Genomic DNA, 461,373 nt, shown 5'->3' with positions numbered 1-461,373 from the left:
TTGCTATTATGTTGTTGTTTGGCTGGCCTACTTTGGTCGGCTTGGTTCGTGCAGAGTTTTTAAGGGCTCGTAATTTTGATTATGTCTGTGCTGCACGGAGTCTTGGCGTTACAGATAGCACTATTATGTTTCGGCATATCTTACCAAATGCGATGAGTTCCAGTCTGTCACAGCTACCTTTCATGCTTACGGCAAATATTACTGCACTGACAGCCTTGGATTTCTTAGGTTATGGCTTACCGCCTGATGCAGCGTCATTAGGTGAGTTATTACTTCAAGGGAAAAACAATCTGAATGCACCATGGCTAGCCTTATCGGGGTTTTTTACCTTAGCGATCGTGCTGTCTTTATTGATTTACATTGGGGAAGCGACACGTGATGCATTCGATCCTAGACGTCAATAATCATCAAGTTAATGTACCTCCCATCGTGTTAGCGGTGGAACATTTACATATTTCACATGCAGCACAGGTCTTGGTTGAAGACCTAAATTTTAAATTGCATGCAGGTGAAACGATAGCCATTGTTGGAGAAAGCGGTTCAGGTAAATCGATTAGCAGCCTAGCTATACTCGGTTTGTTGTCGAGTGATTTACAGGTCACAGGCAGCGTCAGCCTGAATGGACAGAATATTCTTGGACTGAGTCCTGAACAGCACCGACATATTCGTGGACAGAAAATTGCCATGATTTTTCAAGAGCCGATGACGGCCTTAAATCCCTTACATCGGGTTGAAAAGATAGTTGGTGAGTCACTGTTGTTACAGGGATGGTCTAAGGCAAAAACTCGGCAGCGGGTTATAGAATTATTAAATGATGTCGGAATTCCTGATGCTGAAGATAAGTTAAGGCGCTATCCACATGAGTTATCAGGCGGGCAGCGTCAACGTGTCATGATTGCCATGGCATTGGCCTTAGATCCTGATATTTTAATCGCTGATGAGCCAACCACGGCTTTAGATGTCACCTTGCAAGCGCAAATCTTGAATTTATTAAAGTCGCTACAACAGCAGCGTAATATGGCGATGATATTAATTAGCCATGACCTGAATTTGGTCAAGCGCTATGCAGAACATGTGATTGTGATGAATCGTGGGCAAGTGGTGGAGCAAGGTAATGTTCAGGAAATTTTTGAGCAACCGAAGCAGGCGTATACCAAAAATTTATTAGACCATGATTTTGGTGTAGCAATAGATGTTTCGCAAACGCAGACACTTATAGAATTACGCCAGTTAGGAGTGAAGTTCCCAGTCAAACAAGGCTTATTGAACCGCATCAAAAATTATGTCGTTGCGGTAGAAGCTTTGGATTTAACAGTAGCTGAAGGTGAGTCGATCGGTATTGTTGGAGAGAGTGGTTCAGGGAAAAGCTCTTTAGCACTGGCTATTGCTCGGCTCATAGAAAGTGATGGCGAAATTATGTTAAATCAACACGCCATCAATCAACTTTCAGAAAAACAGCTCAGACCTTTACGTCGTGAATTTCAAATCGTCTTTCAAGATCCATTCAGTAGTTTAAATCCGCGGCTAAATGTAGAGCAAACCATTGGGGAAGGTCTGGCCTTACAGCATTTATCTGCAAATGAAATTGCACAGCGTATAGATGAAGCATTGCAGAAAGTCGAATTAGCCAGCTCATTTAAGCAGCGTTATCCACATGAGTTATCGGGTGGGCAACGGCAGAGAGTCGCCTTAGCACGTGCGTTGGTATTACGCCCTAAATTGCTGATACTTGATGAACCCACATCAGCACTTGATCGGACGACACAAAAAGCCATCGTGAAGCTACTACGGCGCTTGCAGCAAGAATTTAATATGAGTTATTTATTTATCAGTCACGATTTACACGTGGTCAAAGCCTTGTGTCAAAAAGTGTTGGTACTGCGCCATGCCAAAGTCATGGAATTTCAAGACACCGCAGATCTATTTGTGCGACCAAAAACGGACTATACCCGTAAATTAATTGAAGCCAGCCAATACTAAAATCAAACTTATGGATATTTTGACAAGTGTCATTGTCAAAATATCCTTGACCTTTAGAAAATAATAATTAGAGTAAATACTCAGGACTTGTTATTTCATTTTGGACATTGCCATGAGCCATTTAGCTGAAAGCTTTAAAATTCGTAATACCACGTTTAAAAATCGCATCATCAAAGGTGCAATGAGTGAAGCATTGGCCAATACCGCAGGCCAACCCAATCACCTACATTTTGGGTTATATGAAGCTTGGGCGAAGGGTGGTTTAGGCTGTGCCATTACGGGTAATGTCATGGTGGATTTCCGTGCTAAAAATGAGCCGGGGGTAGTTGTCGCTGAAACTGAGCGAGATTTAGCGCAATTAACACAGTGGGCTGAGCTAGGGAAAAAGCACGGCATGGTGCAATTGGTTCAACTTTCACATCCGGGTCGTCAATGTCCTAAAGGTTTAAATAAAGAAACGGTTGCACCGTCTGCTGTGCCATTTAGTCCGATGTTAGCTACAACTTTTGGAACACCGCGCGAACTTCGTGAAGATGAAATTTTAGATATCATTCAGCGTTTTGCACGTGCCGCACACATTTGTGAAAAGGCAGGCTTCGAAGGCGTGCAATTGCATGGTGCGCATGGTTATTTAATTAGTCAGTTCTTGTCGCCACTGACCAATAAACGTCAAGATCAGTGGGGCGGCTCAAATGAAAATCGCATGCGCTTTTTGCTTGAAATCTATAAGGCAGTTCGTGCCGCGACGACAGATGATTTTATCATTTCGGTCAAACTGAATTCTGCTGATTTCCAACGGGGCGGAATTAGCGAAACAGATGTGATTGAGGTCTTTAAGGCAATCGATGCCGCAGGGATTGATATGATTGAAATCTCGGGCGGTTCCTATGAAGCGCCAGCGATGGCGGGTGCTAAAGAAGAAAAACGTAAAGCCAGTACCATTGCTCGTGAAGCTTATTTCCTCGATTTTGCTGATAATATCCGTAAAGAGGTAAAGTGTGCGTTGATGGTTACTGGTGGGTTTAGAACCGTGCAAGGCATGAATGCTGCACTAGACAGTGGAGCTTGTGATTTTATTGGTATTGCACGTCCATTTGCTGTTGAAGTCGATTTGGCTGATCGTTTATTGGCGGGTCAGGATGTTCGTTATGGTGTGGACAAAATTAAAACTGGCATACCGATGATAGATAAAATGGCGATTATGGAAATTATTTGGTATGCCGCTCAGTTTAAATCGATTGGTGAGGGTAAACAGCCAAATCCTAAACTTTCGCCGTTAAAAGTGTTTTTTAAATATCTCAAAGGAAATTTAACCGCGGTCATTAAAGGGCAAGTCAATTCACGTAAGTCGGCTTAGTGGCACTTTGAGTGACGAGAATGAGGGCAATCAGCGTACATCCATGTTATGGTTGCCTTCATTCATATCAATATTACTTACAATAAAAATGTCTAAAATTTTAATATTAACGGTCATTCTTTCGGGGCTCAGTTCTGCCCTCTATGCTCAGTCTACATTTCAGACAGGAGATATTATTTTTCATATCTCAAAGTCACAGCAAAGTTTAAGCATTCAAAAGGCCACACATTCGCCCTATAGTCATATGGGCATGATCGTAAATAAAAATAACCAAACGTGGGTGCTTGAAGCCATTCAACCTGTGCAATATACCGCTTTAAATCAATGGATCGCACGTGGGGAAAATGCTCACTATGTGGTGAAAAGGCTCAAACAACCCTTAAATGTGACGCAGAAAACGAAGCTGGTACAAAATGCAGAAAAGTACTTGGGCAAACCCTATGATATTTATTTTGAATGGGATGATCGTGCAATTTACTGTTCGGAAATTGTTTGGAAAGCTTATCAGCATGCTTTAGGAATCGAACTTTCTCCATTACAACAACTGAAACAATTTGATTTAAAACAAAATGAAGTACAGCGTCTAATGCGGCAGCGCTATGGTCAAAAAATTCCGCTAGATGAGCAAGTGATTGCCCCTAAGGCCATTTATGATTCAAAACTTTTAAAAGAAATATTTAGAAATTAAGGCAATAAAAAAGCCCAAGTCACAATGCTTGAGCTTTTTAATGAGTGGTTAAAACCAACTCGAATATGGCGTCCCTACGGGGATTCGAACCCCGGTTACCGCCGTGAAAGGGCGATGTCCTAGGCCTCTAGACGATAGGGACAGTACAGAAAGTAAATTTTAAAACCGTTTATTTCAGTCTAAGTTTTTAGACTAAATAATGGCGTCCCTACGGGGATTCGAACCCCGGTTACCGCCGTGAAAGGGCGATGTCCTAGGCCTCTAGACGATAGGGACTTAATAAAATGTACTTCTGAAAATTGGCGTCCCTACGGGGATTCGAACCCCGGTTACCGCCGTGAAAGGGCGATGTCCTAGGCCTCTAGACGATAGGGACGTTTCAGAGGTGGGCGTATATTAGGGTGAAAATCGGGGGGTGTCAAACGCTTTTCTATAAATAAATTCAGTTTTTGATGTTGAGTGCATAAAATTAAAACAATTTGCTAAAAATGTTTGAAAAATACATTATTTATGTCGATTTTTTCAACACTTGTAAGATTGTAGCAATAACTTCTGGATGTGTTAAATATCCTGCAATATCGTGTGGGTGTTCAATCGATGTCTGAATTTGCTGGTTAATAATGGCGGGTTGAAAATCAAATGGTGCATGACTCAGCGGAAAAGCGCTGAGAAAATCATCATGTGAATAAAAGTTTAACCAATCGCCTGAAATTGCATCAGGCCGCTGTAAAGGCTGAGGTAAGTGGGCTTGGATGACGCGAAAAGCCAAAGGTGAGCCCAAGGTGATAAAGCGCTGTATATTGAGTTCAGGATGTAACAGTAAAAAATGATACGCAATCACGCTACCTAATGAATGTGCAATCAACAGGGTAGGTTTCGTTTGATGTAATTGCTCATGCAGACGGGTGTGAACTGCTTGAATAAAGTGTGGATTGGATAAATAGAGATAAGTTTCGACCAAAAATTTATGCAAAAGTGTGGCATGTAATTTTGGAAAATAATTCATTAAAACTGCAAAATCGCGTAGCGCAAGATCTTTGCCGAGTGCGGTGATCGATTTGAATGACTGGCTCAATCCCATGGCATCATTGAGGGTGATGTCAGGTAGATTGTTTTGTACTGCGTGATGCTCAAGCACTTTAGGTGATTTTTCAGGGTGTTCAGTGCGATGGATAAACGGAAAATGTGGCCACGTTTGAGGCGTCAAGGTGCTGGCTTGAAGCATATTCTGCAAATGATAACGCGTGAGTAAGTCCCCATAAAAAGGCATGCGCATATGGTGCTGTATATACGATAAAAAAGTCTCTTGATGGCTTTGCTTTAAGCCTTGAGACAACAGTGCAAGCCAATGCTGTTCGAGTGAACGTGCAGTTTGTTGCTGTTGATTCATGCCATGGATAAAGATGATCTGCATATTGCACCTCATCGACGGACCAGTTTTTATTCTACTTTTATTAAAATATAGCCATAAAAAAAGAGCAACCGAAGTTACTCTTTTATCGTGTTTGGCATGACAACACAGATCAATCTTTGTTGTGATACAAGGTGTAGTAGCTGATATAACACGCCACAATGAAGATCATACAGCAGATAAAGCCAGTTAACATTTCTGGGTCAAATACCATACTAATACAGGTAATCAGACAGAATACAAAACCGAGTATCGGCACGATTGGGAAGAGTGGTGCAGCAAAAGCTAAATCTTTTGCAGTTTTGCCTTCTTTATACCACTGACGGCGGAAGTTGAATTGGCTTAAACAAATACTCATCCACACCACCACCATGGTAAATGCCGCAACACCTAACAAGTTTTTGAAGATGGTTTCTGGTGCAAATTGCTCAGAAAGTAAGCCTGGCATACCACCGATCATGGTCACAATCACCGCAACATAAGGAATACCACGTGAGTTCACTTTAGAGAACACCGCAGGTAATTGCTTACTATAGGACAATGACCACATCATTCGAGATGCAGCAAATAAACCTGAGTTTGCAGCAGAAAGTAGGGCTGTGATAATCACAAAGCGGATGATGTCTTCTGCATAAGGAATACCAATGTGCTGGAATACCGTTACGAAAGGTGAACTACTTACACCTTCGGCAGATAAGCCAGCTTCTTGATGGGGCAATAATGCAGTAATAACAACAATGGTACCTACAAAGAAAATCAACAAGCGGAAAATCGCCGTGTTAATGGCTTTAGGTACATTTTTCGCTGGATCTTTGGTTTCACCCGCAGCAACACCAATCAGTTCAGTACCTGAGAATGCAAAGTTAACAATCAACATTGTAGCGAAGATTGGGAATAAGCCTTCAGGGAACCAACCTTGTGCAGTGAGGTTGCTAAACAGTGGTGCAGCTTCATAGCCTCGATAGCCTAAAACACCAAAAATGGCCAATAGACCTAAAATAATAAAGGCTACAACGGTAATCACTTTGACTAAGGCTAGCCAAAATTCAGATTCAGCAAACCATTTGGTTGAAATCATATTCAAGCAGAATACAAAAGCACCAAAGATTAAGGTCCACATCCACATAGAGCTGTCTGGGAACCATTCCTGCATTAAAAGTGCAGCAGCGGTAAATTCAGTTCCTAGCGTTACTGACCATGTCAGCCAATACAGCCAAGTGATGGTATAACCCGTACCCGGTCCGATATAGCGTTTAGCATAAGCGCCAAATGAACCAGATTCAGGCATATGTACAGCGAGCTCGCCTAAGCAAAGCATCACCATATAGGCGATAATACCGCCTAAAAAATACGAAATAATGGCACCTACAGGCCCCGTTTGTGCAATGACTTCACCCGAACCAAGAAATAAACCAGTACCGATTGCGCCGCCAAGCGAAATCATCACCAGATGTCGAGTACTCATAGCGCGTTTTAACGGCGCAGAATTGCCCTGATGCGAAGCATCATTCGGAGAATGAGATGACTGCATAGAGAAAAAGGAGAATCAAATAATGAAGCGAGTAATTGTAGAGAAGAATGCAATGATGATGCAATCAATTAATATAAATTATAGATAAATAAACTTTAAGTTTGTCAGAACTGACAGAAGAATTGGCGTCCCTACGGGGATTCGAACCCCGGTTACCGCCGTGAAAGGGCGATGTCCTAGGCCTCTAGACGATAGGGACGTTTTGAGGTGCTGTCATAGTATGAATAAACATGATGTGAGTCAAAGAAAAAATTTAAATTTCAGCTCATTTGTCTGTTATTTATACATAAAAATCAACGATTAATAAATTATAAAAAAGAAAAGCTGTGAAAATAAAAAAGCGAACCCAATGGCTTTGGATTCGCTTTAAAGATTAATCATTAAATCAGCTTAATCTTGATTATGATATAACCAATAATAACCTGCATAACATGCCGCCATAAAGATCAGGCAGCCAATAAAGCCTGAAAGCATTTCAGGATCTGCAGCCATACTTAAACCTGTTGCGGTACAGCAGACAAAGCCAAGGATTGGAACCAGTGGGAACCATGGTGTACGGAATTTAAGTTCTGACACGCTATGACCTTGTTTCAGCCATTGGCGACGGAAGTTAAATTGACTCCAACAAATACTCATCCAGACGATCACCATGGTGAAAGCGGCAATCCCCATCAAGTTCTTGAAGATGACATCTGCGCCAAATTGTTCTGACAATAGACCCGGTAAACCACCGATCATAGTGACCAATACAGCAATATAAGGCACACCAGTTTTGCTTAATTTGCCGAAAGCACGTGGTAATTGTTTTTGTGCGGACAGCGCCCACATCATACGTGATGCAGCATATAAACCAGAGTTAGCTGTAGACAGTAAAGCCGTAATAATGACGAAACGAATTAAGTCTTCTGCATAGGGAATACCCATCAGGTTAAATACGGATACGAATGGACTGCTACTTAAGCCGCCATGTCCACCGACATTTAAACCTGCATCGGTATAGGTCAACAGGGAACTGATAACGATAATAGTGCCGACAAAGAAAATGATTAAGCGCCATACCGCAGCATGAATGGCTTTAGGCACATTTTTTTCAGGGTTTTCAGTTTCACCTGCAGCGATACCAATCATCTCCGTACCATTAAAGGCAAAGTTCACGATCAATAGCGTGGCAAACAGTGGGAACAAACCATTTGGCAGCCAACCATGTTCAGTCAGATTGTGGAACATTGGAGCTGATTCATAGCCTTGGAAAGGCACGAAACCAAAGATGCAGGCAAAACCAAGGATGATGAAAATCAACACTGTTGCAACTTTCACCATTGATAACCAAAATTCTGACTCTGCGAATGCGCGTGTAGAACTTAGATTAGAAATCAGTACACCAGCAGCAAAGATCAGTGTCCATAACCAAATAGAGGTTTGTGGAAACCATTCCTGCATCAAAATAGCCGCCGCAGTAAATTCTGTACCTAAGGTGGCAGACCAGCCCAACCAGTACATCCAAGACACCATATAGCCGGTACCCGGGCCAATATAATTTGTCGCAAAAGCACCAAAAGAGCCAGAAACAGGTAAATGTACGGCAAGCTCACCCAAACAGAGCATGACCATGTAGGCAATCAGACCGCCAATAATATAGGCAAGTACAGCGCCCAAAGGCCCAGCTTGTGAAATAACTTCACCTGAACCCATAAACAAACCAGTACCAATTGCACCACCAAGTGAGAGCATCACAAGGTGTCGAGTCGTCATCGCACGTTTAAGCGATGGACTTTTACCTTCAGCAGACGAGTGTTGCGAAGGTTCAGAGGGAGAATGCATAGTGAAAAGAAAATTGAACGAAAGGTATATTTTATGATTGAATGCAGTGAAATTATTGATAAATCGAATTTTTCTTATAATGTGATAATACTGATCTAAAATTTAAATCTTTAGCACTGACCATTGGATTAATGGTCAGGAGTTTGATACTCAGCTTCAGAAGTTGCAGGTACTTGAGTTTGTTCTGCTACAGGGGCTTTGTTGTCATCGCGGCTCACAATATACAGATAGAGTGCAGATGGAAATAAGATGGCTAAAACCAAGAGCAACTTTTTAAACATAGGATGTTCTTACTTCAAATTAGATCAAGTCGAAGTATAAACAAAACAAGTCAGGCTGTAATTAATTAAAGTTTACGGTTTTTCTGTTCTAGATTAGACAGGATGACTTGGTAAATGTCAGGGTAGTGTTGTTTAAAGTTCCGTTGTTGCATGATTGTGATGGTTGAGGCATTTGGCTCGACACCCAGTTTTAAAATTTTTTGGGTTAACGCGAGTTGTGGAGAGCGACCATCAAAATGTGTATTCAGTAAGTTACCATCGGTATATTTAACTGTGAGTCCAATATTAAGTAGATAATCAAAAATATCAGGCAAACCAAAACCGGCAGCTTTATAGAGTAAATTATATGTTTCTGCACGATAGCCACGGCCGTATGTTTGATGTGTTTTTAATAATCCTAATGCATTATAAAATTCTAATTTGGCAATAATTTCTTGTTCATTAATAGAACCATCGCCATTTTTTAAAGTCCTATTGATGGTATTAAAAGTGACATCGTTTGAGCTAGGTTTGCAATCAGCAGCAATCAGTCGCTTGATATCTTGAAGTGGAAGTATAAGATGTGCTGTGTCACACATTTTTTTAACTTCTTTATTTTTCATTTTACTGCTTTGAATATTTTTATTTTCAAATTCCTGCACTATGGCTGACCAACCATATATGCTTATAAATTTATAATAACGAGATGCATCATTTGTCATCCCTTTGATCTTTTTAAAGTCGTGAATGTTTTTCAGTGATGGTGCATTGGTAGAGAAATTTTGTGGTAATGGAGCATTTGCAAAGCAATGCATACTCATTAGCAGGCAGCTGGTAATAACGATGTTTTTCATGGTTTGTGTGCTTTTAATAAATTGTAAACGTTAGGATGTTTGGTGGAAAAGTCATTCTGTTCCATTTGCTTATAGACGCTACTATTGGGCTCGATTCCTGCATTCAGTAGTTTTTGAACCAAACTCACAGAAGGGTTACGGCCTTTGATATTGTCTAAAATTAAATTACCATCCACGCCTGTGTAATCGACACCGATACTCAGCAAATAATCAGAAACCTCTTCAAGCCCCCAACCAATTGCTTTGGATTGCAAAGAGCTTTTTTCTTCATACGGGCCAAATTTATACGTAACGTGTGTTTGTAAAACGTTTTCCGACTTATAGAGCTTTAATTTTTCAATGATTTCGTTTTGATCTATTTTGCCTTCTGCATTGGTTAATGCGCCATTAATAATCATAGAGGATGAACGGCCATTGAGTGGTTTGCAATTTGCTTTAAATAAGCGTTTGGTTTGATCTGCAGTGCTTTGACTCAGTGCAATTTCGCAAAGTTTTTCTTTTTCCCCTTTAGGCATTTTGTTTTTAAGGATGGTTCCATTTTCAAAATCACGAACGATTGACTCCCAACCGTATTTGCTTGCTGTTCGGTAATACTGTATTGCTTCTTCGCTCAATTTTTTTGGTTTTTTCGCTTGTATTTGAGAGTCATGATCGTTGGTTTCGGGAATATAAGATTCTTGATCATCATTCAATGTTGTTTGATTTGTCTGATTGGCATCGTGCTCAACAGTATTTGAAGGATTTGTCGGTAGGCTGGCTTCGGGTCTAAAAATGTAGATGAAGATACCGAGAGATACAATGCACAGGCCAAAGAGTAAGATTATTTTTTTCATTACATGATTCTATAAAAAAAAGAGCGCATATAGCGCTCTTGATAGGGAAGATTAAAATTTATAGCTCACGTCAGCAATAAAACGACGTCCTTCTTCAGAATAAAGCGTCCCATCATCTTTAACGTTCTTATTTTGTTTATTTAAAACATTTGAAACCGTTAAGCCGAAGGTCATGCTTTGCTGTGGTGTAATTTTCCAGTCATAGGTTGCGCGGGCATCCCAAGTAAATTTGCTGGAAAAATCTTCTTCTTCCATGACCGAAATATCTGAGCCATCCCACGATACTTTATCGCCCGTTGCGACGTAGTTTGTTGAAGCAGAACGGAAGTTTAAGAAGTTATGCAGGGTAAACGGCAGCGCTGTCCCTTTCATTTCCCAGTTTAAACGCGCTGTAAATGGCGCATCTTTCACTGGAAGCTGGCTTTTAGGAATAATAGAACCGTTTAAAGACACATAGGCGTTACGCGAGTCAGTATCCATATCTTTATATGAGCCGCGGGTGGTTTCATTTTCAATATAGCTTAAGCCGAGCGCAAGTTTGTGCTGTGTCTGGCCAATGTCCCACGGGTTAATGTTGCTGATTGTAAATGTATAGGTATCTGCTTGACCGCCATCAACATTGGCATAAGTACGGTAGTCTAATGCTTGCGTGCCGGCTGCTGTGGTTTTGTAAATACGGGTTTCTTCAATTCGGTCTTCAAATTGGCGGTTCACCCATTTTAAATTTAAATCTAAATTTTTGATTTGGCTGCTTATCGCAAACACTTTTTCATCGCTATACGGTGTTTTGACATCCGTTGCACGAACTGCGGCCGCTTGTGAGCTAGGATAAGTGGCAACCCAGCCGTAATTATTGCTTTCATCCCAACTTGAGTCATAAGTTGCAGAACGGGATAAAGTTGCATATGTGGTATAGGCTTTTTCATCCAGCTCAGTCATGAGGAAGACATTGCCATAGTAACGGTTAAAGCCCGCTGTGAATTTAAGTGACTCATTTGAAAATGGCAGATATTCAAATGTTGAACGTGGTGCAACATTGAGGTTTGAGGCTAAAGAGTCATAATCGGCACGTAAACCTAGGCGCGCACGGAAATTATCCCAACTGATATCATCTTCAGCAAACACATGCCACTGATCTTGGCGAGCTGTGAATTTGCCTGCGTTATAAAATGTGCCTGAGCGAGAATACTGACCTGTCCATGATTCCCAAGGTTTGGTTGAGCTTGCACGGTATTGTAAATCTGCTTCATCACATTGAGCATCGCCAACCGCACAAGATGCCGTTCCTAAATTTGCACGTGTGGTGTATAAAGACATCGAGTCAGGGCGTTCCCATGAGCCTTCATTGTGCTGATAGCCTGTACCCGCTTTAAAACGGTGTGTGGTATTGGCAAATGTAACCGGATCGAAAATGGCTTTTAAGTCATAAGACAGGGTCGATTGTTGGTTGATAATATTGCCGCCGAAACCGCCTTCAGTCAGAGTATCGCCATCTTTTGAACCTGGTATCCAATCTTTTGAACCCGCTGCATAGTTCCAGACGGTTGAACTGTTGCTTTTTAAGTGCCGGTCAAGCTCAGTCGTGCGGTAGTTCAGGTTTTGTTCCAGCTGGAAACCATTGAACTTATTTTTAGCATTGAAAAATAAAGTGTCGGTAATGGTGTCAATGCTGTAGTCAGAATTGATCTTATTTTTATAATAGCCTTCTTTGTCGTATTCATAGTGCTCAACACCGAATTGATACGCTTGCTGATCATTTGGATTAAAGTAAGCCGTGAAACCGGCATTATTATTCACTTCTTCGGTTTTAATCTTATCATTTTCACCCAAACCACTCATAACTGGGATACGCGAACCGCGTGTCGCTCCAAAGGCGTTAAATCCCCAGGCTTCATTTAAGCGTCCGTAGACATTGGCGCTGATGCCTTGCGTGGTGTATTCCTTGTGGTGATCGGTATCTTGGTCTTCAAAATCCGCTTCTTCAGCATCATCCACATAATTAAAGCGGGACCAAGCGGAATTGGTGTAGTCATAGCTGATTGAGCCATGCAATTTTCCAATTTCAGATTTTGGCGCACAAGTTTTGGCCGCAATCACACCACCCTGAAAGTCGCCGTGTTCAGCGCTGGCATTACTGTCAATAACTTCAAGTTCACAAATTAAGTCTGTATTAATGTTGGCGGTTTGAGAGTTGCTTGGAGCGCCGTAATAGTTGGAATCTGCACTTTCACCAACGGGGTCAAAGGTGTTTGATGTATTGACGCCATTTACCGTAAATTTATTGGCAAAGTTTGGTGCGCCATTAATCGAGATTTTTTCTGGGGCGAGGGATGCTTGATTGCCACTGCTATAAGCCTCACGGTCAAACTGAACGTTGGTGTGAGTTTTTAAAAAATCACTGATACTTTTTTTGCCATTCGGCGTTTTTTCTAAATCTTCTTTGGTGTAGACGGTTTTACCTACTTCTTGCTTGGCTTTGACTTCAACTTCAATCGGCGTCATTTTGAGGTTATTACTTTGAATAACTTGAGTTGAATCAATTTCATTGGCATAAGCTTGTGATGCTAAAGCAGTCAAAATTGCGATATTGAGGGGAGAATAGGCAAAGCGCATGGCTGTCAACAATTATGCAGATAAAAACGATAGCGATTATCATTAACTTTACAAAAATAATCAATAGAAATGAGAATTATTTGCAATAGGTGTTTTTTTAATACACAGCAATTTCAATGAATGAAAATTCTAACTAATCAGTAGAGGCGGTGATGTGTATTCAATAGACTTGAATAATCAGCTTGGAGAAAGTCTGAATAAGAATTGGCGTCCCTACGGGGATTCGAACCCCGGTTACCGCCGTGAAAGGGCGATGTCCTAGGCCTCTAGACGATAGGGACGTTTAGAAGATGGCGGTATCTTATTGATCCGCCATCATAGTGTCAAGTAGGTGAGGGCCGAGTTTGTTCAAAATATAACAGAACAGTTCAGCGGTCTTCTGAGTATCGTAAAGCGCAGAGTGTGCTTCTTTACCATCAAACTCAATACCTGCTTGAATACATGATTTTGCCAGCACAGTTTGTCCAAACATTACAGCGCTCAAAGTCACTGTATCGAATACGGAAAAACTATGGAAAGGATTTTGATTTTTTGTCCCAGTACGTGCAATGGCTGCCTGTACAAAACCTAAGTCAAAATGGGCATTATGACCAACTAAAACCGCGTGTGTGCAGTTCTGTTGGCGACGTACTTCATTTACTGCTTTGAAGATACGTTTTAATGCTGATTTTTCATCTTCAGCCATGGCCATACGCATTGGATTAAATGGATCTACACCAATAAAATCCAGCGAACGACGGTCAAGGTTGGCACCTTCAAACGGATTGATATGTGCATGGTGGGCTTCACCTGGTACAAAATTACCTTCTGCATCATACACAATAGGAATAGCTGCAATTTCCAGTAAGGCATCGGTCTGTGAATTAAAACCTGCTGTTTCGACATCGACAACAACAGGTAGGAATCCACGGAAACGTTGACCAATGACTGGTCGAGTTTCATCTGTCACACTTTTCTCCATTGGATGGTCTTACCCGCATACAACGGAATAATTTTTTCGCCATCCAAATAGTCTAAACTTTCAGGGATCACTTGATCTTCATTTACCAAAGTAATGGTATTGGTATTTCGAGGGAGTCCGTAGAAGTCTGCACCAAAGTGGCTTGCAAAACCTTCTAAACGGTCGATTTTACCGACTTGATCAAATGCTTGAGCGTAAAGCTCAATTGCTGTTGGTGCACTATAACATCCTGCACAGCCACATGCATTTTCTTTAGCATTTTTTGAGTGCGGCGCACTGTCTGTACCTAAGAAAAATTTAGGGTTTGCACTGGTCGCGACTTCAAGCAAAGTTTGCTGATGGGTTTGGCGTTTTAAAATCGGTAAGCAATAGAAATGCGGTTTAATGCCACCCACCAACATGTCATTACGGTTAAATAATAAATGTTGCGGTGTGATTGTCGCAGCGACATTACGGTCTTGTTCTAATACAAAATGCGCAGCTTCACTAGTAGTGATGTGTTCTAGCACCAATTTTAATTTAGGGAACTGTTTTAACAGTGGAGAAAGCACTTCATCAAGGAAACGTTTTTCACGGTCAAAAATATCGACATGGTTATGTGTCACTTCACCATGTAACAGTAATGGCACTTGATGTTCTTCAAGTTGTTCAATCACACCATAGACTTTACTAATGTCGCTGACACCACTGTCTGAGTTCGTAGTTGCACCTGCTGGATAGAGCTTGATGGCATTAACATGCTCAGATTCTTTAATTTTTTTAACTTCACTCGCCGGGGTATTATCTGTGAAATAGAGCACCATACGCGGGTCAAAGTGAACGCCTTCAGGCACATGTGCCATGATACGTTCACGGTATGCATTTGCTTCTTCAACGGTTTTTACCGGTGGTACGGTGTTTGGCATACAAATCGCGCGAGAGAATTGTTGTGCTAAATCAGGAACTGTACGCTTTAGGGCTAGACCGTCACGTAAATGTGCATGCCAATCATCTGGCTGAAGAAGAGTAATCGTGTTCACAGCGATTCCAAGCTTGGAAATAAAACAAATGATAATGCAAATAATGTGAAAATGGTAACGAGATTTCTGTACAAATGACTGAACAGATATAAATAAAGAATAAAACTGTGGTATTTTTAAATGACTAAAAGAATTAGATAAATGCTTGGAAATGGAATACAAGTATAACCTTGCAAAGTTGCAATACGATAAAGAAAAAATAGAGGAACTGATTACACGGCAAACTCGTCGTGTAGGGGAAATGTTTCCTAAAAAACTGGAAACACAATTTTGGACTTTAAACCTTGATCGTGCGCAAACCAACATACGTCATTTTTTCTGGATGGGGGTGTTGATTTACTTTGTGCTTACCATGCTGATCATTCCCGGCGATTACTGGATTATTGATCAACAGCATTTTGTGCATGATTTTATTCATTGTTTGCTTGGACAGCTCAATGGAGCGCTGTGTCTTTTGACTTTATATGCCTTTGCCCGTTACGAGCGTCTGAAGCCTTATTTTTCACATGCCAGTATGTTTGTGGTGTTTTGGGCAGTTATTTCAATGTCTTGGCTCACCATGACCGTGTATACCGAAGCACTTAAACATCAGGCCATGATGATCCTTTGTATGATTTACATCTTGAGCTATATTTTGACGGGGGTGAAACCAGTCCAAATGTTGATGTCTGGCTTGTTGGCTGCTGTGGTCACCATGTTGATGCTTTTTTCATTAGAAGTGAAATTTGATGTAATGGTGTTGGGGCGTGTGCTGATTGGAAGCTGTGTATTGGGTTTTGCAATCAGTAAGATGCTCTGTGCGCGTGAACGGATGATTTTTTTGAATATGCTGCGCGCGGATATTAGTGAAAAAATCCATCGGATTCATACCACTGAGCTTTTGCATTTAAGTCAGCATGATGAATTAACCAAGATTTCAAACCGACGTACTTTTGACGAAATGCTCGATACCTTTTATGAGCAATCTCGACGTAATAACACCTCGCTTGCTGTGCTGTTTATCGATGTCGATCATTTTAAAAACTATAACGATTTCTACGGTCATCAAAAAGGCGATGATGTAATTTCAACCATTGCCAAAACCATTAAAAATGCCATTCGACATATGGATTTTGTAGCGCGATATGGTGGTGAAGAGTTTGTGGTTTTATTGCCAGAAACCGATGCACATGGTGCTTATGCAGTTGCCTCGAATATTTATAAAGCAATTGATCGTTTAGAGATTCCACACGCAAAATCGTTGGTATCCAACCATGTCACCATCAGTTTGGGAATAACCGTATATCGTGCGGAGATGCTGACCAAGGAAGAATTATTGACGATCGCTGATCAGGCTTTGTATCGTGCAAAACAACTCGGGCGGAATCAAATTTACTATCAATCGATTCGTTCAGCACATGTGGCTTAATGTTTAATTTGTCAGTGTAATTTTCTGAAATCGGCAATAAAAAACCGCGCTAGCTGCGCGGTTTTTTTATGACTCAACAAATCTTATTTGTTTTTGTCTTTTAATTGAGGCACTGCAGAACCTGTACCTACTGCAAGTAAGCCAGAGTTTGTGTAGATGCCTAATTTAGCGCGAGTATCTGTGATATCAAGGTTACGCATAGTCAATTGACCGATACGGTCAGCAGGGCTAAACATAGAGTCACCTTTCTCCATAGTTAAACGCTCAGCTTCATAAGTGAGGTTAGGAGATTCAGTGTTTAGAATAGTGTAGTCATTACCACGACGAAGTTCTAAAGTCACAGTACCAGTGATGGCTTTAGCAACCCAACGCTGCGCAGTTTCACGAAGCATTAATGATTGAGAATCGAACCAACGACCTTGGTACAGAAGACGACCTAAACGCAGACCGTTAATACGGTATTGTTCGATGGTGTCTTCGTTATGAATACCAGTCACTAAACGTTCATAAGCAATATGAAGAAGTGCCATACCCGGAGCTTCGTAGATACCACGAGATTTTGCTTCAATGATACGGTTTTCGATTTGGTCAGACATACCTAGACCATGACGACCACCGATACGGTTGGCTTCAAGAATGAACTCAACTGGGTTTTCGATGCGTTTGCCATTTAATGCAACAGGGAAGCCTTCTTCGAAAGTTACAGAAACTTCTTCAGCTTTTACTTCTACGTCATCTTTCCAGAACGCAACGCCCATGATTGGGTCTACGATTTTGATACCCGCATTAAGGTATTCAAGATCTTTTGCTTCGTGAGTCGCACCTAACATGTTTGAGTCAGTTGAGTACGCTTTCTCTTTTGACATTTTGTAGTCAAAACCATTGTCGATCAGGAACTGTGACATTTCTGCACGGCCGCCTAGCTCGTCAATGAAAGTTTGGTCTAACCAAGGTTTGTAAATTTTTAGCGATGGGTTAGTCAATAGACCATAGCGGTAGAAACGTTCAATGTCGTTACCTTTATAAGTCGAACCGTCACCCCAGATGTTTACGTCATCTTCTTTCATTGCGGTTACAAGCATTGTACCTGTAACTGCACGACCAAGAGGAGTCGTGTTGAAGTAAGGCATACCACCAGTTGAAATGTGGAAAGCGCCGCATTGAATAGCCGCAATACCTTCTAATGCAAGTTGTAAACGACAATCAACTAAGCGAGCTTTAACTGCGCCATACGCTTCCGCTTTTTTTGGAATCGCATCGTAGTCGTCTTCATCAGGTTGACCTAAGTTTGCTGTGTAAGCGTAAGGTTCTGCACCTTTTTGTTTCATCCACAAAAGCGCAGCTGAAGTATCTAGACCACCAGAGAAGGCAATACCAACTTTTTTGCCAACTGGGACATTCTGCAAGATAGTTGCATTATCAGTCATTGTTAATCCTAACGATATAAATATAGGCACCGAGAATGGGTGGCCTGAAAGAATACATATATGTGCGCGATTGTAGCACTTTTCTGCACGGTTTTTCTAAAAAATCATGAGATACAAGCGATGAGGTGGAAAAAAATGATCGTTGAAATCTATTGTTGAATACTTCATCCAGTTTTTGCAGGCGGAAAATACATTTTCTGAAAGAAATAGGTTGCAAATATAAAGAAATTTATTTGATTTAAATAATTGGTCATACCAATAATAGGTTTATTTGGTTTTTATATTTTTCTTTGAAATGAGACTGAGGTCAAACAAAGCTTTATTGTTAGACTAAAGTATATTTTATAAAGTTTAGTTATAAATAATAAATACAAAACAGATATTTAAAAGTTGATATGGAAGTTTTTAAACGGAAAAATAATGTTTTTGCATTTTATATTGGTCATACCAAAAACAAGAAAAGCTTGAATGATTGAGTTGAAATAATTAAAAATTGCGGAGTATTTCAGCAATAGTATGAGTTTTTATGTGTTTAATATTTATAATGGTCATACCATTATAAAAGACCACATGCTTATATTGCTCAATAATTAAATCTTAGTAAGCATTTCAAGGAGATGACAATGCTTCAATGGCAGCAAATATATGACCCAATGGGGAATATATGGATATCAAGTTTAATTGCGCTCATTCCGATTATCTTTTTTTTCTTAGCGCTTGCTGTATTTCGTTTAAAAGGCAGTGTGGCAGGTACGATCACCGTTGTACTGGCACTGTTGGTGTCTTTATTTGCCTATGACATGCCTGTGCTCATGGCATTGGCTTCGATGGTCTACGGTTTCTTCTACGGTTTATGGCCGATTGCATGGATCATTATTGGTGCGGTGTTCCTGTATAAAATCTCAGTCAAAACAGGACAGTTTGACATCATCCGTTCTTCGATTCTTTCCATTACTGAAGATCAACGTTTACAGATGCTGTTAGTTGGCTTTGCTTTCGGTACTTTCCTCGAAGGTGCAGCGGGCTTTGGTGCCCCTGTAGCGATTACCGCAGCACTATTGGTAGGTTTAGGCTTTAAACCTTTATATGCGGCAGGTCTTTGTCTGATCGTAAATACAGCGCCAGTGGCTTTCGGTGCGATGGGTATTCCAATTATCGTTGCTGGACAAGTGTCTGGTGTTGATACGATGGAAATCAGTCAGATGGTTGGTCGACAGTTGCCATTTATGGTACCGATTGTACTGTTTTGGATTATGGCGATTATGGATGGTTGGCGCGGTGTGAAGGAAACTTGGCCTGCAGTTGTGGTTGGCGCGAGTAGCTTTGCGATTGCACAGTATCTAACGTCGAACTTTGTCGGTCCTGAATTACCCGATATTACCGCGGCGATTGCCTCTTTAGTGTCATTAACGATTTTATTTAAATATTGGCAGCCTAAACATATTTTCCGCTTTGCAGATCAAGATGCGACGATGAGTGAAGATGTTGCTGCGCAAAAACAGCAAAAATATAGCTTTGGTCAAATTGCAAAAGCGTGGTCGCCATTTGCGATCTTAACGGTGATGGTCACGATCTGGAGTATTAAACCGTTTAAGGATTTATTTACTAAAGACGGTGCCTTACATGATTTAGTTATTTCGATCAAAGTGCCATTTTTACATCAATTGGTTCAAAAGATGCCGCCAGTCGTACCTGAAATGAAGGACTACGATGCCATCTATAAATTTGACTGGTTTTCGGCAACAGGTACGGCAATTGTCATTGCTGCGATCATTACCATTATTTTCTTAAAAATGAAGCCGAAAGACGCGATTGTGACCTTTGGTGAAACCATTAATGAATTAAAAATTCCAATTTATTCGATTGGGATGGTCTTGGCTTTTGCATTTATCGCCAACTATTCAGGGATGTCAGCAACATTGGCATTAGCACTTGCGCATACAGGTCAAGCCTTTACCTTCTTCTCACCATTTTTAGGATGGCTTGGTGTCTTCCTCACGGGTTCAGATACGTCAGCCAATGCGCTATTTGCTGCATTACAGGCAACTACTGCACAGCAAATTGGTGTACCAGAAGTATTACTCGTTGCTGCCAATACCAGTGGTGGTGTGACTGGAAAAATGATTTCACCCCAGTCCATTGCAATTGCATGTGCGGCAGTTGGCTTGGTAGGTAAAGAGTCTGATTTATTCCGTTTTACCGTAAAACACAGTATAACGTTCACAATCATGATGGGGATTTTAATCACCCTACAAGCTTATGTGTTCCCTTGGATGATTCCATAACACGCATTGTGTAACAACGTTAAGGAAAGCAGATGAAAGTCTCTGATAAAACTGTTCAAAGTCTTCGTGTATTGATTGAAGAAAGCAATATGCAAGTTGGAGATCGTCTGCCTGCAGAACGGAAACTGTGTGAACAACTTGGCGTCTCACGCACTTCTTTACGCGAAGCGATTTCTCAATTGACCAGCATGGGCGTGTTGGTCAGTAAAGTCGGTGCGGGGACTTTTTTAAAGCAATTACCAGCGACTTGGTCGAGTTATCAAATTGTGCAGCCCATCAGCAGTTTGATTAGTGAAGACCCTGCCTACCGTTTTGATGTGCAAGAGGCGCGCATTATTTTGGAAGGTGGTACTGCATGGTATGCGGCACAACGTGCTACAGCAGAGGACTTGGCACATATCCGACATTATTATGATCAGATCAATCATTTTCAGGCTTTAGGCAATGACGATGAAGCAGCGCGTGCAGATGCCAAATTTCATTTGGCGATTGCTGAAGCTTCACATAATTTAGTGTTGATTCAGATGATGCGTGGTCTATTTGATCTGTTGCAATTTAATGTCGTTTTAGGTCGTCGAAAAGTTTATAGCGAAGCACACCGATTTGATCAATTGCATGATCAGCATTTTCAAGTCATGAATGCAATTGAACGCCGTGATCCAGAAGCTGCACGTAAAGCAGTCTGTGGGCACATTGAGTTTGTAGTACAACAGGTGCGCATGATTGATGAAGAAGAAGCTCGTCGTCAGCGTGCCAGTCGATTAAACAGGATATAAGCATGATTATTTCTTCTGCCAATGACTACCGTGAAGCGGCACGTCGTCGTTTACCGCCATTTTTATTTCATTACATCGATGGCGGGGCGTATGCCGAATATACCTTAAAGCGTAATGTAGAAGATTTATCAAAAATAGCGTTGCGTCAACGTGTGCTGAATGACATGTCACAGTTGAGTCTAGAAACCCAACTGTTTAATGAAACCTTATCAATGCCTGTGGCTTTATCACCTGTGGGTTTAACAGGGATGTATGCACGCCGCGGCGAAGTTCAAGCAGCCGTTGCCGCAGATAAAAAGGGCATTCCATTTACGCTGTCTACAGTTTCAGTATGTCCAATTGAGGAAGTGGCGCCAGCGATTCAGCGTCCTATGTGGTTTCAGTTATATGTGCTACGTGACCGTGGCTTTATGAAAAATGCCTTAGAACGTGCCAAAGCAGCAGGCTGTTCAACTCTGGTGTTTACCGTGGATATGCCTGTTCCGGGCGCACGTTACCGTGATGCACACTCGGGGATGAGTGGTCCAAATGCAGCTATGCGTCGTTATATGCAGTCGTGTTTCCACCCACACTGGGCGTGGAATGTGGGTTTGTTAGGTCGTCCACATGACTTGGGGAATATTTCTAAATACTTGGGTAAACCAACAGGTTTGGAAGATTATATCGGCTGGTTGGGCAATAACTTTGACCCATCAATTTCATGGAAAGACCTTGAGTGGATTCGTGAATTTTGGGATGGCCCGATGGTCATTAAAGGCATACTTGACCCTGAAGATGCCAAAGATGCTGTGCGCTTTGGTGCAGATGGCATCGTGGTGTCAAACCATGGTGGCCGTCAGCTCGATGGTGTTTTATCTTCAGCGCGTGCATTGCCGCCAATTGCTGATGCCGTAAAAGGCGATATTAAAATTCTTGCTGACTCAGGTATTCGAAATGGTTTAGATGTGGTGCGAATGCTGGCTTTGGGTGCTGATACCTGTATGCTCGGTCGCGCCTTTGTTTATGCGCTCGGTGCAGCAGGTGGTGAAGGTGTTTCCAATCTTTTAGAACTGATTGATAAAGAAATGCGTGTAGCGATGACCTTAACAGGTGCAAAAACCATTGCGGATATTACATCTGATTGTTTGGTGAAGTTAGAGAAAGAGTTGGTCGGTTAAACACGGCCTTTAAAAATATTGGAGTCCCTTCTCCCTCAGGGAGAAGGTTAGGATGAGGGGGGAGTTTATTCCTTCATTTAATTGAAAAGAACCTCTCCCTAACCCTCACTTGTGCTGAGTTTTAAAGCAGTGCTTTAAAACACGCTTAGGAGAGGGAACTTCAAAGCAATACTCCCTGCATAGCAGTGCAGTTTATCTCCTGAAAAGGAGAGAAAACTATCCAATTAAAGTATTGAAAAAAAGAAGATATACGACCATGACTACCCACTCACCACAACAAACCATTCAAAACCTCATCAACATCGTCGGTAAGCAACACGTTTTAACTGAAGATAAAGACACACGTTTATACCGCCAAGGTCGCCGTTACGGTGCAGGAAAAGTATTGGCTGTGGTTACACCTGGCTCTTTACTTGAGCAATGGCAAGTGCTGCAAGCGGCTGTGGATGCAAATTGTATTGTGATTATGCAAGCCGCCAATACCGGTTTGACAGGTGGTTCAACGCCTTTTGGTGAGGACTATGACCGTCCTGTGGTGCTGATAAGTACTCGCCGTTTGGTTGGCATCCAAGTGATTAATGACGGTCAACAAGTCATTTGCCTACCGGGGGCGACATTAGACAAGCTTGAAAAAGATTTAGTAGCATTTAATCGTGAACCTCATTCGGTGATTGGTTCTTCGTGTATTGGGGCATCGGTTTTGGGCGGCGTGTGCAATAACTCAGGGGGTGCTTTGGTGCGCCGCGGTCCTGCTTATACAGAGCTTGCACTGTATGCACAAGTAAATGACTCAGGTGAATTGGAGCTGGTCAATCATCTAGGTGTCCATCTTGGCAATACGCCAGAAGAAATCCTCACAGCGTTGGAAAATAAAAACTATCAAATCAATGATATTGTGAATAATTCAAGCTGCTGTGCGTCAGATCAACGCTATTCACATGACGTAAAGCAAGTTGATGAAAATACGCCTGCACGTTTTAATGCAGATCCGAGTCGACTATTTGAAGCATCGGGTTCAGCAGGTAAGGTCTGCGTCTTTGCAGTACGTTTAGATACCTTTGAAAAAATCCCTAGTCAGGTGTTTTATGTAGGGACCAATTCACAAGATGATTTAACGGAAATTCGTCGTTTTCTATTAAAAGATCTTGCACGCCTCCCGATTGCAGGTGAGTACATTCATCGCGTGGCATACGATATTGGGGCTGAATATGGTAAAGATTCTTTTGTATTTATTGAAAAATTCGGTACGGCAAAGGTGCCGGCTGCATTTGCTATGAAAGATAAAGTCGATGGCTATTTAGAAAAACTGGGCTTGCGAGGTTTGACGGATAAAGTCTTGCAGCTGGTGACTAAATTTATGCCGAATCATCTGCCAAAACGTATGAATGAATTTCGTGATTTATATGAACATCATTTGATGATTCGTATTGAAAATCAGGATCTTGATCAAGTCGATGAGTATTTGAAAACGTATTTTTTAGATAAAACGTCAGGTCATTATTTTAAATGTACGGATGAAGAAGGACGCAAGGCATTTTTACATCGCTTTGCGGTGGCAGGTGCCGCCATTCGTTATCGCGATACGCATCGTTCAGAAGTTGAAGATATAGTGGCTTTAGATATTGCATTACGTCGCAATGATCGTGAATGGGTCGAAACTTTGCCGAAAGCCATGGATGAGCAAATTATCCATAAACTCTATTATGGACATTTTCTCTGTCATGTTTTTCATCAAGATTATATTGTGAAAAAAGGTGTAGATCCTTTGGCAATGGAACATGCAATGTGGCATTTACTCGATGATCGTGGTGCTGAATATCCTGCGGAACACAATGTTGGGCATTTATATGTGGCGAAGCCTGCATTAAAAAATCATTATCAAAAACTGGATCCGACTAATAGTTTTAACGTGGGAATTGGGCAGACCAGCAAGCTGAAACATTGGAAATAATACTTTTAAAAACAACATGCCGTGATGTGAAAGTTCACGGCTTTTTTTATGGTTAAAGGATTGATATATCCGGAGGTATTGACCATAAAGGAGAAGAATATTTTCTAAATTGTCATCCCAAAATATAAAAAAACCGCTAAAGTGTTATGCAACAAGTTGCAAAGCCAAAATAAGGATTCAGCATGACAACGACTAGCTATGCAAATATTTTAAAACCTTTACATTTGGGTTTTACCACGATTAAAAACCGTGTCGTGATGGGGTCCATGCATAGTGGGCTGGAAGATCGTTTTTATAATTATCCTAAGCTTGCAGCTTATTTTGGTGAGCGTGCGAAAGGTGGTGTCGGCCTGATTATTACAGGCGGTATTTCGCCAAACCGTCAAGGTTGGCTGTTACCTGCTGGCGGTACCATGAATACGTTAGGTGATATCGCTCCACATCGCTTGGTGACCCATGCAGTACATAAGCATGGTGCCAAAATTTTAATGCAAATCTTGCATGCTGGGCGTTATGGCTATCAGCCTTTTGCAGTGTCAGCAAGTCCGATTAAATCTCCGATTTCACCTTTTAAACCACGTCAATTAACGGACAAACAAATTCTTTCAACCATTGATGATTATGTCAAAACGGCAAGCCTTGCACATAAGGCCGGCTATGATGGTGTAGAAATTATGGGTTCAGAAGGCTACTTGCTGAATCAGTTTTTAAGCCGTCATGTCAACCAACGGACAGACCGTTGGGGCGGTGAAATTGAAAATCGTATGCGCCTTGCGGTTGATATTGTGAAATCGATACGTGCTGAAGTGGGTGAGAAATTTATTATCTGCTTCCGTTTGTCATTGCTCGATTTGGTCCATGATGGGAACACCATGGCAGAAGTCATTACTGTTGCTAAAGCATTGGAAGCAGCAGGTGTGACGTTATTGAACACGGGGATTGGCTGGCATGAAGCACGTATTCCGACAATTGTGACCTCAGTGCCTCGCGCAGCGTTTGTGGACTATACCGCTGAAGTCAAAAAACATGTTGCGATCCCTGTCATTGCGTCCAACCGTATCAATATGCCAGATACAGCTGAAGAAATTTTAGCTTCAGGCAAGGCGGATATGGTGCAGATGGCACGTCCATTCTTGGCAGATCCGTTTTGGGTAAATAAAACAGCGACCAATCGTGTCGATGAAATCAATACCTGTATTGCCTGTAACCAAGCTTGTTTAGATCATACTTTTAAAAATCAGCGTGCGACGTGTTTGGTCAACCCACGAGCGGCATATGAAACTGAATTGGTTTATTTAAAGACCAAAAAACCGAAGCGTATTGCAGTCGTCGGTGGTGGCGTGGCAGGCATGTCTGCTGCAACGGTAGCGGCAAGCCGAGGCCATGCGGTGACACTATTTGAAGCGGGTACAGAAGTGGGTGGCCAATTTAATTTGGCGAAAGTCGTTCCCGGTAAAGAAGAATTTCACGAAACGATTCGCTACTTTAAAGTTCAAATCGAAAAAACAGGGGTTGATTTGCGTTTAAATACACGCGTTAACCGTGAACAACTTGAACGTGAAGGGTTTGAGGAAGTGGTTATTGCAACAGGTGTAGTTCCTCGCAGCTTGAAAATCGAAGGTAGTGATGCACCGAATGTCTTGTCTTATGCAGAAGTGCTGAAAGGCGCAGCTGTGGGGAATAAAGTTGCTGTGATTGGTGCAGGCGGCATTGGCTTTGATGTATCTGAATTTTTACTCAAACCGCCACATCAGCCACAACCAATGCCTTTAGCGGATTGGCAGCGAGAGTGGGGTGTCGATCCGAATCCGAACTATGTAACAGAAGGCGGTATGCAGGCTGCTGAGATCGAACCTCCTGTTAGAGAAATTTATTTATTACAACGTAAAACAACTGCACTTGGTGCAGGGTTAGGTAAAACATCAGGTTGGGTACACCGTACACAATTAAAGAAAAATGCGGTTCGTATGCTGCGTGGTGTTCAATACAAAGCCATTACTGATGAAGGGCTTTGGGTTGAACATGCAGGGCATGATCAATTATTACGTGTAGATACGATTGTTGTCTGTGCTGGTCAGGAATCGGTAAAGCATTTGATGCCAGAACAGGGTGAGAAAACCCTTGCCAATTACCATATTATTGGTGGCGCAAAACTAGCAGCAGAGTTAGATGCAAAACGCGCAATACGTGAAGGTGCGGAGCTCGCGGCTAAACTTTAAGGATTTGGCGAAACAATATTCATTTGAAAGGTTTAGTTGTAATTTTTACTTGTCAGATGAATAAAACCTCCGTATTATGGCGCACATGGAAGCGTGGCAGAGCGGTTTAATGCACCGGTCTTGAAAACCGACGAGGGCGCGAGTCCTCCGTGAGTTCGAATCTCACCGCTTCCGCCAAATTCAAAAAAGCCCCTGTAGTGATACAGGGGCTTTTTTTTGTGGAAATTTTTTGAATAAAAGCTATTTATATATAAAAGTTGTCAAAGAATATAAAGGGAGCTGTAAATACTCGATATAGGAATACTTGGGGTAAAACCAAGCAGGCGATAAAAAATTATTAAAACGAAATGAATTTAGTTAAGTTTATAAAAGATGAGTTAGATTCAAGGTCGATTTCTTTATTTTAAAGATGAATTAAAACACTTGTATATACAAGTTGGTTTTGGCTTATACTGTTTATTATTCTAATGATTAAGTATTGTTATCTTAGAAACCATATTAGGTCTACATTTGCTAGATTGTTGATCTATATAAATGAATAAACAAACAATGAATAATCAAACATTGTGATCGAAGAGAAGCAGATGTTATCAAATTCAGTTTTAGACGCAACAAAAGGGATAGAAGTGCCATCACCGCTTTATGCTCAGGTGAAGCAGTACATTCAAAGCAAAATTTATAGCGGCGAATGGAAAGTGAATGACAAAATTCCCTCTGAAAGCGAATTGGTCAAATTACTCAATTGCAGCCGTATGACGGTTAATCGTGCCTTGCGTGAGTTGACTGCTGATAAAGTTTTGGTACGCGTACAAGGCGTCGGCTCATTTGTTGCAGAAGGCCAAGGTCATTCGGCCTTATTTCAAATTCATAATATTGCAGATGAAATTGTGGCGCGTAACCATATTCATCGGGCGGAAGTTCTAAAGCTAGAAAAAGTACAGGCGGATGTCCAGCAAGCCTTGTTTATGCAAACCAAAGAAGGCGAGACACTTTTTCATTCCATCATTATTCATTATGAAAATGAAGTACCTGTACAAATTGAAGATCGTTTGGTCAATGCTGCACTGATCCCTGACTATTTACAGCAGGACTTTAGCAAACTTACCCCCAATGCCTATTTGATGGCGCAGGCACCCGTCAGTGAGGGTGAACATATAGTAGAAGCCGTTTTAGCCAATGCGCAGGAATGCAAATGGCTGAAAATTACCAAACAAGAGCCGTGTCTGCTTATTCGTCGCCGTACTTGGTCCAATAAACAATTAATTTCTAGTGCGCGCTTAACGTATCCGGGCAGCCGTTATTATTTGGAAGGAAAATTCGTGCAATGATTCAAGTATTGAAGCTGCATGATTATCAAAAAATGCCATGGAAAAATGGTCTAGGTTTTACCTTTGAAATTGCACGTCAATCTAGCTTAGTTAATGATGATTTTGATTGGCGTTTGTCTATGGCAGATGTCGAAAATGATGGTGATTTTTCTTATTTTGAAGGGAAAAAGCGCATTATTTGTACGCTATCTGGTGCTGGAATGCAGCTGCAAATTGCCAAGCAAGCATATGTCGATGTTTATTCACGTGACCTATTTGCTTTTGATGGTGAATTGCCTGTGTTTTGCCAATTGATTGATGGCTCAATTCGAGATTTAAACCTGATTTACAATGCACAACAAGTAAGGCCGCGCATGCAGTTGATGGTAGGGTGTGAAAATCAGACGGTTTTATCTGCTGCACAAGACATCCTGATCTTTAATATGGCAGATCAGTTACAGATTTCCATTCATGAAAAAATGTATCATTTGGCAGCATTTGAATGTCTAAAAATTGCCAATCAAGATGAAACATTAAAGATCGAATTACCACAAAATACAGCGAAGGATTGCTGTTTCATTGAGTTGTTTTCTTGAGTTAAAGTCTTTAAAAATGCCAAATAAATCGCATAAATTTTCACACTACAACTAAAGTCATCAAACTTTAAAATCAATTAAAACATCTGCTTATTTATTAATTTCACTTTTTTCAATAGTGAGGTCTTTTCAAAGATCGGTAGACATGCATATTATATGTACATGTATATACAAGTAAGCACATGTTTGTATTGGTGCTGAAGGGATGTCATTAGAAACACAGATTGTTGAATGGAAGGAGTCCAACGGTGACAACAACTACAAAATTTCGTGATGTAGAAATTCGCGCCCCTCGCGGTACAACGTTAAATGCAAAAAGCTGGTTAACAGAAGCGCCGCTACGCATGTTGATGAATAACCTAGATCCAGATGTCGCAGAGAACCCAAAAGAATTGGTGGTGTATGGCGGGATTGGCCGTGCAGCACGTAACTGGGAATGCTATGACAAAATTGTTGAAACTTTAAAAGATTTAGAAGATCACGAAACTTTGCTGGTTCAGTCTGGCAAGCCAGTCGGCGTGTTCAAAACCCATAAAGACGCACCGCGTGTGTTAATTGCCAACTCGAACTTAGTTCCGCATTGGGCAAACTGGAAGCATTTTAATGAAATGGATGCAAAAGGTTTGGCAATGTACGGTCAAATGACTGCAGGCTCATGGATTTATATTGGCAGCCAAGGCATTGTGCAGGGTACTTATGAAACTTTTGTAGAAGCAGGTCGTCAACATTACAACGGTGACTTAACAGGGCGTTGGGTATTAACAGCAGGCTTAGGCGGTATGGGCGGCGCTCAGCCATTGGCTGCAACTTTGGCAGGCGCGTGTTCTTTGAACATTGAATGCCAGCAAGCCAGCATCGATTTCCGTTTACGCACCCGTTATGTAGATGAGCAAGCAACAGATTTGGACGACGCTTTAGCACGTATTAAGCGCTATACCCAAGAAGGGAAAGCGATTTCAATTGCGCTGCACGGCAATGCTGCAGAAATTTTACCTGAGCTGGTACGCCGCGGTGTACATCCAGATATGGTAACGGATCAAACCAGTGCGCATGACCCATTAAATGGTTACTTGCCAATTGGCTGGACATGGGAAGAATACCGTGAACGTGCGCAAACTGAACCAGATGCCGTGGTAAAAGCCGCGAAGCAATCTATGGCTGTTCATGTTCAAGCCATGCTGGACTTCCAAAAAATGGGCGTTCCAACATTTGACTATGGCAACAATATCCGTCAAATGGCGCAAGAAGAAGGCGTAGAAAACGCTTTCGATTTCCCAGGTTTTGTACCTGCTTATATTCGTCCGTTGTTCTGCCGCGGTATTGGTCCTTTCCGTTGGGCTGCACTTTCTGGTGACCCAGAAGACATCTACAAAACTGATGCAAAAGTGAAAGAGCTGATTCCAGATGATGAGCATTTGCATCATTGGTTAGATATGGCGCGTGAACGAATTGCATTCCAAGGTTTGCCAGCGCGTATTTGCTGGGTAGGTCTAGGCCTGCGTGCAAAACTTGGCTTGGCATTCAATGAAATGGTGCGTTCAGGCGAATTATCTGCACCTGTAGTGATTGGCCGTGACCACTTAGACTCAGGTTCTGTGTCTAGTCCAAACCGTGAAACTGAATCGATGCAAGATGGATCAGATGCAGTATCAGATTGGCCATTACTGAATGCTTTACTTAATACTGCAGGCGGTGCAACTTGGGTGTCATTGCATCATGGCGGTGGCGTAGGCATGGGCTTTTCACAGCATTCAGGTGTGGTGATTGTGTGTGATGGTACAGACGAAGCTGCAGAACGTATTGCGAGAGTGCTGACCAATGACCCTGCGACTGGTGTAATGCGTCACGCAGACGCTGGTTATGATATTGCAATTGACTGTGCAAAAGAACAGGGCTTAAATCTGCCGATGATTACTGGCTAAGCCGTAAAAAGGACAACTGCTGATTCATCTCAACTCTCTCCTGATGAGTCAGCAGCGTATAAAAAATAGGAAACAGGGCTGCATACATGGAACTTTTAATTCAACCAGGCAAACTTAATTTAGCAGAATTACGTGAAGCATTTTTAAAGCCGATCAAAGTTAAGCTAGATCAGCAGGCCATTCCAGCCATTCAAGCCAGTGTCGATTGTGTTGAGCAAATTATTCGTGAAGGCCGCACGGCTTACGGCATTAATACAGGTTTTGGATTATTGGCATCGACCAAAATTGCGCAAGAAGATTTAGAACAGCTTCAACGTTCATTGGTATTGTCACATGCGGCAGGTGTAGGCGAAGCACTCAATGATTCAATGGTGCGTTTGATTATGCTGCTCAAAGCCAACAGCTTGGCACGCGGTTTTTCAGGCATTCGTTTAAAAGTCATTGAAGCGCTTTTGGCTCTCATTAATGCTGAAGTTTATCCGCATATTCCTTTAAAAGGCTCTGTGGGAGCGTCAGGTGATTTGGCGCCGCTTGCGCATATGTCGTTGGTGCTGCTGGGTGAAAGCAAAGCGCGTTACAAAGGCGAATGGCTGCCAGCGGTTGAAGCACTAAAAATTGCAGGTTTAGAACCAATTGCATTGGCAGCTAAAGAAGGTTTGGCATTACTCAACGGTACACAAGTGTCTACAGCTTATGCACTTCGTGGTTTATTCGAAGCTGAAGATCTATTTGCGGCGGCAACAGTTTGTGGCGGTTTAAGTGTAGAAGCAATGTTGGGCTCACGTTCACCATTCGATGCGCGTGTACATGAAGTACGCGGTCAGCGTGGTCAAATTGATGTCGCAGCAGCGTACCGTGATTTATTGACTGAAGAAAGTGAAATTGGTCATTCACATGAAGATTGCGAAAAAGTACAAGATCCTTATTCACTGCGCTGTCAGCCGCAGGTCATGGGCGCTTGCTTAACACAAATCCGCCAAGCGGCTGAAGTGCTTGAAATTGAAGCCAATGCTGTATCTGACAATCCATTGGTATTTGCCAAAGAAGGCGATGTGATTTCTGGCGGTAACTTCCATGCGGAACCTGTAGCGATGGCAGCGGACAACTTAGCTTTAGCGATTGCAGAAGTAGGTTCACTATCTGAGCGTCGTATTTCTATGATGATGGACCGCCACATGTCACAGCTTCCACCATTCTTGGTGGAAAATGGCGGTGTGAACTCAGGTTTTATGATTGCACAAGTGACTGCGGCTGCTTTAGCAAGTGATAACAAAGCATTGGCACATCCAGCGAGTATAGACAGCCTGCCAACTTCTGCAAACCAAGAAGACCATGTATCTATGGCGCCAAATGCGGGCAAACGTTTATGGTCTATGGCGGACAATGTACGCGGCATTTTAGCTATTGAATGGCTGGGCGCATGCCAAGGTTTAGATTTCCGTAAAGGCTTAAAAAGCTCGGTGAAATTGGAACGTGCGCGTAAAGTATTACGTGATCAAGTGCCGTACTACAGTGAAGACCGTTTCTTCGCGCCAGATATTGAACAAGCGAGCGAATTATTGGCAAGCGGCTGCTTAAATGAATTGATCATTGATGGTTTATTGCCAAGCCTAAAATAAGTTTGTGATTGAGAAAAGGGTCGCATGATGCGGCCCGATCAAATAAAAATTTCCTCATGGATTGGAGATCAAAATGTCACAAGAAGCATCACAGGGTTCTACCTTACAGCGGGGATTAAACACCCGCCATATCCGATTTTTAGCTTTAGGTTCTGCCATTGGTACAGGACTGTTTTATGGTTCAGCAAGTGCGATTCAAATGGCAGGCCCGTCGGTATTAATCGCCTATATCGTTGCGGGTATTGCCATTTATATCGTGATGCGCGCTCTAGGCGAAATGTCTGTACATAATCCTGTTTCGGGTTCATTTAGCCATTATGCCAGTAAGTACATCAGCCCATTTGCAGGCTTTACTACAGGCTGGACCTATGTCTTTGAAATGATCATCGTGGCTTTGGCGGATGTCACTGCTTTTGGTATTTACATGGGCTTTTGGTATCCCGATGTACCGCGATGGATCTGGATTCTTTCGCTGATTATGTTCTTAGGCGCAATTAACTTAATTCATGTCAAAGTCTTTGGTGAGTTAGAGTTTTGGTTATCGATTATCAAGGTCACCGCCATTATTGCCATGATTGTCGGCGGCTTCGGTCTGATGTTGTATGGCTTCCATTCAGATCATGGTACAGCAGTTTCTGGCTTACAAAACCTGTGGATTCATGACGGATTTATGCCAAATGGCATTGGCGGCTTGATTGCCTGCTTGTCTGTAGTGGTGTTTGCCTTTGGTGGTATCGAAATTATTGGTATTACTGCAGGCGAAACGGCAGAACCGAAAAAATCCATTCCGAAAGCCATTAATGCCGTTCCTGTTCGTATTTTACTGTTCTATGTACTGACTATTTTTGTGCTCATGGCGATTTTCCCATGGAATCAAATTGGTACCCAAGGCAGTCCATTTGTACAAATCTTTGAAAACCTAGGCATTGGATCAGCTGCAACCATTTTAAATATTGTGGTGATTTCAGCTGCCGTATCTGCCATTAACAGTGATGTGTTTGGTGCAGGGCGCATGCTGTACGGCATGGCGCAAGATGGTCAAGCGCCTAAAGTCTTTACCAAGCTATCAAAAAACGGTGTGCCTTGGATGACTGTTGTGGTGATGGCTGGTGTGCTGTTGGTTGGTGTGGTGCTGAACTATCTGATTCCTAAAAATGTATTCATGATTATTGCTTCAATTGCAACTTTTGCGACGGTTTGGGTGTGGCTAATGATTCTGCTGTCACAAATGGGTATGCGCCGCAAATTATCTACAGCGGAAATTAAAGCTTTAGATTTCCCTATTGTGGGCTGGCCGTATGCGCCTGCATTTGCAGTGGTCTTCATGTTGTTTGTATTAGGCATCATTGCGTATTTCCCAGACTCTCGTCCGGCAATTTATGTGGGTGCAGCATGGCTAGTGATTTTATGGATTGCCTACATTGTCAAAGTACGTCCAAAAATGAACTTGAATCAGACGAATTCTGCTGCGCAGCAATTTGAATCTAACTCTTAATACAACACTTCTTAATTTATACATGTTTCCGCCAAGGCAAATGCTGCGGCGGAACAGGAAATACAACAATGAAGCTTTGGTTGAATTGTCATATTGCGACCATGCAGCATGGTCAATACAGCATCATTGAAGATGCAGCACTCATTACAGATGCTGAGCTGATTCATTGGATTGGTAAACGCAGTGATGTTCTTCAAGCATCTTTTAGTGAACAGATTGATTTGCAAGGCGCTTGGCTGACGCCGGGTTTAATAGACTGTCATACCCATAGCGTTTTTGGCGGCAACCGCAGCATTGAATTTGAACAGCGCCTGCAGGGTGTGAGTTATGCCGAAATTGCGAAAAATGGCGGCGGCATTGCCAGTACGGTGCGCGCAACACGCGAGGCGACAGAAGCTGAACTGTTTCAATCTGCTTATAAGCGGATTCAAAACTTGCAGCGTGAAGGCGTCACAGCGATTGAAATTAAATCGGGCTATGGGCTGGATTTAGCCAATGAGCGCAAAATGCTGAAAGTGATTCGTCAGTTAGGTGAAGCTTTACCAATGACGGTACGAAGCACCTGTTTGGCTGCACATGCTTTACCGCCAGAATTTAAAAATGCCAGCGATGACTATATTGATTACATCTGCAGTGAAATGTTGCCGCAGCTGCATGCTGAAAACTTAGTCGATGCGGTGGATGCTTTTTGTGAACATTTGGCTTTTAGCCCCCAACAAGTCGAACGTGTTTTTCAAACCGCACAAGCATTGAATCTCCCCGTTAAATTGCATGCGGAACAGTTGTCTGCCTTAGGCGGCTCAAGTTTAGCGGCTAAGTATCACGCGTTATCTGCAGACCATCTGGAGTATATGACCGAAGATGATGTCAAAGCGATGGCAGCCTCCGATACGGTGGCAGTCTTATTGCCGGGGGCATTTTATTTGCTGCGCGAAACACAATATCCGCCTGTAGAAAGTTTGATTCAACATAGGGTGAAAATTGCCTTATCGACGGATTTAAATCCGGGCACATCGCCAGCGCAGTCCTTACGGTTGATGATGAATATGGGCAGTACCTTGTTCCGTTTGACACCAGAACAAACATTGGCGGCAGTGACGATTCATGCGGCTCAAGCACTGGGCTTGCAACAGATGCATGGCAGTTTAGAAGCTGGAAAGTTCGCCAATTTTGTGGCGTGGGATATTCAGCATCCTTCTGAAATTACCTATTGGCTAGGCGGAGATCTTAATCAAAAAGTCATCTACAAAGGCCAGCAGGTACAGATCTAGGGTTTGAGTGGAATAGTGTCATTCAATTTTTAAACCCAAGGCTTAAGCCTAAGTTTTTTATTTAAAAGCGTTGAAGATTTAAAGACGGTATTCATTATGGATCATTCTTTTCAATGGCAAGGGCGGCAGGATGGAGAAGGCGCAGAACATCGGCGAATTTTCCACACCGTCAATCAATCCGATTCAGCTGAATTTGCGATTCTTGGTTTTAGCTCAGATGAAGGTGTACGCCGCAATCGTGGACGTATCGGTGCAGCAGAAGCGCCAGATTTAATCCGTAAACAATTGGCAAACTTGCCTGTGCATTCACAAGTTTCAATTCGTGACTTGGGCACCGTGGTGTGTGCCAACGGTGAATTGGAAAAAGCCCAAACTGCTTTGGCCGAACAAGTCGAAATGTCTTTACAGCAAGGCTTAAAACCAATTGTATTTGGCGGTGGGCACGAGATTGCATTTGGCAGTTTTAGCGGTATTTTCCAATATGCACAAAATACGCATCCAGAAAAAAACATCGGCATTATCAATTTTGATGCGCATTTAGATTTACGTGAAGACGAGCATGCAACTTCAGGCACACCGTTTTTACAGTCGGCTAAGCTCAGCGAACAGCACGGTAAATCGTTTCACTATCTTTGCATTGGCGCGGCGAAACATTCCAATACTAAAAAGTTGTTTGATACAGCGGCGCGTTTAGGCAGTCAGTGTATTTTTGATCATGAGCTTGAAGCTGCTCAGTTGGAACAGGTGTTTTCTAAAATTGATCAATTTATACAAGAGGTCGATTGGCTATATGTCACGGTCGATCTAGATGTTTTTGCCGCATCGATTGCGCCTGGAGTCAGTGCGCCGGCGGTCAGAGGCATTGATTTAAAAATGTTTGAACAGCTGATGTGGCATATTCAGGGTAGTGGAAAAATCAAGCTGCTGGACATTGCAGAATGCAATCCAAAATACGATCAGGATGCAATGACAGCAAGGCTTGCAGCGTTCATTGCTTATAGTTATATATTTAACCCACAATAATTTAAAAATACAGGAACAATAATGTCTAATCTCTCATACGCCAATGGCGGCAACGGTGCATGGCAAACCTTTTTGGCACAAGTCGATCGTGTTGCGCCTTATTTAAGTCAAGATCTGGCCGATTATGTTGATACTTTAAAACGCCCAAAACGCGCTTTAATTGTCGATGTGCCAATCATCATGGACGACGGAACAATTCAGCATTTTGAAGGTTACCGTGTTCAGCACAATTTATCGCGCGGGCCGGGCAAAGGTGGTATCCGTTTTCATCCAGAAGTTGAATTAAACGAAGTAATGGCGCTCTCTGCGTGGATGACCATTAAAACTGCGGTTTTAAATTTGCCTTTTGGCGGTGCAAAGGGCGGTGTACGTGTCGATCCGCGTAAGCTTTCAGCACGTGAGCTTGAGCGTTTAACCCGCCGTTATACCAGTGAAATCGCACATATTATTGGCCCACAAAAAGATATTCCTGCACCAGATGTAGGAACCAATCCAAATGTCATGGGCTGGATGATGGATACCTATTCATCGGGTCAAGGCTATACCGTGACAGGTGTGGTTACGGGTAAGCCAGTGCATTTAGGCGGATCTTTAGGCCGTGTAAAAGCAACAGGTCGTGGTGTGTATATCACAGGCTGTCAGGCAGCAGAAAAAATTGGTTTGAATATTGAAAATGCCAAAGTGAGCATTCAAGGTTTTGGTAATGTCGGTAGTGAAGCAGCCAATTTATTTTATTTATCGAATGCGAAAATTGTCTGTATTCAAGATCATACCGGAACGATTTATAACGCAAGTGGACTAGATTTAAATGCTCTACACACTTATGTGCAGGAAACCCAAGGCGTTGCAGGCTTTAGCGGCGCAGACAAAATTGACAATGAAGCATTTTGGGATGTTGAGACCGACATTATCATTCCTGCTGCTTTAGAAGGTCAGATCACTGTACAACGTGCACAGCGTTTAAAGGCTAAGATGATTTTGGAAGGTGCAAACGGCCCAACGTATCCTGAAGCGGATGACATCTTAACTGAACGTCAAATCACCATTGTCCCAGATGTGATTTGTAATGCCGGCGGTGTAACGGTCAGTTACTTTGAATGGGTGCAAGATATGGCGAGTTATTTCTGGAGCGAAGCTGAAATTAATGACCGTTTAGACAAACTGATGGTACAAGCGGTAGAAGATGTATGGTTATGCGCTACAGAGAATAGCTGTACCTTACGTACAGCAGCTTATATTTTGGCCTGTGAGCGTATTTTGAAAGCGCGTAAAGAGCGTGGAATTTTCCCAGGCTAAACATTTGGCATTTTTGAAAATGATTTATGTTTTACAAAACAAATGGTTGTGTAAATATCAGTTAAGCCGTCCAGTTGCGAACATATTATCTGCTTACAAGATGAGATATTCAATTGCATTTTATTTGATCAAATGTTTAGAAGTGTCACGCCCCCTTGGCAAGGGGTAAAAAAGTGCTATATTGAAATCACAGTAGGTCATAACCAAGACGCTACTAATAGGTTGGACGGATCAATGACAGCTCGTTGAGTTTAGTAATTTTTAAGATGTTTTTGAATATTACAGACAAGAAATCAGCACTAGCCTTCCAACATAGAGCCCGCAGCAATGCGGGCTTTTTAATGTCTTTCAAAATGTGAAAATATAGTGTTTTTGTCAAACAATAATTAAATAGTCAATCTATGTTATTGATATATATTTACTAAAGTAAAATAAGTTTACATTGCCATGAAATCTAACATTTACAAAGCAGGTTGTTGCGTAAAGGTGTGATATAAAAAATTCAATTATTAAAACAAGTAGAGACGTCACTATGACACAGATGATCGATATTAAAGTGAAGGACCAATTTAGTCAGGTTTATGAAGCACAAGCTTTGGTGCGTAATCCTTCAGAAGAAGATTCAAGAGCATTGTTTCATCGCATTGAACATATCATTATTGCAGGTGAAATCATCCTACCCAGTATTGAATTACTTTTTGAAAGTCAAAAATCGGACAGTATTTACAAACTTTTAGAAGCTTAAATTGAATGAATAAAAAAACTCACCTTAATGGTGAGTTTTTTTATTTTTAGAGATAGATCTTTAAGCTGTTTGATCTGCTTTAAATTGATTCAAGATATAAGACAGTAACTGATAGCGTGTCATCGGGTTGCTAGAAGACAGTTCAATGTCTTGTTTACGTACTTGGATCTCTTGAGTTAAAACCCCAGCTTGAAAACGTTGCACGATCATATGATCTTTCGATACATCATGGTCGGTCAGCACCAGTTTTGGTCCAAGGTGTAGATGTCCAATCGCATCTAGACATTGTTCTAGGCTGCTATATAGGTTGAAAAGGATGAGTGCCTGATCATTAGAATAATTGGCTAAGTTCATTTTTATTATCCATGGTCAAAAAATTATTGAGCAGGAATAGTGTATACGAATTGAGCAATAATAATCTGTATGGATTATTTTTCATTTAATGGCTGTCTAGCTTACTTTGGTTAAATCATTGAGACAGCTTAAATCTTTATGAAAAATAAGTTGAAAGTCGCTTTAAATTATAGGGGCTTGAATACCAATGGGACATCATAGCGGGCAAATTCTTCAATGATACTGTTTAAAACCAATTGAGCTTGTGGCTCAGCTGCTGTAAATGTGAGTTCTTGGTTCGTTTGGCTGTTAAAGCATTCGACTTGTTCTATACGCCAAATCGTTTCAATGGCTGTATTTTGAATGACCACACGTCGAGGTTGTAATTCATCACTAATTTTTCGAGGCATGACATAGGTAATGGCCAATTGAACATCGGGCAATTCGTCTGGTGAGGTTAAGAATGTAAACACCCAATTGCCAATTTTGCTGAGTTGCATTGGATTATCGAAAGAATCAAATTCTAAACAAAATTGTTGTGACATTGACATGCTCAAACGCTGGGAGGTCGGTTTAATTCTTGCGATTTTTTACTGTTGATTGACATTAGGGGAAGGTCGTATAAAACAGTGGTTAAAACCATAAAAGAAATAAGTGAATATATAAAATTAATGAAATTCAATTTATTATGTTGATATGTGTGAAAAATAACTCACCTCATTAAGTTGTTTTTTGAATGAGAAGTGAGGAAAAGTCTCTAAGTTAAACCAGTTGTTGCAGATTTTTTAGACTGTAATTGATTTGCTGTAATGCATGTTGTAAGAGTTTAGGTTGAATATTGGATTCATTTAGACAGGTGATCCATTGCATCTGACAGGCTTTTAAGTCTGCAATGTCCGTGGCCTGTTGAATATTAATAATTAATTTTTTTGCCATCAGCCCACAATAGCGCTGTAAGTAACTGCACATAAAATTCTGTAACTCATCAAAATCATGCTCGATGAAATCAACGATTTTTTCTGGTAATACAAGGTCGTTCGTTGTCGTTGTTTCAGGTGTGGCTTGTGGGAGTTGATGGGGTGTGGAGCTGATCGGATCTATTGGAAGGGTGTTCGTCAGTGCGTGCTGTGACTGAGTCTGAGGAACTTCCATTGTAGGCATTGAAAGTTCATTAAAAGTCACATGTTCTTGCGCTGTGAGATCGGATGCAGGGCTAAAGGTATTGAGATCGGACGTATTGCTAGACGCTTTTTTAGGAGTATTAAAAGCAGAAAAATCGGAGCTTTGAAGGCGTTGATGATCATGTGCTGTAATTGGCTGAATCAGCCCGAGATCCATCAGTTGCTTGAGCAATGTCGCTTCAGCAATGCGCTGCTGATAATGCACAGGCATTTGGTTAAAGTCATCAGTACCAATCAAGAGTAGCAGGCGACGTTGTCTTGCATTTAATGTGAGCTGTCGGTCTTTTAATGTTTGAAAACCCAGCTCAGTTTTTTGATAGTTGAACATGCCTTAATTCCATAGCTCAAAAGAATTAAGGCAATCCTATGCAGTGATAATGACAGTAATATTAAGAAAATATTAAATAATCAATGATTTATAATGTAATAACAGCAGAATTTTCTAAAGCTTTGCGTAAATACGGGTCTAAGTCATCTTGACGTAATAGCCATTGCACATAGTCCGCAGGTAATTCTGTAATTGCGGTACCACGGTGTTTACCAAAATTAATACTGCGTGGAATGCGAGCATCTTCCGAAGCTTCAAATAATTCTTCGATGCTGTTGATTTTTAAGTGATGGACGATATGCATCAAAATATTGGCAGTTAAAATAATATCCATATCTGCGCGGTGAGCTTTACGGATCATTTCACGGGCTTTTTCACTGCCTTTGGTGATCATATAAATCAAGGCAGAAATATTATGCGCTTCTGCATCAGGCCAAACTCGACGAGCAAGGGCAAGGGTACAAATGGCTTTAATTTTTGAACCATCTATACCGCATTTTTCGAGCGCGCGAATATCATAGTCAATATTATGCCCAATGATATATGTCGTCTCAGTTGGAAGTTCAAAACTGCTGTAGTGGGGCTGACCTTCAAGATCTGATTCTAAAATATGATGTACAGCCATTGCTGCAAAAGAAATCGCTTCATCACAACGATAAAGTTGATCAAAGATTTTAGATTTATCTAGGGTAATTTTGGCATCTGCCACCTGAATTGGAGCATAGGCAATCTCGATGGGTTGTCCATTTAGTGTATGGGTTTCTGTGTCGAGAATGATGGCTTGCATGTCCAGTTCCAGCATGTTGAATAATGTTTATGAATGTACATGATCACATCCACACTGACAAACCCATGCTGTGATTATTTGTAGGAATATTATGAAGATGGCTGCGCAATGTTTAAATAATCTGCTTTTATCGCATCTGCCGAAATAAAACCTTTATAGCGGGATAAAGCTAACCCATCTTCTAAACCGACTCATTTGAAAGGCTTTTGTCCATCACGATATTCAAAAATAGTACAAGGCACATGATCACGACCTCTAGCATGGCGGCTTTTCGGTTTTAGTTCTGTGTATATGTCTGTGTAGCAGGCAAGGGCTGATACAGCAGAATTGTTGGTTGTGCATTTTTCTTTAACCTACTAAAAAAATAGCCCAATCTGTACAATAATCAGAAATATAAGTTCAGCCATTTTTCTGAGATCGGGGTGGCTGATGTATTAGGATGATGTTGATTAATATCAAGTTAAAAAAAAGTGTTAATTCAAGATTATTTCAATAAATTAAAATAAGAGTAATTGCTTAAAAATTAGGCTTGAACAAAAGTTTGTTCCATGTATTTAATGATTCATATTCAATGAAAAATTGACTTTAAAACAACAAACAAAAGGATCATGGAATGAAAATGCTGCGTTTAACGGTTTTAGTCAGCAGTGCGCTATTTTTAGCAGCCTGCGGTAATGATAGTAATGATCAACAATTTAGTAATCCTGAAACAAACGCTGATCTCAATCAGATCAAAAATCCAGTGGTAACTACAACTGCCTATAGTCAAGACAATATGCCTGCTGTGAGTGCAGACAGCCGGTTGATGACCTATAAGATGCTGGGCGTGGATGGCAAAGTTGTTCAAGCCACAGCCTTAGTCTTTACCCCCAAAACAGTTGCTCCCGCAGGAGGTTGGAAAATTGTGGCTTGGGCACATGGGACGACTGGTGTGGCTGATAAATGCGCTCCGAGCCGACAAGGTTTGCAAGGCACTGAATATTTATTGCAAATGTTATTGGCAAAAGGTTATGTCGTTGTGGCACCTGATTATGAAGGATTGGGTGAACCAAGTGGACGTGAAAACCATCCTTATCTGAATTTAAAAAGTGAAGCCTTTTCGATTACGGATGCTGTTGTCGCTGCTCGAAGTTATTTAACCAGCCAAGGTAAAACGGTTTCAAAGGATTGGGTGTCAATCGGGCATTCTCAAGGTGGTCAAGCCGTGTTAGGTGCAGCTGAATTCGCATCCCGTGCTGACTTAAATTATAAGGGAACGATTGCCATAGCACCTGCAAATAATCTTGAGCTCATTCTTAAAGCAGGCGAACAGTTAGCCAAAGACAAACCTGCAACTGTGCAAAGTATGATTTATGCACCTTTAGACAGTTTTACTGCGCAGATCATTGCAGGTATGCAAGGGCATAAGGACAGTGTGGATTATTCAAAAGTATTTAGTGGGCATTTGGCTGCGATTGCACCTCAAGCTGAAACAGTGTGTTCAGGTGAGTTAACCAAGTTAATTCAAGATGATATGCTCAGTTATGCGAGTCAGAATACGACATTGGATAACTATGGACGCACTCAGTCTGATTTCTTAACTTTAAAGCCAATCCAAAACTTTATGAGTGAAGGTTCACAGCCTTTAACGACAGCGGTGAAAACGCCAATCATCATTTATCAAGGTAAAGCGGATCAGACCATTCCAGCAGATGCGACTAAATTTATGATTAGCCTTGCTAAGCCGGGAACATCGATTGACTATCGTGAGCAAGCGACAGCAGATCATATTAGTATTTATACCGATAATCTGGCAAATTTTGTGCAAGATGTAGAGACTCTCATGCCAAATCAATAAGTTGATTTGACTTAAATAGTGCTCGTGTACATTCAACACGGGCATTATTTATTTAAAAACAGCACAAACTTCCCTCTCTTATTTCTAAAACTTCATGCTACAATACGCGCCAATCTTAGCACGGCTTAAAAGCCCTAATTTAATAGGACCTCGCTAATGTTTGCCAACACCTCTATTGCTCAATTTGACCCTGAATTAGCTCAAGCGATCTCGAATGAAGATGCTCGCCAAGAAGCGCACATTGAGTTAATCGCTTCAGAAAACTACTGTTCACCTGCAGTAATGGAAGCTCAAGGTTCAAAACTTACTAACAAATATGCAGAAGGCTACCCTGGCAAACGCTACTACGGCGGTTGCGAGTATGTAGACGTGATCGAACAATTGGCCATTGACCGTGCTAAAGAATTGTTTGGTGCTGATTATGCAAACGTTCAACCACACGCTGGTTCACAAGCAAACTCTGCAGTTTACCTTGCGCTTCTTAACCCAGGCGATACAGTTTTAGGTATGAGCTTGGCTCACGGTGGTCACTTGACTCACGGTGCTAAAGTTAGCTTCTCTGGTAAAACTTACAACGCTATTCAATACGGTTTGAACCCAGAAACTGGCGAAATCGACTACGAAGAAGTTGAACGTCTAGCTGAAGAGCACAAGCCAAAAATGATCGTTGCTGGTTTCTCTGCGTATAGCCAAGTTGTTGATTGGCAGCGTTTCCGTGATATCGCGGACAAAGTTGGCGCTTACTTATTCGTAGATATGGCTCACGTAGCTGGTCTAGTTGCTGCTGGCGTTTACCCAAGCCCAGTACAAATTGCTGACGTAACAACAACGACTACTCATAAAACACTTCGTGGTCCACGTTCTGGTTTAATCCTTGCGAAAGCAAACGAAGAAATCGAGAAAAAATTACAATCAGCTGTATTCCCAGGTAACCAAGGTGGTCCTTTAGTTCACGCTGTAGCGGCTAAAGCGATCTGCTTCAAAGAAGCAATGGCTCCTGAATACAAAGAATACCAAAAGCAAGTTGTTGTAAATGCTAAAGCGATGGCTGAAGTATTAATCGCTCGTGGTTATGACGTTGTTTCTGGTGGTACTGAAAACCACTTGTTCTTATTGTCTTTAATCAAACAAGGCGATATCACTGGTAAAGAAGCAGATGCTTGGTTAGGTGCTGCTCATATTACTGTGAACAAAAACTCAGTACCAAACGACCCACGTTCTCCATTCGTGACTTCAGGTATCCGTATCGGTACACCTGCTGTAACAACACGTGGTTTTGGCGAAGCTGAAGTACGTGACCTTGCAGGCTGGATCGCTGACGTTCTAGACAGCAAAGGTGACGAAGCTGTAATTGCTGCAGTGAAAGAAAAAGTTGCTGCTGTATGCGCTAAATTCCCAGTTTACGCAAAATAAAACAGACTTGAGAAAAGCCCCCTCAAGGGGGCTTTTTTTATGTCATCAGAAAAATTCAAAAGTTATCTAAACATTTATATTTCTGATATAACAGAAGAAGAGATAACAAGAAAATTTGCCCATCGCTATAGATCTGCTGGCAAGGTCGCAAAGGAACTTTATATGAATAAACCCAATATTATTCTTTCAGAACAAGATTTACATCGCTTAGAAACCATGTTGGAGCATCAGTCAAAGCTGACACCGACGATGGAGCATTTGGAAGATGAGATGGCGCGTGCTGAAGTGGTTGCTCCACAAGATGTGCCTGCCAATGTGGTGAGTATGAACGCCAAAGTTCTCATTAATATTGCACCTGCGACAGAAGCTACAGAAATTACATTGGTTTATCCGCATGATTTTCGTGGCGATAAAGGCCAAGTCAATGTTTTGGCTCCAGTGGGCGCTGCCATTTTAGGTTTGGCTGAAGGGCAGGAAATAGAATGGCCACAGCCTGATGGTCACACCATGAAAGTCAAAATCATTAAAGTGCTCTATCAACCAGAGCGTGAAGGGGATTATTTATAATTCCGCTGCGTTCTACTGATAAAATCTACACACAAAGCCATCGATATCGATGGCTTTTTTATTTTTTGATATCGCATTTTTAGATATGAAATCGGCAAAAGTTGTTAAGCAGATTTCATCACAACCATAGCAGTTTAACTTGGGAAAACTGTCAAAGAATTGACAGAGTCATGGGCACGAAGTCGGCACACTGTATTTCAACAACACCATCGTTGCTTAATAATTTGAAGAATAAGGTAGAGCCCTATGACACAATTAGAATCGAATCATTACAATCCGGACTATCAATATCAGCATATTGAAGTAAAACCCGTAACCGGTCGTATTGGTGCCGAAATTTCTGGCATTCAGTTGTCTGGAAATTTAGACAAAAGCGTGGTCGATGAATTTAATCATGCACTATTAAAATATAAAGTTGTATTTGTACGTGGACAGCAAGATCTCACCGATTTAGAACAAGAAGCCTTTGCACGACTGTTAGGAAATCCGTTGAATCACCCAAGTGTGCCACTCAAAGATGGTACAGCACATACGTTGTCAATTGACTCACGTGGTGGGCGCGCAGATTCGTGGCATACCGATATTACGTTTTTGCCCAATTATCCCAAAGCCACAATTTTAAGAAATGTAGTTGCACCTGAACATGGTGGTGATACGGTTTGGGCCAATACCGTGACCGCTTATGAGGATTTAAGTCCGGAGCTGCAAAAGTTGGCGGAACAATTACGCGCGGTGCATAGCAACAGTTATGACTATGCGACTCCCAAAGGTCAGTACAATGAAGAAGGTCGCCATTTATTCCGTACCGCGGTAGAAGTGGAAACCGAGCATCCTTTGGTGCGTGTACATCCTGAAACAGGTGAAAAAAGTTTGGTGTTGGGTCACTTCTTTAAACGCTTCAGTGGATATAGTCCGGCACAGTCACGTCGTTTATTTGAACTGTTTCAAGAGCAAATCGTGCAATGGGAAAATGTTGTGCGTTGGCGCTGGGCGGTAGGTGATGTTGCGATTTGGGACAATCGTGCGACGCAGCACCGTGCCATCAATGACTATGGTGATGCGCTACGTATTGCATCACGTGTCACCATTGAGGGTGATGTACCTGTCGATGTAAATGGTCAGCCGAGTACGGTGTTGAAAAACATTCAAAACACCGACATTTCAAACTTGCGTTCTGAAGCAGGCCGTATTTATGAGAAAGCATCTTAAGTATGAGAGCGTCATTTAAAACAGCATAAAAACAGATAAATAATGCGAAAAACAATGTTTTTACATTTTTCAGCACTTGCCTAAGATCGATGAGATCTTAGGCATTTTTTTATAGACGTGAGCGATCAAAAGAACACCGCCCAACAGCATTTGTTGCAAATATTGCGTAATGAAGACATCTTTCAGGGCTTTAGCGATCAGACTTTAGAACAGCTTGTACAACAGGTGAAATATTCACGTTTTCATGCACAGCAGCACATCTTAAAACAACAACAAATCGTGCAAGATATTTATATTTTGCTTTCAGGTACGCTACAAATTGGTTGGTTGCAAAATAATGGTGAATTGATTGTAAATGACTATATTCGTCGCCAGTCGGTATTTAATTTTGTCGCAGTCTTACAACAAAAGCCTTTGAATTATGATTATTTTGCTGCGACACATGTCGAGGTCGCGATCATTTCTGGAGCAACGTTTTTAGCGGTTTTACAGCGTGATTCGCAGGCGCTTTGGAATGTGGTGCAATCTCTCAGCCGACGCATGTATTTGATGTTTGAGCATAATCGTTATTTGAGAACGGCAACGCTAGAGCAGCGTATCGCAAGACATTTGGTTCGACTCTATGAACAATATGGCTGTCGGCAGGAAATTCCCCTGAAACTCAGTCAGCAGGAATTTGCAGAGTCTTTTAATATTTCACGCCAAACGTTGAATAAACATTTACAGCAATTTGTTCAAACACAGGTGATCGCGTGGAATTATGGACAAATCGTGATCTTGGATCTTGAGCGTTTAAGGCGAATGAGTGAACTTGATGAATAACTAGATTTAAAATTTGACGAGAAGCCATGATCGCAAATGGCTTCATTGACCTTACTTAGATTAGTGCTTACTGATTTTATCCAAATAACCCATCATAAAAGCAGAAAAAACAAAGGTTAAATGCATGATGATGTACCACATGATTTTGTCATTGGGGATGTTTTTCGCATCCATAAAAATACGCAATAAATGAATCGAAGAAATTGCCACGATTGACGCTGCAACTTTGAGTTTTAATGAATTGGCATCCATGGTGCCGAGCCAGTTTAAGCGATTGGTCGATTCATTAATTTTTAATTGCGAAACAAAGTTTTCATAGCCTGAAAACATCACCATTACAATCAGTCCGCCCACCATAGTCATATCGACCAAAGAGAGAATGACTAAAATCAGGTCGGCTTCTGAATATTCTAAAATATGCGGAAGGACATGAATGACTTCTTGGAAAAATTTAATCGCGAGCAGTAGCAGTGCAAAGGATAAACCAAAGTACACGGGAGCCAGAATCCAACGTGCAGCATACATTGTGTTATGGAAAAAACGTTCCATTTAAGCCTCTAAAATTATTGATCTAATATTTGGTTCTAAAGTATATGGATTAAATTTTACGATAATTTTGATAATAATTCATGTAGAGTCAGTTGTTTAATTTAAATCTAGATTGAATATTTGGGTATCTTAAGCTTGAATTCATCTGTGTAGGTCATCATATCCATTGAAATGATGCTGTATGGCTGCTTTGGCGGATCTATAGGCAACGGTTGAATTTAATGACGAAATTTGACTGATGAAATAGATGTATTTTTTGCAAAATACTACAAGACTTTTATGGCAAAACTTGTAGTATAAAAATGATTTTATTGAGTTTAATTGGCTATGTCACAAATTGATGTATTGGTGCCGTTAAAGGATATTACGGTAGATCGGGCGGAAGTGCTTTCGATTAAGCGGAATGACCTTGTGCCATTACTGACCGATCAATATCGTCTAAATCATTATGCCGATCAATTAATTCAAGCACAGTCGGTGCTGCTAGACGGTGTTGACCCTCAGTTGACGAAACAACTTAGTCAAACCATTGAGCAGTTGATTCAAGCCTTAGCCAATTCAAAAAAATATTTAAAAACACGCAAATTTAATGCCCTGCAAAAATGGTTAGGCATTGATTTGGAGTATGGTTCAGGACAAGTTGAATATTATAAAAATCTGGATCAATTACTTGATCGGGCAAATCATCTAAGCCAAAAACTACAGTTAGAAATTCAAAAGTCCCAAGCACGTTTTAATCAACTACAGGGTTTACGTGAGCAAATGGCGCGCTATATCGTCGCGGCTGAAGAGTTTTTGTTGGAATACCCACAGTTTGTGAAAAATCAGCATCCACTCGATAACTTTGCAGAACGCTTATCCAAAAAGGTGAATACCTTGCAAACCTTACAAGCCAGTAATGATATTGCAATTACACAAATGCAGCTTTCTCAGCAGCTTTCTTTTGGATTATTAGATCGATATAAGGAAGCTCAGCAGGTGTTGATTCCAGCATGGCAATATCATGTGAAACAAAGTCGTCAAAGTAACTCGACAAGTTCATTGGAAAAGCTTGATAATAGCCGTGAAAATTTGATTAAAACTTTAAAAAAATCATTAGAGAATTCCTCTAAGTCTTAGAAATATAAGGTGAGTTATGACCGATTTAGATGCCAAAAATTTACCCGTTGAAGTTAGCAAAGAATTGACTGAAGAAAAGTTTCAGCAACTCAATTTACAGGAAATTGGCTTACAAACTTCCGATTTTCACGAAGTCGAAGCTGCACGTAAGGAATTGGCAGATTTAAGTCATAATAGTGTTGCTGAATATGGTAAAAATATTGCCACCAAGACGTCGACCTATACCGATGAATTATTAAATTTGGTGCAAAATAAAGATCTAGATGCGACAGGTCAAAAGCTCAATCAGGTGGTACAAGTCGCACAGCAATTGAATACCACGAGCATTTTAAATAAATCTAAAAGCTCAGGATTTTTTGGTGGTTTACTGAGTAAATTTAAAGGTGCCAAGCAAAGTTTTGATCAGCACTTTAATACCACTAAAGAGCAAATTGATGCTTTGGTTAAAGAAATTGAAACTTCGCAAAATGGCTTAAAAGCGCGTGTAAATACCTTAGATAAAATGTTTGAAGGCGTGCAAGACGAATATAAACAATTAGGGGTGTATATCGCCGCAGGTAAGTTGAAAGAGCAGGAAATCCAACAGGAAATTGCAAGTTTAACAACCCAAGTTCAAGATCAAACAACTACGCAAAAAGTCTATGACCTCAACCATTTGGCCAATAATCTTGAAAAACGTGTGAGTGATCTACAGATCTTGCAACAATCTGCCATGCAGACCTTGCCGATGATTCGCATAATTCAATCCAACAATTTGATGTTGGTCGATAAATTTTATGCAATTAAAAACATCACTTTACCAGCATGGAAAAACCAAATTAGTTTGGCGATTTCATTGCAGGAACAAAAGAACAGCGTGCAATTGGCAAATAGCATTGATGATGCGACCAATGACCTGTTAAAACGCAATGCAGATTTGTTGCATCAAAATTCTGTCGATACAGCAAAAGCCAATCAGCGTTCAGTGATTGATATCGAAACACTTGAACATGTGCAAAATACCCTCATTAAAACCGTTAATGATGTGATTCAAATTCAGAAAGAAGGTGTACAAAAGCGTGAAGAAGCGACGACACGTATTCGTGCCTTACAAAACAATTTGAATCATTTGGTGATTGAATCGAGTGGTTCAAACCCTTCTTCATAAACGGTGAGGGAGGTGAAAATATAATCTGAAGGAGTATGTCTTTGCCTCCCATTGATGAATATGCGCTAAATCCGCAGCAACTGAAAACAGGGCTTCAAACCATTAAGAAGCGTCAACGCAATTTGACGTTATTGACCTTAACCAGTGTTTCTGTGCTGATCGTTTCGGCTGTGATGCTGTTTATTCAGCATGATATGGTCTATAGTTTTTTTGGCCTAAGTTCTAGCGTACAGCAATTGCATATCCCTGTTAGTGCAGGTGATCTGGCATATCAACTCGGTGAGTCCTCCGACTATTTTTCAAATTTTTTATCCTTTATTGGTTGGTTATTTCTCAAACTCATCGTTTCATTTATTGGCGCATTTTTTTTGGTTGGATTTCTAAAGAAATTTCAATTTTTTAGAATTCGCTTCCAATCTTTTGTATTGAAATTTGTCGGCTGGATTTTATCGTTTATTGTGCTTTGGTCAGGCTTAACTTATGTGCAATATGACCTTGATCATGATGACCGTGCAGCAGATCAAAAATTGGTACATTATGAAAAAAATATTCAGGAAAGTCAGTTGGCTTTCGAGATGGAAGATGCACAATTGGCAAAACCCGTGCAAGTCTATTTACTTGCGCAGGCTGCTTTGATGCATAAGCCTGTAGATCGTGCGACAGCCATTCCCTTGGTGCAATCCTTAATCAATGCCGAGCAACAAAATCCAGCAAAATTCCGTGAATATGGTTTTCAGCCTGAACAGCTCTGGGCGATGCAAAATCAGCTATTGGATAAAACCATGACACCGATGGCGCAAAGCGTGGAAAAACAAGTTCAGCAAGCCAATGTGGTTGAAGTTGTTGTACGCTGGGTGTTGATCGCCGTGATGGTACTCACGCTGGTTTTGAGCTTAATTTTGTATCTACTATCTCAGCAGTTTAAATCACGGATAAATCGAATAGAGCAGGGACTTCATTAACAGGCCTATTTTCTTTTTTAGAGAATTGCATTGCTCAGAATAAAAATCCCCATCACATTGTATGGGGATTTTTGCTATTGGGTAGATTAACTTGCGCGATGAAACAGTTGTCGAAGTTCCTGTGTAGAAAAGGTCTGATCATTCACTTCGCCATCCACAAGGTAAAAAGGAATGGGGTGCTGTCCCTTTGATTTTACATACTGTGTAATTTCATGCTGACGGTCTGCAATATCTTTATGTTGAATTGAGCGCAGTACTTTCGAGCCATCTAAACCAATGCCTTCAATGATGCTTTTTAAAACGTGAATATCAGCAATATCTTGACCGTGTGCAAATAATGCATGGAATAGGGCTTGAGTCAGGGCATATTGGTCCAGAATATTGTCCAAGGCCAAAATAGCTTGATGAGCCAGTTGACTGTTTGGCATACGTTTCATGTGCTCAATATTGACAATCACATCTTCGCTATAAGCGGCAAATTTTGTCATTTCAAGTTTTCGATTTGCTGCACTCGCGCCATACTTATCGGTTAAATACTGCAGCACATCTAAGCCTTGTTCAGGAATTTCAGGAACACGCTGAATCGGCAATAGCTCTACACGGGTTGCTGTATGTTCATTCCAATTTTGCTTTAACTTTTGAAACGCTACATAACTCATGGGATAAACAATATCAAAGACAAATTCAATTTTCATTATTCTGCTCACTGTTGATTTTATACATGTAGATCGATGGCTGATTGATGCAAGGGACTGATTGCGGCTTTATTGATGAGTCTCAAAAGCGGTCAAATCACCTGATATTTCATTTGATTTAATGCCGACTTGCTGAAATGAAACTTAAAGCTTTATAAAGATTTTGTAATTGATCAGGTCTTGCATAGGGTTGGTGTAATTTCAATAAAAAAGAAAAAAATGAGGGATTTATCACGATATATGTGTACGAAATAAATCATTTTAATGTTAATATACGTCCATATATTTATGATTTAGAAAGAAATTTAATCATTTGATTTGTAAAACCGATTAATTTTATAAAAACAAACCGTTTCACCTATTTAATGGTTTGTTCTATCATTCTCTCATCAAATAAATTTACTCCTCTGGAGACGTTAGCAATGTTAGATCAAAATACTTCTGCTCAATTAAAAACCTTACTTGAACGCCTTGAAGGCCCGATTGAAATCGTCGCGACTTTAAACGGCACAGACAAATCAGACAAAATTAAAGAATTGGTAACTGAAGTTGCTGCTTTATCTGATTTAGTGACTGCACGTTTTGACGGTAACAACAGCCGTGCGCCAAGCTTTGGTATTGCAAAAGCAGGTGAAACACCACGTGTATTCTTTGCAGGTCTGCCGATGGGCCACGAGTTCACGTCTTTGATCTTGGCATTGTTACAAACCTCTGGTTATGCACCGAAAGTCTCTGACGAAGTACTGAATACCATTAAAGGTCTAGGTCTTAAAACTGACTTTGATGTGTTTGTATCTTTAAGCTGCCATAACTGTCCTGACGTGGTTCAAGCCTTGAACCTAATTGCGATCTATAACCCAGGTACAACTGCAACCATGATTGATGGTGCATTCTTCCAAGACGAAGTGGAAGAACGCAAAATCATGGCTGTACCGATGGTATTCCAAGACGGCAATCACATTGGTCAAGGTCGTATGACCTTGGAAGAAATCATTGCCAAATTAGACACCAACTCTGCCGCAAAAGATGCTGAAAAGCTAAATGCTAAAGAAGCATTTGATGTCCTTGTGATTGGTGGTGGCCCTGCGGGTAATACCTCTGCAATCTATGCTGCACGTAAAGGCATTAAAACCGGTATCGTGGCTGAACGCATGGGCGGTCAGGTCATGGATACCATGGACATTGAAAACTTCACGTCGATTCAAAAGACACAAGGTCCTAAGTTTGCTGCTGAAATGGAAGCACATGTACGTGAGTACGGTGTGGACATCATGAACTTGCAACGGGTATCTGACATCAAAGGTGCAGATCAAACAGCCAATGGTCTAGTTGAAGTAACTTTAGAGAATGGTGCAAAACTTGAATCTAAAACAGTAATTCTTTCAACAGGTGCACGTTGGAGAGAAATGAACGTTCCGGGCGAACAAGAATACCGTACACGTGGTGTTGCATACTGCCCACACTGTGACGGTCCATTGTTTAAAGGTAAACGTGTTGCAGTGATCGGTGGCGGTAACTCAGGTGTAGAAGCAGCGATTGACCTTGCTGGTATTGTGGAACATGTAACACTTGTTGAGTTTGATACTAAGCTTCGTGCTGACCAAGTCCTTCAAGACAAGTTAAACAGCTTACCGAATACCACTGTGATCATGAATGCATTGTCTACAGAAGTGGTGGGTGATGGTTCTCAAGTGACTGCATTGAACTACAAAGACCGTGCAACAGATGAAATCAAAACAATTGAATTGGCAGGTATCTTTGTACAAATTGGTTTGTTACCAAATACTGATTTCTTAAAAGAAACAGCGGTTGAACTTTCAAACCGTGGTGAGATCGTAATTAACGACCGTAACGAAACCAATGTAAAAGGTGTATTTGCTGCCGGTGACTGTACAACAGTACCGTACAAACAAATCATCATTGCGACAGGTGAAGGCGCGAAAGCATCATTGTCTGCTTTTGATTACATCATCCGTTCTGGTCAATAAAAGAAAGGCCAGTGGGTTTCGAGAAACACACTGGCCGCGCTGAATGTTGTCATTTGAATATTATTTTTCTTAATATTCTCGTTTTACAGGAACTTTGGACGCTAACACCGGAGTTCCTTTTTTTTGTCTGCAAAATTAGGATTCAAAAATGTCCCCACACATTTTGAACCCTATTCGTTGCCCAGCTATTTTTGTTTTACAACCTTATTTTTATACTTTCCCCAAGGTTGTTTCTCTATATAAAGTGGATTAAGCAAGTCTTACGCCAATCTCACCATGCATTTAAGATTTAAATAAATTCAAACCTTTAAACTTCTCCAATAAATCAGTTGGGCTCTCTATATGCTCCGGATGCGGAATAATGCACTCAATCGGACAAACTGAAACACAAGTTTGGTGCTCATAGAAACCGACACATTCAGTACAACGTGAGACATCGATTTCATAAATCTTTGAGCCTTCATAAATGGCATCATTGGGACATTCAGGTAGACACATGTCACAATTGATGCATTTATCTGTAATCAACAAAGCCATAAAGCGAACTCAAGCCTGATACGCTAAAGATGAAGCCGAAATATCTACGGTCGAATTGGGTAAATTACGAATCAGTAAGGCGTATCGCATATCTACATCGGCAGGTACAGGAATATCCACGATATGACCTGAACCTTTGGCATCGTCAATTAGATTACCTTTTTTATCTTTCATTTCAGTTAAAACGAAGGTGATGTTGCCTGAAGTGGTCATCAGTTCTAAAGAATCACCCACAACAAAACGGTTTTTCACTTCGATTTTAAGAGAGTCACCATCGCGCTCTAAAACCTCACCTACAAACTGTTGATGATCAAAACGTGATGAGCCGGTTTCGTAGTTTTGATATTCACTATGAACGTGGCGGCGTAGAAAACCTTCGGTATAACCACGGTTCGCAAGACCTTCAAGTTGTGACATGAGAGCTGGGTCAAATGGTTTGCCAGCAAGGGCATCATCGATGGCTTTACGATAAATTTGAGCGGTACGCGCACAGTAGAAGTAAGACTTGGTACGGCCTTCAATTTTTAAAGAATGAATGCCCATTTTGGTTAAACGGTCAACATGCTGTACAGCACGCAAGTCTTTCGAGTTCATGAAATAAGTGCCATGTTCATCTTCTTCGGCAGCAAACATGTCTTCTTCATTGCGTTGTAATAAAACCGGCTCGCCGAATTGGTGTTGTTCTAGGGCGTGTTGCTCATCGGCATTTTTATTATTGCAGCATGATGATTCTTCAATTTGTGTGACTGGAATAACATCACCAGTTTCATCTTCAACTGCATCGTGAATTTTATAATCCCAACGGCATGCATTGGTACATGCACCTTGGTTTGCATCACGTTTATTCATATAGCCAGAAAGTAAGCAACGACCGGAGTAAGCCATACATAATGCACCGTGTACGAAAACTTCAATTTCCATATCAGGTACATTGTGTTTAATTTCTTCAATTTCTTCGATTGATAATTCACGTGACAAAATGACACGTGTCAGTCCCATATTTTTCCAAAATTTAACCGTTGCCCAGTTCACCGCATTGGCTTGTACAGACAAATGAATGGACACTTCTGGAAAATGTTCACGCACCATCATGATTAGACCAGGGTCAGACATGATTAGCGCATCAGGATTCATGGCAACCACAGGTTCAAGGTCACGGATGAAATTTTTCAGTTTTGAGTTATGCGGTTGGATGTTTACCACCACATAAAACTTTTTACCTAAAGCATGGGCTTCTTCAATGCCAATTTTTAAATTGTCATGGTCGAAAGCATTATTGCGCACACGTAAGCTATATCGCGGCTGACCTGCATACACGGCATCTGCGCCATAAGCAAAAGCGTAGCGCATATTTTTTAATGAGCCAGCAGGTGAGAGGAGTTCGGTTACGTGTTGAATCGTCATGTCAATAAAGGCATAAAAAATTTATGGCTTTATTGTAGTGATCTAAAAAAAGGATTCAACCAAGTATTTTAGTTGGGTTTTCAAGATATTCCGTTTTCCAAATGTTTTAAAATTTGGCAATCATTGATTTGGCTGGTTTCATTACAACTGGCACGGAGCGTACTTAACTGTATTTTAAAATTTTCTAATTCTTTAATTTTTTCAGAAACTTGACGAATATGATTATCAATTAATTCATTCACGGCATGACAGCTTTGTGTAGGTGATTGCTCAAGTTCAAGCAGGGTTTGAATCTCGGTGAGAGAAATATCGAGGTTTCGACAGCGCTTAATAAAAACCAAACGTTTGTACATTTCTTCATCATAATAGCGATAATTGTTGTCTGCGCGGAAGCTAGGTTTCAGCAGTTTTTTCTTTTCATAAAAGCGAATACTGTCAACGCTTACCCCAGATTTGGTGGACAATTCTTTAATCAAATAATGTTTTTGTATGTTCATGCTTGACCTTGGAGTGAGTCCATAGTTTTGAATAAGAATAATACAAATCCATTGATTTTTAAATTGGAGCACATTTATGGCATGTACATGTAGTCATGAGCCAGCACCAAGCAAACCCAACAGTAAATTTCGTATTGCGCTTTGGATTGCCTTAATCATTAACGCCATAATGTTTTTGGTGGAGCTGATTGGTGGGGCTTATGCACATTCTTCTGCGCTTTGGGCGGACTCGTTAGATTTCTTTGGTGATGCTGTTAATTATGGAGTTTCATTAGCCGTGCTAGGCGCCAGTTTATATTGGCGTGCAACAGTTGCCTTAGTTAAAGGTTTTGTCATGGCAGCGTTTGGGATCTTGGTGATTGCCAAAGTGCTCTATGCCTATGCCAATGGGATCGCACCTGAACCGATCACCATGGGGGTGATTGGTATTTTGGCCTTAGTCGCTAATGTCATTTGTGCATATGTTTTATATGCCTTCCGAGAAGGTGACTCCAATATGCAATCCGTTTGGCTATGTAGCCGTAATGATGCCATTGGTAATGTCGCAGTGATCTTGGCTGCAGTCGGAGTATTTGGTACAGGCAGTCTATGGCCAGATTTGATCGTGGCCGCAATCATGGCGATCTTAGGTTTAACGGGCGGTTATCAGGTGATTCGAAAAGCACTGCAAGAGCGTAAGCAAAAAAATATTCTGAGTACTCCTTGCTCTTAAATACTTACTCTTAAATCCACCGTTAATAGCTTTCATTTTATCCATGTTTTTAACGCAGATGAATAGTCGTTAAATCGCTAGTTGAAATTAAAATAGCAGTCAGTTTTATACGAAATTTTCCTGACTGCTATATCGATAAATCTTCTGAAATCAGACTGTATTTAATGGGGGGTGAGGTTTTATCTACAGACTCCAGTTAAGTTATGCTTTACAATAGCGCGCGAAAATCATGTTTAAAAATTAGGTTTTCTACCTTAAAAGCTTTATGTTTAGGCCCCATTGGTGCATCAGGTAAATTAAATGTCGAAAAAGCAAGACATCATTAACGTTGCGCTCCAACTCTTCAATTCTTATAGCTATAACTCGATTGGTATAGATCGAATTATTGGGGAATCGGGCGTTGCTAAAATGACGTTTTATAAATATTTCCCCTCTAAAGCCAAATTAATTGAAGAATGTCTCGTGATTCGAAATCTTAATTTACAGGAATCACTTGAAGCTGCTATTGCAGAATGTGATCCAGAAGACCATCTTTCGCATATTAAAACCATTTTTGCTTGGTACGATGCTTGGTTTCATACTGCAGATTTTAATGGTTGTATGTTTCAAAAAGCAGTAGAAGAAATATCTAAAGTTTATCCGTCTTCATTGCAACCTGCGATTGACTATAAAGAGTGGCTCAAGTCAAAATTAAGTACTGCCTTACAAAATCTGGGCATTCAGCAAACTGAACAACTAGCTGCATTTCTGAGTAGTATTTTGGATGGCATGACCATCCAAGCCCAAATTGACCCCAACCAAGTGCAATTAGCAGATTATTGGAAGCGAGTTGAAACCTTAATTCGTTTGGAATTGACCGCTTAAAATTTGTTTGTAGGTATCTAGGTTTTAAATCTAGCGACGACTTATTTGTATTGAATAACAATCATTTTTTTTCACATGCTTTAAGATTCTAAGAAAATAAAAAGCGCGATTATTTGGGGTAATCGCGCTTTGCTGACAAGTGTGCGTTCAAATCATTCACTTTGTTAGCTTAAGTCAATGATTTGATTTTCGAACGTTTTATACGTTTTCTCTCATTTATATTTTTACCCTCTGAATGCTAAATTCATTCGGTTTTTGCAGCAAAATAGACAGACTTGTCTGTTTTTTTTGAATTATAGGGAATCTTAGGTGAATTACAAGACAGGAAAGAAAGGTTTGTGTGTTTTTTAATCTAGCTTAAGTTTAAATTAATCCACTATTTTTAAAGATAATATTAAAAATTTGATCATTAAGCTCGATGCTAATTAGACGATAAAACTATTTTTACACTTGTGTGCATGACGTTTCTTGTTGGATGCAAGTGCATAGTCTAAGACCATTTGGTGAGTATTTTATATGCAAGAAGTATTTAGTGAGTGGGTTCTCAGCTTTTTATTTTTAAGTGAATTTTTGAATCGTGGATTTTACATAACGAAACATCTTCTATGGTTTTAAGCATTAAGTTTATTGATGAATTTGACTAAACTAGCAGCAAAATTATTTCCATGATTACAATTTAGAATTTTTATTATGTTAGGCAAAATATTTGCTGTATTAGAACAATTGGGTCTATCCGCCCAAAAACGTGCCATTCATGTGCAATTTTCCAACCCTGCGTTGAATGACGAGCTTTTTATTCAACGTATTGATGGGGAGCATGTCTTAAACCAAGGCGTGCAAGCGACTTTGATTTGCCTATCTACCAATGCCCTTATTCCACTAAAACAATTTATTGGCGCACAAGTTGCCGTTGATCAAGTGACCGATCAGGGCGAACTCTTCCGTACCACGGGTATTATTACAGAGGCGACCCAAGGCCAGAGTGACGGTTCACTCACCCTATATAAACTCACTTTAGAAGACGTAACGTCGCTATGGCATAAACGCCGCAACAGCCGTGTGTTTATGAATAAATCTGTTCGCGATGTCAGTGAAACTCTCTTTAAAGAATGGCAAAGCAAAAGTCCGCTCTTTGCTGCCAGTCTAACGCTAGATCTAAGCGGTTTAAGCCAAAACTATGATGTCCGACCTTTCATCATGCAGTCGAATGAAAGCGATTATGACTTTTTAACCCGACTTTGGCGCAGTGAAGGCATCAATTGGCTCATCGATGAAGCACAGCTGAAAGTGCCGCATTCTTCAGCGCCAATTGAAAAACAAAAACTCCGCCTGATTGATGACAATAGCCAATATCAAGCACTCAGCCGTCGTAGTATCCGCTTTCATCGCTCTAGCGCCACAGAAAAACAAGACAGCATCACTAGCTTGATTGGTGAACGTAGCATTCAACCGACTGCGGTCCATGTGCAGCGCTGGCAAGCCGATGGACTCAGCCAAGAAGAAGGCGCAGGTTCAGTTCAAAGCAAACATCAGCATAGCCAAAGCCAAGACAATGCCAGCTTAAGTTTGGAACAAGCATGGCATATCAGCCCTGCATGGATGCAAGACTTAAAAGGTGAAGACCAAGCTACGGCTTCATCCAACAGTCAGATTGAAAAACTGAATCAAAACCTAACGCGCTATCACGAGCTGCAATCGAAAAAATTCAATGCACAATCGACCGTGCGTGATACCCAAGTGGGCTATTGGTTTGAACTGAACGAACACCCAGAAATCGATCAACACAGTGGTGCAGACAAACAATTTTTAATCACAGAAAAGAAATTCTATAACCAAAATAACTTACCTAAAGACCTCACCGAACAAGTTAATCAACTGATTGAACAAAGTCAGTGGAACATTAAACCGATCCATGAACAGGCCGAGCGTCAGGCTAATCAGCTCACATTACAACGCCGCAATATTACGACTGTTCCTGAATATAACCCACTCGAACACCGTCCAAGCACCCATCCGCAACGCGCCAAAGTCGTTGGGCCAAGTGGTGAAGAAATTCATGTCGATGAATGGGGGCGAATCAAAGTCCGCTTCTTATTTACCCGTGGTGATGACCACAGCCATGATGGCGGTGCAGGCAGCAATGACAATGATACGGACTCTGCATGGGTTGATGTACTGACTCCATGGGCAGGTGAAGGCTATGGCGCACGATTCTTACCACGTATTAATGAAATCGTAGTCATCGATTTCTTTGACGGTAATATCGACCGACCATTTGTGGTGGGGCGTATACATGAAGCACAGCGCAGCCCAACCCAATTTGATGGTAAAGGCAAACTGCCAGACACCAAAAAATTGGCTGGAATAAAAAGTAAGGAAGTCCAAGGTGAAGGCTTTGGACAACTGCGCTTTGATGACACGACTGGACAAATCTCAACACAATTACAAAGTACCCATGGTGCCACCCAGCTCAACCTAGGGAACCTCAGTCATCCCAAAGAAACCGCAGAAAGTGAGGGTCGAGGCGAAGGCTTTGAACTGAGAACAGACCAATGGGGCGCAGTACGAGCAGGACAAGGGCTACTTGTCAGCACACACCCACAACAACAAGCAGCGGCAATGCACCTCGACGCACAAGCGGCGAAAGAACAAATCGAAGCCAATTTAAACAGCAGTAAAGCCTTAAGTGAAGTGGCGAAAAATCAACAAACTGACCCACTTGAAGTCTTAGATAACCTGAAAAACTTCCTTGGCCAAATCGAAAAAGGGAGTAAAGAAAAAGCCGACGCTTTTAAACAAGCCTTAATGATTTTATCTGCACCGAACTCAATTGCTGTGAGTAGTCAGGAAGATATTCATCTTTCAGCAGATGGACAAATCAGCCAAAGTGCAGGCGATAGTATCAACCTCAGCAGTCAAAAATCCTTAATTGCCCATGCACAAAGTAAGATCAGTCTATTTGCGGCACAAGAAGGTTTACGCGCGTATGCAGGCAAAGGCAAAGTTGAAATCCAAGCCCAAGGAGATGGGGCTGATTTGATTGCCCGAAAAGGTATTCAAATTATTTCCACGGAAGAAACTGTTGATATAAAAAGTCCAAAGGAAATTATTCTTACCGCTGGTGGATCACAACTTAAAATTACCAGTGCAGGGATATTTCCAACAACTGCGGCAAAGTTTGAGGTAAAGGCGGGACAGCATAAGTTTGTAGGTGGTGTTCAAGTCAGTCCAGTAATTCCACCGTTACCAATTTTGAATATTAAGCCTGCATGGATTGAGCTGGCATTGCATACTGAAAATTTAGAACCAGTTTCTAATGCACCTTTTACAATCAATTTTGAAGATGGGTCAACACTCAAAGGAACTCTGGATAAAAATGGATTTAAACGGATTGAAAATGCACCCAATATGAAATATGAAGTTTTCTTTGGTGATACGGATCATATAGAACCATTACGGCCTGCAACAGAATTAGTTGTAACAGAAGAAAATATTTTAGATGATTTAAAAAGTATTGGAATTGATGTAGAAACACCAGATTTTGATTTAGAAGGCTTCTTAAGAGAGTGTTCGGGAAGAGATTTAGACCCATTTAATGCTTTAAATGATTTGATTGCACAACAAGAACTAAATGAGGGCGAAAATAATGGCTAATACACAAGCCCCAAAGACTTTAACAAATGATCCTAAAGCAGATGCTATTGTTGCGATTGGTACTGCTATCACTTTAGGCGCAGTGCCATTCGCAGGTCAAGCAATAGATATCTATGATACAGTTGAAGGGATATGGGGAGTATATAGTAAAAGAAATAGTACCCAAAAAGAGAAAGATGAAGTTACTGTAGATCTAATTTTAGCTTTAATTGGGTGGATGCCTGGACCAGGTGATGGAATAAAAAAAATATTTAGATTGGTCAATCGTGAACCTAAGAAATATGCTCCAGTGATGATGGATTTAGTTCGTTATGTTGCACAAAAGAGCGGTATAAATACAAATATAGAACAGCTTATTTTAGATGCTACAGACAGTTCTAAATTAAAACCCTATCTTAATAGTGCTAAAAAAGTCATAGAGGATTCAAGCCTTTATGAAAGTCTTCCTAAAGATAAGCAAAAAATAGTTGGTGATGTATTCAAGATATTGACTCAAGTATTTATGGCTTCAGTAGCATTATTGGAGAGACGTGTTATTGATTGGCTGAGTTTTGCTCCAAACAATGTTGCCTTTTCGAATAAGATGAAAAAACGAGGAGGACATAAGGAAAAAGTTCCTGAGCCGAAGAAAGAAAACACGAGTAATAGAGGATCAAATGCTCCCAAATATGGGAAACCAAGCAAGCAGCTATTAGCTACAATTGCTTCGCAAAGCCTAGATAAGATTACGACAGGTTTAGTAGGTGATATGGGTGAGCATATTGCTGATTATTATTGTGCAGAAAAATTAGGATGGGGGAAATCTTGGAAAGGTCATGATCTAGGACCAAATGGAAATTGGGGCAAAAGCAATCCCTCAAATACTGTTGCAGGTAAATTAAGCAATTCACATAAACTTTTTCTATTGAAAACAGGAAAATCGAATGGTCAAGGATTGGATGCGGTTTGGAAAGTCAGTTCGAATGCGCAAAATGGTGGTAAGCCATTTGCTATTGTAGAAGCTAAAAGCCATTTACCTATCACAAAAAAACCACATGGTTATTTCAAAGGGAAAAACCCGAATAAGCCATCTATGGCAAGTCGTTTAGATGTGAATGGGATGGAGGCTGTAAAAAGGGAATTAAAAACACTAGGTGCGTTATTACTTGATGGTGAAAAATCAGGTACAGCTGATGCAAAATCTTATGCCAATGATGGAGGCTCGGGGAAACCTAGTGGTGGGGGAGCAGGTAAACCAGGCGGGAAACCAAATACTACTGGAAGTGGAAAACCTAGTATGGGTAATTCTGCAAATCCTCCTAAGCCTGCTGGAAAGCAGAATAAAACTCAATTAATTGTGCAAATGAGTGAGGAATGGATTTCAAAAAATATATCAAAGTCCGTACATAGAAACATTTTTTCGATATTTAAAGAAGATGGTAGAAAAGTATATTCTAGGTATATTATTTATAGCCCCCTATATTCAGATTCGTCAATTGAAGCATTAAAAGTTTCACAAATTCCTGCTGCGATAAAGGATGCAATAAATCATGCAAAAGTTCTTATGGCTGGGCAAGATGATAATGAGCAGTTGCATAGGGAGCATGCAGCTGTTTTATATAATGAAAATGAGGTGAAGGCGATAGTTAACAAAATAAAAGCTAAATTAAAAGCTAAATACTCTAAGAGTCTAAATGTAGATATTTCAAATTTGAATCAGGAAAAATAAGATGATACAGCAACATAAAAGACGACAAATTTTTTTAACTGAGGATACTTATATTGAAACCACGAAGTATTTATTAAACTCTTATCAAAGATTGGTTCAAAAAAAAATTGAGTATAATGGATCCATAAATGATTTAAGACGGTTAAATTATTATATCGCTGAAGAAGCTTATCAATTATTTAGTTTACATTATACAATTGGTAAGTCGATTCAACCTCTCAGAATAGAATTAGAAAATATAATTACGAAATATGAAGAATATACAATAGCATTACGCAAAGACGAAGATGATGAAGATTGGGCACCATTTTATTTCACCGCAATAGATGAGTACGAAAGATGTATGCAGTTGATAGGACTGTGTTATCTATTACACAGAAGAGACTTATTACCACGTATTGCAGCGATGCAAGACAAAATTTACCATGAGCAAACAGAACAATTAGATACGCTGTATGAGGACTTTTTATCATTTGAGTTGACGGATAGATATGATGTAGATCAATGGTTTTTTGATAATCCATATCGCCCATTAATTTTTAGTAAATATAGAGATACTAAACAAGAGAGTATTCAAGATATACAGGAATATTTGAAATTATGGTATCCCGCATTTGAAAGTGCAGCTTGGCATGATACCCATAAAATGGATGAAGGTTTGTACTTTGGATATTGGGCTATAGAAGCTGCTGCTTACGTTTATCTGTTAGATTTAGATGATAGCGAAATAACACATATGATTTATCCAAAAGATTTGGTTAAATTTGCCCGAGAATTTGTACCATCCGAGAAGGATATAAGTAATCCTAGTACAAAAACATTAAAATGCGAAGCAGGCCAAACTTGCCCTAAAACAGGTGAATGGTATAGTCCTGCGAATAACATGGAAAAACGTCATTTTAATCAAGGAGAAGATATGCCTGAGATTAAAGACAACCCTTGGGGGCTAACGATTTGGTATCTGACTGAATAAGTAGATGCCCTTCGGGGTATTTTGAAATGGATGCGAATATATATTGGCAGTTTGCTGGTGATAAATAGGATAAATTTTCCTTTTGGTTATTCGTTTCTAATGGATAATATTTTTAATTTTCTTTGATTATTATTTTTAATTAAATAAATTAAAACCCAATATTTTTTAAAGGATAATGATGAAAGTTTTAAAAACGAATTTAATGCTTATTATGCTTTCAGCAATGAGTTTAATAGGGTGTAATACACATTCAACAAAAACTTATGTATTGACGACAACATCTTATGGTTATGATGCAAGTTATATTCCTTATATTGTTGAATTAAATGGAGAGGAGTTAGGTGGAGGGCTAGGTAGTGGAACGAAAAGATCAGCAGTGATAACAGGAGCTCAATATATTAAATGGGGAGAAGGTATAGCTCTAAAAAGCATATTGCAACCAATGTCCCCACATTGACGAATGAAAATTTAAAAGATAAAAAATATTTAGCTGTACATATATATCCAGATGACAGTGTGGAAATTAATTTATCGAATGAATTACCTGATGCTACTGAGAAAGGTTTAGAGTGGAGAGCAAAAATTATTGATGAATTGAAGGTAAAAGAAGAAAAATAGCTGTATCAGTCATTAGTGGCATATAGATAAAAAAAAAGCGCATGATGACATGCGCTTTTTAATTTACAGCTAATTATTTTTCAACGAATGCACGTTCAATCACGTAGTCGCCTAGAACGCCCATCTTAGGAGATTCTTTCAGGCCGTGCTGGTCAAGTAGTGCAGCAACGTCGTCTAGGAATGCAGGTGAACCGCAAAGCATTGCGCGGTCAGTTTCAGGGTTGAAACGAGGAAGACCAATTTTTTCGAAAAGTTGACCAGATTCAATGGCAGTAGTTACACGGCCTTGAGTATGGAATTCTTCACGAGTTACCGTAGGGTAGTAAACCAATTTTTCTTTCGCGCCTAATTCACCAAAGAATTCGTGGTTAGGAATTTCATCTAAGATTAAATCTTGATAAGCCAATTCCGAAATGAAACGAGTACCATGTACAACGATGATTTTTTCAAAACGTTCGTAAGTTTCAGGGTCACGAATCACTGAAAGGAACGGTGCAAGACCTGTACCTGAAGAAAGTAGGTATAAGTTTTTACCAGGGTTTAAGTCATCTAGAACCAAAGTACCTGTAGGTTTTTTAGACACTAAAATTTCATCGCCAACTTTTACTTTTTGTAAAATAGACGTTAAAGGACCATCTGGAACTTTAATAGAGAAAAACTCTAATTCTTCTTCATAGTTTGCGCTTGCAATAGAATAAGCGCGCATTAAAGGCTTACCATTTACTTCAAGGCCGATCATCACAAATTGACCGTTTTTAAAACGTAACGCTGTATCGCGAGTGGTTTTAAAAGAGAATAAAGTGTCATTCCAATGGTGGACGTGAGTAATCTTTTCGACGTTAAAAGCAGCCATTAAAGGTCTCAATAAAATTATCAAATTAGAACAGCTTACTATTCTAATCTAAAATCATTCTCGATAAACTGAATATATTTAATTGAACTTATCAGAAAAAGTGATTATGTCTGAGCTTAAAATGCCAATTATCGGGTATATGAAATCTCCCTACCGAGAAAAATTTGGTATTCCACGTCAGCCAAATTTGGTGCAGGTCGAATCTTATATTGAAATGGTGGAACCTTATAACGATTTATTGGCTTTTGAGGGGATTGAGGATTTTAGTCATCTTTGGCTGATTTGGCAGTTTCATGAAAATAAAAATGCAAATTCGACAAAATTTCGTCCGCAAGTTCGTCCACCTCGTTTAGGTGGTAATCAAAAAATCGGAGTATTTGCGACACGGAGTATGTACCGGCCGTCACCTATGGGATTGTCGGTTGTGCAGCTCAAAGCGGTGAAAAAAGTCGGTAAATCGGTACGAGTCTATGTGGTCGGCAGTGATTTGTTAGATGGAACACCGATTTTAGATATCAAACCGTATATTCAATATTCAGATGCAGTGATGGATGCGCAAAGCGGTTATGCGCAGGATGAGCCAGAACGAAAATCTGTGATTTGGTCTGAGCACGCTGAGCAACAAAAACAGGCATTTTTAACCAAAGGAAGCCTAACCGAGCAATTAAGGGCTGAACTTGAGCAGGTATTGAGTTTAGACCCACGTCCTGCCTATCAGCATGATGATGAACGTGTGTATGGCATGTTGTTTGGTGGATTGAATGTAAAATTTCAGGTCAGTAAACAACATGTTTTGATTGTTGAAATATCTCAATGAAAAAAGGAGCTTTCAGCTCCTTTTTTTGTCTTTGGTATTCTTTAGTGCTTCATATTGGATTTCATTAGCCAAGCGATATTCCAAGTCTTTAAGTTAGCAATCAACTTCTTAATACTTTCCTTTTTATTCAGCATAGCCGACAGTTGTATCCTATTTACGTTCTAGGCAATTACACACCTGCTGCGCCCAATTTATCTAATGTGATGTCAAAAACTTGCTATAGTAGTTCTATGTTTGGGGAACATAGAACAATGACTTTTAATTTTGAAATTGACACTTCTTGGTGTTTAGACCAATTACAAAAAGATGGACGTATCACTGAACGGGACAAAATGCTGATTCAAACCACGCACCGTCAGCGTGAGCAGTTAAAATGGCATCCTTTACAATGGATTGCCAATTTTAATTTAGTCGATCAGAGTCATCCGCAGTCTACCTTAACACTCAATAGACTCTGTCAATGGTTGGCAGAAAAGTCTGGTGTACCGTTTTATATTATCGATCCTTTAAAAGCTGATGTGCCTGCTTTGACAGCCATTATGTCGCAGGAATTTGCAGTACGAAATCGCATTTTAGCGGTGGAATTACAAAATGAGCATGTGTTGATTGCAACGGATCAACCTTATAAAAATGAATGGATTGCCAATTTAGAAAGAACAGTTTTACCACGCAAGATTCAACGTGTATTACTCAGTCCAGATCAACTACAGCGCTACTTGGTTGAATATTACCAAGTAAGTCGTGCGGTCAGTAATTCGCAAAAATCATCGAGTTATGACCGTGAAAATAAAGGCGTTGAAGCGCTTTTACAATTAGGTGATACACAAAATCCAGATGCCAATGATCAGCATATTGTGAAGCTTGTGGATTGGGTTTTACAGTTTGCCTTCGAACAAGGTGCAAGTGATATTCACCTCGAGCCGCGTAAAGATACAGGAAAGGTGCGTTTTCGTATCGATGGGGTATTGCATACCATCTACAACATGCCTGCAAATACCCTGACAGCCGTGGTCTCACGAATTAAGATCTTAGGTCGGATGAATGTGGCTGAAAAACGTAAGCCGCAAGATGGACGTTTAAAAACCCGTACACCCAAAGGCCAAGAAACTGAGCTGCGTTTATCGACGTTGCCAACAGCCTTTGGTGAAAAGTTGGTTATGCGTATTTTTGACCCTGAAGTCTTGGTACGTAGCTTCCAACAGCTCGGTTTTGAAGGGCGTCTGTTAGATGATTGGAAGGCCTTAACCAGTCATAGTCACGGTATTATTTTAGTGACTGGTCCGACGGGTTCAGGTAAAACCACCACGCTTTATTCATCACTCAAACAATTGGCAACTGAAGAAGTGAATGTCTGCACGATTGAAGATCCGATTGAGATGTTAGAGCCGAGCTTTAACCAAATGCAGGTGAATACAGGGATTGATCTGGGCTTTGCCGATGGTGTACGGGCTTTAATGCGTCAAGACCCTGACATTATCATGGTCGGGGAGATCCGAGATCATGATACGGCAAATATGGCGATCCAGGCTGCATTAACAGGTCATTTGGTGCTTTCAACTTTACATACCAATGATGCGCCATCCAGTTTGACGCGATTACATGATCTGGGTATTCAACCTTTTTTAACTGCAGCGACTATTTTGGGTGTTTTGGCACAACGCCTAGTTCGTCAACTGTGTCCGCATTGTAAGCGTGAGACTTTTATCAATGAACAAGAGTGGAAACATTTGACCTTTGATTATACGATTCAAATGCCTGATTTCGTCTACGAGGCGGTGGGCTGTGATGAATGCCGTCAAACGGGTTATAAAGGCCGTGTGGGGATTTATGAATTTATGCCGCTCAGCATTGAAACCAAGCAATTGATTGGTGCTAATGCAGATTTAACCCAATTACGTACACAGGCACGTAAAGAGCATGTCGAACCATTACGAATTGCAGGTGCGCGTAAAGTACTTGCAGGGGTGACGACTTTAGAAGAAGTCCTGCGTGTCGTACCGCTCAACTAATGGTTTGATCAAATAAATAAAAACGTCTTTGCAGCTTAAGATTCGACTCATCTTGCTTTGTTTAAATAGCGCTATCGAAATAGACACAGTAAGAGAGACCGAAGATGAAAATATTAACTCAATTGGTATGTGGTTTAGCATTTGCAGGTGTGGCATCGGTTGCAGTCGCGAATACAGCAGTTAATCAAACAGCTGTTGCACCGATGAAAACCACATCGGTGAAACATGCCTTAGGCTTAAAAGATGATAGTAAAGTTCAATTGAAAGGTTATGTAGTAAAATCGATGGGCGATGAAAAATATCAGTTCCGCGATAGCACAGGCAGCATTACAGTGGATATTGATGATGAACTTTGGCAAGGCAAAGCGATTTCAGCTAAAACACCAGTAACGCTCATTGGTGAAATCGACATTGATTACAAACCAACAAAACGTGTTGAAGTGGATGTCGATCAAGTAAAATTTTAATTTAGCCTGTTATTCATTACAGTGCTGCTCCATAAAAAAACCACGGCTTGCTGTGGTTTTTTTATGGTATGAGTAGATATGAGCAAAAGTTCGATACACTGAAGTCGGAACCATAGAAATAGGGTAGGTAAGATGCGAATTTTATTGGCAGAAGATGATGCATCCCAAGCCGACAGTATAAAAACATGGCTTGAAATGGATGGCTACAGTGTCGATTGGGTTGATCGCGGCGATCACGCTATTTTGGCTTTAGAACAACATCAATATGATTGCATACTTTTAGATCGTGGCTTACCAAAAGTAACTGGTGATGAAATTTTAAAACGTATCGTACAGTTGCATCCGCTTACACCAGTTTTATTTATTACTGCTCGGGACAGTATTGCAGATCGTGTTGAAGGTTTAGATCTGGGAGCCCATGATTATCTGGTGAAACCTTTTAGCTTGGAGGAGTTGTCAGCAAGGGTACGTGCCCAATTACGCTTGCATCATCAACAGCGTGATAATTCTCTGACTTTCGGGGATTTAAGTTTAGACGTGCAAGCCAAAACCCTGCGTAAAAACGCTGAACTGATTACGCTAACATCGCGTGAATATCAAATTTTGCATAAGATGATGTTGAATCCTGAGCATATTATGACACGTAGCCAACTCGAAGAATCACTCTATGCTTGGGGCGATGAAGTTGAAAGTAATGCGATCGAAGTTTTTATTTACCAATTACGTAAGAAGATTGGCAGTGATTACATCAAAACCTTAAGGGGCTTGGGTTATCGCATGAATCTTCCGCAAAAAAGTTAAGTTTATGAGTGATAAAAAAAGCATTTCCTTACAGTCGCAGCTGATTAAAACTTCACTGCTCAGTGCAATTTGGGCGGGAGCAATCTCTCTGTGTCTGATGTTGGGATTTGGTCTTTATCACATCATGAATGTACACGATGCCCTGATGGACGAAGTGGCAGATATGCTTACTGCTACTGATCTCACGCTGAAGCAAGACGAACAAATAGATGAGCTGAGTGAAGAGTTTGATATGCAATATCAACTCATACAAGGGTCGCAAGTCTTAACCACATCGGAACAACACACAGCATTTGAACATCAGCCCAATTTAAAACAGGGGCTACATTATCAATGGAGAGACGGAGCGCTTTGGCGTAGCTATGCACTTCAGGACGATGGATTAACCGTACAAATCTTTCAACCGATGAAAACACGGCTGAGAGAAACGCTGCAAAGCGTTTTAGGCTACGCAGGGATTCTGTTGATTGTCTGGTTGATCCAATGGTTATTACTGCATATTTTGATTAAACGTCAATTGAAAGTTTTACAGCTATTTTCCAAACAAATCGCTGAAAAAAATGTAGATGACTTACAAGCCATCGTCTTACCTGAACCTGTATTACAGGAACTAGAGCCGATCCAAACACAGCTGAACTTTTTATTAAGCCGATTAGATCAAGCGCTACAGGCAGAACAACGCTTTACCTCCGATGCCTCACATGAATTACGCTCACCGCTTTCTGCAATACAAATGCGACTTCAGGTATTAAAACGAAAATATCCCAACATTCAGCAGGATTTATTGAGCATACAGCACGATGTTAATCGAGGAACACGTGTGCTGGAAAATCTACTGATTTTGGCGCGGCTCGACCCGACGCAATCGGAGCAATTAGATAAAAAACAGAACGACTTAGAACAGATGAGTTTACAAGTCATTGATGCGTTACAGCCGTTTATTGAAGAAAAACAGATCGAATTGAAGCTACAGACCCAGCCTGTATGGTTTGCGATGAACGCAGAATTGATGTTTAGTTGTCTGCGAAACTTAGTCGATAACGCCATCCGTTATAGTCCTGTGCAAGGACAGGTCAAGATTGATTTAACGGTTTCAGCACAGCAGGCGGTTTGGACGATTGAAAATCAAGGTGCAGGACTGACAGCCGCAGAATTGCAACGTATTGGCGAGCGGTTTTACCGCGTATTGGGAACGAAGACGCAAGGTTCAGGTTTAGGTATTTCAATTGCCCAAAAAATTGTACAGTTACATCGAGGTCAATTAAGTGTGAAAGCCTCTGAACTGGGCGGCTTAAAGGTACAACTCACTTTTCCAATCCGCTAAACACATGATTTGCCCTATGGAATTTGAGCGAAAGAGTATTGTGAGAGGAAGGTGAGTGTTGTGATTTAAATTAAGTTTAAGTAGCTATAAAGCTTAATTTGACTAGGTACAAAGCACAAAGCACAAAACTTAAAAAGCAGTAAGCGGATGGCTTACTGCTTGTGTCCACGATTATTTTTATTGCGCTGATAATTATTATTTTTATCAGAAATTATTTGGTCAAAATAAGGCGATTATTTCGTGTTAAACGTAGTCGATATTCTTCACCTGCATGCATAATGCGAATTTCACGTCCTAAGGCAAAAAGGTTGTTTGAATGTAGCATAGGCAGTGAGTGGTGTGCTTCATTGCTACGAGTAAAAAGGCTAAATGGTGCGTTCATTCCGTCAACTCCGTGGTGTATTTCTGAATGGTTTAAATGATAATCATTATCGAATAGCCCTGTCAACGGTAATTTTAGGATTTTATAAAAAAGATAAATTTGCTTACACTTGGATATCAATTGGAACAGAGCAGAGAGCAGGGAACTATGTCGAAACCGCAAATCGATGTCGCCATTGCGATTTTATTGCATCAAGACAAAGTACTGGTGGGTTGGCGTGAAGCAAAACAACATCAGGGCAATAAACATGAGTTTCCGGGTGGTAAAGTCGAGCAGGGGGAAAGTCCTGAGCAAGCTTGTCGTCGTGAAATTTTTGAAGAAGTTGGCATCGGTTTACACGACTGGCATGCTTTTGATTTTATTCAACATGAATATGATGATGTCATTGTGAAATTACATTTATTTCATGCCACCGTCCCGCATGCGTTGCTGAATGAAATCCAAAAGCCATGGGCCTGGTATTCACGTCAACAGCTCATGAGTTTGAATTTTCCAAAGGCCAATCAAGCTATTTTGCAGCGTTTATATTGGCAGCAACAGATCAAAATCACTGCTGATCTACCGACACTTGAAACGCTTCAAGAGACGCTGTTGTATTATTGGCGAGTCGATGCCAGCGCAGAAAATGCAGCGGCATTAAATCAATTACCTACCGTGATTTTAAAACAATTGATAATTAATGAAGATCTATGGTTGTTGCTGTCTACAGAGGTGCAAGCACATATTTCAGCTTTACATCTTAAACAGCACCAATTGCTGCAAAAAAATAAAGGTGATTTACAGCTTGGGAAGCGCTATATCGCAGCTTGTCATGATCACGTTTCTGCGTTGCATGCGCAAAAAATTGGCTGTGATGCTATTTTTATGAGCCCAGTTCTAGCGACACAAAGTCATCCAGAGGCGCAAAGTATGGGATGGGCGCATTTTTCTGAGATTGCACGAAGCATTGAAATCCCAGTTTTTGCTTTAGGTGGAATGCGTCCTGAATTGCTAACTATTGCACAGCAACATCATGCTTATGGGGTGGCTGGTATTCGCAATTTTTAAATTAATAACTGATGTTACGCAGTAACATCAGACGCACAGTTTGCTTCAGATAAAAGAATGATACACGGTAAGGTCACCCGCAAGTGTTTGAGACAGGACTCCTTCTAATCAAAAATGGTTTTGCGATACTTTGAATAATTTGACGCTAGTGAACGAGTTTTGTCGGTGAGGTGCATTGCACCGCAAGATGGTTTCCTTGCGAAGCACGCTTCTCATTTTGCTGAATGAGAAACAACGTTTCGTAAGAGTACATCCAGCCGAAGGCTAATCCCTTTATTCAAACCCTAGATGTAAGACTCCGTTGAATAGGCTTAAAATTCATTTTTAATATGCGAAATTACTTTTAGGTGCGTAACATCAGTTAAAAATACGTGCATTGAATTAAATTTGTATTTGAAAGTCGATATTTTAGACTTAAAGTAATTATTGGAAATAAACTTACTTTTAGTATGTGATGAATAAAAACAAGTCTGATCTCAATTAAGATCAGGCTTTTTTATGGGTGCTTAAAGGGCTTTAATGGCTTGTTGTGCTTTTTGAATGGTGCTGCTTTTCTTTTGCATTTGACCGGCTTTTAAAACAACATTCCAAAGCTGTTGTTTCATCGGCTTGGTTTGCGCATAGCTTAATCCGCGCAGTGCCAACGATTCTGCATTCGCAGGCTGATTTTTTCGATTGGCGATCATTGCCAAATATAAAAAAGTTTCCGCAGATTGTGGTGCTAAACGCTGTGCATGAGTTGCAGCACTTTCAGCTTCATTCCATTTTCCATTGGCATAAGCGGTTTGCGTAGTTTGCATCAATTTTTTGAATGCAGGTAAGTCGCGGCCATCATCAAACTTTTGAATTTGGGTTTTCTGCTCAGGAATAACGATGCGTTGACGTTTAATTTCTGGATGGTCATAAGGTGTAATGATGACCCCAGAAGGGTCATGGATATCTGCCTTTTTTTCAGGCGCAGCAGGCGGCTTTTGCTCAGGTTCGTTCATGGTTTGGCAACCTGCCAAAATGATCGTCAAAACGCTCAGAATACTGAACGTTTTTAAAACTTTAATCTTTTGCAGTTTAATTTGAATACTCTCCACTTGAGATGATGCGAGGTTGATCAGATGAACCCTGATCATTATCGGCATCACTTTCACGAATGTAGTCACCTAAACTATCATTTTGTTCCTGAGTTGGCTGCGTCTCTTCAGTATCAACTGTGTAAGGTTCTACTTCATATTGTGTCGAACCACATGCTGTCGCCTGATTTGGAATAGAGTTACGCGACAGAGGAATATACATTGCACCTGTACAATGCTGCGCAGATAAATTACCTGAATAACGGTCTAACCAATGCCACTGTACGCTGTCTGGTTGACGTAAATTAACTGGTTTTTGACGTAACTGCTTCATCACATTGGTCCAAACAGGAAGTGCTCCTGACGAACCAGTTAAGCCTGTAACTTTGTTGTTGTCTAAACCTAACCAAACCACACTTAAGTAATTGCCTGAATAACCTGCAAACCATGAGTCACGCGTATCATTGGTTGTCCCTGATTTACCTGCAAGTTTGAGTGAAGCTGGTAATGATGCATAAGCAGAACGGCCTGTCCCTGAACTCATCACTTGTTGTAAACCATAGTTCAAGATAAAGGCTGCATCTGGTGCAATAGTCGGTTGTACCGTTAAGCTATAACGATCTAATAAACGACCATTGGCATCAACCACTGAACGAATAGCTTTCACTGGATATTTGAAGCCACCGGTTGCAAAGTTGCCATACACACTCATGACTTCCATCGGTGACATATCGATAGCACCGAGGTAAATCGAAGGGTAGTTTGGAATATTAGAAGTCACACCAAACTTTTTAAGGTGGTTAATAAAAGTCGACATACCGAACTCTTGACCTAAGCGTACCGCAGAGAGGTTATACGAGTTTGATAGGGCATCGACCATTGGTACGACACCATGTGCGCCACCACTATAGTTTTTTGGTGTCCAAGCTTTGCCATCACTTTGAATGCTGATCGGACTGTCTTCGATTTGACTCGCCCAGTTATAACGGTTTGATTCTATCGCACTGAGGTAAATCACAGGTTTTAGCAATGAACCAACTTGACGTTTAGCATCCATCGTACGGTTAAAGCCAGTAAAGTCCTGCGTTGAACCCACTGCTGAAACCAATTCACCATTTTCAGGATGAGACACCAGTACCGCGCCTTGTAATTCTTTCAAGCGTGCTGGATTGGCATTGCTTAAACGTGCCACAGATTCTTTAAATGCAGTTTGTACACGAGTTTGAGCAATAGGATCCATCGCGGTGAAAATACGCAGACCTTGATTGGTCAAATCGCTTTCTTGATATTCAGTACGCAGTTGACGACGCACGATATCCATATAGTCAGGGAAGCGAGAAGGGCCCAATGTTGGTTTTGTAATGACATTTAATGGACGCGCTGACTCAGTTTCATATTGTTCCTGAGTTAAATAGCCCATCACCACCATATTGTTCAACACAATATTACGACGTTTAATCGCACCTTCAGGGTTTTTCCACGGATTAAACAGGGTCGGACCTTGAACCAAACCGACTAAATACGCCTGCTGAGCAATATTTAGTTCACGCAGCGGTAAACCAAAATAGAATTGTGAGGCTAAACCATAACCATTGATTGAATAGTTACCATTTTGACCTAAGTTCACTTCGTTTAAATAAGCTTCAAGAATTTCATCTTTGTCATAGTGAAGTTCAATCAGCATGGCCATTAAGGCTTCATTGGCCTTACGCTTAATGGTTTTTTCAGGTGATAAATAGAAATTTTTCACCAATTGCTGAGTGAGGGTCGAACCACCTTGACGTTTACCACCAGTGACATTACTTACGATGGCACGTGCTGTACCACGAATGGAAATACCATGATGCTGATAGAAATTACGGTCTTCTGTAGCAATTAAAGCTTGGATTAAAGGCTTTGGCACTTTATCAAGTTTGATCAGCACACGGTCTTCATTGTGCTGAGGATAAATACCACCAATTAACATCGGCTCTAAGCGGGCAATACCACTGCTTGAAGGCTTGGTTGCACTCACTTCAGTGATTTGATCTTCACCAAAGGTCACTTTAAGGACTTGTTCAGGGTCGACACTATCACCAAAGTCAAAACCACGCGTATGGATATAGGTCACATTGCCAGAAGTAACGTAACTCCCCGTTTTCGCATAGCTGTCCTGAGCGTTATAGCCCAAAAGTTTCAGTTCTTGGTTGAGGTCTGCTTGGCTTACAGGCGCATTGGTGTAAATTTCTAAAGGACGAGCAAATACCTTGGCTGGAATATCCCAACGTTGACCTTCGAATTTGTCACGTACAATATTATCTAGACGAATAAGATAAATGCTGAACACGAGAAATCCGCCGATGATCAACAGCGAAAAAATCAGTGCAATTATGCCTATGCCACGTTCAGACTTCATAAATAGTGATAAAACCCTGAGAAATTTTGCTAATCATGCGAAGCTTTTCAGTATTTTGCAATATTTAAACTGTTATATGTATGCAAAATATTGGAAGCTACTTCACTAAAGTCGAAACTTTAAAGTTTTTTTAAATCATTTCTGTTAGTGATATGATACCAATGAGGCGAAGCGGAGCAAAAGCGCAGGTGCAAATTTCACATAAATCATTTCGAAACATTGGGTTGATTGGTCGTCCAGACAAATCATCAGTGATCGAAACCCTATGTTTGATCCACGATCATATTTTGAGTTTGGGATTACATCCTGTATTTGATACGCAAACAGCGCAGCTGGTTCCCTACAATAATACTCAGACAGTCAGCCGTAATTTATTGGGTGAAGTTGTCGATTTGGTGATCGTTGTCGGCGGTGATGGTTCATTGCTTCATGCCGCACGTGCCTTGGTGAAATACAATACCCCTGTGATTGGGGTGAACCGTGGTCGTTTGGGCTTCCTGACCGATATCAAACCGACAGAAGTGATTTTCAAGTTAGATCAAGTGCTCAAAGGTGAGTTTCAGCTAGACCGACGTTTCTTGCTGGAAATGGAAATTCGCTCGAAAGGTGAGTCGATTTATGATGCTGTGGCTTTAAATGATATTGTGCTGCATTCAGGTAAATCGGTACATATGATCGACTTTGAACTGAATATCGATGGCCAATATGTGTACCGCCAACACAGTGATGGTTTAATTGTTTCGACACCAACCGGCTCTACAGCTTATGCATTATCTGGTGGTGGTCCGATTGTCCACCCAAGTATGGATGCGATTGCCTTAGTACCAATGCATCCACATACTTTGTCGTCACGGCCGATTGTCGTGGGCGGACAAAGTGAAATTAAAATTTTGATTCGTGAAAATCGTGTTCTACCAATGGTCAGTGCCGATGGTCAACACAGTGTATCATTGGGTGTAGGCGATAGTTTACATATCCGCAAACATCCATTTAAGCTCAACTTATTACATCCACCTGGTTATGACTTCTATATGGCTTGTCGTACCAAGCTAGGCTGGAACCAAGATTTTGACTCATTAAAGCAGGATTAATTATGAATATTGAACAGATGCTTGCCGTACTCGATCCTGAAATTGTTGGTCGGTTAAAAACGGCAATTGAAATTGGTAAATGGCCAAATGGTGTAGCGCTGACTCAAGAACAACGTCAAATTTGTATGCAAGCGGTGTATGCATGGGAAATTAAACATTTGCCAGAAGATGAGCGTAGCGGTTATATCGACCGAGGGACCAAAGAAGAAGATGAGCATTGCGACTCACATGTGGAAGAACCTGAGTTCAAGCCGATTCGTTTTGTTTAATCCGTTTTCTTTCTGATTGAAAAAGCCAGCTTAATGCTGGCTTTTTTTATTGGCTGATGCATGCCTAAATTTGTTGCTTCATATCTGCTTATTTAAGCGTGACGATTTGCCCACATGGTTTTGGCAGTTTGCATTGCTTCATCAAAACTTGCGACGGCGCCCATGGTATACAGTGCGATTCCCATGGTTTCAGTCACCGCGATTTCACCATATTCATGTGTCTGGTGACCGTCCCAAACGGCTTTAAAAACGGCCAAATCAAGTTCTTCTTCAACGGGACTGCGGTTGTCCGTCAGTTTAGGCAGTTCATGCTCATACATTTCACCATCCTTGATGCCACAAATTAAGGTTTTTGCATCGGGGTTACGTTCGAATTCACCACCTTCACCCTTAATGACAGCACTATTTTGATAACCCAATTGGAATGCCGCACGTTGATGTGATCCACGATAGGCTGGGTGGAAAATCGCTTGCATGGTGGCTTTGGCATTAAATGGATTTATCAGACGCGCAAGGGTGTGAATTGGGGAACGTAAACCCATCACATTGCGCAGTGAAATTAAATCACTAAGTATTGGTGAAATGACGTCGAGCGGAATATAAGCAAAATGACGTTGTATGAGTTGCTGTTCCACATCTGTATCATTTTGGCAAATAGGAAAACCCAAATACTCTAATACTTGTTCTGTATAAAGGCGGTTAATGGTATGACCTGAAGCGCCATGCATTACGACATTGTAGCCGTGTTTTGCCAGCGTTAATGCGGCCAATAAAAACCAAGGATAATGTTTACGTTTACCTGCATAAGATGACCAATCTAAATCAACATCAAGCTTTTTAAACTTGAGTTGATCACGGGTGGCTTGGACAAAGCCAGTGAGTTCATCAACAGATTCTTCTTTTACACGCAATAACATCAAGAAAGCGCCCAATTGAACGTCCAAAACCTCATCTTTTAAGATCATGCTGAACGCTTGGTAGGCTTCATCATAAGTGAGCGAACGTGCGCCATTTTTACCTTTACCCACGATACGGACAAATTGCGCAAAAGGATGTTCAAAATCTTTGTAAATATTTCGTTTATTGTTCATGCAAATACTGGGCTTAAAATTAGGACTTAAGGATAGTTTACTTCTATAGTTGGTATTTTTCAGCCTGATAATGGGCTTAAAAAACGCGGTCTTTAGACTATAGTCTAATGAACTCGGTCTATTATTTAACCGAAATTAACATTTGTGGCAGAACAAGCCATTAAAAAACAGGTAAAATTTAACCTACTTTAGTATGTGTTTCATCTCCTGATCAATGCGCTGATTTTATATCAGGTCCTGATGTGATTATTTAATCACCATACATATTTCGTTTTTCTGTATTTGGCTAAGTCAAATACCTTTGGTGCTCTTTTGTCGAAGACAAAGGGGTTTTGGGCTGTTTATTTTTTGAAAATAGACAAAAACTGAATATTTCTTTGAAGCAGAAATATATCGTGAAGTAATGTCATGGCTAAAAAACCAATTTATAAGTCACTATATTTTCAAGTGATCGTTGCCATTATTGCGGGTGTATTGGTGGGGCATTTCTCACCAAGTGGCACGCAAATTATCAATGGTACCGAGCAATACGTAAAAGGCTGGGGTGAATTGTTCTATCCACTAGGACAAGGTTTCATCAAGCTGATTAAAATGATTATTGCACCTGTGATCTTCTGTACCGTGGTGAGTGGTATTGCAGGTATGGAAAGCATGAAATCTGTGGGTAAAACAGGTGGTGTCGCTTTACTATACTTCGAAATTGTTTCGACCATCGCACTCATTATTGGTCTTGCAGTGATTAATATTGCAAAACCAGGTGTAGGCATGAACGTAGATCCAGCATCTTTAGATACTTCAGGTATTTCTAAATATGTTGAATCTGGTGCAGCACAATCTACCCAAGATTTCTTTATGAATATCATCCCAAACACCGTTGTTGGTGCGTTTGCTGAGGGTGAGATTCTTCAAGTTCTATTATTTGCCTTATTATTTGGTTTTGCGTTGCATAAACTTGGAGATGCAGGTAAGCCTGTATTGAAGTTTATTGATCAAATTGCACATGTATTCTTTAACATTGTAAATATGATCATGAAGCTTGCGCCAATTGGTGCCTTCGGTGCGATGGCTTATACCATTGGTAAATATGGTATCGGTAGTTTGGCGCAATTGGGTCAGTTGATCATCTGCTTCTATATTACCTGTTTGCTGTTTATTTTCCTTGTACTTGGCACGATTGCACGTATTTGCGGTTTCAGTATCCTCAAAATGATTCGTATGATTCGCGAAGAACTTTTGATCGTACTGGGTACGTCATCTTCAGAATCTGTACTGCCACGTATGTTGAAAAAACTCGAACTTGCTGGTGCAGAAAAATCTGTAGTGGGTCTGGTTATTCCAACAGGTTATTCATTTAACTTAGATGGTACGTCTATTTACCTGACCATGGCGGCGATCTTTATTGCACAAGCGACCAATACACCACTTGATATTTCGCATCAGATCACGTTGTTGTTGGTTCTACTCATCTCATCTAAGGGTGCTGCGGGTGTGACAGGTTCAGGCTTTATTGTCATGGCTGCAACACTGTCTGCTGTGGGTCATATTCCTGTTGCCGGTTTGGCATTGATTCTTGGTATTGACCGTTTCATGTCAGAAGCACGTGCATTAACGAACCTTGTAGGTAACTCATTGGCAACGATTGTGGTTGCGAAATGGGTGGGTCAATTAGACAAAGAAAAACTGGATTTTGCTTTGGCAAACCCTGAAGAAATTGACCGTCAGATGCAAGAAGAAGGTAATGCACATCATGCCTAAGGCTAATGCTGTGATGTATAAGATGTAATTTAAAAAGGAGGCTTCGGCTTCCTTTTTTTATGCAAGGCCAAAGCCAAATTTGAACGCTTTAGTTTTTGGGCATGACGGCCGTTCTAAACTGCAATAGGATGGAGCTCAACAAAACAACAAACTCAACCAAGGAAGAAACACATGCTGGCTTATGATGCAGACTTAGAATTATTTCGAGATAACTTTCGCCGTTTTATGGCAGAGCATGTCGCACCACATTATGAGCAATGGGAACGTGAAGGCATTATGCCGCGTTCAGTATGGAATGCCTTGGGTGAAAATGGCTTTTTATGTGTCGATGTGCCTGAAGAATATGGCGGCTATGGCGTCCCAACGCATTATTCACTGATGCTAGTTGAAGAATCTGCGCGCGCAGGTTTTAGTGCATTATCGACAGGTATTTCATGCCATTCTGAAATTGCAGCACCGTATATTTTGCACATTGGTTCAGAAGAACAAAAACAACATTGGTTACCGAAAATGGTCACAGGTGAAGTGGTCGGTGCCATTGGTATGACAGAGCCTGGTGCAGGTTCGGACTTACAGTCTATGCGCAGTAGTGCGATTTTGCAGGGTGATCATTATCTGCTCAATGGTTCGAAAACTTTTATTTCAAATGGTCAACATGCAGACCTAGTGGTATTGGCTGCGAAAACCGATCCACAAGCACGTGCTAAAGGCGTGTCATTACTTTTAGTCGACACACATTTGGATGGATTTAAGAAGGGCACTAACCTCGACAAAATTGGACTGCATGCGCAAGACACTTCAGAGTTGTTTTATGACAATGTCAAAGTACCGAAAGAGCAACTTTTGGGTCAAGCTGGACAAGGCTTTGCTTACTTGATGCAAGAGTTACCGCGTGAACGTACCGCAATTGCCTCGACTGCAATTGGTGCGATTCGTGGTTCCATTGATGTGGCAACGCAGTATGTCAAAGAGCGTCAAGCGTTCGGACAGGCGATTGGACAGTTCCAAAATACACGTTTTGTATTGGCGCAGGCTAAGATTGACGAATTGGCTACAGCGGCGTTTTATAATCAAAATGTTGAGCTTTATATGCAAGGCAAACTTGATGTTGAAACTGCAGCAGCACTCAAGAGCTTCTCTACCGATATGCAAATGAAAGTGGCTCATAATCTACTTCAATTATTTGGTGGCTATGGTTATATGACGGAATATCCAATTTCACGTTTCTTTGTCGATGCACGTATTCAGCAAATCTACGGTGGCACCAATGAAATTATGAAAGAAATCGTGGCACGAAGTATTTTAGGTCGATAAACAAATTATCAGGCTGAAAATTAAAATAGCGAAGTGATGACTTCGCTATTTTTTTGAGGATGTATTTCTACAGATTTGCGTGTTTGAATTAGATTATGCAGTTGAGTTTGAGTGAATATATTGAGACCTATGATAATGACGGTTGCCCTAAAACTTGCAGACAGACTTCAATAAATTCAGGCGTATCTAAAGTACTACGCGACGATATATACAGGTTATTATCATTTACAACCGATTGATCCGACACCACCACACCTGCGTTTAACAAAGCAGATTTCAGCGTTTCAGATTGGGCGAAATGGCGACCTTGTATGACGCCAGCTTCTAATAACAACTGTGGACCGTGGCAACTGCTCAAGATCGGCTTTTGGCTATCTGCAAAATTACGAACAAAATAGATAAAACGGTCATCTAAAGCGAGTTTCTCTGGGGAATAACCGCCGGGGATAAACAAGGCATCAAAATCATGCACAGAGGCATCGTCGATACTCTGGTCAATGGTGATCTGGGAACGGCGTTTAATGCCGTAAACGATTTTTCCAACCTGATCTTCGATATTGATAATGCTGTGCCGAGCGGCTCGAAAGGCCTCCACAGGCTCAAGGTACTCAATATCTTCAAAATCGTAGGTCACTAACACTGCAATTTTCTTGTGCATACTTGTACCTATGGGTCTGTTATTTTTTTTCTGATATTTAGACTACAAAGCAATGAAAAAAATTACCTGTGTCTTTTGTAATAAATGCGTCAATGACTGTAAACACTAGATGAAAGTGCCTATTAAGTCACTGAAAAAACGATCAATGACCAAGTGTTTATACAGATCATCTTTAAGTTTCAAATTATTTCTATGCCATGAAAGCCAAGTTTTGAATTTTTTTATTTTGCTTCAAGTATTGAGAGCAAAATTTAAAACTGAAATGACCAATGAAACAGATGAATTGGTGAGCTTATATAAGGGGATGGATCTGATGCAAATTTAGATGAAAAGAGAAGGTCTATTTATTGTGCTGCTTAAGTTGAATGATCAATAAAGCTGTCAAAAGGTAAGATTTGTCTCAATTATAGCTTGACCTATCAGTTTGGCTGTTTTGGCTCTTAAGTTAAGCTGATGAAGCTTTAATCAACTGTATGTTTTTAAGGCTGAAACCATCAAAGTCGTATTGCGCAACATTTGAAAGCTAACTATTGTTATACTGTTTGCAAAATTTTTTTGAAGGGCGACATAACAATGATCAACGATGATCAAAACACTCCGACTTCTCTGGACTTAGCTCAAATTCGTGAAGATATCGACTCTGTTGATATGCAGATTCAACAACTTATCAACCGTCGTGCGAAACTAGCTGAAGCTGTGGCAAAAGCAAAATTTGCTGCAGAAGAGAATCCATTGTTTTATCGTCCTGAACGTGAGGCGCAAGTTTTACGTAAAGTTATGGATCGTAACGAAGGCCCATTGTCTGATGTGACGATGGCACGTTTATTCCGTGAGATCATGTCAGCTTGTTTAGCCCTTGAAGCACCGCAAAGTATTGCGTTCTTAGGTCCAGTTGGGACATATACACATTCGGCGGTGTTGAAGCACTTTGGTCAAGACGCTGTGGTGCGCCCATTACCAACAATTGATGAAGTGTTCCGTGAAGTTGAAGCAAGCAGCGCACACTATGGTTTAGTGCCTGTTGAAAACTCATCTGAAGGGGTGGTGAACCATACTTTAGATTGCTTTAAATCTTCACATCTCAATGTTATTGGTGAAGTTGAACTGCGCATTCATCACCAGTTCCTAGTGTCTGAAAACACACGTAAAGACAGTATTAAACAAATTTATGCCCATCAACAAACTTTGGCGCAATGCCGTGGTTGGTTAGATGCTCATTATCCGGGTGTAGAACGCGTTGCACTCAGTTCAAATGCAGAAGCGGCACGCCGTATTCGTAATGAATGGCACTCTGCGGCGATTGCTTCTGAAGTTGCTGCGAACATCTATAACCTTGAAATTTTGCATAGCAATATTGAAGACAATCCTGAAAACACCACACGTTTCTTGGTGATTGGTCGTGAGAAAGTGCCACCATCTGGCAATGATAAAACATCATTGTTGATTTCAGCGCATGACCGTGCAGGGGCGTTGCTTGAAATTCTTGCACCATTTGCAAAACACAATATCAGTTTGACCAGTATTGAAACACGTCCTGCATTGCCTGAAAAATGGGCCTATGTCTTCTTTGTTGACTTAGAGGGTCATGTAGAACAAGACAATGTCAAAGCAGCGATTGAAGAAATTCGTCCATTGGTTAAAGAAATTCGTGTATTGGGTTCATATCCGATTGCTGTTCTTTAAGATCACAACTGTGATCAATTCCATCAGGAGTTGATCACCTTCATCATTTGAAAAAACTGGAAGTGTAAAATGACGTTTGTCCCAGCCAATGAAGGCATTGCAAAGCTAAAGCCTTACCAACCAGGTAAACCAATTAGTGAACTTGAGCGTGAGTTGGGTATTACAGATATCGTAAAACTCGCATCAAATGAAAACCCATTGGGTTGTTCTGACAAAGTGAAAGAAGCGGTTGCTGCTGAACTTGCTGAAATTGGTCGATATCCGGATGGTGGCGGTTTTATTTTGAAAGACCAAGTTGAAAAACAATTTGGTATTGCACATGACCGCATTACGTTGGGTAATGGTTCAAACGATCTTCTAGAAATTTTTGCTCGTGCTTTTGTTTCAGAGCAAGACTCTGTGGTGTATAGCCAACACGCATTTGCTGTGTATGGTCTGGTGACTCAAGCGATTAATGCTGAAGCGATTGAAGTGCCTGCAAAAGGTTTTTCACATGACCTAGATGCAATGGCTGCGGCAATTAAAGACAATACTAAATTGATTTTTATTGCGAACCCAAATAATCCAACAGGTACATGGTTTGAAGAAGCTGAATTTGAAGCGTTCATGCAAAAAGTACCTGCAAATGTGATCGTGGTTTTAGATGAAGCTTATGTGGAATATTTCCCTGAAAACTTCAATAGCTTAAAATTCTTAGATCAATACGCAAACTTAATCGTTAGCCGTACCATGTCAAAATGCTATGGTTTGGCTGCGCTACGTGTTGGTTTTGCTTTGGCTTCAGTTGAAGTGACGGATTTCCTTAATCGTATTCGTCAACCATTTAACGTGAACCATCTTGCGATGGTGGCTGCTGTTGCTGCACTTAAAGATGAAGCATTTATTGAAAAATCACGTGTAGTGAATAAAGCGGGTATGGCGCAACTTGAGTCAGGCTTTGATGCGCTAGGTTTAGCGTATGTACCTTCACGTGCGAACTTCATTTTAGTAAATGTAAAAGCAGATCCTGCACAGACCTTTAATGCTTTATTAAAAGAAGGTGTGATTGTTCGTCCAGTTGGTATCCCTGAGCATTTACGTGTATCAATTGGGACTGAAGCTGAAAATGCTAAATTCTTAGCTGCCTTGGCTAAAGTGTTGGGCTTAGAGGCTAAAGCTTAAGTCATGTCTGTGCCACTATTTGAAAAAGTTGCTTTTATTGGGCTTGGGCTGATTGGCTCAAGCCTAGCTCGCGTCATGATTGCTGAAGGTTTGGCTAAGGAAATTGTGGCGTCTACGCGTTCACAAAAAACCTTAGAAGATGCAAAAGCTTTAGGACTTATTCAGCAGGGTTATAGCGATCCTGCCGAAGCGGTCAAAGCTGCAGATCTCGTTGTTTTGGCTTTACCTGTACGTGCGACACAAAAAGTCCTTGAAGCGATCAAGCCTTATCTATCCGAACAGACGATTATTACCGATGTTGGGAGTACCAAAGGCAATGTCGTTGATGCAGCGAAAGCAGTCTATGGTGAGCAATTACCTGCTGGTTTTGTACCGGGGCATCCGATTGCGGGGGCTGAACTGACAGGTGTGCATGCAGGTAAGGTGGATTTATTTGCTAATCACAAGGTGATTTTGACACCTTTACCAAGCAGTGCAGATTGGGCTGTAGAGAAACTGATTCAATTGTGGCAAGCTGCCAAAGCGGAAGTAATTTGCATGGATGTGGAAAAACACGACGAAGTGTTGGCCCATACCAGTCATCTTCCGCATTTGATGGCATTTAACTTGGTTGAGCAACTTGCGAACCGAGAAGACAATTTAGATATTTTCCGTTATGCCGCTGGCGGTTTTCGTGATTTCTCACGCATTGCTGCAAGCGACCCACATATGTGGCATGACATCTTTTTTGCCAATAAAAAGGCAATTTTAAATGCGGTAGATGGCTTTGAAAAACAATTGGCTATTCTTCGCAAACTGATTGAAGATGAAAACTCACAAGCGTTGATGGGACTGTTGGGACATGCACAAGCGGCACGTCAACATTTCAATCACATGCTCGCAAAGAAACCACTGATGGAGAAAAATAAAGTGACGACACAGCAATTCAAAATTTTACCGGGTCCAAAGCAATTCCAAGGTAAATTTACTGTGCCAGGTGATAAATCTGTGTCACATCGCTCTATCATGTTTGGTGCTATTGCAGAAGGCACAACGCATGTCACTGGTTTTCTAGAAGGTGAAGATGCCTTGGCAACTCTCCAAGCATTCCGCGATATGGGTGTGAGTATTGAAGGCCCTAAAAATGGCGAAGTTACCATTCATGGTGTAGGTATGCATGGTTTAAAAGCACCTGCAGGCGCTTTGTATATGGGGAACTCAGGCACTTCAATGCGTTTGCTTTCAGGCATGTTGTCGGCACAAAAATTTGATTCGGTGATGACGGGTGATGCGTCATTATCAAAACGTCCAATGGAACGTATTGCCAAACCATTACGTGAAATGGGTGCGCAAATTCAAACTACAGGTGAGCGTGGTACGCCGCCCGTGTCTATTTCCGGAAGTCAAAACCTGAAAGGTATTCACTACGACTTACCAATGGCATCTGCACAAGTAAAATCAGGTATTTTGTTGGCTGGTCTTTGGGCGGAAGGTGAGACGGTTGTCACTGAACCAGAACCGACACGTGACCATTCAGAACGTATGCTTCGTGCATTTGGTTATGACGTGAAAACAGAAGGCAACCGCATTTCACTTCAAGGTGGCGGCAAGTTAGTCGGTACGGATATCCAAGTACCCTCTGACATTTCATCTGCAGCATTCTTTATGGTGGGTGCAGCGATTACCGAAGGTTCAGATGTCACCCTTGAAGCGGTCGGTATTAATCCAACCCGTACAGGTGTGATTGAAATTTTAAAACAGATGGGTGCTGATCTAACTGTTGAAAATGAACGTATCGCTGGCGGTGAGCCGATTGCAGATATTCGTATTCGTGGTTCACGGACACTCAAAGGCATTCATATGCCAGAGGATCAAGTGCCATTGGCGATTGATGAATTTCCAGCACTGTTTATTGCAGCGGCATGCGCTGAAGGTCAAACCATTTTGACTGGTGCAGCTGAACTTCGAGTGAAAGAATCAGACCGTATTCAAGTGATGGCAGATGGCCTAAAAATTATGGGTATCGACTGTACGCCAACCGATGACGGCATCATCATTGAAGGTCAAGGTAAAACGGGCGAGTGGGGTGCAATCTTCACAGGTGGTCAAATCGAATCACATCATGACCACCGTATTGCAATGAGCTTCTCAATGGCAGGTTTACGTACTTCGGGTGAAATTAATATCGTGGGTACAGAAACTGTTGCGACTAGCTTCCCGACATTTACAGAGCTAGCGACTCAAGCTGGTTTAACGATTGCAGTAAGTGAATAAATAATTCACTAAAATTGTATATTTATTCAACAACAGCCAAGCAAATGCTTGGCTGTTTGGTTTTAATTGCTTATGCTAAAACCATACAACAAGAATGTCTTTGGATAGATACATGAGAAAACTACAATTCACCGCGCATAGCGAATCAAATCGAGTTGAAAGCAGTGCTGATACGCAAACTCAGGTTGCTGAATTATTGGCAAATAAATTAGAGCGTTATGGCTTTCAAACGTTATCGCAAAGTGGTGATCAGATTGCAGTCAGTGTCGATCAGCATGAATTGCCACTTTCAGTGACATGTCAGGGGCAGGATGAATCAGGTCGTCTAGTCTGTGAAATTACCTCTTATCCAGATGAAGACCAAGATTGGTTAGATCGTATTACTGAGCAAAGTCTATTGAACCAATTGGCTCAAGCGGTCGAAAACAGTTTAAAAGAAGAAGAGTCATATAGTGAGTTTCAATGGAAACAAATGACAAAATGATTTGAAAATTGAAGTAAAAATCATCCATAAAAAAAGCAGCATAGCGCTGCTTTTTTGTTTTTTTAACGGAATGTATTTACAACGTTATAGACATTCAATATTGATAGGATTAATGGTTCGATTGCTCTTTTTCACATAGTCACACATTTTTTCTGACTCTTGTTCATTGAGTCCCCAAAACACAATCACACCACGTTGATCAGTCAATTTGCTATCGCTTAAATAAATATAATGGGTGTCATGATAGTTTTTATCGAGCATATCTTTATATTTTTGATCGGTAAAAGATGAACAAGACGAAATATCTGCTTCTTTACATACCGAGTCACTCGAACAGCGTTGCTTAAAGGTTGAAATCATATTCATGGTGTCAGTGCTGTTGAGTTGGGCTTCACACACTTGGCTGTTGGGAAAGTCATAGACCATCTTTAAGCTAAAATCACGACCATCGACATTCATCTTGTATGACGCAGTCAAATAGGCTTTGGGACCATCGTTCGCAGCAACCGTAGACGCTGGCAAATTTGTCGTTGTGGATGGGGTTGAATTAAAATAATAGACCAAAGCTGCAATGCCTAGACTTAAAATCACAGCAACAATAAATTTCATTTTTCCCTCTAAATTTTATCTTAATTTTTCTGGGTATTATTTCTGTAGTTGTTTATTTAAACAAGTAAATAATTGGTTTTTAGATAAAAAATTGAGGCGTAATCAAAATTAAACGAGCATCGGCTTAAGTCATTACATGTTGAACGAATTATGATCACTAATGCAAAAAAATTGGATAAATCGAAAAGCGAGTAGTTCAGTTTATCTGGAATATTGGGTTGGTAGAGCGGTCACTAGGCAAAAAAAATGAGCCAGTTAAGCTGACTCATTTTTTTGGTATTTTTTAAACTAAAAAGCGTGAAATCGCGATACGAAGCTGTTTTAGATAACCCGTAAAAAAGTGGTTTGCACCGGGTAATACAGTGATTAAATGGCGCTGTGGTTTGGCCCACTGAATCAAGTCAGATAACAGTGTGACATTATCTTCTTCACCATGAATAAATAAAATATCACCCTTAATATGTGGTGTCACATAATGACGTACACCTGCAACTGTTGTGGTTGGTAGGCCACATAAAATAGTTTGTACAGGCTGCAATTCTACTGGCAATAGGGCATAGCATTTAGTCATGACATTTGCACCAAAACTAAAACCGCCTGCATAAAATGGCAGGTTCGGATGTTGGTTACGAGCAAATTCAATGACTTGCATAGTATCTTTGGTTTCACCATTGCCTTCGTCATGTATTCCTGCACTTTGGCCAGAACCACGGAAACTTGGGCGATAGACAACATAGCCACGTTCTAAGAACATTTGCGCTAAAAGCACAGGGACTTTGTGCTGTGGTGTACCACCTTGCAATGGGTGAGGGTGTGTAACTACCGCGAATCCTTTCACTTCACCCTGTGGATAATCAACAAAAATTTCAAGTTGACCCATCGGCCCTTGAATGAACATTTGTTCTGACATAATTACTAAAATGTGAAAGCGGGAGAGTCTATAGTTTACAGATTAATATTATCTAAAACACAGATTGGATTTGAAAATACTCTACTGTTATAGTTTGTTTAATTAAAAATTAATCAGGATGTTTATGCTCGCTTTAATTTCTCCAGCAAAAACTTTAGATTACGAAACCGCTTTACCGACTGAAAAATTCACTCAACCACGGCTATTAGATCATTCTGAAGAATTGATCTCAGTTGCACGTAAATTGTCGGCAAGTGAAATTTCAAGCTTGATGAGTGTCAGTGAGAAAATTGCGACTTTAAATGTTGAGCGCTTCCGAGATTGGCAGCCTGATTTTGATTTTGCCAATGCACGTCAAGCAATCTTTGCCTTTAAAGGTGATGTGTATACGGGTTTAGATGCTTATCAACTTGCAAACACAGACCTTCAATATGCACAAACCCATTTGCGTATGCTCTCAGGTCTATACGGTTTATTGCGTCCACTGGATTTAATGATGCCATATCGTTTAGAGATGGGGACCAAGTTGCAAAACCCACGTGGACATAACCTATACGAGTTTTGGGATAATACCATCACGAATCTCATCAATGACGATTTGGAAAAAGCTGGCTCTGAACTTTTGGTCAACATCGCTTCAGATGAATACTATAAGTCGGTCAAAGAATCAAAAATCAAAGCCGAAATCATCAAGCCAGTTTTTCTCGATCAAAAGAACGGCAAATATAAAGTCATCAGCTTCTATGCCAAAAAAGCACGTGGCCTAATGGCGCGTTATTTGTTGGAAAATAAAATTGAACGTATTGAAGATATCAAGTCGTTCAATACCGATGGTTATTATTTCGATGCTGAGAGTAGCTTAAAGGGCGAATTGGTCTTTAAGCGAGATGAGCAACAAGCCGCTTAAGTTCAAGATTGAAATTTTGAATCTGTAAAAAATATGAATAGCCGCTGTTTTTAAGTCAGCGGCTTTTTTATCTTCTTCACTCGAGATGTAATGGTGGGGCTGTGAAATTGATCGTGCTTTAAATTTCGTAGGTGAAATGATCTATGATTTGAAGCTTTTAGGGGAAAAGGTTTCGAAAAAACATTCAGCGATTATCTTGTCTAGCAGTCTAAAATATATTACAAAGTTAACATTGATCGAACAAATAGCTTATTAAATGACTTAATAAGATATGAAATTGTGAAATATGTCACTTTTTTGTTTAAGTTTTTTGTTATTATAGCCAAATATTTAAACATGAATAAAATTTTGTTATGAAAAAAATACTGATACCAATTTTTATACTCAGCATTGTATTTTTAGGGTTTAGTGTTTATAAAAATGCAGAGTTAAAGCGACAGCAAGAAATTAATCAAGTGTTCAATGATGATTTGAACGCATCACCTTATATGCGCTAAAAAAAAGTCAATCTAGCAGCTTTTGCATTGAGCTCAAGCATGGTCTTGAAGTATTCGTCTAAATCTTGATATTTTATTTTTATATATAATAATTTGAAACTTTATAAAGAAAACAATGCCTTAAATTTACTAAATTGAAAAGCGATGAAAATGTGGAAACATTAAAAAATCAATGTGTTATAATTTGCCGAAATTAATTTGATCAGTATTTATTGATATTAAATACGAATTAAATGACATAAATAGAGGAGCTGCATAGGTTTATGCAGCTTTTTTGTTTGCAAATTTCAACATTTGTACTGTGTTGTATGCTGTTGAAAATAGGATTTTTTAAAGCCTACAATCTGCCGAATTGGCATATTCGTTGCTTAGGCATACACAAAATTAATGATGAATACATCACATGATTAATTTTGTGGAATGCTTATATGCATAAAGTTTACTTCATAGGGGCTAGGTCATGACGACTCCTAATCCATCTTCCGAGAACATGCTTGAACGTCTGTTTAAACTGAGCGAAAACAAAACCAGTTTCAAAACAGAAGTCATTGCAGGTGTAACTACTTTCTTGACAATGTGTTACATCATTATTGTCAATCCAATGATTTTGTCCGAAACGGGTATGGATCATGGCGCTGTTTTTGTCGCAACCTGTCTAGCAGCAGCCATTGGCTGTTTGGTGATGGGTCTTGTTGCTAACTATCCAATTGCCTTAGCACCCGGTATGGGCTTAAACGCTTACTTTACCTATTCTGTATGTTTGGGTATGGGCGTGGAATGGCAAACTGCTTTAGCAGCTGTTTTTGTCTCTGGCCTTGTTTTTATCGCTATCAGCATGTTCAAAATCCGTGAAGCGATTGTCAATGCGATTCCAATGTCGCTTAAACTGGCGATTGGCGGCGGTATTGGTTTATTCCTTGCGCTGGTTTCTTTGAAAAATGCCGGCATTATTGTTGATAACCCTGCAACATTGGTCAGTCTGGGTGATTTAAAACAGCCGTCTGTCTTGTTGGCTTTACTTGGCTTCTTGATGGTTGTGGTTATGCATCACTTCAAAGTACGTGGTGCAATCATCATCAGTATTTTGGTGATTACTGCAATTTCAACCCTGCTGGGCTTCAACGAATTTAAAGGTGTTGTAGGTGCTATTCCTTCAATCGCTCCAACATTCATGCAAATGAACTTCGAAGGTCTATTCACCGCAAGTTTGATTGGCGTGATCTTTGTATTCTTCTTGGTCGATTTATTTGACTCTACAGGTACATTGGTCGGTGTATCACACCGTGCAGGCTTATTAAAAGACGGTAAATTACCACGTTTGAAGAAAGCATTATTTGCTGACTCATCTGCAATTGTTGCGGGTGCGGCATTGGGTACGTCTTCGACTACGCCTTATATCGAATCATCAGCAGGTGTTGCTGCCGGTGGTCGTACAGGTTTAACTGCAGTTGTAGTTGCTGTATTGTTTATTTTGGCATTGTTCTTAGCACCACTTGCTCAGTCTGTACCAGGTTTTGCAACTGCGCCAGCATTGTTGTTTGTTGGTGTGTTGATGATTCAAGGTATCGTTCATATTGAGTGGGATGATATTACTGAAGCAGTCCCAGCATTCTTAACAATTGTATTTATGCCGTTTACGTATTCAATTGCAGACGGTATTGCAATGGGCTTCATTAGCTATGCATTAGTTAAATTGCTTACAGGTAAGGCGAAAACTGTACCGTATATGGTCTGGATTATTGCTGTACTTTGGGCATTAAAATTTGCTGCATTTGGCGGTTAATACTGTCAAATAGCGAAAGGGTGTAAACTCAGTTTGCACCCTTTTTTATTTTTATGAGGATAAGAGATGGATCAACTAGAGCTGATTCGCGCTTTGCCAAAAGCAGAGCTACATGTGCATATTGAAGGGACATTTGAACCTGAACTCATGTTTGCAATTGCCCAACGAAACAATATTGCAATCCCTTATCAATCAGTCGAAGAATTAAAAGAAGCGTATAACTTTCATAATTTACAGTCTTTTTTAGACATTTATTATGCAGGTGCAAATGTACTGATTCATGAGCAAGATTTTTATGATTTGGCATGGGCATACTTTGAAAAATGTGCAGAAGATCATGTGGTTCATACCGAAATGTTCTTCGACCCACAAACTCATACAGACCGTGGTGTTGCTTTTGAAACTGTTTTGAATGGCTTACAACGCGCTTGTGATGATGCTAAAACGAAACTGGGCATTAGCTCACATCTGATTATGTGCTTCTTGCGTCATTTATCTGAAGACGCAGCATTTGCAACATTAGAACAAGCTTTACCATATAAAGATCAAATTATTGGTGTTGGTTTAGATTCGAGTGAAGTGGGTCATCCACCATCAAAATTCGAACGTGTTTTTGCAAAAGCCCGTGAAGCAGGTTTTCTTATCGTTGCGCATGCAGGGGAAGAAGGTCCAGCAGAATACGTATGGGAAGCCTTGGATTTACTGAAAGTGAATCGTGTTGACCATGGTGTTCGTTCAGAAGAAGATCCTGCTTTGATGCAGCGTTTAATTGCAGAGAAAATGCCATTAACCGTTTGCCCACTGAGCAATTTAAAGCTCTGTGTGGTCAAAGATATGGCTGAGCATAATATTCGCCGTCTCTTGCAACAAGGTGTGCATGTAACTGTCAATTCAGATGATCCATCGTACTTTGGTGGTTATATGAATGATAACTTTGTTGCGATCACCAAAGCGCTTGATTTAAGCAATGCAGAGTTAAAGCAACTGGCAATTAACTCTTTTGAAGCATCATTTATTTCAGATGCTGAAAAACAAGCTTGGATTAAAAAGATTGAAGCGTTGAATTAATAATCAGCGTATAATCTCAGGCAGTGAATATTCACTGCCTTTTTTATGTTTAAATCATGCTTTTCTCTCATTCAAATCGCTCTATATTTGCCCCATCGATTACATTTTTAGCCTCAGTATTGATTTCATCCGCTGCTATTGCAGATAAATCAAGTTTAAGTCAGCGTATGCTAAAGCCTGTGATTGAATATCAATGCTCGCAAGAATTAAATACTTCTAAAATTTGGAAAGGCGCTGCGTTGTTTATGAGTGCTCAACAGAAAAAAGACAATCAAGCTGCGATTTGTCAGTGCGTGAGTGAGCATGCCATGGATGATATCGGTGCGAAAGATCTGATGACTGCTGCAGTGAATGAAACTGAAAAGAATAAACTGATTTCTAAAGCGGTTTTAAATAGTATGCGCGGTTGTGCTCAGCAAGTACTGAATTAAAAGATAATGCTTAAAATAAAAGCCACATGATGTGGCTTTTATTTTGTCTTTATTAAGGTTTTGGTTGTCGTGTCATGCTTTTGAGCACATGGTCTTTATCAATAAAATGATGTTTCAGTGCTGCCAAAATATGACCCACTAAGAGCAAGCCTGCTGCCCAAGAAATCCAAATATGTAGCGGTTTCACGATGGCTAATAATTCAGGATTATCTTGGACCAAACGTGGTATTTCAAACAAATACAAGACAGGGGCCGGGTGACCTGCGCTCCAACTAAATAAGCAACCTGTAATCGGTAAAGCCAGTAGTACAAAATAAAGTGCTAAATGACCCAAATGTGCCAAGGTTTTCATGCCGGATGACATGTTGTCAGGTAAATCTGGAGCGGGGTGGGTATAGCGCCAAAAGATTCGTATCACCACCAAAAAAATAATCGTAGTAGCAATATTTTTATGGAGGGTAATGACTTGTCCTTTAAAGCTGCCATCGACGTCATAACTGAGAAAATTGCCACTATAAAAGCCAATTAACCATGCCACGATGAATATGATTGCCATCAGCCAATGTAGGACCTGAGCTGTTCGAGTGTAGTATTGTGTGTTATTGCTCATGTTGATTATTTAAGCGTCCAATCTTATGCAGATTCTAATACAGACCACAAAAATATGCGTCGTTTAAAATCGGGACACAGTGTTGTGAATATGCAACACAGGCTTTGATGATTAACTACACAGTTACCGAATTTATTTTAAATAGTCATATCGGATGGTGTGTGATTTGGGGCACAATATGCGCGTTAATTAACAGAACAAAGGAAATATTCGTGAAAAAATTAGTTGCTGTTCTAGCGCCATTAGCGCTTGTTCTTTCTGCATGTGCTGCGACTGGTACAACTGGTACAAGTACATCTACAGGTACAACTTCAGCAAATAGCTTGGCAATGATGGCTGTTAAAGTGGGTGTTCAAGCGAAATGCGTGACTGAGCTAAATAACAACAGCTACTGGAAAACAGGTTCAAAACTATTAACAGAAACTCAAAAATCTGAACTACAAACTGAAGTGTGTTCATGTGTAGGCGAGAAAGCGACAACTAGCGTGACTGCAACGGATTTGGTTGTAGCAGCAATGGATAAAACTTCACAAGCAAATCTTGCGGCTAAAATCGTGACAAATACTTTAAATGCTTGCGTGATCGAAACATTTAAAAACTAAGATTTAGAACATTTAATACGACCCAAACATTGGTATTGCTGAGTATCAGCAAATTCAAATTAAGGGTCGTATTTTATTTTGAGTGAGAGATATATGAAAATTGCTGGTGCAGATGAAGCGGGTCGCGGTCCATTGGTGGGTTCGGTTGTTGCGGCAGCTGTCATTTTAGATCCAAATAACCCGATTGAAGGTTTAAACGATTCTAAAAAACTCACTGAAAAAAAACGTGAAAAGTTATTTATTGAGATTCAAGAAAAAGCCTTGGCTTGGGCGATTGCTGAAAGTTCTGCACAAGAAATTGATGAGATCAATATTTTGCAAGCATCATTACTTGCAATGCGTCGTGCAGTGGAAAAACTCAATGTACAGCCAGAACACGTGTTGGTCGATGGTAATAAAGTCCCAACCGGTTTAGCGATGAGCTGTGATGCAGTCGTGGGCGGAGATGCGATTCATCCGGAGATTTCGGCTGCGAGTATTTTGGCAAAAGTGACTCGAGACCACGAAATGGTTGAGCTAGATGCAAAATATCCACAGTATGGTTTTGCGAAACACAAGGGCTATCCAACCAAAGCGCACTTCGAAGCGATTGCGCAGTATGGGGTGATTGATGAACATCGCCGTAGTTTTGGCCCCGTACGTAAAGTTCTAGAAGGGCAGTAATAAAGCTTAGTTGAACGTCTATAGTAAAAGCATGTTCTAGATAAATTTAAAGCGGCCTAATGAGCCGCTTTATCATTTAAACAACTTAAATCTTAGCGATTATAGTTGTTTTGTGAATAATCAGTTTCTTCAAAAGATGGCTGATATTCTTGATCAATGTTTTGGAGATGTTCGTGCATTGCGCGTTCATGTTGAATTCGTTGGTAAATTTCTTCACGATGAACAGATACTTCTTTTGGAGCATTCACGCCAATACGAACCTGATTACCTTTAACACCAAGTACAGTCACGCTAACTTGGTCTCCAATCATTAATGTTTCTCCGACACGACGAGTCAGAATCAGCATGTTTCTCTCCTTGCAAAATGCAAAACCTGCAAATGATCTGTTATGTAAAATTCATAACTTGTAAAAGCAAAAAAATTTAGCAGTGCATCTGAAACAATCATTGTGACAGTCGCAAACTGAGTAAATTTTAAAATCCTCAGGTTTAATATAACAGAGCCACTATAAAAAAAACTATAGTGGCTCTGAATTTTTACGATGTTTTTCAAAATCTGTCTAACAATGACAAATTTTGACACACAGCAAGGTTAATTAAGCACGTGCGCTTGATTCACCTGTTTCACGGTCTAGACCGAATGCAGTGTGTAGAGCACGTACAGCAAGCTCTAAGTATTTCTCATCGATAATCACTGAAATTTTGATTTCAGAAGTCGAGATCATCAAAATGTTAATGCCTTCTTTTGCAAGAGCAGTAAACATTTTGCTTGCTACGCCAGCGTGTGAACGCATACCAACACCAACAATCGATACTTTAACGATGTCTGCGCGAGTTGCAACTTCACGTGCACCAATTTCTTGAGCAGTCGCTTCAAGAATGGCTTTCGCTTTTGGTAATTCACCGCGGTTAACTGTAAATGTGAAATCAGTTGTACCGTCTTCTTCAACGTTTTGGATAATCATATCCACTTCAACATTGGCATCACCAATTGGTGAAAGGATGTTTGAAGCGATACCCGGTTTATCCGGTACACCAAGAATAGTTAATTTAGCTTCATCACGGTTGAACGCGATACCTGAGATGATTGGTTGTTCCATGTTGTCTTCCGCTTCAGTGGTGATTAGTGTCCCGACGTTTTGTTTAAAGTTTTCGTCGAATGCGCCATCATCGTCATTATCAAAACTTGATAATACGCGTAAAGGCACTTGGTATTTACCTGCAAATTCTACAGAGCGAATTTGAAGGACTTTAGAGCCAAGTGATGCCATTTCAAGCATTTCTTCAAAAGAAATACGATCAACTTTTTTCGCTTTTGGAGCGACACGAGGGTCAGTGGTATAAACACCATCAACGTCTGTGTAAATCTGGCATTCGTCAGCTTTAAGTGCAGCAGCCAATGCAACACCTGAAGTGTCAGAACCACCACGACCTAGAGTCGTTGTGTTACCTTCAGCATCAAAGCCTTGGAAACCTGCCACAACAATGACACGTCCAGCGTCAAGGTTTGAAGTCAATACATCCGTATCAATCGCTTCAATACGCGCCTTGGTAAATGCGCTGTCGGTTTTAATACCAACTTGACGACCTGTAAGTGATTTAGCTTCAACACCAATAGAGTTAAGTGCCATTGCTAACATAGAAATCGTTACCTGTTCACCCGTAGACACCATTTGGTCTAATTCGCGTGGATCAGGTGTTTCGGTAATGGCTTTCGCTAAAGCAAGTAGACGATTGGTTTCGCCACTCATTGCAGATACAACAACCACAACTTTGTGACCGTGATCATGCCAACGCTTTACACGACGAGCAACATTTAAAATGCGCTCTGGAGTACCCATTGAGGTACCGCCATATTTTTGAACGATTAATGCCATAACTATCCTTACCAAGTAAATAAGTCTAAAGACTTAAAGCACTTACACATATTTTAAGACCGCACTTGAGCGCGATTTTAATATACCACGTAGCTCATGAACTCCAAGGTAGGAGGAGTTCAAATAGATACTTTGTGTCTGCAGGGGATTCACATGAACCCAGCCTTTTAGACTCCATTTTCATCATTTAGTCAGAGGTTGAATATTGGTTTCAACATGATGATTGAGTTTGCGCTTTCACGCATCAACAGTGTTTAAGCAGGATCCAGCATTAAAAAACACACTGCTTAAACCTGTTGATTTGCTCAAAGGAGGTGAATCACTTTGAGCTATAGGACTTTTGGTCTTATTTTGCAGCTAACCATGCAACGAGGTCAGTCATTACTGCTTCAAGTTTGTCGCTATACGGCGCACCACCTTGAGCCATATCAGGTTTACCACCACCTTTGCCGCCAAGTTCTTGACCAAGGTGTTTGATGATGTCACCTGCTTTTACAGCAGCAGTGTATTCTTTAGCAACCGAAGCAATCAGGCTCACTTTGTCGGCATCAACCGCTGCGATCACGATCACAGCATTGTCTAACTTAGATTTCACACCGTCGTGCAAGTTGCGAAGTGATTTCGCATCTACACCTTGAACCGTGGTGATTAAGGTTTTGCGGCCAGCAATCTCTTGAACTTGACTCAATAACTCAGCGGCTTGGAAGCTCGCGAGTTTTTGGTTTAATTGTTCAATTTGCTTTTGCAAGCTAGATGCTGTGTGAGATAAAGCTTCTACTTTTTCTAAAGTTTGATCTTTTTGCGCTTTCAGCAAGTCGTTAATTGCATGAATGTCACGATCAGCTTTTTGCGCAGCTTCAAATGCCTTAGTACCAGTAACGGCTTCAATACGACGTACGCCAGCAGCAACACCACCTTCAGAAGTGATCTTGAATAGGCCGATGTCACCTGTGCGTTTTACGTGAATACCACCACAAAGCTCGATAGAGAAGTTTTTCTCATCTTTGGTTGTACCCATTGAAAGTACACGTACTTCGTCACCGTATTTCTCGCCGAACAGCATCATTGCGCCTTTTTCTTTGGCAGCATCGATGTCTAAAAGTTCAGTTGAAACAGCCGTATTGGCAATCACTTCGGCATTGACAATGCGTTCAATTTCTTGAAGCTGTTCAAATGAAACAGGTTGGTCATTGGCAAAGTCAAAACGAAGCAATTCGCTGGCAACCAATGAACCTTTTTGCTGTACGTGCGTACCTAAAACTTGGCGCAGTGCTGCATGCAACAGGTGAGTTGCAGAGTGGTTGCGTGAAGTTGCTTCACGGATATCCGCTTTCACAATCGCTTCAACTGCTTGAGCCGCTTTTAAGTTGCCCATGGTCACAATGCCTTGGTGTACAAAAGCGCCGCCTGATTTTTTGGTGTCTTGAACTTCAAAAATACCAGTTTCGTTTTTGAAGATACCTGTATCACCAACTTGACCGCCACTTTCTGCATAGAACGGAGTTTGGTTCAGAACGATCAGCGCTTCATCGCCTTCAAAAACTTCATCAACTTGTTCGCCGTCTTTGTAGATTGCAACAATTTGACCTTGGCCTTGAGTTGCGTCATAGCCGTCAAATTGAGTCTCGCCTTCAACTTTCACAATTGAGTTGTAGTCGACAGCAAATTTACCAGCATCACGCGCACGTTGACGCTGAGCTGCCATTTCAACTTCGAAACCAGCTTCGTCAATGGTTAAATCACGTTCACGTGCAATGTCTGCTGTAAGGTCAGTCGGGAAGCCGTAAGTATCGTAAAGTTTAAATACTGTTTCGCCCGGAATCACTGAACCTTTAAGTTGAGCCAATTCACCTTCAAGCAATTTCAAACCTTGCTCTAAAGTTTTTGCAAATTGTTCTTCTTCTTTTAAAAGCTGAGCTTCAATACGTGCTTGCTGTGCAGCAAGTTCAGGATAAGCGGCGCCCATCACATTGATTAACGGTTGAAGCATTTTGTGGAAGAATGAGCCAGTTGCACCCAATTTGTTACCGTGACGTACTGCACGGCGGATAATACGGCGAAGTACATAGCCACGGCCTTCGTTTGAAGGATTCACACCGTCTGCAATCAAGAAGCAGCAAGAACGTGCATGGTCAGCCACAACTTTAAGTGAAGCAGGGTATTCAACTGGTTTGTTTTCTGCTTGCGCTTTTTCTTCAAGTTCAGCGGTATCTAAACCAATGATTTCTGCAGCAGCTTTAAGTAAGTTTTGGAATAGGTCGATTTCGTAGTTTGAGTTTACATGCTGTAAAACTGCAGAAATACGCTCAAGGCCCATACCTGTATCTACAGAAGGTGCAGGAAGGGCATGCAGAACACCATCAGCAGTACGGTTGAACTGCATGAATACGTTGTTCCAAATTTCGATGAAACGGTCACCATCTTCTTCAGGCGTGCCCGGCAAGCCGCCCCAAATGTGGTCGCCATGGTCAAAGAAGATTTCAGAACATGGACCGCAAGGACCTGTATCACCCATTGCCCAGAAGTTATCTGAAGCGTATTTTTCGCCTTTGTTGTCGCCAATACGGATAATACGTGAAGCGTCTAGACCAATTTCTTTGTTCCAGATATCAAATGCTTCGTCATCTGTATGGTAAACAGTGGCATATAGTTTATCTTTTGGCAGACCTAACCATTTTTCATTGGTTAAGAAATCCCAAGCAAATGTGATGGCATCACGTTTGAAGTAGTCACCAAATGAGAAGTTACCCAACATTTCAAAGAACGTGTGGTGACGCGCTGTATAACCAACGTTGTCTAAGTCGTTGTGTTTACCGCCAGCACGGACACATTTTTGTGAAGAAGTTGCACGAACGTAGTCACGTTTTTCAAGACCAAGGAAGCAGTCTTTAAACTGGTTCATACCAGCATTTGTGAACAATAGTGTTGGGTCGTTGGCAGGTACCAGAGAACTCGACGCGACACGTGTATGCCCTTGCGATTCAAAGTAGCTTAAAAAAGCTTCGCGAATTTCAGCTGATGTCATAAAACGAGTACTCACAACCAAGTCTCTCCTAATTTCGATTTGGTAATAGCATATCAAGCAAGTCTTACAAAATTTTAAAGCTGGCTTGAGATGCTGACATAAAATTTAAAAACGCTAAATTATAACGGAAAAAGGTGTAGTCACCAATGATTTTCGGCTATCTCTATGACTTTTTATACAATTCATCTGAATTAATGCATTTCTCTGAATCAAGTGAGTTTTTTGCTTAATTTTTATTCAGTGCTGACAGGTTTTTTTGAATAAGATGAACAGCTGTTTTTTGCTGATGTTTAACAGCAAATTCATATCAAGTTTGATTTTAAATACCCTTGGTATTTTAAAGGTCGGGATCATTTAATTGAACGTGCTGAATCGAATAGTGCGCGCCATTAAATTGGATTTGATGATTATTTTGTTCTCTAACGGTTTCTGCACGGCATGATTGGCGGTTGAAATCGGTTTCTTTGATTTGTTCTTTGATGTTGAAAATTGGAAATTTATTCTTCATTTTTCCAGTGAAATGAATGGTGCGTTTCATTTCTAAGGTATGCCATTCTCCGCATGCTGTGTTTTGTGTGCTGCTTTGATAATGGGTCGTGAGGCCATTGAGTACTTGCTGAATATGCTTTTGCTGTTTGATCGAATACAGATTAAGCACACGTCTAGATGAATTGATCCCGCCTATATGGGATTGATACATGGCGATCCCGACTAAATCTTGTTGGAGTGAAAAAGCGGTTCGATCAAATTTAATAGCATCTAAGCGGGTTTTCGGGATGATGTGTTTAACGGGCTGAAATTGATTTAATACCTTGAGCGTTGCTGGCTGAAGCAGTGTGAGCGTTAAATTATAGTTGCCGGCGTTATCTTGATTTGTTCCGGTAGAATGGCTGCTTAAGCTAAGAATGAATTTATTGTTTTGCACATAGATGCAGTCAAAAAATGCGGGTTCTTCTGTCGGCGCCGAATTTTTTGCTGATGGTCTCGCAGCTGATTTTATTTTGATTTTCTGAATGTCGCTTGCAGTACAGGGCTGAAACACAGCTGCTGAACTAAAGTTAGAGTAGGCCGCTATGCACATGATGAAGGGTACTGACTGCGGGAGCTTCAATGCCGTGAGCAATTTGTGCAGGCCAATTCTTAGGCTGAAGTTTCTTTTTATCATTGCGGTTCTCTTTTTTTATTAAAAATAAATTATAGCCAATAAGCATTAAACAAATTAATGATAACGTTTTCGTGTTGAAATCCATTAACATATAGATGCTTTATTTTTGTTTCAAAACGAAGGATTGGTCATGCAGCGAGTGGCAATTAATGGATTTGGTCGAATCGGACGCAATGTATTACGCGCTTGGTTTGAAAATCCAAAAGAATTTCATTATGAAATTGTTGCCATAAATGATGTCGCTGACGTGGAAACCATGGTGCATTTGTTTAAATACGACACCACGCATGGTCGTTTTGCAGGCCAAGTCGAAATTCTTGAACAAGATGGCGCGATTTTTCTAGACATCTCTTGTGCTCAAGCACATCTCAAAGTGCAAGTGTTGAATGAGCCACAGCCAAGTCTTTTACCTTGGCAACGACTGAATGTCGATGTGGTACTCGAATGCACAGGTTTATTTCGATCGAGAGAGGCAGCCACACAGCATATTGGTGCAGGTGCTAAACGTGTGATTATTGGTGCGGCCCCGTTTGACAGTGTTGATGCTGCGATTGTGTATGGTGTTAATCATCATGAAGTCAAAGCGACGGATCAAATTATTTCGAGTGTGTCGTGTACCACGCAGGCTTTGGTGCCTTTAGTCAAAATTATTGATGATGCCTTTGGTATAGACACCGCACTCATGACAGAAATTCATGCTGTGACTGCGGATCAGTCTGTATTGGATCATGCACATCGTGACTTACGTCGTGCCCGAGCTTCTGGTCAAAATATTATTCCAACGACGTCTTCAGCTCTAGGGGCATTGAAACGGGTGATGCCGAAAATGGAAGATCGAATCGATGGCTATTCGATTCGTGTACCGACTATTAATGTTGCTGCAATCGATTTAAGTTTTGTGTCCCAATCGGTCATCACCAAACATGAGTTAAATGCAGTGTTAAGCAAAGCTGCACGTTTTGATTATCATGAAATTATGTCAGTAACCGATGAACCTTTGGTCTCGAGCGATTTTAATCATTCACCTTATTCATTGATTGTCGATTTGAATCAAACCATGGTTGTAGGAAAACAAGCAAAAGTTTTTGCATGGTATGACAATGAATGGGGCTATGCGAACCGCTTACTCGATTTATGTGAAAGTTTTCATTCTCTATAAAAATTCAAACTTATCCGATATAGAAAACATCTATTAGCTTATAGGTGTTTTTTTATTTTCTAAAATTAGATGAAAAATCATGCGTAATGACGTTGATGTATCTCGAAAATATTGAAAAACTTTAAAAAATATTCAAGCACAGCCGATTTATTGTTTAAGATGAAAGTCAAAGAAAGATATAAAGAGTATTGAGCATGATGTTGATGTTACTTTGGGGATTTATTTTATTATTGGCGCTAGCGGTTATATTTTTAATTTGGCTACAGTTTAATCGCGACGTATCGCAATCTACCGCGCATGAAACCTTGCCACTTGAAGAAAAAGTGGTGCATCTTGAAGCCAACCTGAAAAAGACTTTGGAAATTATGCAAGACCTTGCAAAGAAAATGCATATCCAGCAAGAAGTTTTAGATCAAACCACTCACAAATTACAGCAAGTTGAATTGCAAAATGCAGAGTTGGTGAACCTTTTGGCAAAAGTGGTCAAGACAGACCAAAGCTAATCAAAAAATACAAAAGACTGCCCATACCTCGATATTTGCTGAAGGCATGTGATCTCAAGGTATGGGTATTTTTTTATCCAATATAATGATTCCAAATATTCATCATCATTGGGTTCAAATCGTAGTTCACTCGTTTTTCAACGCATGATCGTATGGGACTAAATCAAAATTTGTCTTAACACGGCTGCTGAAAGCATGCTAATCACAACGGTAGGCAATAATGAAAAACGTGATGCTGCAAATAGGGTAATGGCCATCGCGATCAGATCGGCAGGATTATCTTTGACAAAATAAGGCGCGATCACTGAGATCAACACACAGCCGGGAACAACTTCCATAATTTGACGTTGTTTGTTGGTGAGGCTACGGTTTTTCAGTAATACATAACCCAAGATTCGGGTCAGGTAAGTGGTTAAGGCAATAAATAAGATGGCGATCAGGGTGCTAGAGTGGATCATACATCATCTCCAATTAGGAAAAATGCAGAAGCAATACCCGTAACTGCGCCAATCGGAACATACCAGCCCGCAGGGAAATACAAATACGCCAGAGATGCGGCAATCAAACTGACCAACCAAGGGCGCGCTGCTTTAAAGCCTTTCCACATGCCACGCAGTAAAACAAGAAATACAGCAGGGAAGGCCATATCAAAACCAAGTCGACTAATATCGCCAAGTATCGGTCCGATCATTGCCCCTAGCGTGGTAAAGCCAACCCACATCAAATATAGAGCACAGCATAAGCCTGCATAGAACATTAAACTAAAGGCGCGCTGAATTCCCAAAGCATTAGATTTTTTTTGCGCATCAGCCAAACCTACGGCCCAACTTTCATCGCACATAAAAAATAAAGCGGTATAAACCGTACGATTTGGTAGATGTCTTAAATACGGGACAAGGCTCGCCCCCATTAATAGGTGCCGACTATTCACTAAAAACGTAATAAACATCAGCATGAGAATATTAGGGGGATTGGTCCAAACTTCTAAAATGGCAAATTCAGAACCACCGGCAAAGTTAAGGCCAGTCAAAAGCGGAACTTCTAAACTAGAAAAGCCTTTATGGGTTGCCTGAGCACCCAAAACTAATGCAAAAGGAATAATGCCCAGCAGCATGGGAATAGATGTTTTTAGACCTCGTTTAAACTCAATAGAATGCTCTGAATGGGTGTGATGGAGTGTACTTTGTCTAAACATCAACATGACGTTTTCCATGAAGCGAGATCGAAAGCAATATTTTATGGATATCTGAGCAGCATTTGGCAGCTATTTTATGAAAGATTGCTTTTATTGTGCAATGAAATTGCTAAAATAAAGATTATTGTGAAATTTAGTGCCTTTATTGATGGATCAGATAGATAAACGCATTTTGCAAGCATTACAGCAAAATGGAAAACTACAAAATAATGAATTGGCCCAACTTGTTGGTTTATCGCCTTCGCCGTGTTTGAGACGGGTTAAGCAACTAGAAGATGAAGGCTATATTGAGAAATATGTGGCTTTACTGAACCAGTCAAAATTGAATTTAAGTTTAACAGTGTTTGCTCGGATTTGGCTAAAAGGTCAAGATGCAAAAACCGTGAATGATTTTGTCGCAGCAATTCAAACGATGCCTGAAGTGGTTGAATGTCAACTCATGGCAGGGGATTGTGACTTTTTCTTACGTATCGTCGTGGCAGATTTAGAAGCCTATCGAAAGTTTCAGATTCATCATTTAACGCAGATCGCCAGTGTGCAAAATGTAAAAACAGAGATACCGTTACAGGCTGTTAAACAAACCACAGCACTTCCATTGGATTGATGTTCGAGTCTTAAATTAAGTAATTGAGCCTGATCATATTTATAACTTTGTTTAAAACTTCATCTATAGAAAGTAGGATGCTTATTATTTTTTATCAAATGGTTAAAAAAATAACGTTCACAGGATTTTAAAATATAAGCATAAACATCAATTTAGTTGTAAAAGCTAAAGCTGTTGATGAAGTAATGAATGCTGAAGCATCTTTTATGAAAAAGTCGTGTGCAAGCGTAAAACTATCGTGCTAAACTAGGAGAAATCGGGTGTGCTCCCGATTTTTTTATGCGGATTTGTTCCGCGCTGACAAGAATTTAGGTTTACAACATGCCCATTTCAGAGACATGGTTATTACCTGATGGTGTAGCTGATGTACTGCCAGAACAGGCGCAAGTGATTGAATCTTTGCGTCGTGAAGCATTAGATTTCCTCGCATCTCGAGGTTATCAGTTGGTGTACACGCCATTCATTGAATACATCGAATCTCTATCTTCTCTTTCAGAATCGAATCAAGATTTAGACTTAGCCACTTTTAAAGTGATCGACCAACTTTCAGGTCGTTTGCTTGGTGTGCGTGCCGATATGACACCACAAGTGGCTCGTATTGATGCGCATGTACATCCTGTCGAAGGTGTAGCTCGTTATTGCTACGCTGGTACAGTACTACATACTAAGCCACAGGGTTTTAATACCACACGTGCACCTTTACAGTTGGGTGCAGAATTATTTGGTTCAGACAGCATTGATGCTGACGTTGAACTGATTGATGTCATGATCAACTTGCTTGCTAAAGCAGGTCATGCAGATGGTATCCATCTTGATTTAGGGCATGTCGGTTTATTCCGCAGCATGGTAAAACAAGCTGGCTTGAGCAAAGCGGTTGAACGTCAGTTATCTGACTTGTATCAACGTAAAGCGCTACCTGAACTTGCTGAATTCACACAAAGCATTCCAAATGGTGCTGACTTCTATACTTTAGGTCGTTTTGCAAGTGACTTAGATGCATTGCAAGCCAATTTAACGGCTGATGTATTGGCAAATGAAGCATTTAAACTGGCTTTTGATGCAGTGAAATCGACTCAAGCGGCAATCCAAGCCCGTTGGCCAGACTTACACATTGGTATCGATGTGGTTGAACTTCGTTCATATCACTATCACACTGGTTTAATGTATGCCGTATATGCGCCAAACCGCGCTGCGCCATTGGCTCAAGGCGGCCGTTATGACGGTATTGGTGAACACTTCGGTCGTGCGCGTCCAGCAACAGGTTTCTCTTGTGACTTATATGCATTAACTGCAGGTCAAGTTCAGAAAAGCCAAGTTTTGGTTGCACCAAAAGGCATCGAAGCAGATTTATTAAAGGCAATTGAGGCAGCACGTACCGAAGGGTTCAGTGTGGTTCAATTGTTAGGTAATGATGATTTAAGCTCAGCACCATATGCAACGCACCAGTTGGTGAATGCAAATGGCGAGTGGACAATCAAACAAATTTAATCGCGGATGTGCCTGCGGGCACACACGTTTTTTCCAATTTTAACAGCATGATGCAATGAGGCTATTATGGGCAAGAATGTTGTGGTACTTGGTACCCAATGGGGCGACGAAGGTAAAGGTAAGATCGTCGACCTGCTCACAGATCAAGCGGCTGCGGTAGTTCGCTATCAAGGCGGACACAACGCAGGTCATACACTTGTGGTTGGTGGTAAGAAAACTGTATTACACCTCATTCCATCTGGTATTTTACGTGACAACGTATTGTGCTTAATTGGTAATGGTGTTGTTTTATCACCTGAAGCTTTAATCCACGAAATGGAAGTTTTAGAAAAAGAAGGCGTGCCTGTACGTGAACGTCTACGTATTTCTCCAAACTGTCCGTTGATCCTTCCACACCATATCGCACTTGACCAAGCACGTGAGAAAAAACGTGGCAATGCGAAAATTGGTACTACAGGTCGTGGTATCGGTCCTGCATACGAAGACAAAGTGGCTCGTCGTGCAATCCGTGTTGCTGACTTGGTTCGTGGTGGTGCTCATCTTAAAGCTCAACTTGAAGAGCTTCTTGAATACCATAACTTCCAATTGACTCAATTTTTCGGTGTTGAAGCCGTTAAAGTTGAAGATGTGATCGCTCTATGTGACGAATGGCGTAAAGTCATCGAACCTATGGTGATGGACGTTACTGGCGAACTTCATGCTTACCGTAAAGCAGGTAAGAAAATCATGTTTGAAGGCGCGCAAGGTTCACTTCTTGACGTTGACCACGGTACATATCCGTATGTTACTTCTTCAAATACAACTGCTGGTGGCGTAAGCTCAGGTTCAGGTCTTGGTCCATTACACCTTGACTATGTATTGGGTATTACTAAAGCGTACACAACTCGTGTAGGTGCTGGTCCGTTCCCAACTGAACTTGTTTATGATGCTGCTAACGATGTTGGTGATGCGATCGGTAAACACTTGGGTACAGTAGGTTCTGAATTTGGTGCGTCTACTGGTCGTCAACGTCGTTGTGGTTGGTTCGATGCTGAAATTCTACGTCGCTCAGTAGAAGTAAACTCACTTTCTGGTATTTGCTTAACTAAACTAGACGTTCTAGATGGTTTAGAAGAAGTGAAAATCTGTGTAGGTTACGAAGCAGCTGATTCTGGTTGTGTAGGTTCTTCTGATGCGCTTGCATTTGAAACTTTAAAACCAATCTACGAAACTATGCCAGGTTGGTCTGAGTCTACTTTCGGTGCGAAATCACTAGATCAATTGCCACAAAATGCAATTAACTACGTGAAACGTTTAGAGCAATTGATTGAATGTCCAATCGACATCATTTCAACTGGTCCAGACCGTGATGAAACAATCGTATTACGTCATCCATTCGACGCATAATGTGCTGTTGAATTAAGATGTCAAAAGCCTCGCGAAAGCGGGGCTTTTTTTATAGAGCGAAGAATAAAACTTCAAAAAACGACAGGTATTATTAGCTGATAATACGCAGTAACATCCGAAGTGCCATTTGATTCAAATAAAAGAATGATACGCGGTAAGGTCATCCGCAAGTGTTTGAGACAGGATAACTTTTAATTAAAAATGTTTTTGCAATACTATGAATAATTTGACACTAGTGAACGAGTTTTGTCGGTGAGGTGCATTGCACCGCAAGATGGTTTCCTTGCGAAGCACGCTTCTCATTTTGCCTAATGAGAAACATTGTTTCATAAGTGTACCTCCAGCCGAAGGCTAATCCCTTTATTTAAACCCCAGATGTAAGACTCCGTCGAATATACTTAAAAGTATTTAAAAAATGTGAAATTATTTTTACCGGATAACATCAGATATTAAATTTAAATAATGGAAAAATAAAGATTTTGAAAAAAATAAGCATAAAAATATTGAGTCAGTCAATTTTTTGTATATATTTGACACTCTTTATAAATAACTAGAGATCATGATGAATTATAAAAAATCTTTGGCATGCTTTGCCGTAGCAGCTTCTTTGTCAGGTTGTACCACAATTGCTGATCTTGCAGGTGCCGATTCTGCATCTTTGAACTTACAAGCAACTCAGTCTTATAACGCAATGCTGAAAGACGCACAGAGCAAACAAGTGCTCGATACCAAGTCTGCGACCTATCAAAAAGTAAACCGTGTTTTCTGGAAAATGAAACCATTTGCAGATCAGATGAATCAAACGGGTCAGGCTTTTGAGTGGAAAGTTGCTGTGATTAAGTCTAAAGAAATCAATGCCTATGTTGCACCCGGCGGCAAAGTTGTTTTCTATACAGGAATTGTTGAAACGCTCAAACTCACGGATGATGAAGTCGCAGCAATCATGGGCCACGAAATGGTGCATGCCTTAGAAGAACATGCAAAAAATAAAATTGGCGCTTCAGCACTGACCAATCTTGCGGTGAGTATCGGTTCACAATATGTAGGCAATGCTGCAGGTGGCTATGGTGCAACCTTGCTTGATTTGGGTAGTCAGTTCGGTGTGGGCTTGCCGTATTCGCGTAATTTGGAAAGCCGCGCGGATAAAGGTGGCCTAGTGATGATGGCAAAAGCTGGATATAACCCAGAAGCAGCGATCTCGTTGTGGAAAAAAATGAATGCGAATGACAACAGTGGCAATGATGCACTGAGCAAATTTATGTCTACACACCCAAGTAATAATGATCGTATTGCTGCTATGCAAAAAATGATGCCAGAAGCACAGCAATATTATAAAAATGCGACACCTTCGAGTGTACGTCGTTAATATCGGCTGTTTTCAAGACTAAAGTTGCATTTTAGTACGCTATACACTTTGTGGTGAGTTGCTAAAATGCAATTTGAATTAGGAAGAGAAGTGCAGGATGCAAAAGAATATTTCGACGACCATTTTTTATTCTTTATTATTTGCGATGGGGGGAGCACCCACTATTGCTATGATGATCATTCGTGCCCAAACTCAAGATCCACAATTGATTTATCAAGCCCTGATTGGGTTGTCGGTGATTATTGCCTGTATCCTTGTACCTATAGTTTTGATACAAAATGCTGTCTTATTTTTTAAACGAAAAAATGTGCAGTTGGAAGAAAAAATAAAGCCATTAATGCATGTGTATTTGGGGTTGAATGTGGTTTGTTTAGTTTATTGGTTAGTTCTTCAATTTTCGGCTTAAAAAAATTACATAAATACTATTATAAGTCGCTATAACTTCGTTTTAAGCTCCAAACCATAAGAATATAATATCCATAAATTTACTTATATTTTAATGGTCTGGAGTAGCCTAAATGAAAAAAATAATTCTAACGAGCCTGTGTATGGCCGGTGTAATGACGATTTCGGGCTGTGCGACAGTAGCAGATATGGCAGGAGCGGATACTGCTACATTGAACGCGCAAGCAACACAAAGTTATAACCAGATGGTGACGGATGCGCGTTCTAAAAATCAGTTAGATACCTCATCAAGCACGTATAAACGAATTAATTCAGTATTCCTCAAACTTCGACCATTTGCAGACCAAATGAACCAAACGGGTCAAGCGTTCCAATGGCAATTGGCAGTCATGAAATCAGACCAAGTCAATGCCTTTGTGGCTCCGGGCGGTAAAGTTGTATTCTATACAGGTATCGTCAATAAACTAAATTTAACCGATGCAGAAATTGCAGCAGTTATGGGACATGAAATGGTCCATGCTCTTGAAGAACATGCAAAAAGTAAATTGGGTGCTCAAGCCTTAACGGATCTTGCGCTGAATATTGGTTTAAGTGCCGCAGGCAATAATGTCGGTCAATTGGGCACTGCAGCTGCGCAGTTAGGTAGCCAAATTGGTGTAGGTTTGCCTTATTCACGTTCTTTGGAAAGCCGTGCTGACCAAGGTGGCTTAATGTTAATGGCACGTGCAGGTTATAACCCTCAATCGGCAATTACGCTTTGGGAAAAAATGAATAAGCTTGAAGGTGCGGGTGGTTCATCATTCCTGTCTACGCATCCATCAAACTCACAACGTATTGAAGCGATGCGTAAAAATCTGCCTGCAGCGCAGCAGATTTATAACCAACGTCGTTAATATTATGAATTAATTATCCATTTAAAAAAAGCAGGCTATGGTCTGCTTTTTTGTATTCAATAGTTTGAAAAGTTTTAATATGGCGTACCCATTTTAAGCGCAATAAAAAAGGCAAAGTAAAAACTTTGCCTTTTTGCACTAGAGATCAGAAGATCTTAGTGGTGGTGACCGCCTGCACCGTGTACGTGACCGTGTTCAAGTTCTTCAGCAGAAGCTTCACGGATTTCTACGATTTCAACTTCGAAAGTTAAATCTTGACCAGCAAGTGGGAAGTTTGCATCAACAAGAACGTTGTCGCCTTCAACCGCTTTAACTGTCACAATTTGAACGCCGTCATCAGTTTGAGCTTGGAATTGCATACCAGGTTGGATGTTGTCCACGCCTTGGAACATTTGAGCAGGAACTTCTTGAACTAGGTCAGGGTTGTATTCGCCATAACCTTCAGCAGCAGGAACAGTTACAGTGAATTTTTCACCAACAGTTTTGCCTAAAAGTGCTTTTTCAAGACCTGGAATGATGTTACCAGCGCCGTGCAAATATGCTAGTGGCTCACCTTGAGATTGGTCGAGAGTTTCACCCTCTGCATTAGTCAATGTGTAGTGGAAAGAAACCACAGAGTTATTTGCAATAGCAGTCATGTTATTGATCCATTCAATTTTTTAAGGGTTACATCATAAAGTGAAATTGCATTTTTGTAGACTAAATTTATCAAAAAAATGCAATTTTTAAATGTTTATGATGCTTTTTTCATTAATCGGGGCAGATCTGTAAATTTCAATGCAATTTAATTTTAGGCGCGATTTTTCGTGTAACAAAATCTTTAGCCGTTAATAGTCCTGCATGTGCGTAGCCGTAAATTGTGGCTTGATGCATTCGATACAATGAAACATACATTGATTTGGCAACAAAGCCTTGAACATTGACCTGACCTAAAAGTTCACCAACTGCTTTATGCTTGCTTAATGAGACTAAGGAGCCTTTGTCTGAAAATACGAACATAGGGAGTTGCTGACCACGGATACGTGCTTTTAAGCATTCAACGAGAAAAGACGCTTGTTGGCTTGCCACTTGAGCGCGTGGGCCGAGGACGGGTTCATCTGCACGCGGTTGACAATGTGCACAATCACCAAACGCGAAAATGTCAGGGTGTGCTTTGGTTTGTAGTGTTGCATATACACTCAAACGCCCCATACGGTCTTTTTCAAAGCCTTCAAGCTTCGATATCACTTCTGGTGTTTTAATACCTGCAGCCCATACTTTCAGTTCAGCTTTAATTTTACTGCCATCATTAAAATAAACATGTTCAGCATCGACTTTTTCCACACGTTTAGAGGTTAAGACTTCAATTTTCATGCGTTTTAATTGCTGCTGTGCATGCTCGGCCATTTTTTCAGGGAGTGCAGGCAGAATCCGATCAGCACCTTCAATTAAATTGATCTGTACGCTTTGCGGATGTATTTTATTTAAACCATATTTATAAAAATTATGTTTGGCTTCGACCAATTCTGCGGAGAGTTCAACGCCAGTCGCACCTGCACCAATAATGGCAATTTTTAACTCACGTGCTGTATTGCTATTTTGCGCATCCAAATATAACTGTAAGAGATCTTGTTGGAAGATTTCAGCTTGTTGTAGGCTGTCCAAATAGTGGCAATGTTCATACACGCCCGGTGTATTGAAATCGTTAGAAACTGAGCCTAAAGCAAGAACAAGGGTGTCATAACTCAGTTGCAGTTGTTCTTGAGTAGATTCATATTTTCCTTGTTGAACTTTGCTGAGCTGAATGGTTTTTTCAGCAGGATGAACATTTTCAAACTTAGCCAAGACAAATTCATAATGATGCTTCGCAGCATGTGCATAGTAGTTAATTTCTTCTTCGCTGACTGACATCGTCCCTGCGGCAATTTCATGCAAGAGGGGTTTCCAGACATGCGTGAGTTTCATTTCAACAAGGGTAATGCGCGCTTTCTTTTTTTTACCGAGTAAATCACCGAGTTGGGTGACCAGTTCTAAACCACCGGCACCACCACCGACAATGACAATATGGTGTAACTTGGAGTCATCAGCGTTATTCATTGAATTACCTATTTTATTATTGTTGAAAAAAAGAAGATGGCACGAGTATGCCATCTTCTTTTTTGCACGAATAACGAATTGTCTTACAAGTTACATAATCACATCATTGACCTAAAGGGTAGGTTTTAACTTCTGCTGCATCCGTATTAAAGATGCTAAAAAGGCCTTTAATCCACATCATAAAACGCTCAAAAATATTGGCTTCTTCAATTTGCACGTCATCTTCGATATCAAAGGTATTGATCAGCTGATTATTTTGATAAACCGTAACGGTGGCTAATTTCATCACTTCAGCCAATGGCGCAGTGAGTTCTTTTTCATTCACTTCAACACTCAGTTTAGTCTGTGTTTCGTGAAGTGGTTCAATGGCTTGAATTTGGCCATTGCCTGTATTTAAAAGAATACGTTGCTGTGTAGGGTCAAAAGCTTTTAAATCGATGGCATAAGCTTGATCATAAAGTGAAGTTGTAATCAGTTTAGGTTGTTGAGTTTCCACCTTAAACATTTTCAAGGTTGATTTAACCACAGGTAATTCTGCAATTAATTGCTTATCTTTGATTGCAACTTCATTACGGGTATAGGTATAAGCCAAGTTCATGAGGCTGTGAGCTACTTCAGCACGTTTTAAGCCACTTTTCGCCCCTAATACCACAACAATCAAACGACGTTCTGGCGCGTCAGGATTCGCGATCAAACGGTTGGCTGTTAAGGCTAAGTTATAACCTGCAGCTTTGGTAAAACCTGTTTTTAAGCCATCCACGGTGGGATCTTGTTTTAATAAGATATTGGTTGCACGGTGGAAGCGTTGGTTATAACTAAAACTTTGTTGTTTTGAATAATATAAATAGTCAGGTGTTTCGGTCACTAGCGCTTGCCCTAAACGTGCAAGGTCAGCCGCCGAAGAGTAATGTTCTGGCATGGTAATGCCGGCTGGATTTTGAAAATTGGTGTCATTCATGCCCAAAGCTTTGGCTTCTTTGTTCATGCGTTCAATAAATTTTGGAATATCACCAGAAATGCGTTCAGCTAAGGTTACTGCGGCATCATTGGCAGACATGACCACAAGGCCTGCCAAAAGCTGATCAACTGAAATTTGTTCACCAGCTTTGAGATACATTTGTGATTCATCCCATTGAACCACTTGCACGACTGGGGTGGCGGTCAGGATTTCATTTTTCTTTAAATGACCTGCTTTAATCTCCTTTAAAGCAATATAAGCCACCATCATTTTGGTAAGCGAAGCAGGGGCACGCTGAACATGGCTATTATGTTCTGCAATCACCTGACCCGACTGAGGGTCTAAAATGGTCCAAGCTTCAGCTTCAACAGTTTCAGGGACAATATTTAAAAGGGCAGCATTTGCTATCGTGGAGCATAGAAAACTAAGCAGCGCGATGAAGTAGATCACGTGTTTCAATGAGGTTCCTTAACCAACCATTCCGTTGGTGGTAAAACGAAAAAATTTTTAGGCATGCTATGCCTTTTTTTTTCTGCTGACTAGTCATAATTGTAGACAATTGCGACAGTTCCGCATTCAGTTGTAAAAAATGTTAATCTAATTGATAAGTTATCTTTTATTTATTTTATATCGCCCATTATGTTGCATTATCAAATCGAATTTGACGATTATCGTCAACATCTAGTCCATGTCACTGCACGTTTCTTAGCAAATCCTACACAGGTGCTTTCTCTGCCTACTTGGATTCCCGGAAGTTACTTAATCCGTGAATTTTCGAAGCATATCGAAGCTGTTCGAGCATATGATGAAGATGGGCGTTTGTTACAAATTGAAAAATTTGAAAAAAATAAATGGCGCTTATTCAATACAGATCATGAGTTGATCACGGTTGAATATGATGTATATGCCTTCGATTTGTCGGTCCGTGGGGCTTATGTTGATCAAAGCCGTTTATATGTCAATCCAGCTTGCGCATGTTTAGGTTTAGTTGACCAAGAAGATACAGCCATTGAGGTTGAAGTTTTCTTACCACCAAAGTTAAAACATTTCCAACTTGCGACAGGATTAAAGTCAAAAAGTTTAGTGAAAGGTCGTTATACCTTATATGCAGATAACTATGCTCAGTTAATTGATGCACCATTTGAACTGGCGGAACAAACCCGTTTTAGTTTTGAAGCCAACGGCATTCCACACGAATTTGTGGTGTCGGGCAAACATGCCATGAACGCGCAGCGTATGCAGCAAGATATCGAAAAAATATGTTCGACTGAAATTTCGATGTTTGGTTCGGCACCTTTTAAAGACTATACCTTTATGACCATGGCAACGGCCAATAGCTATGGTGGTTTAGAGCATCCAAACAGTACAAGTTTAATTAGTCCGCGTGATGATTTGCCAAAAGCCAGTGAACCTGTAGAGCCATCGGCAGATTATCAGCGTTTCTTAGGGTTATGCAGTCATGAATATTTCCACTCATGGTTGGTAAAATTTATCCGTCCAGAAAACTTTGTGAATTATGATTTGAACAAAGAAGGCTATACCTCTTTGCTTTGGATTTTTGAAGGTTTCACATCGTATTATGATGATTTGATCTTGCTGCGTAGCGGTGTGATTAATCAGGATTCTTATATCAAGCTTTTAAAAGCACAAATTGATCGCTATTTGCAAAATCCGGGTCGTGAAATTCAAACTGTTGCTGAATCAAGCTTTGATGCATGGGTGAAATTCTACCGTAAGGATGAAAACTCAAATAACGCAGGTACCAGTTACTACAACAAAGGCTGCCTCGTGGCGCTGTGTTTAGATCTTGGCTTACGCCTACGTGGTTCGAGTCTTGATGCCTTAATGCGTAAGCTATATGAAAATGCGCAAAATGGAATTCAAGTCAATGAACGGACAATTTTCAATTTATGTAATGAATTAACAGGTGATGATTGGTTAGAACAAATCAATCACTTGATTAATACTACAGATGAATTGCCGCTAGATCAGTTGTTCCCAGAGTTTGGCTTAAGCTATACGCTAAAAAATGACAAATCCTTGCCATTTGGTTTAAAACTGGCTGATAAGCCTGAAGGTATGTTGGTTCAGTCTGCTCGCCGTGATGGTGCAGCGGCAAAAGCTGGCTTGTCTGCAAATGATGTGATTATTGCAATTGATGGTTTAAAAGCGACGGTTAAATTGGCAGAAAAATATGCCAAGCAAGACGGAACTTATACCGTACTAGCATTCCGCCGCGATGAACTGATGAGCTTTGAAGTGAAAGCTGCAGGCTCAGAATTGTCGGAAGTGGAACTTAAAGTGGAAGATCAGGCTAAAGCTGAGAAGTGGTTGAAGGCTTAATTTGATAAGTATTTAATTTTCATGTAAAACCCATACTTAGGTATGGGTTTTTTATTAGAAAATGAATAGTAAAAATTTAATAATTGGAATTTCGATAACTGTAATTTGGTTCTTAGTTATAGGACTGTTTTGCGTTCAAAACAATTTTGTATTTACCAATAGAGAGCTGAATTCACTAGGGGACTTCCTTGCAGGTATCTTTGCTCCAGTTGCTTTTCTTTGGTTAATACTCGGTTATCTCCAGCAGGGTAAACAATTAGATCAAAATACTAAAGCGTTGGAACAGCAAGAAAAAGCGCTACAGTTGCAAATTGAAGTAATGAAAAATGGAATTGAGCAGCAAAAACAGTTGGTTCAAACACAAAAAGAACAACAGTTGGAACAGCGAAAACTGTTATCTCCAAAAATTTTTATTTCAGATTTTCACGCAAGAGCTGCTTTTGGCAATGATCTGTCTGCTGATAATAGCTCGGGTGAGTATATTTACAATAATGTTATATTTATTACTATATATTTAAATTTAGAAAACTTAGGTGAAGAAGCCTATCACTTTAAAATTATTGAAAAAATAGTCTAGAGTGTTTGGAGAAAATAGATGTTTTGAAAAGATCAGAAACCTATAAAATTAAATTACATCTATCAACAAAATTGGTTGATCAATTGAATTTAAACAAAATATTAGATGAATTCTTCAATCTTTCTTATGAGTGTAAAAATGGGGTGAAAATTCAAAGAGATTTATTCATGCAATTGTATCCAAGAAATGTAAATTCCCCTTTTTTCATGTAAACATGTATTTAGATGATTAGTTAAAGTAAATAGTAAAAAAGCCCGCCTAAGTGAGCTTTAATTTCTACCGAATAAAATCTTTAATTAATAAATAACAGCTTTTTTTGCATGACATTTATAAAAACTGAGTTCTTGGGATTTTGCCCTCAAGTCTTCTGCAAGTTGTTGAGTCACGATTTGTTCAATATGCTGAGCATTTAATTTTGGCTTGATATAAGCAGCTTCAGTAATCTGCCCAATAGTTTTACGTTGTATTAATTCAAGATCTAAATAATTTTGAATAATTTCATCTTTTTTAGAATCTTCACGACAAACTGAAATCACAATACGACCGGTTTGGATCGATTCTGATAACATCGTTGCACTATCTTCAGTCACAAAAATATATTCACTTCGCTTTAAAACATCGCAAATAGAAGTTTTGGAACAGGTATTTACAAGCTCTATATTTTTATCTTTTAACATTTGAATTACATGTTCTGATAACGCAGGCGTTCTACGAGAACATACGACCGAAGCCTGAATTTGATGTTGATCTGCGAATTGAACAAATTGCTGAATCATCTCTTCAAAGTCTTGATGGGTAAAAGGGTACTCTTTTGTCGGTCCACCTATTAACAGACATGCTTCATGATTCGACGGAATATGCGCTAAGCGAGTAATTTTAGAAGGTACAGCACCTGTAGGAATAATGATTTGTCGACCTGAATGATCTTCGGGAATCGTTGTAATCGTCCAATCAATAAGTCGCCAATTAAATTTACGTGTCCCACCTGCATAAATAAGCGGGATATTGAAACGTTGAGATAAATAAGCGGCATAAATTAAATTTGGCATACCTGAACAGACAATAACGTCGGTATGCTCTAAATTTCGTGGCAAGAATTTAAAGTATAAGCGCCCGAGTGTGCGAAACAAATTTGGGAAATGAGACAATTTCTTAAAAATACTCACTGTACGTTTAGGTAAAGTGGGGATTGCAAACTGCTCAGATTGTAGATAAAAGCGCTTCTCAATCATTTCACTGACTGCGATAGCTGGATTTAAATGTCCAATTCGGTTGTCATGAATAATTAATACTTTGCTTCTATTGTGTGTAGATGTGCTGCTCATTTTTGATGTTCAAATAATCAACGTTTATATTGTTATAGCTTATTTTAGAGATGAAATATGAAATTAATCTTAAATAATTGTTAAATTTATAAAAAAATGTAAAGGCCTACATCAAATGTAGGCCTTTTTTGAAGCTTTTTATCAACGTCCGTTACGACCGCGGCCACGTGGGGCTTTGGTATTCGGACGAGTTGTACCATTGGTACGGCGTTTTGGTTTTTCGCTCTCATCCATTTGCCAAATACGTTTTGTACCAGACTTTTTCACTGAGCCATCTTTATTCTTACGAACCATTGGCTTACCACCTGTACCGCCTGGTTTTTTCACATAAGAGCGCGAACGGTAAGGTTCTTCTGCAGGTACATTTTGAAAGTCCGGGTAAAGTAAAGGTTCAATTTCTTTGGTTTCACCTGGCTCTAAAGCCAATTGAACTAAATCGATTGCACCAATACGTGTACGAATTAAACGTAAAGTTGGGAAACCCACTGCTGAAGTCATACGACGAACTTGGCGGTTACGGCCTTCACAAATTTGGATTTCAACCCAAGAGGTTGGAATGTTTGCACGGAAACGTACAGGAGGATCACGTTCCCATAACCATTCTGGTTGTTGTACTTTGATGGCTTTGGCTGGCAACGTCATACCGTCTTTCAGCTCAACGCCTTTACGTAATTGCTCAAGTGCTTCTTCTGTGATGTCGCCATCGACTTGCACTAAGTAGGTTTTGAACTTTTTATTTTCAGGGTTGGTAATGTACTGATTTAAACCACCATGATCAGTTAAAAATACCAAACCTTCAGAGTCCATATCTAAACGACCTGCAATACGTAGACTAGGATCGTCCACGAAGTCAGATATGGTCATATGCGCTTCGTCTTTACGGAATTGGGAGAGCACGTCATATGGCTTGTTTAAGATGACGATTTTCATAGGAAATAACTTCTATTAAATACAATAATTCAAATTGGTTAAGATTTATTCAATAGGGAAATGCAGCTATTTCCCATCTAAATCTCAAAAAAGGTAGATTTGCTTTAGAGTATTATGCGTGAAGCGCAATTAAAAGTCTTATCAAACAGCAATTATTTTTTCACTCGCTTCTCAGGGAGGATCATAAAAATGGGTTATCAGAAGATCGTCGTTCCAGTGGATGGGACAAAAATTACAGTAAATTCAGACTTATCATTCAATGTTCCCAATAATCCAATTATTCCATTTATTGAAGGCGATGGTATTGGCGTCGATATCACGCCCGTGATGAAAACCGTGGTGAATGCCGCAGTACAAAAAGCGTATGGTGGAAAACGTGCCATAGAATGGATGGAAGTTTATTGTGGTGAAAAAGCCAATAAAATTTATGGCACCTATATGCCCGAAGAAACCTTTGAGGCTTTACGCGAATTTGTAGTTTCAATTAAAGGGCCGTTAACGACGCCTGTCGGTGGCGGCATTCGTTCGCTAAATGTTGCGTTACGTCAAGAATTAGACCTCTACGTCTGTGTGCGTCCAGTACGTTGGTTTAAGGGCGTTCCTTCACCTGTTCAGCATCCTGAACGTACAGACATGGTGATCTTCCGAGAGAACTCAGAAGATATCTACGCAGGGATTGAATGGAAAGCAGATTCGCCTGAAGCCAAGAAAATGATCAAATTTCTCAAAGAGGAAATGGGCGTCACCAAGATTCGCTTTGAGGAAAATTGTGGTATTGGTATTAAGCCTGTATCTAAAGAAGGTTCTCAGCGTTTGGTACGTAAAGCTATTCAATTCGCTATTGATAACGATAAGCCGAATGTCACTTTGGTGCATAAAGGTAATATCATGAAATATACCGAAGGGGCATTTAAAGAGTGGGGCTATGAAGTCGCAGTTGAGCGCTTTGGTGGTGAATTACTAGATGGCGGTCCTTGGGTCAAAATAAAAAATCCGAAAACGGGCAAAGAGATCGTGATTAAAGATGCGATCGCGGACGCTTTTTTACAGCAGATTCTGATGCGTCCGACCGATTATTCAGTCATTGCTACCCTAAATTTAAATGGTGACTATATTTCAGATGCTTTGGCGGCAGAAGTTGGCGGCATTGGTATTGCACCGGGTGCCAATATTGGTGGCGCTGTGCAAGTATATGAAGCGACACATGGCACTGCGCCTAAATATGCAGGTCAAGACAAAGTAAACCCAGGGTCTATTATTCTGTCTGCAGAAATGATGCTGCGAAATATGGGCTGGACAGAAGCGGCAGATCTAATTATTAAAGGTATTGCGGGGGCGATTGAAGCCAAAACGGTAACCTATGATTTTGAACGACTCATGCAAGGTGCAAAACTTTTGCGTTGTTCGGAGTTTGGACAAGCCATCATTGAGCATATGGACTAAGTTTATTTGCTAATCTAGGTGTAAAAAAGCTAGATGTATAAAAAGGCTAGGTAAAAAGGACTGAATGATTCAGTCCTTTTTTATGGGAATTAATTAAACACACAGAAAAAGGGTTACTCAATGCCATTAAAAAAGACGAGATAAAAAAATGACTTCACGCTGTTATTCTAATGGTCTGGCATGCTTGTCATGTTACTAAAAGTTTAAAACCACACTATTCGAGTGAACTTAAGTAATGCAGAAAATAGAGGGGGATTGATTTCAAATTAATTATTCTCCAGTGATTTTACAATGACGTAATTCGAAACATTTATCGGCTTGGATCCTTAAAAATTAGCGGTACATTGGTTGTTGTCCTTTAGTAGAAGTACACCTAGCAGCAGTACATTGCGATATTTGTGATGAAAAGGAGAAATGAAATGTCTCGTAAACAGCATCAACAAAACCAACAATCTGATCAACAACAGCAGCAAAATGATCAGCAACAGCAACAGCAACAGCAACAGCAACAGCAACAGCAACAGCAACAGCAACAGCAACAGCAACAAGACCAAAAGAAACAGAAACAACAGCCACATCAACGAAATCAGCGTCAACAACATCATTAATAGGCTAAAGACTTTGTGATTCAAAGTTCATTTGGTCAAACGATTTACTCATTGAACTAAATTTAAGATTTATACGTAGACGAGAAGGAGATGAATTTGTCTAAGAAAACCAAATCACTTAAAAAGGAAATTAAAGCGAGGTTGAACAAAATTTCAAAGCATAATTCTGCTCTGAAAAAATTAAAGAAAAAGCTGAAAAAAGCTTAGCCCATTCACTCTTTATCAAAAAGAAAAGACCTATTTATATAGGTCTTTTCTTTGTATGCATGATTTTTGTATGCATGACTTTTGTATGTGTGATTGATGATGCAGTTGAATGTCATATGATCGGCCTAGACGAGATTTTTGCTCAATTTTGCTGTGCGAGTAAACCAAAAGAGCTGTAGTGTTCCAATGCAGAGGACGCATGCGGCTATAATAAATTGCTGTGAAAAATCAATACCAATTCGCTGTAAAAAACTAAAGCTTAAACCACCGATCAATTGAATAGATGCAAAGCACAGAGTTGCAATGCTCCAGAGCTTTTTATAGGCGCTACCATAGATTTGCAAAATGGTATAAGAGGTGAGAAAAACCACTGCCGGATTGAGCAAGCCTGTCGCAAAAGAAGATAAAAAAGTAAAAAGTGGATGGATATTAATAATCGCTATAAAAATCGCCAAGACATAGTTGCTATATAAAATTTTAAGAGCGCTAATATTTCCCAGTTTTTGTGCTAAGCAGTAAGCGGCAAAGGCCCCTAAAGCACTACCTAAACCATATAAAATCCAATTGAAATTGATCCCGATCGGGCTGAGGTGTAGGGTGTGAGTTAAATAGTCAATCCAAAATAATGAATGAGGCACGTAAGCAAAAGCACTGGTGCTATACACAATTAAGAGACAATAGAAAATTCCATCGACTTTATGTTCTACTGCTGGAACCTCGGTGAGTGTTGTGAGCTGTGTTTTAAACCCCTTCAAAAGCACGCTGAGTAACATACAAATCAGGGCTGAAAAAGAAAACAAAATCAACCAAGCCCACATCGTGGAAATATCTTGGATGTAAGGCAAAAATAGCGTTGCCATTAGGACCCCCAAGCCAATACCACTAAAACCAATAAAGTTGATTTTAAAGCGGTCTTGAAGCTGTGAACATTGGGCCACGACACTTGGGGAGAGGATCATCAATAATCCACCACTGATCCCTGAAATTACGCGCCAAGTGCTGTACCAAATTTCTGAAAAACCTGAAAATGCACAACTGAGTAAACTGAGTGTCCCTGCAATAGCCGCGAGTTGGATGTAGCTCACCATGCTTTTATTTTGGGGTAATTTCATGGCCCAAAATGCGCCGATTAAGTAGCCGAGCAAATTGGCACTGCCTAAGATGCTGGCAAAACTTGGGCTCCAACCAAAGGCTTCACGGGTTGAAGGGAGTAGTGCGGTATAGGAAAAACGTAAGATCCCGATGCCGAGGCACATGCTTAGACAGAGAAATAGGCTCAGTTTAATTTTGTTTGAGAACATCCTGTACTCATGTATTTTTTTGATTGGTTAAAAAATAACATGAATATGCTGTAGAAAAATCAACAGATCTTAAAGTTTTGACTAAGGTCTAAGCTCAAAATAAATTATTAAAAACTTAACGATTCAAAAAGATAGCTGTGGTGTGAGTACAGTAAGAAATCAAATTTAAAGATACAGTAATAAAAAAACCGTACATGGCGTACGGTTTTCTTATTTTTAAATCAATTATGAATTAACGCATTTTCGCCAAGAAACGACCTAAACGAGTGAGTGCTTCACGTAGTTCATTTTCAGCAGGCAAGAACACCACACGGAAGTGATCAGGTGTTGGCCAGTTAAAGCCAGTACCTTGAACCAAAAGCACTTTTTCAGCACGGAGGAAATCTAGCATGAATTTCTCATCGTCTTGAATTGGGTAAATTTCAGGATCTAGTTTAGGGAAGCAGTACATAGCACCCTCTGGTTTCACACAAGACACACCCGGTATATCATTCAGCATTTCCCAAGCAATGTTGCGTTGTTCATATAAACGACCGCCCGGACGGATGAGATCATTAATTGATTGATAACCGCCTAAAGCTGTTTGAATCGCATATTGCGCTTGGTGGTTGGCACAGAGACGCATCGACGCCAACATGTCTAAACCTTCAATGTAGTCTAGCGCGCGTGATTTATCACCTGTAATTGCCATCCAGCCTGAACGGTAACCTGCAATTCGATACGCTTTAGATAAGCCATTGAAAGAAATACACAGCTGATCGCCCGCCAATGAAGCAACAGAGACATGCTCAATACCGTCATAAACGATCTTGTCGTAAATTTCATCAGCAAACAAAATTAAGTCGTATTTCTTCGCAAGAGCTACAATTTGCTCAAGCACATGACGTGGGTAAACCGCACCTGTTGGGTTGTTCGGGTTAATCACCACGATACCGCGGGTATTCGGGGTGATTTTACTTTCCATGTCGGCAATATCTGGATACCAGAAATTTTCTTCATCACATTTATAGTGAATAGCTGTACCGCCAGAAAGGTTAACTGCTGCTGTCCAAAGCGGATAATCTGGCATAGGCACTAGCATTTCGTCACCATCGTCGAGCAAGCCTTGCATTGCCATCACGATCAGTTCAGATACGCCATTACCAACATACACGTCATTCACGTGCATGTTTAAGATACCTTTTTGTTGATAATACTGACAAATCGCTTTACGCGCAGGGAAGATGCCTTTTGAGTCGGTATAACCAATTGCATTTGGCAGGTTGAGTGCCACGTCGTTAATAATTTCTTGAGGCGCTTCAAAACCAAAAGGAGCAGGGTTACCAATATTTAATTTAATAATTTTATGGCCAGCCTCTTCCATCTCATTGGCCGCTCGCAACACTGGTCCGCGAATGTCGTAGCAAACATGCTCGAGCTTAGACGATTTCTTAATTTCGCGTGGTGTGTTAAACGTATTCGGCATTTTTATATTCTCGGAAAGAGTGGAGGTCACTTTTGCATAACGGTATAAATAGCTTTTAAATGTCTCGGTCGTTACTAAATCGAGATGATGTTCATCTCTGAGTAAAGCAACTATTTTTTCATGCGTAAACCCTGCCTGTTGATATTGTTTGATCACGGGCAGCAGATTTTTAAAAATTACGCTCTTTTTCTGCGACATTTTTTAATCCTGAGCAAGAGTAGCGCTAAGATTATCACTAAAGTTGCTCACAAAAAAGCATTTAATTTGGTGTTTTGCTCACCATGATTTTATATTTGCTTACCTTTTGCTTTTTTGGTCATTATATAGATTTTGTAAATTGTTGAATAAAGACTAGAAATTTAAGATTGAATGACGTAAATATAGGATTATCCTATTTTAAATACCACGATATAAAGGGACGTCATCATGGGAAAACTCAATAAAACAGAAAGAGAATGGCAAAGAGAATTGTCGCCAGAAGAGTTTCGCATAACGCGTCAGAAAGGCACGGAGCAAGCTTTCACTGGAAAATATTGGAATACTAAACAAGCTGGGACGTATGTATGTCGTTGTTGCGGGGAGCCGCTTTTTTCTTCTGAAACAAAATACGATAGCGGTTGTGGTTGGCCAAGCTTTTATAAGCCGATTGAACCTGCTGCGGTAGAAGAAAATGTAGATACGACGCACGGTATGGTCAGAACAGAAATTGTTTGTCATCATTGTGACGCTCACTTAGGGCATGTTTTTGCTGATGGCCCACAGCCGACTGGATTACGTTATTGTATTAATTCGGCATCCTTAGAATTAGAAACAAAAGAAAAAAATGATGAGGAAACTTATCCATGACCACCATTCACCAGTTTGAAGCAGAATTACTGGACGGAAGTAATAAATCCTTTGCAGATTATGAAGGTAAGGTTTTATTAATTGTAAATACCGCCAGCAAATGTGGGTTCACTCCTCAATTTGCAGGTTTGGAAAAAATTTACGAACAATATAAAGATCAAGGTTTGGAGGTTTTAGGCTTTCCATGCAACCAATTTGGCGGGCAAGATCCGGGCTCGAATGATCAAATTGGCGCGTTTTGTCAAAAAAATTATGGCGTATCTTTCCCGATGTTTGCCAAAGTGAATGTAAAAGGCCCTGAAGCGCATGTGATTTTCCGTTATTTAACCAATAACTCGAAAGGCGTATTGGGAAATGGTATTAAGTGGAATTTTACGAAGTTTTTAATTGGGAAAAATGGTCAGGTCTTGAACCGCTATGCACCCACGACCAAGCCTGAAACCTTGAATGAAGATATTGAAAAAGCATTGGCTCAGTCAAAATAAAGTGAGTTATTGGTGGCACTGAGGTTGATATAAAGGCGCGAAAGCGTCTTTATTTTTTTTGGATGTTTTATACTGACGGCTCTTTATTTGAAGGTCATCACATTGTTTAAGCAGATGGTTAAACGTCGAATTTGTGTTTTAACGGTTTTTTTACCCGTATGTTTGAGTACAGCGTGGGCAGATAGCAATTTGAACGCTTCTGAATCTGCAGAAACTTCTGTTGATGCCAGCAATCTAGACTACACGACAGATGCTCAGGTCAACGCATTATTGCAATTATTAAAAACACCTGTAGAAGAATACCAACCTACGCGTGTTGCCGATGTAATTGATCCACATGTCAAACTGAAAATGTATGAAGTCTCTTGGGTAAATGCACCACAATATGTGCTGTCTGCGTCTGAAATGAAAACATATAAGCATCCTGTCAAACTACAGCTCACCGTGATTGCTGCAACTGGCTATATTGGTAGCTCAAAACTCATTGCAAGTTCAGGCTCTAAAAGCTTTGATCAAAAAGTACAAAAATCCCTATTGGTTGCGCGACTTGAACCCATTCCAATGGTCGATAAAAATCTCAGTTATACTGTTGAACATGAATTTGCTATTCATCCACCTCAATAAGCCTATAGCAGAAGGCATATGTTAATCATTGTCTATGCTCCGTGAATGATTTGTCATTGCTTGGGTTTTCATCTGATGGATAAAGAGTGGATATTGATTTTGTGACTAGTTATAAACCGCTTGATGTCTGTGTTTTGATGGAATAAAACGCTATTCACCAATCAGGTGAGTATAATTCGTTAAGTTGAGCTTAATAAAAAATTACAATTAAAAAATAAAAAGTAATAAATAAAAAGCATCGTAAAACATGAAATGAAAGAATAAACGCTAATCATTATCATTTATTATGTGGGCGTATTTTCTAGGATTACTCTCCCAATGTTAAAAATGAAGCAGCTCTGTGTGATGATGGCGTGTGCTACACAAGGGTTCACATATGTTTATGCGAATGAAGTCGCTGAAACGGAACATCCCGCTGCCAATATCGATAGTACAGAAGTTCAAACGCTAGAAGCCATTAATGTGGTCGTGAGTGCGGATGCTTCTGCAAATGGCTTGATGAAGCCTTATGCAGGGGGGCAAGTCGCGACAGGCGGTAAAGTAGGTATTTTTGGTAATCAGAAAAATTTAGAAACACCATTTAATATCACCAGTTATACCCAGCAATATATCCAAGACCGCCAAGCGAAAAGTGTTGGTGACGTGCTACAAGCAGATGCGGGTGTGCGTACGGCCAAAGGTTATGGGAACTTTCAAGAAGCCTATTTTATTCGTGGTTTTGCACTGGCATCAGATGATACGGCATATAACGGCCTGTATGGCATATTGCCACGCCAATATATTCCAACAGAACTGTTTGAGCGGGTAGAAGTCTTCAAAGGCGCTTCGGCATTTTTAAATGGTGCAATCCCGGGTGGAACAGGAATTGGTGGTTCAATTAACTTACTTCCGAAACGTGCCAGTAATGATCCATTAACACGTGTGACGGTGGGTACAAACTTCAATGGTGCCTATGTGGCATCGGATGTATCACGTCGCTTTGGGACAGATGATCAATTTGGAATGCGGGTCAATACAGCTTACCATGATGGTGGAACCGAGATTGACCAAGAAAAGAAAACACTTGGATTGGCTTTGATTGCTGCGGACTACAAAGGGGAGCGTCTCCGTCTATCTGGTGATTTTGGATATAACAATAACCGCCTTTCAGAAAATCGACCGAGTTTACGTTTAACCAATGCAGTTACACAGCTTCCGAGTGCTGCTCAGTATGCTAATTATCATGGTCAAGCTTGGACTTATTCAAATGAAGAAGATTTATTCGGAAGTGTACGTGCTGAATATGACTTAACCGATGCAACGACAGCCTATGCCGCATATGGATTTCGCAAATCAGAAGAAGCTGGTGTTTACTCAAGCCAGCAATTAAGTGATACCGCAGCAGGAACGGCAAAACTTTCTGCATCGATGATTCCACGTAAAGATCGTAATCACTCAGCAGAACTCGGTGTGAAAACTAAATTTGAAACAGGTGCTTTAAAACATCAAGTGGTCGCTTCTGGTTCTTTATATCGTGCAGATAAACGCTATAGCTATGGATATGCCACCAGTTTGAATGATAATTTTTATGATCCGATTTACACCGAAGATTCTAACATTGACAAATGGTTGGGGGTAGAAGGGACTTATCCAAAAGCAGGTGTCAGTACCTTGAAAAGTTTTGCCTTGGGCGACAATATTTCGATGTTAGATGATCGTTTGACCCTCATGCTTGGTGCGCGTTATCAGGAAGTTGATCAAGACGTATATTCTTACGGAACCTATAAATACAATATTAATAAAAATCAGCTGACTCCGGCATTGGGCGTGAGTTATAAATTAACGCCTGAATGGTCTATGTATGCCAATTACATCGAAGCTTTGGTTCAAGGCGAAGCGATTTTGGATAGTGAAGGTAATAACTTTATTGCCGATCCATTTGTCTCGAAACAAAAAGAACTGGGCGTGAAATATGAAAATGGCTTGATTGGCGGAACATTGAATTATTTCTATACAGATCGCCAAAAAGCCTCAGTGAATAGCTCAGGGACAGCACAAATCAGTCAAGCGACGAATATTCACCAAGGGCTTGAATTTAATGCCTATGGTCAATTAACAGATTCAATCAAAATATTGGGCGGCGCAACGTGGATTGATACCGAACAAAAAGACACATACCAAGGTTTATTTGATGGGCATCGTGTGATTGGTGTGCCGGAGTTCCAAGCCAATGTCGAAGCGGACTGGAAACTACCGATTGAGCAAGATGTTAGTGTAAATGGGCGTGTTGTCTATACGGGTTCAACTTATGCAAACAATGCCAACACATTGAAACTTAAAGATTGGACACGTGTAGATTTGGGTGCAAACTATAAAACCCAAATCAAGAGTGTACCTACCAGTTTGATTTTTAGTGTGACCAATGTTTTAGATAAAGACTATTGGGCTTCGGCATCGGTGAACGATTATACGTATTTGTCACTCAGCGAACCTCGAACATTTAAATTGAGTGCTACATTTGATTTCTAATGGTTTTCAGTGATTTCTTAATAATTGTTTCTAAGTGAATACCCTTAAATGATTTTCTCTGAATGATGGTTAAGAAATAACTCAAATAAAAATGCCCCAAATTTGGGGCATTTTTTGTTTTAAGCAAAACGCTTTAAATCAATTAAAGCACTGCTTTTAAGCGACGAATCACTTCTTCACATTGGGCAATATCGGCAACAAGGGCTAAACGGACATGGTTTTCACCCGGATTACCTTGTGCTGTATCGCGTGATAAATAACGGCCTGGAAGCACTTTAACGTGTGCTTTTTCCATGAGCATTTTGGCAAAAGTTTCATCATTATCGACTTTTAACCAGTAGTAAAACCCAGCATCAGGTTTTTGTAATGGTAGTAGGTGACTCAGTTCGCGTTGGAATAATTCAAATTTTGCACGGTACTGGACGCGGTTTTCTTCGACGTGTGCTTCGTCATCCCAAGCTGCAATTGAAGCCAACTGGTGTTGAACAGGCATCGCAGCGCCATGATAAGTACGGTATTGTAAATAAGGTTTTAAAAGTGCCGCGTCACCTGCAACAAAGCCAGAACGCATACCCGGTAAATTAGAGCGTTTAGACAATGAGTGGAATACCACGCAGTTTTTATAGTCATCACGGCCCATTTCAGCACAGACTTCAAGCAGACCAACAGGTGCTTCATCAAACCAAAGCTCTGAGTAACATTCATCAGATGCAATCACAAAATTATATTGGTCAGACAGAGCAATCAGTTTTTTAAACTGTTCTTTAGAAAGTACCGCACCTGTAGGATTACCCGGTGTGCAGACAAACAGTAAAGCTGTTTTTTCCCAAACTTCAGCTGGTACAGCGTCAAAGTCGCCAAGGTAGTTATTTTCTTCTGTACAGTTAATGAAGTAAGGTTCTGCACCCGCAAGTAAAGTTGCGCCTTCATAGATTTGGTAGAACGGATTTGGCATCACCACATAAGGGGCATCTTCACGTTTAATCAAAGCTTGTACAAACGAGAAGATCGCTTCACGCGTACCTGACACAGGCAGTACGTTGGTATCTGCACTGATGCTATTGAGTTTAAAGCGACGGGTTAACCAATTTGCAATACTCGTGCGAAGCTCAGGTAAACCTTTACTGTTTGGGTAAGTGGATAAATGCTGAAAATTATCAATAATGGCCTGTTTCACAAACTCCGGTGCAGGATGCTTTGGTTCACCAATCGATAGGGGAATCAAAGGCAAATCTGCGGGTTTCACATCCTGAAATAGCTTATTTAGCTTTTCAAATGGATAAGGGTGCAATAATGACAAACTGGAGTTCATGGAATGGATACCGATCAATTTAAGTTAATGATGACTACAAACCTGATTCGAAGCTTCATCGAGTGCTGACTTTAATTGTGCAGCAAACGTTTCCGCTTCTGAATCGCTCATAGGTGAGCCATCTTTTTTAGTGACATAGAAAATATCTTCTGCACGTTCACCGAGCGTTGCAATTTTCGCAGAGTGAATATCTAGGCCTTGCATCATAAATAAACCACCGACTTTAGCAAGTAAGCCCGGATGGTCAAGTGTCGCAATTTCAACCATATTTTGTTGAAGCGCTTCATTAAAAGAAATACTCACGGTATTTTCAATATCAAAATGACGCAGTTGACGTGGAATACGACGTTGCATCAGGCCTGGGTACTTGTCAGATTGGCTCAAGGCTTTTTTGAGCGCTTCAATAACGGTTTGTTCACGTTCAGGATCTGTTAATAAGGTGCCAAAACGGTCAAGTACAACATAAGTGTCCAAACTAAATGCAGTGGATGCAGTAATAATCCGAGCATCCTGAACGTCTAGATTCATTCTGTCCAAAATAGCCACTGTGGTTGCAAACAAGTTAGGCTGATCTTGGGTGTAAATAAAGATCTGTACCGCATCTTGTGCAAATTTGCGATGTGCTCGCATCATCACCAATGGCTCAGCATTATTGCCATGTTTTAAAATGGCGCGCGTATGCCATGCGATTTCATCGGCAGATTCTTTCAGGAAATATTCATCACCAAGTTCTTGCCAAACAGTTTCTACATCGTAGAGTGCAAAATCATTGACTAACAGTTCACTGGCTGCAAATTTGGTGTCTTCAATCAGCATTGGGTAGTCTACAGGACGACCCAGACCTGAACGAATCACATCACGCGCTTGTGTATACAGTTGACGCATGAGTGATGCACGCCATGTATTCCAAAGCGTCGGATTGGTTGCGTTGATATCAGCAACTGTTAAGGTATAAAGATAGTCGAGATGCTCCATGTCGCCCATTTTTTCAGCAAATTCTTTCACCACATCTGGATCGGAAATGTCTTTTTTCTGAGAAGTAACGGACATCAGGAGATGGTTTTGAATCAACCATGCGACAAGGTTGCATTCACGTTCAGTAAACCCATGGGTACGGCAGAAATCAATTGCATCCGCTGCACCAAGTTCACTGTGGTCACCACCACGACCTTTGGCGATATCATGGAAAATTGCCGCTAAATAAACAATGTCACGGCGCGCCAGTCGTTGGAATACGGAGCTAACGACAGGGAAGTCCTTAGCAAATTCAGGCTCTTTAAAACGGTTTAAATTACGCAGTAATAACAGGGTGTGGGCATCGACAGTATAAATATGGAACAAGTCGTATTGCATGAGTCCCATGATTTGCCCAAAGGCAGGAATATAGTTGCCGAGCACACCATAACGTTTCATCGCCACCATGGTGTCATATAAACGGTAGGGTGAGCGAATGATTGCCATAAATAAGGCTTGATGTGCAGGATTGTCACGGAAGTTTTGATCAATACGTTTTGCCGCAAGAGACAATAGACGTAAAGTTCGGGCACGAATCCCTTCAATTTCTGGACGATTCGCCAAGAGGTAGAAAATTTCTAAAATAGCACTTGGATTTTCAGAGAAAATTTTATGATGCTGCACCGCCAATTTGCCATCGACTAATTTGAAGTTGGCATTGATCTCTTCAATCTTACGTTCATAGTCAGGCAAGCGTGGCGTGATGACCGATTCATTAAAATAAGCCAAGAGCATTTCATTTAAGGTCGTCACTTGCTGAGCGCTACGGTAGTAACGTTTCATGAACTGTTCGATTGGATAATTCGGTGATTTACCTTCTTCACGCTGATAGCCAAATTTAGCGGCAATGTCACGTTGATAATCAAACAGTAAACGGTTTTCGTCGCGCTTGGTTAAGCGATGTAAATGATGACGAATTTCCCAAAGAAAGCTTTCTGTTTCTTCAAGAACGCTAAGTTCAAACTCTGAAATAAAGCCCAAATGTACAAGGTCATAGATGCGATTGACACGGAAATGACGCTTTGCAATCCAACCGATTTGGTTGATGTCGCGGATACCACCGGGCGCATTTTTAATATCGGGTTCTAAGTTGCTTTCGGTATTGTTATGTTGAGCATAGCGTTTGGCTTGCTCTTGCATTTTGGCATCATAGAAGGTTTTATCCGTCCATGTCTGCGACACGATACGGCGTGGCCATTTGGCTAGGTGTTCATTGCCCACAATCAAGCGTGCTTCGATTAGCGCTGTTGCCACGGTTAAATCATTGGTGGCTTGAGCAACACAATCATTAATAGTACGTACACTGATGCCCGGCTTGAAATTACCAACATCCCAAAGAGTTGAAATAAAGCTGGAGATGAGTTTTTCTTGTTCTGGGCTGATTTCATCTTCAGATAAAATCATGATATCGACGTCGGAGTATGGCAGCATTTCACGGCGACCATAGCCGCCGACAGCAAACAAACCGAGATCGGTTTGGTCGAGTTCAGCATGTGTCCATAAGAACTTTAAGGCTTCATCGATTAGATTCGATCGAGCCAAAATCACATCACGAATCGACTGTCCATTTTCAAAGCATTCCTGTAGCTGATTTTCAACATCTGAGCGCCATTGGTTAATCGCCTGAATGTCGTGGTTACTTTTAATGTAATTCAGCAGAGGAAGCGTATTGATCATGAACAGTGGTCCGTTAAGGTGTTACAAACTTAGTTTTGTTGAACACTGACTTGTTGTGCAGCATGTTGAGCAAGTTCACGCGCGTGATCTGTGGTTTCAGCGCGTGCTGTTGCTACGCCCATACGGCGACGTTTAAAGCCTTCTGGTTTACCAAAGAGGCGTAAATCGGTGTCTGGATTAGCCAAAGCAAGATTTAAGCCAGTAAATGATAAATTGGTATCATCCACGCCTGCATAGATGACTGCGCTCGCAGCAGTACTGTGTCGAGCAGTATTCACAGGGAGACCAAGAATGGCACGTGCATGCAGTTCGAATTCACTTTGGAATTGCGATGCAAGAGTGACAAGGCCTGTATCGTGTGGACGAGGTGATACCTCACTAAACCATACTTTATCGCCTTTGACAAACAGTTCCACCCCAAAAATGCCACATCCACCTAATGCAATGGTTACTTTATTGGCAATACGCTTGGCTTCTTCTAAAGCAAGAGCAGTCATGAGTTGTGGCTGCCAACTTTCAACATAGTCGCCAGCGTCTTGGCGGTGGCCAATCGGGTCGCAGAATGATGTTTCAATTTCACCTGTTTCTGCATTTTTTGCACGAACAGTCAGCAGGGTGATTTCAAAGTCAAAGTCAATTTGTGATTCTACGATCACTGTACCTTGATTTACACGCCCACCTGTTTGTGCATATTCCCAAGCAGCATCAACTTCATCAAAGCTTTTTACACGTGACTGTCCTTTACCCGAAGACGACATGACAGGCTTAACAAAGTTTGGATAGCCAATGTCATCGCATGCAGCACGGAACGCTTCAAGTGTGTTGGCAAATCGGTAGGCTGAAGTCGGGAGTCCAAGCTCTTCGGCAGCTAGACGGCGAATCCCTTCACGATTCATTGTCAGGTTTACAGCTTTTGCAGAAGGAATGACAGTGGCAATACTTTGTTCTTCAATTTCGACCAAAACTTGAGTCGCAATGGCTTCAATTTCAGGGACAATCAAATGAGGCTTAACTTGAGAAATTAAGGCTTTAAGTGCCTCAGGATCTGCCATATTTAAAGTATGAGAAAAATGTGCAACTTGCATGGCAGGAGCATGGTCATAACGATCGGCAGCATGAACTTCTACACCCAAACGTTGTAATGAAATCACAACTTCTTTACCGAGTTCACCAGAACCTAACAGTAAGACTTTATACGCTGAAGACTGAAGTGGAGTACCAATAGTGACGCTCATGTAATCATCCATGCTTGATTTTATGGGAATTTAAGCATAGCAGAACTTGTTCGAGAGATAAGCGAGTGTTCACATAAATAAATGATATTGTCCAACAATTTTTTTTATATCTTTATGGGTAAGCTTTCGTGTAATTATTTATCTGTGAGAATCTTTAAAAAGTGGTATTTAGTTGTTTTTATTTAAATTCACTTTAAATATGCTTGCATTTTTTACAGATGCAGGGAATGGCTTAAAATTCAAATTTGCACATTGAAGCGCACGGAGCTGTATAGATGTTTGGCGGAAATTGGGCCAGTACAGTAATCCGAGCAGTGGTACGGTGCATATACATAAAATCAATATTAAGCCAATTAAAACGGCAGTGAAATAGAATGCGTCCGCAGCTACCGATAGAAGGTGAAATGATGAATTGAGCCATGCACTGAGGCTGAAAATGCACAATAGAAAAAATCAATAAAAAACCGGACAGCTGCAGAAAATTGCTGAACAGACGGGGCATCGAGATGTGTGAAAACATCAGGCGACGCGGATGTAAGTGCAGAATCTGCTGTGTGCAGTTACATAAGCCCACAATCGTCTTTTGCTGATTTTTCTCGATATAAATGGCGCGGATCTGATCTGCAGGTTGGCAATGTACAGCACAGAAATTACCACTGAACAGTTGGCTTTGAATGAAGCATTGAAAATATACGCTTTCGATGGGCTTTTGCAGTCCCCAACTCAATTTAGATGGTTGTCTAGAATGAATATAAATTTTGCCTTGAATAAAATGGTACTTTGCCATCTATTGGTTTTCGCTAGATTTTTTATGTTATGCGTTGACTATCTCATAAATATTGCTAATTAAAAAGCACAGGCTGAAGAAGCTTGTACTTGAGGGGGATTTGGATTGTCGCTGACTCAGCTTTAGAGATGAAAAGGTATATAGGTATAGACTAAGCCATAAGTCAGTGCCGCAGTCAGCGTAGCAGGTACAATTTTCTTAAACTTGAAATACAAACCTGCAAGCACAGCAAAACCAACCAACATGGCAAAGCTTTTATTTGGGGTTTCAAGTAAAGGCGGTAAGGTTGCAACCACCAACATCGAACTAATTGCAGCGATACCAATCGAGCCCAAAGCGATTTTGAGCCATAAAGAACCACGCTGTTGTGAACCTTGCTGAAATTTCTGAATTACAAAAAATGGCCCAAACCGTGATGCAAAATTCGCAATTCCGACCAAGATCCCGACCAAGATAATTTCTAGATTCATGATGCTTCACCCATATGTTCTGGATCAGGTTTTTTTAAGACATAATGTTTGAATAAACCGGCAAGAATACCAGAAGAAATACCGATAAAAATCGCGGCAGACAAGTCGATAAAGTAGCAGGCAATCGCAGAAACAATAATTGTAACCGTGACCACAAATGTATGTTTTTTCTCAAATGCTGCAAGTAAAAAGCTTAAAAACAATGCAGGCAGTAGGAAGTCGAGTGCAGCTTGTAAAAATTGTGGAAGGTTGCTGACTTGATCGGCAAATAAACCGCCTAAAAATGAGCCTGTTGCCCAAGACAGCCAACTAAATAAGCTGAGTCCTAACATCCAAGATTCTGACCATTCTTGACGACGTTGCGACAGTTTGATCATACCTGATGCGAAAACTTCGTCGGTTAAACCCCAAGCCCAAACTGCCGTTTTCTTTAAATTGAGTCGGTCTTGAATCAGGTTTTGTAAGGCAGGGCCATAGAGTAAATGGCGGATATCGAGAGCAATCACAGTGAGTGCAGTCATCCAAATGGATGTACCACTTCCCAGTAACGCAACGACGAGAAACTGACTGGCACCTGCATACATAGAGCATGATAAGAATAAGGCTTCCCACGCAGTGAAACCAAATTGAGTCGCAGAAACCCCAAATGCAAAAGAAACAGGAAGATAGGTAAAGATAATGGCTTGGCTATCTTTAGCACCTTGCCAAAAACCCGCAGGCTGAACTGTAGGAAGTTTGTGCTCAGACACGACACACCTTTGAAAGAGTTGAACAACAGGTCAAATGATGATTGAGTATTGTACTCGAATTCACTAGCATATTGCCGAATATGTTTGCTGAAATGAGCCGGATATGCAGAGGTTAAAGATGCGTGGGATACTGATTGTTTCATTATTGAGCAGCACGGTGTTGTTGCAGGCCTGTGGTAATGATGGAGCTGAACAAGCTCAAGTCGAAATTAAAGCAGCACCCAAATTAACCAATGATGCAACGGAGTATGCTGCCAAAGCTTGGGCGTTTATCAATGAAGTCGATCCGATTGTTTATGCAAAGCAAGTCGATCAGATGGAAGAGAAAGTCCGTGTTCCAGCGCGTAAATTAAGTACGGAATGGCGTATTAATGTAAAAATGACCGATTCTGTGACTGAAGGAAAATATGCACTGTGTCGTAAGGCTTTGACAAGTTTGGAAATTTGGGCACGTGAAAGTATTGATCAGAGTTCGACTGTTGCACAAAAGCAAGCAGATTATGAGCGTGATAAAAATCAATGCAAAGGTGCGATTGAAAACCCTGAACTCGGAAATACCGATCCGAAAAAAGTAGGCGTTTAACCCGATCAAAGCAGTGAAGTTTCACTGCTTTTTTTGGAAAATATCAAAAAACAAGAATAAATCTATAAGAGAGGATTGGAAAATCCTCCTAAAAGCATCGCTATTTCTTATAAAAATTAAATCAGACTGCTGTCTTGGTATTGAGCTAAATTCCAAGTTGTATGGTTGTTTTCTGAAGTTAAATAGATAAAAAACATTGATTATTAAGTACATAATTATTTTTTTAGAAAGATTTATTGATAAAAAACACTCCATTTTAGAACGCTAGTCGTCTGTCTTTTTCTTTAATTAATATCTTTAAAATATTAATAATACAAAGTATGGATAATGTTATAAAAAATTAAAATTATCATTATTTGATAAAGTGTGTAAAAATAACTGCGTAAAAGATGAAGTATGTACATTATATTAAAGACGTTGAATAGGTGATTAAGATGAAAAAAACATTAATGATATTATCGGTTTTGGCTGTTTTGACTGCAGAAGTCAATGTACAAGCAGCGACTGAAGACAAATCAGAAGCATCAACTCAAGAAGTTGCAGCATGTACAAATGGTTTTGACAGTGTAAATGTTTGCCAATTATTGTCTTGATCAAAACTCGATAAAGTGAAGTGCCACAAATAAAAGCAAAATAACTATAAAGAATCATTCTGGTGCAATTAAATGCACTTATTTAAATCACAAATGTCAGACATCATGCACAGGAAGTGCATGAGCAATCTGATGTAACTGCGCTAGATCTAAAATTTCAATTTGTTTAAACGCAACACGAAGCACCTGCATTTTTTCCAATTGCTGAAGCTCATGATTGACTGATTGTCGTGAGCAATTCATCAGTTGTGCAAGTTGTTCCTGCGAGATGTATATGGTGTGTTGCTCAATTTCCAAATGATTTCCATATCCATTTAAAATAAACAGCAGACGCTGTGCGAGACGTTGACTTAAACTTTGCGTTTGTAAGGCAATGAGTTCCATAAAGGCATAGCGAAGTTTTTGACTGGTGAGCTGGGCAATATGAAACCAAAACTCAGGGTGTTGTTGTAATAATTGCTGAATTGCTTGAGCTGGTAAGTGTAATAAGGTGGACTTTTTGGTACAGATGGCATCGTGAGAGCGTGGTAATTGGTCAACCAAGGATATTTCGCCAAACCACATAATCGGCTCAGCAATGGCGGCAATCGCTTCTTTGCCATGAATATCGATATAGCCTAAGCGAACTGCGCCTTCTAAGACTGCATACATACCATTAAAACGCTGTCCTGATAAAAAAACACGTGCGTCTTTTTCGAAAGTTAAGGTCAGGGCATGGCGGCAGATAAAGTCTTGGAAGGAAATATTTAAGCCTGAATACCACACATTTTTATTGAGTTGATGCACATATTGAGCGTCCAGCACAGCATATCCTTATTTTATGGTCCAACTTGTCTATTAGCTGACAACTTTATTGATGCATTTTTTATATAGTGAAATGAGTGAATGAACAAGGAGTAAGTTGATGAGCAAACTTGAAAGGCTGCTAAGCCAATATGCAGCATATCATTTGGATCGAAAAAATGTGCTGACGCATTTTGTAGGTATTCCGCTTATTGTGTTTTCGATTATGTGTCTAACAGCACGAGCAGGGCTGATGATTTCAGGTTTTGAACTGACCCTTGCATTGTTGTTGATTATTGCCAGTGTCATTTATTACCTGAGTTTAGATAAAATTTTCGGTTTGATCATGCTTTTGGTGTTTGCCGTCACATATCCCTTAGCCTTAATGATCGCAAAAATGAGCCTTATGTCATGGCTGATTTGGAGTGTGGGGATCTTTGTTGTGGGTTGGATCATCCAATTTATCGGTCATTATTATGAAAAGAAAAAGCCTGCGTTTATGGATGATGTCATTGGCTTGGCAATAGGGCCTTTATTTGTCCTAGCTGAGTTTGTGTTTCTACTAGGCTTTCGTAAAGAGCTTGAACAACGCATGCTGACAGAAGCAAGAAGACAGCGCGCAGAGATGGATGCAAAAGCATTACATACCGCTCACCCATAAATGATTTGAATAAAAAAGCCGGAGAATTCCGGCTTTTTTTTGCGATGTGTTAATTCTCAACTGTTTAGGATTTAACAGCTGCTTTATGTTGTTCCGCTGCGACCTTTTGTGCAGCGATTTTTGCTTTTGCGTCAGTATTTGCAGCTTTGGCAGCATGGGCTGAAGTTTTAGCTTCTGATTTTGCTTGTGTTTCAAGATGCTGTGCTTGAGCTGCATCATGTTTTGCTAATTTTTGATTATGTTTCACTTTACTCTGAGCCAATTGGCTGGCTTGTTTTGCATCGTGTCGAGCGACTTTTGCATCATGCTGGGCAACTTGAGCTGCATGTGTAGCAGTACGTTCCTGATGTTTTGCATCTTTAGCAATGGAAACACAAGTACCACCTTTATGGTTTGCACCTGTACCACCTGTAAGTGTGGTGCCTTGTGGACATGCAAACGCAGTTGCACTAAGCATTGTAAAGATACCTGCTGTTAGAATTGTGCTGATTTTTTTCATTGCTATTGTTCTATGAAAATAGGCATTAGTGCCTATGAGTAAATTTATAGCAGAAGGGTAGAGATTTAAGTCGTTGGAATGTGGTGACTCAGCAACCAAATCATGTATTCGTGTCGATATAATTTTGTTTTTAAGCAGGTTTTAAGTTTTTAAATATGCTTATTTTTGGCTTGGGCTTTTGCCTGAAATTAAAAAAGCCAGCAAATTGCTGGCTTCTTATGAGTACTGTCTTATACGTTAAAACGGAAGTGTAAAACATCGCCATCTTGAACGATGTATGTTTTACCTTCTAAACGCCATTTACCTGCTTCTTTAGCGCCAGCTTCACCGTTGTATTGAACGAAGTCGTTGTAGGCAACACATTCAGCACGAATAAAGCCTTTTTCGAAGTCAGTGTGAATCACACCTGCAGCTTGAGGTGCAGTTGCACCAATTTTTACTGTCCAAGCACGAACTTCTTGTACACCAGCTGTGAAGTATGTTTGAAGACCAAGTAAGCCATAACCTGCACGAATAACTACGTTTAGACCAGGTTCTTCCATGCCTAAAGCTTCAAGGAATTCAGCACGGTCTTCATCTTCAAGTAATGAAATTTCTGCTTCGATTTGGTTGCAAAGTGGAACCACAATTGCATTTTCTTCAGCAGCTAATTTTTGCACTGCTTCTAAGTGAGGGTTATTTTCGAAACCATCTTCTGCAACGTTGGCAATATACATGGTTGGTTTAAGGGTTAAGAAACCGTAACCACGTACCAATTTACGTTCATCTTCATCAAGGTCTGCTGCACGCGCAGGTTTACCTTCATCCAGTAAAGGTAAAATTTTGTCTAAAACAGCTTTAGTCGCAATCGCTTCTTTATCGCCACCTTTTGCAGATTTTGCTAGACGTGTAATTGCTTTAGAAACAGCTTCTAAGTCAGCAAGTGCAAGTTCAGTGTTGATCGTTGCGATATCGTCAAGTGGGTCAATTTTGCCATTTACGTGAATGACATTTTCGTCTTCAAAACAACGTACAACGTGTGCAATAGCATCAGTTTCACGAATGTTAGCTAAGAATTGGTTACCAAGGCCTTCACCTTTAGATGCACCAGCAACGAGACCTGCGATATCCACAAATTCCATAGTGGTTGGGACAACACGTTGTGGGTTTACAATTTCAGCAAGTTTATCCATACGTGGGTCAGGTACAGGTACGATCCCAGTATTTGGCTCAATTGTACAGAATGGGAAGTTTTCAGCAGCAATCGCAGCTTTGGTTAATGCGTTGAAAAGCGTTGATTTACCAACGTTCGGCAGGCCGACAATACCACAGTTAAAACCCATGAAATAACTCACAAAGTATTATAAAAAAATTGTGGATGATTTTACATGAAAGCCATAATAAAGTCAGGTGATATGGGAAGGAGAATGTATAACTTATTGAATCGCGCAGAGATCGAGATGAATTCACGTCTGAATAAAGCTTGAGTTGCACTACGGATGCAGAATAGGTGCAAAAATGACATTGTGTTTCAATAACACAGTGACTAAAGTATCCCTATAAAATTACTGGGTTTTATAAACTGCAGTTACAACAAAAATTTGGAGCATTTATGCGAACTCTCTACCAGTTTCCACTCTCACACTTTTGTGAAAAGGCGCGCTGGTTACTCGATCATAAAGAGTTGGATTATGTGGCTCATAATTTAATGCCAGGTGTGCATCGTGCATTTGCACAGCTTAAAACAGGGCAAAACAAATTGCCGATTTTACGTGATCAAGATCATTGGGTGGCAGATTCAACTCAAATTGCCTTTTACTTGGATGCGACCTACCCCGAACATAGTCTGATCCGTCCAGATGTCAAACTGCGTGAAGATGCTTTGGAAATTAATGAACTTTCCATTGAGTTAGGGCAACATGTGCGCCGTTGGGGTTTGGCACATGCACTAAATGAAAGTGAAGAATCGCTTGATATTTTAATTGGTGAAAAGGGTTATTTACGTCAGTTTGAGAAATATTCCAAGCCCATAATAAAGGCACTGGTTTCTAAAGGTTATCAATTAGATACAGATAAAGTTGCGGCATCTCGTGAACGATTGGATGAAATTGTGATTGATTTAAATCAACGTCTGATCGAACAAGGTGGGCGTTATTTTGTAGGCGACCGATTAGGTTTGGCTGATATTGCAGTGTGTTCAATGTTGGCGCCGATATTAGAGATTGTCGGAACGCCGTGGGAAAAAGAGCATGGCGAAAGCTTGTCTGAAGAATTTAAAGCTTACAAAGCCTATTTGAGCGATTTGCCTTTAGGTCAATATGTGCAACGTATATACCAAACAGAACGGAATGCGCGGGTAGATTGGCGTGGTGTATAAACCCTTTATATGAAAACTTTGCGTCATACTGCTTTAAAAAAGCGCGCCCAACGGCGCGCTTTTTTTATAAGACTTTCAATCCTTAAATATAGTTTTGTTGTTGGATATCCATAATATTCAACACTGGACTGATACTATCGGTTTGTAAAGTATTGAGCGGCATAACCGGGTAGAAGATATTTTCTATCGCATCTTTAATACTTGGGATGATGGTGGAGATATCAAAATCACCTTGAGCAGAACCTAAATTTTCCAATAGGTCATTAATATTCGGTAATTGGCCTGTGAGGTTTTCAGTCAATTGGTTGAACTGATCCGAAATAGAATCCAGATCAATTTTTTCAGGAGCAAGATTGCCAAGTAAATCGCCAAGATTTGGAATGGTCAGTTGATCGAGGAACTGAGTCGCTTCACCATTACTGTCCATCAGAGCAATGACTGGTTTCAACGAGTCAATTACTTGATTTAAATCAGTTGAAAGCGTTAGTAAGGATGGATTGTTGACCACATCCAAAATGGTGCTCACGCTATTTAATACATCATAAATCGCTTTGACGGTTTGAGCCTGATCCGTATCGATGACATCGCTTTTTGCCAGTAAATCTAGAAGCGGATTAAGTCCTTTGATCACCCCTGAAATAGTCTCAGGGATATTCCCTTGGTTGGCTGAAGAAATGGCAGTCACTAGATTGGTCACACTTCCAATCACAGTCGGTAAAGCATGGCTCAACTGTTCCATATCAATAGTTGAGTTATCTTTATTGATTGAGGCTAATAAAGGTAGGAGGGCAGTCGTTGCACCTTGTGCAATTTGCCCAAAGTCAATGTTTCCATAAGACGAGCTCCCAATCATCTGAATAATGGGTTGCGCATATTCTAAAACTTGACTGAGTGTATTGATAATTTGCGTTGAATCTGTTGACCCAGTTGCGCTTCCAAGCATAGCAAGCAGTGGTTTTATGGCATTTACAGCGCTGCTGATATTGTCAGGAAGATTGCCTTGATTATTGGTGCTACTCAGTAAACTTTGCAAGCTGTTGACAATGGTAGGTAGTGATTGAACCAACTGATTCATCTCTGTTGAGCCAGCGTTGCTACCTAAGTTTTGTAGGAGTGGTTGCAGAGTTGTCATCAATGTCTTGAGTGCATCCGAATTTGAACCGTTATTGGATGTTAGACTTTGAATCGTGCTAATCACTTGGGGAAGCGATTTAGTCAGTGCGCTAAAATCAAAAGACTTTGTGCCACCTAAATTACCTAATAATCCTGTCAGCGTATCCGTGATATTGGTTGTAGGTTTAAGCGGGCTAAGTAGGTTACTGACCGTGCTGCTAATTGTACTGAGCTGTAGGGAAGGACTTAGTACAGAACTTAATTTTGAGCTGAGTGAACTTAGTGATTTAATTGCCATGTTTATTCTTCCGTTTTTGTTTTTTTGTATATTTATGAACCGCCGCTATTTTTTAATGTAATTACCAAACCTAGTAAATAAGTGAAAAAAAGCAAAATGTGAAATAGAGCGCACATTGAAAAATATAGTAAAAATAAAAAATTGAAAAATATAAATAAAATATATTTTCCTTTTATCTGAAATTGATTTATTCAGATCAATGGAATGCATCGAGAAGCTTTCTTGGTAGGTTGTCTAAAGACGTCATTTAGAATATAAAAACTAAACTTTGATGAAAAAACATTCATTTAATCGTCGAATTAATGCAAATTATTATGTTCATAATGCGTATGAGCTTTATTATTTTTAATAAATCATGCTATACATGAGAAAACTTGCACATTAATGCTGATTTTAAAATTTAAAATAACATTGAAAATGACAACAGACGTTTGATGAATCAGGATCATCAACACTGTTTTCAAAAATGGCTGGAGTAGACTGATGGAACTAGACCGTTTTGATAAACAAATTTTAGAAATTTTGACCCATGAAGATGTTAATTTAAATGAACTGTCAGAGCGGGTGAATTTATCGGTCAGTTCAGTTCATCGTCGGATCAAACAATTGATTGATCACAATATTATCAGTGGTCTAAAACGTGAAATTAATTATCAAAAATTGGGCTTTAGTTTGCATGTGCTGCTGCAGGTGTCCTTAAGCAAACATGATACAGATACTTTTGCTAAATTTTTAGAAGAATTAGAAAGTATTCCAGAAGTCATTAATGCATTTTTGGTGACAGGGCAGTCTGCCGATTTTATTGTGGAAGTCGTTGCACGAGATATGGAAAACTATAGTGAAATTTTACTCAAACGCATTGGTAAAATTGAACATGTGGTCGCATTACATTCGAGCTTTGTAATTAAACAATATAATGTCTTTAACTGTAATGGTTTGTTAAATAAGGTTTAAATGCAGCCCTCATCTATAAACTCAAACAGTTGAAAGTTTGGCAATAAAAAACGCACCGATGGGTGCGTTTTATACATCACTCGATTGAATTATAGAGCTTCTAACTCAGCCATTACTTCATCGGTGAATTCAACGTTGGTATATACGTTTTGAACGTCGTCAAGATCTTCAAACATATCAATCATTTTGATGATTTTTTTCGCTTGTTCGATATCTGAAATTAACGCTTTAGTTGAAGGGTTCATGACTACTTCGGCGTTATCAGATTTTAAACCTGCTGCTGCAAGTGCATCTTGAACTTCACCGAAAGTTTCTGGTGTGGTGATAACTAGAATTTCTTCTTCGTCCACTTCGATGTCTTCAGCACCCGCTTCTAAAGCGATATCCATGATTTGATCTTCTAAAGAAACATCTTCAAAAGTAATCTCACCACGTTTGGTAAACATATAAGCCACTGAACCTGCAGTACCTAAATTACCATCAGTTTTAGAGAAGCAGTGACGAACGTCAGGAACAGTACGGTTCAAGTTGTCAGTCATTGTTTCAATGATGACAGCAACACCACCAACGCCATAACCTTCGTAAGTGACTTCTTTTAGATCAGCATTTTCTTCACCGCCGACACCACGTTGGATTGCACGGTTAATGGTGTCACGTGTCATGTTTGCAACTAATGCTTTTTCAACAACAGCACGTAAACGTGGGTTAGACGCTACATCACCGCCGCCTAAACGTGCAGCTGTCACGATTTCACGGATAAATTTTGTGAATACTTTAGCGCGGCTCGCATCTTGTTTTGCTTTACGATGCTTAGTATTAGCCCACTTGGAATGACCCGCCATGCGAAATATGCTCCTTGTAGATTGGCCTTATGCCTATCAAATTGAGCAAATTCTACCATAATGGCTTTTTTGTGTGAAAGTACTGGATTTCATGAATTGAGTAGTTGAAAAAAAAATATCCAAATTTGAGAAATTAATGCGAAATGTCAAAACGCTCGTACTGTAATTTTTCTTATGATGAGAATCGGGCTGAAAGGGGGAGCCTGATCTTGTTATAAAAGGAAGATATAAATGTACAATGCGTGGAGCACGATACATTTATACCTTTAAATACGTATATCTTAAAAAACGTGAATGGCACTTAGTCTTTATTTTTAGGTTCTGGGATCACGATGTCTAAACCTACTTTATCTTTATAGAGCTGCTTGATTAAAGCTAAATCGTGATCGAGGTCAGTCGGGTAAATCTTACCGAAAATACCGCCTTGTTTGGTTTTTGAGTTGGCATACATTAATACAATTGGCACACCTGCTGCTTTAGCGATATACCAAAAGCCTGTACGAATCGGTTTTCGTGCTTCACCACGTTCTGCACGGGTCGCTTCTGGAGCAATGACTAAATTAAATTTTTCATTGGCTTCAAAATGCTCAACCATTTGAGTCACGATGTCTTTATTGGCTTTACGGTCTACAGGAATACCGCCAATCGCTTCAAGGACAGGTTTAAATGGACCTTTAAAGAGTTCTTTTTTAATCAGCGTGTGAATTTTAATGTCGTAAATTTGGCAAAGGGCCAGTGAAAGAACAGCATCCATCATTGAGGTGTGTTCAAAGCCGACGATCACTTGTTTATTTTCTAAAACATCAGGTTCTACGTGGTATTTCCAGCCTGCCAATTTAAATGCAGATTCGCCAATAAACTTTTTCAACATAGTCGGTGATACGGTGATTTTAAAAAGGTGTAATTTCTGCTTGTTTGTCGTATGAGTCAAGAGGATTTAAGTGAGCTTTGATCTGAATTGTGCATATATTTCAAATCGGAATAAGAAGGGCGGATTGAAGAATTATACTTTTTAGCAATAAATCGGTTAAATTTTATATAGCAAAGCTATCATCATAGATAAAAATACTCTTAAAAATTTGCTAAATATGGCTAGGCACCGTCAGAAATTCTTATTAGACTTTTGTCGTAGGTTAAAACTTTTAACCTGTTGGTCTTAACTCGTTTTCTAACGGAGAACTCAAGCATGATTTATTTAACTGCTGTGTTATTCGCTGTTGCTATGTTTGCTTTGATTGTTATTTGGTCAATTGTTGAGTTTTATTTGGACTTAAGAAAGTCTGAACAGGTTGAGTCTTAATTTTTGTGCATTTAAAGTGTGAAATATATAGTATTTCTAAAAGTCATGAATCAAAAAACATTTGCTTATAATGAATAAAATAATATCTTTTAAGTATAACAAATCATGACTTTATTTAAGGGTATCTAGAACTTAAGCTTTTAAATTTTTCTTGAATGTATTTCTTTTAAATCTACTTCTCTTATTAACCAATTGTGGCTTACTCAAGCTGACTTGAAGTTTTGTACGTATCTATATGTTATCTGCCACATCTTTTAAAAGCTTATACAAACTTTACTTAACTTTTAACATTAAAAAACCCCTTACGATTAATGCACGTAAGGGGTTGTTTTATATGGTGGGCCCACACAGACTTGAACTGTGGACCAACGGATTATGAGTCCGCTGCTCTAACCAACTGAGCTATAGGCCCTATATTCTGAATGTGTTATTTATCAACAAGTTCAGACGCAAAGCATACTAGCGAAGATTTTTTTAAAAGACAAGCCTTTTTCTTCACGGCTGCACACTAACACAACAAAATGTCTGTAGTTGCGGCGGTTAAGCTTTGATTCGACAAAAATGGTAAAGCACTGAATTCTAGCTTGATGTAAATCACGACAAAAGTTATCAAATAGGCAAAATAACCTTATAATAATGCCCATTCTTGTCAGTACCGTGCTCAACAGCGCATAGATTGGTACTGGCCTCACATTTTTAAGTCAATGTCCTACAGTTATTCGGCTTATGTTTTCATTTTTATGTGTTGCACTGACACATAAGAATATTTAGGTGCCCACATGGAAATTAAGGTTAATTATCTCGATAACCTTCGACAAGAAGCCAAATTTGATGACTTCACGGTAATTGCCGACCAACCTATTCGCTATAAAGGCGATGGCTCTGCTCCCGGACCATTCGACTACTTTTTAGCGTCATCAGCATTATGTGCAGCGTATTTTGTAAAAGTGTATTGTGCAGCGCGAGACATTCCGACAGACAATATTCGCCTATCTCAAAACAATATTGTTGATCCTGAAAACCGCTACAAGCAAATTTTCAAAATCCAAGTTGAACTGCCTGCGGATATTTCAGAAAAAGACCGTCAAGGCATTTTGCGTTCAATTGACCGCTGTACGGTTAAAAAAGTGATTCAAACTGGTCCTGAGTTTGTCATTGAAGAAGTAGAAAGCATTGATGCAGATGCACAAGCTTTACTTATGCCAAATTTAGCGTCAGAAAGTACCACATTTATTCCGGGTAAAGATCTGCCATTAGAAGAAACCATTGCCAATATGTCAGGTATTTTGGCTGGTTTAGGCATGAAGATTGAAATCGCATCATGGCGTAACATCGTACCGAATGTTTGGTCACTACATATTCGTGATGCACAGTCGCCAATGTGTTTTACCAATGGTAAGGGTTCAACCAAAGAAAGTGCCTTAGCCTCGGCTTTGGGTGAATTTATTGAACGTCTCAATTGCAACTTCTTCTATAACGACCAGTTCTGGGGTGAAGAGATTGCCAATGCTGACTTTGTGCACTATCCAGATGAAAAATGGTTCCAACCCGGCCCAGAAGGCGAGTTACCTGTCGAAATCTTAGATGACTATACGCGTGAAATTTATAACCCAGAAGATGAGTTATTAGGCACACATCTATATGACACCAATTCTGGAAATACAGCACGCGGTATTTGCTCTCTTCCGTTTGTCCGTCAGTCCGACGGTGAAACAGTGTATTTCCCATCAAACTTGATTGAAAATTTATACTTGTCAAACGGCATGAGTGCAGGGAATACCTTGGCAGAAGCGCAGGTTCAATGCTTATCTGAAATCTTTGAACGCGCAGTAAAACGTGAAATTTTGGAAGGTGAATTGGCTCTACCAGATGTACCAGAAGAGGTTTTAGCCAAATATCCAAGTATTGTTGCAGGTATTCAAGGCTTAGAAGAACAAGGTTTTCCTGTATTGGTAAAAGATGCTTCACTTGGTGGTCAGTACCCTGTGATGTGTGTAACCTTAATGAACCCACGAACAGGTGGGGTTTTTGCATCTTTTGGTGCGCACCCTAAACTGGAAGTGGCTTTAGAGCGTAGCTTAACCGAGCTTCTACAAGGCCGTAGCTTTGAAGGTCTAAACGATCTACCAAAACCAACTTTTAGCTCAAATGCAGTCACTGAACCAAATAACTTTGTAGAACACTTTATTGACTCAAGTGGTTTGGTGTCTTGGAAGTTCTTCAGCGCACAATCAGACTATGATTTTGTAGAGTGGGATTTCACAGCAGAAGGTGAAAATGCCAATGCGGAAGAAGCTGCAGCGATGTTTGCAATTCTAGAAGACATGGGCAAAGAAGCGTATATGGCAGTCTATCAGCATCTTGGTGCTACGGCATGTCGTATTTTGGTTCCGGGTTATTCTGAAGTGTATTTGGTTGAAGACTTGGTTTGGGATAACACCAACAAAGCTTTGGACTTCCGTGAAGATATGTTAAATATTCATCGTTTAGATGAAGACGAGTTGGTATCACTGGTTGAGCGCTTAGAAGAGCTTGAAGTGGATGACTACACGGATATTGTGACGCTCATCGGGATTGAGTTTGATGACAACACCGTATGGGGCCAATTAACAGTTCTTGAGCTCAAACTACTGATCTATATTGCTCTACAAGAGTTTGAAGAAGCAAAAGAGTTGGTCGAAACCTTCCTTCAATACAACACCAATACGGTCGAACGTGGTTTGTTCTATCAATGTATGAATGTGGTTTTAGAAGTTGAATTGGACGATGACTTAGATCTCAATGACTATGAACATAATTTCCGTCGTATGTTTGGTGACGAACGTATGGATGCGGTGATTGGTTCAATGGATGGAAGTATCACTTTCTACGGTTTAACTGAAACCAATATGCAACTTGAAGGTTTAGATCGTCATTTACGTTTGATTGATAGCTATAAAAAATTGCATGCTGCACGTGCGAAGTTTGCCAGTCAGAACGTTTAAATCTGGGCTTGTGAATAACGTTACTCACGTGATCATCTATTTGAAAAAACTCTCCTAAGGGGGAGTTTTTTTTGTGCAAAATTTGCTGAAAATTAATCTATATCTGTGATGTTGATATTAATAAAAAACCTTAGAACTCAGATGAATATAAGGCAGGCTTTAAAGTAACCGATTATCCGAAATTGTGTCATTTTAAAGTAAAGATATTTGACTCATTGGAAAAATATGATAATAAATTAGCTATGGCGTGTTTAGGCATGATCATAATATTTCAGGACGAAATATTCAGAAGCACATTAATAAATAAACGGGAGTTTTAACAACATGCTTCAATTATTCAGAAAACTATTTTGCATGCATATTTACGAATACGAGCAAATGGAAGAAATCGGTTCGCACAAGGAATGTCGTAAGTGCGGTGTGACAAAGTAATGCAGAGTCTCAGCCGAAAAAAAAGTGAGCGAAAGCTCACTTTTTTAATGTCGGTCAATATTGAAATCATTAAAATAGAATCACATTCACAGTTTTCATGCAGATATGAGTAAAGATTTTCAAGCCGAGCGTTATACCGTCGATGCCAATATGGCAGATACCATTGCATGGTTATTACACCATCAAGATTGCTATGAATCTTTTCAGTATGATGCGATTCAGCAGCAATTGGTGGTTCAACATGCCAATGGCCAGGACATCATTCGTGAAGGGGATTATTTAAATGCAGGCTATGGAATTTTAATAACAGCACATAACTTTGCGAAGTAATCGATATATTTTCCCTGCTCATCGTGATTTAACCATTTCATTGATTCACCCCATCTCTTGCATTGCACATTGAAACCTATCACTGATCATTCAATTGAACTAAGCCCCGATGTTCGGGGCTTGGGTTTTAAGCCATTTGCATGGCATTAGTTGAAAGCTGTGCAGCAGTTGGTTTTGGCTGTTCAGCCACTAAACCGAGTTTGCTAAATAAAAGCTGATCTTTGCCTTCGCCTGCATTTGGCGTGGTCAGTAGTTTTTCACCAGAAAAGAGCGAATTTGCACCTGCCATAAATGCCAAAGCTTGTTCTGAATCACTCAGGGATTCACGACCTGCAGAGAGTCGAATATAGCTTTTTGGCATAATGATCCGTGCAACTGCAATGGTGCGAATCCATTCGATGACATCGAGTTTCTCAACCTCTGCAAGTGGGGTACCTTGTATAGGCACAAGGAGATTGATCGGCACAGATTCAGGATGAATCGGCAGCGTTGCCAACTCCATCAAAAAGGCAATACGGTCATCACGGCTTTCACCTAAGCCCACAATTCCGCCGCTACAGATTTTCATTCCAGATTGGCGGACATAGTCCAGCGTCGTTAAACGGTCATCATAGCTACGTGTGCTAATGACATTGGGATAATACTCACGAGAAGTATCGAGGTTATGGTTGTAATAATCTAAGCCTGCCTCGTGTAGGCGCTCTGCTTGAGACTGATTTAGCATGCCAAGGGTCATACAGGTTTCAAGTCCAAGCGCTTTGACTTCACGCACCATTTCTAGCACATAGGGCATGTCACGTTCATGTGGATTACGCCATGCAGCGCCCATACAAAAACGCGAAGAACCTGAGGCAAGTGCAGCTTTCGCTTCATTAATGACTTTTTCCACAGCCAGACGTTTTTCGGCTTCTAATCCAGAGTCATAATGTGCGGACTGAGAGCAATATTTACAGTCTTCAGGGCACTTACCGGTTTTAATCGAAAGTAAGGTGCTAACCTGAATATGATTGGCTTGGAAATATTCACGGTGAATGGTCTGTGCTTGGAATAATAAATCCATTAATGGTTGTTGATACAACTCTTGTATTTCTGGATGTGTCCAGTCATTTCGGTAGCTCATAAATGATCCATATTTTCTGCCTAATGCATATCATCATACGTAAAATTTGCAGACTTCCAAGACTATTTTGTAACATTGAAATTTAGCTAAAATGCATTGAAATGACTTTTTTAAAGAACTTTTGATATTTAAGATGCTTACAAAGTTGTGTTAAATGACAGCACAATCGCTGCAATGTTTATTTTAAGCTGAAAAATTAATTTTCTTTGATTGCGTCACTAAGTTTTAGCTTAAAAGAAAACTTTGTAAGGATCTGGAAAATATAGAATGAAAACCCTTAAATCATTTTTGAGTTTTGTTCTTTAATTGCCCAATCAATATGAACTTGCACAATCGCGTCATGTTTTTCGCGAGAATTTTTTAATGATTGAACAATATTTGAACTGTATGGTGCATTGCCTAAGCCAATGGCGATATTTCGCATAAAGCTTTGATAGCCTGTTCGTCGGATAGGACTGCCTTCAGTACAGCTTAAAAAGGTGGCTTCATCCCATTGCCAAAGATCTAATAAACTCACTTGGTCGAGGCCATGGCGTGGATAAAAGTCCTCAATTTGAGTTTTATGTGCAAAACTATTCCATGGACAGATGAGCTGACAGTCATCACAACCAAACACACGGTTGCCAATGCCACGACGTAATTCTTCAGGAATGATGCCTTTGTATTCGATGGTTAAGTAGGCAATGCATTTACGTGCATCTAACATATAGGGCTCAACGATGGCCTGTGTCGGACAGATATCAATACAGGCTGTGCATGAACCACAATGTTTGGTTGCGGGTGAGTCAATGGGTAATTCGAGTGATGTAAACAGCTCACCTAATACAAAAAATGAGCCTGATTTTTTATGAATCAGTAAGGTGTGTTTGCCTGTCCAGCCCATACCTGCATTTTCAGCTAAGGATTTTTCAAACACTGGGGCAGAGTCGGCAAAGGGTCTAGATTCAAAATCTCCGATTTTTTCACGGATAATATTCGACAAGGTTTTTAAACGACCACGCATGACTTTGTGGTAGTCACGACCACGTGCATAGCGTGCAATGATGGCTGCATTTGGCTCATTAGGAACATAACGTGGTTTTGGGGTTTCGACCAAATAATCCATGCGGACACAAATGATACTGCGGGTGCCGGGGACTAAAAGTGCTGGATTGGCACGTTTTTCAAGGTTTTCCTCTAGGAATTTCATATCGCCATGATAACCACGTTCTAAATATTCTTTAAAACGAGGGAGTTCCTCTTGAGCATCTGGCTTTGCGATGACACAATCAGAAAAACCTAAATTTAAGGCTTGTGCTTTAATCCATGCTTTTAGGGTTTCTGGATCATATTGATCGACAGGAATTTTTTGTGCAGGAGTTGAAGCGGCCATAATCATAACAAGGAAAAACAATGCGTCTGCAAGTTTACCATAGCCCTGTTTATCTTAGCCAAAGTATTCAAGCTTGGGAGCAGCGTTGGTTTGCTCAGCACAATAGCAGTTATGGTCTGATGCAGCAGGTCGCATGGTCGATTGCTCAGCAACTCATTCCAATGTTAAAGCAGCAAAATTTAAAAAATATTGCCGTATGTTGTGGGCAGGGTAACAACGCAGGCGACGGCTATCTTACAGCGCAATACCTACAGCAAGCAGGCTTTCAAGTCGATATTTATGCTGCTGAAATAGGGCCATCGAAAGATTTGCATTCTGCGGTAAAGGGAGCGATAGATCACGAGCTCAAGATCTATACACATTTTGATTTTCAGCGTGACTATGATGTCTACATCGACGCATTATTTGGTATAGGGCTCAATCGTGAACTTTCTCACGAGTGGCAAGCCATTATTCAACGATTGAACGTATGCACGGGACTCAAAGTTGCGATTGATATTCCAAGCGGATTACATGCCAATACAGGGCAGCCTTTACCCATCGCATTTCAAGCCGATTATACCTTTACGGCATTGGGTCTAAAAGCAGGGCTATTTACAGGTCAAGCGAAGGAATATGCAGGTGAGGTTGCGGTGATGGCATGCATACCGACTGATGTTGAGCTTGAACCACTTGCATATTTATCACCGCAGAAAATCACTTTACCTGCGCGCCAAGCTTTTGGTCATAAAGGCAGTTATGGCCATGTTTTGGTTGTCGGTGGACATGCTGAAATGGGTGGGGCGGTGATTATGGCTGCTGAGGCTGCATTCCATGCAGGTGCAGGTAAGGTCACGGTTGTTTGTGATGCACGACATCACACCGCGATTTTGGCGCGCGCACCGAATATTATGCTACGCGATATCAATGCTTTAAATACAGAAGCGATTCAGCAACTGATCGATCATGTCGATGCGATTAGCTTTGGCATGGGGCTTGGTCGTGACGATTGGGCACAACAGCAGTTTCAGTCATGGTTACCATTGATTCAGCAGTCAACCTTGGAAATAGTTTTGGATGCAGATGCCATGTGGTTTCTAGCTGAAACACCTGAAAAATTGAATACACGCACCTACGCAACGCCACATCCGGGTGAGGCTGCAAAATTATTGGGTCTATCTACTGCTGAAGTTGAAGCAGATCGTGTACAAGCAATTCAACATTTAAAAGAAAAATTTCAAGGTCAATGGGTGCTTAAAGGGGCAGGCAGCTTGATACTTGAAGATCAACTTTGGATTTGCACCGCAGGTAATGCAGGAATGGGTACAGGCGGTATGGGAGATGTGCTTGCAGGGATGATTGCAAGTTTAAAAGCACAATTCCATCAGCAAATTCATCTGCACGAAATCGTAAGCCTGCATGCTTTAGCAGGTGATGTATTAGCGAAGTCGGGGATGCGTGGTTTGCAAGCACAGGATATGGCCCAAGCGGTTTATCATGTGGTCAATCATTCAGGAGATGAAGATTAAAATGCATGCGGTTAAATTGCGAATTCAAGGTAAAGTGCAGGGTGTTGGTTATCGTCGTTGGTTTGAACAGCAAGCGATTGCACTTGGTTTAAATGGCTATGTGAAAAATCTAGCGACGGGCGAAGTTGAAGCGCTGATTATAGGAACTGAAGATGCCATTCATAAAATACTGAAACACAGTCTAGTGGGGCCTTTACGAGCAGACGTGACTAAAATCGATCAGCAAGAAATTCCAATGCATGAATTAGACTATAGCGGTTTTAAAATGATGCGCTAAATTTGATCACTAGATTGAGTGGGCTTTGAAAACTGTCTGAATTACTGAGCTATATGATTTGACGATTATTTATCGACGTCGAGTGCTTACACGGCTTCGGCCACGAGCCATACCACCTAAGGCATTCAGTACAGCCATTTTACTCATACTCCCGGACGCATGCGCATGGCAAATTGCGGCAGCCAAAGCATCGGCTGCATCCTGCTGGGGTTTGATGCTTAGGTTCAGAATGCGCATAACCATCATTTGAACTTGTTCTTTGTCTGCAGCGCCGTAGCCGACCACTGATTGTTTAATTTGACGTGCTGTATATTCAGCGACTTGTAAATCTAAATTGGTTAAAGCAGCAATGGCGGCACCGCGTGCTTGACCTAATTTTAAGGCCGAGTCAGGGTTTTGAGCCATAAAGACTTGTTCAACCGCTGCTTCAGTAGGCCCGTGAAACTTTACGATACGATCAATACCAGCAAAGATACGTTTTAAGCGTTCAGGCATTTCTGTTGTTTCGGTACGAATGGTGCCAGCATCGACAAAACGTAGTTTAGAACCATCCTTTTCGATGATGCCGTAACCAGTTAAGCGCGACCCAGGGTCAATACCGATAATTAATGACATGTTTGCCCTATTTGCCCTTTAAAAATAAAATAATGCCCATATTGTTACATAAGCGTGTCAAAAAAGCTTGATAGTGATTGAGCAGTTGAACGCAACACCTTAAATTAATTTACTGAGATTTGTTTAATTTTCATGAAATTATTTCTTCTGATTTTAGCAGGCTTGATCCTGGAAGTGTTTGTCTGGATCGGTGTGGGCGACCTCGTCGGCAGCATGTGGTATGTCTTTTTCTGGTTCGTGGCGGCCTTCTTTATAGGGATGAATATTATCCGTAAATATTCATCAGGTCTGATGCCTCAAATGCAGCAAATGCAAGCGGGTCAAATGAGTAATGATCCAGCTTTAACTGGAAACTTACCTAAAATCTTGGCTGGTTTCTTGTTACTGTTACCGGGCTTAATCTCAGATATTATGGCATTACTTATTTTGATTCCACCTGTACAAAATGCCATGAAAGCGGTCATGATGAAAACCATGATGAAGCGTCAGCAAGCCATGATGGAAAAAATGATGGGTGGCATGATGGGCGATATGGGAGGCATGGGCGGTGCTCAAGGTCAGAACCCATTTGCAGATATGATGCGTCAAATGCAAGATATGCAAAATCAGCAATCAGGTCGTGATTCATCCGTTATTGATGGTGAAGCTCGTGAAGTGACGCCAGAGGCAAAACAAATTGAACTGAAAGATGTTAATAAAAAATAAGTAACTCAGTTTGAAAGGCCGAATGTGTATTCGGCTTTTTTTTTGCGTAAATTTTGATACGGCCTAAAATAAACCTTGTGTTGCCAACAAAAAAATTGAACAGGCGATATAATCTTCACGTTTTAATTCAAATGAATCAGCTTGCATGTCACTGTTATTCACCATCTGTGCGCTACATTTTGTTGCGCAGTTGAGTCCCGGTCCAGACGTATTATTAATTGCTAAAAGTGCAGCATCAACAACCCGTGCAAATACCTTAAAAATTATTGCGGGGATCTCTGTCGGGATAGTGGTGTGGGTCGTTTTAACCTTATTGGGCTTTACGGTTCTGGTCGAGCAATTTCCATGGATACAACAAGTTTTAATGGCTGTTGGTGGGTTTTTCTTGGCGAAAATGGGCTGGGCAATGTTTAGTGGCGGGCTTAAAAGTTTAAATCAAACAGCCAATTTAGAAGATGGGCAGGCCTTAAGTCAGCAGAAAACTGAAAATTATTTCTTATTAGGTTTATTTACAAATTTAGCCAATCCGAAAACATTAATTTATTTTAGTAGTGTGTTCTCACTGGCGTTGAGCTCATCAGCCAGTAGCAACCTCAAAGCACAGCTTGCTGTCATCATTCCGATTCAAACCTTTATTGTGTTTAGTCTGTTTATGATGATTATGTCTTTGCCTAAAATTAAAGCACTCTACCAACGGTCAGGTAGTTATATTGATGTGGTCTCAGGGGCGTTATTTTTAATTTTTGCGATTTGGTTGTGGTTCGACGCAATTAGAATGTTCCATCTATAAAAGCAGTAAATATATTGCTGTCAGCAAAGCAAAAGCCAAGTATTAAAACTTGGCTTTTTTTATGTGCCAATTTTATTGTTCTGGATTGGTTTGATCTTGGTCTTTGGATTGTGCTGTATTTGATGGATCTTGTGCAATATCGGTGGTTTCGGCATGATCACGATAACGGTTTGGCTTGAGGGTGGTTTCGGTATTTTCAGAGCCTTTGTATGATCTGCTACGATTGGCGCGCTCACGTAAACCACCTTTTTTAATTAACTGCACCATCGTCTAGAACCTCATTGCTATTGCCATAGTTTAAAGAATTTTCCTCGTGAAGATAAGTGAGCAGGGCGATGCAAGCGCATAAAAAAGCCTGAAATCATTCAGGCTTTCATCATTTTAATTTCTCGTATTGAATGACTTTAAAGCAACTGGATAATAGCGCTTAAATACGGATTGTCTAATATTTAGGCATTTTCAGCCTGTTCATAGGGCTGTATTTGGCTGTTGTCAAAAAAGCTTAATTTTTATCATCCTGCTTGAGTACTTCAAAGATGTTGAGTTGGGTTGTCGCTTCAGTATCGTGCTGTTGCAAATACACTTGGACACTCTTAAATAGAATGGCAACAGCCAAACAACTGAGTATGCAAAATATCCAAAAGCCATATGGGCTACGGATATTATGCGAGCCACATTCGGAACATTCTTTATCGCTTGAAGCCAATACTTTATTGCAACAAGCACAGTGATATTGATAGTGCATTGCGTTTCTCCATTTAGTCGAATTTGACCAACATTCTTGTTGTTATTGTCAACCATCAATCCGTGATGATTGTTTTATCTTAATGTGCAAATAAGCTGCTGTACAAGTTTTAAACGGTTTGTTTTGCTCATTATTGTGTAAGTGAAAAGCGTCAGAGAGTTAAATATTTGTTTTATTGCTAATTTATAAATGAAACAAGACATGAATTTTCAGTCATAAAAAAAGCCAGTTCGAAAACTGGCTTTTGCTGTTCTGTCTAAATTGAATTATTGACCAGAGCGGATGATGTAATCAAAAGCAGATAATGATGCTTTCGCGCCTTCACCTGTCGCAATGATGATTTGTTTGTATGGCACTGTTGTACAGTCACCAGCAGCAAATACACCTTTTACATTGGTTTCATTGCGCTCGTTAATTACGATCTCACCACGGTTTGAAAGTTCTACAGCTGTTTCTTTTAAGAAATCAGTGTTTGGTAACAAACCAATTTGTACGAAGATACCTGCCAATTCAATTGTTTTGATTTCATCTGTTGCACGGTCTTTGTAGTTCAATGCAGTCACTTGAGAACCATCACCGACCACTTCTGTAGACAATGCATTCATGATCACCGTGGTATTCGGTAAGCTGTTTAACTTATCTTGAAGGACTTGGTCAGCACGAAGCTTAGTATCAAACTCAACAAGCGTTACATGTTCCACAATACCAGCAAGGTCAATCGCTGCTTCGACACCTGAGTTACCACCACCGATCACCGCAACACGTTTACCTTTAAACAATGGACCGTCACAGTGTGGGCAGTATGCGACACCACGAGTACGGTATTCTTGTTCACCCGGAACGTTCATTTCTCTCCAGCGTGCACCTGTTGAAAGAATCACTGTTTTAGATTCAAGTTTTGCACCATTCTCTAAAGTTACTTCAACTAGACCATTGGCTGTTTGATCTGCACCTTTAATGTCAGATACACGTTGCAAGTTCATGATGTCCACACCGTACTCACGTACATGTGCTTCCATTTCAGCAGCAAACTTAGGACCTTGAGTCTTTTGAATCGACGTGAAGTTTTCAATGTCCATGGTATCCATCACCTGACCGCCCATGCGTTCAGCCACGATACCGGTTTTAATACCTTTACGTGCTGCATAGATTGCAGAAGTATTACCCGCAGGGCCGCCACCAATCACAAGGACATCAAATGCTTCTTTGGCATTTAGCTTTTCAGCATCTTTTGCTGCAGAGTTAGTGTCTAATTTGGCAATGATTTCTTCCAAGGTCATACGACCTTGACCGATATGGTTGCCGTCTTGGAAGACCATCGGTACAGCCATGATTTTGCGTTCTTCCACTTCGTCTTGGAAGAATGCACCATCAATCATGGTTGCAGTTGTACCAGGGTTATAGATCGCAATCAGGTTCAAAGCTTGAACCACGTCAGGACAGTTATGGCAGCTGAGTGATACGAACACATCAAAGTCAGTTTTAAGACCTAGACCTTTAATGGTATTCAGTACTTCGTCAGAAACTTTCGGTGCATAACCAGAGGTTTGTAACAATGCCAAGATCAAAGACGTGAACTCGTGGCCCATTGGTAGACCTGCGAAGAATACACGTGGTGTTTCACCTGCTTTTGCAATACCAAAGCTTGGCGCACGGCTGTTGTTACCGTCAAAACGTGCAGTCACTAAATCAGATAAAGCAGCAACTTCAGTTACCAATTCTTTAATTTTGTCTGATTTGTCAGTGCCGTTTAAAGTCGCGACGATTTCAATCGGGCCTTCAAGGCGTTCAAGTAAGGTTTTTAATTGAGCAGAAGTATTTTGATCTAACATTGCTAACGTCTCCAGAGGAGTAAATTTATTTGATGAGAGAATGATAGAACAAACCATTAAATAGATGAAACGGTTTGTTTTTATAAAATTAATCGGTTTTATAAATCAAATGATTAAATTTCTTTCTAAATCATAAGAATATACCGATGTGAATGCAGTCAATATTGGGCCATTACCGAGAAATGCAAGTTAAATAGTGGAAAAATAAACGAATTCATCGCACTTTAAGCGAGAGAATGCTAGAGTCAACGCTATCGTATTGAGAACTCTTTAGGGAAATGGCATGCAGGTCAAGCAAGGGATTTATCAGCATTATAAAGGTCAGTTGTATCAAGTTTTTCATGTTGCAACACATAGTGAAACGCGTGAAAAAGTTGTGGTCTACCAGTGCTTATATGACGACTATTCCATGTGGGTCAGACCATTAGAGATGTTTATGGAAACTGTTGAAATTGATGGTGAAGTGATTCCACGTTTTAAACTGATCCAAGAAACCCACTGAGCAGATATTTAGTACTTCAATTTATAAATATGAATGAAATAGCAAGGATAAAATCATGAGCATGGATGCAAATTTTAAAAACTATATGCAACAACTCTATGCAGACTTTAGCGCTCACGATGCTGCACAAAATCACCGACTTGCGCGTTACCGAAATATTGAGCCTGAGTCTGCACTGTTTTTGGCTATGCAAATTCGCTTAAAACAAGCCAAACAGATCTTGGAAATTGGAACATCTACAGGCTATTCCACGCTGTGGTTAGCTGATGCGGCACTGTCTACACAAGGGCGTGTCGAAACCATTGAAATTGATGCAGCGCGTATCGAACAAGCCAAACAACATGCGGAAAATTTAAGCTTAGCCAAATACATTGAATTTCATCATGGCGATGCACTGCATTTTTTACAGCAGTTAAATCAGCGTTATGACTTCATTTTATTGGATGCAGAACGTGATGCGTATATCGCGTATTGGCCATATTTAGCTGAATTGATACAAGCTCAAAGTGGCGTGTTAATCGTGGACAATGTGCTGTCACATGCCAATGAGGTCGCTGAATTTATCCAACGTGTTGAAGCGGATGATCGTTTTATCTGTACGACCTTAAATGTGGGTGCAGGGCTTTTTATGGTGACTTGGCGCAACTAAAAATCAGGGCATATAGCCCTGATTTGATCAAAAAATATTTTTAAATTAATAAAATACTGTTGCTATAGCACTGAGTTTGTAGCGGTTTAACCCTGTAAGCTTACTCGTGAAAAATGTAGATCATATTCTAAATATTTGTGGACAAATGCCGTTTTATCACTACATCGAAGTAAATTATCATAAATAAAAGGTGAAACTGGATAAAAGAGATCCCCAGAACCATTCGCATAAAATATTTTTAAGTAACGTGAAGAAGAACTGTATTTCCAAGAAGTTACAACAGTTGTTGTCATAAGCCACCCCCTTATTGCGTTGTTATAGTCATACTGCAGTTAAAGGTTTATCTCATTTGAAATTAAGACAAATTCAGGGCGTGGAGTATTGCAGAATTGTTAAAAAATAATGTTTTATCTCACATTTTTTTCATTTCTTTATCAACTAATTTGATAAAAATAATGCCAGTTCAGAGAAATGCCATAAGCGTCATTCTCGCTTGTTGGTGTCGGGGGAGTTAAAAACTACGGCATTGTTCTGATTTATTGCCTTTGACTTGGTTGTTGCTACCATTAATTGAGAACGCATTTTCAAGACAAATCAAATTACCTGAGATTTCATTATTATTTAGAACAATATTGCCATTATTTTTCTTTAATTTGAGGTCGCCTGAAATTTGGTTATTGAGGAGTTGGATGTTTTTCCCTGTCGTAAAATCGACATTGCCACTGATATTGTTATGATTGGCAATGATCTTGGTAAAATTTTTATTCGATTCAATATTGCCTTTGATGTGGTTGTCATGCAGTTCAACACTGGCACCATTTTCTAAAATAACATTGCCATGAACAATTAAACCTTCAAGCTGACAATTTTTTTTGACTTTTATATCTTCACGAATACTTTGGTTTTTAATTTCACCTTCGCAGTTCACGGCAGCAAATGTCGTAAACGAACATAAAATTAAACTGATCGAAACGAAATATTTTTTCATGGGCTTACATCTTCCTGAAATAAGCAATTGACCTAAAATTCATGTTAAAAATACTGAAATACCGACAAAGATGTAAGTCTAGACAATCAGGTTTGAGGCGCATTTTTATTATATTTGTGTAAGCTCTAACTTGATGAATATCTACAGATATGTGGAAAGTGCTAGAACGTTAAAGTTGTATGAATAAAGTGTGAACTGTGTAGGGTGTATAGAGGTACATACTCGCCAATAATAGACACAAAAAACCACGCTAAAAGCGTGGTTTTTGAATCAGTTCAATCTAATACAGATTAGATTTTACCAACTAGGTCGATTGAAGGAGCAAGAGTTGCGTCGCCTTCTTTCCATTTAGCTGGGCAAACTTCGCCTGGGTGAGCGTGTACGTATTGAGCTGCTTTAACTTTACGAAGAAGTTCTTGAGCATCACGACCGATACCACCAGCGTTGATTTCAACAATTTGGATTTTACCTTCAGGATCGATAACGAAAGTACCACGATCAGCAAGACCGTCAGCTTCGATTAATACGTCAAAGTTTTTAGCAAGAGTCCAGTTCGCATCACCAACCATTACGTATTGGATTTTTTTGATTTCTTCTGAAGAATCGTGCCAAGCTTTGTGAGTGAAATGAGTGTCAGTAGAAACTGAGTAGATTTCAACACCTAGTTTTTGGAATTCTGCATAGTTGTCAGCAAGGTCACCAAGTTCAGTTGGGCAAACGAAAGTGAAGTCAGCTGGGTAGAAGAATACAACAGACCATTTACCTTTAAGATCAGCTTCAGTTACTTCGATGAATTGACCATTTTGGAATGCAGTAGCTTTAAACGGTTTAACTTCAGTATTAATTAAGCTCATCATTGTCTCCATGATTGAGGTTTGTTTTTGATTTCCAATAGGGTACAGAAATTTTTCTTATTGCTGAAATAGTATTTTTACATAACTAATATCGGAAAATCCGAATTAATAGTGATTTACTCATTTCCCAATAGACCAGTATTTCATCTCATTTAACCGCAGTTGTGTGAGGATTAAATGACAGGAACTACCCTAAACGTCCTACACAGACATGAAGTCACACCCCTTAAAATTCAAGGGTGAAATTTAAAAAAAGTGATTTAAATTTTTCTATTGTTGATTCAATCCATCTTTAGGCATGCCGATTTGTACATCTGCGAAGCAGTTTTGTTCGTTCAATTAGGCGGATGAAGGGGGATATGGTGAATTCATCCTATTTTCAGATTTGAGTTCTAATTCGCACCACGCTAGTCGCGCCAGATAAATTCACTTCGGGTTTTTAATTGTTGCATTGGGAAATGCGATGAAACCGAGTAGAATATCGGGTTTCATGTAGTTGTAAGGCGTATTCTTGGTGGCGAAAGATTTAAATGTAGATCAGATGGTGATGGCTCGTGATGTTCACCGTTTAAATCGATTGCGTAAGGGAAAAGACGCCAACGAAAAGCAGCATGAAGAATTGTTTGAAAAGTCGAATGCGAAAGTGCGCGAACGGATTGCCCGCATCCCAAATATTAAATTAAATCAAGACTTACCTGTTACCCAGTATGCAGACAAACTGATTGACGCGATTCAAAAGCATCAAGTGATTATTGTGGCAGGTGAAACCGGTTCGGGTAAAACCACGCAGTTACCGCAAATTGCCATGCTTGCAGGTCGTGGTTTAACGGGTTTGATTGGTCATACTCAACCCCGTCGACTGGCTGCACGTAGCGTTTCGCAACGTATTGCCGAAGAAGTGGGCGAAAAGCTGGGGGAGTCGATCTCCTTTAAAGTTCGTTTCAATGAACAAGGTTCACAAGATTCTATCGTCCGTTTGATGACTGACGGTATTTTATTGGCTGAACTGGCCAATGACCGATTCTTAAATAAATACGACACGATTATTATCGATGAAGCGCATGAACGTTCGCTGAATATTGACTTCATCATGGGCTATCTCAAACAGCTCTTGCCTCGTCGTAAAGATCTCAAAGTTATCATTACCTCCGCGACATTAGACGTAAATCGCTTCTCGAATTACTTTAATGGGGCACCTATTTTTGAAGTCGAAGGTCGAAGCTTCCCTGTAGAGTTGCGTTATCGTCCGATTTCAGAGCTGAGCATTGTCGGCAGTGATGACGATGAATTTGACGATTTTGAAGAAAATTTACCCCGTGCCGTGGTTTCGGCCGTAGAAGAATGTTTTCAAGATGCGCAGGAAAAAGGTCATCCTGAACATGCGGACATTTTGATTTTTGCCAGCACCGAACAAGAAATTAGAGAATTACAAGAAACACTGCAAAAGTTTGGGCCAAGACATACCGAAGTTTTACCTTTATATGCACGATTGGCTTTGGCAGAACAGCAAAAGATCTTTAATCCATCGGGTGGTGGGCGACGTATTATTATTGCCACCAACGTGGCAGAAACGGCTTTAACTGTACCGAATATTCGCTACGTAATTGATAGTGGCTTTGCTCGGATATCCCGTTATAACTATCGTTCACGTGTACAGCGTCTACCGATTGAGGCTGTATCGCAGGCGGCAGCAAATCAGCGTAAAGGTCGTTGTGGTCGTATCGCTCCGGGTGTCTGTATTCGACTATATTCAGAAGAAGACTTTATGAGTCGTCCTGAATTTACCGAGCCTGAGATTAAACGAACCAACTTGGCCTCGGTTATTTTGCAAATGCAAAGTTTGGGCTTTGGTGAATTAGAAGACTTTGATTTTATTGAGCCGCCAGATCATCGTTTGGTGAATGATGGTCGTAAGCTGTTAATTGAATTAGGTGCTTTAAAAGAAAAATCGGCGTATGCATCGCCAGTTGCTTCGGATAGTCAAGCAAAACAAGGCACAAAACATGCGAATAATAAAAATGGTGCTTTAACCAAAATTGGTCAGCAAATGGCGAAAATGCCAATCGACCCGCGTCTTGCACGGATGATTTTGGGTGGGGCGCATTTTGGCGTATTAAATGAAGTCTTGATTATTGTCGCTGCTTTAGCGGTACAAGACCCACGTGAACGTCCTGCGGATAAACAAATGCAGGCCGATCAGAAACATGCTTTGTTCCGTGAGGCGGACTCAGATTTCTTGTTTTATATCAAGTTATGGGAAGCTTTGGTTGCTAACCGTGACATGAGTGAAAATAAGCGTCGAACCTTTGCACGCAACCATTTCCTCAGTTGGTTACGCCTCCGTGAGTGGAAAAAAACCCATGAGCAATTAGTGGATTTGGCTCAGGGCTTGAAACTGTCCTTTAATGAAAAGAAGGCCAATTATGAAAATCTGCACCGTGCGCTATTAACGGGTTTACTTTCATTTATTGCCAACAAAACCGATGAACGTAATGTGTTCATGGCAGTACGTCAGCAAAAGGCACGTATTTTCCCTGCATCAACCTTGCATAAAACCAATACACCTTGGGTCATGGCTTTTGAGATGGTTGAAACCTCTCAGGTTTATATTCGAACGTTGGCAAAAATTGAACCTGAATGGATTCTATTGGCTGCAGGCGATTTATTGAAGCATCATTATTTTGAACCTCATTGGTCAAAAAAATCTGGTGTAGTCAATGCCTATGACCAAATTTCTTTGTTTGGTTTGATTATTGAGCCACGTCGTCAAATAAATTATGAAAAAGTGGATCATCCTGCGGCGCATGAAATTTTCCTACGAGATGCGCTGACGACTGGGCATTTGGGTATTACGCCGCCGTTCTTAAAACACAATTTATTAAAACTCGAAGAAGTTGAGCGCGTTGAAGATAAACTGCGTCGTCGTGATTTGGTGGTGGATGAAGAAACCATTTACCAGTTTTATGCTGCTAAAGTGCCTGAAGAGGTGGCAAGCCGTCGTAGTTTTGAAGACTGGCGTGCAACGGTAGAACCACAAAATCCACGGCATCTATTTATCGATGATCATGCACTTTGGATGAATGACCGTCCAACGACCCAGCAATTTCCAGACTACCTACGCAATGGTGAACTGCGTTTGGCTGCAAGTTATCGTTTTGACCCAAGTCATGATGAAGATGGCGCAACGGTCAAAATTCCAGTTCAAGCTTTGCCGCAAGTGGATGAAAATATTTGGTCATGGGGCATACCTGGTTGGCGACAAGACCTGATTGAAGCCTTGCTTAAAGCATTGCCTAAGGATAAACGCCGTCACTTGGTGCCAATCCCAGATACGGCGCGTAAATTAATGGATCGTGTCGATGCCGTGCATTTGCGCGAGCATATTTTTAGTTTTTTGGCGTTCCAACTGCGTGGTGAGCAAATCACAGACAAAGACTTTTCTTGGGAACGTGTTGAGCAATATCTGCTGCCTTTAATCAAAGTCATTGATGAAAAAGGCCGTGTGATTGAGCAAGGTCGTGACCTAGATGAACTCAAAGCTCGCTGTCGTACTGAAACTCATAGCCCAGTCAAACAGTTAAAAGGTGAGTTTAAAACCTTCCCTGATAATTTTGTGTTCGAAGCATCACAAAAAGTCACGGGTGTGGTGGTGAAACAATACCAAGCGCTTGTTCCAGTCAAAGGCTTTGCAGAGTTGGATGCCAAAGACGAATCTGGCGTGGTGATTCAGACCTTCAATGACCAATTTGAAGCAGTCAAACAACACCGCGAAGGGATCATTCGTTTGGTTCATATGCAGCTGGGGGACTTAGTTCGTCAGTTGAAAAAACAGATTTCAAAGCCCTTGGCATTGGCTTATTCACCACTCGGTGACAAAGCAAAACTAGAGCAAATGTTAGTTTATGCCACACTTCAGCTTGCAATAAATGAGCTACCTGTCAATGTGCAGGAGTACCAAAACCTGATTTTAAATGTAAAGAAATCTTTCTTAACCCATGGGCAACAAGCATTAGCCGTTTTAACTGAAACCTATATTCAATGGCAGGATATACGTCGGAAATTGTTGGTTTTAGATGATTCTGTGTTTGGAAAGAACATTGATGACATTGAAGATCAACTCGATTTGATGCAACTTTCAGATTTTGTTTATGGCAAAACTTCCGATGTGTGGCTCGAATTTCCAAGATATTTGAAGGCATTAGTCTTGCGTTTAGACCGCTTGCCAAATAACCTACAAAGGGACAATTCTGCCATTGATCAAGTTGACCCATGGATGGAAAAATTATTTAAGTTTAAAAATGACACTCGCCTTAAAGAATTGTATTTCATGGTTGAGGAGTTACGCATCTCTATTTTCTCTCAACCAATGAAGACCAAGATGCCAATTTCTCCATCCCGCTTGCAAAAAGTATGGGATAAGCTCGGAATCAGTTAAGATATAGGTAATTTCTAAAAGGAGTTTTACATGGGCATCCGCATTACGGGTACAGGTCTTTATCATCCAGAAGACGTAATTACTAACGAAGAGTTAGTTGAAGCTTTAAATGCTTATGTGGAACAGTACAACAGCGACAATGCTGAAAAAATTGAAGCCGGTGAGCTAGAAGCGCGCCGTGGTTCAAGTGCAGAATTTATCGAAAAAGCGTCTGGCGTGAAAGCACGTTATGTTGCTGAAAAAAGCGGTATTTTAGATCCAAAACGTTTACGCCCAGTGTTACATGAACGTCCAAATGATGAAATTTCGCTACAAGCGGAATGGGGTGTTGCTGCGGCTAAACAAGCGATGGAAAATGCAGGCGTGACTGCAGAAGACATCGATGTAGTGATTTTGTCTTGTTCAAATATTCAACGTGCTTATCCTGCTGTAGCGATTGAGATCCAAACTGCATTGGGTATTCAGGGCTATGCCTATGACATGAACGTTGCATGTTCAGCTGCAACTTTTGGTATCAAGCAAGCTTATGACGCGATTAAATCAGGCGCTCGTCGCGTGTTATTGGTGAACGTTGAGATCACATCTGGTCATACAGATTTCCGTATGCGTGACTGCCACTTCATCTTTGGTGACGTTGCAACGGCTTCGATCATTGAAGAAACTGAAACCAAAGCTGGTTTTGAAGTGTTGGATATTGACCTGTTTACACAGTTCTCAAACAACATTCGTAACAACTTCGGTTACTTAAATATGAGTGAAGTCGATGCTGACATCGACAATAACCGTTTCCGTCAAGACGGTCGTAAAGTATTTAAAGAAGTATGTCCATTAGTGGCGAAAATGATCACTAAGCAATTGGATGACAACAAAATTGCGGCAACAGATGTAAAACGCTTTTGGTTACACCAAGCAAATGCCAGCATGAATGAATTGATTCTGAAACTGGTTGTGGGCAAAGAACATGCTCAGCCAGACCTTGTGCCAATTATTCTTGATGAATTTGCCAATACTTCATCAGCAGGTGTCATTATTGCATTGCACCGTACTGCGAATGAAGTAAACCATGGCGAGTACGGTGTACTTTGCTCATTTGGTGCAGGCTACTCAGTAGGTTCTGTACTTGTTCAAAAACATGATGCTGCCTAAGGTCAGCACATTTGCAGGTTGAACATGATGCAAAATGGATAAAGCGTTTAAGCGCTTTATCCCGCATGTATTTCACACCGACCTTTTTGGGTGCTGAATACATCGATGCATCTAAACCTGCAATGTATGTAGGGAATCACACAATTTACGGTGTACTCGATTCACCGGTGATTATTGATTATCTCTACAATGAACATAAAGTGGCTGTGGTCAGTATTGCTGATCATAGCCATTTTTATTTGCCCGGTTGGCGTGGCATGGTCAAAAAGTTCGGTGCAGTCCAAGGCATTCAGGACTATGTCAGAACAGTGATGCAACAAGGCTATTCCATTTTAGTTTTTCCCGGCGGCGGTCGAGAGGTATTGAAGCGAAAAGGGGAAGCCTATCAACTGATCTGGAAGCAACGTTATGGCTTTTTAAAACTGGCGCAAGAATTTAATTATGACATCGTGCCTTTTGCCGCTTTAGGTGGAGATGAAGTCTTTGAACTGGGTTTTGATGCCAGTGTGATCGTTGAACATCGTTGGTTCAAACAACTATTAAAAATACAAAAACTCGATAAATTATTACGTCATGGTGATGTGATTCCGTCTTTACCCAAACGTATTATCCCCAAGCGCATTCCGTTCTATTTTCAATTTTTACCCCGTCAAAGTTTGAGTCATATTCAGAGTGTGGAGGATTTAAAGCGTTATCGAGAGGCTCTACAACAAGATATTTACACTGCGATAGAACAGCTTAAAAAAATCCGTGCAGAACAACATTCTACAGATTAATAATAGTGACTACTCTTAAACTTCATCCATTTTTTATCCGTCACAGCTCAAAATTGTAGAGAATTTTGTCACAACAATAGCTTTTAGATTTTTTTTATTTAACGCCTTTGCATTGACCTTTTTAACAGCTATTTGGCCGATTAATGGCAGTAGTCGGAGCATTAAACTTTGACTATAGTGAAGGTTGAAAAGTAATCAATGATCGTTAGGGCGGAAGATGGAACAGAAAAGCTTGACCCCGCAGCTAGAGAATATTGCTCGGCAACATATTCGAATATCACCAATTTTAAAAAAGTTGTATCAAGAGCAAATGAATCTTGCTACGGCTCTAAATTCACAAAATATCTTTAAAATTGAGCAAGAGCAGCACCGCATTCAACTGTGTAATGGACTATGGACCTTACAGCTACAAAGTCGTGAATCAATTGGCTACCAGTTTCCAAGAAGTCCGTTTAGACCTATCAAAATTACTGAATTGCATTCGACAGTACCTTGTATTGAGGCAATAGAAGATTTCTTATTTCATGAATTGTATTTTTTTACTGGCGACCTAAAGCCGCAACATTCACTCTTGCTCAGAGAAAAAGCACAGCAATTTAGACATTTGATCTTACAGTCGATTTTTCAAAATCTAAATGGACCAGCGCGTGTTCGACAGTTTTTAGCACAGATGACAGCAGTTGAAGCGCAAATTTTTGATCAGCTGATGCAAGAGCAGCAGATTTATCAGACACCGCTATTACAAACGTATATCGAATGCCAAATCTGTCTACCACATTGGTTGATGCAAAAGATTGAGCAGATGTTTGCGCTTCATTCACTTACAGAAGCTGAAATATTGCCGATACAGCTCTTGATGGATAGTTTGGATGAGATTTGTTTTGCTACAGCACAATTTTTAGATCCGACAATATACAGGATTATGAGTTTGAGCTATGAAGATCGGTTCAATTTACAAGAATTAAATGAACACATAGAAGATATTATATTGTTGCTCGACCATGCATATGAGCGTCCCAATTTACTAGGTTTTATTCGTTTGATGCATCGGGATGTTTGGGCAGAGCAGGGCATATTAAGCCATAGTAATTTTGTGCAAACCACAGCAATTTGGCAAAAAAAATGTGGAAAACTCCCTTTACTTGATAACAACCGTGCAGTGCGATGGATGTTCAAGCAGTCAGTCGAAGTGTTGGATTGGCTGAGTCGTAATTTCCAACACAGTAATGTACGAGTGGCTGTGACGGCATTGAGTTTTGTCGATACGCAGCATATTCATCCCGCATTGATTCTTGCGACCTTACAACATTTTCAGTTTGTTGCTGCGCGTTTATTTATTCAAAATTGCCATGCGATTGCGTATGAACATGATTGGTTTAATCATGAAAAAAATCTACAGTTTGTTTTACAACGAAAATATCAGCAACATGATGATCACCGTGTTGTCATCAGCCCATCGATTTTGTATTTAGATGAATGGTTGATTTTAATGCGACAGGTTTTGGGTACAGAGGATCAGGCCATAAAAAAAGTCTATCTACCCTTGAGCCGTATTATGCTGGCCTATCTGCAGCATTTAATGCGTTGTACGCAGCATTTACCACAGGATTTGATGGATTTTATTCGTCCAGAAACCCAAGAAAATCGCCAGTTTTTAAATGTTTTACGACAACATAAAATTCAACTGCAGGATTTTCGAAATTTATTTTATTTAAAGCATGCCAATTTAAGAGTATCTGTATTTGATGCCTACGTGCGTGACTATGTCAGTGCGACTTATTCTACAGGTCATACAGTGCCTAAAAATATCACGTGGAATGGGGTCTTTCATCAGGCAGTGCATTGGCATGCCAAGCAACAAAAGCAGGAAGTGTTAACTCAATTAAAGCGTGAATTTGCGACAACGGTCTGGCAGCCGTTTACAACTGACGACAAGATCTATTTTCAAGATTGGGTCTTTGAGGAATTAAAAACCATTGATCGAATCATTGATGAATCTATTCACTTTCGACATTGTTTAGCATCAAGTTATAGTGCCAGCATCATTGCAGGGGCGTATGTGGCTTTTCATATGTACCATCCCATTTTGCATGTATCCATGACTTTGGGTTGTCATGTGCAAAACCAGATTTTGGTTTTTGATCAACTCGAGTATTCAAATAATACCCAAGCAGAAATAGAAAAAGTAAATATCGCCAAAGAATTTTTAAATGGGTTCAATAGCTTAAAGTAAGATTGGCGAAATACGGATTTAGTAAACTATGTTGTGCGCTTAACTTTTGAGTCAAAAATCGTTAGGCTATAGCCGTTCTTTTACGGTATAGGTCTTATGAAACAAGAAACTGCACTCAAGCTGCTTAAAGCAGGCGAAAATGTGTTTTTAACAGGTTCGGCTGGTGCAGGTAAAACTTATACTTTAAATCAGTACATCAATTATCTGAAAGCACGCAAAGTGCCAGTGGCAATTACGGCTTCTACAGGGATTGCTGCAACCCATATGAATGGTATGACGATTCATACATGGGCAGGAATTGGTATTAAAGATGCAATTTCCGAAGATGAGTTAAAGCGCTTAAAAGAACGTAAATATTTAAAAGAGCATTTGGAAAATGCCCAAGTTTTAATTATCGATGAAATTTCGATGCTACATGCCAAGCAATTAAATTTGGTCAATAAAGTTTTAAAATTTTTTAAAGACAGTGAAGACGCTTTTGGGGGAATCCAAGTCATAGTTGCTGGTGACTTCTTCCAGTTACCGCCTGTGGGACGTAAAGGTGAATTAAACCGTGATAAGTTTTGCTTTATGTCTGAAGCATGGGTAGAAGCGAAGTTTCGCGTGTGTTATTTGACCGAACAACATCGTCAGGGCAATGACTATCTGAATGATATTTTAAATGCGATTCGTGCTCAGCAAATTACGGGTGATCATTTACATGCTTTAGGGCAAACCCGTGCGCAAAATATTGGTGAAACCTTTACGCGTCTGTATACCCATAATATGGATGTGGACAGTATTAACTATAAGCATCTAAATGAAATTAAACAAGAATCTCGCCAGTTTGATGCGCAATGTGATGGTAATGACAAACTGATTGAAACCTTAAAATCATCAGTGCGTGCGCCGGAAACTTTGACCTTAAAGAAAAATGCCAAAGTGATGTTTGTAAAAAACAACTTTGATGTGGGCTATATCAATGGCAGCCTTGGTGAAGTTATAGGTTTTGAAGAAGATGATGAATATGGCATTTTGCCTAAAGTAAAACTCACTGATGGCACAACCTTGGTGGTCGAACCTGAAACATGGTCTGTCGATAATGATGATGGTAAAACCATTGCCAGTTTCCAACAAATTCCACTGCGTTTGGCCTGGGCGATCACCATTCACAAATCTCAAGGGATGACCCTTGCAGCGGCAGAAATTAACTTGACCCATACTTTTGAGAAAGGTCAGGGTTATGTGGCATTGTCGCGTTTAAAAACATTAGATGGTTTGCGTTTACTTGGTTTTAATGAACAAGCCTTAGAACTCGACAGTTTGGCGATTAAAGCCGATCGACGTTTTCAGGAACTTTCTGATGAAGCGGAAACCAATTTTGCAGAGGCCGATTTAACCGTACAACATAAAGCCTTTATTCGTCACTGTGGCGGAACGCTGAATGAAGTGGAAATCGAGCGCAATGAAAAGAAAATTGCCAAAACTGGTGCAAAACAAAGCTTTGCCACAGCGACTTTAGATCAAACTCGTGAATTGTTTGAAGAAGGTTATGAAATTCAAGATATTGCAGTGGAGCGTGGTTTAACACCAGCTACTATTATTAATCATTTGGCTCGTCTGCAAAAAGAGCAAGGTTTAGATATCTCGGTGGCACATCCGGGAGAAGACGTGGTTGAGCAGGTGCGTAAAATCTATAAACGTTTGGCGAAACGACAAGACCCAGCACATTATAATGATGACGGCACGGTTAAGCTGCGCCCAATTGTGGAGTTGACCAGTCCACGCATGGGATATGACCAAGTTCGTTTGGCTTTATTATTTGTGGAATAACCCTTTCATTCATTTTGGAATGTAGACTTTTTAAAGCCAGATTGATCGATCTGGCTTTTTTAATAAGTGGGCATTGTGTTTATTTTCATCCTTTACATCTGCTTAAAAACGATGAATTGGTGATTAAAGTTCCAAATAAAACTCAAAATGAATAAAACTTAATAAAATAATGATAAGATGAGTTTAATTCATTAATGCTTTGCGAAAACTATTCGATTGCAAAGTTGCTCCCAAGTTTAGTTGAGAACATTCATGTTGGAATTACGCCATCTCAAAACCTTATTGGCACTCAGAGAACACGGTTCTTTGGTCGCTGCATCTAATGATCTGTGTTTAACGCCTTCTGCACTTTCACACCAGTTGAAAGAACTCGATCATTGGTATGGGGTAGAGGTGGTGAACCGACGCACACGTCCTGTGACCTTTTCGAATGTTGGGCAACGTTTACTACGCCTTGCCGATGACATTTTGCCGCAAGTTCAAATTGCGCAATCGGACATTACACGTATTGTGCATGGTCAAACCGGCCGAATTATTTTTTCTTCTGAATGTCATAGTTGTTTTGATTGGCTGATGCCGTTATTGAATGTCTACCGTCAGCAATACCCCGATGTAGATTTAGACTTTGCATCTGGCTTTGAAGCCAATCCGCATGAACTATTACAAACGGGCGAGTTTGATCTTCTGATTACGGCAGACCCAATCAATTTAAAAGGTGTGGAATATTTCCCTATCTTTGAATATGAGTCTCGTTTGGTATTGTCCAATACACATCCATTGGTTCGTGCGACAAATGTGACTGTTCAAGAATTAGCAGAAGAAACGCTGATTACCTATCCGGTCGATAAACATCGTTTAGATATCATGGCGAAATTATTTTTACCGGCCAATATTCAGCCTAAACATGTCCGTACTACAGATTTGACCCAGATGCTGATTCAGTTGGTTGCAAGCGGTCGTGGTATCGCGGCGTTACCTGATTGGGTCGTGAATGAATATGAGCAAAAAGGTTGGGTGACCTCTCGACGCTTAGATTGTGTTTCACCTGAAGGTTTAAGACGAACTTTGTACGCCGGCTATCGTACAGAAGAGGCTGAAAAAAGCTATTTTGAAGGCTTCCTAAAACAGTTGGCGAAATTCTCACAAAAACGCAATCAATATTATTCCAACTAAGGAGGATCTATGACACAGAGTCTTTTTGTATACGGGACATTACGTCTAGGTCAGCCTAATGCACACGTGATGGAGCGTATTGGTGGCGAGTGGAAGAAAGGTGTAGTTTGGGGTGAATTAGAACATAAAGGCTGGGGCGCGGCGATGGGTAGTCCGGGCATTCGTTTATCGAAGGCAGGTCAAGCCATTGAAGGCTATGTTTTTATCTCTGAAAATTTAGCAGCACATTGGGCGGCTTTAGATGAATTTGAAGGGGCTGAATACCAACGTGTGGCTGTAGATGTACAATTGGAAGGCGGAGAATGGATGCAGAGTGAAATTTACGCCTTGAAATAATATCCAGTGGAGGGTCGTGAAATACGTGGGTCATCTATACATCATGACTTTCCCCAACCTTCGAAATATGTATCGATGATTCTGCATGCTCTGTTGTTTCCTTGAGTGCATTTTTTTTAAAGAGCAATATTTGAAAGAGTTGTATCTAAAGTGCTTGAATGCACAGAAATCACTTTAAGATTGCTATACAAGTGGATGAATAATTTTTAGAATTGAGCTGTATCTCACACTGAAACCTGTTTGAGCTCAATCATGCCGAATAATATAGAACCCTCACCAACTCAACTCATGTCTGTGATTCAAACGCAGACAGCAATTGCCAAACTGGGTTTAGATCTAAATGCAGTGATGACCGTAGTGGCAGAACAGGCGCAGCAGATTACACATGCCAAAGGTGCAGTTGTAGAGTTGGCTGAAGATGGTGATATGGTCTATCGTGCAGTGTCTGGTGGGGCGAGTCATTTACTGGGTTTAAGACTACATATTGAAAATAGCTTATCAGGTCTATGTATTGCGCAGAAACAAACACTGTATTGCCAAGATTCGGAAACAGATGCACGGGTAGATCGCGTGGCATGTCGACGTGTCGGGTTGCGTTCGATGGCTGTGGTGCCATTGATTCACTGTGATGAAGGTGTTGGTGTTTTAAAGATTTACTCTGATCAAGTCGATGCCTTTCAGGAAGCTGACTTACATATATTGAGTTTGATGTCTGAGTTGATCGCTGCGGCGATGTACCATGCGACACGTTTCGGTGCGACAGAGTTATATAAATTGGCGACTCAAGATAGCTTAACCGGCTTAGCCAATCGGGCTTTGTTTGTCGATTTTTTACGACAAGGGATAGAAAAAGCTCGCGCGCAGAAAAAAGTATTGGGCATATTGATGATTGATATGGATGGTCTAAAGCCGATCAATGATCAGTTTGGACATCGCATTGGGGATGCTGCACTGAAAGAAATTGCACAGCGCATTTTGCGTGAAACACGTCAAGATGACTTGGTCGCACGCTTGGGTGGTGATGAGTTTGCTGTGATCTTAACCAATATTGCCAACTTAGAACGTGCGCAAACGGCGATGAATCGAATCGCAGAAAGTTGCGGACTGCCATTTGCATTTGAGCAAATGAGCTTGAAAATTGGTGCCAGTATTGGCATGGCTTTATTTCCAGAAGATGCACAATCCATCGATCAATTGGTGGAAATGGCAGATTTGAAAATGTACGCCAATAAGCGTGAGCGGAAACAAGTTAATATTGAATAACTAATTGAAAATTAATCTAACGTTATTTGTTTTTTGACTGATTTGAATATTTTGAATGGTTATGCTGAGCGCTATTGCATGGCGAAAAGAGCATGACAATTCAATGAAAGGGATGTCAAAAGATTTATTCATTATTGCAGCAGGTTTTATTGCAGCAATGCATATCGGGAAACTACCGCCCGCAATACCTGTATTACAACAGCAACTCGGCATTAGCTTTATTCAGTCTGGTTTATTGCTCTCATTGGTACAGGGTGCAGGAATGTGCTTTGCATTGTTGATTGGCAGTTATATCCAAAAAATTGGATTTAAGCTGTGTATTTTACTGGGCTTAAGTTTATTGACGATTGCAAGTACATGGGGGAGTTTTGCACAAAGCTTTGATGTTTTGTTGCTGCTGCGTGTCATAGAAGGATTTGGCTTCTTATTGGTGACTCTCACAGGGCCTGCATTTATCCGTCAGCTAGTACCGCTACAACACATCAGCGCGAAGATGGGGCTGTGGAGTGCTTATATGGGCGGAGGTATGGGAATTGCCTTATTAGTGGCGCCATTTCTAATTGCTCAATATGGTTGGAGCGTAGTTTGGCTCAGTTTCGCTATGGTTACTGCGGCATTATTGCTCTGTATCGCCATGTTTATTCCTCAGCCTAATGTGGCACTCAATACCACACCTGTTATTGGTCTCATTAGGGATACTCTTAAACATCCAGCAGCATGGCTTTTGGCGCTCATTTTTGGGACATATGCAGGGCAGTGGTTTGCATTGGTGGGTTTCTTACCGATGATTTATGCACAAAACCAAATTTCAGCAGAATTGGCAGGCGCTTTAACAGCCAGTGTTGCCGTTGCCAATGCAGTAGGCACATGGGGGTGTGGACTGCTATTACAGCGTGGTTTTCAAGCTAAAACTTTAGTCCAACTGGGTTTTGCCGTCTTGATCATTTGCTCCTTAGGATTTTATCTCTTTAAAGACGCGTTACCGTTTTTATTGCATTATTTAACGGTGTTCAGTTTTTCGCTTTTTGGTGGCTTAGTTGCTGCGACGGTCTTTGCGCAAGCACTGCATTTTGCACCTTATCCTGCGGCAATTAGTACGACGGTCGGCATGATTTTACAATGTTCTGCAATTTCCCAATTTGTTCTGCCACCTGTGATTGCCTCTGTAGTTTCTCATACTGGAGCGTGGTTTTGGGCGGGTATCTTGATGTCAGCGTTGTCATTCGTTGGAGTCATGCTCAGTCGGCGATTATTTCAAATGCAGCATGGCTCAAATTAAAATTTTGTTAAACCTCTAGGGCAACAACGGCCTTATTGCTTAATCCCAATCAGTAGCGACAAGATGCCTGCTGCAATGAGTGGGCCGACGGGTACACCACGTAGCATCGCAACACCTGCGACTGTCCCAATCAGTAGTCCGGCAACCACATCTGGCTGATTCGACATCAGTTTGACTCCGCGACCGCCTAACCAAGCAACAAAGACGCCAATGGCGATCGCGACGAGGGATTTCCAACTTAAAAAGGATTTTAATATCGAATCGCCGGGTATTTTCCCACTAGCGATCGGCGTGAGTACGCCAATGGTTAAAATAATAATGCCAATGTTTAAGCCATATTGTTGCAGATAGGGGAAAAATTCACTCAAAGGCGTGATGCGGAAAACAATCAAGACACCTGCTGCAATGGTGATCGCTGTATTGTGGCTAAAGATGCCACAAGCCAATAACACCAATAACACGATCAGATTTAAATCCAACTGAGACATAGGATATTCGTGAGAAACTTCAATAAATAATCAATAGTGTAGCGCAGAAACATTAAAAACTGGCGTTCAAGATCATTTCCGCTATTTTTCCTGCAAGTTGGCTCGTGGTTCAGTATAAAATAGCACTATATGGTGTTTATTAGGTTGTTCTATGTTTTTGGAAAAAATGCTGCAATCACAAGGTTTTGGTTCGCGTAAATATTGCCAACAGTTGATTAAAAATGGTGCGGTCGAAATACGCGGTGAGATTGTAGATAATCCAAAGCATAAACTGGACTTGAATGAATTAACTTACAGTGTGTATGGTCAGGACTATGTCTATCGTGAGCATGTTTACATTGCGTTAAATAAACCCCAAGGTTATGAATGTTCGCATCAGGCAACCCATCATTTTAGTGTTTTTGAATTATTTGATGATGTGCTGTTAAATCGTGGTCTGCAATGCGTCGGGCGACTGGATCAAGACACCACTGGACTGTTGCTGCTCACGGATGATGGTCAATATCTACAAGCGCTTACACACCCTAAAAAGCATGTTGCCAAAGTGTATTCGATGCATACCGCAGATCCTGTGACACCTGAGCAAATACAACAATTAGAACAAGGCGTGGAGCTTCGAAACGAAAAAGGCATCTTCGCTGCAACCGATGTACAGCTATTGGCTTCACAGCAATTACAAATGACTGTCCATCAAGGGGTATATCATCAAGTGAAGCGGATGTTGGCGGCTGTCGGTAATAAAGTTGAAACTTTACATCGTGCTCAAATTGGACAATTAAAGCTTGAAGATATTGCTGAAGGTGAATGGATCTATTTGAATGCAGCGCAAATTGAACAATCGAAATTTCGTGAAAATCTAAATCCACAGTAATAGGTACAGGGCTTTGATACTTCATCATTTGAAGGATGAATGTGCGGTATTAAAGCCCTAAGTATGACTGCTAATTATTTATTTAAAGATGCGTTTTTCAACATGCGTTGTTGATGTATTTTAAAGTTGAGTAATGCATTAACGAATAAAGTAATGATAGGTTTGAAATTCATCATCTTTAATGAAGCCCATCGATTCATAAAGCTGATGGGAGTGATAGTTATTTTTTTGAGTTTCGAGGCTGATTCGAAGCGCGCCTTCATGTTGAGCAAAGAGAACCGCAGTATCGATCAATTGTTTGGCTGAACCCTGACGACGATATACAGGGCTAACATAGACATCATCTAAAATATAGTAGGTTGAACAAGCCACAGATGAAAAGCCCAAATACAGTAAGATAAACCCAGTAATCACATCATCTTTTAAGCAAATAAAAATAACGCTTTCATTATTTTCAAAACGTTGTTTTAGGAATTTATATGAGATATCGAGATTAGAAGAGGTGCCATAAAATTGGCGATATTCATCAAATAAAACAGCAAGTGGATGAAGGTCTGCTTCAGTTGCGCGTCGAACAATCATTTTTTCTATACTCCATGCTATTTTTATCAGTCTTGCATGAAGCATATCGAATTTTCGAAATTGGTTGATTTATAAATTGTTTATAAATGCGACAGTGTTAAGTTTTGTCACCTTCACCCAAAATTGCATTGAGTTCTTCAAACAAGTCGAGATGATCATCATCTAATAATGGATCATTATTTAAAATTTCTAATTCCGCAGGGCTAATTTCAGTGGTTGAAATGGCTTGGGCTTCTTGTTGTTTTAATTTGCGTAACTTAATCAATTGTTCAATATTGATATTTTGGTTTTCAATAGAGAAGGGGATTGATTTGGTTAAAACAACTTGTTTAAAGAATAGACGTACAGCCTGTGCAGGTGTAATGCCTAATTGTTTAAACACGGCAAAGGCCTGTTTCTTTTCCTGTGAATCGAGGCGGATTTGGTAGACTTCAGTTTTTCTCATATTCTTAGAAAGCTTTAAAATACTTAACTTTTCGCATTTATTCTAATCAAAACTATCATAAATTCAAGAATGTTCGGCAGTATTTTATCAATTTAATGTAATGACAATCGATTTACAGTGTCAATTCATAGGCAGAACTGAATTGAAAAGCCTGCTCTGTCACAGGATCGATAAACTCAAGATGTTTCGCAAGTAGTTGTAAAGGTTGGCTGAAATCATCATCTGCCTTGTGTTGCACTATGGGATAAAAGGGATCATTTTGAATTGGAATGCCCAAAGTATTTAAATGCACACGGAGCTGGTGTTGCTTGCCGGTATGTGGCTTTAATTCATACTTAGCGCGGTTTCCATGCTGCTGGATCAGCTGAATGAAGGTTTCACTATTAGGCTCCCCACCTACTATTTGCATTGTATAAAAAGGCTGACCTTTTTCCATACGATAGCGAGTTGTGATTGGGAAATTTAATTCATCTCGATAAGCTGCAATGGCGTGATAGGTTTTTTGAACGTTTCGAGTGGCAAACATCTGTTGATACAGCCCACGGCTTTCGACACATTTGGAAAAGAGCACCACACCTGCAGTTTCACGGTCTAAACGATGAATCGGCGTTAGCTGTTCAAGCTGCGTTTGTTTTTTGAGTCGAACCAATAAGGTTTCTTGTACATACTGACCGGTTGGACTCATGGTGAGAAAATGTGGTTTATCGACCACAATGAAATGATCATTTTCAAATAAAATCTGATGCTCAAAGGGAACATGGATTTCATGCGCTAAGAATCGATAATAATAAACATGACGATTGGCTTCAAAAGGACTGTCTAGTGTTAAAACGTCACCATTTGCGGCATAGACCAATCCATCTTTAAATCGTTGTTGCCACTCTGCTGCTTGGATATGAGGAAATTGCTCACACAAATATGCATAGACGGTAGAGGCTTGAGTTTGGTGACCGTCAAGGAAGACTTTGCTGGCACTAACACCATTGATCATCGGGGGAGTGTAATTTTTACAACTTTTTGAATTATTAATATATTTATTAAAAACATTTGCTTGCATTAAAACTCCACCTTTGTGTATTACAGTGAATACTATTGAATATTTGCTAATATCTGCATTTTATGCAACCTTATTGCAACCGCAAATCCGAGGTTGCAATTTTATGGGCACTATCTCAAAACGTACTACTACCAAGGGGGATGTGCGTTATCGAGCGTTAATACAAGTACGAAAGCAAGGTGTGAATTTTAGCGAATCGAAGACGTTTAGTAAAAAAACTTTAGCTGAAGCATGGATAAAAAAACGTGAAGCTGAAATTGAAATAAATCCTGAAATACTTCAAGGTTGTGAAATAAAACAGTCCATGACTCTATATGATGCAATTGAACGTTATATCGAAGATGTAACTGAAATTGGTCAATCTAAACTCTATAAGTTGAAACAATTTAAAACTTATGATTTTGCCAAATTGCAACTCATTAATTTAACCAGAGATGTTTTTTCAGCTTATGCGTTAAAACGTAGAAATAGTAATTTTGATGGGGCACCAGTAGCTAAATCCACTGTTGAACAAGATCTCTATTATTTTAAATCTGTATTAATGCATGCTGAATTTGTCCTTAATCAGGATAGCCCAGCTTTGTTTGAATTAGAAAAAGCAATGGTTGGTCTAAGAAATGCAAAACAAATAGACCGGTCTGAAAGTCGAGAGAGGCTTCCAACTAGAGACGAGCTACTGATTTTAACATCATATTTTTATAAAAGGTGGGAGCTCAAAAATGTCACTATGCCTACACATTTAATTATGTGGTTAGCAATCTATACCACTAGAAGAAGAGGTGAGTTATTTGGATTAAGAATTAGTGACTATGATGCTGAACATGGTGTGTGGTTGGTTAGAAATATGAAAAATCCAAAGGGTTCAAAAGGGAACAATAAAAGATTTAAAGTTTCATCTAAAGCCAAGGCAATTATTGATGAACTTTTAAGCCCAGAAGTAAGAAAAAAAATGATGAGACTTGGTGGAGATCCAGATCTACTTATCCCACTTGACGCAGCCTCAACAACCCGTTTATTCACAGAAGCTTGTAAAATTCATAGTATTAATGACTTATGGTGGCATGACTTTAGGCATGAAGGTGCAACTCGTCTAGCTGAAGAAGGTTTGACTGTTCCTCAAATTCAGCAGTTTACATTGCATGATAGTTGGTCTAGTTTGCAGCGATATGTAAATTTAGACTTATATCGCAAAAATTTATTAGATTATGACGAGGCTATAGATTTTGCTCAAAATGATGCTTGTTTTTAATTATTCATGATATACCCTAATTCCTTTGGTATTCATATTGGGGAGAATGGAAATGGAAAAGAATGAATTTTACTTTAGGGTGCTCCAAAGATATGACCACTATATAAATCTTGCAAATACAAAAGCTTCAAATACTATTACATTGATTAGCTCTTTAGCAGTGGCGGCCACAGGGCTAGTTGGTTGGGGCATGATGGGTGGTCAAGCGGATGAGAATATTATTTCAATAAGTAGTGAAAAAGTCATATTAATAATGTGTTTTATTGGTTTCGGTTTTTTTGCTTTCAAGGGGTATCTTCAATGTATGCAAGTGATTAAACCAAATCTGAAGCCAACCAAAGATCCAAGTACAGATAGTAAAAAGGGTCAGCTATCTACCATATTTTACGGCCATGTTAGAGATTTTAAATCCACTAAAGACTTTGTGGATGCTGTAGAAAATACAAATGAAAAAGGAAGATTTGAAGATTTGTTAAGTCAAGTCCATGTGCTTGCAGAAATTACAGCTGATAAAATGAGTGAGTATTCAAAAGTTGGTTTTTGGGTAAATTTTTCATTTATATTTTTTCTAATAATTTTACTATTAAGTTTTATTATTCGCTTGGGGTAATTGATAGTGAGTTTTGATTTTTCGACCAGTGATTTTGACAAATATGTTAATAATCCAAGAATGATGATTGATTCAATTGGGCTTGAATCAGCATCTAATTCAGAGGGTAAAGTTTCAACAGGAGCTTTGGATGAAAGTTTAAAGTTAACCATTAAAGAACCTGAACAATATAAATTACAACAACAAATTCGTGAAGTTTTTGGGCGCGGAAATACTCTGAATTTTAGTACCATTGCAGATCACCCAGATTTTAATTCCTTAGTACATGGAGGAGTAAAAAAACAATACATCACAACAATGTTTGTCGATATTAAGGGTTCGACTAAATTATCGCTTAAGTATCCAGATAGTCTTGAATTTATTTATAAGTTTAAGAATGCTGTTATTAAAACTTGCATTGAAGTCATTCATGCTTTTGATGGTCATGTACATCGAATCATGGGCGATGCTGTTTTAGGTTTTTTTGGTTCCACTAAAATTTCTAAAGAGCAGTCCATTCTTGACTGTATTAACGCTGCCTCGATGCTCACGGTATTGCTAGAACAGACAATAAAACCATGGCTTAAAAGTCAAAAAGAAGACTTTGATGTAAGAGATTTTGGTTTTCGTGTTGGTTGTAACTTTGGAGATGACTCTGAAGTTTTGTGGGGTAATTATGGTTTTGGTGCAGTTGGGGAGGTTTCGCCTACTGGACTTCCAGTTGATCTTGCTGCAAAACTACAAGGTTTAGCGAATAAAAATCAAATTATGATGGGGCAAGGAATATTGGAGTTTTTTAACTTTCCGGAAGATCTTAGTGAGATAAAGTCTGTTCAGGAAAATTATGAAGATAAACCAGTACATTTTGTTACTCCTAATTATATTAAGGCTGATGGTAGTTCTTTAAACTACACAATGAGATTGTTGAAAATAAATAAATATATTCTTGGTTTACCTCTTCCATTACAGTTAAAGAGATCGGTTACAACAGGAATATCTAATAATGAGCATGTGATTCCAAATCATAGGTTTGAATTAACAGCTGAGGTTCATGATCCGAAAGGATTTAAAAAGAAGTACATTTCTAACTCAGAGGTTATTAAAAAAAATTCTAAGATTATTGCAACCTTAAATTCTAAAAATCTAATTCTAGGAGAGTTTTTAAAGGTAATCTTTTATAAAAAAAACCATTCTGGGTTTAAAAATGAACCCATATTGGAAAAATTTTTAGAAGAGGAAATTATTAAAGAAGATATTAAGGCTGATGGTACCAGTACATTAAATATTTTTAGGGGAAATAAGACTTTTCAACGAGATTGCAATTTTAAAGGTTTGCATTATATAAGATGTGATGTGCTTGATTCTAAGCAAAATGTAGTATTTAGAGATTATATTTACGTACCAATTGAATAAATTAAAAGCTCACATTAGTGAGCTTTTATTCATCATTTTAAAAGGCTATACGGAATAACGTGTGGAAAATTTATAAAAACCAATCCACACGAAACGACTTATTGAGTGGAAACTTCAAGATCATCAACTTCTTCTTCAACGCTGTTACGCTTTATTAATGATTGCTTCCAATCACTATGCAGATTGAAGTTAGGGGCTTCTTTCATTGAAATATCTTTACCCCAAAAATCACCACGTTCTGAAAGGTGTGGCTCATTTTTTGTGTACCAAGCATCTCCATCAGCATCCACACTGTAATATTTGTAATCAGCATCAATCCCGATAAATACAGCTTCTTCACGCCCAAATGCAGTGATTTTTAACTCTGCTAGTGTGATTTCCTTATTCTCATGAGCATTGAAGTGCCCAAAAGCAGAATTAGGGCTTGATAAATCAGCTCCTTCAACATCAAAATAATCAGCGAGAATGCGCCCATCTTCGTATGTGTATAGATAGGGTGCTGTGCAAGGTTCGGTGCAATTACCGCCCCATTGATAGCCTAATTTGATGAATGCAAACCATGCTTGTGTAAATTCTGAATGATCTGCCAATTTGATTTTTAGTGCTTGTTTCATGATATTACCTTTTTAAATTACACACGTTATTCCGAAATACGGATTTTTCTTAAAACTTAAATTCCACTACTTATTCCGCATAGCCTTTTAAAATCTTGATTGGCTAGTTCACTTTGCCGGTCAAGATAAGATGCAAATTGAACAATATTTACCATCCATTTAGCCTTCTTTGTGTCTTCTGATTTAAACACTGGAAAAGGTAGATTCATTTTGTTTGCTCTGCGGTTAGCTTCCTCTATTTTCATATGTGTGAAATAGTCGTTTACTATGGTTTCTAGTGGGACAACTGGTGATGAATATCGGATCATGAGCACATGAAATGAATTTATTTGCATCATTGGATTATTCATTGCAGCTCTCCCAATTCTTGAATCAAACGCTCAGCGGTTACACGGTCTACAGTCGCAGGTACGATATGATTTCCAAGCATGTGAAAAGTGATGATATGAGCACCGTTTTGAAGTCTGTAGACCACATTTGTCATGTTTGCCAAATGGATCGTGTGCTTTGTATGATTCAAATCAGTAAACTGAAGCATGTCTTATTCTCCAATTTTAGTTTTATGTTGCATTGCTTGCGCCTTCAGTTCACCAGCATGATTAATCATCAAGCGGAAAAATATTGAGGCAGCTAAAACAGCGGGACAAACAATAAAAATGAACACGGCAACATGGCCATAATGAAAATTCATTAGTTCATCTCCTTACGAAATCCGTTGGCCATATTTTCAATATGAGTAAAAGCTTCGACCATATGCATTGCTGCAAGTTTTGGATCACGTAAATCAATACGAATTTTTTCAATACGTTTTTTGGGATTACGCCATGCATGCGCATAACCTCCTTTAAAAACATAAATATTTAGTTCGTTTTTAGTCGGGTAGAGCGACATATTGATTTCAAAATCAGTACCTGATTTGGTCATACACAGTCGTGAAATATTTGCGATGCCAGTAAGCAAATTACTTTCTAAATTCATGGCACATACCCCACAGCTTCAACAGCATTGTTAAGGTGCTTGTCTTCATCAGATAGAGCAGCTGGAGTGTCTTGGATCAAACAATGACAGCATTGTTCGTCCGGATAATTTGGACATTTCCCTTGGCAAGCATGGCTACCTTTTTTTCGATGCAGTTTTGGCCATGAATCAATGACTGATTGCTCGGGTACTATGCTTTCAGGGGTAACTGATAAGTTCATACATACTCCTCGATCAATTGAGCACGCATAGCCTTTGCAACATCGTCAAGCCATTTAGCTTTTTCTGTTAAATCAATAAATTCGAAATTGATCGCAGCATCAATGAATGCATTTGCTTGTGTAATTGCGACTGTAAATTCGTGTTGATTGGTTGATTTGTAGATGCTGTGAATAGCGGTCTGAATCTGTGAAACAGCACGTTCTTTGTAGAAATCAAAGTCTTTAGTCTGTGGTTGGCCAAAATCATCAGCTTTTAAACGTGTGATGATTATATGATCCATGTTGTTTCTATCATGAAGATTTTTTAACATAGTGACACCAAAAAAAAGAAGAAAAGTTAATTTGTCCAAATAAATTAACTTTGCTTAATATTGTTGTCAATATAAAAATTAATTTTACTTAATTTATTTTTTCCGAAACAAAAAAAAGCCGACTGTTGTCGGCATATGATTTTAATAATTTAGAGGAATTTTTTGCTTGGGGTAAATTTTCCAACATATTTTCCACGATATAAGGCATTTTCCTTTAATGGTATGATGTTTGGCTGAAAATTTGGATTTAATGCTTTTAAATAAAGGGTATTGAATTCTCTTACTAAAGCTTTAAAAGTAGCTTCATCATCTTGAAAAACAACAATCATTTCACCTGTTTGAACGCAATCGAGTGTCCAATCCGGATCAATACAGATGAAGTCACCATCATTAAACTCTGGAGAATTACTTATCCCTTGGCAAATTAAATAAAAACTATTTTTCCCTGCTTCAGGAGGCGCTGGAAGCCATCGATCAACTTCATGGGGTTGAATTGATCTCACATTTGTCATATTACCGCATTGAATATAAGTCAAAACTGGCAGCATCCGCGTTATAGGTCGGTAGTCCTTAACATTATCAGAAGTTTCTGATATTCCATACATTATGTAGTCAATAGTCGTATTAAAAGTTTCAGCTAGAGAATTTAAATGCTCATGTTTGGGTACATTTACATCATTTTCCCATTGTGAAATAGCAACATCTGAAGGCCCGATTTTGGCTGACAATTGCTTTAATGTGAGTTTTTGAGATTTTCTTAAAGATTTTATTCGTGTCCCAATGCTGCTCATATTTTAAAACCTTTTAAAAATTAACTTATCTTAATTGTTGACTAGCAAAGTTTTGTTGTGTTTAATAAATTAACTTTACTTAATTTATTGGTGTACCCATGACGCTTGATGATGCAAAAAAGAAATTGAAATGCAGTAAATCTAAACAGCTAGCTGCGTTATTAGACATCTCTCCAGAAGCAGTTAGTCAATGGAATCCTGCTTGCATACCAAAACGTCGAGAATATGAAGTTTTAGAAAAAGCTTTATTGCTAGGGAATCAACATGATCAAAATGTAACCTCAATGTCTGACTGTGCAAACATCCAAAATTAAGGACAAATTAGATATGAGTGATTTTTTATCAAATTTCGCTGCACAAAATGCTGTCTTGCCATTGGATGTTGCGCTATACCGCGCTTGCAAAGATCGACATGGAAGTAAAGCGGCTATAGCTGAGATTCATGGGTTTAATCCAATGGTATTCAGCAAATGTGTAGATATTCAAAATACGCAATATCATTTGCATCCAGAACATGTCGAAGCAATTTTGAATTACACAAAAGACATTCGCATTTTGCAAAGTGCAGCTGCCGCGCATGGTAATGCAGTGGTATATGAATTACCTGCCGATATAGATATTCATGACACAGGTTTTTTGGCCAATATAGGCACAGTTTCAAACCGAGTAGGTGAGTTATTCACGACTGTGAGTGATGCACTGAAAGATGGCCGAATAGTCGATGTTGAACTGGCAAGCATTGAAAAAAATGCAATGTGTCTTATTGCAGCTGTTGCACAACTTAAAAAATTAGCCCGTCAAAAGGCAGAAAGTGATGTGGAGACAAATTAATGGCTCTAACATTTGATCAAGTGCGTGATGCTGCAAAAGGGCGTTGGAAAGAAATTATATACCCCGCATTTGGCATCACAGTACCAGCTAAAAAAAATATACATGGTCCATGTCCGATTTGTGGCGGTAAAGACCGCTTTCGTTGTGACGATAAACAGGGGAAAGGTACGTGGATCTGTAATCAATGCGGTGCAGGTGATGGGTTTGCATTGATTGAAAAATCTCGCAGCATGAACTATTCAGAAGTTTTAACAGAAGTTGGCGCAGTCCTGGGCTTATCTGCAGATACAAAAGTTACGGATGAAGACCGTAAAAAATGGAAAGAAAAAGCCGAAGCGCAAGCCAAAGCTGCTGAACTCGAAGAGCGTAAAGCACAAGAAGCTGCTGCCAAACGTTCTGCCCGGATCTGGGGATATAAGTCATCTGACCGTGATTGCCCGTATTTGGTACGCAAGCAGGTTCAAAACCATGGCTGTCGCATAAATGGCAAAGGAAATCTGATTGTTCCTTTGTTTGATAAAGACGGAAAAATTTGGAATATCCAAGAAATTCATGCAGATGGCCATAAGCCTTTTTTACCAGGCGGGCGAGTAAGCGCATGTTTTTACATGATCGGCCAAGTGATTCAGCAAGATCAAATTATCTGTATAGCTGAGGGCTATGCGACTGGTGCCAGCATTTATGAGGCGACCGGTCACGTCACGGTTGTGGCGTTTAATTCAGGAAATATAGACAAAGTGGGTAAAGAAATACGCATATTGCATCCGCATGCACGTCTTGTGTATTGCGCTGACGATGACAGTCATTCGACTCCACCTGATGCAGGCTTAAAAGCTGCGAATAAAGCTGTGGCTGCAACAGGCGGCATTGTGATTATCCCCGAATTTAGTCAAGCGGTGAACGTATGAGTCAAGATGAAATGTTAGAGCAGCCACCATCAAATTCTCATCCGTCTGACTTTAATGACCTGCATGTGATTTCAGGGTTAGCAGAAGTGCGATCGCAGATAGAAAGCGGGATTTCTTCTCAATTTTCTGCTTTTGTTGTTCCCCCGCACCCCCTTGAAAATGCAGGCCAAGATTTGGGGCGATTTTCAGCAGAGGATCAGGCATTTTTGGCTGAAGATGAGCCAAATACTCATAGTCATGAAGATTTTGAACTTGAAACCTATACAGAGCGGGACTTAATCGAGCGTGAAAATCATTCTGGTGGGCCTCAGCAGGAGGGGGATGGGGAATCTGAAGACTTTGAGCGTCCAGATTTTACAGTTGAGAAATGTTTAGGTCGCTTCATGTTGGTGGAGGGTAAAACTGACGTATGGGATTCCTTCCGTAAAAAAACCATCAAAGCGGTTGCATTTACAAAAATGGTTGGAAAGTCAGTTGCAGAGCGCTGGCAATCGCATCGCAATCGTAAAATGATTGATCAGGATACCTTAAAAACAGAGGTTGATAGTCAGACAGCAATTGAAATCACTGACTTGATTAAACGCTATGTACATTTGGAAGGGACACTTGAATCATGGGACACACTTCATCGTGAGCGTGTTAAAAATGCGGCAATTCGTGAAGCATTTCCGAACCAATATGAAATTTGGTTTAAATCACCACATCGCCGAATGATTCATAATACTGATTTGGTATTTGATCCGACAAATTCATCCAAACCTCATCAAATTAACAGGTTTACGGGACTTGATGTAGTTGCGGCAACAGATGCTGATGCACCAGACATGTTGATGAACCGAAAAGACGCTTATGAAAAATGTAAAAGTTTTGATCAATTATTACGTCATTTATGTGTTGGTGAACCACAGGCATATGGCTGGTTAATTCGATGGTTAGCATATCCGCTTCAACATAAAGGGGCCAAAATGGCCACTTCAATACTCATGCACGGTAATATTCATGGTGCAGGTAAATCGCTATTTTTTGGCGGTATTATGGAGAAAATCTACACAAAATATCATAAGACACTAGACCAGCGAGATCTTGAAAGCCAATATAACGACTGGGCTGATGAAGTGCTTTTTTTGCTGTTTGAAGAAATCGCAAATAACAAAACTAAACACGGCATGATGGGGTTTATTAAGCATTTGATCACTGGATCTAAACTATCAATTCATCAAAAATTCTTATCGTCTATGCAACAGGCAAACCATATGAATACGGTATTTTTATCGAATCATACTCAGCCTTTGCCGATTGAAGAAAATGACCGGCGATTCTTGGTTTTGTATCCAAAGTCAACAGTACCGCAAGAATTATTAGACCGAGTCGTTGCAGATCTTGACGATAACGATGTGATAGAAGCATTTTATGCAACGCTTTTACAGATTGATTTAACTGGTTTTAATGCGCATACCAAGCCACCAATGACCAAAGCAAAACGGGAAATTATTGAATATACGCGCGCAGGATATGACACGTTTATTGTTCAGTGGATTGCTGAAGAAACCGATTACCCTTACTGTACGTGTACGGTATCCCAGCTATATGACGCATATCAAAAGTGGTCTAAAAAAACCAATGAACATATTGTTAGTCTAAAAAGGTTTATGGGTGAAGCTAAAAAATATGGGGTTGTATCGACAGATAAACAGGAGCATTGGCGAAAACCATCTCAGCCTGCAAACAAGCAGCAAAGTAAATTGGTGGTTATTGGTGTGATGCCAGAGCAGACAGCGGATAAGCAGGGAGTTCTTAGGCCAACCGTGAAAATGGATTGGTACGGTGCAGACATCGAAAAATTTGACAAGACGTTACAAGGTGATAATAATGATGCTCCATACCCATTCCCATAATAATTACAGGGTTAAATGTGTACCATGTGTACCATGTGTACCATCGTGTTTACCATTTATGACCAATGGTACACACCTGCAAGCCTTACCACACAACACTTTATTGTCCAATGTTTACCATGTGTACCATTGCGCGCGCACGCGCACACGGGAAAATTTTGCAGCCAGTAATTATGATTTAAATTTCTATTTCAAAAATGATTCAAAAAAATTCTCTTGCGTGAGAGATATTATATTAATGGTACACATGGTACACATTTTCCTAAAAGCCTTGATATATAAGGTTTGTGTGTGTGTACCATTTTTATGCAACGGTACACAAAAAACGCTTATGGTAAACATTGCACTCCAAGTAGTTATTTTTAAAATGTTTTTTGTGTGTACCATTGTAGAGGAGCGCTTGTAATGGAAAAATTCTTGCGTTTACTCAATCCAAAGTCAATCAATTACGAAGCAGATCGCATTGATGGTGGCCAGCCTGCAATGACTGCACAAGATATTCTACTTGCAATGAGCTTCGCAAAGCTGACCAAGCTACAAGACAACCTAATCCGCTTAAAATACTTTGGTGCAAACACCAAAGCCAATGTACAGATCTTCAGTGAAATTCTTGTTGGGAAATATGAACAACAGTTCGCTGATGCTGGTGTTAATCAAATTTATCATCGATCGATTGTCTTAATTGCTTTGACAGAGTTTTGTTTAGTGCCAGCAAGCTATGTACCATCTGTGAGAGCTCGGGCTTTAATTTGTGGATGGTCTTATTTTCCAGTTCATAAGTACATGATTGGGCATATTGAGAATGTTCTAAAAGATATAAACAATGAGATTGCTATTGGCGAAGATAAAATTTTTACTCAGGTCTATAAAATTAAGTAAACTTTATTATTGACTCAATAACGAATTTAAGTTAATTTTTACCACAATGGAAAACTCTAGATAAAAGCGCTGTAGTTCTCCATGGAACCGAAAGGTTCTTTAAACAAACTGCATGATTACCCTCGGAAAGTTCATGCAGTTTTTTTATGCCCGCATGTTGCACTGGTCGCAATCATGCGGGTTTTTTTATGGGATACGCAGGCATGGGTAAAAAGAATCGAGCTGCTCACTGGCAGGAGCATGAGCAATCAGCCGACAAAGCTGAGAAGGCCAGATCAAAACCGCTAAAGGATGACAAGGCCAAAGCATGGCGTAAAGCCTGTGCAGATTATTTACTGGCGAATCGATACTGCTATGACTGCACTAAGCGTGGTTATACAAGCCCAGCAGATCAGGTTGCGCACATTGATCAGCCTATCAGCCAAGTGAAGTTCTGGAACATCGATAACTGGCAGGCATTGTGTGAGCCATGCTTCCAGCGGATTACTGAGGGCAAGCCACTGACTGTGCAGGAACCCATACCTAAAGATGCAAAATTATATACGGTGAAGTAATGGCACGATTAACAAAGCTGGGTGGATCACTACCAACACTCAAGAGTAATCAACCGACCTTAGCCAAACAAGAAAACTATGGCCAAGGTCGCGGCGGTCGGCCATGGCGTCGGATCAAACGTGAAGTGCATGTACGTGATAACTGGACGTGCTGCAAGTGCCAGCGTATATCCATGACGCTTGAGTGTGATCACATTGTCAACAAAGCCCAAGGCGGAACGGATGACATGGACAACCTGCAATCATTATGCAAGCAATGCCATGACCAGAAGACACAACAAGAAAGCAAACACGGGATGAAACGTTAATGAATAAGATTGCTCAGCTGCATATACCTGATGGCGGATCATGTGTGGGGTCTCAGGTGGTGCTTGAAGATGGTTCCAAAATTGGCGGCATTCAGCAAGTCACATTGACTGGTGGTATTGATCAAGAGATTTGGGGTTTACATTTGGAAGTGTCCCCGCGATTTATAAATCAAAAACCAATAGATATTGAATTACTTTCTGTAGGCATTTCAAAGGATATTGAGCAGATCCATGCAGACACGGTGATGGTCGTGGTACGTGGTGAATATACTTGTTTTGACTCAATGGAAGACGCAGCTAGTTTCCGCGAGTGGCTAAACGAGTTCTCAAAGCTGGCTTCTAAACCAGTTGTGTTCTTGGACAAGTCTGTAGGTCTTGAACAATTAGATGATGAGAAGCTAGCATCCTTGGGACTTCAACGTATTAAAGATTAAAAGAACATACAGAACCGGCACACGTTAGCTTGGTTCAATGTTGGCAGCTCGGAATAGACGGCACGTTCATGTGTAAGCAAACTCATGAATGATTCTATGTCTCAGCAGGATGCTGAGAGGACAGAGTGGGTAGTGAAAGGATTCATACCTTGGTGACGGCAAGCCATTAACACATCAATTGGCCATCGTGGACGACTCTAATCCCTGTCAGAAATGGCAGGGATTTTTAATTCGTGGAACATATATCGTGATTCATTTTATTAAAGTTTTCGTGGAACATTTTAATAAAATTAATGACTTGCATTATATTGGTGCGCATTTAACCCCGTGGGGGGTATCAAAATTTAAAAATTTCGGTCCCAGCGGACACCGCCCCCTAATCTCATTTATAAAAAAATTCCTGATTTGAGTAAAAGTAAATAAACTTTTTATTCAAAATCATAAATTTAGGTTAATTTTTTTAAATATTCAGCTTTAAAGGTGAAAATATGGCTTTGACTGAACAGATGAAAAAATTTGCTCGGGCCAAACTAAAAAATGATCCCGTAACTGGAAAGCAACTGTCAAACAAGCAAGCGGCCATCGAAGCAGACTATTCTGAGAAGTCGGCAGGGTCAAAAGGAAGCCAGCTAGCTAAAAATCCCGAGGTAATTGCATATCTGGACGGGCTTTTGAAATTAGGGGGAGAGGGGGCGGGCCCTGCATTTGAATCCATGTCTTTAGGTGAAGCAGCTATACAAGCTGACATGAAAGAGATGGAGAGTGTAACAAACTCTTTAGAGTATTTGCGATCCATTTATAAAAACTCACGGCTTGAACGTAAGGTGAGAATTGAAGCTGCCAAAGCGGCTTTGCCATATGAGTTTGGCAAGGTTGGTGAAATGGGTATCAAAGAAGGTCGTGAGCAGGCTGCTGGCGAAGTCGCTAAAACAAGTAAATTCGCCACAGCTGACGAAAGACGTAAACAGCGTGAAAACCAAAGGGTGAGTTGATATGGGTTCGATGTTTCCAACATGGACGACGGCTTGTCCCGATTGGGAGCAAAGGATTTTATCTAAGCAGTCTTTAATCCCATGTGAACCGTTATTTAGAGATGAAGCTGAAATGGCTCTTGATGTGATCAAAGAACTTATTTTAGTGGATGTGGATTCAAAGCCTACAATTGGTGAGGTTACAGCTGAATGGGTCTTTGATTTTGTAAGCGTGATCTTTGGGGCTTACGATCCAGACTCGAAACAACGGCTTATTAATGAATTTTTCATGCTGATAAGCAAGAAGAATACTAAATCCACGCTTGCTGCAGGCATTATGCTGACAGCGATTATTTTGAATAGTCGTGAAGCAGCTGAATTTATTATTCTTGCGCCTACAAAAAAAGTTGCAGATAACAGCTTCACACCAATTAAAAATATGATTCGTGAAGATCCAGAGTTAAAGGCTCGTTTTAGCGTTTCAGAGCATACACGGACAATAACGGATCGTTACACGAAGGCAGTTCTAACGGTTGTTGCAGCGGAAACTGGTTCAAGTGCTGGCGCTAAAGGTGCATTTATTTTAGTCGATGAACTTTGGGTCTTTGGGGAACGCGCCAATGCTGAGTCTATGCTTGAAGAAGCAACGGGCGGGATGGCCTCATTTCCCGAAGGTTTTTTGATTTGGCTATCTACCCAATCAGATAAACCGCCAGCTGGCGTGTTTAAAAAGAAACTAGATTATGCTCGAAAGGTGCGTGATGGAGAAATTATCAATCCATCATTTTTGCCGCTGCTGTATGAATTCCCTCAGAGCATGATTGATGATGAAAGTTATCTTAACCCTGAATATTTCTATGTGACCAATCCAAACCTTGGCCGTTCAACTCATATTCGTTATCTGCTCAATAAATATGAGCAGGCAAAGGAAAGTGGTGATGATTCAGTTCAAATTTTCTTGGCGAAATATTTAAACGTCGAAATTGGCATGAACAAGCGTGCAGATCGATGGGCCGGTGCAGATTTTTGGATGCTCTCAGCATACAAAGATAAGCTTTTTGTAGAGTCTATTTTGGATCTTAGTGAAATATGTACTGCAGGGTTCGATGGTGGTGGCCTTGATGATATGTTTGGTATGTCGATTATTGGTCGAGATAAACATGATCGTTCACTTTGGTATTGCTGGAATCGTGCTTGGGTGCATCCTATTGCTTTAGAACGTCGTCAAGAGAATGCTCCAGCTTATAAGGATTTTGAAAAAGAAGGTGATTTGGTCATCGTAAAGAACGTTGGTGATGATGTTCGTCAAGCAGCTCAAATATGTAAGCGTATTTATGATGCAGGCAAGTTTCCTGAAAAGGCTGCTATCGGTTTGGATAAATTGGGGATGCCTTCACTTCAAGATGGATTGTTGGAAGAAATTCCATTCGAGTTATTGATTGGTGTACCGCAAGGTTATCAACTTTCGGGATACGTTCAAACAACTGAGCGAAAAGTTGCTGAAGGAAAGTTTCTGCATGCTGGACAGCGCATGATGAACTGGTGCGTTGGCAATGCGAAGGGTGTTTATCAGGGTAATGCAATGACGATTCGCAAGCAGGAATCAGGCAAAGGTAAAATTGATCCGTTAATAGCGACATTTAACGCGGTAGCACTGATGTCAGCAAATCCAGAGCAATCAGCGCAAAGTTATGGGGTATTTTTTGTATGACAAGAAATCAAAATATTCGGCAGGAAATTCGTCACCAGTTGGCAGTACAAAATCATTTAGGGGCCTGCACAACGACAGGCAAATCAGATAAAGAAATCGCTCACATAGATGAGCGATTTTTTTTGGCTTGTGAAAAGTTAGAAGCACTTCAAGCAGGCTTAAAGCGAAGTAAAAAATAGGAGTGCTTTACACATGAATCAAGCATATAGCTTGCTAACAATTAAATCGATTGATGAAGAAAAAGGAATAGTTTACGGCATCGCGACTACCCCAGCGACTGATCGTGTAGATGACGTTGTTGAACCTCAAGGTGCGAAGTTTACGTTGCCAATCCCTTTCCTCTGGCAGCACAACGATCAGAAACCTGTTGGAAATGTAATTCAGGCAGATGTCAAAGATGATGGCATTCATGTAGCAATTCAGATGGTATTGGCTGATCAGGTGAAGTCAGCTGAGCTTAAAGAACGTCTTCTTTTGGCTTGGGACAGTATTAAAACTGGCCTTGTACGCGGTCTTTCAATTCGCTTGCGTGGTCTCAAGGTCGCAGACATTCAGCATTCATGGGGTTTGCATTTCTTTGAATGGGAGTGGCTTGAGCTTTCTGCTGTGACTATTCCTGCAAATCAGGAAGCAACAATCACAAGCGTTAAATCCTTTTTTAAAGCTGAAGATCAGCAAAACAAACAAACACCCATTGCAGAGAAATCTGTTCCGTGTGTGCCGCCAGCAGCGGCTCAGCCTGAATCAAAACATGTAGTCGTGAAATTGGCTGAAACATCAAAATCTTTTGGAGTAAAACTCGTATGAAACTGGCTGAACAAATCAAAAAGTTAAAAGAAAATATTGGCTTAAAGCAGAATGAAATTGTTGAAAAATCAGGTAAACATATTTCTAAAGGCTTAACACCAGATGAAGCAACTGAAGCAGAAATCACACAGTTGCAGGCAGAAATTGATGTAATGGACACTAATTTGAAGCGTCTTGAAGGCATCGAAACCAATCAAAAAGCATGGGGCGATGATTCAACACCAATTGAAGGTGATACTTCTAAAAAAGGTTTGGATTCTACCCAAGGGAAAAAGCCTGTTATTGAAACTTCAAGCAACATTCCGAAAGGCATTGGTTTTGCATTGATGGTCAAAGCAATGGCAGTAGCTTCATCTTCAAATGGTTCAATTTCGGCAGATGCAGTTCTAAAAAATTGGGGTGCTCCGGAGTCTGTATGTAAAGCTGTGACTCAGAAAGCTTTGATTGGCAGTACGAGTGAGCCGACATTTGGCGCATCTTTAGTAGAGTTGCAACACTATACGGGTGAATTTATCGAATTGCTACGTGGAAAAACAGCAGTAGATAAACTAGCAGCAAAAATGCGTCAAGTTCCATTCAATATTAAAGTTCCATCGCAAACTGGAGCTGCTTCAGTTGGTTGGGTTGGTGAAAAGAAACGCAAACCGACAACCAATCCAACTTTTGGTAGTTTGACTCTGACCAAATCAAAAGTTGCAGGAATTGTATTGTTATCTGATGAGTTAGTGCGTTTTTCTAACCCGAAAGCGGACGGCCTTGTTTTAGATGATTTGCTCAAATCTACTGCAACATTTATTGATGGACAGTTTTTTGATCCCACTAAAGATGAATCGGATGATAGTCCTGCTTCAATTTTAAATGGACTTGATGCTGTGCCTAGTTCAGGTGTTACAGGTGCAGCAATCGAAGCGGATTTGGCTTTGGTTATGAAGCAGATTACTGATGCAGGTCTTAGCTTAGAAGGTGCAACGTGGGTGATGTCTGAAACTCGTGCTGCTCAGCTGAGTATGCTGCGTGATGCTTTGGGCAAAAAATACTTTGAAGGCATGAATATCAATGGTACTAAAGAGCTTGTGACATTGCCTGTTGAAATTTCAGCAGCATGTACTGATAAAATTGCGCTAGTGCTACCTGGTCAAATTTTGCTGGCAGATGATGATTCAATGGATTTTGCAATCAGTACAGAAGCAACTATTAACATGGGTACAGATGCGGCTCCTAATTGGGTCAATTTGTATGAAAATAATTTGATGGCCATTCGTGCAGAACGTTTTATTCGCTGGAAACCACGTGGCAAAGCTGCTGGCTATATTCAATTTTAGTCTTAAAATTAAATTGAACTTCCATAAAGCCCCTTTTTAAGGGGCTTTTTTGTTGAGTAGAGAAAATGCCAAAAGTTAAATATTTGAAAGATCTTTGCTCTGGTCGTACTGGAAATGTACATGATCTGCAGGACTATGAAGCAAATGTACTAATTCAATTGGGTGCAGCTGAAATTTTTGATGATTCAGAACAAACTGAAGCTGTACGTTTAGCAGCAGAACATGCTGAAGCTGCACGTCTGGCAGCTGAAAAAGAATATGAGCAGATACCGCCAGATGCTTTATTAAATTTAAATGGTCGTCCTGTAGTAGATGACTTTTGTGATATGGCTCAGCAACTAGAACCGTTACCAGAAACCGAAAAGCCTGCCAAAAAAGGCTCAAAAGCGTCTAAATAAGGGTGAATTTAATGGGTCTTTTTAGCAATATGTTTCGCAAAAAATCCTTATCACCGGTAAATGGCGGTGGCGGATGGCGAATACTGGAACCATTCATGGGCGCATGGCAGCGAAATATAGAGCTAAATCGTGAAGACTTACTTTCATTTCATGCTGTTTTTGCCTGCATTTCTATCATTTCAAAGGATATAGGTAAACTTCCTTTGGAGCTTCGCAAAAAAGAAAACGGGGTTTGGGTCAAAACCAAGGACAAAAACCTACCATTCTTTGAAAAACCAAATCATTTTCAAACCATGCAGCAGTTTCTTGAGTATTACATCATTTCCAAAGAAACTCGTGGCAACACTTATGTGCTCAAGTTAAGAAACTTCAAAGGTGATGTAGAGCAGCTGATTGTACTTAATCCTGACAATGTTACGCCTTTGGTCAGCGATGACGGTGATGTGTTCTACAAAGTGGGCATTGATAAGCTGGCTAAATTGCAAGAATCAATCATTCTTCCAGCATCTGAAATTATCCACGATCGTTGGAACTGTTTGTACCATCCGCTGGTTGGGATTAGCCCTTTGGTCGCTTGTGGTTTATCGGCTTCACAAGGCACGGCCATTCAAAAGTATGGCGCAAAATTCTTTGGTAATAATGGGCGTCCAAGCGGTATTTTGACAATGCCAGGGAAAATATCTAAAGAAGATGCGCAAACAATCAAAGAAAACTGGGAAGCCAATTATTCTGGTGAAAATATTGGCAAAACAGCAGTACTTGGCGGTGATGTGAAATACATTGCGATGTCTATGCCAGCTGCAGATGCGCAAATGATCGAGCAGCATAAATGGTCTGCTGAAATTTGTTGTTCTGTTATTAATGTCCCACCTTGGAAAATTGGCATTGGTAGTATTCCACAGGGGCAAAAAGTTGAAGACATGGAGCGGATCTATCTGAATAGTTGTTTGCAAAGTCCAATTGAAGCGATTGAAAACTGCTTTGATGCGGCCTTCGATTTGAAAGCCAAAGGCTACGAAGTATTTCTTGATCTTTCAACTTTGCTTCGCATGGACAGTATTTCGCAAATGAACTTTTATTCGCTTGGCGTGCAGCGCGGTATTTTTGCACCAAACGAAGCGCGGGCAGTATTCAATTACGAACCTAAAACTGGCGGTGATACGCCATATATACAACAGCAAAACTATTCACTTGAAGCGATTTCGAAGCGTGATTCGAAAGATGATCCCTTTGCTTCAGCTTCAGGGAAATCAAATGGAGATGGTGATGCCTCTAACAGTGAATGACGTTGCGCGTCATCTTCGCTATGACGATGACGATATTGTGGCTTTAGACCTGAAATCCATTATGGACAGTGCAGAGCAAGCTGTAAAAGATCATGTGCTGACGAAATATGATCCTGAAAACAAAATTCAGCAGCGGGCAGTTTTGATGATGTGCGGGTATTTCGATGAGCATCGCGGTGTAAATAAAGACACGCCATCAAATGATGGATTTTTGCCGCAGCCAGTGAAAGATTTGCTATCGAAATATTATGTTCCTTTGGTGGTGTGAAATGACCTGTTCAGGATGTGAGGAAAGACGTGAGTGGATTAGAAAACACACCCAGCGCGCAAAGCTGCGAATGCAAAAACTGCTGCAGCAGCTTGGTGCATCAAATGTTGGAAACAATAAACAACCAAACTCAGCAGATCACAGCACTGATCAATAGTCACGCTGAGCAAAACAAAGTTTTGGCGCAAATTGTTGATCAAAATAACGAACTGATTGCTGAGCTTATACAAGATGATGAGGATAATGAATCTTCATTATCCGGATATTTGGATGGCTAGATTATGAATTTAGCAAGTGAATTACGCCATCGTGTGATGATTCAACAAAAAGGGCCTGATCGTGATGCAGATGGCTATCCGATCCATGTAGCTTGGACTGAATACAAAAAACTCTGGGCTAAAGTGACGCATCTGTCCGGCAAGGATTTGATTGCGGCACAGGCGAATCAATCCAAAGTCGTTGCCCGCTTAAAACTGCGTTATCGTGAAGATATTAATACGACTATGCGCGTTGTTTATAAGGACAAAATTTACGCAATTGATAGCCAAGCCTTAGAAGACAATAATAGCGGCAACGAATACATCACTTTTTTACTTTCTCAAGGTACAGAGCACGCCTAAGGCGGGTGATATGTCAGTTGAATTTAAAATAAAAGGATTGGATAAGGTTAAGCCTAAATTAGATCAATTGGCCAATCCTAAAAAAGCAAAATCTATTGCACGTAAAGCAGCCCGTAAAGCAATGAACATTGTAAGAGATGCGGCTCGTACAAATGCAAAGTCAATTGATGACCCTGAAACTGTCGCAATGATTCATAAAAATATTGCAGTTCAGGCAGGGAAAACTCAAAGTGCTAACGATATTAAAATGCGCGTTGGTATTAGAGGAGGCGCAAGTCAAAACCAGCATTCGATCAGCACAGCTGGGTTGAGCGGTGGAGATACTCGGCACTGGCGTTATATAGAGTTTGGAACTAAATATCAGCCTGCCATTCCTTTTATGCGAATTGCATTTTTTAATAATTTTAATGCCGTGACAACCAAATTTGCTGAAGAGTTTAATGCAGAGCTGGATAAGGAGTTAGCATCATGACGGTTGAAATTTCACGAGCGCTTAAGGCGGATGATATTTTGGGGCCATTACTGGGTGTGCGTATTTTCCCGAATACTGCAGACTTGGATACACCTGTTCCATATATCGTTTTTCAGGGAATCGGTTCCGATCCTGAACATGCTATAGATTGTGGTGCAGTGAATGATAATAACCAGTATCAATTTTCGGTTTGGCATGACGATATTCAAGAAGCTGAAAGAATTCGTTCACGTGCAGTAAAAGTGTTAGAAAAGATTGGTTTTTTCTATCAAGGAAAGCATCCAGATAATGAAGATTTTGAAACAAAACTGTTTGGCCGCGGCTGGGATATGAGTTACTGGTCGGGAGTATGAGTCATTAATTAATTTGTTTTATATACCACCGAAAGGTGGTTTTTTTATGCCAAAAATTTGAGGAGTAGCTACTCATGGCAGCACAAAAGAAAGGTGTTTTATCTAATGGTACAGCAGTGTGGATCGTCCATGGCACTGTACCGACATTAACCAAAATGGGTTGTATTAAAGCTTTGGTACTTGGTGATGATAGCGCATCAGAAGTTGACACGACTTGCTTGGAAGAAACCAGTACAAAAACTTCTGAGTATGGTTTGGTGACACCGGGTGAAGGTTCTATTCAAATTGATACCGACCCGAAAAATGGTTCACATATGAAATTGCTTGAATTGGCGGCAGCTAAGGAAAAAGTAGAAGTATATGTGGGCTGGTCGGATGGTATTTCAGAGCCAACATTGACTGGCAGTGATATTGAGCTTCCTGAAACACGAACTTGGTCAAGTTTTGAAGCAATCTTGCGAAAAGGCTCACCAGTGTTTGCTGTAGATGCAATGGTGAATCACACGATTCCAATGAAGCGCCAAACTGAAGTGATTGATCAATTTAAGGTGTCGCCATAATGAAAAAATTAAGTTCAACTGATCTATTAGGTCTTTCGGATAAAATTTCTACGGAGTTAGTGCCTAAAGAAATTGTATTTACCATTGATGGTAAAGATTACACAGCTGATATCGCAGTAAAACGCTTAAGCTTTGATGAAGCGGTAGATTTGACTCGCGGGAAAGATCTAACAGATATGCTCGTGGCGGATCTGCATAAGCTTCGTGTGCAAAAAACGATTTATAATGCAGATACAAATGAGCCGTGTTTTCCAACGCTTGAAAGTGTAGGTAAACCTGTTCCAGCCATTATTGATGCGATGTATAAAGCATCTGAAGTGGTCAATGATTTTACGGGGAAGCAGCAGATCAAGCACTTGAAGAAAATGAATTCTGGTGCGAACTCGTCAGCTGCGGAATCGGTGGAAACACGATCAGAGACGCAAAGCGAAACTTAGATAATGCTGAGCTTCAAATATGGAGAGCCTTTCGTAAAAAAAGAGGCTCTTTGTTTTTTGGTCGCAGAATAGAGCAAGGCTTTGGGAACTGGATGGCACACTACACGATGTTTAAAGTGAAAGATCCTGAAAGTGTTTCTGCTTTGGCCTATATGCCGCATGAAGATGTACCAGAAAAGTCTTTTGAAGAAGAACGTATGAAAGCGATTAGAAAGAAATCCGCTTAAGTAGGTTTTGATTATCAAGATAATTTTTTTGCACCTTAGTTCAATCTATTGCCAATTTTAGGAAGATTGAATTGGCGCGGTGTATAGTAGATAAATTAAGCAATACATAATATCCTCATTGAACTTTTGGGTTTAATGGGGATTTTTTATGATGTGGGTTTTAATTATCTTAGTGGCCGTTGCTCTGGTGGGGTATTTAGTAACACAAGAATTGAAAAAAAGTGGTGACTTTGAAAAATATGTGCCTGCGCCGAAAACTCCTGGTACAACTAAGGGACGATTACCAAGTCCTACTTATGAAACTAAGCCAGTACAGAAAAGCCAAAAGTACAAACTGGTCTATGACGGTGCTTATGACTTTGAATCATACACATTTGAAATAGTGGGCGAGGCATCATATCAATCTAATATTGAACGGTTTGCTGTTAAGCGAGATGGTAAAGGCAGTTTTACTGAAGTCGAGGCAAGAATTATTAGAGATCTTAATAATAGTTATGATAAAAATGCCACCAAAGTAGATATTAATGGCTTAACTGTTGGATATTTTGCTCGGAATAATGCTGAAAGTTGGGTTAAGCTTTTGGGGCGATTAAATATGTCCGATAACTCTGAAGTATTTGTTAATGCTGTAATTGTTGGCGGTCGCAGTGAAGATTATAAATTTGGTGTTAGATTGGATATGCCATCAAGAGTGGCAAATTCGGCAAAATATATACAACTGGGTTAAGGAATTAACATGAAGAAGATAATAATTCTGGGTGTATTCTTATATCCTGCTGTTGTATTTGGAGATATCTCAAAATCAGAATTTTGCAAAGATATATCTTCCTATGCTGAATTGGTGATGGAAAAAAGGCAAAATGGCATGTCTATTAAAACATTGCTTTTGGCCGTAAGTAGATCTAGTAGTAGTGATAGTGTTAAAGAGCTCATGGAATCAATTGTTGAGGGAGCGTTTAGTACCCCTGCTTATTCTTTAGAAAAAAATAAAACTAAAGCAATAAATGAATATTCCGCAAAAATATATTTAGATTGTAAGAGGCATCTTAAGTGATTTAAATATATCTAACTAACCGCTCAAAGGCGGTTTTTTTACGTCTAGAGGAAAGTATATGGCTACTAAGCTTGGAACATTAACGCTTGATTTAATTGCCAAAACTGCCGGTTTTACTGAACCAATGAAAAAGGCCGGTGATACTGCAGAGCGCGAATCTAAACGTATTGAAAACAGCGCGGGTTCTGCGATTGAAATGATCAAAGGTTTAGGGGTTACAGCATTGGCAGGCTTTACTGTTGGTTCAGTGATCAGCATGGCAGATGAATATACCCAGATGGCAGCGCAGATCCGCAATGCAACCAGCAGTCAGCAAGAATATAACCAAGTTCAAGAACATCTTTTGCAAACCGCAAATACCACATACCGTCCTTTAAAAGAGGCGCAGCAGGTTTATTTAGATGTTGGTGGTGCTTTAAAGGCTTATGGTGAAACGACAGAGCGCTCTTTGCGTATTACAGACAGTCTGTCATTTTCATTTACGCATAATGCAACGGCTGCAGATAAAGCAGCCAGTGCAACTGATGCTTATATGAAAAGCATCTATAGCGGCAAAGTTTCAGGTGATGCTTGGATTTCAATCTTGTCTGCTGTTCCAAGTATTGTTGGAGATTTATCAAAGAGTTTAAATAAATCTGAAGCTGATATTTTGTCTATGGGTAATGCTGGAAAATTAAGCACAAAAGATTTAAATAATGCACTTGATGCAAGCCGTGAAAAAAGTGAAGCGCTGGCCAACAGTATGGAGAATAGTCTTGCTGATGGATTTACAGTGCTATCAAATGCTGTGACTGATTATTTAGGTAAAGCAAACGAATCAACTTCTGCGACTGGAATGATGGCTGGAGCATTGGGCATTTTAGCTGGAAATTTAGAAACTGTTGCAAATGTTGCGATGTTGGGTGGTGTGGCCTATTTGACAAAACGAATTGCTGAACAATCCGTCGCTGTTCGTGAAGCTATAATCGCATCTACAGCCAGAGCAGCTGCTGCAGAAGCAGAGGCTGCTAGTCAAGCTCGTCTATTGGCATTAGAGGTTCAGCGAAGCCGTCAAGCTGCTGCACAAACACTAACGGAACTTAATCTTGCACGAGCGGAAATGAATTCGGCAACAACACGTCAAGAACGTGCTGCAGCAACAATGCGTCTAACCCAAGCAGAAATTGCACACAACATAGCGATGAAGCAATCGGCTGCTGCTGTGGCAACGCAAGTAGCTGCAGAATCTGAACTTACTGCAGCACGCACAGCAAGTTCAAGGGCGTTGGCTTTAGTAGGCGGGCCGATTGGTGCAATCACTATCGGTGTGACTGCGCTGGCCGCTGGGTATATGTATTTAAGCGATAATTCAGAGAAATCAACAAAATCATTGCGAGAAAATAATGAAGCTGTTGGTGATGCGGTGATTAAATATCGTGAATTAAATAGTATTCAGCGTGACGCACAAATAGCCGCTGAGCGTCAGAAACTAGAAGAACTTAATGAAGCATACAGACAAGCATCTGCCGAACTAATGGTTTATGCCAGTAATATGGGCAATATGGGGGAAATTGTTACTGAATCTCAAGTTGAGTTATCAAAGTTATTTGCTGAATATAAGAAAACTGGTGATTTGGATGCATTCAATACTTCTGTTCAGAACTCAAGCAGGGTATCACAAGTTGCAAAAGACAAAACGGCAAATTTTGCAAAAGCTGTTTATGAGGCCGGCACTGAAGCAAAAACTCAAAAAGATTTTATTGCACAATTATCTGGGGAGCTAAACGGAACTGCAAATGCTGGCCATAATGCAGCAACAGGTGTGCGCAATTTAGCTTCTGCTCTGAATGAAGTAAACACGAAATTAAGTTCTGATGTTTTTTCAGCAAAACTGCAGAACGCATTTGAAAAGCAAGGGAAGTCAAGTCAATCTGCTGCTCGATGGACAGAAGTTTATAATGAGAATGCCAAGAATGGTTTTAAGGGTGTAACGATTGAGCAAAAGAAAATGCTTGACCAGCTTGATGCTGTAGATAAACAGCGTGAGGCTCGTCAAAAAGCCGCTCAAGCAGCAGCGAGTAATTCTGCCAAGTCATCAAAAGCAGCCCTGTCGCAACAGGCTAAAGATGCTAAAGAGGCAGAGCGTTTGAAGGAGCAGCAGGCTAATGCACGTGAGCGAATTGCGTATGAATTCGCAACTCGTGAGATGCAGATTGAAAAAGACTTAGCTGCTAAGATTGAGGAGATACGAAAAGCCAAATTTAGTGTAGGTGATACAAGTGGCTTTATTCAAAATGCTACGCAGAGAGCAAGCCTTGAAAAGCAACTTTATATTGAAATACTTGCTGCTGATCTAAATGAATGGCAAGAGACTGCGACGGAAAAACTTGACCGGCAAGTGAAAATTAATTCATTAAGAATTCAATTGGATTCTCAAATGAATGATGAGCTTAAAGAGCAAGCTTTAAAATCATTGGCTGATAAGAGTAATGCTGAAATTGAAAAAATTAGGATTGCTCAATCTAAGCAGCTGCTTGAAGCAAAACGACACTGGATATCTGCTGCTGACTACGCCAAAGAATATTACGCATTAGTACGAGAAGAGATTCTCAATACTGCTGAATATTCACCTGAAATGAAGCAAAGTCTTGTTAAAGAGGCGAACTTTAGTCAAGGTTTAGAATCAAACGCTGAGCGTGAACAGGTATGGGGAGACTACAAGTCCATGATGGGCTTGGATAAATCGCCATACCAAGAAGATATGGATCTTTTAGCAGAAGCACGTAAACACATGCTACTGACAGAAGAGGAGTATCAACAACAGCGTTTGGCCATGCAAATGTCATACGGTGCCCAGTACGGCGCAGATTTTGCAGGCATGATGATGGGGTTGGTTGATTCATCAAGTTCGGCTTATGCCATTCTTGGTGGTGTTCAAAAAAGCTTTGCATTGTTCTCTACCGCAATGAATAGTTATCAAGCTATTTCGGCAGCTTGGGCGTCAGCACCGTTTCCATACAATATGCCTGCGATTACAATGGCAACTATAGAAACTGGTTTGCTTCAGGCTGCGGTTTCAGCGTTGAGTCCGGTTGGTTATGCGACTGGTGGCCATATCACTGGGAAGGGTACTGGTACGAGTGATGAAATCCCAATTATGGCTTCAAACGGTGAGTTCATGATGCGAACCGCAGCCGTAAATATGCTTGGTCTTGATACGTTGAACTTTATGAATCAAACCGGCAGATTGCCAAATGCTTATGCAGATGGTGGATCAATCGCACTTGATGCGCCTAAATTGTTGAACCCTCAACAAAATAAGGATTTGACTAACTATCTTTCCCAAGCCCAAAACTCAAGTGGTCAATCCCAAGTAAACCTAAACCCGAACTTCGTTATTGTAGATGAGCGTGAAAGTCTGAGTGATTACTTATTCAGTCCTGATGGCACAAAAGCATTTGTGAAGTTCTTTAAACGAAACCGTTCAGCCTTGGGTGTTTAACTCAGGGTTATTTTTGAGGACAAAATGAAAATACAAACCAAATATGGCGAAGTACACGTATTAACAAATTGCCCTCTACTTGATTCGACCGAGCGCTTAGAGTTTAAAACCGAGGTGCATGAATCGTTTGATGGTAGTGAAATTCGATACATTCAGCGTGATGCACCACGTCAAGTCTTGAGCTTCAACTATGTGAATATGCGTAAAGCCATGGGTGATATGTTCCACATGCTCTATGCAAATTTGCGTAAACAGTGGGGTATTCCACTGCCGCAATTTCGACAGCTCATTCCAGATATGGTGAATAGTGATTTCATCATCATGAACACGACAGCACACCAAGCCGACCTTAAAGTCGGTTTTATTTTGCTTGAAAGTTCTGAGGGTGCTCAAGTTGCTGAGATTGTGAGCATAGGTCGTTACATCATTGTGCAAGAAGAAATTCGAGATCCTGAAACGCAAGAAATCATTCAAGAATTGATTACTGAATATCAGGACGGCTTTCGACTTGCAGCTAATGTGACAGCAACCAATGCATCAATCATGCCGCTGCGGATCTGTATCATCGATGGTGATGCATCAATCAATACTGGCGGTTTTTGGTCCAACTCAAGTGTAGTTTTTCGTGTGATTGCAGAGGATTCGCCTGAATTTGCAGCTGATATGCCTGAGCAATTCCTTGGTGATGATATTTACTTCAAGCCGTTGTTGTTGGATGGCAGCTCATTAGAAATGACACTGACGCAGCATCAAAATATTGTCGATGGTGATGTTGGTGGCTTTCAGGATTTTACGCATTGGGCTAAACCACGATATTTGAAACCATTCAAGTCGTTACTGAGTGATTGGAACCAATACACGGAATATCGCAAGTTTCTATTTCGTCGAATGGGGCGTTATCAGCTATTTTGGATGCCGTTATATGAGAAACATTTGAATATCCTCAATACTGGCAACATTACAACTTCACTCAGTACAAATACAAAGTATTTGCTTGAAGCGGATCGTAAACACATTGCTGTGAAACGCAAAGACGGCACTTGGACAGCACACACGATTACTGCAAAAACAGGCGGTTCACTCACTGTATCGCCAGCAATCAATGCTCAACGCAGCAACATTCAAACAATCTGCTATTTAGGTTTACATCGCCTTGATGCGGACCAAATTGAATTTCAATTTTTAGGCGCACATAAAACGCAAGTCACAGTGCCAATTGTGGAGCTTTCATCATGAAAACGAGAGCGGAACTTTATCAATTTAAGCACGGTACTCGCACGTGGTATTTCACCAATCAGCGTAAAGTAATCACACACGCAGGTATTGAATATCTACCAATTCGCGGTCTTTCACGCACTGCGATTGAAGATGAAAGCATTGATAAGTGTGATACCGAAGTGACGCTACCGCAAATGAGCTTATTGAATGCTGAAGGTGAAAACCTTGCTGCAGTATTTGCAGGGAAAATCTTTTATGGCGGTGTGACGGTCACAATCCTGGAGCTATACCAAAACGAAACCTTGGTATTACATAAAGGCCGTGTGACGCAGCCGAAATTTGATGAAGATGCAGACACGCTGACACTGGTATGTGAAACAGGTGAATCGTACTTAAACCGCAATATCCTGACGCGCAAATTTCAGTCTTCGTGTCCAAACTCAATTTACGACCGCTGGTGTGGTTTGGATTTCGAAAAGATGTCATTTGAAGTTGTGGTCACAGCGGTATCAGGTTTGGTTGTAAGTTTTAGTGTGGTGCCAACACAGGTGCTCGATGAGCAGGGTAATCCGGTCTTTGAACAAATCCCTGTTTTAGATGAACTAGGTCAACCTGTTTTAGATGGTCAAGGCAATCCGACTTATGAAGATGGTGCACCAGTCATGGAAACCAAAGCATATCCAGCAGCATGGCTGAATTTAGGCCTGTTAGTGAAAGATGGTGTTTACACCACAATCACGTCGGGCGGTGGAAATTCTCTAAACCTTTATCGTCAGCACGTCGGTTTAAAAGTCGGTGATGTGGTGCGTGTGGCACCGGGCTGTGATCAATCATTAAAAACATGCCATGAAAAACTCAGCAACAGCCTTAATTTTGCTGGGCATCCATTCATTCCGAGTCAAAACCCATTGGAAACACAGTTAATTAAGTGAGTTAAAGCATGGATATACAACACATCATAGCTCATTACGACGTTTCTCAGATTCAGCACACAAAAGCCATTGCACCCATAATTGTCGGGATGATTATCTCGGCTGTGATTTCTGTTGCTGTTGGAGTTTACAACTTCTTGCAAATGCGAAAGCAGCAGAAAAAGAACCAACAAAAGCCAAATCAACTTGATGGAACAATCGCTGATGAAGGTACTTCATTTAGTGACATTGCAGGCAGCCCTCATATGTATGGGAACATCACCCATATTTGGGGTCAAAAAACAACTGCAATCAAAAGCAAAGGCGGGAAGAAATGAAAAAAGTTTTCCTAAAACACCTTAGACCAGGTTACTGCTGGCCAGGCACTAAGGAATTTTTTTTGCGTCACGGAATTGATCCAGATGACTTTCTGCGCAACGGCATTAGTGCTGAGCGGCTTATTGAAACAAAAGATCTAATGGCAATCAAATTAGCTGAAAGAGCTATTGAAGTTGAGGTGGTGAAGAATGGGCAGCAGCAGTAAACAAGTAACAGGCTATCGCTATTTTGCCAATTTCCTTTTATTTATTGGCAACCCAATTGAAAAAGTGCTTGGGATAAATTTTGACAAACGAGGATGGCAAACCCCATTAATTGACGATCGAGATAACCCACTTGCGGTTGGTGAAGTTAAACTACCAAACCTATTTGGCGAAAATGAAGGTGGTGTTGCAGGGAAAATTCATGCACGTTACGGCACTGCAAACCCTCAACCTGTCGATTTTTACAGCAGTTATTTGGCTAAAAATGATCTGCCACCGCTTGCGTATCCGTATCAATCATGCCTAGCATTTAAAGATTTTTACCTGGGTAACTCAGGCTATATGAAAGAAATGCTGTTGTGGCCGAAGCGCACTAGAATTCGCAATGATGGTCGTGAGCAATGGTACGCAACCAGTGTGGAAAGACCATGGGTTTGTGAGATACCTCAAACTCATTTTTATGCAAGTGAATCAAAACAGTACATAAGCCATGTTGTTAGAATTCCAGTACACATTAACTCATTCGGAAATGTGCTGCCGTACACGCAAAGTGATGCGAGAGATTACAATCCAGGCAGTGAAATTGTTTTATCTTTTGCATATGCGCCAATATTTAGCAGTGGTGGAAGTTATGATGATAGAAGTATAGAGGTATCTATCACATTCAGTCTTGAAAATGTAACTGGCTTACATGAGGTAAATGCAGAATTTGTTGCAAGGGGTGAGCAGGTATTGGTTGAGCCAATTGGCTCATGGTTAGAGTTTAGTGTTTCAAGTGAAAAGGATGAATCTACAGCACTTAGAACTGTAATAGTAAAAGGAATTATGAATGCTGGTGGAGTGCTAGGAATCTCTATTCATTGCATCAAGCCTGACTTGGCTATGAATAATACCTGGGGGTTATTCTATAGTTGTGATTATTTTAGATTAAGCAAAACTGACGGAAATTTTAAAACAAAGACGGAAGCTCCGGACATCAACCCGATTCACAAAATTCGCGAAATTCTCACTGATGACACAGCAATGAGTAAGCCTGAGTCCGATGTAAATGACATAAACTTTATGAAAGCAGCAGATCGAATCTGGGATGAAGGTCTTGGTATTTCATGGTCAATTACTGAAAAAAATTGTTTAGAAGCGATTAAAGAGATTTGCGGGCATATTGAGGCGGGGGAGCGAATAAATCGACAAACTGGCCTTTATGAAGTTGTTTTGTTTCGTGATGATTGGTTTGAAGAAAGTGAAATCCACACCATTGCTATCAATAAAATTAAAAGCATGTCGCTTGAGATTGCCAATGCCGACGAAGCAATTAATCAACTCAACGTGAGTTACTACAATCAAGATGCAATCAAAACCTCATCATTTTCTATTTCAGAAAATGCATCGATTCGAAACTTGCAAGGTCGAGTAAACGCTGAAGATGCAGATTTTCCATATTTCATGAATCAGCGAAATGCTGCGATTGTGGCGCAATGGAAATTAAAGCAAATGTCATCACCGATGTGGAAGGGCTCTTTCATGACGGCTGAATACAATGCGCGAAAATGGAATCGTTATGACCTTCTAAAATTAGCTTGGCCACGCAAATGGCAAGGTGAAATTACTGTTCGGATCATGAAAATTAATCTTGGTACGGGTGCTGATGTATCGATTGATTTTGTTGAAGTTGTGCCTTATTCAAGTCAATTATGGTCTGATGTTGTTATTGATGAGCCAATTGATGTTGGTGTACAGCCGCCTTTAGCATGTCCATACGAGCCATTTGAAATGCCTTATTACTTGGCTGTTATGGCACTTGGTCAGCGTCAAGTTGATGAAGAGCTAAGTTATGAAAATAACTTTGGATTAGTTGGTGTTGTAGCTCAAAAGCCACAATCCAATTCTCTTTATGCTGTGATGATGACGCACGACGGCACAGAAGGCGAGGAATGGCTTCGTGCTGCGACAATTAACTATGAGCCTACTGCTGAACTTGATCAGATCATTTCGAGAACATCAACGAGTTTTGTGGTTAAAGATAGTGCTGCAATTTCAGGTTTGCCAATTAGCACATTAATTAAATGTGGTAGCGACTGGATTGGAACACCGAGTGAATGGATGGTGTTTGAAGGCATGGATCCATATACGGGTGTTGTAAGCGTAAAACGTGGTGCACTTGATTCGTTGCCGCAAGAATGGGGAGCAGGTACAAAACTTTATTTCTGTGGAAATGATGTTGCTTTTGATTCGACCGAGTATGTTTTAGGTGAGGAAGTTCTTGTTTCTGCACTTACTACAACACCATCTGGAATGCTTGAGAATAAAGGCTCGATTGGCATTGATATGAAAGCGAGAGCATTTAGGCCGTACCCACCGGCAAATGTGAAAATCAATGGAAATTATTTTCCAGAAACTCACGTTATTTCTAACGATATTTTGTTGACTTGGGCGCATCGAAACCGCGTTCAGCAAACTGGTGGTGAAATTATTGGTTGGTATGAAGGTGGCTTAACAGTTGAAAATGGAGTGACTTACTCACTTGAACTATCAACTGTTCAAGAGGGGGTTATTTACAGCACAAATGGGATTAGTTTAGATAGGCACACAATACCAGCGTCAGCGCTTTTGCAAAATAAAGCACATAAATTAAAACTTCGGTCGATGCGTGAAGGATTTAAATCTTATCAAATATTTGAACACAACTTCTTTGTTGAATCTGTAAGCTTAGTTCTTGCTGCTACCGCATCAAAAGATAAAGTTATGGGTTCAACAGTACCAACCGCAAATATTTCTGTAAATGTGGATGAGTCATTAAAAGCGAATATGCGCTTTGATGGTTTGAGCATCAGTGGTAAAGCAGAACCTGGGGCAACTATTACAATTGAAATTAAGGAGTAAAAATGGCGACTTATACAGGGGGAGCAGATGCAAATGGGGACTTTATAGTCCCTTTTTCAGCTTCTTATACAAGTGGGCAAAAAGTCACTGTGACTGCTGAAAAAGAAGGTGCAACAAAATCTATTGAACTCTTTGCTCCGAGTAATACAACAGGCGGAGGTGTTATTCAAATAGATGGATCATTTGTTGATTTCCCTCTCAATATTACGGATGTTACTTTAAGTGCTGAAATTGAAGGTACGATTCAGAGACATTCCTTTAGACCAAATGGTGACACACAAAATAGATCCATATGGACATATGCAAAAAGTTTAAAAATACTTGGTAATGTAACTCGAATTAATACTTATGCATTTTACGGCTGGAAGGATGCTACAAACTTAGAATTACCTGAGTCTCTGCAAATTATTGAATCGTACGCTTTCTCAAGCTGGGGGAAAGCTCTAGGTTTAACTATTCCAGACCAAGTTACCTCAATTCCCCAAGATTGTTTCTATGGTTGGAATAGTGCTAAAAAACTATACTTGCCTGCTGCTATTGCGAGCATAGGGGAGCGAGCATTTTACGAGTGGCTTTCTTGTGATGAGATTATCTGCATGGCGCTAGTACCACCAGCTATCACATCAAGTAGTTTTTCTAATCTCAAATCAACCTGCATCATTAAAGTCCCTGCTGCTTCAGTCGCAGCATACCAAGCAGCAGCAAACTGGTCAGCATTTGCAGCACGCATACAGGCTATTTAGCATGACGACGAAAAATAGATTTCAATTTGCATTCGCATAGCACCTTTCAGGGTGCTTTTTTATTGCCAAAAATTAGGGGGCGACATGTCTGAAACGACAGCAGCGGTGGCAGAAACATCGGTTGCGGCTTTAGGATCCAAAGTTACATTAGGCGGCAGTGCGACAAGTGCAGCTGCTTTTTTTATGGGCATTAATTGGGTTGGTTGGTTGTCGTTAGGCATAGCGATACTTGGCTTAATCATTAATGCGTACTTTTCTTGGCAGCGCAATCAGCGCGAAAAAGAAATTCACGAGCTTACAAAGCGAAAATTAAACAACGAGTGTAGAACAGAGGTAATGAATGAAACTAATCGATAACTGGAAGCAGGCTTGGAAACTCAAGTCAGTACAAGTGGGCGCATTAAGCGCCTTTTTTTATGCCCTAATGTATGCGGCTTTTGAATTATTATGGTTATTTGGCTCCAACTTTCCACAATTTTGGGCAGCAGTACCACAAGAAATTAAAGAGCTATTGCCGCATTCGTGGGTGTTATGGCTTGGCTTTTTGAATAATATTTTAAGTGTTATTTCGAGATTGAAATATCAACCTGAACTGCACGATGTAAATCAATTTGTGACAATTACAGCAGGGCATAGCAACTCCGATCCGGGTGCAGTTAATGGTAAATATAAAGAAGCTGAATTGGTGCGACAATTCCGAAATGCTGTAGCACATTATCTTGCAGCTGCAGGTCTGACTTATAAAACTGATGGCGCAGGCACAATCAATCTCCCTCTTACAAATGCTATCGCATTGGCGAAAGGTGCATCGATCGCAATCGAATTCCATATGAATGCATCTACAAATAGCCAAGCAAATGGCATTGAGACAATTGCTCTCCCTAAAGATAAGATCTTGGCTCAAAAATTATCTAAAGCTGTGGCTGATGTATTTGGATCTCGATTGCGTGGACAGAATGGCTGGATTGATCAATCAGAGTCAGCACGTGGACGGCTTGGATTTATCAATGCTGGTGGCTTGATTGTAGAGCTTGGCTTTATTTCAAATGCGACAGAACTTGCAACATTTCATTCAAAATATTGGTCAGCTGCGAAAGCTGTTGCTCAAGTAATTATCGAACATGAAAAAGCCCTCACTTGAGGGCTTTATTCATCAGTTACCCTTAATATGTCCAAGTATTGAGTTATAATTTCATTGTACAAAAACATAGTAAGATCATTCGTAAAGTAATTGAAGTAATCATCTAATACGTTAGTGGTGATTCGCTCTTCCCATACTTTATGAAAATTATCTTCTCTAATTCCAATTTTATTTAATGACTCAATCTTTTTGCGTAGGTCATTGGTTTTGGGGTCTTCAGGTTTTTTATGAATCACATAATGTAGTTCATTCATATCCAAAATTATTTGATTCAAATATACGACGATCTCATGTTCAAATTCCCAAATTTCATTACTGAGTTGTCTCAACTCAACCACGGCAAACTCTTCACGACGAATTTTTATTTTCCACTTATAAAATTGGGTTCTATTGGAATTTATTCTATTTAAGATATCTTGGACTTGTTTTTTTATCACAAGCACATAATTTACTTGAATTTCGTTCTTTTTCATTTCACGCCAATCATTAAATAATAAAGACGCAACATAAGCCGTTGCAAGAGTTGCCGCCCCACCAAAAAAACTCATGGAAACTGAAAATGATTTATCCAATACCTCGGAAAATCCAAGGTTTGTTTGAGAATAAAAACAAAAAGCCAAAGCAAAAATTGGAAAAATAATTAAGAAGCAGAGGAAAATTACCGTTTGGACCTTATCTTTTATGCTTTTCGCATAACTATCACTCATTAACTATCTCCACGCCTTCCCAGAAATCACCCTTCTTTTTCGCCAAGAAAATGTTTGCATCCCGAACACTCATAAAATATTTTGCTTTCTCATAATCACTAGTCCAATACCAACCCGATTGATCTACAAAATTCACTTCTGATAATTCCCAATAATCAAGACCCTCTTCTTGTTTTACATAGGAGAGATACTTTTTATTTTTCTTCATGACAATCATAGTTAGCGTCCGTATCTTAAGATGATGTGATTATAAGTCGCTCTAGATTTTTTATCTGCCCAGAAAAATCATGATCATAAATAATTTAGGCTTAAGTAGGTCGAAAAAATTTTTTAAATTTTATTTGCTGATATATTTGTATTAATAATACCTGTGTAATTAAAAAATGCATGAAATTTTAGCTTTTATAGATAGTTGGTTTAGACCTGGACTAGTAGTTTTGGCTACATCTTTAGGACTTTTTTTGACCTTTAAAAAGTTTGGGAATTCAGTGTCAGTAACATACACGGTTGAGAGTGATTCGTTGGTTGCACCTAGAATTTCAAATATAGTATTAATAAATCATAAAGATAAACCAGTTAGTATATTTTCGATTATTGCTGTTTTTGATAAAGAAATTTCACTAACACTTCATGAGTGTAAGCCTCCATTGATATTAAAGCCTTATGAGACAATAGCAATTACGACGGAGCCATATAGTTCACTGAACATCAAAGGTCATCCTTATGATCCAGAGCTTTTCAATTCTGAAGTATACTTAGAAACTGCAGATAAGCTGATTAAGTGCAAGTCAAGAAAGAAGCCGGACCTCAGCCAAAGCTACCGCAGAGTAATGAAAAGTATCAAAACCTTCAACGGTATTGTTCATAGTGATTTATATAAATATTTATTGGTTTATAGAGTGAATGGTGAATTGAAAACTACTTTCATACATTATTCAGGATTCTTTGAAAATGATTGGTCATATACTTTTAACATGATCAAGGTCGAACTTGGAAAGGAAATCGAAGCCGAAGCAATTATGAACGCTTTAAGTGAACAAGGATTATTATCATTTTTCGAAACTTATGCTTTATATGAAATTAAACCTCATAGATATGAGCTTATTTCTAGAAATGAAAACGAGAATGAAGAATAATTTTTTGCGACAGCTTGATGGCAATTGTTTGGTAATGTACTGATATTAATGATAATAGCTTGTCCTTGACATAGTAGAGGTCTCTAACTGAAATAGTTGATTAAGAAAATAATAATGCAACCAATTTGCAACTTTCATATTTTGGATTTTATGTAAGAGTTTGAATATTCATTAATAAATATAAAAGTCTGCACCATTGATCATCGGGGGCGTAAATTCAAAACTGTGCATGAAGAAAGATCTAAAAACTGAGCAAATAAAGCAGAGAACACATCATGAAAAATGCTCAATCTGTAGTGTGAACATATCCATTTTAGCCAGTGCGATGCTATCATATTTAATTCTTATGTACATGTTGTGAGTAATATGCAGTATTCATTCAGTCTGGAACTTAATAGTGAAGTCGATACCCAAAACTTAGCTACCGTACTGGCGACGCATTTTACGACGGGTGTAGCGTATTTAATTGGTGACTTGGGTGCAGGAAAGACCACGTTAACTCGTTATTTTTTACAACACTTGGGTCATCAAGGCGCAGTAAAAAGTCCAACCTATACATTGGTTGAACCTTACAATATTCAAGGAAAAGATATTTTTCATTTTGACTTATATCGTCTGAACGACCCCTATGAGCTTGAACTCATGGGCATCCGTGATTATTTAGAAACGCCAAACGCCCTATTTTTATTTGAATGGCCATCTAAAGGGGGCGACGAAATCCCTGCGGCTGATTTAATTATTAATATTGAAAAGTCTGCGGATGAAAGCACCCGTACAGCGACTTTAAGCTCTTCTTCAGAAACTTTGCAAAACGCTTTGGAGCAAAAATTTAACCATGCTGAATGAAATCAGTGCCCGCCGCATTCGAACGCTTGATCCTGCCTTAGCCAACCAAATTGCAGCAGGGGAAGTGATTGAACGTCCCGCTTCTGTGGTCAAAGAATTACTGGAAAATGCCATTGATGCAGGGGCGACTGAGCTGATTGTTCGTATTGAACAAGGCGGCAGTACACTGATTGAAATTATAGACAATGGTCGGGGCATTCACCCTGAAGATTTGCCTTTGGCGGTTATGCGCCATGCCACCAGTAAAATCCAAACTGCTGAAGATTTACATGCCATTGTCAGTCTGGGCTTTCGTGGGGAAGCCTTGGCTTCGATCGCTGCGGTATCTCGTTTGACATTGACCAGTAGCCAAAATGATGACGGTGTAGGCTATCAGGTCGAAGTAAATGGCACTGCATTTGATTCACAAGAAATTCAGCCTGTGGCAGCGACGCAAGGCACCACCATCCGTGTGCAAGATTTATTTTTTAATGTGCCTGCACGGCGGAAGTTCCTCAAAAAACCGGGGACTGAGTTTGGACATATCGAAGAAATTGTCCGTCGTTTAGCACTGACCCATTTTGATATTCGTTTTGTCCTTGAGCATAACAATAGTATTAAGCTGAACTTGCCTATTGCAGACAGTGGCGCGCTCCGTTTTCAGCGGGTGCAACAATTATTAGGCCGTCAATTCACTGAAAATGCGTACTGGATGGATGCTGATAGCGTCAATATGCGTCTTAGTGGTTGGTTAGGTCATCCTTCAGATGCACGTGCGCAAGCCGATATGCAATATGTCTATGTGAATGGACGTATCGTAAAAGACAAGACCGTTTCACATGCACTTCGCATGGCCTATGACGGTATTCTGCATGGACATCAACATGCGGCTTATTTGTTGTTTATGGAAGTTGATCCTGAAAATATTGATGTGAATGTGCATCCGACGAAGCATGAAATACGTTTTCTAAATCAACGTGAAGTACATGAGTTTGTTCGTCATTTTGCCAAATCGACATTAGCGCAATTTCAAACCGCGACCGCCGAATTGTCATCTGCAATGAAACTTGATGGGCAGGCACACGAAAATATTATTCCGCAGCCGCGTCATCAGGAACAATTTTCATTACATCAACCTCAGTTAGTTGCAGAGCAAGGCACAAATTTTGTCAGTCCAGAGATCGCAGGCGGGCTTACTGATTTTAGTTCGCCAGCTGCTGTGCAATATGCATCAAATCATGCGTCAACAGGGCAGGAAGCTTATACACCGCAATATTCAAATGCGTCGAACAATAGCGCTGGATATCAGTCAAATTTAGCGGGTTCCAGACAGCTCAACAATGCATTGCAAAGTTTTTTAGCGCCTTTACGTCAAACTGAGTCTACAAATGATCCTGATTCCGCTTTAGCTGAACATATTCAGCAGAAAGTTGATGAGCATCCTTTGGGGATTGCCATTGCGCAATTGCATGGTATTTATATTTTGGCCCAAAACACCGAAGGTTTAATCATTGTTGATATGCATGCGGCACATGAGCGCATTGTTTTGCAACAAATGAAAACTGCTTGGGATAAACCTGAGTTTTGGACATCGCAGCAATTGCTGATTCCTAAAGTTGTGAGTATCAGTCGGATGCAAGCGATGCGCGTCGATGAGCTCAAAGAACAATTGGCACGATTAGGTTTAGAAATAGACCAATATGGCGATGAGCAAGTCATTGTTCGAGGTGTTCCTGCTATTTTGCATAAAGCAGACTTTGATGCGTTGATCCCAGATTTATTAAATGATTTAGACCCAAGTGATCAGGTTGCAGGGTTACTACAAAAGCGCGATCAAATATTGGCAGGCATGGCCTGTCACGGCGCTGTACGCGCACACCGTATTTTAAGCCTATCTGAAATGAATGCATTACTGCGTCAGATGGAACAAACTGAATTTGCCAGCCAATGTAACCATGGACGTCCGACGTGGCGTGCATTTCCATTGGCACAGCTAGATAAACTTTTTGCTCGAGGAGAGTAGTTTTACATGTCAAATCAATTGCCGGTCATCAACTTAATGGGACCAACTGCAAGCGGTAAAACCGCCTTGGCATGTGAACTGTACGAGCAAGGTGGATTCGAATTAATTTCTGTCGATTCTGCTTTGGTTTTTCAGGATATGGATATTGGTACGGCCAAGCCGAGTAAAGCTGAGTTGGAGAAATATCCACATCATTTGATTGATATTATCAGTCCACTAGAAGTGTATTCAGCAGCGAACTTTGTGGAAGATGCGTGTGTACTGATTGATGATATGCATGCACGAGGTAAAACACCGATTTTAGTCGGTGGTACGATGTTGTATTACAAAGCTTTATTGGAAGGGTTGTCTTCAAACTTACCAAGTGCAGACTATGCTGTACGTGCAGAAATTGAAGCCAAAGCTGAGTCGCAAGGTTGGGACGCTGTATATGCGGAACTGTGCCATGTCGACCCATTGGCAGGTGAAAAATTTAAACCGAGTGATAAGCAACGGATCATTCGTGCGCTCGAAGTTTTTAAGTTAACCGGTAAACCCATTACGCAGTTACAAGCTGAGCAACCTAAAAACGTACCATACCGTTACAATTTTCATAATTACGCATTATTGCCCGACCGATTAGAATTACATGAGCGTATAGCTCAGCGTCTAAAAATAATGTGGGAAATTGGATTTTTAAATGAAGTGAAAGCTCTCATTGAAAAATACGATTTAGATGAAAATTTACCCTCTATGCGCTCAGTTGGATATCGTCAAGCTTTAGATTTTTTGAAAAATAGTGATCAAAGTAGCGAAAAACAGCGCGAAATGGAGGATAAGGCACTTTTTGCAACACGACAACTTGCAAAACGTCAATATACTTGGTTAAGATCTTTGCAAGAAACGCATAAATTTACTACATATTTAACTGCGCAGCAGGCTCAAGAAGACTTGCGAAAGTGCTACGGATAAAGCAAAATTTACAGACTACCTTTTTGATAATTTTTAATTGAAAAGTAAAGGTAGCTTTTGCGCTGATTTTTATTATTTTTTGGAGTTATAACATGTCTAAAGGTCAAACTTTACAAGATCCGTTCTTAAATTCTCTCCGTAAAGAACGTATTCCTGTGTCGATCTTCCTTGTAAACGGTATTAAATTACAAGGTCATATTGAATCTTTCGACCAATACGTTGTTTTATTAAAAAATACTGTAAGCCAAATGGTTTACAAACATGCTATTTCAACTGTTGTTCCAGCACGTAACCCACGTCCTGCTGGTGCTCCTGCTGGTGCTCAAGGCGCTGCTGGCTTTGGCGGTCAACAAGGTGGCTTCGGCGGCGGTCAACAAGGTGGCTTCGGTGGTCAAGGTGGCTTCGGTGGTCAAGGTGGCTTTGGTGGTCAAGGTGGCTTTGGTGGTCAAGGTGGCTTCGGTGGTCAAGGTGGCTTCGGTGGTCAAGGTGGCTTCGGTGGTCAAGGTGGCTTCGGTGGTCAAGGTGGCTTCGGCGGTCAAAATGCTGGTTTTGATGGCGAAACTAAATTTGAAGATGCTCAAGACGACGAAAACAACAATCGTTAATTGAGTTAAAAAAACCTCCCAAATGGGAGGTTTTTTTTGCCTATAAAAAGAGTAGATGGTTTAAATGCTGGGTTTTTAATAATTACTACAACGCCGAATGATGATAAGAATCGACATAAAAAAACCAGCCGAAGCTGGTTTTTTGTTTATTCACTTATTTCTTTTTGCGATCTAGAGCAGGGTCTTTAATTTCAACATAGGCATTATTGCGAATTTCACGTAACCAGCTGTCCAGTTCAGTGTCAAATTGACGCTCACCTAAAATCTGACGTGCCATACGTTCTTGTACTTCATGAGTCATGTCTTGTTGACGTGTATCGGTCACTTGCAGGATGTGCCAACCAAACTGAGATTGGAAGGGTTTGCTGATTTCACCTTTCGCAGTTGATTTCATCATCGCTTCAAATTCTGGAACCATAACACCTGGGCTAACCCAACCTAAACTACCACCATTGGCAGCAGAACCGGTGTCATTCGAGAATGTTGAAGCCAAGACAGCAAAATCTTCACCTTTTTGCAGGCGGATATACAAGCTGTCGATCATTTGCTTGGCATTTTCTGGACTCACTACCTCAGAAGGTTGAATCAAGATATGGCGAGTTTGATATTGAGGAACAATGGCTTTTTGTTCGCCACCTTTACGGTCGACCAATTTTAAAACATGAACGCCATCACGTACTGAAATCAGTTCAGTGGTTTGACCAACTTGCAAAGGTGCTACACGTGCAGCAAGTTCATCTGGAATATCAGATAAGTTGCGGAAGCCCATATCGGCACCGTCAACTTTAATGTCTTTGGTGCTGTATTTGCTGGTAATCGCTTTAACATCGTTGCTTGCTGCAAGTTCTTTACGAATGTCTTCAGCGATTTTAACGGCATTATCACTGCTAGCAACGCGTACATGTAAGACGTGGACTTGATTACCTAGAGCAGCTTGACCTTGTGGTGAGCTTAAGAAGTTTTTCACATCTTGGTCACTGATTTGAATACGAGAAGTGACCAACTGTTGGCGTAGACGTTGTAAAGCGATGTCTTCAGCGATACGTGCACGTAAACCTGCATAAGTGTTTGGCGCAACAGCATCTAATTTTTGCTGAAACGCTTCTAAACTTGGAGAACCTGCATCTTTTGCAACTTTAAGTACGGCTTCATTGAGCGATTTTTCGTCCGCTTTGACATTGTAGCGTTTCACTTGTTCAAGTTGTGCTTGGCGCGTAATTAGTTGTTCTAAAGCTTGTTGCTGCAAATATTCAGTCGGTGGGATGGTTTGTTTTTTTGCTTGAAGTTGGTGAGTGATCTCGGCAATGCTTTGATCAAGATCACTACGTAGAATCACGCTATTGTCAACTACAGCTACAATTTCATCTTTAGGTTGCGCAGCAGCAAATACAGATACAGAAGTCGATAGGCAAAGTGCCAAAGCTGATGCTTTAAAAATTTGTTTTAACTGTTTTGTCTTCATTAACGTTCTGTCCAAGATTGATTAATATTGTTAAAACCCAACACTCGGTTTTCAAGCAAAGAGGTTAATTTATTGTTGAAGCCACCTAAACCTTTTAGAGTGAACTCCGCCATAATGGCACGTTTTGGTTTAACATCTGATGATGTTACATCATCTAAATCGTTATAGTACGAACGACCATAAACTGAAACACCCCAGCAGCATGACTCGTAGTTCACACCAAGTAAATATTCACGCGCAATACTGTTGTCGAGGTCATATTGTGCATGACCGATAATACGCCAGTTATTGTGAATAGGTTGAATAAACGATGCTACTGCTTGGTCATAGCTGTCTTGGCGGTTCGGAATGTCTTTACGGTAGAAATAACCGACATTGTATAAATTGCCTTTATTTCCTGTGTAATACATTTGAATGTCGCGCTGAGCATTATCACCATTCGCCATCCATGCAGAATTGGCATTCACACTGATGCTGTCAGATAGTTGGCTAGAAATGCTCACGACAGGGCCAGTATGGCGTTCGGTATCAAATTTATCAGAGACGTTGTTTAGCGTGACGCGGCGGTCTTCAAAATAGAAACTTTGACCAACGCTGGCTTTTAAACGTTCAAGACCTACATCATCAAATAAACTATAGCTTAAGCCTAGAGATGCGAAGTTGTTGTCTTCTAAACGGTCATTACCGTAGAAGCGACGCGGGCTAAATAATTGGTCATAGTTAATTGACGCTGTAGTTGAGTCAAAGTTCGGGTTAGTGTCTTGGTTTTTGTATGGAGAATACGCATAGAAGAAGCGTGGCGTTAAGGTTTGTAGATAACGACCTTCGCGCTCCATCACAAGACCCGCATCTAAAGTAAATTGCGGTACAACGACCGATTTACTTTCATTTGATGAACTAATGTTTTGTGCATTAACGGTGTCTTGATCGTAAATCGTGTTGACATTGCGAATCGTTGCTTCAGGAATCACAAATGACCAAGGAGTACGATAGTTATAACGCACACTAAAGTCGTTATAAATACGTGCACCGCTTGGCTCATACATTGGCGAATCGCCAGTACTGCTTGGAATATTGTTACTACGTAAGTTCTTTTTGAAGTAAGCCGTATCATTGTTGAATTCGTACTGTAAGCCGAGCGGATTACCAGTCTTGTAGTTCAGTAGGAATTGCGGCAAACGCGCATACGGGCGGTCTTCATCACTGACAGTTTTATCCAGTGTTTGGAAGTCTTCAACTTTAAGCTGTGCTTTTAGGCCAGGGATACCATTTTTATAATTGAGTTCCCATGCACGGCGTAAGTTCAGGTCAGTTTTTGAGTTTGGATTATTATTGAGATCTGAGAAATAGTCTTTATCAGATGCATAGTTATATTCTAAATTTGTCGTGAATTGATCGTTAATTTTCCAGTTATGAAGGAAATGTAAGTCTTTACGATCTTGATCATCATACTTTTGGTCGGATGGTAAATAACCACCCCACACAATCCCTGAACCAAAGTTTTTGGTCAAATAACGGAATTCACCTTCCATCATTGCACCACGGTCTGCGATATAACGTGGCGTTACCGTAGCATCATAGTTTGGTGCAAGGTTTAGGTAAACTGGTACTGCAAGTTCAATACCACCGTCATTGGTAAAACCAAAGCTTGGGGTCAAAATACCTGTGGTACGACGGTCATCAATCGGGAAGTTGAAGTAGGGTACAGCCATGACAGGAACATCTTTTACATAAAGTGTTGTTCCTTTGGTTTCGCCACGACCGGTTTCTTGATTCAGCTTAATTTTGTCTGCTTGAATTTTCCACGTTGGTTTTTCATCGGGTGGACAAGTGGTATATACCGCATTTTCTAATTCAAGTGTTTCGGTTGAAGTGCGTGAAATTTTTTCAGCACGACCATGTGCATGCTGCTGTTCTGCAATAAAGAAGCTGTTATTTAAATCACCCTGTTGGGTTTTTAAATTGTAATCAATTGAATCGCTTTGAGAGATCAGCCCTGACTGTGCCATTTGCACACGGCCAGAAGCATTGGCATAGGTTTGGGTTTTATCAATTTTGATTTGATCGGCACGAATTTGACGACCTTCTTGGTCAATCAAAACATTACCTTCAAGAATGGAATCGCCATTCGGGTCAAAATGACCATAGTCTGCGGTAATGGTAGAGGTTGCATCTTCAGGTGCGACCGCTTTTGTCGTTGGCGCAACAGGGGTAATCCACGTGCCAGTACAAAACGCTGAACTTAACTGATTGGTGTTGCGAATCTGTGCTTCAGGTGCAGACTTATCGACATAATATTGTTCGAAGAACTGCTGCCCCGGATAAGCTTCTGAAATGCTTTGTTTGAGTTGTTCTGTATCGTCATCCGTGGACGGGTTTGAAACAGGTGCTGCATAGCTTGGTAACGAGCTACCACATAGAAGGGTTAAGATCGCAGTCGCTAAAGGATTAAATTTAAACTGATGCTTCATTTGTCTCATTAACCAGGTATGCTTAATCGCAATTAATTATTGTCGCATCATAGAGAAAAAGTTGATAAGTAGCTACACTTAGCACTTTAAAAACTCAGCCTGTATTAGAATTTATCGCAAATGAATACACAACGTGAACAATTGATACAAACATGGATTTCATCTGTACTCGGTTCAGATCAATTTGAAATTAACTTCTTAGCAGGCGATGCAAGCTTCCGTCGTTATGCACGAATCAAATTGAATAATAAAACATTTATGCTCATGGATGCACCACCAGAAAAAGAAGATTGTGGTCCTTTTGTGTCGATTGATGAATTTTTTGATGCACATGGCGTGCGTGTGCCGCATATCGTGGCCAAAGACCTCGATCAAGGCTTCTTATTATTGGAAGATTTTGGTGATGTTTTGTTGTCTACATTGTTAAATGATCAAACAGTAGACGCGCATTATGCTCAAAGTTTTAAACAGTTGATTCAATTACAGTCAATTGATGGTGCTGCTCATTTTCCTGCATATGCCTATGAAAAGCTGATTTCTGAAATGGAGCTGTTAACCGATTGGTTATTGCCATCTCTACAAGTGCAGCCAACTGCAGAAGAATCGGCACTCATTAAACGTACCTTTGCTATCTTAGCCAATGCAGCATTGGCTCAGCCTCAAGTGATTGTGCATCGTGATTTTCATAGCCGTAATTTGATGGTGCTCGACGGTGAACAAGATCAGGGCGTGATTGATTTCCAAGATGCTGTGATTGGTGCAGATACTTATGATTTGATCTCAATCACGCGTGATGCTTATGTGCAGTGGAATGCAGATCGCGTTTATGCATGGTTTAAAACGTTCTATGATTTGCTACCTGCATCGGCTAAAGATGGTCGTAGCTTTGAGCAATTCAAACAAGACGCTGACCTCATGGCGATTCAACGTCATATCAAAATTTTAGGTATTTTTGTGCGCTTATTTGAGCGTGATGGTAAATCGGGTTATCTCAAAGATTTACCACGCGTGATGTGGTATTTACTCGAAGAAAGTAAACCGTATGCAGAATTACAACCTTTTATGCAATTTATTCAGGCTAAAGTATTGCCGAAATTTGAAGCCAAATACGGCACTTATGAGGTTGTTGCATAATGAAAGCCATGATTTTAGCGGCGGGTATCGGAAATCGGATGCGCCCTTTAACATTGTATAAGCCAAAGCCTTTGCTTGAAGTGGGTGGAAAACCACTGATTGTTTGGCATATAGAAAAGCTAAAAAAAATTGGCGTAACTGAAATCATCATCAATTCTGCATGGCTTGCAGATATCCTGATTGGTACTTTGGGTGATGGTTCGCAGTTTGGTGTAGATATTCGTTGGACACGTGAAGCGGAAGGTTTGGAAACAGCTGGTGGCATCATTAATGCCTTGCCTTTGCTTGGGACTGAACCATTTATTTTGGTGAATGGTGACGTTTGGACGACCTACGATTTTTCAGCTTTGCTGAATGTTGAGCTGAAGGATGACTTGGCACACTTAGTTTATGTGACTAACCCAACGCAACATCCAAAGGGTGATTTTGTCTTGGATGCAGGGCGTAGTTATACCTTTGAGCAAGAACATACAGGCGAGGCACTCACCTATAGTGGGATCGCAGTTATACATCCAAATATGTTTGATGGATTGGAAGCTGGTAAGCGTCCGCTCGCACCTTTATTGAAACAAGCCATGTTGGATGGAAAAATTTCTGCAGAGAAAATGCAAACTGCGTGGGTTGATGTTGGCACACCTGAGCGTTTAAGTGATCTAGATCTACAGATTCGCCAAGGCATGTTCGATTAAGTGCATATTCGCTAAGCGTTAGCTACTGTTCCACGGCTTAGAAATCGGTATACTTCAGTTAATTTTTATTGAGATGTCTTCTTTATGCATCCTTTTTTTCAAGACTTAAAGCAAGGTAGTCAAAAGCTTGGCTTAGATTTGAGTGAAGAAGCATTAAATCTATTGCTGAAATACCAAGATGCCCTAGTGCTGTGGAACAAAGCGTATAACTTGACCGCTATTCGTGATCCTAAAGAAATGTTGGTTAAGCATTTATTGGATAGCTTAAGTATCCTAAATGATTTGCCTGCAGGTCGTTTGTTGGATATCGGTACAGGTGGTGGCATGCCGGGCATGATCATTGCGCTGTGTCAGCCTGAACGTGAATGTGTGCTTTTAGATGCCAACGGTAAAAAAATTCGATTCTTAAAACAATTTATTGCTGACTTAAAACTAAAAAATGTCATTGCGGTACAAACACGTGTCGAAAATGAAGACAGCATTAATGAACTGGGTCAGTTTGATGTGATCACCAGTCGTGCTTTTGCATCGTTAACGGATTTTGTGGATGCATCTAAACCGTATATGCATGAGCAAAGTATTATTGCGTCGATGAAAGGCTTAATTCCTGAAGAAGAAGTTGAAACACTGAAAAGTGATTTCAAGATTGATATCGTTGCATTACAAGTTCCACGACTTGATGAGCAGCGTCATTTAATTTTTCTTAAACGTATTTAAAATTTTCAAAGGACTGGGGTTACCATGGCTCAAATTATTGCGATTGCAAACCAAAAGGGTGGCGTAGGTAAAACCACAACGGCTGTGAACTTGGCTGCATCTTTAGCCATATTAAAAAAACGAGTTTTACTTGTGGACATGGATTCACAAGGCAATGCCACGATGGGTTCAGGCATTCAAAAAAATGATTTGTTGTATTCAGTCACCGATGTCTTACTTGGTGAAGTGCCAATTGAAACCGCTATTTATAAAGCGGAAGTAGGCTATAAAGTTTTAGGTGCAAACCGTGACTTAGCCGGCGTTGAACTGGCGATTGCGGATCAAGACGGTCGTGAGTTTATTTTACGTGAAGCGTTGGCAAGTGTTGAAAAAGACTTCGACTATATTATTGTCGATTGTGCGCCAAGTTTAAGTTTGATCACTGTCAATGCACTTGCAGCGGTACGTGCGGTGCTGATTCCAATGCAGTGTGAATATTATGCCTTGGAAGGTTTGGCCGATTTAACCCAAACCATTGATCGTATTCAGCAAGCTTTAAACCCAGATCTAGAGATCGTGGGTGTGCTTCGTACCATGTACGATGCGCGTAATGCCTTAACACGTGATGTGTCTGCTGAGCTTGAACAATACTTCGGTCAGAAACTTTATGACACGGTCATTCCGCGTAATATTCGTTTGGCTGAAGCGCCTGCGCACGGTTTGCCAGTAATTTATTTTGAAAAAAGCTCGAAGGGTGCAGTTGCTTATTTGAACTTGGCAGCTGAGATGTTAAAAAAAACCAAAGTAAAAAAAGGAACTAAAGCATGACCGTAAAAAAACGCGGACTGGCTAAAGGTCGTGGTCTGGATGCCTTACTCGGCTCAATCCAAAAAGAAAAACTACAGCTCGAAGCAAAAGCTTTAGATCATGGACAGTTAAAACAAATTGATGTGCATTTATTGAAACGCGGCGAGTATCAACCGCGTCGTTTCATTAAAGAACAAGATTTACAAGAACTTGCTGCATCGATTGAAAAGCATGGTGTCATGCAACCAATCGTGATTCGTCCTGTTGAAGATGAAAAGCATCCCTACGAAATTATTGCTGGTGAGCGTCGTTGGCGTGCGGCTCAGCTTGCAGGTTTAACTGAAGTTCCTGCCATTGTTCGTGACTTGAGTGACCAAGTGGCAATTGCCTTGGCATTGATTGAAAACATTCAACGTCAAGATTTGAACCCAATCGATCAAGCCATGGCTTTGCAACGTTTCCATGATGAGTTTGGTTTAAGTCATCAAGAGATTGCTGACACGGTTGGTAAAGCACGTACCACGATTAGTAACTTGCTACGCCTCTTGTCTCTAGCGGATCAAGTCAAAGACTTTATGCAGCAAGGTTTGCTCGATATGGGGCATGCACGTGCGATCTTGACCTTAAAAGCCAAAGATCAGCTTAAAGTTGCTGAAATGGTGATTGAAAAAAGTATGTCTGTACGTCAAACCGAACAATTTGTTCGTGATTTGAATGCACCAAAACTACAAAAAGCCAAACCAAGTGTTTCATCAGACATTCAACAACTGACACAACGTCTCTCTGATCGTTTCAGTGCAGATGTGAAAATTGATCATAATAAACAAGGGAAAGGCAAGCTTGTGATTAGCTACCATACTCTTGAAGAGCTAGATGGCATTTTAAATATTTGTCTAGCTGAATAATTTTTAAATTCGATTTATTGGGGAAAATCAAATGTGGGAATTAGTCAAAGCGGGCGGGTGGTTAATGATCCCGCTCGTCATTTGTTCGATCTTTACGGTAGCCATTACCATTGAACGCTTTATTCGTTTAAAAAAATCTATGGTGTTACCAAAAGATTTGATGATGAATGTAAACACATCGGTGAAAGATGTGGTTCAACAGCTAAAGCAAAGTCCAACTTTACAGCAAAGTACATTGGGTCGTGTATTGGGCGCAGGTTACGCTAGTAAAGATCAAAACGAGCAATATGCACGTGCGCAAATGGAAGTCACAGCGTCACAAGAAATTGGTTATTTAGAAAAAAATATCAACTTTTTGGGCACTTTAAGCGCTGTTGCACCGTTACTGGGTTTATTGGGTACGGTGATCGGTATTATTGAAGCATTCTTAATGATTGATATTGGTACCAATAGTGATCCTGTGTTAATGATGCCGGGTATTTCAAAAGCCTTGATTACCACTGCTGCCGGTATGTTAATTGCTGTGCCTGCATTATTTGCGCATCGTTATTTCCAACGTTTGGTTCAGGAATATGTGGCTGAGTTAGAACAGCAGTCGACATTATTTCATGCCGCTTTGTTTTATAAAAAAACACCTGAAGTAGAAAGTCAGGACATTCAGAAAGCCAGCTGAGTGGAGACTGCGCATGAAATTTAAACGTCGTCAGGTTGAAGATATTCATATCAACCTCACACCGATGATTGACTGTTTGATGTTCATTTTGGTGTTCTTGTTGCTCTCGACCACCTTTAACCAAATGAGTCGAATGAACCTGACTTTGCCAGATGCACAGGGTGTTCCGCCTAAAAACTATGATCAAAAGATTGAAGTTGTGGTGGATTCATCGGGACATTATTCTGTCAATGGTCAGTCATTGGTCAGTAAAGAAGTCTCTGATTTGAATACTGCAATTAAACAGACAGCCAATGATCGTCGTGATTTAATGTTTGTGATTGCCGCAGATGCAAAAGCAACACATCAAGATGTGATTCGGGTGATGGATGTTGCAGGTCAGCTTGGATTTGTGAATATCAACATCAGTACCAAAGTTCCAACTCGAGGTTATTAGTGAAGCACGATTTTAAGGTCTATTTACGCCTATTAAGTTATTTAAAACCTTTTTGGGGAATCGGCCTGCTGGTTTTGCTTGGTTTCGGTATTAATGCTGCGACAGAAGTTTCTGTCGCAAAATTATTGGAACGCATTATTGAAGCCATTCAAAACAAAGATCAAAGCTTTACAACCTTATTTCCACTCTTGGTGGTTTTATTGATGTTCTTCCGTGGACTCGGTTTGTTCATGGGGGGATATTTTACCGCAGTGATTTCTCGAAACTTAATCTTTAATATTCGTCAGCAAGTATTCGCAAAACTCATGCGTTTGCCTTCGCAATATTATTTAGATAATTCGAGCGGTCATATCACTGCAAAAATTATGTATAACGTTGAACAGTTGACGGCGGCATCGTCTGAGTCACTGAAAACGATTGTACAACAGGGTCTGATTACCATCGCATTATTGGGTTATTTGCTGTATACCAACTGGCGTTTAACCCTGTGTATTTTGATTTTTGGCCCAATTATTGGTCTGATTATCCGTAAAGCGTCTAAGCGCATGCGTAAATTATCCATGCAAGTACAAAGTACCATGGGTGATGTTAACCATGTGGTACAAGAGACTGTGCAAGGCAACCTAGTAGTGAAGGGCTTTGCAGGGCAAGATTATGAACAAAAACGTTTTTATGAAAGCTCGATGGAGAACTTACGCCGCGGCTTAAAGATGGTCGTGGTGCAACAACTCAATAGCCCGATTGTTCAGCTGATTATGTCGATTGCGCTCAGTATCGTGATGTACATCGCGCTACGCCCAGAGATTTTACAAGATACAACAGCAGGTGAGTTTGTTGCCTATATTACTGCTGCAGGTATGTTGAGTAAGCCGATTAAAACCCTGACGGATGTCAACGAAAAACTACAACGAGGCATGGCAGCAGCTTATTCAGTTTTTGAATTGCTTGATATGCCTGAAGAAGTGAATAACGGCACGCTTAAGCCTTCTTTGAAAGGCGATGTCGAATTTAAAAATGTTAATTTGATCTATGCTGATGGTCACCATGCGATTCATGACTTCAATTTAAAAGTCAATGCAGGGCAAACCGTTGCATTGGTTGGGCGTTCAGGTGCAGGTAAAACCTCACTGGTCAATCTGTTGGTGCGTTACCAAGAGGTGTCGTCAGGACAGTTGTTGCTTGATCAGCATGATATTCACGACATAGAACTCAATAGCTTGCGTACTCAGATTTCGATGGTTAATCAGCAAGTGGTTTTGTTTAACCGTACTGTGCGTGAAAATATTGCTTATGGTCAACTCGAGCATGCAACAGATGAGCAAATCATTGCTGCTGCTAAAGCTGCATTTGCACATGATTTTATTATGGATTTACCGCAAGGTTATGACACGCCATTGGGTGCCCAAGGTTTAAATCTATCCGGTGGTCAACGTCAACGGATTGCGATTGCACGTGCCATTTTGAAAAATGCACCGATCTTAATTTTAGATGAAGCGACCAGTGCACTAGATAACGAATCTGAATTTTTCATTCAGCAAGCATTTGACGCTGCGATGCAAGATCGTACCACGATCGTGATTGCACATCGTTTATCGACCATTGAAAATGCAGACTGTATTGTAGTGATGGATAAAGGGCGTATTATTGAACAAGGTTCGCATACGGAATTGATGGCACAACGTGGTGCGTATTACCAACTTCATCAGCGTAATTTTGAGGAAAATTAAGTCATGTCTTTTGCACAATTGATTCAGGATGCTTGGAATGAACAGGCAAAGTGGCTCGTTGTGTTTAGACCTTTGTCATGGCTTTATCGTGGCGGCTTTTTACTCAATAAAAAACTCTATCAATCAGGTATTAAGCAAAGCTATAAAGCTCCTATTCCAGTCATGGTCATAGGAAATATCACAGTGGGTGGAAGTGGAAAAACCCCATTGCTCATCCACTTGGTCAGTTATTTAAATAGCTTAAAGCTGCGTGTTGGTGTGATCAGTCGTGGCTATGGTGGTCAAGGACCATTTCCGGCCTATGTGGATTTAGACTCGACGGCTGAAATCGTGGGTGATGAACCGAGCTTAATCGTTCAGTCTACAGGTGTGCCAATGGCGGTCGGTCCAAATCGCCAGCAAAGTATTGAGTTACTGCTATCTAAGCATGAATTGGATTTGATCATCTGCGATGATGGTTTGCAGCATTGGGCGCTTCAACGTCAGTTGGAGTGGATCGTGCTGGATAATAACCGTGGTTTAGGCAATGAAAAATTATTACCCGAAGGCTATTTGCGTGAACCGAAAAAGCGCCTTGCCAGTGGGACGGTCATTGAACATTCAGCAGATCCAAGTTCTCCACTGAATATGCACCTAGAAGCGGCGCAGCCTTATTTACTTAATAAAGATCTTGTGACGACATTTGATGCAAACAAGGATTTTTATGCCGTGGTGGGTATCGGCTTTCCGCAACGATTTTATAAAACTTTAGAAAATATGGGGATTCATCAATTTCAATGTCATGAATTCCCAGATCATTATGAATATGAACTGAGTGATTTGCAGTTTGAAGATGCCAATCCCATCATTACCACTGAAAAAGATGCAGTTAAAATTTTAGCGATCCTCAAAAATAATCCAGATTTTAAAAGAGAAATATGGGTTGTTCCTGTAGATGCAGTGTTGTCACCTGCGTGTTATGAAACTTTGCATGCGCAGTTGAAACAACTGGGTCTGAAACTTCCCGAAGGCATTTAATTTATGAAACATATTGTTATTCCTGCACGTTTTTCAAGTTCACGTTTACCAGGTAAGCCATTGCTTGAAATTCACGGCCGTCCGATGATTTTACGTGTAGTCGATCAAGCCAAAAAAGTTGCAGGGTTCGATGACCTCTGTGTCGCTACAGATGATGAGCGTATTGCAGCAGTATGTCGTGCGGAAGGGGTTGATGTGGTATTGACCTCTGCAGAGCATCCATCTGGGACAGATCGTTTAAGTGAAGTTGCACGCATCAAAGGTTGGGCGAGTGATGACATTATTGTCAATGTGCAAGGTGATGAACCTTTGCTTCCCGCTCAATTGGTAAAACAAGTTGCACAATTACTTGTAGATCAGCCGACATGTTCAATGTCGACACTCTGCGAGCCGATTCATAGTCTAGATGAGTTTCAACGTGACAGTATCGTCAAAGTGGTAATGTCAAAGCACAATCAAGCGCTGTATTTTAGCCGTGCGACTATTCCGTATGACCGTGATGGTGCAAAGCAAGCTGAACAAACCTTGCATGATCAAGCCTTTCGTCATTTAGGCCTTTATGCATACCGGGTAAAACTCCTGCAAGAATATGTTACTTGGGATATGGGTGTGCTTGAAAAATTAGAAAGCCTTGAACAATTACGTGTTTTGGAAAATGGTCACCGTATTGCCATTGCTGTGGCAGAAGCGAACCTTCCACCGGGCGTAGATACGCAAGCTGACCTTGATCGTTTGAACCAAATGGATGTTTCAAACTTCGAATAAGGTTAAACGATTTATGCAAAATGAAATTGTGGCGCAAGTTTGCCCTTGGCAGCAAAATACATGGAATACATTAACCAGCCGTTTTCCACAACTGGGACATGGCGTGCTTTTGTATGGCAAAAAAGGCTGTGGTAAAGAGGCATTTGCAAAACAATTTCTTGCATGGGTGCTGTGTCAAAAACGTGATGAGCGAACTGAGCCATGTGGTGAGTGTGGGAGTTGCCAGTGGTTAAAGTCAGATACACATCCAAATTTTGTCCACATCAGTACAGATGAAGACAATAAAAAGCAAAATGCCAAAATTAAAATCGAAAAAATTCGTGATTTATTGCCCTTTGTACAGCAAACCGTAGACGGTTGGCGAGTTGTGTTGATTGAGCCTGCTGAAGCATTAAACATTGCATCATCAAATGCATTGCTGAAAACACTGGAAGAGCCGGGCGAGCGGATTGTGATTATGTTATTGGCAGAGCATTATTTGAAATTGCCGGCAACCATTCGCAGTCGAATGCAGCACTATGCATTGGATCGTATCGAACCAGAACAATCACAACTTTATTTACAGCAGCATTTGCCCGATAGTGGTGAAACTCAGCGCAAAGTTCTCATGAACTTAGCCAGTCAAATGCCATTACAAGCGATTTCATTGGCAAGTAGCGAATGGCTAAATATGCGCCAAGAGTTTCTACAAGATTGGCAAAAACTTGTGACACAAAAAAACATGCCGATGGCAATTGCGACCAAGTGGAATAAAGCACTGAGTTTTAGTGATTTTAGTCAAATGTTTGAATACTTGTTGTCCGATATAATTTGTGTCAAGCTAAATCAATCCATAAAAAATATAGATTTGGATTTTGGAGTGTTGGCAGAGCAATATTCGCTCGAAACACTCTTTGGGATTTATACAGAATTACAGCAGTCTAAGCGGTTCATCGAGCAGAACGTACAGGGGAATCTGGTCGTAGATGAGCTTTGCATCAAACTGATGAATGTTTAATTAAGGGGGAAACATCATGCAACCACGTATGGGCGGGATCGTTCACGCTAATATTCCAGATGTGGAAACACTTTTTGCGAGCTATATGCCTTATGTTGTTGGTGGCGGTCTATTTGTACCATCAAAGCAAGCTGTGAAAATGGGTGATGAGGTTTTCTTATTGGCGACTTTGCCTGAACAAAGTATAAAAATTCCTTTGACAGGAAAAGTAATTTGGATTTCGCAAAAGCAAAATGGTATTAAACCACAAGGCTTTGGGATTCAATTAGGCGGCGAAAAAGGCGTTTATTTCAAATCAGAAGCAGAACGTTTACTTGCAGGGCTTAAATCTGAGGGGCGTAGAAGTTACACTATGTAGTTACAACAGTGAAGACTTGTAGGTACATATTGTGTTTGTAGATACCCATTGCCATTTAACCATGCTCGACCTAAGCCCTTATGAGGGTAATTTAGATCTTGCATTGGATCAGGCTCGTCAAGCCGGGGTCTCAAAATTTATGAGTATCTCGGTTGATCTAGATGACCATATCGAACTTTCAAAAATTGCCGCACGTCATGCTGATGTAGGTTATTCCGTTGGGGTACACCCATGTGAAGATCCTGCAACGATGGCTCGGGCAACAGAAGAATATCTCATTGAATTAGCACAACCTGAAAAGGTTTGGGCGATAGGTGAAACAGGGCTGGACTATTTTCATAGTACAGACTTTATTGCAGAGCAAAAAGAATGCTTTGCCCGCCATCTTCACGCATCGCAAGCCGTAAAAAAACCGGTGGTTGTACATACCCGTTCTGCAAAGCATGATACGGTTGATATTATCCGTGCAGAGAAATCTACTCACGGTATTTTGCATTGCTTTACTGAAGATTGGGAAACGGCAAAAGCTGTCTTAGATTGTGGTTATTACGTGTCATTTTCAGGCATTGTTTCTTTTAAAAATGCACAAGATTTGCGTGATGTGGCCAAGCAAGTACCATTGGATCGCGTGCTCATTGAAACAGATAGCCCATACCTTGCACCGATGCCCTATAGAGGAAAGTCTAATGAACCAAAATACGTTCCCTATGTAGCCAAAGCCTTAAGTGATGTATATGATAAGTCAATTGAAGAGATGGCTTTCATTACAATGCAAAACTTTGAAAATCTCCTCAATCTTAAGTAAATAATTTGAATTGATATAAGAGTAAGAGAGTATAGGGTGAAGATGGATCGTCAAGCTCAGTTTAGAGCAAGAGAAGCATTAATTTTCCAAGTGGCAGAGCAACTGCTATTGGAAAATGGCGAAGCAGGGATGACACTAGATACGCTAGCGGCAGAACTCGACTTGGCAAAAGGGACGTTATATAAACATTTCCAAAGTAAAGATGAACTGTATATGTTGCTCATTATTCGTAATGAACGCATGTTATTGGAAATGATTAAAGACACCGACAAAGCTTTTCCTGAACACCTTGCTTTCTTTATGTTGCATCACTTACATCACCCAGAACGTACAGTGTTGTTTCACCAAATTGAAGAGCGTTTATCGACAACGGGTGTGGGTATTCAGCACTTGTTTAGTGAACTATATCAGGTACGCAAACAGCGTCTAAGATTGATCATTCGTATGACTGAGCGTTATTTGGAGTCGATTCAAAGTAGCATGCCAGTACGTGATTATCTTGCTTCGATTTGGTCACTTACACATGGTGCTGCAGCAATTTTGAACTCAAGTTTTTATCAGCGTTATTTGGGTTCAAGAGACACCTTGCGGGTTGCTTATATTGATCAAGCCTTGGCCTTACCAAAACAAGTGCATGCGGTTGCTCAATTCGCTTAAAGGCTGCTTATGAAAATAGCATCACCATCATCGGTTCGTGGCTTCACCCTCGTAGAATTGATGGTGGTGATTGTGATTATGGGCATCATGGCCTCATTGGTGCTTTTGAATATCGGTGGGACAGATCAACGCAAAGCCATGCAAGCACGTGAAGTGTTTGTGATGGATCTGAAGCGAATTTTACGCGATGCAAATGATCAAGCTTTGATATTGGCCTTACAGCAAAAAGCTGGAGCGGATGTCAACACGCAAAGCTATGCGGTACAAGAATATTTACCAGAACAAAAACGTGTAGAAAATAGTATTTTAAATCAGAATAATAAATGGCAAAACTATAAAGATTTTGAAACCCGAGTATTACCTGAAAATGTCTCTTTTACGATTCAGCCTTTAGATCAGCAGTATGAAAATGCCAATAATGATGATTTGTTAAATACCAATGCACCTAAGTTGATTTGGTTGGGTAATGGTGAGGTAAAGCCTGTGCGTATACAGTTTTATTTTGAAGAACGTCCCATAGGTAATGAAATCGAAATCGATCATTTAGGGAAAGTTAATGCGGGCTAAAGGGTTTACGCTACTTGAAGTTATGGTGGCATTGGCGATTTTTGCGACGGCGGCAATGGCTTTGTCTAATGTTGCGATGCAATATACACAGTCTACAGCACATGCAATTTTAAGAAATAAGGCACAATTCGTCGCGCTGAATGAAATCGCTAAGATGGAAATCAATCGTGAATGGATGACAGGTACTGCATCTAAACAAGTCACTGAACAAGGCGAACAATGGCAAATTGACAAAAAAGCCCAAGCCACCATTAGTCCAAATGTACAACGTATAGATATCCAAGTGAGTTTGATGAATGCTGAAACTGGGGATGTTGAAGCAGGGATTAGCAGTTTAGTGTTCTTTAACTATAAGGCTCCGTTGGATGAAAATAATAACTAGAAAAAAACGTACATCTCAAGATATGCCTGTGCTTATGCAGCAAGGAATGAAGAATCAAGCAGGATTTACCTTAGTTGAACTTTTGGTTGCGATTGCCATTTTTGCAGTGCTGTCTGCATTGGGTTGGAAGGTCTTTGATTATGTCTCGAAAGTGAAAGAACGAAACGCAACCCATGAAGTAAGGCTCAGTCAGTTGCAAGATGCCCATCAGCAAATACTCAGAGACACAGTGCAAGCTGTGCCATTAACTGCCAATATTAATGGAGATATTCAACCAGCGTTGGTGTTGCAAAATGGCCGATTTAATTTCAGTAAGACTGGTGTCACTGACCCCTTAAATCAGGGCATTGCACCTGATGAGCGAGTGGAATATCAATACAAAGCTGATGAAAAAAAATTGTATCGGCTAAAATTTAAAAATCTCAACCAAACAGGGCATGATCAACCAGATTCGAGTGTATTACTGGATAATGTTGAACAATTTAAAATCACGGTACTCAATCCAAATGAGTTAGAGAATTGGCCAGATGCCGCCGCAGATTTGAATAATGAAAAAACCATACAACTGTTACCGCGGGGGATCAGGATGCAGCTCACAGTTGATGGGACAAACTACGAATGGTTATTCAGTTTGTTAAATACTGATTTTTTATTGGATAAAAATAAAAATGGTTAACGGTCAGGTAGGGTTATTTGAAGTTTGGAGTTGCTTATGAAACAGCAACGCGGCATCGCTTTATTAACGATCCTGATGATGGTGGCTTTGGCAACCATTGTAGCGGCAGGCATAGCAAAACAACAAGCCAATACTTCTGAAAACACCGCCTACGTGATGCGCCAAAATCAATCGATGTTATATGCGAAAAGTGCCGAAGCATTTTTTGCTGAGCTTTTGGTAAATGATGCCGAAAATGCAGGGCAGGTGGATCACCTTCAAGAAAATTGGGCTCAGCCTATGCCAGCCTTTCCAGTGGAAGGTGGAACTGTTGCAGGTGTGCTCCAAGACGAATCTGGAAAATTTAACCTCAATAGTTTGGTTTCAGAAGAGGGGGTGGTAAATGACAAAGCAAAATTATGGTTTGAAAAAATATTGCAGCGTGTTGGTCTGCCCGCAGAATTAAGCCAAGCCGTGATTGACTGGCAAGATGAAGATGACGAGACCTCTGGCCCGATGGGAGCAGAGCTGGCGTACTATCGTGGTTTAAATAATGCAGCACTACCACCTAACGCAAAATTCCATAGTGTGGAAGAACTGAAATCAGTCCGTGGTTTTGAAGGTGCTCAATATAAACTGATTGCGCCCTATGTGAGTAGCTTGCCCTCGCATGAAACAACGGTAAACATTAATACCGCTCCTGCATTTTTGTTAGCGACTATGGATGATCGTTTAGATGTCAATGCAGTCGAGCAAGCTTTGCAACAAAAAGCAGCCAAATTTGAACATTTCGAAAATATCAATGATTTATGGGTAATGGAGCCATTTGCACAGGTGAGCACAGAAAATCGAGAAGTTTTAAACTCACAATTGGGTGTGCAGTCGAACTATTTTAAAGCGCAAATTGAAATTAATTTAAATGAAAGAAAGCGTCAATTTACCAGTGAGTTAGTCCGAAAAGATAAAGATGTATATGTGGCTTTTCGCAGTATGGCACCATTTTAGGTCTTAAAGATCGCTAAATTTTCATGATGCCTTTTCCCAATTGTGCTGAACAGCAAAATTAATGCCTCTTGTTAGACTTTTGCATTATAATCTCTGAGAACCCATAGATTATTTGATTGCATTACGACATATGTTAATTCGTAAGTTATTTAAGTTTGAAAACGCGCATATCGTGCGTAATTGCACGTCAGACCGTTGCAAACGTTCCATTCACGGACACAGTTATAAAGTCGAACTATTACTCAAAGCGTCGAAACTTGACCATGGACAAATGGTTTACGATTTTGGTTTGCTCAAAGGGGTAATTAAAGACTTATTTGACAGTTTTGATCACGCGATTTGTTTTTGGCAACATGATGATGCCGAGTACATTCGTGCCTGCAAACAGTTCAGCGCACGTTGGGTTGAACTACCCGTTTCGCCTTCAGCAGAGCAGTTTTCACGAATCTTCTTTTACTTGGCACAACAAGTTCTAAAATCAACTGAAACTCAAAATGGTGAGGGTGATGTTGAGGTGTATTCTGTGATCGTACATGAGACAGACACAGGCTATGCGCAAAGCTTCTTAGAAGATATCGATAATGCACAAATGGGGCTGTTGCAGTTAGATCAAATCGTGTTTTCCGAACAGGTTCAATCGGAATGGGACGATACCCAAATGTATGAAAAATTAAAACAGGGTCAAAAATTTTTAAACCCTGCAGTTGATTTACAAGTTAAAATTTAAGTAAATATTTGGTTTTATTAGGATTGGTTAACAGTGATGTCTTTAACAGAAGAGCAACAAGCAAAACTCGCTAAAGTGCAGCTTGATGCTAGCTGGAAATATGGCCTAAGTGATTTTTTGCTTAGTCCCCGCATGGATGAGTTAAAAGACTTTCTGCTACAACAAATGAAACAGGATAAAGTGATTTATCCTCCGAATCCGCTGATTTTTAATGCCTTAAATACGACACCTATGGCGAATGTAAAGGTGGTGATTTTAGGCCAAGACCCGTATCATGGGCCAAATCAGGCACATGGCTTGAGTTTTTCGGTACAAAAGGGGGTTGCATTACCACCTTCTTTACGTAATATTTTCCATGAGTTAAATACCGACCTTGGGGTACCTGTGTCAAAACATGGGGACTTAACACGCTGGGCAGAACAAGGTGTTTTGCTTTTAAATGCGGTACTGACTGTTGAGGCTGGGCAACCAACTTCACATCAAAAACGTGGCTGGGAAGATTTTACAGACCATGTGATTGATGTTTTAAATGAACAACGTGAGCATATCGTCTTTATTTTATGGGGGGCATATGCACAGCGTAAGGGACAACGCATTGACCAAAATAAGCACTTGGTGCTAAAAGCCGCGCATCCATCTCCTTTGGCTGCAAACCGCGGTGGTTTTTTTGGTTGTAAGGTGTTCTCAAAAAGTAATAATTATCTTAAACAAAATGGCATTGAGCCAATAGACTGGCAGCTGGACGCATGACTTATTCTCCCGTTTCAAAAAATTATCACCCAGATCTGATTGTTGAAGAAGCGAAAAAGGGCTGGCGCATTGTTCGCCTGAATCGCCCAAAATCGCTTCATGCATTAGATGAATCTATCTGTACAGCGTTGCTTGAAGTCTTTCAGGACTTTCAACACGACGATGCAGTAAAAGCGATTTGGTTAGATTCCACTACACCGAAAGCATTTTGTGCAGGTGGCGATGTACGCAAATTGCGACAATTGGTGGTCAATGATGAAGTTGAAACGGCGAATAAATTCTTTGAACAAGAATATGCCTTAGATTTGCTGCTGCATAACTATGCAAAGCCGATTTTGGTTTGGGGCGAAGGTTATGTCATGGGTGGTGGATTAGGTCTGTTTATGGCCGCACCTTTCCGTTTGGTGACACCTTATTCACGTTTAGCAATGCCTGAGATTAATATTGGTTTGTATCCAGATGTCGGTGCGACACGTTTCTTGGCTGATCGTGGTGCCATTGGTTTGTTTACGGGACTAACTGGCTCAATCATGACCGCAGCAGGTGCTTATGGTATCGGCTGGGCAACGCACATTTGTGATGCACAGCGTGATAACGTACTTGAAACTGTCATCAATATTGATTGGGATCATTATCCAGCGGGCGATTTTCGTGCCATTGATGACACTTTAAATAGTATGCATCGTCCAGTGGGGCCGGGGCCATTACAAAATTCATTGGATGTAATTCAAAGTGTGTGCCGTGGGCATAATTTTGAACATGACTATGAATCAATTATTGGCTTAAGCGATGCGCGCAGTGATTGGTTACGCCAAGCCAGTGAAAATCTACAAAAAGGTTCACCTGCAACAGCAGCATTAACATGGTTGTTGTGGCAGTGGGGCAAGCAAGTGCATTCTTGGAATGAAGTGTTTGAACTGGAAACCCAAATTTCGGATTGGAAAATTCGTCATGCGGACTTTGTTGAAGGTGTGCGCGCCCGTCTAGTCGATAAAGACCTGTCTCCAGAATGGAAAAAAGGTACAGATCTTTCCCTCAAAGGAATTCTGGCTGATGAGCCTCCTGTAACCAATATTGACAGTTGGAATGCACTGTTAAGACAGTATGGTGTAATTTAATTAATTGATGTCTGAACCAAACTTATATAGTGATGAACATTGGATGCAGCTTGCTTTCGAGCAGGCTGCACAAGCCGCAGAATTGCAGGAAATTCCTGTAGGTGCAGTCATTGTGAGTCAAAATCAAGTCATAGGTGCAGGGTTTAATGCGCCGATTTCTCTGAAAGATCCCACCGCACATGCGGAAGTACAAGCTTTGCGTCAAGCTTGTTTAAATATCGATAATTACCGTTTACCCGACGACGCAACCTTATATGTGACTTTGGAGCCATGCACAATGTGCGTGGGCGCTTTGGTACATTCGAGAATTAAGCGTGTGGTATTTGCGACGACTGAGCCTAAAGCAGGTTCTTTGGTCAGTTCGCGTCAATTATTAAATTCAGGCTACTATAACCATATCTTTGAGTTTGAGCATGGTTGCCTACAAGAGCAATGCTCCCAACAATTAAGTGATTTTTTTAAAATGCGTCGTGAACAAAAACGACTGATGAAGTTACAGGAAAAAGCCACTTTGACTGAACTTAATTTAAAAAATCAAGTAAACTCTACTGACAATTAATATTGTCAAATAAAATAGGGTACAACATGAAATCCATTCAAGTAAAAAAAGAATTTAATGCACCGGTCGAGCAGGTTTTTGACTTACTTTCAAAACATTCGACCTATAACGTGGCTTTTGCGCCGATTCAAGTGGTGCGTGTTAAAGATTCAGCAGATCCTGAACGTCCTGATGGTGTAGGTTCTGTACGTCGTATGGGCTTTGGGCCGGTGAAGCCTTTACAAGAGCAAATTACCTTGCTTGAGCCAAACCAACGCATTGAATATAAAATTATTAAAAACCCATTGGTGAAACACCATTTGGGTGTGATTCAATTCGAAGCGATTGATGCTGCGCGTACTTTAGTCACTTATACGATTGAATTACAGGCGCGTGCGCCATTCGTTAGTCAATTAATCCTTGCGCAACTGAAGTCAGCGATTAAAATTGGTTTTTCAAAACTTGCAAAAACCGTATAAACAAAAGTGGAAGAGCAATGACAGTTCAAATCATTACAATTGATGGCCCAAGTGGCTCAGGTAAAGGAACATTGGCAGCAAAAATTGCGGCACATTATCAGTTCCACTTACTCGACTCAGGTGCGTTATATCGTCTGTTGGGATTGTCATTGCATAAGCAAGACTTAATTGATGCATTAGACTCTAAGCTCGATGAATGCGTAAAAATTGCAACAAATTTAGACATACAATTTGTGACAAATGAAGCAGGTGTTTCGGTGCTTTTAGATGGTGAAGATGTCTCAAAAGTTATCCGTACTGAGAGAGTTGGAGAGTTTGCTTCAAAAGTTGCTGCAATTCCTGCACTTAGAGCTGCGCTTTTGGAACGTCAGCATGCCTTTGCCCAAGCTCCTGGTTTGGTTGCAGATGGCCGTGATATGGCAACAACGATTTTTCCAAATGCTCAAGCCAAGATTTATTTAACGGCTTCTGCTCAGTCCCGTGCGGAGCGCCGTGTAAATCAGTTGCAGGCTATGGGCGTGGATGTTAAAATAAACGACATTTTAGCTAATATCGAAGCGCGTGATAAGCGAGATATGGAACGCACAGTCGCTCCACTCAAGCCTGCGCCAGATGCTTATTTCATTGATAGTTCAACTTTGAGTATTGATGAAGTATTCACGCTGATGACGAATTACATCGATCAGCAATTAGCAAACTAAAGAATTTTCAGCAGAAGCATAGCTTGATCAGTCTTATACGGACTATGTAGACGCTTAATTAAACCGGCCTTGTCTGATCCAAGACCGCTGACTTTACTAGGTATATCATGACCGAATCTTTTGCAGCCCTCTTTGAAGAAAGCGAATTAAACCTCAACGTTGAAAAGGGTGCTGTCATCCAAGGCGTTGTAGTAAATATCGACTCTGACTGGGTAACAGTTGACACTGGCCTTAAATCAGAAGGTATTGTTGACCGCGCTGAATTCTTAAATGAACAACGTGAACTTGAAGTTCAAGTTGGCGACACTGTTGACGTAGTTGTTGAAGCTCTTGACAACGGTATGGGTCAAACAGTTTTATCACGTGAAAAAGCTAAACGTGCTGAAACTTGGACTAAACTTGAAAAAATCTTTGAAGACGGCGAAATCGTTACTGGTGTTATCTCTGGTAAGGTTAAAGGCGGTTTCACTGTTGACATCGGTCCAGTTCGTGCGTTCCTTCCAGGTTCTTTAGTTGATACTCGTCCTATTCGTGATACTACTCACTTAGAAGGTAAAGAGTTAGAATTTAAAGTAATCAAACTTGATGCTAAACGTAACAACGTTGTTGTATCTCGTCGTGCTGTTATGGAAGCTGAATCTTCAGCTGACCGTGAAGCTCTTCTTGCTCAGCTTGAAGAAGGTCAAACAGTTACTGGTACTATCAAAAATCTTACTGACTACGGCGCGTTCGTTGACCTTGGCGGTATTGATGGTCTTCTTCACATCACTGACATGGCTTGGAAACGTATCAAGCACCCTTCAGAAGTTGTTGAAGTTGGTCAAGAAGTTACTGTTAAAGTACTTAAATTCGACCGCGAACGTAACCGCGTATCTTTAGGCCTTAAACAATTAGGCGAAGATCCATGGTTAGCGATCATGAACCGTTACCCTAAAGGTTCTATCGTTAAAGCTCGTGTAACTAACTTAACTGACTACGGTTGCTTCGCTGAAATCGCTGAAGGCGTTGAAGGCTTAGTACACGTTTCAGAAATGGACCACACTAACAAAAACATCCACCCATCTAAAGTTGTTCAGATCGGTGACGAAGTTGACGTTATGGTTCTTGAAGTTGATGAAGAGCGTCGTCGTATTTCTCTTGGTATCAAACAAACTCGTGCTAACCCATGGGAAGAGTTTGCTAAAGAACACGACAAAGGTGAAAAAGTTTCAGGTACTATCAAGTCAATCACTGACTTCGGTATCTTCATCGGTTTACCAGGCGGTATCGATGGTCTAGTTCACTTGTCTGACATTTCTTGGAACGAACAAGGCGAAGAAGCTATCCGTCGTTACAAGAAAGGTGACACAGTTGAAGCGGTTATCCTTTCAGTAGACGCTGAAGGCAACCGTATCAGCCTTGGCATCAAACAAATGAACAGCGATCCGTTCAACGATTTCTTAGCAGCTAACGAACGCGGTGCGCTTGTTAAAGGTACTGTAACTGCAGTTGACGCTAAAGGCGCTACTGTTAAGTTAGCTGACGAAGTTGAAGCGACTCTTAAAGCATCTGAAATCAACCGCGACCGCGTTGAAGATGCAACTAAGTTCCTTGAAGTTGGTCAAGAAGTTGAAGCTAAAATCATCAACGTAGACCGCAAATCACGTTCTATCAACTTGTCTATCAAAGCGAAAGACGAAGCTGAAGAAAAAGAAGCAGTAGCTAACTTGAACAAGACAGCTACAGCAACTTCAGACAATGGTCCTAAGACTATTGGTGATTTGATCAAAGCTCAAATGAACCACTAAGTAAGTGTTTGAATTGTATTGTTAATGTAAATTAATTAATATATTTTACACAATTACTGTAACGGTAGCGTAGTAAGTGATTATTACGCTACCGTTTTGTATTTAAACAGGTTATTATCAGGAAACTGATCCTAGGTAGCTTGATAATTAAAGAGGTCGCAGATGACTACTGAAGCACTTAATAAGTCTGACTTAATAGAGCGTATTTCTCTTAAAAACCCACACTTAGCTGAACCCTTAGTGGAAGAGGCCGTTAAGATAATGATCGATCAAATGATCGAAGCTTTGTCTACAGACAACCGAATTGAAATCCGTGGTTTTGGTAGTTTTGCATTACATCACCGTGAACCACGTGTGGGTCGTAACCCAAAAACAGGTAAATCAGTTGAAGTTGCAGCAAAAGCTGTACCGCACTTTAAACCTGGTAAAGCTTTACGTGATGCGGTAAACGAATCTGCAAACTAATTCAAAACATTGTTAGGGGTGTTTATGCGTTACGTATTGGTCGTAATTCTACTGGTCCTATTTGGATACTCATTGGCTTTGGTTCTGCAAAACGGAACTGAACTTTCAGTCGATTTGTTGTTTACACAAGTGCCTGCAATGCGTTTAGGGCTTTTATTGCTATTAACCTTGTCATTAGGTTTGGTGTTAGGTCTTTTATTGGCAGTGCAAGTATTCCGAGTATTTCAAAATAACTGGGAAATTAAACGTCTACGTAAAGATATTGACCGCCTACGTAAAGAGCAAATTCAAACTGCTCAACTGGCTGCTGCTGAAGCGGCTGCACATACGCGTCATGAAAAGACAGTTTTAGATATTGATGCGAATGAGCGTCCTTCTAACCCGTTATAATTGGGTTTTAGAAGTAAATTAACTACTTTTATGAGTAGATTTAAATTTTATATTTAACACTCCGGTGGATCATCGGGGTGTTTTTTTATGGGCTGAAAAAATAAAACGCTTATCTCAAATAAAATAATGAGATAGCTCAATTCAAATTAATCATTTCAAATAACATGAGTTTTATGACTTTCTGATCAAGTTGAATCCATCTATAATGCACTAATTTAGTCAAAATGAAGGGTAAGTCTCTTGAGTATCATCGTTGCATTAGATGCTAAAAGCCAATATGACGCACTTACAATTGCAGAACAGTTAGATCCTGCATTATGTCGAGTTAAGGTTGGTAAAGAGTTATTTACCCATGAGGGTCCAAGTGTCGTTAAGGCATTGCATGATAAAGGTTTTGAAGTATTTCTAGATCTTAAATTCCATGATATTCCAAACACCACAGCGCAAGCAGTTTGTGCAGCTGCGGATATGGGTGTGTGGATGGTCAATGTCCATGCATCAGGTGGCCGTAAAATGATGGAAACCTGTGTAGAGCGCTTAAAAGCGGGCAATTACAATACTCAGCTGATTGCTGTTACAGTTTTGACCTCGATGGGCCGTGAAGATCTTGCGGATTTAGGTTTAGATGTTGAACCCTTTGAACATGTGAAGCGTCTTGCGACTTTAACTAAAGAAAGTGGCTTAGATGGTGTGGTGTGTTCGGCTCAAGAAGCGAAAATGCTGCGTGAAACTTTGGGTGCTGACTTTGCTTTAGTGACACCGGGTATCCGTCCTGCAGGTTCTGCTGCTGATGATCAAAAACGAATTGTGACGCCTAAACAAGCCATGCTTGATGGTTCTACACATTTGGTGATTGGCCGTCCAATTACTAAATCGGACAATATGCGTCAAACTTTAAAAGATATTTTGGCGACACTTTAATATTTACCCTCTCTCTAACTCTCTCCCAAAGGGAGAGAGAAAGTCCTCTCTCTTTGGGAGAGGATTTAGGTGAGGGGGTTAGATAGCCGCCAATATACTTACCAATATAGGTGCGAGTACAGAAAGGATAAAGCCACTGACCATGGCATGTGGAATAAAATCATTACCACAGGCTTGTTTGACCATCGGTAGTGTGACATCCATAGCTGTTGCACCCGCAGATGAAATTGCAGAGCGTGGGTAACGCCAGCCAATAATATACATAAATACAATCGCAAAAATTTCTCTGAATAAATCATTCATCAGCGCGATACTGCCTAGATGCGCATTTTTTAATTCAGTCACGACAATGCCTGTCATCGAATAGAAACCATATCCTTGTGACAGCATAATCAAATCTTTCAAGCTGATTTGTGGCAATAGGTATGCTGCAGCAAAAGCGCCCAAAAGTGAACCGACGATACAACCGAGTGGAACAAGTAGAATTTTCCAATTTAACCAAGAGCGATCGAGCGGTGAATAGGCGAGATCTAGACCAATCAGAAACATAAAGACTAAAAGTAGATCCCAAGTACTAATATGTGGCTGAAGACTAAAATGTGCTGCCATTTCAGCAAAAGCATAACCTAAACCTAATGCAATAAAAGCATAGCTAATATTGATGAGTGAGCTTGTCACTAACTGCATGGACACTTTGCCATGACTGGGTTTATAGCCTAAAAGCTTAAACAAAATGTAGCAGCAAATAAAAGCACCCATTGAGGTCAATAGTGCAATAAGTACTGATGAAGAGAGGATTTGCAGTGGTGCTGGAATGGTGTGTAATGTTTCAGAAAATTCGATTGCAATCGCAAATAACAAAATATAAGTAAAATACGGCAGAAGTTTAAAGGCGATTTTTTCAAGCCAAGTGGGTAGGCGACGTGCAAGAATAAAACCAAGCCCTAAACAGGCCAAGAGCTGGAAAATCAACCAGAAAGATTGCATACAAAAATAGGCAGATAATGAATACCTGCCTATTATGACTTGTTATTGCTTAAGCTGCATGACTAGATTTTGTTTTACTGAGGAGTCGAAAATCGGCTGGATTTATTTTTCGAGTAGCCAGCCAATATTTCCATGTATAAGTTGGCCACAGTGCAAAATTTTTACCGCCATTTTGCTGATACCAACTCACGCAGCCTGATTGCCATACCGTACCATCAAGCATGTCTTGTACATGAGTGTTAAATTGATCTTGCACCTGATCTTTGACAGCGATGGCTTGAACATTAGATTTTGAAACCAATTGCATCATTTGTAAGATGTAATCGACTTGTGCCTCAATCATAAATACCACTGAATTATGGGCAAGTACGGTATTGGGGCCTAATAATTGGAACAAATTTGGAAAGCCTTTGGTGCAAATGCCATAAAAGCTTTCTGCGCCAGCTTGCCAGACTTGTTTGAGTTCTTGAGCATTTTCACCAATACATTCAAATGATTTTAAATAAATTCTTGGATCGGTAATAAAGCCTGTGCCATAGATTAGACAATCGATTTCACGGGATTTTCCATCTTTGGTAATAATGGCATTTTCAGTGATTTCTTGTATTGCATCACTGACCAATTCCACATTAGGTCGATTAAAGGTTGGAAAGTATTTATTAGAAATTAAAATGCGTTTACAACCCATGATGTAGTTTGGGGTTAGTTTCTTGGCAAGTTCAGCATCTTTCACTTGATACTTAATATACAGTTCTGCCAGTTTTTGCGCATACTTCATGGTGGTCGGTTTAACAATGGGCACGACACGTGATTCGTTGGTCCAATACAGTCGAGCGCGGTGAATTTTTCGAAACCAATCATATTTTTTAAATAGTGATTTTTCTAAACCATGATAACTACGCTCATCTCGTGGAATGACCCAAGCCGCGGTACGTTGAAAAACATACAGTTGTTTTGTTTGTGGTGCGATTTCAGGAATGTATTGGATGGCACTGCCGCCTGTACCAATAGATGCGACTTTTTTACCTTCTAATGGATATTGATGATCCCATTGCGAAGAATGGAACACTTTACCCTTAAATTTTTCAATGCCTGGAATATGTGGAATTTGTGGGACATGTAACGGGCCAGATGCAAAAATCACGTATTGAGCGGTAATTTTAACGCCATCTTTAAGTTCTAAATGCCAGTCACAGGTTGATTCATTGTATTGGCTTGAAAGCACTTCACTGTTAAAGCGACAGAATTGTTTTAAATTATATTCACGGGTGACATGTTGGATATAGTCAAATATTTCCGGCGCTTCAGCATAACGTTTTGACCAATCTGTTTTGGGTGCAAAAGAAAGTGAATACATATGTGATTGCACATCACACGCAGCGCCAGGGTAGCGGTTTTCACGCCAGGTACCACCAAAATCATTGGCTTTTTCGAGGATCAGAAAATCTTGATTGCCTTGTTGTAAAAGTCGTATCGCCATAGCAATACCACCAAAACCACCGCCGATGATGGCGATTTGTGTATGTGTTTCAGAATTGGCTTTTGGGGTTTGCACTGTTTTTGTTTGCGCTTCCTGCATCATTTTTTTAATTCCAAGCGAGATTACAAGCTAAGCATACTTGAGTTCATGATCAGAACAATATGATTGAGGTGACAGAAAAATTGATCGAAACGGCAATGTTCATAATTGCAAATTTGTAGTAAAAAAGAAGAAATTTAATGTCATTTTACGATTTATGAAACGATCCATTCTAAGCCTGATGTATTTAGTACAAGGAATGCGTAAAGCAGGCGTAGATGTCGATCAACGTTTGCAAACCATTGGGCTGCGTGTTGATGCACTCGATCCTACTTCAGTGATTCATCCAAGTTTGGAGTGGGATGTACTGAAAGTCATTGGTAAAGATGTAGAACCTGAGCAAGGGTTATTTATTGGTCAGCATTATACGTTGGCGGGTTATGGCCCTTTGCTGATGTTATTGGTCACCAGTGATACTTTACGCCAAGCTTTAAATCAGGGGATTCGCTTTCAACAGTTGACGCATCTAACTGGGCGTTTGAGTTTGCAAATCAGTCAGCATAAAGTGGCCTTATGTTATCAACCCCAAGATGTGTATGCACCACTGGGTGCATTATTGGCACAGTCAGAGATTTCAGGAACGTATAAATTCATCCGTGATCTGTACAAAATGATGGGGCTATCTACACCGCAAGTTCAAATTGATTTGCCATTTGCTGAACCCAAAGATCCTGAAAAATTAAAAATGTTCACCGATTATTATGGCCCACAAGTTCGCTTTGGCGCGCCATTTGCAGCGTTTTGGTTTGATGAGGATGTTTTAGATATTCGTATTCCATCTGCAGATATTATTACTTTTCGATTATATGAGTCGAAATGTATCGCAGAGTTAGAGCGTTTAAGCGCCGATGAAAATGCGCCATCATTGGTTCAGCGTGTTCAAGATTATTTGGAATTACAAAGTGGTGCGATGCCAAGTATGGCAGCAACTGCTCAAGCGTTGAACTTGCCAGAAAGAACTTTACGTCATCAATTGCAACAGTTAAATACCAGTTATAAGCAAATTCGTGAAGATATTATTAAAGATAAAGCACTCCGTATGATTGAATATAATGAATATTCAATTGAAATGATTGCAGAATTGCTGGGCTATTCAGAACCTGCGGCGTTTAATCATGCGTTTAAACGTTGGTTTGGGCATAGTCCGAGACAATATAATAAATAGCCAATGCGCTTTACTGCCAAAGTGTTATATCTTCGAGTTTATTCTTCGTTATAATTCATTTAGCCCCAAAAAGTATTTAATGATATGTCAGATTTTCAGTCACCACACAACACCGCATTTACTCCGATTTCACCGGCTGAGCGTTATGCTCAAGCCTTAGCATCTGGTCAGTTTTTACCAGATCAGGAACAGGCGCAAGCAGTGCATGAGTTGGATCGAGTTTGGCAAGAATTAATCCAACGTTTTAAGGCTTCTAAAAAAGCGTTTCGTCGTTTCCGTCGTCAAACTGCACCGAAAGGGGTGTATATGTGGGGCGGTGTAGGACGTGGTAAAACTTGGCTGATGGATCAGTTTTATGACTCTGTGCCATTTCGACGCAAAACACGGATGCATTTTCATCACTTTATGCAGTACGTACACCGTGAATTAAATAAGCTTTCAGGTCAACGTAATCCACTCGACCTAGTTGCCGACCAAATTTATAAAGAAGCGGTCGTGATCTGCTTTGATGAATTCTTTGTATCCAATGTCACAGATGCGATGATTTTGAGCGATCTATTCCAAAAATTATTTACGCGTGGCATCACCCTTGTTGCAACATCTAACATTGCACCAGATGGTTTGTATAAAAACGGGATCCATCGTGACCGCTTTATCCCAACCATTGAAATGGTGAAAAAGAACTGTGTGATTTTAAACGTAGATTCAGGCGTAGATTATCGTTTACGTGTGCTGAAACAAGCACAGTTGTTTAAGTCGCCGTTAACACATGAACATAAGTTGTGGATGGCACAGCGTTTTACAGCATTAACGCAAACCCAAACGGTTTCACAAGAGCCAATTATTATTAATCAGCGTATTGTGGAAAACATTGGTCATACGGAAGATGTGTTGTGGTGTGAATATTCTGAACTTTGCCTAAAACCACGTAGCCCAGCGGACTTTATTGAAATTGCCAATATTTATAATACGGTCTTGGTGAGTAATGTGCCGCACATGACGGATTATTTGTCTGAAGGGACACGTCGTTTTATCTACTTGGTCGATGAATTTTATGACCGTGGGGTGAAGTTGTTGCTTACTTCAGAAGATACGATTATTGAATTATATCAAGGTGAAAAATTGGCATTTGAAATTGAGCGTACACGTTCGCGCTTATTGGAAATGCAATCTGATGAATATCTACATACATCTCATCGTCAAATCAATGCACCAGAATCTACCGCAGAAAATTAAGCGTTTTTGTTGAAATGAAAAAAGAACGTCTTGATGGCGTTCTTTTTTTTGATTTTTTGTTTTAGATAACATGTATAAATTAAGAAAAGCTGTGGAACGAACAATAAAAGTTAAAGCCAAGTCTCAAGATAAAAGCATCATTAAATAAGAAGCTAGGCTGAATAATAATTCATCGATAAAAGCGTTAAATTTAAACTGATTGGTTGAAGTTGTAGCATCGACATTGGCAGCAATTCATGGCTTAATCGAGTGAGTTTGTTTGACGCTTGGGTCTATTTGTTCAGTTTTAGAACAAAATTCTGCACTTAAGTCTAATTTCGACATTTCAAAAACTTTATACACTGTAAAAAGGTATTCAGGCTGATGATGACGTCGTATTTCTGATCTTTATTATGTTGAATGATGAGGGTATTTCATTACATAGAAAATGATCATTATTTAGGAATGTGATAGTACTATTCAGCAAAGTATAAATGGGTATACTAGAATCTCTTGTTATAAAAAATAGCAATATCAGGAAAGACAATGACTGCACGTATTCAAAAAGGCAAGTTAGCGATTGCTAAAGAACTTTACGATTTCATCGAAAATGAAGCACTACCGGGTTCAGGTTTAGACAGTGAAACTTACTGGAAAAACTTTGAACAAGTCGTTGTCGATCTTAGCCCAAAGAACAAAGCACTATTGGCTAAGCGTGACGACATTCAAGCGAAGATTGATGAATGGCACCGCAACAACAAATTTGAACTCGAAGCTTACAAAGCTTTCCTTACTGAAATTGGCTACTTATTACCAGAAGTAGAAGATTTCCAAATCAGCACAGAAAATGTAGACGAAGAAATCGCATTATTGGCTGGTGCGCAATTGGTAGTACCTGTGCGTAATGCACGTTACTGCTTAAACGCTGCGAACGCACGTTGGGGTTCACTCTACGATGCGCTTTACGGTTTTGACGTGATCTCTGAAGAAGGCGGCGCGGAAAAAGGTAAGGGCTATAACCCAGCTCGTGGCGCAAAAGTTATCGAATTTGCTAAAAACTTCTTAAATGAAACTTTCCCGCTAGCTAATGGTTCGCATGCAGATGCAACTAAATATGCGGTAGAAGGCAAAAAGTTAGTTGTAAGCCTAAAAGACGGTTCAACTGCAACTTTGGCGAAAGAAGCTCAGTTTGTTGGTTTTAATGGTGATGAAGCTGCACCAACTGAAATCGTACTTTTAAACAATGGTTTACATGTAATCATTGAAGTTGATGCGACGAGCCCAATTGGTTCAACAGATGCTGCTGGCGTTAAGGACTTAGTTCTTGAAGCTGCGGTAACCACCATTCAAGACTTGGAAGACTCAATTGCTGCAGTTGATGCTGAAGAGAAAGTTGAAGGCTACCGTAACTGGTTAGGCTTAATGAAAGGTACACTTTCTGAGTCTATCGAGAAAAATGGTAAAACTGTTACTCGTACATTGAACAAAGACCGTACGCACAAAAACTTGATCGGTGGTGAAACTACACTTCACGGTCGTTCATTGATGTTACTTCGTAACGTAGGTCATTTGATGACAAACCCTGCGATCCTTGTAGATGGTGCTGAAATCTACGAAGGCATCATGGATGCATTGATCACACCGTTATTGACGTTTGCAGACATCAAAGGCGAAAACGAAAACAAGAACTCTCGTAAGGGTTCTATGTACATCGTTAAACCAAAAATGCACGGTCCAGAAGAAGTTGCATTTGCAGTTGAATTATTTGAGCGTGCTGAACAAGCGCTTGGTTTACCTGAGAAGACTTTGAAAATCGGTATCATGGACGAAGAACGTCGTACTTCTGTGAACTTGAAAAACTGTATCGCGCAAGCGAAAGATCGTACGATCTTTATTAATACAGGTTTCATGGACCGTACGGGTGATGAAATCCATACTTTCATGGAAGCAGGTCCATTCGTTCGTAAAGGCGAAGTGAAGTCTCAAATCTGGTTCCCTGCATATGAAAACCGTAACGTGATGATCGGTCTTCAAGCAGGCTTACGTGGTAAAGCGCAAATCGGTAAAGGCATGTGGCCAAAACCAGATATGTTACTTGATATGTACAAAACTAAGATTGAGCATCCAGAAGCTGGCGCGAGCTGTGCATGGGTTCCGTCTCCATCTGGCGCTGTAATTCACGCGATCCATTACCATCAGTGCAATGTTTCTGAGCGTCAAAAAGAGTTGTTGAATACTCAGCCGCTTTCTTTAGATGACTTGTTAACACCGCCTTTAGCGACAGATACAAACTGGTCTGAAGAAGAGAAAACCAAAGAACTCGAAAATAACCTTCAAGGTATCTTGGGTTATGTGGTTCGTTGGGTTGATTTGGGTGTAGGTTGTTCAAAAGTTCTAGACATCAACAACGTTGGTTTGATGGAAGACCGTGCAACTTTACGTATTTCTTCTCAACACGTTGCGAACTGGTTACGTCACGGTATTGTAACTGCTGAGCAAGTTGAAGAGGTATTTAAGCGCATGGCGAAAGTTGTGGATGAGCAAAATGCCAACGATCCACTTTACACGCCAATGGCACCAAGCTTTGATGGCTATGCATACAAAGCTGCGTATGACTTAGTATTCAAAGGGGGCGAGCAACCTTCTGGTTATACAGAGCCTCTATTACATGCTTACCGTTTAAAATTAAAAGGTTATACAGGTGACTAATCTGTAAATCAAAAAAAGCCTCTTCGGAGGCTTTTTTTATTGCTTGAGAAAGTTAGAATGTCGACATAAAAAATGAAAAGGAAACTCCATGTATTTATGGAATGTAAATCGGTTGGTGGATGATATACGATTGAATAAAGTCTCTGAAACCCATTATAAAAACTACTATATTGCCAGCTCAATATTGATTTTCTTTAGCTACTTAGCACTGACCTTAACCCCGGAATCCAAACCTACAGAAGCTTGGGCTTCGTTTGTTTTACAAGTTGGTCTACTGATTAGCTGGGTGAATGCCATATTTAAAGCCAATGGCGGCGAGCAAGGCCGAGATTTTTTAAAGCGCTTTATTGCATTGTATTTGCCCGTAACGATTCAGAGTTTAGTCCTCTTTATCGTGATCGCTGTTGTTGTCGAAGGGCTGTTACCTATGTTGACCCTAAACATGGAGGAGGCTGCACTTGAACAACTCACTACAGTTAAAGACCTGAGTTTTGAAGTCATTATTAGCTGTTATATTTATTGGCGAATCTATAAAGCCATGCAGCAGATTAATCATCCTGTTTAGGTTGTAGCGATGTACAATAAATTATGGAATAAGTTTCTTCCTGTTTTTCTCATAGCTTTTCAATGCTGAAGCCTTTACATTGGAATGAATGATAAAAATGGGATGGAAACGATGTCAGCATATACCGCATTAGATTTGCAATATATTGGTGGACAGTGGCGAGCAGGGACTTCAACGCGTCACATCAAGAATATCAATCCTTTTAGCCAAGCAGAGATTTTTGAATTGCAGGCAGCCAGCAGTGTCGATGTAGACAGCGCTTATAGTGCGGCAGAAGCTGCTTTCAAATCAGAAGTGACCAAGTCCATTGAAGTACGTCAGCAAGTCATCACTAAATTAACCCAAACCATTCAGCAGCGCAGAGAAGAAATTATTCAATGGCTGATTGATGAATCTGGTAGTACACGTTTAAAAGCCAATATTGAAGTTGATGCAGCGCTAGGCATTATCCAAGAATCGTTGAGTTTTCCTGAAAAAATGCAAACCACGCAGCTAGAGAGTAAAGACCCGAGCCGAAAGAGTTTTGTACTGCGCAAACCATTGGGTGTCATTGCGGTGATTAGCCCGTGGAATTTTCCATTTCATTTGTCGATGCGCTCTGTGGTGACGGCGATTGCTTGTGGCAATAGTGTGGTGCTGAAGCCTGCAAGTGACACGCCTGTGACAGGTGGAACGTTGCTCGGAAAATTATTTGAAGAAGCGGGTTTGCCGCATGGCGTATTAAATGTCGTTGCAGGCAGTGGCAGTGAAATTGGCGACTATTTTGTAGAGCATCCTGTGCCTAAAATGATTTCATTTACAGGTTCAACTGAAGTGGGGCAACAGGTTGGGGTGAAAGCGCTAGGAAGTTCAAGGATTAAGCGTTTAGCGCTGGAACTTGGCGGCAATGCGCCTTTAGTGATTTTAGATGATGCAGATTTAGATTTAGCCGTTGAACTGACCGTGATGGGGCGTTTTTTACATCAAGGGCAAATCTGCATGAGTACCAATCGAGTGATTGTGGATGAATCCTTACATGATGCTTATGTTGAAACATTGATTAAACGGGTAAAAAGCATCGTGGCCGGTGATCCGAATGCTGCCGAAACCCTCATAGGGCCCATCATCAACAAGGCGCAGGTCGATAAATTAAAAACCATTATTCAAAACGCCATTCAGCAAGATGCAATTTTAGCCTATGCAGGCGGTATTGAAGGTCAATTGGTTGCACCGCATATTTTCACCCATGTCGATGCACACGCTGATATTGCATTAGAAGAAAGCTTTGGGCCAATCTTGCCGATTTTAAAAGCGCGAGATGAAGCGCATGCACTTAAATTGGCGAATTCAACCCGATTTGGTTTATCCAGTGCGGTATGTACCTCAAACTTAGCGCGTGGCGGAGAGTTTGCTGCCAAACTCGATATAGGCATGACGCATATCAATGGCATCAGTGTGGCGGATCATTCTAATGCACCCTTTGGAGGGGAGCGTAATTCAGGCCTTGGTCGTTTTAATGGTGAGTGGATATTTGAGGAATTTACCCGCACCCATTGGCAAACTTTCCCTGCTTAAAATACGCAAAGTGAAGTCTATTTAATCTTGTGCAATAGACTTCACTGCAGGTTCTGTTATGCAGGACATTTCTAGTTTATTTCCATGAAATATCCGGAAGTATATAGTCCCAAAAACGGCTCCAACGTGTTTTGTAATTTAGAAAAGCGCCAATATCTTGACTTGAACAATTATCCTGATAATACATTTGCTGATTCATCAACAGCATAGGCTTACGCTGCAAGGCCGTCATATACAGCTTGACCTGCACCTTATAATTGTAGATTGAATAATTAGAAGAAATAGTCTCGGTTTTCATTTTTTGGATATGGTGAATATATACATCAAACTTCAAGCCATTTTTGTAATCCGTTGCCTCATGAATTTTTCGATCTTCGATTGGAATAAGCGGATTGTTATCACTAAACGCTAAGTATGCGTTATGTTTTTGGTTTCCTTGTTGATAATTAAACTGAAGAGCTGAATTTGCAGTGGTGAAATAGGGGAGCACATCCTGAGGGTTGATTTTAAACGTGCCTGTACAATTAGTCCTGACACGGCCTTCATCTGAGTTCACCGTAAACCAGCCAAATTGTTCTTCTAGTTCTGTCGTGTGGGCTTCATCTACGTCAGGAAGAATCACGCCAAACTGATCTCTTTGTCTTTGCTTATTTTGCATCAAGCGATAACTATTTTGAGCACGTTTTGCAAAACGGATTTCAGGAAACATCTCTGGAGATGTGATTTTAAAGTCTGAGACATCAATCACTTCACCATGAGGCAAGATGACCAATGAAAATTGTTGTTCTTGGGTGTTGGGAAGATTTTTGACCGTAACCCAATGATGTGTAATGATCATTTGCTGATTGCGAAAATGCTTATAGTGAATGCGGTACTTGCCTGCAGGAATCTCAGTCTCATTGATTAGGTCTTGTTTAAATGGATATTCGTTGAGATAGAGCGCGTCGAGACTAAAAGGTAGAAATGAAACGGTATGTACAGAGACTTTTGCGGCATGTGCGGTTGGATACAGGCACATACTTAGAATTAAAACGATAAAACGACTTCGGTCTAGATTTTTCATTTATTATAAAGATTGAATTTTTGCGGATTATGGCAAATATGTGTGCCAATTTCAAACCGATTACCTTAGCGCAATTAAAGTCTCAAAACTTGCCTGAAATCAGTTTTGAATATCCTGAGGAAGTCTATCCAAATTATGATTTACCATTGCTCTTTAAATCTGAGCAAGGGCTAGAGTGGCGAAAAGTGGGTTTTGGCATGGTGCCTAAATGGGCCGAAGACAAATCAATTGCACTAAAAACCTATAATGCCCGCAATGAAACTTTGTACCAAAAGCCTACGTTTATTAATGCAATCTCAAAATGTAAATTTGGTGTAATTCCCGTGTCTGAGTTTTATGAGTCAATGTATATCGACAATAAACCGCAGCGTTGGAGCGTTAAACGCAAAGATGGAGAAGCGTTTTATATCGCTGCCTTATATGACATTTGTCGGCAAGGTGACGAGATTGTACGTTCAAGTACCATGATTACGATGGATGCTATTCAGCATGAGATGATGAAACACTTTCATGAGCCGGGCAATGTAAAGCGCTCGGTCATTGTGATTCCGCATGCGCGATTAGAGGAATGGCTAAGTTGGAAATCACCCAATATCCAAAGTTTTGTACAGGGTTTTCCTGTTGAAGAATTTGAATGTGCGCACGCACCCAAAATAAAAATCGAAAAAATCAGTCCCCAACTGAACTTTTTCGATTGATATTTCGGTGATGCAGAATGCTTAGCGCGCTAAGTTTTTAAAGATATGCTTTAAGCTTTCCATGGTTTTTTCAATTTGTAGCGGTGTTAAGCCTTCAAAAGATTGTTCTAGAACGACATTCGTTAGATCGTTAATCTTTTGAGTCATAGCAATGCCTTTATCGGTTAACACGACGCGGGTAATACGCGCATCATCTTCACAAGAATAGGTATCTACTAAGCCTTCATCTTTTAAGCGATAAACGATCTTGGTTGTCGTCGACATTTTAGACACGACCATTTCAGATAAATCCGAAACGCTCGCATGTGGTTTAGACTTGAGTGCGAGCAGGATGCGACGACGTGAATTATCAACACCATACTTTTTTAAGGCATGGTCGACGTTTAAAACATATTGTGAATGCACCTGAGTAACCCAGTAGAAAGGAAAATTTTCTAAACTAAAGTCATCGGTGGATGGTAAAAATTTTGAATACTTTTTTGTCATGAAGGAGTCCCCTGAATATTTGTTTTAATTTTATTTAATGTTTTAACATTCTATTGAAAAATAGAGGGTAATAGCAAGAGTTCACAATAAAAAAATAGAAAGTAGAAGATATCTCATTTTTAGATTATCTTAATAGATTATATTGATATTCTGTCCAAACGATTAAAAGAGAATAAAAGCAAAGTTGGGAATAGAGATAGTGTAGTGAAAATAAATAAGTTTTTAATTTAAATTGAATATTAATATATTTTACCAAAAGGTTGAAATAAATAATTCATTAGATTTGTCATACAATCTCATACAACGTATTTAATTACATTTAATTAAAAGTCAGGTGAATTCAAGCTTTTTTTAAAGTGGAAGCGGATGTCTCAAAAAGTAGGTTTTAACATCTAGAAGTGTATTTTATATCGGCCATTCGATTTGTAATGCATTCAGCGTTTTTTAACATTTTGTCATATTGTTGATGCGAAAAAATATGCTTGAATACATTACAAATGCGCAAGATTGTGCATAATGGAATGGTCTCTAGTTACACAGGTTAAATTTATGGATCCGTCGCCGTGCGTTGGTCTGCTTGAAGATATTCTTACAATCCAGAATGAGGAAGAGAGCTAATGGAATTTTTGTTAGATCCTGGAATCTGGGTTGGTTTACTTACATTAATTATTTTAGAAATTGTACTAGGGATTGATAACCTAGTCTTTATTGCCATTTTGGCAGAAAAACTCCCTCCAGAACAACGTGATAAAGCCCGCGTACTTGGTCTTTCACTCGCATTATTTATGCGATTAGGATTGTTATTTGCAATCTCTTGGTTGGTCACATTAACAAAGCCCCTGATTACCGTTTTTGATTGGACATTCTCTGGTCGAGATCTCATTTTATTGTTCGGTGGATTGTTCTTAGTCTATAAGGCGGTCACAGAGCTGCATGAGAAATTAGAAGGTAAACCAGAAGTTCAAGTGACAACAAAAGTGGCTTATGCGAGCTTTACTGCAGTCGTGGCGCAAATTGTTGTCTTAGATGCGGTTTTCTCTCTGGACTCGGTCATTACAGCAATCGGTATGGTCGACAACATTTATGTCATGATGGCTGCAATGATTGTGGCAATGGCAGTGATGTTACTTGCATCTAAACCGTTAACGGCCTTTGTAAACCGACATCCAACCGTCGTGATCCTATGCTTAAGCTTCTTATTGCTTATCGGTATTAGTTTGATTGCAGAAGGTTTTGGTTTCCACATTCCGAAAGGCTATATCTACTCAGGTATTGGTGTTGCGATTATCATCGAAGCCTTTAACCAGTTTAGCCAGCGTAATGCTCAAAAACACGAAGCGAAAATTCCATTACGTCACCGTACTGCGGATAGTATTTTAAAGTTGATGGGTGGACGCTTAGAAGCCGATCAAGTCGGTAATCAAGCGCAAGAAACCTTTGCAGACGAAGAACGTTACATGATTGGTGGTGTATTGACGCTTGCAGAGCGTTCAGTAGCGTCGATCATGACTCCCCGTAATCAAATTTCTTGGGTGGATTTAAATGACACACCTGAGCAAATTCGTGAGCAAGTCCTTTCAGTGCCGCACAGTTTATTCCCTGTGTGTCGTGGTAGCTTGGATAAAGTGATTAGTATTGTCCGCGCGAAAGAACTTATTGATGTTTTAGACAGTGAAGATGATCTAAAAGCATTGATTAAACGTCATCGTCCGATCTTTATTTTCCAAAAAATGAAGGTGATTGATGCAATTAATACCTTGCGGACTTCTAAAGGCTCTTTGGTGCTGGTTACGGATGAGTTTGGTGCGGTACAAGGTCTGATTTCACCACTCGATGTGTTTGAAGCGATTGCTGGTGAATTCCCTGATGCGGATGAACAACTTGATTTGATTAAAATCGATGATGAACATTGGAAAGCTTCAGGCATGCTCGATCTGTATCAGTTAGAACTTGAATTGGAAATGCTGGATTTGATCGAAGAAGATGATGGTTATATTAGTGTTTCAGGCCTCATTTTAGATCAGACTCACGGCAATGTTGAAGTCGGGACTGTGGTTGATTTTAAAGGCATCCAATTTAAAGTTACGGCAATGGATGAAAACCGCATTAAAACGGTCGATATCTATTACCAAGCTTAATGCTTAAATTTTAAAATAACTCAAAGACAGCTTTTCGAAGCTGTCTTTTTTTGTATGACTAGAAAGTATAAGAAATCCTATCCAAGGGGGCTGTAATTCATGATGTTAAAACGTATTATATTTACATGATGTAACAGTCAAAAAACGCTGCAACTTTTGAGCTTTTAGAGGGCTAAAAAACGGTTCAAAAGTAAAAAAATATTGATATGGTTGGTTTTAAAAAAGCATGAGGTTAAATAAAGATTCATTTTTAACTCGGGGTTTTAATCATCATAGATGATCTATTAATAATTTTATTTCATTTTAAATATCGTTTTTGAAAACTTTATAACTAGGGACTTTGAAGAAATTCAAAGTTAATCCATTAAAAAATGGGTGTTGGTATGGCGATCACTGAGAATATCATTGATTTTAGTAAACTCACGACTGAAGAAAAACATGAGTTGTTTCAACGGCTCTGGGAGTTTGATCAATGTATTTTCCCGACTTCGAAAATTGAGCAACTCTATCAATACATGCACGACCCCGATATTGTCGCATTACCAATTATTCAGTATTTTGAGCAGGATAAACTGATCGGGCAAAACATTGTGCGTATATTAAAAATTATGCATAACAATCGACCGATTTTTATTTTTAATTCACGAGCTGGGGTATTGGTTGATTATCGTCGGAAAAACCTGACCTTAAACTCGGCGATTAAAGTGGCGATGCAGCATCAGATTCGATTTCCAGCGATTCCGATGTGGTTTGTGGCTACATTGGCACAACCAAAGGTATATACATTATTTGCCTCGCGCTCTGTTAAGTTTTATCCAAGGCACGGTGTCCCGATGCCCACTGAGTATGCGGATGTTTTAAACAGTTATAAAATCCGTCAGCATGATGTGCAGCATCGGGCTGAGGATATTTTTGTTCATCGTTGTGATTTACCGAAGGTGACGCCTGAGCAGTTGGTTCGGCTACGGAAAAAATCTGATGAACATGTTCAATTTTTTATGCAGCACGTGCCAGATTATTTTGATGGCATGGGTTTAATGTGTATTTGTAAATTAAATGTTTCAACTATTTTTGAAGCAAGTATGAATTTGGCAGTTGGGCGGGCAGTTTAATGATGGGCATGGATGTGTTATGCGACAAATGACGATATATCGATTATTCGGTTTCGGTGCGGCAATCTTTTTAACGGCGTGTCAGCCTGCAGAGCAAAAAGTACAAGAGCAATCGCAGAAATGTGTTGCACCGGAAAAACTGGTCAAACAAATTTATGACCAAGAGTTGAAATTACATGCTTTGAGTAAAGATCAACTTGCTGCCTATTTTGAGCCATCGTTAGCGGAACGTATGCAAGCAGAAATTAACTGTAAGCAGTCGCAACAAGTGTGTAATGTGGATTTTGATATATTCACGGATAGCCAAGATCCGCAGCAAGATTCGAAAAAAGGCGTTCAGCCTAAACTGAGTTTTGATGAAAATAAAAACGTCGTTCGTGCTGAGTTTAAAATTGGTGATGAAGCCAAAGTCTTAAATTATGAAATGAGTGGTGGCGACTGTTCAAAAATCAAAAATATTGTTTATGCGGGGGACTATGACCTCGACATGATTTTGAGTAATCCAACAGAAATGATCGAAGATTCAGAAATGTTTGATGCCAATGCTGCAAGTGATAGTACGGCACAGTAAGCTTTTAGACGTGTTCTAATTATTCAAAAACAGCATGAAACCCTGAACAGCTTGAGCCTTTTACTCAAGCTGTTTTTGTTTTTCTTAAGCTATCATAGCTTCATAGTGCATAAATTTGCATGTTGGCAAGTTGATTGAAATCATCTTCATTGAGACTATAAATTTCATCTAAAAATGCAACATTAAAACTGCCGACACTTGAGCTAATTTCATAGGCTTTTTGACCCGCAATCGCAAAGTGCAAATGTGCTGCGACCGTGCCAGCAGTTAGCGATTCACTTACGGCGCAGTACGCCGCTGTTAATGCGCCTAAAGCGCAGCCAGAAGCCGTCACTTTGGGTTGTAAGTAAGACCCACCATTAATCTGTATCACTGCATTCATTTCTTTCGATAAGATGAAATCTGATTCGCCTGAAATTGCCACACATTCACAGTGTTCTAACAAGGGCACAGCATTTAAATAAATCTCGGCACTATTGAGCGTGCTATCGACACCGCGTGATTCACCTTGATTACCTGCAAGACCACTAATTTCTGATGCGTTGCCGCGAATAATACTTGGTTTGTATTGGAGTAATTGGTCAACCATTTCAGATCGCCACGGCAAAACGGGGCCATAACCGACAGGGTCAAGCACCCAAGGTTTATTTAAATTTTGTGCGGTTTGTGCAGCAATTTGCATGGCCTGCATTTGTTCAGACGTTGGCGTACCTAAATTGATATTCAATGCACTGGCAATTGAGGCAAAGCTTTCGGCTTCAAAGGGATTGTCAATCATTGCAGGAGAAGCACCTGCAGCCAAAAGGACATTGGCCACATAATTGCTCGCGACTGCATTGGTGATGATATGTACCAAAGGTTGTTTGGATTGAAGTTCAATCCACGCATTGATGACGCTTTGCAAAAGCGGGCTATTTAAGTCAGTCAATTCACTGTTCATGGTCGTTTCAAAATTTTCAGATTGATTCATCGTTTTCTCCCTTAGCGGGTGAAGTAATGGTCTTGATGTTTACAATTACGGCAGAACAGGGTCACATAATCTGCGGCATCATAATCGACAGAGAGCTCTTGTGAACCACAGTACATGCAGCGCTTTGTGGAGTAAAAATTTAAGCGAGGTTCGATTTTTTTCCAAGCATGGCGTATCGGTTGCACAAAGATACTTTCATCGAGTCCTAAAAAGTTGAAGAGCAAAATTTCACTCATTTTACTAAACGGTAATTGTGGCGGACGAGGGAGGGTAAAGGTTTCCCATTTTTCCTGTAAGCCACGTTCACGGTATTGCTGTAAGGTCTTTTTTAATAGATTGGTGTTAATGAAGTTTTCATTACGTACTTGCAAAGCTTTTTGTTTATGTAGGTATTCGAGTGCTGACTGAATCATATAGTAAATCTGCCCAACCGCTAGATGGTCGAGTAGGCGATAACAGAACACTTGAAAGCTTTTATTCCCTGCAATTTGAATCCCCCATGTCTTACAGTAAAACTGCATGAATTGGACAATTTCTTGAAACAGTAGGAGATACAAACATTCTTTCACTTCGTCAGCACTTTTAAACGGAACACCCAGAGCTAAATTTTCATAAAACCAATGGCGGAGTTGCTGCGCTACGCTAAAAAGACTGGGCTCTGAATATCCATCCAAACGGACATTGATATAATACTGTTCAGCTTGTAGTGCATCATCTTTCACAATCAAAATTTGCTCATGCACGAGATGCTTTTTAAGCGACTGTTGAAAGAGATAATTTGGGCTGATGTTGTGATATTTAATCGTGTCCCAGTCGATAAATTCTTGATGCGCCGTATGTTCTTGGACGTGATTATCCAATAAAGCCAACAAAAAGAGTTTCTGTAAAAAACTCAGTTCACTTAATTCACGTTCAATGATATCTTTATTTTTGAGTTTACGCTGTTCTTGTAAGCGGGTTTCTTTCAGTAGTTTTTTTCGCGCGGCCTGACAGTTTTCACAATGACAGTTGTATTGCTGTTCTGGAAATATTTGATGATGACAGTGGCTACACTGGTAAAAATTAAATTCTTGCTCATCTAATTTTTCAGCATCTACCCAATACATAGATGCACGACACAACGGGCATTGCGTACTTTCATCCATTTGTTTGCGTAGAATATTGAACATGTTGCCAGCGTTTCTTGAAAGGTTAAATTGATTATACACATCTCTGTTTAAAGACGGGTTTGCAATTTAGTTGCGGCAGCTCAGGCGATATGTCGACAAATGAAAAAAGCTGCATAGTGATGATGCAGCTTTTAGTCAGAATGGATTATTAATAGGCGGCTGGGCATGGGATCGATTCGTCCTCCTCTCCAAGTTGTTTGGCTTGTATTAAGGCTTGCACTTTTTTAGACGTAACCTTTTTAGTGCCTAATGCACTATATGAGTTAAGTAGAGAACTGACTTCAAAAGCTTTGAGTGGAATCCCTTCGCAGGTCATAAACATTGCAATCACCTGATGGTCGATATTTGCAGCATCAAGCGCTTGCAGGGTCTTCATATTTTCAATACGGATGATGTGTTCTTTAATAAACATAATGCACCTCTTTTTGTTTTAGCCTGAATATTTTGCTTTTGGCAATTAAGTAGAAGCAAAACGCATGCTCAAATGTTTTGAGTAGGGATTTTAAAGCAGATAAACTGTATATTTATTTACTAAGATATTGAAAATAAATCATTAATTGAAAAGTAACAAAATAATATTGATGCGTAGGGCTATCTCTGATGAATTCTCAAAAATGCTTAAACTGTTGAAAATGAAACATCTTGGTGCATGGTTTAAACAGAAGTATGCAATCAAATCCAAATTAGAAGACTGAGATTATTTGAGAGCTTAGGTGCTTTTTGGAGGGAATCACCTAAGCGATTGGATTTGAAAAGTATATTTGTATATATTGAGCTTATAATTTTTAATGATCTCTACTTCTAGAATTGAAATCAGGCGGCATCTACTGAAATTGATACATAGTAAGATTTAGCGTGATTTCTAAAGGTTTTGATCTTTTTTTATCCTTTCTTTGTATGGAATACATATGTCAGACGCACTTAAAAACAGCAATATCACTCGCATGCAATTATATAAGCAGCCACAGGGTACGGTTGGCGCGCTGATTATTGGGCATGATCAAACTTTAGAAAAAACGATCGAGTTACTGGGCCTGGCGCAGCAACATCAAGTATCTAAAATTTATGTGGCTGGTGCGACGGCAGAAATTCAGCAATTCCTCACCTCAAAAGTCACGGCATTTCAATTTTACTTTGCTGCAGACTATGACAGCGCGCTCGATTTAATTTTCGCAAATCAATAATCCTCTAAGTCTTAAGCAGGAAAGTTTGAGCGCAATAATTTGAAGTTACAGAAGGATATAAAGCACCTGTACTTTCTCTTTCTAGTATATAGGTGCTTTATTTATTTGATGTAGATAAATAATTTGCATATTGCAGTAGCTGTGCTCAACTCAGGCATTTATTTTGCTTAAACATGGCGAAAATATGTGCCAGCCTTTAAATTATTCAATAAAGATGATTGAAAACAACATGCGCTGAGCCCATATATAAATCATTGTAAATGCGAAGACAGCTTATGCATCTTGTCGTATGATCAAGTCATTCACAATGTGTTCAAAAAGCTGATGAAGCAATAACTAAGGAATAGGACGAGATATGAACATTGCGGCAAATCCAGTGGTCGAAGCAGACCAAACTGTTTATTTAAAAGATTATCAAAAACCATCATTTGTCGTAGATAGTATCGATCTAGATATTCAAGTCTTTGATGACCATACCAATGTAAATGCAAAATTAGTGATGCAGCGTCAAACGGCAGGGGATTTGGTGTTATTGGGCCGTGATTTGGAACTCAAATCAATTCGCTTAAATGGTCAAGTTTTGCCAGCAGATGCCTATGTAGTAGATGCAGAACAACTGGTGATTTCAAATGCACCTGACCAAGCTGTCATTGAAACCGAAGTCGTGATTCATCCTGAAAGCAATACTCAGCTCGAAGGCTTATACCAAGCGGCAGGCGATCTATTCGTCACCCAAAACGAGCCTGAAGGCTTCCGTAAAATTACCTATTATCCTGACCGTCCTGATGTGCTATCGGTATTTACCACACGTGTCGAAGCGGATAAAAAATTCCCTGTATTACTTGCCAATGGTAATTTGATTGAAGCGGGTGAAACCGGTGAAGGTCGTCATTATACCGTTTGGCAAGATCCAACCAAAAAACCATCGTATCTTTTTGCTTGTGTGATTGGTGACTTGGCTGTACTCAAAGATTCTTATGTGACGTCTGAAGGTCGTAATGTTGCTTTAGAAATCTATGCAGAAGAAAAAGACATTCCAAAATGTCATATTGCGATGGAAGCTTTAAAGCATTCGATGCGTTGGGACGAAGAACATTATGGTCGTCCTTATGATTTAGACAATTATATGATCGTGGCAACCAGTGCATTTAACATGGGTGCAATGGAAAACAAAGGCTTGAATATTTTCAACACCTCTTGTGTGCTTGCTGATGAAGAATATACAACTGATGCAGCGATCATGCGCGTTCAATCGGTGATTGCACATGAATACTTCCATAACTGGACGGGTAACCGTATTACCTGTCGTGATTGGTTCCAACTTTGTTTAAAAGAAGGTTTGACAGTATTCCGTGATCAGTCGTTCTCAGAAGATTTACAATCTGCTGCGGTACAACGTATCGATGACGTTGCAGTGTTAAAAGCACACCAATTCCCAGAAGATTCAGGCCCGCTTTCACATCCACCGCGTCCAGATCATTTTGTTGAAATTAATAACTTCTATACAGCAACAGTGTACGAAAAAGGTGCGGAAATTAACCGCATGATGGCGACATTACTGGGTAAAGAAAAATTCCGTGCAGGTACTGACGAATATTTCAAACGCCATGATGGTCAAGCCGTGACTGTTGAAGATTGGGTAGCAGCACTCACAGCAGGTTCAGGTGTAGATTTATCGAGTTTCTTAATTTGGTATAACCAACCGGGTACACCAAAACTTGAAGCAAAAGGTGAGTATGATGCTGCAAATCAAACTTATACTTTAAGCTTGAAACAAAGCTTAAAAGCGCATCCAAAATATCCAAATTTAAAAGCAGTGCCTATTCCTGTGGCTTTGGCATTGTTTGATGCGACGAGTGGTGAACAGTTAGTTCTCAGCTCTAATGCATTGGTTGAAAATGGCATTAAAGATGGCGTGTATTTATTTGATACCGATACTGCAACCATTACATTTAGCGGTGTAAAAACCCAGCCTGTTGTGTCTTTACTGCGTAACTTCTCCGCACCAGTCGATCTCGAATTTAACTATTCAGATGCAGAACTTGCATTCCTCATGCAGTACGAACCGAATGGTTTTAACCAATGGCAAGCAAGCCAAACCTTGTTAGAACGTATTTTGTTAAATGGCCATGATGCCGACATCTATGTTCAAGCCATTCAAAATACATTACCAGCATTGGTTGAGCGTGATCCATTACTTGCTTCACGTTTATTCGATGTACCGACAGAGGGTTATTTAGGTAGCCGTATTGATACCGACTACAGTCCTGCTAAAGTGCAAGAACAGCGTGAAGCACTGTTAAGTCGTGTGGCACGTGAGCTAGGTTCATTCTTTAAAGAGACTTATGCAACCTTAGACCCAGATGCGCAGAAAGAGTTTTCACAAGCCATGGGTGTTCGTGCATTGAAAAACATTATGTTGAGCATGATGGCACGTCAAGGCGATGCATCTGTATTTGAATTGGCTTATGAACAATTCAGCTCTACAGGCAATATGTCTGAACGCCTTGGTGCTTTAAAAGTATTGGTTTGGAATGATGCACCACAAGCACAGCAAGCTTTAGAAGCCTTCTATACACGCTTTAAAAATGAAGCCTTGTCGATGGACCAATGGTTTATGTTGCAAGCGGCTCATCCGAAAGCAACTGCGGAAACTATCAAGGCACTGACTACACATCCTGACTATGACTTGAAAGTACCGAACCGCATCCGTGCAGTTACTGGTGGCTTAAATAGCAATCCTGTCAATACTTGGAGCTTTGGTGTGCAGCATATTGTTGAATTGGCAAAATTCCTCGATGAGAAGAATCCAATTGTCGGTTCACGTTTACTGCAAATTTTGTCACGTTGGTATACTTTGGCAGAGCCACAGCGTAGTGAAGTCAAAGCGAAACTTGAAGCGCTTAAACCTGTCGTGAAATCGAAGAATGTGTCAGAAACTTTAAACAGCATGTTAAGTGTTTAATCGTTCAACCACTTTGTACGATTGATTTCAGTTAAATCAGTCGTACTGAAATGAGCCTGTTTCCATGGCTATGGCAACAGGCATTTTTATATCCAGTCTTTTTATCCAATCTTTAGCTAAGATTGAAAATTAATCATGTTTAGAAGACTGAAACTGAATGCTATTCTCTGATTATTCATTTAAATTACATAATAATTGCAATATAAATCACATAATAGCGTTACAATGATGTTGGTTTATCGTATCTCTCACTGTATGCGGTAAGTCATCCAAGTTTTTGAATGTTTAGATTTTTTTATCTATTTCATTATGCAAGATTTTTGAGGCGAGTCATGTTAGTTAAGGTTGATGATGGTTTTTATTTAAACTCACATCATATTATTGCAATTCGGATTAATAGAGATTTGCTTGATACCTTTGTTGTTTCGGTAGAATACACACCCAATAGTGTGCAAAACACAGGTGTATTTGAAAAGAAATTCAATGCGCGCCGAGATGCAGAACACTATCTACAGACACTGAATCAGATCATTGGTAAGTCTTAAAAACGAAAGTGCATATCGTGGATATTGTCTAGATTGAAAGCGATATGATATGAATCAGACTTAGATTGACGTCTAGCAAAAGGGATGAAGTGAATCCCTTTTTTTGTGCTTATCTGAGCAAAACTGATGCGAAGAATTGAAAATTAATAATTCTATCGATACGACTCGATTTGCACGTCGGATATTTTCCTGACATGCTGTAGCCATCCAAAATGAGTTAAAACTATATGCGAATCAGTATTGTGGGTGCAGGTCGTGTTGCACATCATTTGCTCAATGTGCTTCATCCACAACATCACATTGTGCAAGTTTATGCACGAAATCTCGAAAAGGCAGAAAAACTTGCAGCAAGTGTAGGTGCCGAAGCCATTCATACCCCAACTGAGTTGAATGCTGAGATTGATCTTTTGATTATTGCGGTGAGCGACCAGTCGATTGCAACCGTTATTCAGCAAGTTATAGCCTATGTGCCACAGGTTTTGATTGTGCATACGTCTGGTAGCACCAATATCACGGTACTGACCCAACAGCATTCACGAGCAGGGGTGTTTTATCCTTTACAAACCTTTAGTTTAGATCGAGATGTGGACTGGATGTTGACACCGATCTTTGTAGAAGCGGCAGATCCTACAGATTTGAGGACACTTACAGATTTAGCAAACAGCATTAGCCAAAGGGTTTATCAATATGATTCGGCACAGCGTTTGAGTCTGCATCTTGCTGCGGTGTTTGCATGTAATTTTAGTAATTATTGTTATGACATGGCAAAGCAGATTGTCGATGCAAAACATGTCGATTTTAGCTTACTTTATCCTTTAATTTTAGAGACAGCCAATAAAGCTACTCAGGCTGAACCACGTAACATGCAAACAGGCCCTGCCATGCGTGGGGATCAAAATATCATGCAGATGCATGCCAATATGCTTGAGCAAGCTGATCAAGCCGATCTGAAAGCGGTCTATGAAATGTTGAGTCAGCAGATTCTTGGGCATCATCAGAAATAAACAATCCATAAAGAACAATGAATATTTATTAGCTTAGAAATACATGTCAAACAGGATGTTACATGGCAAAAGATTTTAATAGTCTGCAAGTGGTCGAAAGTTATGATGCACATATACGAAAATTAATTCCCGGCTATGAACTTGTCCATCAACAGATTCAGGCAGTGTTGAATTGCCATGTCGCTGAAGATGCCCATATATTGATTATTGGATGTGGGACGGGTTATGAATTGGGCTATCTCATGGTCTTGAATCCAACATGGTCATTTACCGTTACAGAATTGTCTGAAAATATGCTGAATCAAACACGCCAACGTGTTGAAGCCGCTGGACAGTTGCATCGCGTCAACTTTGTTTTGGGCAGTCATACTACTTTTGAGCAGGCGAGTTGTTTTGATGCGGTGCTGAGTATCTTGGTGACGCACTTCATTCCGTTGTCAGAGAAAACGAATTTTTTAGCAAAAGCATTTGAACTGCTTAAACCACAGGGCATTTTTTTAAGTTTTGACTTGATTCAAGCTCATTCGAATTTTGAGCAGCGTGTCCTGCCTGAGTTTTGCCAAATGCAGGGTTTATCTGCTTCACAAGCGACAAAAATGATGCAGCGTTTAGAGGATGATTTTGAACTGATTAGCCAGCAGCACTATCAAAGTTTACTAACGGAAATAGGCTTTGATCAAATCCACTGTTTTAGCCAAATCTTCAGCTACGTAGCTTACTGTGCTTTTAAAACGTCTATGGATTAAAAATAATAAAGTCCAAAATTAAGTGTATTAAATCCATCGATCATTTTGACAGATATTGTTGCTACCTTGCATGAGTGACGCTTGCCTCAAAATTTCGATCAATAGTTTCATCCTTCTTGCACAGTAGCACGCTCATTATTTTAAAAAAGAAACTTTTCAGTCAGCGTTAAATCACTTATTGTGCATTTATAAAAAGAATCAATTGGATGAAAATAATGTCAAAAATGGAATTTGATTATATTGTGATTGGTGGCGGAAGTGCGGGATGCGTACTGGCTGCACGGCTCAGTGAAGATCCGAATATATCCGTGTGCTTACTAGAAGCAGGTGGTCAAGGTGATCAGTGGACGGTCAATATTCCAGCTGCATGTGTGGTGAGCCTTCCGACCAAGATCAATAATTGGGCCTTTGAAACCGTGCCTCAAGCTGGCTTAAATGGTCGTAAGGGCTATCAACCGCGTGGAAAATGCCTTGGCGGTTCATCCAGTATTAATGCCATGATTTATATTCGTGGACATAAAAATGACTATGATCAATGGGCAGCACAGGGAAATACTGGCTGGTCATATGATGAGGTCTTGCCCTATTTCATTCGCTCAGAAAATAACAACAGAATACACAATGAATTCCACGGTAATGACGGCCCTCTGTCCGTCACAGATGTACAAAGTGACAATATTTTCCATCAACGCTATACCGAAGCGGCTCGTGCGCAAGGCCATAAAGTTCTCGATGATTTTAATGGCGCTGAACAAGAAGGCTTAGGGGTTTATCAGGTTACGCATATCAATGGAGAGCGTTGTAGTGTAGCGCGTGCGTACTTATTTCCACATTTAGATCGGCCAAATTTAACGGTATTGACCAAAGCAACAACGCATAAAATTACCATAGAGCATCAAGTTGCGACTGGCGTAGAAGTACAACATGCAGGGCAAATGAAACACTTAAAAGCCAGACGAGAGGTCTTACTCAGTGCTGGAGCGATGCAGTCACCACAAATTTTAATGTTGTCTGGAGTAGGCGACCAGAGCGAACTCCAAGCGCATGGCATTGAAGTGAAGCACCATTTACCGGGTGTAGGAAAGAACTTCCACGACCATCCCGATTTCATTTTTGGTTATAAAGTCAAAGAATACCAAGGTACTTTTGGCCTGTCCTTACCCGGCTCAATTGATATGTTCAAGCAGATCAGTCGCTATCGTAAGGAACGGCGGGGCATGATTGCTTCAAATTTTGCAGAATGCGGTGGTTTTCTAAAGTCTTCACCCGATTTAGCCATTCCAAATTTGCAATTACACTTTGTCGTGGCGTTAGTAGATGACCATGCACGGAAATTTCATGCAAGCCATGGTTTGTCGTGTCATGTGTGTCTGCTCAACCCAAGAAGTCGCGGCACGATCAAACTAAGTGGTTCCAGTGTAAATGATCCATTATTGATTGATCCAAACTTTTTAGGGGATGAACAGGATTTAGAAGATTTGGTACAAGGCTTTAAGTTGACACAGCAATTGATGATGTCGCCGTCTTTATCGAGTCATTATCAGCAAGATTTGTTTACCTCACTGGTCAAAACCGATGATGATATACGTGCAATCTTACGTCAGCGTGTGGATACGGTTTATCACCCTGTCGGTAGTTGTAAGATGGGCGTAGATGAGATGTCTGTGGTTGACCCTGAATTGAAAGTCTACGGGATTCAAAACCTTCGTGTCGTCGATGCCTCTATTATGCCTTCTGTGGTGAATGGCAATACCAACGCGCCAACAGTGATGATTGCTGAAAAAGCCGTGGATATGATTCGACAAAGTCAGCTCCAAGCGCAAGTAGCCTAGTGGTTATTTGTTTTTATGTGATTTGAAACAACACAGAGAAATCTCAGATCAAAAATCGCAATAAAAAAACCACCGCTAACGGTGGTTTTTTGCTTCATTCAAAATTTAATTTACTTTTTTGAAGATGAAGTCATTAATTTTATGGCCTGCTTCAATTCCACGACGTTCAAACTTAGTTTGTGGACGCCAGTCTGGACGAGGGTAGCTATTGCCTTTACCTGCAAGGTTTTCAAGACGTGGACGTTCTTCAAGCACTTCGATCATCCATTCAGCATACGGTTCCCAGTCAGTCGCTGAGTGGAATGTGCCGCCGATTTCTAATTTTTCTTCAACCAAAGGCATACGGTCATGGGATACAAAACGACGTTTGAAATGACGTTTTTTCTGCCATGGATCTGGGAAGTATAATTGGACAGTATTAATACTGTTGTCTGGCATTTCACGTAGCACTTGGATGGCATCAGCATCCAACACTCGAAGGTTAGTTAAACCTGCAAGACCGGCTTCATACACACATTGAGCAATACCCGGAACATGCACTTCAATGCCGACAAAGTTACGTTCTGGATTTGCTTTTGCCATCAGTACCAAAGAGCGGCCCATACCAAAACCGATCTCTACAGTTAATGGGCGTTCAGGGTGTTCAAAATGCTGACGCAAATCACCAACAGGGTATTCCAAAATTAGATGACCATATTGTTCCAGCGCAGTACGTTGCGAAGTATTTAGTGGCGCAGAGCGGCGCATAAACGTCACGATTTCACGGTGTTCGTTTAGATTATCCAGATCTACTGCGTGCTGGTCTAATTGATCGTTCGACATAACTTAGGCAAATGTAAAAAATTCGAATGCGGTATTTTAAGTCCTGAGATGCACAAGTCAAATTTTTTACCGTGAATAAATCCGCTTTTTGCTCAATCTCACCGACGGAAGCCGTGCTGAGCATTTGCAATGTGCAGTCAAATGCTCAGCTCAAAAGTGATGAAATAACATTAAGCTAGGCGATTTTATCGTCAATATCAGCACGATCAGCACCATCAAGCTTAAACGGCAAAATGGCCTCAAGCACGGTACAACCTGGCTGTGACTGTATTTTAAATTCGCCACCGATACGATGGATTCGCGTTTGCATACTGTGTAGGCCGACATGTAGGCCTTGCTCAACTTCGTCAGGGTTGAAGCCGATACCGTTATCTTCAATACGTAAGATCAGTTGAGTCTCTGTTTCGCACAAACTGACCTGAACTTTGCTTGCCTGACTATGCTTTAGAATATTGGTCAGGGTTTCTTCTGCGACACGAGTCAAATTGAGACATTGGGTCGCAGAGGGTGAGTGAATCCATTCGGCAGCAAATTTCCAGCTTGAGCTCATGTCTAATTCTTCAAAGAGCTGTACAAAGCGATGGCGAATCGGCGCCGCCCATTCGATCGGGGTGTCTGGAACTTTCGTCCCTATACTTGAACCTGAATCGATGACTTGTCTTAAATCATTACGGAATAGTTTAAGCATTGACATGATTTGTGGTTTTTCAATTTTGTCATTTTGTTCTAACAATAAAATTGAACGGACAATTGATCCGCCTAAACCATCATGCAAGTCATGAGATAAATGAATTCGTTCTTGAAGTCGTGCATTTTCAAGCGCGAGTTGATGTTGTTGACCAAGTGACGTAGCCAGTTTCAGTTCAGCTCGTTGTACATTTTCAGTTAAGGTCTTATTAAAACGTTCAATTTGACGGGTGTGTCGAGCTAAACGCAAAGCCAGTACGCCGCCCAAAACGAGGGTGGTTAGTGGGCCAGTATATGGTGAGAGCGCATGGCCTTCCATGGTCATCATAAAGTGCGCATCATGTACTGCAATCGGTAAATAAATCAGATACAGCGTTGCAAGCAAATAGGTTTCGGCCATTTTGGCTTTATACGCCAAGTACGGGTAGCTAATACATTTGGCCACAAAGACTAAAACAAAGAAGCTAAAACAAATTTGGATGACGGTTTTTAAATAAGCCTCTGGCGCAAAACCGATACTGAGCGCTGCGATAGTGGCAAGGCTTAATAATAGTTTTTGAATTTTCGGGAAGGGATGGTTTGCAAAATACCACGCACCAATACAGCCAAAAACCGTATAAAAACAGAAGATAATATTTTGTAGGCGGTCGACCTGTACGGTGGTTAGAAATGCAATTGGCCCATTAAAAATAATACACAGGCTATAAAATACCCAAGCCATGCCTGTAATGGTTAACCATAAATAGGCTCTTTCATTACGATTGGCGAGCCATGCTAAAAAAAAGAACACAGCTACGACGAAATTAATCATCGTATTCAGTTCGACTAATTGTCGTTGTTCGAGTAACCAAATTTTAAAGGTGTCATAGACTTGCGGGTATTCTCCAATTTGAACTGAACTGAGTCCTGATTTTTGGGTCACCGAACCATATACTTGCACCCAAATGGTATTAACACCTTGCTTTAAACTCGAGCTAGGCAAGTTCAATAGTCTAGGTTGATGTTGGCTTCGTGAAAAATGTTCTGCTGAAATGTAATCTTGCCAAAGTAGGGCTTCGTTGATATAAACCCGTCCACTTTGGGTGATGCCTTGTATAGCGATAGCAATGGGTTGATTTAACTGATGGAGGTCACAGTTCAACTTAAATTGGATTTTGTACCAAGCGATACCATGATAATCCGGCCAACGTTTATTCCAAGTGTCTGGAAGCTTTTGCAGATTTTGCCAACCTGTACGTGGGCGCTCTTGCTCGACAGCGCTTTTAGCTGTGGCAATATGGGTAATTTCAACAGGACAATGACTGCTTGAGATCTGTGGGGTGGGATTAGCAAAAGTGGGTATAGTGATACAACATAGCAGGCAAAATAGACTCGCTAAGACCAGCAGCCGATTTGCTTGAATGCAGTGTCGTGACCAAAACCATACCATCAAAATTCCCCCAATTTTGTGTATCCACAATTTAAAAAAATAAATAGAAAGTCACATCAAATCTTTGTTTTATTTTTGATAGTTATAATTTTATGAGATGAATTATACAGTTAAATCGAATGAATGGTGAATTTTTCTCTTTTTTATAGGCTTAGTATTTTATGTAATGTCATTACAAATGAGACTTTGATTATTGAAACCCTTTGCTATATTCATCCTGCATAGGGTTTCAATAGGTCACACTTTATTGAAAATTGATTTGATTCAAAGTGAATATTTCAAAAATCCATTAGTCACTGACACGGTCAAGCAAAGTGCTACTTGCTTCATTTAAGCCAAAAATCTCAACTTGAATCTGTTTTGACTCAAATTTTTGCACGACATTTTTTAAAATATTGACGGAAGTAATATCCCAAATATGGGCATGGCTCAGATCAATTCGTACATGACTAACCCTCTCCTGAAAATCAAAAAATTGATAAAAACTCTCAGAGCTACTAAAGAAAATTTGTCCATAGACTGTGTAGCTACGAATATTGTCTTTAAATTCAGATGTGACTTTTACCGAGCTTTCCAGTTGATTGATAATAAACAACGCAGAGAGGAGCACGCCAACCAATACGCCAAGGGCTAAATTATGTGTTGCAAGCACCACGATCACCACAGCAATCATCACGACATTAAAAGACATCGGATGCTTTGAAAATTGCTTGACTGAATTCCATTGGAAAGTGGTAAACGATACCATAACCATAATCGCGACTAAGGCAGCCATTGGGACATAGGCCAACCAGTCTTTTAAGAACACCACTAAGCACAACAAAAATACACCTGCAACCAAAGTGGAGAGGCGAGTTCGCGCACCAGAGCTGACATTAATAATCGACTGACCAATCATAGCACATCCAGCCATGCCGCCCATAAAGCCACTGACTATATTGGCAATCCCTTGACCACGACATTCCTGATGACGATCTCCTTCAGTTCCAGTGACTTCATTGATCACTGTCGTGGTCATCATGGTTTCTAATAGGCCAACTGTTGCTAGGGTGATGGAATAAGGGAAAATAATAGTGAAGGTTTCAAGATTGAAAGGAATTTCAGGAATCAAGAAAATAGGGAGAGTCTCTGGAAACTTACCCAAATCACTCACAGTGCGCAGGTCAGCGCCTAAAAATAATGCCAAGCCACTGAGGACAATAATGCAAATCAGTGGTGATGGAATGGCTTTGCCAATTTTCGGTAGGTGAGGAAACAGATAAATAATCGCAAGCCCTAAAAGCATAAAGATATAGCCCAAACTATCCATCTTTGACATTTCAGGTAGCTGTGCGACAAAAATCAAAATCGCGAGTGCATTTAAAAAACCATACACCACTGACTGCGAGACGAAGCGCATAAGTTTTGCGACTTTAAAATAGCCCGCAATGATCTGAATCACACCAGTCAAAACCGTGGCAGCCAAAAGATATTGCAAACCATGATCTTTGACCAAAGTGATCATAAGTAAGGCCATCGCACCAGTAGCAGCTGAAATCATTGCTGTACGACCACCAAAAAAGGCAATGGTGACGGCAATACAAAACGAAGCGTACAAACCAACCTGAGGGTCAACCCCAGCAATGGCTGAAAAGGCAATCGATTCTGGAATTAGCGCCAGTCCAACCACCAAGCCTGCGAGCACATCGGTACGAATATTGGAAAACCATTGTTCTTTTTTAAGTTGTAACACGGTAACTTTTCATCAAATCTTAAACGCGGCTATGTTAAAACAACTGAGTATAAAAATGCATAACAGATTGACTTGAAATCTTCTTGATTATGGACAATAGTCAATGAGTATATGTGTTTCAGCATTTACGCTTTTTTGCAATTTACAGGTTTGATCACTTGAAAGTTTGACAGAAGAGATTTAAAACATTGAATAGTACATAACAAGGATCAGATATGAAGCTTTATTATTCTCCAGGTGCATGTTCATTAGCATCACATATAATTTTAAATGAAATTAATGTCGATTTTGATTTGGTCCGTGTTGACCTAAAAAACCATAAAACAGAAAAAGGGGTAGATTATTACGAGATCAACCCAAAAGGTTATGTACCTGCATTAGAAATTAACCCAGGTTTGATCCTGACCGAGAACGTGGCAATTTTACCGTTTCTTGCACAGCATGATCCAAAACAAGATTTAATTCCGCCATCAGGTTTAGGTCGTGCCAAAGTTTTAGAATGGCTTGGCTATTTGAACTCAGAATTACATGATGCTTATGCAGTATTCTTTGGTGCTCCACTAGATGCAGACGCTAAAGAAAAAGCTTATGCAGAAATTGATCGTTTATTGACATACATCGATAAAGCGATTGGTGAATCGGATAACGACTATTTGGTCGATGATAACTTTGGGCCAGCAGATGCTTATCTCTTTGTACTGACAAATTGGTCAAATGGCATCGGACATGATTTAACGCCATATAAAAATATCATTGCATTGCGTAACAAAGTTGCAGAGCGTCAATCAGTTCAAATTGCGATGCGAGATGAAGGTTTAATTCCTTAAGTTGTGTATTCAAATTGAATTAAAAAAAGACCGCCGAAATTGGCGGTTTTTTTTTGCTAGATTTTTATTGCTCAGTTTTAGCTTAATACTCGAACTGTGTATAGAAATCATCAAAGTTAATATTTTTAAGCGTCAGTTGCTGTGGTGCTTTGAAGGTTGACCATTTGGTTTGAGTTTTGGCATCTTCAAACATATTGCCGCCTACAATTTCCTTACGTTTTAAGGTCGAAAAATTATAGCTTTTCGATGTTTCTTCACCAGAAGCGCGGTGAAAGCTATTGTAATCAAAACCAATCAGATCAAAGCGTTGATTTTGCCAACGGAAGGTATAACTATGTCGGGGCCATTCCCAGCCACCACAAGCCATAAAATAACTAAAATGAACGAGTAAATTGCCTTTACTGATTTGGATGTCTTCTGCTTCAGCAAGTGGGTCTAGTAGGCATGAATTCGGTTGCTGAGCGACAGGGATGCTGTTGTTTTCAACGATACGTTGATATCCCTTTGCGGTTTTAAAAAATACGATGAGTTTTCGTGGATGGTTATGAACAACTTTGCCATCGTCATCATAGGTCGCCACATCGACTTTTTGTTTTTCCACGATCATCGCAATATCTGGCATTTGATCTTTGTTTAGGTCGCCAGTCGTAGCCATCAAAATGTTCCAACCTTGAGGTGCAAGTGATTTGGCTGTGCTGGGCACTTGGGCTGACAGCCAACTAGATGCGGCACTAAGACTCAAAGTATAAAATATATGGGATATTTTCATTGTTATCAGTTTTTAAAATCAAAAAAAGGACTCAATAGAGTCCTTTTTTATACCGTGAATGAGTTCTTATTTAAAGAAGTATCCGGTTTCAGGTGAACTGGCATTTGCCATGCGTTTACGCGGCATACGTCCTGCTAGGAATGCTTCACGACCGGCTTCAACTGCTTTTTTCATCGCTGAAGCCATTAGAATAGGGTTTTGAGCTGCTGCAATGGCTGTATTCATTAATACGCCATCACAGCCCAATTCCATCGCTATCGCTGCATCACTTGCTGTACCTACACCAGCATCCACCAAAACAGGTACTTTGGCATTGTCTTTAATGATCGAAATGGTGTGTGGGTTGAGAATACCTAAACCTGAGCCAATGAGGCTACCTAAAGGCATAATGGCTACACAGCCCATGCTTTCCAGTTCTTGCGCCACAATTGGGTCATCTGAGGTATAAACCATGATTTCAAAGCCATCGTCAATTAATGTACGTGCAGCTTTTAAAGTCTCGGTAATATTTGGATATAGGGTTTTCTCATCGCCTAAAACCTCAAGTTTAACCAGATTGTGGCCATCTAATAGTTCACGTGCCAACATGCAAGTACGGACCGCACTGTTCGCATCGAAACAACCCGCTGTATTTGGCAAAATCGTATATTTTTCAGGTGGAACCACTGAAAGCAAGTTTGGTTGGTCTGGATGCTGACCAATATTCACACGGCGAATGGCAACGGTCACAATTTCAGCACCACTGGCTTGAATGGCCTGGTCAGTTTCCGTTAAGTCCTTGTACTTACCTGTACCAACTAAAAGTCGTGAATTAAATGTACGTGAACCAATGATTAGGGGTGTATCTTCCATGGGAGCTCCATTTTAGCCGCCACCTACGGCATGAATAATTTCAATATGATCTTGCTCAACAATTGGGGTTTGTTCCAATTTACTTTTCGAGATGATCATTTCATTTTTTTCAACAGCGAAGCGTTTGCCTTCCAATTGTAATTGTTGAACCAATTGCAAGAGGTTGATACATTCGGTTTGTGTAGCTTCGCCGTTTAAATAGATTTGCATTTGTGGATTCCGTTCTTACTGCCTTACCTATTGAGTAAGGCCAATTCTGCTGTTGATTATTTTGCGTATTTAAACGCATTCCATGCCAATATAAGCCATCCAGCAATCATCAGCGCTCCACCAATCGGGGTAATGGCACCGAGACCGCGTGGTAAGCCAAGAGCCATCACATATAAAGAACCACAGAAGAAGAAAATACCAATTTGTATAAGCAGGAAACTGGCTTTTATTGGAAGTTGGGGAATGACTTTGGATAAGATCGCGAGGGCAAGTAAGCCCAGTGCATGATAAAAGAAATAGTCCGTTGCAGTTTGCCACCAAGCCAATTGGGCTTCAGTCGCGCGAGCTTTTAATCCGTGTGCACCAAAGGCACCAAGCATCACAGCAAAAGCTAAGTTAAGTGCGGAAATGGCAATCCACATGTGCATTCACCTTAACAAAATTTGCGCATAACCATAGCATATTTAGCGCGCTGGGTTAAAGCAAAAATGCCCAAAGTTTTTGTGTTGCAGTTTGTCCTTTGACATTTTTAAGAAATAAAAAAAGAGCATCGAAATGCTCTTTTTTTAGAATGACTGGAAAAGCCTTCAACTTAGTTTGAGGACATTGCGACTTTAATTTTTTCCATCGCATTTTTTTCCAACTGACGAATACGTTCAGCAGATACATTATATTCCGCCGCCAATTCATGCAGCGTCGACTTTTCGTCATCTAACCAGCGACGTTGTAAGATGTTGCGTGAACGGTCATCCAGTTGATCCATGGCTTCATGTAAAGCTGAAGTGCTTTGTTCTTCGTAATCTTCATCTTCCGCTAAACGCGCAGGGTCATAACGGTTATCTTCGAGATAAAGGGCAGGAGCGACATGAGTCGAACCTTCATCGTCGTCATCACCTTGAGCTTCAAATGCAGCATCATAAGCGGTTAAACGGCCTTCCATTTCTAAGACTTGTTCGGGTGTCACATTTAAGTCATTGGCAATCGACTGTGCTTCAGCCAAAGTTAATTTTTTAGATGACTTTTTTAAGCTACGTAAATTAAAGAATAATTTACGCTGCGCTTTAGTGGTCGCAATTTTGACAATACGCCAGTTACGAATCACATATTCATGAATTTCTGCTTTAATCCAATGCACAGCAAAAGATACAAGACGTACGCCCATGTTTGGGTCAAAACGTTTTACCGCTTTCATTAAGCCCAAGTTACCTTCTTGAATCAGGTCACCTTGTGGCAAACCGTAGCCTGCATAGCTACGTGCGATATGCACAACAAAACGAAGATGCGACATCACCAGCATTTTAGCTGCGTCTAAATCTTGGTCATAATAATAACGCTCGGCCAGCTCTTTTTCTTGTTCGGCCGATAAAATTGGAATCTGATTAACAGTACTAATATAAGCACCAAGATTCACCCCAGGTGCCGATAATGACAGGGGCATCAATTGATTGCTGCTGTCACTCATGTTTTCTCCTTGAGAACTAAAAATGGATAAGCCCAATAACTAAGATTCATCTTAATCCAATATTTCCGTAAATTATGGAAAATTGGGTATAGAAATGTAAACTTTTATTCAATTATGAAGCAATTTAGTTTAACTGAATCTTTTTAAGATTCAATTAAGTAATGAAACTCAGAATCTGAAATTTTACGCATTTCACAGTTTAACTGATGTATTTGACAGTATCGTGATACATCTTGTTGGCTGTGCGGATCGGATGACTTTAACAATAAAGATTGGTCTGGACTTTTCTTTAAAGCTTTTTTGAGCATCAATAGTGGCATCGGGCATGGTTTACCCATGGCATCTACAGTTAAAAGCGAATTTTGGCTGTCACTCACGAAGCAGATCCAACATGTTTACATTTCAATGGAAATATTAGCAAATACAGTGCCAAATCCCAACCTAAAATAGGCAAAAATCCTTTGTGATTTATAACTCAAACGATGTGAAAAAATAAGAATATTCAAAAGGAAAATAGATCAAAAAAATCTATTATTTGCGGTAAACCCGTGTTAAGCTCGTTGCGTTGTTAAGATTTTTGTTGGCTGTGAAGCCTCTTAACTCTTGATATATTTGGATGTAACCGGGATTTTGTTGATAGTTTTACAGAATGATTACAAGCTTAGAAATAAAAATATTTTTTAACCTTGTTTGGTCTGCTGTTTGCAACACCGGGTGGTCCTTCTTTTTTAAATACGATAAGGATTAACTTATGACAGCTCGTGAACAAGGCGTTGTTAAATGGTTCAACGACACTAAAGGCTTTGGCTTTATTCAACGTAACGGCGGCGACGACGTATTCGTTCATTTCCGCGCAATTATGGGCGAAGGCCACCGTTCACTTCGTGACGGCCAACGCGTAGAATTCAGCGTTGTTAAAGGTCAAAAAGGCTTCCAAGCTGAAGAAGTACAACCTTTAGACTAATCGTCTAAATGTACTCAGAAACGCTCCAATGTAAATTGGGGCGTTTTTTGTTTATAATGCTTCGATAATTTTGTGATTATTCATTTAGGGCACATCTATATGTCATCAGGTTTTGAAACCTTAAATTTACATCCGAACCTTAAAAAAGCCATTGATGCTTTGGGTTTTAAGGATATGACGCCTATTCAGCAAAAGGTTTTAAAATTTACATTGGCTGGACATGACGCTATTGGCCGTGCTCAAACTGGTACTGGGAAGACAGCTGCTTTCTTGGTCAGCGTGATTAATGATCTGTTGAATAATCCAATTAAAGAACAACGCTTCCGCGGTGAACCGCGTGCACTGATTCTTGCACCAACCCGTGAGCTTGCATTGCAAATTGAAAGTGATGCCAAAGAATTAGTGAAATATACTGATCTCAATGTCATGACTTTATTGGGTGGAGTAGATTTCGATAAACAAAAAAATCTATTAAACCGTAATTTTGTCGACATTATGGTTGCAACTCCAGGTCGCTTAATTGACTTTGTGGAACAAAAAGAAGTTTGGCTCGATCAAATTGAATTCTTAGTGATTGATGAAGCTGACCGTCTTTTAGATATGGGCTTTATTCCTTCAGTGAAACGTATTGTGCGTTTCTCACCACGTAAAGAACAACGCCAAACACTAATGTTCTCTGCGACGTTTAGTTATGACGTGCTCAATCTTGCACAGCAGTGGTTGTTTGAACCCGTTACAGTTGAAATTGAGCCTGAAAAGAAAACCAATGCAGACGTTGAGCAACGTGTCTACATGGTGGCGAAGTCTGATAAATATAAATTGTTGGAAGACATCTTACGTGATGAACCAATTGAAAAGGTCATGATCTTTGCCAACCGTCGTGATCAAGTACGTAAACTTTATGATCACCTCAAAAAAGACGGTTATAAAGTGGTGATGTTGTCAGGTGAAATTGCTCAAGATAAACGTTTGAAAATGCTTGATCAGTTTAAAAATGGTCAACATAACATCATGATTGCAACAGACGTTGCGGGTCGTGGTATCCATGTGGATGGTGTTTCTCATGTGGTGAACTTCACACTTCCTGAACAGTCTGATGATTATGTACACCGTATCGGTCGTACAGGTCGTGCAGGTACTCGTGGTGTGAGTATCAGTTTCTTGTCGGAAGATGATGCTTTTTCACTACCTGAAATTGAAAAAGCCATTGGTCAAAAATTACCTTTAACCCGTTTAGATGGTTATTGCTAATTTTTGCTTCTAAAAAAGCCTGCAGATTTGCAGGCTTTTTTATTTCATATTGACTATTTCAAAACAATTATTTCATAACGACAATTTCATTTTGAGTTAATGACAAAACGACATCAGAGACTAACGTTTTAGTTTGCACGGCAACTAAAGGTTAGTACAGTTTGGTAATCATCATCTTTGCTGATGCTACCGCTATTTCCTGTAATGGTACCAAGTACGCCAGCTGCAGCCTGAATCATTTGACCTGTCTTTTCATCGACCACGCCTTTTAAAACTCCGTTGTATTCTTGCTTTTCATCAACCACGACAGGGGTCGCATTTTTACCACAGGTACTATTTGCTGCTGCAATTGCATTATTTTTTGCCGCTAAACTGGTTTTACCTACGGCAGTCACTTCATATTGATTATTTGGTTTTTGAATCGCTAAAGATTTTGTTGGCGTAGATGTACATGCAGCTAAAAGCACAGTCGCGCTTAGCGTGCTAACAATGGCAACAGTTTTGTTGAATTTTTTCATGCGGTGCCCCGAGTTAGAAACAATTTGATTTATTTGAACATAAAATTTCTTATAGAACAGGGAGCTGCTGTACAAGTTATGCGGTTTTTTTATAGTAAATCTGTGAAGAAAGCTGACTTAACAAATAAGCACCGAGTCTGATGTAAACATTCTAGAGTAAGTTATTGAGAATATGCTAATCTTGAGCAAACGTTTTAAAGTACAGTGTATAGATGTCAATTCTAAAATCAGCAGTTGATACAGTTCATCAAAATATTCATCAGCGTCAGTCGATTGGTCATTTAATTGAACCTGCGCCGAATGCTGAGCAATTGGAAAATGCGTTTCAAGCCGCTTTAACGGCGCCAGATCATCATCGTCTTAAGCCTACGCGTTTCGTGATTATTCCTGAAACTGAACGTGAAGCATTTGGTGAGTTGCTTTCACATGCTTTAGCCGATACTGGACAAACAGAAGAAGCGCAGTTGGAACGTGTGAAACACCATCCATTTCGTGCGCCACTATTGGTTTTGGCTTTAACTCAATTACAAGATCATCCCAAAGTTCCGCATTTCGAACAAATCTTAAGTTCAGGCGCAGCAGTACAAAACTTTTTGCTCTCTCTACAAGCACAGGGCTTTTCAACCATGTGGCGTAGTGGGGCGGTGGTTGAATCTAAATTGTTTAAACAAGCCTTAGGCTTAACGGAAAATGATTTGATTTCAGGCATTATTTATATCGGTACAGCAGTAAAAGCCATTCCACCGCGTGCTGAAATACAGTCTGCTGACTTTGTAAGCCATTGGCATAAAGCAAACCAATAAAAGTGAAAAATAGGTCGATTGAACTAGATCGATCAGTAAAGAAATTAGGATAAAAGAACAATGTCAGAACTTGATTTTGCAAGTCTTGTTAGCCCTGTGTCAGTTGATCAAAAAACTGCACTACGTGTTACGGTGTTGGGTGGTGGGAGTTTTGGTACTGCGATGGCCAATACCGCCGTACGTAATGGCTGTGACACCATGATATGGATTCGTGATGAGGCGGTAGCTGCGGATATCAATGCAACACATATCAATAAACGTTACTTGCCAGATTTTCAATTAGAAGCTGGTTTGCTCGCTGTTTCAGATTTAGAAAAAGCAGTATGTAATCGTGACATTATTTTAGTGGCTATTCCGAGCCATTCTTTCCGTAGTGTTTTACAGCAGATCAAGCCTTTTATTACCTCACAAGCAGTGGTGTCTTTGACCAAAGGTATTGAAGCCAATACCTTTAGTTTTATGAGCGATATTATTCGTGAAGAACTTCCTGAAGTCCCTTATGGTGTGCTTTCAGGGCCAAACTTGGCGAAGGAAATTGTTGCGGGACAGCCTGCGGGAACAGTGATCGCAAGCCAATCTGAGCTGGTTCGTTATGCAGTTCAACAAGCGCTGCACAGTGCTTTATTCCGTGTATTTGCAAGTGATGATGTGCATGGCGTGGAATTGGGCGGTGCTCTGAAAAATATCTATGCAGTCGCGATGGGTCTGGCTGCGGCTTATGGTGTCGGTGAAAATACCAAGAGTATGATTTTGACACGTGCTTTGGCCGAAATGAGCCGCTTTGCAGTGAAATTAGGGGCAAACCCATTAACATTCCTAGGTCTGTCTGGTGTAGGTGACTTATTTGCAACTTGTAGTAGTCCGCTCAGTCGTAATTACCAAGTCGGCTTTGCACTGGGTAGTGGTAAAAGCTTAGAACAAGCGACCAAAGAACTGGGACAAACTGCGGAAGGGATTAATACCATTGTGCAAGTACGTGCACGCTCTGAAGAGCTCGGTGTGTATATGCCCATTACCAGTGCCTTGTACGAAGTGATTTTTGAAGGTGCGCCGGCACTGAATATTGCATTGTCATTGATGAAAAATGGCCATCGTAGTGATGTTGAATTTGTCTTGCCACATCAGCAAGTTTAAGTTTGCTGATTAATATGCAATACACATAGCTTTGTCATACTGGCTGTATATAATGTGCGGAATAGAATAAGGAAATTTTATGCAACTGACATTGGTTAGGCATGGCGAAGCTGCTCCGCCTGTTATGGGGAATGATGAAAAGCGTCCTTTAACAGCGCGTGGACAAACTCAAGCGGCAGAAACTGCAGCATATTTGAAAGATATAATTCAACCAGACGTTTTTGTGGTGAGTCCGTTATTGCGTGCGCAGCAAACACTTTCATTTTTGCAAAAACATTTTCCACATGTACCTGTGGTTATTTGTAATGCCATCAAACCGGAAGATGATGCCAAAGTTGCAGTGGAATGGTTGTCACATTTACCGTATGAGTCTATTGTGGTGGTGTGCCATATGAACGTTGTGGCACATATGGCCAGTGTTTTGGTCTCAGAATATTTTAATCCCTATGCTTTGGCAGAAGCGCGTATTTATGAACAAGCGGTCATTGCTCCAGGGTTATCGACTCAAATTAAAACGTTTATACCATCAACATAAAAACCAATTAAAACGGCAGAAAAATTAATGTTGTATTTATGGATGCCCGAAGCCAATGGGGTTTGGCAATGGTCAGAAGGGGATTTCTGGAAGCAGTCATCGACACTTGAACAGTTGATTCAGGAAATTCAGCCACATGCGGGAAAGGAAGCGGTTGTTTTCTTTCCAAGTCGTGATGTACAAATCATTCAGCAAAATTTTCCAAAAAACCAATATAAAAAACTTGGCCCAGACGGCGTAAAATATTTACTTGAGGAATATGTCATTTTGCCTTTGGATGCAATGAAAGTATTGCATCATTTTCAAAGTCCAGATGAATTAACGGTCATGGGGATTGCGCATAGTGCAGTCGAAACGATGCAGCATGCTTTGACACTAATCCCAGTGAAAGTCATTTCGTTATTACCTGACTTTTTGGTCTTGCCAAGTCCAGAAGCAGGGCAACATGTTTTGGCAAATGTCAGCGGTCATTTATTGGTCCGAAATAGTGAATATGTCGGTCAGTCTGTTGATGATTTGGCATTGTATTTAGATTATCAAATTGGTCAGCCGAACTATAAGATTTCAAATCTAAGTTCAGATCAGACGCATAGTCTTGAAGCCGCTGTAACGCATGATCACATTGAATCCTTTCATTATGAACTACCCAATATAAAAAAACCGAAACAACATCCACTCAATGTTTTGCCGAAAGCCAAAGCCAATAATGGTGTGAGTGGCTATTGGAAAGCATGTGCAGCAGTTTTGGTTGCGGCTTTAATTACACAGTTTAGCTATGATGCAGTTCGTTGGTATCAATACAAAAAAGTAGCCAATATCACTGCGGCACAAGCGATTGATCAGTTTAAATATTGGTTTGGGCAAAACTATCCTGTGACCGAACAAACGCTGAAAAGCCAGTTCGAATCACAATTGCGTCAGAGTCAAACGGGTAATGCGCAGGCTTTGTCTTTACTGAGCCGTGTCGGGCCAGTTTTAATGCAAAACCAAATTTCTGCAAATCGTGTCAGCTATGAAGCCTCGATGTTGAATATGGAACTAAAAGCCAATTCGGCAGAAGTACTACAAACCCTAACCAATCAATTAAAACAACAAGGTTTTAAAGTTGAATTAGGGAATATTCAACCAAGTGCCAACGGCGCGATTGGATTGGTGAAAATACAATAATGACAAAAATGGAAAACCTACAGCAACGTATAGATGGGCAAATTGAGCGCATCACCGATTATTTAGATCAACTTTCTACTCGTGAACGAGTCATGGTGATCTTTACCACGATTTTTGTTGTAGTTGCAGCGATTGGTTCGGCACTGTTTTATATGAACAAAGCTGCAAATTTTCAACAAAAGCGCGTGAATGAACTCAAAGATACTGTTGTTTGGATGCAAAGTAATGCCGTCACGATGAAACCAGCAGGTGATACACAACTGAGCGCGTTGGAAAAAGTTCAGCGTGTATCGCAACAACAGGGCTTGTCAGTAGCATCGCAACAAGTCGGTGAGCAAATACAGATTGCAGTGATGCATGAAAATTATGCAATTCTGGCCAATTTTTTGACTCAATTGGTTCAAATGGGCTTAAGTATTGAAAAGATGGAATTAAGTTCTGAAGCGGGACAGGTCAAATTAACAGCGAGTGTACAATAATCGGTAAAAATAAAGATCTGCTAAGCATGGTGTTTTATTTGTGCTGTGCCTATAATATGCCGACTTAAAAAGCAGTAGACTTTTATAGATATGTTGTATTCTCTAGCCCGCCCTTTGTTGTTTACTTTAGCACCAGAGCGTGCACATGAGCTGACATTATCGCTGTTGAAATCTTCTCACAAGATGGGAATGATGCGTCAAAACGTGGCGTCTAAACCAGTGACATGTATGGGAATCGAATTTCCTAATCCTGTTGGTTTAGCAGCCGGTCTTGATAAAAACGGTGCTTATATCGATGCGCTGGCGAGCCAGGGCTTCGGCTTTATCGAAATTGGTACAATTACCCCACTTCCACAATCAGGTAACCCTGAACCTCGTTTATTTCGTTTACCGAAAGCAAAAGCCATTATTAACCGTATGGGTTTTAACAACGATGGCGTGGATCAGCTGATCGAAAATGTCAAAGCTGCAAAATTTAAGGGTGTACTTGGGATCAATATTGGTAAAAATGCAGTCACACCTGTTGAAAAAGCAGTTGACGATTATCTGATTTGTCTAGAAAAAGTTTATAACTACGCTTCTTATATTACGGTTAATATTTCATCTCCTAACACAAAAAATCTTCGCAGCTTACAAAGCGGTGATGCTTTGACTGAACTGTTAGAGACGCTCAAGAAACGTCAACTCGAGTTGGCGGATGAAAATCAACATTATGTACCCTTAGTACTTAAAGTTGCACCAGATCTAGAACCTGAAGACATTAATTTTATTGCACAACAATTGTTAAAATTTAAAATTGATGGTCTGATTGTTACCAATACGACTTTGTCGCGTGAAGGTGTTGAAGGCCTTCCATTTGGTGATGAAGCTGGTGGTCTATCCGGTGCGCCAGTCTTTGAAAAAAGTACGGCATGTTTGGCAGCTTTTGCTAAAGTATTAAACGGTCAAATTCCATTGATCGGTGTGGGTGGTATTTTGTCGGGCGCAGATGCTGTTGCGAAACAAAAAGCAGGAGCAAGCCTTGTACAAGTGTATAGTGGCCTCATATATACAGGTCCGACACTTGTAAAAGACTGCGTAGACGCATTGTAAATATCATGAATACCATTGATATCTTTATACTGATTATTTTGCTCATTGGAGGGCTTAACGGTTTGCGTCAAGGATTTGTAAAAGCCTTTGCGAACTTCATTGGATGGATTCTTGCACTTGTCATTGCGGCAAAGTATGCAACCGTCCTTGCACCTTCGATGACATCTTTAAGTACAGATCCAGTGGTACAGAAGATTGCCGCGTTCGCATTTATTGTATTGTTGATTGTAGTCATGACTTGGGTCGCGACATGGTTATTGAACAGTATTTTGAAAACATTAAAGCTTGGTCCTTTAAATCGACTGGCGGGTGGTGTTTTTGGAAGCTTGAAAGGATTGTTGGTGGTTTTGATCACTATGCAGGGGCTAGGTCCTTGGGTAGAAAGTTCACCACATTGGAAACAATCTAAAATGGTTCAGTCATTATTGCCATATGCGCCTTGGGCAACCGAATTGTCCAAAGATGCTGCAAATCAAGCACTTCATCATATTCAGTCTGAAGATGCTCAGAAATCTTCAGACCTACCATCTGAGTCGCAGAACAAGCACGGACGTTCTGGATCGGGTGAGTCAACAAATAATCCTTTTTATTAACCCTAGCTTGTCTGCGAGGTTGCTATGTGTGGAGTAGTTGGTATAGCTGGTAAATCACCTGTTAACCAAATGTTGTTTGATGCGTTAACGATGTTACAACATCGTGGACAGGATGCAGCCGGGATCGTAACTTGTCAGGATGGTCGTTTATTCCTGCGTAAAGATACGGGTATGGTACGTGATGTGTTCCACACACGTCATATGCGTGCATTACAGGGTAATTATGGTATTGGCCATGTTCGTTACCCAACTGCTGGTTCTTCTAGCAGTGCTGAAGCTCAGCCATTCTATGTAAACTCACCTTATGGCATCACGCTTGCACATAACGGTAACTTAACCAATGCTGCTGAAATTCATGATGACTTGTTCACGACTGACTTACGTCACATGAACACCGATTCAGACTCAGAAGTATTGTTAAACGTATTTGCACACGAATTGCAAAAACGCGCAAAACTTACACCAAGCGCTGAAGATGTATTCCACGTGGTTTCACGTGTACATGAACGTTGCAAAGGTGGTTATGCGGTTGTTGCTATGATCACCGGTCAGGGTCTTGTAGGCTTCCGTGATCCAAATGGTATTCGTCCATTGATCTACGGTTCGCGTGAGACTGAAAATGGTATGGAGTATATCATTGCGTCTGAATCTGTCGCAATTACAGCGCTCGGCTTTAAGGTTGAACGTGATATTGCACCGGGTGAAGCAATTTATATTACTGCTGATGGCGTGATGTCGACCAAGCAGTGTGCAGTAGCCCCTGAATATCGTCCTTGTATCTTTGAATACGTATATTTTGCGCGTCCTGATGCAACCATTGACGGTATTTCAGTTTACAAAGCACGTTTGAAAATGGGCGAAAAACTTGCTCAGAAAATTCTGCGTGAATGGGGTGATGAGCACGATATCGATGTCGTGATCCCAATTCCTGATACTTCACGTACTTCTGCGCTAGAGCTTGCAAATACTTTAGGTGTGAAATTCCGTGAAGGCTTCATGAAGAACCGTTATATCGGTCGTACCTTCATTATGCCGGGTCAGCAACTTCGTAAAAAATCTGTGCGTCAAAAGCTTAACCCTGTAGAGCTAGAGTTCCAAGGCAAAAACGTACTATTGGTCGATGACTCGATTGTTCGTGGTACGACTTGTAACGAAATCATTCAAATGGCGCGTGATGCGGGTGCGAAAAAAGTATTCTTTGCGTCTGCTGCACCGATGGTGAAATATCCAAACGTGTACGGTATTGACATGCCAGCCAAATCTGAACTGATTGCGTCTGAACGTAGCGTTGAAGAAATTCGTGAAATTATTGGCGCTGATCGCCTAATTTTCCAAGACTTGGAAGATTTGAAATCTGCAGTACGTACCAAGAAAGTCCCTGAGTTACAGGACTTTGATTGCTCGGTATTTGATGGTAAATATGTGGCAGGCGGTATTGATGCTGAATATTTAGCAGCATTAGAGCGTAAGCGTAATGACTCTGCAAAAAATGAAAAGCCAGCTTATATCGATGTCAACATTGATGCGGCTTCTGTGGATTTAACAGGTGTTCGCGAAGAATAATCTGCTGAAAACACACTGAAAAAGCGGGAATTTCCCGCTTTTTTCATTTATGATGAGCAAACAAAAGACAATGTAACTTAAGGGTATTACATTGAGACGTGTGGGTTATGATTTTATAAAAAACAAAAATATGTTTTGGCCTGTCACCATGTGTATGGCGGCAGTGTTTTTGACCGTCGCAATTATTAATGTAATTGTCGGTTTAATTGTGGATTATTATGATTCCACTCAGTCTATCTATTGGCATGTCCTTAGCCCATTTTTAGTGGCAGCTGTGCTGCTAATTATGTTGGTTTCGGTTCTCTATGATTTTTACACCTTTCGCTTAGGTGGTTATTCACTTGCTAAACAGTTAGGTGCGCGACGTCTCAGTCTCATTGAAAGTATTCCTGAAGAAAGTGTTGCACTACGTATGACAGAGCAACTGGCAGATACCTTTCTTATCGATACTCCCGCACTTTATGTCTTACCTGATGAAGTGGGGGTGAATGCGCTCACCGCTGGTTTTAGCCCTCGAGATACATCGATCATTTTAACTTGGGGTGCCTTACAAACCTTAGATGAGATGGAAATGTATGGTTTGCTGAGCCATGAGTTTAATAAAATCTTGTCGGGGGAAGCTGCTGAAAATACCCGTTTGAAAATCTTATATAGCGGGTTGACGACCTTTAGTCAGTGGGGAAGTAAAATTGCAAAACGTGGCTTCTATAAAAATGGACAAGCACGGGACAATAAGTTTGAAACCCTTTTTGTTGCGATTGGTGCGGTCATTTGGTTGATCGGAAGCTTGGGTGTATTGATTTCCCGCTTTATTAAATATATCTCTTTGGGTTCTCGAACCTATCGTAATGACCAGAAAACTAAACGCCTGATTCAAAATGATGCCAATATTCAAACCTTATTAAGGATTTATGTGCATCATTCAGGTTCGCAAATTCATAGTGAATATGCGGAATCGATTTCTCATATGTGTTTTGCAAACTCACTCAGTCCGCAAAACTGGATGAATATTCACCCAAATATTGAACAGCGTATTTTTGAATTAAATCCGGCGCTCATTCATGACCTGCAACTAGAAAATTTAAAAAAACTGCGAAACCAACCGCTATTTTATTTATTTCGTTCACTGGAAGAAGCCAGTCCTGATGTTGCAACACCATGGAATTCACCACAACCATTACCTTTACTGCGCTTGTCACCGATCAGTTTTGCGATACGAGATGCAATTAAACCGTTGAATCCTGAGATTCGTGAAAATTGGCAGCGACCTGAATTGATCCAACGTGCCTTGCAAACAGCAACGGGTTCGCGAGAGGTGATGGTTGCAATTTTAATGATTCGTCAGTATCGAGAGTTTATTCCGACTGAAGCTGAAGTGAGTCGTGCGATTGTAGATGCTTTATTGAATCTTGATGGTCGTGTGCATATCTCCATTTTTCATGAGGCATGTAAAAATATTGGCACCATGCCTGCGACGATTTCTCGGCAGTTCTTAACCAAGCTGGCCAAGATTATTCAAGAAGATGGTGAAATTGGATTACTCGATGCATTACTACTTGAAACAGTCAAATATGAATTAAATCTGTTGCCTGCACACACGCCTACATCTTTAGAAGATGTAAAACCGAGTATTGTGCGGTTGATTGATGCCTTGCTGCATGTGCAACAAATTAACAGTGATAACCAACTCGAAGTGCGTGAAAAAATCCTCAATCGAATCTTAACGAAAGAAGAATTAGAGTTTTATCGTGATATTTCTGATGAGCCAATAGACTTGGCTGAAATCCTAAATGATATTTCTGGATTGTTGCTGCGTGAGCGGTTAAGCATTCTTGGTGTTGCAGAAATATGTTTATGGAATGATCGAATTATCACGCAAGATGAGTTGGATGTTTTGCAGCTACTATATTGGCGTATTGGCTTTGAATCGGCTGAGATGGTTGAACTAATGCAAAAGAAAAATAGTTTAATGATCGTATAATTGTTTATAGCGGCTTGATTTATGAATAAATTGTTTAATTTTAAATCAAAAGTAGTCTGAGCGATTCTACATAATCATTAGAGAAATAGAGTGGTCTAATTGATTTATAAAAGTTCAGCAAAACAGCGTGAATCCCGTTAGAATAACAAGCCTTGAATAGGTGAAAATGAAAGCATGATTGGGCATCAGCGAAGCATAATGGTGGCAATGGGAATTGATGTATGGATTCCTCAGGCAGCACCGTGTCAGCAATTTAGCTCAAATATTTGGCGAGATCAGGCGGCTCCTGAAATAGTCTCTGAAATCCTACTCAAAAATGCGCCTCAGCCAACGCCTGTTTCATCACAGACTGAGCTTAAAAAGAACGTTGATGTTGTTGTAAATCAACCTGTAGAAGCACCTAAAGATGAACCAAAGGTTGTTGAGCCTGTTGAAGTTCGTCCAATTGTTCAAATCCCTTCGTTTAACTTAGAAGCCATCTGTTTAATGCACTGTGTCATTGTCATTGATGCCACAGAATTAACGGCAGAGCAGCAAGTTTTGTGGAGCAATATTCAGCGCGCAGTCAGTGCCGATTTCTTTGCTTTACAGTGGCCATTTGGTTGGGTGAATTTGCAAGATGGTCGTGGTGCAGCATCTTATGTACAGGGTTTTATCGATGCGATGAGCTTGGATAAAAATGTCATTTGCCTAGGCGATATTCCGCATTTAGAGCATGCGAAGGTGTATCCATTGGCATCTTTACAGCAAATGATTGAACAGCCTTTATTGAAAAAACGCCTATGGCAATTTATGCAAAATAAGGCGGCACAAAATACTTAAATTACGTAAATGGAAAATTTATGCAAAAAAAAGTAGTGGTTTTTAGTCAAATAGATCAAGAAATAATTCAACGTTTAGAACAGCAATTTCAAGTTTTCCAAATTAGCCCTAAATTAGGCGATGTGAATCAACAAATTCTTGAGCATACAAAAGATGCTGATGCCATGATTGGTGCGGGACGTTTGTTGAATGCTTCGAATTTAGCGCATGCATCACAATTAAAAATCATCTCAAGTGTAAGTGTCGGTTATGACAACTATGATTTAGCATTTTTAAATCAAAAAAATATCTGGTTGAGTCATACACCGCATGTATTGACGGAAACTACAGCAGATTTAGCATTTACCTTGTTGATGAGTGCAGCACGTAAAGTGCCTGTATTGGATCAATGGACCAAACAAGGGCAGTGGAAGCGTACAGTGGGTCCTGAGCAATTTGGCATGGATGTCTTTGCTAAAACCATCGGAATTATTGGCTTAGGACATATTGGCGCAGCGATTGGGCGTCGTGCTCGCTACGGCTTTAATATGAATGTGCTCTATCATAATCGCCGAGAAAAAATTGAATTGGCTGAATCTTTATCAGCGCAATATTGCGATTTGGATGATTTGTTGCAACGTGCTGACTTTGTGGTCGTTGCAGTGGATTTAAATGCAGAATCCAAAGCTTTAATTGGTGAACGTGAGTTGGCCTTGATGCAATCGCATGCGGTATTGGTGAATATTTCACGCGGTTCAGTGATTGATGAAGCTGCTTTAATCGATGCATTAAGTCGTGGTCAAATTTTTGCAGCAGGTTTAGATGTGTATGAGCAAGAGCCACTTCAAGAATCCCCATTCTTTACATTAGCCAATGTCGTGACATTGCCCCATGTGGGTTCAGCAACAGCGGCAACCCGTAAACGTATGGCAGAGTTGGCATATCAAAATTTAGTGGATGTTTTGGTACATGAGCGCGCGCCACGCTATGTGGTCAATCCAAAATTTGAATAAACAATCACAACAGTTTTCTCCATAATTCACCAAAATTCAATGCTATATTCGATGAAGTGCGAATATGAAATTTAGAGAATAGACTTTGAAAAAGATTTTACTGGCATGTGGTCTCGGGCTTTGTTCGACATTGGCGCAGACGCAGTCCGTAGATTTTAGTTCATCCCCACAATTTTCTGTGCCTGAAATTGGTAGTGGCGTCGGCTTGTTGGATCAACAAAAAGAACGTGCCATTGGTGAGAAGGTGTATCGTGAGGTGCATCGTCAACTCCCTGTGACTGAAAATCCGTGGATGGAAGATCGTCTTTTATCTGTCTTTACGCATATTTTGAGCCAAACTCAACTCAATCAACCGGTCGGTTTGTTATTAATTAATGATCCACAAATTAATGCTTTTGCTGTACCGGGTGGTTTATTTGCATTAAATGCGGGATTAATTAATTCAGCACGCAACATGGATGAAGTGGCAGGGGTGATGGCACATGAAATTGCACATGTATCACAACGTCATTACAGTCGTTCACAAGAAGCCTTTAAAGGGCAAGGTTTACTGTCACTAGCTGGTATTTTGGTCGGAGCTTTGGTTGCATCGCAGGCAGATGGTGATGTCGGTGCGGCTGTAATGATGGGCTCACAAGCCGCTTTAATGGATAAACAGCTTACCTATAGCCGCAATCAAGAACGTGAAGCAGACCGTATTGGGATGCAGTATATGTACCGTGCTGGATACAATCCGCAGAGCATGGCTGACTTCTTTGAGGTGATGCATCGCTCTACGAGTCGAGTGAGCTTTCTGCCTGATTTTTGGTTGACGCATCCTTTAACCACGGAGCGTATGAGCGAAGCGCGCTTACGCGCCAATCAGTTGCCTCAAGTTAAAACCAGTTTGGTTGATCAAGATTTTGAAATTCTGCGTTGGTATAGTCGAGTACTGTCAGGTCAGGCAACTGAATTGCAATTAAATGCGATGGTGGCGCAAAAGAATTATGCAGCTGAGTTGGCTTTAGTGAGCTTGCATATTAAACAAGGTGACTTTAGTGCTGCTCAAAAGTTATTAAATGAAGCAGCAAAACAAAATGCATCGCATGCACTTTTTACTATTTTACAGACCGATGTGCTGTTGGGACAAAACAAAACAGCCGATGCTGTGAACGCTGTGAAAAGTTCGGCAATCATCATGCCTGAAAATCGTGCATTAAATTATAAATATGCAGAGGCTTTGATTCGAAACAAAGAATATGCGCAAGCACAACTGATTCTACAGCGATTTTTACAAGCAAATCCACGCGACTTGAGTGGTTGGCGACTGATGTTGCAAATGGCTGATGCAGACAAAGATGCAAGCTTCCGTTCGGTCAATGTGCTGCGATATCGAGCTGAAGTAGAGTATTGGGGCGGGGATGAAGAACGCGCGATTAAATCTTTGCTACAGGCGCAGCGCATCGCCAAAGACTCGAAAAGTCTTTCTGCGAAAATCAAGCAGCGTGTAGACGAAATGCAAAATGAACGGAAATTAAAAATATAAAGATTTCAAATGTGATGCACTTATCTATGTCGATTATAAAGTGCAAATTGTAGTTTTAGTGGCTTGGATTAATCAGTGTAAACTAGCTGGATGTAAAATGTTTATGATTAAGAACTTACAAATGAAAAATATGATTTTGGCGGCCTGTCTGTTGGGATTAGCAACGAATATTGCAGCAGCGAGCGCAGAGCAATATGTGATCGCTGTGAATGATATTAACGAAAAATATAAAACCGATGTACGACAATTTTTTAGTCAGTTAGATCCACAGCAACAGGGATTTAAAGCAGACCAGCAAGTGAAATACTGCGGTATTGTTCAGACTTATGTAAATGATCTTTATCGTGCGGCAGACGAAAATCGTGCATTTTTAGATCGTGAGTACCGTAATATGAATAAGCAGGATGTGATTCAGCAAGTGACTGCTTCTAGAGAGATGCAATTATTAAAAAAATATAATGTGCAATGTGCCCTAAATTAAAAATAAATTTATAAGCATTTTAAATCATCACGAGAAACTGAATAAAAATGAAACTCAATGATTTTGATATGACTCATGGCAGAATCACGCTTCAGTTGATTCAGCGTCATGATGCAAAAGCACTTTATGAGGCGATTTGTCAAAGTATAGAAACCTTACGAATGTTTCCTGCAAGTTTGGCTTGGTCCTTACAAGAACCTAATTTAGATGCTTCATTGGCATTTTGTGATTCGAGAGTGTTGGCTGCGTTAAATCAGGAAAATTTTGTTTATGTGATTCGTGAGCAACAGTCGCATAACTTTTTAGGTGTCATGGATATTCATCAAATCAATTGGATGGAAAACCAAGCTGCTGTTGGATTTTGGGGAAATGTTGAATTTAAAGGGCAGGGTTTTATGATAGAAGCTTTGCGATTATTTGTGGATCAATTGTTGAATGATCTAGGATTTCAGCAATTAAACGCTTTTGTAGATGTGGAAAACAAGCGAGCGCGACGTCTATGTGAACGAGCAAATTTTAAATTGATTGAAATCGATGAAGCTGCAATTCAAAATCCAGTAGATGGAAGTTGGCGAGATATTTGTAAGTATGAAATCGTAAAAAAATAGAGAAAAAATAAATGATGTATGTATTTGAATTATTTTTGAATTTGGATAATTTGGCTATTTAAGTCATCAGCGTACTTAAATAGACCAAATCAAACAATATAGATGAAAGATTAAGAGAGTTTCGCTTTAATTTTAGCTGAAACTTGTGCAGGATCGGCACGTCCGGCTATGAGCGGACGTAGAGAGTTCATCACCTTACCCATATCTTTCATGCTAGTAGCTTCTTGCGCAGTAATTGTTTGCGCAATGATGGAATCAAGTTCTTCCTCAGTCATAGCTTCTGGTAGAAATTGAGATAACACCTCAATCTCGGCTTGTTCCTTACTAGCTAAATCATCTCGGTTTGCACCTAAAAAGGCTTTAACCGATTCTTTGCGTTGTTTGATTTGCTTTTCAATGACCGCAAGAACTTGCTTATCGTCAAGCTCTATGCGCTCATCGACTTCGATTTGCTTGATTGCTGCCTGTAGACTACGTATTACCGTTAACTTATCCATTTCTTTAGCACGCATTGTTGCTTTCAAAACTTCAGTTATTTGGTTTTTTAAAGTAGTCATTTATCTTGTCCAGGTTAGTCAATCAATCACAAATTAATCTTAGTAAAGGCGAGTAGTACGTACTGATTCGCGAGCCAATTTCTTTTGGTAGCGTTTAACAGCAGCAGCTTTTTTACGTTTACGTTCTTGAGTTGGTTTTTCGTAGAATTCACGTTTACGAACGTCAGCAAGAACACCTGCTTTTTCGCATGAACGTTTGAAACGACGGATAGCTACGTCTACTGGTTCGCCTTCTTTCAATTTAACTTGTGGCATGAAGAATCCTCATTAAGTTATGGATAAGATCTAGGGTCGAATTACCCTTGATCACAAGTGAAGGTCAGTATTTTACTCATTTACATCTCATATCACAAGTCTATAATAGGTTTCGCAATATTTTGAAATGGGCAAAAGGCAGTTTAATGATCGTTTTAGGCTTGGAAACTTCGTGTGATGAAACAGGACTCGCACTCTACGATAGTGAGCAAGGATTACGCGGACAAGTATTGTATAGCCAAATCAAACTGCATGCAGAATATGGTGGTGTGGTACCTGAATTAGCTTCACGTGACCATGTGCGTAAGTTAATTCCTTTAATAAAACAATTGCTTGAAGAAAGTCAGATGGATAAATCTGAAATTGATGCAATTGCATATACTCGCGGACCAGGCTTGATGGGTGCCTTAATGACTGGCGCATTGTTCGGTCGTACATTGGCATTTGCATTGAATAAACCTGCAATTGGTGTGCATCATATGGAAGGTCATATGTTGGCGCCTTTGTTGTCTAAAACTCCACCAGAATTTCCATTTGTGGCACTTTTAGTCTCTGGTGGACACACTCAATTGATGGCTGCTTATGGAATCGGTCAATATGAATTATTGGGTGAGTCGATTGATGATGCAGCGGGTGAGGCATTCGATAAAGTCGCTAAAATGATGGGTCTACCATACCCAGGTGGTCCAAATATTTCGAAATTGGCGATGAATGGCGACATCAATGCCTTTGAATTTCCACGTCCAATGTTACACCAAGGTTTAGATTTTTCATTTAGTGGTTTAAAAACTGCCGTTTCAGTTCAATTGAAAAAAGTTGAAGGCGAAGGTCGTGAGGCTGATATCGCTGCATCTTTCCAAGAAGCGTTGGTTGATACATTGGTGAAAAAATCAGTCAAAGCCTTAAAACAAACTGGTTTAAAACGTTTAGTTATTGCCGGCGGTGTAAGTGCAAACAAGCGTTTACGTGAGCGCTTAGAGGCTGATTTGGCAAAAATCCGTGCAAATGTGTTTTATGCAGAACCTGCACTGTGTACAGATAATGGCGCAATGATTGCATTTGCTGGTTATCAGCGTCTTAAAGCGGGTCAGCATGATGGTTTGTCTGTTACAACTACACCGCGTTGGCCGATGACGGAATTGAGTAATCCAAACGAAGCGTAAAAATCGTGTTCAGCTGAACTGTAAAAAAATCCCGGCCTAAAGCCGGGATTTTTTTCCTGATATGGCAGCTGCAAAGCTTATTTTATATGCTTAGCCTTATGTGGCAATCGGCCAGTTTAAGACTCTTCAGGCTTAAAACTTTTTGCTCTGAATTGACTCGGTGACATATTGGCCCAGCGATTGAAAGCGCGGCTGAAATTTGAGGGGTTGGTATAGCCTAGCTGTTCTGCAATCTGCTCAATAGATATCTCAGGATTATTCAGCAGATTTAATGCAGCCGCATATTTCTTACGCTGTTTTAATTGCTGAAAATTTTGCCCTTTCTGCTGCATCCGGCGGTAAATGGTTTTAGTTGAGACCATCTGCTGTGAAGCAAGAGTGCTCAGTGTTTCATGCAGTGAATAATGCAGATCAGCGGCTTGTGAAAGCTTTAAACTGGATTCGCACTCCGCAATCGCTTGATCAAAGCGCAGCGCATTGGCGCAGAAATTCACTTCATGCATTAAGGCTTTCGGAAATGAAATTTGCCATCGCTCAGCATTCATCTGAATTTGGATTCTGCGGTTTAAAAAATCCGCGGTTTGCAGGGGATCTTTAAAAGACAAGATAAAGTCTGCCTGATGATACGGCAGCAATTGAACCAGTATTTTATATAGGCAAATGACAGCGGATTTTAAAATGATGCGCTGCAAAGCTTGTTCAATGCAAAAAACCGACTGAATTTCCAGTTCAATATTATCTGAATGTTCATGCACGCTGAGCGCTAGGCCCAAGCCGAACAGATCCCAAAACCTGTGAGCTGTCTCTAAAGCGCTCTGTACATTTGGCGCTGAAACAATGGCTGTGCCCAAGGGGTCAAATACTTGCGGGCTGAAGCGCCAGCCAATATCCGCACCAATATCATGCTCGGGCAATTGTGTCCGAATGGTGTCGATTAACTTGAGATACTGAATTAAATCGATCCGGCTGACATTGTCAAAAGGGTGAAAGCCAATGCTTGAATCATCAAGATGCACGCCATGTTGCTGCGCATAATCTAAGTAAGTTTCAACCAATACAGATGGTAAAAACATACACCGTCCTTTTTATTTTTATGTCCGAAAATGACAGATGATCTGTCTATTGCTGATCTTCACTATGGCACTGACTTCGCACAAAATCAACACAGGTCATTCAAGGAGAACATCATGCAGAATAAATGGATTTATCAAGATGCAACAGCATTGGTTCAGGCGATAGCGCAAGGAGAGTGCAGCAGCCGTGATTTGCTGGAGGCGCAAATTCAGCGCATTGAACAATATAACCCTGATATCAACAGCTGCGTGGCGTTTGATTTTGAGCAGGCGCGAAAATCTGCAGATCAGGCGGATTTGGCAGTCAGAGAACAGCATTCCTTAGGTGCGCTGCATGGGCTTCCAATGACCATTAAAGATGCATTTAAGGTCCGGGGCATGCCATGTACAGACGGCAATCCGCTATTTCGAGACTATATGCCTTCAGAGCATGCTGCGGCGGTGCAGAAATTATTAAATGCCGGCGCGATCGCATTCGCCAAAACCAATGTGCCCTTGAAGTGTGCAGATATTCAAACCTATAACCAGATTTATGGGACGTGCAATAATCCCTGGAATGTCAGTTTAACTGCCGGCGGTTCATCGGGCGGAGCGGCGGCTTCACTGGCTATGGGCTTTAGCGCATTGGAGTTGGGCAGTGATATAGGTGGATCGATTCGAACACCTGCGCATTTTTGCGGTGTATATGGACATAAAACTACATACGGCTTGGTCAGTTTTAATGGGCATATTCTAAATACAACAGATGAGCTGAGTGAGCCGGATTTGGCTGTGATCGGGCCGATGGCGCGTTCAGCGCGGGATTTAAAATTAATGCTGGATATTTTGGTTCAGCCGGATGCTCAAGAGTTTCGGGATTTTCAGTTAAAAGACTGCGGGAAACAAAGCCTTGAGGAATTTAAAGTTCTGTTTTGGCTAGACGACGACGCCTGTCCAATTGACTCAAGGATGAAGAAAAAGTATGAAGAACTGCTGTTAAAGTTAAAACAAGCCAATATTCAGGTCGATACAGGCCGTCCTCAGGGCTGGGATTTTGATGAGATATATGCAAGTTACAGCTCTAAGCTGGTCAGTCAGATGATGATTGCTGATTCAAAATTGCAGAAAATGTCTTTGTCATGGCTGTCGCCTTGGACCAAATTGCTGCAAGGGAAAGTAAAAATGCCTGCGCAATTATATGCATATGCCCGCGGCGCCAATTTATCGCATGCTGAATGGGCTGCTGAACATGAGCGGGCGCTGCATCTCAAGCAGGAATGTTTAAAAATCTTTGCTGACTATGATGTGATTCTGTGCCCGCCGATTTTTACTTTAGCCTTTGAACACAATCATCAGGAACCGATGGTGATGCGCAGCTTGAATGTGGATGGGCAAAAACGATTTTATTTGGATTTATTTAAATGGATCGCGCCTGCGACGGTTTTGGGTTTACCAGCAACTTGTGCACCAATAGGCTTATCTGAAGATAATCTTCCTGTAAATATTCAGATTATTTCTAAGCCTTATGCAGATAAAGTCACCATTCAATTCGCATCATTGCTGGCAGAACTGTCAGGGGGATTTCAGCCTCCTGAAGTTTAAGCGCAAAAGTAAAGCCCTGAAAATGATGTCAGGGCGTTACAGATAAAAATATTGAATTGTTAAACGCAGATTGATTCTTGTACCGCATCTTGCGCGTCATATAAGTGTCAAAAGCGTACCCTTATAGGTGCTGCAGCCGCTGCGACCCAATCCAATGCTTTGAAAACTGATAAGCAGCACGCCCTGAACGTTGCCCGCGACCTTGACACCAACGCAGTGCTTCAGCACGCGCTTCATCTGTCCAAGGCATTGCAGCTTTAGCCAAATAGTGTTCAACGATTTCTAAATATAAATTTTGATCCATTGGGTAAAACGATAGCCACATCCCAAAGCGGTCAGAAAGAGATATTTTTTCTTCGATCGCTTCTTGTGGATGGAGCTCAGTATATTGAGGAACATCTACCTTAGTTACAGGTGTATTTTCATGCATGAATTCAGGCAATAAATGACGACGGTTACTGGTAGCATAAATAATAAAATTACTTGAACCTGATTGTAATGAACCGTCCAAAACACTTTTTAAACTGCGATAGTTTTCATCTTCAGCATTGAATGCCAAATCATCACAATACACGATAAATTTTTCAGGCCGATTTTCAATTAACTTTTGGATTTCTGGCAAATCAGATAAATCATCGCGCTCAATTTCAATTAATCGTAAACCTTGGTCTGCATAATGGGTGAGCAGAGCACGGACGATGGATGATTTACCTGTACCACGAGAGCCAGTGAGTAAAACATCATTAGCAGGTAAGCCTTTTAAAAATTGTAAAGTGTTTTGAATCACTTTTTCTTTTTGACGTTCAATTCCTTTTAAGTCTTCTAAATACATGACTTTGGGTTGTTGAATGGTTTTAAGCTGCTTATCTTGCCATTTAAACGCAATACTCGAAAAATCGGGTGATTGTTTAAGCTCAGGCAAACTGTGCTGTAGTTGTAAGAGTACAGTAGATAGCGATTGAAGGATGTTGTCAGGTAAATCAATTGTAGCCATGATAAGTCAGCTTGTCGTGTCTTGTTGTTGGTTAGTATATGACAGCAGTGTACATCAATAATGCAGTTATAATTGCTGAAATATGTCAAAGTTAAATGATTGTTCTGGCAGATCTGCGCTATTCGAACAACCCAAAAGTTGTTATAAATCTAGCCGAGTGAACAGTTTAAAATGTGCTGAGGGATAGTCATGTTGTTTACAGAGTTTTCAAAAAGTATTAATCCACATCAGGCATATCGGATCAAAAAATTAAAGCGTCAGCTCGACCGTGCTGAATGTTATGAAGAATGGAAAGATATCGCACTTAAAATAGATGAAGAATCGGGTGCGCAAGAATGGAAACTCGATAATAGTTCACCGTATTTTGATGCAGAAATTATTACTCATCGTTTAGGGTTACTGAGACGATATCGTGCTCAGAAACGTACCCGAGATTTGATGTACATTTTAAGTGAAGGTTTAACTTATGATGTGGGTAACATTGCCCATCCTTTACTGTTTACAGAAGCCTATGTCGGCACTAAAAAAATTATTGAAGACTATGTTGATGAGGTGAGTCAAAGTTTGGCATTTATTGCATCCGAAGAATGCGTTTGTCTCAATGCTGCACAAAAAATTGAATTCTTTGAACAAAGCCAAAAAGCCTATGGTCAACCTGTTTTGATGTTTTCAGGCGGTTCAACTTTAGGTTTGTTTCATACCGGTGTGTGTAAAGCGCTGATGGAACAAGATCTCATGCCAAAAGTTCTGTCAGGTTCCAGTGCTGGCGCAATTATGACCGGGATGTTGGGTGTATCTAAACCGTCAGAATTTACCAATTTATTAAACGGACAAAACTTCTTTAGTGAGGCATTTCACTTTCGTAAATTGACTGAGTTAGTGCAGGGCAATGGCGGTTTGGCAGATGTAAAATATCTGAAAAAGTTTTTGGTTGAAAACTTAGGTGACTTAACTTTTGCCGAAGCTTATAAGCAATCTGGTCTGCATATCAATGTAGCAGTTGCGCCTTATGATGCATCACAAGATGCACGAATTATGAATGCCTATACATCACCAGATTTGTTGGTATGGAGTGCGGTACTGGCATCATGTGCAGTGCCCATTCTATTTCCACCGGTACGACTGACCAGTAAGCGTTATGACGGGCAATTTACGCCATATATGTCGGCAACGCGTTGGGTGGATGGTAGTGTGCGCAGTGATTTCCCACAGGAGAAAATGGCGCGTTTATATAATATTAATTACAGTATCGCCAGTCAGGTCAATCCGCATATTGTGCCGTTTATGCAGGATGATGCTTCACGCTTCCGTAAGAGTATGTTGAGTTGGCCTGAGCGGATCGTTCGTCGTCAAGGTAAGGTGATTAGTAAAGGGGTGATGGATTTTGCCCGTGAGCGTGCAGGAAGTATTCCACCGGTAAGACGTTTGCTTGATCATGGTTATGGCGTGGTGGATCAGCGTTACTATGGTGATGTCAATATTGTGGGGAAATATGGCTTAAGACACTATAGTTATATGTTGCAAAATCCTCGACCTTATCTGTTTAAGGTATTGCAACGTGAAGGTGAAAGAGCCACATGGCCGAAGATTTCATTAATCGAAACGCAAGCCCGCATCGGTAAGACCATTCAGCATTGTTTGGAATTATTAAATTATCAAAATGAACCCAGTCAACGACATGCAGAGTTTATTGCAGTTTAAATCCACGGATTTAACGCAAATCATTTATGAGCCAAAAACCAAATCTAAAAGTTTGGTTTTTGGCCGACGTCTATATCAATTTCAATTCAACCAACAATGGTATTGGCTCAAGGCGCAAGTCAGTGACAGCAGCCCTGAACATGCAGCCAGTTTTGGTCGAGAAATTGAGCTGTACCAGCTATTCAATCAAGCGTCTACACAAAACAGCATCACGCTACCTTTTCAAATGATAAAACAGTCGCATCTCAGTATTCAGCAAGAGTCTATTGACCAACTATTAATATTGCCGAATGCTGAGCCTTGGTTCGTACAGCCTGCATCGAGTTTGAGCATCGAACAGGTGAGGCAAGTGCTATGGCAAGCACTCGATGTGGTTGAACGATTAAGCCTGCACGGTTGGATACATGCAGATTTAAAACAAGAGCATTTTGTGAGTTGGCAAGGGCAGTGCAGACTCATCGATTTTGAGCAAGCGCTACCTTTAGAATTTGATCAGTTAGATGCCTTAACTGCGACACCACGTTATATGGCTCCAGAACTTTTCCATGGACAAGCAAAATCTTTGCACAGTGATATCTACGCTTTGGGGATTATTTTCTTGGAATGGATGACATCACAGCGTTTAGAGGCGAAAAACTATCAAGATTGGGCCTATTTACATTGCCAACGCTTAAAGCTTGATCTGCCAATGCAATATCAAGGGTTTACTCAGCTAATGCAACACATGTTGATGAAGCAAAAAAATGACAGATTGGTGGATTTTTATCGCTTAAAAAGCGACTTAGTTGCTGAATTTGCTTAAGAAAAATACAAAAAAAGCACTATTGTTTTTTATTTAAACAAACAAGATGCTTTTTTATAAAAAAGGCTTGTCATGTAGGGGTGATCTCTATAATATACACAGCCATCGGGGACGTGGCGAAATTGGTAGACGCACTGGATTTAGGTTCCAGCGCCGCGAGGTGTGAGAGTTCGAGTCTCTCCGTCCCCACCACTGAATTACTAAACATGAGTTTGGTAATGAAGGTCACAGAGGATTGGTGTAATGGTAGCATGACGGTCTCCAAAACCGTTCGTCAAGGTTCGAATCCTTGATCCTCTGCCAAGTTTTAAAAAGTCTGACATTGTCAGCAACCCTGTTGGGGACGTGGCGAAATTGGTAGACGCACTGGATTTAGGTTCCAGCGCCGCGAGGTGTGAGAGTTCGAGTCTCTCCGTCCCCACCACTTAATTTATTAAGTTGCCAAATAAACAGGTTTTTAAAACAAATTAAAGTCTGACATTGTCAGCACCCGAGTTGGGGACGTGGCGAAATTGGTAGACGCACTGGATTTAGGTTCCAGCGCCGCGAGGTGTGAGAGTTCGAGTCTCTCCGTCCCCACCATCAGATTAAGCAAGGTTTTATACCTTGCTTTTTTGTTTTTGAAATTCGAAAAAATCAGTGTCTCAAACGTGGTTTTTTATGAAAACATAATCTAATGAAATAAATCTTATTAAAGATGATGAACCAAGAGATACAGCAAGATGTCTAATCTTGCTTTTTTATTGTCTGAAATTTATCTCGTTAAAAATGAGTCAGTAAAACAAAGGTGAAAAAAAGCCCGAATATACGGGCAAATTTTGAAATGCGGATTCGAATCAATAGAATTAAATCATTTATTTCAAATCGTTCGAATAAATTATAGAGAAGATTATGCCTTTAAATGATCTTCAAACTCTTCACCGAGCTGCATGGCCAAAGCATTACCAGACAAATCTACAGTCACTAGACCATATTCTTTTTTAAAACTGAATGTAAATCCACGATTATCTGCCAGTGTGCGAACAGAATATCCTAACTTTTCTAACCAAAGACGGAAGGCAACTAAATTTTTTGCTTTAACCACTTTTTTCACGAGCGAACTCCTTATCAATCATTAAAATATTAAATAGGGGTGTCAAAATATTTTTTAAAGGGGAAATGGAAAACTTTTATTTAAAATATGAAATTTTGATGGATAAATAAACAGATTATCGGCTTGTAAACTGTATAAATTCATTTAACTTGCTGTTTTATAACAATCTAAACTTAATGTAAGTAAATATAACGTATTTTAAAAATTTGGGTTTTAACTGCTGGCTTAAAATCTGTCCTATGCGTATAGAGAAGCTGTGTGCAAAATAAGTGATGACATAACTTAGAAAGTATAGTGGATTAGGTGTGCAGTATTGATTGCAAATAAAGACTTGTTCACAGCCAAATTAACTCGATAAGTGAGCATGCAAAGCTATTTCACATCAAGATTTGTCGAAATGCTTTTATACTATGTCCCATCGATATAAATAGATTGAACGCATGCAAAACATTGAGCACGATGTCAAAGCAAAAATTGAACAGATGCAGCAAGCGGGGCAGACGCCCATTGCGGTGATGCTTGGACATGAAGATTGGTTGGTCTTTTCGGAGCAATCCAAAGTGGCATATACGCCTTTTGGCAGTGCGCGACGTTATCAGCCTGCATTAGGTGGCTTATTGATGGTACGTATCGATGAAATGCAAGCGGTTCGAGTTGTGACTCAAGCTGAATTAGACGAATTTGCTGCCACCAATCAAATTTTATAAATATAAAATGATAAATCAGCCCGAAATATTCATCACAAATAAAACAGTTTATTTGTGATGAAATCTAAAATGCTTATACCTCGCCATCCAATTAAAAATTGTCTTTGAGTTCTCTTAAGCGCTGAAACGCTTCAACACTTTCTGCACGTAAAAATGGATTGGTTTCTAGTTCTATTTCAATGCTGCTTGGCAAAGTACATTGTCCAAGCATGCGTAGGGATTCAACCTCATCAAAACGCTGTTGTATGGCAAGGTTGTCAGGTTCAACATGCCGCGCAAACTGTGCATTTGACAGTGTGTACTCGTGAGTACAATACACTTGAGTTTCAGCAGGGAATGCGGCTATACGGTTCAAGGAATCGTACATTTGTTGAAAGGTGCCTTCAAATACACGTCCACAGCCCATAGCAAATAATACGTCGCCACAGAAAAGTGTATGAATGTCATCTATAAAATATACGATATGACCGAGGGTGTGGCCGGGCGTTGCTGTTATTTCAACTTCAAGCCCATGAAATTCAAAACGGTCATTATGATCGAGAGGATAATTCACCCATGGAATACGGCTTAATTCTGCACGAGGGCCGTAAACGGCAATGTTTTTATCTTGAATAAGTTCCGGTACGCCGCCGACGTGATCTTTATGCCAATGCGTTAGCCAAATTTGCGTAAGATTAAGCTGATGTTCCTGACAATAGCGCTCGACCAAGGCAGCTTCAGTAGGATCTACTGCAATGACATCATGGCTTTCGGTGTGTTCAAGCAGCCAAATATAATTTTGCAGTGAATTTTTGACATCCAATGTATGTATTTTAAACGTCATATCCATTCTTTCAATATTTTTAAATTAAGTTAAAGTTAACATGAAAATGCTCAAAATGGATGAATATCCATTTTCAACCCTAAATAAACGACAGAGCTCACAGCGCTATTTTAGTCTGGTGTCTCGTCTACAGATACAGGATTACCAATGGTATAAAAGTGCCCGCCAGCAACATGGTGTAGGCTTTTCCATTCATCTTCTACTTCATGATAATACCAATGTCCGTTACGGAAGACGCGGTCGTCTGCATAGGCAGCAATGACTTCGCCAATAAACAGATCGTGCGCTTGTTGATTGTGCGGCTCAGGAATAAGTTTACACAGTAGCCAAGCAGCACAACCTTCAACTACAGGAATATCTGAGTGATTAAATTGAAATAATTCCACGCCACATTGGCGTAATTTTTCTGGCGCATCACGTTGGCTCATCATGCCAAGTGCATAGACCAGTTTGAGTTGTTTCAGTGTCGGTACTTGTAAGGCGAAATAGCCTGAATTTTCAATAATCTCTCGTGTTTTAGTTGATTTATCCAGTACTACTGTCACTTTTGCAGGATTGAACTCTAATGCGCATGCCCATGCTGCAGTCATCACACCAGTATGGGTTTGATCCTGAGCAGAGACGAGCACAGTCGGCCCATGATTTAAAAGTCGGTATGATTTTTCTAAAGGAACAGGGTGAATATGCGTTTTCAAAATTGTACCTATATTTAAGTTCATCTAAAACTTAGATGTTTTATTAAAAAGTGTTGCTACATAGCATATAACGCATGAAATATTTTCAAAAGCCTTTAATATAAATCACTAAATCAGGAGTTCTATCAATGAAAATGTATCAAGTTGACGCATTTACCCAAGTGTTATTTAAAGGCAACCCAGCGGCGGTTTTGGTGTTGGATGAATGGTTAGATGAACACTTGATGCAACAGATTGCTTTGGAAAATAATCTATCTGAAACTGCATTTGTGAAAAAAATCGACAGCAGCAATTATGAAATTCGTTGGTTTACGCCGACCACTGAAGTGGATTTTTGTGGACATGCGACATTGGCCAGTAGTTATGTGCTTTTTGAGTTTTATACTGCAGAAAAAAACATCCAATTTCATGTCAAAAATCTCGGTATTTTTAGTGTAAATAAAGCTGAAGATGGAAAAATTCTGATGAATTTCCCTGTGCGTCGGGCACAGGTCGTGAGCGAATATCCTGAAGAGCTACGTCTAGGGTTGAGTCAACCTTTTAAGCAGGTTTATCTGAATGCGCAGGCGTATATCATGGAATATGAAACGGCTCAACAGGTCTTGGACGAACAACCGAATTTTGAAATTTTAAAACGACTTGGCAAAATCCGCACCGCAATTACAGCGCCGGGTACGATTACTGATGTTGCAATCACTGCGGCTGCTCAACAATATGATTGTATTTCACGCTATTTTGCACCGGGCAATGGCATCAATGAAGATCCTGTTACGGGTTCTATTCATACCGGAATCGTGCCAATTTGGGCAGAACGTCTACACAAGCGTCAGATCTTGGCATATCAAGCATCGAGTCGTGGTGGTGAACTACACTGTCAAATGCTCGAAAATGACCGTATAGAAATCTCAGGCTATGCGTGTTTGTATATGCAGTCTGAGATTTATATCTGAACATAAATCAAATACATGCTGTCGAAATCTGCAGCATGTATTTAATAAAAAGTAACTATTAATCCAGAAAAGCTCAGCATAAAATCAAAACCAATCTGATCGACAGCACTGCGCTGATCGATGCTAAATATAAAGGACACTTGAATTACATGCGTATTAAACATTTAACGCTTTCACTTTTTTTTGCAGGTTTAAGTACAAGCCTCTTTGCTCAACCTGTATTGGTTAAAACTGAACAAGCCATTGAAGAATATAAATTAGACAACGGTTTTCGTGTGGTTTTAGCGCAAAACGATAAAGAAAGCAAAGTGTTTATGAATACGGTGTATTTCACGGGTTCATTAAATGACCCTGCGGGCAAAGGTGGTTTGGCACATTTGCTTGAACATTTAGCTTTTAAAGGCACTGAAAATGTCAAAGGTGATGAATTTCAACGTCGCTTAGATCAATTCACGCTGATGACCAATGCCAGTACGGATTATTATTCAACGAAATACACTAATGTGATTCGTCCTGAACAAAGTTCGATCGATCAAGTTTTGCATTTAGAAGCAGAACGGATGGATAAATTGGTACTTCAGGAAAAATTTGTACCGACAGAAATTGATATCGTTAAACGTGAACGTGAAATTCGTTTAGATCAGCCATTTTCAGTGTTAATCGACCAAGTATTAAAAGAAGCCTATGGTAATCAATCTTTAGGTCGTTTACCGATTGGTGATTTGAAAGAGCTTCAATCGATCAATATGAACGAATTAAATCAGTTTTATCGTCGTTGGTATGCGCCAAATAATGCAGTGATGGTGATTTCTGGTAAGTTTGATAAAGCGGCTGTATTAAAACAAATTGATCAACAATTTAGCCCAATTGCCGCACGCCAAATTCCTGAACAAGCCAAAGTCCCTAAATTAGATGGAACGAAATTAAAGCAACGCGAATTTACCGTTCATAAGGGCAGTGACTTTGGCAAATTTAATATTTATTTAAATGGTGCAGTCGAACCGATTAAAGCTGCTTTGGCGGTATCTCCTACCTTGTATACCTTACAGCCAAGTGGACATTTGTATCAAAGCATGGTGGAAACAGGGACAGCAACCGCAGTTCAATCCACCACATGGTTAGATAAAGATTTTAATTTGGTATTTATGGGGGCGATATATGGCCCAAGTCATGATGCAAACAAAGTGGCAACCAGTCTTGCACAGGGCGTGGAGCAGAACAAAGCATTTAATGATGTCGAGCTGAACCGTGTTAAAAGCCTGACTCGAAATATGGCTGACAATGTCAAAAATAGCGCAACAGCACTTGGCGAACGTCTCAGTTCTTATACTGTGGCTTATAACGGGGACTGGTCTCAATATTTCAGAGACTTAGAAAAAGTACAAAAGCTGAATGTAAGCGACGTGAATCAGGTGTATAAGGACTTTCTAAAGCCTGAATACCGCGTTACAGGAAATATTCTACCGACACCTGAAGATCAAAAGAAAGCACAGCAACAGGCTGCGTCAAAACCAGCTGAAACTTTAGATCAGCAAGCGCCTGCAGAAGAGCCATTGAAAGATGCGAGTGTTTATCGTGCTGAAGTGAAGCAATATGTTGCTGAGTCTAAGCAATATTTAAATCAGAAAGAAAAACAGATTCAGCGCGCTAAATTTAAAAACGGCATACAGTATGCATTGTTTCCAACTAAAACCCGTGATGACAAAACCTATGCCACGATTGCATTGGATTTTGGTACAGCACAAAGCTTAATGAATAAAGGGGAGTTGCTAGATTTAACAGCTTACCTTATGTTCCGTGCATCTAAAGATCAAAGCTTGCAGCAAATTGCCGATAAAATTATTGATGTCGGTGGCGGTGCAACGGTCAGTGCAAATGATAATGGCCTCATGATTCAAGTGGTTGCTCGTAAAGAAAAATTTGCTGAATTTTTGCAATATGTCATTGATGTTATTAAAGCGCCAGCTTTTGAACAATCACAATTTGATTTAATCAAAGCGCAAAGTTTGTCGAGTTTGGATCGACCTTATACAGAGCCGGATACCGTTGCAGCAATGACTTTGTCGCGTATTGTCGAGATCTATCAGCCGGGGGATATTCGTTATCACTTCGAACCTGAACTTGCGAAAAAACAAATTGAGTCAGCTACACGTGATCAAGTGGAGCAGTTACATCAAAAATTCTTTAAAACACAGCATGCACAAATTGCGGTAACAGGTGATTTTGATACTAAGCAAATAGAAAAAATTCTGAAAAAAGAATTTGCAGATTGGAAAACTAGCGAGCCATATCAACGCTTAGAGTCTACGTTTACGACATATCCTGCACAGAAAGTGCATGCATTGTCTGAACAGCGTGAGTTTGGTAGTTACCAAGCCATTATGACTCTACCTGTAGGTGTGGAGCATACCGATTCTCCTGCGCTACAAGTATTACGCCACATACTTGGTGATTCACAGTTGTCTTCACGTCTAGCTCAAGAGTTGCGTGAAAAGAATGCACTAGTTTATGGTTTTAGTGCAGACATTAATTTTGATGAATGGGTGAATTCGGGTGTACTGAGTATTGATGCAAATTACACTGCGGGTAAATCAGCACAAGTTTCTCAGTCTGTTCATAAAGTTTTGCAAAACTTATTGAAAAATGGCGTGACGGAACAGGAAGTAGAAGCAGCCAAAGCCAGTATTTTGAAAAAGCGTTTAACTGCACTTGAAGATGACCGTCGCATTCATAGCATGTTGATTCCACAGTTAGAAAAAGGTCGTGACCTAAACTATCGTGAAAAACGTGATCAACGCATTGCTGCTTTGAGCAAAGCGGATATTGATGCTGTCATCAAAAAATATATTCAACCTGAACATTTGGTAGAAGTGATGTCTGACCAATATGGTCAAGCCGCAAAATCTACTCAAAAATAAACCGAATAAAAAAATCCTCCAGATGGAGGATTTTTTTTGAGCTGCAATGGATAGATTTATAGCAAGATTATCTAAACGAACTTATAGGCGATAGAACTGACGGGCATTTTGTTGGAAGACTAAAGTCAGTGCATCAGGATCATAACTCGCGACTGCATCTGAAAAGGCATCAATAATATTCACCAAGGATGCACTCACACTATCCATCGGGAAGTTAGAACCAAACATCACACGGTATTTCCCAAAGCATTGTAGAGCATGAGAAATAAGCGGGAAGGCACAATCGAAAATCTCTTGTTTGGAAGCAAGGCGTTGTTCTTTATGAAACTGATGACCCAGCACCGGCATGAATAAACCAGACATTTTGGTATAAACATTTGGGCAACTTGCCAGTTCGGCTAAATCATCTTTCCAACGAAACAAGATATTGTCACGTGAAGTTTGGGTTAAGCCTGTATGTGAGCCAACAGCGCCAAAGGCACCCACAGGTGTTCCAAAATGATCCAGCACGATTGATGTTTCAGGGAAAGCACGTGCTAAAGCGGTTAAATCACGAATCTGGTCTGAATAAACCCATGCATCAAAACTTAAGTTCATTTGAGCAAGAGCTTCAAAACCTTTCATAAATTTTTTATTGGTATAGAGATGCGGTTCATTGGTCCATGCATGAACTTTCGGGTCTTCATGTACAGCTGCCATTTTTCGTATGCCACGAAAATGTGGGGAAGCTTGTTTATGCATTTTAAGAATTTTCTTAAAACTACTGTCACATGGGTCTGCAGTGCCGACTATGGCACCAAGTTTAATCTTTTGAGCGTTAAAGTCTAAGGATTCAATAAACTTGGTTTCACCAACCACCCCTTTGCCTTTATTGTCATGCCAGCTTGCTTCTACATGTACGATTTGATCAACCAAATAATGTCCTGCATCTTGCTTATAATTTTCAGGCAAATACGGTGTTGTGACATGTTTGGTTAAGCCAACAGTGTCTATTAACTCTTGCGGCTTAACTAAGCGCATCATTTTGTCGAGCAAGTAGGGATGTTTACCCAATAATTTCACGGCAAGTGAGGCGGCATGTGGGGTATTGTACGGATCCCATTGATGTATATGTGAATCCACGATGGCAAAATCGAGCGTCTGCATTGCTATCCTTGTCCTTAAAACCATGTCCATTTCTTGCGTATTTCATTGTATTTTCGAATACGCGAGGCACTGAAAATAGTTTGAATGATGAAAATACAACGTTATAACTGAATATTAAATCAAAGCTTTGTGAAAGAGAAGTTGTATAAAAAAAGCCCCGAAGGGCTTTTGATTAATGCTGATGATCGTGGTCGTGATCATGCTTATTTGCATGGAATTCTTCGTTATGACGGAAGCGAAGATAGTTTTCAAACTGTTCGCAATATTCATCATAATTATCTTCAAGCATCATTTGAAATTGTTGAAGAATATAAGACATCACTTGATCTTTGGCATCACGCATTTCTTTGCCATCTTTGAAGCCATTTGCAGCAACCCAAGTATTAAAACGAGCGGTACCAAATAACATGGCAGCGCTCACTTGACCGCGCATTTCTGCCGGTTTGACTTGAGAACCCTTTTCAACACGACAAAATTCATTGGCTTGTTTAATAAATTCATCCGCACGTTCAAAGAAAGCTGCATTCAACGCTTCTTCTTCGGTTACATCAGTAGCTTCAATCTTTTGAACCATGAATGTGTCCTAGCATAAAAATCTAATGCAGTATTATAGGCAAAGCCTTGCAGAAACTAAACCTTTGACTTAATCTAAAAAATAGCCTAAGTGAAAATGGAATGCTTCATGCAAGACGCAATCGCAGTGCAAACTCTGAAAAGTGATATTGCATTACTTCGACAAAATATTTGGCCGCCCTCAACCTTAGCCAATGTAGAAGGGCTGCCCATTTATTATGGTACACAGTCTGAAGTAGCTGAATATTATGCGCAGTGGACAGGTTTAATTGAACGTGCTCAAGACTTATTTCAGCCCTTTATGGAAGATGAAGTCCTTGATGCAATCCATTTGCCGAGTCATTTGAATCTGCCGCTTTTTTATTTTCATGTGGATCGTATTCGAATCAACAAAACACGTGCGAAAGAATCTAAAACCTTTAGGGGTATTGCTAGCTTAGTTGAAAAATGTGGGCAGTTTGAAGCAGATCAAATTCAAGCGATGCGACTATGGCTAGATAGCGATGACACGGCAGCTTTGGTCGCACACCGTGAATTTATTGACCTCAGAATCTATGTATTTCAACATGGGCAAAGTGATTACACCCGTACGCGTTTTTACGTGAATGGCATTGTACTCAGTGTCGAAAACGACTTTAAATTGGTGGATGCCCGTGATAAACCACGTAAAGCCCGTAGTGATAGCTATAGCGACCCTTTAGCAGATAACAATACGTGGAAAATCTTTGGGAAATATCGTTAATCAAATGTATTGACATTATCATTTAGAGCGTGGACTTAGTTCGCTGCACAAGGAAGCTTCGGATTATTTAAGCCACGCCCTAAAGTGAATATAGCCACTATGGCAAATGCGACAAAGATCATGACTGAATACAATAAGGTATTGGCATTAAAATGATCGACAATATAGCCGCCAAACAGAGAGCCACACGCGATCATGAGTTGGAAAATACCAATAAACAGCGGCATGCCTTTTTCAACTGCTTCAGGGGCATGTACAAACATCCAGATATTGGCCGTTGTAGGAAATGCCCCAAAGGCGAAACCCCATAATGCTGTTAAAAGATATGCACCGAATAAGTGAACTGCAAAGTGTGGGAAGCTAAAAAATACCACGATAAAACTGAAGGCGACAAAAGCAAGGGTATAGCGGACATTGATGTTACTGCTATAACCTGCAAATAAATTACCAAAGAAACCTGCGATGCCGTAGATCAATAATAATGAACTGATGGTGGTCGGATCAAAGCCTGCATGATTCTTAAAAAATGGGGCGAGATAACTATAAGAAGAAAAATGAGCAAAACCAATTAATAAAATAATAATTAGGCCTTTACGTGCTTTATCATGTTGAATCAGTGCAGGTAAATCACTAAATCGAATAGCCGATGTCGGTGGAAGTTTTGGGAGAAATTTGATTTCTAAAACTAAGATGATGATGCCAATCGCTGCAATGATTTGAAACGCGCTCCGCCAACCTAACCAGTCACTTAGCCATGTACCTAGTGGAACACCTAAAACCGTCGCTAAAGTGACGCCAGCCATGACGATTGCAGTCGCTTTGGCTATGGCGAGATGACTGGGTGCGACACGTCCACTTAAGGCTATGGCTGTTGCCCAAAATCCACCGATAGCTATACCCAGTAGAAAACGGCTAAACAGCAACAGCGCAAAGCTTTCTGCGAAGCCAGTTATAAAATTAGAAATGACCATAATCACGGTTAAAGCAATCAGTAAGATACGACGGTCAAGTTGCTTCACAGCAACAGAAAGCAGGGGCGCTGCGATCGCACCCATAATGCCAGGGAGGGTAATCACCCAACCTGCGGTACCTACACTAATCTTTAAATCTTGAGCAATGGCATTTAACACGCCAATGGGTAAAAACTCACTGGTGACTAGTGCGAAAGCTGTAATGGCAACCGTGAGGATTGCAAACCAATTCCCTTGATTGGGAGAAGATTCATCAGGCTGCTGCGTCAACGGTTCATCTGGTTTTAAAGCTGTAGCATGCGTATTCATAGCGTTACACCTTAATTATTTAATTTAATAGTGACTGTTATAAAAATAAACTATTTGATTAAATTGTGAGCGTCAATTATTTTATTAGTGAACGTTATAAAATATAAATGTTAGCTTATGATGAATGATTCAAAGCAAGAAAATCAGCACGCTAATTCAGCCGATTCGGTCAAGAAGCGTGGACGTCCTAAATGTTTTAATGAACAGCAAGCTTTGGAAAAAGCCATGATGTTGTTTTGGCAATTTGGCTATGAAGGGACATCCATCAGTGATTTGACTCAAGCTTTGAATATCACCGCACCTAGCTTATATGGCACATTTGGCGATAAAGCGGCGCTCTTTGAAAAATGCATTGAATACTATAGTGAACACGAAGTTCAGCCCGCCGAAAAAATTCTACAAGCAGGTCAAACAGCTAAAATTGCGATGGAATTGTACCTGTACGATAGTATTCAGCATTTGGTGCAAACCAATAAACCTAAAGGTTGTATGGTCGTGGTAGCAACAATGAATTGTTCACAGCAGAACCAAACCATACAGGAACAGCTCAAACAACGTCGTGCCTATACCAAAACAAAAATTATGGATCGGCTCGCTATAGGTGTGCAAAATTCGGAAATTGAAAGTTTGGCTCATGCAGAGCAATTGACTGATTTTTATATGACCTTATTGCAAGGGATGACGATACAAGCACGTGATGGTATGGCCTTGACGCAATTACAGCGTATGGTGAGTAATGCGATGAAATCATGGGGATTATTAGCACAAGGTCAAATCAGTATAGATTATGAATTAAACCCCCAATAGCAGCGTAGCCTTATCGCAATATTCTTAGTTTTTTTGAATGACTGATATGCAAATACTATGTTGAAGTTCATTTGCAAGGGTGAATTTTAATGTCACCCAATTCCATCACACTGATATAACCATCAACCGCAATTAAATTATCGCTTTGACTCGATAGGGTGAGACATTCTCCAGACTTGACGCTAGATAGTAACTGACCTTGTTGTGGATTCAAGTTCATGCTGTAAATACTCAGTGTGCCAGCATCGGTTTTGATTTGGTAAGACTCATCACCATAGTCCTCATTATTATTGCGCAGGACTTTAAAGGTTCGTCGTGTCTGATCAAAGTTTTGAGTTGGAGAAAGCGGCTTTTCGACTTGTAAGGATGCCGTGCGCCTTAATTCGGTGCTTTGCACAGGCTTATGTTGTTCACTACAAGCACTCAGTAATGGGAAAAGGATAAAAATAAGTGAAAATGAAAATAGGGGATGAATTACAGGTATGTGACTTTTCAACATAAAACCACCCTGAATCTAATTTTTCAGATAGCTTATTTTAAAAGTTTTTATCCAGAAAACAAAAATAATAGCTTCTCAAAATATTTCAATGTAACTGAGTCAAACTAAAGAAATGATGAATTGAAATTAGCCGACTTTGAATCTGATTGTTCAACAAATGAATATCTTTATGACAATGTAGGATACAAATAAAAAGGGAGACTCATTGAATCTCCCTTAGGTTTTATTTAATGAGTTTTCGACTCACAAGGAATTGCTCTGTCGCTTCTAATAGCTTATCTGCATAAACCTCTTGTTTTGCAGTCAACCAGCCGAGAACAAACCAATCGCTAGCTTCAAGTTCTGTTTGCTGAATATATTGTGCAGAAGAGGAAAGGACTTGATATTCCTGAGCCGCGACTTGTGCATCATTGAGCGCTTTACTATATTTCTGCAAGTTTTTTACATCATAAATCGACGTCAAAATAGGGAAGCTAAATTTAAGCTCTTGTATGCGCTGAGAAAGCACATCTAAGCTTTCAAAATTGTTAATGTCAGCATCATTTAAAGCCTCTTGCAGGGCTTTATATTGGTTTTGCAGAGTAGTTTGAGCATACCATTTAAAATCATGTTGTTGCGGTGCTTCATCGACTTTCAAACTAAACATTAAAAGCTCAAGATAATGATGCACATTTTGAGTCGATTTAACCAAATTGCCTAACTTCTCTTTGGCATACAAAATATCTTTGGTTAAATTTTCTGAGGTCGTTGGGTTTTGTAAAAAGCCACCCAAGGTATTTTGCATGTGCTCAAAATGGTGTAATTGTTCAAACTGCTGTTTAAATGCGCCCAATTGCACAGCCCATTTTTCAACGATATCGCTGTTCCAATCTTTAAACAGCGAAATGGTCAATTGTAAATGATGGAGTGCTTTTTGAGCTTGTGTAATGTGCTCGGCCTGAGCAACACCTGCAGAAATTGCGGCAATATTAGGCAGAAAGTGCTGCATTTCCTGTACAATTAAAAGTCGTAAGTTTTTTGCGGCAGTGTCTTTTTTACTGAGTTGAAACTCTTTAGCCTCAACTGATGGACTCACAGTTTGACTCAATGCCAACAAGTTGCCAATTTCGGCTTTACTGCGAACATCTAACCATAAATGGTACTTTTTAACCCATTCAAAACTAAAGGCAAGGAGTGATTGAATAGAGCCACTTTTAAGCTCAAATTCTACTTCGTGAACCTCTGTTTCTGTATTGTTGCTACGGATACAGCCGACATCTAAGCTAACTTCGATCTTGGCGTCTTCAAACTCTATGACGCGATAAGTTCTCAGAATGTCTGTTTCAAATTGAAGTTGTAGCGAATCTTGCTGATCACCTAAAGTGGTTTTTAAAACTGACTGAACTTCAGCTTCATTGCTATAAACAGATAAATCTAAGGCAGGGGCTTGTTCAAGCTCGCCCAAATCTAAGTTATGTTCAAAGCGTTCAATGTGACTTTTACCTGCAGCTTTCAGGGTTTGAATCCAGCGCGTTCCTTCTAAACGTTGACGCAAGGCTGCATGCTGCTGGGCCATTTTTCGATCTGGGGTATCAAAATATTTAGCTTTAAGTTGAATTTGTTCCGATTTTTTTGGATCGAGTGCTTTTAGTAATGCAGTTCGACGTGCTTCTGGAATCTGGAACTTTAATTCAACTTCAACCATGGTTTTCTGTCCTGATGTCACAACTTCATGATCTGGCATGAAGCGATCTTTAAATTTTTATAAAAATGAAAAACTAAAATGTGCGTAAATTTTCTATCAGCTAAACGCGTATCGATTGTAGCGAAAAACAGTTGAGAAGTAAGACTTGACGGATTTGAAAACTCTGCTTTTGGACTAAGAAAAGTTTTAAAAGATGGATATTCCATCAATTGTATAATTCACAATGGTTCGACTTTCATGGGATCAAAATAAAATTTTACGCCTTTAAAGTGGGCGAGTTTTGAGCTATGTTGGTTAAAATAAGTTCAGGATGAGCACAAAATGAATTCACAAGTACAACCCGAGTTTAATCAAAATTTAAAGCCCGAATTTCAGTTACCTATTCGTGACTATTCGCAATTTTATCGATTTTATTTGACTGAACATCGAAATATCATGAGTCGACGTTTACATGCCACAGGCAGCAGTATAGGACTCTATTTCTTCGCAAAAGCAATTTTAAAAAAACAACCGAAGTATTTTGCTTATGGCCTGGTTTCAGGCTATGCCTGTGCATGGGTCGGACATTTTTTCTTTGAAAAAAATAAGCCAGCAAGTTTCAAGCAACCTTTGTACAGTTTTATTTCTGATTGGCGCATGCTGTCTGATATTGTGAAGGGAAACTTAAGCTTAAAAGACCGTAATTTAGATAAGATTGATAGTTAATTATTTATTAATCAAACGTTTAATTTTTATGGATCTACGTGTGATTTTTTTGAGTAAATGACTTGCAAAATTAGAGTGATTAGTCTAATAATGTTCATATTGTTTATTTACTTCCTGTCTATAAGATGAAAAGTCGATAAACCCCAGTTTTCCGAGCCTAGAGTGACCTTCTCTAGGCTTTTTTTATGGCCTTAGAAAAGGTCTATTGTTTGAAAGATATAACAATAAAAATTTTCATAAAATAGGCTAGACTTTTTGATGCTCTGAACGCTCCCCAAAACGTTTCTTACCAAGCACCAAAAAGTCTAATAGGTTACACATTTTTATTTTTATAAAGTTTTGTGTTTTTATGCGCTGCGTTTTGTGTTCTTCTGTTGCACTATTAAATAATTTGTATCAGTTTTGTTCTATACCTGAAAATAGGTATTTTTTGCCATTTTCTACAGAAAATTCAATTAAACATTTATATAAGCAGTCCTGTGAAAAGGAATATAACTTTCACAGCGGCAAAACATTAAAATTTTATGCCCCAAGCAACATTTCATAGACCTAATCGTTATAATATTCAAAAGTTTTAAGTTGTGATTGAACTATGCGTGGTTTATACCTCATTACCAATGATGATCCTATCGAATTGCTTTTAGCCAAGCTCGAAGGCGCGATGGCAACTTATGAAGTTGCTGTTTTGCAATATCGCCGTAAAAAAGTGGCAAAGGAAGATCAGGCTTATGAAATTGAATACATGAAAAATATGTGTAATCAATACAAAGTGCCTTTTGTTATTAATGACGATTTAGAAACCGCAGTTCAATATGGTGTGGGTGTCCATTTAGGGCAAGATGACGGTTCAATTGCTGAAGCTGTAGCACGCTTACCTAAAAATGTTTTGATCGGTCGAAGCTGCAATAACTCTTTAGAACTGGCTGAGCAGGCGATTGCAGACGGTGCAAACTATGTGGCTTTTGGCGCCATTTTTGCAACTGAAACTAAGCCTGAAGCAGGCAATATTGGCTTAGAAACGCTAAAACAAGCCAAAGCGAAACTAAATGTACCTATTTGTGCAATTGGTGGATTAACTGTAGAAAATTCTGCTGAAGTGATTGAAGCAGGTGCTGATCTTTGTGCTGTGATTAGTGATGTATTAGGTCGTTCAATGTCTGCTGTCAGCAGTCGTGTTTATGAATGGTCTGAGCTTTTTGCTGAACAAGCTTAATTTTATTTTTTAGATTGAATAAGTAGAGAATTTTTATGAGCTTATCTGCTAAGCAAGAACAATTATTTAAACAAGCCAGTAAGCATATTCCTGGCGGCGTAAACTCTCCTGTACGCGCATTTAATGGTGTAGGCGGTACACCGGTATTTATCGAAAAAGCGCAAGGCGCATATCTCTATGACGTCGACGGCAAACGCTATGTCGACTATGTCGGTTCTTGGGGGCCAATGATTTTAGGCCATGCACAGCCAGACATTATCAAAGCAGTACAAGAAGCAGCTGTCGATGGTTTGAGTTTTGGTGCGCCAACCGTTCATGAAACGACTTTGGCGGATATTATTTGCGAAATTATGCCGTCTATTGAATTGGTTCGTATGACCAACTCAGGGACTGAAGCAACCATGACAGCCATTCGTCTTGCTCGTGGCTACACCGGCCGTGACAAGATTGTAAAATTTGAAGGCTGTTACCATGGTCACTCAGACTCGCTTTTAGTAAAAGCAGGCTCAGGCTTGTTGACCAAGGGTGAAGGCGAAGCGACTTCTGCAGGTGTTCCGGCTGATTTTGCCAAACACACTTTAACACTGCCGTATAACGATATTGCTATGCTGAAAGAATGCTTTGCAAAATTCGGTTCAGAAATTGCAGGTGTAATTGTCGAGCCAGTTGCAGGCAACATGAATTTGGTGAAACCAATTGACGGTTTCTTACAAGCCATTCGCGATGTATGTGATGAACATGGTTCTGTGTTTATTATTGACGAAGTAATGACAGGTTTCCGTGTCGGTCTTGGCGGTGCGCAAGCGCATTATGGCGTAACACCTGATTTAACCACTTTAGGTAAAATTATTGGTGCTGGCCTACCTGTGGGTGCATTTGGCGGCAAGCGTGAAGTGATGGAATGCATTGCACCTCTTGGCAAAGTCTATCAAGCAGGCACATTGTCTGGTAACCCATTGGCTATGCGTGCCGGTATTGAGATGTTTAAACATCTGCGTAAGCCGGGCTTCTATGAAACTTTGACTGAAAAATTGGCAGGTTTGCTTGCTGGTTTACAGGCAGCTGCTGATGAAGCGGGCATTCCGTTCTTTACGCAGCAAGTGGGTGGTATGTTTGGTATTTACTTTACAGATCAAACTGAAATCACAGGTTTTGATTCAATTTTGAAATGTGATGTAGATGCATTCCGTACATTCTTCCACGGCATGCTGCAGCGCGGTGTAAACTTAGCGCCTTCAGCATTTGAAGCAGGTTTCTTCTCAAGCGCGCATAGCGATGAAGATATTGCGTTTACCATTGAAATGGCAAAAGAAGTTTTTGCTGAAATGAAGTAATTTTCATTTAAAACGGCAAATTCTGCTTTAGAATAAAGCCCGCAGCCTGCTGTGGGCTTTTTTGTTGTTTTAAGTTCAGCTTTTTAAGAAAAGGATTTTTAAATGAAAACCAAGCACTATTTAACTTTGGCAGATGCTGAATTTTTACTGAACACAGCACATGCTTATGCAGTAGAAAATGGTTTTAATGTCAGCATTGCGGTAACGGATGAAACAGGCAATTTGTTAGCGATGAAACGCATGGATGGCGCATCGCCCATGACAGCAAATTTATGTTTAGAAAAAGCCAAATGTTCAGCCATCAGTAAGCGCCCATCTAAATTGTTTGAAGATTTGATAAAAGGCGGGCAGATGGGTTTTCTGACGATGGAAACCTTTAACGGTATGCTGGAAGGTGGTGAACCGATTTTGTATGAAGGGCAATTAGTGGGTGCAATAGGTGTGTCTGGTGTGAAGTCATTTCAGGATGCAGAAATTGCACAGCAGGCGATTGAGAAGTTTTTAGCACAGTAAGACTAAGCATGATCTTGAGTGAAATAGATAATTTAGCCCAATCGATATGTTGGGCTTTTTTTTATTTTGATTTAAATGTATAGGAACTTCGCCCATAGCATTAAATCGAAATATTCTAAGATTGAGCCGAAGCATTCAGTATGAAATTGATAAATGCTTTGAGTTTAGAGGACTGATAGTTAGACTTTGGATAGAGTAAATAAAAAGGCCGAGTTGTTTGGCTATAAGGTTGGAGAACTTCCACCAACGCGCCGCTTTGTAATTCTTGCTCCACTGAAAATCGGTAGACCTGCATCAGTCCCGCACCTGATTTAGCTAAGATTAAGGTCGAGAGATAATCATCTTTACAGGTAATTTTTCCTTGCACATCAACCATAATTTTTTTGCCTGCATCCATGAGTGACCACGGTCCAGACTTACCTGAACTCGGCAATTCAAACAAAATACATTCGTGATGCTGTAAGTCTTCGATGCTCATAGGTGCAGGGTGCCTTTTCAAATATTCAGGTGTAGCAACAATGCATAATTCAGCATCTTCAAGTTTTCGTGCAATTAAGCCAGAGTCGGTTAACTCATTACCGCGAATCGCAATGTCATAATCATCAGTTACTAAATTTACATTATGGTTGCTGACATGAATCTCGAGCTTGATGTGTGGAAACAGCTCGGCAAATTTAGCCATTTTAGGCAGCAGTCGATAATGTGCATAAGCTGTAGGTACGCTAATTTTCAGTAAGCCGATGGGGTGTTCCTGCTCGCCGCTGATTTGCATTTCACCTTCGAGTAAGCTGTTAAGGGCTTGTTTGCAAAAATAATAATAATGCTGCCCAGCATCGGTAATTTTAAGTTGGCGTGTAGTGCGGACAAATAGCTTTACCCCAAATTTTGCTTCTATGCGTGATATCGCTCTACTGACTGCGGCAGGAGAAATGCCTGCTGCAATTGCTGCAGCAGAGAAACTTTTCTTTTCCACGGTTAAACAAAATAATTCAAGACTGCCGATTTGCAGATCATCATAGTGACGCAACATAATATTTCTTCTTATTAATTACATGATGTAATAAGTAAATTAAATTTGAAGGTCTTTTTCAAGAATTTATTTTCGATAAAGTGGGTTTAACAGCTGATTCAGCACTGGCTGAGAGCAATTATTTATACAACTCCACAACGAATATCGGAGATACACATGGCGATTCTCAACTACGAAACAGGCCCGATTCAGGCAGAAGCAGCGTTTACTTCAGACTTCCCAGTTGCAAATGAAATCAAGATGCATGATTTAGTGAATATGCAGGAAATTGAACGTCGCAGCATGGATGTGCGTCCGGGCATGCGCCACAAATATATGCCACTTGGTTTTGATCGTTTTAGTGGTGCGCTTTGGACTGGTGGACGCTACTTATTTGATACTTGTGAAAATGTAAAAGATTATGAGCATTTCACCAGTGAAGAATTGGAATTTGAGCCGAATGTAAAGTTTTGGAGCCGTCCATTTTTCTTGAATGTACAGCGATATATTTGGCGTGTTGCTGGTGCTCATGATTTTAAACCCTTAGCAACATCACATCATGTTGTGCGTTTTGAACGGTTTTCCACACAGCATGATCAGTTAGATCAGTTGTTAAAAGTGGTTTGGCCAACTTTGCGAGATCAAGCGCAGGTGCAAGGTTTGTCCAGTGTTTGGCTGATGTTTAATCAAGATGAAAAGCAAGTCAGTATTGTGACCGTGGCTGCCAAAGTGGATACAGGTAATGCGGCTGAAGATAGCATCAAGGCTTTGGCTAAACTTGAAAGCATGAACTCTTTGAGTGAATTGTTACCATCTGAGTTAGAGTTAACGCCACTATTTGACCGAACCAATCCAATACTTGCACAGTGGCTGCCTCTGTCTCGTGTTGCAGGCGGTGAACCTTCTGCACATCCGATGTCACCACCTTTGGCTGCACCGACCGTCGAACCTCAGTAATAAACACGATGGGCTGGCAAGAGTAGTGCTCTTGTCAGCATTAATATTGTAAGAAACTAGTCCAGAAAATATCGTTATAAAAAACCAAGTTTAGACTTGGTTTTTTATTGTTATTAGTATGTTTTATAAAGATATGATACAGTATTTGAATAACTGTATCATATTGATTTTGATGGATATAAATTTATTAATTAGAGTTGTATCCAAATTTTCTAGTCAATAGAGTATCTTTCCACCAACTTTCTCTACTTAATATCACTTTATCATCTGTTGTAGACTTAAAAATATCCAAAATTGAATACCTAAAGTTATTTTCAATATGTTCCTTTGAGAGTAGCTTTAATTGAACATTGCCACCATGTCTGCTTTTTACATAATTTTGCCATCTATTGAGTAACATATTCTCAGCATATGCAGAACCAACATACTTTTTCCCATTTGAAATGTCAGTGATTAAATACACTGCTTTTTGATTTTGTAAAGCAGTCTTCCATGAATCTTTTTCAATCACTCGTGTTAATTCTTGCCAAGAAATATTTATATTTTCATATCCTGGGAAAAGATCATTATCAAAGACATCAGGTAATATTTGATGAATTTCACAATCATTAATGATCGTTAGAGCATTTCGTATAAGTGTTTGTGATGAATTCTTATATTTAACAATGATTCGTCCAAAATATTTTCGATATTTTTCTAAGACTTCGAATTCATAACCAACATCATTGAATTTATTTAAATCTTTTGTAATCTTTCCGACATGAATTAATAACCATAAATCTTCATTTGGTTTTATTCGTATTAAACCAACAGTTATTTGACCATCTTTGTATGATTTTTTTGAACTATAGTTCCAATAGTGCCCTCTGAGAATCTCATCCATATTACCATCTTTAAATACTTCTATAGGGTTCCAATTTCCACCAAACATTACATTTAGTCTAATCTTTGTATTGTCAAGATCTTTGATTTGCAAAATATCATTTAACATGACTTTATGCTCTTTACTCAATAAATCAGCTAATTTATTTAACGCGATCAAAACTAATCCTGAACGTAGATTATGAGAAAGTGTACCTTCTACAAAACGTTCCATACGAATAATTGAGGTAAAAAAGGCTAGGATTGTATTTTGGTCAAAATTAGCTATTACTTCGTCAGTTATATCAGCATATTTGGATAAAACCTCTTGATAGTCAAAAATCATTTTATCTTCCATTAATTGGATGAAATATTTTTCAGCTATCTCTATAGGAAGTGTTTGATCCTTATTTAATAACTCTAAATCAGATCTAAATTTCAATAAGGATTCATACATAATAATCATAAAGTCTCTAAAATCGTTATTTGAAATAGTATTATATATTTTTTTGTGAAAAATATCACATTTGTGCGTCACAATTTGTCACTAATAAAGATGAAAACCTAATGGTGGTTGAGTTAAATAGCCAAGATAATAAAATATGAATTGCGTTTATTTCTAAATTTTCGTTTCATTTAGATAAGGGTGATATAAATAAAAATTGGTAAAAAAATTGTGTATAAATTTCCAAAAAATGGAATTATATTTAATATTTTTTACACTTTTAATGAAATATTTTTTCGTATAACCCTATTTGTTAATTAAAAAATGAATAACAAATAATACTAAATCTAAATTGGTTTTTTTTAAAATGAGGGATAATTATAAAAAATAATATTTTAATGAGTCGTTTAATTTACTCTTTTTCTAAGTAGATTAAAGATCATTAATAATGCCTGTACGAGACAATCGCAAATGTATATAAACAAAATCCAAGAAATAGGCCAAAAAGTAAATCATCATTAGCCGAAAGTCACTTTCAGATATGATTCTGCGTTAGCATAACAATTGTTCTAACATAAGTTTTGTACCGAGCCTATATGCTGTACCCAATGCCCAAAAAAATCCAATTTGCACCATCTCAAGCGAAATGGCAGCTGTCATCAACACAGTCGGTATTGGTGCTGGTTGGCTTACAAAATTTACGCATGCAGCAAGGTATACAAGATACGCAGTTGATGGAAAATTTGATCCAACTGACCAATAAAGCCAAAGCCTTAGAGATTCCCATTGTCGATTTATATGGCGATGATTTACTTCAAGGCATGCAGCAGCTTGGTGAATATGCAACAACACACCCGCAGCTCATCTTTGCAGGGCAAATTACGCCTATGCTGAAACAGATCTTGCCGCACCTATACAGCGTAACCGAGCAAATCTGTATCGTGGATGATGCGATTGCGATGAATAATCTGGAACAGCATATTCAGTGGGTGGACTCCATGTCAGGCCAAGGGATTCATCACATGAGTAGTTATAATTTGATGCGGCTTTGGAATCTGTCAGCACCAACGGAGTTCGTTTTGTCAGCCAAAGGCATATTATTGGCTATTGCAGAACAGTTAGATATGGATGCATTGGAAATAGATCCCTTAATCGATTTACGCAGTTATGGACTTGATTCCGTTGCCATGGTTAGCTTAATTGGTTTGTGGCGTGCCAATGGTGCAAACATTCGTTATGAAGACTTTTTAGTTGATGCGAGTTTAAAAGCATTGTTAGAAAAATTGCTCAGTACAGACTAAACAAAGCCAATTGGAATTATTTTTGTTCTAAATCGGAAAATACGTCGGGAAATATGCCTTTGTGCATTGTAATTGTTGGCTAAGCTTTTTATTATTGCCGCCTTGTTTTTCGAGATCAGAACTGGATTGAACTTTGAGTAATTTTCTAACCGAACACCTGATACATCGTGACACTGACTTTATGGTGATCCATAAACCAGCAGGTTTACTCACAGTTCCGGGAAAAACAGCAGATTTACAAGACTGTGTTATCAATCGATTATTAAAAATTGAGCCGAATACTTTGCTCATCCACCGTTTGGATCGTGATACCTCAGGTATTTTGGTTTTTGCATTAACCCGTCAAGGGCAAAATCGAATTTCACGCCAGTTCCAAGAACGTCAAACTTCAAAAACATATCAGGCATTGGTTGCGGGTACGCTCGAAGGTGAAGGTACTGTCGATGTACCCGTCGTGTATGACCCAGAACATCCGCCACTGCATATTGCCGATCCTGCACATAATAAGCCTGCACTTACGCATTGGAAAGCCACTGAACATTTTGAGATTCAGGGGCAAGCCGTAACACGTGTAGTTTTAACTCCTATTACCGGTCGATCACATCAGCTTCGTGTTCATATGCAATATTTAGGTCATCCTATTGTTGGTGATACTTTGTATGCAACTCCTGAACAACAACAGCTGATGCCGCGCTTATGTTTACATGCTGAGCGCTTGAGTTTTAACCATCCTGAAACAGAGCAAACAGTGGAATTTCACTGTCCTGTACCATTTTAGGAAAATCATTTAAATCCCTAAGAATTCTGCTCACTATTTAGTGGGCTTTATGTCAAAATATATTGCTTTATGGTCTAGATTTTTGCTCAAATAACGTTCACAGTTTGAGCATAATATTTTCAGACCGAACTTGAGAAAAAGGTGGAAAAATTGCAGCAGTTTGCTATTGGTCAACGTTGGTTATCAGATACAGAAACGGAACTGGGTTTAGGTGTTCTTATTGATGTTGATGAGCGATCGGTCAGCATTTTATTCCCGAAAAGTGATGAAACTCGTGTCTATGCCCGTCACAATGCACCTTTATCTCGTATTGTTTTCAATGTAAATGACGAAGTCCAAGACCAAGAAGGTCAAATTTGGATTGTCGAATCTCTTGAAGACCGTGGTGGCGTGGTGCGTTATAACGCGGTACGTAAACTTGCCGATGGTACAGAAGAGCGTAAAGCGCTGAATGAAACACGTATTGGTGCAAGTATTCAGTTAGCAAAACCATTAGATCGTTTGCTTGCAAGCCAAGTGGACTATAAAGAATGGTATGACCTGCGTATCGAAGCATTGCTTCTTCAAGCCAATATGAAGTCTAGCCCTTTACGTGGCCTAGTGGGTTCACGTGTGGGTCTCATTCCACACCAACTGTATATTGCGCATGAAGTGGGTAAGCGTTTTGCCCCACGTGTATTACTTGCTGACGAAGTCGGTTTAGGTAAAACCATCGAAGCAGGTCTGATTATTCATCAGCAACTCAAAACGGGTCGTTCAGAACGTATCTTGGTCTTAGTACCTGATTCATTGCAATATCAATGGATGATTGAAATGCGACGTCGTTTCAATCTTGAGTTCTCATTATTTGATCTAACACGTACAGCATCGATTAAAGAACACGATCCAGACCTCAACCCATTCTTAACAGAACAATGCATCATTGCTAGTGTTGATTTGATGATCGACCATGATGACTTGCGTGAACAAGCGCTTGAAGCTGGTTTTGATTTGCTTGTAGTCGATGAAGCCCATCATTTAATGTGGTCAGAAGAAGAAGGCGGCAATGACCGTTATGACCTTGTTGAAGAACTTGCTGAAAAAACGCCGGGTGTCTTGTTACTAACCGCAACGCCTGAACAATTAGGTGTGGAAAGTCACTTTGCACGTTTACGTTTACTTGATCCACAACGTTTTAGTTCACTTGATCGTTTCTTGGATGAAGAAGAGCAGTATCACCAAACAGCTAAAATTGCTGAAGTGCTGATGTCTGATCTGCCACTCGAAGAAGGGCATTTGGCAGCGATTGAAAGCCTATTAGGTCATCGAATTACTGACGAGCCAGAACAACGATTCCGTGCTATTCATGAGTTATTAGACCGTCATGGTACAGGTCGTATTTTATTCCGTAATACCCGTGAAGCGATTCAAGGCTTCCCAGGTCGTGACTGTCAGCCTGCGCCATTACCTGCACCTGAAAACTGGTCTAAAGATGGCAAGCTACGTGAACAAATGTGGCCTGAAGAAGCGCAGCTTGATGGCTCGTGGATGGAAACCGACCCACGTGTGATGTGGTTGATGGAGCGTCTGCGTACAGACCTGAAACACAAAAAAGTGTTATTGATTGCACGTAGTGGTCCAGTGGTTGAGTCTTTAGAAAATGTACTTCGTTTGCATGCGGGTATCCGCACAGCGATGTTCCATGAAGGCATGAGCTTATTAGAGCGTGACCAAGCAGCGGCTTACTTTGCAGAAGAGTCATATGGTGCGCAAATTTTACTCTGTTCAGAAATTGGTTCTGAGGGTCGTAACTTCCAGTTTGCATCTGACCTTGTGTTATTTGACTTACCTGCCAACCCAGACGTACTTGAACAACGTATTGGTCGTTTAGACCGTATTGGTCAAGAAAATCGTATTCAAATTCATGTGCCTTATCTGGTTGGTACTGCTCAAGAGCGTATGTTCCGTTGGTATAACGAAGCATTAAATATTTTCTGTAATATCTCGCCGACAGCGCAAACCTTACAAGAAAACTTTATCGTCAATCTGAAAGATTGTTTATTGGCAGATAAAGGCCAAGAGTTTGAAGATTTGCTCGAAGCGGTGAGTGTACAGCGTGAAGCGCTGGAAGCTGAACTTCAAGAAGGCCGTGACCGTTTGCTTGAGTACAATTCTTGCCGTCCAATTGTGGCGCAAGAAATTGTGACTGCACTTGAAGACTACGACGACAATACTACCTTGCCAATGTTTATGAAGCGCTTCATGGCGTCTACAAACATTGATTTTGATGAACAAAGTAATGGTACCGTGATCATCAAGCCAACGGATCAAATGCAAGTTCAAGGGCTGACTTTGGACGAAGAAGGCATGACGGCGACGTTCTATCGTGACCAAGCACAGATCCGTGAAGATGCTCAGTATCTAACACTTGAGCATCCATTCACTGAAAGTGTGATGGAAATGATTAACACACAAAGCTTTGGTAGTACCAACGTTGCTGTGTTGAAATCAGCAGCTTTACCACAAGGTTCTGTGTTAATGGAAGTGTGGTTTAAAGTCGATGTCGTTGCACCGAAAGCATTGAATTTGCCGTCAAGTTTGCCACAACAGTTGGTTCGTGTATTACTGAGTGAAAAAGGTCAGGATTTATCGCAAAAAATTGCACCTGAAATTTTACGTCCTTATTTACATCATCTTGATGGCAACAGTTGCCGCCAAGTGGTTAAGGCGCGTCGTGATGTCATTGAACAGCGTTATACACAAGCGCTTGAAATTGCTCGTGGTGCATTACCGGGCTTTAAACAACAAGCCAAAGAAATCTATGGTAGCAAATGGCAGTATGAAATTGACCGTTTGACTTATTTGAAGCAGTTCAACCCAAGTATTCGTGAAGACGAAATTGCACGTTTACAAAAACTGCAAAAAGAAGGTTTAACACTGCTTGATGGTCTGGCGGTTACACCAGAAGCGATTCAAATTATGGTAGTGGTTAAGCCATAAGTTAAGAATCTTAAAAAAGCACCTTAGGGTGCTTTTTTTTATGGCTAAAATTATAACTGTAAAATTAATCACGACAGATTTACGCTAAATCTAAGTTTTGTATTGTTTATTTTTAATCTAAATTGTCGACATCGGCATAAAAAAAGTAACTATTCTTCAGCAATTCTACAGCTTGATCAAAGTCTTCATGTTCATCCAACATATAAAATATGGCTTCGAGCTTTGTATAGTCCGGATGATTTTTTGCTAACTGAATTTGGATCGTACATCGGTCTGCTTGGCTGCGTGTTGCATAATGAGCAGTAAGTAAATCAAAGTTGATGTCATTGCATAGCGGCTTTTTTAAGGCAATGGCACCACAATAAGCATGTATTTCAGGTAATAAGCGTAAGACTAAATCTGCCTCTTTGCTTTCCGCCACGATGAGCTCTGGGTCTGCAGTCTTACACAAGGCCAGTATTTCTGTTAATAGGGTTGAGTCATCAAGTGTATGGTCTAACACGATGACTTTTTGCGGTTGGGTTAAATCAAAGTCATTTATTAAAATCATAAAACCTCCTGAAAATAGAATGGTTATGCTTTATTTATCTGCGCTATAAAATTAAATGGTGCTAAGTATCAAATCTAAAAAGTTACTAAAAATGGTTTTGGATAATGTGTTTAGTCTAAGAACTTTCAAAAGTTAATCATGTCGTAGAAATGCAACGTTTTTTGATTCGAAGCTCAGTTAAATACTGAAATTGTTAATATAGGGCGCTACGCTTCATGCTCATTGCTAGACCCAATATACATGCTTTGATTAGTAAAAGAATCGGCATCGCGACATAAGCTGTCGTGATTGATGTCGATTGAATCATGAACTGTCTTAATGTCGTGTTTTGATGCTTTAGTTAAGCAAAGTTTTGGCTTGGTTAAATTTATATGTCGATGCTAGCGAGTTAAAGACAGTTCCGTTAAAATGCTTCAAATTTCAGCAGTTCGTTAGAAGAAAATAAAAATATGAAATCCTTAATTACCTTAGGTAGTAAAACGTCACACGGTGGTGTGGTTTCAGAATGTGAACCTTCATTTGTGATTAATGGTATTGCGGTGCATTTAAATGGCATGAAACATTATTGCCCAAAATGCAATTCGACTGTGGCTGCGATCGCGGCAGATCAAAGTACAACGGTCAAGGGGCGTGGTGTTGTGGTTGCTGGAGATAAAACCACTTGTGGCGCAACCTTCTTACCTAATCAAACGATGGTCGGATCACAAAAATAATCTGCATACTGACTTTGGGGTCATCTAGATAAGCTTATTAAGTCCTGTTTAAATCGTATTGATCTCTTTATGATGGGTCACCATCAGTTGGTAGGATGAGTTTTACATGAAAAGCGCGATCCATTTTACCCATGCCAATGGTATTCCTGCCGCGAGTTATCGAAAGTTTTTATCTTACTTTGCACCGCAATTTGATGTGAAGGCGATTCCGCTGATTGGTATGGATGAGCGTTATCCGATCACCAAAGATTGGCGATATTTGGTCGATCAAGTCATAGCAGATATCGAGCACCAATTTCCAAAACAAAAAGTGATTGGGCTTGGGCATTCTTTTGGCTCTTTAGTAACCCTTATGGCGGCTTATAAATGTCCAGATTTATTTTCACAACTGATTATTATGGATCCACCTTTTGTAATTGGTCCTAAGTCCGCCATTTTTGAGGGTATGCAAAAATTAAAGCTCAAAGCTGTCGATAAAATTACCCCAGCGGCAATTACATTGAAGCGTAATGACCATTGGCCAAATTTGGATGAAGCCTATACGGCACTACGGAATAATCGTTTATTTAAAAGTTTTGATGCGCAGTGTTTTGAAGATTACTTTGCACAAGGCATTCAAACTGATGAAAAACGCGGTGGCGTGACCCTCAGCATTCCAAAAGCCGTGGAAGCGCAAATTTTCCGTACAGTACCTGCATGGTGGTGGCGTACTCCACGTAAAGCCCCTCAAATGCCTGTACACCTGATCACGGCTGATGGCAGCCATTTTTATAAACAAGGTTTGCCTGACGGAATGAAGAAAACCTATGGTATAGATTATAGTGTGGTTGAAGGTGGGCACATGTTTCCACTTGAGCAGCCGGAAGTAACCGCCCAATGTGTGCAAAAAATAATAAATTTACAGGCATAAAAAGGAGAGGGTGCAAATCTCCTTTTATACCTTGCTTATTTATTGGCAAATAAGGGTGATGGGCGGCTCATCGACTTGAGTATCAGCATTTAAATTAAAGTTGCTGCTACACATACCTTTGTTGGTTTGAACCTCAATGTTATAAGGTCTTGGCGTTAAACCGTATATTGTGACAAGGTGATTGCTGTTAATTGGATATTTACCCTGTTCAATATCTTTAAAATTAACAATACTTCCGCTTTCAAGTGGCTGCTGATTTTGATCAATAAATTTGAAAGTAAGGTTGAAACTTTCGGCATTACTCATTGGAAAATCAATGATATATCCACGTTGATTAATGGGCATAATAGAGCGAGAAGAGTGGGCAAAACTATCTTCAATGCTGATTTGGCTCTCATCAAAAAGCACATTGTTTTCGCTATAGCCATATAAGTTATAGCTGAAAATTTCGCCGTTTTTGTTGGTTTTGCCAATATAGGAACCATTACTGTAAATATCAACATTTGGCGTACCATCAACTCGAATAAGTGCAAAGCTATTCGAGATGTATTTACTCAAATCTAAGCGATTGCCCAGCCAAACAAGTGATCCCATATAATTAGCGCTGTAATATTTTTGATCATCTGTTTGCAAATACTGCAGATTTAAGTCCCCAGAGTTAGTCTTTAATGTTGTGGATAGATTGCCTGAATAAACATCATGTGAGCGGCTTGCACCAATCGTATAGTCAAAACCAGTATTTTCGAAACTGTATTTATTAAATTGGAGGCTGGTTTCGTCATCATCATGCTGTGAGAGCGTGGCAGAATGTTTACTGTCATCAAAGTTATAGCTGAGCATCACATCAACACTAGCGCGGTCATTGTTCTCTGCATCATAAGACACACCAAAGCTGCCAAATAACCTTTTTGCAAAAGATTGGCTGGTTCTTAAATTAAAAATCCGCTGATCTTGTTGTGCCGTGTCTTCTCTATATTTTCTTTCAACATAGCTTAACGATAGATTATTAATGAAAGGAATTTGATTTTTAGATACATAAATTTGATTTTCTTGCTGAGGCAGATAATTGATTTTGTAATCATCTAAACCTAACATACGAAAGTCAGAACTGTAATATTGTGAGCGTAAGCCGACACTATAGTTTTGGGTATTACGCTTAAATTCGGTATTCACTGTATAGCCTTCTAAACCCAAATCATCTGCATGGCTATAGGCTGAATTGACTTCTAATAAACCTAATTTATGCAGGTATTGGCTCCACATCAGTCCAGCACTTTCCAGCTTTTTACTATAGTCTGCTGTTGCGCCTAAAGTAGTTGAGGGTGTTATACCTCTACGGATATAGCCACTGCCAAACCATTCACGATAATCATTGTCGTCATAAGCATAGTTATAGCGCAGTTTACCAGCGGAAAAATTATAATCTGTCAGTCGGGGACGCAGCAGCCGCTGGTCGACAAAAACTGAGATATTTTGCACTGTGGTATTGCCTAAAATATCTTTGACAATCACTTGTGCATCTCCCAAACCTGAAAAGCCAATATTGCTGTCTATATTGAACTGGCCTGGATTGACTTTGGCATTATAGGCTTGCGCGCCATTAATCATTAAATCGACAGTCGATTGTGTTAAGGCGCTGCCTTGAACGGATGGGGTATTCCAATAGGTAAAATTAGGCCGCCTGCTAAAATTGGTGCCAAAGCTCAAACCACCAAAATAGAAAGATTGGTTCAGCCCAGTGTAATTGCTGACATTATCACCGAGCTTTAAAGTTGTCATTTTTTCAGGGAATTCAAAACTTAAGGACGTATTTAATCGGCTGCTGTCCAGATCGTCGGCTTGCTGGTCATGATAGGTTTTGCGAAATAAATGACTGCTGTTGAACAGCATGTTTTTCCAAAAAAGGTTGAGATCTGTCGAAGCATTGAATTGCTTGGTGTAATCACCATCTTGGTAATACACATTGTAGTTAATAAACCCGCCTAAATTAGGCATGTCAGGTATAAAGCGCTGCTTTGTAGAGAGATTCTGCTTAAGCATATATTGCGCGGGAATATTTAGTTTAAATAACTGTTTCTGTGTATCAATTTCATTGCTGAAGCCGTTGCTTTCAACTAAACAATATTGAATATTATCTTGGTTTAACGAGCTTAATTGTGTTGTATCAACAAAGCCTTGCTGCAGAATGCTACATTCTATATAACGCTTTTGGTTAATGTTTAGAATAAAAGCTTCTTGCTGCAGGTCAACACCATTGATCCAAAGCCCTAAAATGGCGTTTTCTGCTGCAGGTGCATTTACAGCGGAAAGTTCTTTTCTTAAATCAGTTGCAGTGTCTACCACAAGTAGTTTTTCAACAACAGTCTGAGCTAAACCATGTTGAGAATAAAACGTACAGCAGATTAAAACGAGGGTGGACGGGAATTTGACAATATTACGTACTTTTTTCATTATTCTTGCTCTGCAATATCAAATTTCAACGGCTGATCATTTGAGGTTTGTAGAATAAGTTGAAGCCCTTTTTGCGGTTGGGTGGTAGGAATACTTAATTCTACTTGTTGTTGCGCAAGAATATATTTCATTTCATTGGATGTGAAAATGTGATTCCCTTTTGCATCTTGCAAGGTAAAACCAGTGATCTGGAAATGCCCAGTTCCTAAATTTTTGGCTTGAATAATTGGTTGGTTTTTTGAATCTTTTTTGAATTGAAATGACAAATCAGATTTAAAATTTTTACCTGCAAACAGCGGAATATTAAAACCATATGCATATTTAATACCCTTGGATTTCTGTGTATCCGGCAATGGTAAAACTTTAATGCGCCAAGCTTCTTCTTTTTCTAATTTCATTTCTGATATGGACTGTTGAAAGCCCATGCGAATTGTTTGTTTGCTATTTGGCTCAAGTACAAATGAAGCAGGGCTAATAATCAGCTGATTATCTGGTGTTAGTACATCATTGCCGTTTTCGTCCTGAGTCCATTTATATACATGTACTTCGTAATTTTGGGGAGTTTCATCCACAGAGGACTGTAGGTTGATGGTCGTTGTGCGCTGACGATTGTCCCCATTGATTTGCATTTTGACTGGATAAATTGCGACATTGGCATAAGCGGTTGCCGTCATCAGGCCAGCAATGCTGCTTATAAAGCACTGACGGATCAATGATAAGTGAGACATATGTTTTCCCCAAAACCATGTGGTATTTCAATTGCAGATAGACTGCAGTAAAGCTCATTTAAAAATAGAGTGAATCTTGAAGCGTAAAATTGAGGGTTTAAATAGGAAGTTTTACAAAATGACGCTGTGGCATGTATGTGGAGCTATGGATACATACATGCCTATGAGAAATCAGTAGCTAATTTCTACAGTGACAGCATCTGTATAAATGCCAGCAGTATAGTCTTCAAGCGTAATTGGTGATGCAGTTTTGGCAGATAAGTTGTATGTATCTGTTTTAGTGGAAGATGATGGTGTAATGCTGGCAGAAGCCCCTCCATTTACATTGACTGCAATTGGCCCGCCAGTTAGCGTAATATCGTAAGGGATTTTTAGGGTGGTATTAGAATTATTAACCACATTGGACTTGTTATTACCCGCTCTGTTTACAGATGAAGCTTGAATGGTGTAAGGAACATTACATTTTACATCAATGCTTTGATCTACCGCAGTTCCATTATGCGGTAAAGTTTTGGTGATAAGTGTACCCTGGTTGGAAAGTGAGCATGCAGTAGGTATTGTAAGCGTGTAATTTATAGTCACACTTTGACTAGCAGCGTGAACAGTGATAGCTCCTGAGCTTAGCAATAAAACGCTGGTCAATTTGAATAATGAATTCATAATTTAAAATCTCCAAATGAAATGTAATCACTTTTTATAGCGAGTAAAAAAATATGTATATTGAATGTCAAATATATGATTAAGTTTAAATTTGAATGGGTGCTTGAGAATCACTAAAATTAGGTATTTCAAGTGCAACTGAAAAGTTTGACCTATTCATTTAAATGACAACTCTTTCACCGCATTGAAGTGCAAAAGTTTATTTGTTTAAGGATATATAAAGAGCATGTTGTGATTAGTGAGTAATTTTTATTACTGATCTTAACTTTTAATGCTCAATTGCTGAAAATGTAATAGACGTTCGATAAATCCCAACTGGATATTTTGATAAGTCTCCAAATTGTGCTAAAGACATATCTACATACATTGTTGCTGCAGTTGTATTTGAAGCAGTACTGTAAGTATAAGTTTCCCTTACGACAGAAGAACTTTCCCCACGATTTAGCCAACTTGCTCCTACTCTAGCGTCAAATGGCAATTCTATATAAATATTAGGGTTGCCATCTAAAACCAAGGTGGGATCACTATTTTGCCCCCTAAGGCTTAAATTTGAAAATTCATGTTGTAGATAAATTCCATTTTTACAGTTTAAAAATTTTACTTCAGTACGTCCTGAATATTGGTTTAAATTTACGTATTGAGTGTTTGCTGAAATGTCACAGTTTGCAGCGTATGCAATATTCAGCGTAAATGTGAAACTAATAATTGCGCTTAAAAAAGCTAATTTTTTAAATTTGGACATGTGAAGTCAGCTTTTACTTAGTTCATATCAAGTAGAACTATGTGGCTGAAAAGCTGTGTTAGCTATACCTAAATTTAGGTATTTTGAAAAAAATTACTATACTTATCACGTACAATAATGTTTTTTAGAATTTTGAATAAATAGCTTTGGATGAGTTATTTTGAATCAATGATATAACTATATTTATGGTATTTAATCAGAAATGGGTCATTTGAAATTTAATCTGTGTGTTTATTAAGGAAGCGTTTATGAAAATATTATGGATATTTTATTATCTATAATACAACCTATATCACATAAAAATAATAATAGGTTAAATACTTCAATTTAATATATTTAATATACCCAATTCTAGGGATAGCACTGAAAAATTTGGAGATAAATACTTCGGAGCTTAAATGAAAGGTATAACAAAATGAACGTCGATTTTCCTTTACTCAAGCCAGTACTAGTATTAGAAGATGACCCAATACACCAGAGTAGAATTTGCAAAATTCTTGAATGCTTTGGATACAAAAACAATGAAATTTTTTTTTCACAGACTGTCGATTTTGCAAAAGAAATTTGCCGTACTAAGCCAGTTAAATTTATTTTAGTAGATTTAAACCTGCCTGATGGCAGCGGTATAGAATTTATTCAAAGCATTCGCGACAAAATAGCAAAAACTATACCTATTATGGTTTTATCTGCGTGGAATACATTGGATGTTATTTACCAAGCTTTACATGTAGGTGCAACAGGCTACGTTTTGAAAGAAAAAGATGATTTTGAATTAATGTTTGCTATAAGGACTATGTTAAAAGGCGGAGCAATTATTGATCCAGCAATAGCGAAAATAATTTTAAAAAATTTAAATTATGCTACGGATGTATCTTTTGATTTAAATGAGAATATTGATATTAAATTATCCGTAAGGGAAAAAGAGATATTAACTTGTGTTGCAAATGGTTTGAGTAACAGTGAAATTGGCACGGAACTTAATATTTCAAAATTTACTGTAGGTGTGCATGTAAAAAATATTTATCAAAAATTATCCGTAAATTCGAGAACTAAAGCAATTCACGCAGCCAAGAAAATTGGACTCATTCACTAAAGCTGCGGGAATATAAGAGATTATCGAATCTGGGCTTCGTCTAAATGGCGAGCACCTTCCAAAATCATGCGAATCATAATCATGGTTTGTTCGGCAACTTCTTTGCGTTGTTCTGTCGGTAGATCAATGACTTTTGCACCCATGTTAAACACCAATTGGGTAATACCACGTGCCACGATGTCAGGATGAGCCAACTTGCTCTGATTTAAACGTTCAAGCACGATTAAATCTTCTCTTAATTCTTGTTGGAAATAGTTAAGTTGACGCTCAACTGCATTTTTATAGGAATGCGAACCAGTGTAGCCTTCACGAAGCAACAGGCTTAAGTTGCCTTCATCGGCATCTAGCTGCTGAATAAATACTTCAACTGAACTACGAATAATACTGCTTTGGCGTGATGCCTGAAGGCGTGCTTCATGCAGAATTTGGCGTAATACACCACCAGCTCGATCAATCAACTCAATGGCTAATTCATCAATATCTTTGAAATGACGATAAAAGCTATTTGGAGCAATGCCAGCTTCACGTGCAACTTCACGTAAACTCAGTGATGAAATACTTTTTTGTGGACCAATTAAATTAAGCGCTGCCTGAAACAGTTCTTCCTTGGTAATCGTTGCTTTACGACCTACAGTGCGAACTGTAAGTGGGGTTTCAGCTTCAGAATGTAAATCTTCCTGGTACATGTTAACCATATTCGTCTGTGCAGACTGAGTCATATTTTTTAATAGATTAAAAACATTAACATATTATAGCGTCTGCTAATAGCTTTTGTGAAAATGTCGATTAAATGCACAAGCGTATATACAAATATATATACATGTGTATAATAATTAAAAACCTCCCATGAGTTGTATTTGATTATGCATGTACTCGAAAAAGCGAAAAAGCCTTTAAACGCACTTAAAGACAGTGTTGTAGACGTCAATGCGGTAAATTTCTGGTTGCAGAAATTTAATCCGTTATGGTCTGGTAATCAGGCACTCGGCAAAATTGTACAAAAAGAAAATGCAGCAAATGAGATGGTTAGCCTAACCATACAGGTGAATCGTTTATTTAAAATTGGCGAAGCTGGTCAGCATCATCCTGTTTTTGCTCGCGTAAATGGTATCCGTTACGAACGTACTTATAGTTTGACTCAGTTAGATGATCAACACGTATTACTTAGCGTAAAAAAAGTGAATACGGGTATTGTGAGTACTTGGCTTGTAGAACAAGCGCAAGTGGGCGATATCTTAGAATTTGGTCAGCCATTTGGTGATATGACTTTGGTGTCAAATTCTACACCGTTGCTACTACTGGCTGCGGGTAGTGGTATTACGCCAATGTTGAGTTTGTTGAAAGCGATGAGCAAAACCAAGCAAATTGCGGAGCAACCAATTCAGTTAATGTATTGGGTTAAGTATCACGATGATGCCGCATTCAAATTACGCTTCGAAGCTTTGGCAAATCAATATCCAAACTTTAAGTTTCAAATTTTCTTTACCCAAGAAGATGTTGCCGAGCCACGATTAAATGCCGCTCACGCTGCTCAAATTAACAATATTGAGCACAGTACTGTGTTTGCATGTGGTCCATCAGGTTTCGTTACTCAGGCCGAAGCGTTATTTGATCATGCACAGTGCTTTATGAGTGAAGCATTTAGCATGAGTCCAATCGCAACGGATGAGATTGGCTTTGTGAATGTCACGCTTACGCAATCCAATAAAACCATCAGTATTCCAAAAGGCCAATCGATTTTAGCCAGTCTTGAGCAGCAAAATATCAAACCTAATCACGGTTGCCGTATGGGCATTTGTAATAAATGTGCCTGCAATAAAGTGGAAGGTTCGACTAAAAATATGGTCAATGGTAGCCAAAATACAGAGCCGGGTAATTTACTCAAAATTTGTGTGAACTCAGCACAGTCAGATCTTGTTATTGATTTATAAGGTAGAAAAAATATGAACATGCCTGTAAAAATTGAATATTTTAAAAATCCTAAAAACCGTGAGTTAACCCAATCGCAATTAGACGAACTTGCGCGTGAGCTTGATGCGATTAAGCAAGAAGTTTTAGACGACTTAGGTGAAAAAGACGCGAAATACATTCGCCGAGTGTATTCGACAGTTCGTTATTCATCTATGGCAGGTCGTGCTTTATTGTTTGCAGGTTGGTTCCCACCAGCGTGGATTTTGGGCACAGGTCTTTTAGGTTTTGCCAAAATCATGGAAAACATGGAATTGGGTCATAATGTCATGCACGGTCAATATGACTGGATGAATGACCCTAAATTCAATGGTCAGACCTATGAATGGGATATCGTAGGGACAGCAGATAACTGGCGCCAAACACATAATTTTAAACATCATACCTATACCAACATTAAAGGCATGGATGATGATATTGGGTATGGTCTCGTTCGTTTGTTCCCAGAACAGCGTTGGAAGCCGGGCTATTTATTACAACCGATTTATAGCATTCCATTTTGCTTATTGTTCCAATGGGGTGTTGCCATTCAAAACCTTGAATTGGGTAAATACTTCAAAGGTCGCAAAACCAAACAGCAGACCAAAGAAGAATGGAAACCGATGCAAGCCAAAATCGGCAAGCAATTATTTAAAGACTATGTGTTCTTCCCGCTTATTGCAGGGCCTGCAGCATTGCCGGTGCTTACAGGGAACCTAGTGGCGAATGGACTTCGTAATATTTGGACGTTTAGTATTATTTTCTGTGGTCACTTTACCAAAGATGTTGAAGTTTTCCCGAAAAAAGTACTTGAAAATGAAAGCCGTGGACATTGGTACATGCGTCAAATTCGTGGGTCTTCAAACCTTACCGGTTCAGAAGCATTTCATATTTTGACAGGGCATTTAAGCCATCAGATCGAACACCATTTATACCCAGATGTTCCTGCACGTCGTTATCGTAAAATGGCACCAAAAGTACAGGTGGTATGTGAAAAATATGGTTTGAACTATAACAATGCAAGCTTAGTGAAACAGTACGGCAGTGTACTAAAACGTATTGTGAAATATGCGTTTCCATTTAAAAAGTAATAAAAGCTACGCTTGAGTTACTGGATCAAAAAAGCCATGCATTTGCATGGCTTTTTATATTAACTTTGGGGGAAATATTTACTTCACTTTTTAATATGTAATTTGAGGATCTTAATCAAATTCATATAATTTCCTTTTTTAGCCATACGAATGACCAATTCAATTTCTTCTTTCGTCCACATCTGGCGAGTGGCTGAGAAGGCAAATTGAGCAAGGAGAACAAATGGATTTTCGCCAAATTTAATATGGAGGCCTTTGACATATTTCGGTGGATTGAATTGATTCATATTCTTTTCCCGCTTTTAATATTTGACCGCATTATTTCTAATTAATGAGAAAAATAGCACACTATAAAGTCAAAATAAAAGCAGAATTTTCAAAATTTAATCATATATTAGAGCGACTTAAATTTAAGTTTGTGATTGTTAACTTTGATTAATAAACCAAACTAAATCACTCGACTTTAGTCGAGTTCAGGTAGGCGTTTATCCTGTCCATTCATGAAATGGTGGGTAGCCAATTCAAACATAGCGAGGTCTTCATCACTATTTCCATAGGCATAAACATGCTCATAGTCTTGAAGGTTAAATTGCTCCAAAACTCGAATTTTCTTTTGCTCACCACTACAGTCTAAGGTTTGATACAAACCAGTCAGTATTTGGTCATTGGCTGCTGTTTCGGTACAAATCAGTTTGACCCCGAGCTTTTCGGCCACAGGTTTAAGATATAAATCGACTGAGGCAGAAACCAATACGACTTCATGACCGCGTTTTTGGTGTTGCTGTAATTGTTCATACAGTGCAGGATTGAGTTCGGCCATCAAATGTTCAGCATATTTCGCTGCTTGATTTAAAACCTGCTCATGGTTGGCTTGGCTAAACATTGCGGCATATAGGCGAGGACGCATTGCATGTGCAGGATATAGCTTGAGATAATAGCCTTGAATCCAAGGGAGAATTTTAATCCCTTGGCGCACGATATGCCTTTTAGGCAGGGAATAGAAGATGAACCCTGTAAAACTGTCTTTATTACACAGGGTTCCGTCAAAATCGAATAAGGCTAGAGTTTTAGGTTTTTGATGCGGCGCATGCATGTTTGATAACGTCCATCGACTCGTGTGGCAAACCAATTGGTATTGTAATCACGGCTTAATTTCGGCCCAGAAATTACGACTTCAGGCATCATGGCATAAAACGGTTCTTTACTAGTCTTTTCTTGGTACAACTTTTTGACCGCTGTATACGTCAAAGTATCTTCGAAGTCCTGATCTTTTTCTTTTTTAAGATCTGAACGAATTTGACGTGGAGTGGCAATCACATTGTTTTCTGCAAAAACGGCAATTAACGCGGTTTCAGACTGGCTTTTTGCAGAACGTGGAGAACCATCTTTATTATAAAGTAAGAGGTCACCATCTAAGCCGAGCTCAGCAGGGGTTAAGACATTCAACATACTTTGGAATGCCGCATTACGACTCGAATAACGACCCGAGTTATAATCTGCAAAACGATAAATCGGTTTGTCATATTCAGCCGGATACATCATTAAACGGTGGATGCCATAATACAAACCGCCATATTGGCTATACATGTCTGTGCGTAGTGCCGCAATATTTCCACCTTGGCGTTTGTGGTCTTTGGCATAGCCTATATGGACTTGCATCGAACCCAAAGTGGTAATTGGGTTGAGCTTTTCACCAATATCTTGTCCAACCAGTTTCGCTGCGCCCGTCAAAGCACTCACGTGATAATGTTTAGACATATAGTCAAAAATTTCACGATACAGCTCGTCTAGTTCACGTTCAGTTTGAACACGGCGCATTTGGCTGAGATAGTTATCTTCTGGACTCGGTTGATTTTTTAACACATCTTGGAAATAGCCAGCGACTGTACCACCGATGCCATCACCCAATTTATCTTTAAACTTTTCTTCAAGACGATCTTGAACTTCTTTAACGGCTTTTTCACCGAGTCCCGGCACATGTGGGTCAGCAACAAAATTGGACTCTTGATCGACCACAGCAACAATCGTACAGACATTTTCTTTCGTGGTCGGAATACCGAGCTGATCACTAATGTCATAGATATCATTGGCCCATGAAAGACGTTCATTCACGCGAGGTGGAATGGCTTTTTTAATCTGTTCTGCTTCCATAGTGGGTTCATCTTTGCTCCACCATGAACCATTACCACAGGCAGCCAAGCCAATGGATAAAGCCAGTACAGAAAGGGATTTAAAGCATAATGTGGTCGAAAAAGTTTTGTTCATATTTTCCAATAAACTCAGCCATATGGGGGCGACAAAGCAGGAGCAGTATACTATGCAAAATACATAAGTAATGAATAAATATGTATATGCCTCATAGGGGACTGTCAATCTATTTATGGAGCTCTACGCGTGTAAAAACAAGCAGTTTGGTTAGGATGATTGGAAAAAGAATGCTTTTTGAGCTAAATAGATGAATATTCCAATATCATTTTCAACAGATTATAAAAAATGAAGGTATATACTAGTTGAAATCCATAATTTTTTAAGGGGATTATTATGCCAGCTAAATTTTTCAGTCGTTTCTTGGGTTTGATTGCGTTAGTTATGGTATTGGGGGCAATCGTTATAAACTTTGTTGTGGCTAAACCGTTGGTGGAATATTGGATCTTACTCTTACTACCTTGTTTTGCTGTTCCAATTTTAACTTCAGTGATGATCACGAAGGATGAAAATCTTTAAAATCATCGCTCAGTAAATCTATTTTTCAATCCAATAGATGATGAATACTCAGTCTGTGCAAAAAGCTCACATCGGGTGGGCTTTTTGTTGATGTGTATAAAGTCTTTTATACTGTGCAAATGAGAAATTTAAAACGCCAGCAAAAATTAACGGTATCAAACGTGATTTGGTCAACGGAACAAGATGCCGTGTTGATCGAACATGCAGATTTAGCTATGTCTGAATTAATCCAGCGCTTAGGATTTAGTGAAGAAGACATTTTACAAAGAAAAGAAGTATTGGGTTTAAACCGGCGGGCACGTCAAATTCAACGTTTATATTTTAAATAATTGAAGTCAAATTCATTGAAAGCTGCTAAAGACTTAAAATGTCTGTGAATTTAAAAACCCACAATCTGTGGGCTTTTAAATTTTTGCTCAATTATTTTGCAACAGCTTCAGAAGCAGGTGCCGCTTCAGTTGCGTCTTGAGCAACTTCAGTTGTTTGAGCTTCAGATGCAGCAGCTTCAACTTTTTGTTCTTCAGCAGCAAATGTAGTTGCAGCAGCAGCAGAGATAAGTGTAGCGAAAAGTACTTTGTTTAAAGTTTTCATGATTCAATCTTCAGTCTATTTTTTTGGAAAAAACAACTTAATGTATTAATCATGATAAAAGTGTAATTAAAATGGGTTGTTATGTGTCTATATTGTGAACATTTACGAAAAACTTATCAAAATAAATCAATAGTTTGAAATCTATCACAAAAATAATATGTGTCATTCAAATGTCGTTTAATATTTGAAAGGCTTTAAAAAGAAAAACCCGAATAAATCGGGAAGTGTATTTTACGTTGTTATTACAGCGAAACTTACACACTTTTCGCTTAATAACAATTTATCGCACAATTATGACACGATGATGAAAGGGAGATTATTCAGCAGAGCATTCAATTTTGAGTTTTTCTTTGTAATAGTCCTGTGCAATCTTCAAATCATTCAACATTTTATCTTGAGTATAGTCTTGGGCTGCGAGTTTGAGCATCGCAGGCATGTAGTTAGTTTTATATTCATGAGGATAGTCATGACATAAGACTTGGGTTTTTTCCTTGATCGATGTGCTTGGAGCATCTAAAACATCAAGGTATTGACTGATTTGCGCATCTGACTGCTCAAATTGTTGAGTCGCTTGTTCCGTTGTTAAATCAGCGTTTTGGCTTTCAGCTGCAGCCACCTCGTCATTCGGTTGTTGGCAGGCAGTCAGAAAAGTAGCGAAAAATATAAAAAAGAGAATTTTCAATTTTTTCATAAAGTTCAACTCACTCGTGTGAATTTATAGATTTAAGTTTTCAATGATTTTAGCAGTATCCCTGTATAGTAACACCTGTACAGGCAGATCTGCTGAAAGTCTGATGTTGAATCGATAGTGTGTTAACTAGATGGCTGATGAGTAAGTTTTAACGACTCTTAAGCAAAAGCGTAGAAATTTTTGTTTGGAATTACTAAACTATCGCATTGCAAATTTGCCGTCCAATTCCGAAGCTTCAAATTCCTCAATTCAATCGTTGAGCAATGTTGATGTTCATTGTCATCATTCAATTGCATAATCATTGCCATGTAACGTTTTTACGCTCAACAGATTTTGCGAACATACACTTGAATTTAGTATTGTTAAAAGTGGCTTCGACGATTTTGAATGCGGTTCGGGCATCATTTGCTAAATATAGCTAGAGGTTAAAACATTGAGTCAACATCCTGTCATTCAAGAATTATTCGATCGTCCCATCGAGAGAAAACTGTGGGTGGCACCTATGGCAGGGGTTACAGATCGCCCGTTTCGTACACTTTGCAAATATTTTGGCGCAGGTCATGCTGTCAGTGAAATGATGACGGCAGATAAGACGCTACGCATGAGTAAAAAGAGTCTTTATCGTGCCAATTTTGATGGTGAAATAGCGCCTATTTCTGCTCAAATTGCAGGGTCAGATCCAGCTGAACTGGCTGAAGCCGCTCGCTATCAAGTGGCAAATGGTGCGCAAATTGTCGACATTAATATGGGATGTCCGGCGAAGAAAGTCTGTAATAAGTTGGCAGGTTCTGCACTACTCAAAGATGAAGACTTAGTGGCTCGCATTTTAGATGCTGTGGTTGATGCAGTTGATGTACCCGTGACTTTAAAAACCCGCTTGGGCTATCTAAATGGTCATGAAAACATTATGCGCGTTGCGAAACGTGCTGAAGAAGCTGGCATTGCTGCATTGGCACTTCATGGTCGTACACGTGAAGATATGTATTGGAATACGGCGCGTTATAGCTTAATTAAAGATGTGAAATCGTTGATCAATATTCCTGTGATTGCCAATGGTGATATTGATACACCTGAAAAAGCCAAATATGTACTGGATTATACTGGTGCCGATGCAGTCATGATTGGCCGTGCAGCTCAAGGTCGCCCATGGATATTCCGTGAAATAGGACATTACCTGACGATGGGTGAGCATATGGCTGCACCAAGTATTATGGAAGTCCGTGACGTATTGCTCGGACATTTATCTGAATTATATGGTTTTTATGGTGAATATTCAGGTTGTCGAATTTCACGCAAACATATTGCTTGGTACACCAAGGGTTTACGCTCTAGTAATGAGTTCCGCCAAAATATGTATAAAGTTGAATCTACAGCAGATCAATATAAAGTCGTCGAGAACTATTTTAATCACTTACTTGATCATGGCCAGATCATGAGTGATGTTCAAGTTGATCAGGTCAACTTGCTTGAAACCAAATAATTTAAAGCCAAACGAAATGGATCTGTGCAATTCGATACAAAGTAGGCCGCTTTAAGTTAGTTAGATTGATTTGAAATATGTACATAATAAAAAGCCCTCAATGTTGAAGGGCTTTTTATTAGGCATTCATGTTTAAATGATGCGTTGAGCGATGTCTTAGTTAAAGCGCATTTCTAAAACCAATTGATTGATCAAGTCGGGTGCTTCCAATTCACGTATTTGAGAGACATTGGTTCCCGCCCAAAAAGCACCATATTCATGTACACCATGCTTGCTGGCAGCTGCATGTAATTGTTTGCCTAAATCATAGCTATATGGGTAAGCCGGAACGGTCGGGCGCGTTGGTGTGTCAATATCGGTGTGCCAGTTATTGATAATGCCACGTGCAGGACGACCTGAAATACTTGATGTAATCTGCGTGATGGGCGCATCAAATAATGCTTTGCGATAAGCCTCATTGGCATTTGAGCTTTTGCATTGCACAAAAGCAGTGCCCAATTGAACAGCATCTGCACCCAACTCCATAATTTGATAGGCTTGATGTCCATTCATAATGCCGCCAGCAGCAACAACGGGGCATTGAATATGGCGTTTCAAGAGCTGAACCAGATCACGAGTTTTAACGCTGCTATCAAAGTTTTCATTGAAAATACCGCGGTGACCACCAGCTTCAATACCTTGAGCAATCACGATATCAATACCTGCAGCTTCGATCAATTTGGCTTCTGCTAGATTGGTTGCAGAAACAAGGGTCAAAATACCCGCTTGTTTTAAGGCTTGGATTTGATGTGGGTGCGGAATACCAAAATGAAAGCTTACCGCTTTAGGGCGCGTTTCCAGTACGAGGTTTAGAAACTGGTCATTGTCTTTAAAGCTTGGATAAATACAGTTGAGTGCTTCTGGAGCTTCTGCATTATATTGAGTAAAGCGTGATTTAAATTGCATGATCCATTGGGCAGCAACTTGTTCATCGAGTTCTACAGTGTCATGACAAAAGAAATTGACCTGAAAGGGTTGGTCGGTAAGTTCTTGAGTTTGTAATATTTGCTGACGTGCATTCTCAACACTGCTTGCACCTAAACCCAGTGAACCAAGTCCACCTTGATTTGACACTTCTGCAGCAAGCTCAGGTGTAGAAACACCTGCCATCGGGGCAAGAAATATAGGGTGTTTGATGCCAAGTTTTTCTAATAAAGTCATGTGCATACTCCAATCACTCTAATTACTTTGCCCAAGCGAGTGAAATTAAGCAAATAATATTCGTTATTTCATATCAAAATGGTCTGGAGCCTGCACCAATACTGTACTTAAAATTAAGCGACACCTCATGTCGTATTGATGATGTATGACCTAACTTTTGAACTTGATCATTTTAAAATAATGCGCTGATCATTTTAAATTTTAAAACTCTCCCATGTCTGAACGTATCCGTGAAAAACTGCAAATTTTAGCCGATGCTGCCAAATATGATGTCTCATGTTCTTCGAGTGGTAGCAAGCGCCAAAATAAAGACAAAGGTCTAGGTAATACTGGAAACGGCATTTGTCATAGCTATACCGAAGATGGCCGCTGCGTATCATTGTTAAAAATTCTATTTTCCAATGTCTGTATTTTTGACTGTGCATATTGTGTGTCCCGTCGGAGTAACGACGTAAAGCGCGCAGCATTTACGGTACAGGAAGTGGTCGATTTGACCATGAATTTTTATCGTCGAAACTATATTGAGGGGCTGTTTTTAAGTTCGGGGATTTTTAAATCGGCGGATTACACCATGGAGCGCATGTTGCAAGTGGTGAAAAAGCTGCGTTTAGAAGAAAATTTTAATGGTTATATTCATCTGAAGACTATTCCGGGGGCATCTCAGGAAATCATTACCGAAGCAGGTTTATATGTAGACCGTATGAGCATTAATTTGGAAATGCCAACAGAAGATGGTTTAAAAAAATTTGCACCTGAAAAAAGCCATGTTGAAGTTCAAAAGGACTTAGGTATCGTTCGAGATCGTTTGATTCAATTCAAAGATGAACGAAAAATAATACGCACAGTACCTAAATTTGTACCCGCCGGACAAACGACGCAAATGGTGGTGGGCGCACATCAAGAGTCTGACCGTGATGTGATACTGATGGCAGACCGTCATTACAAAGAGTTTAAGCTCAAGCGTGTGTATTATTCGGGTTATATTCCAATTAACGAAGAGGAGCGTGCGCTGCCAGCAGTGGGATCAGCACCTCCTTTATTAAGAGAAAATCGGCTGTATCAAAGTGATTGGTTGATGCGTTTTTATGGGTTTGAAGCGACAGAATTGGTCGATGAAGAGCATCCAAATTTAGAATTGGATATTGACCCCAAATTAGCTTGGGCACTGCGTCATCCGGAGCAATTTCCCGTGGATATCAACCGTGCAGAATATCAGATGATCTTGCGAGTGCCAGGTATTGGTGTGCGTTCTGCTAAAAAAATTGTTCAAGCACGACGTTTTGGGAAAATCCATATCGACCAATTAAAACGTATGGGTATTTCCTACAACAGAGCACAACATTTTATACGCTGCGAAGATTCTCCCAAATTTATTCGAGATCAACAGCCACATCAAATACGTCAGCAGATCTTGCAAAGTGGTCAGTCGAAATATACACAGCAGATTTCGCCCCAATTGAACTTAGGATTTTAGGATACAGTCGTGAGTATTTATGTCTTTGATGGCACGATGACAGGATTGCTAAGCTGTATTTTTCGGGCCTTTCAATTTAAGCAATTTGATGTACAGATTTGTACGGATGGGCAAGTACAGGCGGGTCTTTTCGCCGATGTCATTGATGTAGCAAGTCATGATGAACATGCACAGCGGGTATGGCAGGGTTTAAAACTCAAAGCATCTGATCGTGCGTTGAAACAGTTTTATTATGCATTTTTATCCGAGCAGCAGCAGGCTTTTCAGCATTGCTTTAATTTTGCGGTGTATGTGTTTCAGCAGCAGCGAGATGTGTCAAAGAATTATGGTCATGTAGACGTCTTGGGTCTGAGTCAATGGGCAAAGCAAGTAGGACGTGAAAAGCATCGTATGGAAGCTTTTGTGCGTTTTAAAAAATGTCAGGATGGTTTGTTTATTAGTTTAGTCTCACCTGATTTTAATGTATTGCCCTTGATCGAGCGGCATTTTAAGGCACGCTATCAAGATCAGCGTTGGTTGATTTACGATGAAAAACGCAACTACGGCATTTACTATGACTTAAAACAGGTGCATCAAGTGGATATGGATGCCACAACCATAGATGGGCAAATACAGTCAGGTCATAGTCAATCTTTCAATATCGAACTGGATGATGATGAAGTTTTATATGATCAGCTTTGGAAAGATTATTTTAGAAGTGTCAATATTGAAGCCCGACGTAATATGAAATTACATGTGCAGTATGTGCCACGTCGTTATTGGCGTTATATGAATGAGAAAGCGATTTAAGTGCGAATCATTCGGCTATTTTCGGGCATAATGATTGCGCTTTTGATTGTTTAGGTGAAACCTTGATGAAATTATTTCTTGTTACGACCGTTCTGACGGCAATGACACTCACGGCGTGTTCTGTAAATGAACAAGAAAAGAAAACATTCAATCCGCAAAGTTATCAAGTTGCTGATACTGCTGGATTACAACTACGCTTTGAACAATTAAATCAAACCTTAGCAAAAGATTTTAGCCAACTAAAAAAAGTAGAAAGTATGGCTTTTTCAGATCAATCCGCTTTAGATGTTCAGAACTTAAAAACTTTAAATCAGCATTTTGTTGCCAATACCGCTTTAAAAAGCTCCAAAATTGCCTATTGCGAAGTAATGAATCATTATTTTGCCGAAATGTATCATCTTGGACATGTGAACTTAGCCTTGGTGAAAGACGTTAAACTGCCAAATGCTGCAAACGAAGATTTGAGTCAGGTATTTGCGAATGCAGACCAATTTTATGATTTTATTATCAACCGCTATACCACATACAAACAGGCACAAGAAACCATGCAATATGGTTGTAATCTAAAAGGCGCACTGACAGATTAAAAAAAACCCCTCAATGAGGGGCTTTTATTTACTTAAATTAGCAACCTGTTAGTTTTTCAGGTTGCGGACGTTCACCGGGGAAGAAAATTGGACGTAGTTTGACCCCAATACCGTTCCCAATGAAGGCAAATACTAACCATAACCAGCCATGCAAACTACCTGAAGCAATACCACTGAAATATGCACCAATGTTACAGCCGTATGCTAAACGTGCGCCATAACCTAACATCAAACCACCGATCACAGCCGCTAACAGTGAACGTTTTGGGATATTAAAGTTCGGTGCAAATTTGCCTGCTAGGCTCGCTGCGAGTAATGCACCGAGCATGATGCCGAAATTCATCATCGACGTGATATCAAACCATAATGATTCTGTCAGTGCTTTGGCATTTGCAGGTTGCTGCCAATATGCCCAAGATGCGACATCGATCCCCATGACACTTGCTGATTTTGCGGCCCAAACGGCTAAGGCAGAGGTCACGCCCCAAGGACGGCCTGCAAGTGCGAGTGTGGCAAAGTTCAGTAAAGTCAGGATAATTCCGCCCCAAACCAATGGCCATGGACCACGTAGAAAACGTTTCCAGCCGTGTTGCTTGGCTTGCGGTTCAACTTCAAGCTGACCATGGCGTTTCTTTTCAAAGTAAACTGTTGCTGCGGCAATGATTGCAAAGAGCACAAAGTTTAAAACCAGTGCAGGGACTACACCAAAGCTTTTGACTAAAGAAATCGGCTCAAAGTGGGGAAGGTCAAACCACCATTGAATATGTGAAGTTGCAATCAGAGAACCTGTACAGAAGAAGATCAGCGTTACAATCATGCGTGCACTACCTGCGCCCACAGTGTACAGGGTGCCTGATGCACAACCGCCGCCAAGTTGCATACCAATACCAAAAATAAAGGCACCGATCATCACGGACATTGAAACAGGATTAACGTTACCTTTGACTGGGTTGCCAAATAATTCACCCGCACCTAAAGCAGGGAAGAAGAGCAGTACAGCCAAAGCCAACATGATCATTTGTGCACGTAAGCCACGACCACGACGCTCTTTAATAAAGACACGCCAACTTGAGGTAAAACCAAAAGATGCGTGATAAAGGGTCATACCCAAAGCTCCGCCAATTAAAAATAGCAATGCTTGGTTAACGCCTACAACCAGATAAGCACCAATGGTGCCTAAAATTAATAAAACAAAAGCCACCCAAATCGATACATTGGATCGATTGGCTGGCGCAGCAATAACAGACATGGAGAAAAAAGCTTAAAAAATGTATCTCTATTTTACGGTTTTTATATATTGTAAAAATAAATATTGTTGAAAAATCACTCAATCATTGCTGCGTATAATTGATTTAACATATATGAAAAACTGATAAAGCGAGCGTTAAACGGGATTTACATTAAATAAAGAACCAATCCAACTAGAAAAAAGCATGGCTGCAATGCCCCAAAGCGCAACACGTAGACTGCCTTTCAACATAGAAGTGCCTGCTGCATAACTGGCTAAGGCACCGAGGAGTGCTAGGGAAATCACGCCTACGGCCATAACAGTTTTTTCAATATGTATGTCAGCACTGATCAAGATCGCAACCATCGGAAATAGTGCGCCAATAGAAAATGCTAAAGCCGATGAGAGTGCTGCTTGAACGGGTTTTGCTGCTGTATTGTCATGGATTCCAATTTCATCTCGTGCATGGGCTTCTAGTGCATCATGGGCCGTCAATTGGACTGCAACTTCATGGGCTAGGGTTGGCTCTAACCCACGATTTACATAAATTTGAGTCAGCTCTTTGAGCTCCATATCTGGGTTACGTTGTAATTCTTTATGTTCCATGTGAAGATCTGCTTTTTCGACGTCTTCTTGAGATTTCACAGAGATATATTCGCCCGCAGCCATAGAGGTTGCACCAGAGATGAGTCCTGCAATACAGGTAATGAGTAAGGTATGGCTAGAAGCACCACTTGCTGCCATGCCCATAATTAAACTGGTGACGGAAATAATGCCATCATTTGCACCGAGTACAGATGCACGTAGCCAACCTGTACGCTCCATAAAATGTTTTTCGGAATGATGTGAATAAGACATTCTTTTCTCTAAATTTGTTATTTATATGACGTCATAAGATTGACCTGACGTCAGTTAAATTTCAAGTTAAAAATGGATTGAACCAACACGTTGAACAAAAGACAAATATAAAAAAAGCACCCGAAGGTGCTTTTTTTAAAGAATGCTTATTGTTGAGCTTTTTCTTTCACGTTTGCTGCACCTTGCTCAACAGCACCTGCTGTTGCAGCAGTCGCGTCTTTAGCTGCTTCTTTTGCATTGTGTGCAGCAGCTTCAGCATTTTCTGCAGCATTGTCAGCTGCTGTCGCAGTTGCAGTTGCAGCATTATCTACAGCAGTCGCTGTCGCAGTTGCCGCTTCTGAAGTTGCATCAGCAATGTCATGGCCTGCTTGGTCAGCAGCGTTTTCTAGGTGTTCACCAGTTGTTGCACCTGTTTCTGGCGCTTTGTCTTTATTACAGCCAACAAGTGCAACAGTTGCAGCCAAACCTAAAGCAACAAGTAATTTATTCATTTTGATCTTTCCTTTTTTTGTTATGCCCGTAGCATGGGCTGAATTTATATTAGCTGAAAAAATATTCAAAAATCGATCAAAAATTGTTGATTTAGTGTAATTTTATCCAGCTTATTTTGTAGTTTGAAAGGCTTCAGATCTGCTTATAACGTTAAGGGTTTTGACTAAATAATTCTTCAATTGAAGTCACAAGTAGATAGATAAATTCACTGTCTTCATGGCGCCATAAATATATTTCTTCCCCTAATTGCGCATCGTCTACCGTACGCATCAATAAATAATCGCCATCGCCGTTATGTGCAATTGCAATACTGTTTTCAGGGAAGTCTTCGATTTCACTGATGGATTGATGTTCTGCGGCTAGATGATTCGTTGTACGTTTTATTCTTTTCACATCGCTGGTGTCTTGGAAGGGAATAAGCCACCAAGCTTCGATGTCATCATCATCTTCAAATTCATCCGCATTAGAAAAGCTAATGCCGAATTCGCCACCATTTTCAATTTGCATTTTGGCCTTATATTTTTCTGGAAACTTAAATCCTAATTGTTCTTCAGTTGCAGTAATAAATTTTAAGTCTAATGGAAAGGGCATGATGTTGTTCTTAAATTATTTTGGTGTTTTATGAATAAGCTAGGCGTAAATTTTAGTCAATATTTTTTACACTAGTTATTTTTATCCTAGATGTTTTAGTTATGGACATATGGGGCATAAAAAAGCCTGCAATCAATGCAGGCTTTTTTGAGAAATTAATCTATTAAGATTAAAGACCAGCAGATGCTTTAAGCGCTTCCACTTTGTCAGTTTTTTCCCATGTGAATGCGGTATCAGAACCTTCACGACCAAAGTGACCATACGCAGCAGTTTGTTGGTACATCGGTTGAATCAAGTTCAACATACGAGTAATACCGTATGGACGTAAGTCAAAGTGTTCACGTACAAGTGCAATAATCAAATCTTCAGATACTTTTGCAGTATTGAATGTGTTGATCGAGATAGATGTTGGTTCTGCAACACCAATCGCATATGACACTTGAATTTCACATTTGTCAGCTAGGCCGGCAGCCACAATGTTTTTAGCAACATAACGGCCTGCATAAGCAGCAGAACGGTCCACTTTTGATGGATCTTTACCAGAGAACGCACCACCACCGTGACGAGCCATACCACCGTAAGTATCTACAATGATTTTACGGCCTGTTAAACCACAGTCGCCTACAGGGCCGCCAATGACGAACATACCTGTTGGGTTGATGTGGAATTTAGTGTCTGCATGGAACATTTCAGCAGGAATCACTTTTTTCACGATTTCTTCAATTACCGCTTCTTTCAATTGAGCTTGGGTAATTTTTGGATCGTGCTGAGTTGAAAGTACAACTGCGTCTAAGCGAACTGGCATGCCATTTTCATAAGCAAATGTTACTTGGCTTTTTGCATCAGGACGTAACCAAGCAAGTTTGCCTTGTTTACGTAGTTCTGCTTGTTTTTCCATTAAGCGATGCGCATATGAAATAGGTGCTGGCATAAGCACATCAGTTTCACGGCTTGCATAACCAAACATTAAACCTTGGTCGCCTGCACCTTGATCTTCAGGTTTTTGACGGTCAACGCCCTGAGCAATTTCAGGTGATTGTTTACCGATCATGTTGATCACGGCACAAGTTGAACCATCAAAGCCAAGATCTGAATGATGGTATCCGATACCATTTACGGTATTACGAACAATCGCTTCAAAGTCAACATTTGCAGTTGTTGTGATTTCACCGGCAAGTACAACCGCACCCGTTTTTACAAGCGTTTCACAAGCAACCCGTGCATATGGGTCTTCTTTTAAGATTGCATCCAAAATAGCATCACTGATTTGGTCAGCCATTTTATCCGGATGGCCTTCGCTTACAGATTCCGAGGTAAATACAGCGTACTCGCGCATAAGTCCTATCACAGTTAAATTTAAAGACGCAATATGTTACATCGAGAAAGCGTTTAGGACTAGCTCAACATGACCAAATTGGATGAAATTAATTCATTTCAATGACTTTTTAATTGATATAGGCATCTAAAAAATTGATATGAGCTATGGATTTCTCAATTTAATTTTTTATGATGAGATAAAACAGAGATATTGGGCTTTGGTACAAGCAACAATGTGATTAAGCGTTAAATTGCCTAAAGTGGCATTTTAAGTGAATCAATTATAAGAAAAAATCAAATCAGTATCCTAAGATTTACCAATGATGAATGTCATGAACTGTCAGAATATGACTGTAAATGACAATTATTCGTTTAATTTAAAAAATAAAACACAATAAGTGCGGGCTTTTGAGACTTGGTATGCAAATTGCCTATTTGTCATTACGTTGAATGGGGAAACGTAATGAAACAGTCTGGTTTTACACTCATTGAAATTATGATCGTGGTGGCAATCATCGGTATTTTGGCTGCAATTGCTACTGTATCTTACAATGGCTATGTTGCTCGGGCGCAAGTGGCTGAAGTATTAACAATGATTTCACCCTATAAATTAAAATTGATTGAAAATTATTCAGCAGAACAAAGCTGTGTAGATTTGAATACAGCGCTGAATGAAAGTATCAGTACCAAGTATATTGCGAGTAGTGAAATTACTGATGTAGCAGGAACGTGTTCAGTGGTTTTTACCTTTAAATCAACAGATGTCAATTTTGGTCTTCGCTCAAAGCAGATCTATTTTAGTATTCCAGATGGTTTGGATGGTGCTTGGAATTGTCAATCGGATGATATTTCGCAGCGAAATTTACCTGCTACATGTCGTGGCATATAAATATTGAATGTGAAACCGTGAGTATATTGGATAAGTGCTGATTTCAAAGGGATGAGTTTGCTGTTTGAGTTACCCAAACCGTAGTGGGTGTATTTTATATGAAATCAAATTTCAAATGGTCATTTATCTGGACAAACTTTGACTGCTATTTATATTCACGATTTCCATTCGATGTAGCGGACTTTTATCAGTTATGAAGCGTTTGCTTTCACCACCAAACTCTAAATATGCATTGCGTTGTCATTGATTCGCCATATAAAAGCATCACTGTATACAAAATAAACGACATGCATAGGCTTGAAATTGAGCAATAAGCGCCCAAAATACAGGTGGTGCAGGAATAATTAGCGAAAATTTGCCCCTGAGGCTTTACCCATTCCGCTTTTTTTAAGACAATATGCACATCTTTGAATTCTTATTCATCTTACTCTTTTAAACCATTTGTTTGGACTCTGACCTATGACAACCCCGCTTAACGAACGTCGTATTGCAAACGCAATTCGTGTATTGGCAATGGATGCTGTGCAAAAAGCAAATTCAGGACATCCAGGTGCTCCAATGGGGATGGCAGATATTGCTGATGTGGTGTGGCGTGAATTCCTCAACCACAACCCTGCAAACCCACAATGGGCAAACCGTGACCGTTTCGTATTGTCAAACGGCCATGGCTCTATGTTGCAATATGCGTTATTGCACTTAACAGGTTATGACCTGTCTATTGAAGATTTGAAATCTTTCCGTCAATTGCATTCTAAAACTCCAGGTCACCCAGAATTGGGTTATGCACCGGGTATCGAAACAACTACGGGTCCATTGGGTCAAGGTATTGCAAACGCTGTAGGTTTTGCACTTGCTGAAAAAACTTTAGCGGCTCAATTCAACAAAGATGACATTACAGTTGTAGATCACAACACTTACTGTTTCTTAGGTGATGGCTGTTTAATGGAAGGTGTTTCTCACGAAGCATGTTCATTGGCTGGTACTTTGGGTCTAGGTAAATTAGTTGTTTACTACGATGACAATGGCATCTCAATTGACGGTGAAGTGGAAGGTTGGTTCTCTGACGACACAGAACAGCGTTTCTTGGCATACGGTTGGCAAGTGCTTAAAGTTGATGGTCATGATGCAGACGCAATCCGCGCAGCAACTGTTGAAGCGAAAGCTGAAACAGCTAAACCAACTTTAATTATCTGTAAAACCATTATTGGTTTAGGTTCGCCAAACAAACAAGGTAAAGAAGATTGCCACGGTGCGCCGCTTGGTAATGATGAAATCGCTTTAACTCGTGAAGCATTAGGCTGGACTGAAGGTCCATTTGAAATTCCTGCTGATGTTTATGCAGCTTGGGATGCAAAAGCCAAAGGTACTACATCTGAATCTGCTTGGAACGACACATTTGCTGCTTATGCTGCTAAATATCCAACAGAAGCTGCTGAACTCAAACGTCGTCTTTCTGGTGACCTTCCTGCTGACTTTGCTGCAAAAGCAGATGCATATATTGCCGAAGTAAATGTAAAAGCTGAAACAATCGCTACTCGTAAAGCGAGCCAAAATGCCATTCAAGCATTTGCACCACAGCTTCCAGAAATTCTAGGTGGTTCTGCTGACCTTGCAGGCTCTAACCTGACTTTATGGAAAGGCGCAGAAGGCGTTGAATCTAACCCAGCGGGTAACTACGTACACTACGGCGTACGCGAATTTGGTATGACTGCTATTGCAAACGGTGTAGCGCTGCATGGTGGTTTCGTTCCTTATGTAGCAACATTCCTGATGTTCATGGAATATGCGCGTAATGCAGTGCGTATGTCTGCATTGATGAAACAGCGTGTTATTCATGTGTATACACATGACTCAATTGGTCTAGGTGAAGATGGTCCTACACACCAACCTGTAGAGCAAATTGCATCTTTACGTGGTACACCAAACCTAAATACTTGGCGTCCATGTGACACTGTAGAAGCGTCTATTTCTTGGAAATCTGCGCTACTTCGTTCAGAAGGCCCTACAGCGTTAATCTTCTCTCGTCAAAACTTGCCGTTCCAAACACGTACAGCTGATCAAATTGCTGACGTAGCGAAAGGCGGTTATGTACTTGCAAAAGAAAAAGGCGAATTGAAAGCAATCATCATTGCGACTGGTTCAGAAGTTTCATTGGCAATGGATGCTTACGCACAGCTTGAAGGCGTACGTGTTGTTTCTATGCCATGTGCTGAAGAATTCGTAAAACAAGACGCTGCTTACCGTGAAGCGGTTCTTCCAGCAGCTATTCGCGCGCGCGTTGCTGTTGAAGCTGCGCATGTGGACTACTGGTGGAAATTTGTAGGTCTTGACGGCCGTGTAATCGGTATGACGACTTACGGTGAATCTGCTCCAGCAATAGACTTGTACAAGCACTTCGGTATCACAGCTGATGCTGTTGTTGCTGCAGTGAAAGAAATTACCGCTTAATCTATAAAGATTAACAGTAAAAAAGACGCCCCAGAGAAGGGGCGTTTTTTATTGCAGTAATTAAACTTATTTTTAATTGTGAAATAACGATTTGTAACGAATGAATTAAAGCATTGGTTTAAAATTAATTCATTCATGCAGTATTCAGCCACGGGTGCAATGTTGCCCCAAGTGAGGAAACGATGAGCCTTTACGATCAGATAAATGATGAAATTGTACTGATGGATGCTGGTGAACAGAAATGGATAGGCACGGACTTAGAGCTTGAAGCCATGGTTGCAGTAGAATTGATGCTGCAAGATTTGCAAGAAGACAAAGTGATTAAGATTCGCCGTAAGAACCATGAAAAGCATACAGGTCTAAAACAGGTAGATCGGATCTTGGTTGAAAAGCTATAAGCTGAATGGCTAAAAAGTCCGAATCTTCGGGCTTTTTATTTGCCTATCGTATTTATAAAACGGATAAGAAAAAGTCCATCCAAGACTAAAAAAGAGCGCATTAAATACAGTGTTTTCAACACATGAAGCTTTATTTCAGTTATAAAAAATACAGTGATCATTTAAAAAAGACATCAAACGTGCAAATACAGATTAAAAATTTAACAGAAATATCAAAAAACCAATGGCTGCCGCTTTGGGAGCTGTATTTAGAATTTTATAAAAGTCAGGTGGCGGATGCTGTGACCGAGCAAACGTGGCACAGGTTAAATGCTGCTGACTGCGAACATATCTATGGCTTTGCAGCTGTGATTGATCATCAAGTGGTTGGGATCGTGCATGTCATTGAACATGAGAGCTGCTGGACATTACAGCCTTATGCCTATTTGCAGGACTTATATACCCATGACAATTATCGAGGCCAAGGCATTGGCAAGGCGCTGATCGCGAAAGTGAAAGAATATTGTGATCAGAGGCAGTGTGACCGTGTGTATTGGCTTACGCATCAGGACAATGAAACTGCGCAAAAACTGTATGATCAAATCGCAAGGAAAACAGGATTTATCCAATACCGCTGTCATTAACTCAGTGTAAAAGGCCATTCCAAATCAACAGCAGTTCTTGCGTGAAGAGCTGCTGCATCTAAGTATTAAGCTGAAACTTTAAAGTTTTTAGTCGGGTCTGCATCTTGCTGAATGATCCATTCTCCACCTACGCGGAACGATGATGCTGAGGCATAGGTATCTTCCATAAATTGGAAAAAGCTGATTAAACCGTTTTGAACTTTGGCTTTAATTGAAAAAGGCGAGGTGAAAGTATTTTTTGCATAGACTGAGGTGTAGGTGAATTGACCAAATACGGCTACGGTTTCATCTTCAGCGATCATATCCGTGATTTGAAAGTCGTCGATATTCCAGTAGGTTCCGACATTGGCAAAGGTATAAATATAGATGTCTCTGCCTGTTCCAGACCCTGCCCATGGCTCGATTTGTTTGAGTTCTGGGTTGCTAAAGTTTAGGGAAACATATGCTGCGTCTTCAGCTACCAGTAGCTGAGTTGCATTTTCAACGAGTTCTTTTGACGTATTCATAAGAAATGCCAAAACGACATCTTTGGGCATTTTAGTGTTTAAGGCTTTTTCAATAGCCAGCGATTGTTCTGTCATTTTAGGGTACTCAGATTTTTATGGTGTCTAAAAATCTTAAGTGGATTTGTTTTGAAAACCTACGACTTAGATAGGTTGATGTTTCCTAAATTTGGGATAAATAGCTCATAGTCTGATTAAATTATTAATCATTTGAAATATATGGGAAATTTAATAATTGAGAATGGTTTTAGATGCTGCTACAGATTTTACAAAACTATCGTTCTAAACATGCAACAAAACGTTTTATCTTTAAAGCTGTAATACGGCTAAAAATCTATAGACTTAATGGTATTCGAAAGTGAGATAAAAACATGAACTTTAAAGCATTAACAATCGGTTTGGCAGTAGCATCAGTTACAACAATTTCTATGGCAAAACCTGTTGCCTATCAAATTGATCCTACTCATACAGCAACAGTATTTACTTGGAATCATTTTGGTTTCTCAACGCCTTCTGCAAACTTTAGTGACATTCAAGGAACAATCAATGTCGATAATGCAAAACCTGCAAATTCGTCTGTGAATGTGACGATTCCATTATCAAGCTTAAATACCAATGTCAAAGCATTAGATGATCATTTAAAAACAGCTGATTTCTTTGATGCTGAAAAATATCCAAATATCACGTTTAAAAGTACAAAAGTTCAAGCGATCAGCAAAACTAAATACAAAATCACGGGTGATTTAACAGTTAAAAATGTGACTAAACCAGTGGTATTGGACGCTGTATTGAACAAGCAAGCCGTTCACCCAATGACTAAGGCGGAAACGATTGGTTTCAATGCAACGACTTCTTTTGATCGTTCAGCATTTGGCGTAGGTGCATATGTACCGAATGTAGGCGACAAAATTACGGTAAATATTACGACTGAAGCTGCTGTGTCTACAGCAAAGGCAGCAGCGAAATAAGATTTAGCTCCCTCAGCTAAGTTAGGAAAGCACCCATTTGGGTGCTTTTTTATGTCTTCAAGATATTTAATTGGTGTGTGATCAATCGCGATTGAGCAGCAATAGGAAGCCAAAACTGATGAAGATTCCACCGGTAATTGCGTCAATTTTTTTACTAAATTTTTGATAGTAATGGGTCATTTTAGGTGCTGAGAATAAGACCGCAACCAATGCAAACCAAATCAAACTTTCAATAAAGACTAAAGCCAATAAAGAGCTTTGATCAAAAATACTGACCTTTGCACTGATCCCAATGGAAAATACACTACTGAAATAAACCAATGCTTTAGGATTGGCCATATTGGTCAAGAAACCTTGGAATAACAGCGTCAAAGGCGATTTTTTCTGTACAGCTTGCTCGGTTGGTTTCGTTATTGTGCCGAGGTCTTTACTCCATGCAGACTTTAATAACTGAGAGCCTAAATATAAAAGATACAAGCCACCCAAAATCATGAGGCATTGTTGTAACCAAGCCATTTTTTGAAATAGAAAATGTAAGCCACTTATTGCACAAATTGACCAAACTAAAATACTAAGTGAAATACCTAATGCGGCAAATAATGCATGTGATCTAGATTGTCGAATAGCACTTTGAGTGACAAAAAAGAAGTCAGGGCCTGGGCTGATGAGAGCAAAAAAGTGGATGAGTGCAATGCTGAGTAAGGGAGTCATTCTAATGGCTTATACGTTTTAAAGTGCAACCGTTATAAGCCATTTAGCATTAAATTAATAGCTATTTTAAAGCTCAAGCTGTTGTAAAAATTGTTGCAAAATCATGGGAGCAACACCTTCTAAATGAGGTGCATGTTGTTGACTTTCCATGCGTAAATTTGGGATGTTAATTTGTGCTTTATGCAGTTCACATGTATGCCCAATCAGCCATTTTTCCATGGCCTGTGCTTCTGCTTCAATATGAAACTGTAGGGCCAAAATATTGGGCCCATAGCTAAACGCTTGATTCGGGTAAATTGCCGAGCTGGCGAGTAGCTGTGCATTTGTTGGTAAATCAAAGGTATCACCATGCCAATGCAGTACCGGTACTTGATCTAATGGCGCTAAAATATTGTGAGTAATGGCTTCAAGTTCTAAGGTACTCCAACCGATTTCTTTGCTATGACCTGCATAAACTTTCGCTCCCAATGCGTGTGCAATAAGCTGAGCACCTAAGCAAATGCCTAAAGTTGGTAAATTACTCTCTAAGCGTACTTTAAGTAAGTCTATTTCTTTTTGTAGGAAAGGGTAGTCATTAGTTTCATAGACTCCGATCGGGCCGCCCAAAATGATGGTAAGCCCTGTATGTTGCATAGCTTTACTCAGGTCATCGACACCAGCTTCGAAGTATCTCACCCGATACCCCAGTTGGTAAAATACATCTTCCAATGAACCCAAATCTTCAAATGCAAGGTGTTGAATGATATAGATGGTTTCGTTTAATGCAGTACTCATAGGGATTTTTCAGGATTAAGATTTCAAAATAGAATGTAGCTTGAATTGTCTGAGAATAAAAAGGAAAACTGTAAATTTTTCACAATTACGAAAAGAGATAAATATAGAAATTGGCTGAAGCGTATTGTTTTTTCTTTGAGTGATTGGGTTCGAAGATTGAACTTAGCATTTAAAACCTTTGTACTGTGAAGTAAAGGATTCCCGAAAGGCTTTATTGGCAAAATTTATGAGAAAAAGTGCATGAAATTTTGATAAAGCTTTAGTTTGCTATAAAAAAAAGATGAAAAACCAATGGAAAAGCGTTTAGAGATGCGTATGATGAAATCTTCGACAAACAACAGTTCATTTTTCTTTTAATATCATCACATAATTAGATAACTGATTTTAAAGGTAAAAAAATATAAGCCAGGGAACTTGTATGCAGTCAAAACATAATCGAGATGCCAGTCTCTTGCATGCGATACATAAAATATTATTAAAGGAATGGGACCCTTTAGGGATTCGCCGTATTCCTGCTTTACGTGATGAATATGATGATTATTTGCCCAATATTTTTAAATTAATTCAAGAGGATTCAAGTGAATCAGAAATTTTTGAATATTTATGGTGGGTTGAGCAAAAAGTCTTAGAGAAAAAAGGGCAGAAGCAACATACCCTAAAAATTGCGAAAATGTTGAAGGCAATTGAGCGCTAGTCTGCGGTCGTGTGTCGTGTATGCATAAAAAAACCGATACTGACAACATATCGGTTTTTTATTTTGAATTTCTTAGCAGTCCCTTAGAAATGGTTTAGAATTTCTTTTCTAAGGTAAACATAAAGCTTGGAATTGCTTCATTGATACGAGATTGGTATAGCACGCCAGAACTTTGTTCTTTTAACACTTCTTTATAATCTGAGCTGAGAATATTACGTGCATTGACCGATGCAGACCAATTTTGATCAAAGCGTTTAGTAAAACTCACATCCATGTTGACACGTTCATTGCTGGTGCGATTGTAAGGTTCGTTACTCAGCGCACGCGTATATTCAGGGGTGTAATTGAGGTTCACACTTGTTGCAATACGCCACGGTTGATAGTTATAAGATAAACCAGCACTTGCGGTATAAGGTGCAACATCACTTGCCAAACGATCAGAGCCGTCAGTTTCTTCAATTTTTGCACGTACAGTTGAAAGCTGAGCATTCAACATAAATGAATGACCATTCTCCGTTTGCTTCAGTGCATAACGTCCAGCAATTTCCACACCATAAGTAGTTGCACTGTCTTGGTTATATGGGCGTTCGACAAAACGGCAATCGGTATTTCCTGTTTCGCAACGACCGCCTGTAGCATTTTCTGACAGGATCGATTTTTCGATATAGTCATTAATTTCTCGATAATAGGCAGTGATATTTACACCGCCAGCAGGGGTGTTATAGCCTAGGGTTGTTTCGTAAGCATTAATAGTTTCAGGTCTTAGGTCAGGATTACCACCACGATCAGGGTTGTTTAGTGTCCCTGCGTCACTATCTGTAGAAACTGAAACCGTCGGCATCAATTGATTGCTACGTGGATTTTTAAAAGCCTGACTCAAGTTGGTTTGGAGTGACCATTGGTCATTAAAGTCAAAACGGTGTGCTAATACAGGACTCAAATGCTGATCTTGATAATCCACTAAACCTGAACGATCAATCCACTCTTGGCGTACACCTAGAGTTAAGGTTTGGCGCGGCGTATATTTCCAACTTCCTTCAACATAGGCAGCATACAATTGTTCATCCAAGGTCTCTGCAATATTGCTTTCAAGTTCATTGCTACGTAGATCAGTACCAAATTTTATTTGGCGTTTTGAGTCGAACTTGCGGACACCGTCGTAGCCTAAGCCATATTCATTAATTTGTTCATCAATATATGATTGAGAATTTCTATACTCTGTTAATTCCGTTTCATTTTGCTGCTCGATTGATAAGCGAATTTTGTCAGAATTACCTTGGTCTTTACGCTCATATCGTGTGTTGAGTCGAATGCTGTCATTTTTATCTTTTTGGACTTGGGAGCCACTTGTGCCTTCGCTTTCATTGTTGCGATAAAACATTTCAGCGACCAATTTTTGTTGATCATCAAGTTGATATTCAACACGTGGGGTCAGCATTTGCGACGTACGATTGGTGATGCGTTTTTGAGTTTTCGTTCCTGTTGCATCTTGTGTACGGGTGACCGTATCTGAGTCATTCCACATTTGGCTGCCAGATAAACTATAGATCCAAGGGTCTGATCGACCATCCATTTGAAAGTTTAAATTGGTGCGTTCTTCTTCACGTGTATTTGACTTCGTCAGACCATAACCAGCACGTACAGATCCACTCAAACGCGTGCCATTCAATGGTTCTTTTAAAATAATATTAATGACAGCAGATGAAGCAACCGAGCCTTGAGCAACGCTCGGTTGTTTGGTGATTTCAAGGCGTTCGATCATTTCCGGTGTAATGCTATCAACAACTGACATGCCACCACGAGGACCACCTTGTACAGGTTCACCATTGATTAAGAACACGGGTGCGCCACCACCACGAAAACGCATGCCGCCAGTACCTGCACCACCACGTGGACCACCGCCAGCACCAGGCAGTTGAAACCCTGCAGCACGGCGCAGCGCATCATTGATGGACTGATCGCCAAATTTCAACATTTCATCACGGCTTATAATAGTTTTTGCGACAGCACTGATATCTGGGTCTTTGGGCTTTGTGCTTGCTGTTGGAACTTCAAATGTTAAAGCTTCCATTTGCTGAACTGCTGCAGTTTCTTGGGGATTTTGAACAGTATCTGCGGCCCAAATTGATGTTGATATTGTAAGTAATGCGTAACTTAAGCTGGTCAGTTTGAGTGTGGTGTGCGCGCCGTGCATTATTTGGTTGTCCAAATGTAATTTTGGCAAAGAATAACGGAAAATTATGGAGAAAAATTGAGGAAAATAGCCGAGATGAGCATTTCGTTAGATTATTTTTTAACAGGTAGGCGAAAGGTCATACTGCAATAGGGAAGTTTAAATGGTTGGAAGATAATTCAGGCCTATTAACGTCGCTACAATATAATAAATCACTGATGTGACGCAGTTACATCAGAAGCGTACTTTGCTTCAAATAAAAAAGATACGCGGTAATGTCATCCGCAAGTGTTTGAGACAGGACGACTTCTAATCAAAAATGTTTTTGCGATACGTTGAATAATTTGACGGTAGTGAATGTGTTTTGTCAGTGAAGTCATTACACCGCAAGATGGTTTCCTTGCGAAGCTTCGCACCTCATTTTGCCGAATGAGAAACAACGTTTCGTAAGAGTACCTCCAGCCGAAGGCTAATCCCTGTATTCAATCCCTAAATGTAAGACTTCGTCGAATAGATTTAAATATTATTTTAAAAATGTGAAATGGCTTTCATGTGCATAACATGAGTAAATACATCTAAAAATAAGCCGTTGAAGAAAAAATTAGACATAAAAAAACCCTCATCTTTCGATGAGGGTTTTTCGTATTTTGGAGCGGGAAAGGAGACTCGAACTCCCGACCCCAACCTTGGCAAGGTTATGCTCTACCAACTGAGCTATTCCCGCAATGAGGTGAATTATAGAGAATTTCACACAACTGTCAACTCTCTATGCTTCTGTTTGCTTAATTAATCAGCACGGCGCCAAATAGTACCTTGACGAGTATCTTCAAGGACAACACCTTGATCTAACAAAGATTGACGAATTTCATCTGCTTTGGCAAATTCTTTGGCCTTTTTTGCATCTTTACGTTGTTGAATTAAATCTTCAATCTGTTCTTCTGATAAGCCTAATGCTTCCTGACCGATATCAGATTTCAGAAAATCATCCACATTGTGTTGCACCAAACCTAAAATATTGGTCAAGTGACGCAATGTCGAATAATACACAGCCGCTTGTTCAACATTTTCATCTTTTACGGCACGGTTCAATTCTTTGTTGACTTCAAACAATACTGCAATAGCTTCTGCGGTGTTGAAATCATCACGCATAGCGGCATTAAAGCGCTCAACTAAAGCATCATCCAAAGTTTCTACGGTTTTTTCACCATAGACTTGTTGATACGCTTTAAATGAATGATAGAAACGGGAAAGGGTATTTTTCGCTTCTTTTAAAGCAGTGTCAGAGAAGTTTACTGGGCTACGGTAATGTGATGACACAATAAAGAAGCGAATCACTTCAGGGTGGAATTTATCCATCACATCACGAATAGTGAAGAAGTTACCTAAAGACTTCGACATTTTTTCGCCATCGACATTAATAAAGCCGACATGCATCCAGTAATTAACATACTGTTCGCCAGTAGATGCCTCAGATTGCGCAATTTCATTTTCATGATGCGGGAAAGTTAAGTCTGAACCGCCACCATGAATATCAAAATGGTTACCTAAGCAGCAGGTCGACATCGCTGAACATTCAATATGCCAGCCCGGACGGCCATTGCCCCAAGGCGAAGCCCAAGAAGGTTCATTTTCTTTGGCATGTTTCCAAAGCACGAAGTCAAAAGGATGTTTCTTTTCTACTTCTACATCAACGCGTTCAGAAGCACCAGCCTGCATATCGTCAAGTTTACGACCCGAAAGACGACCATATTTGGCAAACTTTTCAACTTCAAAATAAACATCGCCATTTGCAGATGGATATGCTGTACCTTTGTTAACCAAGTTACCAATCATATTCTGCATTTGATCGATATAGTCTGTTGCACGTGGTGCTTCATCAGGTGCTGCACAACCTAAATTGGCAGCATCTTCGTTCATGGCCTTGATAAAGCGATCGGTTAAAGCAGTAATGCTTTCGCCATTTTCATTGGCACGGGCAATGATCTTGTCGTCAATATCGGTAATGTTGCGAACGTATTTAACGTTCCAGCCCTGACTGCGCAGGAAACGGATAATGTAGTCGAATGCAACCATAACTCGAGCATGACCAATATGACAGTAGTCATACACGGTCATTCCACAGACATACATGTCGATATGTCCTTCTTTACGAGGTACGAATTCTACTTTTTTACGTTGCTCTGAGTTATATAGAACAAAAGGTTGCATAGCTCTTCAAATTGTTTCTACCAAAAGATGGCTCATCTTAACCTAAGCATTTTTATTCATAAAGTTAAAACCCAAAAAAGCAGATATTTTTTAATGCTTGATGTCTTTGCGTTGCTAAAAATAGCGTAGAAGGCTCATTGGGTTCAGGCTGAATCTCATTCGAATACGGAATTCAATTTATCTGTCCGGAAGATAAAAATGAAGAAATGCATCTTTTCTGCATAATTCATGAATTCTTATACATTTGGAAACGTGCTATTTGCATAGATATGATAAAATTGTGAAAATTTTTTATTTTGAAAGTGAGAGCGCACCTCTCACGGCTTAAGGTATAACAACTTTGAATCCACCAAATATGCCGAATCAAGTCGATTTTCAGAAAGTCGCATTAGAAACTTTGCGTATTGAAGAGCATGCTTTACAAGTATTAGCGACGCAAATAGATGATCGTTTTAGCCAAGCCTGCGAAATCATTTTACAGTGCAAAGGGCGTTTAGTGATTACTGGTATGGGTAAATCGGGTCATATCGGTCGTAAAATGGCCGCTACGTTTGCCTCGACAGGTACGCCATCTTTCTTCATGCATCCGGGTGAAGCTGGGCATGGTGATTTGGGCATGTTGGTTAAAGGTGATGTGCTCATTGCAATTTCAAACTCAGGTAAGAGTGATGAAATTATGATGCTCATGCCGTTGATCAAACATTTGGGCATTCCTCTAATTACTATGAGTGGCGACAATAAAGGCCCAATGCCACAAAATGCCGATGTCGCATTGACCTTGGGTAATATTCAAGAAGCTTGCCCATTGGGTCTAGCGCCGACCTCAAGTACCACTGCAACATTAGCCTTGGGTGATGCCCTTGCAGTTGCATTATTGGATGCACGTGGCTTTACTTCAGATGATTTCGCACGTTCTCATCCTGCTGGAGCGTTGGGTAAACGTTTGTTATTGCATGTAAAACATCTTATGCATACAGGTGAAGACTTACCAAAAGTGTCGCCAGAGACACCAATGAATAAAGTTCTGTATGAAATTTCAAATAAACGTTTGGGTCTCACCACGATTGTCGATGAAAACGATACCTTATTGGGTATCTTTACCGACGGTGACTTACGTCGTTTGATTGATAAACAGCAAGGCTTTGATGTGAATATGAAAGTCTCAGAAGTGATGATTAAAAATCCTTTGACGATTTCACAAGAAGAACGCGCGGTACATGCATTAGAACGTATGAACGAAAAGAAAATTACACAATTTGTAGTCGTTGATGATACCAATAAAGTGATTGGGATTATCAGCATGCATGATCTGATTCAGGCTGGGGTAAATTAAGAAAATGGCATCGTATGTATTGCTAGAACAAGCGCGTCACATAGAAGCACTAGTACTGGATGTAGATGGAATTTTAAGTGATGGATTTGTAACGTTGACCAATAGCGGCGATGAAATCAAATCTTTTGATATTCGAGATGGCTTAGGCATGAAGTTGGTGCAAAAAGCGGGTATCAAAGTCATCATTATTACTGGCCGTAAAAGTAATATTGTTGAAAAACGCATGTCTGACTTAGGTGTCGATTTGGTCTTTCAAGGACGTGAAGACAAAGGTGTTGCCTTGACTGAAGCCTGTGCACAGTTTGGTATTGATCCTTCAGATTGCCTATATATGGGCGATGATTGGCCCGATCTTTCAGCCTTTGCTATTGCTGGGATGAAAGTGACCGTACCGAATGGACATTTAGAAGTACGTCGCCGTGCAGATCTTGTTACTCAGGCGATGGGTGGACGTGGTGCTGTTCGTGAAATCTGCGATATGCTTTTAGTTTCTAAAGGTGTATACCAGGAACTACTTGAAAAATATGCAAGTGCACCTTATTAATAAATTGATGCAGTCATTGGATTGAATCTCCGCTTATGGATACTAAAGTTTTATACGTGACAGCTGTGGTCATTGCTGCAGTAAGCGGTGGTTTTTACTATTTCGGTGGAAAGGGTAATAAGCTTCAGGCGGACTCTTCGAAAAGTATGACTTACTCAGCTGAAAACATTAACCTGACGCAGACTGATGAGCAGGGGAAATTGCATATTCGTGCGCAAGTCGATCGACTTGAGCAGGATTTGCAAAAGCAAACTTCTCATTTGGTCAATCTAAAAGCATCAACCTATCAAGATGGTGCTGTCGATGCCACGTTCTTTGCCAAACAAGCCAATGGTATGGACGATAACCAAAAAGTCGTACTGAGTGACAATGTGGTTGCAACGAAATTGATGCGTGAAGGGCAAATGGAGTTTCGTACTGAGGAACTAACTGCTTTTCCAAAACAGCGTGAAATAGAAACGGACAAGACTGTAACGGTGATTTCACCACAAGCCGAATTTGTCAGCCAAGGTTTAAAAGCAAATTTAAACGACGGTCAATACGAATTTTTTAATATTCGAGGAAAGTATGAACCATAATTTTAATCGAAAAACTGCAAAAACTTTCCTAAAACGTACAGCGCTACTCGGTTCACTGGCGTTATGTTCAGTTGCAGCTTTTGCTTTGCCTTCAGACCGTAATCAACCGATTTCACTGGTTGCCGATCGTGCAACGTTTAATGAAAAAACCGGGATTACGACGTATACAGGTAATGTCATCATTGAACAGGGTTCGATGAAGCTGCAGGCAAACTCAATCGTTGCGAACTTAAACAGCAAAAAAGAGATCAGTATGATTACAGCAACGGGTGGGCCAGCACATTTTCAACAAAAAACTGACCCTGCGAAAGGCTATGCAAAAGGCCAAGCACAGAAAATCGTCTACAATGCTGAAACAGGTATTATCACCATGACGGGTGGTGCTTTGTTACAACAAGATGGTGCAAGTATTCGTGGTAATAGCCTGAAATACAGTATGAATAAAGGCGATATCGTTGCTGAAGGTACGCCAAATAAATCTGGATCTTCTTCAGGTCGAGTTCAAATCGTGATTCCACCGTCAAGCACTAAGTCCTTCCCAGGAGCACGTGATTAATGGAGCAGACCTCGCAAGTTCAAACTTTATGTATTAAACATTTAGCCAAAAACTATAGTAAGCGTTGGGTGGTAAAGGATGTGTCCTTTAGCATGCAAAGTGGTCAAATTGTGGGTTTACTTGGTCCAAATGGTGCAGGTAAAACTACAAGTTTCTATATGGTTGTTGGCCTAGTGCGTATGGATAAAGGTGAGATTCATTTAGATGATCTTGATTTGTCTGACTTGGCAATGCATGAGCGCGCACGTAAAGGTATTGGTTATCTACCTCAAGAAGCATCTATTTTTAGAAAATTAACCATTTCTGAAAATATCATGTCGATTTTAGAAACCCGTAAAGATCTAAATAAGCAACAACGTCAGCAACGTTTAACGGAATTGCTTGCTGACTTTAAAATCACTCATATTAAAGATTCTCTTGGTATGAGTGTGTCGGGTGGTGAGCGCCGCCGTGCGGAAATCGCGCGTGCGTTAGCGGCAGACCCTAAATTTATGTTGCTAGATGAACCTTTTGCAGGGGTCGATCCTATTTCAGTGGGTGATATCAAAGACATTATCCGAACATTGAAAGATCGTGGTATTGGTGTATTAATTACCGACCATAATGTACGTGAAACCCTTGCGATTTGTGAGCATGCCTATATCGTGAGCGAAGGTTCAGTGATTGCAGAAGGTACTCCAGAAGAAGTGCTTGCAGATGAAACAGTACGTAAAGTTTACCTTGGTGATGATTTTACTGTTTAATTGAATAAAATAAGAAATTTCCCGTTGAATGGCGCTAGTTTCATTCAGCGGGTTTATGTTATTGTCTGAAATGACAAAAACTGAGCGATTAATCTAAAAAATTAACAAGAATTCAGTATACTTTAAACTAAAAATACGACCTGCAAAAATCATGCGATTACGAAAGATGAATGGTCCAGAAGTTGGGCGTCCGCGTAAAAATAAGTGCAATTTCTTTTGTATATTATTATTACCCTTTTCCATTGGTTCAGTGTATGCAGCAGATACTGGCACTGCGCAAAGTACCATTCAAAAGACATTAGATAAGATTTTTTTACCTAATAAGCCTAAACCTTCTGCCGAAAAAATTAACATCACCGAACTCAGTAAATATAATTTAGATACCTCACGTGTCCAAGAAATGCCTGCTGTTGCTTATGGTCGAACGCAACAAGGCAACTATAATCCAAACACGGTAGCGAAGAATTTAAGTTTTATTGATGCGATACATATCGCCGTGCAAAGACGTCCAGAAATTACGCAAAGTATTGCTACAGTTGCTTCGCAAAACGCCAATATTGACCTTGCAAATGCTGCATATTATCCCCAAATTTCAGGTGGATTGAGCACCGCAGATCTGACCAAAGGCGAGCGTGGACGTCAGTTGGTGTCTTTAAATGCGACGCAGATGCTATATGACTTTGGTAAAACCAAAAGTGCTGTCGGTATCGAAGAAGCAAAAATGTTACAAGAACAGGCCAATGTGCTTGTGAATTTGGATGAAGTTTCTTTTGATGTTGCAAATGCCATTATCAACATTAAACGATATCAAGAAGTCGCTAAAATTGCACAGCAGCAAATTGCTGGTGTGAGTCGGATTGCTGAGATTGCTAACTTACGTGCAACCGCAGGGATCAGTAGTCAAGCAGACCCTATTCAAGCTAAGTCAAATTTAGAAGCTGCTGAATCAAATTTAATCGTGCAAGAAACTCAGCTTCGACAGTACCAACAGCGTCTGCGTACCTTGTTAGGTTTTGACGTGAGTCAGATAAATTGGGTGATACCCGATCGGATCTTAACTGCAGCGGCATTGTATGATGATCCGGACTTCAAGATGATTCCGAGCATGATGCAAGCTCAAGCTGGAGTTGAAGTTGCCAAACTGCAAAAGCAACAGTCAAAATTAAGTGCTTATCCAACTCTTAATGTCAAAGGTAGTCTGAGTCAGGCGGTGAATGGCCGTAATCCAAATAATGATGAAGATGATGGTTTATATAATTCAATCATGTTGGAAGCAACCAGTAATTTTTACCAAGGTGGAGCAATCGCAGCGCAAACACGTGCCGCAAGCTATGCTGAAGAAGCAGCAAAAGCACAAGTGAATACAGTGTATTTGGATGTGATTGATCAAGTCCGAATGATTCGTGAACAAATCGAAAATAAAAAGCGTCAAATGTCGATATTGGTGCAGCGCCGTGAAACGACGGTAAGAACCAAAGAGCTGTATCAAGAACAATATAAATTAGGAACTCGAACGGTTGTCGATCTATTGAATGCTGAGCAAGCTATACATAGTGCCGCACAAGAAATTGTGACATCGCAATATGATATCTACTCAGCACTTGCACAGTACATTCAAGTGACAGGGCGTTCACGAAATATTTATGAACTTAATAATATATCTATTCAGGGGTTTGAAGTTCAGCCATGAGTAATACAATAAATTATCAACCGTGGCTGCAAGCGGTTCTGAATATTGCAAAGCATTATCGAATTGAACCCTCTGAAGAACGTATACGTTTACAGTTGGATTGGAATCAACACAAAAATGCCGATGAACTGGTCGAAGTCATGGCACGCCAAATTGGATTAAGTGTTCGTAAAAACAAATATGACATAAATTTGCTTAATCCATGGCGCTTACCGGTATTGGTTGAGTTTATTAGTGGTGAAGTGGGTGTGGTAGAACGCATCGACGTAGACGGTAATGCCAGTGTCCAATTGAGTGGAGATGAAGGCCTATCTCAAGTCTTCTCTATTGAAAGATTGAGCCATGGTGTTCGCAATATTTATATTCTGCGTCCAGAGTCATCTGTACCTGATGCACGTGTCGATGAATACATCAAGCCGTTTGAAAAAAATTGGTTCTGGTCGATTGTTTTAAAAGACTGGAAACGCTACATCGACATTATGTTTGCATCATTAATGGCGAATATTTTGGCCCTTGCCACCATTTTGTTCTCAATGAACGTGTACGATCGTGTCATTCCATCTCAATCTGTGCCAACCTTATGGGTACTTGCAGGTGGGGTGTTAATTGCGGCGATATTTGAATTTGCACTACGTGTTTCACGAATTTATTTGTCGGATATTATTGGTAAACGTGCCGATTTGAAAATTTCAGATCGTGTGTTTGGTCATGCACTAAGAATTAAAAATAGCGAACGCTCAAAATCAACGGGTACTTTTATTTCACAGATTCGTGAATTAGAGGGTGTGCGCGAGATGGTTACTTCGACGACTGTTACCGCAATTGCCGATTTACCGTTTTTCTTCTTGTTCCTGTTCATCTTCTGGTTAATTGGCGGCAATCTATTTTGGGTTATGCTGTTGGTGGTTCCTTTGATGATTATTCCAGGGATTTTGGCGCAAAAACCATTGGCTAAACTTGCACAAATGGGGATGCGCGAGTCTTCGATCCGTAATGCATTATTGGTTGAATCTGTACAAGGCATGGAAGATATCAAATTACTTCGTGCTGAATCACGCTTCCAAAACCAATGGAACCACATGAATGAAGTGTCTGCTGATGTCAGCATGCGTCAACGTAAAATTGTAGGCTTAATGTCGGCATGGACACAAAAAATTCAGGGTCTAACGTTTGCAATCGTTGTACTTGTCGGCTGTTTTGCTGTGATGAAAGGTGAAATGACCACAGGTGCTTTGGTGGCATGTTCGATTTTGTCTTCACGAATGTTGGCGCCGATTTCTGCACTGGCAGGGGTATTAGGTCGTTTACAACAGGCTAAAGTGGCGAAAGCAGGTCTTGATGAACTCATGAAGAAACCTGTCGATCAACCGGATTATTCTCACCTTATTCATCGACCATCAATTAATGGTCATTATGAACTCAATGGTGTGTCATTTAAGTATGGTGAAGATGATCCACGTCCAAGTCTTTTAATTCCAAAACTGGAAATTAAGGCTGGAGAAAAAATCGCAATTTTAGGCCGAAATGGTGCTGGTAAGTCGACGCTACTTCAATTGTTATCGGGTATGCAAACGCCTGTACAAGGCAAAGTTAAATTAGATGGGATTGAACTGTCTTTAATCGACCCCGCAGATGTGCGTCGTGATATGGGGCTATTGAACCAAAATGCACAGTTATTCTACGGTACGATTCGTGAAAACTTGACCTTAGGTGCACCGTTGGCGACTGATGAACAATTGATCGAAGTACTGAAAATTACGGGTGCAATTCACTTTGTTCAAGAGAAAAAAGAAGGGCTAGACCATATCATTTTAGAAGGTGGTGTCGGCTTCTCTGGAGGTCAACGCCAAGCTTTACTGCTTGCACGCTTATTGATTCGTCAACCCAATATTCTATTGCTTGATGAACCTACAGCGGCCATTGATGACGTATCTGAAAAGCAGTTGATCGATCATTTAAAAGGTTATTTACAAAACCGAACTATGGTGGTGGCAACACACCGTCGTGCGGTACTTGAGTTGGTTGACCGCATTATTGTGGTGAACGAAGGTAAAATTGTTATGGATGGGCCTCGTGATCAAATTCTGAATCAGAATGCTCAGAAAAAAGTAGCTGGGGCTTAAATCATGAGTGAAAATAAACAAGAACTACAACGCTCGACCAAAGTCAGCTTTAAAGAGCCACCATTACCAAAATCGAGTTTAATCATTTGGATTATTACGATTGGTCTGGCCATTCTTTTAGTTTGGGCTTGGTTATTTAAATTAGAGGAAGTCTCTACAGGGACAGGTAAAGTAATTCCATCTTCGAAAGAACAAATTGTTCAGTCGCTTGAAGGGGGGATTTTAACCAAGTTGAATGTGAAGGAAGGTCAAATTGTTGAACAAGGTCAAGTCCTTGCGCAACTCGATCCAACACGCTTCGCATCAAATGTTGGTGAAACCGAGTCTTTACTTGTGGCATCACGTGCGACAGCAGCGCGTTTACGTGCAGAAGTAAACGGTACGCCATTAAGCTTCCCTGAAGATGTTCAAAAGATTCCGGCCTTAGTGAATGAAGAGACTGCTTTATATCGTTCACGACGTGCAAACTTGGAAGAATCCGTTGCAGGCTTAAAACAAGCTTTGGTATTGGTTCAACAAGAATTGGCCATGACTGAACCTTTAGTTGCTAAGGGTGCAGCAAGTGAAGTTGAAGTACTTCGTTTAAAACGTTCTGCAAATGACTTACAAAATCAGTTAAATGATGTCCGTAACCAATATTTGGTGAAATCACGGGAAGAATTGTCGAAAGCCAATACTGATATTGAATCGCAGCAACAAGTGGTTAAAGGTAAATCGGATACATTGAGTCGTACCGTGTTTAAATCTCCAGTACGTGGTGTAGTCAAAGAAATTGATGTGATGACATTGGGCGGTGTAATTCCGCAAAATGGTAAATTGATGACCATTGTACCTTTGGATGAACAGCTTTTGGTTGAAGCACGTATTTCACCGCGAGATATTGCTTTTATTCGTCCGGGTCAAGAAGCCTTAGTTAAAATTACGGCTTATGATTATTCGATCTATGGCGGTTTAAAAGGTAAAGTGACTGTCATTTCGCCAGACACGTTACGTGATGAAGTGAAACAAGATCAGTTCTATTATCGTGTTTATATCCGTACAGATAGTGATAAATTAAGCAATAAAGAAGGTAAAAGTTTTAGTATCACTCCGGGTATGGTGGCAACAGTCGATATCCGTACCGGCTCAAAAACTGTACTTGAGTACTTAATCAAGCCATTCAATAAAGCCAAAGAAGCACTTCGCGAACGTTAATAACGCAGTGCCAATCAAGCCTCCAGTATTGGGGGCTTTTTTGTGGATGTAAGTCTTTCAAAAAACGCTATAATATCCGCTGATAGAGGACCTAAAGACGTTATGCCATTTACACTTGCCGCACAGTTTGAATATGAAGAAGACATTAAAAAAAGTCGTTTTCAAGCCATCGCAGTTCCTGTGGAAAATGAACAAACCGTTAAAGATTTTCTCGAAGCCCATAAAGATATTTCAACAACACATCAGTGTTGGGCATGGAAAATTGGAGATACTGTACGTTTTAATGATGATGGTGAGCCTTCAGGCACAGCAGGTCGGCCCATTCTAGCAACCATAGAAGGGAATGATCTAACCAACGTGTTGGTCTTGGTTAATCGCTGGTATGGTGGAATTAAGCTCGGCACAGGGGGCTTGGTACGTGCCTATGGTGGCTGTGCAGGTCAATGCCTTTTACAAGCTGAAAAAATTGAACTCATTGAGAAGAAAAAAGTGCAATTTAGTTGTCAGTTTAGTGAATGGGCAATTTTCCAATATGAACTCAATCAGCAGCAAATTGAATTTCAGGAAGACTATACAGCGCAGGGCGTAAATGTACTTGCATCATTGCAAATTCATCAAATCCAACCGCTACAGTTAAAGATTCAAGATGTAACTCGCGGACGTGAACAACTGCATATCGTCGAGGTTGCTGAAGATGAATGAAATAGATCCATTATTGAAATATCGAGAGCAACATAAGCATCGTCTGAATTATATGCCTTGGTTGTATTGGTCACTCAAACCGAAAAATCGTGGTTGGGCTGAAGCTTGGCAACAGGAATATCAAGACTATCTCAAATCGATGGAAACTGTTGAAATTGGTGAAAACTGTTTTATATCGCCATTGGCTCATATTTTTGCCGAACCGGGACGTAAGATTGTTATTGGAGATAACAGCTTTATTGCGGCGGATTGCACCCTGCATGGCCCAATAGAAATAGGCAATGAAGTGGCTATCAATCATCACTGTATTTTAGATGGTGGGCGCGTGGGCATCAAAATTCACAATCAAGTCCGTATGGCGGCGTATTGCCATTTATATGCTTTTGATCATGGAATGGATGTCAATCAACCGATCTATCAGCAGGCTGTACGTTCACAAGGGATTGAGATAGAGCGTGATGTTTGGTTAGGTGCGCATGTTGGAATCAAGGATGGTATTCACATTGCTGAGCAGGCTGTGGTCGGCATGAACAGTATGGTGACGAAAAATGTCGAAGCGCGTGCCATCATTGCGGGAAATCCTGCAAAACTCATTCGATATCGTGAATAAATAATCGCCAAATAGGTCATAAATCGTTTTTATGCTTACACAAATGCATGCACAGTGAAACAGAGTTGTGATAAGTTAAAAATAACAAACAACATTTTATAGCCAAGCAATAATAAAACGAGGGCTAATCATGAAACGAGTTATCGCCTGTATCGACTCTTCTCCATGCATTAATGCACTAGCTGATGCTGCTGCTTGGGTTGCTAAACAAACTCACCGTGAGTTGGTTTTACTGCAAATACTTGATTACTATCCGGCAAGTTATCACTTAGGTGAAATCAGTGGTGTGATTGGGTTTGAAAGTAATGCCATGCTCTTGAAAGAACTCGCGGAGTTAGAACAAAAACAAAGTGATTTAGCGTTAGATTATAGTAATAACTTGCTCAAACACATTTCTGAAATGATCCAAGATAAGCATGGTATTCAAACCACCCATATTCAGGAAAAGGGCGACTTTTTAGAGCAAAGTTTTAATGTGTTGCAAGATGACGATATTGTTTTAATTGGTCGCGTGGGTGAACGTTCAGCAGAGCGCAATAAGCCGCTTGGTAGTAATGTTGAAAACTTTATTCGCGGTGCAAGCTGTACAGTTATGACCGTAGGGCCAACGTTTAAACCACCGACTCGTTTTATTTTTGCCTATGAATATTCGCCTAAATGCGTTGAGTTAATGAAGCGTGTGGCACAAAGTGACCTACTTAAACTTTTGCAATGTCATTTGGTCTATGTTGGGGATCATCCACAAATCTTGGATGATCCAAAAAATTATTTAACCAATGCGGGTCTCGATGTGGTGACTGAATACCGCTATGGCGATGTTTCGGAAAATATTCTGGACTATCAACAAGAGCATGGCATTCAGTTAATCGTACTGGGGGCGTTTAGTCACAGTAAAATCCATCAGTTCTTCTTGGGCAGTATTACCACCAGTATTTTTAGAAATTCGAGTGTTCCACTATTGGTTGTAAAATAAGTTGAGACAATGAATAGGTGACTAAATAGCCGGTCAATTGCGAGTAAATAAATAATAAGTTGTTGTTTTAAAAATAATCAGAGTTATCCTCATAAATTGTGGATAACTCTGTGTGCAGTGTTTGTAAGCAGTTGTTTTGAAAATAAAATATTATGTTGATTATTTTTTATACCTTTATTCAGGGTGTCTAAAAAACACCTCGATTAAGATTATTTAACGATTGCAATCGCAAAACCATCATGACCTTTACAGCCTACAGTTTGAAGTGCTGTGCAGGATAAAATTTTCGGATGATTTTGCATGGCTTTGAACATATCACGGATACCTTCAATGCTTGGTTTATGGTTTTCAGCATTCAGAATCTCACCTGCACGAATCACATTGTCTAAAACAATCACTGTACCTGAATGAGATAAATTTAGGCTTAATTCTAAATATTCAGGGTAGCTCTGTTTGTCTGCATCGACAAAAATAAAGTCAAAAGCTTCGGTATCTTCAGGAAGGGCACGTAAAATATCTGCCGCACGACCACATTTTAGTTCAATCGTTTGTGCAAGCTTTGCATTATCAATATTTTCTTGACCGAGGGCAGCATGTGTATCACGCCCTTCAATGGTCAGAATGTAACCATCATCAGGTAATGCACGTGCTAACCACATGGTGCTATAGGCTGCAAAAGTTCCAAGTTCTAAAACGCGTTTACACTTGTTCATTTGGATTAACATTTGTAGCAGCATGCCTTGATTGGCCGCTACAGCAAGATGATCAGGAAAGCCACGTTCATCTGTATGTTGAAGTGTTTGAGTCAGTATTGGATCTTCAGGAATTAAATGTGAATCGATGTAAGCATCAATGTCTGTCCACATTTGTTGCATGTTGTCGCACCTCGTGATTGATGCAAGCATTTTAAACCTTTCCACTAACATCGCAATTTATTGTTCTGTATTTGCATATTTTATGCACAAAAAAGACCTCCGAAGAGGTCTTGATATGACGGTGTAATGTTTTAGTAATTACACATTGATGAACGACTTGAGTGATCAGGTCCCCAAGTACGGTAGCCTTGTGTATCAATGTGAATTTGTCCGCTGGCATATAGACCTAGGCCCATATTGAGGCTTTGTCCATGTTGTGACCAAAATTGGCATAAACGGAACTTGGTATTTTCAATATAACTATAGTCTTCGGGCTGCGGGTAAGCAGGTCCAATGCGGAAATCAATCGCCGAGTTATATAGGTGACGAGATGAGCTTGCACCACCGGCACACTGGTTCAAAGGCAAATCACGATAAACCGAAGTCACTTCAAAGTCCGTTAAGATATTGGCAGCAACTAAATATTTAAAGACACGTAAGGTCGCAATTTGGTTTTGCCATAATTCACGGTTAGGCACCATATATTCTGAGCGACCACATTTTTGCCAATCACGTGCAGTACGCATCAGCTCAAATGATGGAATGATATTGCCTACACCATTTTTCTCTAAAAAGACTTCGTAGTCTCGGACACGACGTAAATTATCGACAGACGCGACCCATGAGTTGTATGCATAAGGCACCACTTTAGGCGGGGCTTGTCTGATGGTCGTCACTTTTTCTTGAGGTATGTAAATACGTTTACCGTCGGGAGTTGTAATAGTGTGACCTTGTTTTTGTGGTGTAGTTGTACAACCAATGAAAACAAGAGGGAATATTGCAACGGACAATAATCCCTTGAGTAAATGCTTCATTATAGAAATCAATTATTTATAAACTCGTTCTATTTTAATCCAATTTGATTGAGAAAATTTGAATAATTTGCAATGAAATGTGTGCTTTAAGTATAAAAAAAGATCAGCATGTGCTGATCTTTTCATGTAAGCGTAAAATTACTTTTCAAGATATTGTAATTTATCAGCTTTACCGTTCCACTCTTCACGGTCGGCAGGTTGATCACCAATTTGAGTGATGTTCGGCCATTTTTGAGAAAGTTCAGTATTAAGTTCGATAAATACTTCTTGACCTTCAGGTAACTCATCTTCAGAGAAAATCGCGTTAGCTGGACACTCAGGTTCACATAGCGCACAGTCGATACATTCATCTGGATTAATAACAAGGAAGTTTGGACCTTCATAGAAACAGTCAACAGGGCAAACTTCTACGCAGTCTTGATATTTACATTTAATACAGTTTTCAGTGACAACAAAGGTCATGGCGACAGCTACCTAAAAAATATGGTTCTAATAAACTAATGGTGTATTTTAGGCAAAAAATAGGGTAACTAACAATTCCTTTTATTGATAATTATTATATGCAGTGCTGTTAAAATCACTAAAAACTGAACAATTTATGTAAATTTTACAATGAATGAGAATCATACTCAAAAACTGATTAAATTACATCTGTTTATCGAACAATATTTTTAATATGTATTTTAAGCATGAAACATTTTAGAACATTAATTTTTTATCAATTTATTGCTGAATAGCTGCATAAGTAGATAGTAAACATTTACTAATTTACACGTTTGAATGGAGTCAATGCAAAGAACACCTTTATAGGTGCTCTTTGCATATCTTATGTATTGTTTCTGCTCAATTAGATCTTAAGTAAATCCTTTAAAGCGTAAAGCTGTTGTAATGCTTCACGTGGACTTAAGTTATCGACATCTAAATCTGCTAAGGCATCAAGTACGGGTGATGTTTTTTCAACTTCAACCACGCGTTCGATGACTTCAGGCTCTGCTAGTGCCGAAAATAGATCGGTTTGTACTGCCGTATTGAGTTGCTGTTTTTGCTGAGTTTCTAAAATACGAAGTCGGTTTTGCGCTTCTTTGATCACTGCCGCAGGAATACCTGCAAGCTTTGCCACTTGTAGACCATGACTTTGACTCGCAGGACCTTGTTGAACTTTATGCAATAGGATCAAGTTGCCATTTAGCTCACGGGCAGTGACATGATAGTTATCAATATTGGCGTCTTTGCCTAACTCGGTTAGCTCAAAATAATGCGTTGCAAATAGGCATAAACATTTAATGCGACGGGTGAGATCGAGTACACATGCCCAGGCCAAAGATAAGCCGTCATAGGTACTCGTACCACGCCCAACTTCATCCATCAGTACCAGTGATTGATTGGTTGCATGATGAAGAATCTGAGATGTTTCAGTCATTTCCACCATGAAGGTGGATTTGCCTGTAGACAAGTCGTCGGCAGATCCGATACGGGTAAATATCCGGTCGATCGGCCCTAAAATGGCAGATTGGGCAGGGACAAAGCTACCACAGTAGGCCAATAAGCTGATTAAGGCAGTTTGGCGCATAAAGGTCGATTTACCGCCCATATTTGGCCCTGTGATAATCGCCATACGGTGATTAAAGTCCAAACTGGTATCATTTGGGGTAAATGCCGATTTGCTCAGAGATTCCACAACAGGGTGGCGTCCGGCTTTGATTTTGATCCCAACTTCAGGGCTATATTCCGGACGTGACCAATTGCGTAATCGCGCTTGATGGGCAAAATTGGCCAATAAATCAATTTGCGCTATAGCGGCGCTCATCATTTGTAAGTTGCCAATATCTGCACGTAACTCATCAAGTAATAGCTCAAAGAGCATTTTTTCGCGCGCTAATGCACGTGACTCACTCGAAAGCACCTTATCTTCAAAAGATTTCAGCTCAGGGGTAATGTAGCGTTCCGCATTTTTTAGGGTTTGGCGGCGAATATAATGATCAGGTGCTTGCTCAGCCTGCGCTCGAGTCAGTTCAATATAGTAGCCACTGACACGGTTATAGCCAATTTTTAAGGTTGCAATACCGGTTTGTTCACGTTCTTTGATTTCGAGATCAATGAGGAACTGACCAGCATGGTCACGAATTTTACGCAGTTCATCCAGCTCAGTATCGAAACCCTCGGCAATCACATTACCATCTCGTAAAAGCACCGGCGGGTTTTCTACGATGGCAGACATGAGACGCTCATGTAAGCCGTGAAAATCACCCATTTCATCATTTAACTGAGCGATCAGCTTAGATTTATGTGCCCCAATGATCGGTTCAAGTGCATGTCGAAGATAGGGAATTTGTGCACAAGTTTGACGTAACTGAACAAGGTCTCGTGGTCGAGCACTGCCGAGCGCTACACGAGATAGCACACGTTCAATATCGCCAATTTCTTTGAGAACTAAACGGATCGGAGATTCATGATAGCCTTGCAGCATCGCTTGTGACGCATCTAAACGTGCATCCAATAAAGCGGTATCTCGTAAAGGCTGCATTAAGGTACGACTTAATAGACGGCCACCCATCGCAGTTTGGCAATCATTGATAAGTTGGAACAGGGAAGTGCCATGTTCAAATAGGGGATCAATCAGTTCTAAGTTACGACGAGTAACGGGGTCGAGCGCCACGAAATCACTACTTTGTTCAAGTTGAATGCTGCGGATATGTGGTAACGCAGTTTTTTGAGTGATTTTTGCATAGTGAATCAAAGCCGCAGCGGCAGCTTTCGCCAAAGGTAAATGGTCAATACCAAAACCTGAAAGTGTGGCTACTGCAAATTGGTCACACAGGGTTTTTTGCGCGTTATTTAAATTGAAGTCGACGTTTGGACGCTTGGTAACAGGGCAGTCTAATTGACGTTTAATTTGCTCGACAATATTCGGGTCAATGAGATCTTCATCAATCAAAATTTCACTCGGCATTAAACGCGAAAGTTCGATTGCCAATTGTTCCAGCTGATAGTCCATTTGCTGAACTTTAAAAATACCTGCACTGAGGTCTAGTAAAGCAATCCCGATCTGATTTTGTTGTAAGCAGATCGCGACTAAATTGGAACTTTGATGAGAGGCAATCAGTGCATCGTCTGTTAATGTTCCCGGGGTAATGATACGGACAATTCCACGCTCAACAGGCCCTTTGCCTGTCACCTCACCAATTTGCTCGCAGATCACCACCGTTTCACCTTTTTTTACAAGGCGGGCTAAATAGCCTTCAGCAGCGTGGTACGGCACACCAGCCATAGGAATAGGCTCACCATTGGCTTTACCACGATGTGTTAGTGTAATTCCTAAGAGTTTTGCTGCTTTATGCGCATCTTCAAAAAAGAGCTCATAAAAATCACCCATCCGATAAAACATCAGTGAATGCGGATTTTGCATTTTGACTGACATGTACTGTTGCATCATCGGGGTCAGGGTTGAAAGGTCAACTTTGGAATTATCAGCTTGCATGAAACGAAATACCTTAAAATAAAAATTTGTGCGCTGCTAAACGAATGACACTGTTTTGATGAAAATTGGATTTAGAAAAAGTCCTTATATTTATATTGTCTCTTCATTCAAAACCACAGGTGTACGTTAACAAATCGTGTTGCTGATTCTAGCAAAAAAAGTGACAGGAAAATGCCAGAAAAGGTTTGTCTGCATGTAAAAAAAGCAGTCAAAATATTATTTATAAACCCTAAAAAGTCTGTGTGTAAATTCAGCAATGGATACATTTACAAAGCGATAGACTAACTCAAACATCAAGCTGTGCTTCAGCCTACGCTAATCGGTATTGGTTGCGACCACTGCCTTTTGCAAGGTAAAGTGCTTGATCGGCAGCCAATATAAATTTTTGAATTTGATCAGATTCAGATGGAATGATTGTTGCTGTGCCGATGCTAATCGTTACAAATTTTGAAATATGGCTAGCTGGATGTGGAAGTTCAAGTGATTGAATACGGTGTAATAAATCGGCTGCCAAAGGTTTAATCTCAGCTTCAGTTAACATCGGAAAGAGGAGTAAAAACTCTTCGCCACCATAGCGCGCGGCTAACTCACCACTTCTATTGGTAATTTGAGATAAGACCTCTGCAATTTGGGTCAGGCAGATGTCACCCGCCTGATGTCCTAAATGATCATTATAATTTTTAAAAAAATCGATATCGATCATCATGATGCTTAACGGTTGTTGATGACGTAGGGCATAACGCCATTGCTGTTCTAAAGCTTCAGATAACTGACGACGGTTTGCAAGCCCAGTCAATGGGTCATGCTCTGTCATTTTTTTCAATTGTTCAGATTGTTTTTGCATCTCATTTTGATGCAGTTCAATAATACAATTTTGTAAGAAGTTTTCACGGTGTTGACGGTCAATTACATAGGCAATCGCCATACCCAGAAAGCTACTATAGGTATAGGTACGATTTAAGAACGTCCAGTCAATTTGAAAATCAAAAGCTTTAGTAATGATGTATCCAATCAAGCCACCGCACCAACCCGCAACGACGGCAGTATAAAAACGCATACCAACAAAGGCATAGATGATGACCACGGCATACATCATGGCAGCATGTAATAGCGCATCATTGTGATAATTACCAATCATGGTAATGATGATAAATGTGATCGCAACAGCGCACATCGAGCCTAAACAAGTATAAGCATCAAAATAAGGGTTCAAACGCGGAACAAAAGATAAAACCCATGCACTCAGAATGATAATCCCCACCCAAATGTACAGAGAAATCCATAAAACTGCGTCATGACCCGCAGGGATCACTTGATAAATACCCGAACATAACAGGGCATACAGGAGAAAAATAATGATTCCGCGAAAACGAAATTCTTTCGCCGCTTCATCACGGTAGAGCGGCTGATAAATGGATTCTAAATTTGGCGTAAAATAAACTTTATTTAATCTAGTTTTGATTAAACCCTCAATTTCATCCCGATGAAGTAACTTTGAGCCTTTTAATTTCATAATTCGATATGCTCATAAAAAATTTAGGATATGCGCACGACATTTTGTCTATATTTAACCCGTATTTATCTCTAATATAAGATTTGTATAAAATTTAACAAGTGATTTTGAGTTTTAAAATGATTAAAAAATAAAGGCTTATATAATAATTATGTGAATATTGGCATATTCAAGTAAATGCAGAAATAAAAAAACCGATCTTGAGATCGGTTTTAAAATATGTGGTTCGAATTAAATGTATTGCTCTAAGGTTTATAGAGGCCAAGTTCAATCAAATGCAGTCGTAGTATACGGCGCAGTTCGAGTACAGCTTCTGGGGTTTCTTGAATTGAATGACCACCTTTAATGATCTTTTCTGAAACAGCACCCTCTAAATGTGCACTGGTGTATGGCACCACATCATCCGAGATTACATTTTTATCTTGGCTATTTGTGTTATTTCCCATAATTGAGTGGAACTTCAAACCTTTACGCGGCTGAATATCTTCTGTGAGCGCAATAAATTTAGATTGATGGCTTAAGTCACTTGGTCCATTTTGGATTAAGCCATGGTCGATTTCACGGAATAAATCTTTCAGGTCTTCTTCCTGAGTTAACACATCACCCATAGCTGATAAGAAAGCGCCCGGAAGTTTAATGATTTTTCGAGCAGCTTTGGTAAACCAACGATCTGCATATTCAGTACCACGATGCGGTGCAGCCAAGAAAATCGCACGGCTGAAATTTGGAATATCGTCAATCACCATACGCTGCTTCACGACTGGAATATTACGGTACTGATTTAATTGACGTGAGTTCATCATTTTTAAAGCAGATTGTGTGGTATCCGCTTGGCTAACCAGTAGTCGAGCAATAATGCCACCCATACTATGACCAACTAAAACAGCATCTTTTTTAGCTGCAGCATTGGCGTCGACTTTATTAAAGGTCTGGGTCAATATGGAATAAATTTGGAAGCGACTTTCAATAATCGGCATGTTGGTTGAATAGAACACTTGCCACACTTGATAATGCTCACGTAGCACAGAATCGCCCATAATATCGTTGGTGAGACGAATCCATGCTTCAGGGCTACTAGCAAGACCATGTACCAAGACGATGACTTTTTTGTCAGGATTATATGGTTCAAGCATGTAGAGATGCGGCATCGTGAGTTTTTCATCACGGTCAATTAGGGATAAATACGCGGCCTTACCCAAGTTGTTTTGTGCTAACCAAAGACCATAAGGTGCAGAAAAATTGGCTGCAAGGGCATAGTTTTTATTGGCAATATTGACCAGTTCATATTTGTACGGGTCGTAAGCCTTAATTTGAAACTCATGTTGATTCAAAATTTGATCAACTGAAGTTGTGGTGCTTAGAGGTTCAGCCGTTAAGGTTGCAGCTAAATAGCGCGCTTGATGGATGTTGGGGTTTGAACCAGACGGATATTTAAAATCAATCGGGTTGATAATGTATTTGGCTTTGCCTGTTTCAACTGTATATTCTTCGGGTAAAACCACAAGAAATTCGGAACCAAAACCATCACGACGGGTAATAGAACGTAAACCTGAGAAGTTGAGGTTATAGGTTGACATCAATTGTTCAATTTTACGATTTTTGAGTTCTGGGTAATGGCTGAAGTCAATATGATAGGTTGTCTGTCCGACTTTGATCTGTTGAGTGACTTCTTGAGGTTTATAACGTAGTGCATAACTGCTAACCAGTTTGGCAATCCCTTGATTATAGAAATCTCGGATTTGAACTTGGCGGTTATCAAAAATACGGTCAGCAGGCGCACGTTTGGTTTTAAACATGTAGGCATAGCTATAGCGGATACTTTTATCCAGTAGCGTCAGCTGTTGATCTAAACATTTGTTATATGTGTCTTGCTCAATTTTTTGTTTTTCTTCTGATTTGTGGCTAGTCAGTAAACCTAATTTACAGGCAGAAGAAGACTCATATTCGATGGCTTTGGCTAAATATAATTCACTTGCCGTAGACAATAATTGTTCGTCTTGAATTTGAGGGATCTGTTGTAGTTCCTCAACACAGGCTTTCGGGTCTTCTATACACGCTTTGGCTTCACGACCTGTCATCGACAAGACATTTAAACTGGCTTCGCTAAGTTTGTTTCTAGAAATAATACTTTCACGTTCATTGGCAATAGAAACGTTGAGTTTTTGGTTTTTGACACTGACGACCTGACATCCACTCAGTACGCTGGTACTCATGATTCCAAGGAGCAGTATTGTTTTAGTATTTAGCTGCATAAAGGGGTCGCACATTGGGTTGAATATTTTCAAATCATACGATAATTGTCAGGATTTTCAATTCGCCTTAAATGAAAAAAGACCGTTAAAACGGTCTTTTTTCAAAAGAATTTTCTAAATCGTTACAATTAAGACGCAGCTTTAGGCGGATTTAAAACCTGCCAAACATTCCAACGGCCTTGCTTTTCAATTTCTTGAATTAAGCGGTCAGCGACTTCGCCTTCTTGTGGGTATTTGACTTTATAGTTCTTTAAGACCTGAATTGCGTTCTTTTTTTGTTCCATCGCAATGTAGTTATTTGCTGCAGAAAGATACGCTTCTTGAACACCCGCTTTCATCGCTTTGTCTAGGTATGGAATCGCTTCACGTTGACCGCCACCTTCAGATAAACCAAAACCGAACCAGAAGTTTGCTTCAGCATCATCTTGGTTGATTTTTAAAATACGCTGTGCGTAAGTTAATGATTTAGTGGTGTATACAGAACCTAAGTCAAGGTTACGTGCCATTACACTGGCTTTAAATGCACGAACTAAAACATCAAAAGAAGCGTTGTCTTTAGATGCAAGGGTATCTAATTTTTGCGTCACTTCTTTAAGTTTAAGTTCAAATCCTTTACGTTCTTGGCGTTGAACAAAACGTGGTGGATAGTGACGAGCTTTACCTTCGACGAGCTGTAAGAAATCATCAATTTCAGTAATGTCGATTTCATTATCACCCGCTAAAGCAGCAAATTTCATTGAGCGTTCTTTGCTGTCTACGATTGGAATAATCAGACGGTTTTCTTCAAGTGTCAGTTGTTTAGATGGGTCGGTCGGGCTAGTTACCACCATCTTAGTCACAGGCTGTGCTGCAGCTTTTTGTAAATTTAATTCAAAAGGAGGTGGCGCATCGTAGTTAAATGGGTTGAGTGCGTAGAACGGTGGAGTAAGTTCAGGCTCTACAAAAATCATGGCATCTTTAGGTGCATTATTTTTAGTTGGGGCGCTTCCACAAGCGGCAAGGGTTAAAGCAATACAAGCAACTGCCAAGGGCTTAAGCGTCATATGATTCATCCATTAATTTATTTTATACAAAAAAGCATGTTGGTCAGTCTAAAAAAACTCTGAACAACATGCAAGTTAAAGGCAACTTATTCTGATTGCTTTTGGTTAAGCTTTAGATTGATTACTTTGAGCTTCGCATTCGCGGCGCACATCTTCAATGATTTTAAGTTCTTCCTGACTAAAAGGTTGTTCATTGAGTTGTTGCTTTTTGAACGTTGGGTCAAGGAGAGACAAACGCTGACACAAATTATTCATACGTTTTTCATTGTGCTGAATACGATCCAACAACACACGCATACCTTCTAACATCGGGTCAGTTTGGTCTTGTGTTGCAGCATACGGTTGGAAGCCAATACTTTCTGCATAATCGCGACGACGTGTTTCAGCTTCATCTTTTGGTTTATCTTTTGTGATAAAGCGTGCTGGATTACCTACAGCGGTAGTATCCGCAGGAACTTCTTTGGTCACCACGGCATTTGAGCCGACTTTGGCATTTTTACCTACCGTAAATGGACCTAAGATCTTTGCACCAGCGCCAACCACTACACCATCTTCCAGGGTGGGGTGACGTTTGCCTTTATTCCAAGTTGTGCCCCCTAAGGTCACACCATGGTAAAGGGTGACATCATCACCAATTTCGGCTGTTTCACCAATCACCACACCCATACCGTGGTCAATGAAGAAACGACGACCGATTTTCGCACCCGGATGAATCTCAATGCCTGTGGCAAAGCGGCTAAAAGAAGACAATAAGCGAGCTGAGCCTTTACACTCTTTTTTCCAAAGTTCATGTGCCATACGATGCATGATCAAGGCATGAATTCCTGGATAAGTGGTTAAGACTTCGAGCGTATTTCGTGCAGCAGGATCGCGCGCGAATACAGCCTGTATATCTTCTTTGAGCTGCTTAAGCATTAGATTGATCCTCATTGTCTGTAGATTTTTTCCATGTTCCGTTATTTAAAGCCTGTACTCGGCTAAAGATGCCACGTAATAAGTGGTATTCCATACGATCTAATTGTATACGTCCAAATAGGCGACGCAAGCGTAAAGGTAATAATCTTGGATTTTTTGGATCCATAAATTCAATCTCTGCCAGCATTTTTTCAATATGCGGGTAGAACTGTTCCATCATTTCATGGGTCACCAAAGGTTCATCCCATTCCATATCGATGTCATCTGTCACATGCATGTTGGCATCAGGATTTGCAGTTAACTCAGTAAGTGCAAGGGCAGCCATACGCATTTCATAGCAAATTACCTGAATCGCTTGGGCAACGTTCAAGACGCCATATTCAGTATTCACTGGAATAGTGACATGGTAGTTGGCCATTGCCAATTCTTCATTGGTCAAACCACGGTCTTCACGGCCAAACACCACGGCAATTTCTTGTTGTTGTTCACAGACCGCTTTGAGAGACATTTCAGCAGCAGGGCGAGCGTCAAGCAATGGCCATGGGATGGTACGACTACGCGCACTGGTACCAAAGACAATATGACAATCTTTAATGGCATCTTCTAATGATTCAACGATTTCAATTTGATCAATTAAATCGACAGCACCGGCAGCCAAGGCATTAATGTCTGGATGCGGGTAAGTCTTAGGTGCAACTAAGACCAACTTTGAAAGTCCCATGGTTTTCATGGCACGTAATGCACTACCAATATTTGCGGGTAATGTTGTATTCACCATGACAATACGCACATGGGAGAGATGTGCTGAAACCGCAGCATTGTCAGTTTGATTCATGATATTTCCAATATGTTTATTTAAAAAAGCAGTTCAAACAGCGTTTAAACTTTAAGAAAATTGATTGGCTTCTGCTTGGTATAAATCCATGGCATCATCCATGCTCATCCCATCTGGCGGTGGAGGAACTTGTGCAGGAATAGAGGCTTGTTCATAACTCACCGCTTTGGCTGCTTTGGATTTGACGTGATATTCAACATGCAAAGATTCTTTACCAAAGTAGTCACGCAGCTTAGACAGTAGCTCATCCAGTGGGGCAACTTTCCAGTTTAAGCCCAAATGAATGTCAGCCGTTGCATATGGGTAGTCAATATATAACTGCACAGGAATATGCGTACACATATCAACATTGCAGAAAGGCAATAGAATATTTTGGATATCGCTTGAGAGCGTTTTACTAAAATGTTCAGGGGTTAATTTGATTTGAATCGCATTGGCACGTTTTTGACGGATTTCATTCAGACTGAAGGCTTTAGTTAAGCGGCCCATTGGGCGATCAAAACCTTCACGCTCATAAATTTCACCTTCAATTACCACCACTTTTTCGTTTTGAATTACATCTTTGAAACGGTTAAAACGTTCGTGATTCGCAGACACTTCAATACGTGCTGTACCATCATCGAGCGTTACCATCATACGGTTCGGGAAGTTGGCAACATCGACTACTAGACCTGCAAATACCGTGGTGACACCACGTCGTGTAGGCGTAAGTTCATTAATACGCTGTGAAATAAAGGCTTTTAACTCTGGGCGATACACATCAATCGGGTGACCTGTTAAATAAAGGCCGAGTGTGTCTTTTTCACCTTTGAGACGAACTTCATCAGACCAAGGTTTGACTGGTTTGGCAGGTTTACGCTGAACTTCTTCCACTTCGCCAAACAGGTCCATCATACCTGTTTCGCGGTTAGTGCGTGCTTGATCCGCCGCTTGAACGGCTTCAGGGAGCTGTGCCATCAAGTCAGCACGTTCTAAACCTAAACAATCTAGTGCGCCACCACGAATCAATGCTTCAAGCGTGCGCTTATTGATTTTTTTCAGGTCAATACGATGACAGAAGTCAAACAGGTCTTTATAGGGGCCATCTTGGATACGTGAGTCAATTACAGACTGCATGGCAGCTTCGCCGACGCCTTTGATTGCACCTAAACCGTATACGATGGTTTCTGGATCACTGGCATGGAAGTTGTACAAAGACATATTGACTGATGGAGGTAAAACTTCAAGACCGTTAATTCGACAGTCATCGATCAAAAACACCACGTTGTCGGTGTTTTGCATTTCCGAGGTCATCACCGCTGACATAAATTCAGCAGGGAAATGTGCTTTTAACCAAGCGGTTTGATATGCAACAAGGGCATAGGCTGCGGCATGGGATTTGTTAAAACCATAGCCTGCGAATTTTTCCATATAGTCGAAGATATGGTTGGCCGTATCTGCATCAATACCTTTGGTTGCAGCACCTTCAGTAAAGATCTGACGGTGCTTGATCATTTCTTCGACTTTCTTTTTACCCATGGCACGACGAAGTAAATCCGCGCCACCCAAGCTATAGCCGGCGCAGAACTGCGCTGCCTGCATTACCTGTTCCTGATACACCATAATGCCGTACGTCGGTTCAAGGACACTTTCCAGTAATGGATGTAAGTATTCAAACTCGCCACCATGCATACGGAAAATAAAGTCAGGAATCAGATCCATCGGGCCTGGACGGTATAAAGACACGAAGGCAATAATTTCTTCGAACTTGCTTGGACGTGCCTCTTTCAGCATTTTTTTCATGCCGACGGATTCAAACTGGAAGACCGCTGTGGTATTGGCATCTGCGAACACGGCATAGGCAGGTTTATCATCCAACGGAATCAAGGAAATATCGACAGGTGTGGTGATATCTGGACGGGCATTGATGTGCTTAATGGCATCTTCAATTACCGTTAAGTTACGTAAGCCCAAGAAGTCGAATTTGACTAGGCCGGCTGCTTCCACATCGTCTTTATCGAATTGGGCTACACGGTTCGTCCCATCTGCATCACAGAGTACTGCGGAATAGTCGGTTAACTTGGTTGGTGCAATGACCACACCACCGGCGTGCTTACCTGTATTACGGGTAATGCCTTCAAGTTTGAGTGCCATTTCCCAAATTTCTGCTGCATCGTCGTTATCTGGGTTTGATGGGTTGGTGACAATATCTTTGAGCTGTGGTTCGGCCTCAATCGATTCTTCCAAACTTAAACCTAAAGGCTTGGTCGGAATCATTTTAGAAATACGGTCAGCCAAACCATAGGATTTACCCAAGACACGGGCTACGTCACGAATCGCACCTTTTGCCGCCATAGTCCCGAAAGTTGCAATCTGAGATACTGCATCACGACCGTATGTTCGTGCAACATAGTCAATGACACGGTCACGACCTGCGATACAGAAATCGACGTCAAAGTCGGGCATCGATACACGTTCTGGGTTTAAGAAACGTTCGAAAAGTAGGTCATAACGTAGTGGGTCAAGGTCGGTAATTTTTAAACTATAGGCAACCAAGGAGCCTGCACCCGAACCACGGCCTGGACCAACAGGGACGCCATTACCTTTAGACCATTGAATAAAGTCCATGACAATCAGGAAGTAACCTGGGAATTGCATGGTCAGGATGATCCCGACCTCATAAGCCAAACGCTCATCATAAGGCTTACGAATTTCTGGCCAGTCGTCACCACGCTGTTCGACAGGATATAAATGCGCTAAGCGTTCTTCTAAACCTTCTTTTGATAAATGTTCAAAATAGGTGTCAATGGTATGACCTTCAGGGATTGGATAATCGGGAAGGTCATGGAAGCCTAAACGTAATGACACATTACAGCGTCGTGCAATGTGATAGGTGTTTTCAATAGCTGTTGGAATGTCTGAAAAGAGCTCAGTCATTTCCGCAGCAGTTTTGAAATACTGTTCAGGACTATAATTTTTAGGACGACGATTGTCCCCAAGGACATAACCATCGGCAATACAAACACGTGCTTCATGCGCTTCGAAGTCTTCTTTACGCACAAAGTGCACATCATTATGTGCAACAACACCAATGTTAAATTTCTTCGCAAGTTTTACAGCTTCATGAATGAAGTCTTCTTCACCCGAGCGCTCAGTTCGGGTAATAGCCAAATAAACACGATTGCCAAATTTTTCGACCCAGTCGGCTAACAATGGTTCAGCTTTTTGCGGGTTGGACGAGCAAAGCATTTTGCCGACATCACTTTGCATACCCAGTAAAACAATCAGGTCTTGGTGCTGATTTAAAATCCAATCTTTTTGTACGCAAGGAATATCAAGCTGTTGACCTGAAATATAGCCTTCAGAAACCAACTCGGTCAGACTACGCCAACCTTTATTGGTCATCGCGAGGAGTGTGACTTTGTGCTCAGCATCATTCAAACGAAGGGTCGAACCAAAAATCGGTTTAATGCCTTTATCTAAGCTCTTTTTATAGAATTTTACAGCCGCATGTAGATTTGAAAGGTCAGTGATGGCTAAAGCAGGCATTTCATCTGCAGCTGCAGCTTTTACAAGATCAGGTATACGTACAATAGATTCAGTAACGGAAAATTCTGTAAAAATACCAAGATGTACAAAGTGCATAGATGAGTCCCTGCGAAAACAGCTGATGATTTTAGCATGCTCTGAGATCAAACTTGCGTTTATTGCATGGCTTTATGCAGATTTATAAATTCACTGTTTAAGCAATAAACGCTGTATGACAATCACGATTTAGCAAGCAATACCTTGATTCACTGAAAAGGCAGTTAATTTGCCATTTTTAAAGTTGAAGGCTAAGTTGCCAATATAGGGTAAATCATAGTTTTGCGGCTCTTTTAGCACGGATTTAGCATGAGCAGGTGAGAGTAAAATCACATAAGCCACTTCATTTGGATTGGCTAATTTTGCACTTTTAGGAAAGTCTTTTACAAATTGTTGAAAGTTATATTGGCTTGTCAGGTTTTTTGATCCAATTTGAATTTTATTGTGTATTAGCGTGGAGTTATCCCATTCCATCCAAACAACCCCTTTGGTTTGTCCAAGTTGGGCGATGCTGTTTTTATTCTTATAGAATGAATCATTTTTAACTTGAGGATTGTCCTCAGCATAAATTTCAAATTTTAGAAATTTACCTTTTGATGTGACATGAAATTCAGTATTACCGGTACATTCTGAATATTCATATTTTGGTCTCACTGGATTTTTACTGATTAATGCATTTACTTTTGATGCAGGCAAGGGTGAGGCTAAGTCAACATCATTCACCTTAATACTAGTCACATAGTCATAATCAGCAATTGATGCAGATGCTGCTGAAGTGATTAATATCGTTGTTGTGAAAAAAGTTAAGCGGAAAATTTGTGCTGGCAGTGTTGTTTGCATGGGGAATATATAATCTTGTTCTTTTGATGTTTTGTCGTAATTCAAGTTTTTGGAAATGTAATGTTGAAGGACATATTTTAAATTTTATGGTGTTGCTAATTTGCCGTCAAAGTAATTTAGGGATAAAGAAATTTTGGTTTAATTTCAGCATTAAAAAAATCAAATCTTAAACACTAAAAAGCCCTCCGAAGAGAGCTTAAAGTTATGAATTGCGCAGGCTTAGCGTAATTTTGATAACCAATCACCTAGGCTTTGTACGATTTGCACCAAGATCAATAAGACGATCACAGTCATGATCACTACGCTACTATCAAAACGTTGATAACCATAAGAAATAGCAAGGTCACCGATACCGCCTGCACCTACTGCACCCGCCATGGCTGTTGCGCCAATTAAGCTAATGGTTGCAGTCGTTAAGTTTAAAATCAAAGAGCTACGAGACTCTGGTAGCACAAATTTAGTAATGATTTGCAGCGGAGATGCACCCATCGCTTGAGCAGACTCAATGATGCCGTCGTTCACTTCGAGCAACGATGTTTCAATCAGACGGCCAATGTAAGGACCAACATAGATAGTGAGCGGAACAATTGCAGCCCAAGTCCCGATCGATGTCCCTACAATGACTTTGGTCAAAGGAATGACCGCAATCAAGAGGATAATAAATGGCAATGAACGCAGCGCATTCACAATCGGGTTCAAACCATGGTAGATGACACGGTTAGGCAAAATGCCTTGTGGACGTGAGACATATAAAATCACGGCCTGGATAAAACCCCATATACAGCCGAAGAGCATGGCAAAGAACACCATGTGAAAAGTTTCTTGTAGGGCAGTGACGAACTGATCCATAGACAAAGAACTTTTCCAAAAGGGTGCTGTAATTTGAGTCAGCCATTGAACAATTAAATCTCTCATTGCTGAACTCCTGCTTGAGTGACTTCAACGCCATGTTGTTCTAAGAACGCCACCGCTTGTTGAATCAATGCTGCATCACCTAATAGCTGAACGAACATTTGTCCAATCACCGCACCATTAATTTCAGTCATATTGGCAAACAAAATATTCAGGCTAATATCAAACTGTTTAATTACCGCCTGAATGACAGTTTCTTGTGCCGAACTGCCGAGGAATTTCAAACAATAAATACTGTTATGGTTCTGATTTTCTAAATTATTTAAAATATTAACAGGGAGCTGTTGCTGCAATACAGTTTGAATAAAGTTTTTCGTTGTATTGTGTTTTGGCTGACTAAAAATCTCTAAAGTTGATCCATGTTCAATGACTTTTCCTTGTTCCATTACCGCAACATAATCACAGACGGATTCAATCACATCCATTTCATGGGTGACCATGACAATAGTAATGCCTTGTTCTTGATTAATTTTCTTTAATAACGCCAATACCGATTTGGTGGTTTGCGGATCGAGAGCAGAAGTTGCTTCATCACACAGTAAAATTTTAGGATGATTGGCAAGCGCACGGGCAATTCCTACACGTTGTTTTTGACCACCAGAGAGCTCATCTGGATAAGCATTTTTCTTATGTTTTAAGTCAATAAATTCGAGCAACTCTTCTAAACGTTTTTGGCGTTCAGCTTTAGCTACACCTAAAAGTTTAAGCGGCATTTCAATATTTTCTGCAACAGTTTTGGTTTGCAGTAAATTGAAGTGCTGGAAGATCATGCCAATATTGGTTCTTTCTTGACGAAGCTCTGCCGAATTTAAAGCAGTAAAGTCTTTATCATGAATAATAATTTGCCCTTCACTAGGACGTTCTAGCAAATTAATTAAACGGATTAAGGTACTTTTGCCTGCACCACTGTAGCCAATTAGACCGAAAATACAGCCATCTGGAATGTCCAGATTAATCTGATCCAGTGCTGTAACGGTTTGGCCTTTTAGCTCAAAATGCTTGGAGATATTTTTAAATTGGATCATAGCGTCAAAAAAGGGTTCAAAAATGAAAAAACAGGCAAAGTAAACTTTGCCTGTTTATTTGAAGAAATTATATTACTATTTTGCTTCAGTGAGGTAGCTAGTTGGTTTGTTTACATCAATTTTAGTACCACCAAAATGTTCATCGATGTAAGCTTTAACTGCTGGAGTGTGATAAAGCGCGCCTACTTTTTGTAGAACTGGGTCATTTTGACGGTCAGCAGCAACAGCAAGAATGTTCACGTTCATTTTTGTACTTTGATCGATTGGCTCATAGTAAACCGCATCTTTCAGTACGTTTAAACCACCTTCCATTGCAAGGGTATTACCCAAAACAATCGCATCAACTTCATCTTTAACACGAACCGCAGTCGCCATTTGAATTGGTTTGATTACGATTTTTTTCGCATTTTCAGTTACGTCAGCAGGTGTACCTTTTACATCGTCAAAATCAGCTTTAAGTTTGATTAAGCCAGCAGATTGAAGTAGTAACAATGCACGTGATTCGTTTGCGCCATCATTTGGAATCGCAATGGTTGCACCTGTTTTGAACTCTTCAAGTTTTTTGACTTTGCTTGAATAGATACCCATTGGTTCTAAATAAGTTGTCGAAAGCGGTGCAATTTTATCTTTATTGTTGTCGTTAAACGCAACCATATAAGCATATGATTGGAATGCGTTAACATCAATTTCTTTATTTGATACAGCAGTGTTCATAGACACATAGTCAGTGAAGTTTTTCACTTCAAGTTTAATGCCAGCTTCTTTGGTTTCAGGAAGCGAAGCAATGTAGCGCCAAATATCAGCATCCGAACCAGTCGAAGCCATGGTGACGGTTTGCACTTCGGCAGTGTCTTTTTGTTGTGCTGCGTCAGTTGCAGGAGCTTCTTGTTTACCACAGCCTGAAAGGCCAACAGATAAACCGAGAACTAATCCTAGGAGCTTTTTCATATATTCACCCGAGTAAATTTATAAAATTAATAAATTCACAAATCATATTATGGAGAGATTTACTTAAGTCTTTTATCAGACAGGCTGATAGATGCTTAATAATTTAAAATGCTACACAGACTTATACAATTAGATCTGAGTCTATTTCCAAATGGGAAAAGATAGCCATTGCAAGCTGCTGTAAACAAAAGATTTAATAAAGCCAATCTCTATATTTCGCTAGGCATCATATCAATTTTTTATTATTCAATATAGTGATTTAAAAAGTTATGCTTAGCAGCAAAAATGTAAATGGAATATGTTTAATTAAATAATTTAATAAGTAAAAACAATATATTATTTATAATTAAACTATTTAAGTACGTCATTTGTATAAGTTTAGCTCTATATAACAAATTTTAAAATGTATTGCTGAAAAAATGATAAAAATGAAATAAGTCTTGTCATACACAAAATTTGTAACATTCATATGTGAAAATAACGGAGAGTTTAAATCTAATCTGCATTGAAATCTTTATTGATATATTTGAAGTTCAACTCTGATTAATGGCTTTTCAAAATCTTAGATCTAAATCTGAGGAAGATTGAATCCGCTATATTGTTTAATATAAACTGCTTAATAATTGATCATAATAAATTGCTATGTGAGGCACGCTATGTCAAATCAGTTTGATTTCGTCTCAGTTGTAAAAAAGCCTACGGTTCATTATGGCGGCAGATCGGTGAGCCATGTTTTAAAAATGGAAGATGGTAGTCAAAAAACCATCGGTGTATTTTTGCCATCAGAGCAACCCATGACGTTTGAGGCGCATGTGAAAGAACGTGTTGAAATCACATCGGGGCAGTGTGTTGTGCAAATTGGAGAGCAGGGCGAGTTTGTTCAATATACGTCTGGCGAAAGCTTTATTGTTCCACAAGATTCTATTTTCAAAGTGCAATGTACCGATGTTGTTGATTATGTATGCCATTTTGATTAAGTATGCTTAGACAGGTTTGCAGTTGCTTCAGCTTTACACCTTATGATTTTTTTATTTCTAAGTTATAGCAATTGATATTTTTAGAGCTTAAACCCCGCATTTAGCGGGGTTTTTTATATGATTCAATGAATGATTTAGCTTTCTTATACGAAATCCTGTAGTTACTAAAATTAAAGAATTTAACATCACCTATAGTCACTGTTTGGCAGAGTTAATGTACTTTAGTTTTCAGTGAATAATTATTGAATTAGCAAAATGGAATGTGCAAGTAATCACTACGCTGTATTTCATAAAGCACGTGACGGTTTAATGGGTGATCCGCAGCTACACGTGGATGATTAAATTCACGGATTTTTTGCATACCAATGCGTTGCATCACACGTTCAGATGGAGTGTTTAAACTCGCTGTGAAAGATATGACCTTGTCTAATCTTAGGTTTCTAAAAGCATGTTTCAGTACTGCTTTTGCACCTTCTGTGGCATAACCTTGATGCCAGTATTGCGGCAGTAAGCGCCAACCAATTTCTGGTGCATCGGCTATTTCAAATTCGGGTGGGTGTACGTGTAAGCCGATAAAGCCAATAAATTCACCTGTGGCTTTAAGCTCGACAGCGTATAACCCCCAACCTCGTGTATCTATTGAATTACGTAGACGTTGCATAAATGCGACGGCTTCATCAGCATCAAGTTTGTTAGGGAAATAGCGCATGACGTCGTCATCTGCACACATTTGGATAAATGGGGCAGTGTCGGAGTCTTGCCATTGGCGGAGGATAAGGCGAGGGGTTGCGATAAACTGATTCATACTAATTCATCTTTATCTTTTAATTGCTTTGCTTTCTAATAAATATAGTTCATTAATCAATAAAAATTCACGTATTTGTTGTGAATAAGGCTTATCAACTTCACTATGTGCACGTTCATTTCTATAAGCAGTAAATATATTGGTAAATAGACAACCTAGGGCATTTGAAACCTTTTCATTGTTTGTATCCCATGAATAAATTGATTTGCGTTGTTTATCTGAAATGAATGCGGTTTTTAAAAGACTGTTAGAAAACAGACTATGATCATTAATTTTATCTTTGACAATATCTTCTAATCTTGTATATGCCGTTAAGATTGAGTAATTGGGATCATCATTAAATTTAAGAGCAAGATCGAAAATTCGAGAATCAACCAAGTGGAAAGGTAATTCTGTTGGATAGAAACGGTCATTATTGATTTGGTATTCCGTAGTTTTATAAATTGCATAGATGTATTCGTATATGTTAATTGGCCGTACAACTCTAGCTGTGAACATTGTTTCAAGATCTGCATCTGATAATGAACTATGATTTACTTTCTTCATTAATTTTTCGGAAATATTAATTTCTTCAACTTCAATATTGTGCTTTAAAAGAAGTTGCAGTGATGATGCTAATCCTTTAGGTCCTTCACCAGAATAGCCTGAACTAAAGCCTGATCTGATAATGTAAGTATTTCTATTAGATTTGATTAAATATGCATGTATTTGATTGCAAGATAAAAGTAATGCATTTTCAATATATGTTTGAGTTTGGAGAATGACACCAATAGCGTCTAAACAATCTTGAGTATAAGGTGTCCCTAAATATTGTATTTCTTCAGATGGTCGATTAAATAAATTAAAGATCATTTTAATAAAGTATTTGTTTGATATCTAATGAAATATAACAAAAAACCCCGCACATAGCGGGGTTTTAAATACTTAATTACAGATTAAGCATTTTCACGCGCAATCGCACGGTAACCAATATCTTTACGATATTGAACACCATCAAACGTTACTTTTTTACAAAGTTCTAATGCTTTGGCTTGTGCTTCACCAATCGTATTGCCAAGAGCAGTCACACAAAGAACACGACCACCAGCAGTCACAATGTCACCATTTTCAAGTGCTTTAGTACCAGCATGGAACACTTTCGCATCAGCCATTTCAGTGTCTAAACCTGAAATTACATCACCATTGCTAGACGTTTCAGGGTAGCCCTTAGATGCAAGTACGATCCCTACAGTCTTACGCTCATCCCATTTAGCTTCCGCAGGAAGGTTACCCGCAATGCCCGCTTCAACCAAATCAACTAAAGACGATTTTAAACGCATCATAATTGGTTGAGTTTCAGGGTCACCAAAACGACAGTTGAACTCGATCACTTTAGGTTGACCTTGCTCATCAATCATCAAGCCTGCGTATAAGAAACCTGTATAAACGTGACCGTCTTTTTTCATACCTTCAACGGTAGGACGCATCACTTCATTCATGGTTTTTTCAAATACGTCAGCCGTCACCACAGGAGCAGGAGAGTAAGCACCCATACCGCCCGTGTTTGGACCTTGGTCGCCTTCAAAGATACGTTTGTGATCTTGTGAAGTTGCCATAGGTAAGATGTTGTCGCCATCAATCATACAAATGAAAGATGCTTCTTCACCCGCAAGGAATTCTTCGATCACCACACGTGAGCCAGCATCACCAAATTTGTTGCCTGCAAGCATGTCATCAATCGCATCAAATGCTTCTTGATTGGTCATGGCAACGATCACGCCTTTACCAGCAGCAAGACCATCTGCCTTGATCACGATTGGCGCACCATTTTTTTCAACAAATGCTTTAGCCGAATCTACTTCTGTAAATACATCATAGAAAGCAGTTGGAATGTTGTGGCGTTTTAAGAAGTGCTTCGCAAATGCTTTAGAGCCTTCAAGCTGTGCAGCAAATTGAGTAGGACCCCAAATTTTTACACCCGCTTCACGGCAAGCATCGACTACACCATTGACAAGCGGTGCTTCAGGGCCAACCACGATTAAATCAACTGCATTGTTTTTTGCAAAGTCGATAATCGCTGCATTGTCCAAAATGTTAAGCGCAACATTTTCGCATTTATTTTCAGTTGCAGAACCTGCATTACCCGGTGCTACAAATACTTTTGCGACTTTGTCATCTTGTGCGATTTTCCATGCAAGTGCATGTTCACGACCGCCATTACCCAAAACTAAAATATTCATCGGTTCATACTCCATGAATCGAAAATGACATAAAGTCCTCAACCTGAAAGCAGGAGAGGACTTTATGCAAGATTAGAAATCTAGTGTATTAAGCAAAAGACTGTGCTTAATTGTCATGATCAAGTTGCCAACTTAGTGACGGAAATGACGCATGCCAGTGAAGACCATTGCAATACCAGCTTCATCAGCAGCAGCAATTGTTTCTTCATCACGCATAGAACCACCCGGTTGGATAATGCATTTGATACCCGCTTTCGCAGCGTTATCAATACCATCACGGAATGGGAAGAATGCGTCAGATGCCATTACTGCACCTTCAACAACTAAACCAGCGTGTTCAGCTTTAATTGCTGCAATACGTGCAGAGTTAACGCGGCTCATTTGACCTGCGCCGACACCAATGGTTTGACGTCCTTTCGCATAAACAATCGCGTTAGATTTAACGTATTTCGCAACTTTCCAAGCAAAGATCAAGTCATCAATTTCTGCTTCAGTTGGCGCACGTTTAGTCACAACTTTAAGGTCATCTTTCGTGATCATGCCTAAGTCTTGGTCTTGAACCAATAAACCGCCATTTACACGTTTGTAGTCAAGTTGTGCTTTACGTTCAGTGATTGCAGGAAGCTCGCCGCATACAAGTACACGTACGTTTTTCTTCGCGCCAGTTACTTCAAGCACGCCTTCAGCAACGCTAGGAGCAATGATCACTTCTACGAATTGACGGTCAACAATAGCTTGCGCAGTTGCAACGTCTAATTCACGGTTGAATGCAATGATGCCACCGAATGCAGATTCAGGGTCAGTTGCATATGCAAGGTCATAAGCGGCTTGGATGCCGTCTAAAGATACTGCAACGCCACATGGGTTTGCGTGCTTAACGATTACACAAGCAGGTTTAGCGAATGATTTCACACATTCAAGTGCTGCGTCAGTGTCTGCGATGTTGTTATAAGAGAGTTCTTTACCTTGAAGCTGTTTCGCAGTAGAAACGGATGCTTCAGTTGCTGTGTCTTCTACATAGAAAGCAGCAGATTGATGCGGGTTTTCACCGTAACGAAGATCTTGGACTTTATTTAATTGCGTGTTGAATGTACGTGCAAATTTGTCAGCTTGACCTTCATCTTTACCTACGCGAGCGCCTAAGTAAGAAGCGATCATACCGTCGTATTGAGCAGTATGTTCAAATGCTTTAACCGCAAGGTCAAAACGAGTTGCATGTGAAAGTGAACCTTCAGCTTTAAGCTCAGCAACTACAGTTGCATAGTCAGCAGCATTTACCACGATACCAACAGATGCATGGTTTTTCGCAGCAGCACGAACCATAGTTGGACCACCGATGTCGATGTTTTCAATCGCATCAGCAAGTGAACAGTTTGGTTTTGCAACAGTTGCAGCAAACGGATAAAGGTTAACAACTACAAGATCGATTGCATCGATGTTGTGTTCAGCCATCACAGCTTCGTCTAGACCGCGACGAGCTAAGATACCACCATGAATTTTCGGATGTAGCGTTTTTACACGGCCGTCCATCATCTCTGGGAAACCTGTGTGCTCTGAAACTTCAACTACGGCAACATTATTGTCTTTCAACAATTTGTATGTTCCGCCAGTAGATAAAATTTCTACCCCTAGAGCAGCAAGTTCTTGTGCAAATTCAACAATTCCAGTCTTGTCAGACACAGAGATTAAAGCGCGTTTAATAGTCATGATCTTCGTCACAGTTTTCAAGGAACAGATTAAAACAAAATTAGCAAAATGCAGGTTAAAAAAAATGCCTGCGGAAGCCGCAAGCATTTTATCATTTATTCACTCATTAAACCGTGAGCTTTCAACTTTTTACGTAAAGTACCACGGTTTAAGCCGAGAATCTCAGCAGCGCGGGTTTGATTACCACGCGTATATTCAAGAACTACAGATAGAAGAGGCTTCTCCATTTCCGCCAGCACCATATCGTATACCTGAGATGGTTGCTCGCCTTGCAATTGTGCAAAGTAATGGCGAACTGCGCGATCTACGTGAATACGAAGAGCGACATCAGATTGTGCAGTAAAAATAGGAGATTTGCTATTCATGCGAATTAATCCGAAAAATCAAATATCACTTGGGTAAAGTGATTTGTTAAAAGTGGTCTATAAACTTGAATGAACTCCGTTTTAGTTCCTAATGCGGAGTTCTAAAACTTGTACATTACTTGTAGCTTGACACAACTCGCAAAATTGTTCGAAAAATAAGCGTAACAATAGATTAATAATTGTTACAGCCTAAAAAACAAACAAAAAATCTACTCAATACGCAATAAGTAATAAAGCGCACGGTTGGGATTGTATTTGTTGTGAAAAATTAGCGAGGAGTTTGCAGCACAAAGCTTTCGTGGCGCGTATCATACCATTGTCTAGGAAAAAGTGAGCAAGAAAACTGCATTTTTTTTATGTTTTTTTTACTTTTTTAATAGTTTTTTCCAATATTAGGGGCGAATCAACTCAATTGAATAATTATCGAAGCTTTTGCGTGCAATAGGTAAGCTAAATTGAAATTTAAAAGGACTACTTTTTGGGATCCGTTGGATGCCATGCAGACTTTTATCCAAATACTCTTCAGGTAAAAGCGTATAGTTTGCTATTTCAGCACCATTTTCTTTTAGTGAAATTTTCATATTGGGTAAGGCAAGGCTACGGTCATGAAAATTGATCATTTCACCAGTAAAACGTGTTTCATTATTTCCAATGCTACGAATTTTGACTTTTTTGGTACTAATTAAGCTGTAGTGTTCCTCAAGACGTGAACAATTAAAGACATCACATACTGCTGTGAATGCAGCACCCATTACTGGACTATTTTTTAAATATTGAGGATTGAACCAGAAAAACTGGAATATAAGTGCACCAAATAAGAAGGCATTAATACAGAACCACATAAAATAGTTGAGTGGTGTACGTTTTTTATCTTTTTCAGCCTGTTCTGCCCAATTTACAGCAGGAAGGTTGCCGATCGGTTCGGTACTGAAATAATTTAAGTTATTTAAATAGGTTTTTAGATCGATATTAGAGTTTTCGACTTTTTGATCAAATAGCTTTAATAAATGGTGGCTTGGTGTTTCTTCAACAGTCACTGGTGTCAGCGTATTATTAAATTCGCTGACATTAATAATAGTATTGGTGTTTTTTTGCGGCGCATTTTCTGGCTCAGGGGTAGAAAAAGACAATGCTTTATCTACCACCAAATGAGACAGTGCATTAAAAGATGTAGAGCACTTTGGGCAACAAACCATGCCCTGAGCGACAGTAAGCTGCGGAACAGTTACTTTATATGTTGTAAAACAAGTAGGGCAGTTAGTTAATTTGTCGCTCATAAGTACACATTTTAAATTTTAATACTGTTGGCGTTTACCCGAAATTCGGCACCATGTTTCGTCACGTTTTTCTACGTCTAATATATCAAAAAATTCAGAATAAACACTAGAAACATCAGAAACTTGCTCTTCAATTACACCTGCAAGTGCGAACTCTCCCTCAGATTTAATTAAAGTTGAGAATTCTGCAGCCAAGGCCATTAAAGGGCCTGCAAGAATATTGGCAACAAACACATCGGCTTTTTGTCCAGCGAGCTCTTGGTTGAACTCTTCAGGTAGGCCTACATACAGATTTTCCAGTACACCATTTAATTCGGCATTTTGTTGTGTTGCTAAAACTGCTTGTGGGTCAATATCAGTGGCATAAACTTTTTTTGCACCTAAAAGTAAAGCTGCAACACCTAAAATACCAGAACCACAACCATAATCGATTACGATTTTATCTTTAAGGTCAACTTTACCTAACCATTGTAGACATAAGAATGTTGATGCATGGTTACCAGTACCAAAAGCAAGACCAGGGTCTAGTTTGATGTTAACGGCGTCTGCTTCTGGCGCTTCCATCCATTCTGGAACGATCCAGTATTTTTCACCAATTTGAATAGGCTCATAAGCATCCATCCATGTGCGTTCCCATTCTTGGTCTTCAATGAATTCGCTGCGCATTGGTGCTTCAGGAAGTTGCGCTTTAATAAATGTTTCTAATGCAGCAACATCAATTTCTTCATCATCTTCTTGTGCATAGATACCAGTAACGATCACTTTATTCCAAAGTGGTGTTTCACCTGGAAGTGGTTCAAGTAAATCCTGATTTTCTGCATCATCTAGCGTGACACTGACTGCACCTAAAGAACTGAGCAGCGTTTCAGTGTAATCAACTTGAGCTTTTTCAACAGTAATATGAATTTGTAACCACTTCACGGACATAACCTAAATGAGTTTTATAAAAAGCTATTGTAACGGAACTCGGCAACTTGCAGCTAGCGATTATCAAAATTGACAAAAAATAAAAGGATGCACGTGGCATCCTTTTAAGTTTTCAGAGACTTAACTTTTAATTGTTTCGGTTGCTGTGGTCGAGATCGGTGCAAAACGTGTAATCAGGAAACCAAATCCAGCGGCAAAGATATACATAAAGATTGAATATACTGCCGCAGGCATTGCAACCGCTGAGCTTGCCATCACTGTTAAGGCGATGGTCATGGCCAATGTGCTGTTATGAATCCCGATTTCAAATGCACATGCACGTGCCTGAGCACTATTGATGCCAAACAGTCGCGGAACAAAGTAACCGATGCATAAGCTGAAGATGCAGAATAGAACCGTTGCTAAGCCAACTTGAGTTAGATAAGCCGCAATATTATGTCGTTCAGAATAAATAGCACCGATAATAATTAAGATGAGAAAGACCACGGCAAAGATACGGAGTGGTTTATGCAGTTTCTCAGTCAGTTTAGGTGCATAGTGACGAAGCAGCATGCCTATACAGACAGGGATGATAATGATGCCGAAAACTTGGAGGATTTTTCCAAATTGTAGGCTAATCTGTTGGCCTTCTTGCATGAAGTACATGATCGAAAAATTCACGATCAATGGAAGGGTTAATGCTGCAATGACAGAGTTGATGGCGGTCAGGGTAATATTTAAAGCCAAGTCACCTTTAAATAGATAGCTAAATAAGTTAGCTGTGCTACCACCGGGTGAGGCTGCGAGTAGCATCAAGCCGACAGCAAGTAGTGGTGGTAATGCTAGCAGTTTACATAGTAGAAAGGCGATACCGACAAGCAACACGAGCTGGCAAAATAATGCGATCAACACGGCTTTAGGGTGCTTAGTGACACGTGCGAAATCTTTGGGGGTAAGTTCTAGCCCAAGCCCGATCATAATAAAGGCCAGTGCTAATGGCAAAAGAACCGTAATAATTCCAGAATCCATCTTATTTATTCTCCTTGAGCATATTTAATGGTTTTTCACCAAAGTCCTTATGGTGATTGCGTTAGAAAAAATAGTTTAGGTTTTCACTTGTTGAATCAAGTGACTGCCACGGCGCGTCAAAATAAAACCAAATAAGGTCGCCAATAAATACATAAAAATAGAATAAACACCGGCAGGTATCGCCACTGTGGTGTTTTCAAGCACACTCAGTGCGATGGTTAGGGCGATACTGGTGTTATGAATGCCAATTTCAAAAGTACACGCACGTGCCTGTTTTTCCGGCACGCCCGCGAGGAACGGAATTAGGTAACCCAAAAATAAGCCACTGAAACAGAGTAAACAGGTCGCAATGCCGACGCTGGCAAAATACGTAATAATGTTGGATTGTTCACGCAAAACTGCGAGTGTAAAGATAAGAATTAATAAGAAAATAGACAACATTCGCATCGGCTTGTTGATGTGATATGCAATGGTCGGAAAGGAGTTGCGAATAAACATACCGAAACATACCGGTATCAAAATAATCAGAAATACATGGGTGATCTTATCGATAGGCATGCCAATGCTGGTACTTTCACCAACAAAATGCAAAATGGAAAGGTTGACAATAAAAGGTAGTGTAAAGCACGAAACAACTGAGTTAATGGCCGTTAAGCTAATGTTTAATGCAACGTCACCTTTATATAGGTAGCTAAAAAGGTTTGCAGTGGGGCCGCCGGGTGAAGCTGCAAGCAACATGAGCCCGACCGCGAGTAAAGGGGGTAACTCAAGTAACTTACACAGGAAAAACGCAATACTGGTCAGTAGAATAAGCTGAGTAAATAAAGCGATGAAAATAACTTTTGGATAGCGTCCAACGCGTAAAAAGTCTTTGACAGAAAGTTCAAGCCCCAAACCCATCATCATAATGGCTAAAGCGATGGGTAGAAAAAATGCAAATAATCCCGAATCCATGGAATTTCCTGATATTTTTATCCTTATAGTATTTTTGAGTTTATCTCAGTTTAATAAATAAGCAATAAATAAAAGCGAGTAAAAACTGATGTTTTACCCGCTTTATTTTTGATCTGTTAATTGATCGATATTTTCATCGACAACTGTTTATTTAGGACGAGGAGGAGTGAACCCTAAAGCACATTTTCCTTTAATTTCTTGTCCATTAATCGTTGCAGTAGTGGCTTTTGCATCTGCACTACATGTGCTTAATAATTCGGCTTCTTCGCCATGAAGATTTGCATTTTTGGAAGAGCTAAAAAATTGTGGTTCGCAGGTACCATTCCAGATAATACCGCGATAGGCAAATGAAACTTGAGCGCCTTGGCTTTTACCTTTACAGACTTGTTGATATCGCTGTGCATCATACACTTTCTCAACTTTATCATTGGCTGAGGCAGCAAGTGGTGATAAACATAAACCGCATAAAACCGTGGATAGCAAAATATTCTTATTCATGCTTATAGTCCTTATGATTCTCATGGGATCTATAACAGAATAAAAAATCATCAGAATAAAACAACAATCTTCGAGTAACATTTGCTTGAGAAATGTATATTTTTATGTGGAATATGCAAAGTATGTATGTTCATAAAGAAATATATAGGCATAAAACAGTAGTCAATAACAATAAAATCGAGTTAATCAGTCAACTTATCGGTGAATTTTTGCTATAATCTTCCGTCATCCTTTTTTAATCTCCTTTACCACTATGCATTATCCTAAAGTTTACGATGTCATTGTTATCGGCGGCGGTCACGCGGGTACTGAGGCAGCTCTTGCTGCGGCACGTATGGGTCGACAGACTTTACTCTTAACTCATAATATTGAGACTTTAGGGCAGATGAGCTGTAACCCAGCCATTGGTGGTATTGGTAAATCACATTTAGTCCGTGAAATTGATGCGCTTGGCGGTGCAATGGCATTGGCTGCCGACAAAGGCGGTATTCAATTCCGTATTTTAAACTCACGTAAAGGTGCGGCTGTTCGTGCGACTCGTGCGCAGGCTGACCGTATTCGTTATAAAGCTGCGATTCGTGAAACCTTAGAAAATCAAGCGAACTTGGATATTTTCCAACAAGCAGCTGACGATTTAATCGTTGAGGGCGACACTGTAAAAGGTGTGGTTACTCAGATGGGTATTCGCTTTGATGCGAAAACTGTTGTATTAACTACAGGTACATTCTTGGGTGGTGTGATCCACGTAGGTCTAAATAATGCTTCAGGCGGTCGTGCGGGCGATCCTCCTTCAATTTCATTGGCTGCGCGCCTTCGTGAATTGAACTTACCTGTAGGTCGTTTAAAAACTGGTACACCACCACGTATCGATGCACGTTCAGTTGATTTCTCTGTGATGACGCCACAGCCGGGTGATTTCCCATCTCCGACTATGTCGTTCATGGGGGATGCGTCGATGCATCCTGAGCAAATCAATTGCTATATCACACATACCAACGAGAAAACTCACGATATCATTCGTGGCGGCTTAGACCGTTCACCAATGTATACTGGTGTGATTGAAGGTGTGGGTCCACGTTACTGCCCATCGATTGAAGATAAAATTCACAAATTTGCCGATAAAGATTCGCATCAAGTGTTCTTGGAACCTGAAGGTTTGGACACACATGAGCTTTATCCAAACGGTATTTCAACTTCTTTACCATTCGATGTTCAGTTTGAATTGGTTCGCTCGATTCGTGGTATGGAAAATGCGCACATTTTGCGTCCGGGTTATGCGATTGAGTACGATTATTTCAACCCACAATCATTGAAATTCTCTTTAGAAACCAAATCGATTAATAACCTGTATTTTGCAGGTCAAATTAACGGTACAACGGGTTATGAAGAAGCGGGTGCGCAAGGTTTGCTTGCAGGCTTAAACGCAGCACGTCGTGCATGGGATCAAGAGCAATGGACACCAAAACGTGATGAAGCGTACATGGGCGTGTTGGTTGATGATTTAATTACATTAGGTACCAAAGAACCGTACCGCATGTTTACCTCACGTGCGGAATACCGTTTGATGCTACGTGAAGACAATGCGGATCAGCGTTTAACTGCCATTGGTCGTGAAATGGGTCTGGTAGATGATGCGCGTTGGGATTCGTTCTGCCAAAAAATGGAAGCGGTTGAAACTGAAAAAGGTCGTTTACAACACCTTTGGGCAGCACCAAACAATCCATTAGGCAAAAAATTCGTTGAAATGACTGGTGATGACCTGTCAAAAGAAACTAATGCAATTGATTTGCTCAAACGTCCAAATATCAACTTCTCACAAATTGCTGAATTGACGGGTTCAGAAGTTTCAGCATTTGTTGGAGAGCAAATTGAAATTGCTGTGAAATATGCGGGTTATATTAACCGTCAGCAAGAAGACGTTGCGCAAATGAAACGTTTGGAAGATACACGTATTCCTGCTGATTTTGATTACGATGTCGTTTCTGGTCTTTCACGTGAAATCACCATGAAGCTGAAAAATGTATTGCCTGAAACATTGGCACAAGCAAGCCGTATTCCGGGTGTTACACCTGCGGCTGTTCAATTGGTGATGATTACCATCCGTAAGAATAACCAAGCGAAAAAATCTGCATAATTTTTCAGCTGAAAGAAAAACCCGCTAGATGCGGGTTTTTTATTGCTTAAAAATTATTGGCTGTTGGTATTTGATCGGATTAAAAGAATATTTTGATCATCATTAGTTTTAGCTATGGTTTGATTATTAAAATCTTTCATAAACTTAAGTGATTGATAATGAATTATAAATACAAAAAATAAGATCTAAAAACTATTGGTATACAAAGTTTTAAGTCTTAATGGTGGGCTTTTGGTCGTGTGAATTCCGACCTTTGTAGTGGTATTTATTCTACCCAATAAAGCCGAAACTTCAGGGCATGGCGTACAAGTGAGTTTACGCTACATGAATGGAGTTCGATTATGGCAAATCAACAATCGGGAAAAATGCAAAAATTTCTAACGGTATTTTTGTGTTTCTGGGTAGCATTTTTTGAAGGTTTTGACCTGCAAGCGCCCGGTATCGCAGCAAAAGGAATCGCAGCGACATTTTCCTTAGATCAAGTGCAAATGGGCTATGTGTTTAGCTTAGGTGTGTTTGGTATGTTATTTGGCGCGTTCTTTGGGGGGCGTGTCGCTGACTATTTGGGACAGAAGAAAGTCCTGATGTTGTCGATTTTTATCTTCGGTGTATTTATGTCGATCACGGCAGTTGCACCAAGCATTGAAATTTTATATATCGCACGATTCTTTACAGGTTTAGGTTTGGGCGCTGCGATGCCAACGATGATCTCGGTGGTGGGAGATGAAGCGACGGATGCTAACCGTGGGCGTTTAAATAGCTTGATGTACTGTGGCTTACCTGTAGGTGCAATCTTTGTTGCTGGCTTGGGTATTATCTTTAAAGATATCTCTTGGCATACACTGTTTTTAATTGGTGGTTTGACGCCTTTAATCCTGATTCCATTCATGGCGATTATCTTAAAAGATAAGCGTACTGAAAAAGTTCAGGCTGAAAGCAAAGAAGCGGTTCCAGCGATGGGGCAAATCCTTTTTGCTGAACAGCGTTATAAATATACATTGCCGCTTTGGTTAAGCTTCTTCTTTACCTTAATGGTGAACTATATTCTGATCAGTTGGTTGCCTAACTTGCTTATGGAACAAGGGTTGGAAAAGCAACAAGCTTTCATGATCATGTTGATGTTCCAAGTGGGCGCAGTGATTGGTACGCTGGGTTTAGGCTACTTACTTGATCGCCTAAAATTATGGCAAATGGCAGTGATTATCTATTCAGGTTTGTTTGTGGCATTGTTTGTGCTGTTTACAACAAATTCCATTCCTGTACTCATCGCAGCAGGCATCATGGGCGGGATTTTCTCTACAGGTGGTCAATCGATTTTGTATGGAATCTCACCAATTTTCTATACACCAGCTGGGAAAGTGACAGGTGTGGGAAGTGCAATCTCATGGGGGCGTTTGGGTGCAATGACAGGTCCATTACTTACAGGCAAGATTTTGGCGCTAGGTCTAGGAACGACAGGTATTTTAATTGCAAGTGCGCCGGGTATTGCTTTGTCGGCTATCGCGGTGGCTGCATTGTCAGCCTATAAGTCATCCCTCAAGAAATAATCGAAATCAGTCATATTTAAAGGAGCTACGGCTCCTTTTTTATTGAATAAATATCTTTAGCTGAAACTAAGTTTTGTTAGAATGAATCTAATATTCATGAATAAATTTACTTCTATGTCTTATCAATTGATCGAACTTGATATTTCTCCTTTAGATAACATTCAGTGTCCACATTGCCAGCAGCAAGTGATTGATTGGTCAGAAGAGCAGTATGTACAGCCATGTGAGCATGTGCTGTTTATTGCAATGGATATTGGTTTTGAGTTTATTACAGATGAATTTGAGCAAACCATGCAGCATACAGTCGATGACTTGCATGCCAATGATGATCAGTATCATATGTTTACTGAAATTACCGCCTCGAGCTTCCCTGAGTTTCTGATTTATAAGTCTGATTTAGGGGTGGAAGGTTATTCACGCTATGTCGGCTTTACGGCATAAAATATTGCTAAAAAATCTAAAATAAAAAAGCCAGTCAAGTGACTGGCTTTTTTAATGTAAATCAGAAAATTAACTTTCTAATTCTTCTTCGACATCATCTTCGGCACTGTCCATACCGAGTTCTTTAAGTTTACGGGTTAAGGTATTACGACCCCAACCTAAAAGTTCTGCAGCATGGCGCTTACGCCCACGTGTTTGCTGTAGTGCAGCATTGATGAGGGTGCGTTCAAACATTGGTGTAGCAATGTCGAGAATTTTCATCTCACCGTTTTTCAGTTTTTGTACTGCCCATTGACCAAGTAGCTCATCCCAATGATGCACACCGATGCGATCAATTCCTTGCGTAGCAGGATTGCCATCTGTGCCTTGAATTGGAATCTGTTTTAATTCAGACGGTAAATCTTCTGGATAAACTTCACGGCCCGTGATCATGACCGTTAACCAGCGACAGGTATTTTCGAGCTGACGCACATTGCCTTGCCACGGCAGCTTTTGCATGTATTCCTGCGTTTCAGGACGCAGAATTTTTGGGCTTACCCCAAGTTCTTTGCCTGCACTTGCTAGGAAGTGTTGTGCAAGCATCGGAATATCTTCACTTCGATGTGCAAGTTTTGGAATATGAATACGAATGACGTTTAGACGGTGGTACAAGTCTTCACGGAAGCGACCTTCATGTACTAACTTTTCTAAGTCTTGGTGCGTTGCTGCAACGATACGGACATCCACTTTGACTGGGATGTGACCACCGACACGGTAGAATTCGCCATCCGCTAAAACACGCAGTAAACGTGTTTGGGTTTCAAATGGCATGTCGCCAATTTCATCAAGGAAAAGTGTTCCGCCATTGGCTTGTTCGAAACGGCCTTGACGCTGTGTGTTGGCACCGGTGAACGCGCCTTTTTCATGACCAAATAATTCAGTTTCGATCAAATCTTTTGGAATTGCCGCCATATTGAGCGCAATAAAAGGTTTGTTGCCACGTGGTGAGTGTTTGTGCAACGCATGCGCAACCAATTCTTTACCCGTGCCTGATTCACCATTAATTAATACAGTAATGTGTGATTGAGAAAGACGGCCAATGGCACGGAAGACTTCCTGCATAGCAGGTGATTCACCAATAATCTCAGTGGATTGAATCGGTTGAACGGTTTTAGCAGATTCTTGTTGTTGTAATTTGGCAATATGCAAAATTGCACGGTTTACAAGTGCTAAAGCTTCATCAATATCAAAAGGTTTTGGTAGATATTCAAAAGCACCCGTTTGATAGCTCGACACAGCAGATTCTAAATCTGAATGTGCGGTCATGATAATTACAGGTAAGTCAGGGTAGTTGCCTTTGACTTTACCTAAAAAGGTCAGTCCATCAATACCCGGCATACGGATGTCTGTCAAAATAACATCTGGCGCATCGACACTTAACTGATCTAAAGCGGATTGTGCTTCTTCAAAACTGGTAACATCAAAACCTTCTTCTTTGAATGTTTTTTCCAGCACCCAACGCATGGCGCGATCATCATCGATGACCCAAATCTTATTACGCGACATGATCTGACTCCCAAGGTAAATATAGGCTAAATACTGTTTTTCCAGGAACTGATTGGCATTCAATCATTCCGTTATGTTGATGCATAATATTTTGTGCAATGCTTAGGCCGAGACCTGTGCCTTTTGCTCGTCCTGTCACTAAAGGGTAAAATACGGATTCTAATATTTCTTGTGGGACACCCGGTCCATTGTCCTCGATGTCAATGCGTACCGCAGAACGTTTTAATACACCGTTGATGGTGACTAAACGTTGAATACGTGTGCGCAAAGTGAGTTCTGGTTGATGCTCAACAAAGAACTCTTTATTTTCTGTCATCGCCTGAACGGCATTGACACTGATATTCAGCATCACCTGAATCAATTGATCACGATCTGCCAGAACATCTGGTAAAGAAAGGTCGTAATCACGGGTGATTTTAATTTTCTTCTTGGTTTGGTTGACGATCAGTGAACGGACACGTTCAAGTGGTTCATGCACATTGACTGGTTCGTAACTTGGTAATTGTCTTGAACCAAGCATAGTGTCAGCAAGATTACGTAATCGATCCACTTCACTAATAATAATGTCGGTGAATTCGCTGTATTTTGGATCGTTCAAACTACGTGCTAAAAGTTGTGTCGCCCCACGGATACCACCGAGAGGATTTTTAATTTCATGGGCAACACCACGAATCAGTTGTCGTGCGACTTGATGTTGTTGAATCAGGTTTTCTTCTTTAGAGATTTTCAACATCCGGTCGATTTGATTCAGCTCAATCAATAGCAACGGGTGGTAGGGTTTACCAGAGTTGAGTTGTGATACGGTGTAATCAACATGTATGTCTTTAAAGTTGACATTAATCGTTGCTTCTCGGCGCGTATAGTGCTGACCAGAAGTTAGTGTATTCATTAATGCATCATGCGTATTGAACTCATCATCGGGCATATGGAGTAAATTTAATACAGGCTGACCTGATGCACGGAGTAAGCTGATGTCAAAAAGCGCTTCACAAGATGAATTTAAATAAAAAATATTCAGGTTGCTATCGACCAATAAAATGGCAGTGGTTAAATTATCCACTAAAAGCCGGTAATCAATCGTCATAGTCTGATCCATTAGCGAGAGGTTCCTGTCTTAAAATGGCGCAATGGCATCTTCATAAAGCAAATCGTTCAATCTAATAAGGTTCGAATTGATGCAAGTTATGCAAGATATAAGCCAACTATTTGAGAAATACGCTAAGTTTTGATGCTTATTTGAATAAATGCGCTTATTTAAGACTTTAAATAAAGTGTATAGCCGATTAAAAACAGGCTGTAAATCTAAAATGCATTAAAATGGTGCAAGTGAAATTATATGGATGAATTTATAGCATTATTTTGGTGCGTGATATAAAGAGTGGCCTTTTCACCTGTTTTTATGTTTTGAAAAGACATACAATACGCGGATTATAGTGGAGCGCAGATTCATGAAATCCCCCAAAGTCGGTTTTGTTTCTTTAGGTTGTCCTAAGGCATTGGTAGATTCCGAACGAATTTTAACTCAGTTAAAGACTGAAGGTTATGATGTAGCATCAGATTATGATGGTGCAGATTTAGTAGTTGTAAATACCTGTGGTTTTATTGAATCTGCAGTACAAGAGTCGCTAGATGCCATCGGCGAAGCGATGAGTTCAAACGGTCGCGTAATTGTGACTGGTTGTTTAGGTAAAGACGAAGACAAAATTCGCCAAATGCACCCAAATGTCTTAAAAGTGACAGGTGCTGCGGCATATCAAGAAGTGATGGAAGCTGTGCACGAATACGTGCCTGAGCCACCAAAACACAATCCGTTTATTGATCTAGTCCCTGAGCAAGGTATTCGATTAACACCAAAACATTATGCTTATTTGAAGATTTCAGAAGGTTGTAACCACCGTTGCACATTCTGCATCATCCCAAGTATGCGTGGTGATTTGGTTTCTCGTCCAGTAGGTTCAGTATTGACTGAAGCTCAAGCGCTGAAAAAAGCAGGCGTAAAAGAAGTCCTTGTGATTTCTCAAGATACATCGGCTTATGGCGTAGACACCAAATACAAATTGGACTTCTGGAACGGTCAGCCCGTTAAAACCAAATTCTATGACATGTGTGAAGCCTTGGGTCAATTGGGTATCTGGGTGCGTTTGCACTATGTATATCCATATCCACATGTAGATGCTGTGATTGACTTAATGGCACAAGGCAAAATCCTGCCGTATTTGGATATTCCATTCCAACATGCAAGTCCTAAGATTTTAAAACTCATGAAACGTCCTGCGCACAGTGAAAATACACTGGAGCGTTTAAAAGTTTGGCGTGAGAAATGTCCTGATCTTGTGATTCGTTCTACATTTGTTGTGGGCTTCCCGGGTGAAACTGAAGAAGACTTCCAAATGTTGCTTAATTGGTTAAAAGAAGCGCAGCTTGATCGTGTGGGTTGTTTTACTTACTCACCAGTTGAAGGCGCGACTGCAAATGATTTGCCAGATCATGTGCCTGAAGAAATCAAACAAGAGCGTTATGAACGTTTCATGCAAGTTCAGCAAGAAATCTCTGCTGCGAAATTGCAAAGTCGTATCGGTCAGAAAATGACAGTACTTGTGGATGATCTTGAAGAAGAGTTCCCAGTTGCTGTTGCGCGTTCTTATGCAGATGCACCTGAAATTGATGGTAATGTTTTTGTGGAAGATATCGATAAGTCAGTGATTAAAGCAGGTGATTTGCTTGAAGTAGAAATCACAGATGCAGATGAATATGACTTATTTGCAAAACTGATCTCGGTTAAGTCTGCTTAAACGATTCATTAAAAATAATTGAAATTAAATAATTCGGAGTTGATGATGCTTGATTCTAAAAAACCACGTTTTGGTCGCATCCTGCTTAAGCTTTCAGGTGAAGCTTTAGCGGGCAATAAAGAGATGGGTATCGATGCACAAGTGCTCGATCAAATGTCACTCGCAATTGCGCACCTTGTTGGTTTAGGTGTTCAAGTGGGTATCGTTGTCGGCGGTGGTAACCTTTACCGTGGTAGCCAATTACAAAAAGATGGTTTGGTTGGTCGTGTAACAGGTGATCAAATGGGTATGTTGGCCACTGTAATGAACGGTTTGGCACTTCGTGATGCTTTGGTACGTCGTAATATCAAAACTCGTCTAATGTCAGCTTTACCTATTGGTGCTGTAGTTGAATCATATTCTAGCCGTGATGCAATTCGTCATTTAACACGTGGCGAAGTTTGTGTATTTGTTGCAGGTACAGGTAACCCATTCTTTACGACAGATACAGCAGCATGCTTACGCGGTATCGAGATTGAAGCCAATCTTATCCTTAAAGCGACGAAGGTTGATGGCGTATACAACAAAGATCCAAGCAAATTTGAAGATGCAGTGAAATACGATGCATTAACATTTGACCAAGTTTTAGATGAAAAACTGGGTGTGATGGATTTAACAGCGATCTGCTTGTGCCGTGACCACAACGTTCCACTTCAAGTATTTGATATGAACAAATCAGGTTCATTACTTTCAGTGGTAATGGGTGAAAAAGAGGGTACTCACGTTACGAACTAATGTACGTGGGCCCTAAAGCTCTTTATACTACAAGCTATTTTAGAATTTACATCTTTTCGAATTAAGTAAGGAAGATCACATGATTAACGATCTTAAAAAAGACGCAGAAGACCGTATGAACAAATCTCTAGATTCTCTAGAGCATGGTTTTGCCAAAGTTCGTACAGGCCGCGCGCACCCATCAATTTTAAATGGTGTTATGGTTCCTTACTATGGCTCTGATGTGCCATTAAACCAAGTTGCGAACGTGGGCGTAGAAGACTCTCGTACTTTGCTTGTTCAGCCTTTTGAACGTTCTATGGTTGCTGCAATTGATAAAGCAATCCGTGAATCTGACTTGGGCTTAAACCCGATTACTGCTGATGCCATCCGTGTTCCTATGGCTGCATTAACAGAAGAAACACGTAAAGACATGCAGAAAGTTGCACGTAACGAAGCTGAAAATGCAAAAGTTGCGATCCGTAACATCCGTCGTGATGTTTTGGGTGATATCAAAGCATTGTTGAAAGAAAAAGAAATTTCTGAAGATGATGAGCGTCGTGCGGGTGATGACATTCAAAAAATCACAGACAAATTCGTTGCTGAAGTTGAAAAACGTCTGGCTGCAAAAGAAGCTGAATTGATGAAGGTCTAAGTTTTAATGACCTCATCTGAAGAAACTTCCCGTCTTCCAAAACATGTTGCCATCATTATGGATGGCAACAATCGTTTTGCCAAAAAGAATCAAATGCAAAAAGGTGAAGGGCATCGTTCTGGAAAGGACATCCTAGATCCCATCGTTGAACATTGTCGTAAAAGAAATATCCAAGCACTGACCGTTTTTGCTTTTTCGAGTGAAAATTGGAATCGTCCTCAGTTTGAGGTTGATTTGTTGATGGCTCTTCTCGAAGAAACCATTCATGAGCAGTTGCCACGTATGGAAAAATTTAACATTTCCCTACGTTTTATTGGTGATCGTTCTCGTTTATCTCCTAACTTACGTGACTTAATGTTGCAAGCCGAACAAAGGACTGCTAATTTCGACAGCATGACTTTAACTATTGCAATTAGTTACGGTGGTATGTGGGATATGGCACAGGCTGCAAAACAAATTGCAGCAGATGTTTTAACTAACAAAATAGATCTTGAAGCAGTGGATGCTGAAGTCTTTGGTCAATATGTCAGTTTAAGTGATCTACCTCCGGTAGATTTGTTAATTCGTACAGGTGGTGATTTCCGTCTCTCGAACTTCTTGCTTTGGCAAGCTGCGTATGCAGAACTTTATTTTACCCAGACATTATGGCCTGAATTTACCATTGAAGAATTTGACGACGCACTAGCGGTATTTGGTGGTCGTGAACGTCGTTTTGGTAAGACCTCAGAGCAGATTCAACAAGAGCAGTTTGAGAATAAATAAATGTTAGAGCGGATAATAACCGCATTGGTACTGGTTTCAGTTGTACTGAGTTGCATGTTTGCAACCGAGTCTAAATACCCAATGCTTGTGCTGATGATTATTGCATCAGCTGTCGCGGGTTATGAGTGGTTTAAACTCATGCCGCGGAATACACAAAATGTGATTAAACCTTTCGCTTGGGGCTATGGTCTAGTCACTGCTATTCTTTCAGCACTAGCATTGCATTTTACGGATGTTGCATTACTGCTTTGGGCGGCTTCGATCTTTACTTGGATCTTAAGTGTCTATTGGGTGAAGTCTTATCCTGAATACGACAACTGGTATAACCCGAGTCTGAGTGGTATTGGTTTAGTCTTAGTTCCTGCTGCTGTAACTGCTATTTTTTCTGTGTGGATGAACTCACCGTGGTGGCTCATGTATCTGTTCCTGTTGGTATGGGGTGCAGACAGTGGTGCATACTTCGTGGGACGTAAATTCGGAAAGAAAAAACTTGCACCAGATGTGAGCCCGAATAAATCGATCGAAGGTTTATACGGCGGTCTATTCACAGCAATGCTAATCGTTATTGTTGTTGAAATTATTTATCTAGATTTAAGCATCGCTGAACATATCTTATTTTTAATACTTTCAGTAATAACGGTATTTAGTTCAGTACTTGGTGATTTATTTGAATCGATGATCAAGCGTCGTGCGGGGATCAAAGATTCTGGTCGTATTCTTCCGGGACATGGCGGTGTGCTGGATCGTATCGACTCGTTGCTTGCTGCAGCACCTATCTTTGCAGCAGGTATGTATGTTTTAAAATTAATTGGCGTAGATTTATAGATGTCACAATCTGTTTGTATATTGGGTGTAACAGGATCCATTGGTCAAAGTACTTTAAAGATTCTGCAACAGCACCCCGAAGAGTATTCAGTTTTTGCAGTCACTGCACATAGCCGAATTGTAGAACTTGTCGAAATATGCAAACAATATCGACCGAAAATCGCAGTTGTTCCATTCAATAAAGTGGATGAACTGCGCCGATTACTCGTAGCTAAAAAATTAACTGATATTGAAATCCTGCATGATGAAGCAGGATTGATTGCAGTAGCAGAACATCCACAGGTTGATGTGGTCATGGCAGCTATTGTGGGTGCGGCAGGGTTGCTACCTACATTGGCTGCTGCGAAAGCAGGTAAACGCGTGTTGCTTGCAAATAAAGAAGCGCTCGTGATGTCGGGTGACATCATGATTCAGACCGCACGTGAAAATAATGCTTTGTTGTTGCCAGTCGATTCTGAACACAATGCAATCTTCCAATGCTTGCCTGAAACTTATCTACAAGGTGAGCGTCATGGTCAGCCAAAATTAGGTGTCAAACAAATCTTACTCACCGCGTCTGGTGGTCCATTTTTACATCATAGTTTAGAACAATTACAAAGTGTGACGCCTGCACAAGCTTGTAAGCATCCAAACTGGTCGATGGGGCAAAAAATTTCTGTTGATTCTGCAACGCTAATGAATAAAGGCTTGGAATTGATCGAAGCCTGTCATCTTTTTGCAGTTGAAGAACAATTTGTAACAGTTGTTGTCCATCCACAGAGTATCATTCATTCAATGGTTCAATATGTAGATGGTTCGACTTTGGCACAAATGGGTAATCCTGATATGTGTACGCCTATCGCTCATGCATTAGCGTGGCCGAAGCGTATTCAAACACATGTGCCTCCATTAGATTTATTTGTTCATTCACAGCTAAATTTTGAACAGCCTGATATACAGCGATTCCCAGCACTCAAATTAGCACGTCAAGCCATGAAGGCTGGAGGCTTAGCTCCTACGATTTTAAATGCAGCCAATGAAATCGCCGTGGCAGCATTTTTGCATGAGAAAATTGGCTTTACTCAAATCCCGCAAATTGTGGAACATGTGTTGGGGCAAGTTGAAAACTCAGCTGCAAATAATATTGATGTTATTTTGCATGCAGATAAATCGGCACGTATGGTTGCTGAAAAAGCAGTATTGAATTCAGGAAGTTAAGACATGAATGCCTTGTTTATGATTGTTGCAGCAATATTGCTACTTGGACCGCTGATAGCGATTCATGAATTTGGGCATTATTTCGTTGCACGTAAACTGGGCGTAAAGGTTTTGGTTTATTCGATTGGTTTTGGTCCAACACTGCTTAAGTGGACGTCGAAGAAATCAGGTATTCAATATCAACTGTCTGCATTGCCACTCGGTGGTTATGTCAAAATGTTGGATGAGCGTGAAGGTGATGTCGCAGCAGAAGACTTACCGAAAGCATTTAACAGACAACACCCTTGGAAACGTATTGCAATTGTTGCTGCAGGGCCACTCATCAACTTGGCATTTGCAGTAGTGTTGTTTTGGATTTTATTTTTACCTGCACAGGAACAGCTCAATACGCGCGTAGGTAAAATTTTACCGAATACACCAGCAGCAGCTGCGCAAATGCAGGCTGGTGATAAAATTACTGCTGTAGATGGCACTCAAGTATCCACTTGGGAGCGCTTGAATTATGCCTTGGTTGATCGTGTAGGTGAAACTGGCAATATTCAAATTCAAGCTGAACGAGCAGGGCAAATTCAAAACTTCAGTTTACCGATTCAAAGTTTCTTACGCGACCAAACTCAGTCACCACTCGATGTTCTTGGTTTTACGCCATATCGTCCTGAAATTCCTGCAGTGGTTTCAAAACTCAGTGAAGATGGCGCAGCGATTCGCCAAGGGATGCAAGTGGGTGACCGAATTGTTTCGATTGATAGCGTAAAAATGAAAGACTGGTTTGATGTTGTACAAGTTGTACAAGCTTCTCCAGAAAAGTTACTTAAAATTGATGTTTTACGACAAAATAAAATTGTGCATTTAAGCGTGATGCCGCAAGGTAAGCGTGACCAAATGGGTAAAGTCACAGGGCTTTTAGGTGTACAAAGCGATCCGGGTAAAGTCAATATTCCAGCCGAATACAAACAAACCATTCAATACACGCCTGTAGAGGCGATGGGCAAAGCGGTAGAAAAAACAGGTCAAATCTCTAGTATGATCCTGAATTCTATTGTAAAAATGGTGCGTGGTTTGGTTGGTTTAGATAATTTATCTGGTCCGATTACCATTGCGAAAGTGGCTGGACAAAGTGCTGAAATGGGGTGGCAAACCTTCATTTCCTTTATGGCACTGATGAGTGTAAGTTTAGGTATTTTAAATTTACTACCGATTCCTATGCTCGATGGCGGTCATTTAATTTACTATTTTATTGAATTAATTCGTGGTAAACCTGTTTCTGAACAAATACAATTGGTTGGATTAAAAATTGGTATGGTATTGCTGGGTAGCATGATGCTACTGGCTCTATTCAATGACATTATGCGTTTATAAGAACGTTATACGAAATAAATTAACAGCGGAAAAGACTGGCATGCAGCACAAACATTTATTTATGCCATTGGCACTGGTTAGTGCTATGGCCGTAGCACAACAAGTATATGCAGCAGATGATTTTGTAGTACAAGATATTCGTGTTGATGGCTTAGTGCGTTTAACTCCTGACAATGTAGCCGGAATGATCCCATTCTCCGCTGGTGATCGTGTCAATGATCAAATCATTTCAAACTCAATTCGTAGCATGTTTGCATCGGGGTTGTTTGATGATGTGAAGTCTTCACAAGTCGGTAATACCCTTATATATACAGTGGTTGAACGCCCAGTAATTTCTAAAGTTGAGCTAAAAGGCAATAAACTTATTCCTAAAGAAGCCTTGGAAGAAGGCTTAAAGAAAATGGGTCTGTCCGAAGGTGAGGTTTTAAAGAAATCATCTTTGCAAACGGTTGAAACTGAATTAGAACAACAGTACATGCAGCAAGGTCGTTATGATGCTGATGTCAAAGTGATTACAACCGCTCAACCGAATAACCGTGTCAATGTCTTAATCGAGTTTGAAGAAGGTCAATCTGCCAAAGTATTTGATATCAATATCATTGGTAATACGGTCTTTAAAGAAAGCGAAATTAAACAAATTTTTGCATTAAAAGAAAGTGGTTGGAACTCGATCATTTCTCGTAATGACCGCTATGCACGTGAAAAGATGGCTGCGAGTTTAGAAGCTTTACGTGCGATGTATCTCAACAAAGGTTACATCAACTTCAACATTAGCAATTCAAGTCTGAATTTGAGTGAAGATAAAAAGCATGTCTTTATCGAAGTTTCGGTGGATGAAGGCGAACAATTTAAGTTTGGTGAAACCCATTTCTTAGGTGATACGCTTTATACGCAAACTGATTTAAACGCATTAAAACTCTATAAAGATGGCGATTTATATTCACAAGAAAAAGTGAATGGTGTGAAACAACTTTTACTTCGTAAATACGGTAACGCAGGTTACTACTTTGCAGAAGTGAACATTGTTCCTGAAATCAACAAAGACACCAAATTGGTTGATTTAAATTACTATGTGAATCCGGGTCAGCAAGTCACTGTTCGCCGTATTAATTTCACAGGTAACTCGAAAACAGCTGATGAAGTTCTACGTCGTGAAATGCGTCAAATGGAAGGCGCATTAGCAAGTAACGAAAAAATTGATTTGTCTAAAGTGCGTTTAGAGCGTACTGGTTTCTTTAAAACTGTTGATGTTAAACCTGCACGTATTCCGGGCACCCCAGATCAAATTGATTTAAATGTAAATGTTGAAGAACAGCATTCGGGTACAAGTACTTTGGCTGTTGGTTTCTCACAAAGTGGCGGTGTAACTTTCCAAGCAGGTTTGAGTCAAACCAACTTCTTGGGTACAGGTAATGCGGTTTCTATCGATTTGTCACGATCAGAGACTCAAGATTACTACAACCTCAGTGTAACTGACCCGTACTTCACAATTGATGGTGTACGCCGTGGTTATAACTTGTACTACCGTAAAACCAAGTTAGATGACGACTATAACGTTAACAACTACGTCACTGACAGTTTTGGTGGTGGTATCAACTTTGGTTATCCGATCGATGAAAACCAAAGTATCAGTATGGGTTTGAATATTGATAATACCGAAGTGACAACAGGTCCATATGTTTCTACCTATGTGCGTGATTATTTACTCGCAAATGGCGGGAAGGCGACGGATACTACATCATTCTGTCCTACGGATGCGTCAGGTAACTCACAATTAACTGTGCCTGTATACAAAACTGATGAGAATGGAGATTTTGTACTAGATAGTGAAGGTAATAAAATTGTTACTCACAACACTTGCGCAGTACCTGAAGAATCATACGACAGTGCGTTTAAAGGTGATTTCTTAACTTATAACCTTAACTTGGGTTGGTCATACAACACCTTGAATCGCCCTGTATTCCCTACATCGGGCATGTCACACCGCGTTAATGCCGAAATTGCATTACCAGGTAGTGATGTTGAATATCAAAAAATCACTTACGATGCACAAGCTTATTTCCCACTCGGTAAAGACTTTGTATTACGTGGTTACGGTAAGTTAGGCTATGGTAATGATTTACCGTTCTACAAAAACTTCTATGCAGGTGGTTTTGGTTCGGTACGTGGTTATGATAACAGTACTTTAGGGCCGAAATATCCTGGTGTGTATTATGATGCGCAAAATCAGGTTGACTACGATCCAGAGGAAGTCGGTGGTAATGCTTTAATTCAATTTGGTACTGAATTAGCTTTACCTGTGCCATTTAAAGGTGATTGGGCGCGTCAAGTTCGTCCAGTATTGTTTGCTGAAGGCGCACAAGTATTTGATACCCAATGTGACGTTCCTAAATCTAGTGAAGACCGTCAATACTGTAAAGATAACTACGGCTTTGATATGAATAACATGCGTTATAGCGTTGGTGCAGGCTTTACTTGGATCACGATGATTGGCCCAATTTCACTGAGTTATGCATTCCCGCTTAATGACAAAGCTGGCGATGAAACAAAAGAAATTCAATTCGAGATTGGTCGTACGTTCTAAGTACGACCCTTCTGGGAATAACAAAATTACAGGTTGATAAGATGAATAAATTATTTGCTGGTTTGGCGGTATTGGGTATGTCATGTTCTGCTGTGGTACATGCAGCAGGTTACGGTGTGGTTGATTTAGAAAAGGTGGTTGATCAAAGCACTTATCTAAAACAACAAAATGCTCAAATTCAACAGCAGTTGAAACCACAAACCACTAAAATTGAATCACTGGCAAAAGAGCTGGAAGCAATGCAACAGAAAGCTCAGCAGGGTGGTGATAAGTTGACTGTTGCGCAAAAGCAGCAAATGGGTCAACAGTATCAAGCTAAACTTAAAGAGCTGACTGATTTACAGCAAAAAGTTCAAGCTTCGGTTCAAGGGAATATTCAGTCCTTAAATCGCACGATGGATACTCGAATCAAGCAAGTTGCAGAACAATTGCGCACAGAAAATAAGTTAGATGTTGTTTTGAATAAAAATTCAGCACTTGCGTATGACCCTAAGTTTGATTTAACTGATAAAATGATTCAAAAGGTTAATGCAATTAAATAATCAATGAATTCTCAAAAATTCAGTTTAGAAAAGCTTGCTCAACTTGTTCAAGGTCAATGTATTGGCCAGCTAGACTTGCAATTCAGTGGAATGGCAAGTTTAGAGAGTGCTCAACCGCATCAGCTTGCATTTTTAAACGCAGATAAATATCTGAATGAAGCTCAACAGTCTCAGGCTGGTGCGCTGATTGTGACTGCAGACATGCAGTCACAAATCCCTTCACAGCAAAACTTCATTGTTGTACCCAATCCGTATCTGGCTTTCGCTATTCTGACGCATTTTTTTGAAAAAAAATCTGTAGAAACAGGGATTGAAAGTACTGCCCAAATTCATCCTTCCGCAATCATTTCTGATACTGCTTATATTGGGCATTATGTGGTGATTGGTGCGAATAGCGTGGTGGGTGAAGGGACTCGCATTGAATCCCAAGTGAAGATTGATCATGGTGTAGAAATTGGTAAAGATTGTTTTATCGATTCGCATGTGACGATTACTGGTGAAGCCAAGTTAGGTGATCGTGTACGTATCCATGCAAATACGGTGGTCGGTGGTGAAGGATTTGGTTTTGCACCTTATCAAGGGAAATGGCATCGTATTGCTCAATTAGGTTCTGTACGTATCGGGAATGATGTGCGTATTGGTTCAAATTGTAGTATCGACCGTGGTGCTTTAGATGACACAATTTTGGAAGATGGTGTCATTATTGATAACCTTGTGCAAATCGCGCATAACGTCAAAGTTGGTGCAAATACGGCAATGGCTGCGAAATGTGGCATTGCGGGTAGTACAACTATTGGCAAAAATTGTGTGCTAGCAGGGGCTGTTGGTATCGTAGGTCACATTAATATTGCAGATAATGTGACAATTACCGGTATGTCAATGGTCACAAAAAGTATTTCCGTTGCTGGAAGTTATTCTTCAGGTACACCAATGCTTGAAAGTGGTTCTTGGAAAAAGGCAGCAATCCGCTTTAAACAATTAGCAGATGTGCCATTGACCCAATTGGTCAAACGACTTGATCATATGCAGTCTCAAATTGAGTCCCTTGAATCAACATTTAAATTGCGTAAATAATTATGATGACAGAGTCGAATACCCCAGCTTTCACAAAACCTGAATTACCAATGACTATTCAGACTATTCGTGAATATTTGCCACATCGTTATCCGTTTTTATTGGTTGATCGTGTTGTTGAAGTGACTGACAACGGGATTGTAGGCTATAAAAATGTAACGATTAACGAAGAATTTTTACAAGGCCATTTCCCTGAATACCCAATTATGCCGGGTGTGCTGATTGTTGAAGCATTGGCGCAAGTGTCGGGTATCTTAGGTTTCATCATGAATAATGAGAAACCTTCAGCGGGTTCGTTGTTCTTATTTGCTGGTGCAGAAAAGGTCCGATTTAAAAAACAAGTCGTTGCAGGCGATCAACTTGTATTAAAATCAGAATTAGTGATGCAAAAGCGTGGCATTTACAAATATAATTGTGTTGCCACTGTAGATGGCGTAGTCGCAGCAACCGCGGAAATTATGGTTTCGCATCAGAAAACAGAGAAAGCATGAGCAATAACGAATTAATTCATCCTACCGCCATTATTGACTCATCAGCAGTAATTGCTCCGGATGTGCAAATTGGACCATATTGTATTATTGGTCCTAATGTCACAATTGGAGCGGGTACTAAACTGCATTCACATGTTGTGGTGGGTGGTTATACCCGTATTGGTCAACATAACGAAATTTTTCAATTTGCCAGTGTTGGTGAAGTCTGCCAAGACTTGAAATATGCTGGTGAAGAAACGTGGTTAGAAATCGGGGATCACAACTCGATTCGTGAACACTGTAGTTTACACCGTGGTACTGTTCAAGATCAGGGTCTAACAAAAGTTGGTAGTCATAATTTATTGATGGTGAATACACATATTGCACATGACTGTGTGGTAGGTGATCACAATATCTTTGCTAATAACGTCGGCGTTGCAGGCCATGTCCATATCGGTGATTATGTCATCGTAGGTGGTAACTCTGGTATTCACCAATTTTGTAAAATCGATTCATACAGTATGATCGGTGGTGCATCGCTTATTTTGAAAGATGTACCTGCTTATGTCATGGTATCTGGTAATCCAGCCCATGCTTTTGCCATGAACATTGAAGGCATGCGTCGTAAAGGTTGGTCTAAAAATGTGATTCAAGGTTTACGTGAATCCTTTAAATTGATCTATAAAGATGGTTTAACGACGAATGAAGCGATTGAGCGTATTCGTACTGAAATTTTGCCTGATGTGGCAGAAGCGCAATTGTTGATTGACTCACTTGAGCAGTCTAAGCGTGGTATCGTACGCTAAATGCCGCGAATAAAAAAAGACACCTTATAAGGTGTCTTTTTTTTGCGTTAAAAATAGTCCTATTTTTTAACAAAGCCTGCTTCTTCAGATTTAGGATACTTTTGGATAAGCTTGGTTTTGAGCTGCGTTGCTAAACTGCTATTTCGATCGACGTCTTTTGCAATGCTATACAGTTGATATAACGCTCTAGGCGCGCGGGTCGACTCAGGGTATTGATCGACCACAATACTATAGTTCTTTTTCGCTTCTGCGTAGTTGGTCGGTTCAACAGCCAGGTTGAACTCAGCTAACCAAAAATATGCGTTGCTAATGTAGACGCTGTCAGGATTATTTTTAATAAAGTTTTTCATTGGTGCAATGGCTTTTTTTGCACCACCTTGTTTGTATGCATCTAAAGCAACGGTATACGCTGCTTTCTCAAGCTCAAGTGAGTCACCACCTGCATTTACAGGTTGTTTTGCAGATGAGCTTAATGTTGCTTGGGTCGTAGGTTGTTTAACAGGTGTAGGCGCTGTATTAGCTGCTACTGGGTGCAGTACCTTGTTGGTTATCCTCCGCAGCCTCTGTGTCTTCACTCGGATCTACTTTTTGTTGGAGTAGCTCTAAACGTTGATCTAAATCTGCATAGCGGTTTGTAAGTTCACTTTTTAATTGTTCGATAATATTGTCTTGCTCTTCCATTTTACCGCGTAAGCTACGCAATTCATTTTCGAGCTGTTGGTTCTTCTGCATGAGCTGCCAATTTAAATTTGTTGGCGTAGGGGTAGAGCCAGCACCTGTTTGAATGGCTGTATTATTTGCTGTATACACAGTGCCATTATCAGCGCCACTCAAACCGCGAGATTCAATTGGAATATTGGCAAATAGTGTACCTGAACAAGTCAATGTAAGGGCACACAATACATGCTGTTTAAACATCATAAAAATTCCATGTAGTTGCAAGCATGTCCGTATTGAATAGTTTTATTACAGACTGCTTTAGATAAAACGATAAGCACATTAAAAACGCCAAAGTTCTGAATTGCAATAAGCTTTTACAATCTTGTTGTGTATTAAAGTAAAAATATAGTGATGATGTTTCACGTTTTCTACATCATCGACCATCATATTGATTTATAAATAATCAAACAGTGTTTTCTACTCAGGAATTCTTGGTTTTAGTCTTGCATGTTTATTAAAAATCTCTATACTTTGTTCTTGCAATGGTAGCCCTGCCGGTTACTTCGCAATTGTACTCTACAAACCCCGCCAGGACCGGAAGGTAGCAACGGTAGTAGAAATATGATGTGCCGAAGTCTTGCTGGTAGGGTTGCCACCAGTTTCAATAATAATAAATTAAACTTCCTCTCATTTTTCAATCCCAGATTCTTCTTTATTTTAGTTTTATTAATTCATCATTTAGATCTATATCTTTTTTATTCGTCATCAAATTCTTTACGTGCAATCACTTTAAAAATCGTATCGAGATCGAATCCTCGATATTGTAAAAAACGTATTTGTTTGGCTTTTTGTTTTGGATCACGTTCAACAGCTTTGCCAAATTTTTTGATCTTGAGCTGGTAGGCTTCGGCGACCCAATCTGTTTCTTTTAATTCATCCTGAATTAATTCACTGTCTACTTTTTTATTTTTTAAAGCGAGCTTTATACGGTTGGGACCTTTACCTTTACGTTTTTGACTCGACAACAGCATTTCTGCTACACGCTGATCGCTTTGATAGTTCTCACGTGCGAGTTCTTCCACCAAGTGTATGACTTCTTCACGACTATCCGCATACAGTGCTAATTTTTCGATTAAATCCGCTTTTGAGTATTCTTTGCGTGTGAGTACTGCAAAGGCGTACGAGCGTAGACGAGAGCCGCGCAGTCCTGGTTTTTTTTCAGCATGAATATCTTTACCATTGGCATCAAAATGCAACGCAGAGTGATCGATCACCGAAGCATTGTCATGTGAAATGTCAGTTTGTGCAGCATGAATTGCGCAGGTAGTTTCTTCAGCTTCTGTAAACTGTTGTTTCAGTGCTTCGTAGTCGAGCAAGAGTGGAAAATTGTCTTTAGTCATGAGGGGCATTTTAATACAAATTTTGAGTGCAAAACAAAACGCCCCGTAGGGCGTTTTTGTCTGCTATTAAAGCATGCTGTAATTAAGCATCTAAAAAGTCTGGTTCTTCTTCGTCTTTGTCTTCTACAGGTGCTGTACCCGTAGTCAGAAGTTGTTCACGAATCAGTTTTTCAATGGTTTGTGCAAGTTCAGGGTGTTCTTCTAAGTGGCGAATGGTATTGTTTTTACCTTGACCAATCTTGTCACCTTGGTATGAATACCAAGCACCTGCTTTTTGAACAATTTCTTGTTGTACCGCGAGGTCAACAAGCTCACCTAAATGGTTCACACCTTTACCATAAAGAATTTGGAAAATCGCTTCACGGAATGGAGGAGCCATTTTGTTTTTCACAACTTTTACTTTGGTTTCTGAACCAATGATTTCGTCGCCTTCTTTTACTTGACCAATACGGCGGATATCTAAACGTACAGACGCATAGAATTTAAGTGCATTACCACCAGTTGTGGTTTCAGGGCTACCAAACATTACACCAATCTTCATACGGATTTGGTTAATGAAGATCACCATACAGTTAGAACGTTTCGCATTACCGGTAATTTTACGCAGTGCTTGGCTCATCAGACGAGCTTGTAAGCCCATGTGTGAGTCACCCATTTCGCCTTCAATTTCGGCACGTGGGGTAAGTGCAGCGACCGAGTCGACAACGATCAGGTCAATGGCGCCTGAACGTACCAGCATGTCTGCAATTTCAAGCGCTTGTTCACCATTGTCTGGCTGTGAAACAAGTAAGTTATCAATATCTACGCCAAGTTTACGTGCGTATTGAGGGTCTAATGCATGTTCAGCATCGATGAATGCACAAGTACCGCCAGTTTTTTGACATTGCGCAATGGCTTGTAATGTCATGGTGGTTTTACCAGAAGATTCAGGACCGTAGATTTCTACGATACGACCTTTAGGCAAACCACCAATACCTAGTGCGATATCTAGTGTTAAAGAACCCGTAGAGACAGCCTCAACCGCCTGTACAGTATTATCACCAAGACGCATTACGGTGTTTTTACCAAACTGCTTTTCAATTTGGCTTAAGGCCGCATTTAACGCCTTGCTTTTATTATCATCCATCTTACAACCTCAATACGATGTCACGAAACAATATACTCAAGTGGATGTATTCAGTTTAAATCTGTTCCACGAGGGTATAGTGACAGAAATCATCCTTTTGTTCTATGAAAATCACAACAGGTGCGACATGTTGTGACGCTTTAACTTAATCATCATTATAAGACCATTGCTGGTCAAACTGTTGATCATTTTCTCTTTTAAATTTACTAATATCTCGACGATCTTTTTTACTTGGTCGATGATCTGGCCGAGCTAGATTATGCAACTTTCTTTGTGATGCGAGCAATTCCCGTTTTGCAATACTGACCTCAGTTTCATCATAAAGCAGCTGAGCGGTTGGGGCAGGCCCGCGAACATCCGACAATGCTTTCACCACCACGGTTTTTTTCTCAAGGCCTTGGGCAATGGTTAATTCCATGCCTACACGAACTTCACGAGAGACTTTAACGCGTTCGCCATTGTGATGAACTTTACCGCCTTCAATAGCATTTTTGGCAATAGAGCGTGTTTTAAAAAAACGTGCAGCCCACAACCATTTGTCTATACGCATACCAACCGCATCTTCGGCTAGATTTGATTTACGCATATTTTTTCTGTTCCTCGGCTTGCTCAGTCGTTTGAGCTTCTAAAATAGGGATTAAATCTGTTAATGCGGACAGCATTGGGTAATTGCAAGTCTCGCGAGGCGCTTTGGCAGATGAAGGCTGCTGAATCGAATAGAGCTGTTCAATCCCAAAAAGTTTTGCACCATTAAGCACTTTTTCTGTGTCATCAATGAAATAACAGTTTTTTGCATCGAAGGGATGTTTGCTTGCTAATATTTGCCAAAACTCAATAAACTCTTTGGCATGACCGAGAGTCTCTGAACTGACGATCACATCGAAAAAATCACGAAGACCGGTTTCTTCAAGTTTGAATTGTAAGCCTGCATAGTCGGCATTGGTCGCAAGCCAAATAGGATAGCCATTTTCCTTAAGATAGGTAAGCAGCTCAATGCAGCCTTCGCGTTTGGCTACTTTGGCTTTTTGTTCTATTTGCATTGCCAGAACATCAACGCCAACTTGTGACGTCCAAAAGCGAGAGGAGTACCATTTTAGGGTATGATTATGTTGTTGATAAAAACTAAATAGCGTTTGCTTGCTTTGTTCGAGTGAGCACTGATGCTGTTCAGCATAGCGAATTGGCAGCAGCTCATTCCAAATGAAATCATCATAAGCAAGATCGAGTAAAGTACCGTCCATATCGAAAATGATCGTCGGCTTTTCTGAGTAATTTGGCATATAAAGGTATTCTATGTTTAAAACAACAACAGCACCGCAAGACCCACTGATTTTGCAGTTGGTTCCCATTGTGACACAAGCTTGCGAAATTTTGCGAGAAGAATATCAGCGTTATTGCTCAGGTGCGAATTTTGATGTGGAACGTAAAAGTGATGATTCACCAGTAACGCAGGCGGACTATCGTGCAAATAGCTATATTACCCAAGCATTATCCAAAGTTTCTAACTTGCCTGTATTGTCAGAAGAGGGTGACAAGTCTGAACGTATGCAATGGCAAAAATTTTGGCTGCTTGATCCCTTGGATGGTACCAAAGAGTTTTTACATAAAAGACCTGAATTTACCATTAATCTGAGTTTGGTAGATGGGGCCAATACCACCTTTGCCATATTGGCGATCCCGGGGGAATATAGCGTATATATTTGCCCATTTGCGGGACTGCCGCTGAAATATGATAGCCAGTCAACCACATGGTATGAATATGTTGAAACCTCTGTTGAGAATGTCGTACACGTTGGCTTGAGTCAGAGTGCCAAAAATAAACCGATTTATACGGACTATCTAGACGCTTTAGAAAAACTCACTCCTTATCAGGCCTACCATGCCGGTAGTGCATATAAGTTTTGTATGATGTTAGAAGATCAAGTGGATATTTACCCGCGTTTTCATCCGACTTGTGAATGGGATACCAGCGCTGGACAATGTTTAATCGAGCGTATTGGAGGTGGCTTGGTTGATTTTAAAGGTCGCGCATTTTTATATAACCAACGCACGACTTTATTAAATGGTGGATTTATTGCATTTAAAAATGCCGAAATGAAAGAATTGGCCTTAAATGCTTTGGCAAACATGCCTGACAAAACTTGAGCTAAATCGGGTTCATGCTATAGTGTCAGCACACTCCGTTAAATCTCCTGCATTTAAGAACTGTCAATTATGGCCCTAGATTTGCTCCCACCGAGTATGCTGAAAGCAATAGACTTATTGCCGGATGAAAAGACGCCTGTAACATTGTTTACACGTCATTCCATTCGTGAAGTTGTACAAGGACAAGGCTTGGCCGGTTATGACTTGCAACTGACGCATCAAGGACGTGATTTAGCCGAAGCGTGGGGCAGCTATTTGGTTGAAAATACCGACCGTGTTATTCAGCACTGTATTTCGAGTCCAATTCAGCGCTGTGTGGATACGGCAGCATTGATGATTCAAGGTGCAGATAATGTCACGATTGAGCCAAATACCCACCATATAGAAATCATTGAACAAGGATTATTGGTCGAGCCGGGAAGTTTTGTGCTCGATATAAAAAAAGCAGGACCATACTTTCAAAAGCAAGGTGCTTTAGGCTTTATCAATAGTTTTGTGAATAATGCTTTGCCGGGGATGAAACAGCCTATTCATGGGGTAGTAGATGTATTGGAGTTGATTTACAACACTCATCCAACCAATGATTATGGGCTGAGTCTAGCGGTGAGTCATGACACGATTTTGGCTGCAATTCTTGCCATTATTTCAGGTAAAAATATCGTGACACGCGAAGACTGGCCGAAAATGATGGAAGGACTATTTGTTTGGTTTGAAGGAGATGTATTCCTTGAATCTAAACTGAAATGGATTTGGCGTGGTGAACTCAATGAATTAAATATTCGTGAATTTCAGCAAGCTGAACAGCAACTCTAAGTATTTTTGCGCATACAAAATATTTAAAAAAGGCATCCTATAAATGGATGCCTTTTTTATCTGCTTCAATATTTTACTAAATAAAAGATTAAATATTGGCTTTAATTCGCGCAGGGTATTGATTTAAATCAATACTTGAACCGTCGTCACTATAAGGCCAGCGACTAGTATTAACAGGGAGATGCTGTTGGTGGATTCGACTGTATTTGTCTGCAGCAATCAATGTCGCAATGTCATGATCTTTAATGCTATACGCTTGCACGAGTTCAACGGGATATTGTGTGCGTTCAAAAAATTCAGCTTCTGTTTCACCTTGATGCAGCGCAAAGATGCGTTCTACAGCAGGTAAATACACGCCATATGCTAACCATGAGTCTACGCCTTGAGAGGCTTGAATCTCTGCGGTCGATTTCATATTTGAAATGACTTTACCTAAAATGTCTTTTTCACCTTTCGATGTAAAATATTCAATATATTGATGTTCTGCTTCTGCAAATTTTTCTAATGATGGCAAAAATTGGTTAATCGACATTTTCATCCCTCTTTTCATTTGTACAGCAAAGGCTGCCTAGGATGAAAATTAAAATACCATAAAAAATATATGGGATTAAACCATTTCTAAAAATTTTTATTTACAAAGTTTCTAAAAATATCCTGACAATTTTTGTCGGGAATATACGATTGTATTTAAAGGCCTACATCTTAATTTTAGTTGAAAAGTGAAGTACCTGTCACAGCAATCGTGATTCATTTAATACTAAATATTTAGATTTAATTTGAATTGTTAATAAGTGACAAAACGCGGCAATTGAATGATTAATAAAAAGAAAATAGCATTAACATTGTTGTAACTTATTGATTTATATATTTTATATAAGTCTCTTAATTGGATTTTTTTGTGGCTAATTGGGGAATAGTAGTGAAAAGTGTGATAGGTTTTTCATATAACAAATTATCAATTTGTATTGTGTCATTAATGTTAGTTGCTTGTGGTGGCGGAGGTGGTGGTGATAGTTCAGGTGGCTCTGTATCAACTGCCAGTTATCCAGAACCGACCCAAGATATAGTCGATGAAACAAGCATTGGTTTTTATGACTACGATGCCAATGATGTTGTTCGTGAAATACGAAATGATTTAGTCGGCAGCTTTTCAGCGCAAGTTCAATTTGGTCAAAGTCATGTTGTAGACCCGAATGCGAACGAAGCCAAGAAAATGCCACGTTTAACCAGTGAAAAAGAAGCGCTGCTTATCGTGACACCAACGCTTGATATGCAAAACATCAAGCAACTCAAAGTAGAAATCTATCAAAACAATCGCTTAGTGCGCACTGCGACATTGGATGATCCGACGCAAATGCCTGTTTCAGACCAGAGTGGGCAAAGAGGTCGTCCAGATGTTTGGTACAGTAAACGCGCGTGGACCACGAAACTCAATTGGGATGAAGTTAAACCTGGTCTAAGATTAAAATTTATCGACGCAAATAAAGTCAGCGGTGAATTGGCTGAGGATAAAATCGATTTTGCTGCACCTGGTGAATTGGTTTTAAATAATATCCGTGTTGGTATGTTGGCAGATAAGCCAAATTCTACCGGTCACTATATGCTGCTTGAGCCTGAAAAAGCGGGTACAGATTATTTCCAAACCATTCCTGCAGCAGAAATGACGGTTGCACAATATGATGATATGCAGTTAACACGTGCAATGGTTTCTTCAGGTGTTATTTATGACAGTAAAAGTGCCGGAGATGGTGGTGTTTATGCAGGAGACATGCGTGAAGATGTCGGTAAATCAACGTTTAGTGTTGGTATAAACCTAGCCAACTGGGGCATTACTAGTGCATCTATGGCCAACCAAAGTCAGCCACAATTAACTCAAACAGTGGTTGTCCATCATACGAAGGGGAACTATGCCAATGGTGTGCATACCCATGGCCTGAGTGGTGGTAATGGTATGCTGACACTTTATGATTCTGTAGGGAATGAATTTAGCCATGAAATCGGCCATCACTATGGTTTAGGGCATTACCCTGGTCAGGTGGGTGACAATCTATTTTGGGCTGCACATCATGCGGATAGTGGATGGGGTTATATTGCTAACCGTCATATGATGCGTGGTAATTTATCGTGGACAGCAACATGGAAGTGGGATGGTAGCAATGGGATCCCTAATTTTAAAAATATGTTCCCATACGGTAAAGATGCCATGTCTGGTGGGTATACCGATAGTAATGTATCACGATATACGCACTACACGGGTTACAGTACATTCCTGAAAATTCAACCGCACTTTGACCGTTATATCTGGGATGAAACATCACCTACCGGCTACAAAAAGTGGAACAAAACCACTCGTGAGATGGAAGTCGCACAACCGAAAATGCCAAATTCGACGGCTCCAGTTTGGTACAACGCAGATCAAAATTATCCACGACCACGGGTATTTGGTCAGCCTGTCATTACAATTTTAGGTGGCTATGATCCTGTCAATCAAGTCGGTTTGTTATATCCTGCGGCACGTTCAAACTGGGGCAATGTTTATGATCTAACAGCTGCCAATACGGCCTTAGATCAAGCGGCATGTTGGTTGAATGTGCAATACACTCATAAAGTCAACAATATTGCTTTAGCACCTGCACGATTAGGTAGTAATGCCAATAAACTGCATGTCAATTTAGCTTTGGCAGATCAACCACAGAAGGTCGATTTATACTGTAAAAAAGCAGGTGAAGAAGCCAAATTATTAGCAAATATTGATATTCCAGTCTACAGCACAGCGATCAAGCCGGCCGTCAAAATTGGACGTCAACATGGTTATAGTGCTTTGCGTGCTATCGAACTTCCTCAATTGGAAAGTGCTTTGGAAGCGCAAGCTGCAAATGCTGTTGTTGCACTAAATCCAACTGAAAAAATGCTGTATGAGTCATATAAAAATGACAAGTCATTAATGAATAGTGTGGCGCGTCAGCAATTAACCCGTTATGAATCGCAACAAAACACCGCATACCGACTAAATCGTTGGATGAATGTGTATGCACAAGACTTAACCAATCAATTACCTGAGGCACAAAGTGCACTTGAAGCATTTATGAAAAAGCTTTCAGTCACTCAAGAAGGTTTGTTCGAGCAGGCGACATTGATCAAAAATGGTAACAACTGTTTGAAATCTGAAACCTTAACTGATGGAACATTAAATTTATACATCAGTGGCCCAAGCGGATGTACGGCGGATGATACTGAACAGTGGGTATATGATGCCATTGGTCGTATACACAGCAAGTCAAATCCAGATCAATGTATTACTGGCAATGGTGGTTCAGCTAAAGTGACGCTAGAACGTTGCGTGTTAAACCAAACCAACCAAATTTGGACCATGGACCCTGCGACTACAACGATTCGTCAAAGTGGTCAATGTATGGATTTAAATACGGGACGTTTGCAGAATAACCGTGCGGATTTAATTCGATATAGCTGTACCAATGGTGGCAATCAACGTTGGACAAATTTGACAGCGAGCCAAAACTTATTATGGACATATTTATCAGCGACGAATATGAAACTGATCAATAAATAATCTGTAAATAGAAAATAAGGTCCTTATTGGACCTTATTTTTTTGCTTTTAAAAAACGATAGGCACAAAAAAAGCCCTAAAAAGGGCTTTTTTCATCGCAACAAATTAGTTAGCTAAAGCTTTAACTTGTGCATTTAAACGGCTCTTATGACGAGCAGCTTTGTTTTTATGGATGATGCCTTTATCAGCCATACGGTCGATTACAGGAACAGCTTTTTTGTAAGCTTCTGTAGCGACAGCGTAATCACCAGCAGCAATAGCAGCTACTGTGCGTTTAAGATAAGTACGAACCATAGAACGTAAGCTTGCGTTGTGTTGACGTGCTTTAACGTTTTGACGAGCACGTTTTTTTGCTTGAGCAGAGTTTGCCACTCGTGCACTCCTTGAAATAGATTGGTCTGGGCGGGCTGAAATTACATCTGAAAACCAACATCAGAAGAACTATCACCAGCCCGTAAACAAGTGCCATATTGTGATTAAACTAAGCGCTTAAGTCAAGTCTTGACATGCTTTGACAACATTTTAGATGCAGAAAAATTTTAAAGAAAACGTTAGATTAGTCTAAAGTTATTGAGATTGTATGAAAAATGACTAAAAGTATAGAGAATGCAATTGTCATTGGGGCAACAGGATTGGTCGGGCGGGAGCTGGTTCGTCAGCTCAGTCAAAATACAGGATGTAAGAATATTACAGCTGTGGTACGTCAACGTGACCACGAACTGAATGGACTGGCAAAAGTTCAACAATTGGTGATCAGCGACTTTCTTTCCCTGACTCAGGATGATGTGAGAGATTATAGTCATGCCTTTAGTTGTTTAGGCTCGACGATTAAAAAAGCAGGGTCTAAAGATCATTTTTATCATATCGATTTTAGCATCAATGCACATTTCGCTGAATTATTAGAATATACAGACACACATCTGATCATTGTCAGTGCAATGGGCGCAAAAGCCAATTCCGCGTTTTTTTATAATCGAGTCAAAGGTGAATTGGAATATTATTTAAAAACCTTAAAGTTAAATCAACTTTCTATTTTAAAACCTTCGCTGTTGCTTGGTGAACGTCATGAATCTCGAGGTTTAGAAGATGCGACACAGAAACTTTATAGGCGCTTTTCGCATTTTGTACCTGACCGTTTTAAATTTAAGCCAGTGACAGCACAGCAAGTGGCTCATACTATGGTCGAGGCGGCACAAACTCAGACTGAAAAGTTCGAGATTTATGATAATTTACGCATACTAACAATTAAATGAGGGAAATACCGTGTCTACAGTTCCATTCGTCACTTGTGATTTACTTGATGATCATCCAGACAAAGAAATACAAGTGGTGATCCCGTCGTTGGATGGTAAATTCTTTCAAAGTTATGGTGCACGAAAAAGTTTTGGCGGCCAGGTGGTGACGGTCAAATGTTTTGAAGATAACTCACGTGTTAAAGAATTATTGGCAACCGATGGTACGGGTAAAGTATTGGTTGTGGATGGTGGTGCGTCGATGCGCTGTGCCTTGATGGGCGATATGATTGCTGAATCTGCAGTCAATAATCATTGGAATGGCGTCATTATTTATGGCTGCGTGCGTGATGTCGATGCGATAGCCGAACTTGATTTAGGTGTGCATGCTTTGGCTGCGATTCCACAAAAAAGTAACCGCAAAGGCGTGGGTGAAACAGATATTCCATTAAGTTTTGGTGGTGTAAACATTCAGTCTGGTGATTTTATCTATGCTGATAATAACGGCATCGTTGTTTCAAAAGAGCAATTGGTTGCTCTATAAGTGTGTTTGAGTTTTTAGTCGCGCAATGAAAGTGTGATTCTTGCTCATACACGACGATATAAATGTGAAAAAGAAAATACAAACATCAGCTGAGGGCTCTCGGCTGTTGTATAAAAATACGAAATAAAAGAAGAAAGGAAGAAATGTATGTTATTGCATCAAATAAAAGTGGCGCAAGCGTTGCTCTCAGGCGTAGCAGAGGGCGGACGTGGTACAAATGGGACGCCTTATCCGAAACAACCTGAAAAAGCCCTTAAACTGTACGAATTTGAAGGGTCTCCCTATTGTCGTCGTGTACGAGAAGTACTAACCACACTCAATTTGGATTATGAGGTCTACCCATGTCCCAAAGGGGCTAAAAAGTACCGTTTAGACGTGCAGAAATTAGGTGGAAAACAACAATTTCCTTTCTTGGTGGATGACAATACTGGGGATCGTTTGTACGAATCTCAGCAAATAATTCATCATCTATTTAAACATTATGGCAAAACAGGCCAAACGCCTAAGAAATATGCCAGTTATCCTAAAATTCCGTATGTTGCCTATGTTGGAACCTTAATTAATGGGGCTCAAGGAGTGTGGGTACAGCGTAAAGTCATTCATCGTGATGCTCCAACTCAACTCTTAGAACTGTGGGGCTTTGAAGCGAGTCCATATACACGCATTGTACGTAGCGCATTGTCTGAAATGGAGCTGGCATATACTTTTCATAATGTGGCTAAGGAGCGTTGGCAAGATCAGGGATTAGCAGTAATGCGCTTAAAACCTGGTAAATATGTACCCCTGAAAGGTGGTAAGCGTGAACAAGTGTTAAAAATCATGGGGAACAATATTCAAGTGCCATACTTGAAAGATCCCAATACTGGTGTTGAACTTTTCGAATCTGAAAAAATTGTGCAATATTTGAAAAAGCAATATTTAAGCTAATCTCACTCAAGTTTAAGCTAAGTGCAGTGTATAGTCAGACAGATGGCTATACACATATTGTAATGATAAATGGGTCTAAAATTAGAAGAAAAATGCATCATAATTGCGCAAATTGAATTAGAATAAATTGTTAAAAATAAGAAATTTACTTAATTACAGGGATATCCTAAAAGGATTAAACTCGTTAATGTAAAAGACATTTCATTTTTCGGGGGAAGTAAATCATGTCACCACAAGAAGTCATACTACCCGTACCTGTGCTCGTCGTTGAAGATGAGGAAATTATTCAATTACGTTTACGTCAAATTTTGACGGAGCTGGGTTATAAGCGGGAAGAGCTTATCTTCACCAAAAATGTCAAAGAATCTATTCAAGCCGTAGAGACCCAACCGATATCCTTAGCCTTAGTTGACTTAGGTTTGCCTGATGGTAGTGGTATCGAAATTATTGAAAAAATACGTTCCCTCGAAAGTAATACCATGATCTTGGTTGTCTCTGCATGGAGTACACAAGAAAGCTTATTTGCCGCAATTAAAGCAGGTGCAACGGGCTATGTATTAAAAGAACGTGATGATGCTGAAGTACTTTTATCTATTCGGAGTATTTTACGTGGTGGGGCGCCGATTGACCCATTTATTGCACGAGAAATCCTTAAACAAATATCCGAAGCTGAAGCGCCAAGTCCAGAACAAACCGTCGCCGATGAAGCAGACTTGAACCTGCTGACCAGTCGTGAAAAAGAAATTTTATGTTTGGTTGCTCAAGGTTTGAGTAACCGTGAGATTGCTGAACAGCTTTTTGTTTCACGCTATACGGTAGAAAGCCATATTAAACATATTTATCGAAAATTAGCCGTAACGAAACGAACCAAAGCCGTGAGTACAGCAAGATCTATGGGTATTCTATAATGCGTAAAGGAGGATATTTTTTCTTATTTATCCTCTGTTTAGTATGGGGGAGTTTGAGTCATGCAGAGCAAGTTTTCCCTGTAAATGATCAATGTAATGTAACTGTAAATAGCATTTCACGGGTGAAGACACCATCCAGTCAAGAATTACCCAGAACGGGATGGAAAACCACGCAATTACCTGACCGTTGGAAAGAAGATAAAGACTGGGAGGGTTATCAAGGTGGTGCTTGGTATAAATTAGACTGGTCTTGGTACTGTAAAAATAATGCCCGTTTGGCAGAACCCATCGCACTATATGTTGATTACATCATTAATACGGGTTCAGTATTTCTGAATGGCGACTTGCTGTGGACCAATAAAAATCTTCAAGAACCGATTTCTAAAAGTTGGAATGTTGCACGCTATTGGATTTTACCGATAAGTGGAATCAAGCATGATCATAATGAAACCTTGATCTATGTTTATGGCTACTCGAGTCTAAATGCTGGCTTGGGTCCAGTGAAATTTAACAATGTCATGGCAACGGTAGAGCAGGCTGAAGAAGCCACGTGGACACGCCGAACCATATTACAGTTAAATATTTTTCTTTCTGGGGTCTTGGGTCTAATTTGCTTCATTATTTGGTTGATGCGGCGTCGTGATACCAGTTTTGGCTGGTTTGCACTATCAACGGTGTTGTGGATTTTATTTCTCAGTAATGCATTGACCACTGAAACTTTTCCGTACCCAGATTCAATATTTTCCACCAAAGCCAATCTGATATTTGCAATGCTGTACTTTCAGTGTTTTAGTATCTATATCTTGCGCTTTCTTGGGCGTAAATTTCCGCGCATTGAACTGTCATTCACCATGCTGACAGCTGCACTGATTGGTGTGGTGTGTATCTGGCCGTTTGAGCGAAATGCGGATGTTTCAAACATTATATTCTTGTTGTATTGCGCATTCTTTTTTTTCACCTACCTCTATCTCTGTAGGATTAGTTTCAAAGAAAGAAGAAGAGACTATATTTTACTCGCATCCTGTATGACGGCGATTATTGTGATTGTCATTGCAGACATCACGGTCTTGGTCCTCTTTCCAAAAGAAGGTTTTACACCATTATCACCTTTTACCTCACCGATTATTACCTTATTTATAGTGGTGATCTTAGGGGCGAGGCTCAATCGTAATATACAAAAAATTGAAAAATATAATGATGATCTGGCATTTGAAGTTCAGAAAGTCAGTGATGAGTTATGCAGTAGCCTGAATGATAAACATCAGCTTGAACTGAGTAATGTACGCCTGCAGGAACGGATTAAATTATCGCATGATCTGCATGATGGTCTGGGCGCATCCATTGTGCGCTCGATGATCTTGGTTGATCAGTGTGAAAGTAATATTCCAAATAGACAGTTCTTGTCGATGTTGAAATTATTACGGGATGATTTAAGGCAAATTATTGATAGTGGATCATCTTTGGACAGTAAGGTGCCAGATTCACCTTTGCTCTGGATCGCACCAGTTCGACATCGCTTTAGTCAGTTGATGGATGAAGTGGAAATGAATGCCAAATGGTGCATTCCTTCGCAGTGGGCGATCAAACCAACAGCAATTCAGTGCCTGACTTTAATACGAGTGATTGAAGAAAGCCTGACCAATATTGTGAAACATAGCCAAGCAAATCATGTCAATGTGACGCTGTCACAATTCGAGAATGGCGCATTGTTATTAACTATTGAAGATGATGGCGTCGGTTTTGATGTTGAGAGTGTTTCTAACCATGGCATGAGTATTGGTATGCGAAGTATGAAAATGCGTGTAGAGCGTATAGGTGGGAATTTCAAAATTCATTCTCAGCAAGGCTGTACGATTATTCATACAGAAATTAATTTAAAATCAGCTGCATAATAATATGTTGAAATAATAAAAATGATGAACAATTCGATATTAAATAAACTTAAGGGCATTGCATTGTTCTGCTGTGTCACTTTTATCGCCGCTTGTGGTTCACAGGATCAAGCGCCTAAACCAGGTGAGTATGGGCAGATTTTGTTCCAACAAGCAGTGTTAAGCTCCGAAGAAATTCAGCAATTACTCACAGAAAGTCAAAGCGATACAAATGCAATAAACACTAAAAATTTTGCAGTGGATTACACGGCGACATCGAGCCAAAACCCATATCGTGCAGTTTTGTTGGTCAAAGGTAGGGCAATGACCAGTGGTGAGGTATCTGTAAAATTTCAAATTGATAACTACAATGCCGCTATTCAACAAACCTCAAGTAACCTCATGCAAATGGATGCAGGTGTTGATCAGGTTGAACGATTAGAAACATTAGATGCAGGACAAGATTTTACTTTTGTCATGGATGGTGCGCCTTTTTCAGTCAATGCTGTCAATGATCCAAATAGCATGACCAGTCAACTGAGTTTGTTGGAGTCGAGGAATGTGGAGTTTCAAAGTATTGAATTACAAATTTGGCAAGGCAAAGGTAGTCAATACGGCGTAATACGTTATCTTTGGTTTATTGGATTGGTGTTATTGATTGTATGGGTTTATCGCGTCATCGTGGAGAAAAAAGCCGATCAAGTTGAAGATTTTTTAAATCGTAGAAAGCGAAAATAATGCTATTCAGCAGTATAAAAAGGGAGCATGACGCTCCCTTTTTTATTGATTTTATTCAGCTTCTGTCGGGACCAGTATGAGCACAGATTCATTTAACAGCATGGCAATATCTTCTAAGATATCAGCATCATATAAAGATTCGTCTAGCGCTAGACTTTGACCATCGGCAATGGTTTTTAAATGCACTGCAAATTCGTCTGAGATACAGATGCCTTCGCCATTTGCCCAAAACAAAATATCACCATCTTGCTCTGTGTAAAGTAAGCGTGAAGCAGGTTCTAACATGAGTTGATAGCCTTGATCTAGAGCTTCCTCTAAATCACCAGTGCCGATTTCTTCTGCTTCAGGAATATTGTCAGGATATTTAGGTTCTGACATTAAGCTCATGATTGCATCTTCAAGTACGGTTGAATTTTGCAATTGTTCAAATAACTTTTCTTTTAAATACTCAAGCTCATTTTCAGTCACTTGGCCGATCGCACTGATTTGATCACGTAAAATGTCAGTTAATGGATTTTTAAGTAGAGGATTGTCTGTGAATTTGTCTGTCACACGATCCATCATTTCAGTGACATTTGGCATGCGGAAGCCAAATGAATACGTCAGACATTCATCTTCAGCTACGCCATAGTGTGATAGGCCTGGTGGCACATAAAGTAAGTCACCGGGAGCAAGCACTTCATCAAAATGAACGTCCATTTCTGGCAGTAAGCGAAGCGGTTGACCTTCGACAAATGAAGTATCGGCATCACACATCTGACCCAATTGCCAACGACGGTGACCATAGCCTTGAACAAGGAATACATCGTAAAAATCAAAATGTTGTCCGACAGAGCCGCCTTTTTGTGCATACGACACCATGATGTCATCACGACGCCATTGCGGAATAAATGAAAACTGCTTCCATAGCTCGGCTAGGTCAAAAGAATAATGATCGACAGCTTGAACCAATAAAGTCCACAGTTTCGGCATTTTTTGAAAATCGGCTTTAAGTAGTGGAGACGATTTCACTGTCCATTGCTTAGGATCACGATCTTTTTGTTTGATGAGACGTGCAGTGACATTGTCTTCTAAAGCCAATTCTAGAACGTCTTTCGGTTCAAGTATTTGGGCAATTTCAGGGAGTGCATTACGAACCAATAATGGTTTTTTTTGCCAATATTCGGCAAGGAATCGTTCAGCGCTGATGCCGCCGAGGATGTCAAGAGAATGAGCCATAGCTAAATACATACAATTTCAATGGATATATTGTCCCTTGAGATTCCTGTTTTTAGCAAGGCTCTATTTCATTAAATTATTGCGATTAACTTGAGACTATTGTAAAGGATTGTCTTTGAGATATTGCATGACTAATTTTTCAACTTCCAAATCATAGCTATTGGCAGCAGCCGTTGTCGCTGAAAATTTCATGAATTGCTCAAAATGTGCATTGGTGTCAATTTTAGTATTTTCTTTATCAGACATTAATTTAAAATGATTCGGCATGACTTTTGCCATCATTTCAACATTTTCGGTTTGTAGTTTTAGAAGTTTTTTAACTTCAACTGTTTGTGGCTGAATGCTTTCAAATTTTTGTTTGCCTAGAGCAACCAGTTTATTGATTTGTTGTTCTGGCGAGTTACTACCACCGGTTTTGGTTTTAGTGCCTAGCTGTTGAATGATTTGTTCCTGCATTGCAGCGCCTTGTTGTTCTAATTCTGCATAGATAAATTTATATTGAACCCACTCATTGACTAAGTTTTTATTGTATTGCTGAGAGTTGGTCACAGTTTGATTCACTGTATTGGTATGACCGTTTGTCGAACAAAATAGAAGGCTAATGCTAATGAGGCTAGATGAAATTAAATTAAACGTTTTCATGTTTTCAGTTCTTGGTTGTAATAAATAAGTAAGTGACTTTTTAATCATTAGCCCATAAAGAGCTAATGATGTGTTTATTATGCTGTAACGGATAAAGATTTTAAAATTATGGGACTAAGATCTTAAGCTCACGCAAAATATTGCAGAGTTTAATCATCGGCATACCCATGAGTGTGGTTTGGTCTTGCCCGATCATTTCTTCAAATAAGCTAATCCCTAAACTTTCACATTTAAAACTGCCAGCGCAGTGCAGCGGCTGTTCAACCTGAACATAACGTTCAATTTCAGGCAAGCTAAGTTTGCGAAACTTCACTTTATAGTGCTCGACAAGGGTTTGTTCAAAACCTGTCGATTTTTGTTGGACACTGAGTGCAGTACTGAAATAAACGATTTTGTCAGAGTTGGCTTGAAGCTGCTTAACGGCTTTTTCATCGCAAAGCGGTTTACCAATAAAAATATCCGGTGCGCCTTCGCGCCATGCGACTTGGTCAGAACCAATCACAATTGCGTCTGGGTGCTGGTTTGCAATCGCTGAAGCTTTTTCAAATGCCAGTCGCTTCGCTAACTCATCGGCGTGGTTTTCACCGCGAGGTGTTTCGTCTATATCTGGTACGATTGAGTGGTAATCAATCCGTAAACGGTCCATCAGGTCTTTACGGGTTTGGCTGCTCGAAGCCAAAATGATTTTGGGAGTACTCATTACACTGCATATTCCATAAGTACATCAAGCGGCACATAAGACAGCGCCGCTTGGTGACACGCTTGTATTTTAATAGGTGGGGCAAATCCTTCTTGATACGCTTCCACCCAGCGAGTCACACAGATACACCAGAAGTCACCAGGTTGTAGTCCTGGAAAACCAACTTCGGGTAAGGGTGTGATTAGGTCATTGCCAACTTTTTGGGAAAAGTTTAAAAATTCAGATGTCATTTGTGCACACATCGTATGCTGACCAAGGTCTGTTGTTGCTGTATGGCAAAAGCCATTTCTAAAATATCCGGTAATCGGATCAAAACAACAGCTTGCCAAGGGTTCGCCTAAAACATTTAAACGATTAATATTTGGGTCTGGATGAATCGACATAAGCGCTGAATCTTTATAAGGCTTTTCGCTATCATAACAAAACTTTGGCTCTACATAGCTTTTCTGCAAAAGAAGCTAACGTTTTTCTGCATAATCATTTAAAATCGTCGCGTTTTGATATCAATAAAAGAGAGTAATGCATGAACTTTCAGCGTATGACTGACCTAGATTTGGCGGGTAAACGTGTTCTGATCCGTGAAGATCTTAACGTACCAGTTAAAAATGGCGTGATTACAAGCGATGCACGTTTACGTGCGGCGTTACCAACAATTAAAGCAGCTGTAGAAAAAGGTGCTGCTGTAATGGTGTATTCACACTTAGGTCGTCCTGTTGAAGGTGAGCCTAAAGCAGAACAGTCTCTAGCACCTGTAGCCGCTTATTTAACAGAAGCTTTGGGTCAAGATGTTCAATTGATCACTGACTATTTGGATGGTGTTGACGTAGTGCCAGGTCAAGTAGTTTTACTTGAAAACTGCCGTTTCAACGTGGGTGAAAAGAAAAACAATCCTGAATTATCTGCTAAATATGCAGCACTTTGTGATGTCTACGTTATGGATGCATTTGGTACGGCTCACCGTGCAGAAGCATCGACTGAAGGCGTAGCACGTTGTGCAAAAGTGGCTGCTGCAGGTCCTTTACTTGCTGCTGAGCTTGATGCGCTAGGTCGTGCACTTAAAACTCCTGCAAAACCAATGGTTGCGATTGTTGCAGGCTCAAAAGTTTCTACTAAATTAGATGTATTAACTTCACTATCTGACATCTGTGATCAATTGATCGTGGGTGGTGGTATTGCCAATACATTCTTAGCTGCTGCAGGCTTCAATGTTGGTAAATCACTTTGTGAAAATGACTTGATCGATACAGCAAAAGTGATTGCTGCAAAAGTATCTGTACCACTTCCAACGGATGTTGTTGTTGCTGATGCTGCTGAAATTGATTTTGCAGACTTCCTAGGTTCATTAGCTGCTGCAAAAGCTGTTGTGAAAAAAGTTGAAGAAGTAACAGACAACGACATGATTTTGGATGTAGGTCCTGAAACTGCAAAAGCATTTGCTGAGATTTTGAAAACTTCAAAAACTATTCTATGGAATGGTCCAGTAGGTGTGTTCGAAGTTGATCAATTCGGCGAAGGCACGAAAGCATTGTCTTTAGCAATTGCAGAATCTGAAGGCTTCTCGATCGCGGGTGGTGGTGATACGCTTGCTGCAATTGATAAATATGAAGTTGCAGACAAAATTGGTTACATCTCGACTGGTGGTGGTGCTTTCCTTGAATTCGTTGAAGGTAAAACTCTTCCTGCTGTAGCGGCGCTTCTTGACCGTGCTTAATGAAGCATTATCAATAAGATAATACAGTCTTAAAAAAGGTTGGCTTCGGTCAGCCTTTTTTTATGGTCCATTCATTTTGCCGTCATCAAAGTGCAATATTTCTGCAATAAAATTCATCGCAACACCTAATTCGCAGTAGTAGGATACAACGATGAACTTAAAACTTGCACTTGCTGTACTTTTAATCGCACCATTAACTTTGACAGCTTGTGCTAAAAAAGAGTCTGCACCAACGGAATCAGAAGCATCAGCTGTTGCCGTAGATAATGCTCAAACAACGCCAGAACAACAAAAAGCCATTGATGAACTTGATAAGCCAGTATTGGATGAAAAGAACCAAGATGTTCCTGCTGAAATTGCAAATGCACCTGCAGACGAAGCAACAGCTGACGCTGAAACAGCCGCTTCAGCAGCAGCAACTCACTAAGATTGTTGTCTTTATTTAAAAAGTCCCTGCAAATGCAGGGATTTTTTTTTAAATAGTGTTATTTGTTGCTGAATTGAAATGATTGAGCATGTAGAATATGCGGCATTACCTGGGAGGATATTATGGCTCTTATTTCATTGCGCCAGCTCTTGGATCACGCCGGCGAACATGCTTACGGCGTACCAGCATTCAACGTAAACAACTTAGAACAAATGCGTGCAATTATGCTTGCAGCAGATGCAACAAATTCACCTGTAATCGTACAAGCATCTGCGGGTGCACGTAAGTATGCAGGCGCTCCGTTCTTGCGTCATTTGATTTTGGCAGCAATCGAAGAATGGCCACATATTCCTGTGGTTATGCACCAAGACCATGGTACTAGCCCTGACGTATGTCAACGTTCTATTCAACTTGGCTTCTCATCAGTGATGATGGACGGTTCATTAGGTGAAGACGGTAAAACACCAACTTCATACGAATACAACGTAGACGTGACTCGTCGTACTGTTCAAATGGCACATGCGTGTGGCGTTTCAGTAGAAGGTGAAATCGGTTGTTTAGGTAGCCTTGAAACTGGTATGGCTGGTGAAGAAGATGGTGTAGGCGCTGAAGGCGTACTTGACCATTCTCAGCTTTTAACTTCAGTTGAAGAAGCGCGTTCATTTGTAGCAGATACCAATGTTGACGCACTTGCAATTGCAGTGGGTACTTCACACGGTGCGTACAAATTTACTCGTCCACCTACAGGTGACATCTTAGCGATTGACCGTATTAAAGAAATTCACGCTGCGTTACCAAATACGCATCTTGTAATGCACGGTTCAAGCTCTGTGCCACAAGAATGGTTGGCTGTAATTAACGAATTCGGTGGTAACATCGGCGAAACTTACGGTGTTCCAGTAGAACAACTTGTAGACGCAATCAAACACGGTGTTCGTAAAATTAACATCGATACTGACTTACGTCTTGCTTCTACAGGTGCTATGCGCCGTATGATGGCTGAAAAACCAGCTGAATTTGACCCACGTAAATTCTTCTCTGCAACTGTTGATGCAATGAAACAAATTTGTATCGATCGTTATGAAGCATTTGGTACAGCGGGTAATGCTGACAAGATTCGTCCAATTTCTTTAGAGAAAATGGTGAGTCACTATAAATAATTTGTCTTGAGATAGATTATTTTTGAAGAAAAGCCCACAATTAAGTGGGCTTTTCTTTGATTTGAACTTAGAAAAATTGCTTTAAATACAACTCAAGAATAAGAGCGTGTCATGGAATTGATCTTTGCTGCCGCGATTTGCAGTGTTCTCGTTTCAGTAATTCTAAAACTCTGTCGTGATCGTGATTTTAACCCTGCACAAATGATCACATGGAATTATGCATCTGCGAGTATTTTATGTTTTCTATGGTTTAAGCCGGATCTAGCTCATATTTCGATTAATAAAACGCCGTGGGTTTTAATTGCGGCTTTGGGTGTATTACTGCCGACGATTTTTTATTGCTTAGCACGCTCACTGCAAACAGCGGGTATTTTAAAAACCGAATTGGCTCAGCGTTTATCTGTTGTGCTTTCTCTTAGTGCAGCATACTTTATTTTCAGTGAGTATTTTAATGCCATTAAGCTCATTGGTATTGCACTTGGTGTACTTGCGGTGTTGCTGATTTTATTTTCACAGCGCAAGGGAAGCATTGATGGAAAGCAGGGGATTTTATTTTTATTAAGCGTTTGGGCAGGCTATGCACTGATTGATGTGCTATTAAAATTTGCCTCAGGTTTGGGCATGCAGTTTGCGGTGACTTTAAATCTGGTGTTTATTTGTGCATTTCTACTTTCGAGTATTTATAACATCGTACAACATGGCAGTCTGGGGCAGACCAAAAATATCCTCGCTGGATTGGGCTTAGGTCTCTTAAACTTTGCCAATATTGCACTGTATGTGAAAGCCCACATGTTGCTTAAAGACACACCAGCAATCGTATTTGCAGGGATGAATATTTTGGTCGTGGTTTTAGGTGTGGTTGCGGGCCTCATCATCTTTAAAGAAAAATTGAGAGTCGCAACCGTATTTGGTTTGATTGCAGGGATCATGAGTGTGGTTTGCTTAGCATATGCCATGTCTGTCTAAGATAACTTTTAGCAAAAACGATCGGGTGTTGTAGCAAATCATCCCATTCAGCAACTCCCATGAGCAGTCCTTGATCTCGACAGCTCGGACACTCAGGACAGTGGTGGTCGGTATATTGATAAGTATGCAGATACATTTGATGGCAATGACCGCATTCAAACTTCATCGGCATTTGTAGTAAATATGACATATCCCACCTCTGCTTGATTTGTTGTTTTGATTCAATTTATTCAGCAAAGTTCAGACCAATTTATAAATTTTATATTTTCACATTGTTGCTAAATATGTCGTTATAAAAAAAGCCCTCGATTTGAGGGCTTTTAGTTTTAGATGCATGGTTAACGTGTGAGTTGTTGAAAACGTTGTAAGGTATTTTCAAAATAACATTTACCCACAGCAACAGGGTGCTTCAGGAAATCTTGAGTTTCAATGGTGCCTTGTAATTGACCCGGTTGTTTACAGTTAGGGCAGTTTGGATAGCTATGGAGCATATCGCCCGCATATTTTTGTAAATAAACCGTATTGCAGGCTTCGCAATGAAATTTCATGGGTAATTTTATAGCTGTAGGCATAGGGAGAGACCTGAGTATATTTTGAGCAGAATATACTCGATAATTGTTTAAATAATAAGTCCCGAAATGACAAAAAAGAGGCAAAATTGCCCCTTTCGTCGGTTTTATGGAAAGCTTAAAGATGTGTAAAAATTTCTTCAGCATTCAGACGTGATTTAGGTAATTTCGCATTGAAATCATTTTCGCTACGATAGCCTAAAGTCATCAGTACAGAAGGAATCAAGTTTTGTTCAACTAAGCCCAATTCTTCAGAGATGATCGCTTCGTCAAATCCACCAATTGGAGTTGCATCCACACCTTCAATGCCTGCTGCCAAAAGCATTTGACCTAAAGCAATAAAGGTTTGGTTTTCAGCCCAACGTTGAATATCACCTTTTTCATTACGATAATAATCGACATAACCTGTACGGCTGTCTTTTTGACCTTGTTTGGCTTTGTCATCTTTAAAGCGACCACTACGATCATCTTGATTTAAAAGATTATCTAAATGCTCTGCGGTGATGTCTGCTTTAGTACAGAATAAAATCGTATGCGATGAATCTAAAACTTTTGGGGCATTGTAGGCATATTTACCCACCAAGGCTTTAGCAATGCGTTGTTTGGCTGCATCATGATCTGCAATAAAAAAATGCCAAGGCTGAATATTAATAGAAGATGGTGCTAAACGGAGTATTTGTAATAAACGCTCAAATTGTTCCTGCGGAATTTTTTTAGCAGGATCATAAGCTTTCGTGGTATAGCGTTGTTTTGATACGTTTAACAGATCCATCGAATATCTCCAGATATAGTTTGCTGTAGTTTAGCGGATAAACGGCCGAATGGTCTAAGGAGAAAATTTTCCAAGGATAGATCTTAGTCGTATATGCTGGACTCAATGGCTAAAAATTAACAGATTTAAGCTGTATGAAGTAGGAATTAGAGTTATATAAAATCATAAGATAGATAAATGCTATTGGTAGTTTTTGCCAAAAGGCGTTTAATCAATTGTAGTTAATCATAGTTTAAGCATGAGACAGCAGCGATGGATTACACCAATCATTTCAAGAAAAAATTAAAAACCGAACAGCAGATTGGTTTGTGGGTCGGATTAGCCGATGCTTATGGGACTGAAATAGCTGCAAATGCAGGTTATGACTGGTTGCTCATTGATGGCGAGCATGCGCCAAGTGACTTACGGACGACATTGTCGCAATTGCAAAGTATTGCTGCATATCCTTCGCAAGCCGTAGTTCGACCTCCAATTGGTAGTGTGCAATTGATCAAACAATTGTTGGATATCGGTGCGCAAACCTTGCTGATTCCTATGGTTGAAACTGTTGAACAAGCTCAACTTATGGTTAAGGCAGTACGTTATCCACCTGAAGGTATTCGAGGCGTTGGTGCAGCTTTAGCACGTGCAACACGTTGGAACAGTATTCCAGACTACTATGCAACTGCACATGAAAATATCTGTTTACTGATTCAGATTGAGTCGGTTGAGGGGATTAAAAACTTAGATGAAATACTGAAAATTGATGGCATCGATGGGGTATTTATTGGTGCAGTGGATTTGTCGGCGACGATGGGTTATCAGGGGAATCCGAATCATCCTGAAGTACAAAATACAGTGATTGATGCGATTCAGCGTATACGTAAAGCGGGTAAAGCCGCGGGTATCTTGTCAACACAGCATGATGCGACTCAGAAGTATATCGAGTTAGGCACAGAATTTGTTGCCGTGGGTGTCGATACCAGTGTGCTCATGAATTCATTACGAGAGCTTTTATCGAAGTATAAAACCGATACCCCAGTGATTAAAACTGAAGGTGGTTACTAGTGGTACAACCCTCGTTATATTATTCACTATCTAGGTAGTTAATTTACTCGATGGTTAAAAAATTAATTCAATAATTTTAGTAAAAGTAGTGGCTTAGAGTATATATAAGCCCTACTTTTGCTAATCAAAGCGCAATATTGTATACTTCTGCTTAACTCGAAGCGGGTAATGTTCCTGCTTATCTTTTTTTATTTAGCTGATTGTGATTTATCTGTATTCAAGCTTCTGACTTGAATCATATCTTTGTAACTACAGAATTATTATTCCAAACCCGATTGATTAATCTCTTTGTTCTGTCACAAAAAGCTCACATGTTGAGTAAATCTTTTGAATATTTTAAATACTTGGCAAATTGCCAAAGCCGTAAATGGCGATGAAATTAATGTGAAATTGGTGCCTTTGAAACGTCAACAAAATACCAATGCTGGTTTAATTTGGGTTGATGTTGGGCAAATGATTGAATTAGAAACAGGCGAGACATTTAACCTGAATCTAGATGGCAAAAGCTTCTATACTGGCCCAAACCAGCTATATCGCTTAGCCTAAAAGCAAAAAAAAACAGCAGATCATCTGCTGTTTTTTTTTGCTTAATTAAAAGTCTACTTTTGCATGGTCTGGATACATACATTAATCAGATATGATGGTAAATTTTTTTAAAGGCTAACGATTAGAAAGCTATGGACTAGTAAGACCAAATTTTTAATTTTAAATCACTCACAGATGGGTTTTCATTAAACTCTAATATTTGAGCTTGTTCTGCACGCCAGTCCCCTAAAACGATACGCGGTTTGCCATGCACATCATGTATTTGGGGGCGGTGGGTATGTCCATGAATCAGTAGATCGGCTTGCTCTAAAGCTTTTTCTACAGCTTCGGCATTTACATCCATAATGTCATAGGATTTAACTTGCTTGGTTTCTGTACTTTTTTTGCGGAAGCCATTGGCGATTTTTTGTCGAAAGCTAAGCGGTAAGCTCTTTAAGAAACCTAAAAGGAAAGGATTACGAATCACTTTACGAAACTTTTGGTAAGACACATCATCGGTGCAAAGTAAATCACCATGTTCGAGACGAATTTTATAGTTGCCAATCTGGAGATAATCCACGTCTTGTAATAATTGACCGTGAAATTTATCTAAAAACTTTTGACCCAATGCAAAATCACGATTACCCACTTGGAAATAAATTTGATTTCCCAAAGCAGTAAAATCTTTTAGCGCTGCAATGATTTCGTCTAACCATGCGGCAGTGAAGTCATCACCAATCCAAGCATTAAACCAATCACCTAAAATATACAGCTGGGTATTTTGAGTTTTGTATTGTTCTAACAAAGCTAAAAACCCCCGAACGAGTCGAGGGTGTTCAGGTGACAAATGTAAATCAGCGATAAACAGATAGGTCACGAATCTTTTCCTTATTCTAAAAATCCCTCCCAGCCTCCCTTTGGAAAAGGGAGGAGTTCCGACATTTATTTCATATTGAAACTCCCTCCTTTATTAAAGGAGGGTTGGGGAGGATTTAAAAATTACTCAGAAATGATTTTAGCTGATTCGATTACAACGTTCTCTAGAGGAACGTCTGCGTGGTAGCCACGGTTACCAGTACGAACGCCTTTGATTGCGTCAACAACGTCAAGACCTTCAGTTACTTTACCGAATACTGCATAGCCCCAACCTTGCGCTGTTTTACCAGTGTGGTTAAGGAAAGAGTTGTTTTTCACGTTAATGAAGAATTGAGCTGAAGCAGAGTGAGGTGCTTGAGTACGTGCCATAGCGATCGTACCAACATCATTGCTTAAACCGTTGTCAGCTTCGTTTTCAATAGAATCACGAGTTGTTTTTTCTTTGAAGTTTTCATCCATGCCGCCGCCTTGGATCATGAAACCATCAATAACACGGTGGAAAATCACGCCGTCATAGAAACCATCGCGAACATACTGTAAGAAGTTTTCAGCAGTTTTAGGTGCTTTTTCAGTGTTAAGCTCAAGAACAATACGACCTTTATTGGTGTTTAATTCGACTTGAGGAAAACTCATTGTGTAATCTCCTGTACATGGACATGAAAGCCATGGGTTTTTTGGTTGTGAGAAGCATAAGCAAACTGTAAACTACAAGGCAAGTAAAAACGTTACTTTCTTTGTTAAAAATGAAGAAAAGCGTTTTAATTATCCTAATTTTATCTTTATAGAAGTGATTTTATTACCATGAAGCCAAACGATGTTGTTTCATCCCTGCCTAACAATCCGACAACCAAGAACAATGCCCCTGTCGAAGCTGCGCAGCAGGAACAACAGCCAGGCTTAGATTTTGTACGTCAAGTGATTACAGATGATTTATCAGCAGGTCGTACAGAACAAGTTGTAACACGTTTTCCACCAGAGCCAAATGGCTACCTACATATTGGTCATGTAAAAGCTATTTGTCTGAACTTTGGTATTGCTCAAGAATTTTCGGGTCTATGCAACCTCCGTTTTGACGATACAAACCCGGATGCCGAAGAACAAGAGTATGTAGACGGTATTGCCAATGACGTGAAATGGCTAGGTTTTGAGTGGAACGGCGAGCCGCGTTATGCATCGAGCTATTTTGATCAGCTTTACACTTGGGCAGTTCAATTGATTGAACAAGGTGATGCCTATGTGGATTTGCAAAGCCCTGAAGAAATCAAACTAAACCGTGGTAATTTTGTGGAGCCGGGTAAAAACTCGCCACAACGTGATGCTAGCGTAGAAGAAAACTTAGCGCGTTTTGAACAAATGCGTAATGGTGAGTTGGGAGAAGGTCAGGCAGTACTACGTGCCAAAATTGACATGACTTCACCTAACATTCATATGCGTGATCCTATTTTGTATCGTATTTTGCATTCTGAACATCACCAAACTGGTGATAAATGGAAAATGTACCCAATGTACGATTATGCGCATCCATTATCAGATGCCATTGAAGGGGTTACGCATTCACTGTGTACACTAGAGTTTGTTGATCACCGTCCTTTCTATGACTGGGTTGTAGAGAAAGTTAAATCACCATCTGTACCACGTCAGTACGAATCAAGCCGCCTAAATGTAGATTACACCATTACCTCTAAACGTAAATTACGTAAATTGGTTGAAGGTGGATTTGTGAATGGTTGGGATGACCCACGTATGCCGACCGTTGTGGGTATGCGCCGTCGTGGCTTTACCCCAGAAGGTCTACGTGACTTCTGTAAACGTGTGGGTGTAACGAAAGTCGATGGCAGTATCGTAGATGTTGCAATGCTTGAATACTGTATCCGCCAGTCTTTAGAAAATACTGCTTCGCGTGGTATGGCAGTGTTGAATCCACTTAAAGTGACTTTAACCAACTTGCCTGAAGCAATGGATTTGGTACATGCACGTCATCCAAACGTAGACATGGGTGACCGTATCATTCCGTTGACTCAAGACATTTACATTGATCGTAAAGACTTTGAAGAAGTTGCACCTAAAGGCTTTAAACGTCTGATTCCGGGCGGTGAAGTGCGTTTACGTCATGCGTATGTGATTAAGTGCGATGAAGTTATTAAAGACGAGAGCGGTGAAGTGGTTGAATTGAAATGTTCAATCGACCCTGAAACTTTAGGTAAAAACCCTGAAGGCCGTAAAGTGAAAGGCGTTGTACATTGGGTTTCTGCAAGCAAAGGTATTGCTGCGGAAGTTCGTATCTACGACCGTTTATTCACTGAGTCAGACCCTGAAGTGGGTGATGACTTCCTTGCGAACTTAAATCCTGAATCTCTGAAAGTGGTTCAAGCGGTCATTGAGCCTGCATTGGCAGAAGCAAAACCTGAAGATCGTTTCCAATTCGAGCGTGAAGGTTACTTTGTTGCAGATCAGTTTGATCATACAGCGGAAAAACCAGTGTTTAACCGTATTCTAGATTTGAAAGACAGCTTCAAACCAGGTAAATAAAATCTTAGCTTTTCAATGGATTCATCTTTGAATCCCCAATAGGTTAAGATCAAGTAGGTTAAGATTAAGCTCAACTTCGGTTGGGCTTTTTTCATTATTGAGATAGTCCATTAAGGCAGTACAGAGGGAAAACAGTGATCATTCGAAATAAAAATAATAGCTTTAAACTTTTATTTGCATGGCATGGCACGATACTCCCGAAAGTCATGCCTGCTTTAGCGGTCGTGGTGAGTTTGTCTGCGATTTTGGTGTATCTAAGCGCTGCGCACTACCTGAATACGCCCGAAGTTCCAGCCATCGGATTTACCATTTTTGGGGTAATTCTGTCGATTTTTTTGAGTTTTCGAAATACTGCCTGTTATGACCGCTGGTGGGAAGGGCGCAAGCTTTGGGGCTCATTGATTGCCAATACTCGCCACATGATTCGTGATAGCCATGTGCTTGAAGATGAGCAAAGAACCGTGTTGATGTACCGTATCATGCTGTTTTGCAATTTGTTGCGTGATCGCTTACGCCATGAATCACAAGATATTACGCATTTTAAAGACGGTGTAGCTTTGACAGATCAGCAATGGCAGCAATGCCGAGACAATATCAATGCGCCACAGTATTTACTTGAAATTATTCAAAAAGATTTAGTCAGAACCTATAAACAAGGTCAGATTACAGACATTATTTACAGCACGCTTACACGTCATACCGTAGCAATGGGTGATATCCATGCAGGCTGTGACCGTATTATGACCACGCCATTACCATTTTCGTATTCGGTGCTTTTACATCGTGCGGTGTATTCATTTTGTCTGATATTGCCATTTAGCCTAGAGGCCAGTTTAGGGATATGGACACCTGTTATTGTGGCTTTGATTGCGTATTTATTTTTAGGTTTGGATGCGTTAAGTGCAGAGCTGGAAGAGCCTTTTGGATTGCAGGAAAATGATTTACCGCTGGATTCGATTGTACGTAATATTGAGCGTGAAATGTTTAGTAGTCTAGAGGTGGATCTGCCACCGCTGATTAAGACTTTTAACAGTAATTTAAGATAAGTTCTTGGCTTAATTTTTAGATAAATTAGGCGATACATACCACGCATATTGATGCTGAAAAAAATCGTCCAAGTGTTGCATAAAGGCCTGTACTTTAGGCGGCACAAAATGTCGATGCGGAATTACCACATAGATTGCTGTGCTTTGAACAGGGATTGCAGGTAGAACTTGAACCAGCCGGCCAGATTTTAAATCTTCCTCCACATGCCAGATGGAGTGGTTTGAGATGCCTAAACCTGCAAGTGCTGCTTGGCGTACGCCTTCACCTGAGTTGATATGAAATTGCCCTGAAACGGGTATTTTTATGCTGTGTTGATCTTGGGAGAATGTCCAATATTGCGAAACGCCTTTAGGGTATTTCTGTAAAATGCATTGGTGCATAGAGAGCTCTTCTAGGGAGCGAGGTTCCCCATGTTGCTCGATATAGTTTGGCGAGGCACACAAAATACGACGGTTTAAGCTGAGTGGTTTAGCAATCAGCGATGAGTCTTCTAGCTGTCCAATACGTATCGCAACGTCGATACCTGCGGAGACCAAATCTAAATTTTGATCGGTCTGTTCAATATCCAAAGTCAATGTTGGATGCAACTTGGCAAAGGCTGCAAATACTGGCCCTAAAATACGATTACCAAAGACTTCTGAACAGGTGATTTTTAATATGCCGCTGAGTTGTTGTGGTTCAGGCTGAAATTGGCTCAGTAGCGAATTAAATTGTTCGAGTAAGGGAAATCCTTGTTGCAATAAAACAGCACCTTCCTGTGTTAAATGTAGCTGCCGTGTAGTGCGATGAAATAAGCGCAGCCCTAAACTTTGTTCAAGTCTGTGTAGACGGCTACTAGCGACAGAAACAGAGAGATTGGCTTCTTTAGCGGCCTGACTGATTGAACCCAGTGCCGCCATTCGTGTGAACAAGTCGAAATCTTCAGTTAGCATTATCAATATAATCAAGAAAGTCTTTCTCTATATTCAGGGTTTTTCTGATAAAAATCTGTGCCTATTCTGTGTATAAATTAAACACAGGAAATCACCATGAACTATCACAATCTAGGGCAATCTGGCTTAAAAGTATCAGAGTTTGGCTTTGGTGCAGGTACATTTGGCGGGCAAGGCCCAATATTCTCTGCATGGGGGCAAGCGAGCTTAAATGATGCTCAGCGCATGATTGATCTGTGTATTGATCAAGGTGTGAATTATTTCGATACCGCAGATGCTTATTCAAATGGTGCCTCGGAGCAGATGCTCGGTGCATTACTTCAATCAAAACGCCAAGAGGTGATTATTTCCACCAAAGTGGGTATCCGATTGAATGATGGAATCAATCAAGGTGGATATTCTAGAAGCTATTTAATTCAAGCCGTGGAGGCGAGTTTAAAGCGTTTAGGTACGGATTATATTGATGTGCTGCAACTGCATCAGTTTGATAGCACGACGCCACTTGAACAGCTGATGCGCAGTTTAGATGACTTGGTACGTAGTGGAAAAGTTCGCTATATCGGTGCGTCGAATTTTTCAGGCTGGCAGCTCATGAAAGCGCAGACGATTGCCCAGCAGCAGGGCTATGAAAAGCTAAGTGTGCATCAAGTTTATTATTCCTTAATTGGACGTGATTATGAATGGGAGTTGATGCCTGCACAGCATGATCAACAGATTGGTGCAGTGGTTTGGAGTCCGCTGGGCTGGGGGAGATTAACAGGAAAATTTGATCGTGAGCATGCGATTCCAAAGCAAAGTCGACTACATAAGACAGAACAATTCGCACCACTAGTTCAACACGAAAAGTTATTTGCAGTGTTAGATGTAATGCAAGAAATAGCCATGGAAACAGAGCACTCTATCCCACAGATTGCATTGAATTGGCTGAAAACCAGACCGACAGTATCTAGCATTTTGATAGGCGCACGTAATGAACGGCAACTGTTGGATAACCTAGCGGCGAAGGAATGGTCATTGAGCGTAGAGCAGTTAGCCCGATTAGACGCAGTCAGTGCAGTGTATCCACCTTATCCATACTATCCGTATTGGAATGGGCAATTTACAGAGAAGAATCCCACGCTAGTGACATCAGCATTTATTTCAGAACATACAGCAGAATAGGGCAATAACAATTCAGTGGTAGGCAATGATCAGTTCTCTGTGCTATCACTGAATAAAATTAAAATACTGTAGGAATGCTGATGAGTGTCGTGATTGAAACCCAGATGTTAATTCGTAAGTCCATCAATATCGTATTTAATGCTTTTGTTGATCCTTTAATTACACAGCATTTTTGGTTTAGTGCATCGAGTGGCTATCTAGAAGAAGGTAAAACCGTGCAATGGACTTGGCAAAAATATAATGCAGTCGCCAATGTAGAGGTGCTGAATATTAAGGAAAACCAATTAATTCAAATACAGTGGGGTGAACCAAAAACTCAGGTCGATTTTATTTTTGAGCAAATTAGCCCGATGGAAACCTACGTTCGTATCAAAAACTCACAGATTCCTCTGCAAGGTCAGGCATTGATTGATTTTATTATCGATAGTACAGGTGGTTTTACAACGGTTTTGGATGCAGCCAAAATTTATTTAGAACATGGCCTGCAAAGTAATTTGGTTGAAGATAAATTTCCACCTTTTAGCAATGCGAACTTTTAGCAATGTGAAGAGTGACCAAGATTAAGCATTGCATCTGATTCGCTATAATAAAAAGCTTGTGTATTGGCACAAGATTTCTAAGCAATGTGCTGAAGTACTGAAATTTGATAAAGCCACAGTTCAATGATGCTGGAGTGAATTAACGATTCTTATGTTCTTCACGCTTTAAATAGGTATAAACCGGCATCTGCATTTTGGCTTTTTCGCGCAGTTTCTTTTTGATATAGAACACCAGTGCAAAGCAAGTAGTGGTCACGGTTAGCATCATACTACTCATGAAGCTCATTAGAGAACTGACATAACCAATCGTGGTGAGTCGGTTCATCATACGGAATACTTGTGGACTACTTTCAACACCAGTAATGGCCCATGTGCATAGGTGTTCACAGTTATTAATAATAAGATGATAGTTGTTTTCATGCATACGTGAGCGCATACGACGCACCACTTTACGGCCTTTGAATTTTGGATTGCTGTAAGACTGAACGATGATTTTTTTGCCGTGACTGAAATTTTCGATAGAAGTCATTTCAATCGGATGTTTTTTGAAAAGGTGTGCAAAACCAGAGTAGTGAATGACTCTACCGCGGCCGGCATATATGCCATGATGGCTATAACCGAAGTGTTTAACAATCAGATGTGTTCCAAGAGGAAAACCATCTTTCTGCACACGCATGAATTTACCAGTCCTACTTTAAATCCGAATTATTTTTAAAGATTAGTCTACTTTTAATCTGTGAATTAATCGACTATTTTAGCGATGATTTAGCTAAAATTTGTTCGATTTTTAACGTGCACTATGGATAGGGTCATGCTTGGTCTTCATTTAACATCAATGTTTAAAAAAATGCGCTTTATGATGCTGCTCGGTCTGATTTTCTCACCGAGTATTTCCTATGCCAATATTCAAGCAAAACGTGTCAGTCAGCCCATTGCAGTAGATATCGTTGAAATTTCCGATCTGAGTCAACTAAAGCTCTATTTATATGATACACAGCAGCAGCCATATCGAGACCTACAGCGTTTAAAGCAGTCATTAGCGCGTAAGTGTAATACGATGAGCTTCGCAATGAATGCAGGGATGTATCATGCAGATTTAGCGCCTGTTGGTCTTTACGTTGAAAATGGAGTGCAGAAAAAAGCCTTGAATCGTGCAACACGAGGCTTTGGTAATTTTTTAATTCAGCCGAATGGTGTTCTAGCATGGAATGCCAAGCAAGCGGTGATATTAACTACACAAAAATATGCTTCCACAAATTTTAATGCACGTTATGCGACGCAGTC

The 461,373-nt window shown here is 40.2% G+C and carries 450 protein-coding genes, 12 tRNA genes, 1 other RNA gene and 2 pseudogenes (2 of these 465 cut by a window edge); 283 read left to right on the top strand and 182 right to left on the bottom strand.

Annotated elements, in window-relative coordinates; all coding sequences use genetic code 11:
• The 4 genes from B1202_RS03385 to B1202_RS03370 all read left to right on the top strand — a co-directional run.
• A protein-coding gene (locus tag B1202_RS03385; RefSeq protein ID WP_078189158.1) for an ABC transporter permease crosses the window boundary here: on the top strand, positions 1-404 show its final stretch. The gene continues 610 nt to the left of window position 1, outside the view; 404 of the gene's 1,014 nt are visible here — the last part of the coding sequence; its start codon lies off the left edge, out of view; its stop codon occupies positions 402-404.
• Positions 379-1,980, top strand: coding sequence for an ABC transporter ATP-binding protein (locus tag B1202_RS03380; RefSeq protein WP_078189157.1), 1,602 nt, complete (start codon positions 379-381; stop codon positions 1,978-1,980). The genes B1202_RS03385 and B1202_RS03380 overlap by 26 nt, the downstream gene beginning before the upstream one ends.
• A 112-nt stretch (positions 1,981-2,092) precedes the next feature.
• The gene (locus B1202_RS03375) at positions 2,093-3,337 is read left to right on the top strand and encodes an NADH:flavin oxidoreductase/NADH oxidase family protein (RefSeq protein WP_078189156.1); all 1,245 of its coding nucleotides are present in this window, start codon (positions 2,093-2,095) and stop codon (positions 3,335-3,337) included.
• A gap of 88 nt (positions 3,338-3,425) precedes the next feature.
• Positions 3,426-4,025: a YiiX family permuted papain-like enzyme gene (locus B1202_RS03370; RefSeq protein ID WP_143221561.1), complete on the top strand. Its 600-nt coding sequence runs from the start codon at positions 3,426-3,428 to the stop codon at positions 4,023-4,025.
• Positions 4,026-4,091: 66 nt separating this feature from the next.
• On the opposite strand, the gene B1202_RS03365 is transcribed toward B1202_RS03370, so the two are convergent.
• The 14 genes from B1202_RS03365 to pyrC all read right to left on the bottom strand — a co-directional run bounded on the left by B1202_RS03365 (position 4,092) and on the right by pyrC (position 15,328).
• Positions 4,092-4,167 (bottom strand) — tRNA-Glu (locus B1202_RS03365).
• Between the two features lie 58 nt (positions 4,168-4,225).
• Positions 4,226-4,301 (bottom strand) — tRNA-Glu (locus B1202_RS03360).
• Positions 4,302-4,325: 24 nt separating this feature from the next.
• Positions 4,326-4,401, bottom strand: a tRNA-Glu gene (locus B1202_RS03355).
• Positions 4,402-4,533: 132 nt separating this feature from the next.
• Complete coding sequence (locus tag B1202_RS03350) at positions 4,534-5,439, bottom strand: alpha/beta fold hydrolase (protein ID WP_078189155.1); 906 nt, start codon at positions 5,437-5,439, stop codon at positions 4,534-4,536.
• Positions 5,440-5,548: 109 nt separating this feature from the next.
• On the bottom strand, positions 5,549-6,967 hold the full coding sequence (locus B1202_RS03345) for an amino acid permease (protein ID WP_078189154.1): 1,419 nt from the start codon (positions 6,965-6,967) through the stop codon (positions 5,549-5,551).
• 123 nt (positions 6,968-7,090) lie between these two features.
• Positions 7,091-7,166: transfer RNA gene (locus B1202_RS03340), tRNA-Glu, on the bottom strand.
• Positions 7,167-7,357: 191 nt separating this feature from the next.
• Positions 7,358-8,788: an amino acid permease gene (locus B1202_RS03335; protein ID WP_078189153.1), complete on the bottom strand. Its 1,431-nt coding sequence runs from the start codon at positions 8,786-8,788 to the stop codon at positions 7,358-7,360.
• Between the two features lie 128 nt (positions 8,789-8,916).
• Positions 8,917-9,069: a hypothetical protein gene (locus tag B1202_RS16430; protein ID WP_168379378.1), complete on the bottom strand. Its 153-nt coding sequence runs from the start codon at positions 9,067-9,069 to the stop codon at positions 8,917-8,919.
• 65 nt (positions 9,070-9,134) lie between these two features.
• Positions 9,135-9,902, bottom strand: coding sequence for a hypothetical protein (locus tag B1202_RS03330; RefSeq protein WP_078189152.1), 768 nt, complete (start codon positions 9,900-9,902; stop codon positions 9,135-9,137).
• The gene (locus B1202_RS03325; RefSeq protein WP_078189151.1) at positions 9,899-10,735 is read right to left on the bottom strand and encodes a hypothetical protein; all 837 of its coding nucleotides are present in this window, start codon (positions 10,733-10,735) and stop codon (positions 9,899-9,901) included. Before B1202_RS03325 ends, B1202_RS03330 begins: the two co-directional genes overlap by 4 nt.
• Before the next feature lie 51 nt (positions 10,736-10,786).
• A complete protein-coding gene (locus B1202_RS03320) occupies positions 10,787-13,348 on the bottom strand; it encodes a TonB-dependent receptor plug domain-containing protein (protein WP_078189150.1) in 2,562 nt (853 codons plus the stop codon).
• 205 nt (positions 13,349-13,553) lie between these two features.
• A tRNA-Glu gene (locus tag B1202_RS03315) sits at positions 13,554-13,629 on the bottom strand.
• Between the two features lie 20 nt (positions 13,630-13,649).
• Entirely contained in the window at positions 13,650-14,309 is a 660-nt protein-coding gene (gene rnt, locus B1202_RS03310) for a ribonuclease T (RefSeq protein WP_078189149.1), read from the bottom strand.
• Positions 14,294-15,328, bottom strand: a complete 1,035-nt coding sequence (gene pyrC, locus B1202_RS03305; RefSeq protein ID WP_078189148.1) for a dihydroorotase — start codon at positions 15,326-15,328, stop codon at positions 14,294-14,296. Before pyrC ends, rnt begins: the two co-directional genes overlap by 16 nt.
• Positions 15,329-15,479: 151 nt before the next feature.
• Here pyrC and B1202_RS03300 point away from each other — a divergent pair, with 151 nt between their 5' ends.
• A complete protein-coding gene (locus tag B1202_RS03300; RefSeq protein ID WP_078189147.1) occupies positions 15,480-16,736 on the top strand; it encodes a sensor domain-containing diguanylate cyclase in 1,257 nt (418 codons plus the stop codon).
• An 83-nt stretch (positions 16,737-16,819) separates the two neighbouring features.
• Here B1202_RS03300 and argG read toward each other — a convergent pair whose 3' ends face one another.
• Entirely contained in the window at positions 16,820-18,163 is a 1,344-nt protein-coding gene (gene argG / locus B1202_RS03295; RefSeq protein WP_078189146.1) for an argininosuccinate synthase, read from the bottom strand.
• A 617-nt stretch (positions 18,164-18,780) separates the two neighbouring features.
• Here argG and lldP point away from each other — a divergent pair.
• From lldP to B1202_RS03220, 15 genes are all read left to right on the top strand, one after another.
• Positions 18,781-20,448: an L-lactate permease gene (gene lldP, locus B1202_RS03290; protein ID WP_171262574.1), complete on the top strand. Its 1,668-nt coding sequence runs from the start codon at positions 18,781-18,783 to the stop codon at positions 20,446-20,448.
• 32 nt (positions 20,449-20,480) lie between these two features.
• Positions 20,481-21,224 carry a transcriptional regulator LldR gene (gene lldR / locus B1202_RS03285; protein ID WP_078189144.1) on the top strand — a complete coding sequence of 248 codons (744 nt, stop codon included), beginning with the start codon at positions 20,481-20,483 and terminating at the stop codon, positions 21,222-21,224.
• A gap of 2 nt (positions 21,225-21,226) precedes the next feature.
• A complete protein-coding gene (lldD, locus tag B1202_RS03280) occupies positions 21,227-22,381 on the top strand; it encodes an FMN-dependent L-lactate dehydrogenase LldD (protein WP_078189143.1) in 1,155 nt (384 codons plus the stop codon).
• 256 nt (positions 22,382-22,637) lie between these two features.
• A complete protein-coding gene (dld, locus tag B1202_RS03275) occupies positions 22,638-24,332 on the top strand; it encodes a D-lactate dehydrogenase (protein WP_078189142.1) in 1,695 nt (564 codons plus the stop codon).
• 182 nt (positions 24,333-24,514) lie between these two features.
• Positions 24,515-26,551 (top strand): NADPH-dependent 2,4-dienoyl-CoA reductase, encoded by a 2,037-nt coding sequence (locus tag B1202_RS03270; protein ID WP_078189141.1) that lies wholly within the window; start codon positions 24,515-24,517, stop codon positions 26,549-26,551.
• A gap of 87 nt (positions 26,552-26,638) precedes the next feature.
• A tRNA-Ser gene (locus B1202_RS03265) sits at positions 26,639-26,728 on the top strand.
• A 407-nt stretch (positions 26,729-27,135) separates the two neighbouring features.
• Positions 27,136-27,879 (top strand): histidine utilization repressor, encoded by a 744-nt coding sequence (gene hutC / locus B1202_RS03260; protein ID WP_078189140.1) that lies wholly within the window; start codon positions 27,136-27,138, stop codon positions 27,877-27,879.
• Positions 27,876-28,454, top strand: a complete 579-nt coding sequence (locus tag B1202_RS03255; RefSeq protein WP_078189139.1) for a HutD family protein — start codon at positions 27,876-27,878, stop codon at positions 28,452-28,454. Before hutC ends, B1202_RS03255 begins: the two co-directional genes overlap by 4 nt.
• A gap of 248 nt (positions 28,455-28,702) precedes the next feature.
• Positions 28,703-30,376, top strand: a complete 1,674-nt coding sequence (gene hutU / locus B1202_RS03250; RefSeq protein WP_078189138.1) for a urocanate hydratase — start codon at positions 28,703-28,705, stop codon at positions 30,374-30,376.
• 86 nt (positions 30,377-30,462) lie between these two features.
• Positions 30,463-31,995 carry a histidine ammonia-lyase gene (gene hutH / locus B1202_RS03245; protein ID WP_078189137.1) on the top strand — a complete coding sequence of 511 codons (1,533 nt, stop codon included), beginning with the start codon at positions 30,463-30,465 and terminating at the stop codon, positions 31,993-31,995.
• Between the two features lie 73 nt (positions 31,996-32,068).
• Entirely contained in the window at positions 32,069-33,490 is a 1,422-nt protein-coding gene (locus B1202_RS03240; RefSeq protein ID WP_078189136.1) for an amino acid permease, read from the top strand.
• Positions 33,491-33,558: 68 nt separating this feature from the next.
• Complete coding sequence (hutI, locus tag B1202_RS03235; protein ID WP_078189135.1) at positions 33,559-34,761, top strand: imidazolonepropionase; 1,203 nt, start codon at positions 33,559-33,561, stop codon at positions 34,759-34,761.
• A 96-nt stretch (positions 34,762-34,857) separates the two neighbouring features.
• Positions 34,858-35,784 (top strand): formimidoylglutamase, encoded by a 927-nt coding sequence (gene hutG / locus B1202_RS03230; RefSeq protein ID WP_078189134.1) that lies wholly within the window; start codon positions 34,858-34,860, stop codon positions 35,782-35,784.
• 21 nt (positions 35,785-35,805) lie between these two features.
• Positions 35,806-37,080: a Glu/Leu/Phe/Val family dehydrogenase gene (locus tag B1202_RS03225; protein WP_078189133.1), complete on the top strand. Its 1,275-nt coding sequence runs from the start codon at positions 35,806-35,808 to the stop codon at positions 37,078-37,080.
• 532 nt (positions 37,081-37,612) lie between these two features.
• Positions 37,613-37,825, top strand: a complete 213-nt coding sequence (locus tag B1202_RS03220) for a hypothetical protein (RefSeq protein ID WP_078189132.1) — start codon at positions 37,613-37,615, stop codon at positions 37,823-37,825.
• A 60-nt stretch (positions 37,826-37,885) separates the two neighbouring features.
• On the opposite strand, the gene B1202_RS03215 is transcribed toward B1202_RS03220, so the two are convergent.
• From B1202_RS03215 to B1202_RS03200, 4 genes are all read right to left on the bottom strand, one after another.
• Positions 37,886-38,179, bottom strand: a complete 294-nt coding sequence (locus B1202_RS03215) for a hypothetical protein (protein ID WP_078189131.1) — start codon at positions 38,177-38,179, stop codon at positions 37,886-37,888.
• Positions 38,180-38,346: 167 nt separating this feature from the next.
• A complete protein-coding gene (locus B1202_RS03210) occupies positions 38,347-38,703 on the bottom strand; it encodes a hypothetical protein (protein WP_078189130.1) in 357 nt (118 codons plus the stop codon).
• A 217-nt stretch (positions 38,704-38,920) separates the two neighbouring features.
• Positions 38,921-39,667, bottom strand: a complete 747-nt coding sequence (locus tag B1202_RS03205; protein WP_078189129.1) for a hypothetical protein — start codon at positions 39,665-39,667, stop codon at positions 38,921-38,923.
• 88 nt (positions 39,668-39,755) lie between these two features.
• Positions 39,756-40,454, bottom strand: coding sequence for a DNA polymerase III subunit epsilon (locus tag B1202_RS03200; protein ID WP_078189128.1), 699 nt, complete (start codon positions 40,452-40,454; stop codon positions 39,756-39,758).
• 613 nt (positions 40,455-41,067) lie between these two features.
• Here B1202_RS03200 and B1202_RS03195 point away from each other — a divergent pair.
• The 5 genes from B1202_RS03195 (at position 41,068) to B1202_RS03170 (ending at position 46,302) form a co-directional block, all read left to right on the top strand.
• Entirely contained in the window at positions 41,068-42,291 is a 1,224-nt protein-coding gene (locus B1202_RS03195; RefSeq protein ID WP_078189127.1) for an alpha/beta hydrolase, read from the top strand.
• A 156-nt stretch (positions 42,292-42,447) separates the two neighbouring features.
• Entirely contained in the window at positions 42,448-43,704 is a 1,257-nt protein-coding gene (gene glyA, locus B1202_RS03185; protein ID WP_078189126.1) for a serine hydroxymethyltransferase, read from the top strand.
• A gap of 162 nt (positions 43,705-43,866) precedes the next feature.
• Positions 43,867-44,271 carry a nucleoside diphosphate kinase regulator gene (rnk, locus tag B1202_RS03180; RefSeq protein ID WP_078189125.1) on the top strand — a complete coding sequence of 135 codons (405 nt, stop codon included), beginning with the start codon at positions 43,867-43,869 and terminating at the stop codon, positions 44,269-44,271.
• Between the two features lie 246 nt (positions 44,272-44,517).
• The gene (locus B1202_RS03175) at positions 44,518-45,480 is read left to right on the top strand and encodes a TauD/TfdA dioxygenase family protein (RefSeq protein ID WP_078189124.1); all 963 of its coding nucleotides are present in this window, start codon (positions 44,518-44,520) and stop codon (positions 45,478-45,480) included.
• 117 nt (positions 45,481-45,597) lie between these two features.
• On the top strand, positions 45,598-46,302 hold the full coding sequence (locus B1202_RS03170) for a Crp/Fnr family transcriptional regulator (RefSeq protein WP_078189123.1): 705 nt from the start codon (positions 45,598-45,600) through the stop codon (positions 46,300-46,302).
• A gap of 60 nt (positions 46,303-46,362) precedes the next feature.
• On the opposite strand, the gene B1202_RS03165 is transcribed toward B1202_RS03170, so the two are convergent.
• A complete protein-coding gene (locus B1202_RS03165; RefSeq protein WP_078189122.1) occupies positions 46,363-46,851 on the bottom strand; it encodes a TIGR00645 family protein in 489 nt (162 codons plus the stop codon).
• Positions 46,852-47,178: 327 nt separating this feature from the next.
• Between B1202_RS03165 and B1202_RS03160 the strand changes: the two genes are divergently transcribed.
• Genes B1202_RS03160 through B1202_RS03150 form a run of 3 tightly spaced genes read left to right on the top strand, consistent with a single transcriptional unit; the run spans position 47,179 to position 50,079 of the window.
• A complete protein-coding gene (locus B1202_RS03160) occupies positions 47,179-47,970 on the top strand; it encodes a tellurium resistance protein (protein ID WP_078189121.1) in 792 nt (263 codons plus the stop codon).
• A gap of 16 nt (positions 47,971-47,986) precedes the next feature.
• On the top strand, positions 47,987-49,117 hold the full coding sequence (locus B1202_RS03155; RefSeq protein ID WP_078189120.1) for a toxic anion resistance protein: 1,131 nt from the start codon (positions 47,987-47,989) through the stop codon (positions 49,115-49,117).
• Between the two features lie 41 nt (positions 49,118-49,158).
• Complete coding sequence (locus B1202_RS03150) at positions 49,159-50,079, top strand: hypothetical protein (protein ID WP_078189226.1); 921 nt, start codon at positions 49,159-49,161, stop codon at positions 50,077-50,079.
• An 86-nt stretch (positions 50,080-50,165) separates the two neighbouring features.
• Here B1202_RS03150 and B1202_RS03145 read toward each other — a convergent pair whose 3' ends face one another.
• On the bottom strand, positions 50,166-50,774 hold the full coding sequence (locus B1202_RS03145; RefSeq protein WP_078189119.1) for a DsbA family protein: 609 nt from the start codon (positions 50,772-50,774) through the stop codon (positions 50,166-50,168).
• Between the two features lie 422 nt (positions 50,775-51,196).
• Between B1202_RS03145 and ahpF (B1202_RS03140) the strand changes: the two genes are divergently transcribed.
• Positions 51,197-52,762 carry an alkyl hydroperoxide reductase subunit F gene (gene ahpF, locus B1202_RS03140; protein ID WP_078189118.1) on the top strand — a complete coding sequence of 522 codons (1,566 nt, stop codon included), beginning with the start codon at positions 51,197-51,199 and terminating at the stop codon, positions 52,760-52,762.
• A gap of 282 nt (positions 52,763-53,044) precedes the next feature.
• Here ahpF (B1202_RS03140) and B1202_RS03135 read toward each other — a convergent pair whose 3' ends face one another.
• The 3 genes from B1202_RS03135 to B1202_RS03125 form a co-directional block, all read right to left on the bottom strand.
• Complete coding sequence (locus tag B1202_RS03135; RefSeq protein ID WP_078189117.1) at positions 53,045-53,299, bottom strand: YfhL family 4Fe-4S dicluster ferredoxin; 255 nt, start codon at positions 53,297-53,299, stop codon at positions 53,045-53,047.
• A 9-nt stretch (positions 53,300-53,308) separates the two neighbouring features.
• The gene (gene yegQ, locus B1202_RS03130; RefSeq protein WP_078189116.1) at positions 53,309-54,703 is read right to left on the bottom strand and encodes a tRNA 5-hydroxyuridine modification protein YegQ; all 1,395 of its coding nucleotides are present in this window, start codon (positions 54,701-54,703) and stop codon (positions 53,309-53,311) included.
• Between the two features lie 80 nt (positions 54,704-54,783).
• Entirely contained in the window at positions 54,784-55,200 is a 417-nt protein-coding gene (locus B1202_RS03125) for a Cd(II)/Pb(II)-responsive transcriptional regulator (RefSeq protein WP_078189115.1), read from the bottom strand.
• Positions 55,201-55,276: 76 nt separating this feature from the next.
• Between B1202_RS03125 and B1202_RS03120 the strand changes: the two genes are divergently transcribed.
• The 7 genes from B1202_RS03120 to B1202_RS16730 all read left to right on the top strand — a co-directional run bounded on the left by B1202_RS03120 (position 55,277) and on the right by B1202_RS16730 (position 63,729).
• Entirely contained in the window at positions 55,277-55,912 is a 636-nt protein-coding gene (locus B1202_RS03120; RefSeq protein ID WP_078189114.1) for a cation transporter, read from the top strand.
• A 300-nt stretch (positions 55,913-56,212) separates the two neighbouring features.
• The gene (locus B1202_RS03115; RefSeq protein WP_078189113.1) at positions 56,213-56,776 is read left to right on the top strand and encodes a TetR/AcrR family transcriptional regulator; all 564 of its coding nucleotides are present in this window, start codon (positions 56,213-56,215) and stop codon (positions 56,774-56,776) included.
• A 690-nt stretch (positions 56,777-57,466) separates the two neighbouring features.
• Positions 57,467-60,430: a type VI secretion system Vgr family protein gene (locus B1202_RS03110; protein WP_078189112.1), complete on the top strand. Its 2,964-nt coding sequence runs from the start codon at positions 57,467-57,469 to the stop codon at positions 60,428-60,430.
• Positions 60,423-62,138, top strand: coding sequence for a hypothetical protein (locus tag B1202_RS03105; RefSeq protein WP_078189111.1), 1,716 nt, complete (start codon positions 60,423-60,425; stop codon positions 62,136-62,138). The genes B1202_RS03110 and B1202_RS03105 overlap by 8 nt, the downstream gene beginning before the upstream one ends.
• 1 nt (position 62,139) lies before the next feature.
• Positions 62,140-63,111 carry a PoNe immunity protein domain-containing protein gene (locus B1202_RS03100; RefSeq protein ID WP_078189110.1) on the top strand — a complete coding sequence of 324 codons (972 nt, stop codon included), beginning with the start codon at positions 62,140-62,142 and terminating at the stop codon, positions 63,109-63,111.
• A 175-nt stretch (positions 63,112-63,286) separates the two neighbouring features.
• A complete protein-coding gene (locus B1202_RS16735) occupies positions 63,287-63,568 on the top strand; it encodes a hypothetical protein (protein WP_322852846.1) in 282 nt (93 codons plus the stop codon).
• Positions 63,565-63,729 carry a hypothetical protein gene (locus B1202_RS16730; protein ID WP_322852845.1) on the top strand — a complete coding sequence of 55 codons (165 nt, stop codon included), beginning with the start codon at positions 63,565-63,567 and terminating at the stop codon, positions 63,727-63,729. The genes B1202_RS16735 and B1202_RS16730 overlap by 4 nt, the downstream gene beginning before the upstream one ends.
• 73 nt (positions 63,730-63,802) lie before the next feature.
• Here B1202_RS16730 and B1202_RS03090 read toward each other — a convergent pair whose 3' ends face one another.
• Complete coding sequence (locus B1202_RS03090) at positions 63,803-64,582, bottom strand: ferredoxin--NADP reductase (protein WP_078189109.1); 780 nt, start codon at positions 64,580-64,582, stop codon at positions 63,803-63,805.
• Positions 64,583-64,688: 106 nt separating this feature from the next.
• Between B1202_RS03090 and tsaA the strand changes: the two genes are divergently transcribed.
• The 5 genes from tsaA to B1202_RS03065 all read left to right on the top strand — a co-directional run bounded on the left by tsaA (position 64,689) and on the right by B1202_RS03065 (position 70,000).
• On the top strand, positions 64,689-65,399 hold the full coding sequence (gene tsaA / locus B1202_RS03085) for a tRNA (N6-threonylcarbamoyladenosine(37)-N6)-methyltransferase TrmO (protein ID WP_078189108.1): 711 nt from the start codon (positions 64,689-64,691) through the stop codon (positions 65,397-65,399).
• 251 nt (positions 65,400-65,650) lie between these two features.
• Positions 65,651-67,408 carry a GspE/PulE family protein gene (locus B1202_RS03080; RefSeq protein ID WP_078189107.1) on the top strand — a complete coding sequence of 586 codons (1,758 nt, stop codon included), beginning with the start codon at positions 65,651-65,653 and terminating at the stop codon, positions 67,406-67,408.
• A gap of 104 nt (positions 67,409-67,512) precedes the next feature.
• Complete coding sequence (locus tag B1202_RS03075) at positions 67,513-67,875, top strand: NirD/YgiW/YdeI family stress tolerance protein (RefSeq protein WP_078189106.1); 363 nt, start codon at positions 67,513-67,515, stop codon at positions 67,873-67,875.
• Positions 67,876-68,007: 132 nt separating this feature from the next.
• Positions 68,008-68,676: a response regulator transcription factor gene (locus tag B1202_RS03070; protein ID WP_078189105.1), complete on the top strand. Its 669-nt coding sequence runs from the start codon at positions 68,008-68,010 to the stop codon at positions 68,674-68,676.
• 4 nt (positions 68,677-68,680) lie between these two features.
• Complete coding sequence (locus B1202_RS03065) at positions 68,681-70,000, top strand: sensor histidine kinase (protein ID WP_078189104.1); 1,320 nt, start codon at positions 68,681-68,683, stop codon at positions 69,998-70,000.
• Positions 70,001-70,211: 211 nt separating this feature from the next.
• Here B1202_RS03065 and hemP read toward each other — a convergent pair whose 3' ends face one another.
• Complete coding sequence (gene hemP / locus B1202_RS03060) at positions 70,212-70,382, bottom strand: hemin uptake protein HemP (protein ID WP_078189103.1); 171 nt, start codon at positions 70,380-70,382, stop codon at positions 70,212-70,214.
• A 147-nt stretch (positions 70,383-70,529) separates the two neighbouring features.
• Here hemP and B1202_RS03055 point away from each other — a divergent pair, with 147 nt between their 5' ends.
• Entirely contained in the window at positions 70,530-71,429 is a 900-nt protein-coding gene (locus B1202_RS03055; protein ID WP_078189102.1) for an NUDIX domain-containing protein, read from the top strand.
• A 506-nt stretch (positions 71,430-71,935) separates the two neighbouring features.
• Here B1202_RS03055 and B1202_RS03050 read toward each other — a convergent pair.
• Positions 71,936-72,418 (bottom strand): hypothetical protein, encoded by a 483-nt coding sequence (locus tag B1202_RS03050; RefSeq protein WP_078189225.1) that lies wholly within the window; start codon positions 72,416-72,418, stop codon positions 71,936-71,938.
• 76 nt (positions 72,419-72,494) lie between these two features.
• A complete protein-coding gene (gene mrcB / locus B1202_RS03045; protein WP_078189101.1) occupies positions 72,495-74,888 on the bottom strand; it encodes a penicillin-binding protein 1B in 2,394 nt (797 codons plus the stop codon).
• A 152-nt stretch (positions 74,889-75,040) separates the two neighbouring features.
• Between mrcB and B1202_RS03040 the strand changes: the two genes are divergently transcribed.
• Both B1202_RS03040 and B1202_RS03035 read left to right on the top strand, forming a co-directional pair.
• The gene (locus B1202_RS03040) at positions 75,041-75,979 is read left to right on the top strand and encodes an NAD(+) kinase (protein ID WP_078189100.1); all 939 of its coding nucleotides are present in this window, start codon (positions 75,041-75,043) and stop codon (positions 75,977-75,979) included.
• Between the two features lie 2 nt (positions 75,980-75,981).
• Positions 75,982-76,248, top strand: a complete 267-nt coding sequence (locus B1202_RS03035) for a YeaC family protein (protein ID WP_078189099.1) — start codon at positions 75,982-75,984, stop codon at positions 76,246-76,248.
• Between the two features lie 92 nt (positions 76,249-76,340).
• Here the strand turns inward: B1202_RS03035 and B1202_RS03030 are convergent, their stop codons facing one another.
• Positions 76,341-77,339: a glycosyl transferase family protein gene (locus B1202_RS03030; protein ID WP_078189098.1), complete on the bottom strand. Its 999-nt coding sequence runs from the start codon at positions 77,337-77,339 to the stop codon at positions 76,341-76,343.
• Between the two features lie 408 nt (positions 77,340-77,747).
• Here B1202_RS03030 and B1202_RS03025 point away from each other — a divergent pair, with 408 nt between their 5' ends.
• On the top strand, positions 77,748-79,094 hold the full coding sequence (locus B1202_RS03025) for a dicarboxylate/amino acid:cation symporter (RefSeq protein WP_078189097.1): 1,347 nt from the start codon (positions 77,748-77,750) through the stop codon (positions 79,092-79,094).
• Positions 79,095-79,265: 171 nt separating this feature from the next.
• On the top strand, positions 79,266-80,408 hold the full coding sequence (locus B1202_RS03020) for an acyl-CoA dehydrogenase family protein (RefSeq protein WP_078189096.1): 1,143 nt from the start codon (positions 79,266-79,268) through the stop codon (positions 80,406-80,408).
• Between the two features lie 127 nt (positions 80,409-80,535).
• Here the strand turns inward: B1202_RS03020 and B1202_RS03015 are convergent, their stop codons facing one another.
• On the bottom strand, positions 80,536-81,066 hold the full coding sequence (locus B1202_RS03015; RefSeq protein WP_078189095.1) for a DJ-1/PfpI family protein: 531 nt from the start codon (positions 81,064-81,066) through the stop codon (positions 80,536-80,538).
• Positions 81,067-81,639: 573 nt separating this feature from the next.
• Between B1202_RS03015 and pheA the strand changes: the two genes are divergently transcribed.
• From pheA to B1202_RS02990, 4 genes are all read left to right on the top strand, one after another.
• Complete coding sequence (gene pheA, locus B1202_RS03005; RefSeq protein ID WP_078189093.1) at positions 81,640-82,749, top strand: prephenate dehydratase; 1,110 nt, start codon at positions 81,640-81,642, stop codon at positions 82,747-82,749.
• Between the two features lie 69 nt (positions 82,750-82,818).
• Positions 82,819-83,910 (top strand): histidinol-phosphate transaminase, encoded by a 1,092-nt coding sequence (gene hisC / locus B1202_RS03000; RefSeq protein ID WP_078189092.1) that lies wholly within the window; start codon positions 82,819-82,821, stop codon positions 83,908-83,910.
• Between the two features lie 3 nt (positions 83,911-83,913).
• Entirely contained in the window at positions 83,914-86,163 is a 2,250-nt protein-coding gene (locus B1202_RS02995; protein WP_078189091.1) for a bifunctional prephenate dehydrogenase/3-phosphoshikimate 1-carboxyvinyltransferase, read from the top strand.
• Between the two features lie 112 nt (positions 86,164-86,275).
• A complete protein-coding gene (locus tag B1202_RS02990; RefSeq protein WP_078189090.1) occupies positions 86,276-86,647 on the top strand; it encodes a hypothetical protein in 372 nt (123 codons plus the stop codon).
• Positions 86,648-86,731: 84 nt separating this feature from the next.
• On the opposite strand, the gene B1202_RS02985 is transcribed toward B1202_RS02990, so the two are convergent.
• Together B1202_RS02985 and B1202_RS02980 are read right to left on the bottom strand one after the other, a co-directional pair.
• Positions 86,732-87,256, bottom strand: coding sequence for a hypothetical protein (locus B1202_RS02985; protein WP_078189089.1), 525 nt, complete (start codon positions 87,254-87,256; stop codon positions 86,732-86,734).
• Between the two features lie 283 nt (positions 87,257-87,539).
• On the bottom strand, positions 87,540-88,166 hold the full coding sequence (locus B1202_RS02980; protein WP_078189088.1) for an alpha/beta hydrolase: 627 nt from the start codon (positions 88,164-88,166) through the stop codon (positions 87,540-87,542).
• 124 nt (positions 88,167-88,290) lie between these two features.
• On the opposite strand from B1202_RS02980, the gene yaaA reads away from it, so the two are divergent.
• The 4 genes from yaaA (at position 88,291) to B1202_RS02960 (ending at position 92,852) form a co-directional block, all read left to right on the top strand.
• Positions 88,291-89,073 (top strand): peroxide stress protein YaaA, encoded by a 783-nt coding sequence (gene yaaA / locus B1202_RS02975; protein ID WP_078189087.1) that lies wholly within the window; start codon positions 88,291-88,293, stop codon positions 89,071-89,073.
• 957 nt (positions 89,074-90,030) lie between these two features.
• On the top strand, positions 90,031-91,353 hold the full coding sequence (locus B1202_RS02970; protein WP_078189086.1) for an NCS2 family permease: 1,323 nt from the start codon (positions 90,031-90,033) through the stop codon (positions 91,351-91,353).
• A 66-nt stretch (positions 91,354-91,419) separates the two neighbouring features.
• Positions 91,420-92,421 carry an adenosine deaminase gene (locus tag B1202_RS02965; RefSeq protein ID WP_078189085.1) on the top strand — a complete coding sequence of 334 codons (1,002 nt, stop codon included), beginning with the start codon at positions 91,420-91,422 and terminating at the stop codon, positions 92,419-92,421.
• Between the two features lie 56 nt (positions 92,422-92,477).
• Positions 92,478-92,852: a hypothetical protein gene (locus tag B1202_RS02960; RefSeq protein WP_078189084.1), complete on the top strand. Its 375-nt coding sequence runs from the start codon at positions 92,478-92,480 to the stop codon at positions 92,850-92,852.
• Positions 92,853-92,904: 52 nt separating this feature from the next.
• Here B1202_RS02960 and B1202_RS02955 read toward each other — a convergent pair whose 3' ends face one another.
• A complete protein-coding gene (locus B1202_RS02955) occupies positions 92,905-93,462 on the bottom strand; it encodes a cytochrome b (RefSeq protein WP_078189083.1) in 558 nt (185 codons plus the stop codon).
• Positions 93,463-93,674: 212 nt separating this feature from the next.
• Here B1202_RS02955 and B1202_RS02950 point away from each other — a divergent pair, with 212 nt between their 5' ends.
• The gene (locus tag B1202_RS02950; RefSeq protein ID WP_078189082.1) at positions 93,675-94,064 is read left to right on the top strand and encodes a hypothetical protein; all 390 of its coding nucleotides are present in this window, start codon (positions 93,675-93,677) and stop codon (positions 94,062-94,064) included.
• Positions 94,065-94,157: 93 nt separating this feature from the next.
• Complete coding sequence (gene rnhB, locus B1202_RS02945; RefSeq protein WP_078189081.1) at positions 94,158-94,727, top strand: ribonuclease HII; 570 nt, start codon at positions 94,158-94,160, stop codon at positions 94,725-94,727.
• Positions 94,728-94,819: 92 nt separating this feature from the next.
• Here the strand turns inward: rnhB and csrA are convergent, their stop codons facing one another.
• The 4 genes from csrA to B1202_RS02925 form a co-directional block, all read right to left on the bottom strand.
• The gene (gene csrA, locus B1202_RS02940) at positions 94,820-95,074 is read right to left on the bottom strand and encodes a carbon storage regulator CsrA (protein WP_078189080.1); all 255 of its coding nucleotides are present in this window, start codon (positions 95,072-95,074) and stop codon (positions 94,820-94,822) included.
• Positions 95,075-95,323: 249 nt separating this feature from the next.
• On the bottom strand, positions 95,324-96,604 hold the full coding sequence (locus B1202_RS02935) for an aspartate kinase (RefSeq protein ID WP_078189079.1): 1,281 nt from the start codon (positions 96,602-96,604) through the stop codon (positions 95,324-95,326).
• 346 nt (positions 96,605-96,950) lie between these two features.
• The gene (alaS, locus tag B1202_RS02930; protein WP_171262572.1) at positions 96,951-99,644 is read right to left on the bottom strand and encodes an alanine--tRNA ligase; all 2,694 of its coding nucleotides are present in this window, start codon (positions 99,642-99,644) and stop codon (positions 96,951-96,953) included.
• Positions 99,645-99,966: 322 nt separating this feature from the next.
• Positions 99,967-100,794 carry a hypothetical protein gene (locus tag B1202_RS02925; RefSeq protein WP_143221560.1) on the bottom strand — a complete coding sequence of 276 codons (828 nt, stop codon included), beginning with the start codon at positions 100,792-100,794 and terminating at the stop codon, positions 99,967-99,969.
• A gap of 130 nt (positions 100,795-100,924) precedes the next feature.
• On the opposite strand from B1202_RS02925, the gene B1202_RS02920 reads away from it, so the two are divergent.
• Complete coding sequence (locus B1202_RS02920; protein WP_078189076.1) at positions 100,925-101,953, top strand: type I glyceraldehyde-3-phosphate dehydrogenase; 1,029 nt, start codon at positions 100,925-100,927, stop codon at positions 101,951-101,953.
• A gap of 200 nt (positions 101,954-102,153) precedes the next feature.
• Positions 102,154-102,456 (top strand): hypothetical protein, encoded by a 303-nt coding sequence (locus B1202_RS02915; RefSeq protein WP_078189224.1) that lies wholly within the window; start codon positions 102,154-102,156, stop codon positions 102,454-102,456.
• A 158-nt stretch (positions 102,457-102,614) separates the two neighbouring features.
• Here the strand turns inward: B1202_RS02915 and B1202_RS02910 are convergent, their stop codons facing one another.
• Positions 102,615-102,914, bottom strand: a complete 300-nt coding sequence (locus B1202_RS02910; protein WP_078189075.1) for an AzlD family protein — start codon at positions 102,912-102,914, stop codon at positions 102,615-102,617.
• The gene (locus tag B1202_RS02905; protein WP_078189074.1) at positions 102,911-103,657 is read right to left on the bottom strand and encodes an AzlC family ABC transporter permease; all 747 of its coding nucleotides are present in this window, start codon (positions 103,655-103,657) and stop codon (positions 102,911-102,913) included. The genes B1202_RS02910 and B1202_RS02905 overlap by 4 nt, the downstream gene beginning before the upstream one ends.
• A gap of 142 nt (positions 103,658-103,799) precedes the next feature.
• Between B1202_RS02905 and B1202_RS02900 the strand changes: the two genes are divergently transcribed.
• From B1202_RS02900 to B1202_RS02875, 6 genes are all read left to right on the top strand, one after another.
• Entirely contained in the window at positions 103,800-104,255 is a 456-nt protein-coding gene (locus B1202_RS02900; RefSeq protein ID WP_078189073.1) for an Lrp/AsnC family transcriptional regulator, read from the top strand.
• A gap of 321 nt (positions 104,256-104,576) precedes the next feature.
• Positions 104,577-105,743 (top strand): ATP phosphoribosyltransferase regulatory subunit, encoded by a 1,167-nt coding sequence (locus B1202_RS02895; RefSeq protein ID WP_078189072.1) that lies wholly within the window; start codon positions 104,577-104,579, stop codon positions 105,741-105,743.
• Between the two features lie 66 nt (positions 105,744-105,809).
• Positions 105,810-107,129: an adenylosuccinate synthase gene (locus tag B1202_RS02890; RefSeq protein WP_078189071.1), complete on the top strand. Its 1,320-nt coding sequence runs from the start codon at positions 105,810-105,812 to the stop codon at positions 107,127-107,129.
• Positions 107,130-107,691: 562 nt separating this feature from the next.
• Positions 107,692-108,495, top strand: a complete 804-nt coding sequence (locus tag B1202_RS02885) for a M48 family metallopeptidase (RefSeq protein ID WP_078189070.1) — start codon at positions 107,692-107,694, stop codon at positions 108,493-108,495.
• A 97-nt stretch (positions 108,496-108,592) separates the two neighbouring features.
• Positions 108,593-108,901 carry a hypothetical protein gene (locus B1202_RS02880; protein WP_078189069.1) on the top strand — a complete coding sequence of 103 codons (309 nt, stop codon included), beginning with the start codon at positions 108,593-108,595 and terminating at the stop codon, positions 108,899-108,901.
• A 112-nt stretch (positions 108,902-109,013) separates the two neighbouring features.
• Positions 109,014-109,793 (top strand): M48 family metallopeptidase, encoded by a 780-nt coding sequence (locus B1202_RS02875; protein WP_078189068.1) that lies wholly within the window; start codon positions 109,014-109,016, stop codon positions 109,791-109,793.
• Positions 109,794-109,948: 155 nt separating this feature from the next.
• Here B1202_RS02875 and B1202_RS02870 read toward each other — a convergent pair whose 3' ends face one another.
• From B1202_RS02870 to B1202_RS02860, 3 genes are all read right to left on the bottom strand, one after another.
• Positions 109,949-110,431, bottom strand: coding sequence for an FKBP-type peptidyl-prolyl cis-trans isomerase (locus B1202_RS02870; RefSeq protein ID WP_078189067.1), 483 nt, complete (start codon positions 110,429-110,431; stop codon positions 109,949-109,951).
• Positions 110,432-110,567: 136 nt separating this feature from the next.
• Positions 110,568-111,869 (bottom strand): NAD(P)/FAD-dependent oxidoreductase, encoded by a 1,302-nt coding sequence (locus B1202_RS02865; RefSeq protein WP_078189066.1) that lies wholly within the window; start codon positions 111,867-111,869, stop codon positions 110,568-110,570.
• Positions 111,870-111,972: 103 nt separating this feature from the next.
• A complete protein-coding gene (locus B1202_RS02860) occupies positions 111,973-113,286 on the bottom strand; it encodes a D-alanyl-D-alanine carboxypeptidase PBP6B (RefSeq protein WP_078189065.1) in 1,314 nt (437 codons plus the stop codon).
• Positions 113,287-113,466: 180 nt separating this feature from the next.
• Here B1202_RS02860 and B1202_RS02855 point away from each other — a divergent pair, with 180 nt between their 5' ends.
• Both B1202_RS02855 and B1202_RS02850 read left to right on the top strand, forming a co-directional pair.
• A complete protein-coding gene (locus B1202_RS02855) occupies positions 113,467-115,170 on the top strand; it encodes a M61 family metallopeptidase (protein WP_078189064.1) in 1,704 nt (567 codons plus the stop codon).
• Positions 115,171-115,231: 61 nt separating this feature from the next.
• Entirely contained in the window at positions 115,232-115,747 is a 516-nt protein-coding gene (locus B1202_RS02850) for a hypothetical protein (protein WP_228145122.1), read from the top strand.
• Between the two features lie 296 nt (positions 115,748-116,043).
• On the opposite strand, the gene B1202_RS02845 is transcribed toward B1202_RS02850, so the two are convergent.
• Together B1202_RS02845 and B1202_RS02840 are read right to left on the bottom strand one after the other, a co-directional pair.
• On the bottom strand, positions 116,044-117,072 hold the full coding sequence (locus B1202_RS02845) for an ELM1/GtrOC1 family putative glycosyltransferase (RefSeq protein ID WP_078189063.1): 1,029 nt from the start codon (positions 117,070-117,072) through the stop codon (positions 116,044-116,046).
• Between the two features lie 141 nt (positions 117,073-117,213).
• Positions 117,214-118,002, bottom strand: a complete 789-nt coding sequence (locus tag B1202_RS02840; protein ID WP_078189062.1) for an rRNA large subunit pseudouridine synthase E — start codon at positions 118,000-118,002, stop codon at positions 117,214-117,216.
• Positions 118,003-118,191: 189 nt separating this feature from the next.
• Here B1202_RS02840 and icd point away from each other — a divergent pair, with 189 nt between their 5' ends.
• Both icd and B1202_RS16425 read left to right on the top strand, forming a co-directional pair.
• Positions 118,192-119,445, top strand: a complete 1,254-nt coding sequence (gene icd, locus B1202_RS02835; protein ID WP_078189061.1) for an NADP-dependent isocitrate dehydrogenase — start codon at positions 118,192-118,194, stop codon at positions 119,443-119,445.
• Between the two features lie 419 nt (positions 119,446-119,864).
• Positions 119,865-120,053, top strand: coding sequence for a hypothetical protein (locus B1202_RS16425; protein ID WP_171262571.1), 189 nt, complete (start codon positions 119,865-119,867; stop codon positions 120,051-120,053).
• A gap of 332 nt (positions 120,054-120,385) precedes the next feature.
• On the opposite strand, the gene B1202_RS02825 is transcribed toward B1202_RS16425, so the two are convergent.
• The gene (locus tag B1202_RS02825; RefSeq protein ID WP_078189060.1) at positions 120,386-121,561 is read right to left on the bottom strand and encodes a YbfB/YjiJ family MFS transporter; all 1,176 of its coding nucleotides are present in this window, start codon (positions 121,559-121,561) and stop codon (positions 120,386-120,388) included.
• A gap of 232 nt (positions 121,562-121,793) precedes the next feature.
• Positions 121,794-123,224 (bottom strand): pyridoxal phosphate-dependent aminotransferase, encoded by a 1,431-nt coding sequence (locus B1202_RS02820; RefSeq protein WP_078189059.1) that lies wholly within the window; start codon positions 123,222-123,224, stop codon positions 121,794-121,796.
• Between the two features lie 228 nt (positions 123,225-123,452).
• Between B1202_RS02820 and msrB the strand changes: the two genes are divergently transcribed.
• From msrB to B1202_RS02800, 4 genes are all read left to right on the top strand, one after another.
• Positions 123,453-123,872, top strand: coding sequence for a peptide-methionine (R)-S-oxide reductase MsrB (gene msrB, locus B1202_RS02815; protein WP_078189058.1), 420 nt, complete (start codon positions 123,453-123,455; stop codon positions 123,870-123,872).
• Entirely contained in the window at positions 123,869-124,357 is a 489-nt protein-coding gene (locus B1202_RS02810) for a glutathione peroxidase (RefSeq protein WP_078189057.1), read from the top strand. The genes msrB and B1202_RS02810 overlap by 4 nt, the downstream gene beginning before the upstream one ends.
• Before the next feature lie 102 nt (positions 124,358-124,459).
• Entirely contained in the window at positions 124,460-124,981 is a 522-nt protein-coding gene (locus B1202_RS02805) for an energy transducer TonB (RefSeq protein WP_143221558.1), read from the top strand.
• Positions 124,982-125,299: 318 nt separating this feature from the next.
• Positions 125,300-127,489: a TonB-dependent receptor gene (locus B1202_RS02800; protein ID WP_078189055.1), complete on the top strand. Its 2,190-nt coding sequence runs from the start codon at positions 125,300-125,302 to the stop codon at positions 127,487-127,489.
• Positions 127,490-127,631: 142 nt separating this feature from the next.
• On the opposite strand, the gene dapC is transcribed toward B1202_RS02800, so the two are convergent.
• The 6 genes from dapC to B1202_RS02770 all read right to left on the bottom strand — a co-directional run bounded on the left by dapC (position 127,632) and on the right by B1202_RS02770 (position 134,733).
• Entirely contained in the window at positions 127,632-128,801 is a 1,170-nt protein-coding gene (gene dapC, locus B1202_RS02795) for a succinyldiaminopimelate transaminase (protein ID WP_078189054.1), read from the bottom strand.
• 24 nt (positions 128,802-128,825) lie between these two features.
• Positions 128,826-131,492 carry a [protein-PII] uridylyltransferase gene (gene glnD, locus B1202_RS02790; RefSeq protein WP_078189053.1) on the bottom strand — a complete coding sequence of 889 codons (2,667 nt, stop codon included), beginning with the start codon at positions 131,490-131,492 and terminating at the stop codon, positions 128,826-128,828.
• Positions 131,493-131,521: 29 nt separating this feature from the next.
• Entirely contained in the window at positions 131,522-132,727 is a 1,206-nt protein-coding gene (gene purT, locus B1202_RS02785; protein ID WP_078189052.1) for a formate-dependent phosphoribosylglycinamide formyltransferase, read from the bottom strand.
• Between the two features lie 232 nt (positions 132,728-132,959).
• On the bottom strand, positions 132,960-133,514 hold the full coding sequence (locus B1202_RS02780; protein ID WP_078189051.1) for a hypothetical protein: 555 nt from the start codon (positions 133,512-133,514) through the stop codon (positions 132,960-132,962).
• A 122-nt stretch (positions 133,515-133,636) separates the two neighbouring features.
• Entirely contained in the window at positions 133,637-133,984 is a 348-nt protein-coding gene (ygaH, locus tag B1202_RS02775) for an L-valine transporter subunit YgaH (RefSeq protein ID WP_078189050.1), read from the bottom strand.
• Positions 133,981-134,733: an AzlC family ABC transporter permease gene (locus B1202_RS02770; RefSeq protein WP_078189049.1), complete on the bottom strand. Its 753-nt coding sequence runs from the start codon at positions 134,731-134,733 to the stop codon at positions 133,981-133,983. The genes ygaH and B1202_RS02770 overlap by 4 nt, the downstream gene beginning before the upstream one ends.
• A 103-nt stretch (positions 134,734-134,836) precedes the next feature.
• Between B1202_RS02770 and B1202_RS02765 the strand changes: the two genes are divergently transcribed.
• Together B1202_RS02765 and B1202_RS02760 are read left to right on the top strand one after the other, a co-directional pair.
• On the top strand, positions 134,837-135,316 hold the full coding sequence (locus B1202_RS02765; RefSeq protein ID WP_078189048.1) for a hypothetical protein: 480 nt from the start codon (positions 134,837-134,839) through the stop codon (positions 135,314-135,316).
• A gap of 434 nt (positions 135,317-135,750) precedes the next feature.
• On the top strand, positions 135,751-135,909 hold the full coding sequence (locus B1202_RS02760; RefSeq protein ID WP_228145121.1) for a hypothetical protein: 159 nt from the start codon (positions 135,751-135,753) through the stop codon (positions 135,907-135,909).
• 96 nt (positions 135,910-136,005) lie between these two features.
• On the opposite strand, the gene B1202_RS02755 is transcribed toward B1202_RS02760, so the two are convergent.
• On the bottom strand, positions 136,006-136,713 hold the full coding sequence (locus B1202_RS02755) for a Crp/Fnr family transcriptional regulator (RefSeq protein ID WP_078189047.1): 708 nt from the start codon (positions 136,711-136,713) through the stop codon (positions 136,006-136,008).
• Positions 136,714-136,813: 100 nt separating this feature from the next.
• Between B1202_RS02755 and B1202_RS02750 the strand changes: the two genes are divergently transcribed.
• Entirely contained in the window at positions 136,814-137,353 is a 540-nt protein-coding gene (locus B1202_RS02750) for a DUF962 domain-containing protein (protein WP_078189046.1), read from the top strand.
• 64 nt (positions 137,354-137,417) lie between these two features.
• Here the strand turns inward: B1202_RS02750 and B1202_RS02745 are convergent, their stop codons facing one another.
• Positions 137,418-137,852 carry a hypothetical protein gene (locus B1202_RS02745; RefSeq protein ID WP_143221557.1) on the bottom strand — a complete coding sequence of 145 codons (435 nt, stop codon included), beginning with the start codon at positions 137,850-137,852 and terminating at the stop codon, positions 137,418-137,420.
• A 230-nt stretch (positions 137,853-138,082) separates the two neighbouring features.
• Entirely contained in the window at positions 138,083-139,174 is a 1,092-nt protein-coding gene (gene ychF, locus B1202_RS02740) for a redox-regulated ATPase YchF (RefSeq protein WP_078189045.1), read from the bottom strand.
• A gap of 269 nt (positions 139,175-139,443) precedes the next feature.
• Between ychF and B1202_RS02735 the strand changes: the two genes are divergently transcribed.
• Positions 139,444-140,208 carry a glutathione S-transferase family protein gene (locus B1202_RS02735; protein WP_078189044.1) on the top strand — a complete coding sequence of 255 codons (765 nt, stop codon included), beginning with the start codon at positions 139,444-139,446 and terminating at the stop codon, positions 140,206-140,208.
• Positions 140,209-140,290: 82 nt separating this feature from the next.
• Here B1202_RS02735 and B1202_RS02730 read toward each other — a convergent pair whose 3' ends face one another.
• Positions 140,291-141,619 carry a hypothetical protein gene (locus tag B1202_RS02730; RefSeq protein ID WP_078189043.1) on the bottom strand — a complete coding sequence of 443 codons (1,329 nt, stop codon included), beginning with the start codon at positions 141,617-141,619 and terminating at the stop codon, positions 140,291-140,293.
• Between the two features lie 483 nt (positions 141,620-142,102).
• On the opposite strand from B1202_RS02730, the gene B1202_RS02725 reads away from it, so the two are divergent.
• Entirely contained in the window at positions 142,103-142,573 is a 471-nt protein-coding gene (locus tag B1202_RS02725) for an Lrp/AsnC family transcriptional regulator (RefSeq protein ID WP_067763303.1), read from the top strand.
• Positions 142,574-142,662: 89 nt separating this feature from the next.
• Here the strand turns inward: B1202_RS02725 and B1202_RS02720 are convergent, their stop codons facing one another.
• From B1202_RS02720 to B1202_RS02710, 3 genes are all read right to left on the bottom strand, one after another.
• Positions 142,663-143,415 carry a YebC/PmpR family DNA-binding transcriptional regulator gene (locus B1202_RS02720; protein ID WP_078189042.1) on the bottom strand — a complete coding sequence of 251 codons (753 nt, stop codon included), beginning with the start codon at positions 143,413-143,415 and terminating at the stop codon, positions 142,663-142,665.
• A 301-nt stretch (positions 143,416-143,716) separates the two neighbouring features.
• A complete protein-coding gene (locus B1202_RS02715; protein ID WP_078189041.1) occupies positions 143,717-144,286 on the bottom strand; it encodes a 1-acyl-sn-glycerol-3-phosphate acyltransferase in 570 nt (189 codons plus the stop codon).
• 764 nt (positions 144,287-145,050) lie between these two features.
• Positions 145,051-145,127: transfer RNA gene (locus B1202_RS02710), tRNA-Ile, on the bottom strand.
• A gap of 367 nt (positions 145,128-145,494) precedes the next feature.
• On the opposite strand from B1202_RS02710, the gene B1202_RS02705 reads away from it, so the two are divergent.
• Complete coding sequence (locus tag B1202_RS02705; protein WP_078189040.1) at positions 145,495-147,699, top strand: OsmC domain/YcaO domain-containing protein; 2,205 nt, start codon at positions 145,495-145,497, stop codon at positions 147,697-147,699.
• 537 nt (positions 147,700-148,236) lie between these two features.
• Entirely contained in the window at positions 148,237-148,461 is a 225-nt protein-coding gene (locus tag B1202_RS02700) for a hypothetical protein (protein ID WP_078189039.1), read from the top strand.
• Between the two features lie 127 nt (positions 148,462-148,588).
• Here the strand turns inward: B1202_RS02700 and bioB are convergent, their stop codons facing one another.
• Both bioB and queG read right to left on the bottom strand, forming a co-directional pair.
• Positions 148,589-149,581, bottom strand: a complete 993-nt coding sequence (gene bioB / locus B1202_RS02695; protein ID WP_078189038.1) for a biotin synthase BioB — start codon at positions 149,579-149,581, stop codon at positions 148,589-148,591.
• Positions 149,582-149,858: 277 nt separating this feature from the next.
• A complete protein-coding gene (gene queG / locus B1202_RS02690; protein WP_078189037.1) occupies positions 149,859-150,953 on the bottom strand; it encodes a tRNA epoxyqueuosine(34) reductase QueG in 1,095 nt (364 codons plus the stop codon).
• A gap of 20 nt (positions 150,954-150,973) precedes the next feature.
• Here queG and B1202_RS02685 point away from each other — a divergent pair, with 20 nt between their 5' ends.
• Together B1202_RS02685 and B1202_RS02680 are read left to right on the top strand one after the other, a co-directional pair.
• Complete coding sequence (locus tag B1202_RS02685) at positions 150,974-152,461, top strand: NAD(P)H-hydrate dehydratase (RefSeq protein WP_078189036.1); 1,488 nt, start codon at positions 150,974-150,976, stop codon at positions 152,459-152,461.
• 1 nt (position 152,462) lies between these two features.
• Positions 152,463-152,738, top strand: coding sequence for an acylphosphatase (locus B1202_RS02680; RefSeq protein ID WP_078189035.1), 276 nt, complete (start codon positions 152,463-152,465; stop codon positions 152,736-152,738).
• Positions 152,739-152,807: 69 nt separating this feature from the next.
• Here B1202_RS02680 and ruvC read toward each other — a convergent pair whose 3' ends face one another.
• Positions 152,808-153,353, bottom strand: coding sequence for a crossover junction endodeoxyribonuclease RuvC (ruvC, locus tag B1202_RS02675; RefSeq protein ID WP_078189034.1), 546 nt, complete (start codon positions 153,351-153,353; stop codon positions 152,808-152,810).
• 132 nt (positions 153,354-153,485) lie between these two features.
• Between ruvC and B1202_RS02670 the strand changes: the two genes are divergently transcribed.
• Both B1202_RS02670 and B1202_RS02665 read left to right on the top strand, forming a co-directional pair.
• Positions 153,486-154,058, top strand: a complete 573-nt coding sequence (locus tag B1202_RS02670; RefSeq protein ID WP_078189033.1) for an FxsA family protein — start codon at positions 153,486-153,488, stop codon at positions 154,056-154,058.
• Positions 154,059-154,203: 145 nt separating this feature from the next.
• Positions 154,204-154,848: a LysE family transporter gene (locus B1202_RS02665; protein ID WP_078189032.1), complete on the top strand. Its 645-nt coding sequence runs from the start codon at positions 154,204-154,206 to the stop codon at positions 154,846-154,848.
• Between the two features lie 72 nt (positions 154,849-154,920).
• Here B1202_RS02665 and B1202_RS02660 read toward each other — a convergent pair whose 3' ends face one another.
• The 3 genes from B1202_RS02660 to ahpF (B1202_RS02650) all read right to left on the bottom strand — a co-directional run bounded on the left by B1202_RS02660 (position 154,921) and on the right by ahpF (B1202_RS02650) (position 157,425).
• Positions 154,921-155,115: a hypothetical protein gene (locus B1202_RS02660; protein ID WP_078189031.1), complete on the bottom strand. Its 195-nt coding sequence runs from the start codon at positions 155,113-155,115 to the stop codon at positions 154,921-154,923.
• Between the two features lie 235 nt (positions 155,116-155,350).
• Positions 155,351-155,593 carry a hypothetical protein gene (locus tag B1202_RS02655; RefSeq protein WP_078189030.1) on the bottom strand — a complete coding sequence of 81 codons (243 nt, stop codon included), beginning with the start codon at positions 155,591-155,593 and terminating at the stop codon, positions 155,351-155,353.
• Positions 155,594-155,859: 266 nt separating this feature from the next.
• Positions 155,860-157,425 (bottom strand): alkyl hydroperoxide reductase subunit F, encoded by a 1,566-nt coding sequence (ahpF, locus tag B1202_RS02650; RefSeq protein ID WP_078189029.1) that lies wholly within the window; start codon positions 157,423-157,425, stop codon positions 155,860-155,862.
• Positions 157,426-157,708: 283 nt separating this feature from the next.
• Here ahpF (B1202_RS02650) and B1202_RS02645 point away from each other — a divergent pair, with 283 nt between their 5' ends.
• Together B1202_RS02645 and B1202_RS02640 are read left to right on the top strand one after the other, a co-directional pair.
• Positions 157,709-157,927, top strand: a complete 219-nt coding sequence (locus B1202_RS02645) for a DUF1653 domain-containing protein (protein WP_078189028.1) — start codon at positions 157,709-157,711, stop codon at positions 157,925-157,927.
• Positions 157,928-157,982: 55 nt separating this feature from the next.
• Positions 157,983-158,576, top strand: a complete 594-nt coding sequence (locus B1202_RS02640) for an O-methyltransferase (protein ID WP_078189027.1) — start codon at positions 157,983-157,985, stop codon at positions 158,574-158,576.
• A gap of 86 nt (positions 158,577-158,662) precedes the next feature.
• Here B1202_RS02640 and B1202_RS02635 read toward each other — a convergent pair whose 3' ends face one another.
• The 3 genes from B1202_RS02635 to ahpC form a co-directional block, all read right to left on the bottom strand.
• The gene (locus tag B1202_RS02635; RefSeq protein ID WP_078189026.1) at positions 158,663-158,869 is read right to left on the bottom strand and encodes a KTSC domain-containing protein; all 207 of its coding nucleotides are present in this window, start codon (positions 158,867-158,869) and stop codon (positions 158,663-158,665) included.
• Positions 158,870-159,087: 218 nt separating this feature from the next.
• Entirely contained in the window at positions 159,088-159,564 is a 477-nt protein-coding gene (locus tag B1202_RS02630; protein WP_078189025.1) for a hypothetical protein, read from the bottom strand.
• A 290-nt stretch (positions 159,565-159,854) separates the two neighbouring features.
• Positions 159,855-160,418: an alkyl hydroperoxide reductase subunit C gene (ahpC, locus tag B1202_RS02625; RefSeq protein ID WP_005097370.1), complete on the bottom strand. Its 564-nt coding sequence runs from the start codon at positions 160,416-160,418 to the stop codon at positions 159,855-159,857.
• Positions 160,419-160,932: 514 nt separating this feature from the next.
• Between ahpC and hrpA the strand changes: the two genes are divergently transcribed.
• The 9 genes from hrpA (at position 160,933) to B1202_RS02580 (ending at position 174,871) form a co-directional block, all read left to right on the top strand.
• Entirely contained in the window at positions 160,933-164,853 is a 3,921-nt protein-coding gene (gene hrpA / locus B1202_RS02620; protein ID WP_143221556.1) for an ATP-dependent RNA helicase HrpA, read from the top strand.
• A 30-nt stretch (positions 164,854-164,883) separates the two neighbouring features.
• Positions 164,884-165,999 carry a beta-ketoacyl-ACP synthase III gene (locus B1202_RS02615; RefSeq protein WP_078189024.1) on the top strand — a complete coding sequence of 372 codons (1,116 nt, stop codon included), beginning with the start codon at positions 164,884-164,886 and terminating at the stop codon, positions 165,997-165,999.
• A gap of 11 nt (positions 166,000-166,010) precedes the next feature.
• The gene (locus B1202_RS02610) at positions 166,011-166,775 is read left to right on the top strand and encodes a 1-acyl-sn-glycerol-3-phosphate acyltransferase (protein WP_078189023.1); all 765 of its coding nucleotides are present in this window, start codon (positions 166,011-166,013) and stop codon (positions 166,773-166,775) included.
• Positions 166,776-166,992: 217 nt separating this feature from the next.
• Positions 166,993-169,008 (top strand): hypothetical protein, encoded by a 2,016-nt coding sequence (locus tag B1202_RS02605; protein WP_078189022.1) that lies wholly within the window; start codon positions 166,993-166,995, stop codon positions 169,006-169,008.
• A gap of 96 nt (positions 169,009-169,104) precedes the next feature.
• Positions 169,105-170,820 (top strand): AAA family ATPase, encoded by a 1,716-nt coding sequence (locus B1202_RS02600; protein WP_078189021.1) that lies wholly within the window; start codon positions 169,105-169,107, stop codon positions 170,818-170,820.
• A 252-nt stretch (positions 170,821-171,072) separates the two neighbouring features.
• Complete coding sequence (locus B1202_RS02595) at positions 171,073-171,993, top strand: LysR family transcriptional regulator (protein ID WP_078189020.1); 921 nt, start codon at positions 171,073-171,075, stop codon at positions 171,991-171,993.
• 9 nt (positions 171,994-172,002) lie between these two features.
• Positions 172,003-172,329 carry a gamma-glutamylcyclotransferase family protein gene (locus B1202_RS02590; RefSeq protein WP_078189019.1) on the top strand — a complete coding sequence of 109 codons (327 nt, stop codon included), beginning with the start codon at positions 172,003-172,005 and terminating at the stop codon, positions 172,327-172,329.
• Between the two features lie 252 nt (positions 172,330-172,581).
• A complete protein-coding gene (locus tag B1202_RS02585; RefSeq protein WP_078189018.1) occupies positions 172,582-173,592 on the top strand; it encodes a sensor domain-containing diguanylate cyclase in 1,011 nt (336 codons plus the stop codon).
• 112 nt (positions 173,593-173,704) lie between these two features.
• A complete protein-coding gene (locus B1202_RS02580) occupies positions 173,705-174,871 on the top strand; it encodes a CynX/NimT family MFS transporter (protein WP_228145119.1) in 1,167 nt (388 codons plus the stop codon).
• 32 nt (positions 174,872-174,903) lie between these two features.
• On the opposite strand, the gene B1202_RS02575 is transcribed toward B1202_RS02580, so the two are convergent.
• Positions 174,904-175,359 (bottom strand): DUF441 domain-containing protein, encoded by a 456-nt coding sequence (locus B1202_RS02575; RefSeq protein ID WP_078189017.1) that lies wholly within the window; start codon positions 175,357-175,359, stop codon positions 174,904-174,906.
• A gap of 151 nt (positions 175,360-175,510) precedes the next feature.
• Between B1202_RS02575 and B1202_RS02570 the strand changes: the two genes are divergently transcribed.
• Entirely contained in the window at positions 175,511-176,230 is a 720-nt protein-coding gene (locus B1202_RS02570) for a pseudouridine synthase (protein ID WP_078189016.1), read from the top strand.
• Between the two features lie 138 nt (positions 176,231-176,368).
• Here B1202_RS02570 and B1202_RS02565 read toward each other — a convergent pair whose 3' ends face one another.
• The 3 genes from B1202_RS02565 to B1202_RS02555 form a co-directional block, all read right to left on the bottom strand.
• Positions 176,369-176,812 (bottom strand): GNAT family N-acetyltransferase, encoded by a 444-nt coding sequence (locus tag B1202_RS02565; RefSeq protein ID WP_078189015.1) that lies wholly within the window; start codon positions 176,810-176,812, stop codon positions 176,369-176,371.
• 97 nt (positions 176,813-176,909) lie between these two features.
• Positions 176,910-177,257 (bottom strand): type II toxin-antitoxin system RelB/DinJ family antitoxin, encoded by a 348-nt coding sequence (locus tag B1202_RS02560; protein WP_078189014.1) that lies wholly within the window; start codon positions 177,255-177,257, stop codon positions 176,910-176,912.
• A gap of 112 nt (positions 177,258-177,369) precedes the next feature.
• Positions 177,370-178,314, bottom strand: a complete 945-nt coding sequence (locus tag B1202_RS02555) for a pseudouridine synthase (RefSeq protein ID WP_078189013.1) — start codon at positions 178,312-178,314, stop codon at positions 177,370-177,372.
• Between the two features lie 103 nt (positions 178,315-178,417).
• Between B1202_RS02555 and B1202_RS02550 the strand changes: the two genes are divergently transcribed.
• Genes B1202_RS02550 through B1202_RS02540 form a run of 3 tightly spaced genes read left to right on the top strand, consistent with a single transcriptional unit; the run spans position 178,418 to position 181,565 of the window.
• Entirely contained in the window at positions 178,418-179,563 is a 1,146-nt protein-coding gene (locus B1202_RS02550) for a tyrosine-type recombinase/integrase (protein ID WP_078189012.1), read from the top strand.
• Between the two features lie 52 nt (positions 179,564-179,615).
• Complete coding sequence (locus B1202_RS02545; protein ID WP_143221554.1) at positions 179,616-180,173, top strand: Pycsar system effector family protein; 558 nt, start codon at positions 179,616-179,618, stop codon at positions 180,171-180,173.
• Between the two features lie 6 nt (positions 180,174-180,179).
• Positions 180,180-181,565, top strand: coding sequence for a nucleotide-binding domain-containing protein (locus B1202_RS02540; protein ID WP_078189010.1), 1,386 nt, complete (start codon positions 180,180-180,182; stop codon positions 181,563-181,565).
• Positions 181,566-181,663: 98 nt separating this feature from the next.
• On the opposite strand, the gene B1202_RS02535 is transcribed toward B1202_RS02540, so the two are convergent.
• The 8 genes from B1202_RS02535 to B1202_RS02505 all read right to left on the bottom strand — a co-directional run bounded on the left by B1202_RS02535 (position 181,664) and on the right by B1202_RS02505 (position 184,480).
• A complete protein-coding gene (locus tag B1202_RS02535) occupies positions 181,664-182,179 on the bottom strand; it encodes a hypothetical protein (RefSeq protein WP_078189009.1) in 516 nt (171 codons plus the stop codon).
• A gap of 56 nt (positions 182,180-182,235) precedes the next feature.
• Positions 182,236-182,529: a pyocin activator PrtN family protein gene (locus B1202_RS02530; RefSeq protein ID WP_078189008.1), complete on the bottom strand. Its 294-nt coding sequence runs from the start codon at positions 182,527-182,529 to the stop codon at positions 182,236-182,238.
• On the bottom strand, positions 182,526-182,717 hold the full coding sequence (locus B1202_RS02525) for a hypothetical protein (protein WP_078189007.1): 192 nt from the start codon (positions 182,715-182,717) through the stop codon (positions 182,526-182,528). Before B1202_RS02525 ends, B1202_RS02530 begins: the two co-directional genes overlap by 4 nt.
• Before the next feature lie 3 nt (positions 182,718-182,720).
• Complete coding sequence (locus B1202_RS16420) at positions 182,721-182,870, bottom strand: hypothetical protein (RefSeq protein WP_171262570.1); 150 nt, start codon at positions 182,868-182,870, stop codon at positions 182,721-182,723.
• Positions 182,870-183,157 (bottom strand): hypothetical protein, encoded by a 288-nt coding sequence (locus B1202_RS02520; protein WP_078189006.1) that lies wholly within the window; start codon positions 183,155-183,157, stop codon positions 182,870-182,872. Before B1202_RS02520 ends, B1202_RS16420 begins: the two co-directional genes overlap by 1 nt.
• Complete coding sequence (locus B1202_RS02515; RefSeq protein ID WP_078189005.1) at positions 183,154-183,378, bottom strand: hypothetical protein; 225 nt, start codon at positions 183,376-183,378, stop codon at positions 183,154-183,156. The genes B1202_RS02520 and B1202_RS02515 overlap by 4 nt, the downstream gene beginning before the upstream one ends.
• The gene (locus B1202_RS02510; RefSeq protein ID WP_078189004.1) at positions 183,375-183,659 is read right to left on the bottom strand and encodes a hypothetical protein; all 285 of its coding nucleotides are present in this window, start codon (positions 183,657-183,659) and stop codon (positions 183,375-183,377) included. Before B1202_RS02510 ends, B1202_RS02515 begins: the two co-directional genes overlap by 4 nt.
• A 179-nt stretch (positions 183,660-183,838) precedes the next feature.
• Positions 183,839-184,480 carry a LexA family protein gene (locus B1202_RS02505; protein WP_078189003.1) on the bottom strand — a complete coding sequence of 214 codons (642 nt, stop codon included), beginning with the start codon at positions 184,478-184,480 and terminating at the stop codon, positions 183,839-183,841.
• A 98-nt stretch (positions 184,481-184,578) separates the two neighbouring features.
• Between B1202_RS02505 and B1202_RS02500 the strand changes: the two genes are divergently transcribed.
• From B1202_RS02500 to B1202_RS02340, 34 genes are all read left to right on the top strand, one after another.
• On the top strand, positions 184,579-184,794 hold the full coding sequence (locus B1202_RS02500; RefSeq protein ID WP_078189002.1) for a hypothetical protein: 216 nt from the start codon (positions 184,579-184,581) through the stop codon (positions 184,792-184,794).
• Between the two features lie 13 nt (positions 184,795-184,807).
• On the top strand, positions 184,808-185,311 hold the full coding sequence (locus B1202_RS02495; protein WP_078189001.1) for a phage regulatory CII family protein: 504 nt from the start codon (positions 184,808-184,810) through the stop codon (positions 185,309-185,311).
• Positions 185,311-186,219 carry a primase-helicase zinc-binding domain-containing protein gene (locus B1202_RS02490; protein WP_078189000.1) on the top strand — a complete coding sequence of 303 codons (909 nt, stop codon included), beginning with the start codon at positions 185,311-185,313 and terminating at the stop codon, positions 186,217-186,219. The genes B1202_RS02495 and B1202_RS02490 overlap by 1 nt, the downstream gene beginning before the upstream one ends.
• Positions 186,216-188,114, top strand: a complete 1,899-nt coding sequence (locus B1202_RS02485) for a DUF5906 domain-containing protein (protein ID WP_078188999.1) — start codon at positions 186,216-186,218, stop codon at positions 188,112-188,114. The genes B1202_RS02490 and B1202_RS02485 overlap by 4 nt, the downstream gene beginning before the upstream one ends.
• A gap of 405 nt (positions 188,115-188,519) precedes the next feature.
• Positions 188,520-188,993, top strand: a complete 474-nt coding sequence (locus B1202_RS02480; protein WP_078188998.1) for a hypothetical protein — start codon at positions 188,520-188,522, stop codon at positions 188,991-188,993.
• Positions 188,994-189,139: 146 nt separating this feature from the next.
• On the top strand, positions 189,140-189,547 hold the full coding sequence (locus B1202_RS02475; RefSeq protein WP_078188997.1) for an HNH endonuclease signature motif containing protein: 408 nt from the start codon (positions 189,140-189,142) through the stop codon (positions 189,545-189,547).
• Positions 189,547-189,855 (top strand): HNH endonuclease, encoded by a 309-nt coding sequence (locus B1202_RS02470; RefSeq protein ID WP_078188996.1) that lies wholly within the window; start codon positions 189,547-189,549, stop codon positions 189,853-189,855. The genes B1202_RS02475 and B1202_RS02470 overlap by 1 nt, the downstream gene beginning before the upstream one ends.
• 44 nt (positions 189,856-189,899) lie before the next feature.
• Positions 189,900-190,289, top strand: coding sequence for a hypothetical protein (locus B1202_RS02465; RefSeq protein ID WP_143221552.1), 390 nt, complete (start codon positions 189,900-189,902; stop codon positions 190,287-190,289).
• A gap of 488 nt (positions 190,290-190,777) precedes the next feature.
• Positions 190,778-191,281 carry a terminase small subunit gene (locus B1202_RS02460; protein ID WP_078188994.1) on the top strand — a complete coding sequence of 168 codons (504 nt, stop codon included), beginning with the start codon at positions 190,778-190,780 and terminating at the stop codon, positions 191,279-191,281.
• Between the two features lies 1 nt (position 191,282).
• Positions 191,283-192,971, top strand: a complete 1,689-nt coding sequence (locus B1202_RS02455) for a terminase large subunit (protein WP_078188993.1) — start codon at positions 191,283-191,285, stop codon at positions 192,969-192,971.
• Positions 192,968-193,150, top strand: coding sequence for a hypothetical protein (locus tag B1202_RS02450; protein ID WP_078188992.1), 183 nt, complete (start codon positions 192,968-192,970; stop codon positions 193,148-193,150). The genes B1202_RS02455 and B1202_RS02450 overlap by 4 nt, the downstream gene beginning before the upstream one ends.
• Before the next feature lie 13 nt (positions 193,151-193,163).
• Positions 193,164-193,778 carry an HK97 family phage prohead protease gene (locus B1202_RS02445; RefSeq protein ID WP_078188991.1) on the top strand — a complete coding sequence of 205 codons (615 nt, stop codon included), beginning with the start codon at positions 193,164-193,166 and terminating at the stop codon, positions 193,776-193,778.
• Positions 193,775-195,100 carry a phage major capsid protein gene (locus B1202_RS02440; RefSeq protein WP_078188990.1) on the top strand — a complete coding sequence of 442 codons (1,326 nt, stop codon included), beginning with the start codon at positions 193,775-193,777 and terminating at the stop codon, positions 195,098-195,100. Before B1202_RS02445 ends, B1202_RS02440 begins: the two co-directional genes overlap by 4 nt.
• A gap of 65 nt (positions 195,101-195,165) precedes the next feature.
• On the top strand, positions 195,166-195,498 hold the full coding sequence (locus tag B1202_RS02435; RefSeq protein WP_078188989.1) for a hypothetical protein: 333 nt from the start codon (positions 195,166-195,168) through the stop codon (positions 195,496-195,498).
• Positions 195,499-195,509: 11 nt separating this feature from the next.
• A complete protein-coding gene (locus B1202_RS02430) occupies positions 195,510-196,784 on the top strand; it encodes a phage portal protein (RefSeq protein WP_078188988.1) in 1,275 nt (424 codons plus the stop codon).
• Positions 196,765-197,052, top strand: a complete 288-nt coding sequence (locus B1202_RS02425) for a head-tail connector protein (RefSeq protein WP_078188987.1) — start codon at positions 196,765-196,767, stop codon at positions 197,050-197,052. The genes B1202_RS02430 and B1202_RS02425 overlap by 20 nt, the downstream gene beginning before the upstream one ends.
• A 104-nt stretch (positions 197,053-197,156) precedes the next feature.
• Positions 197,157-197,330: a hypothetical protein gene (locus B1202_RS16415; protein WP_171262569.1), complete on the top strand. Its 174-nt coding sequence runs from the start codon at positions 197,157-197,159 to the stop codon at positions 197,328-197,330.
• A gap of 3 nt (positions 197,331-197,333) precedes the next feature.
• On the top strand, positions 197,334-197,672 hold the full coding sequence (locus tag B1202_RS02420) for a phage head closure protein (protein WP_078188986.1): 339 nt from the start codon (positions 197,334-197,336) through the stop codon (positions 197,670-197,672).
• A gap of 10 nt (positions 197,673-197,682) precedes the next feature.
• Positions 197,683-198,144, top strand: a complete 462-nt coding sequence (locus tag B1202_RS02415; protein ID WP_078188985.1) for an HK97-gp10 family putative phage morphogenesis protein — start codon at positions 197,683-197,685, stop codon at positions 198,142-198,144.
• Positions 198,141-198,497 (top strand): tail completion protein gp17, encoded by a 357-nt coding sequence (gene gp17 / locus B1202_RS02410; protein ID WP_078188984.1) that lies wholly within the window; start codon positions 198,141-198,143, stop codon positions 198,495-198,497. The genes B1202_RS02415 and gp17 overlap by 4 nt, the downstream gene beginning before the upstream one ends.
• A 74-nt stretch (positions 198,498-198,571) precedes the next feature.
• Positions 198,572-199,057 carry a phage tail tube protein gene (locus tag B1202_RS02405; RefSeq protein ID WP_078188983.1) on the top strand — a complete coding sequence of 162 codons (486 nt, stop codon included), beginning with the start codon at positions 198,572-198,574 and terminating at the stop codon, positions 199,055-199,057.
• On the top strand, positions 199,057-199,494 hold the full coding sequence (locus B1202_RS02400; RefSeq protein WP_078188982.1) for a hypothetical protein: 438 nt from the start codon (positions 199,057-199,059) through the stop codon (positions 199,492-199,494). Before B1202_RS02405 ends, B1202_RS02400 begins: the two co-directional genes overlap by 1 nt.
• A 92-nt stretch (positions 199,495-199,586) precedes the next feature.
• A complete protein-coding gene (locus tag B1202_RS16755; protein ID WP_283774093.1) occupies positions 199,587-199,721 on the top strand; it encodes a hypothetical protein in 135 nt (44 codons plus the stop codon).
• 148 nt (positions 199,722-199,869) lie between these two features.
• Positions 199,870-200,448 carry a hypothetical protein gene (locus B1202_RS02390; RefSeq protein ID WP_078188980.1) on the top strand — a complete coding sequence of 193 codons (579 nt, stop codon included), beginning with the start codon at positions 199,870-199,872 and terminating at the stop codon, positions 200,446-200,448.
• A gap of 9 nt (positions 200,449-200,457) precedes the next feature.
• Positions 200,458-200,775 (top strand): hypothetical protein, encoded by a 318-nt coding sequence (locus B1202_RS02385; RefSeq protein ID WP_078188979.1) that lies wholly within the window; start codon positions 200,458-200,460, stop codon positions 200,773-200,775.
• A 58-nt stretch (positions 200,776-200,833) separates the two neighbouring features.
• Positions 200,834-204,256 carry a tape measure protein gene (locus tag B1202_RS02380; protein WP_078188978.1) on the top strand — a complete coding sequence of 1,141 codons (3,423 nt, stop codon included), beginning with the start codon at positions 200,834-200,836 and terminating at the stop codon, positions 204,254-204,256.
• A gap of 24 nt (positions 204,257-204,280) precedes the next feature.
• Entirely contained in the window at positions 204,281-205,492 is a 1,212-nt protein-coding gene (locus B1202_RS02375) for a hypothetical protein (RefSeq protein WP_078188977.1), read from the top strand.
• A complete protein-coding gene (locus B1202_RS02370; protein ID WP_078188976.1) occupies positions 205,489-206,406 on the top strand; it encodes a phage BR0599 family protein in 918 nt (305 codons plus the stop codon). Before B1202_RS02375 ends, B1202_RS02370 begins: the two co-directional genes overlap by 4 nt.
• 8 nt (positions 206,407-206,414) lie before the next feature.
• A complete protein-coding gene (locus B1202_RS02365; RefSeq protein ID WP_228144728.1) occupies positions 206,415-206,723 on the top strand; it encodes a hypothetical protein in 309 nt (102 codons plus the stop codon).
• Entirely contained in the window at positions 206,720-206,929 is a 210-nt protein-coding gene (locus B1202_RS02360; RefSeq protein WP_078188975.1) for a hypothetical protein, read from the top strand. The genes B1202_RS02365 and B1202_RS02360 overlap by 4 nt, the downstream gene beginning before the upstream one ends.
• Positions 206,913-209,807, top strand: a complete 2,895-nt coding sequence (locus B1202_RS02355) for a phage tail protein (protein WP_078188974.1) — start codon at positions 206,913-206,915, stop codon at positions 209,805-209,807. Before B1202_RS02360 ends, B1202_RS02355 begins: the two co-directional genes overlap by 17 nt.
• Positions 209,808-209,809: 2 nt before the next feature.
• Positions 209,810-210,550 carry a leucine-rich repeat domain-containing protein gene (locus tag B1202_RS02350; protein ID WP_078188973.1) on the top strand — a complete coding sequence of 247 codons (741 nt, stop codon included), beginning with the start codon at positions 209,810-209,812 and terminating at the stop codon, positions 210,548-210,550.
• A gap of 84 nt (positions 210,551-210,634) precedes the next feature.
• Positions 210,635-210,907, top strand: coding sequence for a holin (locus tag B1202_RS02345; RefSeq protein WP_078188972.1), 273 nt, complete (start codon positions 210,635-210,637; stop codon positions 210,905-210,907).
• Positions 210,891-211,691 carry an N-acetylmuramoyl-L-alanine amidase gene (locus tag B1202_RS02340; protein WP_078188971.1) on the top strand — a complete coding sequence of 267 codons (801 nt, stop codon included), beginning with the start codon at positions 210,891-210,893 and terminating at the stop codon, positions 211,689-211,691. The genes B1202_RS02345 and B1202_RS02340 overlap by 17 nt, the downstream gene beginning before the upstream one ends.
• A 5-nt stretch (positions 211,692-211,696) precedes the next feature.
• Here the strand turns inward: B1202_RS02340 and B1202_RS02335 are convergent, their stop codons facing one another.
• Positions 211,697-212,398 carry a hypothetical protein gene (locus B1202_RS02335; protein ID WP_078188970.1) on the bottom strand — a complete coding sequence of 234 codons (702 nt, stop codon included), beginning with the start codon at positions 212,396-212,398 and terminating at the stop codon, positions 211,697-211,699.
• On the bottom strand, positions 212,391-212,615 hold the full coding sequence (locus B1202_RS02330) for a hypothetical protein (protein ID WP_078188969.1): 225 nt from the start codon (positions 212,613-212,615) through the stop codon (positions 212,391-212,393). Before B1202_RS02330 ends, B1202_RS02335 begins: the two co-directional genes overlap by 8 nt.
• 166 nt (positions 212,616-212,781) lie before the next feature.
• Here B1202_RS02330 and B1202_RS02325 point away from each other — a divergent pair, with 166 nt between their 5' ends.
• The 5 genes from B1202_RS02325 (at position 212,782) to hfq (ending at position 217,938) form a co-directional block, all read left to right on the top strand.
• The gene (locus tag B1202_RS02325; protein ID WP_078188968.1) at positions 212,782-213,534 is read left to right on the top strand and encodes a hypothetical protein; all 753 of its coding nucleotides are present in this window, start codon (positions 212,782-212,784) and stop codon (positions 213,532-213,534) included.
• Positions 213,535-213,900: 366 nt separating this feature from the next.
• Positions 213,901-214,380, top strand: coding sequence for a tRNA (adenosine(37)-N6)-threonylcarbamoyltransferase complex ATPase subunit type 1 TsaE (tsaE, locus tag B1202_RS02320; RefSeq protein ID WP_078188967.1), 480 nt, complete (start codon positions 213,901-213,903; stop codon positions 214,378-214,380).
• Complete coding sequence (mutL, locus tag B1202_RS02315; protein ID WP_078188966.1) at positions 214,370-216,382, top strand: DNA mismatch repair endonuclease MutL; 2,013 nt, start codon at positions 214,370-214,372, stop codon at positions 216,380-216,382. The genes tsaE and mutL overlap by 11 nt, the downstream gene beginning before the upstream one ends.
• Positions 216,383-216,388: 6 nt before the next feature.
• A complete protein-coding gene (gene miaA, locus B1202_RS02310) occupies positions 216,389-217,333 on the top strand; it encodes a tRNA (adenosine(37)-N6)-dimethylallyltransferase MiaA (protein ID WP_078188965.1) in 945 nt (314 codons plus the stop codon).
• Positions 217,334-217,425: 92 nt separating this feature from the next.
• Positions 217,426-217,938: an RNA chaperone Hfq gene (gene hfq / locus B1202_RS02305; RefSeq protein ID WP_078188964.1), complete on the top strand. Its 513-nt coding sequence runs from the start codon at positions 217,426-217,428 to the stop codon at positions 217,936-217,938.
• A gap of 154 nt (positions 217,939-218,092) precedes the next feature.
• Here hfq and B1202_RS02300 read toward each other — a convergent pair whose 3' ends face one another.
• Both B1202_RS02300 and B1202_RS02295 read right to left on the bottom strand, forming a co-directional pair.
• On the bottom strand, positions 218,093-219,400 hold the full coding sequence (locus B1202_RS02300; RefSeq protein WP_078188963.1) for a peptidylprolyl isomerase: 1,308 nt from the start codon (positions 219,398-219,400) through the stop codon (positions 218,093-218,095).
• Entirely contained in the window at positions 219,400-221,871 is a 2,472-nt protein-coding gene (locus B1202_RS02295; protein ID WP_078188962.1) for an LPS-assembly protein LptD, read from the bottom strand. The genes B1202_RS02300 and B1202_RS02295 overlap by 1 nt, the downstream gene beginning before the upstream one ends.
• A 120-nt stretch (positions 221,872-221,991) precedes the next feature.
• On the opposite strand from B1202_RS02295, the gene B1202_RS02290 reads away from it, so the two are divergent.
• The 28 genes from B1202_RS02290 (at position 221,992) to pyrF (ending at position 244,022) form a co-directional block, all read left to right on the top strand.
• The gene (locus tag B1202_RS02290) at positions 221,992-223,005 is read left to right on the top strand and encodes an aminoglycoside phosphotransferase family protein (RefSeq protein WP_078188961.1); all 1,014 of its coding nucleotides are present in this window, start codon (positions 221,992-221,994) and stop codon (positions 223,003-223,005) included.
• Positions 223,005-223,694: an N-acetylmuramate alpha-1-phosphate uridylyltransferase MurU gene (murU, locus tag B1202_RS02285; protein ID WP_078188960.1), complete on the top strand. Its 690-nt coding sequence runs from the start codon at positions 223,005-223,007 to the stop codon at positions 223,692-223,694. Before B1202_RS02290 ends, murU begins: the two co-directional genes overlap by 1 nt.
• An 84-nt stretch (positions 223,695-223,778) precedes the next feature.
• Positions 223,779-224,411 (top strand): 16S rRNA (guanine(527)-N(7))-methyltransferase RsmG, encoded by a 633-nt coding sequence (gene rsmG, locus B1202_RS02280; protein ID WP_078188959.1) that lies wholly within the window; start codon positions 223,779-223,781, stop codon positions 224,409-224,411.
• Between the two features lie 24 nt (positions 224,412-224,435).
• Positions 224,436-225,218: a ParA family protein gene (locus B1202_RS02275; protein WP_078188958.1), complete on the top strand. Its 783-nt coding sequence runs from the start codon at positions 224,436-224,438 to the stop codon at positions 225,216-225,218.
• Entirely contained in the window at positions 225,215-226,102 is an 888-nt protein-coding gene (locus B1202_RS02270; RefSeq protein WP_078188957.1) for a ParB/RepB/Spo0J family partition protein, read from the top strand. The genes B1202_RS02275 and B1202_RS02270 overlap by 4 nt, the downstream gene beginning before the upstream one ends.
• Positions 226,103-226,133: 31 nt before the next feature.
• Positions 226,134-226,775 carry a MotA/TolQ/ExbB proton channel family protein gene (locus B1202_RS02265; protein WP_078188956.1) on the top strand — a complete coding sequence of 214 codons (642 nt, stop codon included), beginning with the start codon at positions 226,134-226,136 and terminating at the stop codon, positions 226,773-226,775.
• Between the two features lie 13 nt (positions 226,776-226,788).
• Positions 226,789-227,211 (top strand): ExbD/TolR family protein, encoded by a 423-nt coding sequence (locus tag B1202_RS02260; protein WP_078188955.1) that lies wholly within the window; start codon positions 226,789-226,791, stop codon positions 227,209-227,211.
• Complete coding sequence (gene msbA, locus B1202_RS02255) at positions 227,211-228,938, top strand: lipid A export permease/ATP-binding protein MsbA (RefSeq protein ID WP_078188954.1); 1,728 nt, start codon at positions 227,211-227,213, stop codon at positions 228,936-228,938. Before B1202_RS02260 ends, msbA begins: the two co-directional genes overlap by 1 nt.
• Positions 228,939-228,941: 3 nt before the next feature.
• Positions 228,942-229,955: a tetraacyldisaccharide 4'-kinase gene (lpxK, locus tag B1202_RS02250; protein ID WP_078188953.1), complete on the top strand. Its 1,014-nt coding sequence runs from the start codon at positions 228,942-228,944 to the stop codon at positions 229,953-229,955.
• A 3-nt stretch (positions 229,956-229,958) separates the two neighbouring features.
• Entirely contained in the window at positions 229,959-230,720 is a 762-nt protein-coding gene (kdsB, locus tag B1202_RS02245) for a 3-deoxy-manno-octulosonate cytidylyltransferase (RefSeq protein WP_078188952.1), read from the top strand.
• Positions 230,721-230,733: 13 nt separating this feature from the next.
• Positions 230,734-231,717: a DNA polymerase III subunit delta' gene (locus B1202_RS02240; protein WP_078189220.1), complete on the top strand. Its 984-nt coding sequence runs from the start codon at positions 230,734-230,736 to the stop codon at positions 231,715-231,717.
• Between the two features lie 16 nt (positions 231,718-231,733).
• Positions 231,734-232,075: a PilZ domain-containing protein gene (locus B1202_RS02235; RefSeq protein WP_078188951.1), complete on the top strand. Its 342-nt coding sequence runs from the start codon at positions 231,734-231,736 to the stop codon at positions 232,073-232,075.
• Positions 232,076-232,106: 31 nt separating this feature from the next.
• Complete coding sequence (locus B1202_RS02230; protein WP_078188950.1) at positions 232,107-232,880, top strand: TatD family hydrolase; 774 nt, start codon at positions 232,107-232,109, stop codon at positions 232,878-232,880.
• A gap of 42 nt (positions 232,881-232,922) precedes the next feature.
• On the top strand, positions 232,923-233,537 hold the full coding sequence (locus B1202_RS02225; RefSeq protein ID WP_078188949.1) for a TetR/AcrR family transcriptional regulator: 615 nt from the start codon (positions 232,923-232,925) through the stop codon (positions 233,535-233,537).
• Positions 233,538-233,546: 9 nt separating this feature from the next.
• On the top strand, positions 233,547-234,104 hold the full coding sequence (locus tag B1202_RS02220) for a prepilin-type N-terminal cleavage/methylation domain-containing protein (RefSeq protein WP_078188948.1): 558 nt from the start codon (positions 233,547-233,549) through the stop codon (positions 234,102-234,104).
• Positions 234,094-234,486: a type II secretion system minor pseudopilin GspI gene (gene gspI / locus B1202_RS02215; protein ID WP_078188947.1), complete on the top strand. Its 393-nt coding sequence runs from the start codon at positions 234,094-234,096 to the stop codon at positions 234,484-234,486. The genes B1202_RS02220 and gspI overlap by 11 nt, the downstream gene beginning before the upstream one ends.
• Positions 234,487-234,532: 46 nt before the next feature.
• On the top strand, positions 234,533-235,162 hold the full coding sequence (gspJ, locus tag B1202_RS02210) for a type II secretion system minor pseudopilin GspJ (RefSeq protein ID WP_078189219.1): 630 nt from the start codon (positions 234,533-234,535) through the stop codon (positions 235,160-235,162).
• Positions 235,163-235,198: 36 nt separating this feature from the next.
• Positions 235,199-236,146 (top strand): type II secretion system minor pseudopilin GspK, encoded by a 948-nt coding sequence (gspK, locus tag B1202_RS02205; RefSeq protein WP_078188946.1) that lies wholly within the window; start codon positions 235,199-235,201, stop codon positions 236,144-236,146.
• 130 nt (positions 236,147-236,276) lie between these two features.
• Complete coding sequence (locus B1202_RS02200; protein WP_078188944.1) at positions 236,277-236,873, top strand: 6-pyruvoyl trahydropterin synthase family protein; 597 nt, start codon at positions 236,277-236,279, stop codon at positions 236,871-236,873.
• A 36-nt stretch (positions 236,874-236,909) separates the two neighbouring features.
• Entirely contained in the window at positions 236,910-237,623 is a 714-nt protein-coding gene (ung, locus tag B1202_RS02195) for a uracil-DNA glycosylase (protein ID WP_078188942.1), read from the top strand.
• Entirely contained in the window at positions 237,620-238,741 is a 1,122-nt protein-coding gene (locus B1202_RS02190) for an enoyl-CoA hydratase/isomerase family protein (RefSeq protein ID WP_078188941.1), read from the top strand. The genes ung and B1202_RS02190 overlap by 4 nt, the downstream gene beginning before the upstream one ends.
• A gap of 7 nt (positions 238,742-238,748) precedes the next feature.
• Positions 238,749-239,300: a tRNA adenosine(34) deaminase TadA gene (gene tadA, locus B1202_RS02185; protein WP_078188939.1), complete on the top strand. Its 552-nt coding sequence runs from the start codon at positions 238,749-238,751 to the stop codon at positions 239,298-239,300.
• Between the two features lie 26 nt (positions 239,301-239,326).
• On the top strand, positions 239,327-239,758 hold the full coding sequence (locus B1202_RS02180; RefSeq protein WP_078188937.1) for an SRPBCC family protein: 432 nt from the start codon (positions 239,327-239,329) through the stop codon (positions 239,756-239,758).
• Between the two features lie 17 nt (positions 239,759-239,775).
• Complete coding sequence (gene cmk, locus B1202_RS02175; RefSeq protein WP_078188935.1) at positions 239,776-240,459, top strand: (d)CMP kinase; 684 nt, start codon at positions 239,776-239,778, stop codon at positions 240,457-240,459.
• Between the two features lie 107 nt (positions 240,460-240,566).
• Entirely contained in the window at positions 240,567-242,246 is a 1,680-nt protein-coding gene (gene rpsA / locus B1202_RS02170; protein WP_078188933.1) for a 30S ribosomal protein S1, read from the top strand.
• 162 nt (positions 242,247-242,408) lie between these two features.
• On the top strand, positions 242,409-242,711 hold the full coding sequence (locus B1202_RS02165; RefSeq protein ID WP_067767464.1) for an integration host factor subunit beta: 303 nt from the start codon (positions 242,409-242,411) through the stop codon (positions 242,709-242,711).
• Between the two features lie 24 nt (positions 242,712-242,735).
• Positions 242,736-243,101 (top strand): lipopolysaccharide assembly protein LapA domain-containing protein, encoded by a 366-nt coding sequence (locus B1202_RS02160; protein ID WP_078188931.1) that lies wholly within the window; start codon positions 242,736-242,738, stop codon positions 243,099-243,101.
• Positions 243,102-243,341: 240 nt separating this feature from the next.
• Positions 243,342-244,022, top strand: a complete 681-nt coding sequence (pyrF, locus tag B1202_RS02155) for an orotidine-5'-phosphate decarboxylase (RefSeq protein ID WP_078188929.1) — start codon at positions 243,342-243,344, stop codon at positions 244,020-244,022.
• 78 nt (positions 244,023-244,100) lie between these two features.
• On the opposite strand, the gene B1202_RS02150 is transcribed toward pyrF, so the two are convergent.
• Positions 244,101-245,009 carry a lysine exporter LysO family protein gene (locus B1202_RS02150; protein WP_078188927.1) on the bottom strand — a complete coding sequence of 303 codons (909 nt, stop codon included), beginning with the start codon at positions 245,007-245,009 and terminating at the stop codon, positions 244,101-244,103.
• A 49-nt stretch (positions 245,010-245,058) separates the two neighbouring features.
• A complete protein-coding gene (locus tag B1202_RS02145) occupies positions 245,059-246,588 on the bottom strand; it encodes a flavin-containing monooxygenase (RefSeq protein ID WP_078189218.1) in 1,530 nt (509 codons plus the stop codon).
• A gap of 157 nt (positions 246,589-246,745) precedes the next feature.
• Between B1202_RS02145 and B1202_RS02140 the strand changes: the two genes are divergently transcribed.
• The 5 genes from B1202_RS02140 (at position 246,746) to B1202_RS02120 (ending at position 253,796) form a co-directional block, all read left to right on the top strand.
• Complete coding sequence (locus tag B1202_RS02140) at positions 246,746-247,753, top strand: AraC family transcriptional regulator (protein ID WP_078188925.1); 1,008 nt, start codon at positions 246,746-246,748, stop codon at positions 247,751-247,753.
• 84 nt (positions 247,754-247,837) lie between these two features.
• Positions 247,838-248,989 (top strand): cell division protein ZapE, encoded by a 1,152-nt coding sequence (zapE, locus tag B1202_RS02135; RefSeq protein WP_078188923.1) that lies wholly within the window; start codon positions 247,838-247,840, stop codon positions 248,987-248,989.
• A 525-nt stretch (positions 248,990-249,514) separates the two neighbouring features.
• Complete coding sequence (locus tag B1202_RS02130) at positions 249,515-251,677, top strand: malate synthase G (RefSeq protein ID WP_078188921.1); 2,163 nt, start codon at positions 249,515-249,517, stop codon at positions 251,675-251,677.
• A gap of 88 nt (positions 251,678-251,765) precedes the next feature.
• The gene (locus B1202_RS02125; protein ID WP_078188919.1) at positions 251,766-252,242 is read left to right on the top strand and encodes a hypothetical protein; all 477 of its coding nucleotides are present in this window, start codon (positions 251,766-251,768) and stop codon (positions 252,240-252,242) included.
• Positions 252,243-252,353: 111 nt separating this feature from the next.
• A complete protein-coding gene (locus B1202_RS02120) occupies positions 252,354-253,796 on the top strand; it encodes an aldehyde dehydrogenase family protein (protein WP_078189217.1) in 1,443 nt (480 codons plus the stop codon).
• A gap of 76 nt (positions 253,797-253,872) precedes the next feature.
• Here B1202_RS02120 and B1202_RS02115 read toward each other — a convergent pair whose 3' ends face one another.
• Entirely contained in the window at positions 253,873-254,859 is a 987-nt protein-coding gene (locus B1202_RS02115) for a hypothetical protein (protein WP_143221550.1), read from the bottom strand.
• Positions 254,860-254,897: 38 nt separating this feature from the next.
• Here B1202_RS02115 and B1202_RS02110 point away from each other — a divergent pair, with 38 nt between their 5' ends.
• On the top strand, positions 254,898-255,557 hold the full coding sequence (locus B1202_RS02110) for an SOS response-associated peptidase family protein (RefSeq protein ID WP_078189216.1): 660 nt from the start codon (positions 254,898-254,900) through the stop codon (positions 255,555-255,557).
• A 21-nt stretch (positions 255,558-255,578) separates the two neighbouring features.
• Here B1202_RS02110 and B1202_RS02105 read toward each other — a convergent pair whose 3' ends face one another.
• Complete coding sequence (locus tag B1202_RS02105; protein WP_078188915.1) at positions 255,579-256,043, bottom strand: MarR family winged helix-turn-helix transcriptional regulator; 465 nt, start codon at positions 256,041-256,043, stop codon at positions 255,579-255,581.
• Between the two features lie 617 nt (positions 256,044-256,660).
• Between B1202_RS02105 and B1202_RS02100 the strand changes: the two genes are divergently transcribed.
• From B1202_RS02100 to B1202_RS02090, 3 genes are all read left to right on the top strand, one after another.
• Positions 256,661-258,181, top strand: a complete 1,521-nt coding sequence (locus B1202_RS02100) for a TerC family protein (protein WP_078188911.1) — start codon at positions 256,661-256,663, stop codon at positions 258,179-258,181.
• A 383-nt stretch (positions 258,182-258,564) separates the two neighbouring features.
• Positions 258,565-259,293, top strand: a complete 729-nt coding sequence (locus B1202_RS02095) for a hypothetical protein (protein ID WP_078189215.1) — start codon at positions 258,565-258,567, stop codon at positions 259,291-259,293.
• A 19-nt stretch (positions 259,294-259,312) separates the two neighbouring features.
• Positions 259,313-259,864, top strand: coding sequence for a hypothetical protein (locus tag B1202_RS02090; RefSeq protein ID WP_078188909.1), 552 nt, complete (start codon positions 259,313-259,315; stop codon positions 259,862-259,864).
• Positions 259,865-259,964: 100 nt separating this feature from the next.
• On the opposite strand, the gene thiM is transcribed toward B1202_RS02090, so the two are convergent.
• The 3 genes from thiM to B1202_RS02075 form a co-directional block, all read right to left on the bottom strand.
• Positions 259,965-260,834 (bottom strand): hydroxyethylthiazole kinase, encoded by an 870-nt coding sequence (gene thiM / locus B1202_RS02085; protein WP_078188907.1) that lies wholly within the window; start codon positions 260,832-260,834, stop codon positions 259,965-259,967.
• An 11-nt stretch (positions 260,835-260,845) separates the two neighbouring features.
• Positions 260,846-262,003: a hypothetical protein gene (locus B1202_RS02080; protein ID WP_078188905.1), complete on the bottom strand. Its 1,158-nt coding sequence runs from the start codon at positions 262,001-262,003 to the stop codon at positions 260,846-260,848.
• Between the two features lie 148 nt (positions 262,004-262,151).
• Complete coding sequence (locus tag B1202_RS02075; RefSeq protein ID WP_078188903.1) at positions 262,152-262,415, bottom strand: hypothetical protein; 264 nt, start codon at positions 262,413-262,415, stop codon at positions 262,152-262,154.
• Between the two features lie 496 nt (positions 262,416-262,911).
• Between B1202_RS02075 and B1202_RS02070 the strand changes: the two genes are divergently transcribed.
• The 6 genes from B1202_RS02070 (at position 262,912) to B1202_RS02045 (ending at position 270,279) form a co-directional block, all read left to right on the top strand.
• Positions 262,912-263,187 carry a hypothetical protein gene (locus tag B1202_RS02070; RefSeq protein WP_078188902.1) on the top strand — a complete coding sequence of 92 codons (276 nt, stop codon included), beginning with the start codon at positions 262,912-262,914 and terminating at the stop codon, positions 263,185-263,187.
• 355 nt (positions 263,188-263,542) lie between these two features.
• Positions 263,543-266,152: an aminopeptidase N gene (gene pepN / locus B1202_RS02065; RefSeq protein WP_078188900.1), complete on the top strand. Its 2,610-nt coding sequence runs from the start codon at positions 263,543-263,545 to the stop codon at positions 266,150-266,152.
• Positions 266,153-266,484: 332 nt separating this feature from the next.
• Positions 266,485-266,697 carry a hypothetical protein gene (locus B1202_RS02060; protein ID WP_078188898.1) on the top strand — a complete coding sequence of 71 codons (213 nt, stop codon included), beginning with the start codon at positions 266,485-266,487 and terminating at the stop codon, positions 266,695-266,697.
• Between the two features lie 227 nt (positions 266,698-266,924).
• Entirely contained in the window at positions 266,925-267,701 is a 777-nt protein-coding gene (locus B1202_RS02055; RefSeq protein WP_078188896.1) for a Rossmann-like and DUF2520 domain-containing protein, read from the top strand.
• Between the two features lie 62 nt (positions 267,702-267,763).
• Complete coding sequence (locus tag B1202_RS02050) at positions 267,764-268,447, top strand: class I SAM-dependent methyltransferase (RefSeq protein WP_078188894.1); 684 nt, start codon at positions 267,764-267,766, stop codon at positions 268,445-268,447.
• Positions 268,448-268,662: 215 nt separating this feature from the next.
• Entirely contained in the window at positions 268,663-270,279 is a 1,617-nt protein-coding gene (locus B1202_RS02045; RefSeq protein ID WP_078188892.1) for a GMC family oxidoreductase, read from the top strand.
• Between the two features lie 105 nt (positions 270,280-270,384).
• Here B1202_RS02045 and trmB read toward each other — a convergent pair whose 3' ends face one another.
• The 3 genes from trmB to B1202_RS02030 all read right to left on the bottom strand — a co-directional run bounded on the left by trmB (position 270,385) and on the right by B1202_RS02030 (position 274,949).
• On the bottom strand, positions 270,385-271,101 hold the full coding sequence (trmB, locus tag B1202_RS02040; protein WP_078188891.1) for a tRNA (guanosine(46)-N7)-methyltransferase TrmB: 717 nt from the start codon (positions 271,099-271,101) through the stop codon (positions 270,385-270,387).
• A 175-nt stretch (positions 271,102-271,276) separates the two neighbouring features.
• Positions 271,277-273,217, bottom strand: a complete 1,941-nt coding sequence (locus B1202_RS02035; RefSeq protein WP_078188890.1) for a sensor histidine kinase — start codon at positions 273,215-273,217, stop codon at positions 271,277-271,279.
• A 289-nt stretch (positions 273,218-273,506) separates the two neighbouring features.
• Positions 273,507-274,949, bottom strand: coding sequence for a SulP family inorganic anion transporter (locus B1202_RS02030; RefSeq protein ID WP_078188888.1), 1,443 nt, complete (start codon positions 274,947-274,949; stop codon positions 273,507-273,509).
• Between the two features lie 215 nt (positions 274,950-275,164).
• On the opposite strand from B1202_RS02030, the gene B1202_RS02025 reads away from it, so the two are divergent.
• On the top strand, positions 275,165-275,776 hold the full coding sequence (locus B1202_RS02025) for a glutathione binding-like protein (protein WP_078188886.1): 612 nt from the start codon (positions 275,165-275,167) through the stop codon (positions 275,774-275,776).
• A gap of 82 nt (positions 275,777-275,858) precedes the next feature.
• Here the strand turns inward: B1202_RS02025 and B1202_RS02020 are convergent, their stop codons facing one another.
• The 6 genes from B1202_RS02020 to B1202_RS01995 all read right to left on the bottom strand — a co-directional run bounded on the left by B1202_RS02020 (position 275,859) and on the right by B1202_RS01995 (position 279,407).
• Positions 275,859-276,431: a hypothetical protein gene (locus B1202_RS02020; RefSeq protein ID WP_143221549.1), complete on the bottom strand. Its 573-nt coding sequence runs from the start codon at positions 276,429-276,431 to the stop codon at positions 275,859-275,861.
• Between the two features lie 180 nt (positions 276,432-276,611).
• Positions 276,612-277,397, bottom strand: a complete 786-nt coding sequence (locus tag B1202_RS02015; RefSeq protein WP_078188883.1) for a thiazole synthase — start codon at positions 277,395-277,397, stop codon at positions 276,612-276,614.
• A 12-nt stretch (positions 277,398-277,409) separates the two neighbouring features.
• Positions 277,410-277,607 (bottom strand): sulfur carrier protein ThiS, encoded by a 198-nt coding sequence (gene thiS / locus B1202_RS02010; protein ID WP_078188881.1) that lies wholly within the window; start codon positions 277,605-277,607, stop codon positions 277,410-277,412.
• Between the two features lie 56 nt (positions 277,608-277,663).
• On the bottom strand, positions 277,664-278,029 hold the full coding sequence (locus B1202_RS02005; RefSeq protein ID WP_078188880.1) for a DUF423 domain-containing protein: 366 nt from the start codon (positions 278,027-278,029) through the stop codon (positions 277,664-277,666).
• 170 nt (positions 278,030-278,199) lie between these two features.
• Complete coding sequence (rpoH, locus tag B1202_RS02000; protein ID WP_078188879.1) at positions 278,200-279,069, bottom strand: RNA polymerase sigma factor RpoH; 870 nt, start codon at positions 279,067-279,069, stop codon at positions 278,200-278,202.
• A gap of 143 nt (positions 279,070-279,212) precedes the next feature.
• Positions 279,213-279,407, bottom strand: a complete 195-nt coding sequence (locus B1202_RS01995) for a sulfurtransferase TusA family protein (RefSeq protein WP_078189214.1) — start codon at positions 279,405-279,407, stop codon at positions 279,213-279,215.
• Between the two features lie 413 nt (positions 279,408-279,820).
• Here B1202_RS01995 and B1202_RS01990 point away from each other — a divergent pair, with 413 nt between their 5' ends.
• Complete coding sequence (locus B1202_RS01990; protein WP_005014923.1) at positions 279,821-280,033, top strand: cold-shock protein; 213 nt, start codon at positions 279,821-279,823, stop codon at positions 280,031-280,033.
• Between the two features lie 99 nt (positions 280,034-280,132).
• Positions 280,133-281,284, top strand: coding sequence for an ATP-dependent RNA helicase RhlB (gene rhlB, locus B1202_RS01985; RefSeq protein WP_078188878.1), 1,152 nt, complete (start codon positions 280,133-280,135; stop codon positions 281,282-281,284).
• Positions 281,285-281,412: 128 nt separating this feature from the next.
• Here the strand turns inward: rhlB and B1202_RS01980 are convergent, their stop codons facing one another.
• Positions 281,413-281,802, bottom strand: a complete 390-nt coding sequence (locus tag B1202_RS01980) for a hypothetical protein (protein ID WP_078188876.1) — start codon at positions 281,800-281,802, stop codon at positions 281,413-281,415.
• A 212-nt stretch (positions 281,803-282,014) separates the two neighbouring features.
• On the opposite strand from B1202_RS01980, the gene B1202_RS01975 reads away from it, so the two are divergent.
• The 14 genes from B1202_RS01975 to B1202_RS01910 all read left to right on the top strand — a co-directional run bounded on the left by B1202_RS01975 (position 282,015) and on the right by B1202_RS01910 (position 295,577).
• On the top strand, positions 282,015-282,605 hold the full coding sequence (locus tag B1202_RS01975; RefSeq protein ID WP_171525909.1) for a nitroreductase family protein: 591 nt from the start codon (positions 282,015-282,017) through the stop codon (positions 282,603-282,605).
• Between the two features lie 60 nt (positions 282,606-282,665).
• Positions 282,666-283,739, top strand: coding sequence for an NAD(P)H-dependent glycerol-3-phosphate dehydrogenase (locus tag B1202_RS01970; protein ID WP_078188874.1), 1,074 nt, complete (start codon positions 282,666-282,668; stop codon positions 283,737-283,739).
• 79 nt (positions 283,740-283,818) lie between these two features.
• The gene (locus B1202_RS01965; RefSeq protein ID WP_078188873.1) at positions 283,819-284,274 is read left to right on the top strand and encodes a SixA phosphatase family protein; all 456 of its coding nucleotides are present in this window, start codon (positions 283,819-283,821) and stop codon (positions 284,272-284,274) included.
• 27 nt (positions 284,275-284,301) lie between these two features.
• Positions 284,302-285,441 (top strand): type II secretion system protein GspL, encoded by a 1,140-nt coding sequence (gspL, locus tag B1202_RS01960; protein ID WP_078188871.1) that lies wholly within the window; start codon positions 284,302-284,304, stop codon positions 285,439-285,441.
• Positions 285,441-285,920, top strand: a complete 480-nt coding sequence (gene gspM, locus B1202_RS01955; RefSeq protein WP_078188869.1) for a type II secretion system protein GspM — start codon at positions 285,441-285,443, stop codon at positions 285,918-285,920. Before gspL ends, gspM begins: the two co-directional genes overlap by 1 nt.
• Positions 285,921-286,010: 90 nt before the next feature.
• Positions 286,011-287,012 carry a quinone-dependent dihydroorotate dehydrogenase gene (locus B1202_RS01950; protein ID WP_078188867.1) on the top strand — a complete coding sequence of 334 codons (1,002 nt, stop codon included), beginning with the start codon at positions 286,011-286,013 and terminating at the stop codon, positions 287,010-287,012.
• 5 nt (positions 287,013-287,017) lie between these two features.
• Positions 287,018-287,605: a CvpA family protein gene (locus B1202_RS01945; RefSeq protein WP_078188866.1), complete on the top strand. Its 588-nt coding sequence runs from the start codon at positions 287,018-287,020 to the stop codon at positions 287,603-287,605.
• A gap of 24 nt (positions 287,606-287,629) precedes the next feature.
• A complete protein-coding gene (purF, locus tag B1202_RS01940) occupies positions 287,630-289,168 on the top strand; it encodes an amidophosphoribosyltransferase (RefSeq protein WP_078188865.1) in 1,539 nt (512 codons plus the stop codon).
• A gap of 91 nt (positions 289,169-289,259) precedes the next feature.
• The gene (locus B1202_RS01935) at positions 289,260-291,149 is read left to right on the top strand and encodes a M48 family metalloprotease (protein WP_078188864.1); all 1,890 of its coding nucleotides are present in this window, start codon (positions 289,260-289,262) and stop codon (positions 291,147-291,149) included.
• A gap of 174 nt (positions 291,150-291,323) precedes the next feature.
• Positions 291,324-291,971, top strand: coding sequence for a hypothetical protein (locus B1202_RS01930; protein WP_078188862.1), 648 nt, complete (start codon positions 291,324-291,326; stop codon positions 291,969-291,971).
• A 20-nt stretch (positions 291,972-291,991) separates the two neighbouring features.
• Complete coding sequence (locus B1202_RS01925) at positions 291,992-292,963, top strand: 2-hydroxyacid dehydrogenase (RefSeq protein ID WP_078188861.1); 972 nt, start codon at positions 291,992-291,994, stop codon at positions 292,961-292,963.
• An 85-nt stretch (positions 292,964-293,048) separates the two neighbouring features.
• Complete coding sequence (locus tag B1202_RS01920; protein WP_078188859.1) at positions 293,049-294,488, top strand: M48 family metalloprotease; 1,440 nt, start codon at positions 293,049-293,051, stop codon at positions 294,486-294,488.
• Positions 294,489-294,609: 121 nt separating this feature from the next.
• On the top strand, positions 294,610-294,969 hold the full coding sequence (locus tag B1202_RS01915; RefSeq protein WP_078189212.1) for a hypothetical protein: 360 nt from the start codon (positions 294,610-294,612) through the stop codon (positions 294,967-294,969).
• Between the two features lie 47 nt (positions 294,970-295,016).
• Positions 295,017-295,577: a GNAT family N-acetyltransferase gene (locus B1202_RS01910; RefSeq protein ID WP_078188857.1), complete on the top strand. Its 561-nt coding sequence runs from the start codon at positions 295,017-295,019 to the stop codon at positions 295,575-295,577.
• Positions 295,578-295,687: 110 nt separating this feature from the next.
• Here B1202_RS01910 and B1202_RS01905 read toward each other — a convergent pair whose 3' ends face one another.
• On the bottom strand, positions 295,688-296,134 hold the full coding sequence (locus B1202_RS01905; RefSeq protein WP_078188856.1) for a GatB/YqeY domain-containing protein: 447 nt from the start codon (positions 296,132-296,134) through the stop codon (positions 295,688-295,690).
• Positions 296,135-296,173: 39 nt separating this feature from the next.
• Complete coding sequence (gene rpsU / locus B1202_RS01900; RefSeq protein WP_001136722.1) at positions 296,174-296,389, bottom strand: 30S ribosomal protein S21; 216 nt, start codon at positions 296,387-296,389, stop codon at positions 296,174-296,176.
• Between the two features lie 146 nt (positions 296,390-296,535).
• On the opposite strand from rpsU, the gene tsaD reads away from it, so the two are divergent.
• Positions 296,536-297,552 carry a tRNA (adenosine(37)-N6)-threonylcarbamoyltransferase complex transferase subunit TsaD gene (gene tsaD, locus B1202_RS01895; protein WP_078188855.1) on the top strand — a complete coding sequence of 339 codons (1,017 nt, stop codon included), beginning with the start codon at positions 296,536-296,538 and terminating at the stop codon, positions 297,550-297,552.
• A 116-nt stretch (positions 297,553-297,668) separates the two neighbouring features.
• On the opposite strand, the gene B1202_RS01890 is transcribed toward tsaD, so the two are convergent.
• Positions 297,669-298,625 carry an AraC family transcriptional regulator gene (locus B1202_RS01890; RefSeq protein WP_078188853.1) on the bottom strand — a complete coding sequence of 319 codons (957 nt, stop codon included), beginning with the start codon at positions 298,623-298,625 and terminating at the stop codon, positions 297,669-297,671.
• Between the two features lie 114 nt (positions 298,626-298,739).
• Between B1202_RS01890 and B1202_RS01885 the strand changes: the two genes are divergently transcribed.
• Positions 298,740-300,206, top strand: coding sequence for an amidase family protein (locus B1202_RS01885; protein ID WP_078188852.1), 1,467 nt, complete (start codon positions 298,740-298,742; stop codon positions 300,204-300,206).
• Between the two features lie 121 nt (positions 300,207-300,327).
• Here B1202_RS01885 and B1202_RS01880 read toward each other — a convergent pair whose 3' ends face one another.
• Entirely contained in the window at positions 300,328-301,200 is an 873-nt protein-coding gene (locus B1202_RS01880) for an ATP-binding protein (protein ID WP_078188851.1), read from the bottom strand.
• 189 nt (positions 301,201-301,389) lie between these two features.
• Here B1202_RS01880 and B1202_RS01875 point away from each other — a divergent pair, with 189 nt between their 5' ends.
• From B1202_RS01875 to B1202_RS01850, 6 genes are all read left to right on the top strand, one after another.
• A complete protein-coding gene (locus tag B1202_RS01875; RefSeq protein ID WP_078188849.1) occupies positions 301,390-302,901 on the top strand; it encodes a DUF3336 domain-containing protein in 1,512 nt (503 codons plus the stop codon).
• Complete coding sequence (locus B1202_RS01870) at positions 302,879-303,703, top strand: protein kinase domain-containing protein (RefSeq protein ID WP_143221548.1); 825 nt, start codon at positions 302,879-302,881, stop codon at positions 303,701-303,703. The genes B1202_RS01875 and B1202_RS01870 overlap by 23 nt, the downstream gene beginning before the upstream one ends.
• 107 nt (positions 303,704-303,810) lie before the next feature.
• A tRNA-Leu gene (locus B1202_RS01865) sits at positions 303,811-303,895 on the top strand.
• Positions 303,896-303,932: 37 nt separating this feature from the next.
• Positions 303,933-304,006, top strand: a tRNA-Trp gene (locus tag B1202_RS01860).
• A gap of 36 nt (positions 304,007-304,042) precedes the next feature.
• Positions 304,043-304,127 (top strand) — tRNA-Leu (locus B1202_RS01855).
• 73 nt (positions 304,128-304,200) lie between these two features.
• Positions 304,201-304,285: transfer RNA gene (locus B1202_RS01850), tRNA-Leu, on the top strand.
• Between the two features lie 307 nt (positions 304,286-304,592).
• Here B1202_RS01850 and B1202_RS01845 read toward each other — a convergent pair.
• Positions 304,593-304,796, bottom strand: a complete 204-nt coding sequence (locus B1202_RS01845; RefSeq protein WP_078188846.1) for a hypothetical protein — start codon at positions 304,794-304,796, stop codon at positions 304,593-304,595.
• Between the two features lie 440 nt (positions 304,797-305,236).
• Between B1202_RS01845 and B1202_RS01840 the strand changes: the two genes are divergently transcribed.
• Positions 305,237-305,503: a hypothetical protein gene (locus tag B1202_RS01840; protein WP_078188844.1), complete on the top strand. Its 267-nt coding sequence runs from the start codon at positions 305,237-305,239 to the stop codon at positions 305,501-305,503.
• 91 nt (positions 305,504-305,594) lie between these two features.
• On the opposite strand, the gene gloB is transcribed toward B1202_RS01840, so the two are convergent.
• Together gloB and B1202_RS01830 are read right to left on the bottom strand one after the other, a co-directional pair.
• The gene (gloB, locus tag B1202_RS01835) at positions 305,595-306,326 is read right to left on the bottom strand and encodes a hydroxyacylglutathione hydrolase (RefSeq protein WP_078189211.1); all 732 of its coding nucleotides are present in this window, start codon (positions 306,324-306,326) and stop codon (positions 305,595-305,597) included.
• 110 nt (positions 306,327-306,436) lie between these two features.
• A complete protein-coding gene (locus B1202_RS01830; RefSeq protein ID WP_078188843.1) occupies positions 306,437-307,045 on the bottom strand; it encodes a flavin reductase family protein in 609 nt (202 codons plus the stop codon).
• 104 nt (positions 307,046-307,149) lie between these two features.
• On the opposite strand from B1202_RS01830, the gene B1202_RS01825 reads away from it, so the two are divergent.
• On the top strand, positions 307,150-307,971 hold the full coding sequence (locus tag B1202_RS01825) for a PhzF family phenazine biosynthesis protein (protein WP_078188841.1): 822 nt from the start codon (positions 307,150-307,152) through the stop codon (positions 307,969-307,971).
• 149 nt (positions 307,972-308,120) lie between these two features.
• Positions 308,121-310,889, top strand: coding sequence for a M16 family metallopeptidase (locus tag B1202_RS01820; protein WP_078188840.1), 2,769 nt, complete (start codon positions 308,121-308,123; stop codon positions 310,887-310,889).
• An 81-nt stretch (positions 310,890-310,970) separates the two neighbouring features.
• On the opposite strand, the gene B1202_RS01815 is transcribed toward B1202_RS01820, so the two are convergent.
• Together B1202_RS01815 and B1202_RS01810 are read right to left on the bottom strand one after the other, a co-directional pair.
• Complete coding sequence (locus B1202_RS01815) at positions 310,971-312,035, bottom strand: amidohydrolase family protein (RefSeq protein WP_078188838.1); 1,065 nt, start codon at positions 312,033-312,035, stop codon at positions 310,971-310,973.
• A gap of 172 nt (positions 312,036-312,207) precedes the next feature.
• Positions 312,208-312,609, bottom strand: a complete 402-nt coding sequence (locus B1202_RS01810; RefSeq protein ID WP_078188837.1) for a DUF3144 domain-containing protein — start codon at positions 312,607-312,609, stop codon at positions 312,208-312,210.
• A gap of 108 nt (positions 312,610-312,717) precedes the next feature.
• Between B1202_RS01810 and B1202_RS01805 the strand changes: the two genes are divergently transcribed.
• The gene (locus B1202_RS01805; RefSeq protein WP_078188836.1) at positions 312,718-313,350 is read left to right on the top strand and encodes a hypothetical protein; all 633 of its coding nucleotides are present in this window, start codon (positions 312,718-312,720) and stop codon (positions 313,348-313,350) included.
• Positions 313,351-313,385: 35 nt separating this feature from the next.
• On the opposite strand, the gene B1202_RS01800 is transcribed toward B1202_RS01805, so the two are convergent.
• Complete coding sequence (locus tag B1202_RS01800) at positions 313,386-314,630, bottom strand: MFS transporter (protein ID WP_078188834.1); 1,245 nt, start codon at positions 314,628-314,630, stop codon at positions 313,386-313,388.
• A gap of 120 nt (positions 314,631-314,750) precedes the next feature.
• Here B1202_RS01800 and B1202_RS01795 point away from each other — a divergent pair, with 120 nt between their 5' ends.
• Complete coding sequence (locus B1202_RS01795) at positions 314,751-315,437, top strand: TetR/AcrR family transcriptional regulator (RefSeq protein ID WP_078189210.1); 687 nt, start codon at positions 314,751-314,753, stop codon at positions 315,435-315,437.
• 67 nt (positions 315,438-315,504) lie between these two features.
• Here the strand turns inward: B1202_RS01795 and B1202_RS01790 are convergent, their stop codons facing one another.
• Positions 315,505-315,936, bottom strand: coding sequence for a hypothetical protein (locus tag B1202_RS01790; RefSeq protein ID WP_078188832.1), 432 nt, complete (start codon positions 315,934-315,936; stop codon positions 315,505-315,507).
• 223 nt (positions 315,937-316,159) lie between these two features.
• Entirely contained in the window at positions 316,160-317,620 is a 1,461-nt protein-coding gene (locus B1202_RS01785) for an inorganic triphosphatase (protein WP_078189209.1), read from the bottom strand.
• Between the two features lie 321 nt (positions 317,621-317,941).
• Between B1202_RS01785 and B1202_RS01780 the strand changes: the two genes are divergently transcribed.
• The 4 genes from B1202_RS01780 (at position 317,942) to B1202_RS01765 (ending at position 321,385) form a co-directional block, all read left to right on the top strand.
• Positions 317,942-318,325, top strand: coding sequence for a DUF962 domain-containing protein (locus B1202_RS01780; protein WP_078188830.1), 384 nt, complete (start codon positions 317,942-317,944; stop codon positions 318,323-318,325).
• 592 nt (positions 318,326-318,917) lie between these two features.
• Positions 318,918-319,538 carry a thiamine phosphate synthase gene (gene thiE, locus B1202_RS01775; RefSeq protein WP_078188828.1) on the top strand — a complete coding sequence of 207 codons (621 nt, stop codon included), beginning with the start codon at positions 318,918-318,920 and terminating at the stop codon, positions 319,536-319,538.
• A 35-nt stretch (positions 319,539-319,573) separates the two neighbouring features.
• Positions 319,574-320,872 carry a glutamate-1-semialdehyde 2,1-aminomutase gene (hemL, locus tag B1202_RS01770; protein WP_078188827.1) on the top strand — a complete coding sequence of 433 codons (1,299 nt, stop codon included), beginning with the start codon at positions 319,574-319,576 and terminating at the stop codon, positions 320,870-320,872.
• A 102-nt stretch (positions 320,873-320,974) separates the two neighbouring features.
• On the top strand, positions 320,975-321,385 hold the full coding sequence (locus tag B1202_RS01765) for a GlcG/HbpS family heme-binding protein (protein WP_078188826.1): 411 nt from the start codon (positions 320,975-320,977) through the stop codon (positions 321,383-321,385).
• A gap of 115 nt (positions 321,386-321,500) precedes the next feature.
• Here B1202_RS01765 and B1202_RS01760 read toward each other — a convergent pair whose 3' ends face one another.
• Positions 321,501-322,415, bottom strand: a complete 915-nt coding sequence (locus tag B1202_RS01760) for a LysR family transcriptional regulator (RefSeq protein ID WP_078188825.1) — start codon at positions 322,413-322,415, stop codon at positions 321,501-321,503.
• Between the two features lie 156 nt (positions 322,416-322,571).
• Between B1202_RS01760 and B1202_RS01755 the strand changes: the two genes are divergently transcribed.
• On the top strand, positions 322,572-323,351 hold the full coding sequence (locus tag B1202_RS01755; protein ID WP_078188824.1) for a hypothetical protein: 780 nt from the start codon (positions 322,572-322,574) through the stop codon (positions 323,349-323,351).
• A 187-nt stretch (positions 323,352-323,538) separates the two neighbouring features.
• On the opposite strand, the gene B1202_RS01750 is transcribed toward B1202_RS01755, so the two are convergent.
• Together B1202_RS01750 and B1202_RS16565 are read right to left on the bottom strand one after the other, a co-directional pair.
• Positions 323,539-324,342, bottom strand: coding sequence for a GIY-YIG nuclease family protein (locus B1202_RS01750; protein WP_228145125.1), 804 nt, complete (start codon positions 324,340-324,342; stop codon positions 323,539-323,541).
• Positions 324,343-324,372: 30 nt separating this feature from the next.
• Positions 324,373-324,558 (bottom strand): annotated as a pseudogene (locus tag B1202_RS16565) (DUF6508 domain-containing protein); the annotation flags it as partial.
• 695 nt (positions 324,559-325,253) lie between these two features.
• On the opposite strand from B1202_RS16565, the gene B1202_RS01745 reads away from it, so the two are divergent.
• The 3 genes from B1202_RS01745 (at position 325,254) to rapA (ending at position 329,715) form a co-directional block, all read left to right on the top strand.
• The gene (locus tag B1202_RS01745) at positions 325,254-325,958 is read left to right on the top strand and encodes a phosphopantetheine-binding protein (RefSeq protein WP_078188822.1); all 705 of its coding nucleotides are present in this window, start codon (positions 325,254-325,256) and stop codon (positions 325,956-325,958) included.
• 133 nt (positions 325,959-326,091) lie between these two features.
• Entirely contained in the window at positions 326,092-326,736 is a 645-nt protein-coding gene (locus B1202_RS01740; RefSeq protein ID WP_078188821.1) for an RluA family pseudouridine synthase, read from the top strand.
• A gap of 141 nt (positions 326,737-326,877) precedes the next feature.
• Entirely contained in the window at positions 326,878-329,715 is a 2,838-nt protein-coding gene (gene rapA, locus B1202_RS01735) for an RNA polymerase-associated protein RapA (protein WP_078188819.1), read from the top strand.
• Between the two features lie 112 nt (positions 329,716-329,827).
• Here rapA and B1202_RS01730 read toward each other — a convergent pair whose 3' ends face one another.
• Positions 329,828-330,265: a hypothetical protein gene (locus tag B1202_RS01730; protein ID WP_078188818.1), complete on the bottom strand. Its 438-nt coding sequence runs from the start codon at positions 330,263-330,265 to the stop codon at positions 329,828-329,830.
• A 449-nt stretch (positions 330,266-330,714) separates the two neighbouring features.
• Between B1202_RS01730 and B1202_RS01725 the strand changes: the two genes are divergently transcribed.
• A complete protein-coding gene (locus tag B1202_RS01725; RefSeq protein ID WP_078188817.1) occupies positions 330,715-330,978 on the top strand; it encodes a PAAR domain-containing protein in 264 nt (87 codons plus the stop codon).
• 106 nt (positions 330,979-331,084) lie between these two features.
• Complete coding sequence (locus tag B1202_RS01720) at positions 331,085-331,888, top strand: alpha/beta fold hydrolase (protein WP_078188815.1); 804 nt, start codon at positions 331,085-331,087, stop codon at positions 331,886-331,888.
• 39 nt (positions 331,889-331,927) lie between these two features.
• On the opposite strand, the gene B1202_RS01715 is transcribed toward B1202_RS01720, so the two are convergent.
• The 4 genes from B1202_RS01715 to B1202_RS01700 all read right to left on the bottom strand — a co-directional run bounded on the left by B1202_RS01715 (position 331,928) and on the right by B1202_RS01700 (position 336,469).
• The gene (locus B1202_RS01715; RefSeq protein WP_078188814.1) at positions 331,928-334,339 is read right to left on the bottom strand and encodes a fimbria/pilus outer membrane usher protein; all 2,412 of its coding nucleotides are present in this window, start codon (positions 334,337-334,339) and stop codon (positions 331,928-331,930) included.
• Positions 334,339-335,067 (bottom strand): molecular chaperone, encoded by a 729-nt coding sequence (locus B1202_RS01710; RefSeq protein WP_078188812.1) that lies wholly within the window; start codon positions 335,065-335,067, stop codon positions 334,339-334,341. The genes B1202_RS01715 and B1202_RS01710 overlap by 1 nt, the downstream gene beginning before the upstream one ends.
• A 171-nt stretch (positions 335,068-335,238) precedes the next feature.
• Positions 335,239-335,727, bottom strand: a complete 489-nt coding sequence (locus tag B1202_RS01705) for a spore coat protein U domain-containing protein (protein WP_078188810.1) — start codon at positions 335,725-335,727, stop codon at positions 335,239-335,241.
• A gap of 268 nt (positions 335,728-335,995) precedes the next feature.
• Positions 335,996-336,469: a hypothetical protein gene (locus B1202_RS01700; RefSeq protein WP_078188808.1), complete on the bottom strand. Its 474-nt coding sequence runs from the start codon at positions 336,467-336,469 to the stop codon at positions 335,996-335,998.
• Positions 336,470-336,884: 415 nt separating this feature from the next.
• On the opposite strand from B1202_RS01700, the gene B1202_RS01695 reads away from it, so the two are divergent.
• Positions 336,885-337,562, top strand: coding sequence for a response regulator transcription factor (locus B1202_RS01695; RefSeq protein ID WP_078188806.1), 678 nt, complete (start codon positions 336,885-336,887; stop codon positions 337,560-337,562).
• Between the two features lie 20 nt (positions 337,563-337,582).
• On the opposite strand, the gene fabR is transcribed toward B1202_RS01695, so the two are convergent.
• Positions 337,583-338,281, bottom strand: coding sequence for an HTH-type transcriptional repressor FabR (fabR, locus tag B1202_RS01690; protein WP_078188804.1), 699 nt, complete (start codon positions 338,279-338,281; stop codon positions 337,583-337,585).
• 144 nt (positions 338,282-338,425) lie between these two features.
• Between fabR and B1202_RS01685 the strand changes: the two genes are divergently transcribed.
• Entirely contained in the window at positions 338,426-339,493 is a 1,068-nt protein-coding gene (locus B1202_RS01685; protein ID WP_078188802.1) for a ferredoxin reductase, read from the top strand.
• Between the two features lie 12 nt (positions 339,494-339,505).
• The gene (locus B1202_RS01680) at positions 339,506-340,600 is read left to right on the top strand and encodes a fatty acid desaturase family protein (protein ID WP_078188801.1); all 1,095 of its coding nucleotides are present in this window, start codon (positions 339,506-339,508) and stop codon (positions 340,598-340,600) included.
• Positions 340,601-340,683: 83 nt separating this feature from the next.
• Here the strand turns inward: B1202_RS01680 and B1202_RS01675 are convergent, their stop codons facing one another.
• The 3 genes from B1202_RS01675 to B1202_RS01665 form a co-directional block, all read right to left on the bottom strand.
• Positions 340,684-340,887: a hypothetical protein gene (locus B1202_RS01675; RefSeq protein ID WP_078188800.1), complete on the bottom strand. Its 204-nt coding sequence runs from the start codon at positions 340,885-340,887 to the stop codon at positions 340,684-340,686.
• 176 nt (positions 340,888-341,063) lie between these two features.
• On the bottom strand, positions 341,064-341,693 hold the full coding sequence (locus B1202_RS01670) for an HAD-IB family hydrolase (protein WP_078188798.1): 630 nt from the start codon (positions 341,691-341,693) through the stop codon (positions 341,064-341,066).
• Positions 341,660-342,865: a DUF1615 family protein gene (locus tag B1202_RS01665; protein WP_078188797.1), complete on the bottom strand. Its 1,206-nt coding sequence runs from the start codon at positions 342,863-342,865 to the stop codon at positions 341,660-341,662. Before B1202_RS01665 ends, B1202_RS01670 begins: the two co-directional genes overlap by 34 nt.
• 276 nt (positions 342,866-343,141) lie before the next feature.
• Here B1202_RS01665 and B1202_RS01660 point away from each other — a divergent pair, with 276 nt between their 5' ends.
• Together B1202_RS01660 and B1202_RS01655 are read left to right on the top strand one after the other, a co-directional pair.
• Entirely contained in the window at positions 343,142-343,324 is a 183-nt protein-coding gene (locus tag B1202_RS01660; protein ID WP_078188796.1) for a hypothetical protein, read from the top strand.
• 119 nt (positions 343,325-343,443) lie between these two features.
• Positions 343,444-343,653: a hypothetical protein gene (locus B1202_RS01655; protein WP_078188794.1), complete on the top strand. Its 210-nt coding sequence runs from the start codon at positions 343,444-343,446 to the stop codon at positions 343,651-343,653.
• Between the two features lie 91 nt (positions 343,654-343,744).
• Here the strand turns inward: B1202_RS01655 and B1202_RS16410 are convergent, their stop codons facing one another.
• Both B1202_RS16410 and B1202_RS01650 read right to left on the bottom strand, forming a co-directional pair.
• Positions 343,745-343,915, bottom strand: coding sequence for a hypothetical protein (locus B1202_RS16410; protein WP_171262568.1), 171 nt, complete (start codon positions 343,913-343,915; stop codon positions 343,745-343,747).
• 316 nt (positions 343,916-344,231) lie between these two features.
• Positions 344,232-344,606, bottom strand: coding sequence for a hypothetical protein (locus B1202_RS01650; protein ID WP_228145118.1), 375 nt, complete (start codon positions 344,604-344,606; stop codon positions 344,232-344,234).
• A gap of 475 nt (positions 344,607-345,081) precedes the next feature.
• On the opposite strand from B1202_RS01650, the gene dusB reads away from it, so the two are divergent.
• Positions 345,082-346,086 (top strand): tRNA dihydrouridine synthase DusB, encoded by a 1,005-nt coding sequence (dusB, locus tag B1202_RS01645; RefSeq protein ID WP_265733742.1) that lies wholly within the window; start codon positions 345,082-345,084, stop codon positions 346,084-346,086.
• Between the two features lie 156 nt (positions 346,087-346,242).
• Here the strand turns inward: dusB and B1202_RS01640 are convergent, their stop codons facing one another.
• Positions 346,243-347,286, bottom strand: a complete 1,044-nt coding sequence (locus tag B1202_RS01640) for an NAD(P)H-dependent flavin oxidoreductase (RefSeq protein ID WP_078188790.1) — start codon at positions 347,284-347,286, stop codon at positions 346,243-346,245.
• A 214-nt stretch (positions 347,287-347,500) separates the two neighbouring features.
• Here B1202_RS01640 and B1202_RS01635 point away from each other — a divergent pair, with 214 nt between their 5' ends.
• The 3 genes from B1202_RS01635 to B1202_RS01625 all read left to right on the top strand — a co-directional run bounded on the left by B1202_RS01635 (position 347,501) and on the right by B1202_RS01625 (position 350,136).
• On the top strand, positions 347,501-348,760 hold the full coding sequence (locus B1202_RS01635) for a putative DNA modification/repair radical SAM protein (RefSeq protein ID WP_078188789.1): 1,260 nt from the start codon (positions 347,501-347,503) through the stop codon (positions 348,758-348,760).
• Positions 348,761-348,769: 9 nt separating this feature from the next.
• The gene (locus B1202_RS01630; protein ID WP_078188788.1) at positions 348,770-349,549 is read left to right on the top strand and encodes a TIGR03915 family putative DNA repair protein; all 780 of its coding nucleotides are present in this window, start codon (positions 348,770-348,772) and stop codon (positions 349,547-349,549) included.
• Positions 349,550-349,614: 65 nt separating this feature from the next.
• A complete protein-coding gene (locus B1202_RS01625) occupies positions 349,615-350,136 on the top strand; it encodes a hypothetical protein (protein ID WP_078188786.1) in 522 nt (173 codons plus the stop codon).
• Between the two features lie 37 nt (positions 350,137-350,173).
• Here B1202_RS01625 and B1202_RS01620 read toward each other — a convergent pair whose 3' ends face one another.
• From B1202_RS01620 to metK, 5 genes are all read right to left on the bottom strand, one after another.
• A complete protein-coding gene (locus tag B1202_RS01620) occupies positions 350,174-351,385 on the bottom strand; it encodes a YeeE/YedE family protein (protein WP_078188785.1) in 1,212 nt (403 codons plus the stop codon).
• A gap of 135 nt (positions 351,386-351,520) precedes the next feature.
• On the bottom strand, positions 351,521-352,222 hold the full coding sequence (locus tag B1202_RS01615; protein WP_078188783.1) for a VIT1/CCC1 transporter family protein: 702 nt from the start codon (positions 352,220-352,222) through the stop codon (positions 351,521-351,523).
• Between the two features lie 146 nt (positions 352,223-352,368).
• Positions 352,369-352,713 carry a hypothetical protein gene (locus tag B1202_RS01610; RefSeq protein ID WP_078188782.1) on the bottom strand — a complete coding sequence of 115 codons (345 nt, stop codon included), beginning with the start codon at positions 352,711-352,713 and terminating at the stop codon, positions 352,369-352,371.
• A gap of 151 nt (positions 352,714-352,864) precedes the next feature.
• On the bottom strand, positions 352,865-353,305 hold the full coding sequence (locus B1202_RS01605) for an SMI1/KNR4 family protein (protein WP_078188781.1): 441 nt from the start codon (positions 353,303-353,305) through the stop codon (positions 352,865-352,867).
• A 169-nt stretch (positions 353,306-353,474) separates the two neighbouring features.
• Positions 353,475-354,641 (bottom strand): methionine adenosyltransferase, encoded by a 1,167-nt coding sequence (gene metK / locus B1202_RS01600; RefSeq protein WP_078188779.1) that lies wholly within the window; start codon positions 354,639-354,641, stop codon positions 353,475-353,477.
• A 444-nt stretch (positions 354,642-355,085) separates the two neighbouring features.
• On the opposite strand from metK, the gene B1202_RS01595 reads away from it, so the two are divergent.
• From B1202_RS01595 to B1202_RS01580, 4 genes are all read left to right on the top strand, one after another.
• Positions 355,086-355,511 (top strand): pilin, encoded by a 426-nt coding sequence (locus tag B1202_RS01595; RefSeq protein WP_078188777.1) that lies wholly within the window; start codon positions 355,086-355,088, stop codon positions 355,509-355,511.
• A 459-nt stretch (positions 355,512-355,970) separates the two neighbouring features.
• On the top strand, positions 355,971-357,959 hold the full coding sequence (tkt, locus tag B1202_RS01590; RefSeq protein WP_078188775.1) for a transketolase: 1,989 nt from the start codon (positions 355,971-355,973) through the stop codon (positions 357,957-357,959).
• A 182-nt stretch (positions 357,960-358,141) separates the two neighbouring features.
• Positions 358,142-358,357: a hypothetical protein gene (locus B1202_RS01585; protein ID WP_078188774.1), complete on the top strand. Its 216-nt coding sequence runs from the start codon at positions 358,142-358,144 to the stop codon at positions 358,355-358,357.
• 122 nt (positions 358,358-358,479) lie between these two features.
• The gene (locus tag B1202_RS01580) at positions 358,480-358,980 is read left to right on the top strand and encodes a GNAT family N-acetyltransferase (protein ID WP_078188773.1); all 501 of its coding nucleotides are present in this window, start codon (positions 358,480-358,482) and stop codon (positions 358,978-358,980) included.
• Between the two features lie 65 nt (positions 358,981-359,045).
• Here B1202_RS01580 and B1202_RS16555 read toward each other — a convergent pair whose 3' ends face one another.
• Positions 359,046-359,561, bottom strand: a complete 516-nt coding sequence (locus tag B1202_RS16555; RefSeq protein ID WP_228145117.1) for a nuclear transport factor 2 family protein — start codon at positions 359,559-359,561, stop codon at positions 359,046-359,048.
• A gap of 293 nt (positions 359,562-359,854) precedes the next feature.
• Here B1202_RS16555 and B1202_RS01570 point away from each other — a divergent pair, with 293 nt between their 5' ends.
• Positions 359,855-360,451, top strand: coding sequence for a YceI family protein (locus B1202_RS01570; RefSeq protein WP_078188771.1), 597 nt, complete (start codon positions 359,855-359,857; stop codon positions 360,449-360,451).
• A gap of 81 nt (positions 360,452-360,532) precedes the next feature.
• On the opposite strand, the gene B1202_RS01565 is transcribed toward B1202_RS01570, so the two are convergent.
• The gene (locus B1202_RS01565; protein WP_078188769.1) at positions 360,533-361,162 is read right to left on the bottom strand and encodes a LysE family transporter; all 630 of its coding nucleotides are present in this window, start codon (positions 361,160-361,162) and stop codon (positions 360,533-360,535) included.
• Positions 361,163-361,228: 66 nt separating this feature from the next.
• A complete protein-coding gene (locus B1202_RS01560) occupies positions 361,229-361,936 on the bottom strand; it encodes a glutamine amidotransferase (protein WP_078188767.1) in 708 nt (235 codons plus the stop codon).
• A 418-nt stretch (positions 361,937-362,354) separates the two neighbouring features.
• Here B1202_RS01560 and B1202_RS01555 point away from each other — a divergent pair, with 418 nt between their 5' ends.
• Positions 362,355-362,630, top strand: coding sequence for a hypothetical protein (locus B1202_RS01555; protein WP_078188766.1), 276 nt, complete (start codon positions 362,355-362,357; stop codon positions 362,628-362,630).
• 94 nt (positions 362,631-362,724) lie between these two features.
• On the opposite strand, the gene B1202_RS01550 is transcribed toward B1202_RS01555, so the two are convergent.
• The 3 genes from B1202_RS01550 to cysS all read right to left on the bottom strand — a co-directional run bounded on the left by B1202_RS01550 (position 362,725) and on the right by cysS (position 367,011).
• Positions 362,725-364,824: a TonB-dependent receptor plug domain-containing protein gene (locus B1202_RS01550; protein WP_078188765.1), complete on the bottom strand. Its 2,100-nt coding sequence runs from the start codon at positions 364,822-364,824 to the stop codon at positions 362,725-362,727.
• A gap of 627 nt (positions 364,825-365,451) precedes the next feature.
• Positions 365,452-365,527 (bottom strand) — tRNA-Gly (locus tag B1202_RS01545).
• 62 nt (positions 365,528-365,589) lie between these two features.
• The gene (gene cysS, locus B1202_RS01540) at positions 365,590-367,011 is read right to left on the bottom strand and encodes a cysteine--tRNA ligase (RefSeq protein ID WP_078188764.1); all 1,422 of its coding nucleotides are present in this window, start codon (positions 367,009-367,011) and stop codon (positions 365,590-365,592) included.
• Positions 367,012-367,366: 355 nt separating this feature from the next.
• Here cysS and B1202_RS01535 point away from each other — a divergent pair, with 355 nt between their 5' ends.
• The 11 genes from B1202_RS01535 to B1202_RS01485 all read left to right on the top strand — a co-directional run bounded on the left by B1202_RS01535 (position 367,367) and on the right by B1202_RS01485 (position 378,057).
• Complete coding sequence (locus B1202_RS01535; protein ID WP_078188763.1) at positions 367,367-368,344, top strand: KpsF/GutQ family sugar-phosphate isomerase; 978 nt, start codon at positions 367,367-367,369, stop codon at positions 368,342-368,344.
• A gap of 4 nt (positions 368,345-368,348) precedes the next feature.
• Entirely contained in the window at positions 368,349-368,888 is a 540-nt protein-coding gene (locus B1202_RS01530; protein ID WP_078188762.1) for a KdsC family phosphatase, read from the top strand.
• A 35-nt stretch (positions 368,889-368,923) separates the two neighbouring features.
• Positions 368,924-369,466, top strand: a complete 543-nt coding sequence (gene lptC, locus B1202_RS01525; protein ID WP_078188761.1) for an LPS export ABC transporter periplasmic protein LptC — start codon at positions 368,924-368,926, stop codon at positions 369,464-369,466.
• Positions 369,456-370,022 (top strand): lipopolysaccharide transport periplasmic protein LptA, encoded by a 567-nt coding sequence (gene lptA, locus B1202_RS01520; RefSeq protein ID WP_078188760.1) that lies wholly within the window; start codon positions 369,456-369,458, stop codon positions 370,020-370,022. Before lptC ends, lptA begins: the two co-directional genes overlap by 11 nt.
• Complete coding sequence (gene lptB / locus B1202_RS01515; RefSeq protein ID WP_078188759.1) at positions 370,022-370,765, top strand: LPS export ABC transporter ATP-binding protein; 744 nt, start codon at positions 370,022-370,024, stop codon at positions 370,763-370,765. Before lptA ends, lptB begins: the two co-directional genes overlap by 1 nt.
• Before the next feature lie 166 nt (positions 370,766-370,931).
• Positions 370,932-372,455 carry a TolC family protein gene (locus B1202_RS01510; protein ID WP_171262580.1) on the top strand — a complete coding sequence of 508 codons (1,524 nt, stop codon included), beginning with the start codon at positions 370,932-370,934 and terminating at the stop codon, positions 372,453-372,455.
• Positions 372,452-374,578 (top strand): type I secretion system permease/ATPase, encoded by a 2,127-nt coding sequence (locus B1202_RS01505; RefSeq protein ID WP_078188757.1) that lies wholly within the window; start codon positions 372,452-372,454, stop codon positions 374,576-374,578. Before B1202_RS01510 ends, B1202_RS01505 begins: the two co-directional genes overlap by 4 nt.
• Positions 374,579-374,581: 3 nt before the next feature.
• Entirely contained in the window at positions 374,582-375,772 is a 1,191-nt protein-coding gene (locus B1202_RS01500) for an HlyD family type I secretion periplasmic adaptor subunit (RefSeq protein WP_078188756.1), read from the top strand.
• A 102-nt stretch (positions 375,773-375,874) separates the two neighbouring features.
• Positions 375,875-376,474: an IMPACT family protein gene (locus B1202_RS01495; RefSeq protein WP_078188755.1), complete on the top strand. Its 600-nt coding sequence runs from the start codon at positions 375,875-375,877 to the stop codon at positions 376,472-376,474.
• Positions 376,467-377,084 (top strand): acyltransferase, encoded by a 618-nt coding sequence (locus B1202_RS01490; RefSeq protein WP_078188754.1) that lies wholly within the window; start codon positions 376,467-376,469, stop codon positions 377,082-377,084. The genes B1202_RS01495 and B1202_RS01490 overlap by 8 nt, the downstream gene beginning before the upstream one ends.
• Before the next feature lie 130 nt (positions 377,085-377,214).
• A complete protein-coding gene (locus B1202_RS01485; RefSeq protein ID WP_078188753.1) occupies positions 377,215-378,057 on the top strand; it encodes a universal stress protein in 843 nt (280 codons plus the stop codon).
• 209 nt (positions 378,058-378,266) lie between these two features.
• Here B1202_RS01485 and B1202_RS01480 read toward each other — a convergent pair whose 3' ends face one another.
• The 14 genes from B1202_RS01480 to B1202_RS01415 all read right to left on the bottom strand — a co-directional run bounded on the left by B1202_RS01480 (position 378,267) and on the right by B1202_RS01415 (position 397,111).
• A complete protein-coding gene (locus B1202_RS01480; protein ID WP_078188752.1) occupies positions 378,267-378,932 on the bottom strand; it encodes an O-methyltransferase in 666 nt (221 codons plus the stop codon).
• A gap of 131 nt (positions 378,933-379,063) precedes the next feature.
• On the bottom strand, positions 379,064-379,786 hold the full coding sequence (locus B1202_RS01475; protein ID WP_078188751.1) for a D-Ala-D-Ala carboxypeptidase family metallohydrolase: 723 nt from the start codon (positions 379,784-379,786) through the stop codon (positions 379,064-379,066).
• Positions 379,787-379,924: 138 nt separating this feature from the next.
• Positions 379,925-380,248 (bottom strand): ferredoxin FdxA, encoded by a 324-nt coding sequence (gene fdxA, locus B1202_RS01470; protein WP_004651686.1) that lies wholly within the window; start codon positions 380,246-380,248, stop codon positions 379,925-379,927.
• A 385-nt stretch (positions 380,249-380,633) separates the two neighbouring features.
• On the bottom strand, positions 380,634-383,264 hold the full coding sequence (mutS, locus tag B1202_RS01465; protein ID WP_078188750.1) for a DNA mismatch repair protein MutS: 2,631 nt from the start codon (positions 383,262-383,264) through the stop codon (positions 380,634-380,636).
• Positions 383,265-383,574: 310 nt separating this feature from the next.
• Complete coding sequence (locus tag B1202_RS01460; RefSeq protein ID WP_078188749.1) at positions 383,575-384,777, bottom strand: GGDEF domain-containing protein; 1,203 nt, start codon at positions 384,775-384,777, stop codon at positions 383,575-383,577.
• 245 nt (positions 384,778-385,022) lie between these two features.
• Positions 385,023-386,990: an esterase/lipase family protein gene (locus B1202_RS01455; RefSeq protein ID WP_416202498.1), complete on the bottom strand. Its 1,968-nt coding sequence runs from the start codon at positions 386,988-386,990 to the stop codon at positions 385,023-385,025.
• Between the two features lie 167 nt (positions 386,991-387,157).
• On the bottom strand, positions 387,158-388,072 hold the full coding sequence (locus tag B1202_RS01450; protein WP_078188747.1) for an ABUW_2363 family tetratricopeptide repeat lipoprotein: 915 nt from the start codon (positions 388,070-388,072) through the stop codon (positions 387,158-387,160).
• 105 nt (positions 388,073-388,177) lie between these two features.
• Positions 388,178-388,987 (bottom strand): serine O-acetyltransferase, encoded by an 810-nt coding sequence (gene cysE / locus B1202_RS01445; RefSeq protein WP_078188746.1) that lies wholly within the window; start codon positions 388,985-388,987, stop codon positions 388,178-388,180.
• Entirely contained in the window at positions 388,980-389,822 is an 843-nt protein-coding gene (locus B1202_RS01440; protein ID WP_078188745.1) for an RNA methyltransferase, read from the bottom strand. Before B1202_RS01440 ends, cysE begins: the two co-directional genes overlap by 8 nt.
• 51 nt (positions 389,823-389,873) lie before the next feature.
• Positions 389,874-393,446: a DNA polymerase III subunit alpha gene (gene dnaE, locus B1202_RS01435; protein WP_078188744.1), complete on the bottom strand. Its 3,573-nt coding sequence runs from the start codon at positions 393,444-393,446 to the stop codon at positions 389,874-389,876.
• A 129-nt stretch (positions 393,447-393,575) separates the two neighbouring features.
• Positions 393,576-394,226: a hypothetical protein gene (locus B1202_RS01430; protein ID WP_078188743.1), complete on the bottom strand. Its 651-nt coding sequence runs from the start codon at positions 394,224-394,226 to the stop codon at positions 393,576-393,578.
• A gap of 219 nt (positions 394,227-394,445) precedes the next feature.
• Positions 394,446-395,141, bottom strand: a complete 696-nt coding sequence (locus B1202_RS01425; RefSeq protein WP_078188742.1) for a methionine ABC transporter permease — start codon at positions 395,139-395,141, stop codon at positions 394,446-394,448.
• Positions 395,138-396,163 (bottom strand): methionine ABC transporter ATP-binding protein, encoded by a 1,026-nt coding sequence (locus B1202_RS01420; protein WP_078188741.1) that lies wholly within the window; start codon positions 396,161-396,163, stop codon positions 395,138-395,140. Before B1202_RS01420 ends, B1202_RS01425 begins: the two co-directional genes overlap by 4 nt.
• A 75-nt stretch (positions 396,164-396,238) precedes the next feature.
• Positions 396,239-397,111, bottom strand: a complete 873-nt coding sequence (locus tag B1202_RS01415; protein WP_078188740.1) for a MetQ/NlpA family ABC transporter substrate-binding protein — start codon at positions 397,109-397,111, stop codon at positions 396,239-396,241.
• Between the two features lie 656 nt (positions 397,112-397,767).
• Between B1202_RS01415 and B1202_RS01410 the strand changes: the two genes are divergently transcribed.
• A complete protein-coding gene (locus B1202_RS01410) occupies positions 397,768-398,088 on the top strand; it encodes a pyrimidine/purine nucleoside phosphorylase (protein WP_078188739.1) in 321 nt (106 codons plus the stop codon).
• A 247-nt stretch (positions 398,089-398,335) separates the two neighbouring features.
• Here the strand turns inward: B1202_RS01410 and B1202_RS01405 are convergent, their stop codons facing one another.
• The 10 genes from B1202_RS01405 to B1202_RS01360 all read right to left on the bottom strand — a co-directional run bounded on the left by B1202_RS01405 (position 398,336) and on the right by B1202_RS01360 (position 407,848).
• Positions 398,336-398,893 (bottom strand): GNAT family N-acetyltransferase, encoded by a 558-nt coding sequence (locus B1202_RS01405; protein ID WP_078188738.1) that lies wholly within the window; start codon positions 398,891-398,893, stop codon positions 398,336-398,338.
• A gap of 12 nt (positions 398,894-398,905) precedes the next feature.
• Positions 398,906-399,745, bottom strand: coding sequence for a hypothetical protein (locus B1202_RS01400; RefSeq protein ID WP_078188737.1), 840 nt, complete (start codon positions 399,743-399,745; stop codon positions 398,906-398,908).
• Positions 399,746-399,828: 83 nt separating this feature from the next.
• Positions 399,829-401,112, bottom strand: a complete 1,284-nt coding sequence (gene purD, locus B1202_RS01395; RefSeq protein WP_078188736.1) for a phosphoribosylamine--glycine ligase — start codon at positions 401,110-401,112, stop codon at positions 399,829-399,831.
• Between the two features lie 132 nt (positions 401,113-401,244).
• Positions 401,245-402,819, bottom strand: coding sequence for a bifunctional phosphoribosylaminoimidazolecarboxamide formyltransferase/IMP cyclohydrolase (gene purH, locus B1202_RS01390; RefSeq protein ID WP_078189205.1), 1,575 nt, complete (start codon positions 402,817-402,819; stop codon positions 401,245-401,247).
• 95 nt (positions 402,820-402,914) lie between these two features.
• Complete coding sequence (gene fis, locus B1202_RS01385) at positions 402,915-403,184, bottom strand: DNA-binding transcriptional regulator Fis (RefSeq protein ID WP_001086304.1); 270 nt, start codon at positions 403,182-403,184, stop codon at positions 402,915-402,917.
• Between the two features lie 392 nt (positions 403,185-403,576).
• Positions 403,577-404,461 (bottom strand): DUF3426 domain-containing protein, encoded by an 885-nt coding sequence (locus B1202_RS01380; protein WP_078188735.1) that lies wholly within the window; start codon positions 404,459-404,461, stop codon positions 403,577-403,579.
• An 18-nt stretch (positions 404,462-404,479) separates the two neighbouring features.
• Positions 404,480-405,382 carry a 50S ribosomal protein L11 methyltransferase gene (gene prmA, locus B1202_RS01375; protein WP_078188734.1) on the bottom strand — a complete coding sequence of 301 codons (903 nt, stop codon included), beginning with the start codon at positions 405,380-405,382 and terminating at the stop codon, positions 404,480-404,482.
• Between the two features lie 126 nt (positions 405,383-405,508).
• Entirely contained in the window at positions 405,509-406,396 is an 888-nt protein-coding gene (locus B1202_RS01370) for a bile acid:sodium symporter family protein (RefSeq protein WP_078188733.1), read from the bottom strand.
• A 75-nt stretch (positions 406,397-406,471) separates the two neighbouring features.
• Positions 406,472-407,350 carry a bile acid:sodium symporter family protein gene (locus tag B1202_RS01365; protein WP_078188732.1) on the bottom strand — a complete coding sequence of 293 codons (879 nt, stop codon included), beginning with the start codon at positions 407,348-407,350 and terminating at the stop codon, positions 406,472-406,474.
• 147 nt (positions 407,351-407,497) lie between these two features.
• A complete protein-coding gene (locus B1202_RS01360; RefSeq protein WP_078188731.1) occupies positions 407,498-407,848 on the bottom strand; it encodes a hypothetical protein in 351 nt (116 codons plus the stop codon).
• 253 nt (positions 407,849-408,101) lie between these two features.
• Between B1202_RS01360 and mnmG the strand changes: the two genes are divergently transcribed.
• The 3 genes from mnmG (at position 408,102) to B1202_RS01345 (ending at position 411,970) form a co-directional block, all read left to right on the top strand.
• Positions 408,102-409,982: a tRNA uridine-5-carboxymethylaminomethyl(34) synthesis enzyme MnmG gene (gene mnmG / locus B1202_RS01355; RefSeq protein WP_078188730.1), complete on the top strand. Its 1,881-nt coding sequence runs from the start codon at positions 408,102-408,104 to the stop codon at positions 409,980-409,982.
• A gap of 341 nt (positions 409,983-410,323) precedes the next feature.
• Complete coding sequence (mhpT, locus tag B1202_RS01350; protein WP_078188729.1) at positions 410,324-411,529, top strand: 3-(3-hydroxy-phenyl)propionate transporter MhpT; 1,206 nt, start codon at positions 410,324-410,326, stop codon at positions 411,527-411,529.
• A 114-nt stretch (positions 411,530-411,643) separates the two neighbouring features.
• Positions 411,644-411,970, top strand: coding sequence for a hypothetical protein (locus B1202_RS01345; RefSeq protein ID WP_078189204.1), 327 nt, complete (start codon positions 411,644-411,646; stop codon positions 411,968-411,970).
• A 69-nt stretch (positions 411,971-412,039) separates the two neighbouring features.
• Here the strand turns inward: B1202_RS01345 and glnG are convergent, their stop codons facing one another.
• Positions 412,040-413,515, bottom strand: coding sequence for a nitrogen regulation protein NR(I) (glnG, locus tag B1202_RS01340; protein WP_078188728.1), 1,476 nt, complete (start codon positions 413,513-413,515; stop codon positions 412,040-412,042).
• A complete protein-coding gene (glnL, locus tag B1202_RS01335) occupies positions 413,505-414,611 on the bottom strand; it encodes a nitrogen regulation protein NR(II) (RefSeq protein ID WP_078188727.1) in 1,107 nt (368 codons plus the stop codon). The genes glnG and glnL overlap by 11 nt, the downstream gene beginning before the upstream one ends.
• 352 nt (positions 414,612-414,963) lie before the next feature.
• Here glnL and rimO point away from each other — a divergent pair, with 352 nt between their 5' ends.
• The 12 genes from rimO (at position 414,964) to lpxA (ending at position 427,334) form a co-directional block, all read left to right on the top strand.
• Positions 414,964-416,307 (top strand): 30S ribosomal protein S12 methylthiotransferase RimO, encoded by a 1,344-nt coding sequence (gene rimO, locus B1202_RS01330; RefSeq protein ID WP_078188726.1) that lies wholly within the window; start codon positions 414,964-414,966, stop codon positions 416,305-416,307.
• Between the two features lie 45 nt (positions 416,308-416,352).
• Positions 416,353-417,081: a UMP kinase gene (gene pyrH, locus B1202_RS01325; protein ID WP_078188725.1), complete on the top strand. Its 729-nt coding sequence runs from the start codon at positions 416,353-416,355 to the stop codon at positions 417,079-417,081.
• A 79-nt stretch (positions 417,082-417,160) separates the two neighbouring features.
• Positions 417,161-417,715 carry a ribosome recycling factor gene (frr, locus tag B1202_RS01320; RefSeq protein ID WP_078188724.1) on the top strand — a complete coding sequence of 185 codons (555 nt, stop codon included), beginning with the start codon at positions 417,161-417,163 and terminating at the stop codon, positions 417,713-417,715.
• A 6-nt stretch (positions 417,716-417,721) separates the two neighbouring features.
• Positions 417,722-418,477 carry a polyprenyl diphosphate synthase gene (gene uppS, locus B1202_RS01315; protein ID WP_078188723.1) on the top strand — a complete coding sequence of 252 codons (756 nt, stop codon included), beginning with the start codon at positions 417,722-417,724 and terminating at the stop codon, positions 418,475-418,477.
• The gene (locus B1202_RS01310; protein ID WP_078188722.1) at positions 418,478-419,302 is read left to right on the top strand and encodes a phosphatidate cytidylyltransferase; all 825 of its coding nucleotides are present in this window, start codon (positions 418,478-418,480) and stop codon (positions 419,300-419,302) included.
• On the top strand, positions 419,303-420,499 hold the full coding sequence (ispC, locus tag B1202_RS01305; protein WP_078188721.1) for a 1-deoxy-D-xylulose-5-phosphate reductoisomerase: 1,197 nt from the start codon (positions 419,303-419,305) through the stop codon (positions 420,497-420,499).
• A gap of 3 nt (positions 420,500-420,502) precedes the next feature.
• Positions 420,503-421,858: an RIP metalloprotease RseP gene (gene rseP, locus B1202_RS01300; RefSeq protein WP_078188720.1), complete on the top strand. Its 1,356-nt coding sequence runs from the start codon at positions 420,503-420,505 to the stop codon at positions 421,856-421,858.
• Positions 421,859-421,898: 40 nt separating this feature from the next.
• The gene (gene bamA, locus B1202_RS01295; RefSeq protein WP_078188719.1) at positions 421,899-424,442 is read left to right on the top strand and encodes an outer membrane protein assembly factor BamA; all 2,544 of its coding nucleotides are present in this window, start codon (positions 421,899-421,901) and stop codon (positions 424,440-424,442) included.
• A 41-nt stretch (positions 424,443-424,483) separates the two neighbouring features.
• Entirely contained in the window at positions 424,484-424,984 is a 501-nt protein-coding gene (locus B1202_RS01290; RefSeq protein ID WP_078188718.1) for an OmpH family outer membrane protein, read from the top strand.
• Between the two features lie 3 nt (positions 424,985-424,987).
• Positions 424,988-426,058 (top strand): UDP-3-O-(3-hydroxymyristoyl)glucosamine N-acyltransferase, encoded by a 1,071-nt coding sequence (gene lpxD, locus B1202_RS01285; protein ID WP_078188717.1) that lies wholly within the window; start codon positions 424,988-424,990, stop codon positions 426,056-426,058.
• Between the two features lie 5 nt (positions 426,059-426,063).
• Positions 426,064-426,549, top strand: coding sequence for a 3-hydroxyacyl-ACP dehydratase FabZ (fabZ, locus tag B1202_RS01280; protein ID WP_171262576.1), 486 nt, complete (start codon positions 426,064-426,066; stop codon positions 426,547-426,549).
• Positions 426,546-427,334, top strand: a complete 789-nt coding sequence (lpxA, locus tag B1202_RS01275) for an acyl-ACP--UDP-N-acetylglucosamine O-acyltransferase (RefSeq protein WP_078188715.1) — start codon at positions 426,546-426,548, stop codon at positions 427,332-427,334. The genes fabZ and lpxA overlap by 4 nt, the downstream gene beginning before the upstream one ends.
• A 59-nt stretch (positions 427,335-427,393) precedes the next feature.
• Here lpxA and B1202_RS01270 read toward each other — a convergent pair.
• Positions 427,394-428,255, bottom strand: a pseudogene (locus tag B1202_RS01270) (YbgF trimerization domain-containing protein).
• A 291-nt stretch (positions 428,256-428,546) separates the two neighbouring features.
• Here B1202_RS01270 and ffs point away from each other — a divergent pair.
• An RNA gene (gene ffs / locus B1202_RS01265) (signal recognition particle sRNA small type) lies at positions 428,547-428,643 on the top strand.
• A gap of 106 nt (positions 428,644-428,749) precedes the next feature.
• Here the strand turns inward: ffs and B1202_RS01260 are convergent.
• The 4 genes from B1202_RS01260 to B1202_RS01245 form a co-directional block, all read right to left on the bottom strand.
• Positions 428,750-429,394 carry a regulatory protein RecX gene (locus B1202_RS01260; RefSeq protein ID WP_078188714.1) on the bottom strand — a complete coding sequence of 215 codons (645 nt, stop codon included), beginning with the start codon at positions 429,392-429,394 and terminating at the stop codon, positions 428,750-428,752.
• A gap of 82 nt (positions 429,395-429,476) precedes the next feature.
• A complete protein-coding gene (recA, locus tag B1202_RS01255) occupies positions 429,477-430,520 on the bottom strand; it encodes a recombinase RecA (protein ID WP_078188713.1) in 1,044 nt (347 codons plus the stop codon).
• Positions 430,521-430,665: 145 nt separating this feature from the next.
• Positions 430,666-431,106 carry an RNA-binding S4 domain-containing protein gene (locus tag B1202_RS01250; RefSeq protein WP_078188712.1) on the bottom strand — a complete coding sequence of 147 codons (441 nt, stop codon included), beginning with the start codon at positions 431,104-431,106 and terminating at the stop codon, positions 430,666-430,668.
• Positions 431,099-431,800, bottom strand: coding sequence for an HAD-IA family hydrolase (locus B1202_RS01245; RefSeq protein WP_078188711.1), 702 nt, complete (start codon positions 431,798-431,800; stop codon positions 431,099-431,101). The genes B1202_RS01250 and B1202_RS01245 overlap by 8 nt, the downstream gene beginning before the upstream one ends.
• A 13-nt stretch (positions 431,801-431,813) precedes the next feature.
• Here B1202_RS01245 and B1202_RS01240 point away from each other — a divergent pair, with 13 nt between their 5' ends.
• Positions 431,814-432,665, top strand: a complete 852-nt coding sequence (locus B1202_RS01240) for a 3'(2'),5'-bisphosphate nucleotidase CysQ family protein (protein ID WP_078188710.1) — start codon at positions 431,814-431,816, stop codon at positions 432,663-432,665.
• A gap of 69 nt (positions 432,666-432,734) precedes the next feature.
• Positions 432,735-433,478 carry a histidine phosphatase family protein gene (locus B1202_RS01235; RefSeq protein WP_078188709.1) on the top strand — a complete coding sequence of 248 codons (744 nt, stop codon included), beginning with the start codon at positions 432,735-432,737 and terminating at the stop codon, positions 433,476-433,478.
• An 88-nt stretch (positions 433,479-433,566) separates the two neighbouring features.
• On the opposite strand, the gene B1202_RS01230 is transcribed toward B1202_RS01235, so the two are convergent.
• The gene (locus B1202_RS01230; RefSeq protein ID WP_078189203.1) at positions 433,567-434,010 is read right to left on the bottom strand and encodes a hypothetical protein; all 444 of its coding nucleotides are present in this window, start codon (positions 434,008-434,010) and stop codon (positions 433,567-433,569) included.
• Between the two features lie 444 nt (positions 434,011-434,454).
• Here B1202_RS01230 and B1202_RS01225 point away from each other — a divergent pair, with 444 nt between their 5' ends.
• Positions 434,455-437,049 carry a M66 family metalloprotease gene (locus B1202_RS01225; protein ID WP_171262567.1) on the top strand — a complete coding sequence of 865 codons (2,595 nt, stop codon included), beginning with the start codon at positions 434,455-434,457 and terminating at the stop codon, positions 437,047-437,049.
• Between the two features lie 104 nt (positions 437,050-437,153).
• On the opposite strand, the gene rpsT is transcribed toward B1202_RS01225, so the two are convergent.
• Entirely contained in the window at positions 437,154-437,420 is a 267-nt protein-coding gene (gene rpsT, locus B1202_RS01220; RefSeq protein ID WP_078188707.1) for a 30S ribosomal protein S20, read from the bottom strand.
• 215 nt (positions 437,421-437,635) lie between these two features.
• Here rpsT and B1202_RS01215 point away from each other — a divergent pair, with 215 nt between their 5' ends.
• From B1202_RS01215 to B1202_RS01190, 6 genes are all read left to right on the top strand, one after another.
• A complete protein-coding gene (locus tag B1202_RS01215) occupies positions 437,636-438,301 on the top strand; it encodes an NAD(P)H-binding protein (protein ID WP_078188706.1) in 666 nt (221 codons plus the stop codon).
• 10 nt (positions 438,302-438,311) lie between these two features.
• On the top strand, positions 438,312-438,824 hold the full coding sequence (gene rraA / locus B1202_RS01210; RefSeq protein ID WP_078188705.1) for a ribonuclease E activity regulator RraA: 513 nt from the start codon (positions 438,312-438,314) through the stop codon (positions 438,822-438,824).
• Positions 438,825-438,971: 147 nt separating this feature from the next.
• Positions 438,972-439,751 carry a glutathione S-transferase N-terminal domain-containing protein gene (locus B1202_RS01205; protein WP_078188704.1) on the top strand — a complete coding sequence of 260 codons (780 nt, stop codon included), beginning with the start codon at positions 438,972-438,974 and terminating at the stop codon, positions 439,749-439,751.
• Positions 439,752-439,975: 224 nt separating this feature from the next.
• Positions 439,976-440,659, top strand: a complete 684-nt coding sequence (locus B1202_RS01200) for a response regulator transcription factor (protein ID WP_078188703.1) — start codon at positions 439,976-439,978, stop codon at positions 440,657-440,659.
• Positions 440,659-442,551, top strand: coding sequence for an ATP-binding protein (locus tag B1202_RS01195; RefSeq protein WP_078188702.1), 1,893 nt, complete (start codon positions 440,659-440,661; stop codon positions 442,549-442,551). The genes B1202_RS01200 and B1202_RS01195 overlap by 1 nt, the downstream gene beginning before the upstream one ends.
• 21 nt (positions 442,552-442,572) lie before the next feature.
• Complete coding sequence (locus B1202_RS01190; RefSeq protein ID WP_078188701.1) at positions 442,573-443,268, top strand: hypothetical protein; 696 nt, start codon at positions 442,573-442,575, stop codon at positions 443,266-443,268.
• A 51-nt stretch (positions 443,269-443,319) separates the two neighbouring features.
• Here the strand turns inward: B1202_RS01190 and B1202_RS01185 are convergent, their stop codons facing one another.
• From B1202_RS01185 to B1202_RS01170, 4 genes are all read right to left on the bottom strand, one after another.
• The gene (locus B1202_RS01185; RefSeq protein ID WP_078189202.1) at positions 443,320-444,486 is read right to left on the bottom strand and encodes a cupin domain-containing protein; all 1,167 of its coding nucleotides are present in this window, start codon (positions 444,484-444,486) and stop codon (positions 443,320-443,322) included.
• Between the two features lie 96 nt (positions 444,487-444,582).
• Positions 444,583-445,128: a hypothetical protein gene (locus B1202_RS01180; protein WP_143221547.1), complete on the bottom strand. Its 546-nt coding sequence runs from the start codon at positions 445,126-445,128 to the stop codon at positions 444,583-444,585.
• A gap of 106 nt (positions 445,129-445,234) precedes the next feature.
• The gene (locus B1202_RS01175; protein ID WP_078188699.1) at positions 445,235-445,828 is read right to left on the bottom strand and encodes a Maf family protein; all 594 of its coding nucleotides are present in this window, start codon (positions 445,826-445,828) and stop codon (positions 445,235-445,237) included.
• Positions 445,828-446,211 (bottom strand): DUF2237 family protein, encoded by a 384-nt coding sequence (locus B1202_RS01170; protein WP_078188698.1) that lies wholly within the window; start codon positions 446,209-446,211, stop codon positions 445,828-445,830. Before B1202_RS01170 ends, B1202_RS01175 begins: the two co-directional genes overlap by 1 nt.
• A 140-nt stretch (positions 446,212-446,351) precedes the next feature.
• Between B1202_RS01170 and B1202_RS01165 the strand changes: the two genes are divergently transcribed.
• The 4 genes from B1202_RS01165 to B1202_RS01150 all read left to right on the top strand — a co-directional run bounded on the left by B1202_RS01165 (position 446,352) and on the right by B1202_RS01150 (position 450,092).
• Positions 446,352-447,539, top strand: coding sequence for a phosphoglycerate kinase (locus B1202_RS01165; RefSeq protein WP_078188697.1), 1,188 nt, complete (start codon positions 446,352-446,354; stop codon positions 447,537-447,539).
• Between the two features lie 151 nt (positions 447,540-447,690).
• On the top strand, positions 447,691-447,966 hold the full coding sequence (locus B1202_RS01160) for a hypothetical protein (RefSeq protein WP_078188696.1): 276 nt from the start codon (positions 447,691-447,693) through the stop codon (positions 447,964-447,966).
• A gap of 122 nt (positions 447,967-448,088) precedes the next feature.
• Positions 448,089-449,126 (top strand): class II fructose-bisphosphate aldolase, encoded by a 1,038-nt coding sequence (gene fba / locus B1202_RS01155; protein ID WP_078188695.1) that lies wholly within the window; start codon positions 448,089-448,091, stop codon positions 449,124-449,126.
• Between the two features lie 111 nt (positions 449,127-449,237).
• Positions 449,238-450,092 (top strand): DMT family transporter, encoded by an 855-nt coding sequence (locus B1202_RS01150; RefSeq protein ID WP_078188694.1) that lies wholly within the window; start codon positions 449,238-449,240, stop codon positions 450,090-450,092.
• Positions 450,093-450,430: 338 nt separating this feature from the next.
• Here B1202_RS01150 and B1202_RS01140 read toward each other — a convergent pair whose 3' ends face one another.
• Together B1202_RS01140 and nfsB are read right to left on the bottom strand one after the other, a co-directional pair.
• On the bottom strand, positions 450,431-450,664 hold the full coding sequence (locus B1202_RS01140; RefSeq protein WP_078188692.1) for a hypothetical protein: 234 nt from the start codon (positions 450,662-450,664) through the stop codon (positions 450,431-450,433).
• Between the two features lie 115 nt (positions 450,665-450,779).
• Positions 450,780-451,433, bottom strand: a complete 654-nt coding sequence (gene nfsB, locus B1202_RS01135; protein WP_078188691.1) for an oxygen-insensitive NAD(P)H nitroreductase — start codon at positions 451,431-451,433, stop codon at positions 450,780-450,782.
• Between the two features lie 252 nt (positions 451,434-451,685).
• Here nfsB and hpaI point away from each other — a divergent pair, with 252 nt between their 5' ends.
• Together hpaI and B1202_RS01125 are read left to right on the top strand one after the other, a co-directional pair.
• Positions 451,686-452,480 (top strand): 4-hydroxy-2-oxoheptanedioate aldolase, encoded by a 795-nt coding sequence (hpaI, locus tag B1202_RS01130; RefSeq protein WP_078188690.1) that lies wholly within the window; start codon positions 451,686-451,688, stop codon positions 452,478-452,480.
• A gap of 327 nt (positions 452,481-452,807) precedes the next feature.
• Entirely contained in the window at positions 452,808-453,026 is a 219-nt protein-coding gene (locus B1202_RS01125) for a transposase (RefSeq protein ID WP_078188689.1), read from the top strand.
• A gap of 136 nt (positions 453,027-453,162) precedes the next feature.
• Here the strand turns inward: B1202_RS01125 and B1202_RS01120 are convergent, their stop codons facing one another.
• Positions 453,163-453,882 carry a UDP-2,3-diacylglucosamine diphosphatase gene (locus tag B1202_RS01120; protein ID WP_078188688.1) on the bottom strand — a complete coding sequence of 240 codons (720 nt, stop codon included), beginning with the start codon at positions 453,880-453,882 and terminating at the stop codon, positions 453,163-453,165.
• A gap of 122 nt (positions 453,883-454,004) precedes the next feature.
• Positions 454,005-454,514 (bottom strand): peptidylprolyl isomerase, encoded by a 510-nt coding sequence (locus B1202_RS01115; protein ID WP_078188687.1) that lies wholly within the window; start codon positions 454,512-454,514, stop codon positions 454,005-454,007.
• Between the two features lie 168 nt (positions 454,515-454,682).
• On the opposite strand from B1202_RS01115, the gene B1202_RS01110 reads away from it, so the two are divergent.
• Both B1202_RS01110 and B1202_RS01105 read left to right on the top strand, forming a co-directional pair.
• Entirely contained in the window at positions 454,683-456,410 is a 1,728-nt protein-coding gene (locus B1202_RS01110) for a glutamine--tRNA ligase/YqeY domain fusion protein (protein ID WP_078188686.1), read from the top strand.
• 134 nt (positions 456,411-456,544) lie between these two features.
• Positions 456,545-457,456 (top strand): bestrophin family protein, encoded by a 912-nt coding sequence (locus B1202_RS01105; RefSeq protein WP_078188685.1) that lies wholly within the window; start codon positions 456,545-456,547, stop codon positions 457,454-457,456.
• 9 nt (positions 457,457-457,465) lie between these two features.
• Here the strand turns inward: B1202_RS01105 and B1202_RS01100 are convergent, their stop codons facing one another.
• Positions 457,466-458,389, bottom strand: coding sequence for a LysR family transcriptional regulator (locus B1202_RS01100; protein WP_078188684.1), 924 nt, complete (start codon positions 458,387-458,389; stop codon positions 457,466-457,468).
• Positions 458,390-458,485: 96 nt separating this feature from the next.
• Here B1202_RS01100 and B1202_RS01095 point away from each other — a divergent pair, with 96 nt between their 5' ends.
• Positions 458,486-459,550 (top strand): aldo/keto reductase, encoded by a 1,065-nt coding sequence (locus tag B1202_RS01095; protein ID WP_078188683.1) that lies wholly within the window; start codon positions 458,486-458,488, stop codon positions 459,548-459,550.
• Between the two features lie 80 nt (positions 459,551-459,630).
• Complete coding sequence (locus B1202_RS01090) at positions 459,631-460,089, top strand: SRPBCC domain-containing protein (RefSeq protein WP_078188682.1); 459 nt, start codon at positions 459,631-459,633, stop codon at positions 460,087-460,089.
• 139 nt (positions 460,090-460,228) lie between these two features.
• On the opposite strand, the gene B1202_RS01085 is transcribed toward B1202_RS01090, so the two are convergent.
• Entirely contained in the window at positions 460,229-460,765 is a 537-nt protein-coding gene (locus tag B1202_RS01085) for a lecithin retinol acyltransferase family protein (protein WP_078188681.1), read from the bottom strand.
• Between the two features lie 135 nt (positions 460,766-460,900).
• On the opposite strand from B1202_RS01085, the gene B1202_RS01080 reads away from it, so the two are divergent.
• Positions 460,901-461,373: the 5' portion of a phosphodiester glycosidase family protein gene (locus B1202_RS01080; protein ID WP_228145116.1), read on the top strand. It continues 304 nt past the right edge of the window; 473 of the gene's 777 nt are visible here — the first part of the coding sequence; it begins with the start codon at positions 460,901-460,903; its stop codon lies beyond the right edge, outside the window.

The sequence above is a fragment of the Acinetobacter amyesii genome, from assembly GCF_002018365.1.
GTDB lineage: Bacteria > Pseudomonadota > Gammaproteobacteria > Pseudomonadales > Moraxellaceae > Acinetobacter > Acinetobacter amyesii.
The sequence above is the reverse complement of the archived record's forward strand: the minus strand, read 5'-3'. Positions and strand labels throughout refer to the sequence as shown.

What these genes read in the sequence shown, in the direction of transcription:
- B1202_RS03380 (WP_078189157.1), top strand. Translation starts at nt 379, where the DNA reads ATGCATTCGATCCTAGACGTCAATAATCATCAAGTTAATGTACCTCCC.
- B1202_RS03375 (WP_078189156.1), top strand. Translation starts at nt 2,093, where the DNA reads ATGAGCCATTTAGCTGAAAGCTTTAAAATTCGTAATACCACGTTTAAA.
- B1202_RS03370 (WP_143221561.1), top strand. Translation starts at nt 3,426, where the DNA reads ATGTCTAAAATTTTAATATTAACGGTCATTCTTTCGGGGCTCAGTTCT.
- B1202_RS03350 (WP_078189155.1), bottom strand. Translation starts at nt 5,439, where the DNA reads ATGCAGATCATCTTTATCCATGGCATGAATCAACAGCAACAAACTGCA.
- B1202_RS03345 (WP_078189154.1), bottom strand. Translation starts at nt 6,967, where the DNA reads ATGCAGTCATCTCATTCTCCGAATGATGCTTCGCATCAGGGCAATTCT.
- B1202_RS03335 (WP_078189153.1), bottom strand. Translation starts at nt 8,788, where the DNA reads ATGCATTCTCCCTCTGAACCTTCGCAACACTCGTCTGCTGAAGGTAAA.
- B1202_RS16430 (WP_168379378.1), bottom strand. Translation starts at nt 9,069, where the DNA reads ATGTTTAAAAAGTTGCTCTTGGTTTTAGCCATCTTATTTCCATCTGCA.
- B1202_RS03330 (WP_078189152.1), bottom strand. Translation starts at nt 9,902, where the DNA reads ATGAAAAACATCGTTATTACCAGCTGCCTGCTAATGAGTATGCATTGC.
- B1202_RS03325 (WP_078189151.1), bottom strand. Translation starts at nt 10,735, where the DNA reads ATGAAAAAAATAATCTTACTCTTTGGCCTGTGCATTGTATCTCTCGGT.
- B1202_RS03320 (WP_078189150.1), bottom strand. Translation starts at nt 13,348, where the DNA reads ATGCGCTTTGCCTATTCTCCCCTCAATATCGCAATTTTGACTGCTTTA.
- rnt (WP_078189149.1), bottom strand. Translation starts at nt 14,309, where the DNA reads ATGGAGAAAAGTGTGACAGATGAAACTCGACCAGTCATTGGTCAACGT.
- B1202_RS03300 (WP_078189147.1), top strand. Translation starts at nt 15,480, where the DNA reads ATGGAATACAAGTATAACCTTGCAAAGTTGCAATACGATAAAGAAAAA.
- argG (WP_078189146.1), bottom strand. Translation starts at nt 18,163, where the DNA reads ATGACTGATAATGCAACTATCTTGCAGAATGTCCCAGTTGGCAAAAAA.
- lldP (WP_171262574.1), top strand. Translation starts at nt 18,781, where the DNA reads ATGACAATGCTTCAATGGCAGCAAATATATGACCCAATGGGGAATATA.
- lldR (WP_078189144.1), top strand. Translation starts at nt 20,481, where the DNA reads ATGAAAGTCTCTGATAAAACTGTTCAAAGTCTTCGTGTATTGATTGAA.
- lldD (WP_078189143.1), top strand. Translation starts at nt 21,227, where the DNA reads ATGATTATTTCTTCTGCCAATGACTACCGTGAAGCGGCACGTCGTCGT.
- dld (WP_078189142.1), top strand. Translation starts at nt 22,638, where the DNA reads ATGACTACCCACTCACCACAACAAACCATTCAAAACCTCATCAACATC.
- B1202_RS03270 (WP_078189141.1), top strand. Translation starts at nt 24,515, where the DNA reads ATGACAACGACTAGCTATGCAAATATTTTAAAACCTTTACATTTGGGT.
- hutC (WP_078189140.1), top strand. Translation starts at nt 27,136, where the DNA reads ATGTTATCAAATTCAGTTTTAGACGCAACAAAAGGGATAGAAGTGCCA.
- B1202_RS03255 (WP_078189139.1), top strand. Translation starts at nt 27,876, where the DNA reads ATGATTCAAGTATTGAAGCTGCATGATTATCAAAAAATGCCATGGAAA.
- hutH (WP_078189137.1), top strand. Translation starts at nt 30,463, where the DNA reads ATGGAACTTTTAATTCAACCAGGCAAACTTAATTTAGCAGAATTACGT.
- B1202_RS03240 (WP_078189136.1), top strand. Translation starts at nt 32,069, where the DNA reads ATGTCACAAGAAGCATCACAGGGTTCTACCTTACAGCGGGGATTAAAC.
- hutI (WP_078189135.1), top strand. Translation starts at nt 33,559, where the DNA reads ATGAAGCTTTGGTTGAATTGTCATATTGCGACCATGCAGCATGGTCAA.
- hutG (WP_078189134.1), top strand. Translation starts at nt 34,858, where the DNA reads ATGGATCATTCTTTTCAATGGCAAGGGCGGCAGGATGGAGAAGGCGCA.
- B1202_RS03225 (WP_078189133.1), top strand. Translation starts at nt 35,806, where the DNA reads ATGTCTAATCTCTCATACGCCAATGGCGGCAACGGTGCATGGCAAACC.
- B1202_RS03220 (WP_078189132.1), top strand. Translation starts at nt 37,613, where the DNA reads ATGACACAGATGATCGATATTAAAGTGAAGGACCAATTTAGTCAGGTT.
- B1202_RS03215 (WP_078189131.1), bottom strand. Translation starts at nt 38,179, where the DNA reads ATGAACTTAGCCAATTATTCTAATGATCAGGCACTCATCCTTTTCAAC.
- B1202_RS03210 (WP_078189130.1), bottom strand. Translation starts at nt 38,703, where the DNA reads ATGTCACAACAATTTTGTTTAGAATTTGATTCTTTCGATAATCCAATG.
- B1202_RS03205 (WP_078189129.1), bottom strand. Translation starts at nt 39,667, where the DNA reads ATGTTCAACTATCAAAAAACTGAGCTGGGTTTTCAAACATTAAAAGAC.
- B1202_RS03200 (WP_078189128.1), bottom strand. Translation starts at nt 40,454, where the DNA reads ATGCAAGCCATCATTCTCGACACAGAAACCCATACACTAAATGGACAA.
- B1202_RS03195 (WP_078189127.1), top strand. Translation starts at nt 41,068, where the DNA reads ATGAAAATGCTGCGTTTAACGGTTTTAGTCAGCAGTGCGCTATTTTTA.
- glyA (WP_078189126.1), top strand. Translation starts at nt 42,448, where the DNA reads ATGTTTGCCAACACCTCTATTGCTCAATTTGACCCTGAATTAGCTCAA.
- rnk (WP_078189125.1), top strand. Translation starts at nt 43,867, where the DNA reads ATGAATAAACCCAATATTATTCTTTCAGAACAAGATTTACATCGCTTA.
- B1202_RS03175 (WP_078189124.1), top strand. Translation starts at nt 44,518, where the DNA reads ATGACACAATTAGAATCGAATCATTACAATCCGGACTATCAATATCAG.
- B1202_RS03165 (WP_078189122.1), bottom strand. Translation starts at nt 46,851, where the DNA reads ATGGAACGTTTTTTCCATAACACAATGTATGCTGCACGTTGGATTCTG.
- B1202_RS03160 (WP_078189121.1), top strand. Translation starts at nt 47,179, where the DNA reads ATGTCACAAATTGATGTATTGGTGCCGTTAAAGGATATTACGGTAGAT.
- B1202_RS03155 (WP_078189120.1), top strand. Translation starts at nt 47,987, where the DNA reads ATGACCGATTTAGATGCCAAAAATTTACCCGTTGAAGTTAGCAAAGAA.
- B1202_RS03145 (WP_078189119.1), bottom strand. Translation starts at nt 50,774, where the DNA reads ATGAAAATTGAATTTGTCTTTGATATTGTTTATCCCATGAGTTATGTA.
- ahpF (WP_078189118.1), top strand. Translation starts at nt 51,197, where the DNA reads ATGTTAGATCAAAATACTTCTGCTCAATTAAAAACCTTACTTGAACGC.
- B1202_RS03135 (WP_078189117.1), bottom strand. Translation starts at nt 53,299, where the DNA reads ATGGCTTTGTTGATTACAGATAAATGCATCAATTGTGACATGTGTCTA.
- yegQ (WP_078189116.1), bottom strand. Translation starts at nt 54,703, where the DNA reads ATGACGATTCAACACGTAACCGAACTCCTCTCACCTGCTGGCTCATTA.
- B1202_RS03125 (WP_078189115.1), bottom strand. Translation starts at nt 55,200, where the DNA reads ATGAACATACAAAAACATTATTTGATTAAAGAATTGTCCACCAAATCT.
- B1202_RS03120 (WP_078189114.1), top strand. Translation starts at nt 55,277, where the DNA reads ATGGCATGTACATGTAGTCATGAGCCAGCACCAAGCAAACCCAACAGT.
- B1202_RS03115 (WP_078189113.1), top strand. Translation starts at nt 56,213, where the DNA reads ATGTCGAAAAAGCAAGACATCATTAACGTTGCGCTCCAACTCTTCAAT.
- B1202_RS03110 (WP_078189112.1), top strand. Translation starts at nt 57,467, where the DNA reads ATGTTAGGCAAAATATTTGCTGTATTAGAACAATTGGGTCTATCCGCC.
- B1202_RS03105 (WP_078189111.1), top strand. Translation starts at nt 60,423, where the DNA reads ATGGCTAATACACAAGCCCCAAAGACTTTAACAAATGATCCTAAAGCA.
- B1202_RS03100 (WP_078189110.1), top strand. Translation starts at nt 62,140, where the DNA reads ATGATACAGCAACATAAAAGACGACAAATTTTTTTAACTGAGGATACT.
- B1202_RS16735 (WP_322852846.1), top strand. Translation starts at nt 63,287, where the DNA reads ATGATGAAAGTTTTAAAAACGAATTTAATGCTTATTATGCTTTCAGCA.
- B1202_RS03090 (WP_078189109.1), bottom strand. Translation starts at nt 64,582, where the DNA reads ATGGCTGCTTTTAACGTCGAAAAGATTACTCACGTCCACCATTGGAAT.
- tsaA (WP_078189108.1), top strand. Translation starts at nt 64,689, where the DNA reads ATGTCTGAGCTTAAAATGCCAATTATCGGGTATATGAAATCTCCCTAC.
- B1202_RS03080 (WP_078189107.1), top strand. Translation starts at nt 65,651, where the DNA reads ATGACTTTTAATTTTGAAATTGACACTTCTTGGTGTTTAGACCAATTA.
- B1202_RS03075 (WP_078189106.1), top strand. Translation starts at nt 67,513, where the DNA reads ATGAAAATATTAACTCAATTGGTATGTGGTTTAGCATTTGCAGGTGTG.
- B1202_RS03070 (WP_078189105.1), top strand. Translation starts at nt 68,008, where the DNA reads ATGCGAATTTTATTGGCAGAAGATGATGCATCCCAAGCCGACAGTATA.
- B1202_RS03065 (WP_078189104.1), top strand. Translation starts at nt 68,681, where the DNA reads ATGAGTGATAAAAAAAGCATTTCCTTACAGTCGCAGCTGATTAAAACT.
- hemP (WP_078189103.1), bottom strand. Translation starts at nt 70,382, where the DNA reads ATGAACGCACCATTTAGCCTTTTTACTCGTAGCAATGAAGCACACCAC.
- B1202_RS03055 (WP_078189102.1), top strand. Translation starts at nt 70,530, where the DNA reads ATGTCGAAACCGCAAATCGATGTCGCCATTGCGATTTTATTGCATCAA.
- B1202_RS03050 (WP_078189225.1), bottom strand. Translation starts at nt 72,418, where the DNA reads ATGAACGAACCTGAGCAAAAGCCGCCTGCTGCGCCTGAAAAAAAGGCA.
- mrcB (WP_078189101.1), bottom strand. Translation starts at nt 74,888, where the DNA reads ATGAAGTCTGAACGTGGCATAGGCATAATTGCACTGATTTTTTCGCTG.
- B1202_RS03040 (WP_078189100.1), top strand. Translation starts at nt 75,041, where the DNA reads ATGATACCAATGAGGCGAAGCGGAGCAAAAGCGCAGGTGCAAATTTCA.
- B1202_RS03035 (WP_078189099.1), top strand. Translation starts at nt 75,982, where the DNA reads ATGAATATTGAACAGATGCTTGCCGTACTCGATCCTGAAATTGTTGGT.
- B1202_RS03030 (WP_078189098.1), bottom strand. Translation starts at nt 77,339, where the DNA reads ATGAACAATAAACGAAATATTTACAAAGATTTTGAACATCCTTTTGCG.
- B1202_RS03025 (WP_078189097.1), top strand. Translation starts at nt 77,748, where the DNA reads ATGGCTAAAAAACCAATTTATAAGTCACTATATTTTCAAGTGATCGTT.
- B1202_RS03020 (WP_078189096.1), top strand. Translation starts at nt 79,266, where the DNA reads ATGCTGGCTTATGATGCAGACTTAGAATTATTTCGAGATAACTTTCGC.
- B1202_RS03015 (WP_078189095.1), bottom strand. Translation starts at nt 81,066, where the DNA reads ATGCACAAGAAAATTGCAGTGTTAGTGACCTACGATTTTGAAGATATT.
- pheA (WP_078189093.1), top strand. Translation starts at nt 81,640, where the DNA reads ATGATCAACGATGATCAAAACACTCCGACTTCTCTGGACTTAGCTCAA.
- hisC (WP_078189092.1), top strand. Translation starts at nt 82,819, where the DNA reads ATGACGTTTGTCCCAGCCAATGAAGGCATTGCAAAGCTAAAGCCTTAC.
- B1202_RS02995 (WP_078189091.1), top strand. Translation starts at nt 83,914, where the DNA reads ATGTCTGTGCCACTATTTGAAAAAGTTGCTTTTATTGGGCTTGGGCTG.
- B1202_RS02990 (WP_078189090.1), top strand. Translation starts at nt 86,276, where the DNA reads ATGAGAAAACTACAATTCACCGCGCATAGCGAATCAAATCGAGTTGAA.
- B1202_RS02985 (WP_078189089.1), bottom strand. Translation starts at nt 87,256, where the DNA reads ATGAAATTTATTGTTGCTGTGATTTTAAGTCTAGGCATTGCAGCTTTG.
- B1202_RS02980 (WP_078189088.1), bottom strand. Translation starts at nt 88,166, where the DNA reads ATGTCAGAACAAATGTTCATTCAAGGGCCGATGGGTCAACTTGAAATT.
- yaaA (WP_078189087.1), top strand. Translation starts at nt 88,291, where the DNA reads ATGCTCGCTTTAATTTCTCCAGCAAAAACTTTAGATTACGAAACCGCT.
- B1202_RS02970 (WP_078189086.1), top strand. Translation starts at nt 90,031, where the DNA reads ATGACGACTCCTAATCCATCTTCCGAGAACATGCTTGAACGTCTGTTT.
- B1202_RS02965 (WP_078189085.1), top strand. Translation starts at nt 91,420, where the DNA reads ATGGATCAACTAGAGCTGATTCGCGCTTTGCCAAAAGCAGAGCTACAT.
- B1202_RS02960 (WP_078189084.1), top strand. Translation starts at nt 92,478, where the DNA reads ATGCTTTTCTCTCATTCAAATCGCTCTATATTTGCCCCATCGATTACA.
- B1202_RS02955 (WP_078189083.1), bottom strand. Translation starts at nt 93,462, where the DNA reads ATGAGCAATAACACACAATACTACACTCGAACAGCTCAGGTCCTACAT.
- rnhB (WP_078189081.1), top strand. Translation starts at nt 94,158, where the DNA reads ATGAAAATTGCTGGTGCAGATGAAGCGGGTCGCGGTCCATTGGTGGGT.
- csrA (WP_078189080.1), bottom strand. Translation starts at nt 95,074, where the DNA reads ATGCTGATTCTGACTCGTCGTGTCGGAGAAACATTAATGATTGGAGAC.
- B1202_RS02935 (WP_078189079.1), bottom strand. Translation starts at nt 96,604, where the DNA reads ATGGCATTAATCGTTCAAAAATATGGCGGTACCTCAATGGGTACTCCA.
- B1202_RS02925 (WP_143221560.1), bottom strand. Translation starts at nt 100,794, where the DNA reads ATGATAAAAAGAAACTTCAGCCTAAGAATTGGCCTGCACAAATTGCTC.
- B1202_RS02920 (WP_078189076.1), top strand. Translation starts at nt 100,925, where the DNA reads ATGCAGCGAGTGGCAATTAATGGATTTGGTCGAATCGGACGCAATGTA.
- B1202_RS02910 (WP_078189075.1), bottom strand. Translation starts at nt 102,914, where the DNA reads ATGATCCACTCTAGCACCCTGATCGCCATCTTATTTATTGCCTTAACC.
- B1202_RS02905 (WP_078189074.1), bottom strand. Translation starts at nt 103,657, where the DNA reads ATGTTGATGTTTAGACAAAGTACACTCCATCACACCCATTCAGAGCAT.
- B1202_RS02900 (WP_078189073.1), top strand. Translation starts at nt 103,800, where the DNA reads ATGGATCAGATAGATAAACGCATTTTGCAAGCATTACAGCAAAATGGA.
- B1202_RS02895 (WP_078189072.1), top strand. Translation starts at nt 104,577, where the DNA reads ATGCCCATTTCAGAGACATGGTTATTACCTGATGGTGTAGCTGATGTA.
- B1202_RS02890 (WP_078189071.1), top strand. Translation starts at nt 105,810, where the DNA reads ATGGGCAAGAATGTTGTGGTACTTGGTACCCAATGGGGCGACGAAGGT.
- B1202_RS02885 (WP_078189070.1), top strand. Translation starts at nt 107,692, where the DNA reads ATGAATTATAAAAAATCTTTGGCATGCTTTGCCGTAGCAGCTTCTTTG.
- B1202_RS02880 (WP_078189069.1), top strand. Translation starts at nt 108,593, where the DNA reads ATGCAAAAGAATATTTCGACGACCATTTTTTATTCTTTATTATTTGCG.
- B1202_RS02875 (WP_078189068.1), top strand. Translation starts at nt 109,014, where the DNA reads ATGAAAAAAATAATTCTAACGAGCCTGTGTATGGCCGGTGTAATGACG.
- B1202_RS02870 (WP_078189067.1), bottom strand. Translation starts at nt 110,431, where the DNA reads ATGACTGCTATTGCAAATAACTCTGTGGTTTCTTTCCACTACACATTG.
- B1202_RS02865 (WP_078189066.1), bottom strand. Translation starts at nt 111,869, where the DNA reads ATGAATAACGCTGATGACTCCAAGTTACACCATATTGTCATTGTCGGT.
- B1202_RS02855 (WP_078189064.1), top strand. Translation starts at nt 113,467, where the DNA reads ATGTTGCATTATCAAATCGAATTTGACGATTATCGTCAACATCTAGTC.
- B1202_RS02850 (WP_228145122.1), top strand. Translation starts at nt 115,232, where the DNA reads ATGAATAGTAAAAATTTAATAATTGGAATTTCGATAACTGTAATTTGG.
- B1202_RS02845 (WP_078189063.1), bottom strand. Translation starts at nt 117,072, where the DNA reads ATGAGCAGCACATCTACACACAATAGAAGCAAAGTATTAATTATTCAT.
- B1202_RS02840 (WP_078189062.1), bottom strand. Translation starts at nt 118,002, where the DNA reads ATGAAAATCGTCATCTTAAACAAGCCATATGACGTGCTCTCCCAATTC.
- icd (WP_078189061.1), top strand. Translation starts at nt 118,192, where the DNA reads ATGGGTTATCAGAAGATCGTCGTTCCAGTGGATGGGACAAAAATTACA.
- B1202_RS16425 (WP_171262571.1), top strand. Translation starts at nt 119,865, where the DNA reads ATGTCTCGTAAACAGCATCAACAAAACCAACAATCTGATCAACAACAG.
- B1202_RS02825 (WP_078189060.1), bottom strand. Translation starts at nt 121,561, where the DNA reads ATGTTCTCAAACAAAATTAAACTGAGCCTATTTCTCTGTCTAAGCATG.
- B1202_RS02820 (WP_078189059.1), bottom strand. Translation starts at nt 123,224, where the DNA reads ATGTCGCAGAAAAAGAGCGTAATTTTTAAAAATCTGCTGCCCGTGATC.
- msrB (WP_078189058.1), top strand. Translation starts at nt 123,453, where the DNA reads ATGGGAAAACTCAATAAAACAGAAAGAGAATGGCAAAGAGAATTGTCG.
- B1202_RS02810 (WP_078189057.1), top strand. Translation starts at nt 123,869, where the DNA reads ATGACCACCATTCACCAGTTTGAAGCAGAATTACTGGACGGAAGTAAT.
- B1202_RS02800 (WP_078189055.1), top strand. Translation starts at nt 125,300, where the DNA reads ATGTTAAAAATGAAGCAGCTCTGTGTGATGATGGCGTGTGCTACACAA.
- dapC (WP_078189054.1), bottom strand. Translation starts at nt 128,801, where the DNA reads ATGAACTCCAGTTTGTCATTATTGCACCCTTATCCATTTGAAAAGCTA.
- glnD (WP_078189053.1), bottom strand. Translation starts at nt 131,492, where the DNA reads ATGATCAATACGCTTCCTCTGCTGAATTACATTAAAAGTAACCACGAC.
- purT (WP_078189052.1), bottom strand. Translation starts at nt 132,727, where the DNA reads ATGAGCGTCACTATTGGTACTCCACTTCAGTCTTCAGCGTATAAAGTC.
- B1202_RS02780 (WP_078189051.1), bottom strand. Translation starts at nt 133,514, where the DNA reads ATGGCAAAGTACCATTTTATTCAAGGCAAAATTTATATTCATTCTAGA.
- ygaH (WP_078189050.1), bottom strand. Translation starts at nt 133,984, where the DNA reads ATGAATCTAGAAATTATCTTGGTCGGGATCTTGGTCGGAATTGCGAAT.
- B1202_RS02765 (WP_078189048.1), top strand. Translation starts at nt 134,837, where the DNA reads ATGCAGAGGTTAAAGATGCGTGGGATACTGATTGTTTCATTATTGAGC.
- B1202_RS02760 (WP_228145121.1), top strand. Translation starts at nt 135,751, where the DNA reads ATGAAAAAAACATTAATGATATTATCGGTTTTGGCTGTTTTGACTGCA.
- B1202_RS02750 (WP_078189046.1), top strand. Translation starts at nt 136,814, where the DNA reads ATGAGCAAACTTGAAAGGCTGCTAAGCCAATATGCAGCATATCATTTG.
- B1202_RS02745 (WP_143221557.1), bottom strand. Translation starts at nt 137,852, where the DNA reads ATGAAAAAAATCAGCACAATTCTAACAGCAGGTATCTTTACAATGCTT.
- ychF (WP_078189045.1), bottom strand. Translation starts at nt 139,174, where the DNA reads ATGGGTTTTAACTGTGGTATTGTCGGCCTGCCGAACGTTGGTAAATCA.
- B1202_RS02735 (WP_078189044.1), top strand. Translation starts at nt 139,444, where the DNA reads ATGCGAACTCTCTACCAGTTTCCACTCTCACACTTTTGTGAAAAGGCG.
- B1202_RS02730 (WP_078189043.1), bottom strand. Translation starts at nt 141,619, where the DNA reads ATGGCAATTAAATCACTAAGTTCACTCAGCTCAAAATTAAGTTCTGTA.
- B1202_RS02725 (WP_067763303.1), top strand. Translation starts at nt 142,103, where the DNA reads ATGGAACTAGACCGTTTTGATAAACAAATTTTAGAAATTTTGACCCAT.
- B1202_RS02720 (WP_078189042.1), bottom strand. Translation starts at nt 143,415, where the DNA reads ATGGCGGGTCATTCCAAGTGGGCTAATACTAAGCATCGTAAAGCAAAA.
- B1202_RS02715 (WP_078189041.1), bottom strand. Translation starts at nt 144,286, where the DNA reads ATGTTGAAAAAGTTTATTGGCGAATCTGCATTTAAATTGGCAGGCTGG.
- B1202_RS02705 (WP_078189040.1), top strand. Translation starts at nt 145,495, where the DNA reads ATGGAAATTAAGGTTAATTATCTCGATAACCTTCGACAAGAAGCCAAA.
- B1202_RS02700 (WP_078189039.1), top strand. Translation starts at nt 148,237, where the DNA reads ATGAGTAAAGATTTTCAAGCCGAGCGTTATACCGTCGATGCCAATATG.
- bioB (WP_078189038.1), bottom strand. Translation starts at nt 149,581, where the DNA reads ATGAGCTACCGAAATGACTGGACACATCCAGAAATACAAGAGTTGTAT.
- queG (WP_078189037.1), bottom strand. Translation starts at nt 150,953, where the DNA reads ATGGCCGCTTCAACTCCTGCACAAAAAATTCCTGTCGATCAATATGAT.
- B1202_RS02685 (WP_078189036.1), top strand. Translation starts at nt 150,974, where the DNA reads ATGCGTCTGCAAGTTTACCATAGCCCTGTTTATCTTAGCCAAAGTATT.
- B1202_RS02680 (WP_078189035.1), top strand. Translation starts at nt 152,463, where the DNA reads ATGCATGCGGTTAAATTGCGAATTCAAGGTAAAGTGCAGGGTGTTGGT.
- ruvC (WP_078189034.1), bottom strand. Translation starts at nt 153,353, where the DNA reads ATGTCATTAATTATCGGTATTGACCCTGGGTCGCGCTTAACTGGTTAC.
- B1202_RS02670 (WP_078189033.1), top strand. Translation starts at nt 153,486, where the DNA reads ATGAAATTATTTCTTCTGATTTTAGCAGGCTTGATCCTGGAAGTGTTT.
- B1202_RS02665 (WP_078189032.1), top strand. Translation starts at nt 154,204, where the DNA reads ATGTCACTGTTATTCACCATCTGTGCGCTACATTTTGTTGCGCAGTTG.
- B1202_RS02660 (WP_078189031.1), bottom strand. Translation starts at nt 155,115, where the DNA reads ATGGTGCAGTTAATTAAAAAAGGTGGTTTACGTGAGCGCGCCAATCGT.
- B1202_RS02655 (WP_078189030.1), bottom strand. Translation starts at nt 155,593, where the DNA reads ATGCACTATCAATATCACTGTGCTTGTTGCAATAAAGTATTGGCTTCA.
- ahpF (WP_078189029.1), bottom strand. Translation starts at nt 157,425, where the DNA reads ATGTTAGATCAAAATACTTCTGCTCAATTAAAAACCTTACTTGAACGC.
- B1202_RS02645 (WP_078189028.1), top strand. Translation starts at nt 157,709, where the DNA reads ATGCAGGTCAAGCAAGGGATTTATCAGCATTATAAAGGTCAGTTGTAT.
- B1202_RS02640 (WP_078189027.1), top strand. Translation starts at nt 157,983, where the DNA reads ATGAGCATGGATGCAAATTTTAAAAACTATATGCAACAACTCTATGCA.
- B1202_RS02635 (WP_078189026.1), bottom strand. Translation starts at nt 158,869, where the DNA reads ATGACAACAACTGTTGTAACTTCTTGGAAATACAGTTCTTCTTCACGT.
- B1202_RS02630 (WP_078189025.1), bottom strand. Translation starts at nt 159,564, where the DNA reads ATGAAAAAATATTTCGTTTCGATCAGTTTAATTTTATGTTCGTTTACG.
- ahpC (WP_005097370.1), bottom strand. Translation starts at nt 160,418, where the DNA reads ATGAGCTTAATTAATACTGAAGTTAAACCGTTTAAAGCTACTGCATTC.
- B1202_RS02615 (WP_078189024.1), top strand. Translation starts at nt 164,884, where the DNA reads ATGGGCATCCGCATTACGGGTACAGGTCTTTATCATCCAGAAGACGTA.
- B1202_RS02605 (WP_078189022.1), top strand. Translation starts at nt 166,993, where the DNA reads ATGGAACAGAAAAGCTTGACCCCGCAGCTAGAGAATATTGCTCGGCAA.
- B1202_RS02600 (WP_078189021.1), top strand. Translation starts at nt 169,105, where the DNA reads ATGAAACAAGAAACTGCACTCAAGCTGCTTAAAGCAGGCGAAAATGTG.
- B1202_RS02595 (WP_078189020.1), top strand. Translation starts at nt 171,073, where the DNA reads ATGTTGGAATTACGCCATCTCAAAACCTTATTGGCACTCAGAGAACAC.
- B1202_RS02590 (WP_078189019.1), top strand. Translation starts at nt 172,003, where the DNA reads ATGACACAGAGTCTTTTTGTATACGGGACATTACGTCTAGGTCAGCCT.
- B1202_RS02585 (WP_078189018.1), top strand. Translation starts at nt 172,582, where the DNA reads ATGCCGAATAATATAGAACCCTCACCAACTCAACTCATGTCTGTGATT.
- B1202_RS02580 (WP_228145119.1), top strand. Translation starts at nt 173,705, where the DNA reads ATGTCAAAAGATTTATTCATTATTGCAGCAGGTTTTATTGCAGCAATG.
- B1202_RS02575 (WP_078189017.1), bottom strand. Translation starts at nt 175,359, where the DNA reads ATGTCTCAGTTGGATTTAAATCTGATCGTGTTATTGGTGTTATTGGCT.
- B1202_RS02570 (WP_078189016.1), top strand. Translation starts at nt 175,511, where the DNA reads ATGTTTTTGGAAAAAATGCTGCAATCACAAGGTTTTGGTTCGCGTAAA.
- B1202_RS02565 (WP_078189015.1), bottom strand. Translation starts at nt 176,812, where the DNA reads ATGATTGTTCGACGCGCAACTGAAGCAGACCTTCATCCACTTGCTGTT.
- B1202_RS02560 (WP_078189014.1), bottom strand. Translation starts at nt 177,257, where the DNA reads ATGAGAAAAACTGAAGTCTACCAAATCCGCCTCGATTCACAGGAAAAG.
- B1202_RS02555 (WP_078189013.1), bottom strand. Translation starts at nt 178,314, where the DNA reads ATGCAAGCAAATGTTTTTAATAAATATATTAATAATTCAAAAAGTTGT.
- B1202_RS02550 (WP_078189012.1), top strand. Translation starts at nt 178,418, where the DNA reads ATGGGCACTATCTCAAAACGTACTACTACCAAGGGGGATGTGCGTTAT.
- B1202_RS02545 (WP_143221554.1), top strand. Translation starts at nt 179,616, where the DNA reads ATGGAAAAGAATGAATTTTACTTTAGGGTGCTCCAAAGATATGACCAC.
- B1202_RS02535 (WP_078189009.1), bottom strand. Translation starts at nt 182,179, where the DNA reads ATGAAACAAGCACTAAAAATCAAATTGGCAGATCATTCAGAATTTACA.
- B1202_RS02530 (WP_078189008.1), bottom strand. Translation starts at nt 182,529, where the DNA reads ATGAATAATCCAATGATGCAAATAAATTCATTTCATGTGCTCATGATC.
- B1202_RS02525 (WP_078189007.1), bottom strand. Translation starts at nt 182,717, where the DNA reads ATGCTTCAGTTTACTGATTTGAATCATACAAAGCACACGATCCATTTG.
- B1202_RS16420 (WP_171262570.1), bottom strand. Translation starts at nt 182,870, where the DNA reads ATGAATTTTCATTATGGCCATGTTGCCGTGTTCATTTTTATTGTTTGT.
- B1202_RS02520 (WP_078189006.1), bottom strand. Translation starts at nt 183,157, where the DNA reads ATGAATTTAGAAAGTAATTTGCTTACTGGCATCGCAAATATTTCACGA.
- B1202_RS02515 (WP_078189005.1), bottom strand. Translation starts at nt 183,378, where the DNA reads ATGAACTTATCAGTTACCCCTGAAAGCATAGTACCCGAGCAATCAGTC.
- B1202_RS02510 (WP_078189004.1), bottom strand. Translation starts at nt 183,659, where the DNA reads ATGGATCATATAATCATCACACGTTTAAAAGCTGATGATTTTGGCCAA.
- B1202_RS02505 (WP_078189003.1), bottom strand. Translation starts at nt 184,480, where the DNA reads ATGAGCAGCATTGGGACACGAATAAAATCTTTAAGAAAATCTCAAAAA.
- B1202_RS02500 (WP_078189002.1), top strand. Translation starts at nt 184,579, where the DNA reads ATGACGCTTGATGATGCAAAAAAGAAATTGAAATGCAGTAAATCTAAA.
- B1202_RS02495 (WP_078189001.1), top strand. Translation starts at nt 184,808, where the DNA reads ATGAGTGATTTTTTATCAAATTTCGCTGCACAAAATGCTGTCTTGCCA.
- B1202_RS02490 (WP_078189000.1), top strand. Translation starts at nt 185,311, where the DNA reads ATGGCTCTAACATTTGATCAAGTGCGTGATGCTGCAAAAGGGCGTTGG.
- B1202_RS02485 (WP_078188999.1), top strand. Translation starts at nt 186,216, where the DNA reads ATGAGTCAAGATGAAATGTTAGAGCAGCCACCATCAAATTCTCATCCG.
- B1202_RS02480 (WP_078188998.1), top strand. Translation starts at nt 188,520, where the DNA reads ATGGAAAAATTCTTGCGTTTACTCAATCCAAAGTCAATCAATTACGAA.
- B1202_RS02475 (WP_078188997.1), top strand. Translation starts at nt 189,140, where the DNA reads ATGCCCGCATGTTGCACTGGTCGCAATCATGCGGGTTTTTTTATGGGA.
- B1202_RS02470 (WP_078188996.1), top strand. Translation starts at nt 189,547, where the DNA reads ATGGCACGATTAACAAAGCTGGGTGGATCACTACCAACACTCAAGAGT.
- B1202_RS02460 (WP_078188994.1), top strand. Translation starts at nt 190,778, where the DNA reads ATGGCTTTGACTGAACAGATGAAAAAATTTGCTCGGGCCAAACTAAAA.
- B1202_RS02455 (WP_078188993.1), top strand. Translation starts at nt 191,283, where the DNA reads ATGGGTTCGATGTTTCCAACATGGACGACGGCTTGTCCCGATTGGGAG.
- B1202_RS02450 (WP_078188992.1), top strand. Translation starts at nt 192,968, where the DNA reads ATGACAAGAAATCAAAATATTCGGCAGGAAATTCGTCACCAGTTGGCA.
- B1202_RS02445 (WP_078188991.1), top strand. Translation starts at nt 193,164, where the DNA reads ATGAATCAAGCATATAGCTTGCTAACAATTAAATCGATTGATGAAGAA.
- B1202_RS02440 (WP_078188990.1), top strand. Translation starts at nt 193,775, where the DNA reads ATGAAACTGGCTGAACAAATCAAAAAGTTAAAAGAAAATATTGGCTTA.
- B1202_RS02435 (WP_078188989.1), top strand. Translation starts at nt 195,166, where the DNA reads ATGCCAAAAGTTAAATATTTGAAAGATCTTTGCTCTGGTCGTACTGGA.
- B1202_RS02430 (WP_078188988.1), top strand. Translation starts at nt 195,510, where the DNA reads ATGGGTCTTTTTAGCAATATGTTTCGCAAAAAATCCTTATCACCGGTA.
- B1202_RS02425 (WP_078188987.1), top strand. Translation starts at nt 196,765, where the DNA reads ATGCCTCTAACAGTGAATGACGTTGCGCGTCATCTTCGCTATGACGAT.
- B1202_RS16415 (WP_171262569.1), top strand. Translation starts at nt 197,157, where the DNA reads ATGTTGGAAACAATAAACAACCAAACTCAGCAGATCACAGCACTGATC.
- B1202_RS02420 (WP_078188986.1), top strand. Translation starts at nt 197,334, where the DNA reads ATGAATTTAGCAAGTGAATTACGCCATCGTGTGATGATTCAACAAAAA.
- B1202_RS02415 (WP_078188985.1), top strand. Translation starts at nt 197,683, where the DNA reads ATGTCAGTTGAATTTAAAATAAAAGGATTGGATAAGGTTAAGCCTAAA.
- gp17 (WP_078188984.1), top strand. Translation starts at nt 198,141, where the DNA reads ATGACGGTTGAAATTTCACGAGCGCTTAAGGCGGATGATATTTTGGGG.
- B1202_RS02405 (WP_078188983.1), top strand. Translation starts at nt 198,572, where the DNA reads ATGGCAGCACAAAAGAAAGGTGTTTTATCTAATGGTACAGCAGTGTGG.
- B1202_RS02400 (WP_078188982.1), top strand. Translation starts at nt 199,057, where the DNA reads ATGAAAAAATTAAGTTCAACTGATCTATTAGGTCTTTCGGATAAAATT.
- B1202_RS16755 (WP_283774093.1), top strand. Translation starts at nt 199,587, where the DNA reads ATGGCACACTACACGATGTTTAAAGTGAAAGATCCTGAAAGTGTTTCT.
- B1202_RS02390 (WP_078188980.1), top strand. Translation starts at nt 199,870, where the DNA reads ATGATGTGGGTTTTAATTATCTTAGTGGCCGTTGCTCTGGTGGGGTAT.
- B1202_RS02385 (WP_078188979.1), top strand. Translation starts at nt 200,458, where the DNA reads ATGAAGAAGATAATAATTCTGGGTGTATTCTTATATCCTGCTGTTGTA.
- B1202_RS02380 (WP_078188978.1), top strand. Translation starts at nt 200,834, where the DNA reads ATGGCTACTAAGCTTGGAACATTAACGCTTGATTTAATTGCCAAAACT.
- B1202_RS02375 (WP_078188977.1), top strand. Translation starts at nt 204,281, where the DNA reads ATGAAAATACAAACCAAATATGGCGAAGTACACGTATTAACAAATTGC.
- B1202_RS02370 (WP_078188976.1), top strand. Translation starts at nt 205,489, where the DNA reads ATGAAAACGAGAGCGGAACTTTATCAATTTAAGCACGGTACTCGCACG.
- B1202_RS02365 (WP_228144728.1), top strand. Translation starts at nt 206,415, where the DNA reads ATGGATATACAACACATCATAGCTCATTACGACGTTTCTCAGATTCAG.
- B1202_RS02360 (WP_078188975.1), top strand. Translation starts at nt 206,720, where the DNA reads ATGAAAAAAGTTTTCCTAAAACACCTTAGACCAGGTTACTGCTGGCCA.
- B1202_RS02355 (WP_078188974.1), top strand. Translation starts at nt 206,913, where the DNA reads ATGGGCAGCAGCAGTAAACAAGTAACAGGCTATCGCTATTTTGCCAAT.
- B1202_RS02350 (WP_078188973.1), top strand. Translation starts at nt 209,810, where the DNA reads ATGGCGACTTATACAGGGGGAGCAGATGCAAATGGGGACTTTATAGTC.
- B1202_RS02345 (WP_078188972.1), top strand. Translation starts at nt 210,635, where the DNA reads ATGTCTGAAACGACAGCAGCGGTGGCAGAAACATCGGTTGCGGCTTTA.
- B1202_RS02340 (WP_078188971.1), top strand. Translation starts at nt 210,891, where the DNA reads ATGAAACTAATCGATAACTGGAAGCAGGCTTGGAAACTCAAGTCAGTA.
- B1202_RS02335 (WP_078188970.1), bottom strand. Translation starts at nt 212,398, where the DNA reads ATGAGTGATAGTTATGCGAAAAGCATAAAAGATAAGGTCCAAACGGTA.
- B1202_RS02330 (WP_078188969.1), bottom strand. Translation starts at nt 212,615, where the DNA reads ATGATTGTCATGAAGAAAAATAAAAAGTATCTCTCCTATGTAAAACAA.
- B1202_RS02325 (WP_078188968.1), top strand. Translation starts at nt 212,782, where the DNA reads ATGCATGAAATTTTAGCTTTTATAGATAGTTGGTTTAGACCTGGACTA.
- tsaE (WP_078188967.1), top strand. Translation starts at nt 213,901, where the DNA reads ATGCAGTATTCATTCAGTCTGGAACTTAATAGTGAAGTCGATACCCAA.
- mutL (WP_078188966.1), top strand. Translation starts at nt 214,370, where the DNA reads ATGCTGAATGAAATCAGTGCCCGCCGCATTCGAACGCTTGATCCTGCC.
- miaA (WP_078188965.1), top strand. Translation starts at nt 216,389, where the DNA reads ATGTCAAATCAATTGCCGGTCATCAACTTAATGGGACCAACTGCAAGC.
- hfq (WP_078188964.1), top strand. Translation starts at nt 217,426, where the DNA reads ATGTCTAAAGGTCAAACTTTACAAGATCCGTTCTTAAATTCTCTCCGT.
- B1202_RS02300 (WP_078188963.1), bottom strand. Translation starts at nt 219,400, where the DNA reads ATGAAGACAAAACAGTTAAAACAAATTTTTAAAGCATCAGCTTTGGCA.
- B1202_RS02295 (WP_078188962.1), bottom strand. Translation starts at nt 221,871, where the DNA reads ATGAAGCATCAGTTTAAATTTAATCCTTTAGCGACTGCGATCTTAACC.
- B1202_RS02290 (WP_078188961.1), top strand. Translation starts at nt 221,992, where the DNA reads ATGAATACACAACGTGAACAATTGATACAAACATGGATTTCATCTGTA.
- murU (WP_078188960.1), top strand. Translation starts at nt 223,005, where the DNA reads ATGAAAGCCATGATTTTAGCGGCGGGTATCGGAAATCGGATGCGCCCT.
- rsmG (WP_078188959.1), top strand. Translation starts at nt 223,779, where the DNA reads ATGCATCCTTTTTTTCAAGACTTAAAGCAAGGTAGTCAAAAGCTTGGC.
- B1202_RS02275 (WP_078188958.1), top strand. Translation starts at nt 224,436, where the DNA reads ATGGCTCAAATTATTGCGATTGCAAACCAAAAGGGTGGCGTAGGTAAA.
- B1202_RS02270 (WP_078188957.1), top strand. Translation starts at nt 225,215, where the DNA reads ATGACCGTAAAAAAACGCGGACTGGCTAAAGGTCGTGGTCTGGATGCC.
- B1202_RS02265 (WP_078188956.1), top strand. Translation starts at nt 226,134, where the DNA reads ATGTGGGAATTAGTCAAAGCGGGCGGGTGGTTAATGATCCCGCTCGTC.
- B1202_RS02260 (WP_078188955.1), top strand. Translation starts at nt 226,789, where the DNA reads ATGAAATTTAAACGTCGTCAGGTTGAAGATATTCATATCAACCTCACA.
- lpxK (WP_078188953.1), top strand. Translation starts at nt 228,942, where the DNA reads ATGTCTTTTGCACAATTGATTCAGGATGCTTGGAATGAACAGGCAAAG.
- kdsB (WP_078188952.1), top strand. Translation starts at nt 229,959, where the DNA reads ATGAAACATATTGTTATTCCTGCACGTTTTTCAAGTTCACGTTTACCA.
- B1202_RS02240 (WP_078189220.1), top strand. Translation starts at nt 230,734, where the DNA reads ATGCAAAATGAAATTGTGGCGCAAGTTTGCCCTTGGCAGCAAAATACA.
- B1202_RS02235 (WP_078188951.1), top strand. Translation starts at nt 231,734, where the DNA reads ATGCAACCACGTATGGGCGGGATCGTTCACGCTAATATTCCAGATGTG.
- B1202_RS02225 (WP_078188949.1), top strand. Translation starts at nt 232,923, where the DNA reads ATGGATCGTCAAGCTCAGTTTAGAGCAAGAGAAGCATTAATTTTCCAA.
- B1202_RS02220 (WP_078188948.1), top strand. Translation starts at nt 233,547, where the DNA reads ATGAAAATAGCATCACCATCATCGGTTCGTGGCTTCACCCTCGTAGAA.
- gspI (WP_078188947.1), top strand. Translation starts at nt 234,094, where the DNA reads ATGCGGGCTAAAGGGTTTACGCTACTTGAAGTTATGGTGGCATTGGCG.
- gspJ (WP_078189219.1), top strand. Translation starts at nt 234,533, where the DNA reads ATGAAGAATCAAGCAGGATTTACCTTAGTTGAACTTTTGGTTGCGATT.
- gspK (WP_078188946.1), top strand. Translation starts at nt 235,199, where the DNA reads ATGAAACAGCAACGCGGCATCGCTTTATTAACGATCCTGATGATGGTG.
- B1202_RS02200 (WP_078188944.1), top strand. Translation starts at nt 236,277, where the DNA reads ATGTTAATTCGTAAGTTATTTAAGTTTGAAAACGCGCATATCGTGCGT.
- ung (WP_078188942.1), top strand. Translation starts at nt 236,910, where the DNA reads ATGTCTTTAACAGAAGAGCAACAAGCAAAACTCGCTAAAGTGCAGCTT.
- B1202_RS02190 (WP_078188941.1), top strand. Translation starts at nt 237,620, where the DNA reads ATGACTTATTCTCCCGTTTCAAAAAATTATCACCCAGATCTGATTGTT.
- tadA (WP_078188939.1), top strand. Translation starts at nt 238,749, where the DNA reads ATGTCTGAACCAAACTTATATAGTGATGAACATTGGATGCAGCTTGCT.
- B1202_RS02180 (WP_078188937.1), top strand. Translation starts at nt 239,327, where the DNA reads ATGAAATCCATTCAAGTAAAAAAAGAATTTAATGCACCGGTCGAGCAG.
- cmk (WP_078188935.1), top strand. Translation starts at nt 239,776, where the DNA reads ATGACAGTTCAAATCATTACAATTGATGGCCCAAGTGGCTCAGGTAAA.
- rpsA (WP_078188933.1), top strand. Translation starts at nt 240,567, where the DNA reads ATGACCGAATCTTTTGCAGCCCTCTTTGAAGAAAGCGAATTAAACCTC.
- B1202_RS02165 (WP_067767464.1), top strand. Translation starts at nt 242,409, where the DNA reads ATGACTACTGAAGCACTTAATAAGTCTGACTTAATAGAGCGTATTTCT.
- B1202_RS02160 (WP_078188931.1), top strand. Translation starts at nt 242,736, where the DNA reads ATGCGTTACGTATTGGTCGTAATTCTACTGGTCCTATTTGGATACTCA.
- B1202_RS02150 (WP_078188927.1), bottom strand. Translation starts at nt 245,009, where the DNA reads ATGCAATCTTTCTGGTTGATTTTCCAGCTCTTGGCCTGTTTAGGGCTT.
- B1202_RS02145 (WP_078189218.1), bottom strand. Translation starts at nt 246,588, where the DNA reads ATGCAGGAAGCGCAAACAAAAACAGTGCAAACCCCAAAAGCCAATTCT.
- B1202_RS02140 (WP_078188925.1), top strand. Translation starts at nt 246,746, where the DNA reads ATGAAACGATCCATTCTAAGCCTGATGTATTTAGTACAAGGAATGCGT.
- zapE (WP_078188923.1), top strand. Translation starts at nt 247,838, where the DNA reads ATGTCAGATTTTCAGTCACCACACAACACCGCATTTACTCCGATTTCA.
- B1202_RS02130 (WP_078188921.1), top strand. Translation starts at nt 249,515, where the DNA reads ATGACTGCACGTATTCAAAAAGGCAAGTTAGCGATTGCTAAAGAACTT.
- B1202_RS02125 (WP_078188919.1), top strand. Translation starts at nt 251,766, where the DNA reads ATGTATTTATGGAATGTAAATCGGTTGGTGGATGATATACGATTGAAT.
- B1202_RS02120 (WP_078189217.1), top strand. Translation starts at nt 252,354, where the DNA reads ATGTCAGCATATACCGCATTAGATTTGCAATATATTGGTGGACAGTGG.
- B1202_RS02115 (WP_143221550.1), bottom strand. Translation starts at nt 254,859, where the DNA reads ATGAAAAATCTAGACCGAAGTCGTTTTATCGTTTTAATTCTAAGTATG.
- B1202_RS02110 (WP_078189216.1), top strand. Translation starts at nt 254,898, where the DNA reads ATGTGTGCCAATTTCAAACCGATTACCTTAGCGCAATTAAAGTCTCAA.
- B1202_RS02105 (WP_078188915.1), bottom strand. Translation starts at nt 256,043, where the DNA reads ATGACAAAAAAGTATTCAAAATTTTTACCATCCACCGATGACTTTAGT.
- B1202_RS02100 (WP_078188911.1), top strand. Translation starts at nt 256,661, where the DNA reads ATGGAATTTTTGTTAGATCCTGGAATCTGGGTTGGTTTACTTACATTA.
- B1202_RS02095 (WP_078189215.1), top strand. Translation starts at nt 258,565, where the DNA reads ATGGCGATCACTGAGAATATCATTGATTTTAGTAAACTCACGACTGAA.
- B1202_RS02090 (WP_078188909.1), top strand. Translation starts at nt 259,313, where the DNA reads ATGCGACAAATGACGATATATCGATTATTCGGTTTCGGTGCGGCAATC.
- thiM (WP_078188907.1), bottom strand. Translation starts at nt 260,834, where the DNA reads ATGAATCAATCTGAAAATTTTGAAACGACCATGAACAGTGAATTGACT.
- B1202_RS02080 (WP_078188905.1), bottom strand. Translation starts at nt 262,003, where the DNA reads ATGTTCAATATTCTACGCAAACAAATGGATGAAAGTACGCAATGCCCG.
- B1202_RS02075 (WP_078188903.1), bottom strand. Translation starts at nt 262,415, where the DNA reads ATGTTTATTAAAGAACACATCATCCGTATTGAAAATATGAAGACCCTG.
- B1202_RS02070 (WP_078188902.1), top strand. Translation starts at nt 262,912, where the DNA reads ATGTCAGACGCACTTAAAAACAGCAATATCACTCGCATGCAATTATAT.
- pepN (WP_078188900.1), top strand. Translation starts at nt 263,543, where the DNA reads ATGAACATTGCGGCAAATCCAGTGGTCGAAGCAGACCAAACTGTTTAT.
- B1202_RS02060 (WP_078188898.1), top strand. Translation starts at nt 266,485, where the DNA reads ATGTTAGTTAAGGTTGATGATGGTTTTTATTTAAACTCACATCATATT.
- B1202_RS02055 (WP_078188896.1), top strand. Translation starts at nt 266,925, where the DNA reads ATGCGAATCAGTATTGTGGGTGCAGGTCGTGTTGCACATCATTTGCTC.
- B1202_RS02050 (WP_078188894.1), top strand. Translation starts at nt 267,764, where the DNA reads ATGGCAAAAGATTTTAATAGTCTGCAAGTGGTCGAAAGTTATGATGCA.
- B1202_RS02045 (WP_078188892.1), top strand. Translation starts at nt 268,663, where the DNA reads ATGTCAAAAATGGAATTTGATTATATTGTGATTGGTGGCGGAAGTGCG.
- trmB (WP_078188891.1), bottom strand. Translation starts at nt 271,101, where the DNA reads ATGTCGAACGATCAATTAGACCAGCACGCAGTAGATCTGGATAATCTA.
- B1202_RS02035 (WP_078188890.1), bottom strand. Translation starts at nt 273,217, where the DNA reads ATGGTATGGTTTTGGTCACGACACTGCATTCAAGCAAATCGGCTGCTG.
- B1202_RS02025 (WP_078188886.1), top strand. Translation starts at nt 275,165, where the DNA reads ATGAAGCTTTATTATTCTCCAGGTGCATGTTCATTAGCATCACATATA.
- B1202_RS02020 (WP_143221549.1), bottom strand. Translation starts at nt 276,431, where the DNA reads ATGGCTACGACTGGCGACCTAAACAAAGATCAAATGCCAGATATTGCG.
- B1202_RS02015 (WP_078188883.1), bottom strand. Translation starts at nt 277,397, where the DNA reads ATGGAAGATACACCCCTAATCATTGGTTCACGTACATTTAATTCACGA.
- thiS (WP_078188881.1), bottom strand. Translation starts at nt 277,607, where the DNA reads ATGCAAATCTATTTAAACGGCGAAGCTACACAAACCGAATGTATCAAC.
- B1202_RS02005 (WP_078188880.1), bottom strand. Translation starts at nt 278,029, where the DNA reads ATGTGGATTGCCATTTCCGCACTTAACTTAGCTTTTGCTGTGATGCTT.
- rpoH (WP_078188879.1), bottom strand. Translation starts at nt 279,069, where the DNA reads ATGAGTGACAGCAGCAATCAATTGATGCCCCTGTCATTATCGGCACCT.
- B1202_RS01995 (WP_078189214.1), bottom strand. Translation starts at nt 279,407, where the DNA reads ATGGGTAAACCATGCCCGATGCCACTATTGATGCTCAAAAAAGCTTTA.
- B1202_RS01990 (WP_005014923.1), top strand. Translation starts at nt 279,821, where the DNA reads ATGACAGCTCGTGAACAAGGCGTTGTTAAATGGTTCAACGACACTAAA.
- rhlB (WP_078188878.1), top strand. Translation starts at nt 280,133, where the DNA reads ATGTCATCAGGTTTTGAAACCTTAAATTTACATCCGAACCTTAAAAAA.
- B1202_RS01980 (WP_078188876.1), bottom strand. Translation starts at nt 281,802, where the DNA reads ATGAAAAAATTCAACAAAACTGTTGCCATTGTTAGCACGCTAAGCGCG.
- B1202_RS01975 (WP_171525909.1), top strand. Translation starts at nt 282,015, where the DNA reads ATGTCAATTCTAAAATCAGCAGTTGATACAGTTCATCAAAATATTCAT.
- B1202_RS01970 (WP_078188874.1), top strand. Translation starts at nt 282,666, where the DNA reads ATGTCAGAACTTGATTTTGCAAGTCTTGTTAGCCCTGTGTCAGTTGAT.
- B1202_RS01965 (WP_078188873.1), top strand. Translation starts at nt 283,819, where the DNA reads ATGCAACTGACATTGGTTAGGCATGGCGAAGCTGCTCCGCCTGTTATG.
- gspL (WP_078188871.1), top strand. Translation starts at nt 284,302, where the DNA reads ATGTTGTATTTATGGATGCCCGAAGCCAATGGGGTTTGGCAATGGTCA.
- gspM (WP_078188869.1), top strand. Translation starts at nt 285,441, where the DNA reads ATGACAAAAATGGAAAACCTACAGCAACGTATAGATGGGCAAATTGAG.
- B1202_RS01950 (WP_078188867.1), top strand. Translation starts at nt 286,011, where the DNA reads ATGTTGTATTCTCTAGCCCGCCCTTTGTTGTTTACTTTAGCACCAGAG.
- B1202_RS01945 (WP_078188866.1), top strand. Translation starts at nt 287,018, where the DNA reads ATGAATACCATTGATATCTTTATACTGATTATTTTGCTCATTGGAGGG.
- purF (WP_078188865.1), top strand. Translation starts at nt 287,630, where the DNA reads ATGTGTGGAGTAGTTGGTATAGCTGGTAAATCACCTGTTAACCAAATG.
- B1202_RS01930 (WP_078188862.1), top strand. Translation starts at nt 291,324, where the DNA reads ATGATTGGGCATCAGCGAAGCATAATGGTGGCAATGGGAATTGATGTA.
- B1202_RS01925 (WP_078188861.1), top strand. Translation starts at nt 291,992, where the DNA reads ATGCAAAAAAAAGTAGTGGTTTTTAGTCAAATAGATCAAGAAATAATT.
- B1202_RS01915 (WP_078189212.1), top strand. Translation starts at nt 294,610, where the DNA reads ATGAAAAATATGATTTTGGCGGCCTGTCTGTTGGGATTAGCAACGAAT.
- B1202_RS01910 (WP_078188857.1), top strand. Translation starts at nt 295,017, where the DNA reads ATGAAACTCAATGATTTTGATATGACTCATGGCAGAATCACGCTTCAG.
- B1202_RS01905 (WP_078188856.1), bottom strand. Translation starts at nt 296,134, where the DNA reads ATGACTACTTTAAAAAACCAAATAACTGAAGTTTTGAAAGCAACAATG.
- rpsU (WP_001136722.1), bottom strand. Translation starts at nt 296,389, where the DNA reads ATGCCACAAGTTAAATTGAAAGAAGGCGAACCAGTAGACGTAGCTATC.
- tsaD (WP_078188855.1), top strand. Translation starts at nt 296,536, where the DNA reads ATGATCGTTTTAGGCTTGGAAACTTCGTGTGATGAAACAGGACTCGCA.
- B1202_RS01890 (WP_078188853.1), bottom strand. Translation starts at nt 298,625, where the DNA reads ATGTTTTTACCATCTGTATTGGTTGAAACTTACTTAGATTATGCGCAG.
- B1202_RS01885 (WP_078188852.1), top strand. Translation starts at nt 298,740, where the DNA reads ATGCAGAATAAATGGATTTATCAAGATGCAACAGCATTGGTTCAGGCG.
- B1202_RS01880 (WP_078188851.1), bottom strand. Translation starts at nt 301,200, where the DNA reads ATGGCTACAATTGATTTACCTGACAACATCCTTCAATCGCTATCTACT.
- B1202_RS01875 (WP_078188849.1), top strand. Translation starts at nt 301,390, where the DNA reads ATGTTGTTTACAGAGTTTTCAAAAAGTATTAATCCACATCAGGCATAT.
- B1202_RS01870 (WP_143221548.1), top strand. Translation starts at nt 302,879, where the DNA reads ATGCAGAGTTTATTGCAGTTTAAATCCACGGATTTAACGCAAATCATT.
- B1202_RS01840 (WP_078188844.1), top strand. Translation starts at nt 305,237, where the DNA reads ATGCAAAACATTGAGCACGATGTCAAAGCAAAAATTGAACAGATGCAG.
- gloB (WP_078189211.1), bottom strand. Translation starts at nt 306,326, where the DNA reads ATGACGTTTAAAATACATACATTGGATGTCAAAAATTCACTGCAAAAT.
- B1202_RS01830 (WP_078188843.1), bottom strand. Translation starts at nt 307,045, where the DNA reads ATGAACTTAAATATAGGTACAATTTTGAAAACGCATATTCACCCTGTT.
- B1202_RS01825 (WP_078188841.1), top strand. Translation starts at nt 307,150, where the DNA reads ATGAAAATGTATCAAGTTGACGCATTTACCCAAGTGTTATTTAAAGGC.
- B1202_RS01820 (WP_078188840.1), top strand. Translation starts at nt 308,121, where the DNA reads ATGCGTATTAAACATTTAACGCTTTCACTTTTTTTTGCAGGTTTAAGT.
- B1202_RS01815 (WP_078188838.1), bottom strand. Translation starts at nt 312,035, where the DNA reads ATGCAGACGCTCGATTTTGCCATCGTGGATTCACATATACATCAATGG.
- B1202_RS01810 (WP_078188837.1), bottom strand. Translation starts at nt 312,609, where the DNA reads ATGGTTCAAAAGATTGAAGCTACTGATGTAACCGAAGAAGAAGCGTTG.
- B1202_RS01805 (WP_078188836.1), top strand. Translation starts at nt 312,718, where the DNA reads ATGCAAGACGCAATCGCAGTGCAAACTCTGAAAAGTGATATTGCATTA.
- B1202_RS01800 (WP_078188834.1), bottom strand. Translation starts at nt 314,630, where the DNA reads ATGAATACGCATGCTACAGCTTTAAAACCAGATGAACCGTTGACGCAG.
- B1202_RS01795 (WP_078189210.1), top strand. Translation starts at nt 314,751, where the DNA reads ATGAATGATTCAAAGCAAGAAAATCAGCACGCTAATTCAGCCGATTCG.
- B1202_RS01790 (WP_078188832.1), bottom strand. Translation starts at nt 315,936, where the DNA reads ATGTTGAAAAGTCACATACCTGTAATTCATCCCCTATTTTCATTTTCA.
- B1202_RS01785 (WP_078189209.1), bottom strand. Translation starts at nt 317,620, where the DNA reads ATGGTTGAAGTTGAATTAAAGTTCCAGATTCCAGAAGCACGTCGAACT.
- B1202_RS01780 (WP_078188830.1), top strand. Translation starts at nt 317,942, where the DNA reads ATGAATTCACAAGTACAACCCGAGTTTAATCAAAATTTAAAGCCCGAA.
- thiE (WP_078188828.1), top strand. Translation starts at nt 318,918, where the DNA reads ATGCGTGGTTTATACCTCATTACCAATGATGATCCTATCGAATTGCTT.
- hemL (WP_078188827.1), top strand. Translation starts at nt 319,574, where the DNA reads ATGAGCTTATCTGCTAAGCAAGAACAATTATTTAAACAAGCCAGTAAG.
- B1202_RS01765 (WP_078188826.1), top strand. Translation starts at nt 320,975, where the DNA reads ATGAAAACCAAGCACTATTTAACTTTGGCAGATGCTGAATTTTTACTG.
- B1202_RS01760 (WP_078188825.1), bottom strand. Translation starts at nt 322,415, where the DNA reads ATGTTGCGTCACTATGATGATCTGCAAATCGGCAGTCTTGAATTATTT.
- B1202_RS01755 (WP_078188824.1), top strand. Translation starts at nt 322,572, where the DNA reads ATGGCGATTCTCAACTACGAAACAGGCCCGATTCAGGCAGAAGCAGCG.
- B1202_RS01750 (WP_228145125.1), bottom strand. Translation starts at nt 324,342, where the DNA reads ATGTTAAATGATATTTTGCAAATCAAAGATCTTGACAATACAAAGATT.
- B1202_RS01745 (WP_078188822.1), top strand. Translation starts at nt 325,254, where the DNA reads ATGCTGTACCCAATGCCCAAAAAAATCCAATTTGCACCATCTCAAGCG.
- B1202_RS01730 (WP_078188818.1), bottom strand. Translation starts at nt 330,265, where the DNA reads ATGATTTTAATAAATGACTTTGATTTAACCCAACCGCAAAAAGTCATC.
- B1202_RS01725 (WP_078188817.1), top strand. Translation starts at nt 330,715, where the DNA reads ATGAAATCCTTAATTACCTTAGGTAGTAAAACGTCACACGGTGGTGTG.
- B1202_RS01720 (WP_078188815.1), top strand. Translation starts at nt 331,085, where the DNA reads ATGAAAAGCGCGATCCATTTTACCCATGCCAATGGTATTCCTGCCGCG.
- B1202_RS01715 (WP_078188814.1), bottom strand. Translation starts at nt 334,339, where the DNA reads ATGAAAAAAGTACGTAATATTGTCAAATTCCCGTCCACCCTCGTTTTA.
- B1202_RS01710 (WP_078188812.1), bottom strand. Translation starts at nt 335,067, where the DNA reads ATGTCTCACTTATCATTGATCCGTCAGTGCTTTATAAGCAGCATTGCT.
- B1202_RS01705 (WP_078188810.1), bottom strand. Translation starts at nt 335,727, where the DNA reads ATGAATTCATTATTCAAATTGACCAGCGTTTTATTGCTAAGCTCAGGA.
- B1202_RS01700 (WP_078188808.1), bottom strand. Translation starts at nt 336,469, where the DNA reads ATGTCCAAATTTAAAAAATTAGCTTTTTTAAGCGCAATTATTAGTTTC.
- B1202_RS01695 (WP_078188806.1), top strand. Translation starts at nt 336,885, where the DNA reads ATGAACGTCGATTTTCCTTTACTCAAGCCAGTACTAGTATTAGAAGAT.
- fabR (WP_078188804.1), bottom strand. Translation starts at nt 338,281, where the DNA reads ATGACTCAGTCTGCACAGACGAATATGGTTAACATGTACCAGGAAGAT.
- B1202_RS01685 (WP_078188802.1), top strand. Translation starts at nt 338,426, where the DNA reads ATGCATGTACTCGAAAAAGCGAAAAAGCCTTTAAACGCACTTAAAGAC.
- B1202_RS01680 (WP_078188801.1), top strand. Translation starts at nt 339,506, where the DNA reads ATGAACATGCCTGTAAAAATTGAATATTTTAAAAATCCTAAAAACCGT.
- B1202_RS01675 (WP_078188800.1), bottom strand. Translation starts at nt 340,887, where the DNA reads ATGAATCAATTCAATCCACCGAAATATGTCAAAGGCCTCCATATTAAA.
- B1202_RS01670 (WP_078188798.1), bottom strand. Translation starts at nt 341,693, where the DNA reads ATGCATGCGCCGCATCAAAAACCTAAAACTCTAGCCTTATTCGATTTT.
- B1202_RS01665 (WP_078188797.1), bottom strand. Translation starts at nt 342,865, where the DNA reads ATGAACAAAACTTTTTCGACCACATTATGCTTTAAATCCCTTTCTGTA.
- B1202_RS01660 (WP_078188796.1), top strand. Translation starts at nt 343,142, where the DNA reads ATGCCAGCTAAATTTTTCAGTCGTTTCTTGGGTTTGATTGCGTTAGTT.
- B1202_RS01655 (WP_078188794.1), top strand. Translation starts at nt 343,444, where the DNA reads ATGAGAAATTTAAAACGCCAGCAAAAATTAACGGTATCAAACGTGATT.
- B1202_RS16410 (WP_171262568.1), bottom strand. Translation starts at nt 343,915, where the DNA reads ATGAAAACTTTAAACAAAGTACTTTTCGCTACACTTATCTCTGCTGCT.
- B1202_RS01650 (WP_228145118.1), bottom strand. Translation starts at nt 344,606, where the DNA reads ATGAAAAAATTGAAAATTCTCTTTTTTATATTTTTCGCTACTTTTCTG.
- B1202_RS01640 (WP_078188790.1), bottom strand. Translation starts at nt 347,286, where the DNA reads ATGACTTTATTAGAAAAACTTGGCATCAAACACCCTATATTTCTTGCC.
- B1202_RS01635 (WP_078188789.1), top strand. Translation starts at nt 347,501, where the DNA reads ATGTCTGAACGTATCCGTGAAAAACTGCAAATTTTAGCCGATGCTGCC.
- B1202_RS01625 (WP_078188786.1), top strand. Translation starts at nt 349,615, where the DNA reads ATGAAATTATTTCTTGTTACGACCGTTCTGACGGCAATGACACTCACG.
- B1202_RS01620 (WP_078188785.1), bottom strand. Translation starts at nt 351,385, where the DNA reads ATGTCTGTTATTGCTGCGCCAGCCAATCGATCCAATGTATCGATTTGG.
- B1202_RS01615 (WP_078188783.1), bottom strand. Translation starts at nt 352,222, where the DNA reads ATGTCTTATTCACATCATTCCGAAAAACATTTTATGGAGCGTACAGGT.
- B1202_RS01610 (WP_078188782.1), bottom strand. Translation starts at nt 352,713, where the DNA reads ATGAATAAATTACTTGTTGCTTTAGGTTTGGCTGCAACTGTTGCACTT.
- B1202_RS01605 (WP_078188781.1), bottom strand. Translation starts at nt 353,305, where the DNA reads ATGCCCTTTCCATTAGACTTAAAATTTATTACTGCAACTGAAGAACAA.
- metK (WP_078188779.1), bottom strand. Translation starts at nt 354,641, where the DNA reads ATGCGCGAGTACGCTGTATTTACCTCGGAATCTGTAAGCGAAGGCCAT.
- B1202_RS01595 (WP_078188777.1), top strand. Translation starts at nt 355,086, where the DNA reads ATGAAACAGTCTGGTTTTACACTCATTGAAATTATGATCGTGGTGGCA.
- tkt (WP_078188775.1), top strand. Translation starts at nt 355,971, where the DNA reads ATGACAACCCCGCTTAACGAACGTCGTATTGCAAACGCAATTCGTGTA.
- B1202_RS01585 (WP_078188774.1), top strand. Translation starts at nt 358,142, where the DNA reads ATGAGCCTTTACGATCAGATAAATGATGAAATTGTACTGATGGATGCT.
- B1202_RS01580 (WP_078188773.1), top strand. Translation starts at nt 358,480, where the DNA reads ATGAAGCTTTATTTCAGTTATAAAAAATACAGTGATCATTTAAAAAAG.
- B1202_RS16555 (WP_228145117.1), bottom strand. Translation starts at nt 359,561, where the DNA reads ATGACAGAACAATCGCTGGCTATTGAAAAAGCCTTAAACACTAAAATG.
- B1202_RS01570 (WP_078188771.1), top strand. Translation starts at nt 359,855, where the DNA reads ATGAACTTTAAAGCATTAACAATCGGTTTGGCAGTAGCATCAGTTACA.
- B1202_RS01565 (WP_078188769.1), bottom strand. Translation starts at nt 361,162, where the DNA reads ATGACTCCCTTACTCAGCATTGCACTCATCCACTTTTTTGCTCTCATC.
- B1202_RS01560 (WP_078188767.1), bottom strand. Translation starts at nt 361,936, where the DNA reads ATGAGTACTGCATTAAACGAAACCATCTATATCATTCAACACCTTGCA.
- B1202_RS01555 (WP_078188766.1), top strand. Translation starts at nt 362,355, where the DNA reads ATGCAGTCAAAACATAATCGAGATGCCAGTCTCTTGCATGCGATACAT.
- B1202_RS01550 (WP_078188765.1), bottom strand. Translation starts at nt 364,824, where the DNA reads ATGCACGGCGCGCACACCACACTCAAACTGACCAGCTTAAGTTACGCA.
- cysS (WP_078188764.1), bottom strand. Translation starts at nt 367,011, where the DNA reads ATGCAACCTTTTGTTCTATATAACTCAGAGCAACGTAAAAAAGTAGAA.
- B1202_RS01535 (WP_078188763.1), top strand. Translation starts at nt 367,367, where the DNA reads ATGCCGAATCAAGTCGATTTTCAGAAAGTCGCATTAGAAACTTTGCGT.
- B1202_RS01530 (WP_078188762.1), top strand. Translation starts at nt 368,349, where the DNA reads ATGGCATCGTATGTATTGCTAGAACAAGCGCGTCACATAGAAGCACTA.
- lptC (WP_078188761.1), top strand. Translation starts at nt 368,924, where the DNA reads ATGGATACTAAAGTTTTATACGTGACAGCTGTGGTCATTGCTGCAGTA.
- lptA (WP_078188760.1), top strand. Translation starts at nt 369,456, where the DNA reads ATGAACCATAATTTTAATCGAAAAACTGCAAAAACTTTCCTAAAACGT.
- lptB (WP_078188759.1), top strand. Translation starts at nt 370,022, where the DNA reads ATGGAGCAGACCTCGCAAGTTCAAACTTTATGTATTAAACATTTAGCC.
- B1202_RS01510 (WP_171262580.1), top strand. Translation starts at nt 370,932, where the DNA reads ATGAATGGTCCAGAAGTTGGGCGTCCGCGTAAAAATAAGTGCAATTTC.
- B1202_RS01505 (WP_078188757.1), top strand. Translation starts at nt 372,452, where the DNA reads ATGAGTAATACAATAAATTATCAACCGTGGCTGCAAGCGGTTCTGAAT.
- B1202_RS01500 (WP_078188756.1), top strand. Translation starts at nt 374,582, where the DNA reads ATGAGTGAAAATAAACAAGAACTACAACGCTCGACCAAAGTCAGCTTT.
- B1202_RS01495 (WP_078188755.1), top strand. Translation starts at nt 375,875, where the DNA reads ATGCCATTTACACTTGCCGCACAGTTTGAATATGAAGAAGACATTAAA.
- B1202_RS01490 (WP_078188754.1), top strand. Translation starts at nt 376,467, where the DNA reads ATGAATGAAATAGATCCATTATTGAAATATCGAGAGCAACATAAGCAT.
- B1202_RS01485 (WP_078188753.1), top strand. Translation starts at nt 377,215, where the DNA reads ATGAAACGAGTTATCGCCTGTATCGACTCTTCTCCATGCATTAATGCA.
- B1202_RS01480 (WP_078188752.1), bottom strand. Translation starts at nt 378,932, where the DNA reads ATGCAACAAATGTGGACAGACATTGATGCTTACATCGATTCACATTTA.
- B1202_RS01475 (WP_078188751.1), bottom strand. Translation starts at nt 379,786, where the DNA reads ATGAAGCATTTACTCAAGGGATTATTGTCCGTTGCAATATTCCCTCTT.
- fdxA (WP_004651686.1), bottom strand. Translation starts at nt 380,248, where the DNA reads ATGACCTTTGTTGTCACTGAAAACTGTATTAAATGTAAATATCAAGAC.
- mutS (WP_078188750.1), bottom strand. Translation starts at nt 383,264, where the DNA reads ATGCAAGCTGATAATTCCAAAGTTGACCTTTCAACCCTGACCCCGATG.
- B1202_RS01460 (WP_078188749.1), bottom strand. Translation starts at nt 384,777, where the DNA reads ATGAAATTAAAAGGCTCAAAGTTACTTCATCGGGATGAAATTGAGGGT.
- B1202_RS01455 (WP_416202498.1), bottom strand. Translation starts at nt 386,990, where the DNA reads ATGAGTACCAGCGTACTGAGTGGATGTCAGGTCGTCAGTGTCAAAAAC.
- B1202_RS01450 (WP_078188747.1), bottom strand. Translation starts at nt 388,072, where the DNA reads ATGACGCTTAAGCCCTTGGCAGTTGCTTGTATTGCTTTAACCCTTGCC.
- cysE (WP_078188746.1), bottom strand. Translation starts at nt 388,987, where the DNA reads ATGCTTAAGCAGCTCAAAGAAGATATACAGGCTGTATTCGCGCGCGAT.
- B1202_RS01440 (WP_078188745.1), bottom strand. Translation starts at nt 389,822, where the DNA reads ATGAATCAAACTGACAATGCTGCGGTTTCAGCACATCTCTCCCATGTG.
- dnaE (WP_078188744.1), bottom strand. Translation starts at nt 393,446, where the DNA reads ATGCACTTTGTACATCTTGGTATTTTTACAGAATTTTCCGTTACTGAA.
- B1202_RS01430 (WP_078188743.1), bottom strand. Translation starts at nt 394,226, where the DNA reads ATGCAAACAACACTGCCAGCACAAATTTTCCGCTTAACTTTTTTCACA.
- B1202_RS01425 (WP_078188742.1), bottom strand. Translation starts at nt 395,141, where the DNA reads ATGAGAGATTTAATTGTTCAATGGCTGACTCAAATTACAGCACCCTTT.
- B1202_RS01420 (WP_078188741.1), bottom strand. Translation starts at nt 396,163, where the DNA reads ATGATCCAATTTAAAAATATCTCCAAGCATTTTGAGCTAAAAGGCCAA.
- B1202_RS01415 (WP_078188740.1), bottom strand. Translation starts at nt 397,111, where the DNA reads ATGAAAAAGCTCCTAGGATTAGTTCTCGGTTTATCTGTTGGCCTTTCA.
- B1202_RS01410 (WP_078188739.1), top strand. Translation starts at nt 397,768, where the DNA reads ATGTCAAATCAGTTTGATTTCGTCTCAGTTGTAAAAAAGCCTACGGTT.
- B1202_RS01405 (WP_078188738.1), bottom strand. Translation starts at nt 398,893, where the DNA reads ATGAATCAGTTTATCGCAACCCCTCGCCTTATCCTCCGCCAATGGCAA.
- B1202_RS01400 (WP_078188737.1), bottom strand. Translation starts at nt 399,745, where the DNA reads ATGATCTTTAATTTATTTAATCGACCATCTGAAGAAATACAATATTTA.
- purD (WP_078188736.1), bottom strand. Translation starts at nt 401,112, where the DNA reads ATGAATATTTTAGTTTTGGGTAATGGCGGTCGTGAACATGCACTTGCA.
- purH (WP_078189205.1), bottom strand. Translation starts at nt 402,819, where the DNA reads ATGACTATTAAACGCGCTTTAATCTCTGTGTCTGACAAGACTGGAATT.
- fis (WP_001086304.1), bottom strand. Translation starts at nt 403,184, where the DNA reads ATGAATAGCAAATCTCCTATTTTTACTGCACAATCTGATGTCGCTCTT.
- B1202_RS01380 (WP_078188735.1), bottom strand. Translation starts at nt 404,461, where the DNA reads ATGAGCGACAAATTAACTAACTGCCCTACTTGTTTTACAACATATAAA.
- B1202_RS01370 (WP_078188733.1), bottom strand. Translation starts at nt 406,396, where the DNA reads ATGGATTCTGGAATTATTACGGTTCTTTTGCCATTAGCACTGGCCTTT.
- B1202_RS01365 (WP_078188732.1), bottom strand. Translation starts at nt 407,350, where the DNA reads ATGGATTCGGGATTATTTGCATTTTTTCTACCCATCGCTTTAGCCATT.
- B1202_RS01360 (WP_078188731.1), bottom strand. Translation starts at nt 407,848, where the DNA reads ATGAATAAGAATATTTTGCTATCCACGGTTTTATGCGGTTTATGTTTA.
- mnmG (WP_078188730.1), top strand. Translation starts at nt 408,102, where the DNA reads ATGCATTATCCTAAAGTTTACGATGTCATTGTTATCGGCGGCGGTCAC.
- mhpT (WP_078188729.1), top strand. Translation starts at nt 410,324, where the DNA reads ATGGCAAATCAACAATCGGGAAAAATGCAAAAATTTCTAACGGTATTT.
- B1202_RS01345 (WP_078189204.1), top strand. Translation starts at nt 411,644, where the DNA reads ATGTCTTATCAATTGATCGAACTTGATATTTCTCCTTTAGATAACATT.
- glnG (WP_078188728.1), bottom strand. Translation starts at nt 413,515, where the DNA reads ATGTCGCGTAATAAGATTTGGGTCATCGATGATGATCGCGCCATGCGT.
- glnL (WP_078188727.1), bottom strand. Translation starts at nt 414,611, where the DNA reads ATGGATCAGACTATGACGATTGATTACCGGCTTTTAGTGGATAATTTA.
- rimO (WP_078188726.1), top strand. Translation starts at nt 414,964, where the DNA reads ATGAAATCCCCCAAAGTCGGTTTTGTTTCTTTAGGTTGTCCTAAGGCA.
- pyrH (WP_078188725.1), top strand. Translation starts at nt 416,353, where the DNA reads ATGCTTGATTCTAAAAAACCACGTTTTGGTCGCATCCTGCTTAAGCTT.
- frr (WP_078188724.1), top strand. Translation starts at nt 417,161, where the DNA reads ATGATTAACGATCTTAAAAAAGACGCAGAAGACCGTATGAACAAATCT.
- uppS (WP_078188723.1), top strand. Translation starts at nt 417,722, where the DNA reads ATGACCTCATCTGAAGAAACTTCCCGTCTTCCAAAACATGTTGCCATC.
- B1202_RS01310 (WP_078188722.1), top strand. Translation starts at nt 418,478, where the DNA reads ATGTTAGAGCGGATAATAACCGCATTGGTACTGGTTTCAGTTGTACTG.
- ispC (WP_078188721.1), top strand. Translation starts at nt 419,303, where the DNA reads ATGTCACAATCTGTTTGTATATTGGGTGTAACAGGATCCATTGGTCAA.
- rseP (WP_078188720.1), top strand. Translation starts at nt 420,503, where the DNA reads ATGAATGCCTTGTTTATGATTGTTGCAGCAATATTGCTACTTGGACCG.
- bamA (WP_078188719.1), top strand. Translation starts at nt 421,899, where the DNA reads ATGCAGCACAAACATTTATTTATGCCATTGGCACTGGTTAGTGCTATG.
- B1202_RS01290 (WP_078188718.1), top strand. Translation starts at nt 424,484, where the DNA reads ATGAATAAATTATTTGCTGGTTTGGCGGTATTGGGTATGTCATGTTCT.
- lpxD (WP_078188717.1), top strand. Translation starts at nt 424,988, where the DNA reads ATGAATTCTCAAAAATTCAGTTTAGAAAAGCTTGCTCAACTTGTTCAA.
- fabZ (WP_171262576.1), top strand. Translation starts at nt 426,064, where the DNA reads ATGACAGAGTCGAATACCCCAGCTTTCACAAAACCTGAATTACCAATG.
- lpxA (WP_078188715.1), top strand. Translation starts at nt 426,546, where the DNA reads ATGAGCAATAACGAATTAATTCATCCTACCGCCATTATTGACTCATCA.
- B1202_RS01260 (WP_078188714.1), bottom strand. Translation starts at nt 429,394, where the DNA reads ATGACTAAAGACAATTTTCCACTCTTGCTCGACTACGAAGCACTGAAA.
- recA (WP_078188713.1), bottom strand. Translation starts at nt 430,520, where the DNA reads ATGGATGATAATAAAAGCAAGGCGTTAAATGCGGCCTTAAGCCAAATT.
- B1202_RS01250 (WP_078188712.1), bottom strand. Translation starts at nt 431,106, where the DNA reads ATGCGTAAATCAAATCTAGCCGAAGATGCGGTTGGTATGCGTATAGAC.
- B1202_RS01245 (WP_078188711.1), bottom strand. Translation starts at nt 431,800, where the DNA reads ATGCCAAATTACTCAGAAAAGCCGACGATCATTTTCGATATGGACGGT.
- B1202_RS01240 (WP_078188710.1), top strand. Translation starts at nt 431,814, where the DNA reads ATGTTTAAAACAACAACAGCACCGCAAGACCCACTGATTTTGCAGTTG.
- B1202_RS01235 (WP_078188709.1), top strand. Translation starts at nt 432,735, where the DNA reads ATGGCCCTAGATTTGCTCCCACCGAGTATGCTGAAAGCAATAGACTTA.
- B1202_RS01230 (WP_078189203.1), bottom strand. Translation starts at nt 434,010, where the DNA reads ATGTCGATTAACCAATTTTTGCCATCATTAGAAAAATTTGCAGAAGCA.
- B1202_RS01225 (WP_171262567.1), top strand. Translation starts at nt 434,455, where the DNA reads ATGTTAGTTGCTTGTGGTGGCGGAGGTGGTGGTGATAGTTCAGGTGGC.
- B1202_RS01215 (WP_078188706.1), top strand. Translation starts at nt 437,636, where the DNA reads ATGACTAAAAGTATAGAGAATGCAATTGTCATTGGGGCAACAGGATTG.
- B1202_RS01205 (WP_078188704.1), top strand. Translation starts at nt 438,972, where the DNA reads ATGTTATTGCATCAAATAAAAGTGGCGCAAGCGTTGCTCTCAGGCGTA.
- B1202_RS01200 (WP_078188703.1), top strand. Translation starts at nt 439,976, where the DNA reads ATGTCACCACAAGAAGTCATACTACCCGTACCTGTGCTCGTCGTTGAA.
- B1202_RS01195 (WP_078188702.1), top strand. Translation starts at nt 440,659, where the DNA reads ATGCGTAAAGGAGGATATTTTTTCTTATTTATCCTCTGTTTAGTATGG.
- B1202_RS01190 (WP_078188701.1), top strand. Translation starts at nt 442,573, where the DNA reads ATGATGAACAATTCGATATTAAATAAACTTAAGGGCATTGCATTGTTC.
- B1202_RS01185 (WP_078189202.1), bottom strand. Translation starts at nt 444,486, where the DNA reads ATGGCTCATTCTCTTGACATCCTCGGCGGCATCAGCGCTGAACGATTC.
- B1202_RS01180 (WP_143221547.1), bottom strand. Translation starts at nt 445,128, where the DNA reads ATGAAAACGTTTAATTTAATTTCATCTAGCCTCATTAGCATTAGCCTT.
- B1202_RS01175 (WP_078188699.1), bottom strand. Translation starts at nt 445,828, where the DNA reads ATGAGTACTCCCAAAATCATTTTGGCTTCGAGCAGCCAAACCCGTAAA.
- B1202_RS01170 (WP_078188698.1), bottom strand. Translation starts at nt 446,211, where the DNA reads ATGTCGATTCATCCAGACCCAAATATTAATCGTTTAAATGTTTTAGGC.
- B1202_RS01165 (WP_078188697.1), top strand. Translation starts at nt 446,352, where the DNA reads ATGAACTTTCAGCGTATGACTGACCTAGATTTGGCGGGTAAACGTGTT.
- B1202_RS01160 (WP_078188696.1), top strand. Translation starts at nt 447,691, where the DNA reads ATGAACTTAAAACTTGCACTTGCTGTACTTTTAATCGCACCATTAACT.
- fba (WP_078188695.1), top strand. Translation starts at nt 448,089, where the DNA reads ATGGCTCTTATTTCATTGCGCCAGCTCTTGGATCACGCCGGCGAACAT.
- B1202_RS01150 (WP_078188694.1), top strand. Translation starts at nt 449,238, where the DNA reads ATGGAATTGATCTTTGCTGCCGCGATTTGCAGTGTTCTCGTTTCAGTA.
- B1202_RS01140 (WP_078188692.1), bottom strand. Translation starts at nt 450,664, where the DNA reads ATGCCTACAGCTATAAAATTACCCATGAAATTTCATTGCGAAGCCTGC.
- nfsB (WP_078188691.1), bottom strand. Translation starts at nt 451,433, where the DNA reads ATGGATCTGTTAAACGTATCAAAACAACGCTATACCACGAAAGCTTAT.
- hpaI (WP_078188690.1), top strand. Translation starts at nt 451,686, where the DNA reads ATGGATTACACCAATCATTTCAAGAAAAAATTAAAAACCGAACAGCAG.
- B1202_RS01115 (WP_078188687.1), bottom strand. Translation starts at nt 454,514, where the DNA reads ATGAGTTTTCCTCAAGTCGAATTAAACACCAATAAAGGTCGTATTGTT.
- B1202_RS01110 (WP_078188686.1), top strand. Translation starts at nt 454,683, where the DNA reads ATGAAGCCAAACGATGTTGTTTCATCCCTGCCTAACAATCCGACAACC.
- B1202_RS01100 (WP_078188684.1), bottom strand. Translation starts at nt 458,389, where the DNA reads ATGCTAACTGAAGATTTCGACTTGTTCACACGAATGGCGGCACTGGGT.
- B1202_RS01095 (WP_078188683.1), top strand. Translation starts at nt 458,486, where the DNA reads ATGAACTATCACAATCTAGGGCAATCTGGCTTAAAAGTATCAGAGTTT.
- B1202_RS01090 (WP_078188682.1), top strand. Translation starts at nt 459,631, where the DNA reads ATGAGTGTCGTGATTGAAACCCAGATGTTAATTCGTAAGTCCATCAAT.
- B1202_RS01085 (WP_078188681.1), bottom strand. Translation starts at nt 460,765, where the DNA reads ATGCGTGTGCAGAAAGATGGTTTTCCTCTTGGAACACATCTGATTGTT.